This is a genomic window from Paraburkholderia agricolaris, assembly GCF_009455635.1.
GTDB classification, from domain to species: domain Bacteria; phylum Pseudomonadota; class Gammaproteobacteria; order Burkholderiales; family Burkholderiaceae; genus Paraburkholderia; species Paraburkholderia agricolaris.
Map to the genome: position 1 here is coordinate 4,364,815 of NZ_QPER01000001.1, position 452,152 is coordinate 4,816,966.

Sequence of the window (452,152 nt, forward strand, 5' to 3'; positions counted from 1 at the left end):
CAAGATCGTCACCAGTTCGACACGGCGGTCGAAATCGGTGCCCGCAACGTGCACACCGTGATGGGCCAGCACGTCGTCTTTACGCTCCACGCGCTTCACCCGCTCCGGCCCCACCCGCACCAGCGAAAAGTCCGACGTACCGCCGCCGATGTCGGCCACCAGCACGAGCCCCTCTTCCGTCAGATGCGATTCGTAGTCGAACGCGGCTGCGATCGGCTCATACTGAAAGTGAATCTCCCGCAAACCGACTGAACGCGCCGCCGCTTCGAGCTGCTGCTGCGCCATCTGGTCGGCACGCGGATCGTCGTCGACGAAGAACACCGGGCGCCCCAGCACGGCGCGGCTGATCGGGCCACCCACGCTCTTCTCGGCTGAGCGCTTCAGATGGTCGACGAAAATCGCGATGATGTCCGTGTACTTGATCGCCGAACCATCGCCGAGATCGGTCGAATTCTCGGCAAGCGGCGAGCCGAGAATACTTTTCATCGAGCGCATCAAACGGCCGTCAAAACCGTCGATGTACTCCGCCAACGCCGCACGCCCGAACTCGCGGGTGTTTTCGTCGGTGTTGAAAAAGACGGCGGTCGGCAGCGTCGTATAGGCGCCCTCGACCGGCGCAAGCTTAAGCGCAGCGCCGTCAGGGACGGCTACGGCCGAATTGGAAGTACCGAAGTCAATCGCGCAATAGTTCATGGCAGGAATCGCCGCTCACGGCTGGCGCGGACAGAAAGGGGAGCGGCTTTGTAACACGAAAGGCCAATCAGCATCAACTGACGCTTTCCGGTACCTCCGCAACAAGCCGCAAAGTCCGCTCGACGGAACAAAAATTGCTCAATTCGACAGGATACGCCGCCAAATTTCAGTAATCAGGAGACTTGCAGCAATGAGCGCGCCGCCTACCGCCGTTGTGCACGAGAAAAACGCCACCGTCATTGAAACGGACCTGCCCTCGCGGCTCGACCGCTTGCCGTGGGGACGCTTTCATTCGCTGATCGTTGTCGCGCTGGGCGTAACGTGGCTGCTGGACGGTCTCGAAGTCACGCTGGCCGGTGCGGTGGCGAGCGCGTTGAAGTCCAGTCCGTCGTTGCGCTTTACCAACGCCGACGTGGGTCTGGCCGGCAGCGCTTACATTGCCGGCGCCGTGCTCGGCGCACTCGGCTTCGGCTGGCTGACGGACCGGCTCGGCCGTCGCAAGCTGTTTTTCATCACGCTCGCGCTCTATCTGGCGGCCACCGCGGCGACCGCTTTGTCGTGGAATCTCGCCAGTTTCCTGCTGTTTCGCTTTCTCACCGGCGCGGGCATCGGCGGCGAATACACGGCGATCAATTCGACCATTCAGGAGTTCACACCGGCGCGGGTGCGCGGCTGGACGGATCTCGGCATCAACGGCACCTTCTGGGTCGGCGCGGGACTCGGCGCGGCAGGCTCATTGATCCTGCTCGATCCGAACCTGCTGCCGGGCGACTGGGGCTGGCGCGCCTGCTTCTTCATCGGCGCGGTGCTGGCGCTGGCGATTTTGCCGATGCGCATCTGGGTGCCTGAAAGTCCGCGCTGGTTGCTCACGCACGGCGATGAACGCGATGCGCGCTCGATCGTCGAGGGCATCGAAATGCGTTTTCGCGACGAAGGCCACACGCTTGCCGACGATGACCTCACACGCCTCAAGCTGCGAGCGCGCGGACATACGCCGCTGCGCGAGGTGTTTCACACACTGTTCAATGTGCACCGCCGACGCGCGCTAGTCGGCCTCTCGTTGATGACCGCGCAGGCGTTCTTCTACAACGCGATCTTTTTTACCTACGCACTGGTACTGACCGATTTCTACGGCGTGCCGGGCGACCATATCGGCTGGTATCTGTTGCCGTTCGCGCTCGGCAACTTCCTTGGGCCACTAGTGCTCGGCCGGCTCTTCGACGTAATCGGGCGACGCAAAATGATTGCTGCGACTTACGCACTGTCCGGCATCCTGCTGACGGTAAGCGGTTATCTGTTCGAGCAGCAGATGCTCACCGTCACGACCCAGACCATCGCGTGGATGGTAGTTTTCTTCTTCGCCTCGGCAGCGGCGAGCTCGGCGTATCTGACTGTCAGCGAATCGTTTCCGCTGGAAATCCGCGCGCTGGCGATCGCAGTGTTCTACGCGTTCGGCACGGCGCTGGGCGGCATCATCGGCCCGGCGTTCTTCGGCCGGCTGATCGACACGCATCAGCGCAGCGAAGTGTTTTCGGGCTATCTGGTCGGCTCAGGGCTGATGCTCGCCGCTGCGGTGATCGCCGCGGTCTGGGGCGTGGATGCGGAGCGCAAATCGCTCGAGAGCGTGGCGGCGCCGCTTTCGAGCGTCGTGGACGACGCGGAATGAAGCACGCGCTTTAAGACGTCGCAAAGGCACGGACCAGACCAGGTGCCCTGACACGTCGCAGCGGACACGAACGGGACCATGCGCCTCAATGCATGGCAGTAAATGCAGAACGAAAAAAACGCGCAGCCAGTGCTGCGCGTCTTTATCACCATCAAAGCTGCCGGACGTTCAGAACGCCTTCTTCCAGGCACCGCCATAAGCGATCTCGGCAAGCGGCAAACGCTGACGCACCGATTTTTCGCGCTCGCGCAGCACCGGGTCGAGCTTGTCGACGTCGCCGTAGTGGCCGAGCGAAATGATCGCGATCACGTCGACGTCGGTCGGCAATTTGAATGCCGTGCGGAACGCGTTCGGATCGAAGCCGCTCATCTGATGCGCGGCGAGGCCAAGCGCATGTGCCTGCAACACCAGTGCCATTGCCGCGGCACCCGCGTCGTACGCTGCGCAGCGATTCGCTTCGCCCTTGTTGGTGAGCGTGTGCGTGGTCACCGCGATCAGCACCGGCGCCGGTGCATTCCAGCCCTGATTGAACGGCACCAGCGTAGCAAAGGCCTGCTTGAACGAGACTTCATCGACGCTGCGGTCGAATACGAGAAAACGCCACGGTTGTGCGTTATACGAAGACGGCGCCCAGCGTGCCGCTTCGAGCACCGACTGCAGATGCTCGCGGCTCACCGGCTCGCTCGAATACGCGCGCGGGCTCCAGCGACCTGCAATCAACTCGTGAATGGCAACTGCGGTAGGGGCGGGTTTGTTGGTCATGCGCTTCTCTCGGTCGAAATTCATGATCGACGGGCGGCTGCCCGGGGGTTCATAGCATAACCGGGCTGAGCCGCTCGTGCTCCAACAAGTGCACAGTTAGTTTTTCAGATCGGCTGCAATGGCAAACGGCCTCATAAGAGAGAGGCCGTTTGCGCGGGTTCGCGTTTTTTAAAATACGCGAGAGACGCGCGGGCGCAGTTTCATACCGCTTGCGGCTCCGGCACCTTGGCCGGCCGGTTGATCCGCAGCACGATCACGGCGGCCACCAGGCACAATCCGCCAGAAATCATCGATGCGACCGTGTACGTGCCGAGGCTCGCGCGCAGCATGCCCGCGCCGAGCGCCGCGAAGGCCGCGCCCAGTTGGTGACCGGCGACCACCCAGCCGAATACGACCGGCGCCGATTCCTTGCCGAAGACATCGGTCGCGAGACGCACGGTGGGCGGCACGGTCGCGATCCAGTCGAGCCCGTAGAACACCGCGAACAGCGGCAAGCCGAAGAAATCGATGCCGAACGCGTGCGGCAGGTACATCAGCGACAAACCGCGCAAACCGTAGTACCAGAACAGCAACACGCGGCTATTGAAGCGATCCGATAGCCAGCCCGACAGCGTCGTGCCGAACAGATCGAAGATGCCCATGGCAGCGAGCAAGGATGCGCCCTGCACTTCGCTCATGCCGTAGTCGCCGCACATTGCGATCAGGTGAGTGCCGACGTAACCATTGGTGCTCGCGCCGCAGATAAAGAAGCTGAAGAACAGCAGCCAGAAATCGCGCGTCTTGCTCGCCATCGCGAGTGTGCCGAAGGCGATTGCCAGCGGATTCTGCTTTGTCACCGTGGCGGAGATCGGCGCGTCGGCCGGTTCGCCAAATGGGCGCAGCTTCATATCAGCGGGCCGCTCCGGCAACAGAAACGCGACCAGCGGCAAGACGACCGCCGCAGCGCCCGCCACCACCCACACCACCTGACGCCACCCGTAATGCTCGGCGATGGCCGCCAGCATCGGCAGGAACACCAGTTGGCCGGTCGCCGAACTCGCGGTGAGAATCCCCATTACGAGACCACGATGCGTAGTGAACCAGCGCGTCACCACCGTCGCCGACAAGGACAGCGCCGCCACCCCGGTCGAGCCGCCGACCATCACGCCCCAGATCAGGATCATCTGCCACGGATGCGTCATCAGCGACGACAACGCCACGCCCGCCGCCATCGTGCCGAGCGCGATCAGCAATGTGGGACGCACACCGAAGCGCTGCATCGCCGCAGCCGCGAACGGCCCCATCAGGCCATAGAGAGCAATATTCACGGAGATCGCGAGCGAAATCGTCGCGCGGCTCCAGCCGAATTGGTGCTCCAGCGGCACCATCATTACGCTCGGTGTAGCGCGGGTGCCCGCGGCCGCCAGCAACACCAGAAACACCACCGCCACGGTCAACCAGCCGTAGTGGAAACGTCCGCCAATCAGTCTCGCTGCCCAGTTCATCGGTTCTCCAATCGGCGCTTGCCCGCAGGCCGCGCCGCTCGCATTGTTACGACTTAGGTAAAGGACTTGTGACAGATCAGTCACAATGAGTGTTGCGATATTAGTTACTGGTCGGTAACATGTCAAGGCGTCAATTCAATTCAGGTGGTATGCCATGTCCGACAGTGAAACCTCCAAGCCGGCCAGCGCACGGCGAGCACGCGGCACGCAGACGGCCGGCCCGGAAGCGCAGCAGCATCTATTGCGCGCTGCGGACGAGTTGTTTTATCGCGAGGGAGTGCGCACGGTCGGCGTCGACGCGGTGGTGGAGCGCGCGGGCGTGAACAAGATGAGTCTGTACCGCCAGTTTTCGTCGAAGGACGACCTGGTGCTCGCGTATCTTGAGCGCAAGGATGAGCAGTTTTTCGGCTACGTGGAAAAGAGTTTTGCGAAGCATCCCGGTGAGCCGGCGAAGCAGCTTCAGCAATATTTCGACGACCTGGCGGTGCGTGCATCGATCGACGAGTACCGCGGCTGTCCTTTTGTGAATGTCTCGGTGGAGTTTCCTGACACGGCGCATCCGGCGCGGCAATTCGTGTTTCGCAACAAGGAGCGGTTGATGGCGCGGCTTCTGGAGCTAAGCACCGAAGCAGGCGCTGACGATCCTGTGGCGTTGGCCAACGGGCTGGGTTTGATGATCGAAGGCGTGTACGCGGCCAGCCAGACCTACGGCCCGGGCTGCGGGCCGATTCTTGCCGCCCCGAAGGTGGCGGCGCAGTTGATCGCCGCGGCGTGCGGCGGGTCGCCGGCGCGTTAAGGTTTTTGCCGTTCTATTGCGGCAACGCGCGGATAGGCACCGTTCCACGCCGTTAGAATGGTGGTTTCCCCTTTCGTTGCTTGCCATGTCGCCGCCTGCCGAATCTCATGACGCCGTTATCGCCGCCACTCGTCATTGGCTGACAGAGGCTGTGATCGGGCTCAATCTGTGTCCTTTTGCCAAAGCCGTGCACGTGAAAGGCCAGATTCGCTATGCCGTGAGCAACGCTGAGAATATGGAAGGCGTTTTAACCGATCTCGAAGCCGAGATTCAGACGCTGGTCGCGGCGAGCCCTGAAACGGTGGATACCACGCTACTGGTTTTACCGCGGGCGCTCGGCGATTTTCTCGACTATAACGACTGCCTGTTCTTTGCCGAAAGAATGATCAAGCAACTTCGGCTGGAAGGCATTATCCAGATTGCGAGCTTTCACCCGCATTATCAATTTGAAGGGAGTGAGCCCGACGATATTGAGAATTATACGAATCGGGCGCCTTATCCGATTTTTCACCTGCTTCGCGAGGACAGCATTGAACGCGCAGTGCAGGCGTTTCCCGATCCGGAAGCGATTTATGAACGGAATCAGGAGACGCTTCGGCGAATCGGTCTTAAAGGCTGGAATAATCTGATGAAAATGTAGTTCGCGCGGCGGCTACGGAACGGCCACCGCCAGACCAGCGCCGCAAAACAGATCAGGCGGCGACAAAAAACCTTTCTTTCAGCTCTTCGATCCCGAGCGTTTCCATTACTTCATTGAGCCGCTCGGCCGGCCGGCGCCTCGGCAGATCCTTGAACTGGGCAATAATCAGTTCATTCTTCATGGAATGCTCCCACCCGACCAACTCGGTCACGCTCACCTGATAACCGTGCGCTTCGAGCTGCAAGCAGCGCAATACGTTAGTAATCTGACTGCCAAATTCCCGGGTATGCAACGGATGCCGCCAGATCTCGGTCAAGGCATTGCCCAGCGATTTACCCTTGTTCTGCCGTAAAACGCCCGCCACTTCGGCCTGGCAACACGGCACCACCACGATGTATTTCGCGCGCTTTTCCAGCGCAAAGCGGAGCGCGTCGTCGGTCGCGGTATTGCATGCATGCAGCGCCGTCACGATATCGATTTGCGCCGGCAAACGCTCCGACGTAATCGACTCCGCCACCGACAAATTCAGAAACGACATCCCCTTGAAGCCCAGCCGGGCCGCCAGTTCCTCGGATTTCGTCACGAGTTCCTCGCGCGTCTCAATGCCGTAAATGTGCGACGCACCACCCGCGGCATCCTGAAACTCCTTGAAGAAAAGGTCATACAGGATAAAACCTAGATATGACTTGCCCGCGCCGTGGTCGACGAGCGTCACCGCGCCTTGCTGATCCTTGAGGTCTTTCAGCAGCGGCTCGATGAACTGGAACAGGTGATAGACCTGTTTCAGCTTGCGGCGGCTGTCCTGGTTCATCTTGCCGTCGCGCGTCAGGATATGAAGCTCCTTGAGCAACTCGACGGATTGGTTCGGACGGATTTCGTGGGTTTTGCTGGACATCGTGGAAGACCGGCATCAATTGCAACGCGAACGTGCGACAGATGACGGAAAAAAGGAAAAGTTGCTGCCAGTTTACCCAAAGCGCGGGCCGCTCACCTGGAGAGCCGTGTCGATTACGCAAGAAACGCCACAAACCTGGAACACTTCGTGCGTAAAACGCACTACGCGGGACGTTTCCAACGTGGCTTGAAAGCATCTTGCGGGCCGGCTCACCCGATGGCGTAAGCCGTGTCGCGCATAACAAGAGGCTGCCGGCCGTGGCGTCGATCACGCGAACCGAATGCATGTGGGGAGGACGGTCCCGGAACACGGGCCGAACGTTACGTAACCAGCAGCGCGCCGCGATATCAAACGGACGCGCGCCTGGAAAATAGAAGAGGCAGCAATGGACACGGTACCCAACGGAAACGTCGAACAGAAATTTCAGGAAATGCTGGCGAAGCTCACCGCCGCGCCCGCGTGGTCGGAAAAGCAGCAGCTCGAACTGGAAATGGCACGCGATATTTCCACCGAAATGCTGCGACTGGCCGAAATCATGCGCGACGGCAGCGTCGACATGGAAACGTGCCTGACGATGCTCAAGTACGCGAAAGTGCTCGACTTCGTGATGACGACGCTCGCTTCGCGTCGCGACATCAAACCGCAAACGCTGCGGGTCATTTTCAAACTGGCCGGCCTGAAGGTGGACGAGGCTTACCCCGGCTAGGACGCCCGCACAAAGTCAGGCTCAGCGCGAGCGGCTCGGCGCCGCTCGAACTGATCACGCGCGTGCGGCCCGCGGCGCGCGGGACGGTGCATTACGCACGCGGGGCCTCGACTGGCGGCGTGCCGTCATGAAATAGCGTCTTGAGTTGCGAGCGCAGTTCCGGCGAGTCCGCATGTTTGTGCACCGTGACGGCATGCTGCACGGCCGCGTCGAGCAGTTCGCTCTCGCTGTCGGCGGACAGGGCAACCGTGCAATTCATTTCGCTCGGAAACTCGCGACAGTCGATATATTTGCGAGTCATGGCAATCTCCTTGATCAAACGACGAAACACCCCAACGAGCAGCAGGCGCGCAAGCCGCCTCCACGTCCTCAGTGGCAACACGGCAGCGTGGGCAACGTCGGGCGCAATGGAAATGGCGGGATAGGTTGACGCGGAGACGACGCGGACTGCGTCCGATGGAAGGTGTTTGAAAAGTATAGTTCGCGTGTGGGGATTGAAAAGCAGTGACCACAGACCGGGCAGAGTCGAAACAGCCCGAACCCAGGTTTTTTCGGCCGCCTGATCCGGCACCGAGGCTCCCGTTTGCCCTGCGCTGCCCACGGTGTGAAAATAGCGCCCTTCGCGCCGCCCGATCGCCAGAACGGATCAACCGGTGCGCCGACCTTCCGCTCATCCGCAGGACCGCATGTCATCCTCCCTCGATTCCGCCCGCGTTGCCGTGATCGGCGGCGGCCCCGCCGGCTTGATGGCCGCTGAGGCGCTTGCCCTGCACGGCGTGCAGGTCGACGTCTACGACGCGATGCCGTCGGTTGGCCGCAAATTCCTGATGGCGGGCAAAGGCGGCATGAATATCACGCATTCGGAGCCACTCGCACCGTTTCTTGGCCGCTACGGCGCGCGTCGTGAACAGATCGCGCCGCTGCTCGACGCGTTCGGTCCCGACGCTTTGCGGGCATGGCTGCATGGACTTGGCATCGAGACGTTCGTCGGCAGTTCGGGACGGGTTTTTCCAACCGACATGAAAGCGGCGCCGATGTTGCGTGCGTGGTTGCATCGCTTGCGGGAAGCCGGCGTGCGCTTCCATATGCGCCACAAGTGGACCGGCTGGGACGGCGATGGCGGTGACAACGCCGCCGCCCACACCCTTCGCTTCGCCACGCCCGACGGTGAGCAACACGCGAGCTATGACGCCGTGGTGTTCGCGCTCGGCGGCGCAAGCTGGCCGCGGCTCGGATCGGACGCCGCCTGGGTGCCGCTACTGAGCACGCGCGAGGTGCCGGTGGCGCCATTACAGCCGGCGAACTGCGGCTTCGATGCGGACTGGAGCCCCTATCTGCGCGAACGTTTCGCCGGTCAGCCAGTGAAATCCGTGGCCATCACACTCACCGACGTAGACAATAAAGTCCACAATCGACAAGGTGAAATACTTCTGACCGAAACCGGCCTCGAAGGGAGTCTGATTTATGCGCTGTCGGCCATTATCCGGGAGCGAATTCTCGCCGACGGCGATGTCACGATTTCGCTGGATCTGGCGCCAGGCTTGACGTTGGAGCGTGTTGTGGCCGAAGTCACGCGACCGCGCGGCTCGCGTTCCATGTCCACTCACCTGCACGGCAGAATCGGTATAAGTGGCGTAAAACTGGCCTTGCTGCACGAGATTCTGTCGAAGGAAGCGTTCGCCGATGCACATGGCCTCGCGCATGCGATCAAGGCGCTTCCGATCCGGCTCATTCGCGCCCGGCCTATCGCGGAAGCGATCAGCACAGCCGGCGGTGTTTCATTTGAAGCGCTAGACAAGCATCTGATGATCGAGCGTCTGCCCGGCGCGTTTTGCGCAGGTGAAATGCTCGACTGGGAAGCGCCGACCGGCGGTTATCTGCTCACCGCCTGCTTCGCCAGCGGGCTTGTGGCCGGACGCGGCGCATTAGCGTATCTCGCGGCGCGCGGCGTATCGGTCTGACACGCCCACGCGGCGTTTCAACGGCGCCCTATTGCTGCGTGTGTGATCGCGCTCGAGCGCGCTTCAGCATGTCAGGCGCCGTCGTTTAGCGTGCCTTCAGACGCCAGAGCGACGTCACTTCAGCCACACGCGCCGTGTGCAGCGCGTCGGTTTCGTCGGTCGACTTCGGGTGCCGCGGACGAATATCCTCGCGACCGACCACAGTCAGGCCGGCCGTTTCGATCGCGGCAAGCAGCCACTCGCGAGTACGCAAACCGAGATGCTCGGCGAAATCCGACATGATCAGCCAGCCTTCCCCACCCGGCGACAAGTGCTCCGCCAAGCCGTTCAGAAAGCCGAGCAACATGCGGCTTTCCGCATCGTAGATTGCGTATTCAATCGGCGATGCGGGTCGCGCCGGCACCCACGGCGGATTGCAGACCACCAGCGGTGCGCGGCCTTCCGGAAACAGATCGGCCTGCACGATCTCCACTTGCTGATCGTAGCCAAGCCGCGTGAGGTTCTCGCGCGCGCACGCAAGCGCTCGCGGGTCCTGATCGGTCGCAACGATTTTCTTCACCCCGCGTTTGGCGAGCAGCGCGGCCAGTACGCCCGTGCCAGTGCCGATATCGAATGCCTTGTTCAGCGACGGCAACGGTGTGCGCGCAACCAGATCCACATACTCACCGCGCACCGGCGAAAACACGCCGTAGTGCGGATGAATGCGCTCGCCGAGCGCCGGGATTTCGACACCCTTCTTGCGCCATTCATGCGCACCGATCAGGCCGAGCAATTCGCGCAGCGACACGACCGAGGGTTCGTCGCTCGAGGGCCCGTAGGTTTCGATGCAGGCCTGCTGCACTTCAGGCGCGCGGCGCAGCGGAATGCCGTAAGCGGCGTCGAGCGGGATCAGAATCATGCCGAGCGTGCGGGCACGTTGCGACTGTGCCTGACGATGCAGGTTGAACGCGTCGATCGGCGTTTCGCCCTGCTTGCGCGGTTTGCGTTCCAGCCGGCGCGTGACCGCCTGCAGCAGTTGGCGGGCGTTCTGAAAGTCGCCGTTCCACAGCAACGCCGTGCCTTCGCACGCGAGCCGATAGGCCGAGTCGGCGGTCGTGCGGTCGTCCGCGACGACGACGCGCCTGGGCGGTGGCACCGCGGCTTCGGAGCGCCAACGCGCGGAGCGGGGGCCGTCGGCTTCGGGCCAGGAGATGGTTGCGGGGCTGGTCATGATGAAGGTGGGGTCTGTGTTGCGGAAGTGACGCGGTGAAATCTCGCGTCTCGGGGGGCGTTGCCCGCCAGAGTGACTGATCGTGATGCCGACTGACGCCCGAATAGTACCTCTCTCGACCGGGTTCGCGGGACGGTATCTGTTGGCGGTCGCCCGGAAGAGGTTGATGCCACGCCCGTCTGGCTTGGTCTAAGAGCAAATAACGAGACCGTCGTAGACTGAAATGTCCACAATCGACAAGGTGAATGAGATATGGTGAAAATGAGCCCTTTTCCGGCCTCACCCAACATCCGGAATCGGCGGGCCTTCACCTCTCCTGCCCCGTGCGGCAAGGGCCGCCGGGCGCAAGTCCATTCCGCTTGCCTGATTAAGCCCCAAATAAAAAACGGGTTTCTGAAATTCTTCAGAAACCCGTTTCCATGCTACTGGTGCCGGCTGCAGGACTCGAACCCGCCACCTCATGATTACAAGTCAAGCGCTCTACCTGATGAGCTAAGCCGGCATGAGGCCGTGATTCTACTTCATTTCACGATCTTGAGGCGAGCCCTTCCGCCACCTTTCGAGCCGTCATCGTCAGGCTGCGGATCGCCGGTCGCGCCATCCGTCCTCGCGGCATCGGCATCGGCGGCAGAGGTCGACGTTTCAACCGCGCGCGGCCCCGCGTTGACGGGCGCAGCCGGCGATTCGGGTTCGTCCGCCAGTTCCGCATCGGCGCCGGAATCCTGCGCTTCGCCGCCTGCCGATTCGACCGGGAACGCCATGCCCTGGCCATTTTCGCGTGCGTAGATCGCAAGAATATTCGTGATCGGCACTTCGATCTTGTGCGACTTGCCGGAGAAGCGCGCGCTGAACTCGATCCATTCGTTGCCCATCTGCAACTGGCTGGTCGCCTCGAAGCTGATGTTCAACACGATCTCGTTGTCACGCACAAACTGACGCGGCACGCGCGTCTGATTGTCGACCCGGACCGCGATATGCGGCGTATAGCCGTTATCCGTGCACCACTCGTACAGCGCGCGCAGCAGATACGGTTTGGTGGAAATCTCTTGCATCAACAGTCCTCTTACCGGGTTTGGGCGCACACGGAAAACGATCGAGACGCGGCGCCCTCACCCCAAAGCCAAACTCAACGACGCATCACCTTTTCCGAAGGCGTCAGCGCTTCGATATAGGCCGGGCGGCTGAAAATGCGCTCGGCGTACTTCATCAGCGGTGCAGCGTTCTTCGACAACTCGATGCCATAGTGATCCAGACGCCACAGCAACGGCGCGATCGCGACGTCCAGCATCGAGAACTCTTCGCCGAGCATGTACTTGTTCTTCAGGAAGATCGGTGCGAGTTGTGTCAGACGATCGCGGATGGCAAGACGCGCCTTTTCGTGATTCTTCTCAGCCGCCTTACCCTTTTCGTTTTCGAGGGTGCCGACGTGAACAAACAGTTCCTTCTCGAAATTGAGCAGGAACAGACGGGCGCGAGCGCGCTGAACCGGATCGGCCGGCATCAGTTGCGGATGCGGAAAACGCTCGTCGATGTACTCGTTGATGATGTTCGATTCGTACAGAATCAGGTCCCGTTCCACGAGAATCGGCACCTGACCATACGGATTCATCACAGCGATGTCTTCCGGCTTGTTAAACAGGTCGACGTCGCGGATCTCGAAGTCCATGCCCTTTTCGAACAACACCAGCCGGCAGCGCTGGGAGAACGGGCAAGTTGTGCCGGAATACAGAACCATCATATTTACGTTTCCTCAAAAAGCTGAAAGGCCAGCGCGCGGAAAAACCGTTCAACAGGTCTTTCCTGGCGCCGGCCCCACGCCGGATAACGGCGTGATTATTTGATATCTTTCCAGTACGCGGCGTTCAGTCGCCAGGCAAAAAAGCTCAGGACGCCGAGGAACATCAGCACCCACACGCCAAGCTGCTTGCGGGTTTTCTGAGTCGGTTCGGACATCCATGACAGGTACGACACGAGGTCGGCCACAGCAGAATCATAATCTACCGGCGACATCGTCCCCGGCGTGACCTGTTGGTAGCCGACAAATTTGTGCACTGTCTCGCCGGTTTTTTCGTCGACTTCGTCACCGAACTTCGCGGTACGTTGCCCCTGAAGTTGCCACAACACGTGAGGCATGCTCACGTTTTCATACACCAGATTGTTCCAGCCGGTCGGCCGCGTATTGTCACGATAAAAACTGCGCAAATACGTATATAGCCAGTCCTTGCCACGCGCCCGCGCTTCCACCGACAAATCCGGCGGGCTCGCGCCGAACCACGCTTTCGCGTCCTCCGGGCGCATCGCCACCGTCATGGTGTTGCCGATTTTATCCGTGGTGAACAGCAGGTTCGACTGGATTTCGTTCGGCGTAATGCCGAGGTCGGTCAGCCGGCTGTAGCGCATCAGATTCGCGCTGTGACAATTCAGGCAGTAGTTTACAAACAATTGTGCGCCGTGCTGCAACGAAGCAAAATTCTCCGCGTTATCGGGCGCGCGGTCGAGCGGGAAATTCTCGTCCGCGTGCGCCGGCCCGGCCAGCACCGCGAGCAGTGTCGCGCCGATCAGCGCGCACGTCGAAAGCAGTTTTTTCATCTTCGTGTTCTCCTGGCTCGCGATTAGTGGGGCTTGAACCGCACCCGCTCGGGTGGCTGCTTGAACGTGCCAAGCCGCGTCCAGACTGGCATGCCGAGGAAAAACGCGAAGTAGATCAGCGCGCACACCTGAGCAATCAACGTCGAGGCTGGCGACGGCGGTTTAGTGCCGAGGAAGCCCAACGTCAGGAAAGCGAGCACGAAGATCCCGTAGAACACCTTGTGGAAAAACGGCCGGTAGCGGATCGACTTCACCGGTGAGCGGTCGAGCCATGGCAGGAAGAACAGCGAGATCACCGCGCCGCCCATCACCACCACACCCCAGAACTTCGATTCGGTGAAAGCCATGGCCAGCACCACCAGTACCGCGAGCACCGGCAAACCGAGCTTCCACTTGCCACGCGCGCGCACCAGTGCAAACAGCCCGAGCAACGCGACGATGATCATCAGCACGATCTTGAACGGATCGGTGGTGGCGCGCAGCATCGCATAGAATGCCGTGAAGTACCACACCGGCGCAATTTCCTGCGGCGTTTGCAGCGGATTGGCAGGGATGAAGTTATTGGCTTCAAGGAAATACCCGCCCATCTCCGGCGCAAAGAAAATGATCGCCGCGAAGATCATCAGGAACACCGAGACGCCCATGAAGTCGTGCACGGAGTAGTACGGATGGAACGGAATGCCGTCGAGCGGAATCCCGTCCGCGCCCTTCTTCGCCTTGATCTCGATGCCGTCGGGGTTGTTCGACCCCACTTCGTGCAACGCCACCAGGTGAGCGACCACGAGACCGATCAGCACCAGCGGAATCGCGATCACGTGAAACGCGAAGAAGCGGTTCAGCGTCACGTCCGACACGACGTAATCACCGCGGATCCACAGCGACAAATCCGGCCCGATGAACGGAATCGCCGAGAACAGGTTCACGATCACCTGCGCGCCCCAGAACGACATCTGGCCCCACGGCAGCAGGTAGCCGAAAAACGCCTCGGCCATCAGGCACAGAAAGATCGCGCAGCCGAACACCCACACCAGCTCACGCGGCTTGCGGTATGAGCCGTACAGCAGCCCGCGGAACATATGCAGATACACGACGACGAAGAACATCGACGCGCCCGTGGAATGCATATAACGGATCAGCCAGCCCCACGGCACCTCGCGCATGATGTACTCGACCGACGCGAATGCGAGCGTCGAGTCGGGCTTGTAGTTCATGGTGAGGAAAATGCCGGTGACGATCTGATTGACCAGCACCAGCAACGCGAGCGAACCGAAGAAGTACCAGAAGTTGAAGTTCTTCGGCGCGTAGTACTCGGAAACGTGCTTCTTCCATGTGGACGTCATGGGGAAGCGCCGGTCGATCCAGCCAACCAGCCCGGTTGTCTCTACTTCATGATCGATCGCCATTACGCTTCTCCTTTCTCGTCCTTGCCGATCACGAGGCTGGTAGCCGACGTGAACATGTAAGGCGGGATGTCGAGGTTCTGCGGCGCAGGTTTGTTCTTGAAGACGCGGCCGGCCATGTCATAGGTCGAGCCGTGGCAAGGGCACAGGAAGCCGCCTGGCCAGTCGTCTGGAAGATTGGGCTGCGGCCCCTCCTGGAAGCGCGGCGTCGGCGTGCAGCCCAGATGGGTGCACACGGCGACAGCGACGAAAAGATTCTTATGGTCGGTGCGCGAACGGAACTCGTTGTTGCAGTACTCCGGCAACGGCATCGAAAAAGGATTCTTGGTGTGGGGATCCGCTACTTCGTTATCGGCTTTCTGGACATCGGTAAGCATCCGGTCGGTGCGGTTGATGATCCACACCGGCTTGCCACGCCAGGCAACGGTTTTCATGTCGCCGGGCTTGAGATCACTGATATCGACTTCGACCGGGGCGCCTGCCGCCTTGGCCTTTTCAGATGGTGCAAACGAACTAACAAAGGGTACGACAGTGGCAACGCCTCCTATGCCACCTGCTACGGTCGTCGCTATCAGCCAGGTACGGCGGCCGCCGTCGACGCGTTCATCTTCCTTGTCTCGCATTACACGCCCCACTTCTGAGTTGGATTTTTCCTTCACGTCGCTTCTACCGCCGCTAGTTTGCGCGAATGGAGTCGGCATTTACAAGGCCCCATTGCCAAAAACCGTGCGAAGCCCTTGATAAGTCAGGGTTTCTCCGTACGGATCGCAAACTTTTATGCACCTCCTTTTAAGCACCCTCTACGTTATTCGTGCCTTTTTCTTATCTAATGCCAATTTTCAGTTTCAGACGGGATTAGGGATATCGATAAACACGTGTTCGATATCGAACTGCTCGGACAGATGCTTGCCCACCGCCTGGACGCCAAAACGCTCGGTGGCGTGATGGCCGGCTGCGAGGAACGCCACGCCGCTTTCCGCGGAGGTGTGCATCACCGATTCCGACACTTCACCGGTCAGATAAACGTCGGCGCCGGCATTGATGGCGGCGTCGAACATGCCTTGTGCGGCACCCGTGCACCAGCCGACGCGGCGCAATTCGCGATCCGGGTCGCCGAACACGAGCGGCGTGCGCCCGAGCGTCTGCTCGACTTGCGCGGTGAAGTGCGCGAGCGTGATCGGCATCGGGAAGGTGGCGAGCCAGCCGAGATCGTTCTCGCCGAAGCGCGCGTCGCTGATCCAGCCCATCTTTTGGCCGATCTGCGCGTTGTTGCCGAACTCGGGATGGTCGTCGAGCGGCAGGTGATAGGCGAACAGGTTCAGGTCGTTGGCGATCAGCAGCTTCAGCCGCGCGTGTTTGCGCCCTGTGATTTGCGGCGCCTCGTTGCGCCAGAAGTAGCCGTGATGGACCAGCACCGCGTCCGCGCCCCAGTCGAGCGCGGCCTCGAGGAAGGCCACCGAAGCCGTCACGCCGGTCGCGAGCTTATTGATCCTTCGGCGCCCCTCCACCTGCAATCCATTGGGGCAATAGTCCTTGAAGCGCGCGGTTTCAAGAAGATTGTTCAAGTACAATTCAAGTTCGATCCGATCCATATAAACCTCTAGTCTTCAGATGCTTAGACGCTTTTGGCTGTTCTTTGCCCAAGCGGTGACTGTGCTGTTGGCGCTGATGTTCATCATTGCGACTCTCAAACCGCAGTGGCTCCAGCGTCAAGGGCAATTCGGCAAGCAACTCGCCGAACCGATCGTCGCCCTTCGGGAAGTGGCGCCAGGCATCGGCACGGGCCCTGCACAGGCGTCGTATGCAGACGCCGCGCAAAAAGCCATGCCTGCGGTGGTCAACGTGTTCTCCAGCAAGGATGGCTCACTGCCGCCCGATCCGCGCGCGAAAGATCCATTGTTCCGCTACTTCTTTGGTGACAAGAACAAAGGCAAGCAGCAGGAACAACCCGCGTCGAACCTCGGCTCGGGTGTGATAGTGAGTTCGGAAGGTTACATTCTAACGAACCAGCACGTCGTAGACGGCGCCGATCAGATCGAAATTGCCCTGGCCGATGGTCGCACCACCGAGGCGAAGGTGATCGGCGTCGACCCCGAGACCGATCTGGCCGTGCTGAAGGTCAACATGACCAATCTGCCCACCATCACGCTCGGCCGCATGGACCAGACGCGCGTGGGCGATGTGGTGCTGGCGATCGGCAATCCGTTCGGTGTCGGCCAGACGGTGACCATGGGTATTGTCAGCGCGCTCGGACGCAATCACCTCGGCATCAACACGTTTGAAAACTTCATTCAGACCGACGCGGCGATCAACCCGGGCAACTCCGGCGGTGCGCTGGTCGACGTGAACGGCAATCTGCTCGGCATCAATACCGCCATCTATTCGCGCTCGGGCGGCTCGCTCGGCATCGGCTTTGCGATTCCTGTCTCGACCGCGCGCAGCGTGCTGGAGAGCATCATCACGACGGGTTCGGTTACGCGTGGCTGGATCGGCGTAGAGCCGCAGGACGTGACGCCGGAAATCGCCGAATCGTTTGGGCTCGAACAGAAATCGGGGGCAATTGTCGCCGGCGTGCTGAAGAACGGACCGGCCGACCGTGCGGGCATCAAGCCGGGTGACATCCTGGTAAGCGTGAACGGCCAGGAGATTACCGATACCACGCGCCTCCTGAATGTAATCGCGCAGATCAAGCCGGGCACGGCTGCAAAGGTCCACCTGGTGCGCAAGAGCCACGAGATGGATCTGGACGTGACCATCGGCAAGCGCCCGCCACCGCCGAAGCAACCGGCAGAAGACAATGGCGGCGGCGATCAGGACGACGACGGCGGTTGAGAAGAGATAGATAGCGGGCCACTGGCGGCACCGCAAAACAAAAAGGGCAGTCCCAACGGACTGCCCTTTTTGCTTGAAGTGCGTTGCATTCAATCCGGCGGACTATCGTCCGCAACCACGGGCTTCTGTTTGCCCACAATCAAGCGCGCCGCGATGATGCCCGCCTCGTATAGCACGATCAGCGGAATCGCGAGGATCAGCTGCGAGAACACGTCCGGCGGCGTGACCACCGCCGAAATCACGAACGCGCCCACGATCACATACGGACGGATTTCCTTGAGCTTCTTGATGGTCAGCACGTTCATGCGGACCAGCAACACCACCACGATCGGCACTTCGAAGGTCACGCCGAACGCGAGGAACATGGTGAGCACGAAGCTCAGGTAATTGTCGATGTCGGTCGTCATCTCCGCGCCGAGCGGCGCGTTGTAGTGCGCCATCACGCGGAAGATGGTCGGAAACACCACAAAGTACGCGAACGCCATGCCGCACAGGAACAGCGTATAGCTGCTGCCCACCAGCGGCCCGACCAGCTTCTTCTCATGCTGATACAGACCCGGCGCGACGAACGCCCAGATCTGGTACAGCACGATCGGCAGCGCGATCACGAAGGCGACCAGCATGGTCACCTTCATCGGCACGAAGAACGAGCCGGTGACGTCGGTGACGATCATCTTGCCGTCCTTCGGCAGATTCTGCATCAGGGGCCGCGCCAGCAGCCGGAAGATATCGGGCGCCCAATATACGAGCCCGATGAACACCACGATGACGGCAAGGCCGGCGCGGATGATGCGGTCGCGCAATTCAACGAGGTGGGAAATGAAGGTCTCTTCAGTGCCTTCGTCCTGGGTTTGCTGGGGGTCGCTCACACCGGCCCTCGGTTAGAGATTGTCGTTCTGATCATCAGAAGAACCGCGTCGGGCGACGCATGGTGGCCGGTGTATGCCGCGCCACGCGCGCCGCACCCGATTGCACGCGCGTACGGCGCGCAGTGGCGCGCTTGTACCAGGTGGGCATGGCGGTCTGCTTGACGCGCCAGTTTTTGCGCTTAGGGCCTGCCGGTGGCGTGCTGATCGGCCAAGACGAATTGCCGGCGTCTTCAAGCGCGCCGCCAGCAATGCTCGGCGACACCGACGTGCCGCTATTCCACGCGTCGTTCAGTTCGGCTTCATGCTTGCGCAGATTGTCGTGAACGCTGGTTTCGACGTTGCTCGCCGCCGCTTCGAACTCGGTTTTCATGCGACGCAATTCGTCGAGTTCGATTTCGCGGGTAACTTCCGCCTTCACGTCGTTGATATACCGCTGCGCGCGGCCGAACAACGCGCCGGCCGTACGGGCGACGCGAGGCAGGCGCTCAGGCCCGAGTACGACCAGCGCGACGACGCCGATCAGCGCCATCTTGGTTAGACCGAGGTCCAGCATGAAGTGAAGTGTCCGTCAGTAACGCGGTTGGGCCGCGGCTTAGCGGTAATCGCCGGAACGCGGCGTCTTTTCCTTCGCATCCACATCCACGGTGCCGTTACGCGGCAGTTCGCGCTGTTGCGCTTCGCCTGCGGGCGTTTCGGCTTCCTTCATGCCTTCCTTGAAACCCTTCACCGCGCCACCCAGATCGGTACCGATATTGCGCAGCTTCTTCGTGCCGAACACGAGTGCCACGATCAACAACACGATCAGCCAATGCCAAATGCTCAACGAACCCATGACTACTCTCCTTAACCCCGACACCGCATCGTGATGCGGCAAAACTCGTGCGCCTTGCGGCGTGAATCGAAGCGCGGACGCTCCATCTATACGTTGCCGCGAGCTGTTTCGATTCAACCCGCGACACGGTGTGCCATTCTGACCCGGCGATCACGTCGCCGTCATTACAACCCGGTAAAAAACCACGGTGTTGCCGGTGCTGCCGGTGCTGATGGCCAAACCTCGCCGCGCACCTTCGGTAGCGCCCTTTTCCGTCAACCCATTCGCTGCCATGGCCGCGGCCCGGCCAGGATGTGCGCGTGCAGGTGATACACCTCTTGCCCGCCACCTGGCCCCGTATTGATTACCGTGCGAAAACCGGTTTCGCCACCGGTGTACGCCACACCCAATTGCTCAGCCAGACGCGCCACTAAAACAAGCATTCTACCAAGCAGCGGCGCCTCGCTTTCGGTGCAATTCGACAGTGTGGCGACGTGCTTGCGGGGAATCACCAGCACATGCGTTTCGGCTGCCGGACGGATGTCGCGAAAGGCAACAAACTCTTCGTCTTCATGGACTTTGGTCGACGGAATTTCGCCGGCGGCGATCTTGCAGAACAGGCAGTTTGGGTCGTGGCTCATCGTATTCCTGACACAGTATGGCTACAGCGCGAAGCGTGCCGCGGCGCGGTTCAGGTCCCGCCCGGCCGCAACCGGACTCGACTCAAACCCAGCCACGCGGATTCGCGAACGGCTTGTTATCGTACAGATACAGCCAGCCTTTGATAATACGGTACAACGTCCAGATGCTGACGGCCCACAGAACCGGAATGCCGATTAGCACGAACAACAGCAGCCCGCCGATCGCATAACCCAGCAAAGCCATCCAGAAAGTGCGGATCTGCCACTCGAAATGCGCCTCGTAAGGCGTGCCCACCACATCCGGGCGCTTCACGTAGTTGATGATGATCGCGATCAGAATCGTCAGACCACCCGTCAGCCAGTGCACCGCATACAGCGCGTACAGCACATGCGTGAGCGTGCGCAGACTGCGTTCGCGCTCCGGCTCGATCGCGTTGCGGTAGACCGGCGGCGGATAATTCCCTTGCGACTGTTCCATGCTTGCGTCCTCCCGAGGATGCGATCCTATGCGTTCAGTGCAATGTGGGTGCCGACGTTCGCCACTTCAAGACATGGCGGCAAGGCGGCGGCATTCAGTCGCCGTTCTCTTCACGCTCGCGGCTCTTGCGCAGCGCCTTTTCCTCGATGCCCGACAGGCCTTCACGGCGTTCGAGTTCGGCAACCACGTCAGCCGGGCTCAGGTCGAAATGCGACAGCATCACGAGACAGTGAAACCAGAGATCCGCTACTTCGCCGACCAGTGCTTTCGGCGCGCCGCCGTGGCGCGTATCTTTGGCGGCCAGCACGACTTCGGTGGCTTCTTCGCCGATCTTCTTGAGAATCGCGTCATCGCCCTTGTGGAACAGGCGCGACACGTAGGAGACGTCCGGATCGCCGCCCTTGCGGCTGTCGATAATCGCGGCGAGGCGCAGCAGCGTATCCATGGTGGACGTAGATTGCGTAGATTGCGTCATTTGTAGATGTGTTCGGGGTCTTTCAACACGGGATCGACGGCGACCCAGCCACCATCTTCAACCGTGCCTTCGAATTTCTGGAAAAAGCACGAGTGACGGCCGGTGTGGCAAGCGATGCCCGACACCTGCTCGACCTTCAGCAGCACCACGTCTTCGTCGCAATCGAGCCGCACTTCATGCACATGCTGCACGTGGCCGGACTCTTCGCCCTTGAACCACAGGCGCTGGCGCGAGCGCGAAAAGTACACCGCGCGGCCGGTTTCGACGGTTTTCGCCAATGCCTCGCGGTTCATCCACGCGAACATCAGGACGTCGTTGCTCGACGCTTCCTGCGCGATCACCGGCACGAGGCCGTTCGCGTCCCACCTGACCTTGTCGAGCCAATCTACTGCCGAAGAATTCGTCACGTTACAACCTCACCGAAATGCCTTGATCGGCCATGAAGCGCTTGGCCTCCCCCACGGTGTGTTCGCCGTAGTGGAAGATGCTGGCGGCCAGCACGGCGTCCGCGTGACCGTCCTTGATACCGTCGGCCAGATGCTGCAGCGAGCCGACGCCGCCCGAGGCGATCACCGGAACCGACACAGCATCGGACACCGCGCGCGTGAGCGCGAGATCGAAGCCGCTCTTGGTGCCGTCGCGGTCCATACTGGTTAGCAGGATCTCGCCCGCGCCCAGTTCGGCCATCTTGCGCGCCCATTCGACGGCCTCAAGACCGGTGGCCTTGCGCCCACCATGCGTGAATACTTCCCAACGCGGCGGTTCGCCGTCCGCGGAGACGCGCTTCGCGTCGATCGCAACGACGATGCACTGCGAGCCGTATTTGTCCGTCGCGTCGCGCACGAGTTGCGGATTCGCGACCGCCGACGAGTTCATGCTGATCTTGTCCGCGCCCGCATTCAACAACCGCCGCACGTCTTCGACCGCGCGCACGCCGCCGCCGACCGTCAGCGGAATAAACACTTGCGAGGCGACCGCTTCGATGATCGGCAGGATCAAGTCGCGCTGGTCTGAAGTAGCCGTGATGTCGAGGAAGGTAAGTTCGTCGGCGCCCTGGTCGTCGTAGCGGCGCGCGATTTCGACCGGATCGCCGGCGTCGCGCAGTTCGACGAAATTGACACCCTTGACCACGCGTCCAGCCGTGACGTCGAGACAGGGGATGATGCGTTTAGCTAGAGCCATGATCTTGCAATTCTGCCAATACCGCTGATGAGTCCGCTCGTCTGAATCTTCACGAGCGGCACTGTGCCGGCGCGGCGAGCCGCGTCAGACCGCAACAATGTGCAAACACAAGATGCGGCTTGACGCGCTTTCAGAATGCGCCGTTGCGTTCACTTTCGAGTTCGCTGCTGCCTGCCGCGCCGATTCCAGGTTGACCGCGACGCTTCAGGCATTCGACCTTAAGCGTCGTCCGATTCGCGCAGCCGGTCCGCGAGGGTTTGCGCAGCCGCGAAGTCGAGATCGCCCGAATAGATCGCCCGGCCGCAGATCACGCCCTCGATGCCCTCGCCCTCGACTTCGCACAGCGATTCGATGTCCGTGAGGTTCGACAAGCCGCCGCTCGCGATCACCGGAATCTTCACCGCGCGTGCCAGACGAACCGTGGCTTCGATGTTGATGCCCTGCAGCATGCCGTCGCGGCCGATGTCCGTGTAGATGATCGACTCGCAGCCATAATCCTCGAACTTGCGCGCCAGATCGGCCACTTCATGGCCGGTCAGCTTGCTCCAGCCGTCGGTGGCCACTTTGCCGTCTTTCGCATCCAGCCCGACGATGATATGGCCGCCGAAAGCCGTGCAGGCATCCTGCAGGAAGCCCGGATTCTTCACCGCAGCCGTGCCGATGATGACGTAGGACAAACCGTCGTCCAGATAGCGCTCGATCGTGTTCAGGTCGCGGATGCCGCCGCCCAGCTGGACGGGAATCTCGCCTCCCACTTCCTCGATGATCGCGCGAATCGCGTCTTCGTTCTTCGGCTTGCCGGCGAATGCGCCATTCAGATCGACAAGATGCAGACGGCGAGCGCCGCGGTCGACCCAATGCCGGGCCATTGCCGCCGGTTCCTCGGAAAATATCGTCGCCTGGTCCATATCGCCCTGTTTGAGGCGTACACACTGACCATCTTTCAGGTCGATGGCGGGAATCAGCAGCATAGCAATCGGGTGTTGTCTGGGAGGTGGTTGAAGGTTGGCGGCAGCGTCTGGTAAGCCAGCTCGCCGTAACGCCGTTCCGCTAGTTTAGTACAACTCTTTCGGCGCCCTTGCCGGGCGCCCTCTCGCGAGGAAATCAACGTGCTGCGGTGGCGGCGCGCGGCAACCGCCCCGCGGGTCGCGGAACGGCGCACGGCAACAGAACGAAAAAAGGCGCTCACGGGTTCCAGTGCACGAAGTTGCGATACACGCGCAGCCCCGCCTCAGCGCTCTTTTCCGGGTGAAATTGGGTCGCGAAGATGTTATCCCGCGCCACCGCCGAGGTAAAGGGCACACCGTACACCGTTTCGCCCGTGGTATGGGCGGCGTTGTCCGGCACGACGTAATAGCTATGCACGAAGTAGAAAAACGCGTTGTCCGCAACGCCGTCCCACAACGGATGCGGCAGCGCCTGACGCACGCGGTTCCAGCCCATTTGCGGCACCTTGAAGCGCGAACCGTCGTCCTGCACCTGGCCTTCCAGGTCGAAGCGCAGCACTTTGCCCGGCAGCAGGCCCAAACCGGGCGTATCGCCTTCCGCGCTCCAGTCGAACAGCATCTGCTCGCCCACGCACACGCCCATCAGCGGTTTGCTGCGCGAGGCTTCAATGACCGCCTCCTGCAGGCCGGATTCGGCCAGACTGCGCATGCAGTCGGGCATCGCGCCCTGACCGGGCAGCACCACACGGTCGGCCGAACGAATTGCTTCGGGCTGGCCGACGATCGCCACGTCCGCTTCCGGCGCGGCTTTGCGCAATGCCTGAGCAACCGAACGCAGGTTGCCCATTCCGTAATCCACAATCGCTATCGAAGTTTTCATTTCAAGTTAGGCAGCAATGCCTTCAATCCATCGACGATGAATTCCACCGCCAGCGCCGATAACATCAAACCCATGAGCCGCGTGCCGATATTGATCCCCGTGCGACCTACCCAGCGGGCAATCGGTTCAGCGAGGCGCAGCGAAAAAAAGCAGATCGCCGCCAATACCGCGCCGATCGCCACGAGGCTCAACCGGTCGTACCAGTGCGCCGAGCCGGCCGCATAAATGATCGTGGTGCTGATCGCGCCCGGCCCCGTCAACAGTGGAATCGCCAGCGGCACGACCGCGATGTTGTCCTTCTGCTCGGCTTCATGGCGCTCTTCCGGCGTCGAACGGCTGTTGCCGATCTGCGCGTTCAGCATGTTGATCGCCATCAGCAGCATGATGATCCCGCCGCCGACTTCGAGCGACCCGACCGAAATGCCAAAGAAGCTGATGATCTGCTGCCCGAGCAGCGTGGTCACCGCAATCACGCAAAACACCGAAATCGCCGCGATACGGATGGTTCTACGCCGCTCCACGTCGCTCTGATGCGCCGTCAGGCTCATAAAGAACGGAATGGCGCCGACCGGGTTGATCAGCGCCAGCAGCGAAATAAACGACTTCAGAATGTCCATCGCACACCGGGTGCGGGCAAGCGCAGCCGGTCCTGGTCTCGAGACTGGTAAATGAGCGCTTAAAGGCTGCCCTTGGTCGACGGAATCTGCCCCGCCGCGCGTTCGTCCAGTTCGACGGCCATGCGCAATGCACGCCCGAACGCCTTGAACACCGTTTCCATCTGATGATGGGCGTTCAGGCCGCGCAGGTTGTCGATATGCAGCGTGACGCCGGCGTGGTTCACGAAGCCGCGGAAAAATTCGATGGAGAGATCGACGTCGAACGTACCGATGCGCGCGCGCGTGAACGGCACGTGGAATTCGAGGCCCGGACGGCCGGAAAAGTCGATCACGACGCGCGACAAGGCCTCGTCGAGCGGCACGTAGGCATGACCGTAGCGGCGAATACCCTTGCGCTCGCCGATTGCCTTGGCAACGGCCTGGCCGAGCGTGATGCCGACGTCTTCGACCGTATGGTGGTCGTCGATTTCGAGGTCGCCATGCGCTTCGATGTCGAGATCGAACAAGCCGTGCCGAGCGATCTGGTCGAGCATGTGATCAAGAAACGGCACGCCGGTGGCCAGCTTCTGCTGACCGGTGCCGTCCAGATTGATCTTCACACGGATCTGCGTTTCGCTGGTATTGCGAACGACTTCCGCAAGGCGCATGGTAATTCCTCGAATCTAGCTAGAAAGCGATAGGTAGGTGGGATGGGAAAACAGCGAGCGGTGGCCCGCGCGCGCTTTTCTCCGTAGGGAACAGCGCTCACGCAGCCATTTAGCCAGCCGTTCAGTGCAACACGAGTTTCAGTCCGGCGATCAACTGGGCGTTTTCTTCGGGCGAACCGACGGTCAAACGCACGCAATTGACCAGCAATGGATGCATTTTACTCACGTTTTTGATCAAAACCCGTGCTGCCAGCAGCGTTTCGAACATAACGGATGCATCAGGCACCCGCACCAGCAGGAAGTTGCCGGCGCTCGGGAACACTTCGGCACCCGGCAGCTCGGCCACGGCTTGCGCGAGTTTCGTGCGTTCTTCACGCAATTGCGCGGCTTGAGCGTCGAGCACGTCGACGTGATCGAGCAGGAAATCGGCGGCGGCTTGCGTCAGCACGTTAGTGTTGTACGGCGGCCGCACCTTGTCGAATTCGGTGAGCCACGCGGGTTTGCCGACCAGATAACCGAGGCGGATACCGGCCAGACCGAGCTTGGACACGGTACGCATCACAACGACGTTGTCGAACGCATCGGCGCGCGGCAGCCAGCTTTGCTGCGCGAACGGCTGGTAGGCCTCGTCGATCACCACCAGGCTTTTGTTCGCCGCGGCGATGATGCGCTCCATGTCCGCGTCGTCGTACAGCGTGCCGGTCGGGTTGTTCGGATAGGCCAGATAGACGATCGCCGGCTCATGCTCGGCGATCGCCGCCAGCATCGCTTCGGTGTCGAGCGTGAAATCGGGCTTCAGCGGCACACCGATGAAGTCCAGATTCGCCAGCTTCGCCGACATCTGGTACATCACGAAACCCGGCACCGGCGCGAGCACCTTGGCGCCCGGCTGCGCGCACGCCACCGACACCATACTGATGATTTCATCCGAGCCGTTGCCGAGCAGCACCTCGCAACCCGCGGGCACGCCCATGACGCGCTTGATCTTTTCGATCAGCGCTTCCGGGCGCGGCGCCGGGTAGCGATTCAGCGCCACCCCGGCCAGATGCTCGCCCAGATGGGCGGCAAGCACCGGCGGCAGCGGAAACGGGTTTTCCATCGCGTCGAGCTTGATGTAGCCCGTGGCGTCAGGAACCGGATAGCTCGTCATCGCGAGCACGTCGCGGCGGATGATGTCTTGAGGTGTCGTCATAAGTCAGTGGACCGGCCCACATGAAGGACGCCGGCCCGGCAGCGGGTATCGGCGGCTTGGGGACTGCCCCAGGTTGGTCTGTATTGTCGTTATTTAACGGGAAACCGCGCGAAATCCGTCGGTAAATTTCGCGGGCATCGGTTTGATGCCCGCCCGGCGCCCGAACGGTCAGCCGCCTTGCCGCATCCGGTATTCAGCACTACGGGCGTGAGCCTGCAGGCCTTCGCCGTAAGCGAGTTCGGCGGCGATCTCACCAAGTGTCTGCGCGCCTTCCGCGCTGACCTCGATCACGCTCGACCGCTTGAAGAAATCGTAGACGCCCAACGGGGACGAAAACCGTGCGGTACGCGACGTAGGCAGCACATGATTCGGCCCCGCGCAGTAATCGCCAAGGCTTTCGCTGGTGTAGCGGCCGAGGAAGATCGCACCGGCATGGCGAATCAACTGACCCCATTGATGCGGCTCCAGCGCGGAGATTTCGAGATGCTCCGGTGCGATGTCGTTGGCAATCGCGCAGGCCTCGGCCATATCGCGCACCTTGATCAGCGCACCACGGCCTTCGAGCGACGCGCGGATCACGTCCTGACGCGGCATGGTAGGCAGCAATTCGTTGATCGCGTCGCGCACGCGGGCAATGAAGGCATCGTCCGGACACAGCAGGATGGATTGCGCGAGTTCGTCGTGCTCGGCTTGCGAGAACAGATCCATCGCGATCCAGCGCGGGTCCGTCGTACCGTCGCACAGCACGAGAATTTCCGACGGCCCGGCGATCATGTCGATCCCGACTGTGCCGAACACACGGCGCTTGGCTGACGCGACATAGGCATTGCCCGGGCCGCAGATCTTGTCGACCGCGGGCACCGTTTCCGTGCCGTACGCCAATGCGCCCACCGCCTGCGCACCGCCGATCGTGAACACGCGGTCCACGCCGCCCAGCAACGCGGCCGCCAGCACCAGCGGATTTTTCACGCCGTCCGGCGTGGGCACGACCATGACGATTTCACGCACGCCGGCCACGCGGGCCGGAATCGCGTTCATCAGCACCGACGACGGATATGCCGCCTTGCCGCCCGGCACATAGATACCCGCGCGATCCAGCGGCGTGACCTTCTGCCCGAGCACGGTGCCGTCCGCTTCCGTGTACTGCCAGCTATGGCTGCCGCACTCGATCTTCTGCTTCTCGTGGTAACCGCGCACGCGCGCCGCCGCCGCTTCGAGCGCCGCACGGCGCTTCGGCTCGAGGCTTTCAAGCGCGGCTTCGAGTTCCGACATCGGCAACTCGAGCGCGTCGACGCTCTTCGCCTCGACGCGGTCGAAGCGATTCGTGTACTCCAGCACCGCGGCGTCGCCGCGCGCCTTCACGTCGTTCAGAATCTGCGCGACCGAGCGCTCGATTGCTTCGTCTTCGCTCGCCTCGAACGCGAGCACCGCGTGCAGCGCCTTGTGAAAATCGGGCGCGCTGGAATCGAGTTTGCGAATCTTGATAGACATACGGGTATCCGTTTCGGTAAGGCGCGCGTTAAAAGCCTGACCACGCGCGTGGTCAAACGATTCAGTCGGCTGCGGTGCCGGCCTTCGACGCGCGTTCGAATGCGTCGAGGATCGGTCGCAGCGCGGCGCGCTTGAGCTTCAGCGCCGCCTGGTTCACAACGAGGCGCGACGAAATCTGCATGATCTCCTCCACCTCGACAAGATTGTTGGCGCGCAAGGTATTGCCCGAGCTCACCAGGTCGACGATCGCATCGGCGAGGCCCACCAGCGGCGCCAGTTCCATCGAACCGTACAGCTTGATCAGGTCGACGTGCACGCCCTTGGCGGCAAAATGCTCACGTGCGGTTTCAACGTACTTGGTCGCCACGCGCAGGCGTGCGCCCTGGCGCACCGCGTTCGCGTAGTCGAAACCGGCCGCCACCGCGACCGACATCCGGCACCGCGCGATATCCAGGTCGACCGGCTGATACAGCCCGCTGCCGCCGTGCTCGAGCAGGACGTCTTTGCCAGCCACGCCGAAGTCGGCCGCGCCGTATTCGACGTAGGTCGGAACATCTGTGGCGCGCACGATGATCACGCGCACATTCGCGTCCGTGGTGGGCAAAATCAGCTTGCGCGAGGTTTCCGGATCTTCGGCGACTTCAATGCCGGCTGCGGCGAGCAACGGCAGCGTCTCTTCGAAGATACGCCCTTTCGACAAAGCCAGCGTAAGCGGCGCACTCACGGCCGGCGACGACGACGTTTGGGGCATCGAACTCATGCCTGGCTCCCCGAGATACGGCGCACCTTGGCGCCGATGGCGTTGAGCTTGGTTTCCATCCGGTCGTAACCACGATCCAGGTGATAGATACGGTCGATCAGCGTTTCACCTTCGGCACGCAGCGCGGCGATCACGAGACTCGCTGAAGCGCGCAGGTCGGTTGCCATCACCTTGGCGCCGGACAGCTTCTCAACGCCGGTCACGAGCGCAGTGTTGCCGTCGATCGTGATGCTCGCGCCGAGGCGGTTCAATTCCTGCACGTGCATGTAGCGGTTTTCGAAGATCGTCTCGACCACTTGCGAGGTGCCGTCCGCGATCGTGTTGAGCGCCATGAACTGCGCCTGCATGTCGGTCGGGAACGCGGGGTATTCGGACGTGCGGAAGCTCACCGCGCTCGGACGCTTGTCCATGCGCACGCGCATCCAGTCGTCGCCTTCTTCGACCGTGACGCCTGCTTCACGCAGCTTTTCGGTCACGGCTTCCAGGATCAGCGGACGTACTTTACGCAATGTGACATCGCCGCCGGCGGCCGCGACCGCGCACAGGAACGTACCGGCTTCGATACGATCCGGAATCACCGTGTGCTTCGCGCCATGCAACCTGTCGACGCCCTGGATGACCAGACGGTCGGTGCCGATACCTTCGATCTGCGCGCCCATCTCGACCAGCAGATGCGCGAGGTCGCCCACTTCCGGCTCACGGGCGGCGTTCTCGATGACCGTCTCGCCCTCGGCAAGCACCGCCGCCATCAGCAGGTTTTCGGTGCCCGTCACGGTAATCATGTCGGTCACGATACGGGTGCCCTTCAGACGCTTCGCCCGCGCTTCGATGAAGCCGTGCTCGATCGTGATTTCCGCGCCCATGGCCTGCAGGCCCTTGATGTGCTGATCCACCGGACGCGCGCCGATCGCGCAGCCACCCGGCAGCGACACCTTGGCGTGGCCGAAGCGCGCCACCAGCGGGCCGAGCACCAGAATCGACGCACGCATGGTCTTCACCATTTCGTACGGCGCGACGAGGTTATCGACCTTCGACGCATCCAGCGACACGCACCCCTCACCGCTCTCGATGCGCACGCCCATCTGGCCGAGCAGCTTCAGCATCGTGCGCACGTCCTGCAAGTCGGGCACGTTCTCCAGATGCACCGGCTCCGCGCTGAGCAGACTCGCGCACAGGATCGGCAACGCCGCGTTCTTCGCGCCTGAGACGACGACTTCGCCCGACAGCGGGTAGCCACCTTCAATGACGAGTTTATCCATGCCTGTCAGTTCCTGATCGACCCGGACTTCAGCCGGGCCCGCTTTGACTTTGTTCGACGCGCCGCTACCGGCGTCGCGCCCTTCTTGAGTAATTCGCACTAAATTTCCAGATTACGCGTTCTGCCATTCGGCGGGCGTCAGCGTCTTCATGCTGAGCGCGTGGATTTCTTCGCGCATGCGGTCGCCGAGCGCCGCATACACGAGTTGATGGCGCGCGATCAAACGCTTGCCTTCGAAGCTCGGCGAGACGATGGTCGCGAAGAAATGCTGACCGTCGCCCTCGACTTCGAGATGCTGGCAAGCGAGCCCAGCCGCGATGTATTGCTTGACCTGTTCGGGAGTCGGCAACATGAGAGAAGCTCCTGATCAGTGGCGCAGTTTGTAGCCGGAGGCGAGCATGCGCATCGCCACCACGGCCAGCACCACAAAGAAACCGGCAACGATCGCCAGGCTCTCGAGCGGATTGATATCCGACATCCCGAAGAAACCGTAGCGAAAGCCGTCGATCATGTAGAAAAAGGGATTGAGCCGCGACACTTCGCGCCACACCGGCGGCAGCGTGTGCGTCGAGTAGAACACGCCCGAGAGGAACGTGAGCGGCATAATCAGAAAGTTTTGAAATGCGGCAAGCTGATCGAACTTTTCGGCCCAGATGCCGGCGATCAAACCAAGCGTGCCCAGGATCGCCGCGCCAAAAATGGCGAACGCGATGATGTAAAGCGGCGCGCTGAAGCTGACCGGCACGAACCAGATCGTCACGATGAACACGCCGAAGCCAACCGCCAGGCCCCGTGCCACGGCCGCGAGCACGTAAGCGCCGAACATCTCGTAATGGGAGAGCGGCGGCAGCAGCACGAACACCAGGTTGCCGGTGATCTTCGACTGGATCAGCGAGGACGAACTGTTCGCAAAGGCGTTCTGCAACACGCTCATCATCACGAGGCCGGGAATCAGGAAGCTCGTGTACTCGACGCCCGGATAGACCTGAACGTGACCGCGCAACGCGTGGCCGAAAATCGTCAGATACAGCAGCGCGGTGATGACCGGCGCCAGCACGGTCTGGAACGCCACCTTCCAGAAACGCAGGATTTCCTTGTAAAACAGCGTACTGAAACCACTGTAGCCGCTCATGCAAGCCCCTCGATCACTTCCGGACCGTTCATCACCTGAACGAACACATCTTCGAGGTCGGCCTTGCGGACCTCGATTTCTTCGAATGTACAACCCGCTGCGCGGCACTGCGCGAGAATCCGCTCGACGTCGTCGTAGCTCGCCAGACGCAGCAGATGCTGACGGCCATTGCCGTTGCCCGTCCCGCTGTCCACTTCGAGGGGACGCAACTCGGCCGGCAACACGCCTTCTGTAAAGCGCAGGAACAACTGCATGCCGGCGAAGCGTTGCAGCAGCGTGCTGGTGCGCTCGAGCGCCACGACCTCGCCGCGCCGCAACATCGCAATGCGGTCGCACAGCGATTCGGCCTCTTCCAGATAGTGCGTGGTCAGCACGATCGTGTGGCCCTCGCGATTCAGGCGCGAGATGAATTTCCACAAGGTTTGACGCAACTCGACGTCGACGCCCGCGGTCGGCTCATCCAGCACGATCACCGGCGGCCGGTGCACCAGCGCCTGCGCGACGAGCACGCGGCGCTTCATGCCGCCCGACAGCGCGCGCATGTTGGCGTCGGCTTTGTCGGTGAGGTCGAGATTGGCCATGATCTCGTCGATCCACGCGTCGTTATTGCGCAGCCCGTAGTAGCCGGACTGGATGCGCAAGGTTTCGCGGACGGTGAAGAACGGATCGAACACGAGTTCCTGCGGCACCACGCCGAGCGCACGGCGCGCGTCGCGGAAGTCGCTGACTACGTCATGGCCACGGACCGCGATGCTGCCTTCATCGGCGCGCGCGAGACCGGCGAGTATGCTGATGAGCGTCGTCTTGCCCGCGCCGTTCGGACCGAGCAGTCCGAAGAACTCGCCTTCTTCCACCGTGAGGCTGACGCCCTTGAGCGCTTGCAAGTCCTTGTAGCGCTTCTTGACGTTACGAATTTCTATGGCTGACATGACTATGGGCCGCGTGCGTCGCGGCGCCTAAAGGAGCCCCGAGGGGGCGCAAAAATGCTGGAAGGGACGAAATTGGGGCCGGTTATATGCCCCAAAAAACGTTTGATTATAGGGCAAAAATCGGCGGCCCCGGCTGAGCCGGGGCGATTGGAAGTGACGCTATGGGAGCGTCAATGTCGCGCGCGCTGCAAGCAGCATGGGACCGGAGTAAGCACTAAAGCGCCAACCCCGGTCGACACAGAAGGGTGTCGACGCCGTAGGCGTGTGCGAGGCTGGCGAGACCAGCCGGCAGGTTGACGATCTGGAACGCGGCGCCGCGTGCCTGAGCGGCACGCTCCCACGCGAGCAGGACGGCCAGCGCGGTCGAATCGAATTGCACGAGCGGCGCGCAGTCCACGCCGTTCGCGCCCGCCGCGATACGCTGCAAACCCGCCTCGAACGCGGCTTTCGCGCTCTCGTGGGTCAGCGTCGCGCCGCTTTCGAAGCGGCTCGCGACGGAGGCGTTCAGCACTTCGCTCACGACTGCTTGCCCGCGGCGAGTTGCTGATTACGCTGCGTGAGGAACTGGATCAGTCCGTCCACGCCCTTCTGCTGGATCTGCTCGTTGAACTGCTGCTGATACGCCTGGATCAGCCACGCGCCGAGCACGTTGATGTCATATACGCGCCAGCCTTGCGGTGTCTTGTACAGACGGTAGTCGAGTTCGATCGGCGAGCCGTTGTTCATCACGACCGAGCGAACCACCGTGTCGGTGTCGTCCGGGTTCATGCGGAACGGCTTGTACTGGATCTGCTGGTCACGGACCTGGGCGAGTGCACCCGAGTACGTGCGGATCAGCAGCATCTTGAACTGCTCGACCACCTGGTTTTGCTGCTCCGGCGTGGCGGTGCGCCAGTTGCGGCCCATTGCCAGCTGCGTGGTGCGGCGGAAATCGGTGTACGGCAGGATCTTTTCGTTGACGAGCTGGGTGATGTGCGAAATGTCGCCTTGCTGGATCGACTTGTCGGCACGCACGGCGTCAACCACTTGCTGCGTGACGGTCTTGATCAGGGTGTCAGGCGAGCTGGAGTCGACGGTTTGTGCCGAGGCACCGGCACTGGCGAACGAAAACAGCGCAGCAAACAACGGAATCAGGAAGAATTTTTTCATATCGAGCCTTGCTTTAAAAATAGTGCAACCGTTTGAGCCGACATTAACACGCGAGTTCAGCAGCAATCCATGCGCAAACTGCGAGAGTCGTTTCGAGGTGTTACGGCTGCACGATCAACGCAATTTGAATGACGGGAAGTTGAAACGCTGCGGCGGGACCAGTTGGCCGGCCGGAATCTGCGTGGTTTCCGGACCGCCGTTCAGATCGAGCGGCGGCGTTCCGGTGCTGCCTGAAGCGGCTTCCGGTGCGGCTGCCGTGCCCGCTTGCGGCGGCGTTGCAGCCGCTGCACCCGAGCCGCCCGACGCGTTCGCGGCAGCACCCTGCGTGCCTGTCGGCGCCGCAGCCGCGCCGCCCTCGACGTCGTCGTACTTCGGCAGCGGGGCTTCGTCGCCGTAGTTCGGCAGCGCCTGCGATTGCTTGCCATCCGACAACAAATACTGGCGGCGTTGCAGATACGCGTTGCGCACGAACGAATACTTGTCCAGTGCGGCGCCTTCGAGCACGTCGCTCGCGCTCAACAGATTCGCGCGCGTGTTGACCACGTTCAGGCCATACAACGCCCAGCTCAGCCCATCCGGGTGAATGTAGCTGAGCGGATTGACATAGTAATTACCGATCGAGCCAACCGCATCGCGCACCGTGCTCGGACCGAACAGCGGCAGCACGAGATAGGGACCTGCCGGCACGCCATAATGACCGAGCGTCAGGCCGAGGTCGTTGTCGTGCTTGGGCAGCTTGGCGAGCGTCGCCACGTCGAACAGCCCGCCGACGCCGAACACCGTATTGATCACGATCCGCATGATGTCTTCGACGCCATCGGTGATCTTCAGCTGCAGCAGGTTGTTCGCCGCAATGTAGACGTCGCCGATATTCGAAAAGAAGTTGGTGACGCTGTCGCGCACCGGCTGCGGCGTGATGAAGACGTAGCCCTTGGCGACCGGCTTCAGCGCGTACTGGTCGAGCTTGTCGTTGACGGTGAAGATGGTGCGGTTCAGGCCCTCGAGCGGGTCGCCCTTGGTCGGGGTCGGCACGGTCGAGCAGCCGGCTAGCGTAGCGGCCGCCAGTGCGAACGTCGCTATCTGGACAGTGCGCACACCTCGTTTGCGTAGGGTCTGCATTTTTATTCTCCTTATTGACCGGCCGCGCCAGAGGCGGGCGGAGTCGATGCCGCCGGCGCGGGCACCGTGGCAGGGGCGGCCGCAGGCGCAGCCGAACCCGTGCCAGGCTTGGACGCACCCGAGTCCGCGGCCTTGCTGTACAGGAATTGTCCGATCAGGTTTTCCAGCACGATCGCCGACTGCGTCATCGAAATCGTGTCACCCGCCTTAAGCATCTCGCTATCGCCACCGGGTTCGAGCCCGATGTATTGCTCGCCGAGCAGACCGGAAGTCAGGATCTTCGCCGAGGTATCTTTCGGAAACGGGTATTGCTTGTCGATGTCGATCGTGACGACAGCCTGATACGAATTGCTGTCAAAGCCGATCGAGTCGACCCGGCCGACCGTCACGCCCGCGCTCTTCACCGGCGCGCGCGCCTTCAGTCCGCCGATATTGTCGAATTTGAGCTTGACCGGGTACGTTGCCTGAAACGACAACGAGCTCATGTTGCCAGCCTTCAGCGCGAGAAACAGCAACGCCACGAAACCCAACACCACGAACAGGCCGACCCAGAAGTCGAGAGCAGTCTTTTTCATCGTCATCCCAAAGTGAATCCGCCACGCTGCTACCGCTCAGATCTCGCGCAAGCCGAGGCGCGTTCGCCGAGCGAAAACGTGCAGCGCAGTTTTAGCTGAACATCAGTGCGGTCAACAGAAAATCGAGGCCGAGCACCGCAAGCGACGCGTACACGACCGTCTTGGTCGTGGCGCGCGACACGCCTTCCGGCGTCGGCTTGGCTTCGTAGCCCTGAAACAGCGCCACGAAGGTCACCGCGAGGCCGAACACCACGCTCTTGATGACCCCGGCGCCCACATCGCGCCAGACATCGACACCGCCTTGCATCTGCGACCAGAACGCGCCGGCATCGACGCCGATCAGCAGCACGCCCACCACATAACCACCGAACACACCGACCGCGCTGAAAATCGCCGCCAGAATCGGCATGGCAATAATGCCCGCCCACAGGCGCGGCGCCACCACCACCTTCACCGGATCCACCGCCATCATTTCCATCGCGGTGAGTTGCTCGCCTGCCTTCATCAACCCGATCTCGGCCGTGAGCGACGTGCCGGCACGGCCCGCGAACAGGAGTGCGGTGACCACCGGTCCGAGTTCGCGCACCAGCGAAAGCGCGACCAGCAGCCCCAACGCCTGCTCGGAACCGTAGCGGTTGAGCGTGTAATACCCCTGCAGGCCGAGCACGAAACCGACGAACAGCCCTGACACAGCGATGATCACCAGCGAATAATTACCCACGAAGTGGATCTGCTTCGTGACAAGGCGCGGCCTGCGCAATAGTGGGAAAAATTCGAACAGCAGCCGGAAGAAGAAACGCGTGGCATAGCCGGCCGTGCCCAAGCCGTCGATCACCGAGCGACCCAAAGCACTGATCATGACTGACCTCCGCCAATGCCGAAGTCCGCCGCGAGCGGCGTCTGGCTGGGGTAGTGGAATTTGAATGGGCCGTCCGGCGCGCCGTCGATGAACTGGCGCACCGTGGCATCGGTCGACGCACGCAGCTCCGCAGGCGTGCCTTCGGCGTGCACCCCACCGTTGGCGAGGAAATAGACGTAATCGGCGATCGCGAACGACTCCGGGACGTCGTGCGTAACGAGGATCGAGGTTGCGCCAAGCGCCTGATTCAGCGCGCGAATCAGATTGGCGGTGATGCCGAGCGAGATCGGATCGAGGCCGGCGAACGGCTCGTCGTACATCATCAGCTCGGGGTCGAGCGCAATCGCCCGGGCCAGCGCCACACGCCGCGCCATACCGCCCGAAATCTCCGACGGCGCGAGATCGCGCGCACCGCGCAACCCAACCGCATTGAGCTTCATCAATACGAGATCGCGGATCAGCTCCTCAGGGAGGTCGGTGTGCTCGCGCAGTGCGAACGCGACGTTCTCGAACACCGACATGTCGGTGAACAGTGCGCCGAACTGGAACAGCATGCCCATCTTGCGGCGCAGCGCGTAGAGACCGTCGCGCGTCTGCTGGCCGATGTCCTGGCCTTGAAACAGGATCTGGCCGCGCTGCGCGCGCACCAGACCGCCGATCAGGCGCAGCACCGTGGTTTTGCCGCAACCCGAGCCGCCCATGACCGCGACGACCTGGCCACGCTTGAAGCGCAGATTCAGGTTCGACAGGACGAGCCGGTCGCCATAACCGAAGTCGACGTCACGCAGCTCGAGTAAGGTCTCGGGGGAGGAAGACACGAAACTGACAGTCCTTTTACACGGAAGGCCGAATTATAGGGCCATCATGCAAAAGCTGCCGTGAGGTGCCCTGTCCCTTTACTGACTTTGACGATTATTGCGTAAACGCATGTTGCAACGCAGAAACCGCGGCAGCCGGATCGGCGGCCTCGGTCACGGCGCGCACAACCGCGGCGCAGCCTACACCCGTCGCCAGCACCTGGGGCAGCACCTGCAGATCGATCCCGCCGATCGCCACCAGCGGCACGACGCCGTCGAGCAGGCGAACATACCGCGCCAGACGCTTGAGCCCCTGCGGTGCGGTCGGCATGACCTTGGTCGTGGTCGGGAACACGGCGCCCAAAGCAATATAGCTGGGCTGGAAATGCAGTGCTTTCAGAATCTCGTAGAAACCGTGCGTCGACAGGCCAAGCCGGATGCCGGCGCTGGCAAGCGCTGACAAATCGGCCGTGTGCACGTCTTCCTGGCCCAGGTGGACGCCGTAAGCGCCCGCTTCCAGCGCCGCCTGCCAGTGATCATTGATGAAAACCTGGGCATCGTGCTCGCGGCCCGCAGCGACAGAGCGGGCGAGTTCGCGCTTCAGTTCGTCGGCGGGTTGGGCCGATTTGCGGCGCAACTGGATTGTCTTTACGCCGAAAGCCGCCACCCGTTCGACCCATTCCGCGGTCGGCAGCACCGGATACAGGCCGAGCCGGTCGGGACAACGCGCGAAAGCTTGCGCCGGCGCGGCCGGTAGGCCGGTCAGACGCGGGAAGCGGGCGATATCGGCCGGAAAGGCGTCGTCCGCATGGGTTTCGTCGCCGTCACGCCAGGCCAGAGCCAGCACCAGTGCGTCGTGCGGATCGAAACCGCAGTCCAGAAACGCCGCCAGCGCGGGTATCCAGTCTTCCGCCAGATGGCCTTCCAGCCCGTATTTCTCGCCGCCCAGATGGAGCGTCGCCGCATTCTCGGCTGCGACGATCACGCCGGCGCCCTGCACCTGCCAGCGCGCCACCTGCTCGCCGTGCTGTTGCGCGTCGGCGACAACGATCAGGTCGCCGCCGTTCGGCTCGTCCGGCGCGGTCAGGCAAATGCGCCACGGCGCGTGCGTCGGCGGCCAGTCGCCCAGACGGGCGCGGATCCGCTCGGCGGCTTCGGTGAGTTCATCGGCGGGCGGCCAGAAGAGGTCGCGGCCGGTCAAAGGCAAAGTTTGCGTCATGCAGCACTCCCGTCTTGATGCCAGAACGGCATGCCGACCACCGGCGTGCTCGCGTGCGCGCTTTCGCGCTCGGCCATCGGCCCCGCCAGAAAAGCCTGGCGGCCCGCTTCGACGCCCAGCGCAAAGGCGCGCGCCATCGCGTCAGGGTGCGTTGCCTGCGACACGGCGGTGTTCAGCAGCACGCCGTCGAAGCCCCACTCCATTACCTGCGCCGCGTGCGACGGCACGCCGAGGCCGGCGTCGACGATCAGCGGCACATCCGGCAGGCGTTCGCGCAACACGCGCAGGCCGTACGGATTGATCACGCCCTTGCCGGTGCCGATCGGCGCGCCCCACGGCATCAGCGCCTCACAGCCCGCGTCGAGCAGACGGCGGCCGATCACGAGATCTTCGGTGCAGTACGGCAGCACCTTGAAGCCGTCCTTGATCAACTGCGTGGCCGCTTCGATCAGGCCAATCGGATCGGGCTGCAACGTGTAGTCGTCGCCGATCAGTTCGAGCTTGATCCAGTCTGTTTCGAAGATTTCACGCGCCATGTGCGCGGTGGTCACCGCCTCGCCGACCGTCAGACAACCGGCGGTATTGGGCAAAAGCGGCACGCCGTGGCGCTTGAGCAGGTCGAAGAAGCCGGCTTCGGCGCCGCCTTCGTTCATCTGCCGGCGCAATGCAACGGTCACCATCCCGGGCCGCGCCGCGTCGATCGAATCGGACAGCGATTGCAGCGAGGGATAGCGCGAAGTGCCGAGCAGCACGCGGCTCACGAAGGTTTGGCCGTACAGCGTGAGCGCGTCGGCGGTTTGGGGGGCAGTCATTTGCATAATCCTGGTCTCCGGCAAGGCGTGGTGCGGGGCTTAGCCGCCAGCCACGGGTTGCACGACATCGAGCTTGTCGCCCGGGCACAGCGCGCGCGCCGCATGCTGCGTGCGCGCGACAAAATCGCCGTTCAGTGCGACCGCGAACGGCGGACGCGCACCGAACGCGGCGAGCGCATCGGCAACAGTCGCGCCTTCGGGCAGCGACAACGGCTTCTGATTGATATGAATGTCCATGGTGTTCGAATACGGTTCAGTCAATAGCGGTAGCGGCACGTGCTGGCTTGCCCCGCGGTTATTTCATCCGCGGATGCGCAACGCTCATGCCGGTTCCCGCGCGGAGTCCAGTTGAAACAGCTCGCTCCAGCGCGCGGCGCCTTGCCAGCCGGCGAAAGCATCGGCGTCGCCGATGCGGCCGTCGAGCAGCGCCGCGGCAAAGCGCACGGCTTCGTCGGCGACTTCGGGCACGATCATGTAGCCGTGCCGGTACAGGCCGTTCACGCGCAGCGTCTGCGCGCCATCCCACAGCAAGGCCGGACGGTGGTCCGGCAAAGTCGGGCGGCACTGCGAATTCAATTCGAGGATGCGTGCCTCGCCGAAGCCGGGATGCACGGAGAACGCCGCGCTCAGCAACTCGAGCGCCGAGCGCACGCTGACCGGCGACATGTCCTCGCCTTCTACCTCGGTCGCGCCGATCACGTAGAGATCGTCCTGCTTCGGCGCGATATACAGCGGATAGCGCGGATGCAACAGGCGCACCGGCCGCGTCAGCCCGATACCAGGCGCATGGACCCGGGTGACTTCGCCGCGGATGCCGCGCAGCGTGGGCAGCACGGGTTTCGCCCCCAAGCCCCGGCAGTCGATCGTGACGCGCGCAGGCGGCAGCGCGTGATCGTCGACCGGCGTATTCCAGTGCGTATCGACACCGCGCTGCGCCAGACCCGCAGCAAGCGCGGCCAGCACCTGACGGTTATCCAGTTGGCCTTCATGCGGTAGCAGCCAACCCTGATTGAAGCGGCCCGCCAACGCGGGTTCGGCCGCACCGAGTTGAGCGCCGGCCAGTGTCACAAAGCCGCCGTCGAGCAATTCGGCAGGCGCGTTCGAGCGCACGCGGCGCTCGAACAAAGGCGCTTCGGTCCGGTCGGCGTGATGCCAGACAACGAGCGTGCCATTACGCTGGAAGAACACGGGTTCGGGCAATTCGGCCAGCACTTGCGGCCAGGTCTCGAGCGAGCTTGCGCCGAGACGCGTGATCAGCAATTCAGCGCTAGCGGCTTCTGCCAGCGGCGCCAGCATGGCGGCGGCGACCCAGGCCGCAGCTTGCGAGCCGGCGGCGTCGCCGCGCTCGTAGAGCGCCACGCGATACCCTTCACCGGCAAGACGCCATGCGACCAGACGCCCGCACAGCCCGCCGCCGAGCACCGCGAAATCAGGTTGAGCAGGACGGTTCATCGCGCCCACTCCGAGCCGCAACGGCCGGCAACGCTAAAACAGCACGGCGCATCAACATAAGCGGCTGGAGCGCGGCGAGCAGTAAAACACATGTATGAAGAATAGGCGGTCATCGAGTCCTTTCTGTACGGCCCAAAAACGCACGTACCCAGGACGAAACCGGCGGGTGAGGCCGGCCGGGCAAAACGCGCGTCCCAATAGCGGACGCCGCCCGGCGGGGAATGGAAGACTGGCTGCTTCCGGAAACTTCCCGCGCCGGTATTACCCGGATCGGGTGCAAAGGGTCTCTCTCAGCCTCGCCGCCGCTGCATGAGAATCACGCAGCCTGTGGGCAAAGCACCCCTGTTTCGTCGAAGGTCATTAGACCATAAAAGGCGCAACGCCCGCAAACCAATGGCCCATGCAGTCGCGCTGCATTTGATCCGGCACCATCTTTCGGTCCGTCAATATGGCCGGAGCCGGCGCTCTGGCACAATGCCAGCACCGGATACTGCGGGGTCGCCTGGCCGCATGCGCGGCGTCGAGGCGGGGCCGCTGAGTGGAAATTAATTTTCACTTAAGGGCCTCGCGCCAGAATCAGGCGCTCACCCGGACGTGGGTTCGTCGAGCATGACGCCCGGGGCACGTACCGCAAACCGCCGTGGGGTCGGCCCGAGATGGGCCGGCCAGATGGGCCAGCACTTCATCAGGATGCTCATGACACCGAATACCGCTTCCAGCCCCGCGCTGCCGCCGGACGAAAAAGTCTCCGCCTGGAGCCTGATCAAACCTTACTGGGTTTCCGAAGAACGAAAAACGGCGTGGGGGCTGCTCGTCGCGATCATCGTGATGAATCTGCTCGTCGTGTGGATCAACGTGCGCCTGAATCGCTGGAGCGCCGACTTCTACAACGCGCTGCAGACCAAGAACGTGCACGACTTTCCGCACCTGCTGATGGTGTTCACCGGGCTCGCGTTCGGCTTCATCATCCTTGCCGTGTACGGCCGTTATCTGCGCCAGATGCTCGGCTTCCGCTGGCGCCAGTGGCTGACCACGCGTTATCTCAACGAATGGCTGCGCGACAGCGCCTTCTACCGGATCGAACGCGACCGGCTCGCCGACAACCCCGACCAGCGGATCAGCGACGACCTGCAATCGTTCGCCACCACCACGCTCTCGCTAACGCTCGACCTGCTCTCCACGGTCGTCACGCTGGTCTCGTTCATCACGATCCTGTGGTCGCTGGCCGGCGCGCTGACCATTTCGCTCGGCGGCATGCCAATACAGATTCCCGGCTACATGGTGTGGGCCGCGGCGCTCTACGCAGTAGTGGGCTCGCTGATCATCCAGAAGGTCGGCCACCCGCTCGTGCCGATTAATTACCAGGCGCAGAAAGTCGAGGCGGATTTCCGTTTCGGCCTGATCCGTCTTCGTGAGAACGCCGAACAGATCGCCTTCTATAACGGCATGGAAACGGAGAAGACGAACGCGCACACGCTGTTTGGCCGCATCCGCGACAACTGGTGGCAGGTGATGAAGTACACCAAGCGGCTCACCTTCGTGCTGAGCTTCTACGGCCAGATCGCGATCATCTTTCCGATCGTCGTCGCCGCGCCGCGCTACTTCGCAGGGGCCTTCACGTTCGGCGTGCTGATGCAGATTTCGAGCGCATTCGGCACCGTCAGCGATTCGTTTTCGTGGTTCATCAATAGTTACGGCACCCTCGTCGAGTGGCGCGCCACCGTGAACCGGTTGCGTGAATTCAAGCGCATCGTGCATGCGCCGCGTCTGAAGGAGTCCGTGTCGCCGGCCACCGCGCATGGCGGCATCAACCTGCATTTCGTCGACGAAGACCGGCTTTCCACAGACGGCCTCCAGCTTGCGCTGCCGAACGGCAACCCGTTGTCGCGCATCCGCGATATCGCGATCACACCAGGCTCACGCTGGCTGGTGCGGGGTCCGTCCGGCTCGGGCAAGAGCACGCTGATGCGCGCGCTCGCCGGCTTGTGGCCGTTCGGCGACGGTTCGATCGACGCACCCGTCAACGCGCGCATGATGTTCATCCCGCAGGTCAGCTACATGCCGATCGGTACGCTGAAGGCCGCGCTCACCTATCCGTCCCCCGCGGACACCTACACCGACGAAGAATGCCGTGAAGCGCTCGTCACCTGCCATCTTTCGGAATACGCCGAGCGCCTGCAGGAATCGGGGCACTGGACGCGCATCCTCTCGCCAGGCGAACAACAACGCCTCGCCGGTGCCCGCGTGCTGTTGCACAAACCGGACTATCTGTTCCTCGACGAAGCGACCAGCGCGCTCGATGCGGAAAACGAAGCGCGTCTCTATCACCTGTTCACCGAACGGCTGCCGAAGGCGGCGATCGTCAGTGTCGCGCATCGCGAATCGCTGGCGGCGTTCCATGGCGACACGCTCGACGTCGAGCGCTCGGGCGAACCGATCGCCGCATAAACAGCATCAGCAACATGCACAGCGAGAGCGACATGAGCCGAGCCGACGACGCGAACAGCGCGACTGACATGAGCGACTCCGGCTTCGATCGGGTCGTCCTGATCACCGGCGCGGGTTCCGGCATCGGCGCGGCATTGGCACGTCGCATCGCCGCGCCGCGCACCGCGCTGATGCTGCACGCACGCGGCGCCGACGACGAAGCGCGTCAGCGTCTCGCGCAGGTCGCCGCCGATTGCAGCGCGAACGGCGCGCGCTGCGCGACGGTATGCGCCGATCTGGCTGAACGCGGCGCGGCTGAGCACGTGATTCATCAAACACTCGCGCAGTTCGGCGCGCTGGACCAACTGGTCGCGAATGCCGGCCACGCGCAACGGCAAACGCTCAACGCACTCGACACGGATGCGTTCAACGCCGCCTTCGCCGCAATGCCGGCCGCCTTCGCCGCGCTCGTCAAGCGAGCCACGCCGGCACTGGCGACGTCGGAGCGGGGCCGCGTGGTTGCACTCAGTTCGTTCGTCGCGCATCGCTATCGCGTCGATGCGCCATTCGCCGCTACGGCGGCCGCGAAAGCGGCACTCGAATCGCTGGCCAAAACCGCCGCCGCCGAACTGGCGACGCATGGGGTGACCGTCAATTGCGTGGCACCCGGCTACACCCGTAAAGATCGCGGTCCAAGTGCCGATAATGCATCGGTGTGGACTCGCGCCGCTGAAGCAACGCCGCTTGGCCACGTCGCCGAGCCGGCGGATATCGCCGCGTTGATCGCGTTCCTGCTCTCCGACGAAGCGCGCCACATCACCGGCCAGGTGATTCATATCGACGGCGGCCTCACGCTCGGCTAGGCGGAACGCCGCTCGTCAGCGCAGTGAGGCCGCACGCCTATTTGCGAGACCTTGCTGCGAGCCGTTGCCGCGAGACCTTGTGCGCCGCCGGCCCACACGTCGCAACATCCGGAAACACACGAGAAGAGTTCGAAAGCATTTGCGAAGCGGGCAAGCTGTTCCCTGCTTTGAAAAAACCTTGCAGCAGCGACGATAGTCGTGCGGGCCGTACCCTCTCCGGTCCGCCACGCCACTCACTGCTACTGGACTCTCCGCACATGTCATTCGATCGCCGCTCCCCTCCTTTGACCCAGCGCGCAGCGCTCGTTCTTGGCGCAGCCCTGCTGCTCGCGAGCGCCACGCACGCGGCGCTTGCCGCCCAGCCCACCGAACCCGCGGACGTTTGCCCCGCGCTCAAACATATCGTCAGTGCTCCCGACTTCAAGCAGTTGCACGCGCAACCCGCCGCGCAACTGCCGGGGGTCTCAGCCGTGGACGACTGCCGCGCCAACGCGCACGCCTACGATTGCCACTGGCGCGCGCACTGGCAAGCCGACGGCGTGGTCAACGATCCGCTCGAGGAATTCGGCGCCGATATCGCCGCCTGCTTTCCGAACGTCGTGCACGACGTCAACACGCCGACGCGTCAGCATTTCATCGTGACCACCGATGACCGGCGCGTGAACGTCACGGCCAGCGTGCAAGGGCAAAACGAACTGCGCCTGCGCGTCACGCGCTGAGCGTGGACCCTGCTTGCCGCGGGCCGTTACCGTTACCCTGCACCGCTATTCGCAGCGCTCCTTTGTGACGCCGCATATCTTCACCGCTACCAGGCACCGCATCATGACCTCCATGCCACGCTTGCGCGCTCACGCTTTCACGGGGGCCCCTTTGGCCGCGTGGGTCATGTTGCGGCGGCCCGGTGCCCGGCTCGCTGCCTCGGCGTCCCTCGCGTTAGGTCTGAACGGCTGCGCGTGGACGCTGATCTCAGCGGCCGACGCCACCGGCTCCGTGATTCAGGCCGGCTACGCGATCGCGGCGAACTACTCGTCGCCGACCTTCGTCAACGGCCGGCGGGCGGACGTGCACAACGTCTGCATCGAAGTGAATCAAACAGTATCGGTTGGCGATTTCGTGCCGGCACTGCAGCTCGCGCTCGACCGGCGCGGCATTCGTTCGGACGTCTACAATCCGGGCACCTCGCCCGCCGGATGCGAGGCGCGTCTCGTCTACAACGCGGCGATCGATTACGGTCGCCGCTCGTTTAGCGACGAAACGATCCAGTATCTGTCGATCATCGATCTGACGCTGATCCAGCACGGGCGCATTCTCGTCACCGCGCGCTACCAGACCGGCGGCCTCAATACCGACCGCTTCTCCACCGCATCGACCAAACTCAATGGTTTGATCGACAAGATGGTGATCGATCAAACCGACCTGGAACGGCAACCGATGCAAACGATGCAGACATCGCTGGCAAACTAGAAGAAGCAGACCTGCCTGCTTGCTTTCTCTTACGCGAGAAAGGATTCGAAAGCGTTACGTGCTTTGCGCCGCTCGCGCGGATCACTAAGATGACCTGGATGAACCAATCCATTCTGGTCGTCGACGACGACCCCGTCGTCCGCGAGCTCGTCAGCGAATATCTGCTAGGGCGTGGCTTCAATGTGTCCACGCTCGAACACGGTATGGCGCTGCAGCGCGCGTTGCAAAACGAGCGCCCCGCGCTGATCGTGCTCGACATCATGATGCCGGAGCTCGACGGCATCAGCGCGCTGCGCGCATTGCGCGTCGCCGGTGACGATATTCCCGTGATCCTGCTGACCGCGCGCGCCGATCCGATCGACCGCGTGATCGGCCTCGAACTCGGCGCCGACGACTATCTCGGCAAGCCATTCGAACCGAGCGAACTGGTCGCGCGGATTCGCACGGTCCTGCGCCGCCGCGGTGCGATTGCGCCGAGCGCGCCGGAGCAACGCGCGCCCTATCGCTTCGGCCGCTTCGAGGTGAATTTTCCGGCGCGCGAACTGCGCCGCGATGGCGAACGCATTCCACTGCGCTCAAGCGAGTTCGCGATGCTCAAGGTATTCGTCACTCATGCGATGACCGTACTCACCCGCGCACAGTTGCTGGAGAAACTACACGGCAATAGCGAGGCGCATCGCAATCGCAGCCTTGATGTATCGATCTGGCGCTTGCGGCGGCTGATCGAGGTGGACCCGTCCGAGCCGCGCTATGTGCAAACTGTGTGGGGCCGCGGCTACGTGTTCGTACCGGACGGCGAAATCGGCGCGGCGGAACGCAACGCGGCGCCGCTTTCGTAAAACCGGCGAGAGCGTGCCCCGGCGTGTCGCGCTGCTCGCGCGCGCACCGCGATCGACGTCAGAAAGTCAGCACGCTCAGAAACATTCTTTGCAGCCAGCCCATCGTGGTGGCGTCGGACACCATCCCCACGCCGGCCTGCTCGATACGTGCATTGGCGACCTTGCTCGACGCGACATAATTCCCCGCTTCGATATCCTTCGGATTGACGATACCCGACAGGCGCAAGCGGTCGCGATTGCCGCTCATCGCGATGACCTTCTCGCCCGACACCACCAGGTTGCCGGTCGACATCGTGCCGATCACGGTCACAGCGAGTGTGCCGGTCATGCCGCTGGTGTCGGTGAGACTGCCCTGTCCTTTGTAGTCGGTGCTGGCCGAGCCGACGTTGAACAACCTCGCAAGCCGCGCAGCGGCGTTGGTCGACTGATCCGCAGCGGTCGCGGTGATGCTGCTCGAGCGGCTCGCGGCCGCGGTCGAGCTATTGTTGCCGCTGTACGACTCCGACAAACGGATCGTCAGCACGTCGCCGATATGCTGGGCGCGCGGCGTTTCGTAAAGCAGCAACGGCGCGCCGGCCTGATAGATCGCCCCCTGCGTATTGACGTTCAGCGGCGCCGACGCGATCGGCGGCGACATCGGCGTTTCAACGATTGACGGTTGCTGGCTGCTGCCGCAAGCCGCGAGACAGGCCGCAGCGCCTAGCGCGACGGTCAGACGTAGCGCAGTCATAGTTGCTCCTTGGCCGGATCGGCCGGAATGAAAACAAACCGTGCGGTCGCGCTGCCAATGCTTCGCTCAACGACGCAATCGACGCCACGCGTGATCCCGCAAACAGCGCGGCAGACGAGGCGGCACATCACCCCGCCTCGGCGCCGCTTGCCTGCCACTGCCGCACGACGGATTTCACCCATGCGTCCGAGCCCTTCAACAGATAGGTGAGCGTGCCGTTGCGCGTTCCCGGCAAAAAACACAAGGTAATCGAACTCACCGCGTTGTCCCACACGTAGACCGGCAGCACGCCTGGCGACGACACGCTTTGCGTCACCAGACGCGGCGCGCCATAACGGTCCGCGAGCGCGTCGCGCAAGTCCTCGGCGGTGATCTCGTCGATCACAAAAGAAATCTCGTACAGACGCAGTGCGCTCTGGCCGTCGACACGCGCAAAACGCAGCACGTGCTCCAGTGCCGGCGCGCCGTCGACGACTGCTTGCGACACTGCCCAGCCGTCGTCGGAACGATGCGCCCAGCGGCACGCAACCGTCAGACTCTCGTGTGATTTCAGCCGCATGCCGAGCGCGCCGGCCTGCACGTCCGTCTCGCAGACAGGTACGCTGCCAACCGGCGTGGCGCGCACGGTCGAGCCGGCGCGAAATTCGTCCAGCGTGGTGCCGAGCGCAATGCCGCGAAACGCGAACGGCATGTCCTGCGAACGCCGGCGTGCCTCGGGAAAAGTGCTCTTCGACGCAGCACCGGCTGCGTTCGCGTCGCGCGCGACCGGCTGCGCCTGGGCCTGCGCCTCGCCGGCCAACGGAAACATGCCGCCCAGCAGCGTCAACGCAAAGGCAATCCGTTTGAGTGTCATGATTCAGTCGATGGCGGATGAACACATGTCGAACGGTGTGGCCGCGGCATGGCCGACGACCGGAATGATTTTCAGCGTGGCCGACGTCAGCCGGCACGGCAGCGCGGCAACGGCGCAGCCGCCGAGTGGCAGCAGCGCCGCGCCGAGCGTCAACCACGCAGCGACACGGACGAAGCGGTCAGGAATGCTTGAGGTCGACACACGGGCCTCGATGCGTCAGGCGGTCGTGTTGACGTGATGTCCGACGAGCCCAGACGGCAGCGAGGGCGACGACGGCTGCGCCTCGCTAACGGACTCCGGTGCCTGCGGCGTCGCCGCCGCGTTGTTTGAAGTTGCGGGCTTTTCCGCCGCCGACATGGGGGCGAGCGAAGAAAAGCGGGTTGAACCGAGATGGCTGTGAATGGTCATGATGAGCCTCGCATGGCGCTAGGTTTCGATTTCACGCCGCTTGCCGTGGGCCCAAGGCGTTAGGCTGTTTTTGACATGCGACGCAACGTACTGCACGACGAATCATCTCGCCGCACAGGCGGTAGCGATGCACGAAGGAACGCGCGCTTTCCGGCGGTTCTTACGACCCGTTGCGACCCATTGCCGGCGGTAGCAATTGGGGGCGGATTGGTCATGTGGAGGCGTTCAAGCGATGTAAAACGACTGCAGCGCCGCGCTTCACCCGGTCGGAGCATTACTCACCCATTACCCGCGCATTGCCAAATATGTGGCCTTGAAATGGGCGGTGAGCCTTTGGTGGCGGGACTGACACCCGAATCGGCAAAGACGGTGCGAGTTTAGGTAAGCATTGGTAAGAAAACAGTCGGGCGTGCGTCGCGCGGGCCAGTCTAGAATTTCGCCATGAATCCACAGGTCCTTATCGTCGACGACGATCCGGTCGTACGCGATCTGCTTTGCAAGTTTCTGCAGACGAACGGCTTCGACGCGTCGGTGCTGCACGACGGCACCCATTTGCAACGCCGGCTCGAACGCGAACGGCCGTCGGTCGTCGTGCTCGACATCATGATGCCGAACACCGACGGCTTACGCGCGCTCACCGCACTGCGCGCCGCCGGCGACGACATCCCGGTGATCTTCGTAACGGCGCGCGGCACGGTGGCCGACCGCATCGTCGGGCTATCGCTCGGCGCGGACGACTACCTGACCAAGCCGTTCGACCCTCGTGAGCTGCTCGCGCGCATCCACACGGTGTTACGCCGCCGCGGGCCGTCCACCACGAGTGCGCCGGAAGCCCGCAAGCCGTATCGCTTTGGCCCGTTCGAACTCGACTTCGCCACCCGCTCGCTGTCACGCGACGACGCGAAGCTGCCGCTGCGCGACAGTGAGTTCGCGCTGCTAAAGATTTTCGTCAACAATCCGTACAAGGTGCTGTCGCGCGTGCTGATTCACGATCTCGTGCATCGCGACAACCTCGCGTTCCGCGACCGCAGCCTCGACGTGCCGATCTGGCGCCTGCGCCGCGTGATCGAAGACGATCCGTCCAACCCTTGCTACGTTCAGACGGTGCGCGGCAAAGGCTACGTGTTCGTACCCGACGCCGACGGCACCCCATTCGCCGACGAGGCTGCCTCAAGCGCATGAGAAACCCGCTGAACACACTGTTCGGCAGAATGGCGTTGCTGTCGACAACGGTGTTGTTCGCGATTCAGGCCGGCTGGTTCGTGCTGGTGGTGATGCAGCCGCCGCGTCACGAAATCGACGGCTTCGCGCGCGGCATTCTGCTGGTGCTGCAAGCCATCAACGGCGAGCCGATGAAGGGCGCCGCGCTTGCGCCCGCCATGCGCGTGCATCTCGTGCCCACCTGGAACATGCCGTCGAGCGTCCATCTGCACACGCCCTCCGCCCATCCGCTGGTCGAACTGAGCCGGCATTTGCGCGAGAACCTGCCGCCCGGCACGCAGATCGCCGTCGACGACTTGCATCCGCCGCAGTTATGGGTACTGCTCCCCGGCAAGTCCAACTGGGTTGTCGTGCCGGTGGACGTCCCCCCGCGCCCGCGCTTCCTGATCGAATCCATCTCGATGCTGGCGGCCGCGCTGATCCTCTCGCTGTTCGCGGTCTGGCAGATGCAGCGGCCGTTGTCGCGCGTGGCCGACGCGGCCCGAGCATTCGGTTCGGGCGGCCGGCCAGAACCCGTGACGGTGCAAGGCCCGCGCGAGTTGCGCGATCTGATCGGCTCCTTCAACGACATGATGCGGCGCCTGAATGAGGCCGGCGACGACCAGGCGGTAATGCTGGCCGGCGTCGCCCACGATCTGAAAGCACCGCTGACGCGGCTGAAGTTGCGCGCGAGCGTACTGGTCGCGGAAAGCGAGCGGGCCGGCCTGATCCGTGACGTCGATTCGCTGACCAACATCGTCCAGCAGTTTCTGGAGTTTGCCGGCCAGTCCGCTGATGCGGGGCCGCCGGTCGAAGTCGACGAATTCCTGCGGGAACAGTTTTCCGCCAGCGACAGTACCGAGACACCGCTGTTCACGCTCGATCTGCGCGCCGGTTCGTCGTTCGCGTTGCCGCGCACCCTGCTCGACCGGCTGGTCACGAATCTCGTCGACAACGCGCTCGAGCACGGCTCACCGCCGGTGGACATCGCCACGGCGCGCAACGACCGGCATTGGATCATCAGCGTGCGCGACCACGGCCCGGGCATTCCCGACGACCGTGTCGCGGCGGCGATGAAACCGTTTGTACGGCTCGATGCCGCGCGCGGCGGCGAAGGCCATTGCGGTCTGGGTCTCGCGATCGTCGCACGGCTTGCGCACGATCGCGGCGGGCGCTGTCAGGTAGGCAATCATGCGCAAGGCGGGCTGGAGGTACGGATCGAATTGCCGGTTGCGCCGGCACAGTCATGAGTAAGGTTGGGAAGGTCGGGAAGGGCTGAGCGGGCTTCGCAGGTACGAGCGCTTACGCGTCCTTACTGAACGGATTTGCGCAGGCGTTGTGGCCTTATAGTCGCCCCCGGCAACCTCGATGCCGCCCTTCTCTGTCCGCCCGGTTACATGGGGCGGACTTTTTTTCGTCTGTCCCGCCGGCGTGTTCCGCGCGACACCTGGCGCGGCCAGCGCAAATCACACGACGAGGCGGGCGTGCAACATGTCGATCGTCGCTTGCGAGAGGCCAAGGCCTTGCGTCAGATAGCTCGCCATAGTGGCGTAGCTCGCCTGTACCTGATCGAACCCCGCTTGCAGATAATTTTCCTGGACATTGAAGAGCGGCGACTCGATCGTTGCGACCGCGTCGCCATCCTGCGCCTGCAACGTGGCCGTCTGCGCCTGGATCGATTGAGCCAGATAGACGTTGCTCAGCAGATAGTCCTGCATGATGACGTCGAGCGGCACGTTGGCGATGCTGAGCAGGAGCGCCGCAACCCAGCCGGTACGATCCTTACCCGCGCTGGAATGGAACAGTTGCGCGCCGGCGCCATTGGCAAGCCGCGTGAGAATCTCGCCGTAGCCGACGCGCTGGGCTGCGCCGGTGACATAGGCGCGCGCCTCACCCTCCATGAACGCGACGGCGGCCGCTGCCGTATCGAGCGTCGGCGTAACGAAATCGTTGACCCCCAACACATCGAGCGCCTGCGATCTCGCGCCGCTCGGCAAGATATCCGCGGTGCGCGCGATTTCGCCGGGCGTGCGCAGATCGTAGACCGAAGCGATGCCGAGTTTGTTGAGCGTGGCCGCGTCGGCAGTGCTGAGGGTCAACGCGTTCGCACGATAGAAAGCGCCACGGCGCATCTGCTTGCCGTCGACAGTGGGATAGCCGGCGGCTGCGCCCGCTACGTCGCGAAAGTTACTCACCGAGGCGAGGCGCGGCGTTGCCGGTTGATCGGTGTCCAGATTTCCGCCCCCACAAGCCGATAGCAGGGTGCTCCCCATGCCGGAAAGCAGCAGCGCACTTGCCGAAGATCTCAGGAACGCGCGGCGCGAGTAATCTGCCCGCAAAGGCGTGCTCGCGGGGCGGCGGAACGGCGAGCAGTTTTTTGCGGTTGCGGGCATTGGCAGTGGCGAGCGCGGACGTGAGGAGGGTAGTCGCAGCTCGAGCGCTGCCGGCGCAGTTTAACGGCGCCCGATTATTTTTGGGTTACATAGTAGTAGTTCGTAAGGAACCGGAATGGAGTCCCTTACCTGTCCCTTAGCCGTCACTTAACCGGTTGCCATTTTTGACCACAACTGGCCGCACCCCGTCCCATCCCCTTAGAATACAAAAAACCCACGATCAAGCCGCCGCAAGGCAAAAACCACCTGGAGACAACAAAAAAACATGCCCTCTCTCCAATGGTTCACCGAACTGACACAGCGCGAACGCCGCACCCTCTATGCGGGCTTCGGCGGCTACGCAGTCGACGCCTTTGATTTCATGATCTATTCATTCCTCATTCCGACGCTGATCGCGACATGGGGCATGACCAAAAGCGAAGCCGGCATGATCGCGACCAGTTCGCTGATTTCGTCGGCAATCGGCGGCTGGCTCGCCGGGATTCTCGCCGATCGCTACGGACGCGTGCGGGTCCTCCAGTGGACCATTGCCACCTTCGCGATCTTTACCTGCCTGTCGGGTTTCACCCACTCGTTCTGGCAACTGCTAACCACCCGCACGCTGCAAGGCATTGGTTTTGGCGGTGAATGGTCGGTCGTGACGATCATGATGGCCGAAACCATCCGCTCACCTCAGCATCGCGCGAAAGCCGTGGGCACCGTGCAGAGCAGCTGGTCATTCGGCTGGGCCGCGGCGGCCATCATCTATTGGGCGTTCTTCGCGCTGCTGCCGGAACAGTATGCATGGCGCGCCTGCTTCTGGATCGGCCTGCTGCCCGCGTTGTGGATCATCTACATCCGCCGCAATGTCAGCGATCCGGAAATCTTTCTCGAAACCCGCCGGGCTCGAGAAAGCGGTTTCGACACCTCGCACTTCCTGCAGATCTTCGCCTTCCCTTACCTCAAAACGACCATCCTGGGCAGCGTGCTCTGCACCGGCATGCTCGGCGGCTATTACGCGATCACCACCTGGCTGCCGACCTATCTGAAGACCGTGCGCCATCTGTCAGTCTTCAACACCAGCGGCTATCTGATCGTGCTGATCGTCGGCTCGTTCACCGGCTATATCGTCGGCGCGATTCTGTGCGACAAGATCGGCCGCCGCGCGTCGTTCGTGCTGTTCGCGATCGGCTCGTTCGTGCTCGGCATGGTCTACACGATGCTGCCGATCACCGACGGCATGATGCTCGCCCTCGGTTTCCCGCTGGGCATTGTCGTGCAAGGGATTTTCGCGGGCGTGGGCGCCTACCTGTCGGAGCTTTATCCGAATTCGATCCGCGGCTCGGGGCAAGGCTTCTGCTACAACCTGGGCCGCGGTCTCGGCTCGTTCTTTCCGATCCTGGTCGGTACACTGTCACAAACCATGACGCTGGTGAAGGCGATGGGCATCATCGCCGGGTCGGGCTATCTGCTGGTGATCGTTGCCGCAGTGTGTCTGCCGGAAACCAAGGGCAAAGTGCTCGGCGCGACTCGCCCGAGCGCCTGAAACCGCCGTACAACCACATGAAAACGATTGTTCTGGGCGGCGGCGTGATCGGCGTCGCCACCGCGTTTTATCTGCGCCAGCAAGGCTGCGAGGTCACCGTGATCGAGCGCGAGCCGGACGTCGCGCTCTCTACCAGTTTCGGCAACGCCGGTGTAATCGCGCCGGGCTATGTGACGCCGTGGGCCGCGCCCGGCATGCCGGCCAAGATCTTCAAGTATCTTTTCAAGCCGGCCTCGCCGCTGATCTTCCGCCCTACCCTCGACCCGGCTCAATGGCGCTGGATCATGCGCTGGCTACGCGAATGCGATCTCGAACGCTTTCGCGTCAACAAGCAGCGCATGCAACGCATCGCCTATTACAGCCGGGAGTGTCTGCACGAATTCCGCACCCGTCATCCGTTCGACTATGGCCGCAGCCAGGGCTATCTGCAGTTGTTCCGCAGCGAATACGATGTGGAGCTCGCGCAGCCGGCATTGGCGGTCCTGCGCGACGCGGGCATCGCGTACCGTGAAGTCAGCGCCGCGCAGTGTGTCGAGATCGAACCGGGTCTGCGCTGGGCCCGCCAGACGCCGCTCTCCGGCCTCTATCTCCCCAACGACGAAGCCGGCGATTGCGCCCGCTTCACCCGTGAACTGCGGGCGATCTGCGAGCGCAACGGCGTGCGGTTTCGCTTCGATACCCGCGTGAGTTCGCTCGATATGCGAGGCGGTGCGGTTCACGCGGTCAATCTCGAGAGCGAGCGCGGCAGTGAGACATTACAAGCGGATGCCGTGGTGGTGGCGCTGGGGGTCGACAGCGCGACGTTGCTCGCGCCGCTCGGCGTGAAGGTGCCGCTCTACCCGGTCAAAGGCTACTCGGCAACGCTACCCATCACCGACGAAGAAAAAGCCCCGCTGGCGGCACTCATGGACGAATCGCTGAAAACGGCGATCACGCGTTTTGGCAACAACCTGCGCGTGGCCGGCACCGCGGAGCTTGGCAATCGCCAGATAACCCTGCGCGAGCAGGCCTTGCAGACGCTGATGAAGGTACTCAGCGACTGGTTTCCGCACGCGGCCAATCCGACCTCCGCGCACTTCTGGGTCGGCCGCCGGCCCATGACGCCCGATGGAGCGCCATTGCTCGGCCCGTCCGGCGTGAACAATCTCTGGCTGAACGTCGGACATGGGTCGACGGGTTGGGCGATGTCGATGGGTTCGGGCCGGGTTGTCGCGGATTTGATTACGCAGCACAAGCCGGAGATCGATCTGGACGGGCTCACTTTGAACCGCTACCGGAAATAATTGCGCGTCGCAAAAACGGAAAAGCCGGGTCACCCTCTCAGGTGCCCGGCTTTGTTTTTTTACCGCTTTGGGGTACGGCTTATGTACCGCTTTGTCGTCTCCACCTCGTCCTGCAAGCATTAGCCGGTTCCCGCGTTATCAGGCGGCAACCGGCGGCAACCGAGTTGCATGGGACCAGAGTAAGTGCTGAAGCACTAACTCTGGTCGACAGAGAAGTTAGCGCGGCAGTTCCGAATGCCCCATCAGGAATGCATCGACCGAACGTGCGCACTGACGGCCTTCGCGAATCGCCCACACCACCAGCGACTGGCCACGGCGCATATCGCCCGCGGTGAAGACCTTGTCCACCGACGTGTAGTACGCCTTGTCGCCCTCGGTCGCGGCACGCACATTGCCGCGGTTGTCCTTGTCGACGCCGAACGCCTCAAGCACCGGCGACACCGGTTGTGTGAAGCCCATGGCCAGCAGCACCAGATCCGCCTTCATTTCGAATTCCGAGTTCGGCACTTCCTGCATCTTGCCGTCCTTCCATTCGACGCGCGCGGCGATCAGCTTTTCGACCTTGCCGTTCTTGCCTTCGAGGCGCTTGGTGGCGACCGCCCAGTCACGCGAGCAGCCTTCGTCATGCGAGGACGAGGTGCGCAGCTTGATCGGCCAGTACGGCCACACGAGCGGTTTGTTCTCTTCTTCCGGCGGCTGCGGCAGCAGTTCGAATTGCGTGACGCTCTTCGCGCCATGACGATTCGACGTGCCGACGCAGTCCGAACCCGTATCGCCGCCACCGATCACGACCACATGCTTGCCCTTGGCGAGCAACTGGTTCGCGACCTTGTCGCCGGCATTGACCTTGTTCTGCTGCGGCAGGAATTCCATTGCGTAGTGAATGCCTTCCAGCTCGCGGCCCGGCACCGGCAGATCGCGCGGCGTTTCCGAACCACCGGCAATCACCACGGCGTCGAACTGTTCTTTCAGCTCAGCCGGCGTGATGGTTTCCTTCGCCGTGTTGCCGATATGCGCCGGCAGCGAATCCGCTTTGCCGACGAAGACGTTGGCGCGGAACGTCACGCCTTCAGCTTCCATCTGACGCATGCGGCGGTCGATCAGCCACTTTTCCAGCTTGAAGTCGGGAATGCCGTAACGCAGCAAGCCGCCAATCCGGTCGTTCTTTTCGAACACGGTGACATCGTGCCCCGCGCGCGCGAGTTGCTGCGCGACGGCCAAACCGGCAGGGCCGGATCCGACCACGGCGACCTTCTTGCCGGTCTTGTGCTTCGGCGGCAGCGGTGCGACCCAACCTTCGGCCCATGCTTTGTCGATGATCGCGTGTTCGATCGACTTGATGCCGACCGCGTCGTCGTTAATACCGAGCGTGCAGGCCGCTTCGCACGGCGCCGGGCAGATGCGGCCCGTGAACTCGGGGAAGTTATTGGTGGAGTGCAGCACTTCAATCGCGTTCTTCCAGTCCTGATGGAACACCAGGTCGTTGAAGTCCGGAATGATGTTGTTCACCGGGCAGCCGTTGTTGCAGAACGGAATGCCGCAGTCCATGCAACGCGCGCCTTGAATCTTGGCTTCGTCGTCGGTCAGTGCCGCGACGAATTCCTTGTAGTGCTTCACACGCGTGAGCGGAGCTTCGTACGCCTCGTGGCGGCGCTCGAACTCGAGAAAACCGGTTGCCTTGCCCATGTGGTTCTCTTCTCTATCTGTATCAGGTGAGGTGATCTACACCCGCCGCGCGGACCGGGATGCGGCCGGCGCGGTGGGTACGGCTAGTTGTGACTGTGACGTCTGCGGTGGCAGGATCAGGCGGCGAGCACTTCCTTGTTCGCCTTCTTCGCGGCCATCTCGCCCAGCGCGCGCTTGTATTCGGTCGGGAATACCTTCACGAACTGACGGCGCGACGCGTCCCAGTTTTCGAGCAGCGCCTTTGCACGCGGCGAACCCGTGAACTGGAAGTGACGTTCGATGAGACCCTTGAGCAGCGCTTCGTCGGTGGTGCCGCTGTGCCACAGGCCATTGTCGACTGTGCGTTCCTGTTCGGCCTGCTGCAAGACCGGGTCGAGCGCGACCATCGACTTGTTGCACTTGCCCGCGAACGTGTTGTCCGGATCGAACACGTAGGCAATACCGCCCGACATACCGGCCGCGAAGTTACGGCCCGTTTCGCCGAGCACGACTACCGTGCCGCCCGTCATGTATTCGCAACCGTGGTCGCCCGTACCTTCGACGATTGCCGTCGCGCCCGAGTTACGCACGCAGAAACGCTCGCCGGCGACGCCGCGGAAGAACGCCTCGCCTTCTATCGCGCCGTACATCACCGTGTTGCCGCAGATGATGTTTTCTTCCGACTTGCCGCGGAAATCGTTCGTCGGACGGATGATGATGCGGCCACCCGAAAGGCCCTTGCCGACGTAGTCGTTACCGTCGCCGACCAGATCCAGCGTGACGCCTCGCGCGAGGAACGCACCGAAGCTCTGACCCGCGGTGCCCTTCAACTGGATGTGAATCGTGTCGTCAGGCAGACCATCGTGGCCGTACTTCTTCGCGATCGTGCCGGACAGCATCGCGCCGACCGTACGGTTCACGTTGCGCACCGGCTGGATGAACGAGACGTGCTCGCCCTTCTCGATCGCGGCCTTCGACTTCTCGATCAGCACATGATCCAGGGCGCGGTCGAGACCGTGGTCCTGCACGTCGACGTGCTTGCGCGCCACTTCCGCTGCGACTTGCGGCTGATAGAACACGCGCGAGAAATCGAGACCCTTCGCCTTCCAGTGCTCGACGCCCTTCTTCATGTCGAGCAGTTCGGCGTGGCCGATCAGGTCGTCGAATTTACGGATGCCCAGTTGCGCCATCAGTTCGCGCGCTTCTTCCGCAACGAAGAAGAAGAAGTTGACGACGTGTTCCGGCTGGCCCTGGAACTTCGCGCGCAGCACCGGATCTTGCGTTGCGACGCCGACCGGGCAGGTGTTCAGGTGACACTTGCGCATCATGATGCAGCCTTCGACGACGAGCGGCGCCGTCGCGAAGCCGAATTCGTCCGCGCCGAGCAGCGCGCCGATCACGACGTCGCGGCCGGTCTTCATCTGACCGTCGGCCTGCACGCGGATGCGGCCGCGCAGCTGGTTCAGCACCAGCGTTTGCTGCGTTTCAGCCAGACCCAGTTCCCACGGCGTGCCGGCATGCTTCACCGACGACAGCGGCGAGGCGCCCGTGCCGCCGTCATGGCCGGCGATCACGACGTGATCGGCCTTCGCCTTGGCGACACCCGCGGCCACCGTGCCCACGCCCGATTCCGACACCAGCTTCACTGACACGCTGGCCGCCGAGTTGGCGTTCTTCAGATCGTGAATCAGCTGCGCCAGATCTTCGATCGAGTAGATGTCATGGTGCGGCGGCGGCGAAATCAGGCCGACGCCCGGCACCGAGTAACGCAGCTTGCCGATATATTCCGACACCTTGTGGCCCGGCAACTGACCGCCTTCGCCCGGCTTCGCGCCTTGTGCCATCTTGATCTGGATCTGATCGGCCGACGCGAGGTATTCCGCCGTCACGCCGAAACGGCCCGATGCCACCTGCTTGATCTTCGAGCGCAGCGAATCACCGTCTTTGAGCGGAATGTCGACGATCACTTCGTCGCCGATCACCGACTTCATGGTGTCGCCGTTCTTGATCGGAATGCCGCGCAGTTCGTTGCGATAACGGTTCACGTCCTCGCCGCCTTCACCGGTGTTCGACTTGCCGCCGATGCGGTTCATCGCAACCGCCAGCGTGGCGTGGGCTTCGGTCGAAATCGAGCCCAGCGACATGGCGCCGGTAGCGAAACGCTTGACGATTTCCTTCGCCGATTCGACTTCGTCGAGCGGGATGGCCTTGGCCGGATCGAGCTTGAACTCGAACAGGCCGCGGAACGTCATATGGCGCTTCGTCTGATCGTTGATCAGATGCGCGTATTCCTTGTACGTCTGGTACGAGTTGCTGCGCGCCGAGTGTTGCAGCTTGGCGATCGCATCCGGCGTCCACATATGTTCTTCGCCGCGCACGCGATAGGCGTACTCGCCACCCGCGTCGAGCATGTTCGCGAGGATCGGGTTGTCGCCAAACGCGTCGCGATGCAGACGGATCGCTTCTTCCGCGACGTCGAACAGGCCGATCCCGCCGACCTTCGACGAGGTGCCCTTGAAGTACTTCGACACCAGATCTTCCGCCAGACCCACCGCTTCGAAAATCTGCGCGCCGGTGTACGACATGTAGGTCGAAATGCCCATCTTCGACATGACCTTCTGCAGGCCCTTGCCGACTGCCTTGGTGAAGTTGTAGACCGCCTTTTCCGCCGACAGGTCGCCCTTCAGGCCGGTTGCCAACTGGGCAAGCGTTTCCATCGCGAGGTACGGGTGCACGGCTTCCGCGCCGTAGCCCGCGAGCAGCGCGAAGTGGTGCGTTTCACGCGCCGAGCCGGTTTCCACGACCAGACCCGCGCTGGTGCGCAGACCGTGTTGCACGAGGTGCGTGTGGATCGCGGCCGTAGCCAGCAGTGCCGGAATCGCGACGTTGTCGCGGTCGGTCTTGCGGTCCGACACGATCAGCATGTTGTAGCCGGACTTCACCGCATCGACGGCTTCCGCGCACAGCGACGCCAGACGCGCTTCGATGCCTTCCTTGCCCCAGGCCACCGGATAGCAGATGTTCAGTTCGTACGAGCTGAACTTGCCGCCCGTGTACTGATCGATCGCGCGGATCTTGGCGATGTCCTTGAAGTCGAGCACCGGCTGCGACACTTCAAGACGCATCGGCGGGTTGATGTTGTTCGTGTCCAGCAGGTTCGGCTTCGGACCGACGAACGACACCAGCGACATCACCATGTTTTCACGGATCGGGTCGATCGGCGGGTTCGTGACTTGCGCGAACAACTGCTTGAAGTAGTGATAAAGCGTCTTGTTCTTGTTGGACATGACCGCCAGCGGCGAGTCGTTGCCCATCGAACCGACCGCTTCTTCGCCGGCTTGCGCCATTGGCGCCATCAGGAACTTGAGATCTTCCTGCGTATAGCCGAACGCCTGCTGGCGATCCAGCAAAGCAGCGGCTTCGCGGCGTTCCGTCGCGACGTCTTCGGCCTTCGGCTCGATTTCGTCGAGCTTGATGCGCACGGCGTCGATCCAGCTCTTGTAAGGCTTGGCGTTGGCGAGGTTGTCCTTCAGTTCCTTGTCGTCGATGATGCGGCCGTGTTCCATGTCGATCAGGAACATTTTGCCCGGCTGCAGACGCCACTTCTTGACGATCTTCGACTCAGGGATCGGCAGCGTGCCGGCTTCCGACGCCATGATGACGAGGTCGTCGTCGGTGACGATGTAGCGTGCCGGACGCAGGCCGTTACGGTCGAGCGTGGCGCCAATCTGACGGCCGTCGGTGAAGGCGATCGCGGCGGGGCCGTCCCACGGCTCCATCATCGCGGCGTGGTATTCGTAGAACGCGCGGCGGTTATCGTCCATCAGCGTGTGCTGTTCCCACGCTTCCGGGATCATCATCATCACCGCGTGGACGAGCGGGTAGCCGGCCATCACCAGCAGTTCGAGACAGTTGTCGAACGAGGCGGTGTCCGATTGGCCCGGATAGATCAGCGGCCACAGCTTCGGCAGGTCGTCGCCGAGCACGTGCGACGCGATCGCGCCGGTGCGGGCGTTCAGCCAGTTGACGTTGCCCTTCACCGTGTTGATTTCGCCGTTGTGGGCGATCATGCGGTACGGGTGAGCCAGTTCCCACGCCGGGAACGTGTTGGTCGAGAAGCGTTGGTGCACCAGCGCCAGCGCCGACACCGTGCGCTCGTCCTGCAGGTCGCGGTAGTACACGCCAACCTGGCCGGCCAGCAGCAGGCCCTTATAGACCACCGTGCGCGCCGAGCACGACGGCACGAAGTATTCCTTGCCGTGCTTGAGCTTGAGCGCCTGGATGCGGTGGCTCGCCGTCTTGCGGATCACGTACAGCTTCCGCTCGAGCGCGTCGGTCACCATGATGTCCTTGCCGCGGCCGATGAAGATCTGGCGGATCAGCGGCTCGCTCGCCTTGACGGTGGGCGAAATCGGCATGGTGTGGTCGACCGGCACATCGCGCCATCCCAGCACGACCTGGCCTTCGGCCTTCACCGTGCGCTCCAGTTCCTGTTCGCAGGCCAGACGCGATGCGTGTTCCTTCGGCAGGAAGACCATGCCCACGCCATATTCACCGTGCGGGGGCAGCACAACGCCCTGCTTGGCCATTTCCTCACGATAAAAACCGTCCGGAATCTGGATCAGGATGCCCGCGCCGTCGCCCATCAGCGGATCGGCGCCCACGGCGCCCCGGTGGTCGAGGTTCTCGAGAATCTTCAGGCCCTGCTCGATGATCTCGTGGCTTTTCTTGCCCTTGATGTGAGCAACGAAGCCGACGCCGCAGGCGTCATGTTCGTTTTGCGGGTCGTACAGACCCTGCGCGGCGGGAACCGGGTGAGTCGGTTGCTGGTGGTCGTTCATGGGGACACCGTCTGTGAGGGGCCGGACAGGCCGTTAAACCGTTTTTCTATTGCCGCAGTTCGCACCGCAACCACGTCGGCGACTCCGTACGCTTGATGCCGCGCGTCTCTAAAAGTGCCGGAATTCGGAATATACGCGACGAATCAATGGAATAGCAAATAAAACGCGATGATTGAACCCCAATTATCAGATTGGTGCATTGCGGCTATTTTTTATTGGTGTCACATCAAAATGGTGCAAAAGAAAACGGCATGCGAAGATGCCGTTTCCATACAGCCCTTTGATGCAAAACGCTTTATTGCGTCTGCGGCGTTTCGCGGACCTTGCGCGGCCGCCCGCGCGGCAGCGGCGAAACGCGCCGGTTGGCAGCCCGCGCCGCCCATTCGCGGTAGGTGTCGCTGCCCAGAACCCAACCTTTCAAGGTGGCCTGCTGAAGCTGGCTGGCTTCGCGCTCGTCGAGCGGCTGCTCGCACAACTCTCGGTAGGCTCGCTGTCGCTCGAACGGCGTGTTGCCGAGCGACCAGTACAGCGGGTGATCGGTAATCAGACTGTCGAGCGTGAGGCCGATGTGGTGGCGGTAGCTCGACCAGCGATAGTCCTCGGGTGCGCTGACGAGCCCGGTACGCACCGGGCACATCTCGACGACCCGGCTCGCGAGCAGGAAGTAGCGCTCGCCTTCGATCACCGTGGCGCGGTAGCGCCCTTCCCATAAGGTGCCGCGGCGCGCGTAGCGCCGGTTGAAGTGAGCCACATAGCGGCGCCCCACCGCCTGCATCGCCTTCGGCAAGCTCGACTCTTCAGTCGGCGTGACGAGCAGTTGCACAGCGCCGGGCATCAACGCATACGCGTGGATGGACAAGTGATGGTCGCGCGAAGCCGCTTTCAAGCAGTCGATGAAAAGCTCGTAGTCCTGGTCGTCGACAAATGCGGGCTGCTGATCGAGTCCACGGAGGATGACGTGCTGCGGCTGGTCAGGGACATAGAGACGTGCAAGCCGTGCCATGCTGGAGTATCCAATAGTCGCGTTGGTACATACCCGAAGGTCCAAGGAACCGCGCACGCCCGGGGTTCGGCGCAGCGCGGCTAAGCCGGAAACCGCGCGGAGCCTAGGGAGAAAGCTCTAGCCGCCGCGTATGGTTTGTTTCAAACGTTGTAGTCATAATGAGCGAGCCTTTTCTGGAGGAGCACATATGAAATTAAAACAGGCCGTAACGGGGATCGCGGCGCTCGCCTGTATGACGGCAGCACACGCGCAATCGGCCGGAAGCTTTTACGTTACGACAGGCTGGTTCCATCTTGCGCCTCAATCGAGTAGCCAACCGTTGAGAGTAACGAGCATAGGCGGCAGCCCGACCAACATCACAGAAGCCAACACCGGCGCATCACTCGGCTCAGCCGATACGCTCGGCTTCACAGCCGGTTACTTCGTCACTGATCACATCGCTACCGAATTCGTGATCGGGGTCCCGCCTTCGTTCGACCTGAACGGCACGGGCAACCTCGAACAATTCGGCAAGCTCGGTCAGGCGAAACAGTGGAGCCCGACTCTGCTGTTCAAGTACTACTTCAATGCTCCAACCGCCTCGTTCCGCCCGTATCTCGGCATTGGTGTGAGCCGTATCTGGTTCACCGACCAGAAGATCACCAACGGCGCATTCGAAGCAGGTGTTCTGCATGGTCCGACCAGCGTCTCCACGGATAGTTCGTGGGAGCCGGTGTTTAATGCGGGTTTCACCTATGCGTTCAACCAGCACTGGTTCGCGGGCGTGTCGATTTCATACCTGCCGCTCAGCACGACCGCCAAGCTGAACACCGCCGCAAACACCCCGGTCGGTACGCTGAACGTGCAGTCGCAAACCAAGATCAAGCTGAACCCGATCGTTTCCTACGTCAACATCGGTTACCGTTTCTAACGCGTGAAGAAATTGGGGCCGTTGAGTTAGGGTAGTCGAATTTTCGTGGCTTGGACAACGCCGTCAAATATCCAATGGATCCAATGACGGCGTTTTTCGTTTTTCTCGCGTGCCGGGAGGCCGTCCGTGGCCTGCGCGGGCAACCCCGCGGGCAGGCGGCGTAAGCGTTTGTAAATTTGACCCACTCTCGGGTTAGCTCGTGCAATATCTGCTGAGGAATAGTGGTCTGCGTCACGGCCCTTCGGGGCTGCGGGTTAGGCACCGAAGTTGCGTCCCCGTGGTTTTCCCCACATGGCAGCAACGTGTACGTGCCGTGACAGCGCGGGACCATTTCACCCTCATCGACGGAGCGACCATGACAGCATTTCCGAACACACGAGACGCCCTCGGCGAATCCTGGACCACCACCAGCCGCCGTGCGCGACGTATCGCCCGCCATAGCCGCCATGCGGCTGAAGACATCGCAGGCGAACTGCGCACGCTGATGTCGGAACTCGAATCCACCCTGGCAGACGGCACCCAGGCCGACGCCGTGGCGCTGCGCAGCAAACTGCGCAAGCAGCTTGAAGCCGCGCGCGTCCGCCTGAACGACACCCGCGAAGCCGTGCGCGAACGCGCCGAAGTCGCTATCGCCGATGCTGACGATTACGTGCGTGAAAACCCGTGGCAGACGATTGCGATCGTCGGCGGCGTTGCGCTGATCGCTGGGGCCCTGCTGGCGTCACGGCTACGCTAGGCGCGGGTTGCACCAGGCGGGTTGCGACAAGCGGTGAGATCGGCCTCGGCCGATCAGTTGTCGTCAATCACGAACAGCCGCTGATACTCCTTAACCGCGTACCGATCCGTCATCCCCGCGATGTAGTGGGCGATCAGGCGCGGTTGCCGCGACGCGTCCGTGGACTGATAACCCGGCGGCAATAGCCGCGGATCGTCCGTGAATGCGTCGAACAGACCGGTCACTACGCGGCGCGCCTTGTTGGCCATACGCATGACGCGATAGTGGCGGTACAGGTTCTTGAACAGGAAACGCTTGAGCGTTGCGGCCTGCGCGGCGATTGCTTCGCTATGGGCGACCAGCGGCGGCGTTGCGCGCACTGCGTCGAGCGAGGCAGGCGCGTGCCTGGCGAGATTGAGCGAAGTCGTATCGATCAGATCGACGATCAGCGTATTGATAATGCGGCGCACGGTCTCGTGAATCAGCCTGCGCCCCTCGATCTGCGGGAAGTCGCCACGCGCCGCCGCATAGTGCGTTTGCCATAACTCCACTTCGGCAAGCTGCTCCACCGTGAGCAGGCCTGAGCGCAAGCCGTCGTCGACATCGTGATTGTTGTAGGCGATTTCGTCGGCGACATTGGCGATCTGCGCCTCGATGGAAGGCTGCCGCCCTTCCAGAAAGCGCTCGCCCAGCGCGCCGAGCCGCCGCGCGTTCTCGCGCGAGCAGTGCTTGAGAATGCCTTCCCGGGTTTCGAAGCAGAGGTTCAGCCCGTTGAACGCGCCGTAATGCTCCTCCAGATCGTCGACCACCGCGAGGCTTTGCAGATTGTGCTCGAAGCCGCCATGTTCGCGCATGCATTCGTTCAGCGCGTCCTGGCCCGCGTGGCCGAACGGCGTGTGGCCAAGGTCGTGCGCCAGCGAAATGGCTTCGACGAGGTCCTCGTTGACGCGCAGATTGCGGGCAACCGAACGGGCGATCTGCGCGACTTCGAGACTGTGCGTGAGGCGCGTGCGAAACAGATCGCCCTCGTGATTCACGAACACCTGGGTTTTGTACTCGAGCCGGCGGAATGCCGTCGAGTGGACAATGCGGTCGCGATCGCGCTGGAATTCGGTGCGCGCGCTTGGCGCGGCTTCGGGATAACGGCGCCCGCGCGACTGGGCGGAATGCGCCGCATACGGCGCGAGATGCGCTTCGAGTGCTTCTGGCGATGGCACGCCGCTCACGGGCGTGCCTGCCGGGTCATGCTCTACATCGTCGCTGCGCCTGTCTGTCACCGGATTCTCCGAAACATGGGCGGCGCCTCGTGACGCTGGTGCGTATTGCCTTGCCCTGCCTTGCTGCCAGGCCCTCGCCGAATCGGTCTAGACGGCGGCAGCCAGCGTGGCGTGCACCTCGGCGTCGGGCGCCTGGGTGATGAGCGTCTCACCGAAACGCTTCAGCAGAATGAATTTGATCGCGCCGGCTTCCGCCTTTTTGTCGACTCGCATGAGTTCGACGTACCGCGAATCGCCCAGCGCGGGCGCCCGAGTGGGCAAATGCGCCGCAACGATCACGTCGACCAGGCGCTTGCGCGCGGCTTCGTCGAGATAGCCCATGCGTACCGACAGGTCCGCCGCCATCACCATCCCGCAGCCGACCGCTTCGCCGTGCAGCCATTCGCCGTAGCCGAGTCCGGCTTCGATCGCATGGCCGAAGGTGTGGCCGAAATTGAGGATTGCGCGCAGGCCGCCTTCACGCTCGTCCTGCGCCACGACCGACGCCTTGATCTCGCACGAGCGCTTGACCGCCTCGGCCAGCGCTTCGGGCTCGCAGCGATTGAGCGCCTCGACGTTCGCCTCGATCCAGCTGAAGAAGCCGGCGTCGGCAATTGCGCCAGTCTTGATCACTTCGGCGACGCCCGCTGCCAGCTCGCGCGCCGGCAGCGTGCGCAGCGCGCCGATGTCGGCGATCACGGCCTGCGGCTGGTAGAACGCGCCGATCATGTTCTTGCCAAGCGGATGGTTGATGCCGGTCTTACCGCCCACCGACGAATCGACTTGCGACAGCAAGGTGGTCGGCACCTGGATGAACGGCACGCCGCGCATGTAGCAGGCCGCGGCAAATCCCGTCATGTCGCCGATCACCCCGCCGCCGAGAGCGATCAGCGTGGTCTTGCGATCGGCGCGTGAGCCCAGCAGGGCGTCGAAAATCAGGTTCAGCGTTTCGAGGTTCTTGTACGCCTCGCCGTCCGGCAAAACGACCGTGGACACCTGCTTGCCGAGCGGCGCGAGTGCCGCGCGCAGCGTGTCGCCATAGAGCGGGTCGACCGTGGTGTTCGTGACGATTGTGACCGAGCTGCCGGCGATATGCGGCGCGAACAACGCGGTCTGGCCGATCAGATCGGCACCGATATGGATGGGGTAGGCACGCTCGCCCAGTTCGACATTGACGGTAATCATACGGTCCATTATGACGCAGGATGTTTGGCGACGCCGGCCATCTCGAGCTGCATCAGAACCATGTTGACGAGTCCGTTGACTGAAGGCCGGCCGGTTTCGATCACAAAGTGCGCGCATTCCCGGTATAGCGGATCGCGTACTTCGTAGAGCGCTTCGAGGCGCGCTTTGGGGTCTTCGGTCTGCAAAAGCGGGCGATTCTTGTCGCGCCGGGTGCGCAGCCACAAATCGTGCGGATTGGCGCGCAAATAGATCACTACGCCCCGATTTTGCAGCGCTTCGCGGTTTTCCGGCCGCAGCACCGCGCCGCCGCCCGTAGCCAGCACGATATTGTCGCGCCCGGTCAGCTCGGAAATCACATGCGCCTCGCGATCGCGAAAGCCCGCTTCGCCCTCCAGCTCGAAGATCACCGGGATACGCGCGCCCGTGCGCGCTTCGATTTCATGATCGGAATCGAAGAACGGGCGATCGAGACGGCGCGCAATGGCCCGGCCCACGGTGGTTTTGCCCGCCCCCATGAGCCCTACAAAAAATACATTGGCGTGTGCGTCCCGCGCTTGCAACGGTGTCCTCTGGCTAATCCGGTATGGTTCGTGCCGCAGCTTACTGGCAAAGCGGCTGCCTTGTCGAGCCTGCGGGCTGCCGCTAAACAGCGGCGCCAGCGTGCCCCTAATTTGTCTGAACGACGCGCGGCGTGATGAAAATTGCCAGTTCACTGCGCTGGTCCCGATGAGCCCGATGGCGAAAAAGCGCCCCTAAAACGGGTATTTTGCCCAGGACCGGCACCCGCGTCACATCGTCCCGGTCGTCGGTCGCGTAAATTCCGCCGATCGACACCGTACCACCATCTTCGACTTCGACGCGCGTTTGTACGTGTTTGGTGTTGATCGCGGGTCCGGCGTCGGTCTGCTCGCCGACGCTGTCTTTGGCTACATCGAGGTCCAGCACCACCCTGCCGTCCGGCATGATTTGCGGCTCGACCTCCAGTTTGAGCGTGGCGCGGCGAAACTGCACGCCCGACACGCCCTGCCCCACTTTCGCCTGATAGGGCAACTCGGTGCCCTGCTCGACGACCGCTTTCATCCGGTCTGCCGTCACTACGCGTGGACTCGAGACGATTTCGCCGCGCCCTTCGGCCTCCAGCGCGCTCAGTTCGATGTTCAGGAGCCGCGTCGCCCCGGCCGCGAACAAGGTCAGCCCGGCGGTGGCGGCGTCAAAACCCGAAATCGGCCGCGCCGACAGATCGTACACGGTGCCGTCCGTGCCACCTGTCAAGCCTCGGGCGGTACCGTCGGCGTTGGTGGCCGCCATGGAAAGCCGCACGCCGAGGTTACGCGAAAAGCCATGCTCACCCTCGACGATGCGCGCCTCGATCAACACCTGACGGGTCGGCCGGTCAACGGACGCAAGCAACGCACTGATTTGCGCAAGGCGGCCTTCGAGGTCGGTGACGAACAGCAGGTTGGTGCGCGGATCGGCGGTCGCGGCGCCGCGTCTGGATAGCACGCGCTGATTTCCCGCACCGGTCAGCAGGCGCCGCACGTCTTCGGCACGCGCGTAATGCAGCTCGAACGTGCGGCTTGCGAGAGGCTCAAGATCGGCGGCTCTCGCGTGTGCTTCGAAACGCTGTCTTTCACGCGCGGCCAGCTCCGCGATCGGCGCGACCCAGATCACGTTGCCACGGCGCTCCATTGCCAGCCCGTTGACGTCGAGCAGGGTGTCGAACGCGGTGCGCCACGGCACCTTGTCGAGTCGCAACGAGACGGCGCCACGCACTCTCTCGCTCGCGACGACGTTCAGCCCGGTGAACTCGGCGAACGCGTTGAGCACCGCGCCGAGTTCGGCGCGCTGAAAGTTAAGCGAGATTGGTTTGTCGTCGGCCGCGAGTTGCGCGTCTGCAGGCGTTTTAGGTGCATCGCTCAGGCGCGCAAGTGGGAGCAGCGGCACCGGCGGACCTTCGAGCGTCGTAGCTTCGGCGCCGTCGACCGCCGCCGACCCTGCGTGCTTCTCTGGAAGCACCGGGCCATTTGGGGCTCCGGTAAGGTCGTTGGCGGGTTCGATCCGGGTGGTCGCCACCGCTCGCGATAGGCCGGGCTCATCGACGGACTCGTCGCTGAACGGGTTGGGCACTTCGGCGCCGACGCCGCGCGGCAGCGGCGGTATATCGTAGCGAGCATCGGACGGCGCAAGGGTGTCGTCGACCGGCATGTACACGGGTAGCGGCGGGGGCGAAGCGTGCGCAATACCGATGCTTATCGCCACGCCGACGATGAGGATGCTAAAGAAGCTGCGAACCGGACTGCCTGGCGGACCGCAAAAGGCGCCTCCACGCGCCGATGCCGGCAAACTCCAGCGCATGCCTGAGCCAGAATGCACACGAACCCCAACGCGCGACGCAGTCAGGCCGAGCGACGTCATCAGACTCATCAGGACGCCTCCGTCAATGCCAGCGTTCGCGTCGCGCCGCCATTGGCCAAGGTGATGCCAAGCATGTCGAGGCGCGTGACGCGTTCGGCCCCGAGTTGCTGCCCGAACACGGCCGTGGTCGCACCGTCCGGCGTATCGAGCAAAGCGAGCCCGCGGATGCGATCGTGCAGCAAGCCGACCAGGCGCAGTTGAGAAGCATCGGCTTGCGGTTCGCCGGACGCGAACATCTGTGCAAGCGCGAACGGGTCGAAGAACACGATGTCTTCTTCGTCGTCCGAATCGAGACTCTCGTCGACCAACGCGTCTGTAGCGGTAGTTGACGGCACGGGCCTCAGCGCACTGAAGACATGCAGCGTTGCCTTCACCGTTAGCGAAACGGCATCGCGGTTGACCGTGACGTCGACGGGAACAATCAGTACCGGCAGGTCCGACAGGCCGCGCAGAAATGCCATCAGGTGAACGAAATCAGTGTGCGCGGTGAGTTGTACAGGACGCATGCTTTCGGCACCCGAGCCGTTGGCCGCACCCGGTTCCAGCGACAGCAAGGAGACGCCGTTCTGCTGCGCGAGCTCGGACACGATTCGAACGTCGTCCGCGGAGCTCCACGATGCAGGCAACCGTGAACCCGGGCCGGCCGCAGCTTCCCGGCGCAGCGCAGGCAGTTGCGCCAGCGCGCGGCGCGCATCCGCGAATTGCCGGGTGGCCGCCTCCAATGCCGTACGACTCGCCCCGACCCCACCGAGATCGGCCACTATCCAGCCATGAGCCCCAAGTCCGAACACCACCGCGGCGATCAGCAATGCGACCATCCAACGGCGCCGACGGCTCCAGACAGCGAGCGGCAAACGCACATGCTTGATCCAATGGGAAAAAGAGAACCGCGCGCTCGCCGCGCCGCCGAACTCGACAAAAGTCGCACTCATTTCGCACCTCGTGATTGTTCAGATTTCATGGGACGTTGCGCCGCCGTGCCGGACTGTTGGGTTGTTTTCGTCGGCGGACTGCCCCAGCGCAGATGCGCTCCAAATTCGATCGGGCCGCTCACACCGCCCGCCGTGACCGCACCAGTGCGTGGCGTCGAGCGATGCAGGTCGTTCACCTCCGCACCTTGCACGCCGCGGATTGCGCTCAGGCGTTTGAGCCACTCGGCCGACGCGATATGCCCGCGTGAGGTCGCCAGCAGTTCCGTCTCGTGCTCGCGCTGGCGCAACTGCTGCAGCACCACGCCGTCACCCGGTTCGAAACTCAATGCATCCAGCAGATCGCGCAAATGCGTAAGCGGCTCGGACAGGCTCACCGCGCGCGCCACGCCTTTACGCTGCTCGTCTTGCTCCCGCAATAATCTGGTGTGCTCCGCAAGCGGCGCGGCCAGTTGCGTGAGCGATTGATCGATCGACGCGCGCTGCGCATCGAGCCGCGCTCTTTCGAATGCCTGCCACCCAACCAGCGCGAGCACAGCCGCAAGACCGGCAACCGCCGCGGCAACCCATTCGAGCAGACGGCGCCGGTGCGCGAGCCGCGTATTGCGTTGTCTATACGGCAGCAGATTGAAGCCTCCAAGCCACAGCGGTGCGAAGCTGGCGCCATGCCTGGAAGCTCGCGTGTTCGAACCCGCCGGGTCCAAACCGGGGCGCCGCAGACCGCGCATCATTCGAGCACCCCGCGCAACGCGAGCCCGAATGCGACGGCCGCGGCAGGCTCGTGCAACAACGGATCGTGCAGTTGACGTGCGAGGCCGCCAAGCGCCGCGCATTCGAACGGCAGCACAGCGCAGCCCAGCACGTCGGCAATATCCGCAAGCGAGAAACCCACGCCGTCGAGCAGATCGACCTCGCCGCTCAACAGCGCGCAGTCGAGTGCGGGACCTTGAACGAGATCGCGCAACGCGTCAGCGAGATCCGCGTGCTCAGGCGCGGGGTAACGCATTTCACCCACCACGCAGTCGTCGACGATGCGCCAGCCGTACACACCGTCTGTACCGATCCAGAGCGCGACATAGGGCTCGTGCGGCTCGAGTTCGTGGCTCGCCGCATAGCGCATTGCACGCAAGGCTGCATGCGGCTCGCCGTCAATCGCGGTGAGCGAGATGCCGGCGCTCGCCGCGCATTCGATACGCGCTTCGAGATGCTGGCGGGCGGTTGCGGCAATCGTCACGGAACGAACCGGCAAATGTGTTTCGTCGACGAACCAGTCGACGGCCAGCGCATGCCGCTCGAGGCCGGCGATACGCTCGACTTCGTTCATCACCGCCGGCTCGAGTTCGGCCAGTTCATGCCCGCCGTCCTGCGTGCAACCGGCGAGTTCGGCGAGCCGTGTGAGCGGCACAGTGGTGGTCAATGTGGCAGAGGCGGGCAACGCCATCGCGCAGCGCAAGGCGTGCGGCGCACATGCGCGCGGCAGACCCGCGAATGCATCACGCAACGCACGCGCCACCGCAAGGCGGTCGGCGATCTCAGTACCGGCCATCGCGCCCGCACCGAGCGGCACGGTGCTCGCATATTCGATATGCAGCGCGGCACGTGTGCGCGAATGCCGGCTCACCACGATCAGACGCACCGCCTGTGAACCTACATCGATTCCCGCAGCAAACCGCTGCGCCCCGAGCCGCACATCTTGAAGCCACGAATTTTTGAACGTCATCACGCCCTCCCTGACACTCACGCGACGAACTATTCGAACGCGGGTAACGAGGAGGGATTGTGCGTAGCCGCGCCGCCGCGCGACACTCAGCCAAATGGCTAACGTTGCGCGACGCGTGCCCCGCGTGCGATCAAAGCGTCTACAGTGAAGTCATTCCTGCGCGGCGCAGCGACTTGTCAAGAACTGTCAGTAAGCCTGCCGAAAGCTGAAAAGCGGGGCGGCTATAATCGCGGGACTGTTTTTTGGTATCCATATGCAATCCACGTCTCCTACGTCCCCGCCGCCCGCGCCGCAGAAGCGCAAACGCCCCTTGTGGCTCAAGCTCATCATGGGCTTTGTGGGCTTGATCGTCGCAGGCATCCTGTGCGTGCTGCTGGTGCTGGGTTATGCGCTGGTGGTGGCAACGCCGAACCTGCCGTCGCTCGACGCGCTGACCGACTATCGGCCGAAGGTGCCCTTGCGCATCTATACGGCCGATCATGTGCTGATCGGCGAATTCGGCGAAGAACGGCGCGACATCGTCCACATCCAGGACGTGCCCGACAGTCTGAAGAAAGCCGTGCTGGCAATCGAAGACGCGCGCTTCTACGATCACGGCGGCGTCGACCTCACAGGCATCGCTCGCGCCGGTTTCGTCGCGCTGACCAATGGTCATGCCACACAAGGCGCCAGCACGATCACCATGCAGGTGGCGCGCAACTTCTTCCTTTCGAGTGAGAAGACCTACACGCGCAAGATCTACGAAATGCTGCTCGCCTATAAGATCGAATCGAAGCTGACGAAAGATCAGATTCTTGAGGTGTACATGAATCAGATCTATCTCGGTCAGCGCGCCTATGGCTTCGCGAGCGCGGCGCGAGTGTACTTCGGCAAGGATCTGAAGGACCTGACACTGGCGGAATCCGCCATGCTGGCGGGGCTGCCGAAGGCGCCGTCGGCGTATAACCCGGTGGTTAATCCGAAGCGCGCGAAGATCCGCCAGGAGTACATCCTGCAGCGCATGTACGAATTGCACTACATCACCCAGGAACAGTACGACGAGGCCAGCAAGCAGCCGCTAGTCGTCAAGGGGGCGGGCAAGGAGTTCAGCGTGCACGCGGAGTACGTCGCGGAAATGGTGCGGCAGATGATGTACGCGCAATATCGCGAGGAAGCGTACACACGCGGGCTGAATGTCGTGACCACCATCGACTCGGCCGATCAGGACGTGGCTTACCGGGCGCTGCGCAAGGGTCTCATGGACTACGAGCGGCGTCACGGCTATCGCGGCCCGGAAGCATTCATCGATCTGCCGTCCGATGCGGATGACCGCGAACAAGCTATCGACGACGCACTGCTCGAGCATCCCGACAACGGCGAAATCATTGCCGCGGTGGTGACCTCGGCGAGCCCGAAGCAGGTGCAGGCCACTTTCATCGACGGCAACGTCGCGACCATTCAGGGCGATGGCCTGCGCTTCGCGCAGTTCGCGCTCGGCCCGCGTGCGCAGCCGAATCAGCGCGTGCGGCCCGGCGCAATCGTTCGCCTAGTGAAGGACGACGACGGCAACTGGTCGATTACCCAGTTGCCGCAAGTGGAAGGCGCGTTCGTATCGGTGGTGCCGCAAGATGGCGCGATTCGCGCGCTGGTCGGGGGCTTCGACTTCAACAAGAACAAGTTCAACCACGTCACTCAGGCGTGGCGTCAGCCGGGTTCGAGTTTCAAGCCTTTCATCTACTCGGCCTCGCTCGAAAAGGGACTCGGACCGGCCACGGTGATCAATGACGCGCCGCTCTTTTTCAGCGCCGCGGAAACGGGTGGCCAGGCGTGGGAACCGAAGAACTATGGCGGCGGCTTCGACGGTCCGATGACCATGCGCACCGCGCTGCAGAAGTCGAAGAACCTCGTGTCGATTCGTATCCTGAACCAGATCGGCACGAAGTACGCGCAGCAATACATCACGCGTTTCGGCTTCGATGCGGACCGTCACCCGGCCTATCTGCCAATGGCGCTCGGCGCGGGTCTCGTTACGCCCTTGCAGATGGCCGGCGCGTTCTCGGTATTTGCGAACGGCGGCTATCGCGTCAACCCCTATCTGATCGCTGAAGTCACCGATCAGCGCGGTATCGTCGTGGCGCACGCGCAACCGTTGGTTGCCGAGCAGAGTGCGCCGCACGCGATCGAGCCGCGCAATGCGTACGTAATGAACAGCCTGCTGCAAAGCGTCGCGCAACGTGGCACGGGCGCGAAAACCAATGTGCTCAAGCGTACCGATCTCGGCGGCAAGACCGGCACGACCAACGATTCGCGCGATGCATGGTTCGCCGGCTATCAGCACACGCTTACCGCCATCGCCTGGATCGGCTACGACAACCCGCGCAGCCTCGGCGACCGGGAAACCGGTGGCGGCCTCGCGTTGCCGGTGTGGATCGACTACATGTCGCGCGCGCTCAAAGGCGTGCCGGAATACAAGATGCCGATGCCCGACGGCGTGACGGAATTGGGTTCGGAACTGTATTTCGACGACTTCACGCCGGGCCACGGCTTCGTCGCCACCGTCGGCATCAGTCAGGCGGCACTGGATGCCGACGCGAGCGGCGCGTCAGCGGCGGCGCCTGAACAGGTCGGCGAGCAGGAAAAGCAGGACATCATGAATCTGTTCCGCGGCCACTAAACGCTGGATTGGCCGGAAAAAAGAAAACCGCCGCGCTCGATGCGCGGCGGTTTCATTTGGGCGATCGATTCAGCACTTTTTCCGACGCATGTTTCCGCGCCGGTTCAGGCCGTCATTCCGACGACCCCTCTGCCACCACGCTTACGCTTCGAAGTGAACCGGCTCGCCGGCCTGCTGCGTCGCGTACTCCGACAGCGCGGCGAAAAACTCCGTGCCGCTGCGCGTATCGCGCCACTCGCCGTCGACGAAACGGAAGTGGAATCCACCCGCCTTTGCGGCAATCCAGATCTCGCTCATCGGCGGCTGCAGATTGACGATGATCTTCGAGCGGTTCTCGAATTCGAGGGTCAGGACATTGCCGCTGCGCTCGAGTTCGATGTCGGCTTCCGTGTCGTCGAGCGCGCGTTCGATGGCGGCTAGCGCGGCTTCCGCGCGGGTCAGGTAATCACTATCGGACATGCTAAACTCCATCGATTATTTATACAGGGACAGTCATGCGAGTCGTATCTCGGATGCGCGCGGCGGCGCCCGGCCGCGCGATTGTAGCGGGTTTAGCCATTCTCGCAGGTTGTGCACTTGCCGGCTGCGGACAACGCGGTTCGCTCTATTTGCCCACCGTGCCGCCGCTACCGGCCAAGCCGATCGATCGCACGCAACCGCCGCCGGCAGCAACATCGGGTGAAGTGAAACCGGGTGCGCAAAGCGCCTCCCCGACGGGTGAGATACCGGATACCTCCGGTGCGCCGCTCTCGTTGTCGCCGGATACCGAACTTGCCGCGCCGCCCGCGTCTGGCGCCTCCGCTGCTACGCCTGCGCAACCTGCCTCTGCCGCCACTCCCGTTCAATAAGACTTTCGCATGACTCGATCCGCATTTGACTACGTCGACGGCGTGCTGCACGCCGAGGGCGTGTCCGCCGTCTCACTCGCCGAGCAGTTCGGCACGCCGCTGTACGTCTATTCGCGCGCCGCCCTCACCGAAGCGTGGAATGCCTATGCAGGCGCTTGCGCCGGTCGCCGCGCGACGGTGCACGTCGCCGTCAAGGCCAATAGCAATCTCGCGGTGCTGAATGTGTTCGCGCGTCTCGGCGCCGGCTTCGACATCGTGTCGGCCGGCGAACTGGCGCGCGTGCTGGCCGCGGGCGGCAAAGCGGAAAACACCGTGTTTTCCGGCGTCGGCAAACATGCGGACGAGATGCGCCAAGCCCTCGCGGCAGGCGTCAAATGCTTCAACGTCGAGTCGATTCCCGAACTCGATCGCCTGAATGCAGTCGCCGCGGAAATGGGCAAAAAAGCACCCGTTTCGTTGCGGGTGAATCCTGACGTCGACGCGAAAACGCATCCGTATATTTCCACCGGCCTGAAGTCGAACAAGTTCGGCGTCGCGTTCGAAGACGCACGCGCTACGTATCGAGCCGCTGCCGCGATGACGCATCTCGAGGTGGTCGGCGTCGACTGCCATATCGGCTCGCAGATCACTGAAGTCGCGCCCTATCTGGATGCGGTCGACAAGGTCCTCGAACTGGTCGAACAGATCGAGCAGGACGGCGTGAAGATTCGCCACATCGACGTAGGTGGCGGGCTCGGTATCACATACGACGACGAAACCCCACCGGAGATCGGTGAGTTCGTGCGCACCGTGCTGGATCGCATCGAAGCGCGCGGCCACGGGCATCGCGAGGTGTATTTCGAGCCGGGCCGTTCGCTGGTCGGCAATGCAGGTGTGCTGCTGACACGCGTCGAGTTTCTGAAGCCAGGCGCGGAAAAGAACTTCGCCATCGTCGACGCGGCGATGACCGATCTTGCCCGCCCTGCGATGTACGAGGCCTATCATGCGATCGATGCCGTCGTTAAGCGCGACGTGCCTACGCATGTGTACGACGTGGTCGGCCCGGTTTGCGAAAGCGGCGACTGGCTGGGCCGCGAGCGTCTGCTCGCAGTCGAACCGGGCGATCTGCTGGCGATTCGCTCGGCTGGCGCATATGGCTTCGTGATGAGCTCGAACTACAACACCCGTCCGCGTGCGGCCGAGGTGATGGTTGATGGTACACAGGCGTATGTCGTTCGTGCTCGCGAAGAGGTCAAGCAACTGTTTGCGGGCGAAACGATTCTGCCGGCGTAAACGTCTGAATTCGCCAGAACGCGTCAGAACTTAAACAGCAGCATGAAAAAAAGGCGATGCCGCAATGGCATCGCCTTTTTTATTGGCACGCTCGACGCCTGGCAGCTTGGTCAGCGCGCATTTAACCTCCGCTCGCGTAGCCATAGGATCAAACGCCATCCCAGCAATGCGACCATGACCGCGCCGTAAATCTTCGGCAAAACCAGGTCATGCTTGCCCGCCTTCATCCACCAGAAGTGCAGGATCGCAAGCCCGCCAATCACGTAGATTGCGCGATGCAATGCCTGCCAGCGGCGGCCAAGTCTGCGCACCATCGCGCGCGGCGACGTAACGGCCAACGCGATCAGCAGCACGAACGCGGCAAAGCCCACGGTGATGAACGGACGTTTGCCGATATCCTTGAGAATCGCGGCAACATCGAACCACTTGTCGAACCACAGGTACGTGGTGAAATGGAGCGTCGCGTAGAAGAACGCGTAAAGGCCTAGCATCCGGCGAAAACGGACCAAAGCAGGGATGCCGGTCAGGCGGCGCAACGGCGTCACAGATAACGTGATGCACAGAAAAACGAGCGTCCACAGCCCCGTCGAGCGCGTGATGAACTCGATCGGATTCGCACCCAGCCGATCGGTCATGCCGAACAGCACGATGCGCGCGAGTGGATACCACGCCGCGATAAATACCGCGATTTTGGCCGGCACGATCCAGCGCGCGCCACTGGCAGGGCGCTTTGCGGCGACCGTGGCCGATGCCGACGTCGACGTCGGCGCCGCTCGCCGGGTCCCACGTTCGGTTGGCGGAGTAACAGGTTGTGTTTCAGAAGCCATGCTCACACCGCTCAAAAATTCTTTTTCAGGTCCATGCCCTGATAGAGCGATGCGACCTGATCGCCGTAGCCGTTGAACATCAACGTCTTGCGCTTGGGCGTGAAGAAACCGTCTTCGCCGATGCGCCGCTCGGTAGCCTGACTCCAGCGCGGATGATCGACGTTCGGATTCACGTTCGAATAGAAACCGTACTCGTTTGACGCATACGTATTCCAGCTGGTCGGCGGCTGCTTGTCGAGGAAACGGATTTTCACCAGCGACTTCGCGCTCTTGAAGCCGTATTTCCACGGCACCACCACCCGGATCGGCGCGCCATTCTGATTCGGCAGCACCTGGCCGTAGAGGCCCATGGTCAGCAGCGTCAGGGGATTCATCGCTTCGTCCATCCGCAGACCTTCGGAGTATGGCCAGTCGAGCACCGGCGTCGACAGACCGGGCATTTGCGACGGATCGGCAAGCGTGATGAATTGCACGTACTTCGCATTGCCGGTCGGCTGTACACGCCTGATCAACTCCGAGAGCGGCACGCCGATCCATGGAATCACCATCGACCAGCCTTCGACACAACGAAGCCGGTACACGCGCTCCTCGAGCGGCGCGAGCTTCAGCAATTCGTCGATGTCGTACACCTTCGGGTTCTTGATTTCGCCCTCGACGCTCACCTTCCACGGACGCGGCCGCAACGTACCGGCGTTCTGCGCCGGATCCGACTTGTCGGTACCGAATTCGTAGTAGTTGTTATACGTGGTGATGTCCTTGTACGGCGTGATCTTGTCGAGCGCGACGAACTTCGCATTGGTCTTCGCCGCGAGCTTCTGCGCCTTCGGATCAGGCGACGAATAAGCTGCCAGCGCTTCGCCGTTCACGCCGATCAGACTGCCGAGCGCTAATGCACCCGCCGCACCCGCCGCCTGCAAAACGCGCCGCCGGTTCTCGAAGACACCTTGCGGCGTGATTTCGCTACGCGCGATGTCATCGCCGATAAGTTGCGTTCTGTCGCTTCGCTTGATCCACATCGTGCTGCTCCTTGCCGGCCCATCGCTTGTCTATCTTACGGGGCCATATTGATGATCGGCTCGTTTAGCCATTCGCCAGCATCCATAGGTACTGCTCTAACGAACACCCTGGATGCAGCAAATATTCCGCCAGACGTAAAAAAACCGCCGGTGCGAAACACGCGGCGGTTCTTAGTCGTTCCAGAACGGCGGATCTTACAGCTTGCCGTAGCTATGCAGCCCCGACAGGAACATATTGACGCCGAGGAACGCGAAGGTCGTCACCAGCAGGCCGGTCAGCGCCCACCATGCCGCCACCGCGCCGCGCAGGCCCTTCATCAGGCGCATATGCAGCCACGCCGCGTAGTTCAGCCAGACGATCAGCGCCCACGTTTCCTTCGGGTCCCAGCTCCAGTAACCGCCCCAAGCCTCTGCGGCCCACAGCGCGCCGAGGATCGTCGCGATCGTGAAGAACGCGAAGCCGACGGCGATCGACTTGTACATCAGATCGTCGAGCACATCGAGCGGCGGCAGGCGGTCTGCCAGCATACCGCGCTCCTTCGCCAGATACGCGACGCCGACCATGGCCGACAGCGCGAAGCTGCCGTAACCGATGAAGTTAGCCGGCACGTGGATCTTCATCCACCAGCTCTGCAGCGCCGGCACAAGCGGTTGAATCTGCTGTGCGTCACGAGCGACCGAGTACCACATCAGGAAGCCGACCGCCGCGCTGATCACCAGCAGCACGAATGCACCGAGCGCACGCGTGTTGTAGTGCTGCTCGTAGTACAGGTAAAACAACGCCGTGATCAGGCTGAACAGCACGAACACTTCGTACAGGTTCGAGATTGGAATATGACCGACATCCGCGCCGATCAGATACGACTCGTACCAGCGCACCATCAGACCGACGAAGCCCATCACCACGGCAGCCCACGTCATTTTCGAACCGATCGCGGCACCGGTCGGCGAACGCGACAGCAAGCCGATCCAGTAGAAGACGGTGGCGAACACGAAGAGCGCGCTCATCCACAGAATCGCGGACTGGCTCGACAGGAAATACTTGAGGAAGAACTCGTTATCCGCGCGGCTGAGATCGCCGTGATAGATCTGGATCGCCAGCAACGACAGCGCGGCGATGCCCACCATCAGCGGACGGACGGGCTTCCAGCGCCAGCCCAGTACGATGAACACCGGCACTGCGCAGCACAGCACCAGTTTGTCGTAGTAATTCATGAACGGGTAATAGCGCGACAACGCGAAGCCCGCGCCCGCAACCATCAACGCGGCGAACAGCCAGTCGACGATACCGAGCCGTTTCAGAAACGGCCGCTCGTCATACTGCGCGACGTTGAGCGCCTCGCTCGCGAACGCCTTCTGCGAACGCGAGGCTGAAGAGGAGGAAGAGGAAACCTGAGTCAAGTCCATGATCTTACCGAGTCGAATCTTGTGAGCGTGCGGACGGCGCGCCGGCATTGCCGGGTTTGTCGGGGGCGCCGGCGGCGTCGGATGCTTCAACGAGTTTGGTGCCCAACGCGGCGCCGACGGCGTCGCGCGTCTGGACGAACTCCTTTTCGAAATCGAGCGTTTTGCGCGCGCTCGACATCGCCATCACGACATTCGTGCCGTGATCGGTATCTTTGAGCCAGAACCAGAGACGCCGTTCGCGGACGTAGAACATCGAAAAGATGCCCAACACGAGGAGCAGGCTGCCAAGATACACGACTTTTTTGCCCGGCGCGCGCGTCAACTGAAATACCGAAGCTTGCACCTGCTTGAATGAGTCAAGCTGTAAATAGACCGGCGATCCATACAAAAAGCTGTCGGATATCGCGTTGATCGAGCTCTGGATGAAGCGGCTGGCGTCCGCATTGGCCATGGCGTCCGGCTCGCCCAGTTGCTCACGCGACAGTTGCCACAGGTCCCACGTCGCGCCTTCCAGCATGCGCAGCAGCAGGCCGGCGGCCTTTTCCTGCTCGCCCTTCGGCACCGAATGGTCGATGAACCCGGCGATCGCCTGGAAGCCGCCGACCGTCTGGCCGTTCGGCATCTTGATGCTGTTGTCCGCCCCAGCAAACAGGGTCAGGACACGTAGCGCGCTCTCTTCCAGATGCTGTTGCAGTTCGGTATTCGAACCCGGTACGGAACGCAGTGCGAAACGGTGAGCGGCAGCGGCGCGCATGGCCGGATTTTCGAGCGTGGCGCGCAGGTTCATCCATTCCTTGACGGTACCGCCGGTGTCGGCGGGAATGCGCAGGTAGCGGAATGGGTCGTCCGGATTCAGGCGCATGCCGGCGAGGAACATCTTTTCGCCCGCAACGTCCACCGGCAGCATGTAGTTGTTGTACTCGCGCGCCTGGCCGTCCTTGTCACGCACCTTGTACTGCACCGACGGGCCGACGTTATGCAGATCGAGTGGCTTCGAGGTCTTGGCGCCGGAGCCGAGGCGTTCGTCGAACGCCTCCTTCAGCGTGCGATGCGCGGCAACCCCACGGGCGTCGGTCTGGCCGCTGCCGTTCGACACGTTTTCGACGTTGATTGCACGGAAATCGGTAAATTCGACGGTCTGCCCGTCGGCCAGCGGCGTGGCCGCGCTCAACGGCGCATTGCCGCCGATCGTGCCGCCGAAGGGCGCGGTTTTCGCGCTCGCGCCGGACATCGGGTACGCGGTCATCTGCATTTGCGAGCCGCCGTCCTGGAAGCTCGACTGGTAAATCGACACGCCGTCGTAAGTGAACGGCTTGTTCACCTCGACACGCGCCGGCACGCGCGCGCCCGTCTTGTGGTCGACCACGACAATGTCGCTCGCGAACAGCTTCGGCATGCCGGTGGAGTAATAATCGACGATGAACTTGTTCAGCTCGATCGAAAACGGCAGGTCCTGGATCAGCGAGCCGTTCGGCTGGTTCAGAATCGCCGTCGACACATGCTGCCCCTCCGGCACCCATGCGTAGCCGCGGAACGTCGGGTTCGATTGCGACAGGCGGTGTTCCGGCGGAATATCGTTGATCACCGTGTTGGCGCTGATCGGCGATTTATTGAACAGCCACATTTGCAGCTTGATCGGCAAATTGCTGTCGAGCAGGCCGCCCAGACAGATCACCACGATCGCGATATGCGCGGAGATGTAACCGAACTTGGTCAGCGCGCCGCGCTTGGCCGCGATCAGCGTGGCACCGTCCGATTCACGCGTGACGAACTTGTAGCCGAGTTTCGCCGAGAGTTTGGCGAGCACCGCGGCGGTCTGCGCGCGCGAGCCGTGCACCGCGAACTCGCCCTTGTGATGGAACGCGCGCAGGCTGCCTTCGCGGACCTTGTCCTTCCAGCTCTTCGCGTCTGCGACCATCTTTGGCGCATTGCGGATCACGCACAGCGACACCGATACCATCAGGAAACCGAGAATCAGCATGAACCACCACGAGCTGTACACCGTGTACAGGCTCAGCGAGCGGAAGATGTCCGCCCAGAACGGGCCGAACTGATTAACGTAGTTGGGATAGGGATCGTCCTGCGTGAGGACGGTACCAATGATGCTGGCGATCGACAGAATCACAAGCAGCGCAATCGCGAAACGCATCGAACTCAAGACCTCGATGATGCTGCGCGCGATGCGATTGCCCGACTTCGACTGCAAACCCGACGTGGTGACGCTCATTCATACTCCGACTGAACAGCAAAAAAGGGTGAAGGGCTGTCGTAGACACGACGCCCTCACCCTTTTCTTGTTTTGTACCAGCCTCGCCGGGCTGGTTGCACTTGCGTGCGGACTTCCTAGTGCAAGCCCGCGATGTAATCGGCTACAGCCTTGATCTCGCTGTCCGACAGACGCGACGCGACTGCATGCATCGCCTCATTGTTGTTACGTGCGCCCGGGCCTTGAGTGAACGCCATCAACTGCGCCACCGTGTATTCGGCCCATTGCCCCGAGAGCCGCGGATACTGCGACGGAATCCCCTGACCGGTCGGCCCGTGGCAGCTCGCGCACGCCGGCACGCCCTTATCCGCTATGCCACCGCGATAAATCTTCTGACCGAGCGGAACGGTATCTTTGTTATGCGCGTAACCTGGCTTCGGGGTCTGCGTCGAAAAATAGGCAGCCACGTTGACCATGTCCTGATCGGACAGCGCCGCAGCCATGCCCGCCATGATCGCATTGTTGCGCGCGGGTTGCTTGGCGCCCGGCTGCGTCTTGAAATCCATCAACTGCTTGACGAGATACTCGGGATGTTGGCCCGCCAGCTTGGGATAGGCACCGCCAGCACTGTTGCCGTCTGCTCCGTGGCATGACGCGCAAACCTGCATTGCGATTGCCTGCCCCCGATTGACGTCCGGCTTTGCCGGATCTGCTGCTCGTGCCTGAATTGCCAAACCTGAAAGACCCGCTGCTACTTGAAGCACCATCAGACTCTTGCACAGTCGATTCATTCGCACACCCTGTCTCGTCTTGTGGGATTTTAGAGGTTTTGCAAGATACGACAGCGACTGAGTGACCGCTAAGAGCCGCCAAGGCACGCTGGCTGGCCCCCTCAGGTTTTCAGTAAACCATCGTATTGTACAATAACTCGCTAATCGCTAAGACGCCAGTCGGGCTTGACCCGTCCCCACTCCGGGTTCCCCGGCGTCTCGAATCCTGGCCTGATCATGTCCTTCCTGCTCCACCAATCCCGCTTTTTCACGACCGTCAATCACTTACGTGATCTGCCGGCCACCGCGCAGCCCGAGATCTGCTTTGCGGGACGCTCAAATGCGGGCAAGTCCACGGCCATCAATATTTTGTGCAACCAGAAGCGCCTCGCGTTCGCCAGTAAGACGCCTGGGCGCACCCAGCACATCAATTATTTCTCGGTGGGCAAGGCGGACGAGCCGACCGCACACCTGGTCGACCTGCCGGGCTACGGTTACGCGGAAGTGCCGGGCGCGGCCAAAGCTCACTGGGAGGCGCTGCTCTCCACCTACCTGCAATCGCGCTCGCAACTGCGCGGCATGATCCTGATGATGGATTCGCGCCGACCTCTGACGGATCTGGACCGGCGCATGATCGAGTGGTTCGCGCCGACCGGCAAGCCGATCCACACGCTGCTGACCAAGTGCGACAAATTGACGCGCCAGGAGAGCGTGAACGCTTTGCGCGCGACGCAGAAAGGTTTGGCTGAATATCGTGCCGCCGGCTACCAGGGCGAATTGACCGCGCAGCTTTTCTCGGCGCTCAAGCGCATCGGCATCGACGAAGCGCACGAACTGATTGAAAGCTGGCTGATCCCCAACGCAAAAGGCGAAGCGGACGCCCCGCAGTGACCGCCCAGCCTGTCCCGGCCCACGAAAACACGCTCTTTCGGCCGCCCATAAAAAAACCCGCCGCTTTAACGGCGGGTCAAACAGCCTAATCGAAAAAACGACAGGCACCCGCTCAGGGAGGAGAAGCGGGGAGGTCAGCGCAGGGCGCCTTGCTCGATCGGTATGATATACCATTGTCTCGAAAAGTTTCCGGGAGCGGAGGCAGGCGCTACTTGTCCACTCCACACATCCACGTTTCTTCGATTCGTTTATGAGCTTCTACCCGCACTACCGTCCGCGCCGCATGCGCCGTGACGACTTCTCGCGCCGTCTGATGCGAGAAAACATCCTCACCACGAACGATCTGATCTATCCCGTGTTTGTCGTCGAAGGCACCAACGTGCGGCAAGCCGTACCGTCGATGCCGGGCGTCGAGCGCGTGTCGGTGGATCTGCTGATGGGCGTGGCCGAGCAATGCGTCGAGTTGGGCGTGCCGGTGCTGTCGCTCTTCCCGGCGATCGAGCCTTCCCTGAAGACGCCCGATGGCCGCGAAGCGACGAATCCCGCCGGGTTGATCCCGCGCGCGGTTCGCGAACTGAAAAAGAACTTCCCTGAACTCGGCGTGCTGACCGACGTCGCGCTCGATCCGTACACGAGCCACGGCCAGGATGGCGTGCTCGACGAAGCCGGCTATGTGATCAACGACGAAACCGTCGAGATCCTCGTCGACCAGGCGCGTGCGCAAGCTGAAGCGGGGGTCGATATCGTCGCGCCCTCGGACATGATGGACGGCCGCATCGGCGCGATCCGCGAAATGCTCGAGAGCGAGGGCTATATCCACACGCGCATCATGGCTTATGCGGCTAAATTCGCGTCGGCGTTTTACGGCCCGTTCCGCGATGCCGTAGGTTCCGCGGCGAACCTCGGCAAAAGCAACAAGATGACCTACCAGATTGACCCGGCCAATTCGAATGAAGCGCTGCGCGAAGTGCAAGCGGACATCGAGGAAGGTGCGGACATGGTGATGGTCAAGCCAGGCATGCCGTATCTGGACATCGTGCGTCGTGTGAAGGACGAGTTCAAGTTCCCGACTTACGTGTACCAGGTCAGCGGCGAATACGCGATGTTGAAGGCCGCTGCGCAGAACGGCTGGCTCGATCACGACAAGGCGATGATGGAATCGCTGCTGGCGTTCAAGCGGGCTGGCGCGGATGGCGTGCTGACCTACTTCGCACTGGATGCCGCGCGAATTTTGCGCGCACAGAAGTGACCTGATTCGATGACACGCCGCTCTGGCGGGCGGCGCTAGTCTGAACGCTTAAAAAGAAACGGAGGCGGACTTTTCAGTCCAGCCTCCGTTTCTTTATGCGGACCCGCGCGGTTGAACCGCGCCGCGACGCTAGGTGCCGGACGCAGTCACGCGATCGAGACTGCGCAAGAACTTGTCTGCGGACTCGTATCCGACAACGCGCAACACTTCCTTGCCACCTTGATCGAAGAAGATGATGCCCGGCGGCCCGAAAAGACTGAAACGCTTGAGCAGCATCTGATCGTCGGTGTTATTCGCGGTGACGTCGGCGCGCAGCAGATTCATCTGCTTCAACTTCGCCTGGACACGCGGATCGCTAAACGTGAACTTCTCCATCTCTTTGCAGCTCACGCACCAGTCTGCGTAAAAATCGAGCATAGCGGGCTGCGCAGCCGTTTTGACGGCCTCGTCGAGCTCGGCTGAGGAACGAACCGGAGCGAACGTCAGATCGCTCTGTGAGCCCGCATTCGGGGCACCGGACACGCCTGCTGCGTTAGCTTCCCCGCCACCGCGCGCGGCCAGCACGGCCAGCGGACGCAACGGATCGGATGAACCTGCCGCGAGGCCAACCAGCAACACCGCCGCCCAGATTGCCAGCGCCGCGCCGATACCCCGGCCGAGCCGGCGCCAGACGGAAGCCCCCGCTACGGGTGCCGAGAAAAGACCAAGTCCGGCTGCGGCGATCAGCAACCACAGCGCGCTCAACAGCATCGTCGCAGTCGCGCCGAGCACCGGCCAGACAATCCACAGAGCCGCGGCAAGCAGCACCACACCGAAAAACACCTTGACCCCGTTCATCCATGCGCCGGCGCGCGGCAGCAACGTACCGGCGCCGAGACCGATGATCAGAAGGGGCACGCCGAGCCCAAGTCCCATCGAGAACAACGCCGCACCGCCGAGCAAAGCGTCGCCCGTATGCGCGATGAAGGCCAGTACCGCAAATAGCGGCGCGGTCATGCAGGCGCCAACCACTAACGCGGACAGCGCGCCCATTACGGCCACCGCTGCAAACTTGCCGCCAGAACGCCCGCTCGATGCGCGCGAGACACCGTCTTGCCAGCGCTGCGGCAAGGCGATGTCGAAGCCCGCGATCAGGGTCAGCGCGAAGACTGTCAGCAATACGCCGAACGTGCCGAGTACCCAGGGGTTCTGCAGCCAGGCGCCGAGGCTCTGCCCAACCAGCGCTGCAGCAATGCCGAGCGCCGTATACACGAGCGCCATGCCGATCACATACGCCAGCGACAACGCAAAACCGCGAGCCCGCGTCACTCGTGCGCCTTCGCCGATGATGATCGCGGACAGGATCGGAATCATCGGATACGAGCATGGCAGCAAACTAAGCACGACGCCGGCCACAAAATAGAGCCCGATGATCGCGAAGAAGCCGCCGCCTTGCAGTAGCGATTGCGCATAGTCAGCGCTGGTGACGCGCTCATACCATGGCGCGCCGGCTGCTGCGGATTGCTGCGGGGAGGCTGCCGCGGCGGCGCTACCGGCCGGCTGCAACGCCTCGCCGCTCACGTGATACACACGCTCCATCGGCGGATAGCAGATACCGGCATCGGCGCAGCCTTGCGACGTGACAGCGAGATCGAACGGCCCTGCCGCCTGTTTCACCGGGATACGGATCGTCAGTTCATTTCGATAGGTTTCGACGTTCTTGTTGAAGGTCTGATCGAACTTGACGTGGCCAGCCGGCAATTGCGGTTCGCCGATCGTCGCCGCGCCATTGCGGGTCGCGAAGGCGAAGCGCTCGCGGTACATGTAGTAACCGTCCGCAATCTTGTAGGTGACGTCGACTTCACCGGGTTTCTCGGTCGCGCTGAACTTGAAGGCGACGGCGGGATCGAGGAAATCATCTGCGGCGTGGGCAAGCGTGCCGAACTGCGTGAATATCAGACAGCCAAGCAGAACAAGGAACGTGCGCAGCGCATTGCGCGCAACTCGGGTGGAACCGTTAAACATGGAGAGGACGTTGAGTTTCAGCGGTGAGCCACTGGCCGTACGCGGCCGATGCCGTAGCTTGCCACGAGAGGATTTCCGGCGTGTCGTAGGGATGGTGCGCCTGAATGTACTGCTCGAGTTCCAGCGCGCGTGCGTTGCTCGTCTTGAACAGTAACTGAATCTCCTGCGCCGCTTCGATCGAGCCCTGCCAGTGGTAACTGGACTGAACCGTCCCCAACTGCGTGACGCACGCGCACAAGCGTGCGGCCAGTACATCCGCGGCGAGCTTCTGAGCAACGGTGGCATCTGGTACCGTCGTCAGAATCAAGGTTACATTCACGCTCACAAAGGCTCCGGACAGGCACGATTCAGGTGCCGATATCGTATCACCTAGCCTTGCGATGCCGCAGACGCTCCTGGCGCAGGCGTGCGGCATTTGGCCGCCGCAATCTACGGCTTGTGATGAAATTCGTCGCCATAAACAAAAAAGCCAGGCTTGGCGCCTGGCTTTTTTCGATGCCAAGAAAGCTTACTCAGCTTCTTGCACTTCAACTTCTTCGACTTCCGGACGGTCCAGCAATTCGACCAGTGCCATCGGTGCGTTGTCGCCGACGCGGAAGCCGAACTTCAGGACGCGCAGGTAGCCGCCCGGACGGGTAGCGTAACGCGGGCCGAGGACTTCGAACAGCTTCGTGACCGAGTCACGATCGCGCAGGCGGTTGAACGCCAGACGACGATTTGCCAGCGACGGCTTCTTGCCGAGCGTGATCAGCGGCTCGACGACTTTACGGAGTTCTTTCGCCTTCGGCAGCGTCGTCTTGATGACTTCGTGCTCGATCAACGAGTTGGACATATTACGGAGCATTGCCAGACGGTGGCTGCTCGTGCGGTTCAGTTTCCGCAGACCATGACGGTGACGCATGTTAATTCCTTTGATTCAAAGTTTTGGTCCAGCTCTTCTATCGCGCTCGACGAACCGGAGGTTTGCGAGTGCACGGGCCGGTAGTGAAAAAAGACAAGACGCGGATTTTAAAGGAAAATCCGCGTCTTTGCCAGTGCAGCGACGGGTTCTATCCCGGGATGACTTCTCGACTTACTTGTCCAAACCTGCCGGCGGCCAGTTTTCGAGTTTCATGCCCAGCGTCAAACCACGCGACGCGAGTACTTCCTTGATTTCGTTCAACGACTTGCGACCCAGATTCGGGGTCTTGAGCAACTCGTTTTCCGTGCGCTGGATCAGATCGCCGATGTAGTAAATGTTCTCGGCCTTCAGGCAGTTCGCGGAACGAACCGTCAGTTCGAGATCATCAACCGGACGCAGCAGGATCGGATCGATCTGCGGTGCACGCGACGGCGCTTCAGCCGTTGCTTCGGTACCTTCCAGTGCAGCGAACACCGACAGTTGATCAACCAGAATACGCGCCGATTGACGGATCGCTTCTTCCGGTGAGATCACGCCGTTGGTCTCGATGTTCATCACGAGCTTGTCGAGGTCGGTACGCTGTTCGACGCGAGCGCTTTCAACGGCGTAGCTCACGCGGCGAACCGGCGAGAACGACGCGTCCAGCACGATACGGCCGATGATCTTGGCCGATTCTTCGCCGTAACGACGCACATTGCCCGGCACATAACCACGGCCTTTTTCGACCTTGATCTGCACGTCGAGCTTGCCGCCCTTCGACAGATGAGCAATCACGTGATCCGGATTGATCACTTCGCAATCGTGCGCGAGTTCGATGTCGCCGGCGGTGACAACACCTTCGCCTTCCTTGCGCAGCGTAACCGTCACTTCGTCACGGTTATGCAGCTTGAACACCACGCCCTTCAGGTTCAACAACAGGTTGACCACATCCTCTTGCACACCGTCGAGCGTCGAATACTCATGTACGACGCCTGCGATCGTCACTTCGGTAGGCGCGTAACCCACCATCGACGACAACAGCACGCGCCGAAGCGCGTTACCCAAGGTGTGGCCATAACCGCGTTCAAACGGTTCCATGACCACTTTCGCGTGGCTCTCACCAAGCGATTCAACTGCGATGATCTTGGGCTTCAACAAACTGGTTTGCATAGGTTTTCCTTTTCAATACCCTCGGCTCGTTACACCGATAAGGCTGACCGGTAACAACCTGAAAATAAACAGCCGAGACGCCCCCTTGCGCATCGCAATCGGGGTGCCCCGGCCGTTAATCCGATTACCGCGAATACAATTCGACGATCAGGCTTTCGTTGATATCGCCAGCGATGTCGCTGCGTTCCGGCTTCGACTTGAACGTGCCTTCGAATTTCTTCGAATCGACAGCGACCCAGCTCGGCAGACCGCCTTGCTCAGCCAACGACAGCGCTTCGAGAATACGCGCCTGCTTCTTCTTTTGTTCGCGCACTGCGACGACGTCGCCTGCCTTCACTTGCATCGACGGGATGTTCGACACAACGCCATTCACCGTGATCGCCTTGTGGCTCACGAGTTGACGTGCTTCAGCGCGCGTCGAACCGAAGCCCATGCGATACACGACGTTGTCGAGACGCGATTCGAGCAATTGCAGCAGGTTTTCACCCGTGTTGCCCTTCAGGCGGTCGGCTTCAGCGAAGTAACGGCGGAACTGGCGCTCGAGAACACCATAGATGCGCTTCACTTTTTGCTTTTCGCGCAGCTGCGTACCGTAGTCGGACGTACGTGCACCCGACGTGCGGCCATGTTGGCCAGGCTTGCTGTCAAGCTTGCACTTGTCAGCGAGCGAACGACGGGCGCTCTTCAGGAAGAGGTCAGTGCCTTCACGGCGGGACAGCTTGGCCTTAGGGCCGATATAACGTGCCACGTTGATTCCTTCTGTGATTAATCACACAAACTTGCGTTCGCGCTAGTCCGAACCCTTTGGGCCGAACGGTGGGCTTAGTCAATTCAATAACGCAAGCAGCCCGTCGTCGCCGGCACATAACCCGGCGGCAACAGGCGCTAGCGAAACAAGCGTCTTAGATACGACGACGCTTCGGCGGACGGCAGCCGTTGTGCGGTACCGGCGTCACGTCGGAGATCGCGGTGATCTTGATGCCAAGACCATGCAACGCGCGCACCGCGGACTCACGGCCAGGGCCTGGGCCCTTGATCCGCACTTCGAGGTTCTTCACGCCGTATTCCATCGCCACGCGGCCGGCCGATTCGGCTGCCACCTGAGCTGCAAACGGGGTCGATTTACGCGAACCCTTGAAGCCCTGACCACCCGACGTTGCCCAGGCAAGTGCATTGCCTTGACGATCGGTGATCGTGATGATGGTGTTGTTGAACGACGCGTGAACGTGAACCACGCCCTCGGCGACGTTCTTCTTGACCTTCTTGCGAACGCGTTGCGCCGCGGAGTTGTTCGAAGCCTTAGCCATTACGTTTTCCTGTAACTGTCAGTTCCGCTTACTTCTTCAGCGATTGCGCTGCACGACGCGGACCCTTGCGCGTACGGGCATTCGTACGCGTGCGTTGGCCACGCAGGGGCAAGCCCTTACGATGACGCACGCCACGGTAGCAGCCGAGATCCATCAGGCGCTTAATGTTCATCGTCGTTTCACGGCGCAGATCGCCTTCAACGATGAACTTGCCGACTTCTTCACGCAGCTTTTCGAGGTCTGCGTCGTTCAGGTCTTTGACCTTCTTCGAAAATGCCACACCAGCAGCGACGCAGATGTCGCGCGAGCGCGTGCGGCCGACACCGTAAATAGCCGTCAGGCCGATTTCGGTATGCTGGTGATTCGGGATGTTAACCCCTGCGATACGAGCCATTGTTTTTCCTCAAACAAAAAGCGCAGCAAAAAGCGCGGCGTTCAGCCTTGACGCTGTTTGTGGCGCGGATCAGAGCTGCAAATCACGCGCACAACGCCTTTGCGCTTAATGATCTTGCAATTGCGGCAAATGCGCTTAACCGATGCCATCACTTTCATGATATTACCCTTTTTTCAAATCACTTCGCCCGGAACACGATCCGCGCACGCGACAGATCGTAAGGCGTCAATTCAACCGTCACCTTGTCGCCCGGCAGGATTCGGATGTAGTGCATCCGCATCTTGCCGGATATGTGTCCCAATACGACATGGCCGTTTTCCAGCTTCACCCTAAAGGTAGCGTTAGGCAGGTTTTCGATGACTTCACCCTGCATCTGGATAACATCGTCTTTGGCCATAAGTCCTTTCAACGCATCGGGACGCCGCCGCCTTTGAAGTTAGCTTTCTTCAGCAGCGATTCATACTGTTGCGACATAACGTACGACTGCACCTGCGCCATGAAATCCATTGTGACGACGACAATGATCAGCAGCGACGTTCCACCAAAATAAAACGGCACGTTCCAGCGCAGTACCAGAAATTCAGGCAGCAGACAAACAAACACGATGTAGATCGCACCAGCCAGCGTAAGACGCGTCAGGATACGGTCGATATATCGCGCTGTTTGATCGCCCGGGCGGATGCCTGGGACGAAAGCGCCACTCTTTTTCAGGTTGTCGGCCGTTTCCCTGCTGTTGAACACCAGTGCGGTGTAGAAGAAGCAGAAGAAGACGATCGCCAACGCGTACAGCAACACGTACACGGGTTGACCGGGCTTAAGGGCTTCGGCCACGTTGTGCAACGTGTCTGCGAACCAGCTGGTACGCGACCCCGAACTAAACCAGTTCAGGATAGTTGCCGGGAAGAGAATGATCGACGATGCAAAGATCGGCGGAATCACGCCCGACATATTCAACTTCAGCGGCAGATGCGAAGACTGTCCGCCGTAAATCTTGTTACCGACCTGCCGCTTGGCGTAGTTCACAAGAATCTTGCGCTGGCCACGTTCGATGAACACAACCAGATACGTCACTGCAGCAATCAGCGCGACCACGATAATCGCCGAGATGATGCTCATCGAGCCGGTTCGCACCAATTCGAAAAGACCACCGATTGCGTTCGGGAAGCCGGCCGCAATACCACCGAAAATGATGATCGAAATACCGTTACCAAGCCCGCGTTCCGTGATCTGCTCACCCAGCCACATCAGGAACATCGTGCCGGTTACCAGCGTCACGACCGTCGTCAACCGAAACACCATCCCCGGATCGATCACCAGGCCCGGCTGATTTTCCAGTGCGACGGCAATGCCGAACGCCTGGAACGTCGCCAGCAGAACCGTAAAGACACGCGTGTACTGCGTAATCTTCCGTTGTCCAGCCTGCCCTTCCTTTTTCAGCGCTTCCAGCTGCGGCGAGACAATCGCCAGCAACTGCATGATGATCGACGCCGAAATGTACGGCATGATCCCCAGCGCAAAAATCGTGAACCGCGAAAGTGCACCACCCGAGAACATGTTAAACATGCCAAGGATGCCGCCCGACTGGCTTTGGAACAGCTTTGCCAGTTGGTCCGGGTCAATACCCGGCACCGGAATGTGCGCGCCGATACGGTAGACGATCAACGCCAGCAGCAGGAACACTGCACGCCGACGCAGATCGCCAAACTTCGCCGCGCTGCGACCGGGTTTTGCGAGACTCGGACTGTTAGCCAAGTACCTTCTCCGATGCAAATGCTAGTGACGGCAAATAAATCGCGCGTTACTCGGCAAAAGAGCCACCGGCTGCTTCAATAGCAGCGCGTGCACCCTTCGTCGCACCCAGACCCTTCACAACGATCTTGCGCTTGAGCTCGCCCGTCGCGATGATCTTGGCGCTCTTGATCAGCTCGCCGACCAGGCCGGCTTGCTTCAGAGCCAGCAGATCGATTTCATCGACCGGCAGCTTTTCCAGATCGGAGAGACGCACTTCACCAACGAATTCCTTCGTCAGCGAGGTGAAGCCACGCTTCGGCAGGCGACGTTGCAGCGGCATTTGACCGCCTTCGAAGCCAACCTTGTGAAAGCCGCCCGAACGCGACTTCTGACCCTTGTGACCACGGCCAGCAGTCTTGCCCAGACCGGAGCCGATACCACGGCCGACGCGACGCTTAGCGTGCTTCGAGCCTTCAGCCGGCTTCAGGTTATTCAATTCCATTATCAACTCCTTGAGTCCTGGTCAGCCGCTTAGCCGATGACCTTAACGAGGTACGAAACCTTGTTGATCATGCCGCGCACAGCCGGCGTGTCCTGCAACTCGCTAACCGAATTGAGTCGGCGCAGACCCAGGCCACGCACCGTTGCACGGTGCGTTTCACGGGTGCCGATCAGGCTCTTGACGAGCTGGACCTTGACAGTTTTATCAGACATGGTGTCCACCTTAGCCCAGAATATCTTCGACGGACTTGCCGCGCTTCGCCGCGATATCACCCGGCGTCGACTGCTTGCGCAGACCGTCGAGCGTTGCACGAACGAGGTTGTACGGGTTCGTCGAACCGTGGCTCTTGGCCACAACGTTCTGCACGCCCATCACGTCGAACACTGCGCGCATCGGGCCACCAGCGATCACACCGGTACCGTCCTTGGCCGGAGCCAGGAGGACCATCGATGCGCCGTGCTTACCGTGCACTTCGTGTTGCAGGGTACCGTTCTTAAGCGGCACCTTGAACATGTTGCGGCGAGCCTGTTCCATCGCCTTCTGAACAGCGACCGGCACTTCCTTCGCCTTGCCCTTGCCCATACCGACGCGGCCATCACCGTCGCCAACCACGGTCAGTGCGGCGAAACCGAGAATCCGGCCACCCTTCACAACCTTGGTCACGCGGTTGACCGAAATCATCTTTTCGCGCAGGCCGTCGTCGCGTTCGTCAGCCTGAACTTTCGCTTGCATCTTTGCCATGACGAATTCTTCCCTTAGAACTTGAGTCCGGCTTCGCGCGCCGCATCAGCCAGCGCTTTCACGCGGCCGTGGTAACGGAAACCCGAACGGTCGAAGGCGACGGATTCGATGCCGGCAGCCTTAGCCTTTTCTGCAATGCGCTTACCGATCAGGGTCGCAGCAGCGACGTTGCCGCCCTTGCCAGTCTGATCAGCCAGTTGCGCACGCACTTCGGCTTCGAGCGTCGACGCGCTGGCGAGCACCTTGGTGCCGCACGGCGAGAACACTTGCGCATAAATGTGCGTGTTCGTGCGATGCACGGCGAGACGCGCGACCTGCAGCTCAGCGATCTTGATACGCGTCTGACGAGCGCGGCGCAGGCGAGATTGAGTCTTATCCATGATTGCGCACCCTTACTTCTTCTTCGTTTCTTTGAGGATCACAACCTCATTGGCGTAACGCACACCCTTGCCCTTGTAGGGCTCCGGCGGGCGATAGCCGCGCACTTCTGCAGCGACTTGGCCAACTTGTTGCTTGTTGATCCCCTTGATCACGATTTCGGTTTGCGTCGGGGTTTCAGCCTTGACGCCTTCCGGCATCTGGTGCACCACGGGGTGCGAGAAACCCAGCGACAGGTTCAGCTTGTCGCCTTGCGCCTGTGCGCGGTAACCGACGCCAACCAGCGTCAGCTTGCGCTCGAAACCCTTCGTCACGCCGTTCACCATGTTCGCAACCAGTGCGCGCATCGTGCCCGACATCGCATTCGCTTCGCGGCTTTCGTCCACCGGCTCGAACTTCAGCGTGCCGTTGTCGTTCACCACCTTCACGAGGCTGTTTGCAGCCTGCGAAATCGTACCCAGCGGGCCCTTGACGGTAATGCGTTCGTCGCTCAGGGCCACTTCTGCGCCTTGCAGCGCGATCGGGCTTTTACCTACTCGAGACATGTTTCTCTCCTTTCGGCCTTAAGCGACGTAGCAGATGACTTCGCCGCCAACGCCCGTTGCACGCGCCTTGCGGTCCGTCATCACGCCCTTCGGCGTCGACACGATTGCCACGCCGAGGCCATTCATGACCACGGGGATGTCGTTACGGCCGCGGTACACACGCAGACCAGGCTTCGAAACGCGTTCAATGCGCTCGATCACCGGACGGCCAGCGTAGTACTTCAACACGATGTTCAATTCAGACTTCGCACCTTCGGACTTCACTGCGAAATCATCGATATAGCCTTCGTCCTTCAGGACCTGCGCAATCGCAACCTTGACTTTCGACGAGGGCATTGTCACCGAAACTTTCTCAACCATCTGCGCATTGCGGATGCGAGTCAGCATATCGGCGATAGGATCACTCATGCTCATTTACGTTTCTCCTATTACCAGCTCGCCTTGGTCAGGCCAGGGATCTCGCCGCGGAACGCGATTTCGCGAATCTTGTTACGCGCCAGCCCGAATTTACGGAACGTGCCACGTGGGCGACCGGTAATTGCACAACGATTGCGCTTACGGGTCGGGTTAGAGTTGCGCGGCAGTTGTTGCAGTTCCAGACGTGCTGCGTAATGCTCTTCGTCCGACTTGCTCATATCGCCGATGATCGCTTTCAGCTCAGCACGCTTGGGAGCGTACTTAGCGGCCAGGCGAGCACGCTTCTTTTCACGTTCGATCAGTGCCAGTTTAGCCACGGTAACCTCAGTTTCTGAACGGGAACTTGAAGCTGGCGAGCAGAGCCTTTGCTTCGTCGTCGGTCTTCGCAGTTGTCGTGATGCTGATGTTCAGCCCACGCAGTGCGTCGATCTTGTCGTAGTCGATTTCGGGGAAAATGATCTGCTCTTTCACACCGATGTTGTAGTTGCCGCGACCATCGAACGCACGACCCGACACGCCACGGAAGTCGCGCACACGGGGGAGCGCAACCGTCACGAAACGGTCCAGAAATTCGTACATTGCCTGACCACGCAACGTGACCATTGCACCGATCGGATAGCCCTGACGGATCTTGAAGCCAGCGATTGCCTTGCGTGCCTTCGTGATCACCGGCTTCTGGCCTGCGATCTTCGTCAGGTCGCCAACGGCGTTCTCGATGATCTTCTTGTCAGCAACCGCTTCGCCAAGGCCCATGTTCAGGGTGATCTTGGTGATGCGCGGCACTTCCATCACGGACTTGTAACCGAACTTCTCGATGAGGCCGGGTACAACCTTCTCTTTGTAAAACTCTTGCAAACGAGCCATTTTTTTACTCCGCAGCGTCAGGCGCTCAGCACGGCACCGGTCGTCTTAAGGAAACGGACTTTCTTGTCTCCCTCGACCTTGATGCCTACACGCGACGCCTTGCCATTCGCGTCGACCAATGCGACGTTCGAAATTTGCAGCGGCATCGTCTTGGCTTCCACGCCACCCGTCGTACCCTTCATCGGGTTCGGCTTGACGTGCTTCTTGACGAGGTTGATGCCCTCGACAATTACTTTGTCTTCGCCAACGGACAGCACGACGCCGCGCTTGCCTTTATCTTTGCCGGTGATGACGATAACCTCGTCACCTTTGCGAATCTTGTTCATCGCGACTCCTTACAGCACTTCAGGTGCCAGCGAAACGATCTTCATGAATCGTTCGCTGCGCAACTCGCGCGTAACAGGCCCGAAAATACGGGTGCCAATAGGTTCGAGCTTGGCATTCAACAGCACTGCTGCATTGCCGTCGAACTTGATCAGCGAGCCGTCTTGACGACGTACGCCCTTGGCGGTGCGAACCACCACGGCGTTGTAAATTTCGCCTTTCTTCACGCGCCCGCGCGGCGTTGCTTCTTTGACGGTCACCTTGATGATGTCGCCAATGCTGGCATAACGACGCTTCGAGCCGCCGAGAACCTTGATGCACATGACTTCACGCGCACCGGTGTTGTCGGCCACTTCAAGCCGAGTTTCGGTCTGGATCATGGTTTATCTATCCCAACTTAATCCGGTCACACCACCATGGCGTACCCGGTCAGTCTTGGTCCCGTCAGCCAATCGGCTGCTTGGGTATGAACAGCAGCGACGGCAAACGAAACCCGCCATCGCAATCCGGTGAATCCTTCGGAACAGACTGGCGCCTGAACCGCTTCCCCCACCAACTTCGCCCGCGACGGGGCTCCCATAAAAGAGGGAAGACCGAGATTATAACAAATAATCTCGGTCTTGCAAGCGAAACTTACTGCGATTTCAACTACTTCTACAACTTCGCGGCGTCAGATGACGCGAGCAGCCTCGACCAGGCGAGCCACAACCCAAGCTTTCGTCTTCGAAATCGGACGCGTTTCCTGGATTTCAACGAGGTCACCCTCGTTGTACGTGTTCGCATCGTCGTGCGCGTGGTACTTCTTCGAACGCACAACGTACTTGCCGTAGATCGGGTGCTTCACGCGGTGCTCAACCAGCACGGTGACCGTCTTGTCCATCTTGTTGCTGACGACCTTGCCGACCAGCGTCCGCTTGAGCGAGGTTTTTACGCTATCGTTCATTTCTGGTTCGCCTTCTCAGTCAGGACGGTCCGCACACGTGCGATGTCGCGACGGACCTTCTTCAGCTGGCTCGTGTTCGTGAGCTGCTGGGTCGCGAGTTGCATGCGCAGGCCGAATTGCGCCTTCAACAGGTCCGACAGCTCCTTGTTGAGCGCGGCCTGATCTTTCTGGTGAAGTTCGGAAGCCTTCATCATTTGCTCCTTAGGCGCCGAGCTGACGCACGATAAACGTCGTCTTGAGCGGCAGCTTAGCTGCAGCCAGACGGAACGCTTCGCGTGCCAGCTCTTCGGTTACGCCGTCCATTTCGTACAGCATCTTGCCCGGTTGAATCTCTGCGACGTAGTACTCAGGGTTACCCTTACCGTTACCCATCCGTACTTCAGCCGGCTTATGCGAGATCGGCTTGTCCGGGAAAATGCGGATCCAGATGCGGCCACCACGCTTGATGTGACGCGTCATTGCACGACGTGCCGCTTCAATCTGGCGCGCGGTCAAACGACCACGACCGATAGCCTTCAGGCCGAACTCACCGAACGACACCGCGTTGCCGCGGGTAGCGATACCGGTGTTACGACCCTTCTGCTCTTTGCGATACTTTCTGCGTTTCGGTTGCAGCATCGTTATTCTCCAGTCTTCCCGTCGCCGCCAGCACCGCCAGCACGACGAGGAGCGCCACGGCGTGCACCTGCCGGGCCACCACCTTCACCATCACGACGCGGACGGCGATCGCCACCCGGACGTGCGTTGCGGCGCGGACGCTTTTCTTCGGCGACTTCTTCAACCACCGGTGCGTCATTGCGGCCGAGCGTGTCGCCCTTGTAGACCCACACCTTCACGCCGATGATGCCGTACGTCGTCTTCGCTTCCGAAGTTGCGTAGTCGATATCAGCACGCAGCGTATGAAGCGGTACGCGACCTTCGCGATACCATTCCGTACGAGCGATTTCGATACCGTTCAGGCGGCCAGCGCTCATGATCTTGATGCCTTGAGCACCCAGACGCATTGCGTTTTGCATCGCACGCTTCATCGCACGGCGGAACATAATCCGGCGCTCGAGTTGTTGCGTGATCGAATCCGCGATCAGTTGCGCATCGGTTTCCGGCTTACGGATTTCTTCGATGTTGACGTGGACCGGAACGCCCATGCGGCGTTGCAGTTCCGACTTCAGCAGCTCGATATCCTCGCCCTTCTTACCGATGACCACACCCGGACGCGAGCTATAAATCGTGATGCGCGCGTTTTTCGCCGGACGCTCGATAACGACGCGACCAACCGAAGCGTTTTTCAGCTTCTTCTTCAGGTATTCACGAACACCGATGTCTTCCTGCAACATCGCCGCGAAATTGTTGTTGTTCGCGTACCAACGCGACGCCCAATTGCGGCTGACGGCCAAACGGAAGCCAGTCGGATGAATTTTCTGTCCCATCGTATGACCCCTTAATTCCCGACCGTCACAGTGATGTGACAGGATTGCTTCTCGATGCGGTTACCACGGCCTTTAGCGCGCGCGGTAAAACGCTTGAGCGAGGCAGCCTTGTCGACCATGATGCTCGTTACCTTGAGCTCGTCGATATCAGCGCCTTCGTTATGCTCCGCATTCGCGATCGCCGACAGCACAACCTTTTTCACGATTCCCGCAGCCTTCTTCGGCGAGAACGTCAGAACGTTCAGCGCCTTGTCGACCGGCAAACCGCGGATCTGGTCAGCCACAAGGCGCGTTTTCTGCGCCGAGATGCGGGCACCGCGATGAATTGCTTTCACTTCCATCATGATCCCCTTATTTCTTAGCCTTCTTGTCGGCTGCATGACCCTTGAACGTCCGGGTCAATGCGAACTCGCCAAGCTTGTGGCCGACCATGTTTTCCGAGATGTACACCGGAACGTGTTGACGGCCGTTATGCACAGCAATCGTCAAACCGATGAAATCCGGCAGAATCGTCGAACGACGCGACCAGGTTTTGATCGGCTTCTTATCACGCGCAGCAGCTGCCGACTCAACTTTCTTCAGCAAATGGGCGTCGCAGAACGGACCTTTTTTTACAGAACGTGCCATTGCCTACTCCTTAACGCTTGTGACGGCGCTGGACGATCATGCTCGTCGTGCGCTTGTTGCTGCGGGTGCGATAACCCTTAGCAGGCGTGCCCCACGGGCTCACCGGATCGCGACCTGCAGCCGTCTTGCCTTCACCACCACCGTGCGGGTGATCGACCGGGTTCATTGCAACGCCACGCACCGTCGGGCGGATACCGCGCCAGCGGTTCGCGCCAGCCTTACCGATTTGACGGAGGCTGTGCTCTTCGTTGCCAACTTCACCAATCGTCGCGCGGCATTCAACGTGAACGCGGCGGATTTCACCCGAACGCAGGCGGACCTGTGCGTAGATGCCTTCACGAGCCAGCAGCATCGCCGACGTACCAGCCGAACGCGCCATTTGCGCGCCCTTGCCCGGCAGCATTTCGATGCAGTGAATCGTCGTACCGACCGGAATGTTGCGGATCGGCAGCGTGTTACCTGCGCGGATCGGAGCTTCCGAACCCGACATCAGTTGCTGACCGACCGTCACACCCTTCGGAGCGATGATGTACTTGCGCTCGCCGTCTGCGTACAGAACCAGCGCGATGTTCGCGCTACGGTTCGGATCGTACTCAAGACGTTCGACCTTTGCCGGAATGCCGTCCTTGTTGCGACGGAAATCGACGACACGGTAGTGATGCTTGTGACCGCCACCCTTATGACGCGTGGTGATGTGACCGTTGTTGTTACGGCCGGCGGTCGTGGATTGCGAGTCGAGCAGCGGTGCGAACGGCTTGCCCTTATGCAGATCCTTGTTGACCACCTTGACCATCGCACGGCGACCCGGCGAAGTCGGCTTAACTTTAACGATTGCCATGATTACTTGGCCTCCGCTTCAAAGTTGATTTCCTGGCCGGGCTTCAGGCAGACGTACGCCTTCTTCACGTCCTTGCGCTTGCCCATGAAGCGGCCAAAGCGCTTGGCTTTGCCCTTCGAGACCAGCACGTTGACGGAATTGACTTCCACCTTGAACAGCAGCTCGACTGCAGCTTTCACTTCCTGCTTCGTGGCATCGGGCGCGACTTCGAACACAACTTGCTCGTTCTTGTCGGCCACCAGCGTCGCCTTTTCGGAGATCACCGGCGCGAGCAGGACCTGCATCAAACGATGATCGTTCTTGCGAATCTCGCTCATGACAGCAACTCCTCGATCTGGGCGACCGCAGCCTTCGTGATCAGGATCTTCTTGAAGTAGATCAGCGACAGCGGGTCGGCGTAACGCGGCTCGACAACTGCCACATGGGCGAGGTTGCGCGACGCGAGGTACAGGTTTTCGTCAACCGTGTCGGTAATCACCAGCACGGAGTCGAGACCCATCGCCTTGAATTTTTCGGCCAGCAGCTTCGTCTTCGGCGCTTCGAGCGTCAACTCGTCGACCACCGAAATGCGGCCTTCGCGAGCCAGCTGCGAGAAGATCGAGCAGAGACCTGCGCGATGCATCTTCTTGTTAACCTTGTGCGAAAAGTTTTCTTCCGGCGAATTCGGGAAGATCCGGCCACCGCCGCGCCACAACGGGCTCGACGACATACCGGCACGGGCGCGGCCCGTACCCTTCTGGCGCCACGGCTTCTTGGTCGTGTGCTTGACTTGCTCACGGTCCTTCTGCGCGCGGTTACCGCTACGGGCATTCGCTTGATACGCCACCACGACCTGGTGAATCAGGGCTTCGTTGTAATCGCGGCCGAACACTACGTCCGACGCGCTAACGCCCGCACCTTCCTGACCATTGGCATTCAGGAGCTTAAGTTCCATTATTTCGCTCCTTTCACGGCACGCGTCTTCACGGCCGGCGTAACGAATACCTTGCCACCCTTCGCACCCGGAACGGCGCCCTTGACCAGCAACAGCTTGCGGTCAGCGTCGATACGAGCGATTTCGAGGTTTTGCACGGTTACCGTATCGTCACCCATGTGACCGGTCATGCGCTTACCCGGGAAAACACGACCCGGATCCTGCGCCATACCGATCGAACCCGGCACGTTGTGCGAGCGCGAGTTACCGTGCGATGCACGGCCGGATGCGAAGTTGTAACGCTTGATGGTACCGGCGTAGCCCTTACCGATCGACACGCCTTGCACGTCGACCTTCTGGCCTACTTCGAACAGGTCGGGACCGACCACGGTGCCGTTCGACAACTCGGCAGCCTTGGCAGCATCGATCTGGAATTCTTTGAGGATTTCACCGGCTTGAACACCGGCTTTGGCGAGATGACCGGCCAACGGCTTCGTCACACGCGATGCACGGCGCGTACCGAATGCAACCTGCACGGCCGTGTAGCCGTCGGTTTCAACAGTCTTGATCTGCGTCACGCGGTTGTCGGACACGTCCAGCACGGTAACGGGAATCGAATCCCCTTCTGCCGTGAAGATACGGGTCATGCCAACCTTGCGACCTACGAGTCCAAGGCTCATCGTTTTCTCCATTCCCGACTGCGATTGGTCGGGGCTAATTTACAAAATGCCGGTGCCGTTTCGGGCGTGAAATCACGCTGCAGCACACCGACTTTTTTGCGCAAATGCGCGAAAAGCCCACTATTATAGCGAGGCCTTCCGTTTTCCGCAAGCAATCAATGACTTAGCGTTGCCTGGCAAGCCAGGCAAGCGTTAGAAGCCTTATTGGAGCTTGATTTCCACGTCCACGCCAGCCGGCAGGTCCAGCTTCATCAGTGCGTCAACGGTCTTATCCGTCGGGTCGACGATGTCCATCAGACGTTGGTGCGTACGGATTTCGAGCTGATCACGCGACGTCTTGTTGACGTGCGGCGAACGCAGGATGTCGAAACGTTGAATGCGGGTCGGCAGGGGCACCGGACCACGAACGATTGCGCCAGTCCGCTTTGCCGTGTCGACGATTTCAGCTGCCGATTGATCGATCAGGCGATAGTCGAAAGCCTTCAGGCGAATGCGGATTTTCTGGTTCTGCATGACAATTCCTTGGAAAGAGCGAGGCGGTATTGCGCCGCCAGATAGTAAAAGAACGTAGAGCCGGGCACCTGCTTTGGTGCTGGCGCCCGGCTCCGGGCACCACTTATTGCAACGTCAACCCTCGATTTTACTCGAGAATCTTGGCAACCACACCAGCGCCGACCGTACGGCCACCTTCGCGAATTGCGAAGCGCAGACCTTCTTCCATCGCGATCGGGTTGATCAGCTTCACCGTGATCGACACGTTGTCGCCCGGCATGACCATTTCCTTGTCCTTCGGCAACTCGATCGAGCCCGTCACGTCCGTCGTACGGAAGTAGAACTGCGGACGATAGTTGTTGAAGAACGGCGTGTGACGGCCACCTTCGTCCTTGCTCAGCACGTACACTTCAGCCGTGAAGTGCGTGTGCGGGTTGATCGAACCCGGCTTCGCCAGAACCTGGCCACGCTCCACGTCTTCACGCTTCGTGCCGCGCAGCAGGATACCCACGTTGTCGCCTGCCTGACCCTGGTCGAGCAGCTTGCGGAACATTTCCACGCCCGTGCACGTCGTCTTCACCGTCGGCTTGATACCGACGATTTCGATTTCTTCGCCGACCTTCACCACGCCGCGCTCAACGCGACCCGTCACCACCGTGCCGCGACCCGAGATCGAGAACACGTCTTCCACCGGCATCAGGAACGCACCGTCAACTGCGCGCTCCGGCGTCGGGATGTACGTGTCCAGCGCGTCGGCCAGGTTCATGATCGCCACTTCGCCCAGCTCGCCCGTGTCGCCTTCCAGCGCCAGCTTGGCCGAACCCTTGATGATCGGCGTGTCGTCGCCCGGGAAGTCGTACTTCGACAGAAGTTCGCGAACTTCCATCTCGACGAGTTCCAGCAGCTCAGCATCGTCCACCATGTCGCACTTGTTCAGGAACACGATGATGTACGGAACGCCAACCTGACGCGCCAGCAGGATGTGCTCACGCGTTTGCGGCATCGGGCCGTCTGCAGCCGAACACACCAGGATCGCGCCGTCCATCTGCGCTGCGCCCGTGATCATGTTCTTCACATAGTCAGCGTGGCCCGGGCAGTCGACGTGTGCGTAGTGGCGGTTAGCCGTTTCGTACTCGACGTGTGCCGTGTTGATCGTGATACCACGTGCCTTTTCTTCCGGCGCCGCATCGATCTGGTCGTATGCCTTCGCTTCGCCGCCAAACTTCTTGGTCAGCACCGTCGTGATCGCTGCCGTCAGCGTGGTCTTGCCGTGGTCAACGTGACCGATCGTGCCGACGTTCACGTGCGGCTTGGTCCGTTCGAATTTACCTTTAGCCATGTTTCTCTTCTTTCAAAAAGTTAATCGTTGAATGACTTGCCGCGCGATTACTTCGACTTGGCGTTGATGATCGCTTCCGACACGTTACGCGGTGCTTCGGAGTAGTGCTTGAACTCCATCGTGTACGTTGCACGACCTTGGGTCAGCGAACGCAGCGACGTCGAGTAGCCGAACATTTCCGACAGCGGCACTTCGGCGCGAACGATCTTGCCGCCGCCAACCATGTCGTCCATGCCCTGAACGATACCGCGACGACCCGACAGATCGCCCATCACGTTGCCCATGTAATCTTCAGGCGTTTCGACTTCAACAGCCATCATCGGTTCGAGGATGACCGGTTGAGCCTTGCGCATTGCTTCCTTGAACGCCATCGAACCGGCCATGCGGAACGCATTTTCGTTCGAGTCAACGTCGTGGTACGAACCGAACGTCAGGTGAACCTTCACGTCAACGACCGGGAAACCTGCCAGCACGCCAGCCTTCAGCGTTTCCTGAATACCCTTGTCGACTGCCGGAATGTATTCACGCGGAATCACACCGCCCTTGATTTCGTCCAGGAATTCGTAGCCCTTGCCCTGCTCATTCGGCTCGAGCGTGATGACCGCGTGACCGTACTGGCCGCGACCACCCGACTGCTTGACGAACTTGCCGTCGACGTCTTCCGCCTTGCCGCGGATCGTTTCACGATACGCCACTTGCGGCTTGCCGACAGTTGCTTCGACGCCGAATTCACGCTTCATCCGGTCAACCAGAATTTCCAGGTGGAGCTCGCCCATGCCCGAAATAATGGTTTGACCCGATTCTTCGTCCGTTTGAACGCGGAACGACGGATCTTCCTGAGCCAGACGGTTCAGGGCCAGACCCATCTTTTCCTGGTCCGGCTTCGTCTTCGGCTCAACAGCCTGCGAAATCACCGGCTCCGGGAAAATCATGCGTTCGAGCACGATCGGGTGCAGCGGATCGCACAGCGTGTCGCCCGTGGTTGCGTCTTTCAGGCCAACAGCCGCAGCGATGTCGCCTGCGTGCACTTCCTTGATTTCTTCACGCTGGTTTGCGTGCATCAGCAGAATACGGCCGAGACGCTCCTTCTTGTCCTTGGTCGCGTTCAGCAGCGTGTCGCCCGACTTCGTCGTGCCGGAGTACACACGGAAGAAGATCAGCTGGCCGACAAACGGGTCGGTCATGATCTTGAATGCGAGCGACGAGAACTTCTCGTCGTCAGCTGCGCGACGCTCAGCCTTTTCACCGTTTTCGAGTTCGCCCGTAACCGGAGGAATGTCGATCGGCGACGGCAGGAAGTCGAGCACAGCGTCCAGCATGCGTTGCACGCCTTTGTTCTTGAACGCGGTACCGCAAAGCATCGGCTGGATTTCGCAAGCGATCGTACGGTCGCGCAGACCCTTCACGATTTCGGCTTCCGTCAACTCGCCTTCTTCGAGGTACTTGTTCATCAGGTCTTCGCTCGATTCAGCCGCGGCTTCGACCATCTTTTCGCGCCATTCATTGCACGTGTCGACGAGTTCTGCCGGGATTTCTTCGTACGAGAACTTCGTGCCCTGGGACGCTTCGTCCCAAATGATCGCTTTCATCTTCAGCAGATCGACCACGCCCGTGAACGACTCTTCAGCGCCGATAGGCACTACGACCGGAACCGGGTTCGCCTTCAGACGCAGCTTGAGCTGGTCGTAGACCTTGAAGAAGTTCGCGCCGGTACGGTCCATCTTGTTGATGAACGCGAGACGGGGAACCTTGTACTTGTTAGCCTGACGCCACACAGTTTCCGACTGCGGCTGCACGCCGCCCACTGCGCAGTACACCATGCATGCACCGTCGAGCACACGCATCGAGCGCTCAACTTCAATCGTGAAGTCAACGTGGCCCGGGGTGTCGATGATGTTGATGCGGTGCTCAGCGCGGTCGCCGGCCATGCCTTTCCAGAATGCCGTGGTAGCAGCGGACGTGATCGTGATGCCGCGTTCCTGCTCCTGCTCCATCCAGTCCATGGTGGCAGCGCCGTCGTGAACTTCACCAATCTTGTGGTTCACGCCGGTATAGAACAGGATGCGCTCGGTCGTCGTCGTTTTGCCGGCGTCGATGTGAGCGCTAATACCGATGTTACGGTAGCGCTCGATAGGTGTCTTGCGAGCCACTTTGATCCTCTATTGGGATGACGCGATGCGAGAAAATACCCATCGCGCTGTAACACAAACGGGCGAGGCGCTTTGTAAGCGCACCCGCCCGGAATTTCTTTCCGCTTTTTCTGCTAAACCCGGGTTCGGGAAGCTTAGAAACGGAAGTGCGAGAACGCCTTGTTGGCTTCTGCCATCCGGTGAACTTCGTCGCGCTTCTTCATCGCGCCGCCACGGCCTTCAGCCGCTTCGGAGAGTTCACCTGCCAGACGCAGGGCCATCGACTTCTCGCTGCGCTTCTTCGCGGCTTCACGCAACCAACGCATCGCCAATGCCATACGACGCGACGGACGCACTTCGACCGGAACCTGATAGTTCGCACCACCAACGCGGCGGCTCTTAACTTCAACCACCGGCTTGACGTTGTTGAGCGCTACCGTGAACACTTCCAGCGGGTCCTTGCCACCCTTGGTCTGGATCTGTTCGAAAGCGCCGTACACGATACGCTCAGCAACCGACTTCTTGCCGGAGAGCATCAGCACGTTCATGAACTTTGCAACATCTACGTTACCGAATTTCGGATCCGGCAACACTTCCCGCTTGGGGACTTCGCGACGACGCGGCATGTTTCTTCCTTTACTTTTTCAGTTGGAGCTATTTTTAGCCCCGCGGCCACCAACTAACCCGATTCATCTCTGACGACTTACCAGCCTGGTCGGGTGACCACTTACTCGACAGCACCGGCGATTCCGGCACCACCGCTATTACCGCCTTTGCAGGCGACCTGAAACTACACAGACCGGCTAATTACTTGCCAGCCTTGGCACGCTTCGCACCGTACTTCGAGCGAGCCTGCTTACGATCCTTGACGCCCTGGGTATCCAGCGAGCCGCGAACCATGTGGTAACGCACACCCGGCAAGTCCTTAACACGGCCGCCGCGAATCAGCACGACCGAGTGTTCCTGCAGGTTGTGGCCTTCGCCACCGATGTACGAAATAACTTCGAAGCCGTTCGTCAGGCGAACCTTGGCAACCTTACGGAGTGCCGAGTTAGGCTTCTTCGGCGTCGTGGTGTACACACGGGTGCACACGCCGCGACGCTGGGGGCAGTCCTGCAAAGCCGGGCTCTTGCTCTTCGTCGTTTCCGACGCGCGGCCTTTGCGAACCAGTTGATTGATGGTTGGCATTGTTTATTCCTGAAATTGAACAAAATCGACGCATCTGTTTCCGGGCAAAGCAGAAACGATTGCGCATCGAACTTCCGGACCAAGGTGTCAGCGCACGAATTGACTTCGCACACAGGCATTCCAAGAACCGGAACCTAGCATAATATTCCGAAAATGCTAAGGGAGTCAACAGGTTGCGATGTTTCGCACGCCTGTCGACCTCGAACTGTGCCCGCCGACGCTCAGTCGGCGGACACGACTTCCAGCAATTCGTCGCCGAAACGGTCAAGTTTGCGGGCGCCCATGCCTGGAATACCGCGCAAATCCTCGATGGAATCGGGGCCGTTGCGGGCAATTTCGGCCAGTGTGGCGTCGTGGAAGATGACATAGGCCGGTACGCCATCGCTTTTCGCCGTCTCCGTGCGCCAGGCGCGTAGGCGTTCCCAGCGGGCGCGCTCGCGCGGACCCATGCCGATCGTCGGGTCAGCGCGCTCGCTAGTGCGTCCGGATGACTGGCGGGTACGCGTCGGCTTCACGTAACGGCGCATCGTCACGTTCTGCTCGCTCTTCAACACCGCTTTGGCAGCCTCGGTCAGTACCAGTGAGCCGAAACCCTCATGATCGACGGTGAGGTAGCCAAAGGCGACGAGCTGGCGAAAGATCGCCCGCCACTCCGGTTCACCGAGCGCGGCGCCGATGCCGAAAGTGGTCAGCCTCTCGTGGCCGCGCTGCATGATCTTTTCGCTGCGATTGCCGCGCAGAATGTCGATCAGGTGGCCGGCGCCAAAGTGAAATCCACTTGCTCGCTGCGCCCGGAAGACACATGACAGCGCCATCTGCGCTTCGCGTGTCGCGTCCCATGTGTCGGGCGGCTCAATACAATTGTCGCAGTTGCCGCACGGCTTGCTCGATTCGCCAAAGTACGCGAGCAACCGCACCCGGCGGCAGGTCGCCGCTTCGCACAGCCCGAGCAGTGCATCGAGCTTGCCAGTCTGCACGCGCTTATGCGCGTCGTCGGCGTCGGACTCGTCGATCATCTTGCGCTGCTGCACGACGTCGCCCAGACCGTACGCCATCCAGGCGTTCGCCGGCATGCCGTCACGGCCAGCACGGCCAGTTTCCTGGTAGTAGCCTTCGACACTCTTCGGCAAATCGAGGTGAGCCACGAAGCGCACGTCCGGTTTGTCGATGCCCATGCCGAAGGCAATCGTCGCGCACATGACGATGCCTTCCTCGCGCTGAAACATCTCCTGATGCTTCTGGCGGATTTCGAACTCCATGCCAGCGTGGTAAGGCAACGCGCGCATCCCCTTCTCTTTCAGCCACTCCGCCGTTTCTTCGACCTTGCGTCGCGACAGGCAGTAGACAACGCCGGCGTCGGTCGTACCGTCCGGTTTCGAGTGCTCAGCACGAATGAAGTCGAGCAATTGCGTGCGCGCATTGTCCTTTTCGACGATGCGGTAGCGAATGTTCGGGCGATCGAAGCTGGAGACAAAGACACGCGCGTCATCGAGCGCCAGACGGTGGATGATTTCGTCGCGCGTGATCGCGTCGGCCGTCGCGGTGAGTGCGATGCGCGGCACATTCGGGAAACGCTCGTGCAGCACCGACAGCTGAATGTATTCAGGACGGAAATCGTGCCCCCATTGCGACACGCAATGCGCTTCGTCGATAGCGAACAACCCGATACGCGTGCGCTCAAGCAACTCCTGGAAACGGGGCGTCATCAACCGTTCTGGCGCCACGTACAGCAGATCGATTTCGCCTTCACGCAGCGCACGCTCAGTGGCCATCGCCTCGGCGCTTGACAGTGTTGAATTCAGATACGCGGCCCTAACGCCCACTTCCTTCAGCGCGGCGACCTGGTCCTGCATCAATGCGATCAACGGGGATACGACGATCCCTGCTCCGCAGCCCGCTTCGCGCCGCACCAGCGACGGAATCTGATAGCACAACGACTTGCCGCCGCCCGTTGGCATCAGCACGAGACAATCGCCGCCGCCGGCGACGTGTTCGACAATTTCGCCCTGCTGCCCTCTGAACGCGGGGTAACCAAAGACTTCGTTGAGGATTTCGAGCGAACGGGACATGAATTGGAGAGAAGCAGCGTGATGCCGGTGACACGAATTTTACCAACGCATTCGTGCTGCGCCCGCGCTTAGATGCAACGTTAGCCATTCGGCCAACGAAACCATCACGAAGCGCATGAAAAAGAAGCGACCGCGGTGCGTCGGACAGGAGTAAGTGCTAAAGCACCAACTCCTATCGACAAAAAAAAAACCGCTCAGTCGAAACTGAGCGGCTTCGCTGGCTGGTGAGCCCAAGCGGCTTGCGCCGCCGGGACTTACTCGCCTGAGTGCTGCTGTTCGGCGGCCGGAGTTTCCGGGGTACCGAATTCGAACGACTCTTCCGCTGCGATCTGGTCGAAACGCTCGCGGTCGGACAGTTCCTTGCTCTTGCGTGCCTTGTGGAACGCGAGACCCGTACCTGCCGGAATCAGACGACCAACGATCACGTTTTCCTTCAGCCCGCGCAGATCGTCGCGCTTGCCCATGATCGCCGCTTCGGTCAGCACGCGGGTCGTTTCCTGGAACGACGCTGCGGAGATGAACGAATCGGTCGACAGCGATGCCTTCGTAATACCGAGCAGCACGTTGTCGTAGGTTGCCGGGATCTTGCCTTCCGCAGCCATCCGGTCGTTTTCGTCGAGCATATCCGAGCGCTCGACCTGTTCGCCCATGATGAAGCGCGTGTCACCGTTATCGACGATCTGCACGCGGCGCAGCATCTGACGGACGATCACTTCAATGTGCTTGTCATTGATCTTCACGCCCTGCAGACGATACACGTCCTGCACTTCGTCAACGATGTAGCGCGCCAGCGCTTCGACGCCCTGCAAACGCAGAATGTCGTGCGGATCAGCCGGCCCGTCGACAATCATTTCGCCCTTGTTGACGACCTGACCATCGTGCACCAGAACCTGCTTTTCCTTCGCGATCAGGAACTCGTGCTGATTGCCTTCGAGGTCCGTGATAACGAGACGCTGCTTGCCCTTTGTGTCCTTACCGAACGACGTCGTGCCCGTGACTTCCGCCAGAATACCGGCGTCCTTCGGCGAGCGCGCTTCGAACAGTTCGGCCACGCGCGGCAGACCACCGGTAATGTCGCGAGTCTTTTGCGATTCAACCGGGATACGTGCCAGCACTTCACCAACCTGCACTTGCTGACCGTCCTTCACGGTGATCAGAGCGCCGACCTGGAAGCCGATCTGCACCGAGTGCTCGGTGTTCGGGATCTTGACTTCTTCGCCGTTCGCGTCGAGCAGCTTGACCTGCGGGCGCACCGTCTTCGACGCTTGCGAACCGCGGCGCTTCACGTCGATCACGACCAGCGTCGAGAGACCCGTCACATCGTCGATCTGCTTGGCAACCGTCACGCCTTCTTCGACGTTTTCGAACTTCACCGTACCACCGTACTCGGTGATGATCGGACGCGTCATCGGATCCCACGTCGCCAGTTGCGTGCCGGCCTTGATCTGCGCGCCGTCCAGTTGCAACAGCGTCGCGCCGTACGGCACCTTGTGACGTTCACGCTCGCGGCCGTGGTCGTCGGTGATCATCGCTTCGCCCGAACGCGAGATGACGATCTGCTCGCCCTTCGCGTTGGTGACGTAACGCATGGTCGCCGTGAAACGAACCGTACCGTTCGACTTGGCTTCAACCGACGAAGCCACTGCTGCACGCGATGCCGCACCACCGATGTGGAACGTACGCATCGTGAGCTGCGTGCCCGGTTCACCGATCGACTGAGCAGCGATCACGCCAACTGCTTCGCCGACGTTGACCGACGAGCCACGACCCAGGTCGCGGCCATAGCAGGCTGCGCACAGACCGTAACGCGTTTCGCAAGTCAACGGCGTACGCACGCGCACTTCGTCGATGCCGAGGCGTTCGATTTCTTCGACCGCGTCTTCGTCGAGCAAGGTGCCCGTTTCGTACAGCGTTTCCTGCGATTCCGGATTGACGACGTCAGCCACCGTCACGCGACCGAGGATACGGTCACGCAGCGCTTCGACGACTTCACCGCCTTCGACCAACGCCTTCATGGCAACGCCGTTGGACGTACCGCAATCGTCCTCGACCACCACCAGATCCTGCGTCACGTCGACCAGACGACGCGTCAGGTAACCCGAGTTTGCCGTCTTCAGTGCCGTATCAGCCAGACCCTTACGTGCACCGTGGGTCGAGATGAAGTACTGCAACACGTTCAGGCCTTCACGGAAGTTCGCCGTAATCGGCGTCTCAATGATCGAGCCGTCCGGCTTCGCCATCAGGCCACGCATACCGGCCAGCTGACGAATCTGAACTGCGGAACCACGAGCACCCGAGTCCGCCATCATGTAGATGGAGTTGAACGATTCCTGACGCGTTTCGTTGCCGTCGCGATCGACCACCGGTTCCGTCGACAGCTGTTCCATCATCGCCTTGCCGACCGCTTCCGACGTTGCCGACCAGATGTCGACCACGTTGTTGTAGCGCTCTTGCGACGTGACGAGACCCGACATGTACTGACGGTCGTATTCCTTCACCTTCTTCGCTGCATCGCCGACGATCTGTTCTTTCTGCGGCGGCACGAGCATGTCGTCGACGCAGATCGAGATACCGGCGCGCGTTGCCAGACGGAAGCCCGACTGCATCAACTGGTCGGCGAAAATCACCGTTTCACGCAGACCGCACTTGCGGAATGCGGTGTTGATGAGTCGCGAGATTTCCTTCTTCTTCAGCGGCTTGTTCAGCACCGAGAACGGCAGGCCCGGCGGAAGAATTTCCGACAGGATTGCGCGGCCGACGGTCGTCGCGTACAGCGAGATCTTCGGCACGAATGCCGGCGCGCCTTCCGACTTGTCTTCGTTGTGGACCATTTCCGTGATCCGCACGTTGACGCGCGAGGCCAGCTCGACTTCCTTGTTCTCGTAAGCACGCAGTGCTTCCGACACGCCGGTGAACGTCAGGCCTTCGCCCTTGGCGTTCACTGCTTCACGCGTCGCGTAGTACAGGCCGAGCACGATATCCTGCGACGGCACGATCGACGGATCGCCGTTGGCCGGGAACAGGATGTTGTTCGACGCCAGCATCAGCGTACGTGCTTCCATCTGCGCTTCGAGCGACAGCGGCACGTGCACAGCCATCTGGTCACCGTCGAAGTCGGCGTTGAACGCCGCGCAAACGAGCGGGTGCAGCTGGATAGCCTTACCTTCGATCAGCACCGGCTCGAAAGCCTGAATGCCAAGACGGTGCAGCGTCGGCGCACGGTTCAGCATGACCGGATGTTCGCGAATGACTTCTTCGAGAATGTCCCACACCACCGGCGTCTGGTTCTCGACTTCCTTCTTCGCAGCCTTGATGGTGGTAGCGACACCCATCACTTCGAGCTTGTTGAAGATGAACGGCTTGAACAGTTCGAGCGCCATCAGCTTCGGCAAACCGCACTGATGCAGCTTGAGCGTCGGGCCGACCACGATCACCGAACGGCCCGAGTAGTCAACGCGCTTACCGAGCAAGTTCTGACGGAAACGACCGCCCTTACCCTTGATCATGTCAGCGAGCGACTTCAGCGGACGCTTGTTCGCGCCAGTCATTGCCTTACCGCGACGACCGTTGTCGAGCAGCGAATCGACGGCTTCCTGCAGCATCCGCTTTTCGTTGCGGACGATGATTTCAGGCGCCTTCAGTTCGAGCAGACGCTTCAACCGGTTGTTACGGTTGATCACGCGGCGATACAGGTCGTTCAGGTCCGACGTCGCGAAGCGGCCACCGTCCAGCGGCACCAGCGGACGCAGTTCCGGCGGCAGCACCGGCAGCACTTCGAGCACCATCCAGTCAGGCTTGATGCCCGAACGCTGGAAAGCCTCGAGCACCTTCAGGCGCTTCGCATACTTCTTGATCTTCGCTTCCGAACCCGTGTTCTTGAGTTCGGTGCGCAACATCTCGACCTGCTCGTCGATGTTAATCGCGCGCAGCAGTTCGCGAACGCCTTCCGCGCCCATTTCGGCACGGAATTCGTCACCGTACTCTTCGACCTTGTTGTAGTAATCCTCTTCGGTCATGATCTGCCGCGCTTTCAGCGGCGTCATGCCCGGATCGATCACCACGTATGCTTCGAAGTACAGCACGCGCTCGATGTCGCGCAGCGTCATGTCGAGCACCATGCCCAGACGCGACGGCAGCGACTTCAGGAACCAGATGTGAGCGACCGGCGAGGCCAGTTCAATGTGGCCCATCCGTTCGCGACGCACCTTCGCGAGCGTCACTTCGACGCCGCACTTTTCACAGATCACGCCACGATGCTTCAGGCGCTTGTACTTACCGCAAAGGCATTCGTAGTCTTTGATCGGCCCGAAGATCTTCGCGCAGAACAAACCATCGCGTTCCGGCTTGAACGTCCGGTAGTTGATGGTTTCCGGCTTCTTGACTTCACCGAACGACCACGAACGGATCTTGTCTGGCGAGGCCAGACCGATCTTGATCGCGTCAAAAACTTCAGGCTGTTGGACTTGCTTGAATAGATCGAGCAGAGCTTTCATTGCTTTCTCTCCGTAGTCCGATTAGTTGCGGTCGAGGTCGATATCGATACCGAGCGAGCGGATTTCCTTCACCAACACGTTGAAGGATTCCGGCATGCCGGCGTCGATCACGTGATCACCCTTGACCAGGTTCTCATACACCTTGGTCCGGCCCGCCACGTCATCCGACTTCACCGTCAGCATTTCTTGCAACACGTACGATGCGCCGTACGCTTCGAGCGCCCACACTTCCATTTCACCGAAACGCTGGCCACCAAACTGCGCCTTACCGCCCAACGGCTGCTGCGTTACGAGCGAGTACGGGCCCGTGGAACGCGCGTGCATCTTGTCGTCGACCAAGTGGTGCAGCTTCAGGTAGTGCATGTAGCCGACAGTCACCGTACGTTCGAACATCTCACCCGTGCGGCCGTCATACAGACGTACCTGGTTCTTCGACGGCGTCATGCCGAGGTTCTTCGCGATGTCGTCCGGGAATGCCAGATCCAGTGCGCGCGACATTTCTTCTTCCGTCGCACCGTCGAACACCGGCGTGGCAAACGGAACGCCTTCGCGCAGGTTCTTCGCCAGTTCGACGATTTCGTCGTCCGTGAAGCTGTCCAGCTCTTCAGCGCGGCCCGACTCGTTGTAGATCTTGGTCAGGAATTCGCGCAGTTCAGCGATCTTCGCCTGACGTTGCAGCATTTCTGCAATACGCCAGCCGAGACCCTTCGCGGCCCAACCCAGATGCACTTCGAGAACCTGACCCACGTTCATCCGCGACGGCACGCCGAGCGGATTGAGCACGACGTCAGCAGGACGGCCATCGGCCATGTACGGCATGTCTTCGATCGGAACGATCTTCGACACCACACCCTTGTTACCGTGACGGCCGGCCATCTTGTCGCCAGGCTGCAGACGACGCTTAACAGCCAGATACACCTTGACCATCTTCAGCACACCCGGCGGCAGTTCGTCGCCTTGCGTGAGCTTCTTGCGCTTTTCTTCGAACGCCAGATCGAACTGGTGACGCTTCTGTTCGATCGAGTCCTTGATAGCTTCGAGCTGTGCCGCTGCTTCTTCGTCCGCGAGGCGGATGTCGAACCAGTGGTAGTGGTCGAGATCTTCCAGGTAAGCCTGTTCGATCTTCGTACCCTTCGCGAGCTTCTTCGGACCACCGTTTGCGACCTTGCCGGTCAGCATACGAGCGAGACGCTGGAATGCATCGCCTTCCACGATACGCAGCTGGTCGTTCAGGTCGAGGCGATAACGCTTCAGTTCATCGTCGATGATCTGTTGCGCACGCTTGTCGCGCTGAATACCTTCACGCGTGAACACTTGCACGTCGATGACCGTGCCGCTCATGCCCGACGGCACGCGCAGCGACGTGTCCTTCACGTCCGAAGCCTTTTCACCGAAGATCGCGCGCAGCAGCTTTTCTTCCGGCGTCAGCTGGGTTTCGCCCTTCGGCGTCACCTTACCGACCAGCACGTCGCCTGCTTCGACTTCAGCGCCGATGTAGACGATGCCCGACTCATCGAGACGGCCGAGTTGCACTTCAGCCAGGTTCGAGATGTCGCGCGTGATTTCTTCCGGTCCAAGCTTCGTATCGCGAGCTACGACGTTCAGTTCTTCGATGTGGATCGACGTGTAACGGTCGTCAGCAACCACCTTCTCCGAGATCAAGATCGAATCTTCGAAGTTGTAGCCGTTCCACGGCATGAACGCGACCAGCATGTTCTGGCCGAGAGCCAGTTCGCCGAGGTCGGTCGATGCACCATCAGCCAGCACGTCGCCACGCGACACGATATCGCCGACCTTCACGATCGGGCGCTGGTTGATGTTCGTGTTCTGGTTCGAACGCGTGTACTTGATCAGGTTGTAGATGTCCACGCCGACGTCGCCCGCAACGGCTTCATCGTCGTTCACGCGGATCACCATACGGCCTGCGTCGACGTAATCGACCACACCACCGCGGAATGCCTGAACCGTCGTACCCGAGTCGACTGCCACCGTGCGTTCGATACCCGTACCGACCACGGCCTTTTCAGGACGCAGACACGGCACAGCCTGACGCTGCATGTTCGAACCCATCAATGCGCGGTTCGCGTCATCGTGCTCGAGGAACGGAATCAGCGAAGCTGCAACCGAGACGATCTGCGACGGCGCCACGTCCATGTACTGGATGCGGTCCGGCGTAACCATCAACGTTTCGCCAGCTTCACGCGACGACACCAGTTCGTCGGTCAGCGAGCCATCAGCAGCCACCGCCGCGTTCGCCTGAGCGATCACGTAACGGCCTTCTTCGATCGCCGACAGATAGTCGATCTGATCGGTCACCTTGCTGTCCACGACCTTGCGGTACGGCGTTTCGAGGAAGCCGTATTCGTTCAGGTGCGCGTACAGTGCGAGCGAGTTGATCAGGCCGATGTTCGGACCTTCCGGCGTTTCAATCGGGCACACACGGCCGTAGTGGGTCGGGTGCACGTCGCGGACTTCAAAGCCGGCGCGCTCACGCGTCAAACCGCCCGGGCCAAGTGCCGAAACACGGCGCTTGTGGGTGATTTCCGACAGCGGGTTCGTTTGGTCCATGAACTGCGACAGCTGCGACGAACCGAAGAACTCGCGAATCGCCGACGAAATCGGCTTCGAGTTGATCAGGTCGTGCGGCATCAGGTTTTCGCTTTCGGCCTGGCCGAGGCGTTCCTTCACAGCACGTTCGACACGCACGAGACCTGCGCGGAACTGGTTTTCCGCCAGTTCGCCGACGCAACGCACACGACGATTGCCCAAGTGGTCGATGTCGTCCACTTCGCCCTTGCCGTTACGCAGTTCGACCAGGATTTTGATCGTTGCGAGGATGTCGTCGTCTTGCAGCGTCATCGGACCGACGATTTCGTCGCGACCGACACGGCGGTTGAACTTCATACGACCCACCTTGGACAGGTCGTATGCGTCTTCGCTGTAGAACAGACGGTTGAACAACGCCTCGACCGCTTCTTCGGTCGGCGGTTCGCCCGGACGCATCATGCGGTAGATCGCAATGCGTGCAGCCATCTTGTCCGCGGTTTCGTCGATACGCAGCGTCGACGAGATATACGGACCTTGATCCAGATCGTTCGTGTAGAGCGTCTGGATTTCTTTGATCTTCGATTCGCGGAGCTTTTCGAGGACGGTTTCGGTGATTTCGTCGTTCGCGTTAGCGATGACTTCACCCGTGTCGCCGTCAACGACGTTCTTCGCGAGCACGCGGCCGAGCAGATAGTCTTCCGGCACCGAGATGAACTTCGTCTTCGCGTTGTCGAGGTCGCGAATGTGCTTGGCGTTGATCCGCTTGTCCTTCTGGACGATCACGTTGCCATCACGATCCGTAATGTCGAAACGTGCGACTTCACCACGCAGACGCTCCGGCACGAATTCCATCTGCGCGCCTTCCGGCATCAGCGTGAAATTGTCGAACACGAAGAAGTTTGCGAGGATCTGTTCCGGCGTCAGGCCGATCGCCTTCAGCAGGATCGTGACCGGCATCTTGCGACGGCGGTCAACGCGGAAGTACAGCACGTCCTTCGGATCGAACTCGAAGTCGAGCCACGAACCGCGGTAGGGAATGATACGTGCCGAGAACAGCAGCTTGCCCGAGCTATGCGTCTTGCCCTTGTCGTGTTCGAAGAACACGCCAGGCGAGCGGTGCAGCTGCGAAACGATCACGCGTTCCGTGCCGTTGATGACGAACGAACCCGTCGGCGTCATGAGCGGAATTTCGCCCATGTACACTTCCTGTTCCTTCACTTCCTTGACGACCGGCTTGCTCGGCGATTCCTTGTCGAGCAGCACCAGGCGCACTTTCGCGCGCAGCGCCGAGCAGTATGTCAAACCGCGCTGCTGACATTCCTTGATGTTGAATGCCGGCGGCGACAGCATGTAGCTGACGAACTCGAGACGCGCAAAACCGTTGTGCGAAACGATCGGGAAAACGGATGTAAACGCAGCCTGCAGGCCTTCCGGCTTGCGTTGCGTGGACGACGTGTCTGCTTGCAGAAACGTGCTGAATGATTCAAGCTGGGTAGCCAGCAGGAAAGGTACTTGGTGAACGATGGGGCGCTTCGCAAAACTCTTGCGAATGCGCTTCTTCTCGGTGAAGGAATATTGCATACGATCTCCGAATCACGGCGGGCATTGTTGTCGAGGCAGGATACCTTGATGAGACAACCCGAGTGTTCACCGACTGAGACCCGATGGCCGTCCGATGGCCTGAACGAGCCTAGAAGCTTGGTGGTTGGCCGCTACCAACCGCTGGCTGACGGCAGCGGATGCCTATGTTGCCCGCTACCCGACCAAACTTGCCTTCTGCAGTCGCTTCAGAAGACAAAGAGAAACGCCGGTCAATGTTGCCGAAAGGCGGTTTTCTTTGGCTTCTGGGGCCCAGTTTCTGCCGAAAACGATTGGCAAAAAACGTGGTCCCCACAAAGCACAAAAAGGCCGGCGGTGGAAAACCGCCAGCCTTCGCACAACGCGCTGAAACTTACTTGATTTCAGCCTTCGCGCCGGCTTCTTCCAGCTTCTTCTTGGCTTCTTCAGCAGCAGCCTTCGGTACCGATTCCTTAACAGGCTTCGGTGCACCGTCGACCAGGTCCTTCGCTTCCTTCAGGCCGAGACCCGTCAGTTCACGAACAGCCTTAATGACCGAAACCTTGTTCGCGCCAACTTCAACCAGGTTGACCGTGAATTCGGTTTGCTCTTCAGCAGCAGCAGCAGCGCCGCCGCCTGCCGGGCCTGCCACTGCAACAGCAGCTGCCGACACGCCAAACTTCTCTTCGAACGCCTTAACCAGCTCGTTCAGTTCCAGAACCGACATCGAGCTTACTGCCTCGAGGATGTCATCTTTTGCGATTGCCATTTGAAATACTCCTAAATTGAATTCGGATACAGCCAGCGATCAATCACGCTCGACTGAAGTGCGTTACGCAGCGGTTTCTTCGCCTTGTTTCTTTTCTGCCAGCGCGGCCAGGGCGCGCGCAAAGCCGGAAACAGGTGCTTGCATAACGTACAACAGCTTGGAGAGCAGTTCTTCGCGGCTCGGGATGTTTGCCAGCGCTTGCACGCCAGCCTTGTCCATCACCTTGCCTTCGTAGGAACCAGCCTTGATGATCAACTTGTCATTGGTTTTGCCGAAGTCGTTGACGACCTTAGCAGCAGCAATTGCATCTTCCGAGATGCCGTAGATCAGGGGACCAGTCATCTGCTCTGCCAGCGGAGCAAACGGGGTACCTTCGACAGCGCGACGCGCCAGCGTGTTTTTCAACACACGAAGGTAAACCTGTTGCTCACGCGCTTTCGCGCGCAGCTTGGTCAGATCGCCAACCGCGATTCCACGATACTCAGCCAGAACCACGGTCTGGGCTTTCGCGACTTGCGCGGCAACCTCAGCGACGACGGCCTGCTTGCTTTCTTTGTTAAGTGGCACGGTTAACCTCCAGATTCGATACACGCGGCGTGCGCCTTGTGTACCGCGTTCAATAACGGCGTCCGACCAGTCAGGAGTATTTCGACCGCCTGAACCCCACATTGCTGCGGACTTCAACCGGCTTCATCACTACAAAACCTTTTCGGGTTCGCCATCTGCGTTGGCTTTACATTAAGGGACCGCCTACCTGCTGCGTTCCCGCCAACGGTCTTTGACAACCGGCCGCTCGATGCAGACTGCCATCTTGCGACCGCCCAAAGCCCATAAAACCGCCTCGACTCACATCGAGGCGATGAAATTTATTACTGTGCTGCGAGCGATGCCTGGTCGACGCGAACGCCAACACCCATCGTGCTCGACAGCGCAACCTTGCGCAGATACACACCCTTGCTCGTTGCCGGCTTCGCCTTTTGCAGCGCGTCGACGAGAGCGTTCAGGTTGCTACGCAGAGCCGTCGGCTCGAACGAAGCACGGCCAATCGTGGCGTGGATGATACCGGCCTTGTCGACACGGAATTGCACCTGACCAGCCTTGGCGTTCTTGACTGCAGTCGCGACGTCCGGCGTAACCGTGCCAACCTTCGGGTTCGGCATCAGGCCACGCGGGCCGAGGATCTGGCCGAGCGTACCGACAACGCGCATCGTGTCCGGCGAAGCGATCACGATGTCGAAGTCCAACTTGCCAGCCTTGACTTGTTCAGCCAGGTCTTCCATACCGACGACTTCTGCGCCAGCTGCACGAGCTTGCTCAGCCTTTTCGCCTTGTGCAAACACTGCCACGCGAACCGACTTACCGGTACCAGCCGGCAGCACGACCGAACCGCGAACCACTTGGTCCGACTTCTTCGCGTCAATACCGAGTTGCACTGCAACGTCGATCGACTCGTCGAACTTCGCGCTTGCGCATTCCTTCACGAGCGACAGAGCTTCGTCGATCGCATACAGCTTTTGACGATCAACCTTGGCTGCAAATGCTTGCAGACGCTTTGAAAGCTTAGCCATTTACACGCCCTCCACGGTGATGCCCATCGAGCGGGCGCTACCAGCGATCGTACGAACCGCTGCGTCCAGATCAGCTGCCGTCAGATCGGGCATCTTGGTCTTGGCGATGTCTTCAGCTTGAGCGCGGGTGATCTTGCCGACCTTGTCGGTATGCGGCTTGGCCGAACCCTTGTCGATCTTCGCTGCCTTCTTAATCAGAACCGTAGCCGGCGGCGTCTTCAGAACGAACGTGAAGCTCTTGTCCGCGAACGCGGTGATCACGACCGGAATCGGCAGACCCGGCTCCATTGCTTGAGTCTGCGCGTTAAACGCCTTGCAGAACTCCATGATGTTCAGGCCGCGTTGGCCCAGTGCCGGACCGACCGGCGGCGACGGGTTGGCTTTACCTGCAGGAATCTGCAGCTTGATAAAGCCGATGATTTTCTTTGCCATTTTGAAAACCTCTTAGGAACGCCACCGTGGTACAGATGGACATTCAGTGAGTAGTAGCGCGCGTTCGCCGAAAAACAGACTACTTACGCTCCTCAACGGCCATTACGCGGACCGTAAGCGCGAAATACGGGACGCACCGAATGGTGCGTCCCGTAGAATTCTGGATTACAATTTTTCGACTTGGCCGAATTCCAGCTCGACCGGCGTTGCGCGGCCGAAAATTGTAACGGAAACACGGACGCGCGACTTTTCGTAGTTCACTTCTTCGACGCTGCCGTTGAAATCCGTGAACGGACCGTCCTTCACGCGCACCATCTCGCCCACTTCGAACAGGGTCTTCGGACGCGGTTTCTCCACGCCTTCCTGCATTTGCGACATGATCTTCTCGACTTCCCGCGGGGAAATCGGGCTAGGACGATTACGCGCACCGCCCACGAAACCCGTCACCTTTGCCGTGTTTTTCACGAGGTGCCATGTCTCGTCTGTCATTTCCATTTCTACGAGCACATAGCCCGGGAAGAAACGACGCTCGGTCACTGATTTGTGACCGCCTTTCACCTCGACCACTTCTTCAGTCGGAACGAGGATTTGACCAAATTGGTCTTGCATGCCAGCACGTTCGATGCGCTCCTGAAGCGCACGTTGCACGCTCTTCTCCATGCCGGAGTAGGCGTGCACCACGTACCAACGTTTGCCGCTCGGGGATGCCGGAGTATCGCTCATATCATTTCCAACCCAGAATCACCGAGAAAATCGCCCATTCGATGGATTTATCGCTAATCCAAAGAAAGATCGCCATCACGAACACGAAGCCAAACACTACGAGCGTTGTCTGGGTGGCCTCTTTACGAGTCGGCCAGACAACCTTACGAACTTCTTTGTACGAGTCTTTGGCGAAAGCGATGAAACCCTTGCCAGGCGCGGAGAGAAGACCGACTGCAACACCCGCGATAGCGCCAACAGCCAAGGCGGCTCCGCGGACGTACCATTCCTGGCCGCTGAGCCAGAAGAACCCCACGAACCCGGCCAAGACCAACAATACGCCCGCGACGAGCATCAGCTTGTCGCCGGATGTATTTACAGTTTCGACGGAAGGATTCGCCATAACACCTTAACGAAGCGCCACATACGGCGCGAGAGTTGGCAGGGGCAGAGGGAATCGAACCCCCAACCTTCGGTTTTGGAGACCGACGCTCTGCCAGTTGAGCTATACCCCTAAACCATTTTGGGGTTGACGACACCGCCAACCCCGTAACTACCGATCAACGAGAACTATCTGGCGTTACTCGAGGATCTTGGCAACCACACCAGCGCCGACCGTACGGCCACCTTCGCGAATTGCGAAGCGCAGACCTTCTTCCATCGCGATCGGGTTGATCAGCTTCACCGTGATCGACACGTTGTCGCCCGGCATGACCATTTCCTTGTCCTTCGGCAACTCGATCGAGCCCGTCACGTCCGTCGTACGGAAGTAGAACTGCGGACGATAGTTGTTGAAGAACGGCGTGTGACGGCCACCTTCGTCCTTGCTCAGCACGTACACTTCAGCCGTGAAGTGCGTGTGCGGGTTGATCGAACCCGGCTTCGCCAGAACCTGGCCACGCTCCACGTCTTCACGCTTCGTGCCGCGCAGCAGGATACCCACGTTGTCGCCTGCCTGACCCTGGTCGAGCAGCTTGCGGAACATTTCCACGCCCGTGCACGTCGTCTTCACCGTCGGCTTGATACCGACGATTTCGATTTCTTCGCCGACCTTCACCACGCCGCGCTCAACGCGACCCGTCACCACCGTGCCGCGACCCGAGATCGAGAACACGTCTTCCACCGGCATCAGGAACGCACCGTCAACTGCGCGCTCCGGCGTCGGGATGTACGTGTCCAGCGCGTCGGCCAGGTTCATGATCGCCACTTCGCCCAGCTCGCCCGTGTCGCCTTCCAGCGCCAGCTTGGCCGAACCCTTGATGATCGGCGTGTCGTCGCCCGGGAAGTCGTACTTCGACAGAAGTTCGCGAACTTCCATCTCGACGAGTTCCAGCAGCTCAGCATCGTCCACCATGTCGCACTTGTTCAGGAACACGATGATGTACGGAACGCCAACCTGACGCGCCAGCAGGATGTGCTCACGCGTTTGCGGCATCGGGCCGTCTGCAGCCGAACACACCAGGATCGCGCCGTCCATCTGCGCTGCGCCCGTGATCATGTTCTTCACATAGTCAGCGTGGCCCGGGCAGTCGACGTGTGCGTAGTGGCGGTTAGCCGTTTCGTACTCGACGTGTGCCGTGTTGATCGTGATACCACGTGCCTTTTCTTCCGGCGCCGCATCGATCTGGTCGTATGCCTTCGCTTCGCCGCCAAACTTCTTGGTCAGCACCGTCGTGATCGCTGCCGTCAGCGTGGTCTTGCCGTGGTCAACGTGACCGATCGTGCCGACGTTCACGTGCGGCTTGGTCCGCTCAAACTTACCCTTGGCCATTTTCGACTCCTAAGAGGATTTATCCGTACGTTGCGCCGCGCGCAAACAATCACCGAGTACTTCTGGTGCCCATGGGCAGGATCGAACTGCCGACCTCTCCCTTACCAAGGGAGTGCTCTACCACTGAGCCACATGGGCGCTACTTCTTTGTTACTGGAGCGGGTGAAGGGAATCGAACCCTCGTCGTAAGCTTGGAAGGCTTCTGCTCTACCATTGAGCTACACCCGCAAGGATTCATGGATTCCCAACTACTGCTACAGCTTGCATTCTGGTGGAGGAGGTTGGATTCGAACCAACGTAGGCGTAAGCCAACAGATTTACAGTCTGCCCCCTTTAGCCACTCGGGCACCCCTCCGCAGAGAACTGATGATTATGAGGGAACAACCGCTTGTTGTCAAGGCTTGCTCGACCGTTCCGAACTCATAGCTCTCACTTATATAGTGAGCCCAACGCCGCTGTAAACGCAGAAACCCCACCTTGATGGGGTGGGGTTTCTGTTGCTGCTAGGGAGCCTGACGATTACCTACTTTCACACGGGAATCCGCACTATCATCGGCGTGGAGTCGTTTCACGGTCCTGTTCGGGATGGGAAGGGGTGGGACCGACTCGCTATGGTCATCAGGCATGACTTGTTGTCGTGTCGCCCTGGGGGGCGGCACAACCAATCTGGAAGAAGTAGTTTCTGGTGATGCTCACCAGAGGGAGATTCGGGGGTTGTGTTGTTTCTGGCACAACACTGATCTCAACCTGTGTGTGGTCTGCATAAGACCCTGCGCGTGGCGCAGGGTGGGGCATCCATAAGTGCTGAAGCACTCACGGCTGCCGACACACACCTGTTATAGGATCAAGCCTTACGGGCAATTAGTATCAGTTAGCTTAACGCATTACTGCGCTTCCACACCTGACCTATCAACGTCCTGGTCTTGAACGACCCTTCAAGGGGCTCGAAGCCCCGGGGATATCTCATCTTAAGGCGAGTTTCCCGCTTAGATGCTTTCAGCGGTTATCTCTTCCGAACATAGCTACCCGGCGATGCCACTGGCGTGACAACCGGTACACCAGAGGTTCGTCCACTCCGGTCCTCTCGTACTAGGAGCAGCCCCCTTCAAATATCCAGCGCCCACGGCAGATAGGGACCAAACTGTCTCACGACGTTTTAAACCCAGCTCACGTACCTCTTTAAATGGCGAACAGCCATACCCTTGGGACCGGCTACAGCCCCAGGATGAGATGAGCCGACATCGAGGTGCCAAACACCGCCGTCGATATGAACTCTTGGGCGGTATCAGCCTGTTATCCCCAGAGTACCTTTTATCCGTTGAGCGATGGCCCTTCCATACAGAACCACCGGATCACTATGACCTGCTTTCGCACCTGCTCGACTTGTCGGTCTCGCAGTTAAGCACGCTTATGCCATTGCACTATCAGCACGATTTCCGACCGTACCTAGCGTACCTTCGTACTCCTCCGTTACACTTTGGGAGGAGACCGCCCCAGTCAAACTGCCTACCATGCACTGTCCCCAGTCCGGATAACGGACCAAGGTTAGAACCTCAAACAAACCAGGGTGGTATTTCAAGGACGGCTCCACGCAGACTGGCGTCCACGCTTCATAGCCTCCCACCTATCCTACACAGATCGGTTCAAAGTCCAATGCAAAGCTACAGTAAAGGTTCATGGGGTCTTTCCGTCTAGCCGCGGGGAGATTGCATCATCACAAACACTTCAACTTCGCTGAGTCTCGGGAGGAGACAGTGTGGCCATCGTTACGCCATTCGTGCAGGTCGGAACTTACCCGACAAGGAATTTCGCTACCTTAGGACCGTTATAGTTACGGCCGCCGTTTACCGGGACTTCAATCAAGAGCTTGCACCCCATCATTTAATCTTCCGGCACCGGGCAGGCGTCACACCCTATACGTCCACTTTCGTGTTTGCAGAGTGCTGTGTTTTTATTAAACAGTCGCAGCCACCAGTTTATTGCAACCCCTTCACCCTCCTGGCGCAGGCCAGTCAGGCTACAGGGGCGTACCTTATCCCGAAGTTACGGTACCAATTTGCCGAGTTCCTTCTCCCGAGTTCTCTCAAGCGCCTTAGAATACTCATCTCGCCCACCTGTGTCGGTTTGCGGTACGGTCTTGTTAAACTGAAGCTTAGAGGCTTTTCTTGGAACCACTTCCGATTGCTTCTTCACCTAGGTGAATGGCCTCGCACCCTTGAATTCCGCGCCCGGATTTGCCTAAGCGCCTTCTCCAATGCAAGGACCGGGACTTCCAACACCCGGACAACCTTCCGCGATCCGTCCCCCCATCGCATTTAACAATGGTGCAGGAATATTAACCTGCTTCCCATCAGCTACGCATTTCTGCCTCGCCTTAGGGGCCGACTCACCCTACGCCGATGAACGTTGCGTAGGAAACCTTGGGCTTACGGCGAGGGGGCCTTTCACCCCCTTTATCGCTACTCATGTCAGCATTCGCACTTCCGATACCTCCAGCGCACTTTTCAATGCACCTTCGCAGGCTTACGGAACGCTCTCCTACCATGCACATAAATGTGCATCCGCAGCTTCGGTATATTGCTTAGCCCCGTTACATCTTCCGCGCAGGACGACTCGATCAGTGAGCTATTACGCTTTCTTTAAAGGATGGCTGCTTCTAAGCCAACCTCCTGACTGTTTTAGCCTTCCCACTTCGTTTCCCACTTAGCAATATTTGGGGACCTTAGCTGGCGGTCTGGGTTGTTTCCCTCTTGACACCGGACGTTAGCACCCGATGTCTGTCTCCCGTGATTGCACTCTTCGGTATTCGGAGTTTGCTATGGCGTAGTAATCCGCAATGGACCCCACAACCATGACAGTGCTCTACCCCCGAAGGTGATACACGAGGCACTACCTAAATAGTTTTCGGAGAGAACCAGCTATTTCCAGGTTTGTTTAGCCTTTCACCCCTATCCACAGCTCATCCCCTAACTTTTCAACGTTAGTGGGTTCGGACCTCCAGTACGTGTTACCGCACCTTCATCCTGGCCATGGATAGATCACCTGGTTTCGGGTCTACACCCAGCGACTGAATCGCCCTGTTCGGACTCGCTTTCGCTACGCCTGCCCTAATCGGTTAAGCTTGCCACTGAATGTAAGTCGCTGACCCATTATACAAAAGGTACGCCGTCACCCCTCGCGAGGCTCCGACTGTTTGTATGCATGCGGTTTCAGGATCTATTTCACTCCCCTCCCGGGGTTCTTTTCGCCTTTCCCTCACGGTACTGGTTCACTATCGGTCGATCACGAGTATTTAGCCTTGGAGGATGGTCCCCCCATCTTCAGACAGGATTTCACGTGTCCCGCCCTACTTTCCGTACACCTAGTTCTTCCTCGCTGTTTTCGTCTACAGGGCTATCACCTGCTATGGCAGCACTTTCCAGAGCCTTCGACTAACAATGAAGATAAAGAGTACAGGCTGGTCCCATTTCGCTCGCCACTACTCTGGGAATCTCGGTTGATTTCTTTTCCTGCGGTTACTTAGATGTTTCAGTTCACCGCGTTCGCTTCTCGTAACCTATGTATTCAGTTACGGATGACCCATACGGGCCGGGTTTCCCCATTCGGACATCTACGGATCAAAGCTCGTTTGCCAGCTCCCCGTAGCTTTTCGCAGGCTACCGCGTCCTTCATCGCCTGTGATCGCCAAGGCATCCACCACATGCACTTGTTCGCTTGACCCTATAACGGGTGTGTCTCTGTCGACCCAGAGTTAGCGCTTTAGCGCTTACTCTGGTCCCATCCCCGAAGGGGACAGGGACATTCACAGGGAATGTCCTGGACCTCAGTCACATCGTTACAGGTTGAGTATTCGTGTTGCGCCGTATTCCAAAAGCGATCTTTCGATCTCTCTTTTCATACATTGATACAATCACAACCCTGATTCACCTACTCGCATGCCCATCTCTAGACACGCTTTCGTGAATCTCTTTACTACTTCTTCCTGATTGTTAAAGAACGACAGCCGATATCGCAGTTGCTATAACCGCGTATCACTCTGACTGGCTCAATCGCCAATGCCTGTTTCACTACACCGCAAACCCCTTTCAAGGTTTGCCGCAGTAAAACCGGCATTGAAGATTGGTGGAGGATGACGGGATCGAACCGACGACCCCCTGCTTGCAAAGCAGGTGCTCTCCCAGCTGAGCTAATCCCCCAGTCATGCACAGACCATCATCACACTTCGGGGTTCATCGACTAGCGCAGCCATCGCAGACAAGACAATGGTGGGTCTGGATGGATTCGAACCATCGACCCCCGCCTTATCAAGACGGTGCTCTAACCGACTGAGCTACAGACCCCTCAGTCTGTCTGACTTACTGTCTAATTTCACAGCCGATAAGCGTGAGCGCTCAACGTTCGACACGTTAGCTCGAGAAAGGAGGTGATCCAGCCGCACCTTCCGATACGGCTACCTTGTTACGACTTCACCCCAGTCATGAATCCTACCGTGGTGACCGTCCTCCTTGCGGTTAGACTAGCCACTTCTGGTAAAACCCACTCCCATGGTGTGACGGGCGGTGTGTACAAGACCCGGGAACGTATTCACCGCGGCATGCTGATCCGCGATTACTAGCGATTCCAGCTTCACGCACTCGAGTTGCAGAGTGCGATCCGGACTACGATCGGTTTTCTGGGATTGGCTCCCCCTCGCGGGTTGGCGACCCTCTGTTCCGACCATTGTATGACGTGTGAAGCCCTACCCATAAGGGCCATGAGGACTTGACGTCATCCCCACCTTCCTCCGGTTTGTCACCGGCAGTCTCCCTAGAGTGCTCTTGCGTAGCAACTAGGGACAAGGGTTGCGCTCGTTGCGGGACTTAACCCAACATCTCACGACACGAGCTGACGACAGCCATGCAGCACCTGTGTTATGGCTCCCTTTCGGGCACTCCCACCTCTCAGCAGGATTCCATACATGTCAAGGGTAGGTAAGGTTTTTCGCGTTGCATCGAATTAATCCACATCATCCACCGCTTGTGCGGGTCCCCGTCAATTCCTTTGAGTTTTAATCTTGCGACCGTACTCCCCAGGCGGTCAACTTCACGCGTTAGCTACGTTACCAAGTCAATGAAGACCCGACAACTAGTTGACATCGTTTAGGGCGTGGACTACCAGGGTATCTAATCCTGTTTGCTCCCCACGCTTTCGTGCATGAGCGTCAGTATTGGCCCAGGGGGCTGCCTTCGCCATCGGTATTCCTCCACATCTCTACGCATTTCACTGCTACACGTGGAATTCTACCCCCCTCTGCCATACTCTAGCCCGCCAGTCACAAATGCAGTTCCCAGGTTAAGCCCGGGGATTTCACATCTGTCTTAGCGGACCGCCTGCGCACGCTTTACGCCCAGTAATTCCGATTAACGCTTGCACCCTACGTATTACCGCGGCTGCTGGCACGTAGTTAGCCGGTGCTTATTCTTCCGGTACCGTCATCCGCCCCGGGTATTAACCAGAGCGTTTTCTTTCCGGACAAAAGTGCTTTACAACCCGAAGGCCTTCTTCACACACGCGGCATTGCTGGATCAGGGTTGCCCCCATTGTCCAAAATTCCCCACTGCTGCCTCCCGTAGGAGTCTGGGCCGTGTCTCAGTCCCAGTGTGGCTGGTCGTCCTCTCAGACCAGCTACAGATCGTCGCCTTGGTAGGCCTTTACCCCACCAACTAGCTAATCTGCCATCGGCCGCCCCTGTAGCGAGAGGTCCTAAGATCCCCCCCTTTCCTCCGTAGAGCGTATGCGGTATTAATCCGGCTTTCGCCGGGCTATCCCCCACTACAGGACACGTTCCGATGTATTACTCACCCGTTCGCCACTCGCCACCAGGGTTGCCCCCGTGCTGCCGTTCGACTTGCATGTGTAAGGCATGCCGCCAGCGTTCAATCTGAGCCAGGATCAAACTCTTCAGTTCAAACCTGTTACTGTTTTTCGGTCTCTTTCGAAACCGGTCGCTCACTCAACGTACTGACGAATGATTAACCTGCCGGCGTGAATCCACCCCGACAGGAAAACCTTCCTTTAATACTCGTGTGAGACTTGATACTTTCGCTTCCGGCAGACCCCGAAGAGTCCACCGCGCGTCGCGCATCAAGCGCCCACACTTATCGGCTGTTAATTTTTAAAGATCAAATACGCATTCACCACCGAATCCGCACCGTGTCGCCCACCTGCGCAACCACCGGTACCGCTTCGTTCTGCGTCGCTGCATCAGCAGCAGAGAAACGAGATTATGAAGGCTCTTTTTCGTTCTGTCAACAACATTTTTCCGCTTTCGCTTAAAACCTTGTTGACATCACAGCCGCTGGTTTCCGCCGCGGCCCTCGTTCGCAAACGAGGAGCCGAACTATAGGCGAACCTCGGCCATGTGACAAGGCTTTGGCGAAAATCTTTTTCTGACGGCTCACTTCCTGGTCGAATTCACTAAAGCTGCGATCGGAACCGCGCCAGCCATTGCTGTGTATCCAGCGTCGCTGGGATGAATATGATCGCCGCTATCAAAGGCTCGTTGCAAGCGACTCGGTTGCGCCGGATCGCGTAGTGCTGCGTCGAAATCTACGATGCCGTCGAACGCGTGGCTGGTCCGAATCCACTGATTGACCGCCAGGCGGATCGCCTCCCGCGGCGCCGGCAGCGAAGCCGGAGTCAACGTTGCGCCGAACACCTTCACGCCACGGTGCCGTGCATCCGCAATCACCCGCTGGTAACCGGCAATCAGGTCGGCGGCTGTCACCGAGGTATGGGGAGAGTCGCAATCGAGGCCGCTACGTGCAGGCATCTCGGAGAAATTGATGTCGTTGATTCCGATCAGCAGAATCGCCGTCTTGACGCCCGGACGCTCCAGCACGTCCCGGTCAAACCGCCGCACGAGCGCATCGCCATAGCAGACTGAGTCGCTCAATAAGCGATTGCCGCTGATGCCAAGATTGACGATCGCCGTCGAGTGATCACCAGTGCTGGCGAACCGACGCGCCAGCGCGTCCGGCCAGCGTCGGTTCTGATTCAGGCTGGAGCGCATGCCGTCGGTGATCGAGTCGCCGATCGCAGCGACTGCAGCCGACGAAGGCGCGTCCACCGACAACCCCGTCACCCATACATATTGCGTAAACCGCCCGCGAAACGACTCGGCGGAGGTATCGGCGGTGTGATTACCCGGTGAGGAAACGAAGTTCAACTGGCTCGAGACTCGATGCCACGCCACGATCCGTTGTTCCGGCCCCATGAACGCACTAACCGCATAGGGCGCGCCTTCTGCGATGTCGATACCAATCGGGTCACTGTCTAACTCCGCCCCCGCTGGTACGCTCACCGAACTCTTGCCGCCAAATGTCACACGCGCACTGTCATTGCCCAGCGCAGCAGCTCCGCCGGCCGAGCGCGCGATGCGCAAATCTTCAATGACAAGCGCTGTCTTGCCGTACTCATTGCTGAGATGGATTCGCGCGGATTTACCCGCCAGCGTGGGATAGATGATCTGACGAACCGTCCGCCCCGCGACTTCCGGAGCGCGGTAAAGCGGCGGCAAATCCGACCGCTGCGGGATGGGCTGCAAGGCCGTCGCCCACGCGGTAACCCAATGCGTTGGGGCGTCAGCGGCAAAAACAGTCGAAGAAACGGCAAATTGGCAAAGCAGCGCCGCGCCACATGCGGCAGCCAGGGTGCGAATGGTCATTCGGGTGGTCAGTTCGATGCGAAACGTGCATTGTGCCCGATCGCCATGGCCATCGCGGCTCTCCGCGCGAATGCCACCGTGCGGTCACCGCGCCTCATATCGGGATGGCAGCATCGAAAGGCCGGTGAGAGAGGTATGGATATCCGGCCGCTGGAACGGAAACTGGATGCACCCGGCTCTCCCTGCAACAGAGCACGAGAGAGTACGAGATTTCGGGCGCGGCGCCTGCGCCGCAGGCATTCGGCGCAAGCGCAGACGCATCGCCAATCAGCCCGCTGCCGACGCCCCGGTCATTTTCAACGCAAGCGCCTCGGCCACTTCGATCCCGTCGATGGCTGCCGAGTAGATTCCGCCGGCGTACCCCGCGCCCTCGCCAGCCGGATACAGGCCCTCGACATTCATGCTCTGATAGTCGTCCCGGCGCCGCACGCGAATCGGTGACGACGTTCTCGTTTCGACGCCCGTCAGCACAGCATCGTGCATGGCAAACCCGGCGATCTTTTTGTCCATCTGCGGCAAAGCTTCGCGGATCGCTTCGATCACGTAGTCGGGCAGCGCCGTACTGAGATCGGTGGGATGCACGCCCGGCTTGTAGGACGGCACCACCGATCCCAGCGAAGTAGACGGCCGCCCAGCGATAAAGTCGCCGACCAGCTGGCCCGGCGCCATATAGTTGCCGCCGCCCAGTTCGAACGCCCGCTCTTCCCATTTGCGCTGGAAGGCAATACCGGCGAGCGGGCCGCCCGGGTAATCGTCCGGCGTAATGCCGACGACAATCCCGGCGTTGGCATTGCGCTCCGCCCGCGAATACTGGCTCATACCGTTGGTCACCACGCGGCCCGGCTCGGAGGTTGCCGCGACCACCGTGCCGCCGGGGCACATGCAGAAGCTATAAACCGCGCGCCCATTACTGCAGTGATGCACCACCTTATAGTCGGCGGCGCCGAGTTGCTTGTGCCCCGCGAACTTGCCGAAACGGCTGCGATCGATCAGCCCTTGCGGATGCTCGATCCGGAAACCGAGCGAAAACGGTTTCGCTTCGATATAGACGCCGCGGTCGCTCAGCATCTGGAAGGTATCGCGTGCACTATGGCCAACGGCCAGCACCACATGGTCGCAGCGCAGCGTTTCGCCCGTCGACAGTTTGAGCCCGCGCACCTTGCCCTGGTCGATTTCGATATCGTCGACCCGCGACTCGAAACGCACCTCGCCGCCCAGCTCGTGAATGGTCGCGCGCATCTTTTCGACCATGCTGACCAGACGGAACGTGCCGATATGGGGCCGGCTCAGATAAAGAATGTCCTCCGGCGCACCCGCGCGGACAAACTCCTCGAGCACCTTGCGGCCGTAGTGCTTCGGATCCTTGATCTGACTGTAAAGCTTGCCGTCCGAGAAGGTACCCGCGCCGCCTTCGCCGAACTGCACGTTCGATTCAGGATTGAGCACCGACTTGCGCCACAGGCCGAAAGTATCTTTGGTGCGCTCGCGCACGGCCTTGCCGCGCTCGAGAATGATCGGACAAAAGCCCATTTGGGCAAGGATTAGCCCGGCAAACAGGCCGCACGGCCCCATACCGATCACGACCGGGCGCGGGGAAGTCATCTGCGCCGGCGCTTTGGCGACAAAATGGTACGTCATGTCCGGCGTCACACCACAGTGCGGCACATCGGCGAGCCGTTTGAGCGCGGCCGCTTCATCCTTCACCTCGACGTCGACTATATAAGTGAGCTTGATGTCGGCGCGCTTGCGCGCGTCGTGCGCGCGACGGAACACGGTGTACCGGATGAGTCCGTCGTCACCCACGCCGAGTTCAGCGAGGCGCGCGCGGACGGCGGCTTCGAGAGCGCTCTCGGGGTGATCGAGCGGGAGTTTGATTTCGCTTAGACGTAACATGAGTACCGGGGGGATGCAGGAAGGCCGCAAATCGCAGCCAATTCGCAATTTTATAGGTTAAGTGTCGGCACGGGGCAGTGGCGCAAGTGAAACGCCGTCGGTAACACACCCTCCTTCCCCCTATCGATAATCGCAGTTCGTCTCAAAAAATTTATTAACCGACCGGTCGGTTGGTTTATACTGCGCAAACACAGACAACTTCCGCTGAGAGCGTCCCCATGTATACGCAATCCCTGGATATCCCCGGCAACGTCGCCCCGCTCGACGCGGCAGCGGGTTCGCCCGAGCAGGCGCAATTCGACGCGGTCATGGCCGCCGACGGCAAGATCGAGCCTCAGGACTGGATGCCTGATGCCTACCGCAAGACGTTGGTGCGGCAAATCTCGCAGCACGCGCATTCTGAGATCGTCGGCATGCTGCCGGAGGGCAACTGGATCACGCGCGCGCCCAGCCTGAAGCGCAAGGCAATCCTCCTCGCCAAAGTGCAGGATGAAGCCGGCCATGGCCTCTATCTATATAGTGCGGCCGAAACGCTCGGCGTGTCGCGCGACCAGTTGATCGCAGCGCTGCACTCGGGCAAGGCCAAATATTCGAGCATTTTCAATTACCCGACGCCCACATGGGCGGACGTCGGCGTGATCGGCTGGCTGGTGGACGGCGCGGCGATCATGAACCAGATTCCTCTGTGCCGCTGCACGTACGGTCCGTACGCACGCGCCATGATCCGCATCTGCAAGGAAGAGTCGTTCCATCAGCGCCAGGGATTCGACGCGCTCATGTCGATGATGAGCGGCACCGAAGCGCAACGCGAGCTGGTTCAGCAAGCCGTGAACCGCTGGTGGTGGCCCGTGCTGATGATGTTCGGTCCGAGCGACAAAGACTCGATCCACAGCAATCAATCGTCGAAATGGGGCATCAAGCGCATCTCGAACGACGACCTGCGCCAGAAATTCGTCGACGCCACCGTCGACCAGGCCAAGGTACTCGGCGTCAAGCTGCCGGATCCGGACCTGAAGTGGAACGAAGCCCGCGGCCATCACGACTACGGCGACATCGACTGGGAAGAATTCTGGCGCGTCGTGAATGGCGACGGTCCGTGCAATCGCGAGCGTCTCGCGACCCGCGTAAAAGCGCACGACGAAGGCACCTGGGTTCGCGAAGCCGCGCTCGCCCACGCCGAAAAGCAGCGCCAGCGCGCGCAACAGCAGGCCGCTTAACCCACGCGCTCACGCGCTCACGCGGCAAGCCGAACAAAGTATCAGGAGATCAGCAATGAACAAGGAATGGCCGATTTGGGAAGTCTTCGTGCGCAGCAAGCAGGGACTCGACCATAAACACTGCGGCAGCCTGCATGCCGCCGACGCGCCGATGGCGCTGCGCATGGCGCGCGACGTCTACACCCGCCGCCAGGAAGGCGTAAGCATCTGGGTGGTGCCGTCGTCGGCAATCACGGCGTCCGCGCCGGAAGACAAGGCGGAGCTGTTCGAACCGGCTGGCGACAAGATTTACCGCCACCCGACGTTCTACACGCTCCCCGACGAAGTCAACCACATGTAAGCGCGGCCATGAACATCACGCCCCAACATCTGCAGTACGTGCTGCGCCTCGCGGACACCGCGCTGATCCTCGGTCAGCGCAATACCGAGTGGTGCGGTCACGGCCCGATCCTCGAAGAGGACATCGCGCTGTCGAACATGAGTCTCGATCTGATCGGACAGGCGCGTTTGCTGTACACACACGCCGCCACGCTGGAGCAGCAACTCACCGGCAAAAGCCGCACGGAAGACGACTACGCGTACTTCCGTGCCGAGCGCGAGTTCGCCAACTACACGCTGGCGGAGTTGCCGCATTACGGCCCGCTCGCCGGCACCGCGCAAGCCGAGAAGGATTACGCGGTCACGATCGTGCGCAATTTCCTGTACTCGACGCTGATGGCGCATCTGTGGTCGGCGCTCACTGAGTCGAAGGATGAGCAGCTTGCCGCGATCGCCTCCAAGTCGATCAAGGAAACCAGCTATCACGTGCATCACGCGAGCGAATGGCTGACCCGTTTCGGTGACGGCACGGACGAATCGCATCGCCGCGCGCAAGCCGCACTCGACTATCTGCTGCCTTACACGCGTGAGTTTTTCAGTGCCGACGCCGTGGAGGAAGTCATCGCCGCCGCCGGCATCGGGCCGTTGACCTCCGAACTCGAAGCGGCATGGCTCGAAGACGTACAGGCCACCCTCGCCGAAGCCACGCTCAAACTGCCCGAAGCGGTCAAGCACATCACGACCGGCAAGCACGGTGAGCACTCGGAGCACATGGGCTTCGTGCTGGCTGAAATGCAAAGCCTCGCGCGCCAGCATCCCGGCGCCACCTGGTAAGCACGCAGCCGCGCGCACAACTGGAACCCGACGGAACTTCACGATGACGACCTCGACTGCCACGCCCCCTGCCGATGCCGCGCTGGAACGCGCATGGGCCGTGCTCGAAACGGTGCCTGATCCGGAGATTCCGGTGGTGTCGATTCGGGAACTGGGTATTCTGCGAGACGTTCGGCGCGCCGCCGACGGCACGCTGGAAGTCGTGATCACGCCGACCTATTCCGGGTGCCCGGCGATGTCGCAGATCGCCGAAGACATCGCCCACGCGCTCGATGTGGCCGAGCTGAAGCCGTATCGGATTGCCACAGTCCTCGCTCCGGCCTGGACCACCGACTGGATGACCGCCGACGCGCGTGAAAAGCTGCGAGCCTATGGAATCGCACCGCCCACGGGCAATTGCGGCGCCGCCATGCAGCCCGAGGAAAAAGTGCTGCGTTTCATGCCGCGTGCGCTGCCGGCTCCGTCGTGTCCGCGCTGCGGTTCGGCGCATACCGAGCGTCTCGCGCAATTCGGCTCGACGGCCTGCAAAGCGCTCTATCGCTGCCTCGACTGCCGCGAACCCTTCGACTACTTCAAACCATACTGATATGGCTACCCCGCAATTCCATCCGCTGCGTATCCGCGAAGTGCGGCCCGAAACCGCTGATGCGGTGTCGGTCGCTTTCGAAATCCCCGCCGAACTGCGCGATCAGTATCGCTTCACGCAAGGCCAGTTCGTCACGCTGAAAACGCACATCGACGGTGAAGAAACGCGCCGTTCGTATTCGATCTGCGTCGGCGTCACCGATTACGATCGCGACGGCGAACTGCGCATCGGCATCAAGCGCGTGCGCGGCGGGCGTTTCTCGAACTTCGCGTTCGACACGCTGCAGCCCGGCCATACGATTGACGTGATGACGCCCGACGGCCGGTTCTTCACCCACCTGAACGCCGATCAAGGCCAGCAGTACATCGCGTTTTCCGGCGGATCGGGCATCACGCCGGTGCTCGCCATCATCAAGACGACGCTCGAAGTCGAGCCGCGCAGCACCTTCACGCTGGTGTACGGCAACCGCAGCGTCGACCAGATCATGTTCGCGGAAGAACTCGAAGATCTGAAGAACCGCTTCATGAACCGCTTCGTGCTCTATCACGTGCTGTCCGACGACCTGCAGGACGTCGAGCTGTTTAACGGTGTGCTTGACCAGCAGAAATGCGCGGCCTTCATCGAAAACCTGCTGCCTGCCGACGCAATCGACGAAGCCTTCATTTGCGGCCCTGCCCTGATGATGGATGCCGCCGAGGCCGCACTGAAAGCCGCGGGCGTGCCGTCGGCCAAAGTGCATGTGGAGCGCTTCGGTTCGCCGCTGCCGCAGGCGGGCGTGCCGCCGGTCGAAATCACCGACGATACCCCGGCCGCCGACCTCGAAATCGTCCTCGACGGGAAACGGCGCAAGCTGCGCCTGCCTTACCAGGGCGTGAGCGTGCTCGACGTCGGTCTGCGTGCCGGCCTCGCGCTGCCGTATGCGTGCAAGGGCGGCGTCTGCTGCACATGCCGCGCAAAGGTGCTCGAAGGCGAGGTCAAGATGGAAAAGAACTACACGCTGGAAGAACACGAAATCCGCGAGGGCTTCGTGCTGACCTGCCAATGCCATCCAATCAGCGATCGTGTGGTGGTGAGTTACGACGAACGCTGAGCCAGGTGTGCCGGGTTAGCCATGCGACGCCCGGAACGCTTTCAGCAGGTCCGCGATCCGCTTACACTAGGGGCCGCTCTCGATCGGACATCTGTCCCGATCGATGAGCGGCCCCTTTTTTGTCTTTTGTCGTTTTTTGCAAGCCCAAGCCACTGCCGATGAGCACCATCCACCTCACCAATGGCGACGTCGCCGCCGAATCACTGCGCGCCGCGCTAGCCGAGGCGGGCCGCGACGATCGCGTGCACGCACTGCGCGACGATCTGGCGGTCGGTCCGCTGCGCGGTATCGATGACGGACCCGACGTGCGAGCGGAGTTCTGGGACCGCGTCAGCATCGACACCAGGCGTGACTTTCTGCGGGAATTCCGTGAGCAGGCGGCCGCGCTGGAAAACATCGCGCGCGGTGAGACGAACCTGGTGGTCTGGCACGGTGAAAGCTCAGCCGATCAACTTATGCTCCGCCGCGTCTGCTACCACCTGCGCAACAGCCCGCAGCGACTGAATGAGGTGCGTCTGTCGATCCGGGACCTCACCGATCCGGGCGCATGGGCGCACAGCCGCAAAGATCGCGCGACCTCCGTCGGGATGTTCGCGCCGGCCGTATTGCAAGGGCGTCTGGCGGACGCGGCGCCGATTTCGGTTCTACGCATTAGCCGGCTCGCACTCGAATGGCAGGAAGCCAAGCACGCGAATGGCGAGACCCGGCGCTGGCGCGACAACACTTTTACGAGCGGCAGCTTCGCCGACCTGGACGCGCTGATTCTCGAACAAGCCACCGGCGACTGGCAACCCGCAGCAAGAGTTGCCGCCGAACTGATGGCCGCCGAACTCGGGTATCTGGTAAGCGACAGCATCGTGTTGTGGCGCTTTCGCGAACTGGCCGCGACGCGCCGCATCAAGCTGCGTGGCGATACGGGTGCATGGCGCACCCTGGAAATGTGCGCGGCGCTTGCCCCCTGTCCACACTAATAAAATAGACAACCATGGCCCGTACCCGAGCACCCGACCACGAAACCCAGCGCGATCAGATCCTCGAACTGGCCGCGGCGAAATTCGCGCAGACCAGCTACCCGAGCACCTCGATGGCTGACCTCGCCGCCGCCAGCGGCACCTCGAAAGCGCGCCTGTACCACTATTACGCGAGCAAGGAAGCGATCCTGTTCGATCTGCTCGACCGCTACACGAAGCGGCTGATGCTAATCATCGCGGAGGTGGAAGGGGCAAGCCAACGCCGCGGACTGTCCGAGCGGGAAACCTTCGCGGAACTGATCCGCGCGTTTCTGTCCGAGTACGAGACGTCGCACAGCCGCCACGTCGCGCTGCTCAACGACGTGAAATATCTGGTCGACACCCAGCGAGAGGTCATCCTGAACCGCCAGCGCGACGTGGTCGCGGCGTTCGCGCGGCAGTTGGCGCGCGCCTATCCGAAACGCGCCACGCGTGAAAACCAGACCGCGCTGACGATGATGGTGTTCGGCATGATCAACTGGACGTTCACCTGGCTCAAGCCGGACGGTCGGATGGGCTACCGTGAATTTGCCGAGCAGGTGGTCAATATGGTGGACCACGGATTGAGCTCTACCGAAGGCTGATTGCGCACGGCAACATTATTCAGACGAAGTAATTGGAGCAAGTGGCCTGAACGCGACAACTTGTCACGAACGCTCGTTCAATTTATTTCTCTTTAATAATCAATGCCATAAAAATAGGGCGCTAGCTTTTTAGGCATTCTCTTCAATTTTAGATACGGGTTTTCCCTAGTGTCAAATCGAGGTTTCCGCTAAAATCGTTTTTGCGGTGCACCATGCCGCTCGATTAAAAGGAGAACCCGACCATGAACATGATTACACCCCGCGCCGCTGAGCCGATCGTCGCACACGATCGTCTGTTGCAGTCAGGCGGTCGTGCGCCTGCTCTGGTCCGCGAACTCACCGCCGTCGACCGCGAGCGGCTGCTAACCCACTTCCTCGCGCTCGGCGAAGACGACCGCCTCCTGCGTTTCGGCCAGATCGTGCCGAACCACGTTATTGAAAACTACGTCCGCGCGATCGATTTCACGCGCGACACGGTTTTTGGCGTGTTCAACAGTCAGCTGCAACTCACTGGCGTCGGCCATTTGGCGTACCTGCCGGCCGAAGGTGACAAGCGCACAGCCGAATTCGGTGTGTCGGTGCTGGAAAGCGCCCGGGGGCGCGGGATCGGCTCCAAGCTATTCGAACGCGCCGCCATCCGTAGCCGCAATACGCATGTCACCACGCTCTACATGCATTGCCTGTCGCGCAATTCGACCATGATGCACATTGCGAAGAAGGCTGGCATGAAGATCGAATACGCGTACGGCGAAGCCGATGCCTATCTGACGCTGCCGCCGGCGGATCAATCGAGCATCATTGCTGAAATGCTGCAGGAGCAAGCCGCGGTGTTCGACTACGCACTCAAGCGCCAGGCGCGTCAGGCGTCGAAGCTGTTCGAATCGTTCATGCCGGCAGCTGAGGCCGCTTAACCGGTCTGCGTTTCGAGCGAAAAAGGGCGGCCTCGCGGCTGCCCTTTTTGTTTGTCTGTCAGTTGACGGTAGCCCGGTGCTCACAAAATCGGCAGCGCCGTCGTCTCCTTGAACTTCTCGAGCGAAAAGCTCGTCTTCACGTCGATCACAGACGGGTGGTGCAGCAACTGCTCCTGCACGAAACGTGAAAAGTGCGCCATATCCTCGACCTGCACACGCAGCAGGTAATCCATATCGCCCGTCATCGCGTGGCACGCAACCACTTCCGGCCACGTCTGCACCGCTGCGCGAAACAGATCGGCATGCGTGGCGCCGCTGCGCGGGCTAAGCGCCGGACCGCTGCGCTTTTCCAGCCGCACGTTGACATAGGCCAGCAGATCGAGCCCGAGCTTTTGCGGATCGAGCAGCGCAACGTAGCCTCGAATCACCCCACTCTCCTCCAACCGACGGATACGCCGTAGACATGGGCTCGGCGACAGATTGATGCGTTCAGCGATCTCCTGATTCGACAGCCGGCCATTCTCCTGAAGGATTGCCAGAATGCGTCTGTCGATGGCGTCTATTTCTATTTTGGCCATTTCCTGCTGCCCATGTTGAAAATCAAGCTAGAAAATAGCTCAAGCGTATCGGCGCACGATTAACTTCGCAAGTTTTCGTCACCAGCCGGCCTTTACACTTGCGTCATTCAGTCGCGCTAACTCGCCTCCTCCCCCACCAGCATTTAGCGTTGCATGGGATCGGAGTAAGTGCTGAAGCGCCAACTCTGGTCGACATAGGAGACAGACAATGCAGGTTTCAACTTGGGAAAACCCGGTCGGCACCGACGGCTTCGAATTCATCGAATACACCGCCCCGGACCCGAAAGCGCTCGGCAAGCTGTTCGAACAGATGGGCTTCACCGCCGTCGCCCGGCATCGTCACAAAGACGTGACGCTGTATCGCCAGGGCGATATCAATTTCATCGTCAACGGGGAACAGCATTCGTTCGCGCAACGTTTCACGCGCCTGCATGGTCCGTCGATCTGCGCGATTGCCTTCCGTGTGCAGGACGCGGCGAAGGCTTACCAGCAGGCTCTGGAAAAAGGCGCCTGGGGCTTCGATAACAAGACCGGCCCGATGGAGCTGAACATCCCGGCAATCAAGGGTATCGGCGACTCGCTGATCTATTTCGTCGACCGCTGGCGCGGCAAAAACGGCGCCGAGACGGGCAGCATTGGCAACATCGATATTTACGACGTCGACTTCGAACCGATCCCGGGCGCGAATCCGAACCCGGTCGGCCACGGCCTGACCTATATCGATCACCTGACGCACAACGTCCATCGCGGCCGCATGCAGGAATGGGCGGAGTTCTACGAGCGCCTGTTCAATTTCCGTGAAGTGCGTTACTTCGACATCGAAGGCAAGGTGACCGGCGTGAAATCGAAGGCGATGACCTCGCCGTGCGGCAAGATCCGCATTCCGATCAACGAAGAAGGCTCGGACGTGGCCGGTCAAATCCAGGAATACCTGGACGAGTACCACGGCGAAGGCATTCAGCACATCGCGCTGGGCAGCAACGACATCTACCGCACGGTGGACGGCTTGCGCGCGGCGAACATCTCGCTGCTCGATACGATCGACACGTACTATGAACTGGTCGATCGCCGCGTGCCGAACCACGGCGAGCCGCTCGACGAATTGCGCAAGCGCAAGATCCTGATCGACGGCGCCCCCGACGACTTGCTGCTGCAAATCTTCACCGAAAACCAGATCGGACCGATCTTCTTCGAGATCATCCAGCGCAAGGGCAACCAGGGCTTCGGCGAGGGCAATTTCAAGGCGCTGTTCGAATCGATCGAGCTGGATCAGATTCGCCGTGGCGTGGTTCAGGACAAGGCCTGACGACTAAAAGCCGGCGCGGAATCTGGGAGAAATAAAAAAGGGCGAGGATCTTGCGATTCTCGCCCTTTGTCGTTTGTGCCGTTGTCCGAAGCCCGGACAGCGGCCGATTTTCAACCGATACGTCGCCTCAGCGACGCATCACGAATTCTGTTCTTCCTCGCCGGCCTTTGTGGATCGTGCAATGCGCTCCACCGCAATGCGCGCCGGCGCGACTTGCGCCGTGCTGGTGATCGCGTTCGACAGCGTCCCTGCGCTGCCCGAGTTGGTGCTCGAGCGTACCGGCGCGCTCATGGCGAAGAATGCGGCCGAAACCATCAGGAACGTCTGGATGTTTCTAGTGTTCATGCGTACTCCTTTTCTAACTGCCCTGCTGTCCTGAAGCTCCACCGAATGCGGAGCGTTGCGCAGACATTGCTCGCAGGTGGGGTGTTAGACAGAAATTTCAACTGCGGTTCCGCAGATTTGTAGTTTTTACAGCTTGTTACAGTGGCGCTCCTGCCCAGGGAGTCTTCCCTTGTGATCCGTCGGAATCACGCTGCGCTGCCGCATTTACGGGTGCGCTGCGGCGGGTTTTTACCAGTGCTACCATCACTTAAAACACGTCAATATGGCGACCCCGGCCATACGCATTCACAAGATGCCGCGGCCCAAAAAGTTTTGGCGATCCCAAACTGGGTGGAGGAGTACACATAATGAATGCCCCGCTAGACGCAGGTCAGCGAGCCTCGCTCGAAGCCGCGCTATCTTCTGTCACGCTCGACGACAAATACACCCTCGAACGCGGCCGCGCGTACATGAGCGGCATCCAGGCGCTGGTGCGTCTGCCGATGTTGCAGCAGGAACGCGACCACGCCGCCGGGCTCAATACCGCGGGGTTTATCTCCGGTTATCGCGGATCGCCACTCGGTGGACTCGACCAGTCTCTGTGGAAAGCGAAGCAGCATCTCGCCGCGCACCGCGTGGTCTTCCAACCCGGTGTCAACGAGGACCTCGCGGCGACCGCCGTATGGGGTTCACAGCAGGTCAATCTGTATCCGAGCGCCAAATACGACGGCGTGTTCTCGATGTGGTACGGCAAGGGTCCGGGCGTCGACCGCTCCGGCGACGTCTTCAAGCACGGTAATTCGGCCGGATCGGCGCAACACGGCGGCGTTCTGGTGCTCGCCGGCGACGACCACGCCGCCAAATCCTCGACACTCGCACATCAGTCGGAACACATCTTCAAGGCGTGTGGCCTGCCGGTGCTGTTTCCGTCGAACGTGCAGGAATATCTGGACTTCGGCCTGCACGGCTGGGCGATGAGCCGCTATTCCGGTTTGTGGGTAGCGATGAAGTGCGTGACCGACGTGGTCGAATCGTCAGCTTCCGTCGATATCGACCCGCACCGCACAAAAATCATTCTGCCGGACGACTTCGCGATGCCCGAAGGCGGCCTGAATATTCGCTGGCCGGATCCGCCATTGGTGCAGGAAGCGCGTCTGCTCGACTACAAGTGGTACGCGGCGCTCGCCTATGTGCGCGCGAACAAACTGGACCGCGTCGAAATCGATTCGCCGCATGCGCGTTTCGGCATCATGACCGGCGGCAAGGCTTATCTTGACGTGCGTCAGGCGCTGACCGACCTCGGCCTCGATGACGAAACCTGTTCGCGCATCGGCATCCGTTTGTACAAAGTCGGCTGTGTATGGCCGCTTGAGGCGCAAGGCGCCCATGCGTTCGCGCGCGGTCTTCAGGAAATTCTGGTGGTCGAAGAGAAGCGCCAGATTCTCGAATACGCAATCAAGGAAGAACTGTACAACTGGCCCGATGCGCAGCGTCCGCGCGTGTTCGGCAAGTTCGACGAGAAGGACGGCGCGGGTGGCGAATGGTCGGTGCCGATGGGCAACTGGCTGCTGCCGGCCCACTACGAACTTTCGCCGGCGATCATCGCCAAGGCAATCGCCACGCGCCTCGACAAGTTCGACCTGCCGTCCGACGTCCGCGCGCGCATTGCGACGCGCATCGCGGTAATCGAAGCGAAGGAAAAAGCCCTGGCGCGTCCGCGCGTCGAAGCCGAACGCAAGCCGTGGTTCTGCTCGGGTTGTCCGCACAATACCTCGACGAACGTGCCGGAAGGCTCACGTGCGATGGCCGGCATCGGCTGCCACTACATGACTGTCTGGATGGACCGCAGCACTAGCACCTTCAGCCAGATGGGTGGCGAAGGCGTCGCGTGGATCGGCCAGGCGCCGTTCACCAACGACAAGCACGTGTTCGCCAATCTCGGCGACGGCACCTACTTCCATTCGGGCCTGCTCGCAATTCGCGCGGCGATCGCGTCGAAAGCAAATATCACCTACAAGATTCTCTATAACGACGCGGTCGCGATGACGGGCGGCCAGCCAGTCGACGGCGTGCTGACCGTGCCGCAGATTACGCATCAACTGGCTGCGGAAGGCGCGACGAAAATCGTGATCGTCACCGATGAACCGGAGAAATACTCTGCGAACGTCGGTCTCGCGCCTGGCATCGACATTCATCATCGCGACCAGCTCGACGAAGTTCAGCGTCAGCTTCGCGAGATTCCCGGCACCACGATCCTGATCTACGACCAGACCTGTGCAACCGAGAAGCGTCGCCGCAGGAAACGCGGCACATATCCGGATCCGGCACGCCGTGTCGTGATCAACGAAGCGGTATGCGAAGGCTGCGGCGATTGCTCGGTCAAGTCGAATTGTCTGTCCGTGGAACCGCTCGATACCGAGTTCGGCACCAAACGCCAGATCAATCAGTCGACCTGCAACAAGGACTTCTCGTGCGTAAACGGGTTCTGCCCGAGTTTTGTCTCGGTGGAAGGTGGGCAACTGCGTAAGCCAAAGGCGGCGTCAGGCATTGTCGCCGACGCGATGCCGCCGGTGCCGGAACCTGAGTTGCCGTCGATCGAGCGTCCCTATGGCGTGCTGGTGACGGGCGTCGGCGGCACGGGTGTCGTGACGATCGGCGCATTGCTCGGGATGGCCGCGCACCTGGAAAACAAAGGCGTCACGGTACTCGACGTCACCGGCCTCGCGCAAAAGGGCGGCGCCGTGATGAGCCACGTGCAGATCGCCAGGAACCCGGCCGACATCCACGCAACCCGCATCGCGATGGGAGAAGCCAGTCTCGTGATCGGCTGCGATGCGATCGTCACGGCAAGCGACGAATGCGTCTCGCGGATGCAGGCCGGTCACACGCGCGTCGTGCTCAATAGCGCGCACACGCCGACCGCCGCGTTGATCAAGAACCCCGACTGGCGCTTCCCGGGCAGCAGCACGGAAGCGGACGTGCGTGCCGGTGCGGGCGACGACGGTGTCGATATGGTCGACGCGAATCACTTCGCCGTCGCGCTGCTCGGCGATGCGATCTACACGAACCCGTTCGTGCTCGGCTACGCGTGGCAACGCGGCTGGGTGCCGCTGACCTATCAGTCGCTGATGCGCGCGATCGAGCTGAACAACGTGCAGATCGAGAAGAATCGCGCGGCGTTCGAATGGGGCCGGCGCGCCGCACATGACCTGGCCGCGGTGCGCAAGCTCGCACAGTCGCAAGGGCGCGGTGCCGCAGCGGAAACGACGAGCAGCAAGATCATTTCGCTGCATACGCCAAAAGCGCTCGACACGCTGATCGACAAGCGCGCCGACTATCTCGCCGCGTATCAGAACGCGGCTTACGCGGACCGTTATCGTGCATTGGTGTCGCAAGTGCGTGTGGCCGAATCCGCGCTCGATTCGATCGACAGCCAGTTGCCGTTGACTGAAGCGGTCGCGAAAAATCTGCACAAATTAATGGCTTACAAGGACGAATATGAAGTCGCGCGCCTGTACAGCGACCCGGCGTTCATCGAAAAACTGAAAGCGACTTTCGAAGGCGACTGGAAGCTGCACCTCCATCTCGCACCGCCGACATTCTCGAAGAAGGACGCCAAAGGTCATCTGGTCAAGAAGAAGTATGGACCGTGGATGTTCAGCGCCATGCATATGCTGGCCAGGCTGAAATTCCTGCGCGGCACGGCACTCGACCTGTTCGGCAAGACTGAAGAACGTCGCACTGAACGCGCGCTGATTGGGGAATATGAAGCGCTGGTGCGTGAGCTGATCGGCGGCCTGACTTCGCAAAAGCGTGAGCTGGCCGTCGAACTGGCGAATCTGCCGGATGGCATCCGCGGCTATGGCCATGTGAAGGAAAATAATCTGAAGGGCGTGCGGGTCAAGTGGAACGAGTTGCTAACGCGCTGGCGCTCGCCGGAAGCGGGGAAAACTCAGCACGCGGCTTGATTGCATTGCCCGCTTGATTTGCCAACGCCGGCCTGAAAATGGAAAAGGCGGCTGCCCTCACGGACAGTCGCCTTTTTTTGCCTGCTTCGACACGTGATGCGTGTGTACAAGAACAAGCGGTACTGCTCCTTCCAACAACACAACAACAACCAACCAAAAACAAACAACTACCAGACAGCAACTACTAACTTCAACTGCCTACTGCAACGTCAACTACCTACTTCAACTTCAACTGCAACAACACACATCTACTGCAACTACCACAACCCATTGGTACTACTGTCTTCATCGTCAGAACTGCAACTACTCAACACCAGAGGTGAAGCGCAACGCCAGATTCGATGCAACGAAGTGACCAGCCGACTGTTTCGTTGCCATCGCGTAGTGCCGCGCCTCAGAAGTAACTTTACAAAAGTGTCACAGTGAACCGAATAGGACCAGTCTTAAAGCTCGTTTATCGACTTAAGAATCCTTCAGACGAACGCTCACTCAAATCAGAACGTGCAAATAAAAAGCGCCACGGAATCTGCTTCCGTGGCGCTTTTTTCTGGCCTACCGCGAACGCCGCGATGCGGCGCCGCTTCGACATCAAACCATCTTTACTGCGCGTTCGCCCGCTTGCGTGCATTGGCCGAGGCCACTGCCGTCATGTTGATGATGCGGCGCACAGTCGCGGCCGGCGTCAGGATGTGCACCGGCTTTTCGGCGCCCAGCAGGAACGGACCGACCGTCACGCCTTCGCCGCCGACCATCTTCAGCAGGTTGTACGCGATGTTGGCTGCTTCGACGTTCGGCATGATCAGCAGGTTCGCTTCACCGCTCAGCGTCGTGCCAGGGAACGCAGCCTTGCGGACCACTTCCGACAACGCCGCGTCGCCGTGCATTTCACCGTCGATCTCGAGCGAAGGCGCACGTTCAGCAATCAGCTTGCGCGCTGCAGCCATACGTTGCGACGACGCCGACGGCGCGCTGCCGAAGTTCGAATTCGACAACAATGCAACCTTCGGCGTGATGCCGAACTTTTCGATTTCGCGCGAAGCCAGCATCGTCATGTCGGCAAGCTGCTCGGCAGTCGGCGTTTCGTTCACGTACGTATCGCAGATGAACAGGTTGCGGCCCGGCAGCATCAGCAGGTTCATTGCAGCGAAGTTCTGCACGTTGTCCGCTTTGCCCAGCACCTGCTCGATAAACTTCAGATGCGTGTGGTATTGGCCGATCATCCCGCAGATCATGCCATCCGCTTCGCCGAGGCGCACCAGGATCGCGCCGATCAGCGTATTGAACTTGCGCATCGCGGCCTTCGCGACGTCCGGCGTCACGCCTTCGCGCGCGCCGAGTTCGTGGTATGCCTGCCAGCATTGCTGATAGCGCGGATCGTCTTCCGGATCGACGACGACAAAGTCCTCACCGCACTTCAGCTTCGAGCCCATCTTCTTCAGACGCATCTCGATCACCGACGGACGGCCGACCAGAATCGGCTTGGCGATCTTTTCGAGCAGCACGAATTGCGCAGCACGCAGCACGCGCTCGTCTTCGCCTTCGGCGAACACGATACGTGCCGGCTCGGACTTCGCCGCCGCGAACACCGGACGCATGACCATGCCGGTGCGGTACACGGTCGTGCCGAGTTCTTCGCGATACGCGTCCATGTCCTTGATCGGACGGGTTGCGACGCCCGAATCCATCGCGGCTTGCGCAACAGCCGGCGCGATCTTGATGATCAGGCGCGGATCGAACGGCTTCGGAATCAGGTATTCCGGGCCGAACTCGAGCGAATGGCCTTCGTAGGCCTTGGCGACTTCATCGCCCTGATCGGTTTCTTCGGCCAGTTCAGCAATCGCGCGCACGCACGCGAGCTTCATTTCTTCCGTGATCGTGGTTGCGCCGACATCCAGCGCGCCACGGAAGATGAACGGGAAGCACAGCACGTTATTGACCTGGTTCGGATAATCCGAACGGCCCGTTGCGATGATGCAGTCCGGGCGCACCTTCTTTGCTTCTTCCGGACGGATTTCCGGTTCCGGATTCGCCAGCGCGAGAATCAGCGGCTGCGTGCCCATTTCGGCGACCATTTCCGGCTTCAGCACGCCGGCGCTCGAGCAACCGAGGAACACGTCGGCGCCACGGATCGCGTCGGCCAGGGTACGCGCTTCGGTGTTCGCCGCGTAGCGTTCCTTCGACGGATCGAGATTGCCGCGACCTTCGTAGATCACGCCCTTCGAGTCCGTGACCAGCACGTTCTTTTTCGACAGACCCAGATTCACCAGCAGATCCAGACACGCGATGGCAGCCGCGCCGGCGCCCGAACACACCAGCTTCACTTCGTCGAGTTTCTTGCCGACCACTTTCAGGCCGTTCAGGATCGCCGCCGAGGCGATGATCGCGGTACCGTGCTGGTCGTCGTGGAAGACCGGAATCTTCATGCGCTCGCGCAGCTTCTTCTCGATGTAGAAGCACTCCGGCGCCTTGATGTCTTCAAGGTTGATACCGCCAAGCGTCGGCTCGAGCATCGCGATTGCTTCGACCAGCTTGTCCGGATCCGACTCGGCGAGTTCGATGTCGAACACGTCGATGCCGGCGAACTTCTTGAACAGGCAACCCTTGCCTTCCATCACCGGCTTCGCGGCGAGCGGGCCGATGTTGCCGAGACCGAGCACGGCCGTGCCGTTCGTGATCACGCCGACGAGGTTGCCGCGCGAGGTGTACTTCTGCGCGTCGAGCGGTTCGTCGTAGATCGCCATACAGGCCGCGGCGACGCCCGGCGAGTACGCAAGCGACAAGTCGAGCTGGTTCGACAGCGGCTTGGTGGGCGTGACCGAAATCTTGCCGGGTTTCGGATTCTGGTGGTAGGCGAGAGCGCTTTGCTTAAGTTGTTCGTCCATTTTTTAACCTGCGAGACGTAAGTAATTGGGCCCGGCACACTGCCCCGTGGCGGCGCTTCGCGTCTATCGAATGGATAATCGACGGCGGCGGTTTTCGCGTGCGCCGGTTGGGCGCAGCGTCGAACCTCGGCGGAGCGCAAGACGGTGCGGAGTGCTACGCGGGTCGATCAGTGTACACCCCGAATGAGTCGATGCACTGACTGGTTAACGCGGCTCGCCACCAGCGAAACAGGCGCCGGCAATGCTGCGGCGCCGCATCCGGCGGCCATTCCGCTCACCGCTGAGCGGGCGTCGAGCACACGTCATTCGAGTTCGGCGCCGCGTCGTTCGGGAATCAGAAAAAGCGTTGCGAAGACGTCGAGCAGGTAAATCGACGCGAGCAAAACGAGCGCGGCGCCAAACGAATAGCGCGCGGCCAATGCGCCTACGACCACCGGCCCGAAACCGCCGACCGCCCGGCCGACGTTGAACAGCACGTTCTGCGCGGTGGCCCGCGCATCGGTTGGATAAAGCTCGGAAATCAGCGCGCCGTAGCCGCCGATCATCCCGTTGACGAACACGCCCATCGCCGCGCCGCCGATCAGCAGCGCCATCGGCGTTGTCAGATGAGCGTAGACGAATACCATCACCACCGCGCCCACCTGGTAGAACAGGAACGTGGGCTTGCGGCCGAACCGGTCGGCGGCCATACCGAACAGCCAGATGCCGGCCGCCATGCCGAGAACCGTCACGGCTGTCCACACACCGGATTTGGTGAGCGAATAGCCGAAGGTCTTCGACAAATAGCTCGGAAGCCAGATCATCAGCCCGTAATAGCCGAAGTTCTGGACTGAACAGAGAATCGCGACGCCCATGCTGGCGCGCGCGGTGCGTGCGTCGGCCACCAGCAGTTTGAGCGGCAGCTTGCGCATGCCACGTGCGACGCGTTCGGTGAACAGCGCCGGTTCCTCGACGCTGCGCCGCACGAAAAACGACACCACGGCAGGCAGCAGTCCAAGCGCGAACATACCGCGCCAGCCAATCACAGGCAGCAGCAGCGGTGTCAGCAACGCGGCCGCCAGCACCCCAAGCTGCCATCCCAGCCCGACATAGGACGACACGCGGGCCCGTTGCGACGCCGGCCACGCTTCGGCCACCAGCGTCATGCCGATGCCGAACTCACCGCCCAGACCAATGCCGGCAATGGTTCGATAGGCCAGCAGGTCGGTATAACCCTGCGCCAGCGCACATAGGCCGGTGAAAACGGCAAAGATCAGAATCGTCCACGTCAGCATCCGCACGCGGCCAAAATAGTCGCTTAAAACGCCGAAAATCAGGCCGCCGGCGACAGCGCCAATCAAGGTCCACGTCACAAGCGAACCTGCTTGTGCTGAACTCAGATGCAGATCCGCAGCAATTACCGGCAACATGAAACCGAGGATCAGCAGATCGAAGCCGTCCATCGCGTAACCAAGCACCGACGCGATCAGCGCGCGTCCCGCATAGCCACGCCTGGCGGATTCACAGGTCTCGGTGGCAGAAGAAGCGACAGTCATTGAAAGCATTCCGTAGGACATGGCGACGACCAACGTGCAAGGCCGCCAGGAAATTCGCGTGAGTGTAAAGGTGCCCCAAGCCGCTCACAAGCAAGCCATAAAACCGGCGCCCAACGAACCCTGAAAGTCCCGTTCAGCATGGCCGTTATGCCCGTCATTCGTGGCAGATGCACACGACAGCCTCCTCGGGAGGGCCCATTTCGGGTAAAATGTCGGGCTACGCGCGCAGCAAAATCGCAGTTAAACCGGCCGGCCTGTACTCCACTGACCGGCCGCGTATTCCGCCCATCATGGCGCGGCATACCCCGCTTGCTGCGCCACCGGGCTTCGCGCCCGCTTCTCCTCGCTCACACCCAAGGATCCGCCCATGACAGGCTTCGATCGCCAGACGATCTCCGACACCACCGCCAAGATGCTGCTGGAAGTGCAAGCAGTGCACTTCAACGCGGAGAAACCGTACATTTTCACGTCCGGCTGGGCGAGCCCGGTTTATATTGACTGCCGCAAGCTGATCTCGTATCCGCGCGTGCGTCGTGGCCTGATGGAAATGGCCGAAACCACCATCCTGCGCGACGTCGGCTATGAACAGATCGACGCAGTGGCCGGCGGCGAAACCGCCGGCATCCCGTTCGCGGCATGGCTCTCCGACCGCCTGATGGTGCCGATGCAGTACGTGCGCAAGAAGCCGAAGGGTTTCGGCCGTAACGCGCAGATCGAAGGTCTGCTGACCGAAGGGCAACGTGTACTGCTGGTCGAAGATCTGACCACGGACAGCCGCAGCAAGATCAACTTCATCAATGCGCTGCGCACTGCCGGCGCAACAGTGAACCACTGCTTCGTCCTGTTCCACTACAACATCTTCAAGGAAAGCGTGTCGGTGCTGAAAGACATCGACGTCGATCTGCACGCGCTTGCCACGTGGTGGGACGTGTTGCGCGTCGCCAAGGCAAATAACTACTTCGATACCAGGACGCTCGACGAAGTGGAAAAATTCCTGCACGCACCGGCCGAATGGTCGGCGGCACACGGCGGCGCCAACGCAACGCCGCAGTAAGCGCAGCCGCTTAATGCGAACTCAATGAAAAAAGCCGCCTGTCGATGAGACAGGCGGCTTTTTTCATTGAGTTCGCATGGAGTTCGTCTAGCTGGACGAATGGTCGCGGCTAGGACGCACTACCGGTATCGTCGGCCGAGTATGAAGACAGATTCAACAGGCCGTTGCTCTGCGCGTACTGGAACAACTCCGAATCGCGATCGATCCCGAGTTTGCGCATCGCCGTATTCTTCTGTGTGCTGATCGTCTTGATGCTGCGATTGAGATGCTCCGCGATCTCCTTGATCGTCATGCCGGAGACAAACAGGCGCACCACTTCGAGTTCGCGCCGCGACAGCATCACGTCTTCGTTCTTGCCGCCGGCATTCATGCGCAACGTGTCGAGCGATGCCTTGACGGACGGACTCATGTATTCGAGGTTGCGGCTAACGTGCTGCACCGCGAGCCCAATGTGGCTCAGATCGTCCGATTTGTTGACGACCGAGGTCACCCCGAGTTCGCTCAGCCGCTTGAGCAGCGCGGCGTTCTCCAGCATCGTCAGCACGACAATGGGAAGGTCCGGGAAATTGCGGCGCAGATAGCCGATCAACGGCAGACCGTCGCCATACTGGCCGCCAGGCATGGCTAGATCCGTGACGAGCACGTCGCACGGAATGGTCTGCAGCACCTTGATCAACTCGGTTGACTGTCGCGCGCGCGCGACGACCTGCAGACCTGGAAACTTGAGCAACGCTTGTTCGGCGCCGAACAGAATCACCGGATGGTCGTCAGCGACCACGACCCTGACTGGATCTTGCATTGCCCTCCCCTCGACAGATAAACCACTCTCCAAAACTTCCGACATGCCTTTCTATTCTTGGTACTTGAACTGACCGGGTGCGCGGTCTGTATTCGCGCGGACAATTCCTCCGACTATAGCCGATTTCGCGTCCACCAAACCCGCCGGCGGCAACAATGAGCCCTCGCAAAGCGAATGTTAGACTTGAATCGACCTTGGGGCACAAAATAGGGACAATAATCCTCGCGAGGACAACCGCCTCGCGCCCCTGACAGGAGAACCGGCACATGCGCTCGCGTTGCCTGGTTGTTTCGCTTGCTTCGCTGTTCCGCCGGATGCCGTCCTTCACCTGCGCGATGCTGGGTCTTGCGCTATTCGCGGCGCATGTCCCACACGCAATCGCCGAGGATGCGTTCACGCTGACCAGCACCAGTTTCCATGCGGGCGGCACCGTGGATGCGGCGCAGGTTTTTAATCAGGATGACTGCCAAGGCGGAAATCGCTCGCCACAATTGACGTGGCGCAATGCGCCACCCGGCACACGCAGCTTCGCGGTCACGATCTTCGATCCGGACGCGCCCGGCCGCGGCTGGTGGCACTGGGCCGTGGCAGCGATTCCGGCTACCGTCGGCAGCTTGCCGGAGAACGCCAGCGCATCGGGCTTCCTGAAGAAACTCGGCGCGTTCGAGGCACGCAACGACTTCGATCTTGACGGATACGGCGGCCCTTGCCCGCCGCCCGGCAAACCCCATCGCTACGTCATCACCGTCTATGCGCTGAGCACCGCGGACCTGCGCCTCGCGCAAGGGCGCCCGGCACTCATGTTCGATCATGAGATCGGGACTGCCACGCTCGGCAGCGCGCGGATGGTGGTCAACTACGGACGGTAGCGGCGCCCGTCAAATAGCAGCGCGCCGCTGCCATGCTTACCTCTGCTTTTTCACCTTGCCGGAGAGTGCCATGCCGAAGATCGTCATCGTTTATCACAGCGGCTACGGCCATACGAAGAAAGTCGCGGAGGCCGTGCTGGCCGGCACACTCGAAGCCGGCGCGGACGCAAAGCTCCTGCCGGTCGGCGAGATCGACGACGCTGGCTGGGCAGAACTGGCGGCTGCGGACGCCATCATCTTCGGCGCGCCGACGTACATGGGCGGCCCGTCGGCCGACTTCAAGAAATTCGCCGATGCGAGTTCGAAACCGTGGTTCGGCCAAACCTGGAAGGACAAGATCGCCGCCGGCTTCACCAACTCGGCGACCATGAACGGCGACAAGTTCTCGACGATCCAGTACTTCGTCACGCTGGCGATGCAACACAGCATGATCTGGGTCGGCACCGGCATGATGCCGTCGAACACCAAGGCGGCCACCCGCAACGATCTGAACTATGTGGGCGGCTTTACCGGCCTGCTGGCACAGTCCCCGGCGGATGCGTCGCCGGAAGAGGCGCCGCCCGCGGGCGACCTGGAAACGGCGCGGATGTTCGGCGTGCGCATTGCAGGCGCAACGGCAAGGTGGAAAGCGGGCGCGCACGCGGGCGTTTGATTGCACGGCTCCATAGGCTCACCCCGCGTGGCGGTATCAGTGCCCCGCGCGCGATGCGAGCGCCGCACGCGCCGGGAGCCGCACGCCGCAGCGCTTCGCACGCGTCGTCAATTTGCGTGGAACCCGCCTGCATCGGCATGCATCTGTCGCATAACCCGTCACGCCGATGTCACTTTCAGCGCGCATCGTCGTTTTTTCACCCCGTTTTGCACACCCATCGCTATCAGGTCTTAAAATAGCGTTCCGGCGCGGTGTCGCGCCCCGTTTCCAGCAAGCCAGTGAGATCGAGATGAGCACGAAAGTTTTTGTCGACGGACAGGAAGGCACGACCGGCCTGAAGATTTTCGAATACCTGTCGCAACGCGCCGACGTGGAGATCCTGCGTATCGAAGAAGCGAAGCGCAAGGACCTCGAAGAGCGCCGTCGTCTCATCAATGCATCGGACGTCACGTTCCTGTGTCTGCCGGACGTCGCCTCGCGCGAGTCGGCCTCGCTGGTCGAAAACGATCACACCGTGCTGATCGATGCGAGCACCGCGTTCCGCACGTCGGCCGACTGGGCCTACGGCCTGCCCGAACTGGCTCGCTCGCAACGCGAGCGGCTGCGCACCGCGAAACGGATCGCCGTGCCGGGCTGCCACGCATCGGCCTTCGTGTTGGCCATGCGTCCGCTGGTCGAAGCCGGCGTCGTGGCGCCGGACTTCGCCGCGCACGCATACTCGATCACGGGTTACAGCGGCGGCGGCAAGAAGATGATTGCCGACTACGAAGCCGGCGGCAATGACAAGCTCAAGAGTCCGCGTCCGTACGCACTCGGCCTCACGCACAAGCATCTGCCGGAAATGGCGGCGCACACCGGCCTGAACTCGGCACCGGTGTTCACGCCGATCGTCGGTGACTTCTACAAGGGTCTCGCGGTCACCACCTTCTTCTCGCCCAGCCAGTTGGCCAAGAAGACCACGCCGCAAGATGTGCGCGCGCTGTTCGCCGAGTACTACGCGGGTGAAGCCTTCGTGCACGTCGCACCGTTCGATGCCGAGGCGAATCTCGACGGCGGTTTCTTCGACGTACAAGCGAACAACGACACCAACCGCGTCGACCTGTTCGTGTTCGGCAACGAAGAGCGCCTCGTGACCGTCGCACGCCTCGATAACCTGGGCAAGGGCGCATCGGGCGCGGCCATCCAGTGCATGAACCTCGCCATCGGCGCCGCCGAAGAAGCCGGCTTGAAACGTTGAGCAAGTTCGAGATATAGACGTCTTCCACTGCCAATCCACTGATTGGCCGGTCTTTACAGACCGGCCTTTTTGTTTTAAAAACCTGCCCGCCAAACTCCTCTTTTACCGTTAATCAGTAGTAGCCCGCATTACTTTAAAAAGAAAAATCGGACTGCTCATCAACCGACGGTAATTCATTCTCCAGATTGACCCGGACAGCATAGTTTTCCGCATAGGGAAACTCCGGATTTTTTCTCGAACGGTCGTTCGAAGAAGATAGAGCCATTTTGCTGTAACGCTTGTCTGGAAAGGGCGTGCAGCGAAGCAACGGTACCGCTGTGAAAGCAAAAATTCCCTTTTTGTTTAAAAGGGCGGCGAAGCCCCACGTAGTGTGCGTCCGGCAAAAAATTCCCTGTTTGAATCGGTCTTTTTAGACGGCTCATTCAATTGACAGGCATTAAACGCGCAGCGAAATTAGTTCGCACAATTACATGAAGGGAGACAGCAGCATGTCGTACGCCATTATTCGAGGCTTGGCGATGGCCATCGCTACGACGCCGTTGCTTATTGCTTGCGGCGGCGGCAAAGCCAGCGATCCCGGCACGATCAGTGCCCCGCAATGCTCGGGCTCGAGTTGCGGCGTACAGGGCCCACCGGCCACCGGCGCGGGTGCGGCCGCGCTGTGTCCCGCTACTGCGGACATTGTGAAGACCACCTTTCTCGGTGGCGCCGGGAGCGGCGAAGTGGTGCAGTTGAACATCAACGCGACTGCGATGACGTACACGCTGAAGTGGCTCGAGTCGCCGATTCCGTTGCGCACGGGTCAAGTCACGCCGACGCGCGCGGGCACACAGATCACGGGCGCCGTGATCCACCCGCCGACCGGCGCGCTGCCGACCGCCGAACAAATACGCTGCGCCTTCATTCTCGGCGCAGGTACCGGCACCGCCGCTGGTGACGGTCAGCCCTACACGACACCCGATTTCGTCAACAATCCGAATCCCCCGATGATCCTCGTCGGTCAGGGCGTGGCTGGTGGCGGCATCCCGGGTGCGACGGTGCAGTTCAGCGGCCTGAACCTCGGCCTGCTCGGCTCAAACGTCGGCGCGGTGCCGAATCGGCATTTTGACTTCTATCCGTTTCTTGGTTTCGCCAGCACGACGACCGATATCACCAAGCTGCCAGGCACTTACAACGGCCTGCTTTATCACCTGACACCGTCGGGCAACTACGCAACAGTCGCGACCAACACGGTCGAAACGTTCGACGCCAGCGGCACCTGTACCAGCAGCAACACTGCTAATCCGAATTACTCGCCGAACGCCGGTGGTTGCCTGACCACCGGCAACCCGTTGACGCTGAACAGCAACGGGTATTTCGATAGTCAGCAGGCTCCGCAAATCGTCGCGCAGTTCAAGCTTCCGATTCTCGGTCCCAGCGGCAAGTCGGGAGTCGCTCACATGATTCTCGGTCAGGTCAACGGAGCCACGGTAGCGCTGGTGGTCCGCACCGGTTTTGTCGACACGAGCAATCTGCTGGCGGCAAAGGTCGACGACGAGTCCGGCATCGCAATGCTCGCCGCGGCCACGCCGCTTGCATCCGGTGGTTTCAACGGCGGCTACGTCGGCGCGGACTCGAACTTCAAGTACACCGCAACGTTGATCCAGGGTGCGGTCGGCACCTTCATCAATCCGAGCAACTCGTCGGCGGAAAGCGGCTTTGGTCTCGGCTACGGGCTGCCGAGTCCGGGCCTCGTCGGCGTGCAGGACACCAACGGCAAGACCGGCTTTGCGATTGCGTCCGGCGGTCTCTACGCCATCGCTATCCAGGGCGCTGAGAACGGCGGCCTCACGCCGACCTCGGCGAACTCAGATACGCCAAACGCCCCCTACTTCGGCATCGGCGCGCAGATCAGCAAGTAAGGACTGAAGGACCGGCAGTTCGCAGTACGAGACATAAATAGAGCAAAAGGTGGCCGGACAGGGAGCCTGCCACTCACAACGAGAAAATTCTGGAGGCGGTATGAAATGGAGAATCCTTTCGGTGCTCGCTCTTGCAGCACCGTTACTGGGGGCGTGCGGTGGTGGTGGCGGCAATGGCGACGGACCGGTGACGGAAGTTCGTCTGTGTCCTGCGTCGCTCGACTACGGCACGGTGTTCACGGGCGGCGGCGGTGACGGCGAACTGGTCAAGCTGCAGATGGACACGACCAAGATGACGTGGCAAATCAGTTACATCGAATCGCCGATCCCGGCGACTACCGGCACCGTCGCACCGACGCGCGCCGGCCAGACCGCAAGCGGCACGCTGACCCAGGAAACCCTGCTGCCGACCACCAAGCTCAATCAGTGCGCGTTCCGCCTGAACGGCGCGAGCCTCGACCCGAATCGTCCGGCGCGGATTTTTGTCGGCGAAGGCGTGGCCGGCGGCACGATTCCGGGGGCGGAAATTTCCTTCGCCGGGATTCTCGGCGTGGGCGCGGTGCCCGATACCACGTTCCCGTACTACCCGTTCATCGGCTTCTCGTCGATTGAAACGAACATCGCGAACGTGGCCGGCACCTACAACCAGCTCGGCTATCACCAGGTCCCGTCGCAAAACTTCGCGCCGGTCGCGGTCAATACGAAGATCACAATCAATGCGGACGGTACGTGGACCGAGTGCGACAACTCCGGGGTCAACGCGGGCACGTGTCAGCAACCGGGTACGAACTTCGTGCAGTCGTCCGACGGCAGCGGTGCCTTCGAAACCGACAACTTCCTCGGCCAGGCTAAACCGACGCTCGCCACGACACCCAAGGCTCGCGGCTACATGATCGTCGGCAAGCTGAAAAATCAGCTGGTGCCGATTCTGGTACGGACCGGCGCGGCGAATTCATCGGTGACGACACCGGTGAACGGCTCACTCGGCCCGTATGCGGACGACGAATCCGGCATCTCGATCCTGGCGCCGCAAAGCGCGATTGCGGTGAACTCGCAAAACGGCGAGTACATCGGCGTGGATAGCCAGTTCGACTATCGCACCACCGCGCTCGAAGGCACGGAGGCCACGCTGCTCGATCCGTTCAACGCCTCGCAGGCATCGCTCGCGACCGCGCTGAATCTGGACTTCACGCAAACCGTGCCGGGTGTGGTGACGACGACGCAAGTGGGTGCCTCGACGGGCACCACGCCGACCGGAAAGATGATCTTCACGGGTGGCGTGTTCGGCTACCTCGATCTGACCAACGCGGCCTCGCCGTACTTCACGATCGGCGCCTTCGTCCAGTAATGGACGCAGCACGCGCCGCCGACACGCAACGAGGCGTTCGTGTCCCGGCTGCCGCGCACAGCAATCGCGCGGCAGCCGGTGTCCACCGAATATCCAGCGCACCGGCCACGCAGCCAGGCCGCCGTCGCTCGCCGCGCGCAAAGAACGCAACGCGCGCCTCAGGAGGAACAACATGAAAAAAATCTTTTTCGCGATACTGGCCATCTGCCTGTCCGCCAGCGCGCACGCACAACACGCGGGTGACAACGTCGCCGTGCTCGGCTGGTTCCACGTCATGCCGCAGGATTCGAGCACGCCGCTGACCACCAACGTCGCCCCGACACCGATCAATACGCCCTTGCGTCTGCCGAATTCGTTCACATCCGGCGGCACGGGGTTGTCGACCAATACCGCGAATACCGTCGGCCTCGTATTCAGCCATTACCTTACCGATCACATCGCCGTGACGACGGTGGCGGGTGTGCCGCCGGTCTTCAAGATCTACGGGCACGGCACCATCCAGCCGCCGGGACCGGCGGGCGCGCTCGGTCAGCAGAATCTGGGCGATCCGCAGGCCAACCCGATCGTAAAGAGTGTGCGTCAGTGGAGCCCGGCGCTGCTGTTCCAGTATTACTTCAATGAGCCGACGGCCCATTTCAGGCCGTTCGTGGGTATTGGTGTGTCGTATAACTGGTTCTCGGACGTTCAACTGAGCCCGAACTTCGTGAGCGCGACGCAGAACAATCTCGGCTCGGTGCTGGCAGCAGGTGCGGGCAAGCCGGGGCAAACGCAGGTGTCGGCGAAGGCGTCGTCGTCCTGGCAGCCGGTGTTCAATGCGGGTCTCGCGTACAACATCACCGACCATTGGGGCCTCGTGGCATCGGTCACGTACATTCCGCTGAAGACCACCTCGTCGGTCATCATCAAGGCGGCGGACGGCACGGAACTGGGCGTCTCAAAGGCGGAACTGAAAGCCGACCCGATCATTTCGTTCCTGGCGGTCTCGTATAAGTTCTAAGTTCGGCGCGCAGACACGACAAAGCCGGCGGCTTCGCACAGGGGCCAGCCGGCTTCGTCTTTTCTGGAAAACCACGGGAAATTCGGGGCAAAAAAAAGCCCGCCTAAGTGGGCGGGCTGAATCCATATCAGAGGAGACATGGAGGAGACAAAACGAACTATAGCAAATGATTTGGTGCGTCGCAACATGCAAATTAGGGTTGACCCTCGGCGTTGCGTAAGTACAACAAGTTTTCCGGTGCGAGGCAAGCGGCGTTGAGCGCCATGCATCAGGCCGCCATTCGCCCATAACTTGCCTAGTGCCGCACAAGCGCCATCATCGCGCCGAAGCCGACGAACACACCACCCGTCAGACGATTGAACGTCCTGGCGACGCTGCGGCTCTTCAACGTGGCGCCAATTCGCGTGCCGAAACCGGCGTACACCAGATACCAGCTCACCTCGATGACCGCCACGGTCGCGACGAGCACGCCGAACTGCGGCAGCTTGGGCTGCGCGGCGTCGATGAATTGCGGCAGCAGGGCGGCGGCGAACAGGATGGCTTTGGGGTTACTGCCGGCCACCAGGAAGCCATTGCGAAACAGCGCGAAGCGCGAACGCACGGGCCTCGCGGACAGTTCCTCGACCGCGCCGGCAGCGCCTTCGTCAACCGGCGCACGCCACGCCTTGATGCCCAGATAGACGAGGTACGCCGCACCGATCATCCGCAGTGCGTTGAACATGGTCGGCCACGCCGTGAGAAACACGCCAAGACCCGCCGCCGACACCGCCAGCATCAACACCAGCGCCGACAGGCAGCCGGCCATGGTCGCGCTGGAACGGCGCAGGCCGTGCCTGGCGCCGTGCGTCATGACCAGCAGCATGTTCGGGCCGGGAATCGCGCAAACAACGAAAACAGTCGCGACGAAAAGCCACCAGGTATGCAGACTCATTGAGCTCAATCCGGAAAAAGATCAGGGCGCCATTATGCCCGTGCACATCCTGACGCACCGCGCCCGCTCAGCGCCCTGCCCGCCGTGCCGCAACCTGTCCCAGCACCGCGAAGTCTTTCTCGCCATCGCCATGCGCCACGGCTTCGATCAGGCTGTCGCGCACCACGCTCGCGATCGGCAACGGCGTCGTGACCGCTTCGGCGGCCGCCAGCGCAAGACGCAAGTCCTTCAATCCAAGGCGCGCCTTGAACAGCGCCGGCTCGTAGCGCTGCTCCGCGATCATCTTCCCGTAGCCCGAATAGACCGGTCCCGGGAACAGGCCGCTCGTGATGACATCGAGAAAATCCTGCATCGCAAGGCCGTGGCCCGTCACGAGCGTAGCGGCCTCGCCGAGCGTTTCAACCGCCGCGCCCAACATGAAGTTGGCCGCGAGTTTCATCACGTTTGCCTGCTGCGGCAGCGAACCGATGCGCCAGGTTTTTTGGCCGATGGCGTCGAAAATCGGTTGAACGCGATCGATCGACTCAGCGGGACCGCCGGCCACGATCGTCAGCTTGCCTGCCGCTGCGACGTCGGGCCGCCCCAGCACCGGTGCAGCGACATAATGGACGCCGCGCGAGGCGTGCGCCGTCGCCAGTTCCTCGGCCAGCGCCACCGAGATCGTCGCCATGTTCACGTGGATCAAACCGCGCGGCGCGTGTTCCAGCAGCGACGCGGTGACGACTTCGCGCAGCGCGGTATCGTCGGCCAGCATCGAGAACACTGCGTCACCAGCAAACGCTTCAGCCGGCGTCGCGACGATCTGCGCACCTGCGTCGGCGAGCGGCCGCGTGCGTTCCGGCGAGCGGTTCCACGCGCGCACCTGGTGCCCGGCTTTCAAAATGTTTGCAACCATCGCGGCGCCCATCTCGCCGAGACCGATAAAACCGATGTCCATCTGTCGCTCCGTCTTCTAAAGAACTGGCAGTAAAGCACACCCATGCGACACGTGCAGGACAGCGCGCAAATGAACACGGTGCGATACTGACGCGATGGTCACCGCGACATTCCGCTTCTATGAGGAGCTGAACGATTTTCTCGCCCGGCCCCTGCGCCGGCGCGCGTTCAGTTGCGCCTGCGCGCACGGCGCCACCACGAAACATATGATCGAAGTGCTCGGGGTGCCGCACACCGAGGTCGAACTGATTCTGGTGAACGGTGAGTCGGTTGGTTTCAATCATCCGCTATCCGACGGCGATCGCATCTCCGTTTATCCGAAGTTTGAATCGCTGGACATCCAGCCGCTATTGCGTGTGCGCGAGCATCCGCTGCGCGTGGTGCGCTTCATTGCCGATGCACATCTTGGCGGTCTCGCTCCGTTGCTGCGGCTAGCCGGCTTCGATACGCTCTATGACAACCACTATCCCGACGCCGATATCGAAGCGCTCGCTGCTGCCCAGCAACGCATCGTTCTCACACGCGACCGCGAGCTATTGAAACGCCGCGCCATCACGCATGGCTGCTACGTCCGCACGCTGCGGCCGCGTGAGCAATTACGCGAAGTGTTTGAAAGGCTGGATCTGGCCGGCAGCGCGCAACCGTTCCGTTTGTGTCTGATGTGCAATGCGCCGCTGCGGCGTATCGCCAAAGATGAGGTCGGCGACCGCGCGCCGGACGGCGTGCTGGAACGGCACAACCAGTTCGTCACCTGCGACGTGTGCCGGCGGGTGTTCTGGGAAGGCACGCACTGGCAACGCATGCGTGCTCTGATGGACAGCGTGGCGGGCGCACCCGAACGGCCCGCCTGAACAACGCGCAACGCCTCAAATTCCTCGCCGTCCGAGCGGCGCTCGAGCGCCGCTTACCCGCGCAATCGCCGCCGTTAGCTTCACGCGCGGCGCGATGCGTACAATGCGGGATTACTTATCTGGCAGAGGCCTTCCGTATGGCGATGAAAAAAACCGACCTTGAAAAGAACAAGGCACTCAAGCTGAACAACGCAATGAAACTGTCGACCGCCGACCGCTTCGGCAAAGCCGCTGCCGCCGAGCCGAAGCTGGATCGCCGTGAACAGCGCAAGCTCGACCAGGCCCAGGGGCTCGTCGCGTTCGCCTGCAAGCTGAATGGCGACCTCGTCACGGAGCTGAAAGAGCGCGCCGCCACCCATCCGGAAGGCATGACCGGACTGCTCAACGAGGTTATCAAGCGCGGCCTCGCGGACTGAACTCCGGCCAATACCCGCCGTTCAAGACAAAAAGGCCAGAGCAGAAGCTCTGGCCTTTTTGCTGGCGGTATTCAACCGGCGCCGCGCTGCACCCGCCGGCTAGCGGCAGGCACAGGCAAACCGGCAGGGTTCGCCCGACAAAACCAAGCGAAAAGCTTAGTTTGCCGTGCCCTTGTCGTTCGTGCCAGCTGCCGAAGCTGCCGACGAAACCGGAGCGCGCTTACCGTGCGTCTTCAGCTTCTTGATGTGGTGCTTCTTCGGCGTGCTAGCTGCAGCAGCCGGCGCTGCTGCGTCCGATGCCTGTGCGAAAGCTTGAACGGAGACCAGCGCGATCGATGCGGCTGCGAGCGAGACGATGAATTTTTTCATGTGTTGTTCCCCAAACCTGGACGACTGAGTCAAATTGAATGAAATAGCTGAACGGTGAAGCAGACGGCACTCGAGGCGCCTTCCCGCTCCCCGCGGGAGAGTATTACGCAGTGTATGCGGTTTGTCATGCGCAAAACTCGATATGTATTTTCCGGGAGACAGCTTGCTTTCGATATGCTTTCACTTATTAAGCAGGCCATATCAGGGAGATTACCTAGTGCTGCATTCAGATCAGGTTTCTGAGCAGACTCGCGGTTTCCTGAAGGGTCGGCAGCACCCGATGCAACGCGGCGTTCGCTGACTCCTGGCCGATCGGCATACTCACGCTAATCGCCGCCACAACCGAGCCATGCCGGTCCCGCAACGGTACCGCGACGCCGCGCATACCCAGTTCCAGTTGCTGATCGGTGACGACATAACCATCGCGGCGAATTTCGCTCAGCACTTCGCGCAAGCGTTCGACGGTCGAATACGTATGCGGCGTGAATACCTTGATCGGATAGGACGCCAGCCACTGCTCGATGCTTTCCGGCGCCTGGAAGGCCAGCAGGACCAAACCCGCGGACGACAGCGGCGCGCTCGCCCGCGAACCCAGCACGAATCCGACCGCCATCGCCCGGTTCACGCCGTTGCGCGCGACGTAGACCACGTCGTGTTCGTCGAGAATCGCGACCAGCGCCGTCTCCTGCAAGGTTGCGGTGATGCGCTGGAGAAATGGTTGCACGGTGCGCGGCAAGCGCGCCGAATCCAGATACGACTGACCGAGTCGCAATACCCGTGGCGCGAGCCAGAACAGCTTGCCGTCGGTGTCTACATAGCCGAGTTCGCGCAGCGTCAGCAGATAGCGGCGTGCGGCCGTGCGCGAGAGCCCGGCGCGCGTGGCCACCATGGTCGGCGTCATACGCGCGTGCTCTTCGTCGAATGCTTCGATGATCGCCAGCGCCTTGGCGGCGCCGGCGATCCAGTCTTTCTCGTCCATTGTGCCTGCCTGAAAATCCGTCGCCCGGATGAGTCGATGGTGTCCTGAGTCACCCGGGCGTTGCGCGAATCTCGCGCGAGTCGCTCACTGTATAGCCGGTTAAAGACCTGGTGAGGGTCTATTTGAAATCCCAGCGCATCTGCTCGGCAATCCCCACCCCGCGCGAGGTCCCCACACATTCGCTCACGTAGTCCGTGAACGGCAGCGGCTCGAAGCCGATCTCGTCGCGCAGGCGGCGGTTGTCGAACGTGTAGTCCAGCTCCGCGAAACCGGCGTACAAACGCAGCGCATGTTCGAGCAGACGGCCGCTGCCGCAACGGTCACGGCCCACTACTTCGCGCGCGATCTTGCCGAAGTCGCCCACGCGGCACATCGAATAGCGGCGCCCGGAGACGCCGGTGGCTTCGTCCATGGCGCTGATGATCTGACCGATGGTCGGCGCCTCCGAACCCGCCGACACGTGATACGTATCGAACGCCAGCGACGGCTTCATCGCCAGCAGCGCGAGAGCACGCGCGCAATCGTCGGCGGACACCACGTCGATGCGGTTCATTGCCCGCGCCGTGAAGCGCCGCGCGGTGTGCACCACGCGAAACACCCAGAAGATACTGGCCGAAGGAAGTGTGCCGAGCACCGTATGACCGACTACGATCGAAGGCCGCACCACGACCAGCGGCAGATTCGGATACGTGCTGCGCAGCAAGCGTTCGACTTCGCGTTTGCTTTGCGTGTACGGCACGAGGTGGCGGGTTTCACCATAGCCGAACGGAGATTCCTGCACATTCGCGCCACATTGCGTGCCGCAAGCCATCGCCGTGCTCACGTGTAGAAAACGCCGCAACTTTCTGCTGCCGACAAAACGCGACACGAAACGCAAAGTATCGTGCACATTTGTATCGAGTACTTGAGGATGTGTCGAAAACGACGCAAGCGCCGCGCAATTGATCACGTGCGATGCTCTGGCGAGCCGCGCCAGATCGATTTCCGAAAACTCACTGCCAAGCTCGCCTACCATCACGTTGGCTTCCGTGATTCGTTGGGCACGAGCGTGCGGCAGCCCGCAACGCACGGCCGAAGCGCGCAGCCGCGCGAGCGCGTCGGCCACACTGGCGCCGCGCACCAGACACACCATGCGTTCGACCAGCCCGGCGTGAACCAGGGTCACCAGCAGATTGCCGCCGATAAAACCAGTCGCACCGGTCAGCAGCATGCTGTCGACGCCAATCGCCTGCGCGCGCGCCGACGAAATCATGCTGTCCTGCCACGCGTTGGACAGAGGGGTTTGCCATGCAAACATCGCGAGCTCCTTGCAAGGAAGTCAGATCGTCGAGAGAGTTGATCCGCACAACCGACCAACAGCCGCGTCAACACGCGTATCAATAGCGATACGTCAGCGCTGTGATCGCGAAGTAGTTGTTCTTCGACTGCACAATCGGGCTGTTCGCCGACGCACCGAGCAGGCGCGTCACGCCGCCTTCGGTATGCACCGACCAACGCGGCGAAAAACTGTAGGTCCAGGCCGCCGACACCTTCGCGCTGTCGAACCCGCCCTTCACTGCATAGGGCTGAAAGCGGCTCGTGGTCGCCTGCGCATCGGTCACGCCGAAAAAGGTCTGCGTATAGCGGCCGCTACCGGCATGCACGCTGCCCGTGATGCTGATTTCGTTGTCGACGGTTTGCAGCACCGGCACCGTCAGATCGATGTGCCCGCTCGTCCCGCGGCTCGTGTGCGTCACCGGTTGATCCAGCGTGATGCTGACGGTCGACGGACCAAACAGATGCGCGCCGACCTGTACGGACACCATCACCGAGCCCGGAATCTTGCCCATGCCCTTCAGGTAGTCGGAGCCCGGCAAATCGGCACGATTGCTGTCGGTGCGGCCGAAGTCATAGCTGAGCGCCGCGGATGCAAACAGCCCGTTGGCGAAGGTGTGCTTGTAACCGAAACCGTCCGTCGGGCTCAAAAAGATGCCGTTGCTGAACTCCGCGGCGATCACCGGTGCGACAAACGGGCGGTAGTCGCGGCTACCCTGATAGCGCGGCGCCACACCGCCGGCCAGCGAAAACATATAAAAATTCTCGGCGTAAGCCATCGACGAGCAGGTTAGGCCAAGCAGCGGAATACACAGATAAGAGAGGCGTTTGCGCACGATCAGGACTTTTTATTTGGGACGGAAGCCGCAGTCTAGGGACGCCGCCGCGCCACGTCTGTCCTGAAGTTGGGAGAATGTGTGCGCAATTGTGTTCAAGTGTTCGCGAATGTTCGCGACGTATCCCCTCGCGGCACGCGCGGATAGAATCGGCGCCTGATAGTGGAGACCAATATGAACGACGCCCCTCTTAAGACCAGCGTGCTGCTGATCGAGGACGACGATCGCCTCGCGCAGCTGATCGGGGAATATCTGAACAGCTATGAATTCAATGTGACAATCGTGCGACGCGGCGACACCGCCGTGGCCGCCGTGCGCGAGCACAACCCGGCACTGGTGATTCTCGATCTGATGCTGCCGAACATGGACGGCATGGAGGTCTGCCGGCGTATCCGCAGTTTTTCGCGCGTGCCCGTGCTGATCCTGACGGCACGCGTCGACGTATTCGATCAGATCGCCGGGCTGGAAACCGGCGCCGACGACTACGTCATCAAGCCGATCGAGCCGCGTGTGCTGGTCGCCCGCGCCCGCGCGTTGTTGCGCCGCGCGCAGCCGGCCGAAAGTGCGGAGTCGTCCATGCAGGACGGCACGCTGAGCTTCGGCGAACTGGTGATCTCGCCGCCCGATCGCGCCGTGAGTTGGCGCGGCCAGCCGGTCGAGCTGAAGACCGCCGAGTACAACCTGCTACTGATCCTCGCGCGCGCAGCCGGCACCGTACTAAGCCGCGACGATATTCTCAGGCAGTTGCGCGGCATCGAATTCGACGGCCTCGATCGTACCGTCGACGCCGGGATCTCACGGCTGCGCCGGCGTTTCGAAGATGCGTCGCCCGAGCCGCACAAAATCAAGACGATCTGGGGCCGCGGTTATCTGTTCAGCCCGTCGGCATGGGAGGAATGAATGCTCCGCTCCCTGATCCGGCTGTATCTGGTCGTTCTGGTCGGTGGCGGTCTCACCATTGCGTTCATCAACATCTCATTCTCGCAACTGTTCCATGAGCGCGTCACACAAACCGAGCGCGACACGGACCGTACGTACGCATTCGTACTCGAGGATTACCTGCAACGACACGTGGGCCCGGAACGCGCTGCGGCGCTCGAGGAACTGAAAAAACACGGCGCCCAGGACTTCAGGTTGATGACGACCGACGAGGTCAAACCTCTGATCGGCGAGCGTCAATGGCGCGAGTTGCGCGATGGCAAGCTGGTGTTGAACGACGACACCACAAGTTACTACCTGCCGCTGTCGGATGGCACCGTCGTCAATTCGCGCCGCTACGAGGCCACCACCGTCGAGATTCAGGCATTCGCGTATGCGCTGGTCGCGCTTGCCACGCTGCTTTCAGTGGTCGTGTGGGTGCTCTATCACTGGCGCGAGTTGCGCAAGCTCGAAGCCGCGGCGCGCGCGTTCGGCGCCGGCAATCTGTCGACCCGCGCGCAGTTGTCGAAGAAATCGAACATCTACGACTTGTCGCAACAGTTCAACGAAATGGCTCAGCAGATCGAAGCGTCGATCCTGCATCAGCGTGAAATGATGCACGGCATTTCACACGAACTGAAGACGCCGCTAGCGCGGCTCGAATTCGGCCTTGCGTTGTTGCAGTCGCCGGAGTCTCCCGAGCGGCAGCGCGAAAGGCAAATGGCACTGCGCAAAGACGTGCGCGAACTCGACGAACTCGTCACCGAACTGCTGACTTTGAGCCGCCTGGAACAGGGCGACGGGCATCGGCTGCTGATGCAGGTGTCGGTGGATGAGTTGCTCGACAGCGTGGCCGCGAGCATGTCCAACGACGTCGCCGATCGCTCGCTGACGCTTTCGGTCAGCACGGCGGGCATGTCCGCTGCGGGTACGAGCGCCGCCGTTACGCCTGCCGGCCGCGCTCCGGTTTCTCGTATGCCGATTGCCCGTACGCCCACGTATCATGTCTGTGACCCCAAACTGGTCGCGCGCGCGCTGCTGAATCTGTTGCGCAACAGTACCCGCTACGCACGGCAGGCGATTTCGCTGAGCGCGACCGCCGGCGCGGCAGGCGCACTGGTGTTGATCGTCGAGGACGACGGTCCCGGTATTCCGCTTGCTGAACGCAACCGCATATTCGAACCGTTTCACCGGCTCGATTCCAGCCGTGACCGGCACACCGGCGGCTTTGGCCTTGGCCTCGCGATCGTGCGGCGCGTCGCGCTGGTTCATGGCGGCGACGTGCGGCTCGAAGAAGCGGCCTCGGGTGGCGCGCGTTTTGTAGTCACCTTGCCCGCGTTACCATTGCCGGTGCCGGTAAAGGGGTCCGTGCCGCAAGACGCCGTGCATCACAGTTAAGCCGCGAGCACCCCGTTAAGACCAACCTGATTCGAAAAACAGCCTTTGAAACCCGACACACGCCAACACCTGCGCGCCAATCTGTTGATGCTGATCGCGGCCATGATCTGGGGCTCCGCGTTCGTCGCGCAACGTCTGAGCCTCGATACGATCGGGCCGTTTCTGTTTACCGGGCTGCGTTTCCTGCTCGGCGCGCTGGTCGTGCTGGCCATGATCGTTTGCGTGCGGCGCTCCGCGCTGGCGGAATTGTCGAAACGCGAACCCGGCGGCGCACGCGAACTGCTCGGTGCGGGTGTGTTGCTCGGTGTGGTGCTGTCCGCGTCGATTTCGTTGCAGCAGATCGGCTTGCAATACACGAAGATCGCCAACGCCGGTTTTATCAGTTCGTTGTATGTGGTGATCGTGCCGCTGCTCGGCGTGCTGTTTCGTCATCGAACGGGATTCGGCACGTGGCTCGGTGCGACGCTAGCCGCGATCGGCATGTACTTTCTGAGCGTCAACGAGCATTTCTCGATCCTGTATGGCGACTGGTATCAGCTTGCCGGCGCCCTGGTGATTTCCGTGCAGATGATGCTGGTCGGCCGCTTCGCGCTGCGGCACGACACACTCATGCTGGCGCTCGTGCAGTTCGTGACTTGCGGGGTCGTGTGTCTGGCCATCGGACTCGCAATCGAGCCGCTCAGTCTTGTGGTGCTCGAGCGTGCCGCGCCGACGATTCTGTACGGCGGTGCGCTATCGGTGGGCATCGCCTATACGATTCAGGTGGTCGCGCAAAAACACGCGGCGCCCTCGCATGCCGCGGTGATCTTCAGTATGGAAGGCGTTTTTGCCGCGTTCGCCGGCTGGCTCGTGCTTGGCGAAACACTGTCGGCGCGTGCGCTGTTCGGATGCGCACTCATGCTCACCGGTTTGATCGTGTGCCAGCTGATGCCCGCCCGGCGCCCCGCGAGCGAGCGTAATCGCTTGCCCCATGCTTCGTGAGGGTTTAGCCAGTCAGCCACCTAACCGCGCCCGTCATCAAGCGGCGAGTGGCTGCGTGAAAAGCTTGGGCGTATCGGCAGTGGGCGGAAACACACACCAGCAGCCGTCGTCGTGACGAAAGAAAAAGAGACCGCGCGACCCAGCCTCGGGGGAGGTTTCCACGCGTACGTAACGCCTGCCGCCCAGACGGGTGCGGCTGAACTCGGTAACGCGAACCGGAGCAGACGGTTCCGGCGCCAGCCATTTCTCGACCAGAAAACGCAGCGATTGTTCGCTTGCCGCTCTCATGATCCGCTCCGGACCGGCTTGTCGTGATTCGCCTCGCGCGCGGCGTCGTTGCTTTCGTCGCTATCGGCACCGACCTCGTCATGCTCGGAGGACGCGAGGGATATGGCCCGGTTAGTGGCCGCCGCCCGCAACGTCGTGCAGTGGCTGGCATGTCTGATATCCGAAAGAAGACGGACTAGCTGTCGTGCTGTTCTACGTTTCATTGCACACCCCCGCACTGCACCAATAACTTCAGAAAACACTTTAACTCTATGCCTGGATAGGGCGTTGCTGAAATGGTTTTGACTAAATAGCAACAGTTGCGCTTGCAAAAACATAGACGCAATCTTTGTACCTTCCAGCCTCAATGTGCGCGCCTCGCGGGACCCGGTCTGTACGGTGGCGAGCGAATGTCATCGACGAAAAAAGCCGATTCACCACCCAGCAAAGCATGGCCGGATACGCGAGTTATCCACAATTGCCTATGAATAACTTCGGGATATCGCGTCGGACAGCCTGTGCGCGAAATCTTGATAAGACTCGGCGCGAGGCAAGCTGTGTCAAAGTTATCCCGACTTTGTAGTTTTTCTACAGAGGTGTTCCGCAGGGTTATGGTTTCTGCATGACTCTGATGTGACAGGGAATTGGAGAGTTATCCACAGAAGGGGTTAACCCTTGTTAACTATTACTACATATATATACGTGTGAAGTAAAAGACATAGGATAAGTACCGCCACGTGATGAGATCAAAGGCTGATCAGCCCTTCATCAGTCTGAACCTGGCAAGTATCGACGGCCATGTTTCACGGCGCCACGCCGGTTCCGCTTGCCGGTTGCACCATCGCGGCAGCAGCTTTGTCGATTGCATCGGGCATCTCAGGAAGAAGTGCCGGAGCCGGTGCTTCGAGTTGCTCCGGAACCGGCACCGGCAAAATGCGCGTCTCGATGCGGTTGCTCACAACCGGCTGCGTGCGCACCACCGTCTGCAAGTAGTGATCGACGAGGCCAAAGAAGCGATCGTAGAACTTGCCCGACGGAATCGTCTCGCTCGAAATCTTGACCATCGCGTCGTTGTTCGAGCGGATCGGCAACGACAGCGAACCCAGCACGCTCAGCCCGACGCTCGCCGACGTATCGCTTTTCTTCAGCGCAAAACCGTTTTGCACCGCGTTGACGTAGACGATGCTCGTATCGCTCGCCTCTTCTCCCGGCGTGCACACCACGTGAAATTCGACAACGATGTGGGTATCGCCCGTCGGCTGGAAGTTTTTCGTTCCGTCGACGGTATCGGTGCGCGTCATCGTCGTCAGATAGCCCTGGCTCAACAGCGCGCGGCGTGCAGCCTCGCACGTATCCGTAGTGCTCGAGTTGAAGTTTCGGGCGTAAGGGCTTGCGCCCGTTTCGAACAATTCCTGCTGGAATTTTGGCTGAGGCGTGCTGTTGCAAGCGGCAAGTGTCAGCAGGCCGACAAGTGAAACGGCGGTGGTTTTGGAAAACGAGGTGAACATGGTCGATCGAAAAAGGCGCAGCGTGAGCTCGAATGGAAATGCATTGTAGAGCGGTTGCCAGGCATGCGTAAAAAGCGCGCAGCGTTTGCCCCGCGCCGCCGGGCATGGCGTGACAGTTCGATCCGCAACTTCAGTGCGGACGCATGACAAAGAGGAAAATCAGGGAGAGCGACTGCTCAGTGCGGCGTTGCAGGCGATGCGCTTTGCAGCGTCGGCGCGCCGTTCACGCCGGCGGCGTTCGCGGCATTCGTGGCAGTCGTTGTATTGCCGGCCGGTATCGTGAAAGCGTCGGCCCAGTTTTCCGGTGCCGGACAACGATCGGCCTCGCACATGCCGGTTTGTGCGCTCAGATGCGATGCGACCTCCTGGGGCGCGGCGACGCCGGCGAAATCTTCCACGCGCAGGTTCACTTTCCTTGCGTACGCCTGCGATCCGCCGTAGCTCTTGAGTGCCGCGTTCATGTCGCCGTTTGCCGAGCGCATGTAGCCGTAGAGGATTGCCGAACCCATTTCAATGTTGGTGGTCGGCTCGGTGAGGTCCTTGACGTTTCTCAGCAGCCCGCGATGGGCGCCCGGCACCACCTGCATCAACCCGGTCGCGCCATTGGGACCCTTGGCCTTTTCCTTGAAGCGCGATTCGATCGAGATGATCGCCAGCAGCAGCGCCGGCGGCAGTGAATATTTCGATGCGGCGGACTGTACCGCGTCGGAAATCTTTTGAGCCTTTTCCTTTGCCAGGCCGAATTTCTGCGTCAGATACGCGGACATGCGGTCATTGGTTTCGTCGGCCGTGGCGGTTTGCATCAGGCCGAGCGAAAGCACGATCAGGCAAAGTAACCGGCTCATAACGGGGACGGAAAAGAAAAAGGGATCCGCGCATTATATCCCTGCCCGAAAAATAGGCACTAAACCGGCGAAAATCGTCTGATGAAAAGCAGCAGTCTGATACGCCTGCTGTTGCTGGCGGTTGCTACTTCGACTGCTTCGGTTTCAGCACGTAATCGTCGTTCAGCGTCGCAAGAAACGCGGCGACGTCGTCGATATCCTGCTCCGACCACACGGGACGCTCGCCCGCTTTACGCGTAAGCGGCTCATCGGTCGTGTCGACATTCACCCGCAGCGCAACCGGCAGGTCGTTGAATTTATCGACCTTGCCGTGCGCGTCTTTCGGATACCACTTCGCCGGGTTGGTGTCGCGCTGCACGTAAAAACGCAGCGCGTCCTTCAGCGTATGGACGCGGCCGTTGTGGAAGAACACCTGGCGCGTCGCCGTGTTACGCAGCGACACCGACTTGAAAAGTCCGCAGTTGCTTTTATCGCTCGCCTGATCGGTGCGCAACGGCCCACACAATCCCATATCGAAGTACTTCGGGTCCGCGTTCGCACGCAACTCCGGATTGCGCGGCACGCCGAGCGCCTGGAAGTTGAAGTCGGTGAAAAGCGGATGCGAGCCGTCGACACCCACCTGGTCGATGTGGCAGGAGGCGCAATTGCCGCCCGTCGGGCTGTCGAACAGTTTTTTGCCTCTCAACTCCTGTGCCGTTAGTTGCACTTTTCCATCGAGGTAGTAATCGAACTTGCTGGTGTACGGATGGAAGCTCGGGTCTTCGAGCTCGAAACGCTCGATCGCAGCCATCGCCTGGGCGAACGCTTTCGTGCGGTCCACGAAAATGTTCTGGCCAAACACTTCCCTGAAGCGGGCGGCATACGGCGCCCGCTCCAGTTTCGCGAGGAGGGCTGCCGGGTCCCGGTTGGCCATCTCGTCGGGATTGAACAGCGGGAAGCTCGCCTGATCGTGCAACTGGTTAAAGCGTCCGTCCCAGCCGAAGCCGCCAACCGGCGCGTTATCCGTCTCGCTCAGCCGTTCGGACAGGCTGGCCGCCTGCGCATGACTCCACATCGGCGTGCGGTTCAGCACGTAACGCAGGCTCGGCACGGCGCGCGTGCCTTGCCGGTGCATGTCAGGGCCGCCCAGTTGCGCGGCCAGCCCGTCAGGCGGGCCGTACGCATGCGACGGACTATGGCAGCTCGCGCACGACATCTTGCCCGAGGCCGACAACGACGCATCGAAGAACATCAGCTTGCCGAGCGCCGCGGCATCGCTGTAGACGGGCTGCGCGTCGGCCACCGTCGGCACAGGTGCCGCCACTGCCGCGAACGGCAGCCACGCGGCGCCAATCAGCGCTGCGAGCGCCGCCCATCGTGTGGCCGTGCGCCTGGTGAATCGTGTTGCAAAGAACTGCATCTGATCGCTTACAGGTTCGTGAAGATGTCGTTGCCGAACCCGACCAGGCCGGCCTGCCCTGCGTAGCCCAGATAACCCAGCTGGAAGATGTCTTCAATGCTCTTGAGCATCGAGTAATGGTTGTACTGCACCGTCGACACCGTACCCGGCTTGATGAACTTCGAAATCATCACCGCGCCGGTCTGGTCACCGCCGAAGCTCTGCTTGGTCAGGTTGATCGTCAAGCCCTTGTACGACAGCGACGAAGTCTGCGGGAACGCCGGCAGATTCGGACCGGGCTGCTGGCTACAGCAGGTCGAGCCGGCGAAGATCAGATCCTCGCCGGATGCCGACTGTGTGATGGTTGCGTAACTGCTTTCGTCGAAGTTGATGATCAGCAGGCCGTCCTTCTGGAATGCCGGCGAGGCGGTAATAATCGGCACCCACTTCTGCAGAAACGTGTTCGCGCTCGTCAGCCCGCCCGGCTGGCCGTTCACGCACGGCGAATCGTGACCGTCGTCGCACAGGTTCGGCGTGATCAGGTTGAAGTTCGCGGTGGTCGAGATCGACTGCAGGTCAGTGGTGAGCCTGTTCAGGTTCACGACGTTCTGGCCGCAGCCTGGCGAATCGATAATCGAGTGGAAGTACATGAACGGGTTGTGCCGCGTCGCGTACTGATCGCCCAGCGGCACGGCCGCGCTCGGCGCTTCTGCCGATTGGGTCAGGTCGGTCGTGTTGAGCGTCGGGTGGCCGCAGGTGGCGGCTTCGCGCGTCGGGTCATTGCCCATATCACCCTCATAGCCCTTCCAGGTGTAGCCGGCGGCCGTCAACTGGTCCGGCAGGGTCTTGACACTGGCCGGATACACGCAGCCCGAACCGATCGCCTGACCGTCCTGTGTCATGCCGGTGAGCTTGTAGTCCTGATAGGTGATGCAGTCATTGTCCGTTTCCGGCGTCGGCGCCTGACCGCTGATCATCGAGATGTAGTTGTCGAGGCTCACGTGCCCGGTGCCGTAATACTGCTGCACCAACGCGCCTTGCGAAGCCAGCGTCTGCGACAGATACGGCGCCTTGCTGCTGGCGCCAAATGTGGTCGCGTAGTTTTCGTTTTCGAGCGTGATGACAAAGACGTGCCGGATCTGCTGCTGCCCTGTCGGCGCGATCGACGAGGACGACGAGCCGCACGCGGCGACGATAAGACCGGCTAAGGCCGCGCAAACGACCATGAAGAAAGCACGCAACCCGCTGCGCTGTGACATGTTTTGCCCTTGGGGATTAGAGTTTTATTCGCGGGCAAACTCTAGGCAGCATGTATGACGATGACGTGAATCACGCCACATACGCGCAATATGCCGGCCATTCAACGCCGCATATAAGGGCGGCTACGTTAGCGACGAACGCTCGCCCTCATTGCATGTAGCGGCGGTGCAAAGCAGCCGCCACTTCGGCGAAATGGGCGCGCAACTCGGGTGGCGCCAGCACCTCGGCCTCGGTGCCGAAGCGCAGCAGTTCCGCACAGGCCTGCCTGACGGAGCCGACCGGCAATGTGACCATGCGCCAGCCGTCGACAGGGTCCGGCTCGCCGATTTTCGCGCCTGAGCGGGCGAATGGCGAGACAAAGGCGTCGAGCATCTTCATGCCCCACGGCGACAGGCGCAAAGTTGCCTCGCTCGCATGCATCTCTTCGGATAGACGCTGAGTGCTGTCTTGCCAGTAGCTGGCCAGATCGAAGGCGGCCGGCCGCTCGAAAGTCTCATCCAGCATGCTCAACTCAAGAATGCGCGAAATACGGTAGATGCGGTTGTCCGTGCCGACACGCCCAACCACGTACCACGCCCCACTTTTCAGCACGATGCCGAGCGGTTCGATCCGGCGAAATTTTTCGGCCTTCCAGCTCTGATAGCGAATTTGCAGCGGATGCTGCTCCCACACCGCGTTGGCGATCAACGGCAGGTTCGCGGGCTGATCCGTATCGGCGAACCAGCCCGGGGCGTCGAGGTGGAAACGCGAACGCATACGCTCGGCAGTCGAGCGCAATTCGACCGGCAGCGCGGCCAGCAACTTGGTTTGCGCGCCGGCCATCACCGCGCCGAGACCGAGCGCCTGCACCGGGCCAGGCAAGCCCGCGAGGAACAGCGCCTCGGCTTCCTGTGACGACATGCCGTTCAGACGCGTGCGATATCCGTCGAGCAGACGGTAGCCGCCTTCCGCACCACGCTCGCTATGGACGGGGACACCCGCGGCGCTCAAGGCCTCGATGTCGCGATAGATTGTGCGCAACGAGACCGCGCATTCGTCGGCGAGCGACTGCGCTGTCACGCGTCCGCGCGCCTGCAAGGTCATCAGGATGGAAAGGAGGCGACTGGCTCTCATACCCGCAAGTGTAGTCATACCTGACACAAACTGACAGGTATGGGCGCCTAGTATGGAGTCATCCAGCCAACGCCAGATGGACGCTGGTTTTTCCTACGAGACACTCACCCAGAAAGGCTCCCACCATGACCACCGACCGCACGATCACGCTGTTTCACTCACCGCAATGCCGCTCCGTCAGCGCGCTCACGCTACTCGAAGAACTCGGCGTCCCGTATCAGCTGCAGGTGTTGAATATGAAGGCCGGCGAGCAACGCAAGGCGCCGTATCTCGCGATCAATCCGCTGGGCAAAGTGCCGGCCATCCTGCACGGTGATGCGCTGATTACCGAACAGGTCGCCATCTTCATCTATCTGGCGGATCTGTTCCCCGAAGCGGGTCTCGCACCGGCGCTCGACGATCCGTCGCGCGGGCCGTATCTGCGTTGGCTGGCCTACTACGCCGCATGCTACGAACCGGCGCTGGTCGACAAGGCGATGAAGCGCGAGCCGGCGCCGCTTGCCACGTCGCCGTACGGCGACTTCGATTCGATGCTCGGCACTTTGACGAGTCAGTTGGAGGCGTCACCGTATCTGCTCGGGGACAGGATGTCGGCTGCGGACATCTTGTGGGGCATCGCGCTCCATTGGGGGATGATGTTCAAGCTGGTGCCTGAGACGCCAGTCGTGGTCGAGTATGCGAACCGCATTTGCTCACGGCCGAGCTTCGTGAAGGTGAACGCGCGGGACGTCGAGCTGGCGGCCGAGCATGAGGCGGCGCTCAAGGCCGCAGGATGATGCCGGCTGCAGCGTCTATCGTGGCGATCCGGGATATGGGATGCACGCGGTCGCCGACCTTCTGAAACGGGCATCCGGTTCAATGCGCCGGGATTTGAGACAATGAGGCCGCCGGTGAGTATCTTCCCGGGACAACCGGGCGCGCCTCGACCTTCCCGCAGGTGCCGGCCCATTGAACAAGAGATGTTTTCAGGTATGAGCAAGACCGCATTCATTCCGAGCGTTCCCGCGACGTCGGAGGACGACTTTGAAGTATCCGCGACGTCGAAACTGGCCGGTTACCGGCGCTTTTTCGGCGTGCTGAAAGTGGTTCGAACCACCGACGGCCGCGTGCTGTTCCCGTTCGACGGCGCACCGGAACTCGGACCCTACGCCACCAAGCTGGAAGCCGTCGCGGCGGCGCAGGTGTACGGTGAGCACATCGTGACCAGCGATCTGGCGCGTCCGGAGTTGTAAGCGCAGGGGTATGGCTGGCTTCAGGTCGATCGCTTAGGTTCGTGACCCGGCTTCGTCGCTTAAGGTGGTCACTTCGGGAGCAACAGATGACTCGTCTGTGCAAGGTGCGCCCATCGGCGATGGTTGTATGGAGTGCGGCTGTGCTGATGGCCGCTTTCTGCCGATCCGGCCTCACTCAGGAGGCTAACGCTTACGCCACCAGTCAAACGGCACTCGGAAAAGCCGAGGTCGTGCACGCCCAGGTCCATGTCGTAGCGATCCACCCCGCCACTAACAGCGTCACGCTGCGTGGTTCGCATGGCCGTCTGGCGGATGTCGATGTCAATCCCCAGTTGGCCGATGTCAGAAAACTGCGGGTTGGCGACAAGCTGAACATTGCATACCAGCAGGCGCTGCTGCTTCACATCGACAAGGTGACGGCCCGAGGCGTTCGTGAACGCATCGAAACAACCGTGGCGATACCGGCTTCAGCAGGATACGCATCGTCGGCACATCGGGTGCAGATTATCGCGACGGTGTTGAAGATCGACCGCAGGAGCCGGATGGTGACGCTACGCGGGCCGAAGCATCAGCAGGTGCTGCGGGCCGCAGCGAGCATTCCGCTCGATGAGTTGAAAGTCGGTGATAGCGTGCGGGCGGAGTTTGTTTCGGCGGCCGCGGTGGAGGTGGTGAGGGAGTGAGAGGTTTCAGCGTCCCGAGCACAACCGGTATCAGCGGCAGAACGATAAGTGTCAGGCCCGTGACTAAAGCTGGCGGCATCAGATGCCGTAATACGAGGTTTTGCGCGATACTTTTGCCCTGGTAACGATTGCAGGTTGCAACGTGCGCAACACCTGCCTGGCTGTTCGACACGAATGGCAGGCATATCAATACAAGCCACGAAAAAGCCACGAAAGTGCGCGACAAGACTTTGGGGGATCGAATTGAATACGAAGCTGCTATTGGTGGCGTTCACGGGAACCATCGCGCTCTTATTGCAGGCGTGCGGTGTCGCTCCGAAGCTGACTCCTCAGGAAAGAGCGGTAGAAGCAAAATCCAAGGTGAATGTCTACGATGACAACCGTGTTGCATTCCAGGCTTCCTTCCGAAATAGTCAAGGCTATTGGGCCTGGACTTCTGACAAGAATCTGATTCTCGCGCTGCTGATTCAAGGACACGGATACAACGCCAAAGATATTGCGACGCTGACATCTACAGAGGCCGGTCCGGCGAACTACAACGTGACGGTTCAACTGAAGTCTGGCGAATCGATATCGACAACGGTTAAGCCTGGTGGTTCGAATGTCGCGTGGCTTGTTTGCGATACTCAAAAGGTTTGTACTCGGCGTTTTCTGATTGCTGGCGATAGCTACAACAACAACCTGGGTGGCATTCTTACCGGTATTTACGACAACGCCCTGGGTGCGCAACCGACACGCGATCCGAAATATGACTTCATTCGCGACTATCGCGCCATTCCTGATGTGCATTTAGGGCTGAATCAGGTGCGTTTTCTCAGCGACCCGGAGAAAGCAGGCCTTGAAAAGAAACTTGATGACCGGCAGGCCCGTTGGGCTCAGGTCCAGGCGGACGTTGCCAAACGTCGCGAGGTACAACGTGCCGAACAGCAGGCGCAGGAGCGGGCCCTTGAAAGAGAGTCGCTCGAAATGCGCAAGCATATTCGCGTAGGCACGATGACAAACTGTGGCCAGGTCTTTGAAGTCCGTTTGCCGATGATCGGAGTTCAAACCATCAACGGGATGCAGTTCATCGACGTCTCCCGACTCTATAGCCCTAACGCAAACTGCCGGTTTGTTAACGGTCAATACGTCGGCCGGTAATCTATTAGAGGCTTGGGCCTCGACGGACTTCATCCACACGGCCTCCAGATGCCGTGTTGGATTCAACACCCTCAGGCCCATTTTGTGCTCCACCTCCGCGAACGCCGAGATTTTTCACGAATGGTAAAACCTCACGACTGAGCCAATACGGCTATTGCAAAAACGGCAATCAAATTACAGGAGGACTGGTGCATCTAAGACGATATTTGGTCTTATTGCTGACGATGACAGCGCTTGGTTCGACCGCGGCATGGGCGAGCGATATTCAGTGTGCGACCACGCGCCAACCGGCGGAGCGCGTGATATGCGACCACGCCATCCTGAACAACGAATACGACGATATCTCCGCGCAGCAGCAGGCTCTCCTGAACAGCGGAAAACTCTCGCCCGAACAGCTCGCCCAGTGGCGGCACTCGCGCAATGCCTGTAGCGACGTCCACTGCGTCGACACCGTCTTCGCGCAGTGGAAGACGATGGCCAGGTCGGTTGAAACCGGCTCCCGCGCGGTAGTGGCACCGGCTATAGCTTCGGCCACTGCCATGGCCCCTGTCGGACCCGCTTCGGAAACCATCACCCTTCCCGCGTCACAAGCTTTGCCCACCTCAGAAGCGTCTCTGGTGCGCCAGGGAAGTGCCGCCGGCGTGGCGCTTCCGAAACCCGTGGAGACTCAGGCTTCTTCGCCAACGGTCGCCTCGGCTCCCTCGGGCGCGAGTGAATCGCGTAGTACGACTGGGATGAGCGCGGGTCTGATGGTGGCCCTGATTGTTGCGGTTGGATTCGGCGTTCTCTTTCAGCGCCGAAGGCGGAACGGTGGAAGCGCCGGGGAACGACCAGGTAATGTGCGCGACAAGGACAAGCCCTGAGCGCAATACATTGGAGGGTGACGAGCGCGGCGATGCAGTGCGGTGATGCAGTGTTGTTATTTTCAGTGAATCACCGCACCAGTCACCGCACTAAACCTCACTCCACCGTCACCGATTTCGCCAGATTCCGCGGCTTATCCACATCTGTCCCACGCGCACAAGCCGTGTGATAAGCCAGCAACTGCAACGGCACCACGTGCAGAATCGGCGACAGCAAGCCGTAGTGCTCCGGCATCCGGATCACATGCAGACCCTCGTCGTTCACGATCTTCGTATCCGCGTCCGCGAACACATAGAGCTCGCCGCCGCGTGCGCGTACTTCCTGAATATTCGACTTCAGCTTCTCCAGCAACGCGTCATTCGGCGCCACCGTCACCACCGGCATCGCTTCCGTCACGAGCGCCAGCGGTCCGTGCTTCAGCTCGCCGGCCGGATACGCTTCCGCGTGGATATAGGAAATCTCCTTGAGCTTCAGCGCGCCCTCGAGCGCGATCGGATAATGCAGGCCGCGCCCGAGGAACAGCGCGTGCTCCTTGCGCGAAAATTCTTCCGACCACGCGATGATCTGTGGCTCCAGCGCCAGCACGCTATTCAAGGCCGCCGGCAAGTGGCGCAACTGTTTCAGATATTCGGCTTCCTGCTCAGCGCTCACCTGTCCACGCAGCTTGCCAAGGGTCGCGGCCAGCACAAACAGCGCAACCAGTTGCGTCGTGAATGCCTTCGTGGACGCCACGCCGATCTCGCGACCCGCATGGGTCAGGAACGACAACGCTGTCTGACGCACCATCGCACTCGTGCCGACATTGCACACCGACAGCGTATGTTTATGTCCCAGCGCCTGCGCATGCTTGAGCGCCGCCAGCGTGTCGGCCGTTTCGCCCGACTGCGAGATCACCACCACCAGCGACTTCGGATTCGGCACCGACTCGCGGTAGCGATACTCGCTGGCAATTTCCACCTGGGTCGGGATCTTCGCGACCGACTCGAGCCAGTACTTCGCGGTCAGCCCCGAGTAGTAGCTCGTGCCGCAGGCCAGAATCAGCAGGTTGTCGATATCCGCGAACACCTGGTCGGCACCCTCGCCGAAGAGCGACGCGTCGAACGAATCGGCTTGCGGGATCGTGTCGGTAATCGCACGCGGCTGCTCGAAGATTTCCTTCTGCATGAAGTGACGGTACGGGCCGAGTTCGACCGCGCCGCCATACGCCGCGACCTGACGCACTTCGCGCTGCGCCTCGTAGCCGTCACGATCGGCAATCCGCACGCCCTCGAGCGACAGTTCGCAGACGTCGCCTTCCTCGAGGAAGATGAAGCGTTCGGTGCTGCCGGCAAGCGCCAGTGCATCCGAAGCGAGGAAGTTCTCACCGTTGCCGAGTCCTACCACCAGCGGCGAACCTTGCCGCGCGCCGACCACCGTATGCGGCTGATCCTTGTGCAGCACGGCGATCGCGTACGCACCGTGCAATTGCCCGACGGCTTCACGCACCGACGCGAACAGGTCGCCGCGATACAGGCTGTGAATCAGGTGGGCGATAACCTCTGTATCGGTCTGCGAGACAAACTCGTAGCCCTTGCCCCGCAGCATTTCCCGCAGCGATTCGTAATTTTCGATAATGCCGTTGTGTACCAACGCGAGCGCATCTCTCGAGAAAATCGGGTGGGCGTTGTCGGTCACCGGCGCACCGTGCGTCGCCCAGCGCGTATGCGCGATACCCGTGATGCCTTCAAGGTGGCTTTCGTGCACCTGCGCGTCCAGATCGGCGACGCGCGCGACGCTGCGGGCACGACGCGGCCCGCTCTCGGCGAGAACGGCCACGCCGCAGGAGTCGTAGCCGCGATACTCGAGGCGACGCAGTCCTTCGATCAGAACGGGAACGATATTACGTTGCGCAACCGCGCCAACAATCCCACACATGGCTTATTCCTTTTCAGTGCTGGGTTTCAGGGAGCGCGCTTCGCGCGCGCGTCACGCCCATCAGCTTTTCTTCTTGACTGGGCGTACGTAGCCCGGCTTGCTTGTTTGAGTCTTATCGTTCAGGACCAGCATGCCTTCTTCGACATCTTTCCAGACCGTTGTGCCCGCGGCGATCGTCACGCCGCGTTTCACGCGCACGGGTGCCACGAGTTGCGTATCGGAGCCGACGAACACGTCGTCTTCGATGATCGTGCGGAATTTGTTTGCGCCGTCGTAGTTACAGGTGATGGTACCCGCGCCGATATTCACGCGCGCGCCGATGTCCGCGTCGCCGATATACGTTAGATGGTTCGCCTTCGAGCCATGACCCAGCACCGCGTTTTTCACTTCGACGAAATTGCCGACGTGCGATTCGTCCTGCAACTGCGCGCCCGGACGCAGCCGGGCGTAGGGGCCGAGCACGACGTTCGCACCGACTTCGGCGCCTTCGATATGCGTAAACGCGTCGACGCGCGTACCGGCGCCGATCGTCGCATTGCGGATTAGGCAGTTCGGCCCGATCGTCACGTTGTCGGCCAGGATGACGCGACCTTCGAACACGCAGTTCACATCGATCGAGACATCGCGGCCGCATTCGAGCGTGCCGCGCACGTCGAGCCGAGCCGGGTCGGCAAGCGTCACGCCCGCAACCAGCAACGCCTCGGCGACATTGTGCTGATGAATCCGTTCGAGTTCGGCAAGCTGCTGCTTGCTATTCACGCCTAGCGTTTCCCACTCGTCGTCAGGCTGAGTGGTAACGACTTCGAGCCCTGCCTCGATCGCCATTTCGACCGCGTCGGTCAGGTAAAACTCGCCTTGCGCGTTGTCGTTTTTCAACGCCGCGAGCCAGCCGCCCAGGCGTTCGGTCGGCGCGACGATGATGCCGGTGTTGATCTCGGCGATCTTGAGTTGCTCGGGCGTTGCGTCCTTCTGCTCGACGATGCGCGACACCTTGCCGTGCTGATCGCGCACGATGCGGCCATAGCCGCTGGGGTCGCCGAGCGTGACGGTGAGCACGCCGTAGCCGCCCTGCCCTGCATGGTCGGTCAACGCCCGCAGCGTGCTGGCGCGCGTGAGCGGCACGTCGCCGTACAGCACCAGCGTGGGTTCGGACGGATCGAGCAACGGCAGTGCCTGCTGTACCGCGTGGCCCGTGCCGAGCTGCTGCTCCTGCGCGGCGAACTGGACATCTGGCGCAGCTACCGCTTGACGCACGGCGTCGGCGCCATGGCCGACCACCACAACCAGCCGCGTGGGTTTGAGCGCGCGGGCCGTGTCGATCACGTGAGCGAGGAGTGGCCGGCCAGCCAGCGGATGGAGCACCTTGGGAAGCGCGGACCGCATGCGCTTACCGGTGCCTGCCGCCAAAATCACGATGTTCATGGCGTCGGCAATCAGACGAGTTTGGAGCCGACGATTCTATCATGCAGGCCATCACGAAAAAGGCCGCTCACGCGGCCTGACTACCCTGCTGAATCAGCCGGAAACCTTTGATTTCCGGACACTCCACGGCTCGATCACAGATCGTCGAACTGAACGATCGAGATCGGCTTCGATCCGTTGAACGTTGCACCTTCGCCGGCATCGGTCGAACACGGCTCCTCGTCGAAGGCAATATCGCCTTGGGGATCCGCCTCGCCGCTTGCGCGCAGGCCCGCGAACGGGAACAGCTTGTGATCCATCAGGTGCGACGGCACGATGTTCGACAACGCGTTGAACATATTTTCGACACGGCCCGGGAAGCGCTTCTCCCAATCGCGGATCAGCGCCTTCATTTCCGCGCGTTTCAGGTTCGGCTGGCTGCCGCACAGATTGCACGGAATGATCGGAAATTCGCGCAGCTCGGCGTACTTTTCCAGATCGGTTTCCTTCACGTAGGCGAGCGGACGGATCACGATATTCTTGCCGTCGTCCGATTGCAGCTTGGGCGGCATGCCCTTGAGCTTGCCGCCGTAGAACAGGTTCAGCAGCAGCGTTTGCAGGATGTCGTCGCGATGATGGCCGAGCGCGATTTTGGTCGCGCCCAGTTCGCCCGCCACGCGATACAGAATGCCGCGACGCAGCCGCGAGCATAGCGAGCAGGTGGTCTTGCCTTCCGGCACCAGCCGCTTGACGATGCTGTACGTGTCCTGATTCTCGATGTGAAACGGAATGTCCAGTTGTTTCAGGTACTCAGGCAGCACGTGCTCCGGAAACCCCGGCTGCTTCTGGTCGAGATTCACCGCGACGATGTCGAAGTTGATCGGCGCGCGTTCGCGCAACCGCATCAGGATTTCGAGCATGGCGTAGCTGTCCTTGCCGCCCGACAGGCACACCATCACCTTGTCGCCTTCCTCGATCATGTTGAAGTCGCCGATCGCCTCACCGACCTGGCGCGCGAGCCGCTTGAACAGCTTGTTGTTCTCGTAGGCTTCTTTCTGCTCGCGGCGCGTAAGCGGTGTTTTGCCCACGGGGGCGTGCGCGGCCTCGCCCGCCTCAGGGGCCGCAGTGCCGTTCAGGATTTCCTGAGCGTTCATGGCTCAATCCTCTTTGATACGAAAGACTTCGACGCCCACCGCGTCGCAGTCGGGATAAACGTCCGGCTTTTCGGTCGACACGCACACGGCGCGCACCTGAGGATGATCGAGCAGCGCCTTGACGAGGTCGTCGCAGAGGGTTTCCTGCAGATGAATATGACCTTGTTCGACGCGGCGCGCGATGGTCGAGCGCATGAAGTCGTAATCGACGACTTCATGCAATTTATCCTGAACCGGCGTGGACAACGCGAGCGGCACGAACAGTTCGACGTTGATCACGACGCGCTGTTCGCCGCGCTTTTCGAAATCGTGCACACCGATGTTGATGTGCACTTCGTAATTGCGCAGAAAGAGCCGGCGGCAATCGGCGAGCCGGGGATGCGAAAGAGCGGCAAACATGTTCGTTCCAGTCGAAAAAGGCGTGCGGGGCACGCAAAGGGACGCTGCAACACGCGTGCTGGCCGCCGGCTAGAACCGGCAACCCGCACGCGCGCTATTCAGGCGCCCGTCAAAAACATTACGTCGCGCGGCAGCGGCACAAGGTGCTGCCCGCCGTCGACTACCAGCGTCGTTCCGGTGACGCCCGCTGCATCGGCGAGATACAGCGCGGCGGCGACAATATCCTCCGGCCGCGACGCGCGGCCCAAAGGCGTAGTACGGTGAGCGGCTTCAAAATCGGCCGGCGTCTGGTCGCCGGATTGCATAGTCAGACCGGGGGCGAGCCCGACCACGCGCACTTTCGGCGCCAACGCCTGCGCCAGCGCAACCGTCGCTGTCTGCAACGCTGCTTTTGACAGCGTGTACGACAGGTAGTCCGGATTCATGTTGTACAGCTTCTGGTCCAGCACATTGATGACCACGCCGCGCTGGCTTTCATCGGTGCGCGCGGTGTCCGGCGTGAGCTCGAACAGCATGCGCGCCAACACGAGCGGCGCGCCGAGATTCATTGCGGTGAGCTTCAGCAGCAGTTCGTAACCGACGTTAAGCGCCGTATCTTCCTCGAAGCGCGACGCGTTGTTCACAATACACGACGGCCGGCCCAGCGCGGCCATACAGGCGGGTAAAAGTTGCCCGACCTGGGCCTCGTCGCCCAGTTCCGCGTGCAGAGCCACCGCGCGGCGCCCCAAAGCGACGATTTCCGCGACCACCTGGTCGGCCTCCTCCCGCGACGCGCCGTAATGGACCGCCACGTCCCAGCCACGCGCGGCAAAGCCGAGCGCGAGCGAGCGCCCGATGCGGCGGGCGGCGCCGGTAATCAGCACGATGCGCGGCGCTTCGGGCGCGCGGGCGGCGGCGGTATCCAGAGAGGCGGTCATTTACAATGCGGGGATGAATCCGAAAGCTCACCAACCCGATAGTTTACCTGCTCCCGGCCCGAGCGCGCTTGCGCAGTCCGAAGCGCTGGTCGCGCAGCTCCGTTCGGCGCTCGAAGCGGCAGGCGGCTGGTTGCCGTTCGACCGCTACATGGAGCGCGCGCTTTACGCGCCGGGGCTCGGCTATTACAGCGGTGGCGCTCGCAAATTCGGCCTGCGCGGCGACGACGGCAGCGACTTCGTGACGGCGCCGGAAATGTCGCCGCTATTCGCATCGACACTGGCGCGCCCGCTCGCCGAGGCCTTGCAGGCAAGCGGCACGCGCAACGTGATGGAATTCGGCGCCGGCACGGGCAAACTCGCCGCCGGCTTGCTGAATGCGCTCGACGCGCTGGGCGCCGAATTCGACAGCTATTCGATCGTGGATTTGTCAGGCGAATTGCGCGAGCGCCAATGCGAGACGATCGAAGCCACGGCACCGGCACTGGCCACGAAGGTGCGCTGGCTGGACGCGTTGCCGGAGCGATTCGAAGGCGTGGTGATCGGCAACGAGGTGTTGGACGCGATGCCCGTACGGCTATTCGCCTTCACCGGTGGGACCTGGCACGAACGCGGCGTGGTGTGGCGCGATGAGGCTTTTGCGTTCGACGACCGTCCCGTATCGGCGGCAGCGGACATTGCGTTTCTGGCCCAGATCGACACGGCTGGCGAAGACTACGTTACGGAAACGCACGAGGCCGCCTGTGCATTCACGCGAACCATCTGCACGATGCTCACGCGTGGCGCGGCGTTCTTTATCGATTATGGTTTTCCGCGTCACGAGTATTACCATGAGCAGCGCGCGCAGGGCACGTTGATGTGCCATTACCGGCACCGCGCGCATGGCGATCCGTTTGTTTATCCGGGTTTGCAGGACATCACGGCGCACGTGGAGTTTACCGGCATCGCCGAAGCCGGGGTTGAGGCTGGCGCGGACTTGCTGGGATTCACTTCGCAAGCGCGGTTTTTGTTGAATGCGGGGATTACCGAGGCGTTATCGGCGCTTGATCCAACGGACACGGCGAGGTTTTTGCCGGCGGCGAATGCGGTGCAAAAATTGTTGTCCGAGGCCGAGATGGGCGAACTGTTCAAAGTGATTGCGTTTTCGCGTGGGCTCGATGACACGTTGCAGGCGTTTTCCGGCGGCGACCGGTCACATACGCTGTGATTTTTTTGCCTTAAGGATGGGTGATGATCCGCTGGCTGTTGACTACGTTTATCGCGGTGGCGGTGCTGTCGGCCTGCTGGCCGTGGCTCAGGAAGTTCGGAGTTGGGCGGATGCCCGGTGATGTTACTTTGCGGCTGTTTGGGCGGGAGTATCCGTTTCCGTTTATGTCGGCGCTTGTGGTTTCGATGGTTTTGTCGTTGATTGCCAGGGTTTTATAGCGGTTTGGTTTTTGCCTGTTCGGCGGGTTTGTTGTTGGTCTGGATTTTGGGCGCTGTCTTGCTGTGCTCGTGGTCTGTTCTGGTGTTGGTCTTTTGGCCTTTCCTTGCTTTGTTAGTGGTTTATTAGCGTTGCCCCTGTGCGGGGCGGCACCTACTTTTCTTTGCCTGCCGCAAAGAAAAGTAGGGGCGGTTTCAAATACCAAGTGCAACAGCCGGGTCGATAACAATTCCCTGTCTGGCGCAGTTATCAATGAATACCTCGCCGGGCCGGCGCCAGCCGAGTGTTTTGCGAGGTCGCCGATTCAGGTTCAGCGCGATGGCATCGAGTTCGCGCTGCGTGAACTTTGACAGGTCCACGCCCTTCGGCAGGAACTGGCGCAGCAACCCATTGGTGTTCTCGCAGATACCGCGTTGCCAGGGACTATGCGGATCACAGAAATACACCTTGATACCGGTTGTTTCGGCCAGCTTCTTGTGTAGCGCCATTTCCTTGCCCTGATCGTAAGTCAGGGTCTTCAGCAAATCCGGATCGAGCGGCGCAAACGCCGCACTGTACGCCTTGAGCGCGGCTTCGGCGGTGCTGTCCTCCATCTTCACCAGCATCACGAACAGCGTGCTGCGATCGATCAGTGTGCCCACTGCCGAACGGTTGCCCGCACCCTTGATCAGATCCCCCTCCCAATGTCCGGCAATCCGCCGCTCATTGGCCTCCGGAGGCCGGATATGGATGCTAGCCATATCGACCAGTTTGCCCCGTCGGTCTTCGCCTCGCGTGCGCGGCTTGCGCGTGCTACGCCCCTGTCTTAACAGACCCACCAACTCGCGCTTGAGTTCTCCACGCGGCATGGCGTAGATGGCGTTGTAGATGGTTTCGTGTGAGGCATTCAAGGCAGGTTCGTCTGGATGGGTACGTTTGAGTTCGGCAGAAATCTGTTCGGGCGAGTGACACTCGTCCAGATGCTGACGCACTTCAGCCCACAGGGCTCCTTCAGGCTGTAGCTTGCGTTCGCGACGCGGCTTATGACGAAGCTGTGCAGCCCTGCGCCCGGCCAATGTTGCATTGTATCCACCCGCAACCGGCGGCCTGCCCAGTGCGCCGCGTTCGTGCTTCGGCTTCCAGTTATTGCGCCTCAACTCCCGACTGATCGTGCTGCGCGAGCGCTGCAAAGCGAGCGCAATCTCGCTTGATTTGCGATTCTCCATCTTCATCGCAAAGATCACGCCGCGCTCTTCGACGCTCAGATGTTCGTATATTTTTCCCATGCAACGCATCCTAACTGAGGCTGTTGCACTTGTATTTTGAAACCGCCCCGCACAGGGGCAACGCTAATAGACCACTACCACAGCAAGGAAAGGCCAAAAGACCAACAACAGAACAAACCACGAACACCACAAGGCAACGCCAAAAAACCCAGATCAACAACAAAACCGCCCAACAGGCAAAAACCTCATTTAAGAGCCTCTTCAACAGCGCAAACGCGCTCCCGATGCACTGCATCCTTAATCCCACCAGGCGAGTCAACGAGCCTCTTAGCCACTGCTCCAGCATCCACACCCCGCGCAGCAACAAGCGCAACCCGCAGCCGCTCAGCCTGCGGATACTCCCGCATCTCAAACCCCAACCGCCCACGCGCATCCGCCTCGCAAGCCTGCAACGCTTCAGCAAACCGCGCAGGTTTCCGAATAGCATCGCTACGCTCCAGCAACCTCACCAACGCGGCCGCCCCCATCTCCATCACGCGATGAATATTCCCGTGCTCCCGCGCAACCAGCACCGCCAGATCGCGGCATTCATTCGGCACCCGCAGCCGCTCGCACAAAGGCTTCAGCAAATCAACGCTACGCCCCTCATGCCCGATATGCCGCGGCAAAACATCATCCGGCGTCGTCGCCTTACCCAGGTCGTGCGTGAGCGCCGCGAACCGAACCGGCAACGCATAGCCCTGCTGTGCCGCATGGTCGACCACCATCATCACGTGCACGCCCGTATCCACTTCAGGGTGATAGTCCGCCCGCTGCGGCACGCCGAACAACGCATCGATCTCCGGTAGAACTCGCGCCAACGCGCCGCATTCCCGCAATACCTCGAACATCCGCGACGGCTTCTTCTCCATCAAGCCGCGCGACACTTCCTGCCACACGCGCTCAGCCACCAGCGCGTCCACCTCACCGTGGCTCACCATCTTGCGCATCAGCGCCATCGTCTCCGGCGCCACCGTGAAATCGACGAAGCGTGCCGCGAACCGCGCAATCCGCAAAATCCGCACGGGATCTTCAAGAAACGCGTCGCTGACGTGACGAAACAGGCGTGCCTGCAAATCGCCCCGGCCGTTGAACGGGTCGATCACCGGACCGGTCAACTCACCATCCGGGCGCATTTCGCGCGCCATTGCATTGATCGTCAGGTCGCGGCGGGCGAGATCCTCTTCGAGCGTGACGTCCGGCGCGTAGAAGAACTGGAAGCCGTGATAGCCCGCCGCCGTCTTGCGCTCAGTGCGAGCGAGCGCGTATTCCTCATGCGTCTGCGGATGCAGGAACACCGGAAAATCCTTGCCCACCGGACGATAGCCCTGCGCCACCATCTGCTCAGGGGTCGCGCCAACCACCACGTAATCGCGGTCTTGCACCGGCACGCCTAACAACTCGTCGCGAATCGCGCCGCCGACCGCATAGATGTTCATGGGCATACGTCTTGGTAGGCAATCGTGTGCGTTTCGCGAAGCGCGTCGTCGATCCAGGCCTTCACTGCCGGCAACGCCGTCACGCGACGCACATAGGCAGCGACCGTTTCGGACAACGCGGGCTGCCACGTGTTGAAGCGCATCACCACCGGTGCGTACATCGCGTCGGCAATGCTGAATTCACCGAACAGGAACGGGCCGCCGTAGGTCGCGAGGCACTGGCTCCAGAGCGCCTCGATACGCGCGATATCGGCAAGCGCGCCCGGCGTGCCGTTCTTTCCGGGAAACGATGCACGAATGTTCATCCACATGTTCGAGCGCAAGTCGCCGAAACCCGAGTGCATCTCGGCGCTCACGCTGCGCGCGTGGCATCGCGCCACCGGATCGCGCGGCCACAGCGCATGCTGCGTAAAGCGTTCGGCCAGCGTCTCGGCGATCGCCAGTGAATCCCAGGTAACCGATCCATCTTCGCCGAGCAGACACGGCACCTTGCCCGGTCCCGTCGGCGCATGAGCCAGAATCGCAGCCTTCGTACCGGGTTCATTCAGATGAATCTGCACCTCTTCAAACGGGATGCCGAAATGCTTGAACAACAGCCACGGACGCATCGACCACGACGAATAGTTCTTGTCACCGATAAGCAGCTTCATGCTCTATCTTTGTATAAGGGAGTGGATAAAAAAATTCAACGCCCCGCGCTGGCGCGAAACGTATCGAAACGTGACCGCGTCGACGCGCCGGTCAGATAGATGGGCGCGATCGTTTCGATGCTGACGGGTTCGATGCCGAGTTCAGGCGCAAGCGGTCCGCTCAACACGTTGTCGACTTTCATCGAATCGAGATTGTCGCGCGAAATCACCGGTACGCCAGGCGCCATTTCGAACGTGAACGCCTGCAAGCGCGCCAACGCTTCGGGCAGGCGAATGATCCGCGCGTGCCGGCCAATCACCTCGCCGCAATACTCGACGAGATCTTCGAGCGTATAAACGGTTGGACCACCCAGTTCGTAAGTATGGCCACTCGCTGCATCGAGATCGAGCACGTTGCAGATCGCCTTCGCCACGTCGCCGACATATACCGGCTGGAATTTCGCATCCGGCATGGCAAGTGGAATCGCCGGGAACATCCGCTGCAGGAACGCGAACTTGTTGAGAAGCTGGTCTTCCGGACCGAACACCACGGAAGGCCGGAAAATCGTCCACGCCAGATTCGCCGCATGCACGGCCTTTTCGCCGTCGCCCTTGGAGCGCGCGTACATGCTCGGCCCATTCGGATCGGCGCCGAGCGCGCTGATATGAATCAGGCGATGCACGCCCTTGCCTTCGCACGCCGCAACGATTTTACTCGGCAACTCAACGTGCAGGCGCGCGAAATCCGGACCATAAGGTGTACCGCGTTTGCCATGCAGCGTGGCAACCAGGTTGATGACGCAATCGGCGCTTTCGACGAAACGTGCGAGTTGCACCGGATCGAACACGTCGGCTTCGATCACGTCGATGGGGAGCAGGGTGAGATGGCGGGCGTTATAGCGACGCCGGGTGGCAATGCGCACGTCTTTGCCCATTTCAACGAGGGCATTGACGAGATGGCTGCCGATAAAACCGGAACCGCCGATGACCGCAATGGCTTGGTGTCGCATTTTCGACTCCCTGGTGGAAGCCGCGGCAACGGCTGGCGTGGCGCACCGCCGCATCAGAGTGACACGGCGGCGGCCCGGCGCTTACGGTGCGATATAACCCAGACGCGCCTTCAGCGATTGCGGACGGCCTTCGAACAATGCCGCGTAGTAGACCGTGTTGGACAACACATTCTTCACGTAGTCGCGCGTTTCCTGGAACGGAATCGCCTCGGCAAAGATCGCGCCTTCAACCGGACGCTGCAACGATTGCCGCCAGTTGCGCGGACGGCCGGGGCCGGCGTTATAACCGGCGGTGGCCAGCACGGCGGACCCGTCGAATTGATTGTAGATCATCGACAGATAGTTCGTGCCGAGCAGGATGTTGGTGTTGATGTCGTTCATCTGCTCACGCGAAATCGGGCCGAGGCCGATCTTTTTCGCCACCAGTTGCGCGGTGCCCGGCATCAACTGCATCAGACCGCTCGCACCGACTTCCGAGCGCGCGTTCATGATGAAGCGCGATTCCTGGCGAATCAGCCCGTACGCCCATTCGACGTCGAGCCCATTCGACTGCGCGTCGCGCTCCACGATGTCCTTGAATGGCGACAGATAGCGCAGCGAGAAATCGTGTTCGCTCTTCGTGCGATCGGCCGTGTTGACGGTGCGGTCATACAACTGAATCCGGCGCGCGTATTCGGCCACAGCGAGCAGTTGCCGGTCGCTCATGTTGCGCAGCGGCCAGTTCCACTCGCGATTGCCTTCGAGCCGCAGATTCAGCGCATAGAACCGCTGCGCCAGATCGAAGCCCGGCGTGTTGCCGGCCTGCTGGATTTCCGCGTCGGTCACAGTCGTTTTCGGCGGCACGGTGATCTTCTGACCAAGCTCTTCCGAAGCCAGTTGGCCGTAGAAATTGAAGCCTTGCGAGATCGACGCGAATTCCTGGTTGGCGGCGGTCGTGTCGCCAGCCTGCTTGAGGGCCCGGGCATGCCAGTACACCCACGACGGCTGGTTGCGCAGCCCCGCCGGCATCTGTTCGATCGACCAGCGCACCATCGTCCAGTCGCCCGCAAGCAACGCAGTACGCGTGCGCCACTCGTACGCCGGGTTCGACAGCGGCGCATTCACCGAGAGCCGGTACCAGTCGACCGCGCTCGGCATCTGCTTGACCGCGGCCTGGTAGGCAATCGTGCCCCAGCCGATGGCCCGCTCGGGCGAGCTCAGCGACGGCGCCACCGAGGCAAACGTGGCCGCGGCCATGGCCGGGTCGTTGCGCGCCATGCGCGTGATCGCGAGCAACGCGAGTTGATGCGACTGCGTATCCGGACCGACGCCGCGTGCCAGCAACAACGGCGGCGTACTCGTGGCCTGGCCGAACAGCACCGGATCGGGCGGCTGGTTGCTGAGCGCATCGACAAGTTTGCTGCCGGTGCTGGTGTAGTTCTGCTCGTAGGCGAGACGGATCTGCTGCCACACGTCGTCGGAGGTGAGCTGCTGGTTGACTGCCAGCGAGGTAATCAGATCGACGCAGCCGTCGCCGTACCACTTCGGATCGACCAGCAGCGCACGCGCCGCGTCGGCAACGTTCTCACCGTGCGCAGCGCGCGATTCGAGCGCGTAGCACTTCACCTGCGTATCGTCGTTCAGCACGAAGCGCGCGTATTGCTGATCGAAGTTACGCCAGTCGTGACGTGCGCCGAGCACCGTGAGGTAGTCGTTGCGCAGGCGGTCGGCAATGGCCTGGCCGTCGTACTTCTGCAGGAACGCCAGCACGGGCGCATCCGGCGCGTCAATGCGCGCATGGCCGCTGGAATCGAACAACTGGGGCTTGATCTGGAAATACTCCAGATACGAAGGCGCAGGATAGTTCGGGATCATGCTCGCCAGTTGCGCTGCGCGCGCCGCGTCATTCGTGCGGGCGGCTTCGCGAAGCTGGACGAAAATCTGGTCGTCGTTCGTAAGCGGAGAAAGGGGAACGGGCTTGATGGCGGAGGCCGTACTGCATGCGACGAGTGCCGCAGCGCCAAGCGCCAGAGCGACCGCGCGATATACTTGATAGAGGCGTTTTGACATCGTTGTTTCTGGAGCGCGAATTGATCCCAAGCATAGCATGCAACCCCGTCGCGGAATCGAAAAAGGCGCTGCGTCGAATGCTATTGGAAGCAAGGCTACAAGCGGCTTCCGAGCCGGCACGCAATGCCGCGCTCGGCCGCCGGATTCTCGACGCGTTGAAGCACTATGGCGCGCGCAGTGTCGGATTCTATTGGCCGCTGTCGGGCGAATTCGACGCGCGCGCCGCGATCGCGGTCTGGCTCGCGGCAGACGCGCAACGCGAGGCGAGCTTACCGGTCGTCAAGGAGCGCGGCGCACCGCTCGAATTTCACGCATGGGCCCCGGATACGCCGATGAAGATCGGCCATCACAAGATCGCCGAGCCCACCTCGGGGCGCGTCGTCATTCCCGATCTGCTATTTGTGCCGTGCGTCGGCTTTGACGCCGACGGCTACCGGCTCGGTTACGGCGGCGGCTACTACGATCGCACGCTTGCCGGCTGGCCGGGAGCGAAGAAACCCGTCACGCTCGGCATCGCATATGAAGCATGCCGCACGGACGCGTTGCAACGCGAGACCCACGACATCCCGCTCGATCTGATCGTGACGGAAGCCGGCTGCTACCCACCCCTGGCGGATTAAGCGTTTGACGAGCACGGCGTGAGGCGCGCCCTCCATTCACCGCCGCGGCCCAACCCCGTTATAAAGACGCCGCTGCCCGCGCGGCCGTGTCGTACAGTCCGGACGCATTGCGCATCAGTTGCGCCGCCTCGCCGATCTGCTCATTGGTCATGCCGCTTTCCTTCAGCGTCGAAATCAGGCAGCTCTCGCGCACCTCGCGGTACTTCAGACAGAGTTCCCGGCCGGCATCGGTGGCCGAGAAGAACACTTCCTTGCCGGTCTTTTCGCTTTTTACATACCCTCTAGCTACAAGCTTCTTCAACGCGTAGGTGGCGACGTGGGTGTCTTCGATGTTCAGCACGAAGCAGATGTCGGCCAGTTTCTTGCGCCGTTCGCGATGGCTGACGTGGTGCAGCAACGAGACTTCGATCGCGGTCATGTCTTTTTCGCCGGCTGCCGACATGCAGCGCACCATCCAGCGGTTGAACGCGTTGCCAGCCATGATCAGTGCGTACTCCAGCTCGGATAACTCCGCGCTTGTGTCAGACACGAGATGTTCCGAAGAGACGATCTTGGTAGGGTGGCGCGACATGGTGAAGTTTCTCGAAAAACACGAAGGGAAGGTGTCGGGAGTGTACGACGAGCAGCCCCTTCCCGGGAGCCTGGCGAAAACGCTTATTGATAATTTGTCGATATTTTATTGATAATGTACTCTTCAAACATCGCGAACCCCATCCCGACGAACACCCATGGGGTCCGATATGTTCGACAATTCCGACTCGACCAGGGCCATGAAGCGATGAGCCAACCAAGAATCTTTCCGTTCGGTGATGCCGCGCTAGTCTGCGAGGCGCCGCCGCCTGCCACGCTGGAATGCCAGCGGCGCGTGTGGGCCACCGCCGAGGCCGCGCGCGACTGGCCGCACGTGCTGGAGGTCGTGCCGGGCATGAACAATCTGACGCTCGTATTCGATTCGCTCGAAGCCGACCGGGACGCGCTGGTGAACCATCTGCAAGCGGCCTGGGACGCGGTGAGCGACACGCCAGCAACCGGCCGCGAGGTCGAGATCCCGGTGCAATACGGCGGCGAGTTCGGACCCGACCTGCGGGCGGTCGCCGATCACACCGGCCTGAGCGTGCGCGAAGTCGTGCAACGTCATGCAGCGGGCGAGTACGTAGTGTTCTTTCTCGGCTTCCAGCCGGGTTTCGCCTATATGGGCGGGCTCGACGAGACGCTGCATACACCGCGCCGTTCGTCGCCGAGGCTGGAAGTGCCGGCCGGTTCGGTCGGCATCGGCGGTGAGCAGACCGGCATTTATCCGGCCACCTCCCCCGGCGGCTGGCAGTTGATCGGCCGCACCGAACTACCGCTGTTCGATCCGGCCCGGCGCCCGCCCACGCTGCTGCAACCGGGCGACCGGGTGCGCTTTACCATTGCGGGGATACACGCATGATCGATGTGATCCGCGCGGGCCTCCTGACTACGATTCAGGACCTCGGCCGTCACGGCTACCGGCACCTAGGCGTCGCGATGGGCGGTGCGCTCGACCGTTTGTCGCTCGAAGTCGGCAACCGGCTGGTCGGCAACCGGCCCGATGCGGCCGGCCTGGAAATTACCTTCGGCCCGACCGTGCTGCGCTTTCTGCGCGCCACGCGCGTGGCCATCACCGGCACCGAATTCGGCGCGACGCTCGACGGCAAGCCGGTCTATTCATGGTGGAGCCTGCCCGTGCAGGCCGGCCAGGAGCTGGTTCTACAGGCCGCCAAACGCGGTATGCGCGGCTACGTCTGCGTCGCCGGCGGCATTGACGTTTTGCCGATGCTCGGCTCGCGCAGTACCGATCTTGCCGGCCAATTCGGCGGACTCGGCGGCCGGGCGCTGCGCGACGGCGATCGTCTGCCGGTCGGCGCGCCGCCCCAACGCGGCCATCTCGGCTTCACCCCTGAAGCGCCGGAGTTCGGCGTGAAAGCGCCGGCCTGGTGCAAGTTCGTGCTGGTTCACGAGCCACTGCGGCGCGGCCGGCATCCATCCGGCGTGCCTTGGGCCGTGCCGATCCGCGTGCTGCAAGGCCCCGAGTACGACAGCTTCACTGAAGCAGCGCACGAATCGTTCTGGTCCGACGAATGGCTGGTTACGCCAAACAGCAACCGCATGGGCTACCGTCTCGCCGGCAAGCAACTGAAACGCAGCCAGAAAAGCGATCTGCTCTCGCATGCGGTGCTGCCTGGCACGATTCAGGTTCCACCGAACGGCCAGCCGATCGTGCTGATGAGCGATGCGCAGACCACCGGCGGCTATCCGAAAATCGGCGCCGTGATTCAGGCCGACCTGTGGAAGCTCGCCCAGGTTCGCCTGAACGCCTCCATCCGCTTCATCCCGACTACGGTCTACGAGGCACGCCAGGCGCTACTGGAAGAACGTACGTATTTGCGGCAGATCGACGCCGCGATCGCCATGCACGAGGAACGCTGCGCGCGCCAGCCGGCGGTCGCAGCGCTGTAACACTAAGTAGAGGAACACCATGGAAATCGATTTGAACGCCGATCTCGGCGAAGGTTGCGGCTCTGACGAGGCGCTGCTCGACCTCGTCAGTTCGGCCAACATTGCGTGCGGCTGGCACGCGGGCGGCGCCAACGCCATGCGCGACTGTGTGCGGTGGGCGGTGCAAAAAGGCGTGTCGATCGGCGCGCATCCAAGCTTTAACGATCCCGAGAATTTTGGCCGCAAGGAAATGGACCTGCCGGCCAACGAGATCTACGCGGGCGTGCTGTATCAACTCGGCGCACTGTCGGCCATCGCGCAGGCCGAGGGTGGGCGCATCGCGCACGTCAAACCGCACGGTGCCCTTTACAACCAGGCTGCGCGCGACGCGAAGATCGCCGACGCGATCGTCTCGGCGGTCCATGATTTCGATCCGTCGGTCGCGGTGTTCGCGCTTGCCAACAGCGGCCTCGTGACCGCCGCGCGCGAAACGGGCCTGATCGCCGTTGAAGAAGTATTCGCCGACCGCGGTTATCGCGCCGACGGCTCGCTGGTGCCGCGCAAGGAGCCGGGCGCGCTGCTCGACGACGAAGAGGTGGTGCTGGCGCGCACACTCGCCATGGTGCGGGAGCGCCGCGTGCAGGCCGTGGACGGCCACTGGGTGCCGCTCAACGCGCAAACCATCTGCCTGCACGGCGACGGTCCGCACGCGTTGGCATTCGCACGGCGCATCCGCAGCGCGCTGGAGGACGCCGGCATTGAAGTACACGCAGCAGGCGCCGCGAGCGTCTGAACCGCGCGGACTCGCGCGAACCCGGCAGCGTGAGTCGACCCATTGCCGTGCCCTGAACGCCCCGCTCCTTGCGGGGCGTTTGCCAGGTGCAGGAGGGTTTGCAGTACCCGGAGTGGAACAACACCGTCGAATAACAAAAAGCAGCAGGTGCAGGTGTAGTCGAAGCAACGCGGCCAGCAAGAGCCGTGGCAACAAAACGGCGCGAGGATCATCAAGCGCCGGCACACGTTAGCCGCCACAAGCGGCGAGGTTGAAACCCTGTTTGGAGATCCAGATGCAGACAACAGTCAGTCTATGGCCGCTCATTGGCGTGGCCGTCATCATCGTCGGCTTTTTATTACGGTTCAATCCGATGTTGATCGTGGCGGTTGCCGCGATCGTCACCGGTCTGGCCGCGCACTTCCCGCCCGAAAAGATCCTCGCCGAAATCGGCACCGGCTTCATCAAGACCCGCAATATTCCGCTGATCATCCTGCTGCCGCTGGCCGTGATCGGTCTGCTGGAGCGGCATGGCCTGCGCGAGCGCGCGCAGGCGTGGATCGGCGGCATCAAGGCCGCGACCGCGGGACGTTTGCTGATCGTCTATCTGCTGGTGCGCGAGCTGACCGCCGCTGTCGGCCTGACCGGTCTTGGCGGTCATCCGCAGATGGTGCGTCCGCTGATCGCACCGATGGCCGAAGGCGCGACTGAAACGCGCTTCGGCAAAATCAGCGACGCGGTTCGCTTCAAGCTGCGCGCCTTCTCCGCGGCGACCGACAACGTCGGCCTGTTCTTCGGCGAGGACATCTTCGTCGCGTTCGGCGCAATCGTGCTGATGACGACCTTCCTGAAAGAAGCGGGCATCGTCGTCGAGCCGATTCACGTGGCCGTCTGGGGCATCCCGACCGCGATTTGCGCATTCATCGTTCACGGCTTCCGCCTCTATCTGCTCGACCGCAGGCTCGAGCGCGAACTGCGCGGCAATGCCGCAGCGAACACCGCCTCCATTTCGCCGACGCAACCCGCCGCTGGAGACAAAGCATGACGCTCACGATTACCTATCTGTTCTGGCTGCTGGGCGTGGTGCTGCTCGTCATCGGCGGCATGATCGTCACGGACAAGGAGCATCCGCGCCGCTTCACCGCCGGCGGCTTCTGGATTCTTTACGCACTGATCTTCCTGATCGGCGACAAGCTGCCGCCCTCCGTGGTCGGTGTGCTGGTGATCGTGATGGCGCTGGCTGCGGGCTTCGGCGGTGTGACCGCGGCCAAGCCGAAGCTGCTGTCACTCGAAGCACGCAAGGCTAGCGCCGCGCGGCTGGGCAACAAGCTGTTCGTACCCGCGCTGACGATTCCGGTCGTCACCGTGCTCATTACGCTGTCGGCCAGCCATCTGATCTTCGGCGGCATACCGTTGATCGAGAAGGCCAATGTCACACTGATCGGCTTCGGCATCGGCTGCGTGATCGCGCTGGCGATTGCCTGCGTGATGACGCGCGATACCGTCGGCCAGTCGATGAAAGAAGCGCGCCGCCTGGTCGATGCATTGTCGTGGGCAGCGGTGCTCCCGCAAATGCTCGGCATGCTCGGCCTCGTGTTCTCGGACGCCGGCGTCGGCAAGGCGGTCGCTCACGTGACCACGGCCTATATCAGCCTTGACTACCGTTTTATCGCCGTGGCTGTGTACTGCATCGGCATGGCGCTCTTCACGATGGTGATGGGCAACGGTTTCGCCGCATTTCCAGTGATGACGGGCGGCGTCGGCGTGCCGATTCTGGTCGGCGTGTTTCACGGCAATCCGGCGGTGATGGTCGCGATCGGCATGTTCTCGGGCTACTGCGGCACGCTGATGACACCAATGGCCGCGAACTTCAACATGGTGCCGGCGGCGCTGCTGGAATTGCCGGACAAGAATGCGGTGATCAAGGTGCAGGTGCCGACCGCATTGACCTTGCTGGTCGTGAATATCTTCCTGCTGAATTTCCTGATGTTCCTGTAGGACTGTTGGCCAGGCCACGCGAGAAGTACCGGTATCGCACCGGATTGTCGCGCTGGCCGGCGTAGTTCCATAAACCGTGGCAAATGGACGCCGCCGAATTCGGAGGCGTCCGATCGTCAGGAACGGGGCCAAAACATAAGCTGGTGGATGGTCTCCCATCCACACGCGCCGGCGCGGGCACCGCATGCCGCTGGCGCTTTCCAGCAGGCCCTCATGGAACATCAACCTCAATCCGATACCGCGAGCACCGGTACGCCACCCTCCGCTTACCTCGCCTCGGTGCTCGACGCCGCGCTCGAAGAACACCTGGCTGGCCGGCTCGATTCCGCTGAACCGCTCTATCGCGAAGCCCTCGTGCTCGATCCCGCACAGGCCCAAGCGCTGCACTACTTCGGCGTGCTCCAGCATCAGCGCGGCAACCACAGCTTCGCTGCGGAACTGATGAGCGAGGCGCTCAAGCTCGATCGCACCAATGCCGCCTGCTGGAGTAACCGCGGCCTCGTGGCCGCCGCCCTCGGCCATCCGCAGGAGGCCATGATCTGCTACGACCAGGCGTTGCAGTTGCAGCCGGATTTCGCCGACGCGCGCAACAACTTCGGTGTCGCGCTGCAGGCGCAAGGCGCGTTCGACGAAGCAATCGGGCAATATCGCCTGGCGCTTGCCGCGAACCCGCTATTCATCGACGCGCTTCTGAACCTCGGCACGGCGTTCAGCAAGCTCGACCGCTATGACGAAGCACTGGTGTGTTATCAGGACGTGCTGACACTCGACCCGCAATCGGCGGAAGCGCACTTTAACGCGGGCAATGCACACACCGCGCAGCGCAATCACAGCGCTGCCATTGCCAGCTTTCAACAAGCGCTGCTGTTGCGCCCCAGTTACGCCGAAGCGCATGTCAACCTCGGCAGCGTGATCGGCAAGCTCGGCGACTACGCCGGCGCCGAAGCCCATTATCGGCAGGCAGTCGCGCTCAAGCCGAACCCAACCAATCTGGTTTGCCTTGGCGGCTCGCTTGGCGCGCAAGGCCGTCTCGACGAGGAAGAAGGTCCCTACCGCCATGCGCTGGCGCTTGACCCCGACTACGCAGACGCGCATCAGAACCTCGCGTGGCTGTTGCTCAAGCGCGGCGATTACAAGCAGGGTTGGGCGGAGTTTGCAAAGCGCTGGCGCAAGCGCGACTACGAAGCGATCGCGGTGCCGAACGTCGCCGAATGGCATGGCGAGCCGCTCGACGGGCGCCGCCTGTTGGTGATCGGCGAACAGGGTTTCGGCGATCACTTCCAGTTCCTACGCTACGCGCGTGAACTCGAACAACGCGGCGCCACGGTGGATCTCTGTGTTCGCGAGCCGCTGCTGCCGCTGGTCGGGCGCATTCCTGGCGTGCATCGCGCGTTCAGTGGCAAGCCCGATAGCGAGTATGACTTCTGGGTGCCGCTGATGAGCGTGCCGTCGTGCGTCGGCACCGAACTGTCGACCATTCCCGCTGCCGTGCCGTACATGTTCGCCGACAAGGCGAAGATCAAGACATGGCGCAAACGGGTGGCTGCAGCCGACCAATCGAAACGCAAAGTGGGTCTGGTGTGGGCCGGCAGTCCGACATTTGGCAACGATCGTTATCGGTCGGTGGTTCTGGCCGACCTGGCCGCGCTAGGCGAGGTGAAAAACATTGCCTGGTACCCGCTGCAGAAAGGCCCGGCGCACGATCAGCTGGCCGATGCGCCCAAAACTTTCCGGCCCCACGATTTCACCGCCGATCTGCACAACTTCGACGACACCGCCGCGCTCATCATGAATCTCGATCTGGTGATTGCGGTGGACACTGGCGTGGCCCACCTTGCTGCCGCGCTGGGAAAACCGGTCTGGGTGCTCCTGCCCGCCAACTCGGACTGGCGCTGGCTCGAAGAGCGCAGCGATTCGCCGTGGTATCCGACCATGAAACTATTCCGGCAGACGGCCTTGGGCGATTGGGCGCAGGTGGTCAAGCGGGTGTCGGAAGAATTACGCGACACTGGGCCTTAAGGACGACGGCGCTGCGCGCCAGCATGTAGGCGCGCAACAACTTGTTGATGCGCGTCTGATAGCCAGCGCCCTGCTCTTTGAACCGGTTCAGCACATCCGCAGCATGGCTCGGCGACACTCATCCCGCATCGACCACGAACCCGTGCTGCCGCAGCAGTTGCAGCACACCCTTGCGGCCGCCCAGATGCAAGGCGCCGATCGCCACGAACACCGGCTTGTTCGGCCCGGCGATCAGCAGCATCCGCGACACGAAGCGCCGGTTACGCTCGTACACGATCTTGTTGTCGATCGAATCGGAGACGCGCTTGTCGCGCGCCAGCTTTTCGGACTTCGCGGCCTGCCAGGCCGCAATCGCGTCGGCATCTCCCACGCGCCACAACCGATGCAGCGTCTTCACATCGTCGACATTTTCCGCGGGTGTCTGCACCAGGTCCTGCGCGAGCATTTCGCGCTGTTGCGCGAGCGTAAGCCCAGTGAATGCGCGCATCTGCTGATGCAGCGTCTCGAGGCCGACGATCTTGCCGCGCGTCCTGATATACACGTTCTGCAACTGCGCTTCCGTGCCGTACTCGGTCTGCAAACCGGCGCTCAACGAATCGTAGGTTTCGACCACCAATGACGCGAGCCACGGCCGCATCTTCTTGATTTCATCCAGCGCCGCGGGATTGCCGCGCAGGCGCGCGGCCAGTTTGTGCCACAAAGGCTCGGGTAACAGACCCGGCAAGCAGTCCCGGCGGCACACCCCGTACTTCGACACGTCGTCTTGCGAGACCAGCAGTTCGTCGGGGGAGAGTTCGAGCGCCAGGGTCGGCGAGGCGATCAGCGCGCCGAGAATCGGTGCGCGGAACGGCTGCTGGGGCGGATAGTCGGCGGGGTCGCCGACGTGCAACGTGCCAAGCACGTAGATGGTCGTAGTGCCGCGGGTCGCGACATAGAACGGCATGCGCGCCGGTTGCAAACGCACCGGCCCGCTCGCGGTAGTGCCCGGCGTGGCGGGCGGGGGATTGAAACCCGGCAGGGTGGCGCGCGGCGGCGCCGGCAGATTGGGCACCGGCATTGCCGGCCGCCCTGCCTGAGCAGGCGTATTGGCGGCTGCCCCGGCGGCATGTGCGACGCCGACTGGTGCCACGCTCAAATGAAAAACAGCACAAACGCCGAGGAGCGCGGCACCGGTCAGTGCACGCGCTCCCCAGCGCCGCGCGGAAGCAACGTGGCGGCCGTCATCACGCGAGCGGCGCGTAAGACGACGCGCCGCCACTGCATCAGGCATCCACGTCCCCCACCTCCTCGGCACGGTGACACGACACCTGACGGCCATCCACTTCACGCAACTTCGGTTCTTCGCTGCGGCACCGGTCGATCACATACGGGCAGCGCTGATGGAACGTGCAGCCCGACGGCGGATGCAGCGGCGAAGGCATTTCACCTTGCAGCTTGATCTTGATGGTGCGATCCGCTTCGAAAATCGAAGGCGTGGCCGACATTAGCGCACGCGTGTACGGATGACGCGGGTTGGAGAAAATCCGCTTCTTGTCACCGAGTTCCGCCACGCCGCCGAAGTACATCACCATCACATCGTCGGCGATGTGCTCCACCACCGACAGATTGTGCGAGATGAACACGTAGCTGGTCTTGAACTGCTCCTGCAGATCCATGAACAGATTGAGAATCTGCGCCTGGATCGACACGTCGAGCGCGGACACCGGTTCATCGGCGACCACGATCTGCGGATCGAGGATCATCGCGCGCGCAATCGCCACACGTTGACGCTGACCGCCCGAGAACATATGCGGATAGCGCTTTGCATGCTCCGGACGCAGGCCGACCGTGCGCATCATCTGCGCGATACGTTCCGCGCGTTCGGTCGAGCTCAATTGCGTGTTGATCGCGAGCGGTTCGCCGAGCGTCTGCTCAACGGTCTTACGCGGATTCAGCGAAGCAAACGGGTTCTGAAACACCATCTGCACGCGCCGCCGTAGTGCGGCGATCTTCGCGTGATCGGCGCCGGCCACGTCTTCGCCGTCGATCAACAGGCGGCCCGCGCTGGGCGCTTCGATCATCGTGAGTTGACGTGCGAGCGTCGATTTGCCGCAGCCCGATTCACCAACCACCGCCAGGGTCTTGCCGCGCTCGAGCGCGAACGAGACACCGTTGAGCGCCTTCACCGTGCCGGACGCGAACAGCCCGCGTTTGACCGTGTAGTACCGCGCCAGCTTGTCGGCAACCAGCACGTGATCGCCCGCATGGTCCGACTGGCGCCGCGGTTCGAATACTGCGTTCATCGTGCGCCTCCATGGGTGTGAACGTTGGCGTCGCCGCTCAGGTTCAGGGGTTTGATGCAGCGCACGCGCGCCACTTCGGCGTGACCTTGCATCGGCGCCAACGCGGGGCGCGCCTTCATGCAATCGTCGACCACGTACTTGCAGCGCGGCGCGAAGAGACAGCCTTTGGGACGGTCGTCACGCCCCGGCACCATGCCCGGCAGCGCGGCGAGCCGCACCGCGCCCACATTGTGCTCGGGAATTGCCGCCAGCAACGCCTCCGTGTACGGATGATGGGGCGCGGCGAAGATATCCGGCACGCGGTTGGTTTCGATCACTTCGCCAGCGTACATGACCGCGACACGCTGCGCGACCTCGGACACCACGGCCAGATCGTGCGAGATCAGCACGAGCGCCATGCCGCGTTCCTTCTGCAGCTTGATCAGCAGCTCCATGATCTGCGCCTGGATCGTCACGTCGAGCGCGGTGGTCGGCTCATCGGCGATCAGCAGCTTCGGGTTGCAGGCAATCGCCATCGCGATCATCACGCGCTGGTTCATGCCGCCCGACATCTGATGCGGGAACGAGCCGATACGGCCTTTCGGGTCGGGAATGCCGACCTGGTCGAGCAACTCCAGCGCGCGTTTGTCCAGTGCGCTGCCGCGCAGACCTTCGTGCAGCTTGAGCACTTCCTTGATCTGATAGCCGACCGTGTAGCTCGGATTCAGACTGGTGAGCGCGTCCTGGAACACCATCGCGATGTCTTTGCCGATGATCTTGCGGCGCTCGCGCGCGCTTGCCTTCAGCAGATTCTTGCCGTTGAAGGTGACTTCGTCCGCGGTGACTTTGCCCGGCGCGTCGATCAGGCCCATCAGCGCCATCATCGTTACGCTCTTGCCCGAACCCGATTCGCCGACCACGCCGACCACTTCACCCGGCGCGACATCGAGGTTGATCCGGTCAACGGCGGGCAGGCCGTTGAAATTCACCGCCAGATTGCGGATGGTCAATAAACTGGTCATTTCAGGCCATCCGTTTCAGTTTGGGATCGAGTGCGTCGCGCAGCCCGTCGCCGAGCAGATTGATTGCGAGCACCGAGATCAGGATGGAAAGACCCGGCATCGTGACGATCCACCAGGCGCTGTCGATATAGTCGCGCGCCGAGGCCAGCATCGCGCCCCACTCCGCCGAAGGCGGTTGCACGCCGAGACCGAGAAAGCCGAGCGCCGCGGCATCGAGAATCGCCGACGAAAAGCCCAGCGTAGCCTGCACGATCAACGGCGCGGTGCAGTTCGGCAGCACTTGCGAGAACATCAACCGCAGCGTGCTCGCGCCAGCCACGCGCGAAGCCGTCACATACTCTTTCTGCAATTCGCCTTGCGCCGAAGCACGCGTCAAACGCACATAGCCCGGCAACGCGACGATCGCAATCGCCAGCATCGTGTTGACGAGACCCGGACCGATGATCGCGACCACGGCAACGGCGAGCAGCAGCGAGGGCAACGCGAGCAGCACGTCCATGATGCGCATGATCGGCGTGTCGGCCCACTTCTCGAAGAATGCCGCGATCAGACCGAGCACGATGCCCGGAATCAGCGCCAGCACCACCGAGACGAAGCCGATCCAGAACGACAGGCGCGCGCCGTACATCAAGCGCGAGAGGATGTCGCGGCCCGCTTCGTCGGTGCCGAGAATGAACTTCCAGTTGCCGCCGTCGAGCCATGCGGGCGGAATCTTGACGAAGTCGCGATACTGCTCGATCGGGCTATGCGGCGCGATCAACGGCGCGAAGATCGCGATGAAGATCAACGTCAGTACAACGATGCCGGCGCCGACCGCGCCACGGTTGCGTGAGAAATTCGCCCAGAATTCACGGGCGGCTATTGCGCGGCCACTGGGGGGTGTGACCGACTGGGGGACTGTGTTTTGAATGTCTGCCATGGCCAGTTACCTCGTATGGCGAATGCGCGGGTTCAGCACGCCGTACAACAGATCGACGACGAGGTTCACAACGATCACCAGCGTAGCGATCATCAGGATACCGCCCTGCACCACGGGATAATCACGCCGGCCGATCGCGTCGATCAGCCACTTGCCGATACCCGGCCACGAAAACAGCGTCTCGGTCAGCACCGCGCCGGCCAGCAGCGTGCCGACCTGCAGGCCGATCACGGTCACGACCGGAATCAGCGCGTTACGCAACGCATGCACGACGATCACGCGCGCGGGCGACAAGCCCTTCGCGCGTGCCGTGCGGATGTAATCCTCGCGCAGCACTTCGAGCATCGACGAACGCGTCATGCGCGCGACGACCGCCAGCGGAATCGTGCCGAGCACGATGGCCGGCAGGATCAGATGGCTAAGCGCGGATTTGAACGCGCCTTCATCGGTGGACATGAACGCGTCGATCAGCATGAAACCGGTCACATGCGGAATGTCGTATTCGACCGCGATGCGGCCCGACACCGGCGTCCAGCCGAGATCCACGGAAAAGAACATGATGAGGATCAAACCCCACCAGAAGATCGGCATTGAGTAGCCGGTCAGCGCCGTGCCCATCACGCCGTGATCGACCACCGTGCCGCGCCTCAAGGCCGCGAACACACCCGCCGGCAAGCCGACGATCAGTGCGAACAGCATCGCGCAGAACCCCAGTTCAACAGTGGCGGGAAAACGTGCGAGGAATTCGCCCATCACGCTGGTATTGGTGATGATCGAGGTGCCGAGGTCGCCATGCATGGCGCGGCCAACATAGTGGATGTACTGCATGGGCAAGGACTCGTCGAGCCCGAGGCGATGCAGCGCGGCGGCATGCATGGCGGGATCGACGCCGCGCTCGCCCATCATCACTTCGATGGGGTCGCCCGGGATCAGGTGAATCAGCGCAAACGCGAGGATCGTGATGCCGATGAAGGTCGGTATCACCATGCCGATGCGGCGCAAAACGAAGCGGAACATGGTTCGTCCCTATGGTCTTGATGAAGAAAAAACGCAACCGGCGACGAGGGCTTGTGACCCCGGCCGCCGGACCATTTCGACCAGTTTTCTAACCGTGCGAAAAGCTACTGCGTAAGCTTGACTGTATTACCTTTACTTGACGCTGACGCCGTCGAAGCGCGCATAACCGAGCGGCTCGATACGCATGTCGACCACCTTCTTGCTGACAGGCTGGTACACGGTCGAGTGAGCAATCGGCGAGAACGGCAGTTGCTGCGCGAAAATCTGTTGCGCCTGCATGTAGGCCGTCGTGCGTGCACCCTGATCGGACGTGACGCGTCCCTTCTGGATCAGATCGTCGAACGGCTTGTAGCACCACTTCGAGAAGTTGTTGCCGTTCACCGCTTCGCAACCGAGCAACGTGCCGAGCCAGTTGTCCGGATCGCCGTTGTCGCCGGTCCAGCCGATCAGCATCGTGTCGTCTTCGCCTGCGTGAGCGCGCTTGATGTATTCGCCCCATTCATACGTGACGATCTTCGCCTTCACGCCGATCTTGGCCCAGTCGGCCTGGATCATTTCCGCCATCAGACGGGCGTTCGGGTTGTACGCGCGTTGCACCGGCATCGCCCACAGCGTGATGTCGAAGCCATTCGGATAACCGGCCTTGGCCAGCAGCGCCTTGGCCTTGTCAGGATCGTAGGACGCGCTCTTCAGGTTCTTGTCGTACGACCATTGGGTCGGCGGCATCGGGTTCGTCGCGGCCTGGCCTGCGCCTTGATACACCGACTCGATGATCGCCTTCTTGTTGATCGCCATGTCGAGCGCCTGACGCACTTCGACCTTGTCGACCGGCTTGTGCGTCACGTTGTATGCGAGGTAGCCAAGGTTGAAGCCCGGCTGCGACGGCATCGCGATATTCGCTTCAGCCTTCAGCGGCGCGATGTCGGCCGGACGCGGATAGCTCATCACCTGGCATTCGTCGCGCTTGATCTTCTGTACGCGCACACCGGCGTCCGGCGTGATCGAGAAGATCAGCTTCGAGATCTTCACGTCGTTCGGCTTCCAGTAATCCGGATTGCCATCGAAACGGATCGTCGCGTCTTTCGTGTAGCTGCGGAAGATGAACGGGCCCGTGCCGACCGGATACTGGTTGATATCGGCGGCCTTGCCGGCCTTCAGCAGTTGATCGCCATATTCGGCCGACAGAATCGACGCGTATTCCATCGCCATGTTCTGGATGAACGGCGCGTTGACTTCCTTCAGCGTGAACTTGACCGTGTACGGATCGACCTTTTCGACGCTGGTGATCAGCTTGTCGAGGCCCATGTCCGTGAAGTATGGGAATTGGACCGGGTATGCCTTACGGAACGGCTGATTCGTGTCCAGCATGCGCTGGAACGTGAACAGGACGTCGTCCGCATTGAATTCGCGCGTCGGCTTGAAGAACGACGTGGTCTGGAACTTCACGCCATGACGCAGATGGAAGGTGTAGGTCTTGCCGTCTGCGGAAACATCCCACTTTTCGGCGAGGCCCGGCTCGACCTTGGTGCCGCCGCGCTCGAATTCGACGAGACGGTTATAGACGGTGAACGTATTCGCCGTGAAGTCGGTGCCCGTGGTGTATTGGGCCGGATCGAAACCCGCGGGGCTGCCTTCTGAGCAGTAAACGAGGGTTTTGTTCGGAATCTCGGCACGCGCGATATTTGCGCCCACCATCGATGCCGCTGCAGCTGCGACGAGCGTCGTAACACGCGCGGCGCGCAACAGATTGTTTTGCTTCATGTTTCCTCCAAGTTCGAGGCTGGCTGACGCCAGCGTAGCGCGATATTACTTGAGCTTGGCTCGCCCCAACAAGCGGAGGAAAATACCCCCGTTGACGATCGGAAACAGATAAGGCATAAGAGCGGCCGCACGCCGGCACTGACCGGAACGTGCGCCGTTGGAGGCGGACCCGGCAAAAAAGCGGTCCGCGAACCGTTGCTGGCGGCTATTTCAGGCCGACACCCATGAATTGCGTCGGGCCGAACGGGTCGATCCTGAAGCCCGTGACGTCCTTGCTGATCGGCTGGTAGACCGTGGAGTGGGCGATCGGCGTGAACGGAACCTGCTGCTTGAAGATCTCCTGCGCCTCAATATAGTCCTTGGTGCGCTCGGTGAGATCGGTAGTGCCACGCGCTTTCCTGATCAGGTCGTCGAAAGGCTTGTAGCACCATTTGGAGAAATTGCTGCCTTTCACCGCATCGCAGCCGAGCAACACGCCAAGCCAGTTGTCAGGATCGCCGTAGTCCCCCGTCCAGCCGATCAGGATCGCCTCGTGCTCGCCGGCATGGGCGCGGCGGATGTACTCACCCCACTCGTACGTGGCAATCGTCGTCTTGACGCCGATCTTCGCCCAGTCGGCCTGCAGCATTTCGGCCATCAGGCGGGCGTTCGGGTTGTAGGGCCGCTGCACCGGCATGGCCCACAGGGTCAGGTCGAAGCCCTCCGGGTAGCCGGCCTCTTTCAGCAAGGCCTTGGCCTTGTCGATGTCGTAGGGCGCGTCCTTCAGGTTTTTGTCGTAGCCCCATTGAGTCGGCGGCATGGGATTGGTCGCGATTTGCCCGGCACCCTGATACACCGACTCGATGATCGCTTTCTTATTGACCGACATATCCAGCGCGCGTCGCACCAGCACGTTGTCGAGTGGCTTTTTCGTCGTGTTGTAGCCAAGGATGCCCAGGTTGAAGCCAACCTCGCTCGGCATGGCCAGCGCAGGGTCGGCCTTGATCTGCGGAATATCCGCGGGACGCGGATAGCTCATCACCTGACATTCACCACGTTTCAGTTTCTGCAACCGCACGGCGGGATCCACGGTGATGGCGAAGATGAGCTTGCCAACTTTCACGATGCCCGGTTTCCAATAATCGGGATTGCCGTCGAAGCGAATCGTGTCGTCCTTGGTGTAGCTGCGGAAAATGAACGGTCCGGTGCCGACCGGATATTGGTTGATATCGGCGGCCTTACCGGCTTTGAGTAGCTGATCCGTATACTCCGCCGACAGAATCGATGCGAACGGCATCGCGATCTGCTGCAGGAACGGTGCATCGACCTCTTTTAGCGTGAAACGCACCGTGTACGGGTCCAGCTTCTCGACCTTGGCAATGTTCTTTGCCAGTCCGAGATCGGCGAAGTAGGGAAACGGCACCGGGTACGCCTTACGGAACGGCTGGTCCGGGTCCAGCATCCGCTGGTAAGTGAAGACAACGTCGTCTGCATTGAATTCGCGGGTGGGCTTGAAGAACGCGGTGGTCTGAAACTTCACGCCGTGCCGCAGGTAGAACGTGTATTGCAAGCCGTCCTGCGACACATCCCATTTCTCGGCGAGGCCCGGTTCGATATCGGTACTGCCGCGCGCGAACTCGACAAGACGGTTATAGACCGTGTACGAAGCGGCGGTAAATTCAACGCTGGTGGTGTACTGCGCGGAATCGAAACCAGCCGGACTGCCTTCGGAGCAGAACACGAGGGTTTTGTCGGGCAAGCTGGCCGCGTCGGTAGCGGCCGGCGCGAGGCCGGCCGCGAGGACCGCGCACGCGCTCAACACTGGCAGGCAGGTATGGCGAACTGCAAACAGCAATCGATGTACTGTCATCACGTTCTCCGCACGGCAGCCAGGTCAGCTGCACCCCGATCATAGATAGCGCAAAAATCGGGTTCAATGCGGGCTTACACGACAGCGGGGAAACGCCTGGTGGCGCATATTTGCTGCAATGCAGCAAATACTTCAGCGCGGGTTCACGCCCGGGATTTTCTGTCCGCGATGGTTACATCGCATAACCGTGCGAGATAACTCGGCGAGATTGCCCGGTGCGAAAAAAAACCGCGCGGTTCGATCAACCGCGCGGGTTTTTTATAACGCTGTCTGGTCAGGCTTCAGGCGCCCGCCCGGACGTCAAGCGCCCAGCCGTTCGCAGATGGCCTTGGTCGCGGCCGCGCCATTGAGCGTGTAGAAGTGCAGACCCGGCACTTTCGCGTCGATGAGACGCTCGCACAGGTCCGTCACCACATCCAGCCCGAACGCGCGGATCGACTCGCGGTCGTCGCCGAAGCTTTCCAGACGGCGCGCGATCCAGCGTGGCACTTCCGCCCCGCACATCTCCGAGAAACGCATCAGCTGCGAAAAGTTCGTGATCGGCATGATGCCCGGCACGATCGGCACGTCGACGCCAAGCTTGCGCGCGTCGTCGACAAAACGGAAATAGGCGTCCGCGTTGAAGAAATATTGCGTGATCGCCGAATTAGCGCCGGCCTTCACCTTGTGGGCGAAGTTTTCCAGATCGTGACGCGGCGAGCGCGACTGCGGGTGGTACTCCGGATAGCCGGCCACTTCAACCCAGAACCAGTCGCCGAACTCGGCGCGGATAAAGCTCACCAGTTCCGACGCATAGCGCAGCTCGCCGACTTCGCCCATGCCGGACGGCAGATCGCCGCGCAGCGCGACGATATGGCGGATGCCATGCGCACGGTACTCGTTGAGGATCGCGCGCAGGCTCTCTTTCGACGAGCCGATGCACGACACGTGCGGCGCCGCTTCGAGCCCTTCCTTGGCCATATCGACGACGGTATCGAGGGTGCCCTGTTGCGTCGAGCCGCCGGCGCCGAACGTGACGGACACGAACTTGGGCTTGAGCGGTGCAAGCTGCGCGCGGGTGGCGCGCAGCTTGTCGACGCCTTCCTGCGTTTTCGGCGGGAAGAATTCGAATGAAAGTTCGATCGGGTTCATGATTCAGTAGATCAACCGATGCTGCGGTTGCCAAAAATAAGCGCGGACAGCAGCCACGAAACGATGCTGTACAGAATCGAACCGAAGAACGCGGACCAGAAACCCGACACTTCGAATCCCTTCAGCAGCGACGCGCACAGCCAGAAGCACAGCGCATTGACCACCAGAATGAAGAGTCCGAGCGTGACGATCGTGACGGGCAGCGTCAGCAGGATCAGCACCGGTCGCAGGATCGTGTTGATCAACCCGAGCACCACCGCGACGATCAGTGCGGTGCCGAAACTGCGGATATGAATCGACGGTACGAGGTAGGTGATGATCAGCAGCGCGAGTGCGTTGATCAGCCAGGTCAGCAGCACGGTCATGTAGAGCTCCTTTGAGGCAGGATGTCCGTTTGAACGGCGCGAGGCGGGCATGGCGAACAAAGCGGCGCTTTGCGCGCCGCCCTGTTGTCAAACTGTCATGCTTTGAAACCGCCCGCGTGCTTAATATTACCTAGAAGCGGTTACTTGGCCGCTACTTAGTAACGGTAGTGGTTCGGCTTGAACGGACCGTTCTTGTCGACGCTGATGTAGCTCGCCTGATAGTCCGACAGCACTGTCAGTTCCGCGCCGATACGGCCCAGATGCAGACGCGCGACCTTTTCATCAAGGTGCTTCGGCAGCACATAGACCTTGTTTTCGTACTTGTCGCCGTGCACGAACAGTTCGATCTGCGCGATCGTCTGGTTCGTGAACGAGGCCGACATCACGAACGACGGGTGGCCCGTTGCGCAACCCAGATTCACCAGGCGCCCTTCAGCCAGCAGGATCACGCGCTTGCCGTCCGGGAAAATGATGTGGTCGACTTGCGGCTTGATGTTTTCCCACTGGTACTTGCGGGTCGAGGCAACGTCGATTTCCGAATCGAAGTGACCGATGTTGCAGACAATCGCGTTGTTGCGCATGGCCGCCATGTGATCGTGGCCGATCACGTGGAAATTGCCCGTCGCCGTCACGAAAATGTCGGCCTTGTCGGCGGCATATTCCATCGTCACCACGCGATAACCTTCCATCGCTGCCTGCAACGCGCAGATCGGATCGATTTCCGTGACCCACACCGTGGCGCCCAGACCGCGCAGCGATTGCGCGCAACCCTTGCCCACGTCGCCATAACCGGCCACGACCGCGATCTTGCCCGCGATCATCACGTCGGTCGCGCGCTTGATACCGTCGACCAGCGATTCACGGCAGCCGTACAGGTTGTCGAATTTCGACTTGGTGACCGAATCGTTCACGTTGATGGCCGGGAACGGCAGGCGCCCTTCCTTTTCCATCTGATACAGACGATGCACGCCAGTCGTGGTTTCTTCCGTCACGCCCTTGATGTGCGCGAGACGCGTGGAGTACCACACCGGGTCTGCGTCCAGATGACGGGCGATCGACTTGTACAGTGCGACTTCTTCTTCGTTTTCCGGCTTCGAGATCACCGAACGGTCTTTCTCGGCCTTCGAGCCGAGGATCAGCAGCAACGTGGCGTCGCCGCCGTCGTCGAGGATCATGTTGGCGAATTCGCCATTCGGCCATTCGAAAATGCGGTGCGAGAATTCCCAGTATTCGTCGAGCGATTCGCCCTTGAAGGCGAACACCGGCACGCCGCCTTCCGCGATCGCGGCGGCTGCATGGTCTTGCGTCGAGAAGATATTGCACGAGGCCCAGCGCACGTCCGCGCCGAGTGCCGTCAAGGTTTCGATCAGCACGCCGGTTTGAATCGTCATGTGCAACGAACCCGCGATGCGCGCGCCCTTCAGCGGCTGTGAGCTCTTGTATTCCTCACGCGTTTGCATGAGACCGGGCATTTCGGTTTCGGCGATGTTCAGTTCCTTGCGGCCCCAGGCTGCAAGCGACATATCGGCGACGAGGAAATCCTGCTTCTTGTTTGAATCGAGAACTGCGGCGTTCATCACGCCCTCCTTTCTAAAAAATTGACTAGAAATTTGACGTGAGCGCGGTTCGATGCGGTGGCTGGAAACGCGCAATGCGCACCCTGGCCCTCCGATTGAAGCCTCCGAGCCTGGCGGGCGGCCGGCGAATAGCTGGATTCGCAGTACCCGTCGCAACGCTCCTCGAAGACGAACGGCGATTGTAGCAAATCAAGATGGCTTCGGGGTGACGCTGGCCGTGCGCAATTGTTCGATTCCCGCGCGGGCGGTTTCGACGAACTGCCTCGAAAACCGGAATGCATCGGCCACATCGGCCGGGTTCGGAATCTGCATGCCAAGCGCGACACGGAAATAACGTTCAGCGTGAATGCCGGCGTGATAGTGCATGCGCACGCGCTTTGCATCGGTCAGCCGCCGGTTGCCGAAAAGCTCGCGCAACGCCCATGAAAACGCGCCGTCTTCGCCGCCAAGGCGGCGAAACGCGTCATCCATCGGGAAGCCACCGAGTGCGGCGTACGCCGCGCGGCGGATGATCAGGCTGCTCGGCACGGTATTGCTAAGCGTTGCAGCATGCATCGCGAAGTCGGAATGGCCGGTGAGTTCGGCCGGAAAATCCGTGTAGTCGACGTCGAGCCGCACGGAGACGTCCTGCGGGTTCTGCGCGAGAAACACACTCGCGGCGGCTAATGCGCCGGGCAGGTATTCGTCGTCGGCATCGAGAAAGGCGAGCAGACCGTGAGCCGCATGCATCGCGCCCCAGTTGCGTGCGCGGGCCGGGCCGCCGTTGTGTGGCATCCGCAATAGACACACGCGAGGGTCGAGATTCCCATAGTGCGCGGCCAGGTCGGCGGAGGTATCTGTGGAGCCGTCGTCCACCACGATGATCTGCGCGGCTTCCGGCTGAGCGAGGCAACTCCGGAGCGCACGGGCGAGCGTCGCCGCGCCGTTGTAGCAGGGAATGATGATCGAGATGGGCGTCATGGGACAAAGCGGGCGCTGCGGGCCGAACGGTAGAGAACCGTCGATGGTAGCCCGCTTGTGACGAGGCCCATCCTGGAAAGGCGGCAGCCCCGCCCCCCGGATGGACCGGTCCGCAACATAAACACAATGACTTACAATCCTGAAATTCATTCCAAATTGGAATTCTGGAGCTTGAGATCGTGGAACTACGTGCGTTGCGGTATTTCGTCGAAGTAGTCCGTCAACAGAGCTTCACCGTCGCCGCCGAGCAGATGTTCGTCACGCAGCCGACCATCAGCAAAATGGTCAAGTCGCTGGAAGACGAAATCGGCTCGCCGCTGCTGTTGCGCGACGGACGGCAGATGGTGCTGACCGATGCCGGGCGGATCGTCTATCAGCGCGGTCAGGACGTGCTGGCGGCGCACGCGCAGTTGCAGGCCGAACTGAACGATCTCGACACGCTCGGCCGTGGCGAGTTGACCATCGGCATTCCGCCGATGGGCGGCTCGCTGTTCACGCCGGCCATCGCCGCGTTCCGTCAGCGCTACCCAAAAATAGAACTAAAGCTGTTCGAACAGGGTTCGCGCGCGATCGAAACCGCGCTGATCCACGGCGAACTGGAGTTGGGCGGCGTGCTGCAACCGGTCGACCCGGAAAACATCGAAGTGCTGCCGATGACGCGGCAATTGCTCTGGCTGGTCGCGCGTACCGGCTCGCGCTGGGACGACCTGCACGAAGTGCCGCTCGCCGCGCTCGCCAACGAGCCCTTTGTGTTCTACGGCGAGAGCCTCGCGCTCAACGATGTCGTGCTGAATGCATGCCGCAGCGCCGGCTTTGCGCCGACCATTGTCGGACGTAGCGGGCACTGGGATTTCATGGCGGCGCTGGTGCTGGCCGGCGTCGGCATTGCGCTGTTGCCCGCGCCGTATTGCCGGCGGCTCGACGCGGCGCAGTTTACTTGCCGGCCTGTGGTGGAACCGGAAATTCCGTGGGAAATGGCGATCGGCTGGCGCCGCAACGGCTATCTGTCGCACGCGGCTCGCGCATGGCTGGAAGTGGCTCGCGAGACGCTGCCGGGTCAGGCCGGCGACGATTTCATGCTGGGACCGGGCATCGGCATGAGCGGCATTGCGGCACCTGCTCAGACGCCGCCGTCACACATGTAGCCACTGCAAACGCGGCCGCCGCCTATGCAGCAGGCCAGACGAAAACATGCCACCGGTACGAAGCGGGCGGCATGTTTTCAGGTTCACCTCAGCGGCTCACGTGGGACGTGTAACGTTAATCGCGAACGCTCAACGAACACCGTCACACGTCATTACTGCTGCGCGACAAACTCGATGCGGCGGTTGGCGAAACGGCCGCTCGCCGTGTCGTTGCTCGCAACCGGATGCGCGTCGCCGTAACCTTGCGCGACAAGCGAATCCGCCGGCACGCCGGCCTTCACGAGATACGCGCGAACCGCTTCGGCGCGCTTCTTCGACAGTTGCAGATTGGCTTGTGCGCCGCCGACATTGTCCGAATAGCCGGCCACTTCGAGCCTGGCCGTCTTGCCGTTACGCGCACAGGCGTTCAGCACCTGCGCCGACTGATTCAGATCTTCAACCGCCGAGGCCGGCACACGGGCACTGGCGCTCACGAAGTTGATCACCTGCAGATTCAGCACTTTGACGACGTCCGCCGCCGCGCACGAGCTATCCGGCGTGAGCAGGTTCTTGATCGCACCGCGGAAGTTCTCGGTTGCGTTGGCGACGGCCTGTTCGACGTTGAACGAACCGATCTGATACGACCCACCAAACAGCGACTTCAGCTTGTCGAGCCAGCCGAGTTTCGCATTTGCCGCGCTGCCGCTCAGTTCGATGCGCGCACCGTCCACTTTCACCTCCGCGCCCGGCAATGCCATCAGCGGCAGCAAGCCGTCCAGATGAGCGAGCCAGTCGGCCGGCCTCGTGTCCTGATCGACCGTGATGTTCGCGACGAAACCATCCGCGCCGAAGCGCTTCGTGAGCGCCTCGATCAGCTGGTTCTTTTCGGCTTCGCTGCCGACCGTGCTGGTAAGCGTCGGCTTGCCGGCAGCGTCAACTGTGAAGCTGAGCTGGCTGTCGCTGGTCGGCGCAGGCGCGGCGGCGGGTTGCTGCGCTTCGCTGGCGGTGCTGGCTTGAGTCGCTGAAGCCGCCGCAGCCGAGGCTGCGACCGGTGCGGACGCGGGCTGCACGGGTTGCGCGGTTGCCGCGGCTTGCTCGCCGCTGCGCTCGCTGCTTGGTTCGCTTCGTTGCCCGTCGCGTTGCTCATTATGGCAACCGCGCAGGAACAGGAACGCCAGCACCGCGGCAATCGCCGCGAGCAGCCACCACAGCCCCTTGTGAGAGCGGCGCTCTTCACGCACCACGGCGTCGGCCGGCACGCGGACGTTCGGCAAAGCCTCGGCCACCGGCCGGGCCGCAGGCGTCGGATGATCGATATGCGACGAGACAGCTTTCAGCTGCGACAGGATATTGCCGGTGAACGCGCCGAGTCCGCTCAGGCCAAGGCCAGTCATCAGACGGTCGTTCAGGTACGGCGCAATCGCCGGCAGTTGATGACCCAGCAAAGTCGGCAGTTGGCCGACGTTGCCCTGACCTTCGAGGAAATGCCGCTTCAGCAGACCCAGCAGCGTGGCGCCGACGATACCCGTCATCGCGTGCGTTGCATGCGCGGGCACGCCGGTTTGGGCGGCCACTTCATCGCTGAGCGTATCGACGCGGCGATCGAGCGCGCGCTCGAGCAACTGGCGCCCCACGCCTTCCAGCTGGCTCACGCCAGTGGTGCTGCCGATCAATTGCGGCAACTGTTCGGCGATGTGGCCGTTCACCTCAGGTGAGAGGATCGTTGCGAACAGCGAACGCGCGCCGTCGAGCGTCGCGCCCTTCTGCATCAGGCCGGCTACCAGCGCAGGGCCGGTTGTCGCAAGCACCTTCTGGGTCGCGTCCGGTGGCAGCCCGAAGCGGGCCGCCAGTTGTCGCACGACCCCGTCCGTCAACGCGGACTGAATCAGCTGAATCACATTGATACTCATCGCTTCGCTTCCTTGAGTTCCCGAACGCATCACCTGACGCGCTCTTTTTCGCGGCGCGATTATAGGTTTGGGGAAATCTCATAAACGAAGTGACACAATTTATGACGAATTAGCCGACGTTCGCCTAAATATTCTTATATTTACGGCCCAAATTAGGGCGATTGATGCGACATCAAGCCGCCACGCCGGCGACGCCAGGCGATGCCATCGCGGGCGCCGTTTGCCCCTCGCGCCGGCTCGCCGCGATCAGTTCGGCAGCACGCTCGCCGATCATCACGGTCGGCGAATTCGTGTTGCCGCCGATCAGCGTCGGCATCACGGACGCATCGACGATCCGCAGCCCCGTCACGCCGCGCACCCGCAACTGCGGATCGACCACCGATTGCGCATCGCCGCCCATCCGGCACGTCGCCACCGGGTGATAGATCGTGTCGGCATGCTCGGCGATGGTCTGCCGCAACGACTCCTCGGTCTGGCCTGAATGTGTGTACAGCTCCTTGCCGCCGTGCAGCGCCAGCGAGGGCGCGTCGAGAATGCGCCGCGCCATCTGCGCGCCTTCCACCAGTAGATCGAGATCGCGTGAGTCGCTGAAAAACCGCGGGTCGATCACCGGCGCGGTGCGCGCGTCGGCACTCGCGAGCGTCACCGTGCCGCGGCTATACGGCCGCAACACGCACACGTGCAGCGAATAGCCGTGGCCCCAGTGCATATGGCGGTTATGGTCGTCGACAATCGCCGCGCAGAAATGAAGTTGCAGGTCTGGGCGATCGAGCGTCGGGCGGCTCTTCAGGAAACCGCCGGCTTCGGCGACGTTGCTCGACAGCATGCCGGTTCCATGCCGCATGAAGGTCACAAATTGCGGCAGCATCCGCGCGATGCCGCGAATCGAAAAGCCGGTCGGTTCAATCGACGACACCCGCTTGTTGATCGTGAAGTCGACGTGGTCGATCAGGTTCTGCCCGACCTCAGGCGCGTCATGCAGTACGGTTATGCCAAGCGATTGCAGATGCGCCGCCGGGCCGATCCCCGAACACATCAGCAATTGAGGTGAATTGAAGGCACCCGCCGCCAGCACGACTTCGGCTCGCGCTTCCAGTGTTTCCGTGCGGCCGCCTCGCACGATTTCTACGCCGCTTGCGCGTTTGCCGTCGAAAGTGACGCGCAGCACTGTCGCATCGGCGATGGTATGGAGATTGGGGCGCTCACGATCGTAGACATAGGCGCGCGCGACGCTGCAGCGTCGTCCGTCGCGCTGCGTCACCTGATAGAAACCCACCCCTTCCTGATCCGCGCCGTTGAAGTCGCTATTCGGTTTGTAACCGGCCTCCATCGCGGCCTGCACGAAACGCTTCGAAAACGGATTGCGGTAACGCAGATCGGACACCGTCAACGGACCGTCGGCGCCGTGCCACGCATCGCCGCCACGCTCGTTGCCCTCGGCGCGGCGGAAATACGGCAGCACCTCGGCCCACGACCAGCCTTCGCAGCCGAGTTGCGCCCATTCGTCGTAATCGAGCGGATGGCCGCGCGTATAGATCATCGCGTTGATCGCGCTCGACCCGCCAAAGCCGCGCCCGCGCGGCTGATAGCCCTGACGGCCGGCGAGCCCCGGCTGGGGCGTCGTCAGATAGCCGTAGTTGGTCTTGAGTTTGTGCGGCACGACGGCCGCCACGCCCACCGGCATGTTCACGAACAGATTGCGGTCCGTATGCGGGCCGGCTTCGATCAGGGCGATCGTGGCGTCCGGGCAGCTGTCCGCCAGACGGCTCGCGAGCGAACAGCCGCCCGAGCCCGCACCGACGATGATGTAGTCGTATTGCATCCGCGCCTCCTGTTGGGGCCGCATTGCTGGCGGCTCCTGTCTCGTGCACACTTGTCTACGTGTGTTTCATCGGCATTGTAGGGAGCGTTCGGGCGCGACGGCGGGTTCGTGTCAGAGCGATCCCTCTAAACGAAAGGCCGCCCGCGACCCTATGATGAAAGACGCGCATGCGCCCGCCAGGCAGCTGCGCACGGCATTCAAACACGGCGCCCCGCGCGCCGTCCTCTGAGCGTGCGGCACGACACGCCGCGATAAAACAGCCCGCTGTCGCAGAGCGACGGCGCGCATCCGGTGAACGGAGACAGCAGATGGAACGGCATAGCTTCGGCCCCACCCACGACGTGACAAATCAGGCCCCTCCGCTCGCGGACTACAACCTGTTTTCGAGCGACGTGGCGTTGTCCGCCGCCCTCGAACGCGATGGGGCCGCGTGGCATCGCGAGGCGTTGCAGCGGCACGGCGCGGCACTCACCACATCCGAGACACTCGCGCTCGCCGAACTGGCCAACCGCCACACACCCGAACTGTTCACGCACAGCCCACGTGGCGAACGCATCGACGTGCTCGAGTTTCATCCTTCGTGGCATACGCTGCTGTCGCTGTTGCGTCGTGAAGGCCTGCATGCGCTGCCGTTTTCGGATCCACAACCCGGCGCGATGGTCGCACGCTGCGCCGGCTACTTCCTGCATGCCCAACTCGAATCAGGCTCGCTCTGCCCGCTGACGATGACCTTCGCCAGCATCCCCGTTCTGCAACGCGAACCCGCGTTGTTCGACACGTTGCGCGACAAGCTCTACGCCCGCGAACACGATCCCCGCGACGTGCCGCTCACGCAGAAAAATTCGGCGATGATCGGCATGGGGATGACCGAAAAACAGGGCGGCTCGGACGTGCGCAGCAACCAGACCCGTGCCTACGCCACCCGCGGTAGCGGCCGTGGCGCCGAATACCGCCTGGTCGGCCACAAATGGTTTTTCTCCGCGCCGCAATGCGACGCGCATCTGGTGCTCGCCCGCACCGACGATCACGAAGGGCTCTCCTGCTTCTTCGTGCCGCGCTTCGCGCCGGACGGCAGCAAGAACGCAGTGCAGATCCAGCGTCTGAAAGACAAACTCGGCAACCGTTCGAATGCCAGCAGCGAGGTCGAATTCTTCGATGCGTTCGGCATCATGATTGGCGACGAAGGCCGCGGCGTGCCGACCATCATCGAAATGGCGAACTACACGCGGCTCGATTGCGTGATCGGCAGCGCGGCGTTGATGCGCGCGGCGCTGGTGCAGGCAATTCACCATGCGCGGCATCGCAGCGCCTTCGGGCGGCATCTGGCCGATCAGCCGCTGATGCGTAACGTGCTCGCCGACCTGGCATTGGAATCGGAAGCCGCGACAGTCCTGTTCATGCGGCTCGCGCGCGCTTTCGAAGCGTCGGCGGAGGCGTCGTCGGCCGCGCCCGCCGAGCGCGCATGGCGCCGGATCGTCACGCCGGCCGCGAAATACTGGGTCTGCAAGCGCGCGCTGGAATTCACCGGCGAGGCAATGGAAGTATGGGGCGGCAACGGCTACGTCGAAACCGGCCCGATGGCGCGCTTCTATCGTGAAGCACCCGTGAATTCGATCTGGGAAGGCTCGGGCAACGTGATGTGTCTCGACGTGCTGCGCGCCATGGAGCGCGAGCCCGACGCGGCGCAAGCCCTGTTCGCCGCGTGGCAAGCGGATGCGCACGGTCACCCCGCTTTGAGCGCCGCACTCGGCAAGCTCGCGACCACGCTCAGCGGCCCCGCCGAACATCGCGAAGGCTCCGCGCGACGGATCGCGCAGCAGATCGTGCTGATCGCGCAAGCCACCTTGCTGCTCAAGCATGCGCCGGCGGAAGTCGCCGAGGCTTTCATCGCAACACGTCTCGGCGATGGCTGCGGCGAGAGCGGCCGTGTGTACGGCACGCTGCCGGTGACGTTCGACCACGCGGCAATCATCGCAAGGGCATTTCCCGCCTGAAGCGAAGCGGACCGCCCGGCACTAAATCGACAACACATCAATAAGCGCGACTCAACGCGCACCGTTATCCATCAGGGAGTGGACATCCATGAAGAACGATTTACCCGAAGTCGCCGCGCTCGAAGCGCTGCTACGCGATCAACGTCATGCGTATTTGCGCGCGCCGTATCCGTCGTGGGAAACCCGTGCGGGACATCTGAAAGCGCTGCGCAAAGTCATGCTCGACAATCGCGATGCACTAGCCGACGCGATGAGTGCCGACTTCGGCAATCGCGCGAAACAGGAAGTGCTGCTCGCGGAATTCCTGCTGGTGAAAGAGGAAATCGACGCCGCGCTCAAACACGGCAAACGCTGGATGAAAGCGCAACGCCGCAGCACCAGCAAATGGCTGATGCCGGCGCGCGCGAAAGTCGTGCCGCAGCCGCTCGGCGTGATCGGCATCATCGTGCCGTGGAACTATCCGGTGCTGCTCGCCGCCGGTCCGCTGATCAGCGCACTGACGGCCGGCAATCGCGCCATCATCAAGATGTCCGAATTGACGCCGCGCACCTCGGCGCTGTTCGAGCAACTGATCGGCCAGACCTTCGCTCGCGAACACGTCGCCGTGGTGAACGGCGACGCCGCATTCGCCGCCGCGTTCAGCTCGCAACCGTTCGACCACCTGCTGTTCACCGGTTCGACCAAAATCGGCCATGAAGTGATGCGCGCCGCCGCAGAACATCTGACACCGGTCACGCTCGAACTCGGCGGCAAATCGCCGGCCATCATCGGTCAGCACGCGCGCTTCGACAACGCGGTGGACAACCTCATCGCCGGTAAAACGCTCAACGCGGGCCAGACCTGCGTCGCGCCGGACTATGTGCTGGTGCCGCGTGGCAAGGAGCAGGCGTTCATTGAACGGGCGCGCACGCGAATGGCGAAGGTGTACCCCGATTTCGCGCACAATCTCGACTACACATCGATCATTTCAGAGCGGCACTTTGCGCGCTTGCAGCGCCTTGCCGACGAAGCACAGGCCGCCGGCGCGCAACTGCACACGCTCACCGACAGCACCCCGGACGAGGCAAGCCGCCGCTTCCCGCTGATCGCCGTCACGAATGCCCCGGATGAAAGCGCGCTGATGCAGGAGGAAATCTTCGGCCCGCTGCTGCCGATCGTCTCGTACGACACGCTCGACGACGCGATCGCGTGGATCAACGCGCGTCCGCGTCCGCTCGCGCTGTATCTCTACGCCGACGACAGCGCGACGATCGAACGCGTCACACGCGACACCATCGCGGGCGGCATGGCGATCAACGAAACGCTCATGCATCTGGCGTGCGAAAGCCTGCCGTTTGGCGGCGTCGGTGCAAGCGGGATGGGGGCGTATCACGGTTACGAAGGCTTCGTGAACTTCTCGAAGATGAAGCCGGTGCTGACGCAAGCGCGCCTGAATGCGCGCGGCTGGATCTCGCCGCCGTACGGCAAGCGGGTGAACGCGCTGCTGAAGTTGATGCTGCGGTTTTGATAGGCCGGCTATCCGGGCGACGGGCGGCCGGGGCCGGCTATCCGGGCGACGGGCGGCCGAGGCCGGCCATCCGGGGGCCGGTCTCAGCCCCGCGGCCTGCGCCTCAGCGCCTGGACGCTCCGCCAGAAACATCCGCTATGTCCGTCGCGACCACATCGGTCACGTCATGCACGGCAGCGGCTCCACCTTCGGGTTCATTCTCGGCACCGCTTTCCAGCCGATGCAGCCAGGCGAGCAACTCCGCCACCGCCTGATAAAGCTGCGGCGGAATCCGCGTATCGAGATCGACCTGCATCAGCAACGAGACCATTTCCGGCGCCTCGTGCACATATAGACCGGCCTCCTTGGCGCGCTGCACGATCATCTCGGCCAGCATGCCGTAGCCTTTGGCGACGACGCGCGGCGCGGGATCGTTGCCTTGTGCGTCGTAGACGAGCGCGGCCGCGCTGCGGCGATGTTTGCGGCTCATCACATATCCCAATCGAAATCGTCGAGCGGCGCGGCGGACGAGCGGCCAACACGCCCCGCGCGATGCCCCGCCGACGCCTTGTCAGCCGCCGAGGCCGCAGATGCCACCGACGCCGAGCGCGCATACGCAGACGCCGCCGCCTGTCCTGCGGCCGCGGCGCCTGCCGCGGTAGCCGGCATGCCGCCGCCGATCTCGCGAATCGTCAGTCCATGCAATTCGATGCCTGCCGCAGCGAGCCGTTGACGAAAATCCTCACCCTGCATGGACAATCGCGCCGCGCCAACCGGACTCGCCTGCACGCGCGCGACCAGCCGCGAGCCGGTCAGCGTCAGGTCGGCATCGACGGTACCGAGCGTCGGCAGCGACAGCGTCAGCCGCGTGCGCCACGGTTGATCGTCCTCGCTCGCCATGCCGCCGCCGCTGCGATCCCACTCATCGCCTTCCTGCTCGATGGTCCAGTCGAGCTTGGCGCCCGGCCATGCTTCGCCGGTCCAGCGGAATTGTCCGGTAGCGAGCAGATCGAGTTGCTGGCGCACCAACGGCACGGTCGCGGGATGAACCGCGGCTGCCATCGATTGTGTGTTTTGCGACGACCCGCCGTCGTCCAGCGGCGTCGCGGCACCGCGTAAGCTCGAATGCGCCGGCTGGCCGTTCAGGTCGGACAGCGAGCTCGCCAGCACTTCGCCCGCTACGAAACGCGCGGCCTGCGCGGTCTGGATCGACGGCATCCGGCCTGCCGCGTTGCCGTCCGGCGCACCGTTGGCCGGGCCGTTGGGCGCACCGCCCGTGCCCTGCCGGGGTGCCGCATTGGAAGACGGAGCCTGCTCGGCGTCGCTCGCCCAGTTGAGCGGCAGTTGCGCGGCGGCGGCCACCAGCTTGTTTTGCGCTTCGCCGGCCAGGGCGGCCGGCGTGCTTTGGCCGGCCAGCCATTGTGCGAGATGGGATTCGTAAAACAGGCCGCTTTCGCCGACCGTCTGTTCGAGCGCGGCGGCGAGCGCGGCGACCGGCACCTGGGCCGCCGCGACATTGGCGGTGGCCGCGGTACCGGCAGTATTCGGATTCGCGGAGGAAGCAGCGGACGGAGCAGCCGTATCGAAGAGCGGCAAGCCACCAGCCTCGATATCGAGCGCCGGAGCGGCCGGCCAGATCGGCGCCTGGCCGAGCACGGCCGGCGTCGCCTCGCCGCCAGAGTTCACGATCGCATTGAGCGTCAGCGCGACGGCGGACAGCGCGGTCTGGGCGGAAGCCGGTGGGGCCGCGGGAGGCGCGACAGGGGTGGTATTGAGAACTTCGGTATCGACGCCCGCAGCGCCAGTCTGCGAGGCCGTCGCACTGCCCGGCGCGAGATTGAGCAGACTGTCGACCCGGTTCGCGAGCAGCGAACTGACGACCGTGTCGATTCCGTTCATACCGATTCCTTGGTCACATTGGCAGCGGCACGCTCAAATATAGTCGGACAGACTCAGGCAGCGTGTTGCCCGCGGGCACACTCAGCGCGCCCCGTACAATTCCTTGAGCACACGAGTGGGCCGTCCGGCGAACAACGCCGACAGATTGGCCATGCGCGGATTCGCCAGATCGCGGATCGCCGCGTCGTCGGCCAGAATCTGACGGATCAGCGTGTACTTGCGCAGACGCTCCGCATCGTCCAGCCTGACGCCGGTTTCCGCGTCTTTCAGCGCGTCAACCAGACTCCGATATTCCTCCTGCAAATGGACCAGATCGCTCCACAGGGCCCGCCGGGCAGCTGTCAGCATGCGGCGGGAAATCGCTGCAATCGCCTCGTAGCGGGCGAAATATTCTGCGTTCGATGTCATCTCATGCTTTCCGCGGCCGGCTGGGCTGCCATCCGCGCGATCTCCGGGGCGATCCCGATCCATGCCTCTTCGAGTGTCGCCAGCAGGCCATCGACCTCGACCAGCATCGCCTCGCTCTGTTTTATGTTGGCTTCGAGCAACCGGCGCGACATATAGGTATATAGCGCGTCCAACCGCTCTGCAATCTCGCCGCCCACCTCAAGGTTCAGCGATAGTTGCAGCCCGCTTTCGACGATCTGAATCGCCTTGCCGATCGCCTCACCACGAGCCGGCACATTGCCTTGCTGCACATGCATGCGCGCTTGCGCGATCGCCTGCCGGGCGCCCTGATACAACATCACGATCAGACGATGCGGACTCGCGCCCATCACCCCTGTCTCGACGCCGACGCGCGCATACGCGTTGGCTCCAGAGTGTCCTGGGGAAAACATCGGCGCTCCTCCTCTCTTGCACTGCGGTTGGTCGTGGCTCCCCATCCGGGCACGTTGCCGCGCCCAGGACTTCTGCCTATACCTGGTTATCGGATAGGCAACGGGAAAGCTTTAGGCCGGTGTAAGGAGGATTAAGGGGCCGATCGCGGCGACATCGTGCTGAACGCGGCAAGGCCGCCCGCCACGAGGCGCCTCGCGGGCGCGCCGAGCCGACTGTCCTGCCGTGCAAGCGCACAGCGTTGCATCCGGGGCACAGGCATTCGGGCGGGCGGAACAGCCCTGCCGCCCGAGTCGCACTTACACCGACATCTGCATGATGTCGTTATAGGCCGACACCAGTTTGTTGCGCACCTGCAGCCCGAACTGGAAGCCGACGTTGGCCTTCTGCATATCGACCATCACGTCGTTCAGCGAGACGTTGGACGCGCCGAGTTCGAACGCCTGCGATTCGCCGATCGCCTTGGTCTGATCGCCGCTGATCTTGTCCAATGACGCCTTCAGCGCCGAGGCGAACCCGCCGGCCGTAGCCGCGCCGGACTGGTCGGCCACCGGGCTGCTGCTGCCGGTCGCTTGCGCCGCCATCGACTGCATCTGTTGCAGTGCCGACGTGAGCGCGTTTACGGGCAAAGTCATGTTCTCTCCAGGGAATGACGACCGGCATGCCGGAAACCGTACCGATCTGGACGAAAGCATAGCAGCGGGTCCTCAGGGAAAGCCCCGAAACTAGGGGGGAAACCCGGCTCTATTCAAGCAATCGGGTTGAGCGGCGCTGCGGATAATTTCAATCGTGAAAGTCTCTGTCCGTACGCCCGCCGACCCTCGGTGCGCTCAGGCGGCAGAACGCAAAGGCATCCCGGAGATACCCGACGCATGGATTCGTCAGCCAACTCTTTGATCAACCCCGACGCCCGCATGGGTCTCGCCGGCGCGCAGCCGGGCGCCGGTGCTGCCGGCGCCGGCCAGGCCGGCGGCGCCGCGGACCTCGGCGGCCTGGGGAGCAACCTGGGCGGCAACTTCGGCCAGCGTCTGTCGGGTCTCGCGCAAATGCGCGGCAACCCGCGCGCCCCGCTGATTTTCGCGGTCGCGTTGCTGGTCGCCATCGTCGCGGGCCTGTTCCTGTGGTCGCGCGCGCCGGACTACAAGGTGCTCTACAGCAACCTGTCGGACCGTGACGGCGGCGCCATCATCACCGCGCTGCAGGCGGCCAACATCCCCTACAAGTTCACCGACGCCGGTGGCGCGATCCTCGTGCCGTCCGAGCAGGTGCACGAAATGCGTCTGCGTCTGGCAGCGCAAGGCCTGCCCAAAAGCGGCTCGGTCGGCTTCGAATTGATGGACAACCAGAAGTTCGGCATCAGCCAGTTCGCCGAGCAGATCAATTACCAACGCGCGCTGGAAGGTGAACTCGAACGCACGATCGAGTCGATTTCATCGGTGAAGTCGGCGCGCGTGCATCTGGCCATTCCGAAGCCTTCGGTGTTCGTGCGCGACAAGGAAGCGCCGTCGGCTTCCGTGCTGGTCAACCTGTACCCGGGCCGCGCGCTCGACGAAGGCCAGGTGCTCGCGATCACCCACATGGTGTCATCGGCGGTGCCGGATATGCCGGTAAAGGGCGTGACCATCCTCGACCAGGACGGCAACCTGCTGACGCAGCCCTCCACCGGCAGCGGTCTGGACGCCTCGCAACTCAAGTACCGCCAGCAGATCGAGCGCAGCACCCAGCAACGCATCGACGCGATCCTCTCACCCCTGTTCGGCTCCGGCAACGCGCACTCGCAGGTCAGCGCCGACATCGACTTCTCGCGCAGCGAGCAGACTTCGGAAAACTACGGCCCGAACGGCAGCCCGCAGCAGGCGGCGATCCGCAGCCAGCAAACCAGCACCGCAACCGAAATGTCCCAGGCCGGGGCGTCGGGCGTGCCGGGCGCGCTGTCGAACCAGCCGCCGCAACCGGCGTCCGCGCCGATCACCGCGGGCAACGGCGCAAGCGGCGTGACCACCACGCCGGTCAGCGACCGCAAGGATTCGACCACCAACTACGAACTCAACAAAACCGTGCAGCATCTGGAGCAGCCGATGGGCGGCATCAAGCGTCTGTCGGTGGCGGTGGTGGTCAACTATCTGCGGGTGGTCGACGCCAAGGGCCACGCGACCATGCAACCGGTCACCGCCGACAAGCTCGCGCAAGTCAATCAACTGGTGAAGGACGCGATGGGTTTCGACGCCGCGCGCGGCGACTCGGTCAACGTGGTCAACAGCCCGTTCACCGCCGATATCGATCCGAATGCCGACCTGCCGTGGTGGCGCACGCCGGACATGATCGCGCTCGCCAAGCAGCTCGCAACCTACCTCGGCATTGGCGCGGTCGCCCTGTTCCTGTACTTCGTGATGGTGAAGCCGGCGCTGCGCCGCGCCTTCCCGCCGCCGGAACCGCTCACTGCCACCGCGGCGCTGCCGTCGCCGGACGAGCCGATCCTGCTGGACGGCATTCCGGCCGCCGAACGCGCCAACGCCATCACCGAAATGGAAAGCGACAGCGAGCTGCTGGCGTTCGAAAACGAGAAACACAAATACGAACGGAATCTGGAATTCGCGCGCAACATTGCCCGCCAGGATCCGAAGATCGTCGCAACCGTCGTGAAAAATTGGGTGTCCGATGAGCGCTGAAGGCGTAATGAAGAGCGCGCTCCTGCTGATGTCGATCGGCGAGGAAGAAGCCGCGCAGGTATTCAAATTTCTCGGACCGCGTGAGGTCCAGAAGATCGGCGTGGCGATGGCCGCGCTGAAGAACATCACGCGCGAGCAGATCGACGAAGTCCTGCAGGAGTTCGTACGCGAGGCCGAGAAGCACACCGCCCTCTCGCTCGATTCGAGCGACTACATCCGTTCGGTGCTGACCAAGGCGCTCGGCGACGACAAGGCCGGCGCGATCATCGACCGGATTCTGCAGGGCAGCGATACCAGCGGGATCGAAGGCCTCAAGTGGATGGACTCCGCGGCGGTGGCCGAGCTCATCAAGAACGAACACCCGCAGATCATCGCGACCATTCTGGTTCACCTGGACCGCGATCAGGCTTCGGAAATCGTCGCCTGCTTTACCGAGCGTCTGCGTAACGACGTGCTGCTGCGGATCGCCACGCTTGACGGCATCCAGCCGGCCGCACTGCGCGAACTCGACGATGTGCTGACGGGCCTGCTGTCCGGCAGCGACAACCTGAAGCGCAGCCCGATGGGCGGCATTCGCACGGCGGCCGAAATTCTCAACTTCATGTCGAGCAACCATGAAGAAGGTGTCATCGAGAACGTTCGCCAATACGACGCGGAACTCGCGCAGAAGATCATCGATCAGATGTTTGTGTTCGAGAACCTGCTCGATCTCGAGGACCGTGCGATCCAGTTGCTGCTGAAGGAAGTCGAGTCCGAGGCGTTGATCATCTCGCTGAAGGGCGCGCCGCCCGCATTGCGCCAGAAGTTCCTGTCGAACATGTCGCAGCGTGCTGCCGAACTGCTCGCCGAAGACCTCGATTCGCGCGGCCCGGTGCGCGTCTCCGAAGTCGAGACGCAGCAGCGCCGCATCCTGCAAATCGTGCGCAATCTGGCGGAAAGCGGCCAGATCGTGCTAGGCGGCAAGGCGGAAGATGCGTATGTCTGATCAGAAGTCCTCGGCGAAGGAAAGCCTCTCGGCCTACCAGCGCTGGGAGATGGCTTCGTTCGACCCGGTGCCGCCGGCACCGCCCGAACCCGAAGTCGACGACGGCGCGTTCGAAGCCGAACTCGAGCGGGTGCGCGACGCCGCCCATGCGCAGGGCATCGCAACCGGTCACGTGGCCGGGCAGGCGCTTGGTTATCAAGCCGGCTACGAGCAGGGGCATGCGCAAGGTTTCGAGCAGGGCCAGAGCGAAGCGCGCGAAGAAGCGGCGCGTCTGGCCGCGCTGGCCGAGACCTTCAAGGTGGCGCTCGACGGTGCGCAAGGCGCAATTTCGGAGACGCTGGTCGCGCTGGCGCTGGACATCGCCCAGCAGGTGGTGCGCCAGCACGTGCAGCACGATCCGACCGCGCTGATTGCCGCCGCCCGCGAGGTGCTGGCCACCGAACCGGCGCTGGTCGGCGCGCCCGCGTTGATTGTCAGCCCTGCCGACCTGCCGGTCGTCGAGGCCTATCTGATGGAAGAATTGCAAACGCGCGGCTGGACCGTGCGGACCGATCCGGCGGTCGAGCGCGGTGGCTGCCGCGCCCAGGCCGGCACCGGTGAAGTGGATGCCGGCATCGATACGCGCTGGGAGCGCGTCGCCGCCGCCCTCGGCAAGGTGAGCACATGGTGAAGCCGACGCTCGAAGAAATCCGCGCCAGCGATCTGACGCCGCTCGAACGCGAACTGGCGCTGGCGTCGTTCGGCGCCGAGGCATTGGCGGATGCACCGGCTGCGCTGACGCCCGCTGCGGCCGCCGTCGCGGCTATTGAAGCGGCCTTGCGTGAGCCTGGCCACGGTCATCCGGGCGCGGCGCAGTTGCAGATGGATACGGCGCCGAGCCGCGAATCCGCTGCCGCAGATGCCACTTCAGATGCCACTTCTTCGAGTTCCGCTTCATCCCACCCCGCCCCATACGATCCCGCACTCGACAGCAACCCGCACATGCAAGCCTGGCGTGGCCGTCTCGACGCACTGCGCGAGCGCAACGCGATCGCCAAACCGATGCGAGCCTGCGGACGTTTGACCCGCGCAGCCGGCCTGGTGCTCGAAGCGGTTGGCTTGCGGCTGTCGGTGGGCGCTGAAGTGATGATCGAACTGCCGCGCGGCAGTTCGCTGCCGATGGCCGAAGCCGAAGTGGTCGGCTTCTCCGGCGACAAGCTGTTTCTGATGCCGACCACCGAGGTGATCGGCCTCTTGCCTGGCGCGCGCGTGTACCCGCTCGAAAGCGCGCCGATCGCCGATCCAATGGCGGGCGCCAAGCGCCTGCCGGTCGGCTGGGAGCTGCTCGGCCGCGTGCTGGACGCGTCCGGCCGCCCGCTCGACGGGCTCGGCCCGCTCGGCGCGCATGCCGATGCGCCGCTGTCGGCGCCTGTCATCAACCCGCTGAACCGCGAGCCGATTCACAAGGTGCTCGACGTCGGCGTGCGCGCGATCAACGCGCTGCTGACCGTGGGCCGCGGCCAGCGCATGGGCCTGTTCGCCGGTTCAGGTGTCGGTAAATCGGTGCTGCTCGGCACGATGGCGCGCTACACCAGCGCCGAGGTGATCGTGATCGGCCTGATCGGCGAACGCGGCCGTGAAGTGAAGGAGTTCATCGAACAGATTCTCGGTGAGGAAGGCCTGGCGCGCTCGGTCGTCATCGCCGCGCCGGCCGACGTCTCGCCGCTCCTGCGGATGCAGGCCGCGTCGTACTCGACCTCGCTCGCCGAATATTTTCGCGATCAGGGCAAGCACGTGCTGCTGCTGATGGATTCGTTGACCCGCTATGCGATGGCGCAGCGCGAGATCGCGCTCGCCGTGGGCGAGCCGCCTGCCACCAAGGGCTATCCGCCTTCGGTGTTCGCCAAGCTGCCGGCGCTCGTCGAACGTACCGGCAACGGCCCGGCGGGCGGCGGATCGATCACCGCGTTCTACACCGTGCTGACCGAAGGCGACGACCAGCAGGATCCGATCGCCGACTCCGCGCGCGCGATTCTGGACGGCCACATCGTGCTGTCGCGCTCGCTCGCCGAGGCCGGCCACTATCCGGCAATCGACATCGAAGCGTCGATTAGCCGGGCAATGACCGCACTGATCGACGATAACCATCTTGAGAAAACGCGTATGTTCAAGCAGATGCTGTCGCGCTACCAGCGCAACCGCGATCTGATCAACGTCGGCGCCTATTCGAGCGGGCGCGACGCGCTACTCGACCGTGCGATTGCGTTGTACCCTCGGATGGAAGCATTTTTGCAGCAAGGTTTCCGCGAATGTGCGAACTTTGAACCGAGTCTCGACATGCTGGACGCTCTGTTTGCCCAAGGAGGCTGACGATGGCGAAACATTTTCCGATCAAGACACTTATCGGCCTCGCTCAGGACGATGTGGATGCCGCCGCGCAACGTCTGGGCCGCGCGCAGCGCGAGCGCAACGACGTGCAATCGCAACTTGACGCGTTGGTGCAGTACCGCGACGAATATCACGCGCGCTTCACGGCAACCGCTCAAACTGGCATGCCGGCCGGCAACATGCGCAATTTCCAGGCGTTCATCGACACGCTCGACGCCGCCATCGAACAGCAGCGCAACCTGCTGGTGACCGCCAATGCGCGTGTCGAGGCGGCCAAGCCCGACTGGCAGCGCCAGAAGCAGAAGCTGGGCTCGTATGAAGTGCTGCAGGCGCGCGGCGAAGCTGCCGAAGCAAAAGTCACGGCACGACGCGATCAGCGCGATGCCGACGAACACGCCGCCCGCATTCTGAGGATGCGCGCCGAGGGCGTTTGACGCGCCCGGGCGCCGCCTCGCTGACCGAACACCCCGTTTGACGGATTGACAGGATTCCCTATGTCGCTTCTTTCACAGATCGGTTCACTGCTCGGCTCCGCCAGCAGTACGTCCACCACCGCGGCCATGGCTGCGGCGGCGAACGCCACGCCGTTCTCGCAGACCCTGCAGCAGAGCATCAACCTGCAGAACAACACGGCGGTGCAGAGTGCGAGCAAGCCGCCGGCTCCGCCGTCCTCTTCGTCTTCTTCGTCTTCGTCTGCTTCCTCGTCGTCTTCGGCCTCTTCGGCCTCTTCGTCGAGCGTGCATGACGCGCCGCCGCCGCCCGATCCGTCGACGCAGAACCAGCATGCCGCGAGCAGCAACACGAACAACGGCAACTCGGCGAATGGATCTTCATCCAGCTCGTCGTCGGCTTCGTCGGCTGGTTCGTCGTCAGGCTCGCAGCAGGCCTCGAACGGGACGAACAACGCGACGCCTTCGAAGTCCACCACCAGCAACACCACGCAGACCGACGCGGGTACGGCAGCGGCCGCCGCAGCCGCGCAGGCACAAGCTCAGGCGCAAGCGCAGGCCAACGCGAACAACGCCGCCGATCCGGCGAGCACCGACCCTGCCGCCGCGCTGACTGACGCCGCGACCACGCAGGCTGGCACGGATCCCACGACGGATGGCGCCACCGGCAAGAAGACTTCCGCGACCGATTCAAAGTCCGCGCAGGACGCCCTGCAGGCGGCGCTGGCCGCGTTGGCGAGCGGCCAGGCCGTGGTCCCGGCGCAGGCGCTCGCCAGCGGCGCGGCGGCGAACGCAACGCCGGCGGGCGGTTTGGGTGCTGGCGCGAGCAACGGGCTGAACGAATCGGCGGACGGCAAGACCTTGGCGGCTGGTTTATTCGGCAACGGCAAGGGATCGAGCGCCGGCAAGACCACATTGACGACTGCGGCGACGACAATGGCCGACCCATCGACGGCGGCGAAGGCGGCAGCCGACGCGCTGAGCGCGACCGCTGCCGGCGGTGCGCAGACTGACGATCTGGCCTCCTTCAAGAGTGCGGCCGATGCCGCGACGGCGGCGCTGGCAGCCGGCCAGGCTGCGGCCGGCGCCGCGAGCACGACGACGGCTGTGCAAACGACGGGGAACGCCGGTGCGGCGGAAGTGGCGAATGCGTTGTCGCCGCAGGTGGGCACGACGGATTGGGAAGACGCGTTGAGTCAGAAGGTGGTGTTTTTGTCGAATGCGCATTCGCAGAGCGCCGAGCTGACTTTGAATCCGAAGGATCTGGGGCCGCTGCAGGTTGTGTTGCAGGTTGCCGATAACCATGCACATGCGTTGTTTGTTTCGCAGCACCAGCAGGTGCGGGAAGCTGTCGAGGCGGCATTGCCGAAGCTTCGCGAGGCGATGGAATCCAATGGGATTGGGTTGGGGAGCGCTAGTGTTAGCGATGGGTTTGCCCGGCAGGGCGGGCAGCAGAGTGCTGGGTCGGGGCGTTCTGGTGGAGGTGGCAGCGGGGCTGCTGGGGCTTTTGGCGGCGGGGCCGCAGGTGATTCTGATTCTGTAGTGGCTGATGTCGCCGTTCGGCGGAGTGCTGGGTTGGTCGATACGTTTGCTTAAGTAGTTTTTTTTGCCTGTTCGGCGGTTTTTGTTTGGTTGTGCTTGTGTGGCTTTTGGCCTTTTCTTGATTTGTTAGTGGTCTGTTTGGGATTGGTCTTTTGGTCTTTGGGCCTTTCCTTGATTTGTTAGTGGTCTATTAGCGTTGCCCCTGTGCGGGGCGGCACTTACTTTCTTTGCCGCCGCAAAGAAAGATAAGCAAAGAAAGCGGCTCACCCCGCCAGCTCATAAGCGGGTCCCCCGCACAGCCGCGGTAGTGGTGCATCTGGAATCCGTGCCCCCGCACACTCCGCGTCGTTGACAAGGCACTCATCAGCTCCCACTCCGCACTACGTGCGTCGCGGATGGGTCTGCCAGGGAAACCGGCGGGTTTGCTTCGCGCAGCGGGAGCCCTCGGCTTCGCCTCGGCGAGTCGGAGAACGGGGGAGTCACACCGCGGCTGAGTGGCAGCGATTCAATGACGAGTTGGGAGGCGGAATCGGGGGACCGAAAACCCGGCGGGCGGCTTTCTGAACCGGGCATCGGCGCGCGCAGCGCCGCCGGAGGTATGACACCCTTGTCACTGACGCCGAATGTGCGAGGACACAGATTCCAGATGCACCACTACCGTGGCTGCGCGGGGGACCCGCTTAAGAATTAGCGGTTTGAGCCGCTTTCTTTTGCCTACTTTTCTTTGCGGCAGGCAAAGAAAAGTAGGTGCCGCTCCGCACAGGGGCAACGCTAATAGACCACTAACAAATCAAGGAAAGGCCAAAGAGCCAGATAACCAACAAAACGCCGAACCGGCAAAAACCAGAGATAGCCCTCAATAACCCTTCTTTTCGACCCATCGCGCCGCAGGCAAATCAACAACAATCACCCTCATCAGCAATAAAGGCAAGCAAAGCAAACCTCATGGCAACCACGACCGCAAACCAGCAAGCCGTGCCCGCTTCCCCGGGCCCCTTGAAGCGCATCATCCTGATCGTCCTCATCGCGATCATCGCCGCAGGCGCTGCCGGCACGGGTGTGTGGTTCTTCATGTCCAAACGCGCGCCGGCCCCGGTGTCGGCGGAAACCGCCAGCGCTCCGCCGCCGCTCGCCGCGCCGCTGTTCTTCCCGCTCGAATCGATGACCGTCAACCTGCAATCGGACGACGGTCAGCAACACTTCCTGCGTATCGGCCTGACGCTCAAGCTCAACGACCCGAGAACCCAGCAGGAACTCACCGAGCATATGCCGGAAGTGCGCAGCCGCATCCTCCTCGCCCTGTCGAACAAACACCCGGAAGAACTCGCGCCGCTCGAAGGCAAACGCGCGCTGGCCGCCGAACTCCGGACGCTGATCGAAGAGCCGACCGATAAGGGCGCGGCGCCGATCCATGTCCAGGACGTGCTGTTCACCGAATTCGTCGTGCAGTGAACCTGATTCACGCTGCCATCACTAACCGCCGGACGCACGAGGAATAAGGAATGGGCCACGAAGAGTTCATGTCCCAGGAGGAGGTCGATGCCCTCCTCAAGGGCGTCACCGGCGAGTCCGATTCGGAAACCGAGCAGACTGATCGCTCCGGGGTACGTCCGTACAACATCGCGACGCAGGAACGCATCGTCCGCGGCCGGATGCCCGGTCTCGAGATCATCAACGACCGCTTCGCGCGTCTGTTGCGCGTCGGCATCTTCAACTTCATGCGGCGCTCGGCGGAAATCTCCGTCGGTCCGGTGAAGGTGGTGAAGTACAGCGAATTCACCCGCAACCTGCCGATCCCGACCAATCTGAATCTGGTCCACATGAAGCCGTTGCGCGGTACGTCGCTGTTCGTGTTCGACCCGAATCTGGTGTTCTTCGTGGTCGACAACCTGTTCGGCGGCGACGGGCGCTTCCATACCCGCGTCGAAGGCCGCGATTTCACGGCAACCGAGCAGCGCATCATCATGAAGCTGCTCAATCTGACGTTCGAGCACTACGCGGCGTCGTGGAAAAGCGTGCGCCCGCTGCAGTTCGAATTCGTGCGCTCGGAAATGCACACACAGTTCGCCAACGTGGCAACGCCGAACGAAATCGTCATCGTCACGCAGTTCTCGATCGAGTTCGGTACGACGGGCGGCACGCTGCACATCTGCATGCCGTATTCGATGATCGAACCGATCCGCGACATTCTCTCGTCGCCGATCCAGGGCGAGGCGATGGAAGTCGACCGTCGCTGGGTTCGCGTGCTGTCGCAACAGGTGCAGGCAGCGGAAGTGGAACTGACCGCCGACCTCGCGCAGGTGCCGGTCACGTTCGAACAGATCCTGAACATGCGCAAGGGCGATGTTCTGCCGATCAATATCCCCGAACACATCACGGCGAAAGTCGATGGCGTGCCGGTGATGGAATGCGGCTACGGAATTTTCAATGGTCAGTACGCGTTGCGGGTCCAGAAAATGATCAGCGCAGCCGACACGATGAAGGAAGGTGGATATGAGTGACCTGAACGCAAAGACTGAGGCCGAGCTGGCCACCGGCGAGCCGCAACTGGCCGCCGACGCCGGCAGCGCCGAAGACGACGCGGCGATGGCCGACTGGGCCAGCGCGCTGGCCGAGCAGAACGACAACACGGAAGTCAGCGCGGCCACGGCCGGCGTGTTCCAGCCGCTCTCGAAGGTCGAGTCGACCTCGACGCGCAACGACATCGACATGATCCTGGACATTCCCGTCCAGATGACCGTCGAACTCGGCCGCACCAAGATCGCGATCCGCAATCTGCTGCAACTCGCGCAAGGCTCGGTGGTGGAGCTGGACGGCATGGCGGGCGAACCGATGGACGTGCTGGTCAACGGCTGCCTGATCGCCCAGGGCGAAGTGGTGGTCGTGAACGACAAGTTCGGTATCCGTCTGACCGACATCATCACGCCGTCCGAACGCATCCGGAAGCTGAATCGATGAAACGCGTTGCCGGTCGCGCCATGCTGCACGCGTCGCGCAATGTTCTCAATCGCACTGTGCCCGCAGCCTCAACAGCAGCGACCGCAACGGCAACGACGTCCACGGCCACTTCGGCGCGGGTGTTCGCAGTGGCCTGCGTGGCGAGCTTCGCAGCATCGGCCGCGCACGCAGCCGACATGAACGCGGTCAACAACGCCGCGAACATCGCATCGGGTGTCGGCGCCGGCACGGCCGTTCCGGCGCTCGGCGTAGGCGCGGTGCTGCAAACCATCGTCGGCCTGCTGGTGGTGATCGGCCTGGTGTTCGCCTGCGCATGGCTCGCGCGCCGCTTCGGCTTGCAGCCGGCCAATCGCAGCGGCCTCGTGAAGACGATCGGCGGCGCCTCGCTCGGCGGCAAGGAGCGCGTCGCCGTGGTAGAGATCGGCGACACGTGGCTCGTGCTCGGCACGGCACCCGGCAATGTGCGCCTGCTGCACACCATGCCCGCCGGTTCGGTCGCGGGCGATTCCATCGCGAGCACGCAACCGGCCACAGCTGGCGGGTCGGATGCATCGGCTAAGGGCACAGCGTTGCCCGGCACCTTCGGTCAACGCTTTCGCGACGCTCTACGAGGCGAAGTGAGCAAACGTTTCAACGGGCAAGGCAACGGGGATCGGTAATGCAGTTCAGTCTTCAATCATCGCGACCCGTGCAGTCAGGCCATCAAGCGCACACCACTCGCATGTCTCGCATCGCTTTGAAAGCCATTGCCGTCCTGCGCCGCGTGGCGCCCGTGGCGTTACCGGCACTGATGCTCGCGCTGCCGACGCTGTCGTTCGCACAAGCCGCCGGCTTGCCGGCCTTCAATACAAGCCCGGGCCCGAACGGCGGCACGACCTACTCGCTGAGCGTGCAGACGATGCTGCTGCTCACGATGCTGTCGTTTCTGCCGGCCATGGTGCTGATGATGACGAGCTTCACGCGCATCATCATCGTCTTGTCGCTGCTGCGTCAGGCGCTCGGCACCACCACCACGCCGCCGAACCAGGTGCTGGTCGGCCTCGCGCTGTTCCTCACGCTGTTCGTGATGTCGCCGGTGCTCGACAAGGCCTATAACGACGGCTACAAACCGTTCTCCGAAGGCACGATCCCGATGGAGACCGCCGTCGGCCGCGGCCTCGCGCCGTTCAAGACGTTTATGCTGCGCCAGACCCGCGAAAGCGATCTCGCGCTGTTCGCCCGCATCTCGCACGCCGCACCCATGCAAGGTCCGGAAGACGTGCCGCTGTCATTGCTGGTGCCGTCGTTCGTGACGAGCGAACTGAAGACGGGTTTCCAGATCGGCTTCACGATTTTCATCCCGTTCCTGATCATCGACATGGTGGTAGCGAGCGTGCTGATGTCGATGGGGATGATGATGGTGTCGCCCGCCACCATCTCGCTGCCGTTCAAGCTGATGCTGTTCGTGCTGGTGGACGGTTGGCAATTGCTGCTCGGCTCGCTCGCGCAAAGCTTTGTTTAACCGCTGGTTCACCTCGCTGCGTCACTTAACCCCTCACGCATCGCACTGAAAACGCCATGAATCAAGAATCCGTCATGACGCTCGCGCACCAGGCCATGTATGTCGGCCTGCTGCTTGCCGCGCCGTTGCTGCTGGTCGCGCTGGTGGTCGGTCTGGTGGTGAGCCTGTTCCAGGCCGCCACGCAGATCAACGAAACCACGCTGTCGTTCATTCCGAAGCTGCTCGCGATCGCCATCACGATGGTGATCGCCGGTCCGTGGATGCTGACGACCATGCTCGACTACCTACGCCAGACGCTCACCAACATCCCCTCGCTGGTCAACTGAGCGCGGCCCAGGCCTTCGCCCGGCGCTCGCCCGCTCCCCCTCCACCATGTTTTCCGTCACCTACGCCCAACTGAACGCCTGGCTCACGGCGTTCCTGTGGCCGTTCGTGCGGATTCTCGCGCTGGTGGCAACCGCGCCGGTGCTCGGCCACCGCTCGCTGCCCACACGCGTGAAGATCGGCCTCGCGGCCTTCATCACGATCATCGTCGCGCCCACGCTCGGCGCGCTGCCGCAAGTCACGGTGTTTTCCGCCGAAGGGGTGTGGATCATCGTCAACCAGTTCCTGATCGGCATCGCGCTCGGCATGACGATGCAGATCGTGTTTCAGGCGATCAGCGCCACCGGCGATTTCGTCGGACTCGGCATGGGCCTCGGCTTCGCGACATTCTTCGATGCGCAGGCGAGCAGTTCGAGCCAGGTGCTGTCGAGCTATATGAACACTATCGCCATGCTGGTGTTTCTGGTGATCGACGGCCATCTGCAGATGATCAGTGCGCTGCTGGCCACCTTCCAGTCCGTTCCGGTGTCGGCGAACATTCTGGGCGCACCTGGCTGGCGCACCCTGGCGAATTTCGGCAGCACAGTGTTTTCCGCGGGCCTGCTGCTGTCGCTGCCGGTGGTTGTCGCACTGCTGATCACCAATCTCGCGCTCGGCATACTGAACCGCGCCGCGCCGCAAATCGGCGTGTTCCAGATCGGCTTTCCACTGACGATGCTGATCGGCATGCTGCTTCTGCAACTGATGATCCCGAACATGATTCCGTTCTTCATGCGCCTGTTCGATATCGGCATCGATCAGATGGGACGGGTTGCAGCCGGATTGAAGTAGCGTACGCGGAAAACAGGAAGGGCGGGAGCCGGCTCACACCGGCTTCCGCCCTTCCGTGTTTCAGACTACTGCCGCGTTCAGTTCAGGTACTGGAACAGCGAAACGCTCTGAATCTTCACGAATGCCTGTTGTGCCGCTTGCAGCGCGTTTTGCGTCATCGTGTACTGGCCGATCGTCTTGACCATGTCGGTCTGGGTGAGATCCGCCAGGTTGCTCGCCGTCTGCAAGGTGTTGGTCTGCGTAACCGTCTGCAATGCCTGCACTTGCTGCTCGCGGCCACCCACCGCCGCCTGCGCTGTCACGACGTTGTTCATTGTGTTTTCGAGCTGGGTCATGCTGGTGGTCAGCGCGCTCTGGAAGCTGGCAGTCGAGGCGCCGCCCGACACCGGCGTTTGCAAGGTGGTGATCAACTGGCTCAGGTTGGCGAACACGTCCGTGCTGCCTTGCGTGGCCGGCGTCACCGTGAAGCTGTCGCCCGCGTTCGGCGCGCCGCTGATCGACACGGTCTGCCCACCCAGCGTGATCGCGGAGCCGGCCGTGAACGGTTGCGGTCCGCCCGTGGTCACCGTGCCGGAAGGCGTGGTCTGGGTCACCGTGTAAGTGGTCGCCGACGTGAAGGAAATGCTGTACTTGTCCGCGTTGGCCGGGTTGGTCGGATTCGTCATGCTGACGGTGCTAACTACGCCTGTGCCGGTGTTGCCGGTCGTCGCGGCCGGTACCGAGCTGGTGCCGATCGCCGCCACGCTGTTGAAGATCGCGATCCCGTTGTCACCCGTCTGAATGGTGTGCGAGGGGGTGATCTGCATGGCAGGCGTGCCTGTATCGCCCGAATAGGTCACCGCGCCGGCCGAGTTGGTGGTGTATGGCTGCGCGGTGCTTTGATAACCGCCAAACAACGCATTGCCCTGCGGGTCGGTCGAGTTGGCAAGCGTGAGCAACTGGCTGCGCAAGCTCTGCAATTGCGTCGCGATCGAGCCACGGTCGCCGTCGTTCAACGAACCGTCGCCGGCGCGCAGCACCAGCGTGTGAATACTCTGCAGCACGGTATTGACGCTGCCGAGCGTCGAATCTTCCTGCTGCAGCGAAGACAGCGCCACATTCTGGTTGGTCGTGTACTGCGCGAGGCTCGTCGCCGTCGAGCTCAACTGCACCGCCTGCGCCGCGCCGAGCGGATTGTCCGACGGCGTGGAGAGGCTCACGCCGCTCGAGATCTGTGCGTACAGCTGCGACAGCTGAGCTTGCTGGTCGCTCATCGTCGCAACGTTCATGTTGAAGTACTGCATGCTGGAGATACGCATGTTCAACGCCTCACTGGAAGATGCCAAGTATCGTCTGGAACAGGGTCTGCGCGGTTTGGATGACCTTGCTGTTTGCCTGATACAGCTGCTGATACTGAAGCAGGTTGGCTGCTTCTTCGTTGATGTTCACGCCCGAGACCGACTGCTGCGCGGTGGTGATCTGCGTCACCAGCGCGGTCTGCGCCGTGCTCGAGGTCTGAATCTGGTTGGTCTGGTTGCCGATCTGGTTGACGTAGTTCGCATAGGCGCCCGTCAGCGTGACCGTGCCGCCGGCCAGCGCTTTCGCGTTGGACAGGTTCGACAGCGCCAGCGCGTTGCGGCCGTCGTTGCTTGCGCCGGTGTTCGGGCCGATGGTGAAGGTGTCGCCGGCAGCCGGTGCGCCGCTGATCGTGACCGACACGCCGTTCATGCTGCCCGCCGCCGCGTTGTTGATCGTCAGCGTCGCACCGGTGGTCGCCGAATACGGGATGACCGGCGTCGTGCCGGTGTCGTAGGTGGTGGTGGTCGGCGGTGTGCCGGCCGTCACCGTCACCGTCGAGCCAGCCGGGAAACCGGTGAGGCCGGTGCCGTTGTACGACAGCGTAGTGGTCGCATTCGGCATCGTGTAGCCGGCCGTCACCGTGCCTTGCGTGATCGTGCCGGTGCCGGTGTTGCTCGCCGTTGCGGAACCCAGCACGGGCGCGGCGGCGGCGATCGCCGACGGGTCCGTGGTCGCGGTGTTGAAGCTGTTGAGCGCGCCGCGGGTCGGTTCAACCGTGAACGAGTCGCCGGCGTTCATCGTGCCGGTGGTCGAGAAATTCAGGCCATTGATCGGCTTGCTCAGATTGGCCGCCGAGCCCACCACGTTGCCGGTCGAATTGTCGGTCAGCGTGTAGACGCTGCCGTTGTAGGACAGCGTGTAATCGCCGGTGGTCGGCTGCGCGGGATTCGCGAACGAGACGTTTAGCTGCGCATTGCCGGTATTCTGCGTGTTCGCGTAGACGGTGGGGCCGCCCACCGAGAACAGCGCGCCGCCTTGAGCGCCGGCGAGCGTAACGCCAAGGCTGTTCTGCGCATTGACCTGCGAAGCGAAGCTCACTGCAATCGCGCCAAGTTGCGCTTCGGCCGGATCGAGCGTCTGGCTGCGGAATGCCAGCAGACCGCCCAGCGTCCCCCCGGTGACTTTGCTGTCGGGCAGGTTTTGCGGCGCGGCGGCCGGGTTGGCGCCGGCCTGGCCGAGATACTGCACCGACAATTCGCTGGTATCGCCCGTCGAAGGCGCGGTGCCCAGGTTGTAGCTGTTGGTTGACGACACGAGCGGCTGGCCGTTGGCCATGAACACGCTGTAGCTGCCGTTGCTGTTCACGACGTTCACGCCGATCAGTTGTGACAGGTTCGACACGGCGAGATCGCGCTGATCCATCAACTGGTTCGGCGGCTGTCCTTGCGTGCTGGCCTGGGAAATCTGGCCGTTCAACTGCGCGATCTGCTGCGTGTAGCTGTTGATCTGCGAAACGGTGTTGCTGAGCTGCGTGTTGACGCTCTGGCGCAGCGCGTCGTATTGCTGGCCGGCGGCATTGATCTGGTTCACGAGCGTCTGCGCGCCGCTCATCGCGGTCTGGCGGGTGGCCAGACTGGAGGCGTTGTTCGAGACGTTCTGCAGACCGGTGAAATAGCTGGTGATCGCGCTCGCAATGCCGGAAGTCGGGCTCCCGACCAGATTGTTCAGTTGCGAGATCAGCGTGTTATAGGTCGACAGCGAGCTGCCCGAGCTCTGCGCGTTGTTCAGCTGAGTGGTCAGATACTGGCTGTACTGGCGCGTCACGGTGACAGTCGAGACCCCCTGCGGCAAGTAGCCGGAACCCGTGTACTGGCCGGCGCTTTCCGCGTAGACCGGGGTTTCGATCGTGTAGCCCGGCGTCGACGCATTGCTGATGTTCTGGCCGGTCGTCGTAAGTCCCCACTGGGCTGCGTTCAGTCCACTGAGTCCGAGATTGATGAGGTTGCTCGACATGCGTCATCCTGAAGGGCGACACCGACCACTTGCCGCCGCGTTACTTGAACATTCTGTTTAACGGCCCTTTCGACGAAAAATTGAGGGCCATCCCACATCAGCGCACCAGCGAGCGGCGCTTCATTTCGAGTTGCGTAATCAGACGTTGCAGCGTGTTTTCGGCGTTTCCCGGCAGCGTCAGAAAACGAAAACCGAGTTGATAGCGCTGGGTGCCATTCGGCAACGCCGTGGAGCGGTGCGACACCAGTTGCAGATCGAGCGAAAGCCGGCCGAACCCGCCAAGCGACAGCTCGCAATCCTGCAAGCGCACGCCCATCGGCAATTCGGCCACGCGCTCATCCGTGGTGCGCATGCCCACGCCGCCGAGCGACAGGTCGTGCACTTCGAAACGGAATGTGTCGCCTTCGGGCAAACGGCCGCTGCACACATACGGGTCGAGAATCGGCGCGTCGACGCGGAAATACTCGCGGCGCTGAACGTAGAACAGCACTTCAGGGAAGTCCGCCTCGAACGCGGGCAGCCCTTCATAGCGGGTTTCGCGCGGTGTGGCGGTCACGAACTCGACGCGCACACCGTCGGGCGAAGCATGGAACTGGCAGCGCGGCGCGGCCAGCAAGCCTTTGTTCTGTTCGGAGAGCGCGCCCCAATCGAACGTGAAGGTGCGCCCTCGCACGTCGACCTCGAGCAGGCGCGTCACGAGCTGACCACCCGCATATTCAACGGTGAGGAAATCGCCCCGATTGACGAGGTTACGCAACTGAACGCCGATCTCCAGCGGATTGCGACGGCCGAAATCGGGTGTGCTTTCGTCTAGCGGAGCGTGCGACTGGCCGGGTGCGTCGGTCTGGCCGTGCGACTGGTTAGTATCCATGGGCTTGCCGGTATGCATGTTCTTGCGGGCGCGTGCCAAGGCTCCTGCCGGGGCTTTCGCGCGGTCTTCGTCGAAGCCGCAGCACGCGCATTCAACCGGACATTACAACGCTTTCCGGTATCGGGTCTAACTGATTAGCGGCAGCATTCCGCCAAAATTTAGGGCGGTTAATGAAATATTTGCCACAAACGTTAGAACGCCGACAGGCGATCAGCGCAATCCGGTGCATCGAAACCAGGCGGCAATCAACGGCACGCAGCGGCACGCAGCACACATCACGCCGCTTATGCGGGTGGACCGGCCGCCCGCAGGCGGCCGGCCTCGTCCGTCTTGTTATGCACCTGGCCCCGTCGCGTGCATACTTTATTCGAGAAAATCAGACGGCAAAAACTGACTGGCTGCGTACTCCTGTGCAACCGCGCCCCTGCATTAACGGCAGTTCAGCCCATTTTCTGCATGATGGACATCAGTTTTTTAGCGTAATGCGGATCGGTCGCGTAACCCGCGCGCTGCATGCCATTGGCAAAGCCATTCACGTCATGCGCGGAGTTAATCACCTGCGCATAACGCGGGTTGCCCTTGAGCAGGCTCGCGTAGTCGGTCATCGCTTCCTGATACGAGTCGTACGCACGGAATTTTTCGACCATGCGCTGCGGCTTGCCGTTCACATACTCTGTCGTGACCGTCGAAACGGTCTTGCCGGTCCAGTCCTTGGTCGCCTTGATGCCAAACACGTTATGGCTGGTCGACCCGTCCGACTTCTTGATCTCGCTCTTGCCCCAGCCCGATTCAAGCGCGGCCTGGCCGATAATGAAACGCGCCGGAATGCCGGTTGCCGCGCTGGCGGCCTGGGCCGGCTCGGCGAGCTTGTCGACGAAGGCGTCGACCTTCGGCGAACTGCCGTCGCCTTTGAGCGGCGGAGTCAGCGCACTGTTGGCCGAGTAGCCCTTACCCATCGCCAGTTGGCCATTGGCCTGCGCATTGCCATAGGCCTTGGCGAGCGCGTTCAGCGCCGCGGTCTGACCTTCGTCGCCGCCGCTGCCGCCACCCAGTGCATTGGCCATGCCGGCCAGACCGCCACCCGCGCCGCTGCCGCCTGCTTGCAGACCCTGATTGCGCATCATCTGCTTGAGCATCGCGTCAGCCACGCCAATGCCCTTCTGCGACAACTGTTGCGACAACTGCTGATCCATCATCGACGTGAAGGTGGCGCTGTCGTGCGAATCGAACGGGCCGTCCTGCGGCGTCGCATCGCGCATGCTCTTCAACATCATCTGGGTGAACACCGCGTCGAACTGCTGCGCGGCCATCTTCATCCCGGCCTGCGGCGAAGCCTTGGCCTGCGCGCTCAATTTGCCGAAGCCCTGCACGTCGAGCGCGAAGCGCTGGGTCAGGTCGTTCGCCATATTGGCGGAATTGGTCGTATCCGAATTCATCCTGTGTCTTCCTTAGATGATTTCCAGGTCGGCGCGCAGAGCGCCCGCCGCTTTCATGGCCTGCAGGATCGACATCAGATCCGCGGGCGTCGCACCGAGTGCGTTGAGCGCCTTCACCACTTCGGCGAGGTTGGCGCCGGCGGTCACCATCTTCAGTGCGCCATTGTCCTGCTTCATTTGAATCTGCGACTGCTTGGCCACCACCGTCTGGCCGTTCGAGAACGCGCCCGGCTGACTCACCACCGGCTGCGTATTGATCACCACCGACAGATTGCCGTGTGCCACCGCGCAGTTTTGCAGCGTGACCATCTGGTTCATCACGATCGAGCCGGTGCGCGCGTTCAGGATCACCTTCGCGGCGGCTTGCGCCGGCTTGACGTCGAGGTTCTGCAATTGCGCCATGAAGGCGACCTGCTGCTCCGGATCGGACGGCGCGCGCAGCTGGATCGTGCGGCCGTCGAGCGCCGTGGCCGTGCCGCTGCCAAAGGCATTGTTCACCGCGGCCACGATGCGTTGCGTGGTGTCGTAGTCCATGTCGTTCAGGTCGAGCTGCATCGTGCCGGCCTGCGATACCGAGGTCGGCACCGCGCGTTCGACAATCGCCCCGCCGGCAATGCGGCCCGCATTGAGCGTGTTGACCTGCACCTTGCTGCCGTTGGCGCTCGCGCCGGCGCCGCCGACCGCCAGATTGCCCTGGCCGAGCGCGTACACCTGGCCGTCCGCGCCTTTCAGCGGCGTCAGCAGCAGCGTGCCGCCGCGCAGGCTCTTCGAATTGCCGAGTGACGACACCGTCACGTCGATGGCTTCGCCTGGACGCGCGAACGGCGGCAGCACCGCCGTGACCATCACCGCGGCGACGTTCTTCAACTGGATGTTCGACAGCGACGACTGCTGGTTGGTCGAACCCGCCGCCTGGTTGTTGATCGAGATGCCGAGGTTCGCCAGCATGTTGGCGAGCGTTTGCGTGGTGAACGGCGTCTGGGTGGTCTGGTCGCCCGTGCCGTCGAGACCGACGACGAGGCCGTAGCCGATCAGCGGGTTGTCGCGCACGCCCTGAATCTGCACGAGGTCCTTCAGACGTTCGGCATGGGCGGGCGTGGCGGCCGGCAGCGCGGCGCAAGCGAGCGCAACGAGAGCGAGGGCGCGGCCGAGGCGGGAAAAGACGGTACGCATGATCACCACGGCGACACGTTAAGGAAGAAGCGCTGCAACCAGCCCATGTTCTCGGCCTCGTTGAGATAGCCCTTCGCGGAGTATTCGATCTTCGCGTCGGCCACCTGGGTCGAGTACACGGCGTTCAGGTTGGAAATCGTGTTCGGATTCACCACGCCGGAAAAGCGCACGAATTCATCGCCCTGATTGATCAGCATCTGCTTCTCGCCGCTCACCATCAGATTGCCGTTCGGCAGCACGCCGGTCACCGTCACGGTGATCGTGCCGTTAAACGTATTCGACGCATTGGCGCCGCCGGTTCCGTTGAACACGTTCGCCCCGGTGGCGCTCAGGTTGGTCTTGCCAAACAGTCCGCCGAGGAAGCCCGCGGTCGGCACGTTGAAGTTGGTGCTGCCCGAGCGATTCGCGTTGGCGCCCGACGACTTTGTCGCGTTGACGTTTTCCTGAATCACGATCGTCAGGATGTCGCCCACGTTGCGCGGCCGCTGGTCTTCGAACAACGGCCGGCCCGCATAGCCCGGGTTGTAGATCGAGCCCGGCGATTGAGCCTGCGGCGGCATCGGCGGCAGCGCAGTCATCGGCTGCTGCGTGATCGGCTGCTTCGGCACGAGGCCGCAGCCGCCCAGCGTCGCGAGCAGCGTGAGCTGCACGAGCGCCTGAGCGGTGCGCGAATGAACCGGATGACGAGTGAAGTGCGACATCTTGATTACTGCCTTTCGAGAAAGCGCCGGGCCGTCCCAAATTTTCCTGGTCCCCGTTGGGGGGCCTGTCGCAAAGCGACAGGTTCGGAGGCGCTCTTGATTCCTGATCCCCTGAGCCTTAAACCTGCATCTGGCTGAGGGTCTGCAGCATCTGGTCGGAAGTTGTCACGGCCTTGCTGTTGATTTCGTAAGCGCGCTGCGTCTGGATCATGTTCACCAGTTCCTGCACCACATTCACGTTCGATGCTTCCACGTAACCCTGGCTAAGGTTGCCCGCGCCGTTCAGGCCCGGTTGCGCGATGTTCGGCGCGCCCGACGAAGCCGTTTCCGCGAACAGGTTCTCACCCTTCGCATCCAGACCGGCCGGGTTGATGAAGGTAGCGAGCTGCATCGAGCCGAGCTGCTGGCTATTGGTCGAGCCGGCCACGGTGATCGACACCACGCCGTCGCTGCCGATGGTCAGCGAGGTGGCGTTGCTCGGGATCGTGATGCCCGGAATCACCTGATAGCCGCTCGAAGTGACGAGCTGGCCTTGGGCGTTGGTCTGGAACGAGCCGTCACGCGTGTACGCGGTCGTGCCGTCAGGCATCTGCACCTGGAAAAAGCCCTGGCCGTTAATAGCGATGTCTTTCGAGTTGCCGGTCTGCTGCAGGTTGCCCTGCGTGTACAGGCGCTCGGTCGCGACCTGCTGCACACCCGTGCCGAGCTGGATGCCGGACGGCAGTTCGGTGTTCTGCGTCGAGTTCGCACCGGGCTGACGGATGGTCTGATACAGCAGATCCTCGAACACCGCGCGCGAACCCTTGAAGCCATTGGTGCTGACGTTCGCGAGGTTGTTCGAAATCACGTCCATCTGCGCCTGTTGCGCATTCATGCCGGTAGCGGCGATGTAGAGCGAGCGATTCATAATTCTTCTCCAAGGTGTCGGGGCAATCCCGGGACAACCCGTTAGCTAAAGCTGAGCAGCTGGTTGGCGGACTGATCGTTCTTGTCCGCGTTCTCCAGCAGCTTCGTCTGCATCTGGAACTGGCGCGCGTTGGTGATCATCGAGACCATCGCGGCGACCGGATTCACGTTGCTGCCTTCGAGCGAAGCCGGCGCCAGCGTGACGGCCGGATCGGCGTCGGCGGCATTGCCGTCGGCGGTGCGAAACAGGCCGTCGTCGCCACGCGTCATGGTTTGCGGATCCGGATTCACCAGCTTCAACTGGTCGACCGTCACCACCGCGGTCGGCGGATCGCCGGGCGTCAGCGCGGACACCGTGCCGTCCTTGCCGATCGTGATCTCCGCCCCCGGCGGCACCGACACCGGACCGCCGTTACCGAGCACGACCTGGTTCATCGCGTTGACCAGTTGGCCGTTCTCGTCGACGTGCAGGTTGCCGGCGCGCGTGTAAGCCTCGCCGCCGTCGGCGGTTTGCACCGCCAGCCAGCCCGGACCCTGAATCGCCACGTCGAGCGGGTTGCCCGTCTGCTGGATCGGCCCCGGCGTATAGTCGGCGCCCGGCGTGGACGACAGCACGAAGGTGCGGGTGGTGTTGTCGTTGATCGAACTGCCGTCGCCGAACGCCATCGGCACGGCGCGGAAAGTTGCGAGCTGGGCGCGAAAGCCGGTGGTCGAGGCGTTCGCCAGGTTGTTGGCGACGATAGCCTGCTGTTCGAGCGCCTGCGTGCTGCCCGACATTGCGGTGTAGATCAGCCGATCCATGATGGGAGGTCCCGGTCGCTTACAGGTTGATCAGGGTCTGGTCGACGGTCTGCTGGGTCTTGATCGTCTGCGCGTTCGCCTGATAGTTGCGTTGCGCCGTGATCAGGTTCACCAGTTCGCTCGTCAGATCGACGTTCGAGTTTTCCAGTGCGCCGCCTTGCAACACGCCGTGATTGGTCGAACCCGGCGACGAAATCTGCGCGACGCCCGATTGCGAGGTCTGCTGGAATTCGTTGTTGCCGAGGTTCACGAGACCGTTCTGGTTCGAGAAGTTCGCCAGCACGATCTGGCCAAGCGCCGCGGTCTGCTGGTTCGAGTAGTTGCCGGTCAGCGTGCCGTCGGCGCCGATCGTGAAGCTCGTCAGCGTGCCGGCTGCGTAGCCGTCGGGCTGCAGCGAGTTCACACCGTCCTTGCCGCCGTACTGCGTCGTGCCGCCGATGTTCAGCGTCAGGTTCTGCGGCGTCGACGAACCGTCGGTGGTCGGGATGCTGAAGTTGTAGACGAACGGCGTGGTGGTGGCGGTGAACGTCGGCGGACTCGTGAGCGGGGTGTTGACCTGGGTCGTGCCGAGCAGCGTGCCCGACGAATTGAAGTTCGCCTGACCGACGAGGTTCGCCGTGCCCGTCGAGGTGCCCGCGTACACGTTCCACGTACCGGCCGAGGTCTTGGCGAAATACATGTTGACCGTCTGCGAGCCGCCGAGCGAATCGTAGACCGTCGTGCTGGTCGAGTAGTTATACGTTGACGAGCTGTTCTGGTTGAACGCAATCGCTGTCGGCTTGATCGTGTAGCTGTCGCCGGTCGCCGGCGTGCCGGTAATCGTAATCGTCTGGCCGTTGCCGAGCTGGATCGCCGTGCCGGACGTATAAGGCGTGGCGGCGGACGTCGTGCCGAGCGTGCTGTCCGTCACCTTGTACGTCGGCGGAGTCGTCGTGGCGTCGAAGGTGACTGAGTAATTGTCGTTGTTCGTGCCCGAAGCCGTATTCGTGATCGTCGCGCCCGTCGTGCTCAGGCCGCCGCTGTTGCCGGCCGCCGCCGCCACGGTCGGCGTGCCGAGCATCAGCGGGTCCTGCGCATTCAGGTTCAGACCGGCGACGATCTTGGTGGTGGCTTGCGGCGCGATATTCGCGGTCGGCACGCTGAGCGGCACGGTTTGCGCCGTGTTGATGACGCCCGAGCTGTTCGCCGCGTAACCCATCAGTTGCAGGCCTTGCGCGTTGGTGATGTAGCCGTTCTTGTCGAGCTGGAACACGCCGTTGCGCGAGTACACCAGCGAGCCGTTGTTCGACAGCTGGAAGAAGCCGTTGCCGTTGATCGCGACGTCGAGCGCCTGATTGGTGCTGGTGATCGTGCCTTGCGAGAACTGCTGCTGCACTTCGGACAACTGGGTGCCGATGCCGATCTGGTTGTTCACCGCGGTCGCCACGGAATTGGCATACATATCGGCAAACTGCGCAGCGCCGCTCTTGAAGCCGGTCGTATTCGCGTTGGCAATGTTGTTGCCGATCACATCGAGATCGCTCGACGCTGCGGACAAACCACTCAAACCTTGTTGGTAACCCATGACGGTCTCCGTATCTGGAAAGTCGTAACTGACTGAATCTGAATCAGAGGATGGCAGCGACGCTGCTCAAGCCCACGGTCGTGCCGTTCGACAGCACGAGACCCGGTGTACCGCTGCTTTGCATGACGACGCTTTGCACGGTCGCGCCCGCAAGCGTGGTGGCCGTGGCTTGCTGACCGTTGATCGTGCCGACCGCGGTGATCGTGTAGCTGCCGTCGGGCAGCGTGTTGCCTGCCGAGTCGGTCGGCGTCCAGCCCACCGGAATCGTGCCGGCCGACTGCTTGCCGAGGTCGAGCGTGTTGACGATCGTGCCCGCCGAGTTCTTGACGACGATCTGCAGATCGCCCACGGAGTTGGCGAGCTGCACGCCGAACGAGCTGGCCTTGCCGCTCGCAACCGTCACCGAGTTGCCCGGCGCGAGCACGGTCGAGCCGATCAGCAGCGCGGCTTGCGACTGCTGGCCTGCCGACATCTGCGTGGCGAGCGAAGTGAGCGTCGTGTTCAACTGGCTGATGCCCGACACCGTATTGATCTGGGCCAACTGCGACGTCATCTGCGAGCTGTCCATCGGATTGGTCGGATCCTGGTTCTTCAACTGCGCGACGAGCAGTTGCAAGAAGGTGTTCTGCAGATCGGTGGCCGAGGTGCCCGAGGTGCTGCCGGTCGAGCTGGTGGAACTGCTCGCGCTCTTGGTGCTCTTGGTGCTGCCGCTCGCGCTGTTCGTGCCGTTCATCGTATCGAGCAGCGTTTGCGATACGGTCGGGCCGTTGTTGCCAATAGTGGTGGTCAAGTAACTCTCCTCAGGTGCCGATCGTGAGCGTTTTGAGCATCAACGTCTTGGCGGTGTTCAGGGTCTCGACGTTGGCCTGGTACGAGCGCGAGGCCGAGATCATGTTGACCATCTCCTGCACCGGGTCGACGTTGGGCAGGGTGACGTAACCGTCCGGATTGGCAGCCGGGTTGCCGGGGTCGTACGCGGTCTTCATCGGCGTCGGGTCGTCGACCACGCCGGTGACCTGCACGCCGCCGATCTGCTGGCCGGAGGCTGTGCGCGAGCCGCCGATCGGGCTGACCGCGAACACGACCTGCTTGGCCTTGTACGGCTGGCCGTCCGGACCCGTCGTGCTGTCGGCGTTGGCGAGATTCGACGCCGTCACGTTGAGCCGCTGCGACTGCGCCGACATCGCGGAGCCTGCAACACCAAAAATGTTCATCAAAGATGGCATGTTCCCTTCCCTCTCCTATGTCGACCGGAGTTGGCGCTTTAGCGCTTACTCCGGTCCCATGCAACGCAGTTGCATGGGCCGACCCGGCCTCAAGTTAAATCCCGTAGCGATTGTTCGTGCGTACTGCGTTTTCTTTTTGCGGCGTTGGCCGCTGTATCCGTTACCTGTTACTACGAGCCCGACGTGATCGCCGCGAGCATCGTCTTGATCTGGCTCGACAGCACCGTCATGCCCGATTCGAAGTGCAGCGTGTTGTCCGCGAACTGCACCCGCTCCGTATCGATATCGACCGTGTTGCCGTCGAGCGCCGGTTGCGTCGGGATGCGGTATTGCAGATTGCCGTAGTCGTCGGGCGTGCCGCCGGTCGGCGTCAACGTCGCGTTGCCGGACATGTGGCCCGGCGCGGTCGACACCATCGACATGCCGCTCGTCACGCCCGCGGGCTGCGTCATGGCAAGCGTCGAGTTGTTCGAAGCGCCTGTGCCCGCGCCGCCGCCCGCCTTCTTCAGCGCGCCGGCCAGCGACGAAGCGAAGTCGACGTCGCGCGCCTTGTACCCGGGGGTATCGGCGTTGGCGATATTCGACGACAGCAGTTCCTGCCGGTAAGCGCGTACATCGAGCGCCTGACGGCCAAAGGCGAATTCGGCATCGAGTTTGTCCAGCATAGAAATCTCCGGAGAACGTTCCCGAGGCTTCCCGGGGCTTGTCTCGCGTTAAACCTGCGTCGGCCGGGAAGACCTTTTTGCATGAGGTGCATCTTATGGGCCGAACGCAAGTGGCAATCGGACGAATAACCGGGAAAGGGGGCTTCTATTCAACGTTTGCGCAATGGGGGCGCTCTCTAGAATGCAAGGCGTACCGATGCATTCGATGGAGAAACACGATGGACCAGCCCGCCTTCGACCTGACGCACCACGCAAGCCGCGTGGCCGCGCATCGCGGGAGTGCGGGCGCGGTCCGGCGTGCTGCGCGTGGCGTATCCCGCGGCGCGTGCCGTCTGCTGGCTCGCGTTGCCGTGAACCTCGCGGTATGGGTCGCCGGCGGCATCGTGCTGCTGCCGGCATCGACAAAGGCTCAACAGGCTCCGGACGCCGGCGGCGCCATCGTGATTCCGGGCCCGGGTGAAAAGAATCCGGCCGCCCTCGCCGATCTGGCCGCGCAGATGCAGGCCGCGCCCGCCAAACGCGCGGGGTCCGCAGCGACGCTCGCTGCCGCGACCGCGCAGTCGCTGGCGCCGGGACCGGTCGCGCGCAACACCGATCAGTTCACGCGAGCCGCCAACGCGAGCGGTTCGATCGTCATTCCGGGCGCGGACGAGCCGCCCGCCGCGCCGCAAATGATCCGCACCAGTTTCAGGCCCGACGCGAACGGCGTCGTGACGATTCCCCCGCCTGGAACCGCATCTGGAAACGCAGCTGGACGCGCGCCCGCGCCTGGCAACAGCGCCAACGGCGCCGGTATCGAAAGCGCAATCGGCAATGCGCCGGCAGCCGGTGGCTTCGATAGCCTGGCGTCGCGTGGCGAGCCGCCTCAGCTGGGTGCGAACGGCAAACCCATCGCGGCCGCCGCAGCCGCACCCAAACCGGCGCCGACACCGGCTCCAATGCCGACACCGCCCGCCACCATCGGCCGCTCGCCGTCGGTGCGCCAGGTGGCGCCGGCTGTCGCGCAACAGAATCTGCAACCCGCCGCGCTGGCACAGCCCGCGCCGTTGCCCGGCCAGCAAGACGCCGAGGCAATTCGCAGCGCTGCGCTCGCGTTCCTGCAACAACAATCGGCAGGCTTGCCCGGCAAGGTCGACATCACCGTCTCACCGGCCTTCCCGCGCGGCCTTGCGGCCTGCACGACGCTCGAACCGTTCATGCCCAGCGGTGCGCGCCTGTGGGGCCGGATGACCGTCGGCGTGCGTTGCGCCGGCGAACGGCCGTGGACCATCTATCTGCAAGCGCGCATTTCGCTGCGCGCCACCTACTATCTGGCCGCCCGCGCGATGGCGCCGGGCGAAGTGTTCACAGCCGCCGACCTTGTCGCGCGTGACGGCGACCTGACCGGTCTGCCGCAGGCGATCGTTACGGACCCATCGCAGGCGGTCGGTTCGGTGTCGCTCGTGCGGATCGCCGGTGGTATGCCACTGCGCCGCGACATGATAAAAAGCGCGTCGGCGGTGTCCATCGGGCAAACGGTGCGGGTCGTCGCGGCCGGCCAGGGCTTTGCGATTTCCGCCGAAGGCAGCGCAATGAACAACGCCTCGCCGGGCCAGCAGGTACGGGTGAAGACGGCTAACGGCCAGATCATCTCCGGCATCGTCAAGGATGGTTCGACGGTGGAGATTCAGCTATGAAGCCGTGCGCCGGCGAGGAGTCAGGCGCGACGGCCCGCGCCACGGGCCCAGTGGCCGCGGCAGCCGTAGCGTCCGTGATGGGGCCGGATTATCTTGAAAGGAAAGGTAAAACCTGGAGCGATTGCGCTAAAGTTTTGATCAGCGCTTGCCGTTATCAGAATCAAATCGTTCAGGAAGCCAATCGTGAAAGTCGATTCCACAACCAATTCGAATCTGCCGACGTTGAAAGACGCCCTGTCCCGCTCGCAACCAGGCGACGCGACGAACAGCGTGACCAGCAACGCGCAGAGTGCGAGCACGAGCTCGCCGACCACTACCAGCGGCTCGGGCGACGCCAGCGTCAGCCTGTCGGGTCTGTCGCAGCATCTGCGCAGCCTCGCGGCGTCCGGCTCGGCCGATATCGACACGGCGCACGTCGAGTCGATCAAGGCAGCCATCAAGGACGGCTCGCTGACGATCGATGCGAGCAAGATCGCCGACGGCGTGCTGAATACCGCGCGCGAACTGTTGCAAAGCAAAACCTCGTCGACCGGCAACTAATCGACGCATCGAAGTATGGTGAATGGCCGGGCGGCATTCGACAAACCCGGCTCGCGAATCGTGCGCGAGCCGTCGTGTTCAGCGAGTTGTTGAGATGAAAGACGCCCTGCTTGCCACCCTCATCGAAGAATATTCGGCCGTCGAGGCATTCGCCTCGATTCTGACGCTCGAGACGAAGGCATTGACCGCCTTGTCGCCGCTGGAGCTACTGCCGCCGATCATCGAGAAGAAAACCGAACTGATCGGCACGCTCGCCAAACTCGAAGCCACGCGCGACGGGCTGCTCGCGGAAATGGGCTTTCCGGCCGGCTGGCCCGGCATGGAGCTCGCGGCCAGCGCGGATACGCGGATCGCCGAGCAATGGGCGCTGCTGCAAAAAGCCGCCGAGCGGGCGCGGCACTTCAATACGAACAACGGTGAGCTGATCCGCGTGCGGATGGACTACAACCAGCGCGCGCTGACAGCGCTGCAGGTGGCCGTACCGCAAAAGGCCGGTTTCTACGGCCCGGATGGGCGGATTCCGGCGCAACCGGCGGGTTGAAAATGTAGCTACGCGGCGCGTTTCACGCGCTGACGCCGTTGCGTAGATTGCCTTGAACAAAAGGGCTCGTCTTTGACGAGCCCTTTTTGCTTTTCCCCTTCCGCTCAGGGCGCTTAGGCCCTTCTCCAACGCACGTTGGCCATCCGGCCAGGTCGCGCGCAATTCCCCGCCAGGTTGAAATCACGGATTCCCCCCACTGAGGTTCTCCGCCGTCGCTCACGGCTTTTCGACGCCGCGCCGCACGAGCAAAGCGGAACGTCAACCACTAGCGAAGTTGTGTAATCGTGTGTATATTCAGAGGAGTGCACTATGAACAGCGCCGAAGTCGTCAAAGTAATTCAAGCGGATGGCTGGCGGTTGATCCGGATAACGGGCAGTCACCATCATTTTCGGCACGCGGTAAAAGCCGGTCTCGTGACCATCCTGCACCCGAAAAAAGATCTTCCGCCCGGCACATTGAGCAGCATCCTGAAACAGGCGGGTCTGAAATGAAAAATCTGATTTTCCCGATCGCAATCGAACCTGGTGACACGCACCACGCGCTCGGCGTGATCGTCCCCGATATTCCGGGTTGTCATTCGGCGGGTAATTCGCTGGAAGAAGCCTACGCGAACGCAAAAGAAGCGATCGAGGCACATCTGGACACGCTGCTCGATGAAGGCCTGCCGATTCCCGAGCGGCTAACGCTGGAGGAGCATCGGCGCAATCCCGACTACGACGGTTTTACCTGGGGATTTGTCACCACGCGCAATATTCCGGCGCTGAAGAAAGCCGTGCGCATCAATATCTCGCTGCCCGAGGCGCTGGTTCACGATATCGACGCTTACGCCCAGGCACGCGGCATGTCGCGCTCGGCGTTTCTCGCGCTGGCCGCCGAGCACGAGATGGCGGACGCGTAACTGAAGAGAAGAAACAGAACGAGAAGGCGGGCGTTGCACGCGCCGCCGGTCAACCATCAGGCCGTCAGGCGCCCGTCGCCTCGGCGTTCGCCCATGCCATCTCACGCAGGCGCGTACGCAAACGCGCCACGGCCTGGCTGTGCAACTGGCACACCCGCGACTCGCTGACTTCCATCACCGCGCCAATCTCGCGCAGGTTCATGCCGCGTTCGTAGTACAGCGACATCAGCAGCTTCTCGCGTTCCGGCAAGCGGTCGATCGCCTCGATCAGCGCCGAGCGCAGGCTGTCGTCCAGCAGCGCCGACAGCGGATCCGAATGATCGACGCAATAACGGTCGAGAAACGGTTCGTCGTCCGCGGAACGGTCGAAGTCTTCGTAATAGATGAGCTGACTGCCGTGCAGATCCTGGAGCATCGACTGATACTCGTCGAGCGGCATTTGCAGATGCTCCGCGATTTCCGTTTCACTCGCCGAGCGCCCCAGATTCTGTTCGACCTTGTGCACGGCGGATTCGACTTCGCGCGACGTGCGCCGCAAGCTGCGCGGCAACCAGTCGTTGCTGCGCAATTCGTCGAGCATCGCGCCGCGAATCCGCTGGCTGGCATAGGTCTCGAACTGCGCGCCCTGGTCTTCCTTGTAGCGGCTCGCCGCATCCAGCAATCCGATCATGCCGGCCTGGATCAGGTCGTCGAGATCGACGCTCGCCGGCATCTTGGCGACGAGCTGCAAGCCGAGGCGACGCACCAGCGGCGCGTACTTCGTCAGAACGTCGGCTTGGGAGATCTTTCCCTGAGCGTTATACATCGTGCTCCCCTTGTCCTTGTGCCGCCGCTCAGGCGTGCTGCGCGGACGGTTGGTCGGCGTGTTGCGCCGCTGTAACTGTCGCTGGCGCCATCCACGGCGCTTGCGACGACATCGCTGGCCGCATCGGCCAGTACTGCAGTTCGGCAGCGAGATGCCGGAAGTCGCGTGCGGCCGGTGTCGATGGGAACGCATCGACGACACACCGCGACAACTCCAGGGCTCGCGCCATCCGCGCATCGGCGGCAATACAACCGGCGTCTTCCAGCGCCACCGTCAGGTAGCGTCCAGCCACGCCGGCCAGGTTGACAAAGGCGGTATGCGCGTCGTCAACGCTCTGCACGTGATTCACCAGCACGCGAAACTGCGCGGTGGCGTGTGCGTAGTGCAGACGTTTCATGCACGCATACGCGTCGGTGATCGCCTGCGCGGCCACCCGTGTCACGATCATCAGGTCATGCGCCTGCATCGCAAGCGGTGACAGGTGACCGTGTTCGTCGAGCTCCGCGTCGATCAGCACAATGTCGGCGGATCCGCGCAACACGGCGCTCAACTGCGCGGCCGTGTGGCCCTCGCGGTTGTGACGCGAGGCGGTCAGCACCGAGAACCCGAGTGCGTGCCGTGCGGTGGCTTCGTCGAGCGCCATCTCGCCGCGCATCACAGCCGCAAAATTACCTGCGCCGCGCACGCCGCCGAGCATCGCGCTCACCGATTTGCCGCCGAGGCACTCGTCGATCACCAGCACGTCCTTGCCCTGTTGCGCGAGCGCCGCGGCGAGGTTCACCACGATCGTCGTGGAGCCCACGCCGGCCGATCCACCCGCCACTGAAATCACGCGCGAGCCGCTTCTCGCCAACAAACGCCGCAGTCCTTCGGCTTGATCCGAAATGAATTTATCCAAAGCGGACCTCGTGCAATTCGGCCGTCGACCGTGCGGACAGCGCGGACAGCAGCGCCGGAATGTCGTCGTCGTGCGGCACGAACGGCGAGTTGTCACGCGGAATGCAGAACGTGCTCTTGATCAGGAATTTCCTGGTCGCGACGTACAGGTTTTCCGGCACCTTCTGACCGGTCGACACGTAGTGCACCGGCAGCTTGTAGCGAATCACCGTATCGAGCACGCCGCCCAGATTGGTGGCCTCGTCGAGCTTGGTGAGGATGCAGCCGGCGAGCGGCTGCTGATCCGGCGCGCGCTGATAGGCCTGCACCACTTCGTTCAGGGTATCGCCGTGGCTCGTTGCGTTGAGCAGCAGCAGACGCTGCACCGGCTGGCCGGCGCGGCATAGCATGGCGATCTGATCGGAGACGAGGCGGTCGCGCTGGCTCATGCCGATCGTGTCGATCAGCACGATGTGCTTGTTGCGCAATTCGGAGAGCGCGAGTTGCAGATCGGCGCCGTCTTTCACCGCATGAACCGAGACGCCGAGAATCTTGCCGAAAATGCGCAGTTGCTCGTGGCCGCCGATCCGGTAACTATCGGTGGTGAGGAGCGCCACCTTGCTGGCGCCGAAACGCATCACGCAGCGTGCGGCGAGCTTCGCCGTGGTCGTGGTCTTGCCCACACCCGTCGGGCCCATCAGCGCGAACACACCGCCGCGCTCCATCAGCGCGTCTTCGTCTTCCATCACCGGCAGGTTCGATTCGAGCACCGAACGCACCCACTCCATGCCGCCTTCCATGTTGTCGACGTCGTCGGGCAGGTTGTCGACCATCATCTGCACGAGCTGCGCGGAGAAACCGGCGGCGAACAGGTGCTTGGTGAGCGCGGCGCGCGCCGGGCTGCGGCGCTGGCGGTCGCCCCACAACAGGCCGGCAAAGTGTTCTTCCATCATGCCGCGCATCGACGACAGTTCATGCATCACGGTGTCGTTGACGACCTGCTCCATGCGCGCCTTGATCGCTTCGGCGACCGAAGCCGGGGTGCGGGCGTCGTCGCCCGTGGGCAGCGGCGGGGCTGCTTTCTGAGCGGCACGGCGCGCGGCGAGTTGCTGGGCTTCGCGGGCCCATTCGGGCGTATCGGTGACTTGCGGCGCGGCCGGTTGTGCGCCGGGTTCGACTGCGGCGCCGAGGCCCTTGGCCATCGCGGCGGCCGGCGTCATCGCGGCGGGGCGCGCGCTGTATGCGCCTTGCTGCTGCTGTTCGGCCGCGATGCGGCGTGCGTGATCGATCAGCCAGGGATTCGATTCGGCCATGGTGCGCGGCGTGTCGGCGGCGGGTGCGGCGGGCACGCCGGCAGCTTTAAGCAGATCCGCGCGGATGTCTTCGGTGAGGCGCGTCACTGCGGCGCGGGCACTGGGTTGCTCGATGCTGATCGGTTGCGACGCCGACGTCGCCGTAGCCGCCGCGGCGGGCGCGGCGAGCGCTGCTTTAGGCGCGTTCGGCAGCGAGGCCTTCGGCGCGGCGGGAGCGGCAGCCTTGGCAGCCGGGCCTGAAGCGCTAGCGGCATGCGAAACATTCGGCGTCATGTTCTCGGTACCCGCTTCCGGGCTTGCGCCAAACACTGACGAAAACACATCGGGCATACCGCTCGCATACGGATTGGCGCGCGGTGCGGCGAGCGCGGCTTGCTGTCCAGTCGTTGCAGTCGTTGCAGTCGTCGGCATGGCCAGCGCTGCGCCTGCGCTACCGCGCGGCGCCTTCGGTGTGATGGCGGCGAGGTCGCTGTCGGCTAGCGCGACGATCTCGACGCTGCCGTCGTCCATCGTGCGGTTTGACAGAACGACGGCATCCGGGCCCAACGCTTCGCGCACGAGACGCAGAGCATCGCGACTGGTAGCACCGACAAATTTACGAATGTTCAAGCTGGACCCCCGATGAGGTAAACGGACTTACGGACTAACGGACCGGCAACATACCGCTTCCCATTGAGATCATTATTGCGAAACCTGTCGAGCGACGATCGGTGGATAAAGACCGTTAAAGGTGGGCAATTCGGGCGATGGAAGCGCGCCGCGAGGCACGCGCCAGGCGGTTTGAAACAGGCGCCAGAGCCGCGTCCAGCGGCGTTTTTGCGGACGCAGCATGACCTCCGTCAGACGCTTGCGGCACGCCAAGTCAGACGCTGAAATGAAAACCGGCGCTCCAGGAGCGCCGGCGGGAAATCATTGGTCTGGAACAACTTCGGCTAACTGCCGGGAATCATCGTGCAAGCCCTGCCATGCGGGACTTAAGCGTGCGCCCCGATCAGATTCACCACTTTGATGTTGCGCGTATCCGGTACTTCCGCGTAAGACAGCACCTTCAACTGCGGCAGGCTGCGGCGCAGGAAGCGCGCGAGCATGGGCCGCAATGCATGCTGCACCAGCAGCACCGGCGCGAGCCCAAGATTCTGCTGACGCGTCATCGCTTTCTGCGTTTCATTGAGCAGCGTATGCGCGAGACCCGGCTCGAGGCCCGGATTGGCACCCGTGGAAAGCGCCTGCGACAACACCCGCTCCAGATTCGAATCGAGGCCCATTACCTGCATGTCGCCCACCCCCGGGAACCATTGCTGGGTGATCGCACGGCCCAGCGCGAGGCGCACCGCGGCGGTGAGATCGTGCGCGTCGGTGATCTTCGGCGTGTGTTCGGACAGGGCTTCGAGAATCGTGCGCATGTCGCGGATCGGCACACCTTCTTCCAGCAGGTTTTGCAGCACCTTTTGCAGGGTGGTGAGCGGCAGCGACTTCGGCACCAGATCGTCGACCAGCGACGGCGTGTCCTTCTGCATCCGCTCCAGCAGCGCCTGCACTTCGCGGCGGCCGAGCAGTTCGGACGCATGCGTGACCACCAGATGATTCAGGTGCGTGGCCACCACGGTGCTCGAATCGACCACGGTGTAGCCGTACACCTGCGCCTGTTCGCGCAGATTCGTATCGATCCAGATCGCCGGCAGCCCGAACGCCGGATCCTGCGTCGGCGTGCCCGGCAGCGCGGCTGACACCTGCCCCGGATTGATCGCCAGCCACTGCCCCGGATACGCTTCGCCGACGCCCACCTCGACGCCCTTGAGCGCGATCCGGTAGCCATTCGGCCGCAATTCGAGGTTGTCGCGGATATGGATTACCGGCGGCAGGAAGCCGATTTCCTGCGCGAACTTCTTGCGGATGCTCTTGATCCGTTTGAGCAGTTCGCCATCCGAGTTCTTGTCGACGAGTGGAATCAGCCGGTAGCCCACTTCGAGACCGAGCGTGTCGATCATCGTGACGTCGTCCCAGCTGGCTTCGGTATTTTCCGTCGGCGCCATCGCGGCCGGCGCGACGTCGACGAGCGCGGCGCTGGTCTTGCGCGCCTCGCTGCGCTTCTTCATCGTACGGCCGAGTTGAATCAGACCGCCGCCGAGAACCAGGAACGCGAAGTGCGGCATGTTCGGAATCAGGCCCATCAGCACCAGAATGCAGCCGGTGATGATCAGCACGCGCGGATTCGTGAAGAGCTGGCCGGTCAGCTGCGTGCCGATGTCTTCGTTGGTCGCGACGCGCGAAACGATCACGCCGGCGGCCGTCGAAATCACCAGCGACGGGATCTGGGCGACGAGCCCGTCGCCGATCGTCAGCAGCGTGTAGTTCTTGCCCGCCGCCGCGAAGTCCATGTTGTGCTGGACCATCCCGACGATCAGCCCGCCGACGATGTTGATCAGCATGATCAGCAAACCGGCGATCGCATCGCCGCGCACGAACTTGCTCGCGCCGTCCATCGAGCCGTAGAACTCGGCTTCCTGCGAAACCTCCGCGCGGCGCTTCCTGGCCTGCTCTTCATTGATGAGGCCGGCGTTCAGGTCGGCGTCGATCGCCATCTGCTTGCCGGGCATCGCATCGAGCGTAAAGCGCGCGGACACTTCCGCAATCCGCCCGGCGCCCTTGGTGATCACCATGAAGTTGATGACCATCAAGATGACAAAGACGACGATACCGACCGCGAAGTTGCCGCCCACGAGGAAGTGGCCGAACGACTCGATCACCTGGCCCGCCGCGTCCGGCCCGGTATGGCCTTCGAGCAGCACGACGCGCGTGGACGCGACGTTCAGCGACAGGCGCAGCAAGGTCGAGAACAGCAACACGCTTGGGAAAGCGGCAAAGTCGAGCGGTTTCATCGTGTACATGCTGACGAGCAGCACCATCACGGAAAGCGCGATATTGAAGGTGAACAGCAGATCCAGCAGAAACGGCGGCAGCGGCAGAATCATCATGCCGAGGATCATGCAGATCAGCACCGGCCCGGCGAGGGCGCGCAAATTGGTGCTGCTCAAGGCATCCGGCCGTCGGGACAGGAATCCGGCGCGAGCGTTCATGCGGAGGCTCCTGAAGCGTTGTCGTTAGCGGGGTTAAGCGTGTCGGCGGCTTCCTGCTCGGCTTCATCGTCCGGCACGCCGCCCTTGTCGAGGTCCGCGGGCACGTCGAAATCGGTCGGTGCGACCGGCGCGACGCCGCCCTCGGTGTTGAAGCGCCGCAACTGATACACCCAGGCGAGCACCTCGGCGACCGCGCCATACAGCGGGCCGGGAATTTCACGGTTCAGTTCGACGTTGTGATACAGCGCACGCGCGAGCGGCGGCGCTTCCAGCAACGGCACGTTGTTCTCGGCAGCGATTTCGCGGATTCGCGCGGCCACCAGATTGACGCCCTTGGCGACCACCTTCGGCGCGCGCATCTCACCGTCGGTGTACTGCAGCGCGACCGCGAAGTGCGTCGGGTTGGTCACCACCACGTCGGCCTTCGGCACGTTGGTCATCATGCGACGGCGGGCAATCGCGCGCTGCTGCTGGCGAATCCGGCCTTTCACGTGCGGATCGCCTTCGCTTTCGCGGTGTTCGCGCTTCACTTCTTCCTTCGTCATGCGCAGTTTCTTGTGGAACTGCCAGAGTTGATACGGCACATCGAGTGCGGCCACGACGAACATGCCGGCCACCGTCATGCCGCAGCACACCGCGATCAGATGCACGGTGTTGGCGAGCGCCAGTTGTATCGGCTGAGTCGCCAGCGCGAGAATTTCCTCGCGGCGAGTCCAGATCGCCGAGCCGCCGATGCCGCCGACCACGAGCGTCTTCGCGAGCGACATGCCAAGCTGGATCGGCCCGTTGATGGAGAACATCTTGCCGAAGCCTTCAATCGGATTGAGCCGGTTGAACTTGGGCTCGAGTCCTTTCGAAGAAAACTGCCACCCGCCCAGCGCCATCGGCGCAAGCAAGGCCGCCGCGCCCGTGAAGGCGAGAATCGGCAGCAGCGCATACAGGCCTTCGCGACTCGCCAGACCCGCGCCGCTCATCATGCGGCGGGTTTCGAACACCGTGGCATGGTCGAACGTGAAGGACGAACGCAGCATTGCCTGCAAATGCTCGCCGATGTGGCTGGACATACCCCATGCGCCAAAAAATCCCGCTGCCAGCAGCGCAAACGTCGACAGCTCCCGCGAACGCACGATCTGCCCTTCCTCGCGCGCCTTCTGCAGGCGCCGGGGAGTGGCTGATTCGGTTTTTTCGAGGTCGCTATCCTCTGCCACAAACGCTCTCCAGTCGGCTGAGGCACGGCGCCTCTTTCCAGTGAGAGCGATTATTCCCGCTCGACGCAAGCGCTGATCGGCGGATAAAGCTGGAGAAAGGGGGGTATTTCGGGGGATGGAGCGCCCGGCGGCGTTTGCTGGCGGGACTGTGGCGATTGCGCCCCGACAACGGAGCGCGCCAGGGTCAAGCGGGCACCCGCGCTATCGCGCGCGGGTACCCAGCCGGTTCTTAAGCTTGCGTCTACGGCCTAGAAGCCGACGTACGGCGCTTGACCGGTGGTCGACGTCAAGTCGAAGCCGTAGTACATGTGACGGCCGTAAAAGAACGGCAGGCCGAGATCGAAGCTGCTGCTGCCGCCGATCTGCCCGCCCAGATCGTTAAACGCGTAGTTGCTGCTGTTACCGAACAGCGTGGCCGCGTTCAGGATGCCGATGCTGACGCTGGCGGTCGTGCTGTTCTGGCCGGACAGCGTGATCGAACGGGTTTGCGCGGCCGACGGGCAATAGAACCCGGCGTAATTACTGGGGCACTGCGTGATCGAGCTATCGGAGAAGAAGTACGCGTTCGAGCCCGAATCGAAGAACGCCTGCACGGTCGTCCCGTTATAGACGCTGTTATTCAGGTCGCCGTAGCCGTCGGTGGCGAAGGTCTGCGAGGCCGCCAGCGCATTGTTCGACTGGGTGCCGATCCCGAATACCAGCGTGCCGGTGGCCGAGGGTGCACCGGTGTTCGACACCGGCGGCATCTGCACGATCACGCCGTTGTTGTCGCCGGTGAAGTTGGCGACCGGATTGGCGACCTGCTGGGCGAGCGGCACTGCGGTACGGGCACAGGAAGCGCCGCCCGGACATGCGAAGTAATTGCTGTAGGTGGACGCAGTGGCCGCGTTCGCGCAAGTGGTGCCGCAATCATAGAGCGCCGTACCGATGCCGAGAATACCGTTGGCGCCAAGATCGCTGGCCGTGTTTTCCGCCGAGCCGCTGCCGCAACCCTTTGCCGGCACCGTACTCGCGGCCATATCGCCGATGATCTGTATCGGAATGGCCCTGCCCGTCGTCTCGCCGCCGATCTGCACGGTCGCGGTGCGCACGGTGCCCCACGTGTAGCCGTCGGCAAAGGTCGCGCATTCGGCAATTTGCGCGCCGCTGCTCAGGGTGCTGATCGGCAACGCCGAGGTATTCAGCGCCGAGCTGACCACACGCAGCCCGAACGAACCCGTATCGACCTGGATGTTGTTGATGGTCTGACAATTAGTTGTCGTGCCTGGCGGACAAATGGTCACGCTAACCGTCGGAATATTGATGACGCCGTTCACTCCTTGCGCGACCGTGATCGGCACGGTATTCGCGGCATTCGAGGCGATCGGTTGCTGGGTCGGGCTGGCGGGCAGTGAGCCGCCGTTCAGCGCATCCGACGAATTGTTGCTGGAGCTGGAGCCGCCACCACCGCCGCAGGCGACCAGCACCGACACCAACACCACGGCCACGACGGCCTGCATCCAGCCCTTGAGCTTCACAGCACTTTGCATGGTTCGCATCGTTTGTCCTCGCCCTTACTGGATGTCGGAACCGCTGACGCCGGCAGGCAACGCCTGCGGCAACCAGGCCTGACCGTTGAACGCGCCCATGTGGCCGCCGGAGCGAACCACGAGGCTGCTCTGGTTGACCGCAACGGGGCCATGACCGCCTCCGCGCGCCGCGCGCACAGCCTGTATGCCGGCCACATATTGCGGGAAATAGCTGCCGAGCAGATCGTTGAGATCCGGCATTTGCGGACCGCGCCACGCGATGCCGAACACCGAGCCATCGGCGGCAAGGTATTCGCGCACCACCGTGCCGTTGCCCAGCGTGGTTTCACGCACGGTGTAGGAGGCGGAAGCCGAGGTGGAAGAGGCCGCGCTGGATGCAGAACGCATCACGCTTTGGGCCCCCGATGCCGAACTGGCGGCGGGCTGCACGGTGCGGGAAGACACCGACGCATCCGCGGGGGGCGTCATAGGGTCGCCGCCCAGTGCCGCATGGGCGGACTGTACGGCTGACAGCGAACAAGGTAAGGCTAGCGCGATAACGAATCCGGCGCGACGTACACGACTCCACATGACAAGGCTCCTCCCGAGCTGCTGTGGCTCGGTGCGCACCTCGTGCGAACCGGCCGCATGTATGCAGATCATACGGCACCGCTGCGGTCGCACTCAGAAGCCATGCCTCATCGTGCCACCGACCGGTGACTGTATCTCACCGGAAAACCGTGCCGCTGCTTGAGTCCGTAGTATGCCTGTGGTTTGTGTCGGTAGACAGCAAGCGCACGCGGGAGCGTGGCTTGCCGCCGATACCGGGCCGCGATCCCGCCGTCCGCTATCCCGCCCTTGCGGGCGGCTGGCCGGTCAGAAGCCGAGACTTGCCAGCAGATCGTCGACCTGCGACTGGTCCTGCATCACATCCGTCTTGCCTTCCGGATTGATCTGGGGACCGTTCAGCAGATGTTCGGGGCTGCCGGTGGACGACGGTTCGGCCGCGAGAGCCGCCGCGTTCGCCGCGAACTGCTCGCGCCGCTCGAGCGCGATGTTCTCGACCAGCACGCCGAGCAGCTGCTGCTCGATCAGGTAGACGACATCCGTGATCTTCTTGATGACCTGGCCGGTCAGATCCTGAAAGTCCTGCGCCAGCATGATCTCCATCAGCTGCGCGTTGGTCGCGCCCGTCGCTTCAGGCACGCCGCGCAGAAAGATGCGCGTGTCGTTCATCAACGCGCGCACTTCCTCGCGTTCGATCGGCGCCGCATACCATTGCTCCCAGCGCGCGTCGAGCTCACCCGCGTCCTGCTGCAATTGCGTCTGGATCGGCTTGGCAATTTCGATCGACGACAGCACGCGCTCGGCGGCCTGTTCCGTCATGTTCGCGATGTACTTCAGGCGATCGCGGGCGTCGGGTACGGCTTCCGCCGCACGCTCGACATGTTTGTCGAGCCCGAGCTCACGCATCGAGTCACGCAGCGTGCGCGTCAGTTGTCCGATACGGGCGAGGATGCGATCGGACGCGAAGTCACCGCTCTCGCTGACCGCATCAGCGCTTTGCGCGTTGGTCGGCAGATTCACATCAGCTCCCGGCTTTTGCCATCTTCTCGAGAATCTTGTTGAGCTTCTCGTCGAGCGTCGCGGCCGTGAACGGCTTGACGACATAACCGCTCGCGCCGGCCTGAGCCGCCGCGATGATGTTTTCCTTCTTCGACTCGGCCGTCACCATCAGCACCGGCAGGTGCGTGAGATTGGCGTCGGCGCGGATTTCCTTGAGCATGGCCAGACCGTCGAGGTTCGGCATGTTCCAGTCGGAAATCACGAAGTCGTAGGTGCCGCTGCGCAAACGCGCGAGGCCGGCCTGACCGTCTTCCGCTTCATCGACGTTCGAGTAGCCGAGCTCTTTGAGCAGGTTGCGAACAATCCGGCGCATCGTCGGAAAGTCGTCAACCACCAGAATTTTCATTCCCTTATCCATTTCATTCCCTTTGCTTGATCCTTGATGCGGCGCATGACCGCCTGTTCATTCCATACGCGCGCATCATACCCGCTGTACGCGATCACCCATCGACGACAAACGCGCCATCACGCGGCGGCTCATCTCCGGCAGCGACGCGATTTCGTCCGCCGCGCCGAGCGCAATGGCTTCGCGTGGCATGCCGAACACGATACAGCTCGCTTCGTCCTGCGCAAGGGTATACGCCCCCGCTTTTTTCATGTCCAGCAGCCCGGCGGCGCCATCTCGCCCCATCCCGGTCAGAATCACGCCGACCGCGTTCTTGCCCGCGTGCTGCGCGGCCGAACGGAACAACACATCGACCGACGGCCGATGCCGGTTCACCGGCGGCTCGTCCGACAGGTGCGCAATATAGTTCGCGCCGCTGCGGGCCAGCAACAGGTGAGCGTGGCCGGGCGCGATATACGCATGTCCCGGTAGCACGCGTTCGCCGTGCTCTGCCTCTTTAACGGTAATCCGGCACAAACCATTAAGGCGTTGTGCAAAAGATTTCGTAAAACCCGGCGGCATATGCTGCGCGATCAGCACCGCGGGCGCATCTGGCGGCAGCGGCACCAGCACTTCACGGATCGCTTCGGTGCCGCCCGTCGACGCGCCGACGATGATCAGCTTCTCGGTACTGAGCAGCGGATTGTTGAACAGCGGCGCGGCGGCGGCAGGCGCATGCGCGGCTTGCGTGGCCGCGTGGTGCACCGGCGCGGCCTGGCGCACGCGCGCGCGAGCCGCGGCGCGAATCTTGTCGGCGAGCTTTTCCGAGTAGTCGAGCATGCCGTCGCGAATGCCGACTTTCGGCTTGGTGACGAAGTCGACCGCGCCCAGCTCCAGCGCGCGCAGCGTGATTTCATTGCCGCGCTCGGTCAGCGACGACACCATCACGACCGGCATCGGCCGCAGGCGCATCAGCTTCTCGAGGAAGTCGAGACCGTCCATGCGCGGCATTTCGACGTCGAGCGTCAGCACGTCCGGATTGTGTTGCTTGATGAGCTCGCGCGCGACCAGCGGGTCGGGTGCGGTCGCCACGACAGTCATGTCCGGCTGGCCATTGATGATTTCCGTCATCAGGCTGCGAATCAGCGCCGAATCGTCGACGCACAGTACTTTGATCTTTTGCACAGCGCTCACGCCTCCTCTGTAGTTCTGGCGTTGTTTGAATTGATCGGGCGCGAGCCACCGCCGAACAGCTCGACACGCGGCTTCGGGCTGCCTGCGCCCGCACCGCCTGCCGTTGTGCCGAACAGTTCGACCCTGGGCCGCGTGGCAGCCGGCGTCGAGAACAACTCGACCCGTTTGCGTGCTGCCGCGAGCCGCTCGGCACGCGCTTCGGCGCTTTGCCGCACGAGCGCCTGTTCGCGCTCGGCCACGCCTGCTTCCTGCTGCAAGCGCAACTTCTTCACCATCACCTGGCCGGTGCGCGGCATGAACGCGACCTTGCGCGGGTGATTGCCCTGCAAATCCTCGGCGACGATGCGGATCTTTTCGAGCGCCAGATAACGGCGCACGAATTCCGAATTGCGATCGCCGATGTTCATCGTGGTCATGCCGGCCAGCACCGCGCCGCCGCCGAACACCTTGGCTTCGAAACGCTCGCGCCGGCCGCCGGCCTTGATCAGTTCGTTGATGAGCACTTCCATGGCGTACGCGCCGTAGCGCATCGAATCCGACGCGGGCTGGCCGGCGTCCGCGCCGTCGTCGGGCAGCATGAAGTGATTCATGCCGCCAATGCCGGCCGTGCGGTCCTGAATGCAGGCCGCAACGCACGAGCCCAGCACGGTGACGAGCACCATGTCTTCGCTCGTCGTGTAAAACTCGTTCGGCAACAACTTCACGCCGGGGCGCTGGAAGTGGTTGTCGAAGTATAGATTGGAGGCGATCGGCAGGCTGCTGCTCATGCGGTCACCCCGCTTGTCGTTACGCTACCCGCATGGCTCGTGGCACGCGCCGGCGTGCGTGCGGCGCCTGCGTCGCGCGTCAGTTCGTAGACGGTCTGGCCGCGCAGCTTGAACGCCTGGGTCACATAGGTGAAGTTTTCCGAGTGGCCGGCGAACAGCAGACCACCCGACTTCATCAGCGGCTCGAAGCGCGCAAGCACCTGTGCCTGCGTCGGCTTGTCGAAATAGATCATCACGTTGCGGCAGAAAATCGCGTCGAACTGCGAGCGCAACTGGTAATCGCGGTCAGTCAGATTCAGTTGTTCGAAGCGCACCATCGCGCGTACTTCCGGTCGCACCTTGACGAGACCGGCGTGCGCTCCCGTGCCTTTCAGGAAGAAGCGCTTGAGCCGCTCGGGCGACAGGTGCTTCACCTGGTCGAACTGATACATGCCGGCTTCGGCTTTCGCCAGCACCTGCGTGTCGATGTCGGTGGCGAGCACGGTGGCCTGGCGCGCGCCGCTATCGCCGAGCGCTTCGATCAGCGTCATCGCGATCGAATACGGCTCCTCGCCGGTCGAGGCCGCCGAGCACCACACCGAAACCGGCTGCGGGCGACGCGGCACGAACTCGGCCAGGATCGGGAAATGATGGGCTTCGCGAAAGAATGCGGTCAGGTTGGTGGTCAGCGCATTGGTGAACGCCTCCCACTCGGCCGGGTCGTTTTCCGCTTCAAGCAGATCGAGGTACTGCTTGAAAGTCTCGAGGCCACGGGCGCGCAGCCGCCGCGCCAGCCGGCTGTACGCCATGTCACGCTTGTGATCCGACAGCGAAATGCCCGCGCTGCGATGAATCAGATCGCGAATCCGGGCGAAATCCGCCGACGTGAATTCGAAATCCCGTCCTTGCTCGCCGGATCTAACCGGTTCCGCCCGGTCGGCACGTGCCGCTCGCGGAGGTTGTTGTGCGCGCGTTGCCGTCATGAGAGTTCCCGCCTGCAATACGAGCCATCCGGCTTTTCGTCAAAAGGATTGCTTCTGCCGAAACGGATTGAGTTCGCGGGGTCGCGCCCGCCCGCGAGTTCTGCAAACACGCAGTCGGCCCACGACACGCTTTGTAAGCGTGCTTCGATGATTCGCCCCTCAGGGAGCGAGATGTCGAATGACCGCATGTCTTTGTGCCACTTCCTAGAACGTTTCCCAGTCCGCGTCCGATCCTGCCGTCCCGGCGCCTGCGGCGGCCGGTCGTGTTGCGGAGTCGGAGGCGGCGCGGGCCGTCTTCGGTTTGAGAGCCGGTTCGACACGTGTGGTGTCGGCACCCTGAGCGGCCGAAGCCGGTGCTGCTGCCGGCGTTGCCGGAGTTGCTGTCTTTGCCGCCTTGCCTGCTGCCGGGTGTGCCGCGGCATGAGCGGACGCTGGCGGCGCTGCCTTCGCCGACTGCACGTACTGGCCGCCGCTCTTACTGGCGCTCGGGCGTGCCGCAGCCGGGGCACGCGTCGCTGCACTGCCGCGCGCCTCGCCGCCCACTTTCCAGCCGTTCACCACCGCTTGCAATTGACGCGTCTGCTCTTCGAGCGAGGCCGCCGCAGCCGCAGCCTGTTCGACCAGCGCGGCGTTCTGCTGCGTCACCTCGTCCATCTGCACGACCGCGCGATTGACCTGTTCGATACCGCCCGATTGCTCTTCGGAAGCCGCGCTGATTTCGCCCATGATGTCGGTCACGCGCCGCACCGCCTGCACGATCTCGTCCATCGTGGTGCCCGCGCGGCCGACCAGCGCGGAGCCGCTTTGCACCTTGTCGACCGAGTCGCCGATCAACTCCTTGATTTCCTTCGCGGCGCTGGCGCTGCGCTGCGCGAGGCTGCGCACTTCGCCCGCGACCACCGCGAAACCGCGGCCCTGTTCGCCTGCCCGGGCAGCTTCGACCGCCGCGTTCAGCGCGAGAATGTTGGTCTGGAACGCAATCCCTTCGATCACGCCGATGATGTCGACGACCTTGTTCGAGCTGGTCGCGATGTCCTGCATCGTCGTGACGACCTGGTTCACCACGTCGCCGCCACGGGTCGCGATATCGGACGCGCTGACCGCCAGTTGGCTCGCCTGACGGGCGTTCTCGGCGTTCTGCCGCACGGTGCCCGTCAGTTGCTCCATGCTCGACGCGGTTTCCTGCAGCGAGGCCGCCTGCTGTTCGGTGCGTTGCGACAGATCGGTGTTGCCCATCGCGATTTCGCGCGCGCCGGTATCGATCGATTCGGTGCTGCTGTGAACCGACTTCACCATCGTGGCGAGGCTTTCCTGCATCCGCTTGATGCCGGAGAACAGGCGGCCGATTTCGTTACGGCTGAATACTTCGATGGTCTCGGACAGATCGCCCGAGGCCATCCGTTCGAAGCACGCGGTCGCATCGCTCAACGGCTGCACGATCAGGCCGCGCAGGGCGAAACGGATACCGATCACCATCAGCAACGCGAGCACGGTGACGCCGATGATCAGCGTAGTCATCAGCGAAATGTTCGATTGCGCGCTCGACTGCTGATCCACCGCATGCTGCTGTAGCGCCTTGATGACAGCAGACGCGGCGTTGTCGTACGAAACGAACCACGGGCTGATCTTCGTATCGGCGATGGCGTGATAGGCCGCCAGATCGTTCGCCCGCAATGCGGCGAATTCAGGCTCCATGCCGTCGCGCATCAGGGACGTGCGACGCGCCAGCAGTTCGTCCAGTTGCGCCTGGCTCACGCCGTTCTTTTGCGTGTCGAGATAGACCTGCCAGCTCTGGTTACCCATGCCGTACAGTTCCTGCGCGCGATCGAGGACCTTCTTCGCCTGTTCGGTGTCGCCGGCCGCGCTCAACGCGTTGAAGCGGTCGAGCGAGACGCGCGAGCGCAACAGGTATGACGACGCATCGTCGAGCGCGTGAATGGCGACCAGGTCGCCGCGCGCGATACGGTCGAGCGACCGGCTCGCGTCGTTCAACGCGGTTAGACCCAGCGCGCCGACCACCACCGTCAGCGCCACCAGAATGATCCCCACCATCGTCAACGATGTGCGAATCGACCACCTGCTCAGCATCTTGATGCTCCCTGTTCGATCTTTCTTCCGTCCCGACGCGTACTGCCGTTCACGCGCTGAGCGTTTCGATCAGCGCCATTTCGCGGCTGGTCATCAGCTTCTCGATATCCATCAGGATCAGCATGCGGCCGTCCACCGTGCCCAGACCCGTGAGGTACTCGGTTGTCAGCGTCGCGCCGAATTCCGGCGCCGGCATGATCTGGTCGGTGGCGAGCGTCAGCACGTCCGACACGCCGTCCACCACCATCCCGACCACGCGATGCGCGACGTTCAGGATGATCACGACGGTCTGGTGGTCGTATTCGACGCGGCCCAGATGGAACTTGATGCGCATGTCCACGATCGGCACGATGATGCCGCGCAGATTGATCACGCCTTTGATGAACTCAGGCGCATTGGCGATCCGCGTCACGTTGTCGTAGCCGCGGATTTCCTGCACCTTGAGAATGTCGATGCCGTACTCTTCGGCGCCGAGCGTGAAGACGAGGAATTCCTGACCGCCGGCGTCTGCCTGCTGCGCGTCGCGGCGACCATTCGTCGCGTTCGCGACGCTCGAATTGATGGATTGGACTTCTGCCACGTTAGCCCCCAAACGGTTGGGATGAAATAAGTTGAGTGAGTTCGACGAGTGTCATGCGAGGCTCATCGCGCCGTGTGCATGGCGCGTTTCGCGGTTCAGCGCCGCCACGTCCACGATCAGCGCGACACTGCCGTCGCCGAGAATGGTTGCGGCGGAAATGCCGTGCACCTTGCGGTAATTCGTTTCCAGATTCTTTACGACCACCTGCTGCTGCCCCACCAGTTCATCGATCAGCATCGCGAAGCGGCGCCCCTCGGTTTGCATGATGGTGACGATGCCCTGGGTCGGTTCCTGCTTGGCGTCTTCGACCGTGAATACTTCGTGCAGCGCGACGAGCGGCAGATATTCGCCGCGCACGCGCACCACGCGCTCGCCGTTGGCCACCGTGTAGATGTCCTCGGCTCGCGGCTGCAATGACTCCATCACGAAGTTCAGCGGCAAGATGAAAATCTCGTTGCCGACCTTCACCGACATGCCGTCGAGAATCGCCAGCGTGAGCGGCAAAACGATGCGCGTCGTGCTGCCCTTGCCCGCATGCGAGGTGATTTCAACGTGCCCACCCATCGACTGGATGTTGCGCTTCACCACGTCCATGCCGACGCCGCGGCCGGAGACGTCCGTGACCTGCTCCGCCGTCGAGAAGCCCGGCAGGAAAATCAGGTTCCAGACTTCTTCGTCGGTCATGCTTTCGCTGACCTGCATGCCTTGCTTCGCCGCCTTCGCGAGAATCTTGTCGCGGCGCAAACCCGCGCCGTCGTCGCTCACTTCGATGACGATGTTGCCACCATGGTGAGCCGCCGACAGCACCAGCTGGCCGGTCGCATCCTTACCCGCCGCGCGCCGCGCTTCCACGGTTTCGATGCCGTGGTCGAGACTGTTGCGCACGAGGTGAGTCAACGGATCGATGATCCGTTCAATGAGGCTCTTGTCGAGTTCGGTCGCCTGACCGAAGGTGACGAGTTCCACTTCCTTGCCGAGTTTCGCCGCCAGATCGCGCACCAGACGCGGGAAGCGGCTGAACACGTAATCCATCGGCATCATGCGGATCGACATCACGGCTTCCTGCAGATCGCGCGCGTTGCGCTCGAGCTGCGCCATGCCGTTGAAGAGCCGGTCATGCAAGGCCGGATCGAACGTGCTGGTGGTCTCGGCCAACATCGCCTGCGTGATCACCAGTTCGCCGACCAGGTTGATCAACTGATCGACCTTCTCGACGCCCACGCGAATCGAGCTGCCTTCCGCGCCGCCGGCCGCCGCAGCCGGCCGTCCGCCTGCCTTGCGGTCCTGCTCGGCGGGCGCAGCGGGACTTGCCGCCGGCGTGCTGTTTGCCGCTGGAGGTGCTGCCGTGGCAGACGCCGGGCTCGTTGCGGCTGAGCCCGGGCTGTCGAACAATCCGTGCGTGGCGGCGGCTTGAGCGGGCGCAGCGGTGTGGGCCACCGGTGCCGACGATGCTGCGCGCTCCGCTTGTGCTGCCGGTGCCGTCTGTGCTGCATGCGCCGGCGTCGAGTCGGTAGCGTTGGGCGTTCCAGGTTCGCCTTGCTGCGTCTCGTCTGCCGGTGCCGTGCCGCGGCTGATCGAGATCTGACTTTCGTCGATCACAAAACAGCACACGGCGATAATGTCGTCGGAGGTTACATCGGTCTGAAGCCACAGCGTCAATTCGCCGCCGCTCTTGACCTGCCCGACGATGTTGCCCAGGTTGCCGAGCTCTTCGGCCAGCAGTTCCTGGTCCTTCTCACCTACGCCCCGTAGCGTAATTTTCAGATGGGGGCCGGCGGCGCCACTTGCGTCGCCAGCGCCCGCGGCTTGCCCGGTCTGTGCCGGTTCGCCGTCAGTCCATTCACCCGCCGCCTGCACCGCCTGTTCGACGACGTGCTCGGGCGGGGTACCGCCTTGACCTGCTGTTTGTGCTTCCAAAGGTGCTACAACTGCCGCCGCCGCGACCGGCGCCGCGTCGAAACGGCTTTCCGCATGCAACTGTTCGAGCTTCGCGCAGATCGCCTTGGCGACCGCCGCATCCGGTTCGGCACTCGCGCGATAGTCGGCGAGCTGGCCTGACAACACGTCCTTGGTTTCGAGGAACGTGTCGATCATGTCCTTGCGCAGCACGAGTTCGTTATTGCGCGCGCGGTCGAGCAGCGATTCCAGAATGTGGGTCGTTTCCGTCAGCGCGGTAAAGCCGAACGTCGCCGCGCCGCCCTTGATCGAGTGCGCCGCGCGGAAAATCGCCGCGAGGTCTTCGGGGTCCGGGTGGGCGATATCCAGATTGAGCAGCAACTGCTCCATCTGCGCGAGCAGTTCGTCCGCTTCGTCGAAGAAGGTCTGATAGAACTGAGTGATGTCGAGTGTCATGCCTGGGTCACCGCGAGAGTTCCTGTCTACGCTTGGGCTGCTTGGGCTGCTTGCGCGCCGCTGCGTCGAGAGCTTCTATAACTTGTCTAAAGGTGGTGCTTACGGGGTGCTCATGCCTGGTCCGGTTCGGCTAACGCCGCCACCAGTTCGGTCAGCATGTCGGGATCGAGCGGCTTTTCGATCCAGCCGGTCGCCCCCGCGGCCCGCGCCGCCGCCTTGAAGGGTTCGCCCGATTCCGTCGTGAGGACGAGGATGGGGGTCGCCTCATAGGCCGGGTTGCCACGCAGTTCCGTGATCAGATCGAGGCCGGTCTTGCCCGGCATGTGCTGGTCGGTCAGCACGAGGTCGAACGACATGGCGAGCGCGTTTTCGAGCCCTTCATTGCCGTCCGCCGCGAGCGTCACTTCATAACCGGCCGTCGTCAGCGTTGCGGCAAGAATTTGCCGCATCGATGCCGAATCGTCGATCGCCAGAATGTGCCTGATCATGAAAACCTCGCTGCACTTACGCTATGGATCGCCGGCCGGTCCGCGCCACATGGGCGCCGGAGCCGACCTGGCGATCGTTGTCTGTTACTGGGCCGCCGGCACTACCGCCGGCGCCTTCGGTGCAACCGTCACCGGTTGCGCAAGCTTTTGCAGCAGCGGCTTGGAGCCGGCCGCGTCGTCCGACAAGGTAGTCGTGGTGGAGTCGTCATGGTCAAGCGCCTCCTCCGACTTCTTGTTCAGCACGATGATGCTGATGCGACGGTTCTCCGGATCCATCGGGTCCGCCTTGTTCAGGTTCTGCGTCGACGCGAGACCGAGCACGCGCATTACCTTCGCTTCGTCCATGCCGCCGGCGATCAGCTCGCGGCGCGACGCATTGGCGCGGTCCGCGGACAGTTCCCAGTTGCTGTAACCCTTCTCGCCACCCGCGTACTGCGCGGCGTCGGTGTGCCCTTGCACGATGATGCGGTTCGGCACGTCGTTCAGCGTGTGGCCGATTTCGCGCAGGATGTCGCGCATATACGGTTCAACCACGTCTCTCGCGGTCGCGAACATCGGCCGCTTCTGCGAGTCGACAATTTCGATGCGCAGGCCGGTCAGCGTCGAATCGATGCGGATCTGCTGCTTGAACTGGCGCAGTACCGGATTCGCTTCGATCGCGGCCATCAGCTTGATCTGCAGATCGTGCAGACGGACCTGTTCGCGGCGCTCCAACTCGCCTTGCAACTGCTTGACCGAGTCTTCGTCGTTGTGTGAAGCGGTGCGCTCGGCGCGCGCGGTCGAGCCGTCAGTGGCGCGCGTTACACCTTGGGCGTCGGTCGAAATGTCGCGGCCGCCGCCCTTCAGAATGCTCGAGTCCTCGGCGCTGCGATCGCCGCCCCACAAGGTGATCTTCAACGGCTGGTTAAAGTAATCGGCAATGCCCTTCAACTGCACGGTGGACGCCGAACTCAGCAGCCACATCAGCAGGAAGAACGCCATCATCGCGGTCATGAAGTCCGCGTACGCGAGCTTCCACGCACCGCCGTGATGACCTTTCTTGGCCGGCGCGGAGCGCTTGACGACAATGGCGCGGTCTTTGTCCTTGCTCATCGAATCGGTTCCCGGCGCCCGTTACTTGGCCTTGACGCGGCGCACGTGCTCTTCCAGCTCGGCGAACGACGGGCGTTCGGTCGAGAAGAGCACCTTGCGGCCGAATTCGACGGCAATCGCCGGCGCGTAGCCATTCAGGCTGGCAAGAATCGTCACCTTGATGCACTGGAACATCTTGGTCGACTCGGTCACGCGCTGCTCGGCGACGCTCGCGAGCGGGCTGATCAGCCCGTACGAAAGCAGAATCCCGAGGAAGGTGCCGACCAGCGCCTGGGCGATCATCTCGCCTAGCACGGCAGGCGGCTTGTCGGCGGAGGCCATGGTGTGCACCACGCCCATCACAGCGGCCACGATACCGAATGCCGGCATGGCGTCGCCAACCTTGGTCAATGCATGCGCCGGGGCTTCGCCTTCCTGGTGGTGCGTCTCGATCTCCTCGTCCATCAGGCTTTCGATCTCGAACGCGTTCATGTTGCCGCCCACCATCAGGCGCAGGTAGTCGGTCAGGAATTCGATGATGTGCTTGTCGGCGAGGATCTTGGGGTACTGCGTGAAGATCGGGCTCTTCGCCGGATCGTCGATGTCGGCTTCCAGCGTCAGCGTGCCTTCCTTGCGCGCCTTGGCGAGCAGGACGTAAAGGAGCGCCATCAGCTCCATATAGACGTCCTTGTTGTACTTCGCGCCCTTGAACAGGGTCGGAATGACGCGCAGTGTCGCCTTGATAGTCTTCATCCCGTTGCCGAGAATGAACGCGCCGACGCCGGCGCCGACGATCATCAGCACTTCGACAGGCTGCAACAGCGCGCCGAGATGGCCGCCTTCCAGCGCGTAACCGCCGAAAACGGACAATAGCGTCACGAGTGTTCCCACGAAAATCAGCACTGCCGAGCCCTCACAAAGAAGCGACGGTGACCGTCGTTAATCTGGTTTACGGCAACGGAGCAGAAAACTTTGACGGAAAAGCGGCGCGTCACTCCGGTGTAAACCAGAGGCGGGTTAAACCCGCCCGTCAGGGTCTGGCGCCGGCCAGTGGGGCCGGAAAGCCCGCCGGGTAGGGGTTGGGACGTGTATGACGGCGCGTGCACCGGGTTGCGCGCCGTAGGCCAATGCCGCTTTGTGGGTCAAACCTCAAGCGCGGCAAGGCTTTCGCGGGCCCGGGCATCGGCAAATTTCTTTGTCTTACCGGCGCGCGAAGGCGGCTGGCACAGCCCGCAGACGAAGGCGTGCTGCGGATCGTGCGCATGCGCGACAAAATGTCCGCCGCAGCGGCAGCAGGCGGTCATTTGCAGCATTCCGGAGTCGAAGAAGCGCACTAGCGTCCAGGCGCGCGTAAGACTGAGCACGGGCTCGTCGTCGTGCATCTGGACATGTTCCAGATAGAGCCGGTAGCTCTTCACGATCGACTGGATCGTCAGACAGCCGCCGTGGCCGGCCATGAAACGGTAAATGTTATAGAACAGCGACGAGTGAAAGTTCGGCTGCCAGGTCATGAACCAGTCGGTCGAAAAGGGCAGCATGCCCTTGGGTGGCGACACCCCTTTCAATTCCTTGTAAAGCTTGATCAGCCGGTCGCGCGACAGACTGGTTTCAGCTTCCAGCAATTGCAACCGCGCGCCGAGTTCGATCAGCTCGATGGCCAGGGTGATTTCCCTGACTTCCTGCACCACACTTTTATACGCCATCCGTTTGCATTTCCCCCGTCCTGATCGCTTTATTTGAGCTAAAAGCTGCCATCAGCCGAGTTGCTCGACTGGCTGGCTTGCCATCAGGATCGCGGAATGCGCCTGAGCCACAGCGCTGGATTTGCCTTTGTCCGCAAGGGCGGACAGCACGGCATGGTCATCGAAACGGAAACGGCACAACACCTGATTGGACGCCGCCAGCTTCACGGTCTGCGCCAAAGACAGATTGGCGAGCACGTCGGCCAACTGGTCCGAAATCCCCATGCGAAACATGCCCATCGGCTTGTCTTCGCGCAGCAGACGCTGTGCGAGCAGGAGATAAGACAGGTTGACTTCTCTGATCTCATTGAGCATTTCGCTTGTCGCGCTCATGATTCCCCCGGGGTGTATCTGGCTGGTCAGGCCGTTACGGAAACGTTTGCTCGAACGCGCGCACTTAAACCGCACGAATCGGCTCGTTTCTGGTCTTGCGAGCATTGTGTCGAAAGGGGGGGCGAACGAAAATCGGACAGACACCCAGCCTACCTGACGGATTAATCCGTCATTCGTGTAGGAATTTTTCCTACACGGAGGGCGTCAGAAAGAAGATTGAAGCAGGTCAAGTGCCGCGTGGCTTGGGGCTCGCGATGCGATCCGGATAACATTGCGGCCGAAATGTGAACCAAATGGTGAGTTCTGAGTGGCTCACAATCCGCACCTTGCAGCGGTGAGGAAGAATTATAAGACGTTTTCACTTCTGCGCAACGGACGTGATCCCGGGGTCCCGGGACCGCTCCTTGCTGATGTTTCTTCAGCGTTTGAATGTCCACCAGCCGTGCCTCCCGACTATCGGGACAGCCCTCCTGCCGACCTGTAACGCATCATGTTTCGCGCTGTAACAACATTAAGCGTTTGAAAAATAACTCGAATTAGCGCGGCCGATCCCGATAATGAAGCTAAGGGATTACCCGATGCAGGTTCGGAGCACCCCCGGGCGGCGGCTTACCGCGCCCAACCGTCCGTCAGGCATTCGCTCCCCGCTCTACTCGAGCGTCGCTGTGCGAAGCCGTTTTGAACAGGAGAACAACGCATGCGAATCGCACAGATTGCGCCGTTATACGAAGCTGTCCCGCCGAAACTCTACGGGGGCACCGAGCGTGTCGTCTCGTACCTGACCGAAGCGCTGGTCGATCTCGGCCATGACGTCACGCTGTTTGCGAGCGGCGACTCGGTCACCTCCGCGAACCTCGACGCCTGCTGGCCTCGCGCGCTGCGCCTCGATCCGACGATCCGCGATGCGCTGGCGCCGCATGTCCTGATGATGGAAAAGGTGCGCAAGGTCGCGCATGAGTTCGACGTGCTGCACTTTCACCTCGACTACATGCCGTTCCCGCTCTTCACCACCATGGACACACCGTTCGTGACGACGCTTCACGGCCGCCTCGACTTGCCGGAACTGCAGCCGGTGTTCGATGCATTCTCGAATGTCCCGGTGGTGTCGATTTCGGATTCGCAGCGCGCACCGCTGCCGCAGGCCAACTGGCTGAACACGATTTACCATGGCCTGCCGGAGCAACTGCTCACGCCGCAAACGCACAAGAAGCCGGAATACCTGGCGTTTCTCGGCCGTATCTGTCCGGAGAAGCGCGTCGATACAGCTATCAAGATCGCTGCACAAAGCGGTTTGCCGCTGAAGATCGCCGCCAAGGTGGATAAGGTCGACCAGGAATACTTCAAGAAGGAAATCGAACCGCTGCTCTCGATGGCGCACGTGGAGTTCGTCGGCGAAATCAACGAGGCGCAAAAGCCCGAGTTTCTGTCGGGCGCCAAGGCGCTGCTGTTCCCGATCGACTGGTCTGAGCCGTTTGGTCTGGTAATGATCGAGTCCATGGCGTGCGGCACGCCGGTGATCGCGTTCAACCGCGGTTCGGTGCCGGAAGTGATCGACCACGGCGTGACCGGCTACATTGTCGAGGACGTTCAAGGTGCGGTCGCCGCCTTGCAGCGCCTGGACGAACTGTCGCGCACCGAAATCCGCGCGCAATTCGAACGCCGCTTCAGCTCGAAAACGATGGCTCAGAATTACGTTGATGGCTATTCGGCGCTGATCGACGCGACGCGCCGCCCGGTGTTGCGCCAGGTAGCGATGGGGTAAGGGCTGGAGCGACACGCTTAAGCGACTGAGATCTTTATGCGTTCAGCCGCTTAAGCCATGCGTCTGTCGCTCACGCCGGTTTCCAGTTTGCACGCCAATCGTAAGTAAATTTGCCTTGTGAATCGTTTGCGCGAGCGGTTAGCAGGAGTTAACCCGCTTCCACTTCGAAAAAGCCGCCCTTCAGAGGCGGCTTTTTTAATGCGGTTGTGGATACGCTTCCATCCCGGATTAGCGCATCACAAATTAGCGACCCGGCACCAATCAACCTTCAGTTGGCTTTCATCTGGAGCGGCAGGATATTCAAGCCGCGCCAATCAGAAAACGTTCGCGGTTCTTGCCGACAATCCACTTGGGCGGTTTGCCGCGCCCACTCCAGGTATTACCCGATTTCGGGTCCTGATACTTGGCCGGCAGCGGTGCCTTCTTTGGCGGGCGTCCGCGCCGGGCGGCAACTGCAAAGCCGAGATCTTGCGCGGTTAGACCGTATTCAGCGATCTTTTGGCGGATGTCAGCGACAACGTTATCGATTTCAGTACGCCGTGCTTCATCAGCCTGTGCCTGCAATTTGGCGATCTGCGCCTTGAGGTCTGCATATTGAGACATTTCGGTTCTCCCCTTTTCTAGAACTCATTCGCTCGCAGACTAGCTGCAATTATAAAAATTCGCAATGGACAATAATACCGATTTAGCAAGAAATCATCTGATAATTATTAAGCGTCGATGAATTGTAAAACATGATCTTTATCGCGGAATAATAGGTAAAGGAGACTCCACATTGACAATTCTTGACACCTAATCCGGTCGTCTTTCCCTAAAATTGCGCGCTCAATGGCATGCATCGGCACTTAGCACTCATGCCACTTCAGACGCCAAACATTTTAGGATTACCAATCATGCCGTTGTCAAAGCGACTTGCTGCCGAGCTGTTCGGCACCTTCTGGCTTGTGCTCGGGGGCTGCGGCAGCGCCGTCCTCGCCGCCAGCTTCGCCGGCCCGGTCCACGGACTGGGCATTGGCTTCGTGGGCGTCGCGCTCGCATTCGGCCTCACGGTCCTGACCATGGCTTATGCAATCGGCCACATCTCCGGCTGCCATCTGAATCCGGCAGTGAGCGTCGGCCTGAGCGTCGCGGGTCGTTTTCCGGCTCGCGACCTGCTGCCGTATATCGTCGCGCAAGTGATCGGCGCGGTGCTGGGTGCGCTGGTGCTGTCGTTGATCGCATCGGGCAAGCCGGGTTTCGACCTCGTCGCCAGCGGCTTCGCCAGCAACGGTTACGGCGAGCGCTCGCCCGGCCATTACTCGCTCGCTGCCGCCTTCATTTGCGAAGTGGTGATGACCGGCTTCTTCCTGTTCGTCATTCTCGGCGCGACCGACAAGCGTGCGCCGGCCGGTTTCGCACCTATCGCCATTGGGCTGTGCCTGACGCTGATTCACCTGATCTCGATTCCGGTCACCAATACATCGGTGAACCCGGCGCGCTCGACTGGCCCCGCGCTGTTCGTTGGCGGCGCAGCGGTGGATCAGCTGTGGATGTTCTGGCTCGCCCCGATTATCGGCGCGGTGATCGCAGGTGTGCTGTATCCGGTCATTGCCGAAAACCGCCGCGGCAGTTCGCAGGAACCGGTGCTCAACTAATTCAACGGTGCGCCGGGGGTGCGGCGTGCCCTTGCAGACAGTCAAAGCGGGCGCTGCGGCGCCCGCTTTGACTTGGTACGCACGAGGTGTTGGCAACCCGGTGGCCTGCCAACGGTCCGCTGCTAGAATCGTGCGACTTTCCAAGCTCGCACAGGTGCTACCGATGACCCGTCTCCGCGGATTCCTGCATGGCGTCGCACTCTCCATCGGCGGCTTGTGTATGGGCGCACTGGCATTGCCCACGGCCCATGCGGCAGACAGCAATACCGAAACGCTCGTATTCGTGCGCCACGGCGAGAAACCCGCCAAGGGTTACGGCCAGCTCAATTGCCAGGGGCTCAACCGTGCGCTGGCGTTGCCGGCAGTCATCGCCGCCAAGTTTGGCAAACCGGATGCGATCTATGCACCCGATCCCGGGCAGCAAAAGGACGACAGCGGCCACCCTTATTACTACATTCGGCCGCTGGCAACCATCGAGCCGACCGCCATCCAGTTTCAGATGCCTGTGCAAACGCCGTACGGTTTCGCCCAGATCGATCAGCTCGGCAGCGCCCTCGTCAATCCGTCCAATCGCAACAAGCTGATTGTCATTGCGTGGGAGCACAAGCTGATCGTGAAGTTGTTGCGTCAGATGATGAGCACACATGGAGGCAATGCCGCCGATGTCCCCAACTGGCACAGCGACGACTTCGACAGCATCTATATCGTTCGCCTCAACTGGCAAAACGGCACGGCCCACGCCAGCTTCAAGCTCGATCATCAGGGATTGAACGGCCGCGCTACGGATTGTCCTTGCGCGGCACTGCCGGGTGCCGCTTCCGCGGCTGCGTCGGGCGCCTCCGCTGGCTCAGCTGATTAATTCGGTAATACAGGTGTAAGCCGTGATTACGAGCGACGCCGCCCAATACCGCCACCTGTCGGCGAGAACTGGATACCGGCTCGTTCCGGGAATCCGGGATGCCTTATTTGACGGGGGTTTGAGCGGAAAACACGTAGCGCGCTTCGCGTTCGAATGTTCCTTCTATCGCCTTTCAAACCCTGCGACGATGCTTGCAGTCCGTAACATCTCGTCTCACTAATCAGCGGCCGGAATGCGTAGATTGGTCCTGTGCGACAAACATACGTCGCCTCACAGGAGAACAACATGAAACGCATCGTCACTCACTTGCTGGTTGCTGCTGGACTCGCGGCGGGCGCATGCGGTGTCGCGCAAGCGCATACGGATCTGAATATCGGCCTGTCGCTCGGCGCACCAGTTTATGCCCAGCCCGCACCCGTCTATGCAGCGCCGCAGCCCGTGTACTACGGCTATGGCGGCTGGGACCATCGCTACGACCGCGGCTACTATCGCGACGGCCACCGGGATAACCGCGGCTGGGATCACAACGACCGCCGCTGGGGTCATGATGACCATGGCGATCGCCGTGGCGGATGGCACGGCTGACCCTAGCGTTGGCGCATAAGATCGCCTGGGGAGGCGAACAGCCGGCCCGCATCCGCGAAAGAGGATGCGGGCCCGTCCGTTTTCAGGACATCAGTTCGTCGTCGAGCGAGAAAAGTTTGCGAAGATGGTGCGCGACGCCCGCTTCGAAGTTGTTGCCGATGCGCGGCACGTTCGGCAGACGCGTGATGAGATCAGGATTGGCGTTGTTCATCATGAACGGATGGCCGGCTGTCTCCAGCAGATCGATATCGTTCATGTTGTCGCCGAAGGCTACACATTGCGAGGCATCGACGCCGAGACGCTCAAGCACGATCTGCAAAGCACGCCCCTTCGATACGTTCGCCGTCATCACCTCCAGGCAATCCGGCAGCGAATAGGTGACGTATAGCGCATCGCCGAATTCGCGCTCCAGGTTGGCCGAGATTTGCGCGAGATCGGCGGGATCGCCGATATAAAGGGCCTTCGCAATGTCGGCACCGTCGTGCTTCGGCAGATCGGTTACTTCGTATCTGAAGCCGGAGTCCTGATGGAATTTCAGCAGGTCAGGTGCATCCCGGTCGATCAGCCACGCCTGGTCGGCGAACAGGTTGACGATCACGCGGCCATGCGCGCCAACAATTTCCGGTAGTACCAACCGCTGCACGATGGCAGGGGGCAGGTCGTCGGCGTGTATCACCGTGTTGTCCGGTGCATGAATGCGTGCGCCGTTCGACGTGATCAAATACGGATTGATGCCCAGCAGATCACGAATGCCCGCAACGTCGCAGTAGTGGCGCCCCGTCGCGATCACGAAGTGCAGCCCGTCGCTCTCGAGCTTACGCACAGTCGCGATCGTGAACGGGTCCACCTGGTGATCGGCGTTGAGCAGTGTGCCGTCGAGGTCCGTGGCAATGACTTTGTACATAGTGTGAGGAGCCGGGCAGCGTCAAAGATCGCATTTTACCGTTGTCCGGTGCATCCGCGAGATCGTGCCTGGCGCGGGCCGGGATTTTCAACCGGCGACGCGAGCCGCTTCGCGTTGCGCTAACTGCAATCCGCCATGCGCCGAGTCGGCCAACGGTTCGCGCAAACGAGCTTGATAAATCTGCGGCACGTACTCGCGCAAAGGTGCACCGAGCCCGCCGCACAGCGCGACCCGCAGGCTTGCCGAAGGGTCGAGCGCCGCAATCATCTTGCCCACGTCCACGCCGGCCTCGCCAAGCAAACGCGCCGCGAACGGATGCGAGGGGTTGGCGATGACGAGCGGCGCAAGCTTCGCATAAGCAGTCTGATTGGCCTCGCACAGCCAGACGATGAGGCTGTCGCGGTCATGTGCGCCGGTGTGGGCAAGTAGCGCCTGGGCCAGATCGTCGTTGGGTGCGCGTCCGTCGAGCGCCTGCTGCGCGTGCACGATGGCCCGCAATCCGAGCCAGGCGCCGCTCGCTTCGTCGCCGGACGGGTAACCGAAGCCACCGGCGACCCGGCATGCGCCATCGCCGTCGAGCACGGCCGCCTGACTGCCGGTGCCCAGCGCAACGACCACGCCCTGCGCGCCGCCATGCGCGCCCAGCAAGGTGGTGTACACATCGCTTTCCACCGCGAGCCCGGCTACCGCCGGCGCCTGCGCGCGAAACGCGGCCAGCCAGTCGCGATTATTGACCCCTGCCAAGCCGCAACCGAGTACGCAGCGCGCCCAGTCCAGCGGCATGCCGGCACGTGCGAAGGCTTCGGCGCAGCCGGCCGCAATGGCCTGCCACGCCCGTTCCACGCCGAGCCCCAGCCCTGAGGGGCCGCTCGCCGCCTGCGCCAGTTCACGGCCCTGCGCGTCGCCGAGTACGACGCGCGTACCGCTGCCGCCGCCGTCAATGCCGATCAGAAAGAGGTCTTTATTCATCGAATCGAGTGAGTTCAGGTGGTGAATAACGCTAGCGTGGCAGGTCAGTTTCAATCCCGCAATCGGCCGAATGGCCAGCTTGCGGCGCGCACGGCTTCCGCTATGCTGACGGACGACATGACAACGCGGGAGCGCGAAAGTGACACAGCGATGCAACTGGGTATCGAGCGAAGCGCTCGCACACTACCACGACACCGAGTGGGGCGTGCCCTCGCGCGACGATCAGCATCTGTTCGAACTGCTGGTGCTGGAAGGCGCCCAGGCAGGGTTGTCATGGTCGACGATTCTTAACAAACGGACCGGCTATCGCCGCGCCTTCGCCGACTTCGAGATCGACAAGGTCGCGCGCTTTACGCCTAAACATGTCGATGCGCTGGTGCTGGACGAAAGTATCGTGCGCCATCGCGGCAAAATCGAGTCGGCCATCACCACCGCGCGCGCCGTGCAGCAGATTCAGGCCGAACACGGCTCGCTCGCCAACTTCGTATGGTCATTCGTCGATCAGACGCCGATTCAGAACGATTGGGCGTCGTATAAACAGGCGCCTGCGTCGACCGAAATTTCGGACGCGCTCAGCAAGGGGCTCAAGCGCTATGGCTGTAAATTCGTCGGCTCGACGATCTGCTATGCGTTCATGCAGGCGGTCGGCATGGTGAACGACCACGAGGCAAGCTGCATGTGCCGCGCGCGATGCGCGGCGCTTGGCAAGAAGGGACGCAACCGCAAGGCCGGCTGAAGTAGCCGCGGCAGCGGTTGCCAGTCAGCGCCTGGCGCCATGCGTCTGAGGGGGCGTCGCTCGCGTTCCAGGCAACCGTCGGCTATCCGGTAGAGCCCTGTCTACAATTTTCACACGGCCAGTCGTTATAGAAGGTAAGCGCCAGTCGCGACGGTGGCGGGCGGTGTCGCCAGACTGACGCAAGCGACATAAAGGGCAAACGAACCAAACTCGGGAATTAAAGGCTTTTCGCCGTGCTAGTCCGGGGTTCGTTAATTGGCGTGTGTCCGATACTGCCCTTCATGCGCTCGAACAACGAATAACCGCTGCGTAACGCATGGGAGACCAACCATGAAAACCCATAACTTCCTGACCCATCAGGAGATTTTCGATCAGGCCGTCGACCATCTGTTCAGTCAGAAACGCGCCGCCTTGCTACCGCGTGGTGGTGGCGCATACCGCGGCTACTGCGGCGGTTGCCCGGTCGGCAGCTTCATCAAGCCACGCGATTACATGACCGCGATGGAAGGTGTTCCGGTGCGCTACATCGGCAAGGCGCCCATCGAGGTGCCGGCTTATATGGATGCCGGTATCTCCGCGCTCAAAAAGGCCCTCCTGCGCGCCCGCCTCAATGTATACGACCCGACCACGGTCTCTCTGCTGAGTTGCCTGCAAAACGTGCACGATGTGTTTGGCACGTGGGAATGGCATGAGCGTCTGGCTTCAATTGCCCGCCAATTCGGGCTGTCCGCCGAGCGCCTGAAGAACGCCGCGTAACGAACCTCGGTCGGCGGCAAAAGCTCAACGTAAATCGATTCCTCAAAAGCAAAACGGCGATGTGGCTTCTTTCGAAGCTCACACCGCCGTTCGGCATACAGTGCGCGAAATGCAGCGCGAAAAAACGTGCTTAGTGCAGCTTTTTCGGCAGCATCTGGCTGCGCAGGCGCTTGTGCAGGCGCTTCACAGCAGCAGCCTTCTTGCGCTTACGTGCCGTGGTCGGCTTTTCGTACGATTGGCGCTCACGCAGTTCAGCGATCAGGCCATTCTTTTCGATTGCGCGACGAAAGCGGCGAATCGCCACTTCGAACGGCTCGTTTTCTTTCAGAAGAATCGTCGTCATGTAATTCCTAACTCAATCACTTGATAGGGGTAAATTGCGTGGCGGATACCGCTCACGCGCCGGCCCTCCGGTCGTTCCGATTCATGGCCAGTAACAGGCAAACGCGGGCAGAACCCGGCCAAACCACGAATGAAACGAGAGGCATAACGGCCACGGAGGCCGGAAAAGAGAGGTGGGGAGTTCACCGCGGAACGCGGACAAACGTCATGCCGAAGCCGCGTCTGCTGCCGTTTCGCCAACCAACCTTTCATCAATGAAAAACATTGACGAAACAGGCAAAGATCTCAATTCACTCCCGATGATATCAGGAAACTCTCCATCCTACCAGGGGTTTAGCGATCGCGCCAGGCCTCGCGCACGGTCAGGCGCTTACCTCGTCCAGCTCGCGGACATCGGCGCCCGTCAGCATCAGATGGACGGCGGCGGCCAGGCTTTTGAGCTGGTCGACCGAGGTCGCGCTGGCAATTGGGGCCGTTACACTCGGGCGAGCGATCAGCCATGCCAGGGCAACGGTGGCCGGCGTACTGCCGTGCCGCCCGGCAACCCGGTCGAGCGCGTCCAGAATCCGCAAACCGCGCTCATTCAGATACTTCTCGACCCGGCTGCCGCGCACCTTGTTGGCCAGATCGGCCTGAGAGCGGTATTTGCCGGACAGAAAGCCACTGGCCAGACTGTAATACACCACCACGCCGAGCTGATTGGCGAGCGCCACCGGCTCGATGTCGCGCTCATATTCGGTGCGATCGTACAGGTTGTATTCCGGCTGCAGCAACTGGTATTCGGGCAGCCCATGCTGACGGGATACGGCGAGCGCTTCCTCGACGCGCGCGCCACTGTAGTTCGACGCACCGATCACCCGCACCTTACCCGCCTCGATCAGCTTCTGATAGGCGCCCAACGTTTCGGCCAAAGGCGTTTCGGTGTCGTCGTCGTGAGAAAAATAGACGTCGATGTAATCGGTTTGCAAGCGTCGTAGCGAATCCTCGACGGCCGCCTGAATATTCGCTGCGGATAAACCCTTGCGCTGCGGATGCTTGGAAACCTTGGTGGCGAGCACGATCCGGTCGCGCTTGCCGCTCTGCCTGAACCACTTGCCGATGATAGTTTCCGATTCGCCACCATGGTTGCCCGGCACCCACGCGGAATAGACATCGGCAGTATCGATGAAGTTGAGTCCTGCATCGACAAATGCATCCAGGATAGAAAACGAGGTCGCTTCATCTGCGGTCCAGCCAAATACATTGCCGCCGAACATAAGCGGTGCGACCTCCAATTCGGAACGTCCAATCCGTCGCTTTTGCATGATTTCTCCAGGGTTTGCCTCAGGAGAAAACGAGAATACGCCGTCTTTTCAATACTTGCAGTGAAGCGCCCGAACCAGGCTGCAAGCGGCTTACAGACGAGTGAGTGCGTAATCCGCCGTAAAAACAATTGGGTCGCTATAGCACAAAGTCCCTCAAGTTTTTTTTATACGCGCCGTCAACCTTCACTGAGGCGGCCAGCAATGAACGAGTGCTTCCGCCGATGCCAACGTGGCGTTTTGGGCTCAAGGCTTATTTAGGAGATTTTCATGCTCGGAATCAATAGCAACATCAACTCGCTGGTTGCACAGCAAAACCTTAATGGCTCGCAAAGCGCCCTCTCGCAAGCCATCACGCGCCTGTCGTCGGGCAAGCGCATCAACAGCGCAGCGGACGACGCAGCAGGTCTGGCAATCTCGACGCGTATGCAAACGCAGATCAACGGCCTGAACCAGGGCGTGTCGAATGCGAATGACGGCGTGTCGATGATTCAAACCGCATCGAGCGCACTGTCGTCGCTGACCTCCAGCCTGCAACGTATTCGTCAGTTGGCTGTGCAGGCATCGACCGGCACGCTGTCGTCGAGCGACCAGGCTGCTCTGCAACAGGAAGTTGCGGCCCAGATCTCGGAAGTGAACCGTATCGCGTCGCAAACGACGTACAACGGCACGAACATTCTGGACGGCTCGGCAGGTAACGTGACGTTCCAGGTCGGCGCGAACGTTGGCCAGACCATCAGCCTGAACCTGACCCAGTCGATGTCGGCAGCGAAGATCGGCGGCGGCCTGGTGCAAAAGGGTCAAACGGTCGGCACGGTGGCGGTTTCGACGGACGCAAACGGCGGATACACGGCAACGGGCGCGGCAATCACGTCGGTCAACGTGCTGTCGGACGGCAACGGTGGCTTCACGTTCACGGATCAGAACAACCAGGCCCTGTCGGCAACCGCAGTCAGCGCAATCTTCAGCTCGGGCGCCACCACGGGTTCCGGCACCGCGATCACGACCCTGACGCTCAGTTCGACGCTCGCAACGTCGATGGGTGCCACGGCAGCAAGCGCAGCAACAGCAGCGATTGCTCAGATCAACGCAATCAACGCGCCGCCGACGGTTTCGAACCTGAACATCAGCTCGGTTAGCGGCGCGAACGAAGCAATGGTCTCCATCGACAACGCACTGCAGACGGTCAATAACCTGCAGGCGTCGCTGGGTGCCGCACAAAACCGCTTCACGGCAATCGCTACGTCGCAGCAAGCTGAATCGACCGACCTGTCGTCGGCACAATCGCAAATCACGGACGCCAACTTCGCGCAAGAAACGGCGAACCTGAGCAAGGCGCAAGTGCTGCAACAAGCCGGTATCTCGGTGTTGGCGCAAGCTAACTCGAACCCGCAGCAAGTTCTGAAGCTCCTGCAGTAAGAGCTGACGCAGTAACGGCGATGCGTCGCGCGCAAGTGCGGTGCATCGCCGGTTCCAGACAACGGGAGGCTCGCCTCCCGCTGTGCATTCCAATCGTGAAGTGATGTAGCATCGCGCACCACCCAATACAGATTTCCAGACGCCCGGAGCCTCTGCAATGTCCTCGATCTCGACCACGTCTACTGCGGCATCGACCGCCGCTGCCAATGCCGCGCTGCAATCGGCCGCGCAATCGATCATCAGCGGCTCGACCGGCAACACGTCGATGGACGTAGGGACGCTCGTCACGGCACTCGTGAACGCGAAGACGGCGGGACAAGCCGCGGCTCTGACGGCGCAACAAACCAGCGACAACACGCAGGTGTCCGCATACGGGGCCTTGACCGCCGCGCTGGACGCGCTGCAGTCGGGCATCGCGGGCCTTGCCTCCGGCTCCACGCTGTCGACCTTCTCGGCCACCGCGAGCGGCACCGGACTGACGGCCACCGCAGGTACGGGCGCCGTGGCCGGCACCTACTCGGTCGGGGTCACGCAGATCGCCAGTTCGCAGGCTCTGTCGTCGGCCGCCTTCGGCGCCACGACGCAGCTGGGCACCGGCACGATGACGATCTCGATCGGCAGCCAGTCGATGAATATCAACGTCGACAGCACCAACAACACGCTCGCCGGCATTGCCTCCGCGATCAACTCAGGGAGCGGCAACCCGGGCGTGACGGCGACCATCGTGACCGGTTCGGACGGCGCCCACCTGGTGCTGCGCGCGGCCAACACCGGCGCGGCCAACGTCATCAACGTCTCGGTCAACGCCACCACCGACACCGGCCTGTCGAGCCTTGGCGTGACCTCGACCGCGAGCACGACGGGCGGTCAATCGACGTTCACGTCGGCAAATTCGAGCAACGCCTGGACGCAGAGCTCGTCTGCCCAGGATGCCGAATTCACGATCGGTGGGATCGCCGCCAGCAGTTCGACCAACTCGGTGACCACCGCCATTTCCGGCGTCACGCTGAATCTGGCGGCCGCGGCCGCGGGCACGACGCAGACACTGAACGTCGCGGCGGACACGACGGCGGAAAGCACCGCGATCAACAATTTCGTCAGCCTCTACAACACCGTCGTCACAACAATGTCGACGCTCACGTCGTACAACTCAGCGTCGTCGTCGCAAGGCCCGCTGCTGGGCGACTCGACGCTGATGACGATCCAGAACAACCTGGCCTCGATTGTCGGCGGGGCGGTCGGCTCGGGCACGACGGGCAGCACGCTGGCGGCGATCGGCATTACGCTGAAGGACAATCCGGCGGACGGCACCATGGTGATCAACAACACGACGCTGAGCACAGCGCTGACGGCCAACCCGGCATCGGTGGCCTCGCTCTTCAACTCCACCAACGGCATCGCCGAGCAGTTGAACGCCAGCATCACCAACTTCACGCAGACCGGTGGCCTGATCGATACGCGCACCAGCGCGCTGAATACCGACCTGCAGAGCATCACCACACAGCAAAGCGCGCTTGCGGACTACACTGCGCAACTGACGAGCCAGTATCAGGCGCAGTTCACCGCGCTCGACACGCTGATGGCTACAATGAACAACAATTCGCAGTACCTGACCGCGCTGTTCGGCGGCGCCAACAGCGCCGGCGCGCTGGCGTCGGCCAACAACACCTGAGCCCATGGACCCGATCGAAATGAACCAGACCGAACTGATCGAACGGCTGCTGTCGATGACCCGGGAAATCGAACAGGCCGCCTCGCTCGCCGACTGGCCGGAAGCGGCCCGTCTGACCGAAGTGCGTTCGCCGCTGCTGATGTCGCTGTCCGCGGATCAGGAACCGGCCGCGCTGGAGATGATCCGCCGGATTCAGGCGATCGACGAAGCGCTTCTCGCCGACGCCGAAACCACTCAGAACGAGTTGCACCTCGAATTCGAAGCAGCGATGGGGCGCACCAAAGCCGCCGGCGAATACCAACGGATAGCCCGGCTGTAAGTATGCGGGAGCCACAGCCACCGCTTCCGGCCGTGCAGATTGCGACCAATGACGGAACGGAACCGACCCGCAGAACGGCTCCGCAGCACTGAACGGCAGTACCCAACAATAAGAACTACGCGCTGAAGTCAGGGCGCGCTCGTTCCCTCGGCCCGCCTCGTGCGGGCTTTTTTCATGGCGTTCGGCTTTCCGCCGCCGCGCCCCATGCGCTAAACAGGCGGCCTTTTCACCGTCATCTCCGCGCATCGGAAACGCCCTCTCCGTCGCACAATTTCCGTCATAGACCATTCTGCGCTGAGACCATGACTCTCCTCCACGAGCAGCCGACGGCTGAACCCTTGACGCCCGAACAACAACTCGAGCAAGACATCGCTCTGGTTTTGCAGACCGCGTTGGCGCATCACCACGAGGAGGAGTTCGACGACGCCGAAGCGCTGTACAAGGCGATCCTCGACGCCAGACCCGCCCACACCGACGTGCTGTACAACCTCGGCGTGCTGTACGTACAGCGCAAACAGCCCGTCGACGCCCTGCCGTATCTCGAGGCCGCATTGGGCGGCGCGCCAGATAACGGACAGTTCTGGGTCGCCTACATCAATGCGCTAATCGATGCAGAGCAGATCCCGGCTGCATGGCTTGCGCTCGAAATGGGCCAGCAAAGAGGGTTGAGGGGACCGGCGGTCAACGGTTTGATCACGCGCATGGCGTATGACGGCAAGCAGCTCTCGACCGCCGCCGTAGCACCGAAGGTGCAGCCTTCCATTACCGTGGAAAGCGCTGGGACCTGCGCCGCCGGATCAGCCGACAACAAAGCTGTAGTAGCGATCGATACACGCCGCCCGAGCCCGCAGGAACTGAATCGCTTCGCCTCGCTGTTCAAAAAAGGCCAGCTGCCGCAGGCGATCAAACTCGCGCGTGATCTGACCGAGCGATTTCCCGCGCACGGGCAATCATGGCGTTCCCTCGGCATCGCATTGCATCGCGCCGGGAATTACGTCGAGGCGATCGAACCGTTCAGGACGGCGATTTCACTGGGAAGCGACGACGCCGAAGCACGCAATACACTCGCCGACCTGCTTCGCCTGACCGCCAACCCGGCCGCCGCGGAAATCGAGTCCAGAAAACTGCTTGAGCTGAATCCCAACTATTCAGAAGGTCATCGCGTACTTGGCCTCACCCTCGCCGCCCGCGGAAGGTACCGTGAAGCGATCGCCTCGTGCAGACGAGCGGTCGAACTGACGCCCCAGCACGGCGAATCGCACGGCACACTGGGCGTGGTATTGCTGGAACATGGCGCTTCGCAGGAAGCGACTCCGTCGTTTCGTCGCGCACTGGAAATTGAGCCGAAAAACTCGCTGACGCGCAGCAATCTCTTGTTCTGTCTCGCGCACGATCCCAACGTTGATACCGAAGAGATCTACGCCGAACATCGAAAGTTTGCCCAAATTCATGAAGCGCCCATGCGCTCCAAATGGCCGAAGCACAACAATAGCCGCACGCCGGGGCGGCGCCTGCAGGTCGGCATCGTCTCGGGCGACCTGTTCCGGCACGCCGTCGCTTCATATCTGATGCCGGTCATGGAGCCGCTCGCGAACGACGAGAGCCTGACGCTCCATATGTACTACAACCACGTGATCGAGGACGACTATACGGTGCGATTGCATAGCCAGGCGGACCACTGGAACATGATCGCCGGCATGAGCGACGAGCAACTTGCTGCCAGGATTCGCGCCGACAAGATCGACATTCTGATCGACCTGAGTGGTCACACTGGCCGCAACCGGCTTCAGGCGTTGACACGCAAACCAGCTCCGATTCAGGTGAGCTGGATCGGCTACCCGGCGACCACGGGGCTGGACGCCATGGACTATTACCTCAGCGACCGCTTCTTCACGCCGTTCGGCGACATCGAGCGCCAGTTCTCCGAGAAACTCGTGCACCTGGCCGCCATCGGGCCGTTCCATCCGGAGAAGAATGCGCCGCCGGTCAACATTCTGCCGGCCATGCACAACGGCTACATCACCTTCGGTAGTTTCAACCGTCTGAACAAGTTGCGCGCCGACGTGATCGCCGTGTGGGCGAAGCTACTTCGCGAACTTCCCACCTCGCGGATGGTGCTCGGTTCGATGACCGGCGAGGAAGGTGACGAAACGCTGATCGACTGGTTCGTGCAGGAAGGTATTTCGCGCGACCGGCTCAGCTTCCGCCCGCGCTCGACGGTGCCCGTCTACCTGCAACAGCATTTCCAGGTGGACATCTGTCTCGACACCTTTCCCTACACCGGATCGACAACGGTCCTGAATTCGCTGTGGATGGGTGTGCCCACCCTGACGATCGCCGGTCAGACAATGGCCAGCCGCGCGGCAGCCGCATGGCTGGGCCACACCGGCCTCGAAAACTTCGTGGCCACCGACGCGGATGATTTCGTCGCGCGGGGTGTCGCTCTGGCCTCGGACATCCCGGCGCTCGCGACGCTGCGCACAGGGTTGCGCGAGCGTTGCAGAGAGTCGGCGGTGTTTCAACCAGAAGTGGTCGCGGCAAGCCTCTCGCGAGCACTCCATGTGATGTGGCAGCGCTGGCGTGACGGACTGCCGCCAGTGGCCTTCGGTGTGGACGATGCGCAAACGGCAGACAGCCGCCCGGTTCAAACCGCCTAACGATACCCATCCGTGACCCGGACTAAAAATTAGCAGCGAGGAAACCATGGGCTCAAGCGCTCCTCTTCGTGCGATCACGTCACTGGACGACGAACGCATCTATGTGACTCAGCCGCATCTGCCGCCGCTGGCCGAGTTCCTGCCGTACCTCGAAAAAATCTGGAACAGCAAAACGCTGACCAACGGCGGCCCGTTCCATCAGCAACTCGAGAAGGCGCTCTGCGAGTATCTGGGCGTGGAACATCTGGCGCTATTCGCGAACGGTACGCTCGCGCTCGTGACTGCGCTGCAAGCTCTGCGCATCAACGGCGAAGTCATTACCACGCCCTATTCGTTCGCCGCCACCGCGCATTCGTTGCTCTGGAACGGCATCAAGCCGGTTTTCGTGGACGTCGACCCGGACACGCTCAATCTGGATCCGGAAAAGATCGAAGCGGCGATCACGCCGCAAACGACCGCGATCATGCCGGTGCATTGCTACGGCCACCCGTGCGATGTGAAAGCGATCCAGAAGATCGCCGACAACTACAACCTCAAGGTCATCTACGACGCCGCGCACGCGTTCGGTGTGCAGACCGAAGATGGCAGCGTGCTCAAGCATGGCGATCTGTCGATCGTCAGTTTCCACGCCACCAAGGTCTTCAATACGTTCGAAGGCGGCGCGATCATCTGCCCGGACGCGAAGACCAAACAGCGCATCGACCATCTGAAGAACTTCGGTTTCGTGGATGAAGTAACGGTCGTGGCAGCCGGCATCAACGGCAAGATGAGCGAAATCAATGCCGCGTTCGGGCTTCTGCAACTGCAACACGTCGACAATGCATTGGCAAAACGCAAGACGATCGACGCGCAGTATCGCGAGTTGCTGGCCGATGTACCCGGCATCCGCTGCCTGTCGGACGCAGGCGAAAAAGTCGCGAACTACGCCTACTTTCCCGTCCAGGTCGAAGACCACTTTCCGATCAGCCGTGACGCACTCTACGAGCGCCTGAAGGAACACGGTATCTATGCGCGCCGTTACTTCTATCCGCTGATTTCCGAATTTCCGATGTATCGTGGCCTGCCGTCCTCGCACAAGGACAACCTCAGTGCGGCCAGCGCGGCGTCGAAACGGATCCTGTGCCTGCCAATCTATCCCGATCTGAACCCGGCGCACGTTGAACGCATTGTCGGCATCATCGCCGGCATTCAATGAATTGAGCCGGTCTTAAAAGCGGAACGTGGACCATGCAGAACATCGTGCTTGTCGGGTCTTCCGGCCACGCCAAAGTCGTTATCGACATTGTTGAAAAGCAGGGGTCCTACCGGATCGCCGGCCTCATCGACGCCTTTCGCACGGTGGGTGAAACAACGCTCGGCTATCCGGTGCTGGGTGGCGAAGCCGATCTTGCGCGCCTTGCCATGGAGCACGATCTGAAAGGCGTGGTCATCGCGATCGGGGACAACAGCGTTCGCGCGAACGTAGCCGCCAAGGTAGCCGCTGCCTGTCCGCATCTGCCGTTCGTCAGCGCAGTCCACCCGGCGGCCAGCGTCGGCAAAGGGACCCTCATCGGCGCCGGTACGGTCGTCATGGCCGGCGCGGTCATCAACGCGGAGTGCCGCGTGGGCCGGTTCTGCATCGTGAACACGAAGGCATCGCTCGATCACGATTGCATCATGGAGGATTTTTCGAGCCTGGCGCCAGGCGTAACCACCGGCGGCAATTGCCGCATCGGCAGCCACGCCGCCGTGAGCATTGGCGCTGTGCTGCGCCATGGCATCACGATTGGCGAACACAGCGTGGTGGGTGCAGGATCGATCGTAATGAAACCGGTCGAGCCTTTTTCCGTGACATACGGCAATCCCGCGAAGAAAGTCCGGGATCGCCAGCAGGGCGACAAATATCTTTAAACAGAATCAGCCGCCACTGCGTCACCGCCGGAACCGCCCACCCCCACCGCCAAAGCGCCGCTGCGGCTGAAACTGCCCACTCGCCCGCGCATTTCCAAGGTCATGCCCCTGCCTGAGCGAATCGAGCCGCTGGGTCTGGCTCGCGTTCGGCTGCACGGGCTGCCAGCCGTCGGCGCCGTGCTGTTCCCAGCCGCCGCCCTGCTCGTGCCGATAGACGTTGCCGTCGCTGCCTGCATAGACATTGCCGTTGTTCCACGCGACCCCGCGCCCCGTGTCCTTGTTGCCCACAATGCCTTTCGTGCCAGCCTGGTGATCGCCTGAATACGCATTGCCGGTCACACCCGCCTCAGCCGCGCCATAGCGCCCCGTCTGCGCGTTGTAGCCGGCGCGTTGCCGGCCCGCCGCGTAATCGCCGGTGGCTTCGTTGCCCGCCACACCACCGCGCGCCGCGCCGCTGCGTCCCGTCGACGGATTGCTGAACGAGCCTTGCCGTCCCGCAGCGAAGTTGCCGTTGTAGGCGTTCTCAACCGCGCCGCGGCTCGCCTGGAAGTGACCGCCGGTGTACGGATTGAAGCCCGACGCCGCCGTGCCGGCCCAGCTGTTGCCAGTCCAGCCGTTCCAGCCGCTCGCGTGGGTCACGGTGCCCTGCCCCCAGCGGCCGTAGATATTGGCCTGGTTGACGTTCGCGTATTGCCAGCTCCACGGACCACCGCCCCAATACGGTCCCCAGTACGGCGACGCCGCGCCCCACGTGGCGCCGATCGCAAAACCGAAGGCGAAGCCCACCGTGGTGCCGAGCGCGAAACCCGCACCGTAGCCGTAGGTGGCCGGATAGCCGTAATAGACCTCGCCGACATAGGGCGGATAAACATAGCCCGTGCCGTACACAACGGTGCCGTCCGCATTGACGACCACGCCCATGTAGCCCGGCGTGTAGCCGACCACCACCGTATCGGGCGTTGCCGAATAAACGTGAACGTAGGTGACGTAATGCACGGGCGACGCCGCCGGAATCGTATAGATCGCGGCCGGCACGGTATCGGCGACAAGCCACGGGCCGCTTGCCGCGCTCGCGGTGAACCAGATTCCGTTGGCAACGGCGAAGAATTGCGAAGGCGCGGTCTGGATCACCGGCGTCGCTGTATTCACCGCATACGACAACGACGTGCCCGCGATACCGACGAACTTCGGCGCACCGTCATAAACGACCTTCAACGTGGTGGTCTTACGCGATACGGTCGCCGTCTGCGGGATGGTTGCGGCAATCGCCGCCTCTTTTGCCTGCGGCGTCCCCGGCACCGAGACGAGCGCATTCGCGTGCGGATCGTCGGCCGCGATCTTCGAGAAATCGGCGGGCAGGCTTTTGCCGTCGACAAAGGTCCACGGTCCGGAAAGGCTCACTGCGCTGAACCACCGGCCCGACAGCAGCAGGTAGTAATGACTGTCGCCCGGTTCGACGAAGAGCGCGTGGTCGGCATTGGTGACGGACAGCAGATTCACACCCTTCACCGGTTGCAGCGCCGGCTTGCCGTTCGTCACCACCAGTTCGGCCGGTTGCGCGGCGACCACCACGTCCGGCGCTTGCGCGGGCTTCTTGCCGTCGGCGGGCAACATCGGATCGGACTTGAGATTGGTTTGCGCTTTGTTCGCCGCGGCAACCAGTTCATGCGGCGGCGTTGCGTTCAGATGCCATGGGCCGTCGAGCGCGCTCGCCTCGTACCAGTAGCCCGCGGCATTCAGATGCAGCGTGCCGCTCGCGTCTTTGAGCAGCATCGCCCGTGTGTTGATCAGACGTTGATAGTGTGTGTCGCCAAGCGCGCGCCAGTTTGCGTCGCCGTCGACCAGCACGAGCAGCGTGGGGCGTTCGGCAAAGATGATGTTAGGGACGTTGTTCTGCACCGCGAGGCCGGGCGCGCTGCCTTCGTGGGTACTGGCATAACTGGCCTGCAGTTGTTCGAGCGAAGTGATGAGGCCGTCTTTGGGAATGCGCGCCTGCAAGGCTTCCTTCACGCCATCGGCTGCGGATGGCGTGGTCGGCATGTCGACCTTGTCGAACACGATGTCGAGCAGTTGCACAGTCGAACTCGTCTTGTCGACTTCAGCGCGCGCGGTGAAATGCGCGACGCCGTAGTTCGGCGTGGCGCCCTTCGCGCCGACGGCGAACGCCGCCCGGCCTTCGATCCGGTTGCCCTGCCACACTTCCACCTGCGGCTGATACAGCTCGATGCGTTGCTGTGCGCTATCGAAGTCGCGCGGCCAGGCCGTCGGCACGGGCTGCACAGCGGCAGCGGCGAGCGCTTGCCCAGGCGTCGCGAGTGTCACCGCAAGCGACGTGCAGACGCCCGCGAGCAACACCAGGGATCGCTTCATCGTGATTTTCATGGTGCTTGGTTCCTTCAACACGAACATCGGAAACACGTGGACGGCAACCGGCGCTTGTACCCCGCATGCAGCCTGCCGCCACGTCCCTTCTGCGAACTCAACTGAACGGATGGATTCTCGTCAGCGCCAGGCGCTGCCCACCTGCACATAGAAAGCGTTCTGCCCGGGCCCGTGCGCGACGTCGATCCCCATCGACAATCCGAGCTTGCGAGCGATCAGATAGCGAAACCCCGTACCAAAGCCGAACGCGGTCGGCGCCTCCGAAAACGAATGCAGACGGCCATAGGCTTTGCCAACCCCGCCGAAGCCGAGCAGCGCCCAGCGCGGCGTGACGTTCCAGCGGATTTCGGCTTCCGCCGTAAGCTGGTTGCTGTCCTGAAACTTCGCATCGGATACGCCACGCAGCGACACGTACGGCTGTGCAAAAAACGGAATGTTTCCTTGCGAGAAACCGGTGTCGGCTCGCAGGCCGAGCACCCAACTCTTCGACAGCGGAATCCACTGATAGCCGCGCGCCGTCTGCTCCTGAAAGTTGGTGGAACTGCCAAGACCGCCGCGCGCGAGGTCCGCTTCGAGCTCCGCATAGGTACCGCTCGACGGGTAGAACATGTTGTCGCGCGTGTCGTAGTCGACCACCACGCCGGCCTTGGCAACGCGCTGATCTTTTTCGAACTCGCGAATCCCCTGCGGAATCGTTCCGCTAAAGCGCGTGCGGGCATCGAAGAACGTGTAGCGCGGACCCACATACCAATGGCTATTGCCGATCCGGAACAACACCTGCTGCACGAGCGCGATGCCATCGAGCTGGTAGGCGCGCGGCCGGTTCTGGATGCCGTAGTAGTTCAGATGCAATCCCACTTTGCCGACTACGCCGAGATAGCGGATGTGGTCGTCGTCCCAGGTGTGGAAGTGCATCAGTCCCGCACCCCAGCTATGCGTGCCGGTCGCGAAGCCGCCGAGGCCGGTGACGTTCGGCGGCGCCTTGGCGTCGTCGGGTGCATCCGCGCTTTTCTTCGGCATCGTGAAATAGAGGAGGCCCAGACCCAGACCGTAACCGACCGCGGGCTCGGTGATGAGCGTCGGCACAGGCAATACGCCACGATGCGTCAGCAGCAGATCGCTCAGGTCGAATGCGCCGTCTTCGGGGTCGATGAATTTCGACGCCGCATGAGCGTGGGCCGACATCGCCAGCAACGCTGCGGCGACCGCCGAGGCGCGCCTTGTGCGGCGGCTGCGCTTATCGGCCTCGCTCGACAAGGCTGCGTTGACGCACAACGGCGCACACAGGGCATGACGGATCAGCAAACGCACGCTCCGTTACTTGAAGGTGGCGCTAACCGACAACTCCACCGCATTCCCTTTAGGCCGGTTGCTGACGTTGAATTCGTTGACCCAACGCAGCGACGCCGACACCGGCGTTTTCTGAAGCTTGCCCGACCAAGTGACCATCGGCCCGAGGCCCACCGAATGCCCCTGATTTCCGCCGGTGACATCGGCGAGACCGCCGCTGTCATGACCAAGTTGCTGGATATAACCGCCCACGACACCCACGCCCCAGCCGCCGAAGCGCTTGAGCGCGAGCACATCGAGCACGCTGACCGGTGCGTTGTGATAGTGGGTATCGCTGTTGGCCGTGTAGAACCCGATACCGTAGTTCACGGACAACTCGATTTCCTCTTTCGGGAACAGCTTCGTATAGGCAACCGTCGGCGTGAAGGTCCACGTGTTCTGTCCGGCATTGGCGAGCCGGCTAGTGGAATAAGCGCCGGTCGGTGCATAGATCTGCACGCTGAGCGCGATGTGGTCGGTCTTGGTCAGGTGATACCCCGCGACGATCGGCGTAAAGAAGAGATCGGCGAACTGGGTGTTGTGGTCGTTCGGCAAATGGCCGTGGAACGACGAGATGTCGGTGTACTGGAACGGCACGCCGAACGACGAGGCAAAATTCCAGCCGCCCGCGGTAATCCCCCACGTCTTGACCGCATTGACGATGGTGTACACGGCCGTCACGTCTACGCCCGCGGTAATCCGCCCGGCGATCGGAATGGTCTTGCTCGCGCCTAACGAGCCTTCGTAGTAGATGGTGGTAGCGGACACGATCCAGTCGTCGGTAGGCGGCACGACACCGGCATATGGCGTGACCTGCATACCGGTAATCGGCCTGCCGATGCCACCTTCAGTCGCCCATCCTTGCTGGGAGACAACCAGGCCTGCGGTGGTCAGAAGCGCACCCGTGCACAACCTGGCGAGTGACCGGTTTGCGGACAAATGATTGCGGCGACCCATAGTCATCCTCACGAAAATAAGTTTCCGCATTCTCACTCTGCGGACCAGGCTGTAGACGACGTGCGGCCACAAGCCACAGCGATGCGCGACGAGGCGATGCTCACGGCTGGCGCACGATCGGCGGTGGCGTCCAGCTACCGTCAAGCGCCGGCTGCTGCGGCCAGTAGGCGCGGACATACAGCGAGAACGCTTCATTGGCCGGCGCCGGCAGCCAGTTGGCGAGTTTGTCGTCGCCGGGGCTCGTGTTCTGCACATACAGCGTCAGCGAGCCGTCGGCATTGAACTTCAGATCCTTGTTCTTGGTGCCGAGCGAGTAGCGGTTTTGCGCGTTCGGCGAGAAGAAGTGATGCGCGTTGTACAAGGTCAGCGACCAGAATCCTTTGACCGGCGGCAAACTGTCTTTCGCGAACGTCACTGTGTAGTGCGCATTACCGTCGAGGCGTTGACCGGATGCGTCGGCATCGGCATAGAAATACTTGGTCTCGTTTGGCTTGTTGACGAAGATGTTCGACTTCGCCACCGCCGTACGTGTGAAGTAGTCCGTGCCGAACGCAGCGCCGTTGCTGATGGTGTTCCAGTTGGCGGGCAGCTGCTTGCCGAAGGTGTTGAAGTTGAACAGTGGCGTGACCAGATCCGCCTCGGCCTTGACTGCTTCTTCGACGATCGCGGTCTTGATCGCCGGATCTTTCCGCGCCGCCGCGATCAGCGCGCGCGCCTGCGCATAAAGCGCTTCTTCGCCTCGTTGCGGCGGCGTCTCGTCGAGTACCGTGGGCAGTTCATCCCAGAACCGGTTGGGATCGACCCACTTGATCTCTTCGGCGTTGCCGCCCGCGGCGGCGCCGGCCGGACCGAAACTCGGCAACTTCGACCAGTCGGTCTCCTTGACCTTGCCGTCGTACTCAGCGAGCGGGTACAGGCCCACCTTGGCGAGCACCGGCTGCACGGCCGCGCGATCTTCAGCCGTGTCGTCCATGAAAACGCGCGGGATGAAGCTGCCGACGCCGGTCGGCGAGCGGAACACCTGGCGAATGCCCTTCGGCACCTGGCCGTGCCAGTCAGGCCCCGCTAACAGGTAGAAGCCCGGACGCGTGCCGTACATCTTGCCGAGACTCGCGAACCCGTCGGTACGCAGATCGACGGCCTGATAAACCCAGAAGCGTTTGCCGAAATCGGGCACCTGCACGACCACCGGTGTCTGGTTCAGATCGAGAATCGCGGAGCCGTAGACCACGTCCTGATTCGGACACGCGACAAATCGCTCCTGCGGCTGGATATAGTCGCGCAGCATCGACAGGTGATTGGGCGGTGCGACCGGCACGATGCCGCCATTCAGGCCCGGCTGCGGCACCTGCCTCATCGCCAACAGCCGGCCGTAGACGTTCACCATCGGCCACGCCCAGAAGTAGGTCTGCCGCGCAACCAGCCGCGCGTACTGATCGGAGATCGCATAGCCCGCGACCGGGCCCGGCACAGACGCCGCAGTGGCAGTCGCATGGGCCGGCTGACCCTGCGGCGTCTTCGCCAGAATCGGCGCGGCGACCGACGCCAGTACGGCTGCCGTCACCCATGTTGCGGCTTTCTTGTTCATATCGCTCTCAGGTTCGTCCATGCGCGGCCTAGCGCTTTTTTTTGCGGCTCTGGCAAATCCCTGGCGCCGCCGGGCACGGTCTGGCCGGGACCGTCGGGCCGCATGATGCGGTCGTACACGCCAGGGGACGCGGGCGGCCAGGTCGATGTCATGTCTGCTTTCTCTCAGGTTCCGGTCTATTTGCCGAACGTCATATTCAGGCCTGCGAAGATCGTGAACTTCGGCACCCCGGCACCGGAATGGGCGACGGAGTACTGCGGTTCGATAAACGCGTTGTAGATGGTCGAGCCGCCCTTCCACGCCTTGCCGGCACCAAGGCCGACCGGAATGTAGTAGCTGCCGTGCTGCAGATCGAAAGTCCAGATTCCGGTTGAGCGGATGTACCAGCCGCCCGGCAGGTTGAAGATGCCGAACGGCTGCGCGGTAAGCGATTGCGTGGTGGGCCGGCTGCTTTGCCCGGCGAACGAGTGTTGCCATTGCACCAGCGCGCCGAGCAGCCGTGCCTTGGTCGCACTGACCGCGACCGCGGCAAGACCAGCCTGCCACTTGCCGGTGCCGAGGCTCGGGTCGGTGGCCGTCGGCATGGTCACGAGCGGGCCCACGCCAACCTGCACGTCGCCTTGGGACAGCAGGAAAATGTCGAATAGGTTCAGGTCGCCGAGACCGGTGTTATAGCCCCCGCTTGGATCAGGCCGAGTGCTGACCGGCACCGTGGCACGGAAAATCTGCGGCACGCCGATCAGGCTGTTTGGGCCGATCGGCACGGTGGGGCGCAAGAGCAGGTCGTTGGTGTGCGCGCTCGCTCCGAACACGCTCGGCGTGTAGTAATTCTGGATGTTGAACGAAGCGGCCAGGTTCAGCGGGTTATTACTTTTATTGGCGTCGTCGGCGGAAGCCTGGGCGAACGCAGGCGACAGCAGCACCGAGGCGGCATATAGCGCTGCCGCCGAAATCACGCATTTACAACCCATCGCGCACCTCGTCTATAGGCACTTCTTATAGGCGAACGCATTCCCCATTGCCAAAGCAAATAAATTCAGGAAACAGCATTCGTATTTATTGATTTAAATCAAATTAATCGCGGAAGCGAGTTCGTCCACCCGGCAGCCACATGCGGCCGGGAAATACGCACAACGGATAAGACGCGCGATTAAATAGCGCTAAGCCTTTCGAGCAACCTGGAAAGACGGTTCGGACGGATACAGGGCTTGCATGGACGCTCCTTTCAGATTCAAGAGACGCCGCATCAAACAAAGCATGCGGGAGGTAAAAAATTCACAACCTGGGACCTTGTGGCGGAATGGTAGCAAACGTTTCAGGAGATTACAGAGATAAATTTGTAACACAATCGAAAGTTCGGGATTTTCCGTCTCGACTCAGGTTTTTATAGCCATTCCAATTGCATATTTCTGATATAGCCTTAGCAATTGTTTCACCCGGATCATATGAATCCGCATAACGGCATATGCCATTGTGCATTGCCAGCATTGAGGTAGCCGCGCAAAAAAAGCCACAGAATGGGCTGCAACAATCACCGCACACCATTAGACTGGCGCTCGCTTTGGCTTCGACCCACCGCTTTTGATGAGGCTTTCATGATTCGTACGATGCACCGGTATTGCATTGCTTTGACCGTTGTGATTCTTTCAGCTTGCAGTGTTACGCCGCGTCACGACGCGAGCGAGTCGCCGGCCGCCGCATCGGCCGCCACGGCGCTCCCGTCATGGAACGACACCGCGACCCGACGCTCGATTGTCGATTTCGTCACGCTGGTCACCACGCCCGAGTCGAAGGACTTTATTGCGCGTGCTGACCGGGTCGCCGTGTTCGACAACGACGGCACGTTGTGGCCGGAGCAACCCGCCTCGGTGCAACTGGTGTTCGCGCTGCAACGGGTGAAAACGGTGGCCGGGCGGCATCCGGAATGGAAGCGGCAGGAACCCTTCCGCTCGATTCTGAGAGGCAATCTGAAGAGCATCGCGGGGAGCGGCGACGCCGGCTCGATGAGAGTGCTGGCGGCCGCGCATGCCGGCATGACCAGCGATCAATTCGCTGCGCTCGTGCACGAATGGTTCGACTCCGCGAGTGACCCGCGCTTTAACCGCCCATACGCCGAGCTCGCTTATCAGCCAATGCTCGAATTGCTCGCCTACCTGCGCGCCAACGGCTTCAAGACCTATCTGGTGACGGGCAGCGATGTCGAGTTCGTCCGCGACCTGGCGCAGCGTGTGTACGGCATTCCTCCCGAGCAGGTGATCGGCAGCACCGTCAAATACAAGTATGGCCAGACGGACGGCGCCGTCACGCTGACCCGGCTTGCGCAGGTCGACAATCTGGTCGACGGCGCCGCCAAACCGCTCGCCATCGACCGCGTGATCGGCAGGCGCCCTGTGATCGCGTTCGGCAACGCCGACGGCGACGTGCCAATGCTCGAATGGACCGCCGCCGGCGACGGTCCGCGCCTGGCGGTACTGCTGCATCACACCGACGGTGAGCGGGAGTACGCGTACGACCGCTCGGCGAAAAGCGGCAAGCTCGACAAGGGTCTGGACGAAGCCGGCGCGAAAGGCTGGCTCGTCGTCGATATGAAGGATGACTGGAAGACGGTGTTCAAGCCGGATAGCGCGGCTACGGCTGCCGCTCCCTCCAATTAAGGGCGGCAACCTGCCCTGAAACACCATCACACCGGTGAGATTGCCGCCCGCGCACGCACTCGGACGCACAGGCGTGCGCGGGCCGCGCTGGTAAGATCGATCACCGTCTACGACCGCAGTGAGTCCTCCCATGAGTTACAAGAATCGCCAGTGGTTTTACGTCAAACGTCCCGAAGGACGCGTTGGCGATGAGCACTACGCGTTGCGCGAAAGCGAGATCGACGACCAGTTGTCGTCGAATGAAGTGCTGATTCGGGCACGCATTATTAGTGTCGATCCGTACATTCGAATCCAGCAGCACGAGCGCAATACCTACGACGTGCCGCATCCGCTCGGGATCGTGCAACGGGCAGGCGTGGTGGGTGAAGTCGTGGCATCGGCGAGCCCGCTTTTCAAGCAGGGCGACTGGGTGTCGGCCTATAGCGGCTGGCAGTTGTACGCCAAGTGCCATCACAGCGAACTGACCAGGCTGGACCCCAGCACGGCGCCGGTTTCGACCGCGCTCGGCGTGCTCGGCATGCCGGGACGCACCGCGTGGTTCGGTTTGATGGAAGCGGGCAAACCGCGCCCGGGCGACACGCTGGTCGTGTCCGGTGCAGCGGGCGCGGTCGGCTCGCTGGTCGCGCAGTTCGGCAAACGCGCCGGATGCCGCGTGATCGGAATCGCGGGCGGTCCGGACAAGTGTGCGTTTCTGACTGACACGCTGAAGCTCGACGGTGCGGTCGACTATCGGGCGCACCCCACGCTCGAAGGTTTGCGCTCAGCGCTGCAAGCGGCCACCGGCGGCGTCGATGTCTATTTCGACAACGTGGGCGGCATGGTCACCGACGCGGTGATTCCGCTCATCAAGCGTCGCGCGCGGATCGTGATTTGCGGCGCGATCGCTCAATATGACGGCGGGTTGGATACGCCGGACCTCGCGCCGCGCTTCTTGCAGCACATGCTGTTCCAGCGCGCGACGATCCAGGGGATTCTGGCGCGCGATTTCACGCACCGGATGGACGAGATGCTGCAGACGGTTGCGCCTTGGGTGAAGAATGGTGAAATCGTTTACCAGGAGACCTATGTCGATGGGTTTGACGCGTTGCCGAATGCGCTGAATAGCCTGTTCGAGGGGAAGAATCTTGGGAAACTGCTGGTCAGGGTGTGACGGTGTGATGGCGAGTTAACGCCAGCGGACGGCCGGCGGTCATGATGACGGCTGTCGTTCGCGGCAGCGTGGCGCGGGACGCGACGGAAAACCAGCAATGCCTCCCTGCACGGCCAGGAGTTCTGCCGAGGCCTGGCGTCGTCGCGGTCCCTGATTCGATAATCGAGTGAACGCGTCCAGACGGTTACCTTTAAGAATGAAGCTAAGGCGCCACTAGCAGGTTCATCCGCTCTAGCCTGACCACGCGATTATCCTGTTCTGGCCGACAGGCAACTGCTTCAATAGAAAACGCGAGACGCATATAAACGTATATCGGCCTCGATATAGCGTCTTCGATTCGCTTGCGCGAATCAACTTATGTTTTGTACCATGCCGCGATGTTTGCCGATTATCGGTGCATTTATTCACCAACCCGATCCGCCCTGATCGCGGTAACTCCGGCTAACATACCAACGCGTCATGCCTCTCCACTTCAACTGAATCTATGTCCGCGTTCCCCACGCCAGCCGAACTGAGTCGCATCCTGCCGTTCGCCGCGCCCGCCAAACCATGGCGTCTCGCGCGGTATGCGTGCACGGATTGGCTCGTCATCGTGCTGTGCTGGGTGGCAATGGCACGCATCCCTCACCCCGTCGTCTACGTAGCGGGCGTATTGCTAATAGCCGGACGTCTTCAGGCGCTCGGGGTGATTCTCCACGACGCGTGCCATTTGCCGTCGCGCCGCCGAAATCTGCCGCTCGTCATCGTCGAAGCGTTGGCCGGCTGGCCGATCGGTTCATCGATCGCGGCGATGCGTTACCACCATCTGCGCCATCATCGCGCGGTGTGCACGCCGGAAGATCCGTATCTGCATCGTCTGGCCGCACGCGGCGGCTGGCTCAAGCGCGCGATGATGCTGCGCGGCGCCCTGCTGCCTGTCTGGTGGCCACTGCGTGCATTGATGTCGCCGCTCGCGTTGCTGTGGCCTGCATTTCGCCCGTGGTATGCGCGCGGCTTTCTGCAAGAACGTTCGAAACGCGATCTGCGTCAGCATCCCGAGATCATCGCGTGCGCGCGCGCCGACTTGCCGCATTGCGTCGCTTATCTGCTCGCGATCGCGGCGGTCGTGCATTGGGATCTGCCGTTCTTCACGTATTACGGCTTGCCGTGGGTGCTCGGCGGCATCATGAACGCGAACCGCGTGCTGATCGAACACGATCACGTCGAGAAAGGCGAGCGCTCGCAACAAGCGGTGTGGGCAATGACGCACACGTGGCATTACGGCTGGGCCGGCAAGCTCGTGCTATTCCCGCGCAATATCGGCTTTCATCAGGTACATCACGTGTATCCGGCTTTGGCGCTGGAACATTTGCCGGCGGTGCATCGCCATTTGCTTGAGCGTCTGCAGGCGGCGTCGCGGCAAGCCTGAAGCCACGGCTAACGATGCGCCATCAAACGCGCGTCAAAACGCCTGTCGTCCGCTCAAATCTCGAACCTCATCAACTTCTCCCCGCGCTGCGCTTCCGGCAGCGTTTCCCCGCGCCGCACCGCGGCCAGCAAGCGGTCGATGCCCACGTGCACCACATCCGCGCGAACGTTATGGGCCTCGAAATCCGGCGCGTTATCCAGTCCCTGCCGATGCGCCCGCATAATGCGCACATCCTGTTGAATCACGATATTCGTGTAGAGATGCAACAGCGGCCTCAGCGCGCGCAGCACCCAGCGCGGCAAGCGGAACCGGTAAGCGATGTAGGTATAGACGCGTGAGCGCCGCGCATCGATCGGCGTAATCTGGCTCACGATCAAAAACCCCGAACGGCTGCCCCACAGATAATCGCAACGCGTCACATTGGGCGCGAAGAAACGATCGGTGTGAACCAGGGGCTCATGATCGGGATTCGTCAGCCAATCCATCATGCCGATCTTGTCCTGTTCGTCGTGATAGGTCACTTCGACGCTTTCCGCTTTCAGCGCGACCGTCGCTTCCATCGCACTGCCGCGGCTCGACCGGAAAATGCCGTCGTGCACGAACACGGTGTGCGGCACATCCATGAAATTCTGCGCGAGCATGCCGATGTCGCCATCGAACGTATTCACCATGAAATACGATTGCCACGGCGCCTGCTCATAGAACGGCATGCGGAAGATCGGCTTCTTGTCGGCATTGCCATCGCCGATGAACACCCAGATAAGACCGTCCTGCTCGCGCACCGGCAGGCTGCGCTGGCGAAACGGGTAGTCGCTGGGCGTCGCGGCGGGTTTTACGCCGTCGATGGTCGGAATGTGAACGACGCGTCCGTCGCCGTCGTAACGCCAGCCATGATACGGACAGACAAGGCAATCGTCGGCCAGCTTGCCCGCGGACAAACGCGTGCCGCGGTGCACGCATTGATCGATCAGCGCGGCGACCTGACCGTTGCTTTGACGGAACAGCGCAACACCCAGGTCGAGAATCTTGACGCCGAGCGGCTTGCCGCGCCGCAATTCACGCTGCGTGCACGCGACGAACCATTGCTCGTGCAAACCGTCGCGGGTTGCCGTGGCGGTATTAGGCTGAGTCGCGTCGCCACAAGCATGAGGAGCGGCCACATTTTCCGGTTCGCGATTCAAAGTCGACATGGTGTCAGTTACCGGTCAAGGCAAGAAGTGCGTTCGCCGTATCGAGCCGGCCGATCAGCATGCGGGGTTTCGCGTCGCCGGCACGAATGCCGGTTTGCTCGGCGGCTCGCTGAAGCGCGCCGGCGAGCCGCTGAGGAGAACCCGTCAGGTGCCGGACCTGCACGGGGCCGAGTTGACCGAGGCGGCGCGCATGGGCGTAGTGGAAAGCACGCAGCAATGCCGATTCGACTTCCGTTGCTACCGCGTTCGCAGCGCGCGGCGTGGAGCTTGCGATCAATAACACGTAGTGAGGCGGTTCCGCCGTAGCGCACGGAGCGAGACACACAGCTTCGCCGGGATCAGTGAAAATCTCTTTGAGTACCGACGCCACCGTCGTTTCATCCAGCTTTTCGCCGACCAGATCGCACTGTGCGCCAGTGCGGCCGACAAACTCCACGCGCGGCGTACGACCCGTGAAGCCCACGACTTGCACACGATCGCCCAGCAAATAGCGATACAAACCGCCGCCGGTCGTGACCACGACTTGCGCGATGTCTCCTCGTTGTAGTTCGGCGGCTTCGCACACACGGCCATCGTCGAACATGAACTCCAGAAAGTGGCTCTCAATCGCGAGCGCACAGCCCTCGCCCGATCCGAACGGCAGCGTGATGACGGCTTCGGTCGCGAACAGTCCTTTCGGCAACCACCGCACTTGAGGAAACCGCGCGCGCAATTGCGTCGCGTACTGGCGGCTTGGACCGTCCATCCAGCAACTGACGGCGGCGAGGCGCGGCCATAGTGGCTCGCAGGTCCCTTCCGCCAATGCTGCACGCAATGCAGCATTGCGCGGTATCGGCAACCTCGCATCGAGCCAGCCGAGCGTGGCCGCATGCCCAGGGTCATCCGCCTCGAACAGCGGGCGCAGCAAGCTCGATAGAAACGTCGGGCTCCACACGCTGATAAAGCTCAGATCGTCGGCGGCAATAAGCGTGAGCAAAGTCTGTTTGCGCCACTCGGCGACATCGTCCTGAAACGACGGCACGATCAACGTCGGCGCCAGGCCCGCGACGATACTACCGCCGAGGTAATCCAGATCGCTCGCCGATCCGATCGGAATGCCATTGGCGGCGTGGCCGTTCGCTTGCAGCGGCGGCGACATCGACCAATACGCGCGACCGAGCGCGATCCCCGGAACTTGACGATAAACATCCGCAAGCCATACCACCAGAGCGCGTTGCATTTCGCCGAGAAATGCAGGCGTGTACGGAATCAGCTTCTGCAACGCGCTGTTGCCGCTGGTCCGTTCGAAAAACCGCGGCGGCTGCGCGCTCAGAACGGCTGCCGTTTCGCGCTGCGCCCGTTCGATCCAAGGCAGCAAATCGGCGTAGGTATGCAGCGGCACGCGCTCGCGATACTGCGCGGCATCGCTGATAGTTGCAAAGCCGTATGCGCGGCCAAAGGCGGTATCGCGATTGGCGGCGAGCAAGTCCCTCAGCCGCTTAGCCTGCGTGACCGACGGCTCTGCCACTGCCGCTTGCCAGTCATCCAGCGCGGGCTGCGCGGCGGCGTAAAAACTCCGCCACGCATCGCGTACGACGGTCGAATCCGTACTCATCAAAAGTAGGTCTTCTCAAGCCGGGACAGATCGTCCGGCAAGCGCTGCGGCGGCAAGAATATCTGCAACCAGCCGAACCACAATGGCCGCGTTTCACTCGCATTCGACGCGGCATGCAATTGCTGCCAGCGCAGATTGGGGCGCCGATGATGCGTCAGGTTGTAGTTGAAGTTCAGAAACGCCCAGCGCACGAGAATCGGCGCACGCATGTTGTAAGTGCCCTCAACCGCATCGAGCGGGGTGCGCATGTGATAAACCCATTGCAGCGACGACCACGAAAACGCAAACGCCACATACGCGACCAATACGACCAACGGCTGCCAGTGAAACAGCCAGCCTGCGAGCAGCCACGCAGCCACGCCGCACACCACTTCGAGACGGATACGCTTGAAATCACGCAGCGAAAAGTCCTTGAAGGCCGCGGCATACGTGTTGTCGTCGCCCGTTTTAGACCAACTGTTCGCCACGCCCGCCGGCAGCAGTGCCAGCACGAAACTGCCCACGAATCCGCCGAGCCAGATACCGCCCAGAATCGCCGCGTAGTACTCGATCCGCTTGCGCAACAACGACTCGCCGGGACTCGCGAAATCGGCCCGCTCGGCGCGCGTGCGGTTGCGCACATGGTGACCGAGGTGATTGATATGAATCAGTGTCGCGGACGCGCCGAACATCGTGGACGCCCACCACATCATCAGATAGTTGAGTTTTCTGCCGCGATGTCCGAAGCCATGAAACGTTTCGTGCATCATCGAAAACACGCCTTGCATGACGAGGCAGAACGGAATCAGGATCAACCATTTGAGCGGACCCGCAGCGGTATTCGACAACCACGTCAGCACCGCGATCCAGAACGCCGTTTGCAGCGTCAGGACCACCAGATTGGCGAGGTCGAAAGAATGCGACTGCAGAACGCTATTTTGCTCGGTGGACGTGGGCATACCGGAGGTGAAAACTTAATGTAGGCGAAGGATACCGCGTATACCCCGGTTTAATCCAATCGACGCGAACCGTCGCCACGCGATATGCAAACCGAATATAGAGAAAGTATTGAATAGACTTGGCGAAAGCGCGTATTCCCTTTATCTTTGCCACCTTCCAATATAAGTCGCGCCGGCCAATCGCCCGATATGATTTTTTTACGCAAACGCGAGAGCAAACCCGTACCGGCCAACGATATTCCGCAACGCGATTTGCGCTTTACGCTGGACGACAGCATTCCGCGCTACTGGTATCGCGGCTGGTGCCATGTCACGCGCTTCTTCGACGCGTTTTCGATCATGTTTCCGCTCGGCGAGAAGTTCTTTATCGACAGCGTGAAGCAGTTTCGCGACGAGATCCCCGCGGGCACGCCGCTCGCGCAAGAGGTTGCGGGGTTTATCCATCAGGAAGCCACGCATATTCGCGAGCATCGGCTGTATAACCAGCGGCTCGCCGCGCAAGGCGCGCCGACCGCCGAACTCGACGCGCTGATCGCGCGCCGCCAGCAGAACAGTCTGCGCAATATCTCGCGCACCACGTGGGTGGCGCTGACCGCCTGCCTCGAACACTACACCGCGATTCTCTCCGATCAGTTGCTGCGTCACCCCGAGATACTCGATGGCGCCGATCCCACCATGGCCGCAATCTGGCGCTGGCATGCGATCGAGGAAACCGAGCATAAAGCCGTCGCATTCGACGTCCTCACCACGTTCGAGCCGCGGCCGCTGCGGCGCTATGTGATTCGTTGCGGCGCGATGCTCGGCGTGTCGGTGTTCTTCGTGATCGACCTGATCTACTTCGTTTACCGGCTGGCTGCCTGTGACCGGCAACGCGGCAATTGGCGCGAATGGTGGCGCCTGCTTGGGTGGCTGTTCGTGTATCCCGGCATCTTCACGCGTGTAATGCCGTCGTGGCTGTACTGGTTCGCGCCATGGTTCCATCCGAACCGGATCGACAGTCGCGCGGTGCTGGCGAACGCGCGTCGCTCGCTTGAAGAACAATCATGAATGAGCATAGGGCTTCCTCCTTTCGCGCGAGGTCTGCGATGACCGCCGCGCAGCGCTGGACGCCACACGGTTTCGACGACTGGCAGCGCCATTTTCCGGCGACGCCGTTCGCGCGGCAGACCAACGGGCTCGATTGGACCGAGCGTTTCGTCGATAGCTGGGATCGCGCGGATTCACGGTTGTCGCGTGAAACAGCAGTCGTGCTGGTGGCGGGCCTGTACTCGGAATGGTTGCCGCGTTGTCATCGCGATGCGTTGCTGTCGCTACGGCGCGCAGGTTATCGTGCGATGCGTCTGCCGGTGCGCTCGGCACGCGGTGTGATCGCGCAGGGGGAGCATATCGCCGCGACGCTGCGAACGCGGCTCAAGGACGGCGAGCGCTTCGTCGCGCTGACGCATAGCAAGGGCGGGATCGACACGCTCGCGGCGCTGAAACACGCGCCGGATCTACGCGCGCGCTGCGATGGACTGGCCTTCGTGCAGCCGCCGGTGGGACCGGCGTCGATCGTCGACGATATGCTCGGCTTCGGCGCGACGCCACCGCTTGCCGCCACCCGCCGGCAGGACAGCATCGGCAGGCGCTTGCTGCGTACGCGCTGGGTCGCAAATGGCACGCTCGATATCAGCAGCCGGCGCGATCCGCGAGTCGCACCGATGCTCGCAGCGATTCCGGATGACTTGCATTGCGTGCATGCGGTGACGTGGTCGATCGAACGCAGTTCGCGTTTCGATGCCTACCACGAGCGTTTGAATGCGCGGCGTCCGGGTTGCGCGCATGACGGACAGTTCTACCTTGAGCATCAAGTGTTAAGCGGCGTGCCGCAGATCTGCCTGCCGGAACTCGATCACGGTCAGCCGGTGCTGGGCGGCCTGGGTTTCGATGCCGGACGCTTCTGGCTGGCACTCGCCGATCTGCTGCACGTGACGCGTACTCACACGAGGTAAATCTCGAATCCGGGTATCCTGGCTTCTGAAGTTTTATCGACGGCGGGCGTCGCGCCAGCGCTCGACAGCGTGTAGAGGTCCATCGGCACACTCGTCGTCCGGTAACGCTTGAGCGCGGGCCAAAGCGGATCGTCGTCGTAGAGGCAGAGTTGCATCAGCGCGTACTGGCCGCGCAGGTTCGTCCACGCGGCGTCGAGCAAGGCGGCGAACACCGTCGGGTCACGCTGCGTTACTTGCAAATGCGTAAGGTAGACATCCAGCAATGCTTCGCCGGGCGGCGCGATCTTCGGGCGGCCGACCGCAGGCGCCAATGCATTGAAAGCGACGCGAATCGCCTGAAGAGACAGCGGTAACTTCTCCAGCACGATTCGTTTGATGCGCCTGGCGTTCCATGGTGCGACGCAACCCAGCAAGTTGCCGTGCGAATCAAGTGCCAACAGAAACGACGCGATGCCGAAGTCCGGCCACGTGCTCAAGCGCCGCTCAAATTCCTGCTCCGAAAATACCGGACCGAACGGTTGCGCTTTCGATTCGGTATCGAGAAACGCGCGCAGCGCGTCGGCGTGATGCGATTGCGCTCGCACGACACGGATCGAATCGGCGGCGCGCGAGCCGTCCGCTTTCGGCCAACCGCGTCGGCCATAGACCGAAACATTGCTATAGCCGCGCCAATGCGTAAGCGCCAGCTGTCTGTCGCGTCGCGAGCCCAGCAATGATTGCGTGGCCAACCGGTTGTCGCGAATCATGCAGCAATACGCGTGCTCCACACCGGCTTCGTGTTGCAGATCGGCGAGCCGCGCGCGCACTTCCTCCATCCACACGCGCGACAGGCGACGATCGGGCACGATGCGCAGGTCGCCGAGATACGCGACCGGTTGCACGCAATCCTGCAGATACCCGTCGCGCACCACCAGGCTCGCGATACCTTTGACGCCCCCTTGCACATCTTCGGCGAGCCATGTGCGGTGATCGTCCGCATGGCAACGATGCAGCGCGAAGTAGTCCGGCGTGCGATCGAAGCGCAGCGGCAATGCGCCTTGCATGGCGTGTTGCCGGCAGAAGTCGAGAATGGAGGGGTTATCCGCGGGCAGCGCGCGGCGGATATGCATGGGACACACTATTCGCTACAGAAGAGCCGCCGCGCCATCGGGCGCAGATTGGCCGGCGAGAGTTCACACAGGCACACCAGTTCGTCACCACGAGCGTAGTGGGGATTGCGTTGCAGGAAATAGGCGACATCCGGCAGCCGCCGATGTGCGTCCGAAATCTGCGCGAGTTCCGGCGTGAGACGCCCCTGCGGCTTCGGGAACGACAGCACGCCGGTAGCGGCGTCGTACGCGTTGCCAAAGCGCTGCGTGGCCAACTGATCCATCAGCGATTGCCGGTCCGGCGCGGTTGCCGCGTCGCCGCGCGGCGCGTAGTCGTGAGCGAACGCACGCAAATAGCGATACGTGCGATGTCCTTTGCAAATCAGAAACCAGTAGAGCGGTACCTCCGGCGTTTGTTTCTGAAGCTCACCGGCGAACCGGATCCATGCGAACGCCAACTGCTGACTACCCCAGTGTGCGGGATCGATAATCGTGTCGCCGGAAAAGATCACGCGCAGCGGCGCGTTATTCCACGTACTGTTATAGAGCTTCAGTGTGGAGAAACCCTGAATGACGTGATCGGTATCGCGCAGGATAATGCAGTGGCTTTTGTCGTTCAGATCCTGATTGAACAGATCGCGCTGCGCGTCGCAATAGGACGCCGAGTAGAGCGCGTACATCCGGTCTATTTCAACCGTGCTCAACGTGGCACGTTCAATGGGCATGGCGCTAAGGCGCATGAGTCGATTTTATCTGGCTGAACAGGTTGATATGATACCTGACCCATTCCCGTATTCCGCACCTTATGCACACCTCTGTCACGCGATCGGCTGCAAACACAATACCGTTGAAAAAGCCGTGGACGTGTCTGGTGATTTACCTGCTTTTGTCCGGCGCGTTGTATTACGTCGTCACGCATTTTCCATTCGGCGCGGTGCGGATTATTTCACCGTCTATGCTTGATGCGTGGATTCCGCTTTTGCCCGCAACGGTTCCGCTTTATATGAGCTACATGCTGGTCATGCCGGTATTGATCGGGTGTGGGCGCGGGAAAGAGTGGCTATTGCCCGCTTTCTTCGCCGGTGCATTGGCCACGGGGCTCTGCCTGGTCAGTCATCTCTTCTGGCCAACGATGATTGTGAGACCCGTTGCGGCGACCGGCTGGATCGCGTGGTTGCAGTCGATCGATTCGCCGCTGGCCGCTTCGCCGAGCGGGCATGTCGCGTTGCCGATGGCGATCACCGTGCTACTCGCGACGCTGCGCAAGCGCGCGGCCTGGTGGTTCGCGCTATGGAGCGCGGTGTTGATGTTGACCGTACTGACGACCGGGCAGCATTTGACCGGCGATATGGCCTGGGGCGTCGTGATCGGTTGGCTGGCCGGCGCGATAACAGCGATCTCGATGCGCCTGCGTATCGATTTGCGCTCGATGGCGATGATCCTGCTGGAGTGGCTGTGCATCGTGGTGACATTGCGCGTCGCGCTTGCCGTGGACGATTGGCGTCTCCACCTCGTTGCGGCCATCATTATTTCCACCCGCCAGCACGCGCTCTTCATTCTGTATCACGATGCCACGCACTATCATCTGACGCGGCGTCGCACGGTCAACGACTTTCTCATCAACGTGGCGATCGGCGTGCCCGGCACCGTGCCGGTCGAGTTCTACCGGCCGCTGCATCTCGCGCATCACCGGCATGTGGGAACGGCGCAGGATCCGGAGCGTCGTTTTCTTTACCAGAATCAGCGTTGGACCTTCCGGCCGCTCGACACGCTTTCGCTCAGCAGGCAGTTAGCCGGCGATCTGCTGTTGCTCAACACGCTGCGCACCATGCGCGCTTATCGGCGGGCCGGCGGGGCCGTTGTCCGTCCCACGGCACCGATGCTGGCCGCGGGCTTGATATGGGCGCTGATCGTGGGATGGCTGGTTTATCTCTGTTCAGCGAAGACGCTGATGCTGCTCGCGGCGCTCTGGTTCGGGCCGCTTTTTACGCTCAGTGTGCTGCTGCAAAAATTGCGCAGCTTTGCCGAACACAGCGGCGGCCCAGGCGTCACGCCGGACTGGAACGATTGGACTTACTCGTGGTGGGTGGGCTGGATGGGCCGCATTTTCATCTGGCCGTACCATATCAACTTGCATTTGCAGCACCATCGCAGTCCGAATACGGCCTGGTATGACTTACCGTCACAAGTGCTCGCAAGCGATCACGTCATGTCCTCGCGTCGCTTTCCCGGGTTGCTTTGGATTGGACGAAGAGGTGGCGTCAACCGGCACCGCGAAACGGAGCAATTCTAGAAGTCGCGCCTGACGCAATACCATAACGCGCCCGGCACTTCTCTGAGCGCCGAATAGATGTCCCGCGCTTCAAAGAACACCGGATAGGCACCACTGACCTGACTCACGCCGAACCGCTTCAACGCAATGACCGCGCGCGGCACATGGAAGTACTGCGAGACGACGATCGCGCTGTGCAGATCGTGCGCCTTCATATAAGCGCTCGCGTTTCTCGCGGTGTCCCAAGTGTCGCGCCCCTGGTTGTCCATCACGATGCGTTGTTCGGGAATACCTTGGTGCACGAGATCGCGCTTCATGGCGAGCGCTTCGTCCGTACCGTGTTTGTCGATACCGCCACTCACCATGATCTCGCGGCATAGCCCTTTCTCGTAGCATCGGCGCGCTTCGTCGAGCCGCGCCGACAGTCGCGTCGATGGGCTGCCGTCCGCATGAACCTTGTTGCCGTAGACGATCGCGAGATCCGCCGGCTGCGGTCTCGACAACAAGCCGGCGGCGGCGACGATCAACGCCGCGGCCAACCAGAGCCCGACGGCCCATTTCAGTAGTGAAGTCAGCAAGCGTCTCAACTCGTCACCCTCTAGTCGCAGCCAAAGAGGAAAAATCTCCCGATGTCACGTTGGAAATAATGCCGAACAATGCAAAAAGATTAACTAGAACACCAATCACCGGTAGCCACATCGTGTTTGTCCGAACGCATCCCGCTTGAGCAATGTTTCGCGCCGACATCGGCGAGCACTGGATTGCCTGCTCAATCTTTCGACGTTCTGTCCTATTCAGAGATTTAATTTTTTTACAAAGCTGAGCGGACTAGCGCGTTCTGGCGATCCGTCGGAAGCGATTGTAAGTTCTATATCGCGGTTGCCGCACAATTCTTTGAATGATCGAATTTGTCGATGCGCAGCTCAATAGCATCGCGCATTTCATTTGCGATATTCTCTTACGCGATTCAATGCCCGCATTCGCCCGAACCACTGCTGCTCAATCGATACCCCCGCCGCGTCTATGAGTTCACGTGTACTTTGCCCACGCCATGGCTTACAAGGATACGGACCGACGTCGAGCCACGTTCATGCTCGCGTCCACGCAAGAGGCCAATTCGACGCCGGGCAGATGGTGAGACTGTCGTTCGACCGTCGGAAGCGCAGCTATCAGATCTGGATGGCGCGGGTCGAATTGGCCGAGTACGAATCTCTGCTGACTTACGAAGGCAAGACCGCGCATCTGACCCACTTTGCAACCATGGCCACCATCGAGCGATCGAGGGCCTATGTTTGTCCGCGTTGTCTGGATGAGTTGCTGGTGCGCTCCGGCGAGGAGCCCGCGCGGCCCACTTCGCGAGAGAGTGCTTTCGACGCGTCCGCCGTCGCCGCGGACGCCGTGATCTCGCCAAACTGGCGAGCTTGCACGATTCACGGGTTGTTCCGGCCACAATTGACCTCGCGATGGATTGCCGAAGCGATCAAGTCCGGCCGCCTGCTGGCAGGCAGGCGATTGATCCGAACCAGCTTCACCGATGACAAGCATGGCAACGAGTACTGGTTCGACAACGTCTATTTGCAGAAGCGCTTCGGGTCGGCAATCGACCCGACCTCGTCGACCTGTCGACTTGAGCGGGAGCACTCGGACGTCCTGTTCAAGGGAGCGGCGCGAGTCTGTGGGAGTTGCTTGCGTGACTTACTGGCGCGTCATGGGATCGACGTTTGAGCGTCGGCGCAACCGACTCGAGCGAAACCAGGCCGAAATCGTCGGACTGCTGTGGGACACCTGGTGGGTAGAACGGGGGGCAGATTTTTTGTACCGAATGGTACGGACTGGTACTGGCGCGTGACGCAAGCCACTGAATTTAAAAGCCAGATTTGGTGCGCCCGGCTGGGATCGAACCAGCAACCCCTGCCTTCGGAGGGCAGTACTCTATCCATTGAGCTACGGGCGCTTCAACACGAAAGCGCGGCAACCTGAACAGGAGCGACGCCAAAGCGAGACCGAAAGGATACCCGGTTTCGGCCAAACCGTCCACCGGACGGCCTATATGGCGGGATCGGGCGGCTCCGGCCCGCAATCCAGACGCCGCCCGCCACGCTCCGCGATGCGGGTAAACGCCTGCTGAACACCTCGCCGAGCCCCTCGCCGTCGTCGAAATGTTCCGTCTATAATCGTCCGTGCCTGAATAAAGAACAAGAAGTTGCCGTCACGCTGTACCGCTCACATACCCACGGAGACGAGACAAGCATGAGCGAAGCACCACACGGAGCCCCAATCAAAACCCCCGGGCAGCTCATTGCCGCGATCATTGCCAGCTTTGCGGTACCGATCGTCATCATCGTTCTGCTGGTGATCTACGTCGATAATTCGACACGCACTGGCGCCGGGACAGACAGTCTTTCCGAAGCCGAGGTCAGCGCGCGCATCAAGCCGTTCGCGCAAGTCGACATTCGTGACGCCAATGCGCCACGCGTCTACAAGACCGGCGAAGAGGTCTACAAGGCCGTTTGCTCCGCCTGTCACGCCGCAGGTGCGGCAGGCGCGCCGAAATTCACCAATACCGCCGATTGGGCTCCGCGCATTTCGCAGGGCTTCGACACGCTGTGGCACACGGCGCTCGCCGGCAAGGGCGCGATGCCCCCGCGCGGCGGCACCAGCCCGGACGACTACAGCGACTTCGAAATCGCCCGCGCGGTGGTTTACATGGCGAACAATTCCGGCGCGAGTTTCCCTGAACCGGCGCAACCGGCAGCGGGTGCGGCGGCCGCCGCGTCTGGTGCCGCTGCCGCAGCGCCGGCGGGCGCTTCGGACGCCGGGGCCGCGCAAGCGGCCGCCGCGTTGGCCGCTATGGCAAGCGTGCCGCAAGCCGCTGCACCGGCAGCCGGTGCGGCACAAAGCGCGGACGCCTCGCAAGCCGGCAAGGCGCTGTACCAGCAGGTTTGCCAGGCATGTCACGCGGCCGGCGTGCTGAACGCACCGAAGTTCGGCGACAAGGAAGCCTGGGCGCCGCGCCTGAAAGACTCGATGGACACGGTCTATAACTACGCGCTGCACGGCAAGGGCGCGATGCCACCCAAAGGCGGCTCGAGCGCCTCCGATGCGGACGTGAAAGCCGCCGTCGACTACATGGTCAGCGCGGTGAAATAAGGCGCGTCCAGGAGCGCTGCCGGCAGTTGCCGCGAAACAAAAAAGGCGGGATCAAGCCCTTCGTGCAAATCGCGCGGGGCTTGAAACCTTATGCGGGGCAGCAGGTTAGCGCTATTTCGCGCCGCTCGGTGGGAGTGCAGCGTTCCGGGCTGGGCCCACATAAGAGCCTTTGGAAAAAAAGGCGAGTCAGGCGGGTGCTGCGCATGGTACGCACAAAGAGCTGCGTGCCAGGTCTTCTTCCAACTCCTTGATCACCCGCGACAGCGGCGACTGTTCTATATGCAGTCGTCCCGCTGCATGGGCGCAATGGCGTTCTTCTGTCACAGCCAGAAGCAACGTAGATGGCATAGCTGCCATCCGTTCTTGACCCTACAGGCATGATTGAGCAATCCGTGACAAGACCTGATGCCTGATCGGCCCTCGGAATGAGCCGCTCGGCTAATTACTTAGAGCGCAATGACGTTTTTCCCTCGTTTCAGGCCAAATGGCGCTATTTAAGGGTTGTCCGTAGAATACGACTTCCTAGGTTTTCAGTTAGCTACCGCATCATGCATCGAATTGGATTCTTCGTTTGCCGTGGCCACGACGCTCTTGATCTTGCTGGACCACTCTCGACGTTTAATCAGGTGGCCACAGCCGCAGGCCACACTCCCTACGATCTTCAGGTCATCTCGCAGGCCGGGGGACCCGTTCCTGGCAATGCGGGCCTTCCGATCGAGACAAAGCCGATCGGAAAGCGCACGTTTGACACCGTCATTTTCGTGGGCGGTGATATAGATCCGATGCAGGCACCGGAGAATATCGCCGCGGCCAGGAAATTGGGCGCTAGAGCCTCGCGGGTGGCAAGTGTCTGTACGGGAGCGTTTCTGCTTGCGGAAACCGGCTTGCTGGACGACCGCAGAGCAACAACGCACTGGCGATACGCCGCTCAATTCCAGTCGCGCTTCCCTCGCACCAGAGTCGAGGGCGATAGCATTTATATAGCGGACGGCCACATCTGGACGTCGGCCGGCATCGCCGCCGGAATAGACCTGGCGCTCGCCATGATTGAAAGAGATATGGGCGTGGAAATCGCGCGCACTGTCGCCAGGTATTTGGTCGTTCCATATCGCCGACCCGGAGGTCAGTCCCAGTTCTCTGCTATGTCGCAAATGGAACCGGAGTCGGATCGTATCCGCATCGCTCTGAATTTTGCCAGAGAACATCTGGCTGAAGCGCTACCTGTCGAGCGACTCGCCGATGCTGCACGATTAAGTCCGCGGCAGTTCGGACGAGCATTTCGCCGGGAAACGGGTGAAACGCCTGCCAAGGCGGTCGAGCGCTTGCGGGTCGAAGCAGCGCGACTGCGCCTGCAGGATGGTAGTGAACCGATCGAACAGATTGCTCTAGCAGTGGGATTCACCGATCCGGAACGGATGCGGAGGGCCTTCGTCAAACTGCATGGACACCCACCGCAATCGATCCGACGCGAGATCAGACTAAGCAGTGGGCGCTGATCGATCGGCGGCCGATCAGCGCACTGCCTGGTTAGCGTCCGTCTAACGGCCCGCTGGCACTTTCGGTACCTGACTCTCTATTTCGCCGGGCGCTCAATGGCCGTCAGGTTTTGGGGGACCGTAGTCATTCCACATGTCGCGATGCAACTTCCAGGCGTTGCCCTGTTTCACGAAGATGAGGATCTGCTTACCGCGGTATTTAGGTTTTCCATCAGGGTCGCGGATCTCCGCATCTGAAACCTCCGTCACGATCTGATCATTGCCGTAGAACTCATAATTGCTGAACGATACGGTATTAGGCTCTGATCCGGCATACCCTTTGGTGAAGTATTCAGCGATCGCGCTGCTCCCCGTTATCTTGTCGCCCCCGGGTGGCAAGAGTGCGCCATCTTCCGTGTAGAGGCGGCCTATTCGCTGATAATCACCTCGCCCGAAAGCTTCAGCCCATCGTGCGTTCTCCGCTTTGATGGCCGCTTCGGTCGAACTCGTCGGGCTGGCGGCAGTAACGGGAACGGCAAAGGCGAGAAGAGGGAGGCAGGCTGCAAGGACAACAGAATAAAAACGAACCTGTCGCATGTGATGTTTTCCTATCCAGACTTGAAGTAGAGACGGCTCCGCCAAATAGAGCGGGTGGAGACGGAAGTGTTGGTTGCGGTTTTCGACAAGGCCAAGGGTTGACCTCAGGCTTCTTCAACGCGGGTTTTTCAGCGAACGCCTGGGATTCGTGCGAGCCCCCGGGATGCGCCGGGCAGTTCTTTGTCGACCATCGCGATTACTTCTGGCCGCGCGTCTCTGGGATGACCGGAATGGAACGGCGGAGCGGGATCATATTCGATTACGAGTTGCGTGAATTCGGCGGCCTGTTGACCGCGCAGCTTCGCTGCAACGCGAAGTGCGAAATCGATGCCCGCTGTCACGCCGCCGCCGCTCATGAACCGGCCGTTGTCGTCTTCTACGAAGCGATCGGGAACGGGGATCGCGCCATATTCAGACAGCTTGTTGACGAAGGCCCAATGGCAGGCGCTTCGCTTACCTTTGAGAACGCCCGTTGCCGCAAGCACGAGCGATCCGTTGCAAACCGACGTAATATGTTTCGCGCTTTCCGCCAGGCGTCGGATCTGCGCTTGATACTCTGGGCGCATCGGCGCCGTCAAATCAGACCCGCCCGGAACCAGGATCAGGTCTGTCTTCTCGATATCGGCCAGTCGTTCAGTCTTGCCATACACGACCCCAAATTCGAGCGTCACGCTGCCCCCATTGAGGCTCGCATAGCGAACGTTGGTATTCGGTAGCCGGTGAAAAATCTCGCTGGGGCCGGCGAAATCGAGAAGCGTACCTCCGTCGTAATTGACGATCAAAATGTTCAGGGGCTCATTCGGGGCAAGTTCTCCCTCGGTGCCTCCCTGCGCAAGAGCAGGCGTGGCGCGGGCAAGCAGGCCTGCGCCTCCCAGGATGGCGCCGAGCGTGGCGACGCTTCCAAACCTGAGAACATCGCGGCGGGAATGGCCTGTTCTGGTGAGTTGCTCGCCGGCGGCGTTGTTTTCGCTACTGTCGGTCAAGATAATTTCTCCTAGCACTTCGGCCCTCTCTGCGAGCGCAGTCGGCTGGGCCAGATGGAAGAGCCACCACGACGAGAGGCGTGGCGGGCGTGTGATTAAGGTTTGGATGAGCCGCGATGACGTGTAGGGCTCTGGAATCGGGAACCGAAGACTTAAAGCTGCGAGGCGCCGCCATCGACAACCAGTTCGGTCCCGACGACGTAGGAGGATTCGTCGCTAGCGAGATAGAGTGCCGCGTAGGCAATGTCCTCGGCTTTGCCCATGTGGCCCACTGGAATAGCTTCGGCGAACTCGGCCTTACGGTCGCGAACCCACTCGTCGGACATGCCCCATTTGGTGATCAGAGGCGTGTTCATCGCGCCAGGAGCGATTGCGTTAAAGCGGATTTTGCGGTCGAGAAATTCGTAGGACCAGCTACGGGCAAGTGATCGCACGGCGGCCTTCGCCGCCGCAGTCAACGAGATGCCATGTTTTCCGGTCTGCGCGACGAACGATGTATTGAGGATGACTGAGGAACCCTCTCGCAAGTCCGGCAGTACCGCCTGAAGCGTGAACACCACGCCCTTGACGTTGACGTCCATGATCTCGTTATAAAGTTCTTCGTCGATGTCGCGGACTGCGGAAGGGAAAGCCCAACCCGCGTTGGCGAACACGATATCCAGGCCGCCGAACTTCTCTTTTACCTCCGCGGCAATCGCCCGCATGTCGTCGATCGAACGTACATCGCCTTTGAGAACGAGCGTATTCTCGCCAAGCTCGGCCTTCACGCGCTCAAACACGGTCTCGTCGCGGCCAGTCACCGCTACTCGCGCACCTTCTGCAATGAAGAGCCTGGCAGTCGCAAGACCGATCCCGCTGGTCCCGCCCGTGATCAAAGCTGACTTGTTTTTAAGCCTCATCTTTATGTTCCTTTCTCCGCTTCGTGATTGATCAAACCAAAGGTTAAAAGCGCAATCGCGCTTGTCCCGGCTTGATTTCGTGTGCAGATTATGGAACGCGACGTCAATGGCTCAAAGGTCGTATAACCCTCAAAAAACGTCACAACCTCATATGGGCTAAGTGTGCGGGTCGGGCGCAGTACGGAGGCATCGCCGCGCTGCTTCGGCGCGTGCCGCGCCAGGCGCTCGATGCGCGATCAGATCAGATTGGATGAGGTCAGGTTATGTGCCGGTCGACGCACCTGCCGTTCACAGCGGTTTTGCATCCGCCGCTACGTTCAAGGCTTCTGTAACAGCGCCTTCAAACTCGCGAGCCGGTCTTTCGGCGACATCGGCGCTTCTTCCGGCGTCGGCGGCGGCGCATCGTCGAGCAGCATCTCGGGGATGAAACGCGACGGCTCGCACACCACGGTTTCGCGCGCCCGCTTGCGCTTCTTGCACCAGTTCAGATGCAGACTGCGCTGAGCCCGCGTGATCGCGACGTACATCAAACGCCGCTCTTCCTCGATGCGCGCGTCGTCGATCGGTTCGTCATCGGGACCGCCACGGTGCGGCATGATGCCTTCTTCGACGCCCACCAGAAACACGTGCGGGTACTCCAGCCCTTTCGACGCGTGCACGGTCGAAAGCCGCACCGCGTCCGGATCTTCTTCGCGGCCTTCGAGCATCGACATCAGCGCCACGGTCTGAATCAGGCCGAGCAGATTCTTGCCGGTGTCGCCGAGGCCGTCGGCCGTGTCGTAGCCCGTGGCCTCGCTCTTCTCCGAACCTTCGGGCTCGGCCTTGGTGCCTTTGCGCTTCAGCCATTCCATGAACTCGAGCACGTTCTGCCACTTGGACTGCGCCTGACGCTCGTCGAACGCGTCGTACAGATAGGCTTCGTAGTGGATCGCGTCCATCAGTTCGTCGAGCAGCGGGCCGGCGGCATCCTTCTCGGCGCGGTCGGTGAGCCGCTGCATGAAGTCGCAGAACACCCGCATCGGTTCGATCTGACGCGGCGACAAGCGGGCTTCAATACCGCCCATATAAACCGCTTCGAATAGCGACACTTTTGCCTGACCCGCAAACGAGCCAAGCGCTTCGAGTGTCGTATTGCCGACACCGCGGCGCGGCGTGGTGATCGCGCGGATGAACGCGGGGTCGTCGTTTGCGTTGGCGATCAGGCGCAAATACGCGCAGATATCCTTGATCTCAGCTTTGTCGAAGAACGACTGCCCGCCCGACAGCACATACGGAATCCGCTCGCGACGCAGCACCTGTTCGAAGATGCGCGCCTGGAAGTTGCCGCGATACAGGATCGCGTAGTCGCGGAAATTCGCGCGCCGCTCGAACTTGTGCGCGGACAGGCGAAACACCACCGACTCGGCTTCGTGCTCTTCGTCGTTGCAAGGCGTGACGGTGATCGTGTCGCCCATGCCGTGTTCGGACCACAGCTTCTTCTCGAACAGCTTCGGGTTGTTCGCGATCACGTTGTTCGCTGCGGTGAGAATACGCACCGTCGAACGGTAGTTCTGCTCAAGCTTGATCAGATGCAGCTTTGGAAAATCCTTGCTGAGCTGACCGAGGTTTTCGAGCGTCGCGCCGCGCCAGCCGTAAATCGCCTGATCGTCGTCGCCGACCGCCGTGAACGCCGCGCGCTTGCCGGCCAACAGCTTCACCAGTTCGTACTGACACGCGTTGGTGTCCTGATACTCGTCGATCAGCAGATAGCGCAGCTTGTTCTGCCAGCGGTCGCGCACCTGCTCGTTCTTCTCGAAGAGTTCGGCGGGTAGACGGATCAGATCGTCGAAATCGACCGCCTGATAGGCGTGCAGCGTCGCCACGTAATTACGGTAGACGATCGCCGCCTGATGTTCATCTTCATTCGCGGCAATCGCGATCGCCTGCTCCGGCATGATCATGCCGTTCTTCCACAGCGAAATGATCGACTGGATCTTGCGGATGAAGCCCTTGTCCGTCGAGCCGACCTGCTCCTGAATCATGCCGAAGCAGTCGTCCGAATCCATGATCGAGAACTGCGGTTTCAAGCCGACGTGTTCCGCTTCCTGCCGCAGAATCTGCACGCCGAGCGAGTGGAAGGTACAGACCGTCAACTGGTTGACGGGCACTTTGCGGCCTTCCTTGCCGGGCGTGGTGAGCGTCTTGCCCTCGAGCAGCTTGCCCACGCGCTCGCGCATTTCCAACGCGGCCTTGTTCGTGAACGTGACGGCGGCGATATGGCGCGGCTCGAAACCCTTGGCCTCGATCAGGTGCGCGATTTTCTGCGTGATCACGCGCGTCTTGCCGCTGCCGGCGCCGGCGAGCACGAGACACGGACCGTCAAGATAACGGACCGCTTCATTTTGAGCGGGGTTCAGGCCTGCGGACATCGTCTGTGGATGGGTAATGCGGTTGAGGGCGCTTAGGTGCGGAATCGCGAGACCGAAGGCCCGGGGGCATGCTGCGCGGGGCCGGCGGCTGGACCAGCGCCGCTTGTGCCGCGGGGTTCCGGCTCGCCACGCTTGCGCGCGAGAGGAGCGATGTTAACACGGATAAATGACGCGGATGAATGTGGCAGACCAGAAATGGACGAGCAAAACCCACGCCGCGTCCGGCGCCCCGATGGCGGCTCCCACTCAATACCAAGGCCTTGCTTGTACGACCTGGTGACAGATATCCCTGACAGGCGCCTGCGGCAACGCTGACAGTCCGCCTTCGAGACATGCCACAATTACAGTGTTGCGCGCCGTCGCCGCGGTGGCAAAACGGCGCGCCGTTTCTGCAGGAAGACACGCATGTCCGCATCGCTGAAGATTGGATTGATGGGTTACGGTTTTGCTGGCGCGACCTTTCATGCGCCAGTGATCGAACACTGCGGGCGGGCGAGCGTCGCGGCCATCGCGACGAGTCACCCCGAGCGCGCGCAGGCCGATTACCCACACGCAAAGGTGGTGGCCGATCTCGACGCCCTGCTGGCGCTCGAGGAAATCGACTGTATCGTCATCGCGACGCCCAATGACACGCACTTCGACCTGGCGCGCCGCACGCTGGAAGCGGGCAAGCACGTGGTGGTGGACAAGCCGGTCACGCTAAGCGCCGCGGATGCCCACACGCTCGCCAACATCGCACTCGCCCGCAGCAAGCGCTTCGTGCCCTTTCATAACCGCCGCTGGGACGGTGATTTTCTGACCGTCCGGGATCTGCTGGCCAACAGGGAGTTAGGGCGCATCACGCAGTACGAATCGCATTTCGACCGTTTCCGGCCGGAAGTCAAGCAGCGTTGGCGCGAGGAAGCGTCGCGCGGCGGCGGCTTGCTGTTCGATCTCGGCCCGCACCTGATCGATCAGTCGTTGGCGTTGTTCGGCGCGCCGCAGACGGTGTTCGCGACGGTTCGCACGCACCGCGACCAGGCCAGCGCGCCAGACTACGTGCATATTCAACTCGGATACGGTGAGTTCGAGGTGGTATTGCATGCAAGCGCGTTGACTGCGCTGGCTGCGCCGAGATTTACGATTCACGGCACGCAGGGAAGCTACGTGAAGTACGGCCTCGATACGCAGGAAGATCAGTTGAAAGCAGGCCTGCGGCCTGGCGACGAAGGATTCGGTGCCGGCAATGCGGCAGGCGTGCTGCGCGTGCTCGAAGGCGGTCAGGAGGTGGAGCGGGAGGTGCCTACGCGCAATGGGGATTACGTCGGCTTCTATATTGCTTTGGCGGATGCCATCCAGAACGGCGTGAAATTTCCTGTCAGCGCTCAGGACGCGGTCGACGTGATGACGATCATCGAGCTTGCCGCCCGGAGTTCGGAAGAGGGAGTCCGGCTGCCGTTCGAACGTATTCGCTGACTTTTTTTGCGTACGTTACAGGGTACTTACAAGGCACTTGCCTGCCTTTCGGATTGTCCGGCGGTGGCACGCGAACACTGCCGCCGCCCGGCGCGAAACTCCTGACAATCCCGAAAGGAACATAACGTTACAAATAACCCCCTCTTTGCGGTCAGCGTAAATCGCCGGCAATCCGTTGCTACCCCAGTAGCACCTACACAAAACGACAACGACTTCCGGAGAGTCCATGCCCCGTATCGCCCGCGCAGTAGCAGCATGCGCATTGCTCAGCTCTCTCGCCGCCTGCGTGGTGGCGCCCCAGCAACCCGCGCCGGCGCCGCGCCCCAACCCGCAGCAGATTGCGGATGAGCGCCTCCATCAAGTCAATGGCCGCATCGACAACCTGAGCCGTCGTATTGACGCTCACGTCAACCAAGGCTATTACCCGCCCCCGCAAGGCGGCGCATTGCACCACCGTCTCGACGTGATCCGCCAGGAAGCGCACGATATGGCGGCGCAACACGGCGGCGGTCTGTCCGGCGACGAACAGCGCGTGTTGAACCAGGAACTGGACAACGCGGCACACGCCATCGGCGAATAAATCGGCGAATAATCGCGCCAGTTCAGGCACCGAAGCAAAGAAGCGCGGGCATTGCGTCCCGCGCTTTTTTTGACCTCAGCAAGCCCGCTGAGCCGCCCACCTTGCCCGTTGCGGGCCTTTATTTGACAAGCCCCCGGCCCTCGCGTACATTCGCCGCACGCGTCGGGAGAGCGTGCTGGCCGCAGAAAATCGCAGGCCGCACCGCCGAAGGGGCACACCCACAAACTCTCAGGCAAAAGGACCGGCCGCGTCGAGAAACCCGCGTTATAGCAACGTCAACGCATCGGTTTTTCGCACTCTGGAGAGCGGCAGTAGCCGTCTGCATCGTTTATAGCGGTGCAGATTCCGGCAAGCTGCCCACCGAAGGGGCGCGCGTTTCACCGTAGCGATCACGGCTTCACATCGCACGGCAGCGCAATCTCTCAGGTATCGAGGACAGAGGGGTCATGCAACGCAAATCGCTCGCAGCCGGCAGGCCGCGAGGCGTAGCGCCGCATGGCCTTTTTTGTTTCGCGAGACGCCTGAGGCCCCATGACCGAACTCAAACACACCCCGCTCAACGCCACCCATCGTGCGCTCAACGCCCGCATGGTCGATTTCGGCGGCTGGGACATGCCTGTCAATTACGGCTCGCAGATCGACGAACACCGCGCCGTGCGTACCGACGCCGGCATGTTCGACGTCTCGCACATGTGCGTCGTCGATTTCACTGGCGAGCGTGTACGCGCCTTCTTCGAATACGCGCTGGCCAACAACGTCGCCAAGCTGCAAACGCCGGGCCGCGCGCTCTACTCCTGTCTGCTGAACCCGAACGGCGGCGTGATCGACGATCTGATCGTTTATTACTTCGGCGAAGATCACTTCCGCGTGGTCGTCAACGCCGGCACCGCCGATAAAGACATTGCGTGGTTCGGCCAGCTCAACGCCGAAGGCGGCTTTGGCCTGACCATCACGCCGCGCCGCGACTACGCGATCGTCGCCGTGCAAGGCCCGAACGCCCGCGAAAAAGTCTGGCAAACCATACCGGCCGCGCGCGCCGCCACGGAAAACCTGAAACCCTTCAACGCCGCGCGCGTCGACGCTACGCCGTTCGGCGAACTCACCGTCGCCCGCACCGGCTACACCGGCGAAGACGGCTTTGAAATCATCGTCCCGGCGGACCACGTCGCAGCGTTGTGGAACGCGCTGCAGGCACAAGGCGTGCGCCCCGCAGGTCTTGGCGCACGAGACACGCTGCGCCTCGAAGCCGGCATGAACCTGTACGGCCAGGACATGGACGACAACGTCTCGCCGCTCGACGCCGGCCTCGCCTGGACCGTCGATCTGAGCTCGCCGCGCGACTTCATCGGCAAGGGCAAGCTCGAAGCCAACGGCTCGCAAGCCGCGTTCGTCGGTCTGATCCTGCTGAAGGAAAACGGCAAGGCGGCAGGCGTGCTGCGTGCTCATCAGCAAGTCGTCACGCCCCAAGGCGAAGGCGAAATCACCAGCGGCACTTTTTCCCCCACCATGCAGGAATCGATCGCTTTTGCGCGCGTGCCGAAAGGCGTGCAGCCGGGCGACACCGTTCACGTCCAGATTCGTGACAAAAACGTCCCTGCAAGCGTGGTAAAACTGCCGTTCGTGCGCAACGGCAAGGTGCTCGCAGTTTAAGCAGCCGGCGCGTGCGTCACCACTTTGAAACACTACCAAATCACACCGCATAGGAGCATCCGATGAGCATCCCGGCCGATCTGAAATACACCGAATCGCACGAGTGGGTCCGCACCGAAGCGGACGGCACGCTGACGGTCGGCATCACCGACCACGCGCAGGAAGCGCTCGGCGACATCGTCTTCTTCGAAGTCCAGGAACTGGGCAAGACCGTCGACGCGGGCGACACCGTCGCCGTGATCGAGTCGGTGAAAGCCGCTTCCGATATCTACGCTCCGGTCGCGGGCGAGATCATCGAGGCGAACCCGGCTGTTGCCGATACGCCGGACGGCGTCAACAGCGCGCCGTACGAAAACTGGCTCTTCAAGATCAAGCCGGCTGCGGGCGCATCGCTGGACCGCCTGATTGACGCGGACGCTTACTCGAAGTCGATCGGCGCCTGATTCACCGTACGTTGCACCATTACGTTTAAACCCGACAGGCGCGGCGCGTCCGATTCAACCATCGAACGGACGCCCGCACCGGCAGGAACACCTCATGAAGCTCGAACATCCGGATCGTCTGATGAACCGCACTCCTCTCTCGCTCGCCGCGCTCGAAGTGCATGACGCCTTCGCAGAACGGCACATCGGCCCGGATTCGGCCGACCAGCAGGCGATGCTTGAAGCCCTCGGCTTCGCGTCGCGCGCCGCGCTGATCGACGCCGTCATTCCGAAGACGATCCGCCGGGCCGAAACGCTGCCGCTCGGCCCCTTCGTGCAACCGAAGAGCGAAGCGGAAGCGCTCGCCGCGCTGCGCGAACTCGCGGACAAGAACCAGGTGTTCCGCTCGTACATCGGGCAAGGCTATTACAACGCGCACACGCCGGCGGTGATCCTGCGTAATGTGCTCGAAAATCCGGCGTGGTACACCGCGTACACGCCGTATCAGCCGGAAATCTCGCAGGGCCGTCTGGAAGCGCTGCTGAACTTCCAGCAGATGATCGTCGACCTGACGGGTCTGGCGATTTCGAACGCGTCGCTGCTCGACGAAGCCACCGCCGCTGCCGAAGCGATGACGCTGCTGCAACGCGTCGGCAAGCCGAAGTCGAATGTGTTTTATGTCGCCGACGACGTGCTGCCGCAAACCATCGAAGTGGTGAAAACGCGCGCCACGCCGGTCGGCATCGAAGTGAAAGTGGGCCCGGCCGCGGACGCCGCAAACGCGAATGCGTTCGGCGTGCTGCTGCAATATCCGGGTGTCAACGGCGACGTGCGCGACTACCGCGCACTCGCTGACGCGATCCACGCAGCGGGCGGCCACGTGGTGGTCGCCGCCGATCTGCTCGCACTGACCGTTCTGACGCCGCCGGGTGAATGGGGCGCGGACGTGGCCGTCGGCAACACGCAGCGTTTCGGCGTGCCGGTCGGTTTCGGCGGCCCGCACGCGGCTTACCTCGCCGTACGCGACGAATTCAAGCGCCAGATGCCGGGCCGTCTCGTCGGCGTGACGGTCGACGCGCAAGGCAATCCGGCATTGCGTCTCGCGCTGCAAACGCGTGAACAACATATCCGCCGCGAAAAAGCGACCTCGAACGTGTGCACCGCGCAAGCGCTGCTCGCGATCATGGCCAGCATGTACGCGGTTTATCACGGACCGCACGGTCTGAAAACGATCGCACTGCGAGTGAACCGTATCGCTGCGCTGCTCGCCGAAGGCGCGAAGCAACTCGGCTACCCGCTGGTCAACGAAACCTTCTTCGACACGCTGACGTTCGAAAGCGGCGCGCGTACCCAGGCGCTGCACGACGCCGCCAAAGCCCGGCGCATCAACCTGCGCCGCGTGAGCGACACGCAAGTCGGCCTGTCGGTCGACGAAACCACGACGCGCCATGATCTGGCCGATCTGCTCGCCGCGTTCGCGGAAGCCGCGGGCGCGAAAGACGTGCCGCAAGTCGATGCGCTCGACGCAGCGATCGCCGCGTCGAACACCGCGTCGGTGCCGGCCGCGCTGGAACGCACCAGCGCGTACCTCACGCACCACGTGTTCAACCGTCATCATTCTGAAACGGAAATGCTGCGCTATCTGCGCAGCCTGTCGGACAAGGATCTCGCGCTCGACCGCTCGATGATTCCGCTCGGCTCGTGCACGATGAAGCTGAATGCGACCTCGGAAATGCTGCCGGTCACGTGGCCCGAATTCGGCCAGATCCATCCGTTCGCACCGGCCGAGCAAACCGTCGGCTACCGCGAAATGATCGACCAGCTCGAAGAAATGCTGGTTGCGGCAACGGGTTACGCCGCCGTGTCGCTGCAACCGAATGCCGGCTCGCAAGGCGAGTACGCGGGTCTGCTGATCATCCATGCATACCACGCATCGCGCGGCGAAGCGCATCGCAACGTTTGCCTGATTCCCGCTTCGGCGCACGGCACGAACCCGGCGTCGGCACAAATGGCCGGCATGCAAGTGGTCGTGGTGGCTTGCGACGCGCAAGGCAACGTCGATATCGAAGACCTGAAGAAGAAAGCCGATCAACACGCTGAGAAGCTCGCGGCGATCATGATCACGTATCCGTCCACGCACGGCGTGTTCGAGGCGAACGTCCGCGAAATCTGCGAGATCGTGCATGCGCACGGCGGCCAGGTGTATGTGGATGGCGCGAACATGAACGCGATGGTCGGCCTGTGCGCGCCGGGCCAGTTCGGCGGCGACGTCTCGCACCTGAACCTGCACAAGACCTTCTGTATTCCGCACGGCGGCGGCGGACCGGGCGTCGGTCCGGTCGCGGTCGGCGCGCATCTCGCGCAATTCCTGCCGAACCAGATTGCGACGGGCTACGAGCGCGCGCCGAACGGTATCGGCGCGGTGTCGGGTGCACCGTACGGTTCCGCATCGATCCTGCCGATTTCGTGGATGTACATCGCGATGATGGGCGCGAAGAACCTCACCGCAGCCACCGAAACCGCGATCCTGAACGCCAACTACGTCGCGAATAAACTCGCGCCGCATTATCCGGTGCTGTATTCGGGCCCGGGCGGACTGGTCGCGCACGAGTGCATTCTCGATCTGCGTCCGATCAAGGAAACCAGTGGCATCACCGTCGACGACGTCGCCAAGCGTCTCGCCGACTACGGCTTCCACGCACCGACCATGAGCTTCCCGGTGCCAGGCACGCTGATGGTCGAGCCGACCGAATCGGAATCGAAGGAAGAACTGGACCGCTTCATCGAAGCGATGATCGCGATCCGCGACGAAATTCGCGCCGTCGAAGAAGGCCGCTCGGACCGCGAAGACAATCCGCTCAAGCATGCGCCGCACACCGCAGCGGTGGTCATCGCAAACGAATGGAAGCACGCGTATGCGCGTGAAACCGCTGCCTATCCGCTGCCCACACTGATCGCGAAGAAGTACTGGCCGCCGGTCGGCCGGGCGGACAACGTGTATGGCGACCGCAATCTGTTCTGCTCCTGCGTGCCGATCGCCGACTACGAGTAAGCGTGTCCGCTAACCGCGCATCGCCCTGAAGGTTGTAAGCAGGCGTTGCGCGGTTCTGTCGCTTGGGTCCGCAAACGGCTAACATCTCACACCGAATCAGCCTAACGAGGAGTTTCGCATGGCGCGAAAGGTGCGATTGATGCAAAGCCGGACCGAAGCAACGCGAGCCCAGACATGGCAACAGGCTTGCACCTTGCTGCTGGCGAGCGCGGCGGTGCTGCTGCCGCTGCGGCAGGCGCAGGCCGCGATGAATTTTTGTGCAGCCCCCGCGCTGCAAACCAGCGAGCGCACGAATGCCGATCCGGGCGTCAAAGCGCTGGTGAGCAATGTGCAGGCGCATCTGAACGAGCCGCCGCATGCGGTGGCGAAACTGCATACCGAAGGCACGCTGCCGCACGAGGGCATCTACGATCAAAGCGTCGAGGCGGAGAAGGATCTGGATCTGCTGCGCGACGCCGCGCTCGCCTGGCGTGCGACCAGTGACGACCGTTATCTGAAACTGGTCGACCGCTTGCTGTATGCGTGGGTCACGACGTATCAACCCAGTTTCAATCCGATCGACGAAACCCATTTCGAAGGCCTGATCCTCGCCTACGACATGACCGCAAGCGCGTTGCCGGTGAAAACACGCAATGCATCGATGGCGTTCCTGACGAAGTTTGCGAGCGGCTACATCGCGCAAATCGACGCGCAGCCGCGGCCGCTCAAGGGCACGTTCCGGAATAACTGGCAAAGCCACCGGGTCAAACTGATTGCGATGGCCGCGTTCACGCTGGACAACCGCAAGATGATCAACGCGGCGCAGCGCCTGTTCGACGAGCATATCGGCGACAACATCGCACCGGACGGTTCAACCGTGGACTTCGCCGAGCGCGATGCACTGCACTACGTCACATACGACCTGCAGCCGCTCGTGACCGCCGCACTTGCCGCGCGCCGCCACAACCGCAACTGGTTGCCGGAGAAGGGGGCGAATGGCGCGTCGCTGGCCGCCGCGCTGAACTGGCTCACGCCGTATGCGGACGGCAGCAAGACGCATGAAGAATTCGTGCATTCGAGCGTTGCGTTCGATGCCAAACGTCGCGAAGCCGGTTTGCCCGGCTATTCGGGTCAATGGGATCCGAAAAACGCGACGGAGCTGTATCACCTGGCGGCGCGTCTGGACGGACGCTATACGCCGATCGCGCTGCAGCTCGCACCGACGCCGCCCGCGTGGCTCGCCGTGTGCTTACCGCTGCCGGCGCGCTAAACTTACTTTTATCAGCAGGAGCAGTAAATGGCAGTCAGCGTGTTTGATCTCTTCAAAATCGGCATTGGTCCGTCCAGTTCGCATACGGTCGGGCCGATGCGTGCGGCGCTGATGTTCGCGCAAGGGCTCGAACGCGACGGGCTGCTGGCTGCGACTGCCTCTGTGAAGGTGGACCTGTACGGATCGCTCGGCGCGACCGGCAAGGGGCACGGCACCGATCGCGGCGTGATGCTTGGCCTGATGGGCGACGCCCCCGACACAGTCGATCCCGACACCATCGCGCAACGGCTGGAAGCGGTGAAGAACTCGCGCAAGCTGGCCTTGCTCGGCACGCACGAGGTGCCGTTCGTACAAAAAGATCACATTTCGTTTTATCGCCAGGCACTGGCCGAGCATCCGAACGGCCTGAAACTGCGTGCGTTCGATGTGCAGGGCGAGACGCTGCGCAAATCGACGTATTTGTCGGTGGGCGGTGGTTTTGTGGTGACGGCAGGCGCGCCGAACACGAAGGTGCTGAGCGCCGTCGAACAGTTGCCGCATTCGTTCCGTAGCGGCAACGAACTGCTCGCGTTATGCAAATCGACCGGCAAGAGCATCGCGCAATTGATGTGGGACAACGAGCGCGTCTGGCATACGGAAGAGGAGACGCGGGCGGGCCTGCTGAAAATCTGGGGCGTGATGCAGTCGTGCGTGTCGCGTGGTTGCGGCATCAACAATCCGGATGCGGACGGCAACTTGCCCGGTCCGTTCCAGGTCAAGCGCCGGGCGCCGCAGTTGTATCGCGCGTTGGCGGGTCATCCTGAACTGGCGCTGCGCGATCCGCTGTCGATGGTCGACTGGATCAATCTCTACGCCATCGCCGTGAATGAAGAAAACGCTGCCGGTGGCCGCGTGGTGACGGCGCCGACCAACGGCGCGGCCGGCATCATTCCGGCGGTACTGCATTACTACACGCGCTTCATGCCGGGTTCGAACGAGCAGGGCGTGGTCGACTTCCTGATGACGGCGGCGGCAATCGGCATTCTGTACAAGCTGAACGCGTCGATTTCCGGCGCGGAAGTAGGCTGCCAGGGCGAAGTGGGCGTGGCCTGTTCGATGGCCGCCGGCGGGCTCGCAGCAGTGATGGGCGGGACGCCGGAGCAAGTCGAGAATGCGGCCGAAATCGGCATGGAGCATAACCTCGGGCTGACGTGCGATCCGGTCGGCGGCATGGTGCAGATTCCGTGTATCGAGCGCAATGCGATGGGCTCGGTGAAAGCCGTGAATGCCGCACGCATGGCACTGCGCGGTGACGGCACCCATTACGTGTCGCTGGACTCGGTCATCAAGACGATGATGCAGACTGGCGCCGATATGAAGACGAAGTACAAGGAAACGTCGCGCGGTGGGCTGGCGGTGAATATTGTGGAGTGTTGAGGCAGCGGGGCATGCGGTTGCGCTGCGCCGTGACATCGGACACGCGCTCGGCGTAAGCTGTCGGTGCGCCCATCGGCGTTGATAGACAACCCGATGCGGCAAGCACCCGCCTGCACTGATCGCACCCATCGTCACGCCTGGAGGCTTCATCGCAATGCCGCTTGCTTCTGAATCTTCTTCCACTACCCAAACCACTGGTGCGCGTCTCGTCGTCGACGCCTTGCTGACGCATGGCGTCGAGCGTGTTTTTTGCGTCCCCGGCGAGAGCTTTCTCGCCGTGCTCGATTCGCTGCACGACGAAACAGATCACATCCAGACCATCGTCTGCCGGCACGAAGCGGCGGCCGCGAACATGGCCGAAGCAGTCGGCAAGTTGACCGGACGCCCCGGCGTCGCGATCGTCACGCGCGGACCGGGCGCGACGCATGCATCGATTGGCGTGCACACCGCGTTTCAGGACTCCACGCCGATGATCCTGCTGATCGGCCAATGCGCGCGCGAACATCTCGACCGCGAGGCCTTCCAGGAAATCGACTATCGGCGCATGTTTGGGCAAATGGCCAAATGGGTCGCGCAAATCGACGATCCGAAGCGCATTCCCGAATATCTGAGCCATGCGTTTCACACGGCGACGTCGGGGCGCCCGGGTCCAGTCGTGTTGTCGTTGCCGGAAGATGTGTTGAGCGACGCATGCGAAGCGGTGGCTGGCGCGCCCAGATACAAGCGCGTGGCGGCCTCGCCGTCCGCGGCTCAGATGGACGAGTTGCGTCGCTTGCTGGAAGTCGCGCAACGGCCGATGGTCATTGCCGGCGGCAGCGGTTGGACGCCGGACGCATGTGCCGACCTGCGGCGCTTCGTCGAGAATTGGCAATTGCCGATTGGCCTCGCGTTCCGCTTCCAGGACACGCTCGACAACGAGCATCCGAACTATGCGGGCGATGTCGGCCTTGGTATCAATCCGGCGCTTGCTCAACGCATCCGCGACGCGGACCTGCTGCTCACGCTCGGCCCGCGTTTGGGCGAAGCAACCACGAATGGCTACACGCTGCTCGACATTCCGAAAACGAAGCAGACGCTGGTGCATGTGCATCAGGGCGCCGAGGAATTGGGCCGGGTCTATGCCGCGGACTTGCCGATCGTCTCCGGCATGCCGGAACTTGCGGCATTGCTTGCCGCGCTAAAACCATCCACCGAGAAACCCGCATGGAGCGGCGCCGCAGAAGAAGCCCATCGTGCGTATCTCGACTGGCGCAAACCACGTCAGATTCCTGGCGATGTACAGATGGGTGAAGTGATCCAGCAGTTGCGCGCGCATCTGCCGGAAGACGCGATCCTCACCAACGGTGCGGGCAACTACGCAACGTGGTTGCATCGGCATTTTTCGTATCGGCATTTCCGCTCGCAGCTAGCACCGACCAGCGGTGCGATGGGTTACGGCGTGCCGGCGGCGATCGCGGCGAAATCGCTTTATCCGCAACGCGCGGTAGTCGCATTAGCCGGCGACGGTTGTTTCATGATGGCGGCGCAAGAACTTGCGACGGCGATGCAATACGATCTGCACGTGATCTTCATCGTGGTGAACAACAACCACTTCGGCACGATCCGGATGCATCAGGAGCGGCATTATCCGAACCGCGTACACGGCACCGGTCTCACGAATCCTGACTTTGCGGCATTTGCAAAATCGTTCGGCGCGCACGGCGAGACAGTGGAGCGGACCGAGGATTTTCTGCCGGCACTCCAGCGCGCGATGGAAGCAAACCGCGCGGCAGTGATCGAGATCCGCATGCCGCAGGAGGCGAGTACGCCGGGCGCGACGTTAGAACAGATTCGCGAGCAGGGGAGGAAACTGCGCGCGTCGGATTCGTAGACTCGCGCCGATGGCCCAAAGGAATGCGCGCCGATGCCATTGCGGCAACAGCGCGTTTCCATCGTTTTGTGCGGCACAGCCGCTGCCGCACAGGTCACCTCGGCATTCTTCACACAGGCGACATCTCCTCTTTAACGCCTCTCTTCAGCATCGGCTTCCTCGCGCAAAGCGACACCGAAACTCTGCAGCAGCGGCGCGTTTTCACACGCCACATACGTCGCATCCTGGTCGCCCGTATTGCCGTGCTGATGCCACGCCCACACGGGCACATACAGCGCGTCGCCGGCCTGCCACTCGACGCGTTGCGAGCCGATGCGCGACCAGCCACGGCCCGCAGTGACGTAAATCAGCGTTTCGTAATTGTGCCGATGCAAGCGCGACGTCTGTCCCGGCTTGAGTCCGCCGATGGTCATGCTCAACACATGCGACGGCAAGTCCACCAGCGCAACGGGATGCTGCCGTTCCGCTGAAAACGCCGCATCGTTGCCGCCAAGCACGTTGCGATGCACGACCTTGTCCGGCACCTGTGCTTCGAGTACCGCCGGCACACGCGGGAAATCGACTGAACTGAAGCGGCCCCGCTCGTTCATTGCGCGCCTCCGGCCATCAGACGATCGAACAGCCGTAGACGCGCATTGAGTGCCGCCTCGCCCGCGCTGACCATCGTGACCACCGACGCCGGATCGTCGGCAACCATACGCGCCATGATGTCGCGCATGGTGTCGGCATGGCCGTCGTCACACTCGATGTGAAGCGTGAAAAACCCGAGTCGCTCACGCGGCACGCCGGCCTGCACGAAACCCTCGACGATATCGGCATAGAACACCGGAACGATCGCTTCCGCCCCCAGGCACAGCGCGCCCAAACCATTCGCCGGGTCGGTCTGGCGGCACAGCATGTACATGGTGTCGATCAGACCCTGCGTCTCCGGATAAACGGGTTCGTTCGCCGGATTCACGCCGAGATCGGCGAGCATTTCACGGTACAGCTTCGAGTGCGGCGTGGGACTGTCTTCCGCGAGGCCGATTTCCTCCAGCAGGTTGCCTGCGAGCCGCAAGCAGTCGTCGCCCGAGCGGAGGTTCGCCATCAGCGCGGAGAGGAAGCGGGTGAAGTGCTCGCCGTACTTCGCATGTTGAGTCAGCAGCCGATTGAGTCGCGGCCGGCCGATCGTTCCAGCACGGCACGCGGCAAGGAAAGGATGCACCGAAATTCTCGCCTTCAATTCTTCCTGCGTATCGCCGATTACGTCCGTCGAAAAAACCGCTTCTTCAATAGCAAACATAGTTTCCTTATTAGAATAATTAATCCGCATTGCCGCCGCAGGAAAAACATTTTATTCAGTGGCCGGTCAATACAGAGTTCAATCGACATCGAACCCAATCACCATAACAGCCCCGTCTGGATTGACTCTGAATGGATGCGGGTCAATTGATAATTGGCAATCGGCCTATTAAGACGCGAGGTTTAATCAGGAATATTCCGGAACCGGCAAATGAGAAATAGGAACGCGAAAAGGTGCCGTGCGCGGCACAATAAAAAAGCCCCGCGGGCAGAACCCGCGGGGCTTTTTTTATAACTGGCGCAGCGCGCCCGGAATCTCACTTCACATTCCAGGCAGCGCCCGCCGGACCGGGACGCGTGGGACCGCTTACTTACCGCCCACGCTTTGCAGCGTCGTCCACTTGCCGTCGACAACCTTGTACAGCGTGATGCCGCCGTTCTTCAGGTCGCCCTTGGTGTCGTACGCGAGGTTCGCTGCCGTCACTGCCGGCATCGAGGTCTTCGCGAGCAGCGGCAGATACTTGGCCGGATCGGTCGAGTTAGCCTTCTTCATTGCGTCGAACATTGCCATTGCGCCGTCGTAAGCGTACGGCGAGTACGTTTGCACGTCTTCGTTGAAGCGCTTCTTGTACTTCGCGACGTAGTCCTTGCCACCCGGCATTTCTTCCAGCGGCAGGCCGGCGAGCGATGCCACCGTGCCGTTCGCTGCTTCACCCGCGATCTGGATGAAGGTCGGCGTGTGGACCATTTCGCCGCCCATCAGCGGCGCCTTGATGCCCAGTTGCTTCATCTGCTTGACCATCGGTGCCGCTTGCGAATCCGCGCCGCCGTAATAGATCAGGTCCGGTTGCACTGACTTCAGCTTGGTCAGGATCGACTTGAAGTCGACAGCCTTGTCGTTCGTGTATTCACGATCGACGATCGTGCCGCCCGCAGCCTTCGCTGCCTTCTCGAACTGATCAGCCAGACCTTGGCCGTAAGCCGTGCGATCGTCGACGATCGCGATCTTCTTCACGCCCAGGGTCTTCACCGCGAACGTGCCGGCGACCGAACCTTGCTGCGTGTCGGACGTCATCATGCGGAACGTGGTCTTGAAGCCTTGCTGCGTGTACTCAGGTGCCGTCGCCATGGCGATTTCGGGGATGCCCGCGTTCGCGTAAATGCGCGAAGCCGGAATCGTGGTGCCCGAGTTGAAGTGGCCGAGCATGCCCTTGATGCCGTCATCCACCAGCTTCTGTGCAACGGTCGTGCCGGTGCGCGGGTCAGCCTGGTCGTCGGCCGAATCCAGCACGAAACGAACCTGCTTGCCGCCGATCACCGGCTTGGTGGCGTTCATGTCTTCCACAGCCAGCGTGATGCCGTTCTGGAAGTCTTTGCCGTAGTGCGCCTGTGCGCCCGTCATCGGACCGGCAAAGCCGATCTTCACGTCTTCAGTCGATTGAGCGTTGGCCGTCCCCGCCAGCGACATTGCCGCAACCAGTGCTGCGCCTGCCAGCTGTTTCATCTTGTGTTGCATAGCTTCTCCTTGGTACCAGGTGTGGATGGAGCGGTTTTTCGGGGTCGCCGTACCGCTTCCGTTCTATTGAAGGGATCAATGAGGTTCGCTCAACCGATCGTCATCAAATTTGCATTACCGCCTGCTGCTGCCGTATTCACACTGACCGAGCGCTCCGTCAACAGACGCTCGAGCGCGTAGTCTTCATCGCCGCTTTCCAGCGCGCGCGCCGCGACGCCTTGCACCGAAACGATCGGCCCCGGACGTTTCGCGACTTCCTTCACCAGCGCCAGCAGTTCGTCGCTATCGCCTTCGAACAGCACTGCGTCGAACGGCGTATCGGCACTCTTCTTCACGCTTGCGTAGGACTTCAACGCGGCGGGCAATTGCGATACCAATTGTTCACCAGCCGCGCCCTCGAACAACGCGCGATTTCCCGTAGCCAGCGCTGCGGCAAACTGCACGCGTGCGCCGCTTGCCGTCGAGGCGATGCACAGCACCGTGCCGCGTGCGCCCAGCGTGTACGTGTTGCGCTCACCCGTGGGCCCAGACAATACCGCAGTCGCACCCGCCGGCACATGCGACAGATAACCGTCGCAGCGCGCGGCCAGCACTGGCTGTTGTTCGTCGATCAGCCAGTCGCGCAGCGCCGCCAGCGCCGCGGACGGATTGTCGCCGCGATTATCCCCGTTCGGGCCGGCTTGCGGTACGTCGGCGATCAACGACTGCGCTAGCGACTTCGGCAAGCCTGCCGGACGCGTCGCCAGCAGACGTTGCAGATACAGCGCACCCCCTGCTTTCGGACCCGTGCCCGACAAACCTTCGCCGCCGAACGGCTGAACTCCCACTACCGCACCGATCACATTGCGGTTCACGTAGATGTTGCCGACATGCGCGCTGCTGATCACGTGAGCAATGGTTTCGTCGATCCGCGTGTGGATACCGAGCGTGAGGCCGTAGCCCGTTGCACGGATCTGCTCGAGCAGCTTATCCAGTTGGCTGCGGCGGTAGCGCACCACGTGCAGCACCGGGCCGAACACTTCACGCTTCAATTCGTCGATGCTGTCGAGTTCGATCAGCGTCGGCGGAACAAACGTGCCTTGTGCGCCGCCTTCCGGCATCGGCAGTTGCTCGACCTTGCGGCCTTTCTCACGCATCGCCGCGACGTGCGCGTCGATACCGCGTTTTGCATCGAGATCGATCACCGGGCCGACGTCGATCGACAGACGATCCGGATTGCCCACCGACAGTTCGCGCATTGCGCCCGTCAGCATTTCCAGCGTGCGGTCCGCCACATCTTCCTGCAGACAAAGAACGCGCAACGCGGAACACCGTTGACCGGCGGAATCGAACGACGACTGCAGCACGTCCGCGACCACCTGCTCAGCGAGCGCCGACGAATCGACGATCATCGCGTTCTGACCGCCGGTTTCGGCGATCAGCGGAATCGGCTTGCCCTCCGGATCGAGGCGGTTCGAGAGCGTCCTGTTGATCAGACGCGCGACTTCGGTCGAACCGGTGAACATCACCGCGCGGGTGCGCGGATCGGCCACCAACGCGGCGCCGACCGTTTCGCCGTCGCCCGGCAGCAGTTGCACGGCGCCCGCCGGCACGCCGGCTTCGCGCAGAATGCGCACAGCTTGCGCGGCGATCAGCGGGGTTTGTTCCGCCGGCTTCGCAAGCACGGTATTACCGGCCGCCAAAGCCGCCGCTACCTGGCCCATGAAAATCGCCAGCGGGAAGTTCCACGGGCTGATACACACCACCGGACCGAGCGGGCGGTGCGTGTCGTTGGAGAATTCGTTGCGGATCTGCGTCGAGTAGTAGCGCAGGAAATCGATCGCTTCGCGGATTTCCGCAACCGCGTTCGCCAGCGACTTGCCGGCTTCCCGCACGACGAGACCCATCAGCGTGTGCATCTGCGCTTCGAGCAGATCAGCGGCACGCGCGAGGCAATCGGCGCGGGCTTCGACCGGTGTGGCTTGCCAGATCGGCGCGGCGGCAACCGCGTGCGCCAATGCCGCGCTCACGTGTTCCGACTTCGCTTCGACAACCGTGCCGACGAGGTCGCGATGATCGGCCGGGTTGCGCACATCGCGCGCAACGCCCACGGCGATCTCGTTGTCTTCCAGCATCGGCGCGGCGCGCCACGGGTGATGCGCGCTCGCCAGCAAGGCCGACGACAGCGAGGCCAGACGGTGCTCGTTCGACAGATCGAGACCCATCGAATTGAGACGCTCGGCACCAAACAGATTGCGCGGCAGCGGAATCTTCGCGTGCGGCGCGCCGAGCGGCACGATCTTCGACGCTTCGTCGACCGGATCGGCGATCAGCTCCTTGATCGCGACGCTTTCATCGGCGATGCGGTTCACGAACGAGGTGTTCGCGCCGTTTTCCAGCAGACGGCGCACGAGGTATGCGAGCAGCGTTTCATGCGTGCCGACGGGGGCATACACGCGGCACGGACGGTTCAGCTTGTCGCGGCCGGTGACTTCCTCGTACAGCGGTTCGCCCATGCCGTGCAGACACTGGAACTCGTACTGGCCAGGGTAGTAGTTGTTGCCCGCGAGGTAATAGATCGCCGACAGCGTGTGCGCGTTGTGCGTGGCGAACTGCGGATAGACAGCGTCCGGCGCGCCGAGCAGTTTTTTCGCGCAGGCCAGGTACGACACGTCTGTGTAGATCTTGCGCGTGTAGACCGGATAGCCTTCCAGACCGTCCACTTGGGCACGCTTGATTTCGGTATCCCAGTACGCGCCCTTCACGAGGCGAACCATGATGCGGTGACGGCTGCGGCGCGCCAGATCGATCAGGTATTCGATCACGAACGGGCAGCGCTTCTGGTACGCCTGCACCACGAAACCGATGCCGTTCCAGCCGGCCAGTTCCGGATCGAAGCACAGCGCTTCGAGCAGATCGAGCGAGATTTCGAGGCGGTCGGCTTCTTCCGCGTCGATGTTCAAGCCGATATCGTAGCGGCGCGCGAGGATCGCCAGCGAGCGCACGCGCGGCAGCAGTTCGCTCATCGTGCGTTCCTGCTGCGAACGTGAATAGCGTGCATGCAGCGCCGATAGCTTGATCGAGATACCCGGGCCTTCGTAAATGCCGCGGCCGCCGGCGGCCTTGCCGATCGCGTGGATCGCCTGTTCGTACGACGCGTAGTAGCGTTGCGCGTCGGCTTCGGTGGTAGCCGCTTCGCCGAGCATGTCGTACGAGTAGCGGAAGCCGCGCGCTTCGTATTTGCGGCTGTTGGCCAGCGCTTCGGAGATGTTCTCGCCGGTGACGAACTGCTCGCCCATCAGGCGCATCGCCATGTCGACGCCCTTGCGGATCAGCGGCTCGCCGCCCTTACCGATCAGACGCGTGAGCGCCGACGAGAGGCTCGCCTCGCTGTTGGTCCCCACCAGCTTGCCGGTGATCATCAAGCCCCACGTCGCGGCATTGACGAACAGCGACGGCGCCTGGCCGACGTGCGATTTCCAGTCGCCCTTGCTGATCTTGTCGCGGATCAGCGCGTCGCGCGTGGCGCGATCGGGAATGCGCAGCAGTGCTTCGGCGAGGCACATCAGCGCCACGCCTTCCTGGCTCGACAACGAGAATTCGTGGATCAGCCCTTCGACGCCACCGCCCTTGCTCTTCGTGCGCAGCGTTTCGACCAGCTTGCCGGCCATGGCCTGCACATCGCCCGCGAGATTGGCCGGCAGACGCGCCTGACCGAGCAGGAACGGCACGCATTCCGGTTCGGGACGGCGATACGCGGCGGTGATCGCCGCGCGCAGCACCGATTGCGGTTGCACGTTCTGCGCGAATTCGAGGAACGGATGCGACGCGCTGTCTTCGTCGTGCTCAACCGCAGCGCCGTCAGCCAGATCGGCCGAGCCCGTGTGGCCTGACAATTCTGGGGGTAATTGGCCGTGTTCGATCTTTTCGAGGTATGCGAAGATCGCCTGCTTGATCAGCCAGTGCGGAGTGCGTTCGAGGCGAGTAGCGGCATCTTTCAGCCGGGAACGCAGGAGGTCGTCGACCTTGACGCCGAGGGTGGTGCTAGCCATGTTTCCTTCTTCGGATACCAGACGACATCGCTGGCGAGAGACTAAAAGTTGAGCGAATCGTACGCCTCCCAATAAAAAGGTGCAACCATGCATCGCGCATGGTTGCACCTTCGTAGAAGCCTTATATGGCGGGGGTTTGCGCCGAATGGCGCCGCACGTGGCAAGCGCGGTTGCGATTGGTACTTTCCCTAGCGTGATTCTTTTCGCTTTTACCCTTATCAGATTGCTCTGCGCGCCGTTATACAGAACATGGGTGGCGGCGGCCTCAAGGCACGCACATAAAAAGCGGTACGGGGTTTTAGAGGACTGGTGAAATGGAAAAGTGGTTGGTCATACTGGGCATCTGGGCGATGTGTGCGATGTGCGCGGTGCTGTTCATCCGTGGCGCGACGGGTGGTTCGGGCAAACGCACGGCCGCGGATGGACGTGCGCGTCCGGCCTCACGCGCCTCGGCAGGCGATGTGCGGGCAGCGGCGAACGATTGAACGGTTGAATCCGGCGGCTCGCCATGGCCATAGCGATGCCGGTCCCGATCCCGATTGAGGTCTCGATCGAGCTCTCGATTAATGCAGCGAACAGTGAATGTGCGCCGCCCGGTTCAACCAGCGGCGATGTCGACGCGCGCGTCAGAAGTGCGTGATCGGCTCGAACTGCGCGCAGACGTCATCAGGCGAAACGAGCTGGTCGTGCAGACGGCAAAGCCGGCTGTCCGCCACGCTCGCGCCGAACCCGGAACTGAACACGGTGAGGCCCGGAATGCTCTGCTCCAGTGAATGCCGATCCTCGGCGCGATACCGGCAGCTTGCACAGCGCGGCACGCACGCGTCTCCGCGTGCGTGGGCCGTGCCGGCAATGCGGACAGCCTCGCTCATTACGAGCCCTGTCCCAAGCTATTCCAGTACGGTGCGAACACGTGCGCGGACAGCGCGTAGCCGATGGCGATATTGACGACCACGCCCGCCGTGAAGGCCAGGAACGGCTTCAGGCCGGTGGCCGACAACGCGCGCAGGCGAGTGGTCAACCCGATGCTCAGAAAACAGAACGTGAACGCCCACGTGCGCAGCGCGGTAATCGGCGCGACGAATTCGGGCGTGACGATCTTGCGGTAATCGGCCAGCGAGTAGTGACTGGCGACCCACGTCACCAGAGCGGATGCGATCACGAAGCCGATCACGAATTTCGGGAAACGCGCCCAGATATCGCCCACTTTGGCCCTGGATTTGACGCCACTGTCCTGCGATTCCCAGCGTGTTGTCGCGACAATCGCCAGCACGAACGCCCAGATACCGATCCAGATGTCGCGGCCCACCACCTTCATCAGCGTGAACGCCTGCAGCGACGCCTCTGGCGCGCCCGCAATAACACCACCCGCGTGCTTCGCAAAGTCGCCATAGGCTTGCGCGGCGGCAATGCCCGCGGCGTCGGCGAATTCGGAGGTGCCGATCCACGCGCCGGCGACCGCCGTCGATAGTCCCAGCGAGCGCGACGCGAACGGCAGCACGAAGATCATCACGATCGCCCACAACACGACCAGCGTGATCGCCACCGACGCCTGTTCGCGCCTCGCCCGCACCGCGCCGGCAATCGCAATTGCCGCCGAGACACCACACACCGCGCCGCCCACACCGAGCACGGCCGCGAACCGCCGGTCGAGGCCAAGCGCCTTGCCGGCAAAAAAGATCACAAAGAATGTCACGAGCGAGACGATGGTCGCCTGCCCGACCGCGACCGGCCCCGCCCACACCAGCAAGGTGAACGGCAGCGTCGCACCGAGCAGCACGATGCCGACCTTGATGTAAAACTCCACTCGCAGACCGGCGGAGAACCACTCGGGCAAGGTGAATACATTCGAGATCAGCAGGCCGAGCGCCAGCGCCACCAGCGGCGGTTCGAGGTTGTACTTCGACGCATTGACCCACGCGCCCAGCGTGAAGATCAAAGCCGATGCGATGAACAGGATCAGGAACGACGCCAGGAATGCGCCGATCCGCTGCTTCAACGCGGTAAGACTCACGCCGAACAGCACCGCGAACACAACGAACAGCGCAACATAAGCCGGCAGATGCTTACCGATGTCCTGCGCGGCTTGTGCCACGTTCGACCATTTGGCCGGCGCTACCGCCAACCACTTGATGCTGCTGCCCGAGGCGAATAGTCCCCAGGCGATCACGATCACCAGCAGGCCGATCCAGACGGCCCACCAGTCTTCAGTGGAAAAGAGACCGCCGTCGTGTGCGCTTTGGCCACTGTGATCTTTGCCGGGCGCCGCGCCAGTCGGCAGCGTTTGATTGGTATCGCTCATCGTCATGCCCCGAGTGAGTAGAGGTACATCGGCGCGGGAATGTTGGAGTTTTGCTTAACGATGCGCCGATTCGGCGAAATATAGGCGAGCGGCGGCGCAAAACGAAACGACCATTCGCTCTATGAATATGACTCAAAGGAGTAACGAGCAACGCCGCGGGTGGCGCGGCGGCAGGCGTCAGATGTCGAGCGGGTCGACTTCGAGGTTCCAGCGCAGCACGCCTTTCAGTGTGCGCAGCATCGGTTGCCACGCGCGCAACGTAGCCTGCAGCGCACCCCGCGATGCGCTCTCAATCAGCAATTGCGCGCGATGCACATGCATCACCTTGACGATGGTGAGCGGCACGGCGTCATAAACCGTCACGCGCTCGGCGGCCGGGATCTCCGTCAGCGCGGCGGCGGCCTGTTGCAGGAAGGCAAGCGCGGCTTCGAGTGTGCGGCCTTCGGCGCGCAGCAAAGCCTGATAGACGAACGGCGGCAAGTGAGCGTCACGCCGTTCGGCCAGCGTCGAACTGGCAAAGCCGACGTAGTCATGCCGGCCCAACGCGTGGTACAGCGCATGGCGCGGATAGCGTGTCTGCACCAGCACTTCGCCTGGCAAACCGGCACGGCCGGCGCGGCCGCTCACCTGCATCAATTGCGCGAAGAGCCGCTCGCTCGCGCGGAAGTCGTGTGAGAACAAGGCGGTGTCCGCATTCAGCACGCCGACCAGCGACACCCGCTGAAAATCGTGCCCCTTCGCAATCATCTGCGTACCGACGAGGATATCGACCTCACCCGCGTGAACGTCGGAAAACAGCGCCTGCGCGCTGCCTTTGCGGCGCGTACTGTCGGCGTCGATGCGCAACACGCGGGCACCGGGTACGGCGCTCGCCAGGGTTTCTTCAACGCGTTGAGTGCCGCGTCCCATCGGCGCGATGTCGACATTGCCGCACTCCGGGCACGAACGCGGAATGCGCGATTCCCAGCCGCAGTGGTGGCAGCGCAGCGCGCGCTCGGGTTTGTGCAACACGACGTAGGCGCTGCAACGCGGGCAGCCTGCCACCCAGCCACAGGCATCGCAGGCGAGCTGCGGCGCGTAACCACGCCGGTTGAGAAATACCAGACTCTGCTCACCGCGCTCGAGCCGCACCTTCAGCGCCGCGATCAACGGCCCGGATAAACCTTCCACCGAAGCCCGCCCGCGCCGGCGCTCTTCTTCCAGATCGATCAGCTTGACGGTCGGCAAAACAGCCTCGGCGACCGCCCGGCGCGACAGGGTAAGCCGCTTATAGCGCCCCTGATCCGCCTGCCACCAGCTTTCCAGCGACGGCGTGGCCGAGCCGAGCACCACCGGCAAAGCCAGTTGTTTGGCGCGATAGATCGCCAGATCACGCGCCGAATAGCGCAGGCCTTCCTGCTGCTTGTAGGCCGGATCGTGTTCCTCATCGACGACAATGATCGCGAGTTTTGGCAGCGAGGCAAGCACCGCCAGCCGCGTGCCGAGCACAATGCGGGCACGCCCGGTGTGCGCGGCAAACCAGTTGCGGGCCCGTTCGCCTTCCGCGAGACCGCTGTGCAACGTGACGATCGAGGTGCCTTCGAGCGCAGCAAAGCGCGCACGGAAGGCCGACTCGAACTGCGGCGTCAGATTGATTTCGGGGACGAGGACGAGTGCCTGGGCGTCGGGCTTCGCGGCCAGAATCTCGGCGAGCGCACGCAGATACACCTCCGTTTTGCCGCTTCCCGTCACGCCGTGCAGCAGGAATGGGGCGAAACCGTTCGCGTCGCGGATCGCCTCGACTGCGCTCGCCTGCTCGTCGGTGAGGGTGGGCAGGATGGGCGCGGGTGTATCCGCCGACCCGGGAGTGGCGAGTACCTCGGCGGCTTCGATCACCTCCAGCGCAACCCAGCCTTCGGCTTGCCATGCGTCCAGGGTTGCAATGGCTTTGGGGTGGAGCGCACGGGCGTCGGCGGCGATCAGAAATTCGGCTTCGGCGAGAGCTGAGGCGAGCTTGCGCAGCGCGCTGGCGCGCGCAGGCAAAGTTTCGGGCAGTGCGGCGCGGCCTGCCGCCGTCAGGCTGTAACGCTTTTCCGGTGCGAACAGACGCGACCAGCGCGAGGCATCTCGCAGAGCTTGTGGCAACGCGGGCAACGCGACTTCTCCGAGGCCGCGCTGATAGTAATCGGCAGCGAAGGCCGTGAGACCCAGCCATTCGGCCGACAGCGGCGGGCAGGCGGTACAGACTGCGCTAACCGCCCGCAAGCGCTCCGCCGGCACGTCACTGTGAGTAGTCACTTCGCAGACGAGGCCAACCACATGACGCTTGCCGAACGGCACGCTCACCAACATGCCCGGCGCGACAGGCTCGGGTGTGTCGCAACGGTAGTCGAACAAAGTCGGCAGCGGATGATCCAGCGCGACGCGGACGAAAACGTCACTCACGCGGCGGTGTGGATCAGGTAAATGGCTGCGTCACGACGCCGCGTCACAGCGCGCATTGAACACACGGCGAACCCATCGAAGTTAAAGTAAAACTTCAATTTCCGCGCTAAGTTTTGGATTCGGCTGAACAATTGCAATCGGCCCGCTTGCCTGTGGATAACTTTGTTGAGAACTTCGCTCAGATGGGCCAGGAACCGCGCCGCAGCGGCGTTCTGTGGGATTTCACACATTTTGTCGTGAGCCCTTGAAACCCTTGCCAGACAAGGCTGAGATCAAAGGCGCCGACAATGTGCAAGGGCTAAGGCAGGACGAAAGCTTCTACCGCGCCGCAGCGTGAACAATGTGCATAAGTCAAGTCTTGACTTTCGTGGGACCGCCATCTGACGGCCCGTTGACTACAAATATTCCCTTAGACCGAGAGCCCAGTTCGCCGCAATGCAGCAAAAATGGCAACGATTTCGGCGTCAGGTTGGTGCATGCGCGCCACTGCGAATCGCGCGGCTATGACGATGGACTTCGTCTACCAGTTCGGCGACGTTCTCCGGCGGCGTGAACTGCGAAATGCCATGGCCGAGATTGAAAATATGGCCAGGATGATTCCCGAAGCTGTCGAGCACGGCGCGCGCCTCCATGCGGATCGAGGCCGGCGGCGCAAACAGCACCGAAGGATCGATATTGCCCTGCAGCGCGACCTTGCTACCCACACGCTCGCGGGCTCGGCCCAGGTTCACGGTCCAGTCGAGACCGACCGCATCCACACCCGTATCGGCGATCTCATCGAGCCACAAGCCTCCGCCCTTCGTGAAGGTGATCACCGGCACTTTTTCGCCGTCGTGATCGCGCTTCAGCTGGCTCACGACCTGCTGGATGTATTGCAGAGAGAAGCGTTGATAGACGCCATCTGCGAGCGCCCCGCCCCACGTGTCGAAAATCATCACGGCTTGCGCACCGGCTTCGATTTGCGCATTCAGATATGCCGCAACCGACTTCGCGTTGACCTCGAGAATACGGTGCATCAAGTCCGGGCGGGCATACAACATGGATTTGACGGTGCGGAAATCCGCCGACCCGCTGCCTTCGACCATGTAGCACGCCAAGGTCCACGGGCTGCCTGAAAACCCGATCAGCGGCACGCGCTGACGGCCTTGCGCGTCGGTGAGCGCGGTGCGGATTTCGCGCACTGCGTCGGTCACGTAGCGCAGCGTGGCGTCGATATCCGGCACAGCAAGGCGTGCCACGTCGTCTTCAGTGCGTACCGGCCGGGCGAATTTCGGACCCTCGCCGGCGACGAATTCGAGACCCAGGCCCATGGCGTCCGGCACGGTCAGGATGTCGGAAAACAGGATCGCGGCGTCGAGCGGATAGCGCTCCAGCGGTTGCAGCGTTACCTCCGTTGCGTACGCCGGGTTCTTCGCCAGACCAAGGAAACTGCCCGCACGAGCTCGCGTGGCGTTGTATTCCGGCAGATAGCGGCCAGCCTGCCGCATCAGCCAGATCGGCGTGTAGTCGGTCGGCTGGCGCAGCAGCGCGCGCAGGAAAGTATCGTTCAGGAGTTTATGGGCCACGTTGCGTACGACTGAAGGCAAAGGGGCATTTTACCGGAGCCGGCCCGCCGTATCGCGCTTGATCCAGGCAATAACGCTCACACACCTTGCTTGCGGCCGGCTTTTTCGCTGCCCCGTGCGGCGCCATGACTCAGCTGAACGGCCAATGTTCAAGCGCGAATTGCCGGGCTATCATCCGACGGCCTTACCAAACAATTACGCGCAACCAAGGAGACTCGATGAACAAGGCAGCACTCGCACTGCTCGGCGTTTTGACCGGTGTTTTGATGCACGCAGGCGTGGCCCAGGCGCAGACCAGCACCACGGCCGCGGCGCCCTCCCGGCTCGACGAAATCCTCGCGCGTGGCACGCTGCGCGCCTGTACAACGGGTGACTACAAGCCGTACTCGTTTTACAAGGCAGACGGCCAGTTCGAAGGTATCGATATCGACATGACCGAGTCGCTCGCCAAATCGCTCGGCGTGAAGGCTGAATTCGTCAAGACGTCGTGGTCGAACCTGATGAACGACTTCGTCGCGAAATGCGACATTGGCGTGGGCGGGGTTTCGCCAACGCTCGAGCGTCAGAAGCGCGCGTTTTTCACGCAGGCGTACATGATCGACGGCAAAACGCCGATCGTCCGGTGCGACGACGTCAACAAGTATCAGACGGTAGCGCAGATCGATCAGCCGGCGACCCGCGTGATCGTCAATCCGGGCGGCACCAACGAGCGTTTCGCCAAGCAGTATTTCCCGCACGCGAATCTGACTATCTATCCGGACAACGTGACGATCTTCAAGCAGATCCTCGCCGGCAAGGCCGATGTCATGGTGACGGATGCGTCAGAGACCCTGCTGCAGCAAAAGCTGAATCCGGGTCTTTGCTCAGTGCATCCGGACAAGCCGTTCCAGTACGGCGAGAAGGCGTGGCTGCTGCCGCGCGGCGATGTGACGTTCCAGCAATACGTCGATCAGTGGCTGCACCTCGCGCGCGCGACCGGCGAGTATCAGGCAATCTCGGACAAATGGCTGAAGTAGCTGGAGGGACGCGGTCTGCGTCCTGCCCAGTTGGCAAAGACTGGCAGGTCGATTGACTAATAAGTCCGCACGGCTGACACAATCGTGTAACCAGCGTTTGAGGTGTTAAGCAAAACCTGAGCAATCCAGTTGAACAGAGGGTCGACGAACCGGCCCTCTGACAAGTCTTCCCCGCATGCATGAAATGCTGCGGCGCAGCGCGCAGAACTGCCCGCGAATAAGCGGGTTTCGTCACGCCGGAAAACCGCCTGTAATACAGCCGATCCGTCCTGAAAAAGTTGAGCATGCAACCATTTCATGCGGAATCGACTGAACGGATTACGCCGCGATATGCGTCACGAGTAGCATCAATCAGGCGTATGAAATTGCACAACTGTCATCGGTAAAATTTACGTTTAAAACGTTTCGGATTGGAAATAAGTCCTGCAACGCCTTATCTGGCGGGCGTTACAACCTGAAACACTTTGTTACCGCGCTGGTAGGTTAATTCGCCCACAATGCCCTCAACGGTTTCAACACGGATGTGGCTGGGTGCGTGGTGTGAGCGGATACGATGCACTTGCCGGTCGGCGTATGCCGAAGCCCTGTGAAGGGGCATCCCTGCTGGGGCCGTAGTCGACGCAGGGTCGTCGTCTCAGTTGGTTCCATCTTTGGTCTCCTCGCGCTAACCCCGTAGCGTGTGGTTTTTAGCGGGCTCCAGGCCCGCTTTTTTTTCGTCTGGTCAAACGTTTGCGAGCTTCATAGCGGGTTGATTTGTGGCGGTTTCCAGCTGTACCTTTTCCCGCGCACGGCTCCTCTTCCGGCAAACGGTTTTCCTCAAAATGTCGGCCGGCGCCACGCGGATCTACGCGTGGCGCCGAACCAGCATGCCCATCAAGCCGTCTTGTCTTCCTGAATCTTCAATTCGCTGATCATCCGGTCACGCATGACGAACTTCTGCACTTTGCCGGTTACCGTCATGGGCAATTCGTCGACGAAGCGGATGTACTTCGGCACCTTGTAGTGAGCGATCTGGCCCTGGCAAAACTGCTGAATTTCCTCCGCCGTGGCTTGCTCTCCTGAGCGCAATACAATCCACGCGCACACTTCCTCACCGTATTTCTTGTCGGGCACGCCAAACACCTGCACGCTCTGGATTTTCGGATGGCGGAACAGAAACTCTTCGATCTCACGCGGGTAGATGTTTTCACCACCGCGTATCAGCATGTCCTTCAGGCGGCCAACGATGTTGCAGTAGCCGTCGGCGTCAAGCGTCGCCAGATCGCCGGTATGCATCCAGCCGTCAACGATACTTTCCCGCGTCTTCGCTTCGTCCCCCCAGTAGCCTTGCATCACCGAATAGCCCTTGGTGCACAGTTCACCCGTTTCCCCCACCGGCACGATATTGCCAAGCGGATCGACGATTTTCACTTCCAGATGCGGCTGAATGCGTCCAACCGTCGTGGTGCGTTTGTCGAGCGGATCGGTGGTCGAACTCTGGAAGGACACCGGGCTCGTTTCCGTCATGCCATAGGCGATGGTGATCTCACTCAGATGCATGCGCGCGACGACCTTCTTCATCGTCTCGATAGGACACGGCGAACCGGCCATGATGCCCGTGCGCAGACGCGAGAAGTCGTAGGTGGCGAAGTCCGGATGATCGAGTTCGGCGATGAACATGGTCGGCACACCGTGCAGCGCGGTGCACTGCTCTTCAGCCACGGCCGCGAGCGTTGCCGCCGGATCGAAGCCCTCGCCTGGAAACACCATGTTCGCGCCGACCGATACGCACGCAAGCACCGCCAGCACCATGCCAAAGCAGTGATAAAGCGGAACAGGAATACACAGGCCGTCCTGCTCCGTTAGCCGCATCGCCATCGCGATATAGCGGGCGTTGTTGACGACGTTGCTGTGTGTCAGCGTCGCGCCCTTCGGATTGCCCGTCGTGCCGCTGGTGAACTGAATGTTGATCGGTTCGTGGCAGGACAGCGTCGCACCGATAGCATCGAGCTTCGCGACGTCCAGCGTTGCGCGGCCCTGCTCGATTACGTCGGAGAAGGTCAGCATGCCGGGCGTTTCCGTGTCGCACATGCGAATCACGTAGCGCAACTCCGGCAAGCGAGCGGCGTGCAGTTCGCCCGGCTTTTGCGTCGCCAGTTCCGGTGCGAGCTCCTGCAACATTTCGAGGTACATCGACGTCTTGAAACGCTCGGCCGCGATGATCGCCTTGCAGCCCACCTTGTTCAACGCGTACTCGAGTTCCGCGAGTCGGTAAGCCGGATTGATGTTGACCAGCACCGCGCCGATGCGCGCGGTGGCGAACTGCGTGAGCAGCCATTCCACACGGTTCGGCGACCAGATGCCCACCCGGTCGCCTTTCTCGATACCCAGCGCAAGCAGCCCGGACGCCAGCACGTCGATCTCTTCCGAGAACTCCCGCCACGTCCAGCGAATACGCTGCTCGCGAAATACCACGGCCGGACGGTCAGGGAAGCGCGCTGCGGTGTCGCGCAGAAACTGGCCGAGAGGCGCTTCATTCAACGGAATCTCAGTCGACCCGCGAACATACGACAAATTGTCTTTAGGTTCGATGAGTGCACCTTCGCCTGACATATACGTTGCCATGGTGTTGTCTCCGTGAGCGAAAGCTCGCCCAGTCTATTGAAATGAATTTGAAACCGATTGTGCCACCGGCGTATGTCCGTACGGCATCAAGTGTTACCCGCCCTCTGCGCCAACGGTGGCTGTGACGATTACCCAATGTCTGCAGACTGAATCTGCGATTTTGCTGACCTTTCCGTAAACGTCAAGTAGTGGTCAAAAAAAAGCAGCCGCGAAGGCTGCTTTCTCTCTGATACGTATTGCTTAGCTCTGACCGCGCAGCTTGCGCAGACGCTGAATCGCAGCGAGCTGAGCCGTCGCGTACGCCAGTTCCGCTTGCGCGGTCGCGTATTCGAGGTTCGAACCCGTGTTTTGCAGCGCTTCTTCTGCGCGCTTGCGTGCATCTTCGGCTTTGGCTTCGTCGAGATCCTTGCCACGGATCGCCGTGTCGGCGAGAACCGTCACAGCGCCCGGCTGGATTTCGAGGATGCCGCCGGCGACGAACACAAACTCTTCTTCGCCGTTTTCAGCTTCGATGCGCACCGCACCCGGACGAATCCGCGTGATGAGCGGCGTGTGGCCCGGCAGAATGCCGAGTTCACCTGCTTCGCCCGGCAGTGCGACGAACTTCGCCTGGCCCGAGAAGATCTGCTCTTCCGCGCTGACTACGTCTACTTTAATGGTTGCCATATCGACTCCTGGTGAGCGTAATTCGAGGGCACCGACATTGGCCGGCGCCCGCTTCTATACACCCGACCTTTACTGGATCTTCTTGGCCTTTTCGAAGGCTTCGTCGATCGTGCCGACCATGTAGAACGCTTGCTCCGGCAGGTGGTCGCACTCGCCCTCAACGATCATCTTGAAGCCACGAATCGTTTCTTTCAGCGGCACGTACTTGCCCGGCGAGCCCGTGAACACTTCAGCGACGTGGAACGGCTGCGACAGGAAACGCTGGATCTTACGAGCGCGCGCCACGGCGAGCTTGTCTTCCGGCGCCAGTTCGTCCATACCCAGAATCGCGATAATGTCGCGCAGTTCCTTGTAGCGCTGCAGCGTTTGCTGCACACCGCGCGTGATCGAGTAGTGCTCTTCACCGATCACGTTCGGGTCGATCTGACGCGAGGTCGAATCGAGCGGGTCCACGGCCGGATAGATACCCAGCGAAGCGATGTCACGCGACAACACGACGGTTGCGTCAAGGTGGCCGAAGGTCGTAGCCGGCGACGGGTCGGTCAAGTCATCCGCAGGGACGTACACGGCTTGCACCGACGTAATCGAGCCGGTCTTGGTCGACGTAATACGCTCTTGCAGCTTACCCATTTCTTCAGCCAGCGTAGGCTGATAGCCCACTGCCGACGGCATACGGCCGAGCAGTGCCGACACTTCGGTACCGGCCAGCGTGAAACGGTAGATGTTGTCGACGAAGAACAGCACGTCGAGGCCTTCGTCACGGAAGTGCTCAGCCATCGTCAGGCCGGTCAGCGCGACGCGCAGACGGTTGCCCGGCGGCTCGTTCATCTGGCCGTACACCAGCGCGACCTTGTCGAGAACGTTCGAGTCCTTCATTTCGTGATAGAAGTCGTTCCCTTCACGGGTACGCTCGCCAACACCGGCGAACACGGAGTAACCACCGTGTTCTTTAGCGATGTTGTTGATCAGTTCCATCATGTTCACGGTCTTGCCCACGCCGGCGCCACCGAACAGGCCAACCTTACCGCCCTTCGCAAACGGGCAGATTAGGTCGATAACCTTGATGCCGGTTTCGAGCAGTTCCGTCGACGGCGACAGTTCGTCGAACGCCGGAGCCTTCTGGTGAATACCGCGAACCACGTCCGAGTTGATCGGGCCGGCTTCGTCGATCGGGCGACCCAGCACGTCCATGATCCGGCCGAGGGTCGGCTTGCCGACCGGCACGCTGATCGGCTTGCCGGTATTCTTCACCGTCGTACCGCGGCGCAGGCCGTCCGATGCACCCAGACAGATGGTACGGACAACGCCGTCGCCCAGCTGCTGCTGGACTTCGAGGGTCAGTTCCGAACCTTCGAGAATGAGCGCGTCGTAAATCTTCGGCATGTGGTCACGCGGAAATTCCACGTCGATCACCGCGCCGATGCACTGTACGATCTTGCCTTCTACCAAAGCAGTAGTACTCATCGCTTTTCCTTTAGATACTCAATTCTTCACTCGCGCAAAGGCGCAATTTCGATGGGACCGCCAAGGTGGGGTGCGCCACGAAGGCGCACACGAAGCGGCATGCCTGACCGTTAGGGTCAGACCGCCGCCGCGCCACCGACGATTTCCGACAGTTCTTTCGTGATCGCGGCCTGACGGCTCTTGTTGTACACGAGCTGCAGTTCGTTGATAACCGTCTTCGCGTTGTCCGAAGCGGCCTTCATTGCGACCATTCGTGCCGACTGCTCCGATGCCATGTTTTCCGCGACAGCCTGATAGACCAGCGCTTCGACATAACGCACCAGCAGTTCGTCCACCACTGCCTGTGCATCCGGCTCGTAGATGTAGTCCCACTGCGTGCTCGGCGTCGTGCCGTCCTCTTCCTTGCGCTCGAACTGCTCTGCCGACAGCGGCAGCAGTTGCTCGATCACCGGCTCCTGCTTCATCGTATTGACGAAGCGCGTGTACGCGAGGTACACCGCTGAAACCTTGCCTTCCGAGTACAGGTCGAGTTGCACCTTCACCGCGCCGATCAGCTTTTCCAGATGCGGCGTGTCGCCCAGATGCACGACATTCGACACCACCTTGGCGCGCAGACGGTTCAGGAAGCCCAGACCCTTGGTGCCGATCGCAGTTGCTTCGATCGTCTTGCCCTGGCCTTCCAGTTCCTTGAACTTCTGCAGCGACGCACGCAGCACGTTGGTGTTCATCCCGCCGCACAACCCTTTATCGGTTGTGACGAGGATGATGCCGGCCGTTTTCGCACCTTCGTTCGACACCATGAACGGGTGACGATACTCCGGGTTCGCACGGCTCATGTGCGCAGCGATATCGCGGACCTTGTCGGCATACGGGCGAGCAGCGCGCATGCGCTCCTGAGCGCGGCGCATCTTCGATGCGGCCACCATCTCCATCGCTTTCGTGATCTTGCGCGTGTTTTGCACGCTCTTGATCTTGCCGCGAATTTCCTTCATTCCAGCCATTGCTTGCTCCTTGTCGGCCCAAGTTAGCGCTTTAGCGCTTACTCGGGTCCCATGCAAAGCGATCTAAGCAGCGCGGGTTCAGTTGCTTGCGGCCCGCGCCGCTTCAAGGTCCTTTTATGCCTTGCGGATCACTCGCAAATCAATAAGCGCCGGACTTCTTGAAGTCTTTGAGAGCCGTATGCAGCAGGGCTTCGTCGTCCTTCGAGAGTTCCTTGGTATCTTCGATGCGCTTGACCAGGTCAGCGTGGCTCGACTTCAGATAGTCGCGCAGGCCCTTTTCGAACGGCAGCACTTGCGCAACTTCCAGATCGTCGAGGTAGCCGTTGTTCGCTGCGAACAGCGAGACAGCCAGTTCCCACACTTGCAACGGCTGATATTGCGGCTGCTTGAGCAATTCCGTCACGCGGCGGCCGCGCTCCAGTTGCTTGCGGGTCGCTTCGTCGAGGTCCGATGCGAACTGCGCGAACGCAGCCAGTTCACGGTACTGTGCGAGGTCGGTACGGATACCGCCCGACAGCTTCTTCACGACCTTGGTTTGTGCCGCACCACCAACGCGCGACACCGACACGCCGGCGTTAATTGCCGGGCGGATACCTGCGTTGAAAAGGTCGGTTTCCAGGAAGATCTGGCCGTCGGTAATCGAGATCACGTTCGTCGGAACGAATGCGGTCACGTCGCCTGCTTGCGTTTCAATGACCGGCAGTGCCGTCAGCGAACCGCTCTTGCCCTTCACTTCGCCGTTCGTGAACTTCTCGACGTACTCTTCCGAAACGCGAGCAGCACGTTCCAGCAGACGCGAGTGCAGATAGAACACGTCACCCGGATAAGCTTCACGGCCCGGCGGGCGGCGCAGCAGCAGCGAGATCTGACGGTATGCCCAGGCTTGCTTGGTCAAATCGTCATAAACGATCAGGGCGTCTTGACCGCGGTCGCGGAAGTATTCGCCCATCGTGCAGCCGGCGTACGGTGCGAGGTATTGCATCGCGGCCGATTCCGAAGCCGAAGCGGCCACGACGATCGTGTATTCCAGCGCGCCGGTTTCTTCCAGCTTGCGCACCACGTTCATGATCGACGAAGCTTTCTGGCCGATCGCGACGTAGATACAGAAGAGGTTCTTGCCCTTCTGGTTGATGATCGCGTCGACTGCGACTGCGGTCTTGCCGCACTGGCGGTCGCCAATGATCAGCTCGCGCTGGCCACGGCCAACCGGCACCATCGCGTCGATCGACTTCAGACCGGTTTGAACCGGTTCCGAAACCGACTTACGCCAGATCACGCCCGGAGCAATCTTTTCGATTGCGTCGGTCTTTTTCGCGTTGATCGGGCCCTTGCCGTCGATCGGGTTGCCGAGTGCATCGACCACGCGGCCGAGCAGTTCCGGACCCACCGGCACTTCGAGAATGCGGCCCGTCGTCTTGACGATGTCGCCTTCCGAAATGTGTTCGTACTCACCCAGAATCACGGCGCCGACCGAGTCGCGCTCGAGGTTCAGTGCGAGACCGAAGGTGTTGCCCGGGAATTCGAGCATTTCGCCCTGCATCACTTCCGACAGGCCGTGGATGCGCACGATACCGTCGGTCACGGAGATCACGGTGCCCTGGTTGCGAACGTCTGCGCTCGCTTCAAGGCCCTGGATCCGGCTCTTGATCAGCTCGCTGATCTCAGAGGGATTGAGTTGCATTATTCGCTCCTGATAGTCAATTCTGTTGCGTGCCAGCTGCTGAAGCGCCTCGGGCGCTTCAGGCCGTCAGAGCCGTCTGCATGCTGGCAAGCCGCGCGCGGACCGAGGTATCGAGCACTTCGTCGCCGACCGTCACGCGCACGCCGCCGATGAGCGACGAGTCGACTTCGACCGTCGGCTTCAGCTTGCGCTTGAATTTGCGTTCGAGACTTGCGACGAGTTCGTTCAACTGCGCGCCTTCGAGCGGGAATGCGCTGACGATCAGCACATCTGCCGCCCCTTCGCGGGCGTTCTTCAACTCTTCGAACTGCGTAGCGATTTCCGGCAGCAATTGCAGGCGATGGTTATCCACCAGCATTTGCACCAGATTCTTCGCTTGCGCGTTGTCCTTGAGCGGTGACTTGACCGCAGCCAGCAGCAGTTCGCTGACCTGGGCACGGCTTACTTTCGGGCTCGAGGCGATCGACAGCACTTCGGGCAGACGCGCAACCTGTGCCAGCTCCTGCACGAGCGTGGACCAGGCGGCGATGTCACCAGCTTCGGCCACGCCAAACAGCGCTTCTGCGTACGGACGGGCGATGGTTGCAAGTTCGGCCATGATCAGAGCTCGGCTTTCAGTTGATTCAGCAGGTCAGCGTGAGCTGCCTGGTCGACTTCGCGCTTCAGGATCTGTTCAGCGCCCTTCACTGCCAGTGCGGCGACTTCGCCGCGCAGCGTTTCGCGCGCCTTCACGACTTGCTGTTCCGCGTCGGCCTTCGCTTGCGCGATGATGCGAGCGGCTTCAGCTTGTGCTTGAGCCTTGATTTCGTCAGCGACTGTCACTGCGCGCTTTTCTGCGTCAGCAATACGTTGCTGACCGTCATTGCGTGCCTGAGCGAGTTCCTGGTCGACGCGCTTGTGGGCGGCTTCGAGTTCCGCCTTACCCTTTTCAGCAGCCGACAAACCGTCAGCGATCTTCTTCGAGCGCTCGTCGAGGGCGTTGATCAACGGCGGCCACACGAACTTCATCGTGAACCACGCGAGGATCAGGAACACGACCATTTGCGCAAACAGGGTTGCGTTGAGATTCACGGTGTTTCCTTAAACGTTGCTAGTTCGGAAAGTGAAACGGCAAGGCGCTCATCGATTCTGTATTCGATCAGCGCCCAAGTGCCCGTTCCGCCCTGCGCCTTTACCAGTTATAGCTCAGGCGCAAACTTCCGAGGAACCTCAGCCTGCCAGCTTCGACAGCAGCGGGTTCGCGAACGCGAACAGCATTGCCACACCAACGCCAATCAGGAACGCCGCATCGATCAGACCAGCCAGCAGGAACATCTTGGTTTGCAGCGGGTTCATCAGTTCCGGCTGACGCGCACATGCTTCGATGTACTTGCCACCCATCAGGCCGATACCGATACAGGCGCCGATTGCACCCAGGCCGATGATGATGCCGATACCGATGGCGGTCAGACCCTGGATGTTGGCGATGAAAGCTTGCATGATCACTCCTTTGTGAAAAGTCTTTTAGAACTGGTTGGAACTGGGATTTAAATAAAACAAAACTAAAAACAATTCGTCGTTCGACACGCCGTGATTAGTGGCTGTCGTGTGCCTGTCCGATGTACACCAACGTCAGCATCATGAAAATGAATGCCTGCAGGAAAACGATCAGGATGTGGAAGATCGCCCAAACCGTGCCTGCGATGACGTGGCCGATAAAGCCGAGCACTGACGCGTCCGCGCCGAAACCCCACATGCTGCCGAGCAGGGCAATCAGCAGGAACAACAGCTCGCCCGCGTACATGTTGCCGAACAGCCGCATGCCGAGCGAAACCGTCTTTGCGACGAACTCGATGATGTTCAATGCAAGGTTCGGGATCCACAGCAGCGGATGCGCGCCGAACGGAGCCGACAGCAGTTCATGCACGAAACCGCCTGCGCCCTTGATCTTGAAGTTGTAGTAAATCATCAGCGCGAACACGCCGAGCGCGATGCCGAGCGTGCCGTTCAGGTCGGCGGTCGGCACGATGCGATGATGGGGAATGACTTGCGACAGACCCAGCCAGCCGATCACGCGGCCCGGCAGATCGACGGGGATGAAGTCGAGGGAGTTCATCAGGGCAACCCAGACGAACACGGTCAATGCCAGCGGAGCGATAAAGGTACGCGAGCCGTGGATCATCGACTTCGATTGATCCTCGACCATTTCGACCAGCATTTCGATTGCGCATTGGAAACGGCCCGGCACGCCGGACGTTGCCTTGCGAGCAGCAAGATGCAGGATGGCGATGGTGGCCAGACCGCAAACGATCGACCAGAAAAGGGTGTCCAGATTCCACACGTGAATGTCGAAAATCGACGTCTGGTGCGCGGTGGAAAAGTTCTGCAAGTGGTGCGCGATGTACTCGGACGGATCCAGAGCGCGCGTGCCTTCGCTAGCTGCCATATCGTTAATGCCACCCAAATTGTCGAAAATCGTCTTAGGCCGTTCCCGCCGCAATGCTGTATTGCGGGAACACACCGGGTGCGGATCGTGTCATATCCGCACTCCTTACGCCAGCGCTACGCGCCGGCCTGAATTTTGTGCTGCTTTTGTGCTGCTACTCTCTGCTACGACCTTAACGCCACGCGAGGGCGATCCAGTACGTCTTGAGCGCGATGAGGTAAGTCACGAGCAGCGGCACCCAGCATACGTCGTGATACCAGAAGGCGATGACTACAAACATCGCGATCGTTGTCCCCATCTTGAGCGCTTCGCCGATCATCCAGCTCATTGCTGTTTTGGCGCCGCTCAGCGTTCTAAGACGTGCCGCGAACAGCGCGCTCGGCACCCAGCAGATCGCCCCCCCCAGGAACGCGGACAGCGCAGCAGCGCCCGGCGGCTTGTAGAACAGCCACCACACCAGCGTCGCACCCAGGGACAAAACCATTTGCGCCGCCACGACCTTGAAAGGCGTAACGCGCGATGGACGACTCACATTCGGGCCAAACAGCTTTTCAGCCTCGACCCGGGTGAGCGGAACGATATTGTTATCTTGTTGCTCGACATCCCACGCATCGTCAGTTGTAACGTGCTGACCGGTGGACGCATCGGAAACGGTGCGTTCAGCGCGGTGGTCGTCACGCCCATTCTTCGGCGCTTGATTCGACGTTTTAACCGCCATCGCAGTGTTCCGAAAGTCTTGTTCCAGCCCGCGAGCTTACGCTGCGCTTACGGGGTTGCCGTGCAATTAAATCCGGGCGATTGTAAGCGATAGTTGCAGGCAATTCAAGACTTTAGGCCGTTCAATAACCTGTGTGAAAACGACCTTCACGATGCGGAAACGTCCTCTCGGGCGGCCTATACACGGCAAATGTAAGGCGGTCGGGGGATGGCAAAACATGCGCGATGAATCGAGTCGATTGAAGCTCGCCGATGTGTCGTTTCGACGCTGCTGCGGACGTCTCAAAAATGCAACAGACGATCATTTTCGTCAGCTTTGGTGGACATAAAGGACGGCGCCGGGTAAAGGCGGGGCGGCTACGAGTAGGCCGCAGTCCCTTCCTCATTGAAATCGAACAACGTTGGACGCTACCCTCGACACCGGGCGATCGACACGGCCGGCAGTCAGGCACCTCCTACGGCATGTCACCACCTACCCTACCGCCGCAAACGGCCGCCTCTTCAAGGCACACCCTCCCACCATGCAGGCGCCACCGGGAAAACGGCGGCGCAACTCAATACATTGGAATCCTTATTATTAAACACGTCAAATAATCAGGAATCCAATGCGAATCCGCGTAGGCTACCAATCTATCTGAGAACTCATCAATCGGGCGACGCCTGCGGCAAGTACAACCGCGACGCCGCTGCTACCAAAGAGAACCCCGCCTGACGCCGTTTGCGGGGGGAAGCAGACGCGTGGCCCAACGAGGCCGCAAGCCCGCCCAACGTCCGCCACAGATCGAACCTGCCGCCCTCACGCCGTAGCGTTGCCGCGCAACCGGACAAGAATGCCTTCCAGTGCGTCCAGATCGCCGAAGTCCACCAGCACCTGGCCGCGGCCGCGCCGGCCGAGCTTGATCTTAACCGTTGCGGCAAGCAGATCGGACAACTCCTCTTCGAGCCGTCGCGTGTCGCGGCCGCCGTCCTGATTCGCCCGTGCCTTCACTGTCGGCGCAGCCTTGGTGGTCGCCGTCACCAGTTTTTCGGTCTCGCGGACCGACATGCGCTTGTTGACGACCTGATTGGCCAGCGTGATTTGCGTCGCGGCATCAACGGCCAGTAGCGCACGTGCGTGCCCCATGTCGAGATCACCCGCCAGCAACATCGTCTGCACCGGTGTCGCCAGATTGAGCAAACGCAGCAGATTCGATACGGCACTGCGTGAGCGGCCCACCGATTCAGCCGCCTGCTCGTGCGTGAAATTGAACTCGTCGAGCAAGCGCTGAATGCCCTGCGCTTCTTCCAGCGGATTCAGATCTTCGCGCTGGATATTCTCGATCAGCGCCATTGCCGCGGCGGCCTGGTCCGGCACGTCCTTCACCAGCACCGGCACCTCATCGAGACCGGCTATGCGTGCAGCGCGGAAACGCCGCTCGCCGGCAATGATCTCGTACTTATCCGCCGAAACCGGCCGCACGAGGATCGGCTGCATCAATCCTTGAGCACGAATGCTGGCTGCCAGCTCCTGCAACGCGCCTTCGTCCATACGCGTACGCGGCTGGTACTTGCCCGCCTGCAGCTTGCTGAGCGGCAGCACGTTCGGCGCGCCCTCGATCGCCACCACCTCGGTAATATCCGCACTGCCACCCAGCAATGCTTCCAGACCGCGGCCCAACCCCTTCTTTCTTGCTACTGCGTTCATTGTGCTTCCTCGATCCGCTTAGGACGCCTGGGGCGCGTCATTCAATGTGCGCACCCGCTCAATCATCTCTGCACCGAACTGCACATACGCCTGCGCGCCACGCGAGGCCTTATCGAACACGACACCCGGCAACCCATAGCTCGGCGCCTCGGCAAGACGTACATTGCGCGGAATTACCACGTCGAACACCTTGTCGCCGAAGTGCTCCTTCAACTGATCCGAAACTTGCTGCTGCAATGTGATGCGTGGGTCGAACATGACGCGGAGCAGGCCGATCACCTTCAGATCGCGATTCAGGTTCGCGTGCACCTGCTTGATCGTGTTGACCAGGTCAGACAGACCTTCGAGCGCGAAGTACTCGCACTGCATCGGGATCACCACGCCATGCGCGGCGCACAAGCCATTGAGTGTCAGCAGCGACAACGCCGGCGGGCAATCGATCAGCACAAAGTCGTATTCGCTTTCGACCGCCGTCAAGGCGATCTTCATTTGACGCTCGCGGTTCTGCACGCTGACCAGTTCGACTTCGGCACCCGCCAGTTCACGATTCGCAGGCAGCACGTCGTAGCCGACAGCCTCTGGACGGACTCGCGCATCTGCCACCGACACCCCATCCACGAGTACCTCGTAGACGGTGTTCGTGCACGCGGCCTTGTCGATGCCACTGCCCATCGTGGCGTTGCCTTGCGGGTCCAGATCGATGAGAAGGACTCGCTGTCCCTGCGCTGCCAAGCTCGCGGCCAGATTGACTGCCGTCGTCGTCTTGCCGACGCCACCCTTCTGGTTTGCAACGCAGAAGATTTTTGCCATCGTTGGTGTGTCCCTTTTGCTGCTTAAAACTGCTTGAATAAAGTAGAAAGCGCTTTCAGGCCGCGGTGCGCGCCCCGAACCTGCCGGTGGCCGTCAGTTGTCGGCGTCCACCAAAACCTTGATCAAATGCCGCTCCGCGTCGAGCGACGGCACGTTCAGCCGAATGATCTGCTCCACGTGGGCACCCGCCGGCAGACGCTCGATCTCACCATCCGGACGCACGCCTTTCATCGCCCAGATCGCGCCCTGCTCCGCAACCAGATGACGGGCCAGTGTAACGAAATCCGCGAGCTCTGCGAATGCGCGCGACACGATTACGTCGAACTTCGCCGGCACTTCGGCGCCCGGCTGCAAAGTCTCGACGCGGCCCGTGACAACCGACAGATTCGCAAGGCCGAGTTCGGCTTTGGCCTGCGCCTGAAAAGCCGTCTTCTTGTGAACGATATCGTTCACGGTGACGGTCCAGTCGGGCAGCACAATAGCGAGCACGATACCCGGCAGGCCACCACCGGAACCCACGTCCAGCACGGAAGATGCGCCGCGCGTAGCAAGGTGCGGCACGATCGAAAGCGAATCCAGGATGTGCTGTATCAGCATTTGCCGCGGATCGCGAATCGCCGTCAGGTTATAGACGGCGTTCCACTTGGACAGCAGCGCAACGTAGTCGAGCAGTTTGCAGAGTTGCGCCTCGCTCAGATCAAGACCGAGTTCGCGAACACCGCTCGCCAGCAGCGGCGACAATGCCTCGTTACCGCTTCCCTTCTGCCCCACCGTCATTGCACCACCGGCGTGCTATCGGTGCCGGGTTCGGCGGGTTTCGCGGCACGGCGCCCCAAACCGCGTTTCAGGTGAACCATCAGCAAGGAGATCGCCGCCGGCGTGATGCCGGAGATACGCGACGCCTGACCGATGGTTTCGGGACGGAATTGCGTCAGTTTCTGACGCGCTTCAAACGACAGCCCTCTTACCTCGGCGTAGTCCAATCCCTCCGGCAGACGCGTACTTTCGTGCGACTCATTCCGCTCGATCTCATCGGCCTGACGATCGATATAGCCCTGATACTTGATACCGATCTCGATCTGCTCCTTGATCTGGGCGAGCAGAACGTCGTCCTCGGCTAGCGTTTCAGGCGCAGCACATGCGCCTGCGCGCAAACCACAGACGCCGTCGTACGTCACGCCCGGACGACGCAGCAAATCAGCCAAACTATATTCGTGGTCAATCGGCTTGCCGAGCAAGGCGGTCGCCTCTTCCGCCGGTAAGGTCTTAGGATTGACCCACGTCGTACGAAGACGCTCTGTTTCACGTGAAACAGCATCGCGCTTGCGGCTGAATGCGTCCCAACGAACGTCGTCGACCACACCGAGTTCGCGACCCATCTCGGTCAGGCGCATATCGGCGTTATCTTCACGCAGACTCAGCCGGTATTCGGCGCGGCTGGTGAACATGCGGTACGGCTCCGACACTCCACGCGTGACCAGATCGTCGACGAGAACGCCCAGATAGGCCTGATCGCGGCGCGGGCACCATGCGTCCTTGCCCTGCACCTGCAAGCCGGCGTTAATCCCCGCCAGCAAACCCTGCGCAGCAGCTTCTTCGTAGCCGGTCGTGCCGTTGATCTGGCCCGCAAAGAATAGTCCGTTGATCACCTTGGTTTCCAGCGACGCCTTCAGCCCACGCGGATCGAAGTAGTCGTACTCGATCGCATAGCCCGGCCGCAGAATATGCGCGTGCTCCAAGCCCCGCATCGAACGCACGAGCTCAAGCTGCACGTCGAACGGCAGACTGGTGGAAATCCCATTGGGATAGAACTCGTTCGTCGTCAGCCCTTCCGGTTCGAGGAAGATTTGATGCGATTCCTTCGACGCGAAACGGTGAATTTTGTCCTCGATCGACGGGCAGTACCGCGGCCCGACCCCTTCAATCACGCCCGTATACATGGGCGATCGATCGAGACCTCCGCGGATAATGTCGTGCGTACGCTCGTTCGTATGCGTGACCCAGCACGGTACTTGACGCGGATGCTGCTCCGCACGTCCCAAAAACGAGAAGACCGGCACCGGGTCCAGATCGCCCGGCTGTTCTTCCAGCATCGAAAAATCGATCGTCCGACCGTCGATTCGCGGCGGTGTCCCGGTCTTGAGACGGCCTTGCGGCAGCTTCAATTCCTTAAGGCGGGCAGACAATGAGACCGCTGCCGGATCGCCAGCGCGGCCACCCGTGTAATTGTTCAAACCCACGTGAATCTTGCCGTCGAGGAATGTCCCGGCCGTCAGCACCACGGCGCGCGAGCGGAAACGAATCCCCACCTGCGTGACCGCGCCGACCACCCGGTCGCCCTCCACCATCAGATCGTCGACCGCTTGCTGGAACAGCCATAGATTCGGCTGATTCTCCAGCCGATGCCGGATCGCTTGCTTGTACAGCAGACGGTCCGCCTGCGCGCGCGTTGCGCGAACAGCAGGCCCCTTCGACGAATTGAGGATGCGGAATTGAATACCGCCCTCGTCCGTCGCGGCCGCCATGGCTCCACCGAGCGCATCGACTTCCTTCACCAGGTGGCCCTTGCCAATCCCGCCAATGGACGGGTTGCAGCTCATCTGACCGAGGGTCTCGATGTTATGCGTCAGCAGGAGGGTGGTATTGCCCATGCGAGCCGAAGCCAAAGCGGCTTCGGTGCCGGCATGACCGCCGCCGACGACGATTACGTCAAATTCTGTGGGAAAAAGCATCGCGGATCTCACGCCAGATCGTCGCGTGAGCCTTTCAAAGGAAAATGTATGGGCGAATTATAACGGGTTCGGTTTAGGCCCGAATTTCGTCCGAATGGCCAGGCAACAAAAAAGCGGTGTGTTTCACGTGAAACACACCGCTTTGAGCCACAGCGACTCAACCGAAAAAAGAGACCTAAGCCACTTTCTTGGCCAGCCCCAGGTACGTCTCGATCACGCGTGGATTCTGCGCCAGATCGGCTGCGGGCCCCTCCAGCGCCAGTTCACCGGTTTCAAGCACGTAGCCGTAATCGGAAATCTGCAGCGCCGCGCGGGCGTTTTGCTCGATCAACAGCGTGGCAACGCCGGTCTGCCGCAGCGCGCTAATGATGTGGAAAATTTCCTTCACGATCAGCGGAGCAAGACCCAGACTCGGTTCGTCCAGCATCAGCAGATCGGGCTTGCCCATCAACGCACGACCGACCGCCAGCATCTGCCGTTCGCCACCCGATAGCGTACCGGCCGCCTGCTTCCGGCGCTCTTTCAAGCGAGGAAAAAGCGTAAAGACCGGCTCGAGTTGATCGAGAAAGTTGCGCTCCCCTGCCCGCTTGCGCCGATACGCGCCGAGCACCAGATTGTCTTCAACAGTCATCGACGCAAACAGTTCGCGCTTTTCCGGCACCAGACACATGCCGCGCGCGACCCGCTTTTCGACCGGCACCGCGCTGACGTCTTCACCTTGATAGAGAACCTCGCCTTTCGCATGCCCCGTAGTGGGCAACGCGCCCATGATCGCATTCAGCAACGTGGACTTACCCGCGCCGTTCGGCCCAATCACCGAGACAATCTGCCCGGGCCGCACTTTGATCGCCGCGCCGTGCAGCGCTTCGACCTTGCCATAGCGGACCGACAAACCATTCACGTCGAGAATCGGTGCGGCTGCATTCATCGTGTTCTCCATCACTCCACCCCGCCCAGATAAGCCTCAAGCACAGCCGGGTCTTGCTGGACATCCTGCGGCAAGCCTTCTGCGATCCGCGTGCCGAACTCCATCACAACCAGTCGATCGGTGAGATTCATCACGAAATCCATATCGTGTTCGACCAGCAGCACGCTCATGCCTTCGGCCTTCAGACGACGCAGCAAGTCCGCCAGTTGCAGTTTTTCCTGATACCGCAGACCGGCGGCGGGTTCATCCAGCAACAGTAAGGTCGGGTCACAGCACAAGGCGCGTGCAATTTCGAGAATTCGCTGCTGCCCCAACGCCAGGCTGCCCGCCTCGTCGTACATATGTTGCTCAAGCCCGACGCGACGAATCTGGCGAGCCGCTTCGGCCATCAGGCGCGCTTCCTCAGCGCCGTTCAGTCGCGCAACACTGCGCCACACACCGGCGTGGCCGCGCAGATGCGCGCCGATCGCGACGTTCTCGAGCACGGTCATCCCGGGCAGCAGCTTGACGTGCTGGAACGTACGGCCAATGCCACGCTTGACGATTTCACGTGAACTCAGCGAATCGATACGTTCGCCGCGGAAGGTAATCTCCCCGCTCGTCGCCTGCAACACGCCCGTGACCAGATTGAAGGTAGTCGACTTGCCAGCGCCGTTCGGGCCGATCAAACCGATGATCTGCCCGGCTTTCACATCGAAGCTGACATCGTTCACCGCGACCAGACCACCGAACTGCTTGCGCGCTTTATTCACCGTCAGCAGATTCTCGCCCGCGGCCGGTTTGCTGCGTTGCGGCAACGGTTCAGCATGGTCCGACAGATGTGCGCGCGACCCCTTCGGGAAAAACCGCGCGACAAACGGCCAAACGCCCTGGCGAGCGTATTGCAGCAGCAGCACCATCAGGATGCCAAACACGATCACTTCGAAGTTGCCGTTCTCGCCCAGCAGCTTCGGCAGCAGGGTTTGCAGATAGTCCTGCAACACCGTCAGGATCGCCGCGCCGAGCAACGCGCCCCAGACATGCGACACGCCGCCCACCACCGCCATGAACAGAAACTCGATGCCGTGGTTCAGACCAAACGGCGTCGGATTCACTGCGCGTTGCAGATGGGCATACAGAAAACCGGAAATCGACGCCAACACTGCGGCATAGACAAAGATCACCACCCGCATCCACGCCGTGTTGACGCCCATCGCCTCGGCCATCATCCCGCCGCCGCGCAAGGCGCGGATCGCTCGCCCCGGCCGGCTATTAAGCAGGTTTTGAACAGAAATCACCGCGCCGAGCACCACCACCCAGATCAGGTAATAGATATGGCGACCGGACTCCAGGTCGATGCCAAAAACATTCAGCACGGGAATTCCATTGATGCCGTCGTACTTGCCGAGCATCTCGAGGTTGCCGAACAGGTAGAACAGCGCCAGCCCCCACGCGATCGTGCCGAGCGGCAGAAAGTGGCCCGACAGCCGCATCGTCACGAGGCCCAGCATCAGCGCGATCAACGCCGTCACCACCACGCCCGCGATCAACGCCAGCCACGGCGACACGCCGTACGTCGTGGTCAGATACGCGGTTGCATACGCACCGATACCAACGAACGCCGCCTGCCCGAAGCTCGTCATCCCGCCGATACCCGTCAACAGCACGAGACCAATCGCGACGATCGAGTACAGGCCGATGTAGTTGAGCAGCGTCACCCAGTACTCGGGCACGTGAATCGGGTGCGGCAACACCGGCAGCGCGAACAGCACCACGAGAAACAACCAGAAGAACTTGTTTTGCATGATCCGTTTCATCGTGTCACTCCTCTTCCTCTTCCGAGTGCGGGCTGGCCAGACTCCGCCACAGCAGCACCGGAATAATCAGCGTGAACACGATCACTTCCTTGTAAGCGCTCGCCCAGAACGACGAATACGACTCCAGCAGACCGACGAGGATCGAACCTGCGGCAGCCAGCGGATAGCTGACCAGGCCGCCGATAATCGCCCCCACGAAGCCCTTCAAACCGATCAGGAAGCCCGAGTCGTAGTAGATGGTGGTCAAGGGTGCGACGAGGATGCCGCACAGCGCACCGAGGCCCGCAGCGAGCGTGAACGCGAGACGCCCCGCCTGCGTCGTGCCGATGCCGACGAGCCGCGCGCCGAGCCGGTTCACCGAGGTCGCGCGCAGCGCCTTGCCGGAGATCGAGCGATCGAAGTACAGATACAGGCCGCCGATCAGCACCACCGCCGTGCCGACCACCCACAAACTCTGCCCGGATATCGACAGGCTGCCGAGATTGAAGGTCGCGTCGGAGAATGCCGTGGTGCGCGAGCCTTCCGCACCGAACATCACGAGCCCGAGGCCGACCATCGCAAAGTGCACCGCCACCGCCACGATCAGCAACAGCAGCGTGGTTGCCTCCGCGATCGGCTCATACGCGAGCCGGTAGACGAACGGTCCCATCGGAATCACGATCAGCAGCGTCAGCGCGATCTGAGCGATCATCGGCAGTGGGTGCAGGAAAACGCCTTGCGTGAGCGCGTACACCGCGACCGGGAACAGCAGGTATTTGCCGACCAGCATCACCAGCGTGCGAGCCGCATGCCGACGCCTTTCGGGGTGCCGCACCAGCCCCGCGATCTCGACGACGAAGCACGCCGCGCCCATCGCCATCAGCAACCAGCACGTCGCAGGAAATTTTTGCGTCTGCAGTGCGGCAAGCGTCAACGCACCGTACGACACAAACTCCCCCTGCGGGATAAAGATCACTCGCGTCACAGAGAACACCAGCACCAGCGCGAGCGCGAGCAGCGCGTAAATCGCGCCGGTGGTGATGCCGTCCTGCGCGAGGATCGCCGCAATTGATAGATCCATACTTCCTCGTCCTGAAGCGTCGAAATCGAAATCGGGAAACAGTCGTGGCGGCAGAACCCGCGGCCGGCCACCGGCCTGCAATGCCAGAAAAGGCGACCGCCGCGCCGGGACACGGCGCGGCGGTCGTTGCCATTGTTATCGAACAGAATGGCAATGCGGCATCAGTCATGCGCCGCAAGTTGCGCGAGAGGCGCGTACCGCTTTTTGTTATTAGTCGTTCTGCAGCTTCCACTTGCCGTCGACGATCTGCACGATCACGCGTGCACGCTTGTCGAGGCCATTGTGGTTGGTCGGCGTGGTGTTCATGATGCCGTGCGAGACCGGCAGTTCCTTGATGTTTTCCAGTGCGCCGCGCAGTGCCACGCGGAACGCTTCGGTGCCCGGCTGAGCGGTCTTCAGCGCGACCGGAATCGCAGCTTGCAACATCTGGCCGGCATCCCATGCGTGACCGCCGAACGTCGCCACCGAACCCGTGCCATACGCTTTCTCATACGCGGCCTTGTAGGCTTCCGACGACTTCTTCACCGGATTCGAATCCGGCAGTTGATCCGCCACCAGGATCGGGCCGGCCGGCAGGAATTCGCCTTCACAATCCTTGCCGCACACGCGCAGGAAGTCGTTATTCGCGACACCGTGCGTCTGATAGACCTTGCCCTTGTAGCCGCGCTCCTTGAGCGTTTTGGCCGGCAGTGCCGACGGCGTACCCGCGCCGGCGATCAGCACCGCGTCCGGGTTCGCGCTCATTGTCTTCAACACCTGGCCGGTCACCGACGCATCGGTACGGTTAAAGCGTTCGTTGGAGACGATCTTCAGATTGTGTGCCGCAGCCGCAGCGGTGAACACGTTGTTCCAGCCGTCCCCGTATGCATCCGCAAAACCGATAAAGCCGACCGTCTTCACGCCGTGATGCTCCATGTAGTCGGCGATCGCGTCAGCCATCAGGCTGTCGTTTTGCGGCGGTTTGAAGGCCCATGCGCGCTTGGCGTCCATCGGCGAGATGATCGCGGCCGATGCCGCCAGCGAGATCACCGGCGTCTTGCCTTCGGCTGCGGGATCGAGCATCGCCAGCGAATTCGGCGTAACGGTCGAACCGATGATGGCGTCGACGTGGTCTTCGTCGATCAGCTTGCGCGTGTTCTGCACGGCCTTGCCGGTATCCGACGCGTCATCGAGGATGATGTACTGCACCGTCTTGCCGCCAATCTCTTTCGGCAGCAGCGCGATCGTGTTCTTTTCAGGAATCCCGAGCGATGCGGCCGGCCCCGTGGTGGACAGCGTGACGCCGATTTTCACCTGCGCGAAGGCAGCGCCCGCGCCGCACATCAACGCCATCGCGATACCGGTGCGTACCCATTGCTTTGTCTTTTTCATGCAAGTCTCCAAACGCTTTGAAGCGCGTATCTGTAATCCGGCGCACAGGCCGGGTGTCTGAATCTAGTTATAGGGTTCAGGCATGCCAAGCATGGTTTTCCCTGCTCAGCGTCAATGCCTTCGCCATTCTGGTGCCACTCCCCTGCTGCGAACCACTGCTGCGATTTCTTGTGCATCAACCACTAACATGTTAGTAGTATTGCGTTTTGCATCATTTACGGTCAATAGACTGTCGCCCGAATGCGGGTTTGTCCCGAAACCCGCTACCCAGCCACGTTGCGTTAACCCCACTTTGACCGCGCTTTCATCATCTCCCATCAAACGCGGACAATAAAAAAGACGCGTCAACTGCTCGCGTCTTTTTTGATGGGGTCCCGTATCGCGTCGCCTTCGCTCAGTCGCCGGACAGCTTCCACTTACCGCCGACGATCTCCACCATCACACGCGCCCGCTGGTCGAGACCAGCATGGTCGTTCGCGCTCATGTTGAAGATGCCGTGGGAAGCGGGCATGTCTTTCGTGTTTTCGAGTGCCGCACGCAGCGCTTCGCGGAACGCAGGCGTGCCCGGCTGGGCTTTCTTCAGCGCAAGCGGGATCGCGCGTTGCAGCAGCAAGCCTGCATCCCATGCGTGACCGCCGAATGTCGACACCGAACCGGCGCCGTATGCGGCTTCATACGCATGCTTATATGCGAGCGAAGTATTCTTCACCGGGTTCGAATCGGGCAATTGCTCAGCAACCAGCAGCGGACCGGCCGGCAGATAGGTGCCTTCGCAATCCTTGCCGCACACGCGCAGGAAGTCATTATTGGCGACGCCGTGCGTCTGATAATACTTGCCCTGGTAGCCACGCTCCTTGAGGGTCTTTTGCGGCAGCGCAGCCGGGGTGCCCGCACCGGCGATCAGCACCGCGTCGGGATGCTGCGACATGATCTTCAGCACCTGGCCGGTCACCGAAGCATCGCTACGCGCAAAGCGTTCGTTCGCGACGACCTTGATCTTCGCGAGATCGGCCGCCTTGCCGAACTCCTTGAACCAGCTTTCACCGTACGCATCCGCAAAGCCGATGAACCCGACTGTCTTCACGCCGTGATTCGCCATGTGCTGCGCGATCGCGGTGGCCATCAGAATGTCGTTCTGCGGCGTCTTGAAGACCCATGCGCGCTTCGCGTCCATCGGTTCAACGATGCTCGCCGCCGCGGCCATGGAGATCATCGGCGTAGTGCTTTCAGCGGCGACGTCGATCATGGCCAGCGAGTTCGGCACGACGGTCGAACCGATCAATGCATCTACGTGATCTTCGCTAGTGAGCTTGCGCGCGTTCTTGACGGCCTGGGTCGAATCCGTGGCGTCGTCCAGCACGATGTAATCGATTTTCTGGCCCGCCACCTCTTTAGGCAGCAGCGCGATTGTGTTCTTTTCCGGAATACCAAGCGATGCAGCCGGTCCGGTTGCCGATACCGTCACACCGATTTTCACGTCCGCGAATGCATGGCCGCTCCATGCTGCGGATACTCCCGTTGCGACCAATGCCGCGCTTATCCATCGCAATGCCGACTTCATCCCGCTCCTCGAACTACCCCGTCATTCAATTGAATTTAAATCCATGAATTTCAATCGCCGACCAGGCGGTCGGTGAATGGCGAGTTTAGCGGACGAAAGCCCCGCACTGCAAGCATTTTGCAGGCTGGAAACTGTTGAACCCGGATGTGGTTCGGTGAATAAAAAAGGGTCACCGAATTAGCAGAAGAATTGAATGGCGCTTTATGAAAAAGCCAAATAAAAAGCGCTGTTGGATATCAATCCAACAGCGCTTTCGTCTGGGCACTGAGTGCCTCATTGTCTCCTCGTTCTCCACCTGCAAAATTCGTGGTGCATCAGAACTGCATGAAGATTAAACGAGCACCTAATCCCTTACAACTAGCAATTACCCTAGTGGTGCACTGCGGCACAAATTTGGGGCACGTTTCGTGCGCCTTTGATCGCGGGTGGAAATTCACGCACAACACAAGAGCAACTCTGGCCGATTCAGAGGTGCCGAATTATATCGGAGACCAAATCAATTTAAAATCCGCTGCCGTTTTCAGGCTCGCAATGGCCGCACTCGCGCGACAATCTCACCGACAATGCCGCGCCGGAACGCCAGCACGCAAGCAATGAAAATCACGCCGGTCACGATGGTCACGGACTCGCCAAGCGAGCGGAACCAGTCGATTCCGGTAGTGGCCGCCAGCGCCGTACCGATATCGCCGAGCCGGTCTTCGAGCGCTACGATCAGCGCCGCGCCGAGCAGCGGGCCAAACAACGTGCCCATGCCGCCCACCAGCGTCATCAGGATCACCAGACCCGACATGGTCCAGTACGCGTCGCTCAGCGTCTCAAAGCCCTGCACCAGCACCTTGAGCGAACCCGCCAAACCGGCAAGCCCCGCGGACAGAATGAAAGCCAGCAACTTGAAGCGATCGGTGTCGTAGCCCAGCGATACGGCGCGCGGCTCGTTCTCCTTGATCGCCACCAGCACCTGCCCGAACGGCGAGTGCACGATCCGCACGATCAGCAGGAACGCCGCCACCATCACGGCTAGCACGACAAAGTACAAAGTCACGTCCGACGACAGATCCAGCAGGCCGAACAGCTTGCCGCGCGGCACGCCTTGCAGCCCGTCCTCGCCGTGCGTGAACGGCGCCTGCAGGAACACGAAGTAGACCATCTGCGCGAGCGCCAGCGTCACCATCGCAAAGTAGATGCCCTGCCGACGGATCGCAAACAGGCCGACCACCAGACCAAGCAGCGTCGCCGCAGCAGTGCCGGCCAGCACACCCAGCTCCGGCGAGAAGCCGAGCGTCTGCATTGCATAGCCGGTGACATAACCGGCCGAGGCGAGAAACATTGCGTGGCCGAACGAGAGCAAACCCGTGTAGCCGATCAGCAGATTGAAGGCCGCCGCGAACAACGCGAAGCACAGCACCTTCATGACGAACAGCGGATAGATGCCGAGCACGGGCACCGCGAGCAGCGCGATCAGCAGCAGACCGTAGAGCACTTTTCTCTGCATCATTTTTCCTTGCCGAAGAGACCCGCCGGGCGCACCAGCAGCACGAGCGCCATGATCACGAAGACGACGGTCGCCGACGCTTCCGGGTAAAACACGCGCGTCAGCCCTTCGATCACGCCGAGCATCAGGCCGGTCAGAATCGAGCCCATGATCGAACCCATGCCGCCGATCACGACCACCGCGAACACGGTGATGATCATTGGCTGGCCCATCAGCGGCGAGACCTGAATCACCGGCGCGGCCAGCACGCCGGCGAACGCCGCCAGCGCGACGCCGAAGCCATAGGTGAGCGTAATCATCAACGGCACGTTGACCCCGAAAGCCTCGACCAGTTTCGGGTTTTCAGTGCCTGCGCGCAGATAGGCGCCAAGGCGCGTCTTCTCGATCACGAACCACGTCGCGAAGCAGATCACGAGCGACGCCACCACCACCCACGCGCGATAGTTCGGCAGGTACATGAAGCCGAGATCGGTCGCGCCAGAGAGTGCTGCCGGCACGTCGTAGGGCTGGCCGGAAGAACCGTAGATCGAACGGAACACGCCTTCGACAACCAGCGTGAGTCCAAAGGTGAGCAGCAGCCCATACAGATGATCGAGCTTGTACAGCCAGCGCAACATCGAGCGTTCGATCACGATGCCGAACACGCCGACAATCAGCGGTGCGAGCACCAGCATCACCCAGTACGGCAGACCGAAATACGACAGGCCCATCCACGCGAGCATCGCGCCAAGCATGAACAACGCGCCGTGCGCGAAATTGATCACGTTGAGCAAGCCGAAGATCACTGCAAGGCCCAGGCTCAGAATCGCGTAGAACGAGCCGTTCACGAGCCCCAGCAACAACTGGCTCAGCATCGCCGGTAGCGGAACGCCAAAGATTTCCATTGAAGCCTTAATCCCTTAAGCCATCGTCAGGATGAGATCGGTTATGTACGGTCCGCCCGGCATGCGATCGGCGAGTCATCCGCCCGACCGCATGCCGGCATGTGAAGCGGCTTGCCATCATCCTGTGTACCAACGTGGCACTATGCAATTCCCGCCCGGCGAGGCAGGATGATGGTCATCTGGTTATCAGTCTGCGTTTATTTCCACAACGTGCAGCGCGTCTGCGCCTTGGTCGTGAACGCCTGTTCACCCGGGATCGTCGCCATGATCTTGTAGTAGTCCCACGGCTCTTTGGATTCGGCCGGCGTCTTCACCTGCATCAGGTACATGTCGTGGATCATGCTGCCGTCCTGACGGATGTAGCCCTTCGCGTAGAAGTCGTCGATCTTGGTCTTCTTCAGTTGCGCCATCACCTTATCGCTGTCTGTCGAGCCGACGGCTTTCACCGCGTTCAGATAGGTCATGGTCGCCGAGTAATCAGCCGCTTGCAGGCTCGACGGCATCTTCTTCATCTTGTCGAAATAGCGCTGCGCCCACTTGCGCGTGGCGGCGTCCTTGTTCCAGTACCAGCTGTCTGTCAGCACCAGACCTTGCGTGGTTTCCAGACCCAGACTATGCACGTCGTCGATGAACATCAGCAGCGCAGCCAGCTTCATCGTCTTCGTGATGCCGAATTCCTTCGCGGCCTTGATCGAGTTGACCGTATCGCCGCCGGCATTCGCGAGGCCAAGAATTTGCGCCTTCGAGGCCTGCGCCTGCAACAGGAACGACGAGAAGTCCGAAGCCGACAGCGGCGCACGCACGGCGCCCAGCACCTGCCCGCCATTCGCCTTCACGACGTCCGAAGTCGCCTTTTCCAGTGCCTTGCCGAACGCGTAGTCGGCCGTCAGGAAGTACCACGTCTTGCCGCCCTGCTTCGTCACGGCCGAACCCGTGCCGTTGGCCAGCGCCGTGGTGTCGTACGCGTAATGGACCGTGTACGGGGTGCACTGCTCGTTGGTCAGCGTGTCGGCGCCGGCGCCGATATTGATGTAGACCTTGTGCTTCTCGCCGGCCACCGTGTTCATCGCCAGACCGGTCGCCGAGTTCGTGCCGCCGATCAGCAGATCGACGCCGTCACGATCGAACCACTCACGCGCGCGCGACGAGGCAATATCCGCCTTGTTCTGGTGATCGGCGTAGACCAGCGTAATCGGCTTGCCGTTGACCTTGCCGCCGAAGTCGGCGATCGCCATGCGGATCGCTTCGAGGCCGCCCTGGCCGTCGATGTCCGCATACAGACCCGACAGGTCGGTGATGAAGCCGATCTTCACCGCATCGTCGGCCGCTTGCGCGCTCGTCATCGTCAACGCGGCGCCGGCGGCAACCGCGAAACACAGTGTGGCAAGCCGCGCGAGTGGGTTCTTTTTCATTCCTGTCTCCTGTTTCTTCACTTGTGGTTATCAGAGGCAATCGGACGCTTTTTATACGCCCAGTAGGTCGTGCAACACCGGCATCTTGCTTTCGAGCTCGTTGGCCTCGAAGTGCTCGACGATCGCACCGTGCTCCATCACGTAAAAGCGATCGGCAAGTGGAGCGGCAAAGCGGAAATTCTGTTCAACCATCACGACCGTGTAGCCGCGCGCCTTGAGCGTCATGATCATGCGTGCCAGCGCTTGCACGATGACGGGCGCGAGGCCTTCCGAGATTTCGTCGAGCAGCAGCAAACTCGCGCCGGTACGAAGAATGCGCGCGACGGCCAGCATCTGCTGTTCGCCGCCCGAAAGCCGTGTGCCCTGGCTCATGCGGCGTTCCTGCAGATTCGGGAACATCGAATAGATTTCTTCGAGCGACATCATGTGGGCCTTGTCGCCGACGGGTGGCGGCAACAGCAGGTTTTCCTCGCATGAGAGGCTCGAAAAAATGCCGCGCTCTTCCGGACAATAGCCAATGCCGCAATGCGCGATGCGATGCGTGGGCAGGTTGATGGTTTCGCGTCCGCCGATGCGGATCGAACCGGTGCGTCGGCCCGTTAGCCCCATGATTGCGCGCAGTGTGGTGGTGCGCCCCGCGCCGTTACGGCCCAGCAGCGTGACAACTTCGCCGCGGTTCACCGTCAGGTCGACGCCATGCAGGATATGGGACTCCCCGTACCATGCCTGCAAACCCGCGATCTCCAGCGCGGGGGCACCCCCAGCCGTGCCGCTCACCTCGACGCTTTCGCGCTCGGCAATCGTATTCATGCGTGGGCTCCGGCAAGCGCAGCGTCCGCGCTGCCCATATAGGCCTGCATCACGAGCGGATTCTTCGACACTTCGGCATAGCTGCCTTCGGCGAGCACTTCGCCTCGTTGCAGGACGGTGATGGTGTCGGAGATCCCGGCGATCACATTCATGTTGTGCTCGACCATCAGGATCGTACGGCCGCTCGAGACTTTCTTGATCAACGCCGTGACGCGATCGACGTCTTCATGGCCCATGCCTTGCGTGGGTTCGTCGAGCAGCATCAACTCGGGCTCCATCGCGAGTGTGGTGGCAATTTCCAGCGCGCGCTTGCGGCCATATGAAAGCTCGACCGTCAATACATCGGCGAAATCGGTCAAACCGACTTGCGTGAGCAGGTCCATCGCCCGATCGTCGAGTTGATGCAGCGTGCGTTCGCTCTTCCAGAAGTGAAATGCCGTGCCGAGCACGCGCTGCAAACCGATGCGCACGTTCTGCAATGCCGTCAGATGCGGAAATACGGCGGAGATCTGAAACGAGCGGATGATGCCGCGCCGGGCGATTTGCGCCGGACGTTCATTGGTGATGTCGATCCCGTTGAAGACGATCTGGCCCGCAGTCGGTTCCAGAAATTTGGTGAGCAGATTGAAGCAGGTGGTCTTGCCAGCCCCATTCGGGCCGATCAGCGCATGGATCGAGCCACGGCGCACGCGCAGGTTCACCCCGTTCACGGCAATGAAGCCTTTGAACTCGCGGGTGAGGCCGCGCGTTTCGAGAATCGTATCGCCGAGAATCATGTTCCCTTCCATACGGAGTAAGGCGAAGCACTACGATCTTCCGCGCGAACGGCTGCGCGACGTTTGATAACGGCGACACCCCCGTGCCGCTCGTTGGCGTGCTGCACCAATCCGGACGGTAATCCATGGGGCGACACGCAGCATGGCTGCCATTGTCGCGCCAATGATGCAGCGCATTCATTGGGATTTGCACTTAGTGGATGACGACTGCATGCGCCAAAGGTAAGGCTGGCCCCAAGGCATGTCACACGGCGGACATGGACGGCGCCGCGCTCGTTTGAACAGGGACGCTGCCGGCCACACGCGCGCGACGGTCTTCGCGGATCATGTCGCTGGCGCGTTCGGCGATCATCAGCGTCGGCGAATTGGTGTTGCCCGAGGTGATGAAAGGCATGATCGACGCATCGACCACACGCAATCCGTCAACGCCGAGAACGCGTAAGCGGTTGTCGACGACGGTGCCGGGATCGTCGGTGGTGCCCATGCGGCAGGTGCCGACCGGATGAAAGATGGTGGTGCCGACCGCGCCTGCGGCCTGCTGAAGCTCTTCTTCGGTCTGGTACTGGATGCCGGGCAGAATCTCCTGCGGCCGATAGGGTGCGAGCGCGGGTGCAGCGGCGATGCGGCGCGTGAGGCGCAACGCGTTGGCGGCGACATGCCGGTCGTAATCGGTGGACAGGTAGTTCGGCGCGATCAACGGTGGCGTCGACGCATCGGGTGATTCGATATGAATACTGCCACGCGAGGTCGGCCGCAACTGGCACACTGACGCGGTGAACGCGTTGAAGCGATGCAGCGGTTCACCAAAACGATCGAGCGAGAGCGGCTGCACGTGATACTCGAGGTCGGGGCGCGTCAGCAGGCGATCGTCCGGATCGGATTTGGCGAATGCGCCGAGTTGCGACGGTGACATCGACATGGGGCCGCTTTGAAAAAGCGCGTACTGCATGCCGATCATCAGCTTGCCCCACCAATGAGCGGAGGCGGTATTGAGCGTGCGCACGCCGTCGACTTTATAGGCCATACGCAATTGCAGATGGTCCTGCAAATTCTCGCCGACCCCGCGCAGATCCTTTACGACCTCGATGCCAAGATTTTGCAGACGCGCGCCATTGCCGATTCCCGAGAGTTCGAGCAATTGTGGTGAGTTGACTGCGCCGGAACTGAGGATCACTTCACAACGGGCTTTGGCAAGATAGTCGGTGTTATCGCCGCGATATTCGACGCCGGTGCAGCGGCGTCCTTCGAACACGACGCGCTGGGTGTGCGCGCCGGTAATGACGGTGAGATTCGGACGTTTGAGCGCCGGACGCAGGAATGCTTTCGATGCGTTCCAACGGATACCGCGTTTCTGATTGACGTCGAAGTAGCCGACGCCGGTGTTGTCGCCGCGATTGAAGTCGTCGGTGGCGGGTATGCCGGTTTGTTGCGCCGCTTGCGAGAACTCCTCGAGGATCTTCCATTTCAGACGCTGCTTTTCGACACGCCATGGGCCGCCTGCTCCATGCGATTCGGATACACCGGCGTGGTGGTCTTCGCTACGTTTGAAGATTGGGAGGACGGCGTTCCAGGACCACGAGGCGTCATTGGTGACGCGGGCCCATTCATCGTAGTCTTCGCGCTGGCCGCGCATGTAGATCATGCCGTTGATCGACGAACTGCCGCCCAGTACGCGTCCGCGGGGATATGAGAGGGAGCGGCCGTTCAGGCCGGGTTCCGATTGGGTTTTGTAGAGCCAGTCCGTGCGGGGATTGCCGATGCAGTAGAGGTAGCCTACCGGTACGTGGATCCAGTGGTAGTCGTCTTTGCCGCCGGCTTCCAGGAGCAGGACCTGGATTTCCGGGTCTTCCGAAAGGCGGTTGGCGAGGACGCAACCTGCCGTGCCGGCGCCTACTATGATGTAGTCGAATTCGCCTTCCAGGCGGGGGGGTGTTTTTTCTGTGATGCTCATCGTTTCGTCTCCTAAGCTTTTTTGCCTGTTCGGCGGTTTTGTTTGGTTGTGCTTGTATGGCGTTGGCCTTTCCTTGTTTTGTTAGTGGTCTATTAGCGTTCCCCCTGTGCGGGGGGGCACCTACTTTTCTTTGCCTGCCGCAAAGAAAAGTAGGCAAAAGAAAGCGGCTCAAACCGCTAATTCTTAAGCGGGTCCCCCGCACAGCCGCGGTAGTGGTGCATCTGGAATCTGTCCCATCGCACACTCCGCCTCAGTGACAAGGCAGTCATACCTCCGGCGACGCTGCGCGCGCCGACGCCCAGTTCATCACACCATCAGTTATGCAAATCGCCGGCCAGGTTTCCCTGGCAAACCCATCCGCGACGCACGTAGTGCGGAGTGGGAGTTGATGAGCGCTTTGTCACTAACGCACAGTGTGCGATGGGACAGATTCCAGATGCACCACTACCCCCTCCAAGCCAGGGGACCCACTTATGAGCTAGCGGTGTGAGCCGCTTTCTTTTGCCTACTTTTCTTTGCGGCAGGCAAAGAAAAGTAGGTGCTGCCCCGCACAGGGGCAACGCTAATAGACCACTAACACAGCAAGGAAAGGCCAACGCCACACAAGCACAACCAAACAAAACCGCCGGCCCGGCAAAAAACCAGTTACTTAGCCACCGGCATAGTGAACTCAGCCCCCTTCCCAATACTATCCGGCCACCTCTGCATAATGCTCTTGTAGCGCGTATAAAACCGCACACCCTCCTCCCCGTAGGCATGATGATCCCCAAACAGAGACCTCTTCCACCCACCAAAAGAATGCCACGCCATCGGCACAGGAATCGGCACATTAATGCCCACCATCCCGATCTGAATCTGCCGCGAAAAAGCCCGAGCCACGCCACCATCCGAGGTAAACAACGCCACCCCATTAGCAAACTCGTTAGCGTTAATAAGCTCAACAGCAGAAGCAAAATCCGGCACCCGCACAACACACAGCACAGGACCAAAAATCTCTTCGCGATAAATCTTCATGTCGGTCGAGACATCGTCGAACAACGTGCCGCCGAGAAAGAACCCCTTCTCATGTCCAGCCACCTGATGACCACGTCCATCGACAACGAGCTTCGCACCCGCCGTAACGCCGGCATCGATATAACCCGCCACCTTCTCGCGATGCGCCGCCGTCACCAACGGCCCCATCTCGGCTTCCTTTTCCATCCCGTTCAAAATCTTCAGGCTCTTCACTCGCGGTGTCAGTCGCTCGATCAATTCATCGGCAATATGTCCCACCGCAACGGCCACCGAAATTGCCATGCAGCGCTCGCCCGCTGACCCATATGCGGCGCCGATCAATGCATCGACAGCCTGATCGAGATCCGCGTCCGGCATCACCACCAGATGATTCTTCGCACCGCCCAAAGCCTGCACACGCTTGCCGTGCTTCGTGCCTTCCGTATAGATATATTCCGCAATCGGCGTCGAACCGACAAACGACAACGCACTCACCTCGGGATGCACCAGCAACGCATCCACCGCTACCTTGTCGCCATGCACGACGTTGAACACGCCATCCGGCAATCCCGCCTCTTTCAGCAATTCAGCCAGTCGGTTCGACGCGGAAGGATCACGCTCCGACGGCTTCAGCACAAACGTGTTGCCGCATGCAATCGCCACCGGAAACATCCAGCACGGCACCATCATCGGGAAATTGAACGGCGTAATACCGGCGACCACGCCCAACGGCTGACGCAGATTCCAGTTATCGATGCCGCCGCCGATCTGGTCGGTGAAATCGGTCTTCAACAGATTCGGAATGCCGCACGCAAACTCGACAATCTCGATGCCGCGCATCACCTCGCCCTTCGCATCGGAAAACACCTTGCCGTGCTCACGCGTAATCAGTTCCGCCAGTTCGTCATGGTGACGGTCGAGCAATTCCTTGAACTTGAACAGCACCCGCGCCCGCTTGATCGGCGCGGTTTCGCTCCATGCAGGAAACGCGGCATTGGCGGCCGCGACCGCCGCATCCACCTCGGCGACGCTCGCCAGCGGCACGCGCGCGCTCACGCTGCCAAGCGCAGGATTGAAGACGTCGCCGAAACGGCCGCTCGTGCCTTCAACCGTCTTGCCGTTGATGAAATGGGTCAACGCGCGGGCGCTCGTCTCGCTGCGCACGCTCTCGTCCTGATATGTCTCGCTCATCGTCCTGTCCTCTTCCTGTGAAAGTATTCCTCCGCCCGTTGCTAGCAGCGTGATGAAGGCAAGCGTACGGCGCTTCGGGGCGACAAATCCAATGAGTAATGCTCAACTGCGCTATAAGCCGCGCTAATATCAGGATATGGATCTGACTCTGCTACGGGCGTTCGTCACCGTCGCGCGCGAAGGCAACCTCACGCGTGCCGCGGTGCAACTTCACCTGACCCAACCTGCCGTCAGCCTGCAAATCAAGCATTTGCAGGAGACGCTCGGCGTGACGCTGTTTACCCGGACCTCGCACGGGCTTTCGCTGACCCGCGATGGGCAGGCCCTGCTGCCCCATGCGGAACGCGCGCTGGGCGCGGCGGGCGACGTGGAGCGCGCGGCGGCGTCGCTACGTCATGAAGTGCGCGGTCGATTACGGATCGGCACGATTCTCGATCCGGCTTTTCTGCGTCTCGGCGGCTTTCTCAAGCAACTGGTGGAAACCTGGCCGCACATTGAAACGGCCTTGCGCCACGGCATGTCGGGCTGGGTGCTGGAGCAGGTTCGCGCGGGAGAGCTGGATGTCGGCTATTACATCGGCCTGCCATCCGACGACGCCAGCCGCGACAGCGCCGCCTTTCACGCCGTCACGCTCACGCACTTCCAATACCGCGTGCTCGCGCCGGCAGGCTGGAAAGATCGCGTGAAAGGCGCACGCGACTGGCGCTCGCTTGCCGCGCTGCCGTGGATCTGGACGCCGCCCGCCTCCGCGCACAATCGATTGTTGTCACGCTGCTTCGACGAAGCCGGCGTAAAACCGGTTAAGGTGGCGGAAGTGGATCAGGAGCCGTCGATGCTCGATCTGGTCAAGTCGGGCGTCGGTCTGACGCTCGCGCGCGACGCCACGGCGATCGCCGAAGCGCACGCGCACGCGTTGACCATCGTCGAAGGCATCACCGTGCCGACCCAGCTCAGCTTTATCACGCTGGCCGAGCGCCGGGACGAACCGGCGATTGCCGCCGCGTTGAAGCTGATCGAGCAGCAATGGGCGACATAAGGTCACATAAGTGCCGCACAAGCGGCCGAGCATGCCGCGGATATGAGCGGCGCTCATGACAGCCGCATTGCCGCCGGCCGAAACAACGCCGTCACGCGCTTTTTGTTAGATTGAGGGTTCGCGCTCACGCGCCGGCCCGCTTCGTTCTTGTTCCGTCTGACTTCGCCCTTCCCGGCAGCTTCGCCCCGGCAACACCGGAAGCTGCCGACCACGCCATCCTTCGACAGGAGCCTGACATGGCACGCAACATTGAAATCAAAGCCCGCGCCCAGCACTTCGAGCAACTGCGCGAGCGAGCCGCAAAGCTTGCACCTGACGCCCCGCTGATCTTCCGCCAACAGGACTTTTTCTACGACGTGCCGCGCGGCCGCCTGAAGCTGCGCCAGTTCGACGACGGCACGCCGGCCGAACTGATCTTCTATCAGCGCGACGACCGCGATGGCCCAAAGGCGTCGTACTACACGCGCAGCCCGGTGACCAACCCTGAAGCCATGCACGCGTTGCTGGCCACGGCGCTGACCACGCGCGGCATCGTCACGAAGGAACGCCATGTGTATCTGACGGGCCGTACGCGGATCCATCTGGACCGGGTCGATGGTCTGGGCGACTTCGTCGAACTCGAAGTCGTGCTGGCGCAGGACGACGACGAAGAAAGCGGCCATGCCGAAGCGCACGCAATGTTCCAGACTCTTGGCGTGCCGGAATCGGACCTGGTGGCAGTGGCCTACGTCGATTTGCTGAGTCCGGACAGTGAACCGAAGCAAGCTGCGTAAACCTAGGAAGAATCAAGGGCCGCGAAGGCACTCATGCTGAAACCGCGGCCCTGAAAACCCTCAACACCCGCAGCACCGGAAGCCACCGCCTCAAACAGCCGCCGCTCCCGGCGACAGATGACCCAGCGGCAACGGCCCATTGCGCTTGAACGTGGTCAACACGATATTGGAGCGCACGCTATCCACGCCCGGCACACGCATCAACTTCTTCATCACGAAGGTCGACAGATAATTCAGGTCGGGCGCCACAATGCGCAACAGATAATCGGCGTCGCCGACCACCGCGTGACATTCCAGTACTTCCGGTAGCACCTCGATCTGCTGCTGGAATTGCTCGATGATCGAGTCGCCGTGATGCTTCAGCTTCAGACTCGTAAAAGCGGTCACGCCGAGCCCCAATTTTTCTGGACGCAGCACGACACGATAGCCGTCCACCACCCCCACCTGCTCCAGGCGCTGCAAGCGCCGTCCGATCTGCGACGGCGACAGCGGCACCTGCTCCGCCAATTGCTGATGCGTAGCCCGGCCGAAGCGCTGAAGTACATCCAGCAGCGCGAGATCGAAGTGATCAAGTTCCAGCATGATTTATATCCGCATTAAATCCGTATTTTATGCACGATTATTGCATATATCAACACCATAACGCCATCATTGCGCCCTTTCCGCACGCTGCCCGCTCTACACTTGCATCACCGTTTCAACCCGCAGTCGCCGCAGAGCGTGCAGCATCATGTCCACAGCCAACACCGCCAAACTCAAAGAGCAATTCGACGCCGGCCTCGAAACTCGCGCCGACTTCACCATCGATCAGCCAATCGAACGATACGGCGCCGTCGACCACGCGGTTTGGCAACAGCTTTATGCACGTCAAACCGCGCTGCTCAAGGGTCGCGTGTGCGATGAGTTTCTGGCGGGCGTCGACCGTATCGGCATGCCGTCCGATCGCGTGCCCTCGTTCGATGAAATCAACGCCAGGCTGACGCCCGCGACCGGCTGGCAAATCGTCGCCGTACCGGGACTCGTGCCCGACCAGGTGTTCTTCGAGCATCTGGCGAACCGCCGTTTCCCGGTGACGTGGTGGATGCGCCGTCCCGATCAGCTCGATTATCTGCAGGAACCGGACTGTTTTCACGATCTGTTCGGCCACGTGCCGCTGCTGATTAATCCGGTGTTCGCGGACTACATGCATGCATACGGCCGCGCCGCGCTTGCCGCTAACGACGCCGGCGCCCTGCCGCTGCTCGCACGGCTCTATTGGTACACAGTCGAGTTTGGCCTGATCCGCGACCCGGCGAGTCCGAACGGCGTGAAGATCTACGGCGCGGGCATCGTGTCGAGCAAAGGCGAGACGCTCTACAGCCAGCAAAGCGCGGCGCCGAACCGGCTTGGCTTCGATCTCGAACGCGTGATGCGTACGCGCTACCGCATCGACACGTTCCAGAAAAGCTACTTTGTCATCGACGACTTCGCGCAATTGTTCAGCGTGGCGCAAACCGATTTCGCGCCGCTGCTGGCCAGGCTGGCCGCGCAGCCGGCCTTCGCTGCAGGCGACCTGCTCACGTGTGATGACGTCCTCACGCGGGGCTCGCAGGAAGGCTGGCAAGCCGACGGCGATATCTGAAAACACAATCGGAGCAATCCGACAGCAGGCTGACGGCATCCGTGAAAAAATAGCGGGTGCGCATGCCCACTGGCGTGCCTGTTCAGATCAACGAGGTCGCATCATGATTAATAAACTCACTTCCGAAGAACGCGCCACGCTAATGACGGAACTGCACGGCTGGCAAGCCGTAGCGGGCCGCGACGCGATCCAGCGCCAATTCAAGTTCGCCGACTTCAACGAAGCATTCGGTTTTATGACGCGCGTGGCAATCAAGGCGCAGGAGATGGATCACCATCCCGAATGGTTCAACGTGTACAACAAGGTGGAGATCACTCTGTCCACGCATGAAGCGAATGGCCTGACCCAGCGGGACATCAAATTGGCACAATTTATCGACAGTATTACTGCTTAATACAAGCGCTCAGATACCTCGATGCGCCCTGCATCGAGTGATTTGACGGTAATGAAAGGGCATTGCAGGCAATCCGGCGCCCAAACCTTCAGTTCTACAGGCTATTATTAAGGCAGACGTAAGAATCCCACGCTTGCCTGGCAATCCCGTCTAAACGATCCGGCGATAGCGTCTGCTGACGCTGTACAATCATCAGCGCATACGGCTTGGAGAGCGCGCTTGCCTCCTTGCACAGAACGAGTTCGTCGCCGCTCGAAGGTGAGCGGGCGCGCCAGAAGTTGATTGCGGCTTCCAGTTCGTGAATGCTTATCTCGGACATGACGTCGTGATCGCCCGGTGGCTGCTGTTTGGCTGCCAGTGCAACTTCAGACTGCTCGATAGCTGTTTCGTGACCACCTTGTGCCAGTCCGGCACGGCCACGCAGCATGCTGCCTGTGCAGCAGGCGCCCCGGCGAACCGCTTGCCCAGACGCCTAAAACCATTGTACTTGAGCGAAATCCATGCGACTCCTTCTGATCGAAGATGACCGCCCCATCGCACGCGGCATCCAAAGTAGTCTCGAACAAGCCGGCTTCACCGTCGACATGGTCCATGACGGCATTTTCGCCGAACAGGCCCTCACCCAAAATCGCCATGAGCTGGTGATCCTCGATCTGGGCCTGCCCGGTATCGACGGCATGACGCTGCTCGCGCGCTTCCGTCAGAGCAATCGCCACACGCCGGTGATCATCCTCACCGCGCGCGACGAGCTGAACGACCGCGTTCAAGGCCTGAATTCGGGCGCGGACGACTACATGCTGAAGCCGTTTGAACCCACCGAACTCGAAGCGCGCATCCGCGCGGTGATGCGCCGCAGCGGTCCGCACGGCGACATGCCGCGTCCGGAAGTGTCGCTGGGCGGTGTGCGTCTGTCGGGCGTCGATCGCCGCATTTTCAACGACGACAAGCCGCTCGAACTGTCGCCGCGTGAATTCGCAGTGCTCGAAATGCTGCTGCTGCGCCACGGCCGCGTGGTCAGCAAGGCTCAGTTGCAAGACCATCTGACGCACTTCGGCGGCGATCTCGGCGACACCGCGATCGAAGTCTACGTGCACCGGGTGCGTAAAAAGCTTGAAAACTGCCGTGTCGAAATCGTCACGGTGCGTGGCTTCGGTTACCTGTTGCAGGAAATCCGTCAGGCCGCATAATCGCCACAAGGGCCGCACGCTGTTTTGCGGCCTGACGGCGCCGGGCCGGCGCCGCGCACTCGGTGCGCAGTTCGCCGGCAACCGGCGAGTTTTCACGGCGCCACGGTGCGTTTCGCCGTTGCCCCTTTCCTGCGCGTTCGATCATGCCCCAGCCGGCCGCCAATAGTCTGCGCCGCACGCTGCTGCGGCGCCTCGCTGCTCCCCTTTCGCTGCTCGCCCTGATGAGCGGCCTGATCGCTTACTGGCTGGCGTGGCAGTACACGCAGCATGTGGTCGACCGCTCGCTTGCCGACCTCGCCACCGCGATCTCCAAACAGATTCAGATTGCCGGCCCTAACGCCAAGGTAACGGTGCCACCGCTCGCGCAGGCCATGTTCTCCGATCCGGTCGAACATCTCGTCTATCGAATCAGCAACGGCGAAACCGAGATCGCCGGCGACCACAATCTGCCGCTGCAAGGCACCAGCGTGCGGCGCATGCACTATGCGTACGTCTTCGAAACCCAGCACCAGGGCGTGACGGTGCGCGTGGCGCAGGTGCGCGTCGATCAGCCCAGCGGTAATCCGATCGTCGTCGAAGTCGGTCAGCCGGTGCATCATCGTTTTCGCATTGCCGCCGAGTTTCTGGTCGCGATCATGATGCCGCTGCTGTTGCTGCTGCTGGCCGGCTGGGCGATCGTATGGCGCGTGGTCAATCAACAGCTCAATCCGCTTACCGATCTCGCGGACTCGCTGAACCGACAGACTCATACGTCGCTCGAGCCGGTGGACGAAACCTATGTACCGGTTGAAATCCGGCCCCTTACCGGCGCGCTCAACGCGCTGCTCGATCGCCTGAAAACCGCCCTCGACGGCCAACGCAAATTTATCGCCGACGCCGCGCATCAGCTGCGCACGCCACTCACCGCCGTCAAGCTGCATGCGGAGCAGGCCGCGGTCGCGCGAGACCCGCAGCAAACGCTTGCGGCAGTCCGTGAGCTGCGCGCAGCCGCCGACCGTGCCGTACGGCTGTCGAATCAGTTGCTTTCGCTGGCGCGCGCCGAACCGGGCGAACAAGCCGCACGTTTCGTCAACGTGGATATGGCCGCGCTCGCATTCGATACGGGTGCGGAATGGGTGCCGCGCGCGCTGACGTTCCACGTCGACCTCGGCTTCCAGCGGCTCGACGATCCGGCCAACGATCATCCGCTGATGGTGCGCGGTAATCCGGTGCTGCTGCACGAAGTGATCGCCAATCTGCTGGATAACGCGCTCAAGTACGTGCCGCCTTCACGCTTCGATGGCGGCCGGATCACCGTAACGGTGTCGCAAACCGTGATCGACGAACTGCGTATGGCCGAGATCATCGTCGAGGACAATGGGCCGGGCGTGCCGTACACACAGCAAGCCGATCTGTTCAAACGATTCTTCCGCGGCGACGGTCAGAGCGAAGCCGGTGTGGATAGCGGCGCCGGTCTCGGTCTCGCAATCGTTCATGACATCATGGTGCTGCATCACGGCAGCGTGCATTACGAAGATGCGCCGGAAGGCGGGGCGCGCTTCATCGTGCGCATTCCGCTTGTTCCGATCAGCGTTCACCACGACGTCGATATCGAGGCACGGCGTCCGGCAAAAAAATCGGCGCACTCGGCGCCGATCGATATCTGATTCTGCAGCAGGTCAACCCGCTGCTGAGGGCCGCCTCGAGTCCACCAACGTTCAACGTGGTGCTCAACTCAGGCGGCCCGCTTTATTTCTTCTTCGCCTTTTTCCCGGACGTTTTCGCCTTCTCCGTCTTGTCCGATCTGGACGCGCCCTTCTCTTTCTCCGGCCGCGCCAGCATCGTGCCGCGGCACTTGCGCGCGCCGCAGCGGCATTCGTATTCCTTCTTCAGCTTCTTGGTCTGGCGTGCGTCGATAACGAGGCCGTAGTCGTAAAAGACTTCCTCGCCCTCGGCGATGTCGCGCAGCGCGTGCACGTACACATGACCGTCGATCTCTTCGGCTTCGCAATTCGGCGCGCACGAATGGTTGATCCAGCGCGCGCTATTGCCATCCACCTTGCCGTCGATCACCTTGCCGTTATCGAGCGCGAAGTAGAACGTGTGATTCGGTTCGGCCGGGTTATGCGGATGACGGCGCAACGCTTCCTTCCAGGAGATCCGCTCACCCTTGTATTCGATCAGCCGTTCACCCGCCGCAATCGGCTCGGTGGCAAACACGCCTTTGCCGTGCACACCCGAACGGCGCACGGCGATCCTGCGTGAACTCATTGAATGAATCCTTGTGAAGAACTGGGGGTGAAGATCCGGCAGTCGCCAGAAATGCCCGCGTCTGACGCGCTGCTTTTTCTGACGCGGATAGCAAACGCGGCGCCTTGCGAGCGCCGCGTCGACCTGCGACGCTCATGCGCCACATCCGGCATCCTACACGCTCAAGACGGCTTCCTTCAACCGTCAAAAAGACGTGAACGTACAACGTGCGTGTGCAGCTTCACCGTTGTCCGAATGAAATCTCGCCGAACAGCGCCTTTTGCTCGCGTGGTTGCGAACGCCAATACTGCGGCGGCGCTTCGACTGTCGCGCCGAGTTGAGCCGCGGCATGCCACGGCCAACGCGGGTTGTAGAGCAATGCACGCGCCAGTGCGATCAGATCGGCGTCACCTTCTTCGATGAGTTGTTCGGCGTGCAGCGGATCGGTGATCAGGCCCACGCCGATGGTCGTGAGGCCGGTTGCCTGTTTGACGGCCCGTGCAAAAGGAATCTGATAACCCGGCTCGAGCGGAATCTTCTGCAACGGCGAGACACCGCCGGACGACACATCGATCCAGTCGCAGCCACGCTTTTTCAACTCCTGCGCGAATACGATCGTCTCTTCGAGCGTCCAGCCGCCTTCCACCCAGTCAGTTGCCGAGACGCGTACGCCGACCGGTTTGTCGGCCGGAAACGCCGCGCGCACGATGTCGAAGATTTCGAGCGGAAAGCGCATGCGGTTCTCGAGCGAACCACCGTAATCGTCGTTGCGTTGATTGGCGATCGGCGACAGGAACTGATGCAGCAGATAGCCATGCGCCGCATGCACTTCCAGCGCGTCGACGCCGAGGCGCGCGGCACGCCGCGCGGAAGCCGCGAACGCTTCGCGAATCCGGTTCAGCCCAGGTGTATCGAGCGCGAGTGGCGGCTCTTCACCCGCTTTATGCGGCAACGCCGACGGCGCATGCGGCAGCCAGCCGCCTTGCGAAACGGTAATCAGTTGACCGCCTTCCCAAGGCACGTGACTCGACGCCTTGCGTCCCGCATGTGACAACTGCATCGCAACGCGAATGTGCGAATGCTTGCGGATCGCGGCGAGAACCGGCACCAGAGCCGTTTCGGTGGCGTCGTCCCACAGTCCGAGATCGCCCGGCGTGATGCGCCCATCCGGCTCGACAGCGGTCGCCTCGATGCACAGCATGCCGGCGCCCGACAGCGCAAGACTGCCGAGATGGATCATGTGCCACGCGGTAGCCTCGCCACGTTCGGCGGAGTACTGGCACATTGGGGAGACGACGATGCGGTTGGGAAGCGTCACGCTACGCAGCGTGAGCGGAGAGAAAAGCGCGCTCATGGATTACGCCCTGTAAAAACCCCAAGAGCGGACGAGCATAGCACCGCGGGTAATTGTCTGCAGGCGCGCGCGGATCAGGGTTTCGGTTCGACCTGATCGAGCCACTCGCCAAACATCCGGCGCGCCGCGGTTTCCAGTACCGGACCGAACTGCGCTGTCTCGGCTCGCAAACGGCGTACGTCGATACCATGGCCGGCAATCTCGCCGGCGTTGCCGATCAGCCAGGGCTCGAACCGGTCAGCGCGAATCTCAGGATGGCATTGCAGACCCAGCACGTGGCTGCCCCAGGCGAATGCCTGGTTTTCGCAGGCAGGCGTCGAAGCGAGACGTGTGGCGTTGTCGGGCAGATCGAAGGTGTCGCCATGCCAATGCAGCATCGACGTGAGCGCGCCGTCCAGATGGCGCACCGGCGAAGCACGGCCGGCATCGGTGAGCGTGAGCGGTGTCCAGCCGAGTTCGGTATGGCCGGCGGGATAGACCCGCGCGCCGAGCGCACGCGCGATCAGTTGCGCGCCGAGGCAGATGCCGAGCGTCGGCAAACCGGCGGCGATGCGCTTTTCGATCATGGAGAGCAACGGCACGAGCGTCGGATAGAGCACGTCGTCAGTTGCACTGATCGGGCCGCCCAGGATTACCATGAGCGATGCGGCGACCGGGTCCGGCGCTTCGATACGGGCAAAGCCGACATCGAGATAGCGCACCGGCCGACCGCGCTCGCCGAGCTCCAGCTCAAGACTGCCCAGATCCTCGAAGTGCACATGGCGAATGGCCAGAACTTCGCGATTCATCAGCCTGCCCCACCTTCAGGTTGACTAAAGACTTGCCGCTACGCGGCGCGAACCGCCCGGCGGCCGGCAATCGCCGGCCGCCGGAGCACGGTTTGGCAGTGTAGCGGAATGTCCTGAAAGACGCCGCCTTATTGGGCGAAGATCTTCCAGGTCTTCTTCTGGGTGGCGATGTCAGCCGCTTCGTACACCGAGCAATCGAGACGCACGTCCGTGTCCGACATCTTCAGATTGAGCAGCGCGCAATGATGCGGCGTCTTCTTCGGCGTCTTGCTGGGCTCGAAATGCGTGCAGGTCAGGCACATGCGGTGCGGCGGAATCGTGCCTTGCACTTCCAGCTGATGGATGGTCTTGAGCAGCGTGCGATAGAACAGCGTCTGCTCTTCGTCGCGCAGCGTGCCGACCGCTTTGGCCAGAAAGTCCGGCCATTGCGCAGCGCGCTTCGCGGCGGTGCGGCCACGCGCCGTCAGACGGACCGCGAGGGCGCGGCCGTCGTCGAGGGCACGGCGTTTTTCGACCAGGCCTTTGGTCTCGAGCGTGCTCACGGCATCGCTGGTGGTTGCGGCGGTCAACGCCGTTTCGCGGGCAATTTCGCCAAGACGCATCGGGCCCTTGCGTTGCATCAGCAAGACCAGGATTTCGCCCTGGGTCGGCGTAAGGCCTGCGCCTTCCGCCCATTCCCAAGCCTGGCTCCGCATGGCCGTGCTCAATCGCAATAGGCTGTGGGTCACTCGCCCGGTTGCCTGTTCTCCGTATACGCCTTCGCTCATAATCTTCGTTTGGTTTATTAAAGCTTGCGTGCAATGTCGGCGAACCGCTGCCGAACAAGCCCGTAGCCTGTGTGGGGTAGCCTCGCCCAAAAGCAGACGAGACGGTTTCTACTATCTCAAAAATTTACCGCCTTACCAGCCAAAGGCAGCTAAAGCGACATTCTATGCGAGACCGGCCAATCGTACAGCTAAGTTATCCAACATAAGCTGTGGATAACCATGGGAAAACATAGGGGATCGCCTGTGTGCCGATTCTTGATAAGCAAGCAGCCCCCGCTATCCTTACCAAAGTTGTCCTCGTTTACCGGCTCCGATGCACCCCGGATCCGCCTGGTTATGGTTTACCTAGCACTTTGACTTTTCAGGGAATTATTCAGTTGTCCACAGGCAGATGCAATGCTTGTTAACTACTACTACGTTTGTATACGTAAATTTTTGAAAAACCTAAGACCCCGCGAGCTGGAAATTTATTTACGAAAAAAAACCCGCACGAAGCGGGTTTCCTTACGGTTTAACGTAACCAATCCCGTCTCCGGCTAGGCTCGCCACTGCAAACACTGCTGCCTTACGGCTTCGTGCAAGGACTTTTCCCGTTCGAAGACACCGCGCAGCCACGCCGCGTCATTGACCTGACCGCGTGCGATCGCGCCGATTTCGGCGAGCGCTTTGCCCGAACCCAATGCTTCGGCGTGCGGTGCAATCAGATCAAGCGTTTCGAGGATATCTTCGGAAATCGTCTTGCGCTCGCTCGTTTGCGGATTGATGCAGTTGCCGGCCAGTCCGAAGCGGCATGCTTCAAAACGGTTGAAAGTGTAGACAAGGTAATCGTCTTCTTTCGGCGTGATCGGCTTGTCGAGCAGCAGATGCCGTGCAAGGGTCTGGATGTAGCAGGCAATCGCTGCCGCGCGATCGACGGAAAACGGCGTATCCATCACGCGAACTTCGATCGTGCCGAAACCCGGCTTCGGCCGGATGTCCCAGTAGAAATCTTTCATGCTGTTGACCACGCCCGTGTGAACCATCTTCGAGAAATATTCCTCGAAGCTGTCCCACGTCAGCACGAATGGCGCGCGCCCCGACAACGGAAACGCAAACACGGAATTCAGTCGTGCCGAATGAAAACCGGTATCGACACCCTGCACGAACGGCGACGAAGCGGACAAGGCGATGAAATGCGGAATGAAGCGCGACATGGAATGCAGCAGGTACAGCGCGCTGTTCGGATCCGGACAGCCGATGTGCACGTGCTGTCCGAACACCGTAAATTGCTTGGCAAGATAGCCGTACAACTCCGAAAGATACTGAAAGCGCGGTGTATCGACAATCTGCCTTTCACTCCATTGCTGGAATGCATGCGTGCCGCCACCGCACAAGCCGACGTTCAGATGATCCGCAGCGGAAACCAGCGTGTCGCGGATCTTGCGCAAATCGGTGACGGCCTGTTCATGCGTCGTGCAGATACCGGTCGACAACTCGATCATGCTTTCGGTGATTTCCGGCGTGATGTTGCCGGGGATTTTTTCATCCTTGATGAGGCGCAGCAGGTCCGAGCCGGCTTTGGTCAGATCATAGTCATGCGTATTCACGATCTGCATTTCGAGTTCGACACCGAAGGTGAACGGTTTCGAATCGATGAAGGGTTCGAGTGACATAGCGTCCCCTGAGTCAGGTCGGCCGGTGTGTCACATGGTTGTGTCACAGGTCCGGCCGTTTTTTTGAAACGAATAAACAGGATAAAACGAGGGTAAAGCGCGCAAATCAGGCATCCAGCGCATCGAGTAGCAGTGCTGCGTTACTCTTCACGCCGTTCGGCCACCAGCGCCAGGCTGCGATACACGAGCCACGGCCCGAGAATCTGCAGCACGAAAATCGAACACATCACGATCGCGCGCAGTTGTGGATCGAAATTCGGATAAAGGTTGTAGGTATCGTCGACGAGCAGGTACGCAAGCGCCGACATCGGCGAGAGCGACAAACCGAGGGCCATGCCCTGCTTCCAGTTCAAACCGCTCGGCTTGGCAAAGGCCATCACGCCCACCAGTTTCGCAACCAGCCGCGCAATAATCAGACCCAGCGCAGCGACACCGCCGAGCGCGATGTCTTTCCATTCGAACGAAGTCAGCGTCAGCACGAACAGAATCACGGTCAGCAGCCAGCCTGCCGTGCCGAAATGCTCCGGCCACAACTGCGGACGCGCTTCAAGATTCTTAACGATGATGCCCGCAGCCAGCAACGCAAGAATGGTGGAAAGCTTGAACACGTGCGCAATCGCAATCGCCAGCAGTACGAGGCCGAATAGCGCGACAAACGAATGCTCGTCCTGCATGTTCAGACGTCGATAAAAAAACGTGCAGGTGCGTGCAAGCAGATAGGCCAGTACGAGCGAGCCGACCAGCAGATAAAGCGGTTGCAGAATCGTGGCATAGACGTTGCCGTAAACCTCCTGATGCAACCAGCTCGAGACCAGCTTTTCGATCACCACCGCGTACATGCTGTTCAACGCGGTCAGGGTCAACAACCGTTGAGTCACCTGGCCTTCCGCGCGCAGCTCGGTTTTGAGCTGGATCACCATGGCCGGCGAAGTCGCCATCGCAATCGCGGCGAGCACCGTTGCCACCATCAGCGGCACCTTCAGAAACAGCAGCACCGGCAACACCAGCGCGAACGTCAGCGTGGCTTCGGCGACGCTCGACAGAATCAACCAGGGATTGCGGCGGATCCAGCGTAGATCGAGCCGGCTGCCCAGTTCGAACAACAGCAAACCGAGCGCGACGTCGAGCAGCGGCCGGGCGGCGTTCGCGGACTCCGCGTCGATCACGCCGAAACCGGCAGCGCCTGCTATCAGACCGATGACCGCATACCCGGAAATGCGTGGCAAACGCCACGCGCGAAAGCAGAGTTCACCGCACAGGCCAGCGGCGAGCAAGGCGAGACCGGCCCAAAAAATGGCGTCGGGAGTGAGTGGCCAGGCTGGAAAAAATGAAAACGCCGACTTCATTGTGATGGGTTCTCCTTGGCAGCAACGGCAGACGACACGAACCGGCCTCAACACCGGTGAGCGGCTGAGCGCATGAGGCGCTCACTGTTGCGATCGCTTCGCGTGACCCGCGTTGCGAGTTTTCAATGATCGGATGATCTGAATGCGCCACGGTCGCGTGGAGCGCGACGCATTTCGGGGTGCGGCCGTAGCAACCGGCACGGAACGGTGAAAGAACGCCGTCGACTTTGAATCAGATTCTGATTGAGCGGCACCGTTCCGTTGCAGCGAGTGCCGCCCAGGGCGAGGCGCGACGCGGAAAAGAACGGCGATTGTGCCATAGCTTTTTCATACTTGACTGAAAAGACCGGAACATGCCGTCAAAACGGTAAAAACGTACGTTAACTTCGCACGACGTGGAAAATGCGACCGTTTTAACACTGAATCAGGCTCTCACAGGTTACAGATTCAACGTTGCAGAACGGTTTTTCGGAAAACTGCCGGCGTCGTTTTCTACCCATTGCAGGAGGTTCGAGCTCGGCGATTGCGCTCGATCGCACGCGGGTTCTTCTGTTTACAGGTTTACCGTATGTATACGTAGTAACAGTTAACAAGGTGCCTCGTTTTCTGTGGATAACCCCGGTTTACCGAATCGATTCATCGGGTTGTCGCTCGCATAACAGGATGCACAGCATGTGCGGCAGCAGCGGGTATACAAGGGTAACTTTTGGCGATTTTCGGCGGCGGCAAAGTTACCCCGTTTACGTCCACAACGGTTCCACATGAGTTGCGCGGGTTAACAAGGCAGTTATCCACAAGTTTCAGTGGATAACTTTTTCGTCACCCGTGTTCATGTTCAGCGCGTGCGCTTGGTCCGCGGTGCCATGGCGCAACGCACGTAAGAGGAAGCGAGCCGGATCGAGGTCTTCGGCCAGGTCGCGTTCGAGCGGCCACGGCTCACCTTCGATCTGGGAGGCGATCAACTCGGCGCCCAGGCTTGCCCATACCAGACCGCGCGAGCCGTAAGCGAATGCGCCATACAGGCCGTCGATGCGTGGCAAATCGAGCGGCCAGGCGCCACGCAGACGCTGGGCGTCACGTGCCGCTGCGGGTTCGTCGGCAAAATTGCCGATCATGGGCATCCGGTCGCTCGTCACGCAGCGAAACGCGACGCGCCCGGCGAGCGCTGCCACGCCTGCCGGATCGATAACGCCGTCAAAAGCCGGCAGCATCTGCGCGACCCGTTCGAGGTTTTCCAGATGGCCATCCGGGCGTAGCGACGTGTCAGGGTCGTCGAGTTCGTAGGTGGCGCCGGTTAGCGTGACGCCGTCGGCGAGTGGAACCGCGTAGCCTTCACCTATCACCGGCATGCCGAGCGGAGGTACGGTGCCGGCCGGCAGCAAAGTCAGCTGGCCGCGGATGCTGCGAGTTGGCGCGTGACGCAAACCGGCGATGCGCGCGGCCTCGTGTGCACTTGCGACAATGACCACCGGCGCGCGCGCGATCGCCTGCCCCGCCACATCGAAGACGGTCCATTGATTACCGGACCGTTCGAGGCGCCCCACGTCCACGCCGAAGCGGCGCTCGAGCAACCCAGCCGCGGCTGCACACTGCGCTGCGCAAAGCGACGCCGGATCGATCCAGCCGCCGTGCGGAAAGAACCAGCCACCGCGTGCGAGCGGCATGCCCGCTAATTGCCGGGCTTCGCTCAGCGATACGGGCGTGACGTATTCAGACGGGTAACCGAACGCCGTGATTGCTTCGCTCATCGAACGTGCTTCGTCGTCGTCCGCGGCGATCTGCAACAGGCCTCGAGCGCCGCGCAAGGGACGATGGCCCAGCCGTTCGAGCGCGGCCCAGCGTCTGAGCGTATAGAGAAAGCCCGCTCGCGTAACGCGCGAGGCGACGCTGTCATCCCGCGAGATCATCGGATGGAATACGCCGGCCGGGTTACCCGAGGCGTCCTGAGCGACCGATGCGTGCCGCTCCAGCGAGGTGACGCGCCAACCACGTGAGGCCAGACGCTCGATCGTCGCGCAGCCGGCGAGTCCGGCGCCGATCACGATCGCGTGCCGCTCATCGACTTCAAGCGGCGCGGGCGGTTCATAGCGGCGCACGCGCCAGCGTGGCGCGAAATGGCCGACCAGCATCGCGCGCTTCCAGCCAAAGCCGTCGACTTTTTGGTACACAAAGCCGTTCTGCGTCAGCGCACGCTTGATGTCGCCGGCACTGCTGTAGGTCGCGAACGTGGCGCCCTCACCGGCCAGGCGAGCGAGCGCCTTGAAGATCGCAGGTGTCCAGATTTCCGGGTTCCTGGCTGGCGAGAAGCCGTCGAGATAGAACGCATCGGCGCGTAACCTCAATGCTGGCAAGCTTTCCGCCGCGTCGGCGAACACGAGTGTCAGTGTGACGCGGCCGTTCTCGAACTCGAGCCGATGCGTGCCGGGGACCAGCATTGGCCATTCAATGGCCAGTGTTTCCGCCAGCGCGGCAATCTCGGGATTCGAAATCGTCGCTGCATAGACGCTGCGCAAATCGGCCTGAGTAAACGGATGCTTCTCGGTCGAGACGAAGTGCAAGCGCTCGCAACGCGCCGGATCGGCTCGCCATGCGGACCATGTCGTGAGGAAATTGATGCCCATGCCGAAGCCGGTTTCGAGCACGGTAAACACGCGCTTGCCCTGCCACTGCTGCGGTAGCTTATTGCCCCGGAGGAACACGTATTCAGCCTGTTCGAGACCGCCGACGGCGCTGTGATAAATGTCGTCGTAGCGCGGTGAAAAAGGCGTGCCGTTGTCGCGGAATGCGAGGACGGCGGGGATCAACGGATCGGTCATGCGCTGTGGAAAATGACGCTCGAAAGAGCGGATCAGACGTTACCGCCGGCGCGGGCAGCTCGCCAGGCGGCGAAAAAGACGTGCGGCAACGTTGGCAAAAACCAACGCTAAGCCCCGTCCACGCTGGGTTTCAGCCTTCGATTGAGGTCCGCGAAGAGAAAAAAGAAGGGTTTCCCCTGAATCTTGGCCCCAGAACCGCTTAAATCTTCGAAACCCTTATCCTGATTGGGTTTGCGCTGCGCTATCATAGCAAGCGCCGCGAAGGGAGCGGCGGCACGGCCGTGGGGCAGTCAATTACCCCATGCTAATTGTCCGGAGGGGATCCGGAGCCGCAGCTGCTCGACGGCGCGGCCCGCGCACGTATAATCGGCGCGTTCGCGCTGTTCGTGTCAACCTAAACTCAGAAAGGAACCTTAATGAACAAACAGGAACTGATCGACGCCGTCGCAGGACAGACGGGCGCCAGCAAGGCTCAAACCGGTGAGACGCTGGACACGTTGCTTGAAGTGATCAAGAAGTCTGTGTCGAAGGGTGATGCGGTCCAGTTGATCGGCTTCGGCAGCTTCGGTTCGGGCAAGCGCGCAGCACGTACGGGTCGTAACCCCAAGACCGGCGAAACTATCAAGATCCCGGCCGCCAAGACCGTCAAGTTCACGGCTGGTAAGGCGTTCAAGGACGCTGTCAACAAACGCTAAGCAGATTACTGCCTGGCAGTTGACACCCGCCAATGGCGGGTTTTTTTTCGTCTGGAATTACTGTTTAGCCGTGACGGGCGTCTCGGCCAGACAGTTGGCGTGAGGCCGCAACGGCCTCGCCGGCTCAATCGTGACGATGCACGATTTCGCCGTGGGCATGGCCGTCGTGGTCATGATGGTCGTGGTCATGGTCGTCTTCGTCGAAGTCCCATGCTGGGAACGGATCGGCGAATTGTTGCCATGCTTGCGGTCCCGCCGCGTATTCCTCGTCGGTGACGAGGCACGCATCGAACTTCGCTTTCCACACTGCCGGGTCAATGCCGACGCCGATCATCACCAGTTCCTGGCGACGGTCGCCAATGCTCAGATCGTCCGGATCGCCGTACCAGTCGGCGGCAATTTCGGCAGCCAGCTCGTCATCGCCATCCGGCCATTCGCTGCGATCCTGAGCGGCCCACCACATGCCCGCCGGACCATGCCGGCAAGCGCCACCTGCCTGCGACAGCGAACCCGCAATGTCGTTACGCGTGGCGAGCCAGAAGAAACCCTTGCTGCGCAAGACGCCCTGCCACTCCTGATGCAGCAGCGCCCACAGGCGCTCCGGATGAAACGGCCGCCGCGCGCGGTAAATGAAATTGCCGATGCCGAATTCGTCCGCTTCACCGTGATGAGCGTGGCCGTGTTCATGGTCATGCTCATGTTCTTGATTGAGCGACGCCAGCCAGCCCGGTGCGCTCGAAGCCTCGTCGAAATCGAAACGTCCGGTGTTCAGCACGTCGGCAAGCGGCACCTCGCCGAAACGGCTTACTACCTGCACGGCACGCGGATTGACGCGCGCGAGGATGCGCTGCAAACGCGTGAGTTCGTCGGCGCTCACCAGATCGGCCTTGTTCACCACCAGCACGTCGCAGAACTCAATCTGCTCGATCAGCAATTCGACCAGCGTGCGATCGTCCTCTTCAGTGGCGGCGATGCCCCATTCGGACAGCGCGTCGGCGGAACCGTAGTCGCGCAGAAAGTTGAACGCGTCGACCACCGTCACCATCGTATCGAGCTGCGCGATGTCGGATAGCGACACGCCGTCGTCGTCGACGAAGGTGAAGGTTTCGGCGATCGGCATCGGCTCGGCCACGCCGGTCGACTCGATCAGGATTGCATCGAAGCGCTTTTCGCCGGCCAGCCGCTTGATTTCAACCAGCAAGTCGTCGCGCAACGTGCAGCAGATGCAGCCGTTCGACAGTTCGACGAGCTGTTCTTCGACATGTGAAAGCGCGGCGGCGTCGCGCACCAGCGTTGCGTCGATATTGACGGCCGCCAGATCGTTGACGATCACGGCAACGCGCAAACCTGCACGGTTCGCGAGGATGTGGTTCAGGAGCGTGGTCTTGCCCGCGCCCAGAAAACCGGAGAGGACGGTGACGGGCAATAGCGGCTGGTTCATCGCAGTACAGAAAGACAAGAGGATTGGAGGGCGTGCCGGGTGGGGTCGCATGACTCCTGGGCCAGAAGATGGCCGAACACCGGCGGCAGCACGAAGCCGCATTGTGCATCAAAACGGAAAAGGGCCGTGCGGCGAGAACGGCTCAGTGCGCAGCCGGCATCAGATTCCACTTGCGCAGGATGGCGGCGATTTGCTGCGCATACTTGTCACGCAACGCCGGCGTCTCGGAGTGATACGCGCCGACCGCCTGCCAGGTATTGCCGTACTTGTTCATCTGACGGCGCAGATGCCACGCCGCAATATAGACGTTCTTGCAAGGCTCCATCAGCGTGCCTTGCGAGATGCCGTACTGGGCGAGCGTGGGCAGATGAACCGAGTTGATCTGCATGACGCCGTAGTCGGTCGAGCCGTTGGCGTTCTTATGCAACGCATCCGGTCGATTATGTGACTCCTGCCACGCAATTGCGCGCAGAATCAGGGGGTTCACCTTTTGATATCCTGCGGCCTCGTCAAAGCAATCGGCACGCGCGGACCCTGCTGTGATCAGCACGGCAAGTCCTGCAGCGACAGTGACGAAGGTTCGTTTCATCAGTCAATAAATACGACTAAACAAATCGCAAGGATAAGGTTTGGTAAGGCAATGCATCGGCCATACTTCAGCCGCTGGAAGCCGGTGAGGCTCGCTGGCCGGGCCTTTGTCGGGCATCGGGGAAAACCCGCCTCGGCAAGTCGCTACCAGCACCTCGAACGGCTCGTATCATACCGGCAGGCAGACACCCGTCAAGTTGGCTAACCGACATAGAAGAGCGTAAAACGAAGCACTTTTGCGGGTCGGCGCACACAAGCGCGTTTGCTTTCAATTGCTTGACGGTTCGAGGCGGTCTTTAGAGTAATCGCACCGGGTCGTTTGTTTTGTGACAAATCCGACATGAAAAACTGTTACTGTTCATTTTTTTCGGACTTTGGAGGTCCGGCATCCTGGGGATTGACCCCCCGTGAGGCCGGCTGGCAGACCGACAGGGCGGCGGCCTGCTCAAATGTTCGCACTGCATGACCGTCGACGGCTTGGGCCGTCGGCTTCGAACCCACATTCCATGAGAAGAAATCGTATGGCATTGCGTCGCGTCGCAACGGCGCTGCTGGTGGCTGGATTGATCACCGCGCAGACAGCACAGGCACAGGTGACACTCAACTTCGTGAACGCTGATATCGACCAGGTGGCCAAGGCGATCGGGGCGGCAACCGGCAAAACGATCATCGTTGACCCGCGCGTGAAGGGTCAGTTGAACCTCGTGTCAGAAAATGCAGTGCCCGAAGACCAGGCGCTGAAGACCCTGCAATCCGCTTTGCGGATGCAGGGTTTTGCACTGGTCCAGGATCACGGCGTACTGAAGGTGGTGCCCGAGGCCGATGCCAAGCTGCAAGGCGTGCCGACCTATGTCGGCAATGCGCCGGTGGCGCGGGGCGATCAGGTCGTCACGCAGGTGTTCACGCTGAAGAACGAATCGGCTAATAACCTGCTGCCGATCTTGCGTCCGCTGATCTCGCCTAACAATACCGTGGCGGCCTACCCGGCCAACAACACGATTGTGGTGACCGATTACGCCGACAACGTGCGGCGCATCGCGCAGATCATCGCGGGTGTCGATACGGCCGCCGGCCAGTCGGTGTCGGTGGTGCCGCTGAAGAACGCGAACGCGATCGATATCGCCGCGCAGCTGACCAAGATGCTCGACCCGGGCGCGATCGGTAGCACCGACGCAACGCTGAAGGTGTCGATCACCCCGGACCCGCGCACCAACTCCCTGCTGATTCGCGCGTCGAACGGCGGCCGGCTCGCGGCCGCGAAGCAACTGGCGAGGGAACTCGATACGCCGACCACCATGCCCGGCAACATGCACGTCGTGCCGCTGCGCAATGCGGACGCGACGAAGCTCGCGAAGACCTTGCGCGGGATGCTCGGCAAAGGCAGCGGCGACACCGGCTCGTCAGGCGGCTCGAACGAAGCGAATTCGTTCAACCAGAACGGCGGTGGCGGGTTGGGCGGCAGCAATTCGACGGGCACGTCGGGTACGCCGCCGCTGCCCTCGGGCGGACTTAACAGCAGTTCGATGTCGTCGCCGATGGGCGGCGGTAGCGGTGGAGGCTCGAACAGCGGTTCCGGCGGCCTGCTCGGCGGTGACAAGGACAAGAGCGACGACAATCAGCCGGGTGGCATGATCCAGGCGGACGCGGCGACCAACTCGCTGATCATCACGGCGGCCGAGCCGGTGTACCGCAATCTGCGGGCGGTGATCGACCAGCTCGACGCGCGGCGCGCGCAGGTCTATATCGAGGCGCTGATTGTCGAACTGAACTCGACCACGAACGCCAACCTCGGCATTCAGTGGCAGGTCGCGAACAGTTCGGTTTTTGCCGGCACCAATCTGGCGGCCGGCACCGGCAACAGCATTATCAATCTGACGGCCGCCGCCGCGGCAGGCGCCGCTACCGGTGGTCTCGGTGCAGCACTCGCCAGTGGCTCGGGTCTTCAGCAGGGGCTCAACGTCGGCTGGGTGCACAATATTTTCGGTGTGCAGGGACTTGGCGCGCTGTTGCAGGCGCTGTCGCAAACCGCCGATGCGAACGTGCTGTCCACGCCTAACCTCATCACGCTCGACAACGAAGAAGCGAAGATCGTGGTCGGTACGAACGTGCCGATCCAGACGGGTTCGTATTCGAATCTCACGAGCGGCACCAGCCCGGGTTCGGCGTTCAACACGTATGACCGTGTCGACGTGGGTCTGACGCTGCACATCAAACCGCAGATCACCGACGGTGGGATTCTCAAGCTGCAGCTCTACACGGAAGATTCGGCGATCGTGAACGGCACGACCAATGTGTCGACCAACCCGGCCGGTCCGCAGTTCACCAAGCGTTCGATCCAGTCGACGGTGCTTGCCGATAACGGCGAAATCATCGTGCTGGGCGGCCTGATGCAGGACAACTATCAGGTCAGCAACAGCAAGGTGCCGCTGCTGGGCGATATTCCCTGGCTCGGCCAGTTGTTCCGCTCGGAACAGAAGACCCGCCAGAAGACCAACCTGATGGTGTTTCTGCGTCCGGTGATCATCACCGATCGCGATACCGCGCAGGCCGTGACGGCGAACCGTTACGACTACGTGCAGGGCGTGACGGGCGCGTATAAGTCGGACAACAACCTGATGAAGGATAAGGACGATCCGGTGGTTCCGCCGATGCCGCTCGGCCCGAGCCAGGGCGGTTCGCCGGCGATGAACCTGTTCAATCTCGACCAGATGCGTCGCCAGCAGATAGCGCCGCCGTCGGCTCCAGTGATGAACGGCGGTGCTGTGCCGGGCAACCCCGCTGTGCAGACGAACCCTGTTACTAACGGTGGCGCTGTGCCGACGAATCCCGCTGTACAGACAAACCCGGCAACCGTGGGACCGTCCACCGCATCACCTGGAGCGCAGCCGTGAGCACGCCGTCCACGCCGCCGTCAGCTTCGCGAACGTCGGCAGCAGCCCGAGCTTCGGCGATTGCGCCCGCAGTTGTGGCGGAGCATGCCGAACGCATCGCGCCGTCGGCGGTGGCCGCGCGTCTCGTGCCCTATGGCTTCGCCCGCAGCGGCCAGATTCTGGTCGCGCATCAGCACGCCGACGGCCTCGAAGTCTGGATCAGCGAACGCACCAGCGACGCCGCGCTGGCCGAGGTCGCGCGCAACTTCGGCGCGTTGTCCGTGGTGCGTGTGCCGGCCGACGAACTGGCCCAGGCGATCAACCAGGCTTACGCGCGCCAGGACGGCAGCGCAGCGCAGGTGGTCGGCGAAGTGGAAGGCGAAGTCGATCTGTCGCGTCTGATGCAGGACATTCCCGAGGTCGAGGATCTGCTCGAATCGGAAGACGACGCGCCGATCATCCGCATGATCAACGCGCTGCTCACGCAGGCCGCGCGCGAACAGGCCTCGGACATTCACATCGAGCCGTTCGAGACTTCTTCGGTGGTGCGCTTCCGGGTCGACGGTACGTTGCGCGATGTCGTGCGACCGAAGAAGGCCCTGCATGGCGCACTGATCTCGCGGATCAAGATCATGGCGCAGCTCGACATTGCCGAGAAGCGTCTGCCGCAGGATGGTCGTATCACGCTGCGCGTGGGCGGCCGTCCGGTCGACGTGCGGGTCTCGACCCTGCCTACCGGTCACGGCGAACGTGCGGTGCTGCGTCTGCTGGAAAAGGACGCCTCGCGCCTGAATCTCGAAGCACTCGGTATGGCGCCCGACACACTCGTCAGGTTCGACAAGCTGATCGGCAAGCCGCACGGCATCGTGCTGGTGACCGGGCCGACCGGCTCGGGCAAGACGACTACGCTGTACGCGTCGATGTCGCGGCTCGAAACGGCGACCACCAACATCATGACGGTCGAAGACCCGATCGAGTACGACCTGTCCGGCATCGGCCAGACGCAGGTCAACGAGCGGATCGGCATGACCTTCGCGCGGGCGCTGCGCTCGATTCTGCGGCAGGACCCGGACGTCATCATGATCGGCGAAATCCGCGACCTGGAAACCGCGCAGATCGCGGTGCAGGCGTCGCTGACGGGTCACCTGGTGCTGGCCACCCTGCACACCAACGACGCGGCCTCCGCCGTGACCCGTTTGACCGACATGGGTGTCGAGCCGTATCTGCTGGCGTCGTCGCTGCTGGGTGTGCTGGCGCAGCGGCTGGTGCGGCGTTTGTGCCCGGTGTGCCGCGAGGAGCGTGTCGAGGAAGACGGCAGCGTGCGCTGGCATCCGGTCGGCTGCGACAAGTGCGGACAATCGGGCTATGCGGGACGGCGTGGTGTCTACGAACTGCTGCTGATCGACGACGAGATCCGCACGCTGGTTCACCGCAACGCCTCCGATGCGGAAATTCTGGCGTCGGGACGTGCGCAGGGCATGCGTACGCTGCGTGAGGACTCGGACCGCTGGCTGGCGTCGGGGCTGACGTCGCTCGAAGAAGTGATTCGCGTGACGGGCGGAGCATAAACGCATGCCGGCATTTCGTTTCGAAGCGATCGATGCGGCGGGCAAAGCGCAAAAGGGCGTGCTCGACGCGGACAGCGCGCGCGGCGCGCGGACCAATTTGCGTTCGCAAGGACTGACGCCACTCGTCGTTGAACCGGCCGCGACGCGCACACGTGGCGAGCGCAATCAGCGCTTGTCGCTGGGACGGCGTTTATCCCAGCGCGAGCAGGCGATTCTCACGCGGCAACTGGCCAGTCTGCTGATCGCCGGCTTGCCGCTCGACGAAGCTCTCGCGGTGCTGACCGAGCAATCGGAGCGCGACTACATCCGCGAGCTGATGGCGTCGATTCGCGCGGAAGTGCTCGGCGGCCATTCGCTCGCGAATGCGCTGACGCAGCATCCTAAAGACTTCCCCGAGATCTATCGCGCGCTGGTGGCGGCCGGTGAACATACCGGCAAGCTCGGTCTCGTGCTGTCGCGTCTCGCCGACTACATCGAGCAGCGCAATGCGCTCAAGCAGAAGATCGTACTCGCGTTCACCTACCCGGCGATCGTGACGCTGATCGCATTCGGCATCGTCACGTTTCTGCTGAGCTACGTCGTGCCGCAAGTGGTAAACGTGTTCGCCAGCACCAAACAGCAACTGCCGATCCTCACCATCATGATGATGGCGCTGTCCGGTTTCGTGCGGAACTGGTGGTGGGCGATGCTGATCGGCGTGGCCGCGCTGGCGTATCTGGTGCGCTCGATCCTGAAGCAGCCTGGTCCACGCCTCGCGTTCGACCGGTGGCTGCTGACCGCCCCACTGCTTGGCAAACTCGTGCGCGGCTACAACACGGTGCGTTTTGCCAGCACGCTAGGCATTCTGACTGCCGCGGGCGTGCCGATTCTGCGCGCGTTGCAGGCCGCCGCCGAAACGCTCAGCAACAACGCGATGCGCGAGAACATCGACGATGCGATCGTGCGGGTGCGCGAGGGTACGTCCCTATCGCGCGCGCTCGGCAATACGAAGACGTTTCCGCCGGTGCTGGTGCACCTGATCCGTTCGGGTGAGGCGACCGGCGACGTAACGACCATGCTCGACCGCGCGGCCGACGGCGAAGCACGTGAACTGGAGCGGCGCACGATGTTCCTGACGAGCCTGCTCGAGCCGTTGCTGATTCTGGCGATGGGGGGTGTGGTGCTGGTGATCGTGCTGGCGGTGATGCTGCCGATCATCGAGTTGAACAACCTGGTGCAGTAAGTGGTGCAGTGAGGACGCAGACGTGCTTCGGTTGCGCGTGGCTGCAACGAGGGATGTAGCAGCCGTTGTGACAATTGCTTGCGGGGCGGCCGCCTTGGGGCAACCGCCGCGCAATCCGCCGAAGCGCGGCGGAACGTCTGGACTAGCGCACGTAGATAGTAGGACCTGCCGGATTGGCCGGCAGGAATACTTCGGAATGCGCGCCATTGCGGTCGATGATGATCGAGCGGGGGCGGACTTCAGAGAGTTTGGCGCCTTGCATGAGCGCGCTGCCGAGCGACACCGCATGGGGCGGTTCACCGCCGACGCTGACGATGGCCGCGGCGCCTTCCCGCAAAGCGAGGATGCCGAACAGATGCACGTCCTGGTTGGCGCTCCGGGTGAGCTGGCCGCCGAACAGCGTGGCGGCCTGTTCGGTCGAGACCTGCGCGTGCGCGGCGGCAGCGGGCAACGGCGCACCGGACGTGGTGGCGAGCGTGATGACCCAGTAGGTCAATGTCGCGCAAAACACGGCGAACAGTGCGAGCGACAGAAGGCGGATTTGAATGGCGTTCATGCGCATATTGTACGGACTATTGTGAAAATTGCGTTGGGGGAAAGTACTCCTAAGCTCGCGTGAAACGCGAGATCCCCGAGGGGACGCAAGAAACTGGGGGTTGCGTGGCGTTTTCTCGCAACCCTTCAACTGCATGACATTAAAATGACCGGCCGGGCGTGTTCAATGGCAGCCCCGATTGGCTGACACGCGAATCCCGCCCGATCGAAAACTTCACCTGAAAAGAGGTAGCAAGCTATGCAACTGTCGACCACTCGACGAATTGGAATCGCGAACCCGCGCAGCCGTCGTCAGCGCGGTTTCACACTGATTGAAATCATGGTCGTGATCGCGATTCTGGGCATCCTGGCCGCGTTGATCGTGCCGAAAATCATGAGCCGTCCGGACGAAGCGCGCCGCGTGGCCGCCAAGCAGGACATCGGCACGGTGATGCAGGCGTTGAAACTCTATCGTCTCGACAACGGCCGCTATCCGACTCAGGAGCAAGGCTTGCGCGCATTGATCGAAAAGCCGACCACCGACCCGGTGCCGAACAACTGGAAGGACGGCGGTTACCTCGAACGTCTGCCGAACGATCCGTGGGGCAATACCTACCAGTATCTGAATCCGGGCGTGCATGGCGAGATCGACGTGTTCAGTTATGGCGCGGACGGTAAGCCCGGCGGCGAAGGCAACGATGCGGACATCGGTTCGTGGCAATAGTCCCGGCGGTTTCGTAGTTCGGTAGTTTGATAATTCATTAAGCGCAGTTGATCGTCAGGCGCGCCGGATCGCCCAGTTCCCTGGCGACCCACCGCGCGTCTTATCGACTCATTGTTTTTCTGATTTTTGGTTGATCGTTTGTGGCCGGCACTATGCGACTGTCCGCTTGCAAGTCCCCTGTGGACACTCCGTGTACGGCGTCGCTGCCGGGCACGGCGTGCGTCGGCGCGCGCGTGCGCGGCCGGCGTGGCGCAGGTGGTTCCGGTGCTACCGGCCCGAAGCGTGCGGCGGGTTTCACGCTGCTGGAAATGATGGTGGTGCTGGTGATCGCGGGCATTCTGGTATCGCTGACCGCGCTGACCATGACGCGCAACCCGCGCACCGATCTGAACGAAGAGGCGCAGCGTCTCGCGCTGCTATTCGAATCGGCTGGCGACGAAGCCCAGGTGCGCGCCCGGCCGATCGCCTGGCAACCGCTCGACGGCGGGTTTCGTTTCGATGTGCGTACCGAAGACGGCTGGCGTCCGCTGCGTGACGATTTACTCGGGCCGCGTAACTGGGAAGGTGGCGTGACTGGCGTCACGATCAATTATCCTGGGTCGGATTCGCACCCGAGCCGGGTCGTGTTCGGTACCGAAGCGATCGACGTGCCCGTGCAGATCACGCTGTTTTCGGCGGTGGGACGCGCGACGATTGTCAGTACCGGCAACGGCCGCTATGAGGTGCACTGAGATGCGTCGTTGCAGGGACATGAGCGCGCGCGAGATGGTCCACGGCGCGCAGCGCGGTTTTACGATGATCGAAGTGCTGGTGGCGCTGGCGATCATTGCGATTGCGTTGGCCGCGTCGCTGCGAGCGGTGGGGAGTCTGGCGAGCGGCGAGGCCGATTTGCATCGACGGTTGCTGGCGGGATGGAGCGCGGACAATACATTGGCGCAATTGCATTTGACACATGGCTGGCCGAATGTCGGCTCGACGAGTTTTGACTGCTCGCAGGGCAATTTGCAGTTGATTTGTACCGAGCATGTGACGGCGACGCCGAATCCGGTGTTTCGTCGAGTGGAAGTCATGGTGACGATGCCTGGGCGTTCCGGCAATCTCGCCCAGATGGTCACGGTGGTCGCGAATGAAAACAACCGTTCGCTCTGAGCGCCGCGGCCGATCGGGCGCGCGTGGTTTCACGCTGATCGAGCTGCTGGTCGCGATCGCGATCATGGCGGTGATTGCCGTGTTGTCGTGGCGCGGGCTGGACCAGATCATTCGTGGCCGGCAGACGATTACGAATGCGATGGAAGACGAGCGCGTCTTTGCGCAGGTGTTCGACCAGATGCGGATCGACGCACGTCAGGCCGCGTCGGACGATGAGTCCGGGCAGGCCGCTGTGTCGATTAGCGGCAGTGTGCTGCAGATCGTGCGGCAGATCCTGCTGCCGGGGACGGCGCCGCGCTTGCAGGTGGTGAGGTATCGCGTATCCGAGGGGCGGGTGATTCGGTATGCGTCGCCGCCGCTGGCGAATGTGGGCGAGTTGCGTAGTGCGCTGCGCGGTGGCGAGGGTGATGGCTGGACGGCAGTGCCTTTGATGGGCGGCGTTGGGGCTATTTCGGCTCGTCTTTATGTGCCCAAGGTTGGCTGGACCACGCAGATGAAGGATGTGCAGAGTGCTATTACGGAGAACGATAATAATTTGAAGGTGCCCCAGTTGGGGAATGCGCCGCTGCCGCGGTCGGTGACGGGGCTGGAAGTGAGTGTGGGGGCTAAGTCGTTGGCGCGGCCTGTCACGCGGGTTTTTCTCGTCGGAGAATGAGATGAGGGTTTTGTTGTTGTCTCCGCGACGGTTTGTGGTTGTGTGGTTTGTTCGCCTTTTGCGGCGGGCTTGGTTGCGGTCTTCTTGTGTTGGCCTTTCCTTGTTTTGCTATCGGTCTATTGGCGTTCCCCCTGTGCGGGGGGGCACCTACTTTTCTTTGCCTGCCGCAAAGAAAAGTAGGCAAAAGAAAGCGGCTCAAACCGCTAATGCTAAGCGGGTCCCCCGCACAGCCAACGGTAGTGGTGCATCTGGAATCTGTATTCCCGCACACTTCGCCTCAGTGACAAAGCAGTCATTAGCTCCGGCGGCGCTCCGCGCGCCGATGGGTACACCTCAAACAATCGGGCCTTTGGGCGTGACGCCCTTTTCAGCCGCACTCCCCAGTTCTGACGCACCGGCATTGCCGGGGAAAAGGGTTGGGCACTTCGCCGAGGCGAAGCCGAGGGCTCCCACTCACCCCGGCCAAGGCCGGGGGTTTTCGAAGTGGACCGTTCCGGTGAGCGCGCAGCGCGAGGCGGGAGGTATGACGGCCTTGTCACTTCCGGTTGGGGACATTGGGGCACGGATTCCAGATGCACCACTACCCTCTCCAAGCCAGGGGACCCGCTTAAGAGTTAGCGGTTTGAGCTGCTTTCTTTTGCCTACTTTTCTTTGCAGCAGGCAAAGAAAAGTAGGTGCCCCCCCGCACAGGGGGAACGCTAATAGACCGATAGCAAAACAAGGAAAGGCCAACAAAGCAATCGCACAGCCAAAAGCCCAACGCGGCGCAGCGATCATCAGCGCCCTACTGGTAGTCGCGCTCTCAGCGATATTAGTATCGGGCATGCTCTGGCGCCAGCAAGTCCAAATCCGCAGGATAGAAAACCAGCGTCTCCTATCCCAGGCGCAATGGGTCGCCCGCGGCGCGCTCGACTGGACGCGCCTGATTCTCCGCTCGGAGGGCGACACCTCGGCAGGCATCACGTATCTGGGCGGCCTATGGGGCGTCCCCATCGCCAAAACACGTCTGTCGGATTTCCTTGGACAAATCGGTGAAGTCAGAGCCGAGCAAGGCCAGGCAACCTATCTGTCAGGTTCAATCGAAGACGCCCAGGCGAAATTCAATCTCCGCAATCTGGTCTCGAGCCCGGCGCCCGGCGTCATGCAAGTGAACATGGAGCAGGTCGACGCCTATCAGCGCCTGCTCGTATCTCTCGGTGTGAACAGCCAGCTGGCGAAAACCACCGCCTTGCAGGTGCGCTCGAGTCTCGCGCAATCGGCGACACGTTTCCAGACGGTCACGTCCGCCGCGGGCACGACGGCGACCCCGCTCACCGCGGGCGGCGGCGCTATAGGCGGCAGCTTCACCGATAAACCCGGTATCGAGGACGGTGACGACAACGCCGCAGTCGCGCCGCTGCAAATGACCAGCGTCGATTCGCTGCTCGATATCCCCGGCTATACGCCGGAAATGGTCGCGCGTTTGCGGCCGTTCGTCACCGTGCTGCCGACAGTGTCGGCGGTCAACATGAATACGGCCTCCGCCGAAGTCGTCGCTGCAATCGTGCCGGGGATGAATCTGTCCGCCGCACAAGCCTTCGTCGCGCGCCGGCAGACCGTGTTTTTCCATAACGTCGCCGATGTGCAACTGGCCTTGCGCGGCGCCGGCGTACAGTCGGTGTCGATCGATCCGAATGAGATGGACGTCAACACGAGCTACTTTCTGATCCACGGCCGCGTGCAGCACGAACGCGCGGAAGTCGATCGCACGACCCTCGTCTATCGCGATGCTTTGACTCACACTACGCGTATCGTGCGGGTACAAGACCAATTATGAATAACGCCTTTCCCAGAGAGAGTGGCCTTTGAGCACGCTGATCGTTCTATTGCCGCCGCGTGATCCGGCGGTGCCGTCGCAGGAATGGCAACTGCCGGACTTGCCGTTCGTGCTGCTCGACAAGTCGGGCCGCACCCAACGCGCGGGCCGCTCGGCGCTCGCGCTGTTGCCGCGCGCCTCGTCGACGGTGCTGATGGTCGCCGCCCGCGACCTGCTGATGATGCCCGCCAAGCTGCCGCCGTTGCGCGGTCCGCGGCTGCGCCAGGCATTGCCGAATATCGTCGAGGATCAACTGATCCAGGACCCGCAAACCTGCCACATCGCCGTCGATCCGCAACCGGTCGCAGGCGGCCGGCAGTTGCTCGCGATCATCGACCGCGGCTGGTTCCGCTTCATCTGCGAGGGCTTTGCCGCAGCGGGCCACCGCAGCGTGCGCGCAGTGCCGGTTACGCGCTGTCTGCCGCAAGCCGTCGCGCTCGACACCCCCGCCGAAGTCGCGGAAATGGTCAACGCGGGCGAGCCGGTGATGGCAGGTACGGCCAGCGTGGCGACATCGCTGCCGGGTGTCGCGCCGGTAGTGGCGCCAGAAGTCGCGTCGGTAATGCCGATGGTGGCGGCCGTGCTCGGCGCCGTTGTTCAGACCGCGCCCGCATTGCTGCTTGAAGGCGCGGTCGAACGTGTGGTGGACAACGGTGCGCCACGTGTCGAACTGGCTATCGCGCGCGGCGTGCAAGGCGAAGGGCTGGCGGTGCCGGCCAGCGCGGTGAACGCGACGCTCAGCGCGCTCGCCGGCGCGGCGCCGGTCTCGCTGTATATGCTGACGGAAGTGCCCGGCACCGAGCCGAGTCTCGCCGCAACCAGTCCGGCCAAGCTTGCCGCCTATGTGCACGGGGCCAGCCCGCTGCCGTTCGAGCAGCTCGCACGCCGCGCGCTGGCGTGCCGTTTCGACCTGTGCCAGTTCGAGTTTGCCTCGCAACCGTGGCGGCTCGACCGCGCGACGCTGCGGCGCCTGCGCCTGCCGGTCCTGCTGGCGGTCGGCGCGCTGGTGATCGCGATTATCGGCGCGAACGTGCAGTGGATGATGCTCGCGCGTCAGCGCGACGCGATCAACACGCAGATGACCGAGCTGCTCCTGAACACCTTCCCCAAGACGACGGTCGTGCTCGACGCGCCCGATCAGATGTCGCGCCAGTTGCAGCAGTTGCGGGTGGCCGCGGGTGAACTGTCGCCGGACGATTTTCTGTCGCTCGCCGATGGCCTTGCGCGTTCGTTGGCGCCAGTGCCGGTCAACGGTATCGCCGCGCTCGACTATCACGACCGGCGGCTCGACGTGACCTTCAAGCCCGAGGTGAAACTCGATGCCGATTTCGCCAAGCGTCTGTCGCGCAACGGCCTGACCGGTGCGATCGACAGCAACACCGGCAAGTGGACCATCAGGAACGGACAATGAAAGCTGAACTCGCCCAAAGCTGGGCTGGATTCTGGGACCAACGCACCGAGCGCGAAAAAACGCTGCTGGCGTGGGGCGGCGGGGCGCTGGCCGTGGTGATCGCGTGGTCGGTGCTGTGGGCGCCTGCGCAGGACGGCCGTGCGCATCTGCGTGAATCGCTGCCTACCCTGCAGCGTCAGTTGGCGCAGATGACCGCGCAATCGAATGAAGCGCGCCAGCTCTCCGCCGCGGCTCAAGGTGTTGCGCCGACCGGTGCGGCACTGAAGGATGCGCTCACCGCCTCGCTCGGCGATCACGGGTTGGCCGCGACCCAGGTGCAGGTGATCGGCAATGCGGTGCAGATCCAGATGAAGAATGTCTCGTTCCCCGCGTGGACGAGCTGGGTCGACGACGCGCGCAAGCAGTTCAAGGTGCAGGTCGCCGAAGCTCACGTGACCGCTCTCAAGGAAGACGGCCAGGTGGATCTGATGGCATCGTTGCAGCCGTCCACCGCGAAATGACCGCGCCGTTACAGGATCTCGCATGACTTACTGGATGCGGCGCCTGCGCGTCGCGCTACCCTGGCTGGCGATCGCGGTGCTGGCCAGCGCGGCCGTGATGCTCACGCTGTTGCCGGCTGCCTGGATCACGCCGCAATTCGCCAGGCAAACCCGTGGCCACGTCAATCTCGTCGATCCCGCCGGCTCGTTGTGGCACGGTTCGGCCACGCTAATGCTGGCTGCCGGTTCCGACATGAGTGCCGCGACCCTGCTGCCGGGGCGGATCGAATGGCGCACGGCGTTCTGGCCGCTCTTCACCGGCCGTGTGCGGATGATCATGCGGCACAGCGAGGCGATGCCCGACCCCATCACCGTCGACATCACGCCGCGCACCGCCACCGTCACGCCAGGCGCAATGGCGGTGCCGGCTTCGCTGCTGAGTGGGCTCGGCGCGCCGTTCAATACGCTCGATCTGCAAGGCGACGTACGTCTCGCGTGGTCAGATTGGCGCAGCTTCAATCAGGAAGCGTTCGGCCAACTGACTGTGACGCTGAACGACGTCAGTTCGCGCGTCTCGCTGGTCAAGCCGCTAGGCTCTTACCGGCTGGTGTTCCAGGCGCAAGGCGCCTCGTCCACGCTGGATCTGACGACTCTCAAAGGGCCGCTGATGCTGACCGGCAATGGCACGGTGTCGGCAGTCTCGACGTCGTTTCACGGAACGGCCAGCTCCGCGCCGGAAGCTCGCGACAACCTGGCCGGACTGCTGAATCTGCTGGGACGGCCGAGCGGGCCCGATAGCGTCGCATTGACATTCGTGCACTGAGGCGCGGATTGCGAAAAAAAGAGGCGTGGCCGCATTTCGCGGCCACGCCTCTTTTGCATTTCGTTAGTGCGCCGCGCGCCTAGTCGCTCCGGGCTGCCGGCGACGTGGCTCCGCTTTGCGCCACAGGTGTGGCCGGCGCTGCCGGTAACGGTGCGGGCGCCGCCACATCGCCCGTTTCGCGGTTCATTTGCGACGCATCCCAGCCACCGCCGAGCGCCTTCACGAGACCCACCGACGACACCATGCGCTGCCCGGCGAGGCTTTCCAGCTTCTGCTCCGCGGTGAAGGCGGTGGTCTGCGCGGTCAGCACGTTGACGTAGCCGACCGTCCCCGCCTTGTACTCGTTCGTCACGATGGCGAGCGCCTGACGCGCGGAATCCACGGCCTGCCGCTGCACGACGATTTCCTGTTCGAGGATGCGTTGCGAGGCGAGGTTGTCCTCGACGTCCTGGAACGCCGCCAGAATCGTCTGACGGTAGGTGGCGACGTCCTGATCGTAGACGGCGCGAGCGGCTTCGGTCTTTGCCTGGCGCAGGCCCGCGTCGAAGATCGTGGCGGCGAGCTGCGGGCCGAGCGTCCAGAAGCGCGACGGCAAGGTCAACAACTGCGAGAACGCTGAACTCTGGAAGCCGCCGGTGGCCGACAGCGTGAGCGACGGGAAGAACGCGGCAATCGCGACGCCGATCTGTTCGTTCGCCGCCGCCGCCGTGCGCTCGGCCGCCGCGATATCCGGACGCCGCTCGAGCAGCGCGGACGGCATCTGCGCGGGCACGGCAGGCGGCGTAGCGGTTAGCGGCATGGGTGGAATCGAGAAGGTCGAGGCCGGCTCGCCGACCAGGACGGCGATCGCGTGCTCGTCTTGTGCGCGCGCTACGCCGTTGTCGATTGCGGCCGCCTGCGCCGACTGCAGTTGCGTTTGCGCCTGAATGACGTCCGAGCGGGCGGCGACGCCTGCTGCGTACTGATTCTGCGTGAGTTGCAGCGAGCGCTGATAGGCCGCTACCGTGTCGTCGAGCAGCTTCTGGGTGGAGTCGAGCGCGCGCAGTGAGAAATAGGTCTGCGCGAGCGTGGCCTGCGCGGACAGCCGCGCATTCGCCAGATTGGCGGCGGCGCCCTGCTGGCCGGCCTTTTGCGAATTCACCGAGCGCGTGACCGAACCCCACAGGTCCGGTTCCCAGCTTGCGTCGAGTTGCACGTTGTAGTTGTTGCTGATGCCGGAGCGGCTCGAGGTCGTCGCGCTGCTGCTGGACGACGAACCATAGCCGGAGCGCGTCACGCCTGCCGATGCACCGACGGTCGGAAAATACGCCGCGCGTGCCTCGCCGACCAGCGCACGTGCCTGCCGGTAGGCGGCGGCATATTGGGCAATGGTCTGATTCGACGTGTTCAGCTTGTCTTCGAGCGCGTTGAGTTGCGGGTCTTCGTAAATGGTCCACCAGTCGCCGCGGTCCTGCCGATCGGCTGGCTGAGCGACTTTCCAGCCGGGTGCGGCTTCTTTGTAGGAAGCGGGGATCTCGGCCGCGGGCCGTTTGTAGTCGGGGCCGACTGCACAACCGACCAGCGAGGTGGCGAGGGCTGCGGCTACCGCGATAGTCAGGGCACGGGGCGCAAGCGTCCGCGCGCGCGAGATTCGATCAAACTGCATGCAATGGATTCCTTCAGGACGCCGCAGCGCGGCCAATGGCGGCACTGCCAGCCGGGCGAGATCATGGCTCTGCCGGAATGTTAGCGTATGGGGCCGCATGAGCGCGGCAAACTGAAAGGGTAATGCGAGGGAAGGCGGAGGTGTGTTACTTAGGGTGTCGGGATGGTTACGCGCTGTTACCGGCCTGGTTGCCCTTGGCGACGCGAAGCGCTGCACGTGCAACCGGGACCGGCCCTGCGAGAAGAAGAGAGTTAAAGCGCGACGCTTTAGACCCGCGAATCCGACGACGTCGTCTGCCGGGCCAGCTTGCCCGCCGCAGCCCGGCACGGTGCATCACCTCTCGCCTGGCAGGCGCCAGCAGGACTTCCGGAGATGGCTGGAACGCCATTGGCCGCGCCGCCGCCGACACCACTCACAGCCGGCAATTCCGTTGATTTCGCTGCTGCAGCGGCTTGAGCCCCCTTCTGTACCCGCCGATGCTCGAACCACGCAAGCACCGCGACGCCTACCGAGCCACCGGGCAGCACAAACAGCACAGCGAGCAACGCCAGCTTCCACCAGCGATGCGGCCCTTGAAAGCTGCTCATTGCGGAATCGGTCAGGGAGCGGCTCAAGCCGCCGAGGGTGTTTTTGAGGTACAGCATGGGGGAAATCCTTTTCGCACGGCGCCGGCGCGGCGTGCAGACAATCGGTCAGAACATGGTCTCGGGTGGCGCAGGTTGCGCGTAACTCGTTGCCTATCATAATATTGACTATGCAATTAAATTTCAAGATACTTTGCTCGTTCGCAAGAGCGGTGTTGTTTTTTGTGCTGCTCGCGTCGTGCGAAATCCAATTTGACTTGTCTGCTTAGGCAGCTAGAATTCGTTCTGCTTGGCGATGTTCCCGGATACACGATGACTGACGGCCCCTACAAAGCAGACGAGATTCGACTCGAATCGAGTCTTGGCTATTACCTGACGAAAGCGCGAAACGTGCTCGTCGAACGAACCGACCGCGCAGTTAAACCGTTAGGACTGACCGCTCAACAGATCGGTGTGATTCTGATGTTGTCCGCGCAACGCGCGAACACGCCGTTTGAGTTGTCGCGTGTCATGTCATACGACAGCGGATCGATGACACGTTTGCTCGATCGTCTTGAAAAGAAAGGCTTTATCGTGCGCACACGCAGCGACGCCGACCGCCGGATGGTCAAGCTGGAGTTGACGCCGCAAGGTCACGAAGCCGCGCGGCAATTGCCCAGTCTGGGCGCCGCCGTGCTGAACGAGCAGTTGCGTGGATTTTCCGCCGCGGAGCATGCCACCCTGCTCGACCTGCTCAGCCGTTTCATTGCGAACGGCATCGGTGAGGGCGCTGGCGGCTGCTGTGGACTCGAAACAACGCAGGAATCGCTGGAAGACTTACCCGAAGTGCCGTCGGCAAAGCACGGCGAGCGGTAACCAGGAGGCGCTTTTGAACGCGCCGTTGTTTGAAAATGTCTGTCTGGGCAGAGGGTGATCCGGCATGTAAGCACACCGTTAGACGGGTGCGATAAAGCTGCCGCGACAAGCTTTCCCGGTTGAGGAGAATCACACATGGCTGCTACGGCTTCCGCCGATGCCCTACCCGCCGCCGAACCCGCGCCGCTCAAAGGCGGGACGCTGGCCTTGCTCACCGTCGGCCTCGCGCTGGGCACGTTCATGGAAGTGCTCGATACGTCGATCGCGAACGTCGCCGTGCCGACCATTTCCGGCAGCCTTGGCGTGGCGACCAGTCAAGGCACCTGGGTCATCTCGTCCTATTCCGTGGCATCAGCGATCGCGGTCCCGCTGACCGGCTGGCTCGCGCGGCGTGTCGGCGAGGTGCGGCTGTTCACGCTGTCTGTTCTGCTTTTCACGGTCGCCTCGGCGCTGTGCGGCTTCGCGCACAATTTCGAGTCGCTGATTGCGTTCCGGCTTCTGCAGGGGCTCGTTTCCGGGCCGATGGTCCCGCTCTCGCAGACGATTCTGATGCGCTCGTACCCACCGGAAAAACGCGGGCTCGCACTCGGCCTCTGGGCGATGACTGTGATCTGCGCGCCGATTTTCGGGCCTGTGATGGGGGGCTATATCACCGACAACTACACGTGGCCGTGGATTTTCTATATCAACGTGCCGATCGGGTTGTTCTCGGCGGTATGCGCGTTCCTGCTGTTGCGCGGCCGTGAGACCAAGGTCACCAAACAGCGTATCGATGCGGTCGGTCTCGCGTTGCTCGTAATCGGCGTGTCATGTCTGCAGATGGTGCTCGATCTGGGCAAGGATCGCGACTGGTTCAACTCGACCTTTATCGTCACGCTGGCGATTATCGCGGTGGTGTCGATTGCGTTCCTGCTGGTTTGGGAGATGACGGATAAGGAACCCGTTGTCGATCTTTCGCTATTCAAGGATCGTAACTTCGCGCTCGGGGTAGTGATTATTTCGTTCGGGTTTATGGCGTTCTTCGGGTCGGTGGTGATTTTCCCGCTGTGGCTGCAGACGGTGATGGGATATACCGCCGGGATCGCCGGTCTGGCGACGGCGCCGGTTGGCATTCTGGCGCTGTTTCTGTCGCCGATGATCGGCAAGAATATGCATCGGTTGAATCTGCGTGTGGTGGCGAGTTTTGCGTTCATCGTGTTTGCGTTTGTGTCGTTCTGGAACTCGACTTTTACGCTCGATGTGCCATTCAATCATGTGATCTGGCCGAGATTGGTGCAGGGTATCGGCGTTGCCTGCTTCTTTGTGCCGATGACTACTATTACGCTGTCCAGCGTGTCGGATGAGCGGCTTGCTAGTGCTTCCGGGTTGTCTAACTTTTTTCGGACGCTGTCGGGGGCGATTGGGACGGCTGTTAGTACGACTTACTGGGAAAATGACACGATCTATCATCATGCGATGCTGACCGATTCGGTTAATGTTTATTCGGCTAATACTAATGCTTATACCAATGCGCTGGCCGGGATCGGGCTTTCTGGGGATGGTCTCACCGCTCAGTTGAATCAGGTTGTTACAGCGCAGGCTTATATGATGGCCACTAATGACTTTTTCCGCATTTCTTGTGCGGCGTTTTTGGTGTTGGCGGTGCTTGTTTGGGTTACTAAACCCCGTAAAGGGGTTGGGCCTTCTATGGGGCATTGACTGGTTTTTGTGCTTGTGCGGCGCCTTGGCTGTTTGCTTATGGTGTTGGCCTTTCCTTGTTGTGTTAGTGGTCTATTAGCGTTGCCCCTGTGCGGGGCGGCACCTACTTTTCTTTGCCTGCCGCAAAGAAAAGTAGGCAAAAGAAAGCGGCTTTACACCGCCAGCTCATAAGCGGGTCCCCCGCACAGTAGCGGTAGTGGTGCATCTGGAATCTGTGTTCCCGCACATTCCGCCTTAGTGACAAGGCAGTCATACCTCCGGCGGCGCTGCGCGCGCCGATGCCTCGTTCTTGGAACCGCCCGCCGGGTTTTGTGCGGCGAGTTTTTTGCGCCTCGCTGCTTCTGCGAGCGCTCTCCCTTCTTTACCTCACTGCGTTACCGGTTCGCCAGGGATCGATTGGCCCGATGGGTCCGGGTGCATCGCCGTGGGTGCAGCTTGCGATGGTTTCTCGCCGTTCTGCGGCGAGCCCGGTGAGGTGCCCCCTCGTACGTATTCCTTGAAGTCGGCGCCCGCTTCCCATGGGTTGGGCTTGCAACCCAGCGATCCGTCGCAATGCGCAGCGAAACCAATCGTTGCCGTGCCGTCCGGATTCGGTGTACGCGTTATCTGGTACGCGAGCGCACGCTTGCCACCGTCCGGGCCCGCCGTCTGGATCAACGTGTCTGTCGAAGACTCGATCTTGTACTTCGAATGCCCCGCTACCCACGTCTGCGCACGTTGCCACCAAACGTCACACTCGGCTTTGGTCGAACACGTCAACGGCGTGGTCGCGATCTGCATCACGCCCGGGTCGACCTGCCCCCGCGTCGAACACCCCGTCACCGCCACCAGGCACAGTACGGCCAACAGACCTTTTTTCATCGCGTTAAAGCCTCCCGCTCCGGAACGTGTCATGCACGTTGGACCGCATCCCCGACAAGGTGTTTCATACGCGCTTGCGAATAGTCGAAGCGCGTGGAGATTTTGCCGGTATGGTCGGGTATCGATGGTCGCCTGGCGTAGACGTTACCTGTGCGCAATAGAAAAGCGGCCATCAAACCGCGTGCGGTTCTGCAAATGAAAATGCCGTTCAGTGTTCACCGAACGGCATTTGCTCTGAAGGCGTTTTTCCGGGTTCGTCTGCTGCGTTGTTCAGACGCTAAACCGGTTCAGTGTGTACGCCCGGTAAGCCGCGACAAATGCGTCGAATGAACCGACCTCTTCCCGTTCAAGTTTGGCCTGCTCGGCAAGCGATTGCGCAGCAAGGTCGGCAAATTCTTTGGTCTGCGCGGCATCCAGCGGACGCGAGCGGAAATAAGCGGCGTGCGCTTCGCTTTGCTCAAGGCCGAATGCGAGAAAGCTCTGCTGCTTGTCGCGCATCGTCTGCAACACGCGTGCGGACGGTGTCAGCGACGCATCCGCCAGTTTCGCGCGTTGAACCGCCACGGCGCGTGCGTGGGCGTCGCCACCGTGCAGTGCGTCGAGCTTCGCGGCGGCTGCATCTATCTGGATGAACAGTTCGTTCGCCCAATCCGTCATCGCGATCGGGCTGCCGTCGCGCGTCAGTTCAAGACCAGGCTTGCGGCCCTCCATCGTCACGCGGCCGAAGTTCTGATTCGCCTCGGCATAGGCGTCCGGCGGCAGTGGCGCGCTGTCGTCGAGCGCGCAGACCAGCAGGTAAGCATCGAGGAAGCGTGACGTCTCCAGCGAAATGCCGGTCGGCTCGAACGGATCGATGTCCATGCAGCGCACTTCGACATACTGCACGCCGCGCGCAGCCAGCGCATGCAGCGGACGCTCGCCCGGGTACGTGACGCGTTTCGGACGGATCGTCGAATAGAACTCGTTTTCGATCTGCAGCACGTTCGTATTGATCTGCACCCACTCGCCGTCGCGTTGCGTGCCGATCGCCTCGTACGCGGGATACGGCTGGCTCACGGCCTTCGCGAGCGCGTCGAGGTAGCCCGGCAACGTGTCGTAGTCGGCGTGCAGCGCGGCTTGCGCCGTGGTGTTCGAGTAGCCGAGATCGCTCATGCGCAAGCTGGTCGCGTACGGGCGATATAGCGTGTCGGCGTCGAAGGTTTCGAGCGTGTGCTTGCGATCGCGCAGGAAGCGGCGATCCAGTGCCGGCGACGCGCCGAACAGATACATCAGCAGCCAGTTGGTGCGGCGGAAATTGCGGATCAGCGCGAGGTAACGGTCGGACTGGAAATCGACGGCATTTGCCGTGGATTGCTGGTCCGCATGCCATGCCCGCCACACTTCTTCGTTCAGCGAATAGTTGTAGTGAATGCCCGCAATGCACTGCATCGTGCGGCCGTAACGGAGCGCGAGGCCAATGCGGTACACGTACTTCAGTTTGCCGATATTCGACGTGCCGTAATGCGCGATCGGAATGCCCTCGTCTGTATCGGGCAGCAGGCCGGGCATCGAGTTGTTCCACAAGATCTCGTCGCCGAGTTCGGCGTAGACGAAACGATGCAACGTATCGAGCTTCTCGAGCGTGAGCGCGACGTCGTGCTCGGCCGGCGTAATCAGTTCGAGCAACGCCTCGGAATAGTCGGTGGTCAGCGACGGATGCGTGAGCGCCGAACCAAGCGTGAGCGGATGCGGCGTCAAGGCAAGCTGGCCGTCGTGCGTTACGCGCAGGCTTTCCTTTTCGATGCCGCGCAGGCCGCGTATCAGCGCGTCGCGCTGCGGGCCTGAGCTCAGCACCGAGAGGCGGTGCAACAGCGCGTCGTTCGTGCGGGAAGGTGTCGTGTTTGGCATTGATGCGTGTCGGGCGTTGTCGGCCGCCATGTACCGCTTCACTGCTTAGGTGCAGCACTGCGCGGTTGACAACGTTCGGCGGAATTTTCGGGTAGCGGGCACTTTAACATCTCGCCAGAACGGCTGCTTGAGGCCGCTTCGGCAGGCCTTCAGGCGACACGGCCCGGCCTGATCGCAGGACAAATGGCTTGCCCTGCACCGGACTACCCGTCATGCGCCCGACGGCCGCACGACCTCAGCCGCCGCGCGCGGCCCCTGCCCGATCCGCGACCTCGTTCCACAGATGCATCGCCGCATATGCGCGCCACGGCCGCCACGCATCGGTGCGTGTGCGCTGCTGCGTGGGCCTCACGAGCGACGGGTCGCGTGCGCAGATCGATTGCATCAGCACCAGATCCCATGCGGGCCAGGCGTCGGCATCACGCCATACGCGCATTGCCACATACTCGACCGTCCATGGACCGATGCCAGGCAGTGCGAGCAACGCCGCGCGCAGGCTGTCGGCGTCGGCGACCTTGCTGTCGAGCGGCACGTCGCCTGTAGCCACTGCGTGTGCGAAGCCTTGCAACGCCGCTACGCGTTTACCCGGCATGCCGATCTTCTCCAGATTCACCGCAGCGAGCGCGGCGGGTGTTGGAAAGCGCCACGCGGTGTGCTCATGCGAATGACCTTCGATACGCTCGCCGGCACGCTGCACCAATCGTCCGATGATCGTGGTCGCCGCCTTCACGCTCACCTGCTGGCCGACGATCGCGCGCACCACCAGTTCGAAGCCCGACCACGCGCCTGGTACGCGCAAACCTGGCACGGCCTCGATCAACGGTGCGAGCCATGGGTCGGCGGCCAGTTCACGGCCGATTTTCTTAGGATCGGCGTGCAGGTCGAACATTCTCGCGATCGGCGTGGCGAGCGCGTCGGCATGACGGCTCGCCGGGCCTTCGATGTTCGCAACGATGCAGCGCTTGCGCGGATGCAGGCGTACGGTCAGCGTGCCGCTGTCGCCGGCCCAATCGATCGCGCGGCGATAGGCGCCGTCTTCAACCGCTTCGACCCCGGGCGTCGCGCGTCCGCCGAAAAAGCGCAGCAGACGCGGCCAGTCGAAGGGTGGTTTGAAGGGCAATTCGAGTGTTGCGACGTCGTCAAGCGTGCTCACGCGGCGTGGTCCAGTTTAGTGGTGGCGGTAACGACCGCAGGTTCGCGGCGCTCAGATTTGTCGGGCGAAACGTCGCCGGCGTGCCGGGCTTCGTTGTCGAGTAGCGCGGCCTTGCGCGGCAGCCCCCAACGATACCCCGCGAGTGCTCCACCCTTTTGCACGACGCGATGACACGGAATCGCCAACGCGACCGGATTCGTCGCGCACGCGCTCGCCACTGCCCGCACGGCGCGAGGTGAACCGACGGCTTCTGCGATCTGCGAATAGCTACGCGTCTCGCCGTAGGGAATGCGGCGTAGTGCGTCCCACACACGCTGCCGGAAGGCGGTGGCGGCGATATCCAGAGGCAGGTCGAAGTCCTGCCGCGTGCCGCGCAGATAGGCGTCGATCTGCGCGATGAACGGTGCGAGCCGCGTTGCATCTTCGACCAACTCGGCATTGGCGAATTCGTCGCGCAAATCGTCGGCGAGTATCGCGGCATCGTCGCCGAACCCGATCTTGCAGATGCCTTTATCGGTGGCGGCGACCAGCACGAAGCCGAGCGAGGTCGGTGCGCTGGCGTAACGCACGGTAAGTCCCGCACCCTTGCGGCGGAACGCGGACGGCGCCATGCCCAATTCCGCCGACGCGCTGTCGTACATGCGCGATGGCGAGCCGAAGCCGGCGTCGAGCGTGGCGCGGGTCACGTCCGAACCGCTCTGCAGCGCATCGCGCAACGCGGCGCCGCGCTGCGCGGCCTGGTACTGACGGGGCGACACGCCCACCACGCGCTTGAACAGGCGCTGCAAGTGAAATGGGCTGACATGCACGGCATCGCTCAATTGCGCGAGCGTGAGGCGCTGTTGCGGATCGGCGTCCAGCGCGGCGCACGCGCGATTGACGATCTCCAGCTCGCGCGGCAATCCGCCGGGCTGGCAGCGTTTGCAATCGCGATAGCCCGCGGCGCGCGCGGCGTTTGCGTCGGTGAAGAATGCGACATTTTCGCGGCGTGGCTGGCGCGATGCGCATGACGGGCGGCAGAACACGCCCGTCGTCTTGACGGCGTAGAAGAACGCGCCGTCGGCCTGCGGCTCGCGGCGGGTGACGGCGTCCCAACGCTCGGCGTCGGTGGTCCAGTGGGTGTCGCCAATGGCGGTTTCGCTGCCGGTTTCGGTATGGAAAGTACGGTCGGTGCGGTTCATGATGGTCCCGAAAAAGCGGTGTCGATGCTCACCAATGTAGGCCGCATGCCAACACACTACGCTCCGGTTCTTGCTCTGTCATTGCACTTCCTCGTAGGCTCCGGGCGCCCGCCAGGCGCTCGTTTCGCCCCAAACTGCGACAATTTGGCACGATATCGGGTTTTCCCTTAAAAAGTTATTGCGTCGCACCAACCCCATGTGTATATTAGTACCTGTCTCCTCCATGTCTCCTCCTGATATGGATTCAGCCCGCTCCACATAGAGCGGGCTTTTTTTCGTCTGATGTTTTCTGATCTGTCCCTCGCGCACGCCTCATCGCCCGTTCTCGCTGCCCCTGCTATCTCCTACACTGATGGCTGTTCATCCGTTCTGCGAACGGGGCCAAGGGGCGTTCGACATGAAAATCCATATTCGCGAGATCGATCACATCGTCATTCGGGCATCGAATGTTCCGGAGATGACGCGTTTTTATTGCGAAGTGCTCGGTTGCAGCATCGAGAAGGAGCAGCCCGATCTGGGCCTGACGCAATTACGCGCGGGGCGCTCGCTGATCGACCTGTTAAAGGTTGGCGCCAAGCTCGATCATCCCGAGAATGGGGTGCCGGGCGCGGGGCGGAATATGGACCACGTATGTTTGCGTGTCGAGCCGTTCGACGCCGAAGCGCTTACGGCGCATCTGGCCGAACACGGCGCGCGGCCTGGCGAGGCGGCTTTGCGCTACGGCGCCGATGGGTTTGGGCAGTCGCTGTATCTATTCGACCCGGAAGGCAATATGGTCGAGCTCAAAGGGCCGCCTGAAGCAGCACGTGCGACGTCGCTGTGACGGGCGTAGCCGCCACGTTCCGGCCTGTGCGACAGACAGGTGTCAAACGATGCAGGCGGGCGCAGCCGTAGGCGAAGTTCGTGCGGCATGCGCGGTTGGCGGTAGCTAGCGCTTACCCGCGTCATCAGGCGTTGGCAGGCGCCTTCAACACCGTCCATTCGATCTTCACCGCATCGGCGTCGGCGCTGCCGAGCCACGCTTCGCCATCCTGCACCGTGCATTGCAGGCGCATGGTCCGTTCGGCGAGCGAGCCCAGCGCGGCGGCAACGTCTTCGCCAAGCGTCCAGACCGTCACATTGCGCATGCGTTCGACCTTGCTGCGCACTCCTTGCCACCAGATGTCCGAGGTGCGGCCGCCATAGGCGATCACGATCACTTCGTTCGAGCGGCCGCTTGCCTTGGCAATGCGCCGTTCGTCCGGCTGGCCGACTTCGATCCAGGTTTCGATCGCGCCCGTCAGGTCCTTTTGCCAGAGGTCCGGTTCGTCGACATCCGACAAACCTTTACAGAATTCGAGCCGTTCCTGCGCGAACAACGCAAATGCGGCGACGCGCACCATCATCCGTTCGTCGGTTTCGGAGGGATGACGGGCGATCGTCAGGGCATGGTCGGCGTAGTAGTGCCGGTCCATGTTGGCAATCTGGAGTTCTGCTTTGTAAATCGTCGATTTGAGAGCCATGCCGTTGCTAAACCAGGCGCTCGCCCCACCGGAGCCGGAGCGAACAGAAAAAGAATCGTCGACGGCGCGTTGCCGTGTTCGGTGTTTGGTGTACATCGCGTGTTCCTCCTGAGCCGAGGCCGGCTGCAATTGCGACTATCGCAACAGGAGAAGCATTTATCGCGCCACTGCCGGTTCGAAGCTGCTGCCGTAGACCTCGCCTGCGGCTTCCCGCAAGGCTTCGAGCACGATGGAGGCCGCCGGCGAAAGCAGGTGCGACTGGCGCGTGATGATACCGAATGTATCCATTCTGCACGGTAAATCGAGCGGTACACGCTTGAGAACACCGTACTGCTGGTACTGGCGCGCCACTTCATCGGGTAAAACCGCCAACATGTCGCTTTGAAGCAATAAGCTCGAAATTGCCAGAAAATTGTTGGTATTGACGACGTTTTGAGGCGGATTCAGTCCAATCTGCGAAAACATCAGATCAAAGCGATGGCGCAACACACTGCCCGGCGGGTGCAAAACCCAGCTCGCGTTGACGATTCCGCGCAGTGTCAAACCTGTTTCATTTTCGAGAGGATGGCCGGGACGCGCCACCACACATAGCGGCTCGTCGGCGAGCGGTTCGTAGCGGATTTCCGCCTTGAGCTGGTTTTGCCGCTCCAATACCCGGCCGATCATGATGTCCAGTTCGCCCTCGGCAAGTCTCGGCAGCATGACGTCCGAGGTTTCCACTTCCGCCCAGATCTGCAACTGGGGATAACGTTCTTTCACGCTCGCGATGGCGCGCGGCACCATTGTCGCGGCGGCCGCGGCGATCACGCCGATCCGCACCTGGCCGGCCAGACCGGCGCGTAGTGCGGAGATTTCGTCATGCGCGTGGCTGAGATTCGAGAGCACCATGCGCGCGTGACGGATCATCACCTCGCCGTACAGCGTGGCGTGCATGCCGTGCGGCGTGCGGTCGAACAGACTCACCTCCAGCATGTCCTCGAGCTCTTTCAGGAGCCGCGACGCGGCGGGCTGGGTCATGCCGAGCACGTCGGCGGCGCGCCGGACGTTGCCCTCCTCTTCCATTGCCGCGAGCAGCAGCAACTGCCGTGTCTTGAGGCGCGCCCGCACGAACCAGTTCGAGTAGCTACGAGTCGTCATGGCCTGTCTCCCTATGCGGCTTGAGGCCGTCTGTTGGACGATTTGCCGTTGTGAAGCCTCCATGATGCCATATCGAAATTGATATCGGGATGGCCTAAAAAGGGATTGGAAAGTTATTGGGACGGCTCATACCATTCGTGGACTTTGTGAGCGTCCTCATAAGTTTTCTTTAGGCAGCGCCTTCCCGTCGATGAATCGCGATCCGCTCGTCCCGCTTGTTGCCAGTCCGTTCCGCCATTACATCAATGGCGGCTGGGAGACGGGCGCGACCACGGGCGTGTCGCTCAACCCGTCGGATCTGGACGAGCCGGTCGGCGAGTACGTGCGGGCCGACGCGAGGCAGACCGATACCGCGATCGAAGCGGCCAGCGCGGCGTTCCGCGAATGGTCGCTGGGTTCGGCGCAGCGCCGCGCGGATGCCCTCGATGCGATCGGCAGCGAGATGCTGGCGCGCCGTGACGAACTGGGCCGGCTGCTTGCGCGCGAAGTCGGCCAGACGCTGCCGGAAGCGCTGGCCGAAGCCACGCGAGCCGGCCAGATCTTCAAGTTCTTCGCCGCGGAAGCCCTTCGCGTGTCCGCCGAGTCAGGGGTATCGGCACGCCCCGGTGTCGAAATCGACGTGACGCGTGAACCGCTCGGCGTGGTCGGCATCATCGCGCCGTGGAGCGCGCCGCTGGCGATTGCCGCCGCGAAGATCGGCGCCGCCCTCGCCCACGGCAATTGCGTGGTCTTCAAACCGGCCGAATCCGTGCCGGCTTGCGCGGCGGCGCTGGCGTCGATCGTGAGCCGCGCTGGCTTGCCGGCCGGGGTATTCAATCTGGTGATGGGCAGCGGGCGGCAGGTCGGCGCGCGGATCGCCGCGCATCCGCTGGTGGCGGCGATCAGCTTCACCGGTTCGGCGGAAACCGGCACGCGTGTCCTACAGGTTGCAGCGGCGAGACAGGCGCGCGTGCAACTGGAAATGGGCGGCAAGAATCCGTTCGTGGTGTTGGCCGATGCCGATTTCGACGGTGCTGTCGACGCAGCACTCAGCGGCGCTTACAGCTGCGCCGGCCAACGCAGTACAGCCGCGTCGCGGCTGATCGTCGAACGGGCGGTGTTCGAGCCGTTCGTCGACGCGTTGCAGACGAGGCTCGCAAAACTCAGCGTCGATCACGCACTGAAGCACGGCACGGATATCGGTCCGCTCGCCAACGCCGCGCAGTTGGAGCGCAATCTCGACCACGTGCGCATCGGTCAGCAGGAAGGCGCGGAATTGCTGTGCGGCGGCCGTCAGTTCGAACGCGCTGAACGCACGACACGGGGTTACTTTTTCGAACCGGCGCTGTTCGTCGGCGAACCGGAACACCGCATCGCGCGAGAAGAGCTTTTCGGCCCGCTTGCCGTGGTGCTGAACGCCGACGATTACGACCACGCCCTGCATCTCGCGAACGACACCGCCTACGGGTTATGCGCCGGCATCTGCACGCGCTCGCTGAGCCGCGCGCGGCATTTCCGCCGTCACGTGCAGTGCGGCCTCGTCACGATCAATCTGCCGACCACCGCCGTCGAATATCACGCGCCCGGTGGTGGTCGCAAGGCGTCGGCCTACGGCGCAACCGATGCAGCGTTCTGGACGGCCGTGAAAACGGCCTACGTTGCGAGTTGATGGCCATGAGAGCAGCTCGGACCGCGGGTCAATCCATCGCTCGATGCACGGCTTGCCGCACGGCGGCCACCGCCGCGGGCGCGGCAGCGCATTGCGCGCTTCACCCCAAACCTTATCCACGTTCCGGCTGACGCCGCCGTGCACCCTCGCTGCAAATAAACGAAATCAATGCAGCTTTTCAACCTCAGGAGACAGGTATGACCAGCAAGCTTCGCCGTTTGACGCTATCCGCGATCGCCGCCGCGGCCCTCGCCGCGCCCTTTGCCGCACAATTCTCCGCGCACGCCGATCAGCCGCTCAAAGTCGGCTTCCTCGTGAAGATGCCGGAGCAGGCCTGGTTCATCAACGAACAGAAGGCTGCCACCGCGCTCGGTCAGAAGGACGGCTTCTCGGTGGTCAACATCGGCACGCCGGACGGCGAGAAAGTGCTGGCTGCGATCGACAATCTCGGCGCACAAGGCGCCAAAGGTTTCGTGATCTGCGCGCCCGACGTGCGGCTCGGACCGGCGATTCAGGCGCGTGCGAAGCGCTACAACATGAAGTTCGTCACCGTCGACGATCAACTGGTCGACTCCACCGGCAAGCCGCTGCCGAATGTGCCACACCTGGGCATGTCGGCGTTCAAGATCGGCAATCAGGTCGGCACGGCGATCTCTGAAGAAATGAAGCGCCGCGGCTGGAAGCCGGAAGAAGTCGGCGCGCTGCGCATCACGAACTACGAACTGCCGACCGCCAAACTGCGCACTGACGGAGCGACGGAAACGTTGTTGGCCGGTGGCTTCAAGAAGGAAAACATCTTCGACGCGCCGCAGAAGACCACCGACGACGAAGGCGGTTTCAACGCATCGTCGCCGGTGCTCGCGCAGCATCCGAACATCAAGAAGTGGGTCATCTTCGCGCTCAATGAAGAAAGCGTGCTGGGCGGCGTTCGCGCGACCGAGCAACTGCACATTCCGGCGGCCGACGTGATCGGCGTCGGCATCAACGGCGCGGGCGAAGCGTTCGCCGAGTTCCAGAAGAAGGAGCCGACGGGCTTCTACGGCACGATCGCCGTGAGCTCGACGATGCACGGCAAGGAGAGCACGGAAAACCTCGTCGAGTGGATCAAGGACGGCAAGCAGCCGCCGGCCGATACGCAAACCACCGGCAAGCTGATGGTGCGCAGCAACTGGCTGGACGTGCGTAAAGAACTCGGCATTTAAGCGGTCTTCGAGTTTGCGCGAAGCGGGCTTCTTTCACGTTGACGCTAACACTGACGCGAAAGCGGCCCGCGCAGCTTGTCCACCCGCTAGAGGCTTTTTGATGACGGTTTCTCATATTGGCGAAACGGCGCTGCCCGCAGAGGCGCCCTCACCTGCGCTTACGTCGGCTGATCCGTATCTGCGGCTCGACGGCATCACCGTGCGCTTTCCCGGCGTGCTCGCGCTCGACCAGGTGTCGCTCGACGTGCGGCGCGGCGAAGTACACGGCTTGATGGGCGAAAACGGCGCCGGCAAATCGACGCTGCTCAAAGTGCTGTCCGGCGTGAATCAGCCGGTGGCGGGCAGGTTGTCGCTCGATGGCGTTGAGCAGCAGTTCGTCACCACGAAAGCGGCTATCGCGGCGGGCGTTGCGATCATCTACCAGGAACTGCATCTGGTGCCGGAGTTGACGGTGGCGGAAAACCTGATGCTCGGTGCGTTGCCCAACCGCTTCGGCGTGCTTGATGAAAAAGCGCTGCTTGCACGCGCAGTGCGCGAACTGGAAAGACTCGGCGAAAAGATCGACCCTGCGCAGCAGGTGAAAAATCTCTCGATCGGTCAGCGCCAGATGATCGAGATCGGTAAGGCACTGATGCGCGATGCTCGCGTGATCGCGTTCGACGAACCGACGAGTTCGTTGTCGTCGCGCGAAACCACGCAGTTGTTCCGGATTATTCGTGCGTTGAAGGCGGAGGGCCGGGCGATCGTCTACGTCACACATCGGATGGACGAAGTCTACGAACTATGCGATCGCGTGACGGTGTTCCGAGATGGCCGCCGCATCGATACGTTCGAAGCCGGTGAAGGGCTCAATCGCGATCGCCTGATCAGTTGCATGGTGGGCCGCTCGATCGCCGACGTGTACGGCTATCGCTCACGCGAACTCGGCGGTGTGCAACTCGAGGTCAGGGAATTGATGGGACGTGGCCTGCGCGAACCGGCTTCGTTTAGCGCACGTAAAGGCGAAATCCTCGGGTTCTTCGGGCTGGTCGGTGCGGGACGTTCCGAGTTGATGAAGCTTATCTACGGGGCCGTGAAACCGGAGACCGGCGAGATTGCGCTCAAAGGCCGGCGCGTGCGCTTCGCCACGCCGCGCGATGCGGTGCGTGCGGGTGTCGCGCTGTGTCCGGAGGATCGCAAGCAGGAAGGCATCGTTTCGATTGCCTCGGTATCGGACAACCTCAATATCAGTTGCCGCCGCCACTTCAGCCGCTTCAACGTGCTCAACGGCCGCAAGGAAGCGCAGACCGCGAAAGAGTTTATCGGCAAGCTTTCGATCAAAACGCGTAACGGCGAAACACCGATCGGCACCCTCTCCGGCGGCAATCAGCAGAAGGTGATTCTGTCGCGTTGGCTCGCCGAAGAGATCGACGTGTTCCTGATGGACGAACCCACACGCGGCATCGACGTCGGCGCGCGCAGCGAAATATACGGGCTGTTGTACGGACTCGCTGAGGCCGGCCGCACGGTCATCGTTGTGTCGAGCGATCTGGCCGAAGTGATCGGCGTGGCGGATCGCGTGATCGTGATGAAGGAAGGCTGCATCGTCGGCAATCTGCCGAAAGCGCAGGCCACGCCCGATGCGCTGATCAAGCTCGCGCTGCCTCGTTAAGAACGCCACACGTATCGGGCAACGGATGGCAACCCAAGGCAACCGAACCGGATTGCGCCATTGAAAACGGAATAGACACTATGCACACACCCTCAACCGACTCCCCTACTCCAGCTGTCGCTTCCTCGGGCCTGAGCGCGCGCGCCGCACGCACCTGGGACCTGCTCAACAAGTCCGGCATCGTGATGGTGTTCGTCATCCTGTTCGCGGTTTTGTCGTTCACCGTGCCGGACTTTTTAAGCTCGAGAAACATCCAGGGGCTGCTGCTTTCCGTCACGCTGATCGGTTCGATCTCCGTGACGATGATGTTCGTGCTCGCGCTCGGCGAAGTGGATCTGTCGGTGGCGTCGATCGTGGCGTTCGCGGGCGTGGTGGCGTCCACCTTGATCACCGCGACCCATAGCGTGACGCTCGGTATCGCCGCCGGCGTGCTCGCGGGTGGCGCGGTCGGACTGGTCAATGGCGTGCTGGTCGCGCGCTACAAGATCAACTCGCTGATCGTCACGCTCGCGATGATGGAGGTCGTGCGCGGCCTCGCCTACATCACGTCGAACGGCGACGCGGTGATGATTTCGGAGGAGCGTTTCTTCGACCTCGGCGGCGGCGCGTTCCTCGGCATTTCGTATCCGATCTGGAGCAACATCGTCGGCTTCGTGCTGTTCGGTTTTCTGCTGAAGAAAACCGTATTCGGCAAGAACGTGCTGGCCGTCGGCGGCAATAGCGAGGCCGCCCTGCTCGCGGGCTTGCCGGTCACCCGAATCAAGATCACAGTATTCGTATTGCAGGGCCTCGTAACGGGTTTTGCAGGCGTGATGCTGGCATCGCGCATGAGTCTCGGCGACCCGAAAACGTCGGTCGGTCTCGAACTTGGCGTGATCTCCGCGTGCGTGCTCGGTGGTGTTTCGCTAACGGGCGGCGTCGCGACGATTTCCGGTGTGCTGGTCGGCGTGCTGATCATGGGCTCCGTGCAGGACGCCATGAGCCTGATGAATGTGCCGACTTTCTATCAATACCTGATTCGCGGCGGGATTCTGCTGCTCGCGGTGCTGTTCGATCAGTACCGCCGCAGCAAGCGCGTGCACTGACGCGCGCCCCGCCCTACATGCTTGCCAACAGGAGATTTCATGGCTGATTCCAACCAGACTAAAAAGCCGCTGCGCAGCCAGGCGTGGTTTGGCCTCAAGGACCGCGACGGTTTTCTGCATCGTTCGTGGATGAAAAATCAGGGCATCCCACACGACGAATTTGACGGACGCCCGGTGATCGGCATCTGCAATACGTGGTCCGAACTGACGCCGTGCAACGCACATTTTCGCGAGCTCGCCGAGTACGTGAAAAAAGGCGTGCACGAAGCCGGCGGTTTGCCGCTCGAGTTTCCGGTGATGTCGCTTGGTGAAACCAATTTGCGGCCTACCGCGATGCTGTTTCGCAATCTCGCTTCAATGGATGTCGAGGAGTCGATTCGCGGCAATCCGATGGACGGCGTGATTCTGCTGGTCGGCTGCGACAAGACCACGCCTGCGCTGTTGATGGGTGCGGCGTCGTGCAATCTGCCGGCGCTCGCGGTGTCGGGCGGCCCGATGCTCAACGGACGGTTTCGCGGCAAGAACATCGGCTCCGGAACGGGCGTCTGGCAGATGTCCGAGGAAGTGCGCGCCGGCACGATGACGCAGGAAGAATTCACCGAAGCCGAGTCGTGCATGAACCGCTCGCGCGGCCACTGCATGACAATGGGCACGGCATCGACGATGGCCTCGATGGTCGAATCGCTCGGCATGGGCTTGCCGCACAACGCGGCGATTCCCGCGGTCGATGCGCGCCGGCAGGTGCTCGCGCATCTGGCGGGCCGGCGCATCGTCGATATGGTTCGCGAGGATCTGACGATGGACAAGATTCTCACGCGCCAGGCGTTCGAAAACGCGATCCGCACCAATGCGGCGATCGGCGGCTCGACCAATGCGGTGGTGCATCTGATCGCGCTGGCCAAGCGCATCGGCGTCGAGTTGTCGCTGGAAGATTGGGAGCTGGGCTCGGACGTGCCGTGCCTGGTGAATCTGCAACCGTCGGGCGAATACCTGATGGAAGATTTTTACTACGCGGGCGGTTTGCCGGCCGTGCTCAAGCAACTCGGCGAGCAAGGTCTGCTGCATCGCGAAGCGCTGACGGTGAACGGCAAGACGATCTGGGACAACGTGCGCCACGCGTCGAACTACGACGAGAAGGTCATCACGACCTTCGCCGAGCCGTTCAAGCCGAAGGCCGGCATTGCGGTGCTCAAGGGCAACCTGGCGCCGAACGGCGCGGTGATCAAGCCTTCGGCCGCGACGCCGCATCTGCTGAAACATCGTGGCCGCGCGGTGGTGTTCGAGAACATCGAGGAATTGCACGCGAAGGTCGACGACGATTCGCTCGACATCGACGAGCATTGCGTGATGGTGCTCAAAGGGGCGGGGCCAAAGGGTTATCCGGGGTTCGCGGAAGTCGGCAACATGCCGCTGCCGAAGAAGGTGCTGCAAAAAGGCATCACGGACATGGTGCGCATTTCCGACGGCCGCATGAGCGGTACGGCGTATGGCTCGGTGGTGCTGCACGTGTCGCCTGAAGCGGCCGCGGGCGGGCCGCTCGCGTTCGTGCAAACCGGTGACATGATCGAACTCGACGTGCATGCCCGCCGGCTTCATCTGGACATTACCGACGAAGAACTCGCGCGCCGCCGCGCCGCGTGGCAGCCGCCCGCGCCGCCCACACGCGGCTACTACAAGCTCTATGTCGAACACGTGCTGCAAGCGGATCAGGGCGCGGATCTCGACTTTCTGGTCGGGTCGAGCGGCGCGCCGGTGCCGCGCGATTCGCATTGAGCGCCGTTTGAACGGTTGAACGTTTCTCCCTGCGCTTTGCGAGAAGGCGTATTACCGATGCGGACCGAAAGCCCGCATCGGTTTTTTTTCGCCGTCACATCAGAGCAAAGCAAGGGGCAAGGGGGGCAAAAGCGAGCTGAAATAAAAAACGGCCGGGCGCGTAATGCCCAGCCGTTTTTTAACTCGCAGGTTCACCCCCTCCAGTTTTTAAAGCTGGAGGGTTGGCGTTAATTGAAACCCCTTCAAGCTTTGGGGTTTCGACGCAGCGTTGGCGTTTAGCTTATTGTTTAATGAATCGATCGTTTGCCCAGAGGCCTTGGGTATCGCTATTGGCGGCATTCACGAATTCGACATCATGGCCGACCACGCGAACCACTCGGAAATTCGAGTTTTCTGGCGTGGAAACACACTGATATCCGGAGAAGAATTCCTGCATCTTTTGTTGTTCACCGGCTTGCGCGTGGACATCGGCGGCGTCGAGCTTATCCTTCGACAGGCAGCCGTACGCGTTGGCCTTGAACTGGATGGTTTGCTGCGGCTTGACCATCACGTCTTGCGCCTGAACAGATGCGGCAGCCAATCCCGCAATGGCGAAAACAAGGGCGATTCGCGTTTTCATATTTTCCTCCGGTGCGGGTTGAATACTCAGGTTAGCTATGTATTTAACTTTAACGTCGAACCCGCACCTTGCACTTTAGGAGAACGTGAGAGAACGACAAGCACATCTTGTGTGCGGTCGCAACAGCGGCGAATTGTCGCACCACCTGTCGCACCTGCTTAAACCTTGGGCAGGCACTTAAATCGGCTGGATTGAAACGGATAACTAAAAGACGGGTAGGGCGCATCGCTTTAACCAGTAAAGCTTTGCGGTACGTATTGGCGTAAACGAGAGGCACCAATTAAGTGAATTAATACAATTAGCGGGCGCACTTGGTGCGTTGCACACAAAGTCATTCACCCGACTAATCAAAAAACACGAAATAACGGTGTACGTACAGAAGATAAACGGTGCCAGGTGCGTCACACGTTGCCGCATGACGCACCTGGCATGGGTGAGCTTACTCGCCGTGCTGACCGGTCTTGAAGAATTCAGACTGGAACATACACATGCGTAACGCATTGTGATAGCGGCCGTTACCGAAAAACTCCTCGATTAACTCGGCCTCATGCCGAAAACCGCACTTCTCGTAAACGTGGATGGCAGCGGTATTCGACTTGTCGACGATCAGGTAGACCTTGCGCAGGTTCAGCACCGAAAACGCGTAGTCGATTGCGAGCTGGGTGGCGACGGTGGCATAGCCGCGACCCTGCGCATGCGGTGCGATGATGATCTGAAATTCTCCGCGCCGGTGGATGTAGTCGAGCTCGATCAATTCGACGACACCTACGGTTTGACCCTCATTGTCGATCGCCACGAAGCGGCGCTCGCGCAGATCGTGCACGTGCTGGTCGTACAACTGGGTCAGTTCAGAAAACGTTTCATAGGGCTCTTCGAACCAGTAACGCATGATTTTGGCGTTGTTGTTCACTTCGTGAACGAAGCGCAGATCGGTGCGCTCGAGCGGCCGCAGGGTGAGTTCGCTGCTGCGTTCGATAGTCATTGGATTCCCCTTGAGAATTATTGGTGAGTTATTGGGTGGTGCGCGCAAGTCCAAGGTGAAAGCCCGGGCTCGCGTTTTCTGTTAGTCCGGGTTCGGCGCGGGGAGTTCTTACAACGTCTGACGCTGGCGCAGGCCGCTCTTGTAAGGCGTGAGGCGCCGTGTGGGTTCGGCAAGGGTGGCGCGGCGCGTTGTCGCAGGCCACTTTTCACGTGCTTGTCGCAAATTTGTGAGGGGCTTGGCACCGTATGGGCACATGCGGTGCTCTACAATGAAATCAAGCTCTTGCGATGGAGGCTACCGTGATCGAGCACTTGATATTAGGCGCCTTTCTGGTCATCCCGCTACTTATCGTCGCGTTTCTTTTCTCCGACGAATTGTGGCAGGAGCATCGGCATCTGCACGATATGCAGCCTATGCCGGCGAAACCGCGGCGTATCGACTGGCGGCATCCGCTGCGGCGCGCGCGGCATCGGCTTTGAGTTGAGCGATCGGACCTGCAAATAAAAAAGCCTGCCGTTTCGGGCAGGCTAAAAAGAGATCCACACTCAATGCCTTGCGGGTACAAGGCAGACGCCAGTCTAGCCGTAGCGCGCGTGCGGCTGGTTTCACCAGCCATTACACATATTACGGGGCATGACCAGTTCGGTCGTCCGGGCCGCCTGTGGCGTCGGCAGGGGCGCGCCAGTGGTTGCGAATGCGCGTGGCCAGGGCTTCTAGCGTGGCCGCGTCGGCAACTTCGCGAGCATGCATGCGCAGCGGCTGTCCTTCCCAGCGCGGGATCACGTGAAAATGGACGTGCGGCACCGTTTGTCCCGCTGCGGCGCCGTTGAACTGTCCGATGAATACGCCGTCAGGGCGCAAGGCCGCGCGCACCGCGATGGCGAGCTTCTGCGTCATGCGCATGCAGGCTACCGTCGAGGCGTCCGACAATTCGAAAATCTCAACCGCCGCTTCCTTTGGCACGATCAGCATGTGGCCGTCGGCTTGCGGCATCAAATCCATGAACGCCAGCGCGGCATCGCTTTCCGCCACCTTGATGCAAGGTAGTTCGCCGCGCAGAATCTTCGCGAAGGGATTGCTGTCGTCGTAGTTCATCACGCGTCCTTTTGGTTGCCGTACGGTTCAAGCTGGGGAGGCCGTCGACGATATTGTCCACTACCTCTGTTACAGCGCGCCGTATTTGTCTCTGTCCCGTTCCTGGACGGTGCCGGCGCCAGCCGGCAATCAGCGAATCACCGCCACCTGATTCTTCCCGTCCCGCTTCGCCCGATACAGCCCGACGTCGGCGGCTTCGATCAGCGTCGTCACCGGTTCGGCGGCGGACGGCACGATGGCCGCCGCGCCGACGCTGATCGTCACGACACCACTCGCGGACCCGGCATGCGCAATGCCGAGCCCCTCGATGGCCAGGCGGATTTTCTCGGCGAGCAGGCGCAAGCCACCCGACGACGCGCCCGGCAACACCACCGCAAACTCTTCGCCGCCAAAGCGCGCCGCGAGATCGGGCGCGCGTCCAAGGCACGATTCGATGGTTTGCGCGACGCGTTTGAGCACCTCGTCGCCGGCGACGTGCCCATAAGTGTCGTTGTAGGCCTTGAAGTTATCCACATCGATCATCAGAAAACCGAGGCCGGTTTTGTCGCGCGTGCCGCGACGCCACTCGGCGGCCAGGTACTGATCGAGGTAACGGCGATTCGACAAACCCGTCAAGCCGTCCGAATGCGTGAGCCGCTGCAGTTCCAGATTGGTCGCGAGCAACTGCTGTTGCGACTGGCGCAGCGCCCGATAGGCCTCGTCACGCTGCAGCAGGTTCAGATACGAGCGCGAGTGATAGCGAATCCGCGCGATCAACTCAATGCGATCCGGCAGCTTCACCAGATAGTCGTTGGCGCCGGCGGCGAAGGCGGCGCTTTTCACCAGCGGCTCCTCTTTGGTCGACAGCACGATGATCGGAATATCGCGCGTCGCCGGATTTTGCCGGTACTGCCGCACGAGCGTGAGGCCGTCGGTGCCGGGCATGACGAGGTCTTGCAGGATCACCGTCGCACGGGTTTCCTCCGCGCAGCGCAGCGCATCTTCAGGCGACGCGCAGTAGTGAAAGTCGACGCTTCCTTCGTCAGCCAGCGCTTGGCGGACCGCCTCGGCGATGATCGCCTGATCGTCGACCAGCAGCACCATGATCGGGCATTCGGCGGCGGGCGGACTATCGAGGATGCGGGCTAACGCGTCGTCGATGGCGCTGTTGGGCGCGTCCACCGCGTACGCCTGCGCGTTCGCGTCGTGTTCTGCGAGGTCCGGCGCGGTGGCGTTCTGATACGGTTTGGAAGTGTCCATGTTGGTCAGCCAGAATGAATGTCAGTGAGTCGTAGCGGGCTAATGTGTGGCCAATGTGTGGGTAGTGTGCGCTTGCCCGGCCTTAGCCGGCACCGACGGCGGCGGCAAGCGCGGCGGCGATGCGGGGCAGGGGCAGGATCGCGGCGGCGGCGTCGAGCGCCGCGGCCGCCTTCGGCATGCCGTACACGGCACAGGTCGCCTCATGCTGTGCAATCGTGCGGTAGCCCTTGGTGCGCATCGCCTTGAGCCCGATCGCGCCGTCGCGGCCCATGCCGGTCAGCAGGACGCCAATCGCGCGCGCCGGCCAGCGGGCCACAACGCTATGGAAGAACACGTCGACGGAAGGCCGGTAGGGCGTTTCGGTTGGCACGTTCGTATAGCCCAGCACGTTGGGTAATTTCAGGTGCAGATGATCGTCGGTGGCGGCGAGCAGCGCGACGCCGGCTTGCGGCCGGTCGCCTTCGTTCGCGATCCGCACCGGCAGCGCCGACTGCTGGTTCAGCCAGTCGGCCATACCGGCGGCAAACGCCGCGTCGACGTGCTGGACGATCACGATGGCCGCCGGGAAATCCTTCGGCAAACCGCCGAGCAGGGTGGCGAGCGCTGCCGGGCCGCCTGCCGAGGCGCCGATCGCCACCAGCGGCGTGTCGCGATTGGTCACGCTTTTCGTTTCCGCCGCAGCGGCCGTGCCAGGCGCGTTGCGTTCCGCGACCTGCGCGGCGATGCGGTCGATCTTCGCGATCAGGGTGGCGATGCTCCTGTGCGCGTCCGGGCCGCTCAGCGAGGGCGTATCCACGGCGTCGAGCGCGCCCGCGCCCATTGCTTCATAGACGCGCCACGCGTTCGCGCCTACGTCGACGGTTACGATCAGGATCGCGCACGGCGCCTTCGCCATGATGCGGCGCGTGGCTTCGATCCCGTCGACGTTCGGCATCACGAGATCCATCAGCACGATGTCGGGCCGCTGCGCGGTGCAGAAATCGACTGCCTGCTGGCCGTCCTGCGCGACCCACAGCACCTCGTAGTCGTGGCGCGCGGCCAGCGCGCGGCGCAGCGCTTCGACGGCAAGGGGCAGGTCATTGACGATTCCGATTTTCATCCGTTTTACCCGTGGGTTTAACCGTAAGCTTCGCCGATCAGATCGCGCACTGCGTCGAGCAGTGCTTCGTCGTGGAAACTGCCTTTCGCCAGATAGTAATCCGCGCCCGCGTTCAGGCCGGCGCGGCGGTCCTCTTCACGATCCTTGTACGAGACGATCATCACCGGCAGCGACTGCAGTTGCGGGTCGCGCTTGATGAGCGTGACGAGTTCGATGCCGTCCATTCTCGGCATGTCGATGTCGGTAATCACAAGGTCGAAGCGCTCGCTGCGCACCGCGTTCCAGCCGTCCATGCCGTCGACGGCGATCGTCACGTCGTAGCCGCGTGTGGCCAGCAGCTTTCGTTCGAGTTCGCGCACGGTGAGCGAATCGTCGACCACCAGCACGCGCCGGGTGACGCGCCGGGCGGCGAGGGCGGTGCCGTGCTGCGTGTGTTTCAGATCGCCGCCCGCCACGAGTTTCTCGACCGAGCGCAGCCAGTCGTCGACATCCGCGATCAGCACCGGGTCGCCGTTTTCCATCAACGCGCCGGCGGTGATGTTCCTGATCTTGCCGAGACGTGGATCGAGCGGCTGCACGACCAGCATCCGCTCGCCGAGAAAACGGTCGACCACCACGCCGTAGGTTTCTTCACCGTCGCCGATCACGATCAGGCTGACGGGTTCGGCTTCGTCAGCGGGCGGCGCCGTATCGAGAATCTGATGCGCGGTGACGACGCCGATACGGCGGCCGTCGAAGGCAATGTGCTGATGGCCTTCGAGCAGTTCGATCTCCGTGCGGCTCACGTGCAGCGTGCGGTTGACATGCGCGAGCGGCACGGCGTACGGCTCGCCCGCGACTTCGACGAGCAGGCTGCGGATCACCGAAAGCGTCAGCGGCAGCTGCAACTGCACGCGCGTGCCGAGGCCGGGTTCGTGCGTGATGCGCACCGTGCCACGCACGCGCTTGACGACGTCGTACACCGCATCGAGTCCGACGCCACGGCCCGAGACCTCGGTAACCTGATCGCGCAACGAAAAGCCGGGCAGGAACAGGAATTCGAGTAGTTCGGCCTCGGACAGGCGCGCGGTGGTGTCGGCGCTCGCCAGTTTTTTGCGCACGATCGAGGCACGCAAGGCTTCGAGGTCGATGCCCGCGCCGTCGTCGGTGACGGTGATGAGCAGTGAGCCGGCGGTATGGCGCGCGTCGAGCGTGAGCGTGCCTTCTTCGGACTTGCCGCGCAGGAGACGGGCTGACGGCGCTTCGATACCGTGGTCGATCGCGTTGCGCAGCAGGTGGCCGAGCGGTGCTTCGAGCAGATCGAGGATGTCGCGATCCACCTGAGTCGATTCGCCGACCAGTTGCCAGCGCACCTTCTTGCCGAGCGAACGCGCGACGTCGCGCACCATGCGCGCCAGACCGCCGGTGCCGTCGCCGAAAGGGCGCATCCGGCATTGCAGCGCGGCGTCGTAAAGCTGCTGCGACAGATGCGTCGAGCGGCGGTCGAAGCTCTCCAGATCGGCCAGGCGCTCGGCGAGCAGATGCTGCGATTCCGCGGTGAGGCGGCGCAATTCTTCGAGCGCGGCCTGCGTGCGCGGATCAAGCTTCAGGTCGGCAAGTGTCTCGTGCAACTGATCCAGCGCACGCGAGCCGTCACGTTGGACGCGCTTGACGCGCAGCATCGATTGCGCGAAGGGTTTGAGCCAGCGCGATTCGACCAGCGATTCGCCGGATAGGGACAGGAGCCGGTCGAGGTTGTCGGCGCGTACACGCAGCATGCGGCCGGGGTCGGTGGTTAGGCGGCTTGCTTCGGTTGAACCGGATGCGGTTGATGCCGGAGCGCTTCTGGAATCGGCCGTCGACGGATTTACTGTCGTGCTGACCGATGCGCCTGACGCTGGCGTGGCTTCGGCGCGCAGAGCGTTGGCGAGCAGATTGAATGCGGCGTCTGCGTCGTGAGCCGTGTCGGCGGATGCGGCTTGGGGTTCGGTGGTGATACTGGGCACAGATCCGGCGACGCGAGCAGGATTTTCGGCCGGCGTAGCAGCAGCCTGCGGCGCACTTTCCCGCCGCATCGCCGCGCCGTGCGGCACGATACCGGCCATCCGCGCTTGCAACGACGCGACGCACGCACTCACCGCGTCACGCGCCGACTCATCCTCATCATTGCCGATGCGCGCAACGATATCGACACCGCGCAGCAACTCATCGATCCACGCGGCATCGAGTAACGCGCGCCCTTCCTGCGCCGCGACAAAACAATCCTCCATCGCGTGCGCGAGTTCGACGCCCACCTGCACCCCGACGATACGTGCCGCGCCCTTCAGCGAGTGCGCCGCGCGCATGCAGGCCTCGAGCGCGGCGGCATCGCGCGGCGCGCGTTCGAGGGCGAGCAGGCCGTCGTTGAGCACGCGCGCCTGGGTCCGCGCTTCCTCGCGGAAGAGATCGATCAGCGACGGGCGGCGCGGGTCGTCCGTCATCCGAGACTCCGGTTCAAGGTATCGAACAAGGCGTCAGCGTCGAGCAAGCCGACCGTCATGCCGCGCCACGGGGCCACGGCGCGCGTATGCGCGGCGGCCGCGTGCGAGAGCGTCGCGGGCGGCGGGCAAAAGGTGGTGACTGCGAGCCGATGCACGCCGTCGACCTGGTCGACGGGAAATACCGCATGCTCTTCGGCGCGCGAGACCACCAGCAAACGCGGCAGATCGTGGCGCGCCTGATCGTCGGCCGCCGTGGTGTCGGTTTCGAAACCGAGCAGATGCGCGAGCGACAGACACACCAGCAAGTCGCCCTGCACATTCACCACGCCCAGCACCGCGCGATGCTGCCGGTGCGGCAAGGTATGAACCGGCCGCGTCTGCACGATGCGTTTGAAGATCGGCGTAGGCAGCGCGAGCCATTCGCGGCCGATCCGGAAAATGAGGAACGACTCGCTCGCACCTTGCGGGTCGTGTTGCTGCTGCCGCTGCTGATGCGGTGACGTCTCGGCGTCATGCAGCGAGAGATCCACAAGGGGAATCGGTCGCTCCAGCAATTTGGCCGCGGCCGCTTCGAACACGGGGCAATTCAGACAACGCACGTACTCGGTCAGCCGCTCGCACGACGAATCGCCGCGCACGCCAATGCGATTCCAGCAATCGTCGAAAGTCACGGTGCGCTCCTCAACCACGTTGCGCTCCCTGCGCGCGCGACGCGCGTTCCATCAACAGACGCGCACCGTTACGGTCGCCTTCGAGTTCGAGCAGCGTGGCCAAATGCGCGAGCGCTTCGGCGTGCTGCGGGTCGAGATAGAGCGCCTTGCGATACTGGCCGCGTGCCAGGTTCGTATCGCCGCTGGCGTCGGCCAGCACGCCGAGCAGGTAGAACGCATCGGCATGCGGCGCGTGCTGTTCCAGATAAGCGTTGATCGCGTTCGCGGCGTCCGTCAGACGGCCCGCATCGGCCAGCGCGTGCGCGGATTGCAGCGTGTCGCGCGCGGCGTTGGTGGGCGGGGTAATGTGGGGCGGCGTGCGGTCGTACGATTGCGCTGCGGGTTTCAACGGAACGGCCGCGCTGTTCCATATGCTCTTGTTCGGCGCGTGCAACGTGTGCTGCGGGATCTCGTTGTTCAGTGCCGCATGCGGTTGCGTACCGTCTCGAAACGCCTGTGAAGAGCCGGCATTGAACGGCGTGCGCGCCACCGGATCGGGCCACGCGAAAGGCTCTGCCGAAAACACTTGCGGCGGCGCGAGCGCGGGCACGGGCGAATGCGTCATCGCCAGTGCCGCGGCGGTGGCGAGCGGCGCGGTGTGCCAGCCGTTGAATTGCGTTTCCGTGGACGTGGCGCGGCGAAATGCGAACGCCAACGGAATCTTCGCTGACTGCATGCCATAACGCATCAGTAGTCCGGTTTCCGCGGGGCCGACGAACAGCGTGCCGTTTTCGGCCAGCACGCTATTGAGTGCATGCAAGGCCGTTTGCTGTGCATCGCGGTCGAAGTAAATCAGCACGTTGCGGCAGAACACGAAATCGTAGATACCAAGCGTCGTGGCATCGAGTTGCATCAGGTTGGCGCGCGAAAACCGCACCGCATCGACGATGCGTGGTGCGAGACGCCAGCCGTCTTCGGTGCGCGTGAAGTGGGCGTCCCGAAACGGAAACGCATTGCCGCGAAACGAATTACGGGTGTACACCGCGTTTTGTGCGACAGCCAGCGAACGTTCGCTGATATCCATCGCGTCGATGCGCATGTGCGCGGCGTCGATGCCGGCGTCGAGCAGCGTCATCGCGATTGTGTACGGTTCTTCGCCGGTCGAGCAGGGCAGGCTCAGAATCCGCAACGGCAACGCGGTGCCGCGTTCGTCAAGGCGTTCGTACGCGAGACGCGTGAGCGCTTTGAACGCGTCGGTGTCGCGATAGAACCAGGTCTCCGGCACCACTACGGTTTCGACCAGCGCCTGCACCATGGCAGGCGATGCTTGCGCAGCCTCCCAGTAGTCGTTAAGCGTGGCGTCGGCGTGACCGTCCGCGCACCAGGCGGCGGCGCGCTGATCAACCGCACGTTCGATCGCGCTATGACCGAGCGACGCCGCGTCGAGCCCGATGGTCCGATGCAACAGATCGGTGAAGCGTCGATAGAGCGGCGCGTTGTCGTGATGCGCGTTCATGCGTGCGCCTCGGGAAACAGCAGCGCTTTGACATCGTCGGGCAGCAGATGCTCGACGCGAATCCATTGCACCAGACCGCCTGCTTCGCTCGCAACCGGGCCCAGATAACGCGCGTGCGGCATGTCGATACCGGCATCGTGAAACGCTTCGGCGGCGAGGCGAATCGTGCGCGTGGCGCCTTCGAGCAGGAGCGCGAGCAGGCGTACCGTGCCGGCATGCGGATAGCGCACCAGCACGACGCGGGTCGACATCAACTGCGCGGCGGGACGGCCGAGCGCGAGCGCCGGCAGGTCGATCACCGGCAGTGGTGCGCCTTCATGATCGAGCACGCCCGCGACCCACGACGGTGCGCCGGGGATCGTCTTCGGCGGCGACTGCGGCGTGAGCGGCATCAGACGCTCCACCTGCGTCGCGTCGATCACGTAGCGTTCGCTATCGAGCGTGAAGAGGATGAAGAGCATCGGCGTGGGTTGAGTGAGGTGGCGTGCAAATAGTTGGCTTCAGCGTGCGTGTCTGAATGAGCCAGTGGTGGCGCGTCAGGCCACCACCTTGAAACGCGACACACCGGTGCGCAGACTATTGGCGACGTGCGTCAGATCGTCGATTGCCTGGGTCGACTGGCGCAGCGATTCCGCCGTCTGCTGCGCGGCCTCCGAGAGCTGCGTCAGCGCCTGGGTAATCTGCTCGGCGCCCGTGGCTTGTGTCTGCATGCCTTCGTTGACCATCGAAAAGCGCGGGGCGAGCTGCTGCACCTGCTGGATGATCTGAGTGAGATGGCCGCCCACGTTCTGCACGTCGAGCATGCCGCGCCGGACTTCTTCGGAAAACTTATCCATGCCCATCACGCCCGCCGCCACCGCCGACTGGATTTCCTTGACCATCTGTTCGATGTCGTACGTCGCCACGGCGGTCTGATCCGCGAGACGGCGAATCTCGGTTGCCACCACGGCGAAACCGCGACCGTATTCGCCGGCCTTTTCCGCTTCGATCGCGGCGTTCAGCGAGAGCAGGTTGGTCTGATCCGCGACCTTGGTGATGGTGGCGACGACCTGGTTGATGTTGCTGGCTTTTTCGTTGAGGATCGCGAGTTTCGCGTTGACCGAGCCGGCTGCCTCCATCACGAGGCGCATGGTTTCCTCCATGCGAGCGAGACCGGCATGACCGGTGCCGGCGAGCGCCGCCGACTGTCCAGCCACTTCGGAGACTTCGTTCATGGTGCGCAGCAGATCGCGCGAGGTCGCGAAGATTTCGCGCGACGTGGCCCCGATCTCGGTGGTGGTCGCCGCGGTTTCGTTCGCGGTGGCTTGCTGTTCGCGCGAGGTCGCGGCGATTTCCGTTACCGACGTGGTGACCTGAACCGCCGACTTCTGCGCCTGGCCGACCAGCGCGGTGAGCTCGTCGGTCATGCGGTTAAAGCCGGCTTCGAGCGCGCCGATTTCATCCGCGCGATTCAGTTGCAGACGTTGCGTGAGGTCGCCCGTGCGCATGACGTCGACAACTTGCAGCACCTTCGCCATCGGCGTGGTGACCGCGCGCAGCAGCCAGTAACCAGCCAGGATGGCCGCGATGGCGGCGAGCAGCAGCATCACGAGCAGCACGATGCGGGTCGTCTCGACCGAGCCGCGGATGCTTTCGGCGGACTGATCGGCGTAAGCCTTGTTGTTCTCGACGAGCTTGCGCACCGAGAGGCGGCCCGTCTCCCAAACCGGGGTGAGCTGCGCGTTGAATATCTGCGCGGCGTTCTCTTTCGACGTCGGCAATGCGGCGATCAGCGACGCCTGGATCGGCAAATATTGCGTGTACTGCTGGCGGAAATCATTGAAGAGGTCGCGGTCTTCCTGACGGAAGATGGTCCCGCCGTAATCGTTGAGCAGCTTCTGCAGCGATTGCTGGGTCTCGGTGAGCCGCGTGCTGTCGCGTTTCACGGCATCCGGGCCCTCATCGACATAGATGAGACGCTGCGTGACGGAGTAGTTCTCGAACCAGGCCGCGCGCATGGCGGTCGCGTAGTAGAGGCCGGGCATCGAGTCCTGCTGCTGACTCTTGGCGTCGCGGTCGATGCCGCCGAGTTGTTCGAAAGTGACAATCGCCATTGCCAGCATCACGATCAGCACGATTCCGAAACTGCACAGAATCCGTTGCCGGATGGTCCATTGTTTCACGCGCGCGCCCCTTAACTTTTGGCTTGGTTTCAACGCCGACGTCGACTTGCTGGTCTCGGGGTCGAAGGATCGGAAAGCTTTACGGGTCGGCGGATTTGCCGACGGGTCTGCCGCGAATTTTACATTGATCGTAGGAGCGGATGGCGGTCGGTGTGGCGTCTTCCGCCTAAGGGGTTACACCCGTAATGCCCGGTTACCAACTGCAGCATCTATTTCCGCGCGCACCCTACACAATCTGTTCCATGCCTGAACGGCGGGAGCGAAACATGAAAAAGATTGCGGTGGCGTTGTTGGTGGTGGGGAGCCTGAGCGTGGCGGGTCCGGCGTCGGCTCATGGCAATGGCGGCGATGTGGTCGGTGCGCTGATCGGCGGGGCTCTGTTGGGTGCGGTGGTGACCTCCGCGCTGAATCCGGCGCCTGTGGTCGCTTACCAGCAACCGGTCTACGCACAGCCGGTGTATCAGCCGGCGCCCGTGTACGCCGGGCCGCCGCCGGGATACTGCTATGACCAGTACCAGCGCGCGTACGTCGGTTGCGGTGCGCCGCCGCCGGCACAATATGGGTATCCGCAGCAGCCCCAGCCAGGCTGGTAAATGAATGACCTGCGCGGGCGTGTGCAGTCCCGACGCTCGCGCACCACAGAGAAAAAGGCCGTCGCAACACGCGACGGCCTTGTCTTGTTGGGTATCTCTACTCAGTGCTTGTGGTGCAGCCACTCCGCATAATGCGTATCGAGCCAGCGCTCGAGGCGCTCGGGCTTTGATTTCTCGCGATAGTGGGACGCGGCCCAGATCACCACGCCGACCACCAGCATGACCAACGGTCCCAGCAAATAAGCCATCAACGATTCTGACATGGGGGCCTCCGTCCCGGCTTGCATCCATGCTTCAGTTTAGGCGATGAATGGCGGGAAAAAAGGACGCTGTGATGGGTTGGCCGGCAACGCGGCGGTATTGACGTGAATGGGCTGAGAGGGCGTGGGACAGGGTGATTGAGAACCTAGCGAAAGCGGGGGTTTTCTTTTATGGGTGGTCAGTTTGGCTTGATCTTTGTCTGGTTGTGTACCATCGGGCATGTCGCTGGCCAATGATCAGACAAGCCACGGTAACCGGTTCGGCGCTTGCCGCCTGCCGTGTTTGGCATACTTGCCGCTGCCGCGCTCAACCGGTCACGCCTTGTCGGCCGCTCTCGATCTGGGTGTCGACGAAATCCGCCCACAGTTGCAAGGTCTGACGCTGTTCTGCCGCATGCTCAGCGTGGGCGGCTCCGCCCGGGGTGTCTTTGACGGTATGCGCGAGTGCTCTTTCGATCGGGTGCGAAGGCTGCCCCATTTCACGCAGATGGGTCGCGGCGGTGCGTCGAAAGTCATGGAGGACGAAATGCTCGACGTCGAGTCCGAGCGATTTGACGGCCTGATTGAGCGTGCTTTTGGCGATCGGCCGATCGTCACCCCTGACACTCGGGAAGACGAAATTGCGACTGGCCTTGGTCTCCTGAAGCTCGCGAAGCAGAGTGACCGCCTGATGCGGGAGATACACCACATGGTCGCGGCCCTTGTTCATCCGCGCGGCGGGGATCGTCCAGCGTGCTGCGTTGAGGCTGAACTCCGACCAGGCTGCCTCAACGATGTCCGATTTCCGTACCATCGTCAGCACCAGCAGGTGCAAAGCCAGTTTCAGCGGACGTCGGATGTTCGATGCGTAAATCGCCCGCAACATGGTGCCCATTTCGTCTGCGGCGAGCACGCGGGTGCGGCTGTCCGGCGTTGCGATGAAGCGCGCCGGGATGAGCTCCGCCGGATTGGCCGTGGCGAGTTGCCGGGCGATCAGATACTCGTAGAGTCGCTTGACTGCGTTGCGCGTATGCAGCGCCATCTTGGGCGAGCCACGGCTTTTGATCTGGTCGCATATCGTGCGGATGTCGTCAGCCGTTACGGTTTTGATCGACTTGGCGCCAAGCGTGGGGAGCACGTCTTTTTCGAGCGCGCGCCGTGTGGTGCGCTGATATTCCGCGGACTTGCCGGCCATTTCCGTTGCGAGATAAAGCTCCGCGGCCTCGCGCAGCACCTCGACCTTGCTCTCCACTCCACGGTCGCGGCGTGCTGTCGCTATTGGCGACACACCGTTTGTAACCATCTCCGCGTACTTCTGCGCCTTGGCGCGCGCAACGCGCAGCGAAATCATCCGGTAGTCGCCGATCGTGACGAGCGGCTGGCGCTTGCCGTTCAATGAATAGCGAAAGCGCCAGACCTTGGTGCCCGTCGTCATGATTTCGATAACGAGACCGTTGCCGTCAGCGACGCAGTACCGGGTGGCGCGCGGTTCGAGTGCGCGGATTTGCGCTTCGGTGAGGGGAGCGGCTAGCTTTGGCATGGCGATTCGTTTGGTACCGGGACAGCGGGGATTCTAAACCGGCTATGCTTTGTGTACCAACGAAATCAACGAATTTGGGTCAACAGATAATGTTGGGTGTGGATTTTTACGAGCGCACTGAATGGCCTTATTAGGCTTACTGGATAAGCCATTCGCGCAAAATTCTCCAGCCCGGTTTACTTGCCAATGCAAAACCGGCTGAAAATCACGCCGAGCAGGTCATCCGAACTGAATTCCCCGGTGATCGAGTTCAGTTGATCCTGCGCGAGGCGCAATTCTTCTGCGAACAGATCCAGCGCTTGAGCGTTCTGATCGGCGTGTGCTGCAGCCGTTGCCAGATGTTCCTCGGCCGCACGCAGCGCAATCAGATGCCGCTCGCGCGCGAGGTAGACGCTTTCCGCGCCCGCCTGCCAGCCGGCGATGCGCAGCAATTCTTCGCGCAGCAACGCAACCCCGTCGCCGTGTTTCGCCGACAGCCGCACTTCGCTGAGATCGAGGTCCGCGTCCAGCGGCGTCACGGTTGGCGCGAGCCCGGCTAGGTCCGTCTTGTTCAGCACGCGCACCACCGGCACGCCACTCGGGAAACGGGCCGCGATCGTTTCATCTTCGGCGGTCATGCCGGTGCGCGAGTCGAGCAGATGCAGCACGACATCCGCGCGCTCGATCTCGCTCCACGTGCGCGCAATGCCGATCTTCTCCACCTCGTCTTCGGTATCGCGCAGTCCGGCCGTATCGATCACGTGCAGCGGAATGCCTTCGATCTGGATGGTCTGCGCGACCTTGTCGCGCGTCGTGCCGGCAATCGGCGTGACGATGGCCAACTCCGCGCCGGCAAGCGCATTCAGTAGCGACGACTTGCCGACGTTCGGCTGCCCCGCCAACACCACCGACAAACCCTCGCGCAGCAACGCGCCTTGGCGCGCTTCGCTCAGCACGTGGGCGAGACGCTCGCGGATTCGCGTGAGCTTGCCGCGGGCGTCGGCGGCTTCGAGAAAGTCGATTTCTTCTTCCGGGAAGTCGAGCGTCGCTTCAACCAGCATCCGTAGCGTGATGACTTCTTCGACCAAAGCGTGGATGTCGCGCGAAAACGCACCGTCGAGCGAGCGGCCTGCCGAACGCGCGGCAGCCTCGGTGCTGGCCTCGATCAGATCGGCGACGGCTTCCGCTTGCGCCAGATCCAGCTTGTCGTTGAGAAACGCTCGCCGCGTGAATTCGCCCGGTTCGGCCAGACGCAGGCCGAACGCGCGGCCGGCGTCGATGCAACGCTGCAGCACCAGTTGCAGCACGACCGGTCCGCCGTGGCCTTGCAGTTCGAGCACATGCTCGCCGGTGTACGAGTGCGGCGCGGGAAAGTACAGCGCGATGCCGCGATCGAGCGCGTTGCCGGTGTTGTCGAGAAAGGGCACGTAGCTCGCGTGCCGTGGCGTAAGCGCCTGGCCAGTGAGCGCTTGCATCAGCGGTTGCGCGGCGGCTTCCCCGGCGCGGCCGAACGAAATTCGCACGACCCCGATCCCGCCTCGGCCGGGTGCGGTGGCAATGGCGACGATCGGATCGGAATCGGTGGCGAGCATGGGAGCGAGGCTATCAGAAGGGATGAATGCGGGATTGAAAGCGCATCAGTGAGCGCCGGGCATTGTAACGCGGGCATCCACTGCCTCTGGAGCTGGGCCGGATTCTTGACGCGATTTGGCCTTCGTTAGACAGATGGGGATTTATCTCAAATAAGCTAAGATAGCTTAAGACAGATTTGCGACAGATCGACGCGCCGGAATGCCTAAAACGCACACCACAGAAGGAAAAGACGGAATTCGGTGAAATCGTGAAATGCGTTATTAGGTGGCGATTTCAGGCTAAAAATAGCTCATACGGGCTATAAAGTAGCGTAACTGGTTGTCCACTGAGTATGCGCCGAATTGCACAATCTGGCCCATGCCGACCTCCAAAGAAAAAGCTGCTTTCGCCAAACGGCTGAAAGACTCACTCCCCAGCGAACTCCAGGGCGGGACCGCTCTGGCCAAGGCATTTAGCCTGCTCTATCGAAACGGTCCTGCGGTTTCACCGCAAACCGCGCATAAATGGCTCTCGGGTACGACGATTCCAAAGCCTGATAAGTTGCAGGTGTTGGCGACATGGCTGCAAAAAGATGTCCACTGGCTGCACTACGGTCCCGTGCCAACCGGCAAGACCAAACCGCTCGGCCGCGGCGAAAAATATCCAATGGCGCCGGAAACGATCGAGCTGGTGACGCAGATGGCGAACCGGTTCGCGGGCTTGTCGCCGAAACAGCGCAATCTGGTGGAAGAGCTGATCACGGAGTTCGACGGCGGCACACAGCCGGCAACCGACGCTACGCCCGAGCCTGAAGACGCATCGAGAGACAAGAGCCCACCAAAAAGCGAGTCATAAAAAAAGCCGCCCGGCGCAAACCGGGCGGCTTTTTTACAACCAGCTTCTGCCTCTCTTCGCCTGTCAGCCAGCGGGCGCTACCGCCACCCGCTGCAAGCAAGACATCAATCAGGCTGCTTTTGTCTTCGACTGACCCATCATCCGCGTGATGTAGTACTGCTGGGCGATCGACAGCACGTTGTTCACCACGTAGTACAGCACCAGACCGGCCGGGAAGAAGAAGAACATGACCGAGAACGCGATCGGCATGAACATCATCATCTTGGCTTGAACCGGATCCGGCGGCGTCGGGTTCAGACGCGTTTGCAGGAACATCGAGACGGCCATCAGCACCGGCAGGATGAAGAACGGGTCTTGCTGCGACAGATCGTGAATCCAGAGAATCCACGGCGCGCCGCGCATTTCAACCGACGACAGCAACACCCAGTACAGCGAGATGAACACCGGAATCTGAATCACCACCGGCAGACAGCCGCCGAACGGATTGACCTTCTCGGTCTTGTACAGCTCCATCAGCGCGGCGTTCATCTTCTGCGGATCGCCCTTGAAGCGTTCGCGCAGCGCTTGCATACGCGGCGTGATCGCCTTCATGCGCGCCATCGACTTGTAGCTGGCAGCCGACAGCGGGAAGAACACGGCCTTGATCAGCAGCGTGAGCAGCACGATCGACCAGCCCCAGTTGCCGACATAGCTGTGGATCTTCTCGAGCAGCCAGAACAGCGGCTTGGCGATGATCGTGACCCAGCCGTAGTCCTTCACCAGTTCCAGACCCGGGGCGATGCCTTCGAGCATGCGCTCTTCTTCCGGACCGGCGAACAGGCGTGCCGAAACGTCAGCCGATTGACCCGGCGCGATGGTCGGCACCGGTTCCTTCACGCCGACGCGATACAGCGCCGGATCGATCTTCTCGACATAGATGTCGCGCTTCACGCCTTGCTGCGGAATCCACGCCGACGCGAAGTAATGCTGCACCATCGCGATCCAGCCGTTGTCGGCCGAATTGACGAAGTCTTCCTTGTTCTTGTCGATGTCGCTGAACGTCATCTTCTGGAAGTGGTGCTGGTCGGTGTAGACAGCCGGCCCGATGAACGTGTGCGAGAAGCGCGGCGTTTCCACCGGCGTGTCGTCACGCACCAGTTCCATATAGACCGACGGCGTGACCGGTGCGGTACCGACGTTTTCGATCTTCGTGTCGACGCCGATCACATAGCTGCCGCGCGTGAACGTGTAGGTCTTGATGACCTTAACGCCACCCTTGACCGGCGACTCGAAGCTGAGCTGGAACGATTTGGCGTCGCCCGTCAGATCGTGCGGCTGGTTCGGCAGCGGCGTGAAGATGTCGTTATGGTTCGGGAAATCGCCGCCGAGCAGACCAGTGCGCGCCAGATACGTATGGTTCGCGGTGCGGTCGAACAGCGTGATCACCAGATCGGGCTGCTTGCCGTCGCCTTGCTTGACGAGCGACAACTTCGACAGCGTGCCGCCGCGGGTGTCGATCTCGCCGTTATAGACGTCGGTGCTGAACTTGATCAGTTGGCCTTGAGCCGCAGCCGGCGCGTTGCCCGGTGCTGCTGCGTTGGTGGCCGGCAGATCGGCGGATTGGGTTCCCGGCGTCGTGGTTCCCGGAGCGGCGCCTTCGACGGTCTTGGTCGGGTTGGCGCTCGGGAAGAACATCGACGGGCGTCCGTGGTCGCGTTGCCAGTTGTCGAACAGCATGACCGCTGACATGAAAAAGATGACCCATAGGACGGTGCGTTTGATATCCATGCGTTGTCTCAGTGTCGATGGAACGGCGCGTCAGCGCTTTTCAGAAGTGGGAGGCGGGACGAGATCGATGCCGCCCGCGGAAAACGGGTGGCAGCGGCAAATACGCCTGGCGGCGAGATAAGTCCCGCGCGCGGCGCCATGATACTGGATTGCTTCGCGCGCGTAATCAGAACAGGAAGGGTAAAAACGGCACCGGTTGCCGAGCATAGGGCTCACAGCAACCTTATAGAAACGCAGTAAAGCGATGAGTACCGTTTGCATGGCTGGTGCGGCCGGACGGCGCCGCGCAACGTGGAGTACCGGGCGACGCCCGCGCAGCCTGGCTGCACTGCGGGCGGTCACTTGAGCGTCATTCCGTCTTGGGCGCTTCCGCGGGCGGCGCCTCGCGACGGACAATTTCGCGCGCTGCCTTGTCGAGCAGCACCTCTATCTCGCTGCGGCACAGCGCCCTTAACGGCGGCGACGAAGCGCTCGGCAAAGCCTTCTTGTCGAAGCGCGTGTGCAAACGCAGCAGCACATCCCAACCGCCGAATTCCGCGCGACGCAGCCGGAAGGCTTCACGCGCGAGTCGACGTACCAGATTACGCGTGGCCGCGCGCGGCGCATACTTCTTGCCGATTACGAGGCCTAAGCGAGCGTCATTGCCGGTGGGCCGGCCGTACACCACGAAGTGTGCGGTGCGGCGCCATGGGCGCAAACGAAAAACGGATGAAAATTCATCCGTTTTCAGTAGCCTTGCGGCTTTGGGGAAGGCGGCTTGCGCTCGCAACGGAACCGAGCCCTGTTGCGGCGCCCCTGCCGCTCCCGCGTCACCGCGGTTCTCGCCTGGCACAGACGGAGCGCGCAATCCGCTCGCCTGCCTTAGATGGCGAGGCGCTTGCGGCCCTTCGCGCGACGTGCGTTGATGACCTTGCGGCCACCTGCGGTCTTCATGCGAACGCGGAAGCCGTGGGTGCGCTTGCGACGGGTAACGGAAGGTTGGTAAGTACGTTTCATGTTGCTCTCACTTGATCGACTGATCGAAAATTAACCGCACGATCATCGCTGAAGCGGCAATGGCCGGAGGTTGTGCAGAATTGGTTTTCGCGGAACCCGCTATTTAAACCGGTTTTCTTTTGGCCGTCAATAGTTTAGCCTGGTTCGGCCTGTCCCCAAGAAGAGTCCACAGGACGATCCGTCCCTGTGGATAACTCCCTTTCGCCGCCGTTTTGGCGGTAGAATCTCGCCTTACTTCCCAAAAATCCTGCACGCCGCTCCGGCTCGCTTGTCCCGCAAACCCTTGTGGCACAAGCGCCTGGAGCCATCGCGCCTGGTTTGGCCTAGCTGCTCAGGGCCTTGTTGCGTACGCGCGACAGGGGCAGCGGCGAACCGCCGTGCATACATAACGACAGCAACTCG

419 protein-coding genes, 8 tRNA genes, 3 rRNA genes, 1 pseudogene and 4 riboswitches (1 of these 435 cut by a window edge) are annotated in these 452,152 nt (G+C 61.8%); of the genes and pseudogenes, 140 read left to right on the plus strand and 291 right to left on the minus strand.

Annotated features, from left to right (window positions below):
• Positions 1-693, minus strand: partial view of an Hsp70 family protein gene (locus tag GH665_RS19150; protein WP_153137541.1) — the 5' portion only. The gene continues 558 nt to the left of window position 1, outside the view; the window shows 693 of its 1,251 coding nt (coding positions 1-693); its start codon is at positions 691-693; the stop codon falls past the left edge of the window.
• 190 nt (positions 694-883) lie between these two features.
• Here GH665_RS19150 and GH665_RS19155 point away from each other — a divergent pair, with 190 nt between their 5' ends.
• On the plus strand, positions 884-2,359 hold the full coding sequence (locus tag GH665_RS19155; protein ID WP_153137543.1) for an MFS transporter: 1,476 nt from the start codon (positions 884-886) through the stop codon (positions 2,357-2,359).
• A gap of 168 nt (positions 2,360-2,527) precedes the next feature.
• On the opposite strand, the gene GH665_RS19160 is transcribed toward GH665_RS19155, so the two are convergent.
• Both GH665_RS19160 and GH665_RS19165 read right to left on the minus strand, forming a co-directional pair.
• A complete protein-coding gene (locus GH665_RS19160) occupies positions 2,528-3,121 on the minus strand; it encodes a nitroreductase family protein (RefSeq protein WP_174771728.1) in 594 nt (197 codons plus the stop codon).
• Positions 3,122-3,321: 200 nt separating this feature from the next.
• Positions 3,322-4,605, minus strand: a complete 1,284-nt coding sequence (locus GH665_RS19165) for an MFS transporter (RefSeq protein WP_153137547.1) — start codon at positions 4,603-4,605, stop codon at positions 3,322-3,324.
• A 154-nt stretch (positions 4,606-4,759) separates the two neighbouring features.
• Here GH665_RS19165 and GH665_RS19170 point away from each other — a divergent pair, with 154 nt between their 5' ends.
• Positions 4,760-5,401 carry a TetR/AcrR family transcriptional regulator gene (locus tag GH665_RS19170; protein ID WP_153137548.1) on the plus strand — a complete coding sequence of 214 codons (642 nt, stop codon included), beginning with the start codon at positions 4,760-4,762 and terminating at the stop codon, positions 5,399-5,401.
• 85 nt (positions 5,402-5,486) lie between these two features.
• Positions 5,487-6,041: a DUF1415 domain-containing protein gene (locus tag GH665_RS19175; RefSeq protein WP_153137550.1), complete on the plus strand. Its 555-nt coding sequence runs from the start codon at positions 5,487-5,489 to the stop codon at positions 6,039-6,041.
• Positions 6,042-6,093: 52 nt separating this feature from the next.
• Here GH665_RS19175 and GH665_RS19180 read toward each other — a convergent pair whose 3' ends face one another.
• The gene (locus GH665_RS19180) at positions 6,094-6,936 is read right to left on the minus strand and encodes a class I SAM-dependent methyltransferase (protein ID WP_153137552.1); all 843 of its coding nucleotides are present in this window, start codon (positions 6,934-6,936) and stop codon (positions 6,094-6,096) included.
• Between the two features lie 385 nt (positions 6,937-7,321).
• On the opposite strand from GH665_RS19180, the gene GH665_RS19185 reads away from it, so the two are divergent.
• On the plus strand, positions 7,322-7,642 hold the full coding sequence (locus GH665_RS19185) for a type II toxin-antitoxin system HicA family toxin (RefSeq protein ID WP_028199662.1): 321 nt from the start codon (positions 7,322-7,324) through the stop codon (positions 7,640-7,642).
• Positions 7,643-7,733: 91 nt separating this feature from the next.
• Here GH665_RS19185 and GH665_RS19190 read toward each other — a convergent pair whose 3' ends face one another.
• Positions 7,734-7,943, minus strand: a complete 210-nt coding sequence (locus GH665_RS19190) for a DUF1059 domain-containing protein (protein ID WP_153137554.1) — start codon at positions 7,941-7,943, stop codon at positions 7,734-7,736.
• A gap of 385 nt (positions 7,944-8,328) precedes the next feature.
• On the opposite strand from GH665_RS19190, the gene GH665_RS19195 reads away from it, so the two are divergent.
• The gene (locus tag GH665_RS19195; protein WP_153137556.1) at positions 8,329-9,603 is read left to right on the plus strand and encodes a TIGR03862 family flavoprotein; all 1,275 of its coding nucleotides are present in this window, start codon (positions 8,329-8,331) and stop codon (positions 9,601-9,603) included.
• Positions 9,604-9,688: 85 nt separating this feature from the next.
• Here GH665_RS19195 and GH665_RS19200 read toward each other — a convergent pair whose 3' ends face one another.
• The 8 genes from GH665_RS19200 to GH665_RS19235 all read right to left on the minus strand — a co-directional run bounded on the left by GH665_RS19200 (position 9,689) and on the right by GH665_RS19235 (position 16,394).
• Complete coding sequence (locus tag GH665_RS19200; protein WP_153137558.1) at positions 9,689-10,813, minus strand: methyltransferase; 1,125 nt, start codon at positions 10,811-10,813, stop codon at positions 9,689-9,691.
• Between the two features lie 426 nt (positions 10,814-11,239).
• Positions 11,240-11,315, minus strand: a tRNA-Thr gene (locus GH665_RS19205).
• Positions 11,316-11,334: 19 nt separating this feature from the next.
• A complete protein-coding gene (locus tag GH665_RS19210) occupies positions 11,335-11,865 on the minus strand; it encodes a ClpXP protease specificity-enhancing factor (protein WP_153137560.1) in 531 nt (176 codons plus the stop codon).
• 74 nt (positions 11,866-11,939) lie between these two features.
• Complete coding sequence (locus GH665_RS19215; protein ID WP_006052302.1) at positions 11,940-12,551, minus strand: glutathione S-transferase N-terminal domain-containing protein; 612 nt, start codon at positions 12,549-12,551, stop codon at positions 11,940-11,942.
• A gap of 95 nt (positions 12,552-12,646) precedes the next feature.
• The gene (locus tag GH665_RS19220) at positions 12,647-13,402 is read right to left on the minus strand and encodes a cytochrome c1 (RefSeq protein WP_106355257.1); all 756 of its coding nucleotides are present in this window, start codon (positions 13,400-13,402) and stop codon (positions 12,647-12,649) included.
• Positions 13,403-13,425: 23 nt separating this feature from the next.
• Entirely contained in the window at positions 13,426-14,805 is a 1,380-nt protein-coding gene (locus GH665_RS19225) for a cytochrome b (RefSeq protein ID WP_153137562.1), read from the minus strand.
• Positions 14,805-15,425, minus strand: a complete 621-nt coding sequence (gene petA, locus GH665_RS19230; RefSeq protein ID WP_028199655.1) for a ubiquinol-cytochrome c reductase iron-sulfur subunit — start codon at positions 15,423-15,425, stop codon at positions 14,805-14,807. Before petA ends, GH665_RS19225 begins: the two co-directional genes overlap by 1 nt.
• A gap of 222 nt (positions 15,426-15,647) precedes the next feature.
• The gene (locus GH665_RS19235) at positions 15,648-16,394 is read right to left on the minus strand and encodes a Nif3-like dinuclear metal center hexameric protein (RefSeq protein ID WP_153137564.1); all 747 of its coding nucleotides are present in this window, start codon (positions 16,392-16,394) and stop codon (positions 15,648-15,650) included.
• 19 nt (positions 16,395-16,413) lie between these two features.
• Between GH665_RS19235 and GH665_RS19240 the strand changes: the two genes are divergently transcribed.
• The gene (locus GH665_RS19240) at positions 16,414-17,634 is read left to right on the plus strand and encodes a Do family serine endopeptidase (RefSeq protein WP_153137567.1); all 1,221 of its coding nucleotides are present in this window, start codon (positions 16,414-16,416) and stop codon (positions 17,632-17,634) included.
• 89 nt (positions 17,635-17,723) lie between these two features.
• Here the strand turns inward: GH665_RS19240 and tatC are convergent, their stop codons facing one another.
• From tatC to GH665_RS19385, 29 genes are all read right to left on the minus strand, one after another.
• Positions 17,724-18,503 (minus strand): twin-arginine translocase subunit TatC, encoded by a 780-nt coding sequence (gene tatC / locus GH665_RS19245; protein WP_153137569.1) that lies wholly within the window; start codon positions 18,501-18,503, stop codon positions 17,724-17,726.
• Between the two features lie 34 nt (positions 18,504-18,537).
• Positions 18,538-19,056 (minus strand): Sec-independent protein translocase protein TatB, encoded by a 519-nt coding sequence (gene tatB, locus GH665_RS19250; RefSeq protein ID WP_153137571.1) that lies wholly within the window; start codon positions 19,054-19,056, stop codon positions 18,538-18,540.
• A 39-nt stretch (positions 19,057-19,095) separates the two neighbouring features.
• The gene (gene tatA / locus GH665_RS19255; protein WP_028199650.1) at positions 19,096-19,335 is read right to left on the minus strand and encodes a Sec-independent protein translocase subunit TatA; all 240 of its coding nucleotides are present in this window, start codon (positions 19,333-19,335) and stop codon (positions 19,096-19,098) included.
• 254 nt (positions 19,336-19,589) lie between these two features.
• Entirely contained in the window at positions 19,590-19,955 is a 366-nt protein-coding gene (locus GH665_RS19260; protein ID WP_030100684.1) for a histidine triad nucleotide-binding protein, read from the minus strand.
• 82 nt (positions 19,956-20,037) lie between these two features.
• Entirely contained in the window at positions 20,038-20,433 is a 396-nt protein-coding gene (locus GH665_RS19265) for a DUF4870 family protein (RefSeq protein ID WP_153137573.1), read from the minus strand.
• Between the two features lie 94 nt (positions 20,434-20,527).
• Entirely contained in the window at positions 20,528-20,908 is a 381-nt protein-coding gene (locus tag GH665_RS19270; RefSeq protein WP_153137575.1) for a phosphoribosyl-ATP diphosphatase, read from the minus strand.
• Positions 20,905-21,315: a phosphoribosyl-AMP cyclohydrolase gene (hisI, locus tag GH665_RS19275; RefSeq protein ID WP_153137577.1), complete on the minus strand. Its 411-nt coding sequence runs from the start codon at positions 21,313-21,315 to the stop codon at positions 20,905-20,907. The genes GH665_RS19270 and hisI overlap by 4 nt, the downstream gene beginning before the upstream one ends.
• 1 nt (position 21,316) lies before the next feature.
• On the minus strand, positions 21,317-22,090 hold the full coding sequence (hisF, locus tag GH665_RS19280) for an imidazole glycerol phosphate synthase subunit HisF (protein ID WP_153137579.1): 774 nt from the start codon (positions 22,088-22,090) through the stop codon (positions 21,317-21,319).
• 218 nt (positions 22,091-22,308) lie between these two features.
• A complete protein-coding gene (gene hisA, locus GH665_RS19285; RefSeq protein ID WP_120345328.1) occupies positions 22,309-23,061 on the minus strand; it encodes a 1-(5-phosphoribosyl)-5-[(5-phosphoribosylamino)methylideneamino]imidazole-4-carboxamide isomerase in 753 nt (250 codons plus the stop codon).
• Between the two features lie 214 nt (positions 23,062-23,275).
• On the minus strand, positions 23,276-23,917 hold the full coding sequence (gene hisH / locus GH665_RS19290; RefSeq protein WP_153137582.1) for an imidazole glycerol phosphate synthase subunit HisH: 642 nt from the start codon (positions 23,915-23,917) through the stop codon (positions 23,276-23,278).
• On the minus strand, positions 23,914-24,534 hold the full coding sequence (locus GH665_RS19295; RefSeq protein WP_028199643.1) for a YchE family NAAT transporter: 621 nt from the start codon (positions 24,532-24,534) through the stop codon (positions 23,914-23,916). Before GH665_RS19295 ends, hisH begins: the two co-directional genes overlap by 4 nt.
• Positions 24,535-24,593: 59 nt before the next feature.
• Positions 24,594-25,181 carry an imidazoleglycerol-phosphate dehydratase HisB gene (hisB, locus tag GH665_RS19300; RefSeq protein WP_028199642.1) on the minus strand — a complete coding sequence of 196 codons (588 nt, stop codon included), beginning with the start codon at positions 25,179-25,181 and terminating at the stop codon, positions 24,594-24,596.
• Positions 25,182-25,302: 121 nt separating this feature from the next.
• On the minus strand, positions 25,303-26,373 hold the full coding sequence (gene hisC, locus GH665_RS19305; protein WP_153137586.1) for a histidinol-phosphate transaminase: 1,071 nt from the start codon (positions 26,371-26,373) through the stop codon (positions 25,303-25,305).
• A gap of 168 nt (positions 26,374-26,541) precedes the next feature.
• Complete coding sequence (hisD, locus tag GH665_RS19310; protein WP_153137588.1) at positions 26,542-27,864, minus strand: histidinol dehydrogenase; 1,323 nt, start codon at positions 27,862-27,864, stop codon at positions 26,542-26,544.
• A 61-nt stretch (positions 27,865-27,925) separates the two neighbouring features.
• Positions 27,926-28,624, minus strand: a complete 699-nt coding sequence (hisG, locus tag GH665_RS19315; protein ID WP_153137590.1) for an ATP phosphoribosyltransferase — start codon at positions 28,622-28,624, stop codon at positions 27,926-27,928.
• Positions 28,621-29,883: a UDP-N-acetylglucosamine 1-carboxyvinyltransferase gene (gene murA / locus GH665_RS19320; RefSeq protein WP_153138589.1), complete on the minus strand. Its 1,263-nt coding sequence runs from the start codon at positions 29,881-29,883 to the stop codon at positions 28,621-28,623. The genes hisG and murA overlap by 4 nt, the downstream gene beginning before the upstream one ends.
• A 111-nt stretch (positions 29,884-29,994) precedes the next feature.
• Positions 29,995-30,234 (minus strand): BolA family protein, encoded by a 240-nt coding sequence (locus GH665_RS19325; protein WP_028199637.1) that lies wholly within the window; start codon positions 30,232-30,234, stop codon positions 29,995-29,997.
• A 15-nt stretch (positions 30,235-30,249) separates the two neighbouring features.
• Positions 30,250-31,014 (minus strand): ABC transporter permease, encoded by a 765-nt coding sequence (locus GH665_RS19330; protein WP_028199636.1) that lies wholly within the window; start codon positions 31,012-31,014, stop codon positions 30,250-30,252.
• Positions 31,011-31,943 carry an ABC transporter ATP-binding protein gene (locus GH665_RS19335; RefSeq protein WP_028199635.1) on the minus strand — a complete coding sequence of 311 codons (933 nt, stop codon included), beginning with the start codon at positions 31,941-31,943 and terminating at the stop codon, positions 31,011-31,013. The genes GH665_RS19330 and GH665_RS19335 overlap by 4 nt, the downstream gene beginning before the upstream one ends.
• A gap of 214 nt (positions 31,944-32,157) precedes the next feature.
• Positions 32,158-32,463 (minus strand): STAS domain-containing protein, encoded by a 306-nt coding sequence (locus GH665_RS19340; RefSeq protein ID WP_153137593.1) that lies wholly within the window; start codon positions 32,461-32,463, stop codon positions 32,158-32,160.
• Positions 32,460-33,092, minus strand: coding sequence for an MlaC/ttg2D family ABC transporter substrate-binding protein (locus GH665_RS19345; RefSeq protein WP_153137595.1), 633 nt, complete (start codon positions 33,090-33,092; stop codon positions 32,460-32,462). Before GH665_RS19345 ends, GH665_RS19340 begins: the two co-directional genes overlap by 4 nt.
• 114 nt (positions 33,093-33,206) lie before the next feature.
• Complete coding sequence (locus tag GH665_RS19350) at positions 33,207-34,211, minus strand: MlaA family lipoprotein (RefSeq protein WP_153137597.1); 1,005 nt, start codon at positions 34,209-34,211, stop codon at positions 33,207-33,209.
• Between the two features lie 11 nt (positions 34,212-34,222).
• Entirely contained in the window at positions 34,223-34,786 is a 564-nt protein-coding gene (gene mlaD, locus GH665_RS19355; protein ID WP_153137599.1) for an outer membrane lipid asymmetry maintenance protein MlaD, read from the minus strand.
• A 91-nt stretch (positions 34,787-34,877) separates the two neighbouring features.
• Complete coding sequence (gene mlaE / locus GH665_RS19360) at positions 34,878-35,645, minus strand: lipid asymmetry maintenance ABC transporter permease subunit MlaE (RefSeq protein ID WP_030100676.1); 768 nt, start codon at positions 35,643-35,645, stop codon at positions 34,878-34,880.
• The gene (locus GH665_RS19365; protein ID WP_028199629.1) at positions 35,642-36,463 is read right to left on the minus strand and encodes an ABC transporter ATP-binding protein; all 822 of its coding nucleotides are present in this window, start codon (positions 36,461-36,463) and stop codon (positions 35,642-35,644) included. The genes mlaE and GH665_RS19365 overlap by 4 nt, the downstream gene beginning before the upstream one ends.
• 94 nt (positions 36,464-36,557) lie before the next feature.
• Complete coding sequence (gene thiE / locus GH665_RS19370) at positions 36,558-37,661, minus strand: thiamine phosphate synthase (RefSeq protein WP_153137601.1); 1,104 nt, start codon at positions 37,659-37,661, stop codon at positions 36,558-36,560.
• Complete coding sequence (locus tag GH665_RS19375; protein WP_153137603.1) at positions 37,658-38,473, minus strand: thiazole synthase; 816 nt, start codon at positions 38,471-38,473, stop codon at positions 37,658-37,660. The genes thiE and GH665_RS19375 overlap by 4 nt, the downstream gene beginning before the upstream one ends.
• Before the next feature lie 39 nt (positions 38,474-38,512).
• Complete coding sequence (gene thiS / locus GH665_RS19380) at positions 38,513-38,710, minus strand: sulfur carrier protein ThiS (RefSeq protein WP_153137605.1); 198 nt, start codon at positions 38,708-38,710, stop codon at positions 38,513-38,515.
• Positions 38,711-38,794: 84 nt separating this feature from the next.
• On the minus strand, positions 38,795-39,925 hold the full coding sequence (locus GH665_RS19385) for an FAD-dependent oxidoreductase (protein WP_153137606.1): 1,131 nt from the start codon (positions 39,923-39,925) through the stop codon (positions 38,795-38,797).
• A gap of 230 nt (positions 39,926-40,155) precedes the next feature.
• Positions 40,156-40,279, minus strand: a riboswitch (TPP riboswitch).
• Positions 40,280-40,621: 342 nt separating this feature from the next.
• Between GH665_RS19385 and GH665_RS19390 the strand changes: the two genes are divergently transcribed.
• The 5 genes from GH665_RS19390 to GH665_RS19410 all read left to right on the plus strand — a co-directional run bounded on the left by GH665_RS19390 (position 40,622) and on the right by GH665_RS19410 (position 45,518).
• Entirely contained in the window at positions 40,622-42,373 is a 1,752-nt protein-coding gene (locus GH665_RS19390; RefSeq protein WP_153137608.1) for an ABC transporter ATP-binding protein/permease, read from the plus strand.
• Between the two features lie 68 nt (positions 42,374-42,441).
• Positions 42,442-43,215, plus strand: coding sequence for an SDR family NAD(P)-dependent oxidoreductase (locus tag GH665_RS19395; RefSeq protein WP_153138592.1), 774 nt, complete (start codon positions 42,442-42,444; stop codon positions 43,213-43,215).
• 257 nt (positions 43,216-43,472) lie between these two features.
• The gene (locus GH665_RS19400) at positions 43,473-43,934 is read left to right on the plus strand and encodes a hypothetical protein (RefSeq protein ID WP_153137610.1); all 462 of its coding nucleotides are present in this window, start codon (positions 43,473-43,475) and stop codon (positions 43,932-43,934) included.
• Positions 43,935-44,037: 103 nt separating this feature from the next.
• Positions 44,038-44,679 (plus strand): hypothetical protein, encoded by a 642-nt coding sequence (locus tag GH665_RS19405; protein ID WP_153137611.1) that lies wholly within the window; start codon positions 44,038-44,040, stop codon positions 44,677-44,679.
• A 98-nt stretch (positions 44,680-44,777) separates the two neighbouring features.
• Complete coding sequence (locus tag GH665_RS19410) at positions 44,778-45,518, plus strand: response regulator (RefSeq protein ID WP_028199621.1); 741 nt, start codon at positions 44,778-44,780, stop codon at positions 45,516-45,518.
• Between the two features lie 58 nt (positions 45,519-45,576).
• Here the strand turns inward: GH665_RS19410 and GH665_RS19415 are convergent, their stop codons facing one another.
• The 4 genes from GH665_RS19415 to GH665_RS19430 form a co-directional block, all read right to left on the minus strand.
• Positions 45,577-46,248 carry a flagellar basal body L-ring protein FlgH gene (locus tag GH665_RS19415; protein WP_153137613.1) on the minus strand — a complete coding sequence of 224 codons (672 nt, stop codon included), beginning with the start codon at positions 46,246-46,248 and terminating at the stop codon, positions 45,577-45,579.
• Positions 46,249-46,375: 127 nt separating this feature from the next.
• Complete coding sequence (locus GH665_RS19420; protein WP_153137615.1) at positions 46,376-47,101, minus strand: hypothetical protein; 726 nt, start codon at positions 47,099-47,101, stop codon at positions 46,376-46,378.
• A 3-nt stretch (positions 47,102-47,104) separates the two neighbouring features.
• Positions 47,105-47,302, minus strand: coding sequence for a DUF6726 family protein (locus tag GH665_RS19425; protein WP_153137617.1), 198 nt, complete (start codon positions 47,300-47,302; stop codon positions 47,105-47,107).
• A gap of 15 nt (positions 47,303-47,317) precedes the next feature.
• Positions 47,318-47,509, minus strand: coding sequence for a hypothetical protein (locus tag GH665_RS19430; RefSeq protein ID WP_153137619.1), 192 nt, complete (start codon positions 47,507-47,509; stop codon positions 47,318-47,320).
• A 441-nt stretch (positions 47,510-47,950) separates the two neighbouring features.
• On the opposite strand from GH665_RS19430, the gene GH665_RS19435 reads away from it, so the two are divergent.
• Both GH665_RS19435 and GH665_RS19440 read left to right on the plus strand, forming a co-directional pair.
• Positions 47,951-48,691, plus strand: a complete 741-nt coding sequence (locus tag GH665_RS19435; RefSeq protein WP_153137621.1) for a response regulator — start codon at positions 47,951-47,953, stop codon at positions 48,689-48,691.
• The gene (locus tag GH665_RS19440; RefSeq protein ID WP_153137623.1) at positions 48,688-49,959 is read left to right on the plus strand and encodes an ATP-binding protein; all 1,272 of its coding nucleotides are present in this window, start codon (positions 48,688-48,690) and stop codon (positions 49,957-49,959) included. Before GH665_RS19435 ends, GH665_RS19440 begins: the two co-directional genes overlap by 4 nt.
• 216 nt (positions 49,960-50,175) lie before the next feature.
• Here GH665_RS19440 and GH665_RS19445 read toward each other — a convergent pair whose 3' ends face one another.
• Positions 50,176-51,102, minus strand: coding sequence for a tyrosine-protein phosphatase (locus GH665_RS19445; RefSeq protein ID WP_153137625.1), 927 nt, complete (start codon positions 51,100-51,102; stop codon positions 50,176-50,178).
• 265 nt (positions 51,103-51,367) lie between these two features.
• Between GH665_RS19445 and GH665_RS19450 the strand changes: the two genes are divergently transcribed.
• Positions 51,368-52,627 (plus strand): MFS transporter, encoded by a 1,260-nt coding sequence (locus GH665_RS19450; RefSeq protein WP_153137627.1) that lies wholly within the window; start codon positions 51,368-51,370, stop codon positions 52,625-52,627.
• A 17-nt stretch (positions 52,628-52,644) separates the two neighbouring features.
• Positions 52,645-53,910 (plus strand): D-amino acid dehydrogenase, encoded by a 1,266-nt coding sequence (locus tag GH665_RS19455; RefSeq protein ID WP_153137628.1) that lies wholly within the window; start codon positions 52,645-52,647, stop codon positions 53,908-53,910.
• Positions 53,911-54,126: 216 nt separating this feature from the next.
• On the opposite strand, the gene GH665_RS19460 is transcribed toward GH665_RS19455, so the two are convergent.
• From GH665_RS19460 to GH665_RS19470, 3 genes are all read right to left on the minus strand, one after another.
• Entirely contained in the window at positions 54,127-55,596 is a 1,470-nt protein-coding gene (locus GH665_RS19460) for a glutamate synthase subunit beta (protein WP_153137630.1), read from the minus strand.
• A gap of 116 nt (positions 55,597-55,712) precedes the next feature.
• Positions 55,713-60,416 (minus strand): glutamate synthase-related protein, encoded by a 4,704-nt coding sequence (locus GH665_RS19465; RefSeq protein ID WP_153137632.1) that lies wholly within the window; start codon positions 60,414-60,416, stop codon positions 55,713-55,715.
• A gap of 295 nt (positions 60,417-60,711) precedes the next feature.
• Positions 60,712-61,419 carry a transposase gene (locus GH665_RS19470; RefSeq protein WP_028199609.1) on the minus strand — a complete coding sequence of 236 codons (708 nt, stop codon included), beginning with the start codon at positions 61,417-61,419 and terminating at the stop codon, positions 60,712-60,714.
• A gap of 187 nt (positions 61,420-61,606) precedes the next feature.
• Here GH665_RS19470 and GH665_RS19475 point away from each other — a divergent pair, with 187 nt between their 5' ends.
• Positions 61,607-62,329: an OmpW/AlkL family protein gene (locus GH665_RS19475; RefSeq protein ID WP_153137634.1), complete on the plus strand. Its 723-nt coding sequence runs from the start codon at positions 61,607-61,609 to the stop codon at positions 62,327-62,329.
• A gap of 355 nt (positions 62,330-62,684) precedes the next feature.
• On the plus strand, positions 62,685-63,065 hold the full coding sequence (locus GH665_RS19480) for an ElaB/YgaM/YqjD family protein (protein WP_153137636.1): 381 nt from the start codon (positions 62,685-62,687) through the stop codon (positions 63,063-63,065).
• Positions 63,066-63,118: 53 nt separating this feature from the next.
• Here the strand turns inward: GH665_RS19480 and GH665_RS19485 are convergent, their stop codons facing one another.
• The 7 genes from GH665_RS19485 to pilM all read right to left on the minus strand — a co-directional run bounded on the left by GH665_RS19485 (position 63,119) and on the right by pilM (position 70,549).
• Positions 63,119-64,270 carry a deoxyguanosinetriphosphate triphosphohydrolase gene (locus GH665_RS19485; protein WP_246216307.1) on the minus strand — a complete coding sequence of 384 codons (1,152 nt, stop codon included), beginning with the start codon at positions 64,268-64,270 and terminating at the stop codon, positions 63,119-63,121.
• A 138-nt stretch (positions 64,271-64,408) separates the two neighbouring features.
• Complete coding sequence (gene aroB / locus GH665_RS19490; protein ID WP_174771729.1) at positions 64,409-65,494, minus strand: 3-dehydroquinate synthase; 1,086 nt, start codon at positions 65,492-65,494, stop codon at positions 64,409-64,411.
• Positions 65,494-66,045 carry a shikimate kinase gene (locus GH665_RS19495; RefSeq protein ID WP_028199604.1) on the minus strand — a complete coding sequence of 184 codons (552 nt, stop codon included), beginning with the start codon at positions 66,043-66,045 and terminating at the stop codon, positions 65,494-65,496. Before GH665_RS19495 ends, aroB begins: the two co-directional genes overlap by 1 nt.
• A 106-nt stretch (positions 66,046-66,151) precedes the next feature.
• Positions 66,152-67,909 carry a type IV pilus secretin PilQ gene (locus tag GH665_RS19500; protein ID WP_425496040.1) on the minus strand — a complete coding sequence of 586 codons (1,758 nt, stop codon included), beginning with the start codon at positions 67,907-67,909 and terminating at the stop codon, positions 66,152-66,154.
• Positions 67,909-68,832 carry a hypothetical protein gene (locus tag GH665_RS19505; protein ID WP_153137641.1) on the minus strand — a complete coding sequence of 308 codons (924 nt, stop codon included), beginning with the start codon at positions 68,830-68,832 and terminating at the stop codon, positions 67,909-67,911. Before GH665_RS19505 ends, GH665_RS19500 begins: the two co-directional genes overlap by 1 nt.
• Positions 68,829-69,560: a fimbrial assembly protein gene (locus GH665_RS19510; RefSeq protein WP_246216247.1), complete on the minus strand. Its 732-nt coding sequence runs from the start codon at positions 69,558-69,560 to the stop codon at positions 68,829-68,831. The genes GH665_RS19505 and GH665_RS19510 overlap by 4 nt, the downstream gene beginning before the upstream one ends.
• Positions 69,557-70,549: a type IV pilus biogenesis protein PilM gene (gene pilM / locus GH665_RS19515; protein ID WP_153137643.1), complete on the minus strand. Its 993-nt coding sequence runs from the start codon at positions 70,547-70,549 to the stop codon at positions 69,557-69,559. Before pilM ends, GH665_RS19510 begins: the two co-directional genes overlap by 4 nt.
• Positions 70,550-70,802: 253 nt before the next feature.
• On the opposite strand from pilM, the gene GH665_RS19520 reads away from it, so the two are divergent.
• Positions 70,803-73,202 carry a penicillin-binding protein 1A gene (locus GH665_RS19520; protein WP_153137645.1) on the plus strand — a complete coding sequence of 800 codons (2,400 nt, stop codon included), beginning with the start codon at positions 70,803-70,805 and terminating at the stop codon, positions 73,200-73,202.
• 141 nt (positions 73,203-73,343) lie between these two features.
• Here GH665_RS19520 and cyaY read toward each other — a convergent pair whose 3' ends face one another.
• Entirely contained in the window at positions 73,344-73,661 is a 318-nt protein-coding gene (gene cyaY, locus GH665_RS19525; protein ID WP_046567577.1) for an iron donor protein CyaY, read from the minus strand.
• 35 nt (positions 73,662-73,696) lie between these two features.
• Between cyaY and lptM the strand changes: the two genes are divergently transcribed.
• Positions 73,697-74,050 carry an LPS translocon maturation chaperone LptM gene (gene lptM, locus GH665_RS19530; RefSeq protein WP_153137647.1) on the plus strand — a complete coding sequence of 118 codons (354 nt, stop codon included), beginning with the start codon at positions 73,697-73,699 and terminating at the stop codon, positions 74,048-74,050.
• A gap of 9 nt (positions 74,051-74,059) precedes the next feature.
• On the plus strand, positions 74,060-75,322 hold the full coding sequence (gene lysA / locus GH665_RS19535) for a diaminopimelate decarboxylase (RefSeq protein WP_153137649.1): 1,263 nt from the start codon (positions 74,060-74,062) through the stop codon (positions 75,320-75,322).
• A gap of 110 nt (positions 75,323-75,432) precedes the next feature.
• On the opposite strand, the gene msrQ is transcribed toward lysA, so the two are convergent.
• From msrQ to GH665_RS19560, 5 genes are all read right to left on the minus strand, one after another.
• Positions 75,433-76,149 carry a protein-methionine-sulfoxide reductase heme-binding subunit MsrQ gene (msrQ, locus tag GH665_RS19540; RefSeq protein ID WP_153137651.1) on the minus strand — a complete coding sequence of 239 codons (717 nt, stop codon included), beginning with the start codon at positions 76,147-76,149 and terminating at the stop codon, positions 75,433-75,435.
• Between the two features lie 11 nt (positions 76,150-76,160).
• On the minus strand, positions 76,161-77,165 hold the full coding sequence (msrP, locus tag GH665_RS19545) for a protein-methionine-sulfoxide reductase catalytic subunit MsrP (RefSeq protein ID WP_153137655.1): 1,005 nt from the start codon (positions 77,163-77,165) through the stop codon (positions 76,161-76,163).
• Between the two features lie 195 nt (positions 77,166-77,360).
• A complete protein-coding gene (gene ccsB, locus GH665_RS19550) occupies positions 77,361-78,572 on the minus strand; it encodes a c-type cytochrome biogenesis protein CcsB (RefSeq protein WP_153137656.1) in 1,212 nt (403 codons plus the stop codon).
• 4 nt (positions 78,573-78,576) lie between these two features.
• A complete protein-coding gene (locus GH665_RS19555; RefSeq protein ID WP_153137658.1) occupies positions 78,577-80,799 on the minus strand; it encodes a cytochrome c biogenesis protein ResB in 2,223 nt (740 codons plus the stop codon).
• Positions 80,800-80,915: 116 nt separating this feature from the next.
• The gene (locus tag GH665_RS19560; RefSeq protein ID WP_153137660.1) at positions 80,916-81,569 is read right to left on the minus strand and encodes a c-type cytochrome; all 654 of its coding nucleotides are present in this window, start codon (positions 81,567-81,569) and stop codon (positions 80,916-80,918) included.
• A 216-nt stretch (positions 81,570-81,785) separates the two neighbouring features.
• On the opposite strand from GH665_RS19560, the gene yihA reads away from it, so the two are divergent.
• Entirely contained in the window at positions 81,786-82,439 is a 654-nt protein-coding gene (gene yihA, locus GH665_RS19565) for a ribosome biogenesis GTP-binding protein YihA/YsxC (RefSeq protein ID WP_153137662.1), read from the plus strand.
• 250 nt (positions 82,440-82,689) lie between these two features.
• Positions 82,690-83,688, plus strand: a complete 999-nt coding sequence (gene hemB / locus GH665_RS19570) for a porphobilinogen synthase (RefSeq protein ID WP_153137663.1) — start codon at positions 82,690-82,692, stop codon at positions 83,686-83,688.
• A gap of 129 nt (positions 83,689-83,817) precedes the next feature.
• Here the strand turns inward: hemB and dsbD are convergent, their stop codons facing one another.
• The 38 genes from dsbD to rpoB form a co-directional block, all read right to left on the minus strand.
• The gene (dsbD, locus tag GH665_RS19575; RefSeq protein WP_153137665.1) at positions 83,818-85,692 is read right to left on the minus strand and encodes a protein-disulfide reductase DsbD; all 1,875 of its coding nucleotides are present in this window, start codon (positions 85,690-85,692) and stop codon (positions 83,818-83,820) included.
• Entirely contained in the window at positions 85,685-86,017 is a 333-nt protein-coding gene (cutA, locus tag GH665_RS19580) for a divalent-cation tolerance protein CutA (protein ID WP_028199576.1), read from the minus strand. Before cutA ends, dsbD begins: the two co-directional genes overlap by 8 nt.
• A 183-nt stretch (positions 86,018-86,200) precedes the next feature.
• On the minus strand, positions 86,201-86,593 hold the full coding sequence (rplQ, locus tag GH665_RS19585; protein WP_006052227.1) for a 50S ribosomal protein L17: 393 nt from the start codon (positions 86,591-86,593) through the stop codon (positions 86,201-86,203).
• A gap of 171 nt (positions 86,594-86,764) precedes the next feature.
• A complete protein-coding gene (locus GH665_RS19590) occupies positions 86,765-87,742 on the minus strand; it encodes a DNA-directed RNA polymerase subunit alpha (protein WP_028199575.1) in 978 nt (325 codons plus the stop codon).
• A gap of 124 nt (positions 87,743-87,866) precedes the next feature.
• Positions 87,867-88,490 carry a 30S ribosomal protein S4 gene (rpsD, locus tag GH665_RS19595; RefSeq protein WP_027800372.1) on the minus strand — a complete coding sequence of 208 codons (624 nt, stop codon included), beginning with the start codon at positions 88,488-88,490 and terminating at the stop codon, positions 87,867-87,869.
• A 154-nt stretch (positions 88,491-88,644) separates the two neighbouring features.
• The gene (gene rpsK / locus GH665_RS19600) at positions 88,645-89,049 is read right to left on the minus strand and encodes a 30S ribosomal protein S11 (protein ID WP_006052224.1); all 405 of its coding nucleotides are present in this window, start codon (positions 89,047-89,049) and stop codon (positions 88,645-88,647) included.
• 28 nt (positions 89,050-89,077) lie between these two features.
• Positions 89,078-89,443 carry a 30S ribosomal protein S13 gene (gene rpsM, locus GH665_RS19605; protein WP_012434566.1) on the minus strand — a complete coding sequence of 122 codons (366 nt, stop codon included), beginning with the start codon at positions 89,441-89,443 and terminating at the stop codon, positions 89,078-89,080.
• A 41-nt stretch (positions 89,444-89,484) separates the two neighbouring features.
• Positions 89,485-89,601: a 50S ribosomal protein L36 gene (gene rpmJ, locus GH665_RS19610; protein WP_004199844.1), complete on the minus strand. Its 117-nt coding sequence runs from the start codon at positions 89,599-89,601 to the stop codon at positions 89,485-89,487.
• 20 nt (positions 89,602-89,621) lie between these two features.
• Entirely contained in the window at positions 89,622-89,840 is a 219-nt protein-coding gene (infA, locus tag GH665_RS19615; RefSeq protein WP_004521905.1) for a translation initiation factor IF-1, read from the minus strand.
• A gap of 8 nt (positions 89,841-89,848) precedes the next feature.
• Complete coding sequence (secY, locus tag GH665_RS19620) at positions 89,849-91,195, minus strand: preprotein translocase subunit SecY (RefSeq protein WP_028199573.1); 1,347 nt, start codon at positions 91,193-91,195, stop codon at positions 89,849-89,851.
• Positions 91,196-91,241: 46 nt separating this feature from the next.
• On the minus strand, positions 91,242-91,676 hold the full coding sequence (rplO, locus tag GH665_RS19625; protein WP_074301421.1) for a 50S ribosomal protein L15: 435 nt from the start codon (positions 91,674-91,676) through the stop codon (positions 91,242-91,244).
• Between the two features lie 29 nt (positions 91,677-91,705).
• Entirely contained in the window at positions 91,706-91,888 is a 183-nt protein-coding gene (gene rpmD, locus GH665_RS19630) for a 50S ribosomal protein L30 (protein WP_028199571.1), read from the minus strand.
• Between the two features lie 10 nt (positions 91,889-91,898).
• A complete protein-coding gene (gene rpsE, locus GH665_RS19635) occupies positions 91,899-92,417 on the minus strand; it encodes a 30S ribosomal protein S5 (protein WP_006052219.1) in 519 nt (172 codons plus the stop codon).
• A 14-nt stretch (positions 92,418-92,431) separates the two neighbouring features.
• Positions 92,432-92,797, minus strand: coding sequence for a 50S ribosomal protein L18 (gene rplR, locus GH665_RS19640; protein ID WP_006052218.1), 366 nt, complete (start codon positions 92,795-92,797; stop codon positions 92,432-92,434).
• A gap of 12 nt (positions 92,798-92,809) precedes the next feature.
• The gene (gene rplF / locus GH665_RS19645) at positions 92,810-93,340 is read right to left on the minus strand and encodes a 50S ribosomal protein L6 (protein ID WP_028199570.1); all 531 of its coding nucleotides are present in this window, start codon (positions 93,338-93,340) and stop codon (positions 92,810-92,812) included.
• Between the two features lie 18 nt (positions 93,341-93,358).
• Positions 93,359-93,754 carry a 30S ribosomal protein S8 gene (gene rpsH / locus GH665_RS19650; RefSeq protein WP_006052216.1) on the minus strand — a complete coding sequence of 132 codons (396 nt, stop codon included), beginning with the start codon at positions 93,752-93,754 and terminating at the stop codon, positions 93,359-93,361.
• Positions 93,755-93,768: 14 nt separating this feature from the next.
• Entirely contained in the window at positions 93,769-94,074 is a 306-nt protein-coding gene (gene rpsN, locus GH665_RS19655; protein ID WP_006052215.1) for a 30S ribosomal protein S14, read from the minus strand.
• 7 nt (positions 94,075-94,081) lie between these two features.
• Complete coding sequence (gene rplE / locus GH665_RS19660) at positions 94,082-94,621, minus strand: 50S ribosomal protein L5 (RefSeq protein ID WP_006052214.1); 540 nt, start codon at positions 94,619-94,621, stop codon at positions 94,082-94,084.
• 17 nt (positions 94,622-94,638) lie between these two features.
• A complete protein-coding gene (gene rplX / locus GH665_RS19665; protein WP_028199569.1) occupies positions 94,639-94,947 on the minus strand; it encodes a 50S ribosomal protein L24 in 309 nt (102 codons plus the stop codon).
• A 9-nt stretch (positions 94,948-94,956) separates the two neighbouring features.
• Complete coding sequence (rplN, locus tag GH665_RS19670) at positions 94,957-95,325, minus strand: 50S ribosomal protein L14 (protein ID WP_006052212.1); 369 nt, start codon at positions 95,323-95,325, stop codon at positions 94,957-94,959.
• Between the two features lie 290 nt (positions 95,326-95,615).
• Entirely contained in the window at positions 95,616-95,888 is a 273-nt protein-coding gene (gene rpsQ, locus GH665_RS19675; protein ID WP_007180129.1) for a 30S ribosomal protein S17, read from the minus strand.
• Positions 95,885-96,079 carry a 50S ribosomal protein L29 gene (gene rpmC / locus GH665_RS19680; protein WP_007180130.1) on the minus strand — a complete coding sequence of 65 codons (195 nt, stop codon included), beginning with the start codon at positions 96,077-96,079 and terminating at the stop codon, positions 95,885-95,887. Before rpmC ends, rpsQ begins: the two co-directional genes overlap by 4 nt.
• 10 nt (positions 96,080-96,089) lie before the next feature.
• A complete protein-coding gene (gene rplP / locus GH665_RS19685) occupies positions 96,090-96,506 on the minus strand; it encodes a 50S ribosomal protein L16 (protein ID WP_007180131.1) in 417 nt (138 codons plus the stop codon).
• A gap of 2 nt (positions 96,507-96,508) precedes the next feature.
• Complete coding sequence (gene rpsC / locus GH665_RS19690) at positions 96,509-97,315, minus strand: 30S ribosomal protein S3 (RefSeq protein ID WP_020070582.1); 807 nt, start codon at positions 97,313-97,315, stop codon at positions 96,509-96,511.
• 11 nt (positions 97,316-97,326) lie between these two features.
• A complete protein-coding gene (rplV, locus tag GH665_RS19695; RefSeq protein WP_197070230.1) occupies positions 97,327-97,659 on the minus strand; it encodes a 50S ribosomal protein L22 in 333 nt (110 codons plus the stop codon).
• Positions 97,660-97,666: 7 nt separating this feature from the next.
• Positions 97,667-97,942, minus strand: coding sequence for a 30S ribosomal protein S19 (rpsS, locus tag GH665_RS19700; protein ID WP_054036552.1), 276 nt, complete (start codon positions 97,940-97,942; stop codon positions 97,667-97,669).
• Between the two features lie 10 nt (positions 97,943-97,952).
• Entirely contained in the window at positions 97,953-98,780 is an 828-nt protein-coding gene (rplB, locus tag GH665_RS19705) for a 50S ribosomal protein L2 (protein ID WP_063497538.1), read from the minus strand.
• Positions 98,781-98,782: 2 nt separating this feature from the next.
• Positions 98,783-99,097, minus strand: a complete 315-nt coding sequence (rplW, locus tag GH665_RS19710) for a 50S ribosomal protein L23 (protein ID WP_007180135.1) — start codon at positions 99,095-99,097, stop codon at positions 98,783-98,785.
• Positions 99,094-99,714: a 50S ribosomal protein L4 gene (gene rplD / locus GH665_RS19715; protein ID WP_007180136.1), complete on the minus strand. Its 621-nt coding sequence runs from the start codon at positions 99,712-99,714 to the stop codon at positions 99,094-99,096. The genes rplW and rplD overlap by 4 nt, the downstream gene beginning before the upstream one ends.
• Complete coding sequence (gene rplC / locus GH665_RS19720; RefSeq protein WP_007180137.1) at positions 99,714-100,373, minus strand: 50S ribosomal protein L3; 660 nt, start codon at positions 100,371-100,373, stop codon at positions 99,714-99,716. The genes rplD and rplC overlap by 1 nt, the downstream gene beginning before the upstream one ends.
• A gap of 201 nt (positions 100,374-100,574) precedes the next feature.
• Positions 100,575-100,886: a 30S ribosomal protein S10 gene (gene rpsJ / locus GH665_RS19725; protein WP_006998489.1), complete on the minus strand. Its 312-nt coding sequence runs from the start codon at positions 100,884-100,886 to the stop codon at positions 100,575-100,577.
• Between the two features lie 127 nt (positions 100,887-101,013).
• A complete protein-coding gene (gene tuf, locus GH665_RS19730) occupies positions 101,014-102,204 on the minus strand; it encodes an elongation factor Tu (RefSeq protein WP_063497539.1) in 1,191 nt (396 codons plus the stop codon).
• 47 nt (positions 102,205-102,251) lie between these two features.
• Complete coding sequence (gene fusA, locus GH665_RS19735; protein WP_054043378.1) at positions 102,252-104,354, minus strand: elongation factor G; 2,103 nt, start codon at positions 104,352-104,354, stop codon at positions 102,252-102,254.
• Positions 104,355-104,488: 134 nt separating this feature from the next.
• Positions 104,489-104,959, minus strand: a complete 471-nt coding sequence (rpsG, locus tag GH665_RS19740) for a 30S ribosomal protein S7 (RefSeq protein WP_006053291.1) — start codon at positions 104,957-104,959, stop codon at positions 104,489-104,491.
• Between the two features lie 181 nt (positions 104,960-105,140).
• Entirely contained in the window at positions 105,141-105,521 is a 381-nt protein-coding gene (rpsL, locus tag GH665_RS19745) for a 30S ribosomal protein S12 (RefSeq protein ID WP_006998493.1), read from the minus strand.
• 221 nt (positions 105,522-105,742) lie between these two features.
• The gene (gene recQ, locus GH665_RS19750) at positions 105,743-107,590 is read right to left on the minus strand and encodes a DNA helicase RecQ (RefSeq protein ID WP_153137667.1); all 1,848 of its coding nucleotides are present in this window, start codon (positions 107,588-107,590) and stop codon (positions 105,743-105,745) included.
• A 254-nt stretch (positions 107,591-107,844) separates the two neighbouring features.
• Positions 107,845-112,083, minus strand: coding sequence for a DNA-directed RNA polymerase subunit beta' (rpoC, locus tag GH665_RS19755; RefSeq protein ID WP_153137668.1), 4,239 nt, complete (start codon positions 112,081-112,083; stop codon positions 107,845-107,847).
• Between the two features lie 21 nt (positions 112,084-112,104).
• Positions 112,105-116,211, minus strand: a complete 4,107-nt coding sequence (gene rpoB / locus GH665_RS19760; protein WP_153137670.1) for a DNA-directed RNA polymerase subunit beta — start codon at positions 116,209-116,211, stop codon at positions 112,105-112,107.
• Positions 116,212-116,335: 124 nt separating this feature from the next.
• Between rpoB and GH665_RS38950 the strand changes: the two genes are divergently transcribed.
• Positions 116,336-116,578 (plus strand): hypothetical protein, encoded by a 243-nt coding sequence (locus GH665_RS38950; RefSeq protein ID WP_216752869.1) that lies wholly within the window; start codon positions 116,336-116,338, stop codon positions 116,576-116,578.
• Positions 116,579-116,581: 3 nt separating this feature from the next.
• Here the strand turns inward: GH665_RS38950 and rplL are convergent, their stop codons facing one another.
• The 18 genes from rplL to GH665_RS19850 all read right to left on the minus strand — a co-directional run bounded on the left by rplL (position 116,582) and on the right by GH665_RS19850 (position 131,027).
• The gene (gene rplL / locus GH665_RS19765; RefSeq protein WP_025584719.1) at positions 116,582-116,956 is read right to left on the minus strand and encodes a 50S ribosomal protein L7/L12; all 375 of its coding nucleotides are present in this window, start codon (positions 116,954-116,956) and stop codon (positions 116,582-116,584) included.
• 63 nt (positions 116,957-117,019) lie between these two features.
• Positions 117,020-117,523 (minus strand): 50S ribosomal protein L10, encoded by a 504-nt coding sequence (gene rplJ, locus GH665_RS19770; RefSeq protein WP_007180144.1) that lies wholly within the window; start codon positions 117,521-117,523, stop codon positions 117,020-117,022.
• A gap of 302 nt (positions 117,524-117,825) precedes the next feature.
• Complete coding sequence (rplA, locus tag GH665_RS19775; RefSeq protein ID WP_011490061.1) at positions 117,826-118,524, minus strand: 50S ribosomal protein L1; 699 nt, start codon at positions 118,522-118,524, stop codon at positions 117,826-117,828.
• Complete coding sequence (rplK, locus tag GH665_RS19780; protein WP_025496715.1) at positions 118,525-118,956, minus strand: 50S ribosomal protein L11; 432 nt, start codon at positions 118,954-118,956, stop codon at positions 118,525-118,527.
• A gap of 165 nt (positions 118,957-119,121) precedes the next feature.
• On the minus strand, positions 119,122-119,679 hold the full coding sequence (nusG, locus tag GH665_RS19785) for a transcription termination/antitermination protein NusG (RefSeq protein ID WP_007180147.1): 558 nt from the start codon (positions 119,677-119,679) through the stop codon (positions 119,122-119,124).
• A 1-nt stretch (position 119,680) separates the two neighbouring features.
• Positions 119,681-120,061, minus strand: coding sequence for a preprotein translocase subunit SecE (secE, locus tag GH665_RS19790; RefSeq protein ID WP_046567533.1), 381 nt, complete (start codon positions 120,059-120,061; stop codon positions 119,681-119,683).
• A gap of 36 nt (positions 120,062-120,097) precedes the next feature.
• A tRNA-Trp gene (locus GH665_RS19795) sits at positions 120,098-120,173 on the minus strand.
• A 65-nt stretch (positions 120,174-120,238) separates the two neighbouring features.
• On the minus strand, positions 120,239-121,429 hold the full coding sequence (tuf, locus tag GH665_RS19800; protein ID WP_063497539.1) for an elongation factor Tu: 1,191 nt from the start codon (positions 121,427-121,429) through the stop codon (positions 120,239-120,241).
• Positions 121,430-121,492: 63 nt separating this feature from the next.
• Positions 121,493-121,567: transfer RNA gene (locus GH665_RS19805), tRNA-Thr, on the minus strand.
• A gap of 16 nt (positions 121,568-121,583) precedes the next feature.
• Positions 121,584-121,657, minus strand: a tRNA-Gly gene (locus tag GH665_RS19810).
• A 41-nt stretch (positions 121,658-121,698) separates the two neighbouring features.
• Positions 121,699-121,784, minus strand: a tRNA-Tyr gene (locus tag GH665_RS19815).
• Between the two features lie 155 nt (positions 121,785-121,939).
• Positions 121,940-122,052 (minus strand): 5S ribosomal RNA (gene rrf, locus GH665_RS19820).
• A gap of 217 nt (positions 122,053-122,269) precedes the next feature.
• Positions 122,270-125,149 (minus strand): 23S ribosomal RNA (locus tag GH665_RS19825).
• Positions 125,150-125,549: 400 nt separating this feature from the next.
• A tRNA-Ala gene (locus GH665_RS19830) sits at positions 125,550-125,625 on the minus strand.
• A 67-nt stretch (positions 125,626-125,692) separates the two neighbouring features.
• Positions 125,693-125,769 (minus strand) — tRNA-Ile (locus GH665_RS19835).
• Between the two features lie 76 nt (positions 125,770-125,845).
• A 16S ribosomal RNA gene (locus GH665_RS19840) occupies positions 125,846-127,376 on the minus strand.
• Together the 16S, 23S and 5S rRNA genes with 5 tRNA genes alongside form the textbook arrangement of a ribosomal RNA operon.
• 489 nt (positions 127,377-127,865) lie before the next feature.
• The gene (locus GH665_RS19845; protein WP_153137672.1) at positions 127,866-129,134 is read right to left on the minus strand and encodes an SGNH/GDSL hydrolase family protein; all 1,269 of its coding nucleotides are present in this window, start codon (positions 129,132-129,134) and stop codon (positions 127,866-127,868) included.
• Between the two features lie 267 nt (positions 129,135-129,401).
• Positions 129,402-131,027 (minus strand): NAD(P)/FAD-dependent oxidoreductase, encoded by a 1,626-nt coding sequence (locus GH665_RS19850; RefSeq protein WP_153137674.1) that lies wholly within the window; start codon positions 131,025-131,027, stop codon positions 129,402-129,404.
• A 218-nt stretch (positions 131,028-131,245) separates the two neighbouring features.
• Between GH665_RS19850 and paaA the strand changes: the two genes are divergently transcribed.
• The 8 genes from paaA (at position 131,246) to GH665_RS19890 (ending at position 137,577) form a co-directional block, all read left to right on the plus strand.
• The gene (gene paaA / locus GH665_RS19855; protein WP_153137677.1) at positions 131,246-132,244 is read left to right on the plus strand and encodes a 1,2-phenylacetyl-CoA epoxidase subunit PaaA; all 999 of its coding nucleotides are present in this window, start codon (positions 131,246-131,248) and stop codon (positions 132,242-132,244) included.
• Between the two features lie 55 nt (positions 132,245-132,299).
• The gene (gene paaB, locus GH665_RS19860; protein ID WP_007179854.1) at positions 132,300-132,584 is read left to right on the plus strand and encodes a 1,2-phenylacetyl-CoA epoxidase subunit PaaB; all 285 of its coding nucleotides are present in this window, start codon (positions 132,300-132,302) and stop codon (positions 132,582-132,584) included.
• Between the two features lie 8 nt (positions 132,585-132,592).
• On the plus strand, positions 132,593-133,396 hold the full coding sequence (paaC, locus tag GH665_RS19865) for a 1,2-phenylacetyl-CoA epoxidase subunit PaaC (RefSeq protein ID WP_153137679.1): 804 nt from the start codon (positions 132,593-132,595) through the stop codon (positions 133,394-133,396).
• Positions 133,397-133,439: 43 nt separating this feature from the next.
• Entirely contained in the window at positions 133,440-133,982 is a 543-nt protein-coding gene (gene paaD / locus GH665_RS19870) for a 1,2-phenylacetyl-CoA epoxidase subunit PaaD (protein ID WP_153137680.1), read from the plus strand.
• 1 nt (position 133,983) lies between these two features.
• The gene (gene paaE, locus GH665_RS19875; protein WP_153137682.1) at positions 133,984-135,072 is read left to right on the plus strand and encodes a 1,2-phenylacetyl-CoA epoxidase subunit PaaE; all 1,089 of its coding nucleotides are present in this window, start codon (positions 133,984-133,986) and stop codon (positions 135,070-135,072) included.
• A gap of 158 nt (positions 135,073-135,230) precedes the next feature.
• On the plus strand, positions 135,231-136,043 hold the full coding sequence (locus GH665_RS19880; protein ID WP_153137684.1) for a DUF1835 domain-containing protein: 813 nt from the start codon (positions 135,231-135,233) through the stop codon (positions 136,041-136,043).
• A gap of 14 nt (positions 136,044-136,057) precedes the next feature.
• Positions 136,058-136,666 (plus strand): TetR/AcrR family transcriptional regulator, encoded by a 609-nt coding sequence (locus tag GH665_RS19885; RefSeq protein ID WP_153137686.1) that lies wholly within the window; start codon positions 136,058-136,060, stop codon positions 136,664-136,666.
• A gap of 242 nt (positions 136,667-136,908) precedes the next feature.
• Positions 136,909-137,577, plus strand: a complete 669-nt coding sequence (locus tag GH665_RS19890) for a GNAT family N-acetyltransferase (RefSeq protein ID WP_153137687.1) — start codon at positions 136,909-136,911, stop codon at positions 137,575-137,577.
• 80 nt (positions 137,578-137,657) lie between these two features.
• Here GH665_RS19890 and GH665_RS19895 read toward each other — a convergent pair whose 3' ends face one another.
• Positions 137,658-138,155, minus strand: a complete 498-nt coding sequence (locus tag GH665_RS19895) for an Lrp/AsnC family transcriptional regulator (protein ID WP_046567527.1) — start codon at positions 138,153-138,155, stop codon at positions 137,658-137,660.
• A gap of 208 nt (positions 138,156-138,363) precedes the next feature.
• Here GH665_RS19895 and hppD point away from each other — a divergent pair, with 208 nt between their 5' ends.
• Positions 138,364-139,461, plus strand: coding sequence for a 4-hydroxyphenylpyruvate dioxygenase (gene hppD / locus GH665_RS19900; protein ID WP_153137689.1), 1,098 nt, complete (start codon positions 138,364-138,366; stop codon positions 139,459-139,461).
• A 138-nt stretch (positions 139,462-139,599) separates the two neighbouring features.
• On the opposite strand, the gene GH665_RS19905 is transcribed toward hppD, so the two are convergent.
• A complete protein-coding gene (locus GH665_RS19905) occupies positions 139,600-139,806 on the minus strand; it encodes a hypothetical protein (protein WP_153137691.1) in 207 nt (68 codons plus the stop codon).
• 347 nt (positions 139,807-140,153) lie between these two features.
• On the opposite strand from GH665_RS19905, the gene GH665_RS19910 reads away from it, so the two are divergent.
• Positions 140,154-143,753 carry an indolepyruvate ferredoxin oxidoreductase family protein gene (locus tag GH665_RS19910; RefSeq protein WP_153137693.1) on the plus strand — a complete coding sequence of 1,200 codons (3,600 nt, stop codon included), beginning with the start codon at positions 140,154-140,156 and terminating at the stop codon, positions 143,751-143,753.
• A gap of 599 nt (positions 143,754-144,352) precedes the next feature.
• Here the strand turns inward: GH665_RS19910 and GH665_RS19915 are convergent.
• Together GH665_RS19915 and GH665_RS19920 are read right to left on the minus strand one after the other, a co-directional pair.
• A complete protein-coding gene (locus GH665_RS19915) occupies positions 144,353-146,635 on the minus strand; it encodes an NADP-dependent malic enzyme (protein ID WP_153137695.1) in 2,283 nt (760 codons plus the stop codon).
• A 302-nt stretch (positions 146,636-146,937) separates the two neighbouring features.
• The gene (locus GH665_RS19920) at positions 146,938-148,170 is read right to left on the minus strand and encodes an MFS transporter (RefSeq protein WP_153137697.1); all 1,233 of its coding nucleotides are present in this window, start codon (positions 148,168-148,170) and stop codon (positions 146,938-146,940) included.
• A 367-nt stretch (positions 148,171-148,537) separates the two neighbouring features.
• Between GH665_RS19920 and GH665_RS19925 the strand changes: the two genes are divergently transcribed.
• A complete protein-coding gene (locus tag GH665_RS19925; RefSeq protein ID WP_153137699.1) occupies positions 148,538-149,224 on the plus strand; it encodes an orotate phosphoribosyltransferase in 687 nt (228 codons plus the stop codon).
• Between the two features lie 109 nt (positions 149,225-149,333).
• On the opposite strand, the gene GH665_RS19930 is transcribed toward GH665_RS19925, so the two are convergent.
• Positions 149,334-150,023 (minus strand): response regulator, encoded by a 690-nt coding sequence (locus GH665_RS19930; protein ID WP_153137701.1) that lies wholly within the window; start codon positions 150,021-150,023, stop codon positions 149,334-149,336.
• Positions 150,024-150,289: 266 nt separating this feature from the next.
• Here GH665_RS19930 and GH665_RS19935 point away from each other — a divergent pair, with 266 nt between their 5' ends.
• The 6 genes from GH665_RS19935 to GH665_RS19960 all read left to right on the plus strand — a co-directional run bounded on the left by GH665_RS19935 (position 150,290) and on the right by GH665_RS19960 (position 157,027).
• Positions 150,290-150,892, plus strand: a complete 603-nt coding sequence (locus GH665_RS19935; protein ID WP_153137703.1) for a YbhB/YbcL family Raf kinase inhibitor-like protein — start codon at positions 150,290-150,292, stop codon at positions 150,890-150,892.
• Between the two features lie 70 nt (positions 150,893-150,962).
• Positions 150,963-151,544 (plus strand): flavodoxin family protein, encoded by a 582-nt coding sequence (locus GH665_RS19940; RefSeq protein WP_153137705.1) that lies wholly within the window; start codon positions 150,963-150,965, stop codon positions 151,542-151,544.
• A 289-nt stretch (positions 151,545-151,833) separates the two neighbouring features.
• A complete protein-coding gene (argC, locus tag GH665_RS19945; RefSeq protein ID WP_153137707.1) occupies positions 151,834-152,781 on the plus strand; it encodes an N-acetyl-gamma-glutamyl-phosphate reductase in 948 nt (315 codons plus the stop codon).
• A 488-nt stretch (positions 152,782-153,269) separates the two neighbouring features.
• Complete coding sequence (locus GH665_RS19950; protein ID WP_153137710.1) at positions 153,270-154,682, plus strand: DUF2957 domain-containing protein; 1,413 nt, start codon at positions 153,270-153,272, stop codon at positions 154,680-154,682.
• Positions 154,683-154,782: 100 nt separating this feature from the next.
• Positions 154,783-156,030, plus strand: coding sequence for a DUF2957 domain-containing protein (locus GH665_RS19955; protein WP_153137712.1), 1,248 nt, complete (start codon positions 154,783-154,785; stop codon positions 156,028-156,030).
• A 172-nt stretch (positions 156,031-156,202) separates the two neighbouring features.
• Entirely contained in the window at positions 156,203-157,027 is an 825-nt protein-coding gene (locus tag GH665_RS19960) for an OmpW/AlkL family protein (protein WP_153137714.1), read from the plus strand.
• Positions 157,028-157,322: 295 nt separating this feature from the next.
• On the opposite strand, the gene GH665_RS19965 is transcribed toward GH665_RS19960, so the two are convergent.
• Together GH665_RS19965 and GH665_RS19970 are read right to left on the minus strand one after the other, a co-directional pair.
• Positions 157,323-157,958 carry a LysE family translocator gene (locus GH665_RS19965; RefSeq protein WP_153137716.1) on the minus strand — a complete coding sequence of 212 codons (636 nt, stop codon included), beginning with the start codon at positions 157,956-157,958 and terminating at the stop codon, positions 157,323-157,325.
• A gap of 67 nt (positions 157,959-158,025) precedes the next feature.
• Entirely contained in the window at positions 158,026-158,895 is an 870-nt protein-coding gene (locus GH665_RS19970; protein WP_153137718.1) for an NAD(P)-dependent oxidoreductase, read from the minus strand.
• Between the two features lie 94 nt (positions 158,896-158,989).
• Here GH665_RS19970 and GH665_RS19975 point away from each other — a divergent pair, with 94 nt between their 5' ends.
• Both GH665_RS19975 and GH665_RS19980 read left to right on the plus strand, forming a co-directional pair.
• A complete protein-coding gene (locus GH665_RS19975; RefSeq protein ID WP_153137720.1) occupies positions 158,990-159,745 on the plus strand; it encodes a Mut7-C RNAse domain-containing protein in 756 nt (251 codons plus the stop codon).
• Between the two features lie 137 nt (positions 159,746-159,882).
• On the plus strand, positions 159,883-160,161 hold the full coding sequence (locus GH665_RS19980) for a hypothetical protein (RefSeq protein WP_153137722.1): 279 nt from the start codon (positions 159,883-159,885) through the stop codon (positions 160,159-160,161).
• Between the two features lie 156 nt (positions 160,162-160,317).
• Here the strand turns inward: GH665_RS19980 and GH665_RS19985 are convergent, their stop codons facing one another.
• From GH665_RS19985 to GH665_RS20000, 4 genes are all read right to left on the minus strand, one after another.
• The gene (locus GH665_RS19985) at positions 160,318-160,530 is read right to left on the minus strand and encodes a hypothetical protein (RefSeq protein WP_153137724.1); all 213 of its coding nucleotides are present in this window, start codon (positions 160,528-160,530) and stop codon (positions 160,318-160,320) included.
• A 226-nt stretch (positions 160,531-160,756) separates the two neighbouring features.
• Positions 160,757-161,509, minus strand: a complete 753-nt coding sequence (locus tag GH665_RS19990) for an IclR family transcriptional regulator domain-containing protein (RefSeq protein ID WP_153137725.1) — start codon at positions 161,507-161,509, stop codon at positions 160,757-160,759.
• 118 nt (positions 161,510-161,627) lie between these two features.
• Positions 161,628-162,806, minus strand: coding sequence for an SDR family oxidoreductase (locus tag GH665_RS19995; protein ID WP_153137728.1), 1,179 nt, complete (start codon positions 162,804-162,806; stop codon positions 161,628-161,630).
• 79 nt (positions 162,807-162,885) lie between these two features.
• A complete protein-coding gene (locus tag GH665_RS20000) occupies positions 162,886-163,632 on the minus strand; it encodes a MipA/OmpV family protein (protein ID WP_167530988.1) in 747 nt (248 codons plus the stop codon).
• A 201-nt stretch (positions 163,633-163,833) separates the two neighbouring features.
• Here GH665_RS20000 and GH665_RS20005 point away from each other — a divergent pair, with 201 nt between their 5' ends.
• From GH665_RS20005 to GH665_RS20015, 3 genes are read left to right on the plus strand one after another with little or no spacing between them, the layout of a single operon-like run.
• Positions 163,834-164,559 carry a response regulator gene (locus GH665_RS20005; protein WP_153137730.1) on the plus strand — a complete coding sequence of 242 codons (726 nt, stop codon included), beginning with the start codon at positions 163,834-163,836 and terminating at the stop codon, positions 164,557-164,559.
• The gene (locus GH665_RS20010) at positions 164,560-165,975 is read left to right on the plus strand and encodes an ATP-binding protein (RefSeq protein WP_153137732.1); all 1,416 of its coding nucleotides are present in this window, start codon (positions 164,560-164,562) and stop codon (positions 165,973-165,975) included.
• Positions 165,976-166,020: 45 nt separating this feature from the next.
• Positions 166,021-166,956 carry a DMT family transporter gene (locus GH665_RS20015; protein WP_153137734.1) on the plus strand — a complete coding sequence of 312 codons (936 nt, stop codon included), beginning with the start codon at positions 166,021-166,023 and terminating at the stop codon, positions 166,954-166,956.
• 36 nt (positions 166,957-166,992) lie between these two features.
• On the opposite strand, the gene GH665_RS20020 is transcribed toward GH665_RS20015, so the two are convergent.
• The 6 genes from GH665_RS20020 to GH665_RS20045 all read right to left on the minus strand — a co-directional run bounded on the left by GH665_RS20020 (position 166,993) and on the right by GH665_RS20045 (position 173,327).
• On the minus strand, positions 166,993-167,244 hold the full coding sequence (locus tag GH665_RS20020) for a hypothetical protein (RefSeq protein WP_028198580.1): 252 nt from the start codon (positions 167,242-167,244) through the stop codon (positions 166,993-166,995).
• Between the two features lie 782 nt (positions 167,245-168,026).
• On the minus strand, positions 168,027-168,731 hold the full coding sequence (locus GH665_RS20025; protein WP_153137736.1) for a DUF2242 domain-containing protein: 705 nt from the start codon (positions 168,729-168,731) through the stop codon (positions 168,027-168,029).
• Positions 168,732-168,907: 176 nt separating this feature from the next.
• Complete coding sequence (locus tag GH665_RS20030; protein ID WP_153137738.1) at positions 168,908-169,576, minus strand: lytic transglycosylase domain-containing protein; 669 nt, start codon at positions 169,574-169,576, stop codon at positions 168,908-168,910.
• A gap of 124 nt (positions 169,577-169,700) precedes the next feature.
• The gene (locus tag GH665_RS20035; protein WP_153137739.1) at positions 169,701-170,975 is read right to left on the minus strand and encodes a cytochrome-c peroxidase; all 1,275 of its coding nucleotides are present in this window, start codon (positions 170,973-170,975) and stop codon (positions 169,701-169,703) included.
• Between the two features lie 8 nt (positions 170,976-170,983).
• Complete coding sequence (locus GH665_RS20040) at positions 170,984-172,213, minus strand: alkaline phosphatase family protein (RefSeq protein ID WP_153137741.1); 1,230 nt, start codon at positions 172,211-172,213, stop codon at positions 170,984-170,986.
• A 148-nt stretch (positions 172,214-172,361) separates the two neighbouring features.
• Complete coding sequence (locus GH665_RS20045; RefSeq protein WP_153137743.1) at positions 172,362-173,327, minus strand: helix-turn-helix transcriptional regulator; 966 nt, start codon at positions 173,325-173,327, stop codon at positions 172,362-172,364.
• Between the two features lie 125 nt (positions 173,328-173,452).
• Here GH665_RS20045 and GH665_RS20050 point away from each other — a divergent pair, with 125 nt between their 5' ends.
• The 5 genes from GH665_RS20050 (at position 173,453) to GH665_RS20070 (ending at position 177,242) form a co-directional block, all read left to right on the plus strand.
• The gene (locus GH665_RS20050; protein WP_153137745.1) at positions 173,453-174,103 is read left to right on the plus strand and encodes a glutathione S-transferase family protein; all 651 of its coding nucleotides are present in this window, start codon (positions 173,453-173,455) and stop codon (positions 174,101-174,103) included.
• A 195-nt stretch (positions 174,104-174,298) separates the two neighbouring features.
• Positions 174,299-174,559, plus strand: a complete 261-nt coding sequence (locus GH665_RS20055; RefSeq protein WP_153137747.1) for a DUF6723 family protein — start codon at positions 174,299-174,301, stop codon at positions 174,557-174,559.
• 146 nt (positions 174,560-174,705) lie between these two features.
• Positions 174,706-175,239 (plus strand): copper-binding protein, encoded by a 534-nt coding sequence (locus tag GH665_RS20060; RefSeq protein ID WP_246216310.1) that lies wholly within the window; start codon positions 174,706-174,708, stop codon positions 175,237-175,239.
• Positions 175,240-175,482: 243 nt separating this feature from the next.
• Positions 175,483-176,379 (plus strand): hypothetical protein, encoded by an 897-nt coding sequence (locus GH665_RS20065; RefSeq protein ID WP_153137750.1) that lies wholly within the window; start codon positions 175,483-175,485, stop codon positions 176,377-176,379.
• A gap of 188 nt (positions 176,380-176,567) precedes the next feature.
• Positions 176,568-177,242, plus strand: coding sequence for a hypothetical protein (locus GH665_RS20070; protein WP_153137752.1), 675 nt, complete (start codon positions 176,568-176,570; stop codon positions 177,240-177,242).
• Between the two features lie 97 nt (positions 177,243-177,339).
• On the opposite strand, the gene glmS is transcribed toward GH665_RS20070, so the two are convergent.
• The 5 genes from glmS to GH665_RS20095 all read right to left on the minus strand — a co-directional run bounded on the left by glmS (position 177,340) and on the right by GH665_RS20095 (position 183,028).
• Positions 177,340-179,157, minus strand: a complete 1,818-nt coding sequence (glmS, locus tag GH665_RS20075) for a glutamine--fructose-6-phosphate transaminase (isomerizing) (RefSeq protein WP_153137754.1) — start codon at positions 179,155-179,157, stop codon at positions 177,340-177,342.
• A gap of 60 nt (positions 179,158-179,217) precedes the next feature.
• Positions 179,218-180,579, minus strand: a complete 1,362-nt coding sequence (glmU, locus tag GH665_RS20080) for a bifunctional UDP-N-acetylglucosamine diphosphorylase/glucosamine-1-phosphate N-acetyltransferase GlmU (RefSeq protein WP_153137756.1) — start codon at positions 180,577-180,579, stop codon at positions 179,218-179,220.
• Positions 180,580-180,713: 134 nt separating this feature from the next.
• Positions 180,714-181,712 carry a tRNA 2-thiocytidine(32) synthetase TtcA gene (gene ttcA, locus GH665_RS20085; protein ID WP_153137759.1) on the minus strand — a complete coding sequence of 333 codons (999 nt, stop codon included), beginning with the start codon at positions 181,710-181,712 and terminating at the stop codon, positions 180,714-180,716.
• A gap of 3 nt (positions 181,713-181,715) precedes the next feature.
• Entirely contained in the window at positions 181,716-182,111 is a 396-nt protein-coding gene (locus GH665_RS20090) for a dihydroneopterin aldolase (protein WP_028198567.1), read from the minus strand.
• 98 nt (positions 182,112-182,209) lie between these two features.
• A complete protein-coding gene (locus GH665_RS20095) occupies positions 182,210-183,028 on the minus strand; it encodes an SDR family oxidoreductase (RefSeq protein WP_153137760.1) in 819 nt (272 codons plus the stop codon).
• Positions 183,029-183,041: 13 nt separating this feature from the next.
• On the opposite strand from GH665_RS20095, the gene GH665_RS20100 reads away from it, so the two are divergent.
• Together GH665_RS20100 and GH665_RS20105 are read left to right on the plus strand one after the other, a co-directional pair.
• Positions 183,042-184,232 carry a class I SAM-dependent methyltransferase gene (locus GH665_RS20100; RefSeq protein ID WP_153137762.1) on the plus strand — a complete coding sequence of 397 codons (1,191 nt, stop codon included), beginning with the start codon at positions 183,042-183,044 and terminating at the stop codon, positions 184,230-184,232.
• A gap of 23 nt (positions 184,233-184,255) precedes the next feature.
• On the plus strand, positions 184,256-184,450 hold the full coding sequence (locus tag GH665_RS20105; protein WP_153137764.1) for a DUF2905 domain-containing protein: 195 nt from the start codon (positions 184,256-184,258) through the stop codon (positions 184,448-184,450).
• Positions 184,451-184,642: 192 nt separating this feature from the next.
• Here the strand turns inward: GH665_RS20105 and GH665_RS20110 are convergent, their stop codons facing one another.
• The 5 genes from GH665_RS20110 to GH665_RS20130 form a co-directional block, all read right to left on the minus strand.
• Entirely contained in the window at positions 184,643-185,713 is a 1,071-nt protein-coding gene (locus GH665_RS20110; protein WP_153137766.1) for an IS30 family transposase, read from the minus strand.
• 185 nt (positions 185,714-185,898) lie between these two features.
• Positions 185,899-187,131 (minus strand): multifunctional CCA addition/repair protein, encoded by a 1,233-nt coding sequence (locus tag GH665_RS20115; RefSeq protein ID WP_153137768.1) that lies wholly within the window; start codon positions 187,129-187,131, stop codon positions 185,899-185,901.
• Positions 187,128-187,781, minus strand: coding sequence for a glutathione S-transferase family protein (locus tag GH665_RS20120; RefSeq protein ID WP_153137769.1), 654 nt, complete (start codon positions 187,779-187,781; stop codon positions 187,128-187,130). The genes GH665_RS20115 and GH665_RS20120 overlap by 4 nt, the downstream gene beginning before the upstream one ends.
• 35 nt (positions 187,782-187,816) lie before the next feature.
• Positions 187,817-188,770, minus strand: coding sequence for a complex I NDUFA9 subunit family protein (locus GH665_RS20125; protein ID WP_153137771.1), 954 nt, complete (start codon positions 188,768-188,770; stop codon positions 187,817-187,819).
• 81 nt (positions 188,771-188,851) lie between these two features.
• Positions 188,852-190,819: a lytic transglycosylase domain-containing protein gene (locus GH665_RS20130; protein ID WP_153137773.1), complete on the minus strand. Its 1,968-nt coding sequence runs from the start codon at positions 190,817-190,819 to the stop codon at positions 188,852-188,854.
• Positions 190,820-190,896: 77 nt separating this feature from the next.
• Between GH665_RS20130 and GH665_RS20135 the strand changes: the two genes are divergently transcribed.
• A complete protein-coding gene (locus GH665_RS20135) occupies positions 190,897-191,439 on the plus strand; it encodes a 5-formyltetrahydrofolate cyclo-ligase (RefSeq protein ID WP_246216249.1) in 543 nt (180 codons plus the stop codon).
• Between the two features lie 58 nt (positions 191,440-191,497).
• Here GH665_RS20135 and GH665_RS20140 read toward each other — a convergent pair whose 3' ends face one another.
• Positions 191,498-192,010 (minus strand): winged helix DNA-binding protein, encoded by a 513-nt coding sequence (locus tag GH665_RS20140; protein ID WP_074281926.1) that lies wholly within the window; start codon positions 192,008-192,010, stop codon positions 191,498-191,500.
• A 207-nt stretch (positions 192,011-192,217) separates the two neighbouring features.
• Between GH665_RS20140 and pxpB the strand changes: the two genes are divergently transcribed.
• From pxpB to GH665_RS20170, 6 genes are all read left to right on the plus strand, one after another.
• Complete coding sequence (gene pxpB, locus GH665_RS20145; protein ID WP_030102348.1) at positions 192,218-192,871, plus strand: 5-oxoprolinase subunit PxpB; 654 nt, start codon at positions 192,218-192,220, stop codon at positions 192,869-192,871.
• Positions 192,868-193,920 (plus strand): 5-oxoprolinase subunit C family protein, encoded by a 1,053-nt coding sequence (locus GH665_RS20150; RefSeq protein WP_153137778.1) that lies wholly within the window; start codon positions 192,868-192,870, stop codon positions 193,918-193,920. The genes pxpB and GH665_RS20150 overlap by 4 nt, the downstream gene beginning before the upstream one ends.
• A 19-nt stretch (positions 193,921-193,939) precedes the next feature.
• Positions 193,940-194,692: a 5-oxoprolinase subunit PxpA gene (gene pxpA, locus GH665_RS20155; protein WP_153137779.1), complete on the plus strand. Its 753-nt coding sequence runs from the start codon at positions 193,940-193,942 to the stop codon at positions 194,690-194,692.
• A gap of 274 nt (positions 194,693-194,966) precedes the next feature.
• Positions 194,967-195,716, plus strand: a complete 750-nt coding sequence (locus tag GH665_RS20160) for a DUF969 domain-containing protein (RefSeq protein WP_153137782.1) — start codon at positions 194,967-194,969, stop codon at positions 195,714-195,716.
• Positions 195,713-196,669 carry a DUF979 domain-containing protein gene (locus tag GH665_RS20165; RefSeq protein ID WP_153137783.1) on the plus strand — a complete coding sequence of 319 codons (957 nt, stop codon included), beginning with the start codon at positions 195,713-195,715 and terminating at the stop codon, positions 196,667-196,669. Before GH665_RS20160 ends, GH665_RS20165 begins: the two co-directional genes overlap by 4 nt.
• Positions 196,670-196,882: 213 nt before the next feature.
• Positions 196,883-198,688, plus strand: a complete 1,806-nt coding sequence (locus GH665_RS20170) for a tetratricopeptide repeat protein (RefSeq protein ID WP_153137785.1) — start codon at positions 196,883-196,885, stop codon at positions 198,686-198,688.
• Here GH665_RS20170 and GH665_RS20175 read toward each other — a convergent pair.
• The 12 genes from GH665_RS20175 to GH665_RS20230 form a co-directional block, all read right to left on the minus strand.
• Entirely contained in the window at positions 198,648-198,806 is a 159-nt protein-coding gene (locus GH665_RS20175) for a BrnA antitoxin family protein (protein WP_153137786.1), read from the minus strand. The two genes, GH665_RS20170 and GH665_RS20175, sit on opposite strands and share 41 nt — an antisense overlap.
• Positions 198,807-199,958, minus strand: a complete 1,152-nt coding sequence (locus tag GH665_RS20180) for a TraB/GumN family protein (protein ID WP_153137789.1) — start codon at positions 199,956-199,958, stop codon at positions 198,807-198,809. It lies immediately after the preceding gene.
• Positions 199,951-200,970, minus strand: a complete 1,020-nt coding sequence (locus GH665_RS20185; protein ID WP_028198550.1) for a peptide ABC transporter ATP-binding protein — start codon at positions 200,968-200,970, stop codon at positions 199,951-199,953. Before GH665_RS20185 ends, GH665_RS20180 begins: the two co-directional genes overlap by 8 nt.
• Positions 200,967-201,971 (minus strand): ABC transporter ATP-binding protein, encoded by a 1,005-nt coding sequence (locus tag GH665_RS20190; protein ID WP_030102356.1) that lies wholly within the window; start codon positions 201,969-201,971, stop codon positions 200,967-200,969. Before GH665_RS20190 ends, GH665_RS20185 begins: the two co-directional genes overlap by 4 nt.
• Before the next feature lies 1 nt (position 201,972).
• Positions 201,973-202,890 carry an ABC transporter permease subunit gene (locus GH665_RS20195; RefSeq protein WP_153137791.1) on the minus strand — a complete coding sequence of 306 codons (918 nt, stop codon included), beginning with the start codon at positions 202,888-202,890 and terminating at the stop codon, positions 201,973-201,975.
• A gap of 6 nt (positions 202,891-202,896) precedes the next feature.
• Positions 202,897-203,907 carry an ABC transporter permease subunit gene (locus GH665_RS20200; RefSeq protein ID WP_153137793.1) on the minus strand — a complete coding sequence of 337 codons (1,011 nt, stop codon included), beginning with the start codon at positions 203,905-203,907 and terminating at the stop codon, positions 202,897-202,899.
• Positions 203,908-204,039: 132 nt separating this feature from the next.
• Positions 204,040-205,668: an ABC transporter substrate-binding protein gene (locus tag GH665_RS20205; protein WP_153137794.1), complete on the minus strand. Its 1,629-nt coding sequence runs from the start codon at positions 205,666-205,668 to the stop codon at positions 204,040-204,042.
• A 205-nt stretch (positions 205,669-205,873) separates the two neighbouring features.
• A complete protein-coding gene (locus GH665_RS20210; protein ID WP_153137796.1) occupies positions 205,874-207,517 on the minus strand; it encodes an ABC transporter substrate-binding protein in 1,644 nt (547 codons plus the stop codon).
• A gap of 300 nt (positions 207,518-207,817) precedes the next feature.
• Positions 207,818-208,648 carry a methylenetetrahydrofolate reductase [NAD(P)H] gene (gene metF / locus GH665_RS20215; protein WP_153137798.1) on the minus strand — a complete coding sequence of 277 codons (831 nt, stop codon included), beginning with the start codon at positions 208,646-208,648 and terminating at the stop codon, positions 207,818-207,820.
• 11 nt (positions 208,649-208,659) lie between these two features.
• Entirely contained in the window at positions 208,660-209,013 is a 354-nt protein-coding gene (locus tag GH665_RS20220) for a phage holin family protein (protein ID WP_028198543.1), read from the minus strand.
• Between the two features lie 155 nt (positions 209,014-209,168).
• On the minus strand, positions 209,169-210,590 hold the full coding sequence (ahcY, locus tag GH665_RS20225) for an adenosylhomocysteinase (protein WP_153137800.1): 1,422 nt from the start codon (positions 210,588-210,590) through the stop codon (positions 209,169-209,171).
• 33 nt (positions 210,591-210,623) lie between these two features.
• Positions 210,624-210,760: riboswitch (S-adenosyl-L-homocysteine riboswitch) on the minus strand.
• A gap of 19 nt (positions 210,761-210,779) precedes the next feature.
• Positions 210,780-211,550 (minus strand): glycosyltransferase family 2 protein, encoded by a 771-nt coding sequence (locus GH665_RS20230; protein WP_153137802.1) that lies wholly within the window; start codon positions 211,548-211,550, stop codon positions 210,780-210,782.
• A 179-nt stretch (positions 211,551-211,729) separates the two neighbouring features.
• On the opposite strand from GH665_RS20230, the gene GH665_RS20235 reads away from it, so the two are divergent.
• A complete protein-coding gene (locus GH665_RS20235; RefSeq protein ID WP_153137804.1) occupies positions 211,730-212,695 on the plus strand; it encodes a LysR family transcriptional regulator in 966 nt (321 codons plus the stop codon).
• Between the two features lie 152 nt (positions 212,696-212,847).
• On the opposite strand, the gene GH665_RS20240 is transcribed toward GH665_RS20235, so the two are convergent.
• Entirely contained in the window at positions 212,848-214,584 is a 1,737-nt protein-coding gene (locus GH665_RS20240; RefSeq protein WP_153137806.1) for an OmpA family protein, read from the minus strand.
• A gap of 172 nt (positions 214,585-214,756) precedes the next feature.
• Positions 214,757-216,406 carry a GMC family oxidoreductase gene (locus GH665_RS20245; RefSeq protein WP_153138602.1) on the minus strand — a complete coding sequence of 550 codons (1,650 nt, stop codon included), beginning with the start codon at positions 216,404-216,406 and terminating at the stop codon, positions 214,757-214,759.
• Between the two features lie 308 nt (positions 216,407-216,714).
• Between GH665_RS20245 and GH665_RS20250 the strand changes: the two genes are divergently transcribed.
• Entirely contained in the window at positions 216,715-218,400 is a 1,686-nt protein-coding gene (locus GH665_RS20250; protein WP_153137808.1) for an isovaleryl-CoA dehydrogenase, read from the plus strand.
• Positions 218,401-218,488: 88 nt separating this feature from the next.
• Entirely contained in the window at positions 218,489-219,907 is a 1,419-nt protein-coding gene (locus GH665_RS20255; RefSeq protein WP_153137810.1) for a coniferyl aldehyde dehydrogenase, read from the plus strand.
• Between the two features lie 103 nt (positions 219,908-220,010).
• On the opposite strand, the gene GH665_RS20260 is transcribed toward GH665_RS20255, so the two are convergent.
• From GH665_RS20260 to fliE, 5 genes are all read right to left on the minus strand, one after another.
• Positions 220,011-220,376: an EscU/YscU/HrcU family type III secretion system export apparatus switch protein gene (locus GH665_RS20260; RefSeq protein ID WP_153137812.1), complete on the minus strand. Its 366-nt coding sequence runs from the start codon at positions 220,374-220,376 to the stop codon at positions 220,011-220,013.
• Positions 220,376-221,785, minus strand: a complete 1,410-nt coding sequence (gene fliK, locus GH665_RS20265) for a flagellar hook-length control protein FliK (RefSeq protein ID WP_153137814.1) — start codon at positions 221,783-221,785, stop codon at positions 220,376-220,378. Before fliK ends, GH665_RS20260 begins: the two co-directional genes overlap by 1 nt.
• Before the next feature lie 81 nt (positions 221,786-221,866).
• Positions 221,867-222,193: a flagellar protein FliT gene (locus GH665_RS20270; RefSeq protein ID WP_153137816.1), complete on the minus strand. Its 327-nt coding sequence runs from the start codon at positions 222,191-222,193 to the stop codon at positions 221,867-221,869.
• Complete coding sequence (gene fliS, locus GH665_RS20275) at positions 222,190-222,624, minus strand: flagellar export chaperone FliS (protein WP_028198532.1); 435 nt, start codon at positions 222,622-222,624, stop codon at positions 222,190-222,192. Before fliS ends, GH665_RS20270 begins: the two co-directional genes overlap by 4 nt.
• A gap of 297 nt (positions 222,625-222,921) precedes the next feature.
• The gene (gene fliE / locus GH665_RS20280) at positions 222,922-223,257 is read right to left on the minus strand and encodes a flagellar hook-basal body complex protein FliE (RefSeq protein WP_153137818.1); all 336 of its coding nucleotides are present in this window, start codon (positions 223,255-223,257) and stop codon (positions 222,922-222,924) included.
• 237 nt (positions 223,258-223,494) lie between these two features.
• On the opposite strand from fliE, the gene fliF reads away from it, so the two are divergent.
• From fliF to fliR, 13 genes are all read left to right on the plus strand, one after another.
• Entirely contained in the window at positions 223,495-225,291 is a 1,797-nt protein-coding gene (fliF, locus tag GH665_RS20285; RefSeq protein WP_153137821.1) for a flagellar basal-body MS-ring/collar protein FliF, read from the plus strand.
• Complete coding sequence (gene fliG, locus GH665_RS20290) at positions 225,281-226,276, plus strand: flagellar motor switch protein FliG (protein WP_120346503.1); 996 nt, start codon at positions 225,281-225,283, stop codon at positions 226,274-226,276. Before fliF ends, fliG begins: the two co-directional genes overlap by 11 nt.
• A complete protein-coding gene (gene fliH, locus GH665_RS20295) occupies positions 226,263-226,946 on the plus strand; it encodes a flagellar assembly protein FliH (protein ID WP_174771730.1) in 684 nt (227 codons plus the stop codon). Before fliG ends, fliH begins: the two co-directional genes overlap by 14 nt.
• On the plus strand, positions 226,940-228,625 hold the full coding sequence (gene fliI / locus GH665_RS20300) for a flagellar protein export ATPase FliI (protein WP_153137824.1): 1,686 nt from the start codon (positions 226,940-226,942) through the stop codon (positions 228,623-228,625). The genes fliH and fliI overlap by 7 nt, the downstream gene beginning before the upstream one ends.
• Before the next feature lie 2 nt (positions 228,626-228,627).
• A complete protein-coding gene (gene fliJ, locus GH665_RS20305) occupies positions 228,628-229,077 on the plus strand; it encodes a flagellar export protein FliJ (protein WP_028198526.1) in 450 nt (149 codons plus the stop codon).
• A gap of 60 nt (positions 229,078-229,137) precedes the next feature.
• Positions 229,138-230,688 (plus strand): flagellar hook-length control protein FliK, encoded by a 1,551-nt coding sequence (locus tag GH665_RS20310; RefSeq protein ID WP_153137827.1) that lies wholly within the window; start codon positions 229,138-229,140, stop codon positions 230,686-230,688.
• 891 nt (positions 230,689-231,579) lie between these two features.
• A complete protein-coding gene (fliL, locus tag GH665_RS20315; protein WP_153137829.1) occupies positions 231,580-232,086 on the plus strand; it encodes a flagellar basal body-associated protein FliL in 507 nt (168 codons plus the stop codon).
• Positions 232,087-232,136: 50 nt separating this feature from the next.
• Positions 232,137-233,135 (plus strand): flagellar motor switch protein FliM, encoded by a 999-nt coding sequence (gene fliM, locus GH665_RS20320; protein WP_153137831.1) that lies wholly within the window; start codon positions 232,137-232,139, stop codon positions 233,133-233,135.
• Positions 233,128-233,592: a flagellar motor switch protein FliN gene (gene fliN, locus GH665_RS20325; protein ID WP_153137833.1), complete on the plus strand. Its 465-nt coding sequence runs from the start codon at positions 233,128-233,130 to the stop codon at positions 233,590-233,592. The genes fliM and fliN overlap by 8 nt, the downstream gene beginning before the upstream one ends.
• Positions 233,589-234,251, plus strand: a complete 663-nt coding sequence (gene fliO, locus GH665_RS20330; protein ID WP_153137835.1) for a flagellar biosynthetic protein FliO — start codon at positions 233,589-233,591, stop codon at positions 234,249-234,251. The genes fliN and fliO overlap by 4 nt, the downstream gene beginning before the upstream one ends.
• On the plus strand, positions 234,251-235,093 hold the full coding sequence (fliP, locus tag GH665_RS20335) for a flagellar type III secretion system pore protein FliP (protein ID WP_153137837.1): 843 nt from the start codon (positions 234,251-234,253) through the stop codon (positions 235,091-235,093). Before fliO ends, fliP begins: the two co-directional genes overlap by 1 nt.
• A gap of 56 nt (positions 235,094-235,149) precedes the next feature.
• Complete coding sequence (fliQ, locus tag GH665_RS20340) at positions 235,150-235,419, plus strand: flagellar biosynthesis protein FliQ (RefSeq protein WP_028198519.1); 270 nt, start codon at positions 235,150-235,152, stop codon at positions 235,417-235,419.
• Between the two features lie 46 nt (positions 235,420-235,465).
• Entirely contained in the window at positions 235,466-236,248 is a 783-nt protein-coding gene (gene fliR, locus GH665_RS20345; RefSeq protein WP_030102371.1) for a flagellar biosynthetic protein FliR, read from the plus strand.
• A 77-nt stretch (positions 236,249-236,325) separates the two neighbouring features.
• Here the strand turns inward: fliR and flgL are convergent, their stop codons facing one another.
• From flgL to flgB, 12 genes are all read right to left on the minus strand, one after another.
• Positions 236,326-237,546, minus strand: a complete 1,221-nt coding sequence (flgL, locus tag GH665_RS20350; protein WP_153137839.1) for a flagellar hook-associated protein FlgL — start codon at positions 237,544-237,546, stop codon at positions 236,326-236,328.
• A 10-nt stretch (positions 237,547-237,556) separates the two neighbouring features.
• Positions 237,557-239,539, minus strand: coding sequence for a flagellar hook-associated protein FlgK (gene flgK, locus GH665_RS20355; RefSeq protein ID WP_153137841.1), 1,983 nt, complete (start codon positions 239,537-239,539; stop codon positions 237,557-237,559).
• Positions 239,540-239,636: 97 nt separating this feature from the next.
• On the minus strand, positions 239,637-240,410 hold the full coding sequence (locus GH665_RS20360; protein WP_174771731.1) for a flagellar brake protein: 774 nt from the start codon (positions 240,408-240,410) through the stop codon (positions 239,637-239,639).
• A gap of 440 nt (positions 240,411-240,850) precedes the next feature.
• Positions 240,851-241,846, minus strand: coding sequence for a flagellar assembly peptidoglycan hydrolase FlgJ (gene flgJ / locus GH665_RS20365; RefSeq protein ID WP_153137843.1), 996 nt, complete (start codon positions 241,844-241,846; stop codon positions 240,851-240,853).
• A gap of 12 nt (positions 241,847-241,858) precedes the next feature.
• On the minus strand, positions 241,859-243,019 hold the full coding sequence (locus GH665_RS20370) for a flagellar basal body P-ring protein FlgI (protein WP_028198513.1): 1,161 nt from the start codon (positions 243,017-243,019) through the stop codon (positions 241,859-241,861).
• Between the two features lie 2 nt (positions 243,020-243,021).
• Positions 243,022-243,720, minus strand: coding sequence for a flagellar basal body L-ring protein FlgH (flgH, locus tag GH665_RS20375; protein ID WP_028198512.1), 699 nt, complete (start codon positions 243,718-243,720; stop codon positions 243,022-243,024).
• A gap of 118 nt (positions 243,721-243,838) precedes the next feature.
• Entirely contained in the window at positions 243,839-244,627 is a 789-nt protein-coding gene (gene flgG, locus GH665_RS20380; protein WP_028198511.1) for a flagellar basal-body rod protein FlgG, read from the minus strand.
• 41 nt (positions 244,628-244,668) lie between these two features.
• Complete coding sequence (flgF, locus tag GH665_RS20385) at positions 244,669-245,427, minus strand: flagellar basal-body rod protein FlgF (protein WP_028198510.1); 759 nt, start codon at positions 245,425-245,427, stop codon at positions 244,669-244,671.
• A 19-nt stretch (positions 245,428-245,446) separates the two neighbouring features.
• Positions 245,447-246,991: a flagellar hook protein FlgE gene (locus tag GH665_RS20390; RefSeq protein ID WP_153137846.1), complete on the minus strand. Its 1,545-nt coding sequence runs from the start codon at positions 246,989-246,991 to the stop codon at positions 245,447-245,449.
• Positions 246,992-247,034: 43 nt separating this feature from the next.
• On the minus strand, positions 247,035-247,724 hold the full coding sequence (locus GH665_RS20395) for a flagellar hook assembly protein FlgD (RefSeq protein WP_246216312.1): 690 nt from the start codon (positions 247,722-247,724) through the stop codon (positions 247,035-247,037).
• Positions 247,725-247,791: 67 nt separating this feature from the next.
• On the minus strand, positions 247,792-248,217 hold the full coding sequence (gene flgC / locus GH665_RS20400; protein WP_153137850.1) for a flagellar basal body rod protein FlgC: 426 nt from the start codon (positions 248,215-248,217) through the stop codon (positions 247,792-247,794).
• A 170-nt stretch (positions 248,218-248,387) separates the two neighbouring features.
• Positions 248,388-248,882, minus strand: coding sequence for a flagellar basal body rod protein FlgB (flgB, locus tag GH665_RS20405; RefSeq protein WP_153137852.1), 495 nt, complete (start codon positions 248,880-248,882; stop codon positions 248,388-248,390).
• A 218-nt stretch (positions 248,883-249,100) separates the two neighbouring features.
• On the opposite strand from flgB, the gene flgA reads away from it, so the two are divergent.
• From flgA to GH665_RS20430, 5 genes are all read left to right on the plus strand, one after another.
• Entirely contained in the window at positions 249,101-250,558 is a 1,458-nt protein-coding gene (flgA, locus tag GH665_RS20410; protein WP_153137853.1) for a flagellar basal body P-ring formation chaperone FlgA, read from the plus strand.
• 183 nt (positions 250,559-250,741) lie between these two features.
• Positions 250,742-251,098 (plus strand): flagellar biosynthesis anti-sigma factor FlgM, encoded by a 357-nt coding sequence (gene flgM, locus GH665_RS20415; RefSeq protein ID WP_153137855.1) that lies wholly within the window; start codon positions 250,742-250,744, stop codon positions 251,096-251,098.
• Between the two features lie 94 nt (positions 251,099-251,192).
• Positions 251,193-251,639, plus strand: a complete 447-nt coding sequence (locus GH665_RS20420; RefSeq protein ID WP_153137857.1) for a flagella synthesis protein FlgN — start codon at positions 251,193-251,195, stop codon at positions 251,637-251,639.
• Between the two features lie 309 nt (positions 251,640-251,948).
• Positions 251,949-252,131 (plus strand): type II toxin-antitoxin system HicA family toxin, encoded by a 183-nt coding sequence (locus GH665_RS20425; RefSeq protein WP_153137859.1) that lies wholly within the window; start codon positions 251,949-251,951, stop codon positions 252,129-252,131.
• A complete protein-coding gene (locus GH665_RS20430) occupies positions 252,128-252,538 on the plus strand; it encodes a type II toxin-antitoxin system HicB family antitoxin (RefSeq protein WP_153137861.1) in 411 nt (136 codons plus the stop codon). The genes GH665_RS20425 and GH665_RS20430 overlap by 4 nt, the downstream gene beginning before the upstream one ends.
• 64 nt (positions 252,539-252,602) lie before the next feature.
• Here GH665_RS20430 and GH665_RS20435 read toward each other — a convergent pair whose 3' ends face one another.
• From GH665_RS20435 to flhD, 20 genes are all read right to left on the minus strand, one after another.
• Positions 252,603-253,343 (minus strand): RNA polymerase sigma factor FliA, encoded by a 741-nt coding sequence (locus tag GH665_RS20435; protein ID WP_028198500.1) that lies wholly within the window; start codon positions 253,341-253,343, stop codon positions 252,603-252,605.
• A 28-nt stretch (positions 253,344-253,371) separates the two neighbouring features.
• Complete coding sequence (locus tag GH665_RS20440) at positions 253,372-254,241, minus strand: nucleotide-binding protein (protein WP_153137863.1); 870 nt, start codon at positions 254,239-254,241, stop codon at positions 253,372-253,374.
• Positions 254,234-256,141 (minus strand): flagellar biosynthesis GTPase FlhF, encoded by a 1,908-nt coding sequence (flhF, locus tag GH665_RS20445; RefSeq protein ID WP_153137865.1) that lies wholly within the window; start codon positions 256,139-256,141, stop codon positions 254,234-254,236. The genes GH665_RS20440 and flhF overlap by 8 nt, the downstream gene beginning before the upstream one ends.
• 365 nt (positions 256,142-256,506) lie before the next feature.
• On the minus strand, positions 256,507-258,609 hold the full coding sequence (gene flhA / locus GH665_RS20450; RefSeq protein ID WP_153137867.1) for a flagellar biosynthesis protein FlhA: 2,103 nt from the start codon (positions 258,607-258,609) through the stop codon (positions 256,507-256,509).
• Positions 258,606-259,817 carry a flagellar biosynthesis protein FlhB gene (flhB, locus tag GH665_RS20455; protein ID WP_153137869.1) on the minus strand — a complete coding sequence of 404 codons (1,212 nt, stop codon included), beginning with the start codon at positions 259,815-259,817 and terminating at the stop codon, positions 258,606-258,608. The genes flhA and flhB overlap by 4 nt, the downstream gene beginning before the upstream one ends.
• Positions 259,818-260,065: 248 nt before the next feature.
• A complete protein-coding gene (locus tag GH665_RS20460) occupies positions 260,066-261,355 on the minus strand; it encodes a DUF3443 domain-containing protein (RefSeq protein WP_153137871.1) in 1,290 nt (429 codons plus the stop codon).
• A gap of 15 nt (positions 261,356-261,370) precedes the next feature.
• Positions 261,371-261,916, minus strand: a complete 546-nt coding sequence (locus GH665_RS20465; RefSeq protein ID WP_153137873.1) for a DUF2844 domain-containing protein — start codon at positions 261,914-261,916, stop codon at positions 261,371-261,373.
• A 285-nt stretch (positions 261,917-262,201) separates the two neighbouring features.
• On the minus strand, positions 262,202-262,912 hold the full coding sequence (gene cheZ / locus GH665_RS20470; protein WP_153137875.1) for a protein phosphatase CheZ: 711 nt from the start codon (positions 262,910-262,912) through the stop codon (positions 262,202-262,204).
• A 1-nt stretch (position 262,913) separates the two neighbouring features.
• Entirely contained in the window at positions 262,914-263,309 is a 396-nt protein-coding gene (gene cheY, locus GH665_RS20475) for a chemotaxis response regulator CheY (protein ID WP_153137877.1), read from the minus strand.
• A 63-nt stretch (positions 263,310-263,372) separates the two neighbouring features.
• Positions 263,373-264,461, minus strand: a complete 1,089-nt coding sequence (locus GH665_RS20480; protein ID WP_167530967.1) for a protein-glutamate methylesterase/protein-glutamine glutaminase — start codon at positions 264,459-264,461, stop codon at positions 263,373-263,375.
• Between the two features lie 5 nt (positions 264,462-264,466).
• Positions 264,467-265,237, minus strand: a complete 771-nt coding sequence (gene cheD / locus GH665_RS20485) for a chemoreceptor glutamine deamidase CheD (protein ID WP_153137881.1) — start codon at positions 265,235-265,237, stop codon at positions 264,467-264,469.
• A complete protein-coding gene (locus tag GH665_RS20490; RefSeq protein WP_153137883.1) occupies positions 265,234-266,199 on the minus strand; it encodes a CheR family methyltransferase in 966 nt (321 codons plus the stop codon). Before GH665_RS20490 ends, cheD begins: the two co-directional genes overlap by 4 nt.
• 204 nt (positions 266,200-266,403) lie before the next feature.
• Entirely contained in the window at positions 266,404-268,287 is a 1,884-nt protein-coding gene (locus tag GH665_RS20495) for a methyl-accepting chemotaxis protein (protein WP_153137885.1), read from the minus strand.
• 49 nt (positions 268,288-268,336) lie between these two features.
• Positions 268,337-268,867 (minus strand): chemotaxis protein CheW, encoded by a 531-nt coding sequence (cheW, locus tag GH665_RS20500; RefSeq protein ID WP_054038497.1) that lies wholly within the window; start codon positions 268,865-268,867, stop codon positions 268,337-268,339.
• 51 nt (positions 268,868-268,918) lie between these two features.
• Entirely contained in the window at positions 268,919-271,219 is a 2,301-nt protein-coding gene (gene cheA / locus GH665_RS20505; RefSeq protein ID WP_153137887.1) for a chemotaxis protein CheA, read from the minus strand.
• A gap of 110 nt (positions 271,220-271,329) precedes the next feature.
• On the minus strand, positions 271,330-271,707 hold the full coding sequence (locus GH665_RS20510) for a response regulator (protein WP_153137889.1): 378 nt from the start codon (positions 271,705-271,707) through the stop codon (positions 271,330-271,332).
• Positions 271,708-271,791: 84 nt separating this feature from the next.
• Positions 271,792-272,799: a flagellar motor protein MotB gene (gene motB / locus GH665_RS20515; RefSeq protein WP_153137891.1), complete on the minus strand. Its 1,008-nt coding sequence runs from the start codon at positions 272,797-272,799 to the stop codon at positions 271,792-271,794.
• Positions 272,800-272,820: 21 nt separating this feature from the next.
• Positions 272,821-273,681, minus strand: a complete 861-nt coding sequence (gene motA, locus GH665_RS20520) for a flagellar motor stator protein MotA (RefSeq protein ID WP_028198483.1) — start codon at positions 273,679-273,681, stop codon at positions 272,821-272,823.
• A gap of 239 nt (positions 273,682-273,920) precedes the next feature.
• Positions 273,921-274,481 (minus strand): flagellar transcriptional regulator FlhC, encoded by a 561-nt coding sequence (gene flhC, locus GH665_RS20525; protein WP_106355136.1) that lies wholly within the window; start codon positions 274,479-274,481, stop codon positions 273,921-273,923.
• Positions 274,482-274,532: 51 nt separating this feature from the next.
• On the minus strand, positions 274,533-274,853 hold the full coding sequence (flhD, locus tag GH665_RS20530) for a flagellar transcriptional regulator FlhD (RefSeq protein ID WP_006050893.1): 321 nt from the start codon (positions 274,851-274,853) through the stop codon (positions 274,533-274,535).
• A 697-nt stretch (positions 274,854-275,550) separates the two neighbouring features.
• On the opposite strand from flhD, the gene GH665_RS20535 reads away from it, so the two are divergent.
• Entirely contained in the window at positions 275,551-276,615 is a 1,065-nt protein-coding gene (locus GH665_RS20535; RefSeq protein WP_153137893.1) for a glycosyltransferase family 4 protein, read from the plus strand.
• 300 nt (positions 276,616-276,915) lie between these two features.
• Here the strand turns inward: GH665_RS20535 and GH665_RS20540 are convergent, their stop codons facing one another.
• Positions 276,916-277,218 (minus strand): H-NS histone family protein, encoded by a 303-nt coding sequence (locus GH665_RS20540; RefSeq protein ID WP_028198479.1) that lies wholly within the window; start codon positions 277,216-277,218, stop codon positions 276,916-276,918.
• 290 nt (positions 277,219-277,508) lie between these two features.
• Here GH665_RS20540 and aqpZ point away from each other — a divergent pair, with 290 nt between their 5' ends.
• The 3 genes from aqpZ to GH665_RS20555 all read left to right on the plus strand — a co-directional run bounded on the left by aqpZ (position 277,509) and on the right by GH665_RS20555 (position 279,693).
• Positions 277,509-278,249, plus strand: coding sequence for an aquaporin Z (gene aqpZ, locus GH665_RS20545; protein WP_153137895.1), 741 nt, complete (start codon positions 277,509-277,511; stop codon positions 278,247-278,249).
• A 163-nt stretch (positions 278,250-278,412) separates the two neighbouring features.
• Entirely contained in the window at positions 278,413-279,108 is a 696-nt protein-coding gene (locus tag GH665_RS20550; protein WP_153137896.1) for a histidine phosphatase family protein, read from the plus strand.
• Between the two features lie 285 nt (positions 279,109-279,393).
• The gene (locus GH665_RS20555; protein ID WP_153137898.1) at positions 279,394-279,693 is read left to right on the plus strand and encodes a PXPV repeat protein; all 300 of its coding nucleotides are present in this window, start codon (positions 279,394-279,396) and stop codon (positions 279,691-279,693) included.
• A gap of 82 nt (positions 279,694-279,775) precedes the next feature.
• On the opposite strand, the gene GH665_RS20560 is transcribed toward GH665_RS20555, so the two are convergent.
• Both GH665_RS20560 and GH665_RS20565 read right to left on the minus strand, forming a co-directional pair.
• Positions 279,776-280,597 (minus strand): Cof-type HAD-IIB family hydrolase, encoded by an 822-nt coding sequence (locus tag GH665_RS20560; RefSeq protein ID WP_153137900.1) that lies wholly within the window; start codon positions 280,595-280,597, stop codon positions 279,776-279,778.
• 87 nt (positions 280,598-280,684) lie between these two features.
• Positions 280,685-281,566: a glucosamine kinase nucleotide-binding domain-containing protein gene (locus GH665_RS20565; protein WP_153137902.1), complete on the minus strand. Its 882-nt coding sequence runs from the start codon at positions 281,564-281,566 to the stop codon at positions 280,685-280,687.
• Positions 281,567-281,705: 139 nt separating this feature from the next.
• Here GH665_RS20565 and GH665_RS20570 point away from each other — a divergent pair, with 139 nt between their 5' ends.
• The gene (locus GH665_RS20570; protein ID WP_153137903.1) at positions 281,706-282,302 is read left to right on the plus strand and encodes a DNA-3-methyladenine glycosylase I; all 597 of its coding nucleotides are present in this window, start codon (positions 281,706-281,708) and stop codon (positions 282,300-282,302) included.
• Positions 282,303-282,632: 330 nt separating this feature from the next.
• The gene (locus GH665_RS20575; protein ID WP_153137905.1) at positions 282,633-283,058 is read left to right on the plus strand and encodes a hypothetical protein; all 426 of its coding nucleotides are present in this window, start codon (positions 282,633-282,635) and stop codon (positions 283,056-283,058) included.
• Positions 283,059-283,188: 130 nt separating this feature from the next.
• Here the strand turns inward: GH665_RS20575 and rpsU are convergent, their stop codons facing one another.
• Together rpsU and GH665_RS20585 are read right to left on the minus strand one after the other, a co-directional pair.
• Positions 283,189-283,401, minus strand: a complete 213-nt coding sequence (gene rpsU, locus GH665_RS20580; protein ID WP_006050883.1) for a 30S ribosomal protein S21 — start codon at positions 283,399-283,401, stop codon at positions 283,189-283,191.
• Positions 283,402-283,762: 361 nt separating this feature from the next.
• Complete coding sequence (locus GH665_RS20585; RefSeq protein WP_153137907.1) at positions 283,763-284,704, minus strand: aldo/keto reductase; 942 nt, start codon at positions 284,702-284,704, stop codon at positions 283,763-283,765.
• A 267-nt stretch (positions 284,705-284,971) separates the two neighbouring features.
• On the opposite strand from GH665_RS20585, the gene GH665_RS20590 reads away from it, so the two are divergent.
• The 6 genes from GH665_RS20590 (at position 284,972) to GH665_RS20615 (ending at position 292,658) form a co-directional block, all read left to right on the plus strand.
• Positions 284,972-286,120 carry a flagellin gene (locus GH665_RS20590; protein WP_153137909.1) on the plus strand — a complete coding sequence of 383 codons (1,149 nt, stop codon included), beginning with the start codon at positions 284,972-284,974 and terminating at the stop codon, positions 286,118-286,120.
• A gap of 157 nt (positions 286,121-286,277) precedes the next feature.
• Positions 286,278-287,792, plus strand: coding sequence for a flagellar filament capping protein FliD (fliD, locus tag GH665_RS20595; RefSeq protein WP_153137910.1), 1,515 nt, complete (start codon positions 286,278-286,280; stop codon positions 287,790-287,792).
• Between the two features lie 4 nt (positions 287,793-287,796).
• The gene (locus GH665_RS20600) at positions 287,797-288,111 is read left to right on the plus strand and encodes a flagellar protein FliT (RefSeq protein ID WP_153137912.1); all 315 of its coding nucleotides are present in this window, start codon (positions 287,797-287,799) and stop codon (positions 288,109-288,111) included.
• Between the two features lie 302 nt (positions 288,112-288,413).
• Complete coding sequence (locus GH665_RS20605) at positions 288,414-290,768, plus strand: tetratricopeptide repeat protein (protein WP_153137914.1); 2,355 nt, start codon at positions 288,414-288,416, stop codon at positions 290,766-290,768.
• Positions 290,769-290,814: 46 nt separating this feature from the next.
• Entirely contained in the window at positions 290,815-291,963 is a 1,149-nt protein-coding gene (gene vioA, locus GH665_RS20610; protein ID WP_153137916.1) for a dTDP-4-amino-4,6-dideoxy-D-glucose aminotransferase VioA, read from the plus strand.
• A 32-nt stretch (positions 291,964-291,995) separates the two neighbouring features.
• Positions 291,996-292,658 carry an acetyltransferase gene (locus GH665_RS20615; protein WP_153137918.1) on the plus strand — a complete coding sequence of 221 codons (663 nt, stop codon included), beginning with the start codon at positions 291,996-291,998 and terminating at the stop codon, positions 292,656-292,658.
• A gap of 21 nt (positions 292,659-292,679) precedes the next feature.
• Here the strand turns inward: GH665_RS20615 and GH665_RS20620 are convergent, their stop codons facing one another.
• From GH665_RS20620 to GH665_RS20640, 5 genes are all read right to left on the minus strand, one after another.
• Positions 292,680-295,040, minus strand: a complete 2,361-nt coding sequence (locus tag GH665_RS20620; RefSeq protein WP_153137920.1) for a carbohydrate-binding family V/XII — start codon at positions 295,038-295,040, stop codon at positions 292,680-292,682.
• A gap of 120 nt (positions 295,041-295,160) precedes the next feature.
• Positions 295,161-296,345 (minus strand): BamA/TamA family outer membrane protein, encoded by a 1,185-nt coding sequence (locus tag GH665_RS20625; RefSeq protein ID WP_246216250.1) that lies wholly within the window; start codon positions 296,343-296,345, stop codon positions 295,161-295,163.
• Between the two features lie 12 nt (positions 296,346-296,357).
• Positions 296,358-297,326: a SphA family protein gene (locus tag GH665_RS20630; RefSeq protein ID WP_246216251.1), complete on the minus strand. Its 969-nt coding sequence runs from the start codon at positions 297,324-297,326 to the stop codon at positions 296,358-296,360.
• A gap of 100 nt (positions 297,327-297,426) precedes the next feature.
• The gene (locus tag GH665_RS20635; RefSeq protein ID WP_153137924.1) at positions 297,427-298,914 is read right to left on the minus strand and encodes a DUF1254 domain-containing protein; all 1,488 of its coding nucleotides are present in this window, start codon (positions 298,912-298,914) and stop codon (positions 297,427-297,429) included.
• 176 nt (positions 298,915-299,090) lie between these two features.
• Positions 299,091-299,885, minus strand: coding sequence for a hypothetical protein (locus tag GH665_RS20640; RefSeq protein ID WP_153137926.1), 795 nt, complete (start codon positions 299,883-299,885; stop codon positions 299,091-299,093).
• Positions 299,886-300,509: 624 nt separating this feature from the next.
• On the opposite strand from GH665_RS20640, the gene GH665_RS20645 reads away from it, so the two are divergent.
• The 3 genes from GH665_RS20645 (at position 300,510) to GH665_RS20655 (ending at position 304,126) form a co-directional block, all read left to right on the plus strand.
• The gene (locus tag GH665_RS20645) at positions 300,510-301,568 is read left to right on the plus strand and encodes an HAD family hydrolase (protein ID WP_153137929.1); all 1,059 of its coding nucleotides are present in this window, start codon (positions 300,510-300,512) and stop codon (positions 301,566-301,568) included.
• A gap of 130 nt (positions 301,569-301,698) precedes the next feature.
• Entirely contained in the window at positions 301,699-302,718 is a 1,020-nt protein-coding gene (locus GH665_RS20650; RefSeq protein ID WP_153137931.1) for an NADP-dependent oxidoreductase, read from the plus strand.
• 484 nt (positions 302,719-303,202) lie between these two features.
• Complete coding sequence (locus GH665_RS20655) at positions 303,203-304,126, plus strand: fatty acid desaturase (RefSeq protein ID WP_153137933.1); 924 nt, start codon at positions 303,203-303,205, stop codon at positions 304,124-304,126.
• A 53-nt stretch (positions 304,127-304,179) separates the two neighbouring features.
• On the opposite strand, the gene GH665_RS20660 is transcribed toward GH665_RS20655, so the two are convergent.
• Genes GH665_RS20660 through GH665_RS20670 form a run of 3 tightly spaced genes read right to left on the minus strand, consistent with a single transcriptional unit; the run spans position 304,180 to position 307,848 of the window.
• Entirely contained in the window at positions 304,180-305,316 is a 1,137-nt protein-coding gene (locus tag GH665_RS20660; protein ID WP_153137935.1) for an aromatic ring-hydroxylating dioxygenase subunit alpha, read from the minus strand.
• Positions 305,317-305,320: 4 nt separating this feature from the next.
• On the minus strand, positions 305,321-306,910 hold the full coding sequence (locus tag GH665_RS20665; RefSeq protein ID WP_153137937.1) for a GH3 family acyl-acid amido synthetase: 1,590 nt from the start codon (positions 306,908-306,910) through the stop codon (positions 305,321-305,323).
• A complete protein-coding gene (locus GH665_RS20670) occupies positions 306,910-307,848 on the minus strand; it encodes a fatty acid desaturase family protein (RefSeq protein ID WP_153137939.1) in 939 nt (312 codons plus the stop codon). The genes GH665_RS20665 and GH665_RS20670 overlap by 1 nt, the downstream gene beginning before the upstream one ends.
• A 189-nt stretch (positions 307,849-308,037) precedes the next feature.
• Here GH665_RS20670 and GH665_RS20675 point away from each other — a divergent pair, with 189 nt between their 5' ends.
• Positions 308,038-308,895, plus strand: a complete 858-nt coding sequence (locus GH665_RS20675) for a metal-dependent hydrolase (RefSeq protein WP_153137941.1) — start codon at positions 308,038-308,040, stop codon at positions 308,893-308,895.
• A gap of 38 nt (positions 308,896-308,933) precedes the next feature.
• A complete protein-coding gene (locus GH665_RS20680; RefSeq protein ID WP_153137943.1) occupies positions 308,934-309,839 on the plus strand; it encodes a hypothetical protein in 906 nt (301 codons plus the stop codon).
• On the opposite strand, the gene GH665_RS20685 is transcribed toward GH665_RS20680, so the two are convergent.
• Together GH665_RS20685 and GH665_RS20690 are read right to left on the minus strand one after the other, a co-directional pair.
• Complete coding sequence (locus GH665_RS20685; RefSeq protein ID WP_153137945.1) at positions 309,827-310,948, minus strand: hypothetical protein; 1,122 nt, start codon at positions 310,946-310,948, stop codon at positions 309,827-309,829. The genes GH665_RS20680 and GH665_RS20685 overlap by 13 nt on opposite strands.
• An 8-nt stretch (positions 310,949-310,956) precedes the next feature.
• Positions 310,957-311,652, minus strand: a complete 696-nt coding sequence (locus GH665_RS20690) for a hypothetical protein (RefSeq protein WP_246216252.1) — start codon at positions 311,650-311,652, stop codon at positions 310,957-310,959.
• Between the two features lie 146 nt (positions 311,653-311,798).
• On the opposite strand from GH665_RS20690, the gene GH665_RS20695 reads away from it, so the two are divergent.
• Entirely contained in the window at positions 311,799-313,220 is a 1,422-nt protein-coding gene (locus GH665_RS20695) for a fatty acid desaturase (protein ID WP_246216253.1), read from the plus strand.
• Here the strand turns inward: GH665_RS20695 and GH665_RS20700 are convergent.
• Positions 313,217-313,777 (minus strand): YdcF family protein, encoded by a 561-nt coding sequence (locus GH665_RS20700; protein ID WP_153137951.1) that lies wholly within the window; start codon positions 313,775-313,777, stop codon positions 313,217-313,219. The genes GH665_RS20695 and GH665_RS20700 overlap by 4 nt on opposite strands.
• Before the next feature lie 553 nt (positions 313,778-314,330).
• On the opposite strand from GH665_RS20700, the gene GH665_RS20705 reads away from it, so the two are divergent.
• Positions 314,331-314,924 carry a hypothetical protein gene (locus tag GH665_RS20705; RefSeq protein WP_153137953.1) on the plus strand — a complete coding sequence of 198 codons (594 nt, stop codon included), beginning with the start codon at positions 314,331-314,333 and terminating at the stop codon, positions 314,922-314,924.
• Positions 314,925-315,077: 153 nt separating this feature from the next.
• On the opposite strand, the gene GH665_RS20710 is transcribed toward GH665_RS20705, so the two are convergent.
• Positions 315,078-315,153: transfer RNA gene (locus GH665_RS20710), tRNA-Arg, on the minus strand.
• Between the two features lie 296 nt (positions 315,154-315,449).
• Here GH665_RS20710 and GH665_RS20715 point away from each other — a divergent pair.
• Positions 315,450-316,349 carry a c-type cytochrome gene (locus tag GH665_RS20715; RefSeq protein WP_153137955.1) on the plus strand — a complete coding sequence of 300 codons (900 nt, stop codon included), beginning with the start codon at positions 315,450-315,452 and terminating at the stop codon, positions 316,347-316,349.
• A 181-nt stretch (positions 316,350-316,530) separates the two neighbouring features.
• Here GH665_RS20715 and GH665_RS20720 read toward each other — a convergent pair.
• Positions 316,531-316,738, minus strand: a pseudogene (locus GH665_RS20720) (LysR family transcriptional regulator); the annotation flags it as partial.
• A 159-nt stretch (positions 316,739-316,897) separates the two neighbouring features.
• Between GH665_RS20720 and GH665_RS20725 the strand changes: the two are divergent.
• Complete coding sequence (locus GH665_RS20725) at positions 316,898-317,845, plus strand: GlxA family transcriptional regulator (RefSeq protein WP_153138608.1); 948 nt, start codon at positions 316,898-316,900, stop codon at positions 317,843-317,845.
• A 93-nt stretch (positions 317,846-317,938) separates the two neighbouring features.
• On the opposite strand, the gene GH665_RS20730 is transcribed toward GH665_RS20725, so the two are convergent.
• The 4 genes from GH665_RS20730 to GH665_RS20745 all read right to left on the minus strand — a co-directional run bounded on the left by GH665_RS20730 (position 317,939) and on the right by GH665_RS20745 (position 322,711).
• Positions 317,939-318,421, minus strand: a complete 483-nt coding sequence (locus tag GH665_RS20730) for a YybH family protein (protein ID WP_153137957.1) — start codon at positions 318,419-318,421, stop codon at positions 317,939-317,941.
• Between the two features lie 128 nt (positions 318,422-318,549).
• Positions 318,550-319,404: a DJ-1/PfpI family protein gene (locus GH665_RS20735; protein ID WP_153137959.1), complete on the minus strand. Its 855-nt coding sequence runs from the start codon at positions 319,402-319,404 to the stop codon at positions 318,550-318,552.
• A gap of 152 nt (positions 319,405-319,556) precedes the next feature.
• Positions 319,557-320,303 (minus strand): SDR family oxidoreductase, encoded by a 747-nt coding sequence (locus tag GH665_RS20740; protein ID WP_153137961.1) that lies wholly within the window; start codon positions 320,301-320,303, stop codon positions 319,557-319,559.
• Positions 320,304-320,620: 317 nt separating this feature from the next.
• Positions 320,621-322,711, minus strand: coding sequence for a UvrD-helicase domain-containing protein (locus tag GH665_RS20745; protein WP_153137962.1), 2,091 nt, complete (start codon positions 322,709-322,711; stop codon positions 320,621-320,623).
• A 405-nt stretch (positions 322,712-323,116) separates the two neighbouring features.
• Here GH665_RS20745 and GH665_RS20750 point away from each other — a divergent pair, with 405 nt between their 5' ends.
• From GH665_RS20750 to GH665_RS20785, 8 genes are all read left to right on the plus strand, one after another.
• Entirely contained in the window at positions 323,117-324,166 is a 1,050-nt protein-coding gene (locus tag GH665_RS20750; protein ID WP_153137964.1) for an oxidoreductase, read from the plus strand.
• Positions 324,167-324,392: 226 nt separating this feature from the next.
• A complete protein-coding gene (locus GH665_RS20755; protein WP_074281828.1) occupies positions 324,393-324,746 on the plus strand; it encodes a hypothetical protein in 354 nt (117 codons plus the stop codon).
• A 153-nt stretch (positions 324,747-324,899) separates the two neighbouring features.
• Positions 324,900-325,001, plus strand: a riboswitch (glycine riboswitch).
• Between the two features lie 33 nt (positions 325,002-325,034).
• Positions 325,035-325,195, plus strand: a riboswitch (glycine riboswitch).
• An 82-nt stretch (positions 325,196-325,277) separates the two neighbouring features.
• A complete protein-coding gene (gcvT, locus tag GH665_RS20760; protein WP_153137967.1) occupies positions 325,278-326,396 on the plus strand; it encodes a glycine cleavage system aminomethyltransferase GcvT in 1,119 nt (372 codons plus the stop codon).
• A gap of 62 nt (positions 326,397-326,458) precedes the next feature.
• Positions 326,459-326,839 (plus strand): glycine cleavage system protein GcvH, encoded by a 381-nt coding sequence (gene gcvH / locus GH665_RS20765; protein WP_028198453.1) that lies wholly within the window; start codon positions 326,459-326,461, stop codon positions 326,837-326,839.
• 94 nt (positions 326,840-326,933) lie between these two features.
• Positions 326,934-329,870 carry an aminomethyl-transferring glycine dehydrogenase gene (gcvP, locus tag GH665_RS20770; protein WP_153137969.1) on the plus strand — a complete coding sequence of 979 codons (2,937 nt, stop codon included), beginning with the start codon at positions 326,934-326,936 and terminating at the stop codon, positions 329,868-329,870.
• A gap of 118 nt (positions 329,871-329,988) precedes the next feature.
• Positions 329,989-331,119, plus strand: coding sequence for an alginate lyase family protein (locus GH665_RS20775; RefSeq protein WP_153137971.1), 1,131 nt, complete (start codon positions 329,989-329,991; stop codon positions 331,117-331,119).
• 27 nt (positions 331,120-331,146) lie between these two features.
• Positions 331,147-332,535 carry an L-serine ammonia-lyase gene (locus GH665_RS20780; RefSeq protein WP_153137973.1) on the plus strand — a complete coding sequence of 463 codons (1,389 nt, stop codon included), beginning with the start codon at positions 331,147-331,149 and terminating at the stop codon, positions 332,533-332,535.
• Positions 332,536-332,689: 154 nt separating this feature from the next.
• Positions 332,690-334,405 (plus strand): thiamine pyrophosphate-binding protein, encoded by a 1,716-nt coding sequence (locus GH665_RS20785; protein ID WP_153137975.1) that lies wholly within the window; start codon positions 332,690-332,692, stop codon positions 334,403-334,405.
• Positions 334,406-334,536: 131 nt separating this feature from the next.
• Here GH665_RS20785 and GH665_RS20790 read toward each other — a convergent pair whose 3' ends face one another.
• The 4 genes from GH665_RS20790 to putA form a co-directional block, all read right to left on the minus strand.
• Positions 334,537-334,995, minus strand: coding sequence for a cupin domain-containing protein (locus tag GH665_RS20790; RefSeq protein ID WP_153137977.1), 459 nt, complete (start codon positions 334,993-334,995; stop codon positions 334,537-334,539).
• On the minus strand, positions 334,992-335,687 hold the full coding sequence (locus GH665_RS20795) for an iron-containing redox enzyme family protein (protein WP_167530968.1): 696 nt from the start codon (positions 335,685-335,687) through the stop codon (positions 334,992-334,994). Before GH665_RS20795 ends, GH665_RS20790 begins: the two co-directional genes overlap by 4 nt.
• 366 nt (positions 335,688-336,053) lie before the next feature.
• A complete protein-coding gene (locus GH665_RS20800; RefSeq protein WP_153137981.1) occupies positions 336,054-337,202 on the minus strand; it encodes a branched-chain amino acid ABC transporter substrate-binding protein in 1,149 nt (382 codons plus the stop codon).
• Positions 337,203-337,291: 89 nt separating this feature from the next.
• Positions 337,292-341,233, minus strand: a complete 3,942-nt coding sequence (gene putA / locus GH665_RS20805; RefSeq protein WP_153137983.1) for a trifunctional transcriptional regulator/proline dehydrogenase/L-glutamate gamma-semialdehyde dehydrogenase — start codon at positions 341,231-341,233, stop codon at positions 337,292-337,294.
• A 314-nt stretch (positions 341,234-341,547) separates the two neighbouring features.
• On the opposite strand from putA, the gene GH665_RS38790 reads away from it, so the two are divergent.
• Positions 341,548-341,718, plus strand: coding sequence for a hypothetical protein (locus GH665_RS38790; RefSeq protein WP_167346784.1), 171 nt, complete (start codon positions 341,548-341,550; stop codon positions 341,716-341,718).
• Between the two features lie 141 nt (positions 341,719-341,859).
• On the opposite strand, the gene GH665_RS20810 is transcribed toward GH665_RS38790, so the two are convergent.
• The 4 genes from GH665_RS20810 to hemE all read right to left on the minus strand — a co-directional run bounded on the left by GH665_RS20810 (position 341,860) and on the right by hemE (position 347,524).
• Positions 341,860-342,105, minus strand: coding sequence for a hypothetical protein (locus tag GH665_RS20810; protein ID WP_153137985.1), 246 nt, complete (start codon positions 342,103-342,105; stop codon positions 341,860-341,862).
• Positions 342,105-343,535, minus strand: a complete 1,431-nt coding sequence (locus tag GH665_RS20815; protein WP_153137987.1) for a YeiH family protein — start codon at positions 343,533-343,535, stop codon at positions 342,105-342,107. The genes GH665_RS20810 and GH665_RS20815 overlap by 1 nt, the downstream gene beginning before the upstream one ends.
• Before the next feature lie 177 nt (positions 343,536-343,712).
• Entirely contained in the window at positions 343,713-345,959 is a 2,247-nt protein-coding gene (locus GH665_RS20820; RefSeq protein ID WP_153137989.1) for a primosomal protein N', read from the minus strand.
• A gap of 464 nt (positions 345,960-346,423) precedes the next feature.
• Complete coding sequence (hemE, locus tag GH665_RS20825; protein WP_153137990.1) at positions 346,424-347,524, minus strand: uroporphyrinogen decarboxylase; 1,101 nt, start codon at positions 347,522-347,524, stop codon at positions 346,424-346,426.
• A 218-nt stretch (positions 347,525-347,742) separates the two neighbouring features.
• On the opposite strand from hemE, the gene GH665_RS20830 reads away from it, so the two are divergent.
• Positions 347,743-348,540: a transporter substrate-binding domain-containing protein gene (locus GH665_RS20830; RefSeq protein ID WP_153137991.1), complete on the plus strand. Its 798-nt coding sequence runs from the start codon at positions 347,743-347,745 to the stop codon at positions 348,538-348,540.
• Between the two features lie 873 nt (positions 348,541-349,413).
• Here GH665_RS20830 and GH665_RS20835 read toward each other — a convergent pair.
• The 26 genes from GH665_RS20835 to GH665_RS20960 form a co-directional block, all read right to left on the minus strand.
• Positions 349,414-351,144 carry an AMP-binding protein gene (locus GH665_RS20835; RefSeq protein WP_153137993.1) on the minus strand — a complete coding sequence of 577 codons (1,731 nt, stop codon included), beginning with the start codon at positions 351,142-351,144 and terminating at the stop codon, positions 349,414-349,416.
• Positions 351,145-351,384: 240 nt separating this feature from the next.
• Entirely contained in the window at positions 351,385-351,810 is a 426-nt protein-coding gene (locus tag GH665_RS20840) for a F0F1 ATP synthase subunit epsilon (protein WP_020067428.1), read from the minus strand.
• A gap of 69 nt (positions 351,811-351,879) precedes the next feature.
• Complete coding sequence (atpD, locus tag GH665_RS20845; protein WP_011490289.1) at positions 351,880-353,274, minus strand: F0F1 ATP synthase subunit beta; 1,395 nt, start codon at positions 353,272-353,274, stop codon at positions 351,880-351,882.
• A gap of 116 nt (positions 353,275-353,390) precedes the next feature.
• Positions 353,391-354,275, minus strand: coding sequence for a F0F1 ATP synthase subunit gamma (gene atpG / locus GH665_RS20850; RefSeq protein ID WP_028198437.1), 885 nt, complete (start codon positions 354,273-354,275; stop codon positions 353,391-353,393).
• A gap of 139 nt (positions 354,276-354,414) precedes the next feature.
• A complete protein-coding gene (atpA, locus tag GH665_RS20855; RefSeq protein WP_028198436.1) occupies positions 354,415-355,956 on the minus strand; it encodes a F0F1 ATP synthase subunit alpha in 1,542 nt (513 codons plus the stop codon).
• 58 nt (positions 355,957-356,014) lie between these two features.
• Complete coding sequence (locus tag GH665_RS20860) at positions 356,015-356,554, minus strand: F0F1 ATP synthase subunit delta (protein ID WP_028198435.1); 540 nt, start codon at positions 356,552-356,554, stop codon at positions 356,015-356,017.
• Positions 356,555-356,556: 2 nt separating this feature from the next.
• Positions 356,557-357,027 carry a F0F1 ATP synthase subunit B gene (locus GH665_RS20865; protein WP_054038575.1) on the minus strand — a complete coding sequence of 157 codons (471 nt, stop codon included), beginning with the start codon at positions 357,025-357,027 and terminating at the stop codon, positions 356,557-356,559.
• A 138-nt stretch (positions 357,028-357,165) separates the two neighbouring features.
• Entirely contained in the window at positions 357,166-357,435 is a 270-nt protein-coding gene (gene atpE, locus GH665_RS20870; protein ID WP_007180033.1) for a F0F1 ATP synthase subunit C, read from the minus strand.
• A gap of 94 nt (positions 357,436-357,529) precedes the next feature.
• On the minus strand, positions 357,530-358,381 hold the full coding sequence (gene atpB / locus GH665_RS20875) for a F0F1 ATP synthase subunit A (protein ID WP_153137995.1): 852 nt from the start codon (positions 358,379-358,381) through the stop codon (positions 357,530-357,532).
• 172 nt (positions 358,382-358,553) lie between these two features.
• Complete coding sequence (locus tag GH665_RS20880; protein ID WP_153137997.1) at positions 358,554-359,099, minus strand: ATP synthase subunit I; 546 nt, start codon at positions 359,097-359,099, stop codon at positions 358,554-358,556.
• Positions 359,100-359,894: 795 nt separating this feature from the next.
• Positions 359,895-360,782 (minus strand): ParB/RepB/Spo0J family partition protein, encoded by an 888-nt coding sequence (locus tag GH665_RS20885; protein WP_153137999.1) that lies wholly within the window; start codon positions 360,780-360,782, stop codon positions 359,895-359,897.
• Positions 360,783-360,800: 18 nt separating this feature from the next.
• Positions 360,801-361,592: a ParA family protein gene (locus tag GH665_RS20890; RefSeq protein ID WP_153138002.1), complete on the minus strand. Its 792-nt coding sequence runs from the start codon at positions 361,590-361,592 to the stop codon at positions 360,801-360,803.
• A gap of 93 nt (positions 361,593-361,685) precedes the next feature.
• Complete coding sequence (rsmG, locus tag GH665_RS20895) at positions 361,686-362,369, minus strand: 16S rRNA (guanine(527)-N(7))-methyltransferase RsmG (protein ID WP_153138004.1); 684 nt, start codon at positions 362,367-362,369, stop codon at positions 361,686-361,688.
• Entirely contained in the window at positions 362,366-364,324 is a 1,959-nt protein-coding gene (gene mnmG / locus GH665_RS20900) for a tRNA uridine-5-carboxymethylaminomethyl(34) synthesis enzyme MnmG (RefSeq protein ID WP_153138006.1), read from the minus strand. Before mnmG ends, rsmG begins: the two co-directional genes overlap by 4 nt.
• 175 nt (positions 364,325-364,499) lie before the next feature.
• Entirely contained in the window at positions 364,500-365,252 is a 753-nt protein-coding gene (locus GH665_RS20905) for an ABC transporter ATP-binding protein (protein WP_174258484.1), read from the minus strand.
• Positions 365,253-365,263: 11 nt separating this feature from the next.
• Entirely contained in the window at positions 365,264-367,048 is a 1,785-nt protein-coding gene (locus GH665_RS20910; RefSeq protein ID WP_153138008.1) for a branched-chain amino acid ABC transporter ATP-binding protein/permease, read from the minus strand.
• 4 nt (positions 367,049-367,052) lie between these two features.
• Positions 367,053-368,108 carry a branched-chain amino acid ABC transporter permease gene (locus tag GH665_RS20915; RefSeq protein WP_046567308.1) on the minus strand — a complete coding sequence of 352 codons (1,056 nt, stop codon included), beginning with the start codon at positions 368,106-368,108 and terminating at the stop codon, positions 367,053-367,055.
• Between the two features lie 210 nt (positions 368,109-368,318).
• Positions 368,319-369,479 (minus strand): ABC transporter substrate-binding protein, encoded by a 1,161-nt coding sequence (locus GH665_RS20920; protein WP_153138010.1) that lies wholly within the window; start codon positions 369,477-369,479, stop codon positions 368,319-368,321.
• Between the two features lie 394 nt (positions 369,480-369,873).
• Positions 369,874-371,040 (minus strand): ABC transporter substrate-binding protein, encoded by a 1,167-nt coding sequence (locus GH665_RS20925; RefSeq protein ID WP_153138012.1) that lies wholly within the window; start codon positions 371,038-371,040, stop codon positions 369,874-369,876.
• Between the two features lie 520 nt (positions 371,041-371,560).
• Positions 371,561-372,532 carry a branched-chain amino acid ABC transporter permease gene (locus GH665_RS20930; RefSeq protein WP_167530990.1) on the minus strand — a complete coding sequence of 324 codons (972 nt, stop codon included), beginning with the start codon at positions 372,530-372,532 and terminating at the stop codon, positions 371,561-371,563.
• Positions 372,532-373,416, minus strand: a complete 885-nt coding sequence (locus GH665_RS20935) for a branched-chain amino acid ABC transporter permease (protein ID WP_153138016.1) — start codon at positions 373,414-373,416, stop codon at positions 372,532-372,534. The genes GH665_RS20930 and GH665_RS20935 overlap by 1 nt, the downstream gene beginning before the upstream one ends.
• A 197-nt stretch (positions 373,417-373,613) precedes the next feature.
• Positions 373,614-374,828: an ABC transporter substrate-binding protein gene (locus GH665_RS20940; RefSeq protein WP_153138018.1), complete on the minus strand. Its 1,215-nt coding sequence runs from the start codon at positions 374,826-374,828 to the stop codon at positions 373,614-373,616.
• A 51-nt stretch (positions 374,829-374,879) separates the two neighbouring features.
• A complete protein-coding gene (locus GH665_RS20945) occupies positions 374,880-375,638 on the minus strand; it encodes an ABC transporter ATP-binding protein (protein WP_153138021.1) in 759 nt (252 codons plus the stop codon).
• The gene (locus tag GH665_RS20950; RefSeq protein WP_028198418.1) at positions 375,635-376,414 is read right to left on the minus strand and encodes an ABC transporter ATP-binding protein; all 780 of its coding nucleotides are present in this window, start codon (positions 376,412-376,414) and stop codon (positions 375,635-375,637) included. The genes GH665_RS20945 and GH665_RS20950 overlap by 4 nt, the downstream gene beginning before the upstream one ends.
• A gap of 244 nt (positions 376,415-376,658) precedes the next feature.
• Positions 376,659-378,365, minus strand: a complete 1,707-nt coding sequence (locus GH665_RS20955; RefSeq protein ID WP_153138023.1) for a GMC family oxidoreductase — start codon at positions 378,363-378,365, stop codon at positions 376,659-376,661.
• A gap of 645 nt (positions 378,366-379,010) precedes the next feature.
• Positions 379,011-380,549, minus strand: coding sequence for a CoA-acylating methylmalonate-semialdehyde dehydrogenase (locus GH665_RS20960; protein WP_153138025.1), 1,539 nt, complete (start codon positions 380,547-380,549; stop codon positions 379,011-379,013).
• A 136-nt stretch (positions 380,550-380,685) separates the two neighbouring features.
• Between GH665_RS20960 and GH665_RS20965 the strand changes: the two genes are divergently transcribed.
• Both GH665_RS20965 and GH665_RS20970 read left to right on the plus strand, forming a co-directional pair.
• Entirely contained in the window at positions 380,686-381,585 is a 900-nt protein-coding gene (locus GH665_RS20965) for a LysR family transcriptional regulator (RefSeq protein WP_153138027.1), read from the plus strand.
• Between the two features lie 236 nt (positions 381,586-381,821).
• Positions 381,822-382,358, plus strand: a complete 537-nt coding sequence (locus GH665_RS20970; RefSeq protein WP_028197601.1) for a class IV adenylate cyclase — start codon at positions 381,822-381,824, stop codon at positions 382,356-382,358.
• A 90-nt stretch (positions 382,359-382,448) separates the two neighbouring features.
• Here the strand turns inward: GH665_RS20970 and GH665_RS20975 are convergent, their stop codons facing one another.
• Positions 382,449-382,940 carry an Lrp/AsnC family transcriptional regulator gene (locus tag GH665_RS20975; protein WP_120346414.1) on the minus strand — a complete coding sequence of 164 codons (492 nt, stop codon included), beginning with the start codon at positions 382,938-382,940 and terminating at the stop codon, positions 382,449-382,451.
• Positions 382,941-383,088: 148 nt separating this feature from the next.
• Here GH665_RS20975 and phhA point away from each other — a divergent pair, with 148 nt between their 5' ends.
• A complete protein-coding gene (gene phhA / locus GH665_RS20980) occupies positions 383,089-383,979 on the plus strand; it encodes a phenylalanine 4-monooxygenase (RefSeq protein WP_153138029.1) in 891 nt (296 codons plus the stop codon).
• Between the two features lie 49 nt (positions 383,980-384,028).
• On the plus strand, positions 384,029-384,373 hold the full coding sequence (locus tag GH665_RS20985) for a 4a-hydroxytetrahydrobiopterin dehydratase (protein ID WP_279228820.1): 345 nt from the start codon (positions 384,029-384,031) through the stop codon (positions 384,371-384,373).
• A gap of 94 nt (positions 384,374-384,467) precedes the next feature.
• On the opposite strand, the gene GH665_RS20990 is transcribed toward GH665_RS20985, so the two are convergent.
• Positions 384,468-384,692 (minus strand): DUF3717 domain-containing protein, encoded by a 225-nt coding sequence (locus GH665_RS20990; protein WP_153138610.1) that lies wholly within the window; start codon positions 384,690-384,692, stop codon positions 384,468-384,470.
• Positions 384,693-384,873: 181 nt separating this feature from the next.
• Between GH665_RS20990 and GH665_RS20995 the strand changes: the two genes are divergently transcribed.
• Together GH665_RS20995 and GH665_RS21000 are read left to right on the plus strand one after the other, a co-directional pair.
• Entirely contained in the window at positions 384,874-385,560 is a 687-nt protein-coding gene (locus GH665_RS20995) for a response regulator transcription factor (RefSeq protein WP_028197606.1), read from the plus strand.
• Positions 385,561-385,703: 143 nt separating this feature from the next.
• Positions 385,704-387,206, plus strand: coding sequence for a sensor histidine kinase (locus GH665_RS21000; RefSeq protein WP_153138031.1), 1,503 nt, complete (start codon positions 385,704-385,706; stop codon positions 387,204-387,206).
• 82 nt (positions 387,207-387,288) lie between these two features.
• On the opposite strand, the gene GH665_RS21005 is transcribed toward GH665_RS21000, so the two are convergent.
• From GH665_RS21005 to mnmC, 7 genes are all read right to left on the minus strand, one after another.
• A complete protein-coding gene (locus GH665_RS21005) occupies positions 387,289-387,810 on the minus strand; it encodes an SET domain-containing protein (RefSeq protein WP_153138033.1) in 522 nt (173 codons plus the stop codon).
• 220 nt (positions 387,811-388,030) lie between these two features.
• On the minus strand, positions 388,031-389,143 hold the full coding sequence (locus GH665_RS21010; RefSeq protein WP_153138034.1) for an NADH:flavin oxidoreductase/NADH oxidase: 1,113 nt from the start codon (positions 389,141-389,143) through the stop codon (positions 388,031-388,033).
• Positions 389,144-389,217: 74 nt separating this feature from the next.
• Entirely contained in the window at positions 389,218-389,931 is a 714-nt protein-coding gene (locus GH665_RS21015; RefSeq protein WP_153138036.1) for a glutamine amidotransferase, read from the minus strand.
• A 128-nt stretch (positions 389,932-390,059) separates the two neighbouring features.
• Entirely contained in the window at positions 390,060-390,698 is a 639-nt protein-coding gene (locus GH665_RS21020; RefSeq protein ID WP_153138038.1) for a MarR family winged helix-turn-helix transcriptional regulator, read from the minus strand.
• A 536-nt stretch (positions 390,699-391,234) separates the two neighbouring features.
• Positions 391,235-392,350, minus strand: a complete 1,116-nt coding sequence (locus tag GH665_RS21025; protein WP_153138040.1) for a YbdK family carboxylate-amine ligase — start codon at positions 392,348-392,350, stop codon at positions 391,235-391,237.
• 140 nt (positions 392,351-392,490) lie between these two features.
• Positions 392,491-393,696 carry a cation:proton antiporter gene (locus GH665_RS21030; protein WP_153138042.1) on the minus strand — a complete coding sequence of 402 codons (1,206 nt, stop codon included), beginning with the start codon at positions 393,694-393,696 and terminating at the stop codon, positions 392,491-392,493.
• Positions 393,697-394,496: 800 nt separating this feature from the next.
• Positions 394,497-396,512, minus strand: coding sequence for a bifunctional tRNA (5-methylaminomethyl-2-thiouridine)(34)-methyltransferase MnmC2/FAD-dependent 5-carboxymethylaminomethyl-2-thiouridine(34) oxidoreductase MnmC1 (mnmC, locus tag GH665_RS21035; RefSeq protein WP_153138044.1), 2,016 nt, complete (start codon positions 396,510-396,512; stop codon positions 394,497-394,499).
• Positions 396,513-396,928: 416 nt separating this feature from the next.
• Between mnmC and GH665_RS21040 the strand changes: the two genes are divergently transcribed.
• Complete coding sequence (locus GH665_RS21040; RefSeq protein WP_006050811.1) at positions 396,929-397,207, plus strand: HU family DNA-binding protein; 279 nt, start codon at positions 396,929-396,931, stop codon at positions 397,205-397,207.
• Between the two features lie 124 nt (positions 397,208-397,331).
• On the opposite strand, the gene GH665_RS21045 is transcribed toward GH665_RS21040, so the two are convergent.
• Together GH665_RS21045 and GH665_RS21050 are read right to left on the minus strand one after the other, a co-directional pair.
• A complete protein-coding gene (locus tag GH665_RS21045; protein WP_153138047.1) occupies positions 397,332-398,648 on the minus strand; it encodes a GTP-binding protein in 1,317 nt (438 codons plus the stop codon).
• 142 nt (positions 398,649-398,790) lie between these two features.
• Entirely contained in the window at positions 398,791-399,237 is a 447-nt protein-coding gene (locus tag GH665_RS21050) for a lytic transglycosylase domain-containing protein (RefSeq protein WP_153138049.1), read from the minus strand.
• Positions 399,238-399,757: 520 nt separating this feature from the next.
• Between GH665_RS21050 and gspD the strand changes: the two genes are divergently transcribed.
• Genes gspD through gspF form a run of 3 tightly spaced genes read left to right on the plus strand, consistent with a single transcriptional unit; the run spans position 399,758 to position 404,896 of the window.
• Complete coding sequence (gene gspD, locus GH665_RS21055; protein ID WP_153138051.1) at positions 399,758-402,127, plus strand: type II secretion system secretin GspD; 2,370 nt, start codon at positions 399,758-399,760, stop codon at positions 402,125-402,127.
• On the plus strand, positions 402,124-403,674 hold the full coding sequence (gene gspE / locus GH665_RS21060; RefSeq protein WP_153138053.1) for a type II secretion system ATPase GspE: 1,551 nt from the start codon (positions 402,124-402,126) through the stop codon (positions 403,672-403,674). Before gspD ends, gspE begins: the two co-directional genes overlap by 4 nt.
• A gap of 4 nt (positions 403,675-403,678) precedes the next feature.
• A complete protein-coding gene (gspF, locus tag GH665_RS21065) occupies positions 403,679-404,896 on the plus strand; it encodes a type II secretion system inner membrane protein GspF (RefSeq protein ID WP_153138055.1) in 1,218 nt (405 codons plus the stop codon).
• A gap of 142 nt (positions 404,897-405,038) precedes the next feature.
• Here gspF and GH665_RS21070 read toward each other — a convergent pair whose 3' ends face one another.
• A complete protein-coding gene (locus GH665_RS21070; RefSeq protein WP_153138057.1) occupies positions 405,039-405,452 on the minus strand; it encodes a type II secretion system protein N in 414 nt (137 codons plus the stop codon).
• A gap of 237 nt (positions 405,453-405,689) precedes the next feature.
• Here GH665_RS21070 and gspG point away from each other — a divergent pair, with 237 nt between their 5' ends.
• The 8 genes from gspG (at position 405,690) to GH665_RS21110 (ending at position 412,526) form a co-directional block, all read left to right on the plus strand.
• On the plus strand, positions 405,690-406,154 hold the full coding sequence (gene gspG, locus GH665_RS21075) for a type II secretion system major pseudopilin GspG (protein ID WP_153138059.1): 465 nt from the start codon (positions 405,690-405,692) through the stop codon (positions 406,152-406,154).
• A 152-nt stretch (positions 406,155-406,306) separates the two neighbouring features.
• Positions 406,307-406,885 (plus strand): GspH/FimT family pseudopilin, encoded by a 579-nt coding sequence (locus tag GH665_RS21080; protein ID WP_153138061.1) that lies wholly within the window; start codon positions 406,307-406,309, stop codon positions 406,883-406,885.
• 1 nt (position 406,886) lies between these two features.
• The gene (gene gspI / locus GH665_RS21085) at positions 406,887-407,303 is read left to right on the plus strand and encodes a type II secretion system minor pseudopilin GspI (RefSeq protein ID WP_153138063.1); all 417 of its coding nucleotides are present in this window, start codon (positions 406,887-406,889) and stop codon (positions 407,301-407,303) included.
• A complete protein-coding gene (locus GH665_RS21090) occupies positions 407,281-407,958 on the plus strand; it encodes a PulJ/GspJ family protein (RefSeq protein ID WP_153138064.1) in 678 nt (225 codons plus the stop codon). Before gspI ends, GH665_RS21090 begins: the two co-directional genes overlap by 23 nt.
• Positions 407,959-408,667: 709 nt before the next feature.
• Positions 408,668-409,774: a type II secretion system minor pseudopilin GspK gene (gene gspK, locus GH665_RS21095; protein ID WP_153138612.1), complete on the plus strand. Its 1,107-nt coding sequence runs from the start codon at positions 408,668-408,670 to the stop codon at positions 409,772-409,774.
• A gap of 28 nt (positions 409,775-409,802) precedes the next feature.
• Positions 409,803-411,224: a type II secretion system protein GspL gene (gspL, locus tag GH665_RS21100; protein ID WP_153138066.1), complete on the plus strand. Its 1,422-nt coding sequence runs from the start codon at positions 409,803-409,805 to the stop codon at positions 411,222-411,224.
• Positions 411,221-411,724, plus strand: coding sequence for a type II secretion system protein M (locus tag GH665_RS21105; RefSeq protein WP_153138068.1), 504 nt, complete (start codon positions 411,221-411,223; stop codon positions 411,722-411,724). The genes gspL and GH665_RS21105 overlap by 4 nt, the downstream gene beginning before the upstream one ends.
• A gap of 22 nt (positions 411,725-411,746) precedes the next feature.
• Positions 411,747-412,526 carry a type II secretion system protein N gene (locus GH665_RS21110; RefSeq protein WP_153138070.1) on the plus strand — a complete coding sequence of 260 codons (780 nt, stop codon included), beginning with the start codon at positions 411,747-411,749 and terminating at the stop codon, positions 412,524-412,526.
• Positions 412,527-412,605: 79 nt separating this feature from the next.
• Here GH665_RS21110 and GH665_RS21115 read toward each other — a convergent pair whose 3' ends face one another.
• Both GH665_RS21115 and GH665_RS21120 read right to left on the minus strand, forming a co-directional pair.
• Complete coding sequence (locus GH665_RS21115; protein ID WP_153138072.1) at positions 412,606-414,171, minus strand: efflux transporter outer membrane subunit; 1,566 nt, start codon at positions 414,169-414,171, stop codon at positions 412,606-412,608.
• 266 nt (positions 414,172-414,437) lie between these two features.
• Entirely contained in the window at positions 414,438-414,815 is a 378-nt protein-coding gene (locus GH665_RS21120) for a hypothetical protein (RefSeq protein ID WP_153138074.1), read from the minus strand.
• A 252-nt stretch (positions 414,816-415,067) separates the two neighbouring features.
• Between GH665_RS21120 and GH665_RS21125 the strand changes: the two genes are divergently transcribed.
• The gene (locus GH665_RS21125) at positions 415,068-415,610 is read left to right on the plus strand and encodes a MarR family winged helix-turn-helix transcriptional regulator (RefSeq protein WP_153138077.1); all 543 of its coding nucleotides are present in this window, start codon (positions 415,068-415,070) and stop codon (positions 415,608-415,610) included.
• A gap of 135 nt (positions 415,611-415,745) precedes the next feature.
• Positions 415,746-417,308: a DHA2 family efflux MFS transporter permease subunit gene (locus tag GH665_RS21130; protein ID WP_153138079.1), complete on the plus strand. Its 1,563-nt coding sequence runs from the start codon at positions 415,746-415,748 to the stop codon at positions 417,306-417,308.
• A gap of 366 nt (positions 417,309-417,674) precedes the next feature.
• On the opposite strand, the gene GH665_RS21135 is transcribed toward GH665_RS21130, so the two are convergent.
• The 4 genes from GH665_RS21135 to ada form a co-directional block, all read right to left on the minus strand.
• On the minus strand, positions 417,675-418,169 hold the full coding sequence (locus GH665_RS21135; protein WP_153138081.1) for a hypothetical protein: 495 nt from the start codon (positions 418,167-418,169) through the stop codon (positions 417,675-417,677).
• A gap of 270 nt (positions 418,170-418,439) precedes the next feature.
• A complete protein-coding gene (gene gshA, locus GH665_RS21140; protein WP_153138083.1) occupies positions 418,440-420,056 on the minus strand; it encodes a glutamate--cysteine ligase in 1,617 nt (538 codons plus the stop codon).
• Between the two features lie 235 nt (positions 420,057-420,291).
• A complete protein-coding gene (locus GH665_RS21145; protein WP_153138085.1) occupies positions 420,292-421,209 on the minus strand; it encodes a DNA-3-methyladenine glycosylase family protein in 918 nt (305 codons plus the stop codon).
• A complete protein-coding gene (ada, locus tag GH665_RS21150) occupies positions 421,206-422,390 on the minus strand; it encodes a bifunctional DNA-binding transcriptional regulator/O6-methylguanine-DNA methyltransferase Ada (protein ID WP_246216254.1) in 1,185 nt (394 codons plus the stop codon). Before ada ends, GH665_RS21145 begins: the two co-directional genes overlap by 4 nt.
• Positions 422,391-422,787: 397 nt before the next feature.
• Between ada and GH665_RS21155 the strand changes: the two genes are divergently transcribed.
• The gene (locus tag GH665_RS21155) at positions 422,788-423,213 is read left to right on the plus strand and encodes a VOC family protein (protein WP_028197637.1); all 426 of its coding nucleotides are present in this window, start codon (positions 422,788-422,790) and stop codon (positions 423,211-423,213) included.
• Positions 423,214-423,337: 124 nt separating this feature from the next.
• Here the strand turns inward: GH665_RS21155 and GH665_RS21160 are convergent, their stop codons facing one another.
• Both GH665_RS21160 and GH665_RS21165 read right to left on the minus strand, forming a co-directional pair.
• Positions 423,338-423,892: a YaeQ family protein gene (locus tag GH665_RS21160; protein WP_153138087.1), complete on the minus strand. Its 555-nt coding sequence runs from the start codon at positions 423,890-423,892 to the stop codon at positions 423,338-423,340.
• Between the two features lie 156 nt (positions 423,893-424,048).
• Complete coding sequence (locus GH665_RS21165) at positions 424,049-425,029, minus strand: LysR family transcriptional regulator (RefSeq protein ID WP_153138088.1); 981 nt, start codon at positions 425,027-425,029, stop codon at positions 424,049-424,051.
• A 190-nt stretch (positions 425,030-425,219) separates the two neighbouring features.
• Between GH665_RS21165 and GH665_RS21170 the strand changes: the two genes are divergently transcribed.
• The 5 genes from GH665_RS21170 to GH665_RS21190 all read left to right on the plus strand — a co-directional run bounded on the left by GH665_RS21170 (position 425,220) and on the right by GH665_RS21190 (position 432,388).
• Positions 425,220-426,677 carry an aldehyde dehydrogenase family protein gene (locus tag GH665_RS21170; protein WP_153138090.1) on the plus strand — a complete coding sequence of 486 codons (1,458 nt, stop codon included), beginning with the start codon at positions 425,220-425,222 and terminating at the stop codon, positions 426,675-426,677.
• A 197-nt stretch (positions 426,678-426,874) separates the two neighbouring features.
• A complete protein-coding gene (locus GH665_RS21175; protein ID WP_153138092.1) occupies positions 426,875-427,879 on the plus strand; it encodes an arabinose ABC transporter substrate-binding protein in 1,005 nt (334 codons plus the stop codon).
• Positions 427,880-427,979: 100 nt separating this feature from the next.
• Positions 427,980-429,530: an L-arabinose ABC transporter ATP-binding protein AraG gene (gene araG, locus GH665_RS21180; RefSeq protein ID WP_153138094.1), complete on the plus strand. Its 1,551-nt coding sequence runs from the start codon at positions 427,980-427,982 to the stop codon at positions 429,528-429,530.
• A gap of 80 nt (positions 429,531-429,610) precedes the next feature.
• A complete protein-coding gene (gene araH, locus GH665_RS21185; protein WP_153138096.1) occupies positions 429,611-430,615 on the plus strand; it encodes an L-arabinose ABC transporter permease AraH in 1,005 nt (334 codons plus the stop codon).
• Positions 430,616-430,654: 39 nt separating this feature from the next.
• Positions 430,655-432,388 (plus strand): IlvD/Edd family dehydratase, encoded by a 1,734-nt coding sequence (locus GH665_RS21190; protein ID WP_153138098.1) that lies wholly within the window; start codon positions 430,655-430,657, stop codon positions 432,386-432,388.
• Between the two features lie 280 nt (positions 432,389-432,668).
• On the opposite strand, the gene sap1 is transcribed toward GH665_RS21190, so the two are convergent.
• Positions 432,669-433,007: a surface attachment protein Sap1 gene (gene sap1 / locus GH665_RS21195; protein WP_028197645.1), complete on the minus strand. Its 339-nt coding sequence runs from the start codon at positions 433,005-433,007 to the stop codon at positions 432,669-432,671.
• A gap of 439 nt (positions 433,008-433,446) precedes the next feature.
• Complete coding sequence (speG, locus tag GH665_RS21200) at positions 433,447-433,989, minus strand: spermidine N1-acetyltransferase (RefSeq protein WP_153138100.1); 543 nt, start codon at positions 433,987-433,989, stop codon at positions 433,447-433,449.
• A 299-nt stretch (positions 433,990-434,288) separates the two neighbouring features.
• Here speG and GH665_RS21205 point away from each other — a divergent pair, with 299 nt between their 5' ends.
• Positions 434,289-434,468, plus strand: coding sequence for a hypothetical protein (locus tag GH665_RS21205; RefSeq protein ID WP_028197647.1), 180 nt, complete (start codon positions 434,289-434,291; stop codon positions 434,466-434,468).
• A 145-nt stretch (positions 434,469-434,613) separates the two neighbouring features.
• On the opposite strand, the gene GH665_RS21210 is transcribed toward GH665_RS21205, so the two are convergent.
• The 8 genes from GH665_RS21210 to GH665_RS21245 all read right to left on the minus strand — a co-directional run bounded on the left by GH665_RS21210 (position 434,614) and on the right by GH665_RS21245 (position 444,209).
• Positions 434,614-435,084, minus strand: a complete 471-nt coding sequence (locus GH665_RS21210) for an HIT family protein (RefSeq protein WP_153138102.1) — start codon at positions 435,082-435,084, stop codon at positions 434,614-434,616.
• Between the two features lie 129 nt (positions 435,085-435,213).
• Positions 435,214-436,323 carry a diguanylate cyclase gene (locus GH665_RS21215; protein WP_153138104.1) on the minus strand — a complete coding sequence of 370 codons (1,110 nt, stop codon included), beginning with the start codon at positions 436,321-436,323 and terminating at the stop codon, positions 435,214-435,216.
• An 82-nt stretch (positions 436,324-436,405) separates the two neighbouring features.
• Positions 436,406-437,422 carry a chemotaxis response regulator protein-glutamate methylesterase gene (gene cheB, locus GH665_RS21220; protein WP_153138107.1) on the minus strand — a complete coding sequence of 339 codons (1,017 nt, stop codon included), beginning with the start codon at positions 437,420-437,422 and terminating at the stop codon, positions 436,406-436,408.
• A gap of 17 nt (positions 437,423-437,439) precedes the next feature.
• Positions 437,440-439,881 (minus strand): hybrid sensor histidine kinase/response regulator, encoded by a 2,442-nt coding sequence (locus tag GH665_RS21225; protein ID WP_153138109.1) that lies wholly within the window; start codon positions 439,879-439,881, stop codon positions 437,440-437,442.
• Positions 439,878-440,552: a chemotaxis protein CheW gene (locus tag GH665_RS21230; RefSeq protein WP_246216255.1), complete on the minus strand. Its 675-nt coding sequence runs from the start codon at positions 440,550-440,552 to the stop codon at positions 439,878-439,880. Before GH665_RS21230 ends, GH665_RS21225 begins: the two co-directional genes overlap by 4 nt.
• A gap of 10 nt (positions 440,553-440,562) precedes the next feature.
• Positions 440,563-442,047 carry a CheR family methyltransferase gene (locus GH665_RS21235; RefSeq protein WP_153138113.1) on the minus strand — a complete coding sequence of 495 codons (1,485 nt, stop codon included), beginning with the start codon at positions 442,045-442,047 and terminating at the stop codon, positions 440,563-440,565.
• Positions 442,044-442,508, minus strand: coding sequence for a chemotaxis protein CheW (locus GH665_RS21240; RefSeq protein ID WP_153138116.1), 465 nt, complete (start codon positions 442,506-442,508; stop codon positions 442,044-442,046). Before GH665_RS21240 ends, GH665_RS21235 begins: the two co-directional genes overlap by 4 nt.
• Before the next feature lie 75 nt (positions 442,509-442,583).
• Entirely contained in the window at positions 442,584-444,209 is a 1,626-nt protein-coding gene (locus GH665_RS21245) for a methyl-accepting chemotaxis protein (protein ID WP_153138118.1), read from the minus strand.
• A gap of 266 nt (positions 444,210-444,475) precedes the next feature.
• On the opposite strand from GH665_RS21245, the gene GH665_RS21250 reads away from it, so the two are divergent.
• Entirely contained in the window at positions 444,476-444,802 is a 327-nt protein-coding gene (locus tag GH665_RS21250; protein WP_153138120.1) for an ecotin precursor, read from the plus strand.
• 101 nt (positions 444,803-444,903) lie between these two features.
• Here the strand turns inward: GH665_RS21250 and GH665_RS38795 are convergent, their stop codons facing one another.
• The 3 genes from GH665_RS38795 to mnmE form a co-directional block, all read right to left on the minus strand.
• The gene (locus GH665_RS38795; protein WP_167530969.1) at positions 444,904-445,065 is read right to left on the minus strand and encodes a hypothetical protein; all 162 of its coding nucleotides are present in this window, start codon (positions 445,063-445,065) and stop codon (positions 444,904-444,906) included.
• A gap of 304 nt (positions 445,066-445,369) precedes the next feature.
• Positions 445,370-446,581, minus strand: coding sequence for a tyrosine-type recombinase/integrase (locus GH665_RS21255; RefSeq protein ID WP_153138122.1), 1,212 nt, complete (start codon positions 446,579-446,581; stop codon positions 445,370-445,372).
• A gap of 176 nt (positions 446,582-446,757) precedes the next feature.
• On the minus strand, positions 446,758-448,152 hold the full coding sequence (mnmE, locus tag GH665_RS21260) for a tRNA uridine-5-carboxymethylaminomethyl(34) synthesis GTPase MnmE (RefSeq protein WP_153138124.1): 1,395 nt from the start codon (positions 448,150-448,152) through the stop codon (positions 446,758-446,760).
• 358 nt (positions 448,153-448,510) lie between these two features.
• Here mnmE and GH665_RS21265 point away from each other — a divergent pair, with 358 nt between their 5' ends.
• Positions 448,511-448,987 (plus strand): XRE family transcriptional regulator, encoded by a 477-nt coding sequence (locus GH665_RS21265; RefSeq protein WP_246216256.1) that lies wholly within the window; start codon positions 448,511-448,513, stop codon positions 448,985-448,987.
• 108 nt (positions 448,988-449,095) lie between these two features.
• On the opposite strand, the gene yidC is transcribed toward GH665_RS21265, so the two are convergent.
• The 4 genes from yidC to rpmH form a co-directional block, all read right to left on the minus strand.
• Complete coding sequence (yidC, locus tag GH665_RS21270) at positions 449,096-450,754, minus strand: membrane protein insertase YidC (RefSeq protein WP_153138126.1); 1,659 nt, start codon at positions 450,752-450,754, stop codon at positions 449,096-449,098.
• A 30-nt stretch (positions 450,755-450,784) separates the two neighbouring features.
• Positions 450,785-451,015, minus strand: a complete 231-nt coding sequence (gene yidD / locus GH665_RS21275) for a membrane protein insertion efficiency factor YidD (protein WP_007180115.1) — start codon at positions 451,013-451,015, stop codon at positions 450,785-450,787.
• Positions 451,016-451,103: 88 nt separating this feature from the next.
• Entirely contained in the window at positions 451,104-451,601 is a 498-nt protein-coding gene (gene rnpA, locus GH665_RS21280) for a ribonuclease P protein component (protein WP_030102456.1), read from the minus strand.
• Positions 451,602-451,615: 14 nt separating this feature from the next.
• The gene (rpmH, locus tag GH665_RS21285) at positions 451,616-451,750 is read right to left on the minus strand and encodes a 50S ribosomal protein L34 (RefSeq protein ID WP_004198824.1); all 135 of its coding nucleotides are present in this window, start codon (positions 451,748-451,750) and stop codon (positions 451,616-451,618) included.
• Between the last annotated feature and the right edge of the window lie 402 nt (positions 451,751-452,152).

Bases quoted from the DNA above. Each gene is read 5' to 3' on its own strand.
- GH665_RS19155 (WP_153137543.1), top strand. From the start codon at position 884: ATGAGCGCGCCGCCTACCGCCGTTGTGCACGAGAAAAACGCCACCGTC.
- GH665_RS19160 (WP_174771728.1), bottom strand. From the start codon at position 3,121: ATGACCAACAAACCCGCCCCTACCGCAGTTGCCATTCACGAGTTGATT.
- GH665_RS19165 (WP_153137547.1), bottom strand. From the start codon at position 4,605: ATGAACTGGGCAGCGAGACTGATTGGCGGACGTTTCCACTACGGCTGG.
- GH665_RS19170 (WP_153137548.1), top strand. From the start codon at position 4,760: ATGTCCGACAGTGAAACCTCCAAGCCGGCCAGCGCACGGCGAGCACGC.
- GH665_RS19175 (WP_153137550.1), top strand. From the start codon at position 5,487: ATGTCGCCGCCTGCCGAATCTCATGACGCCGTTATCGCCGCCACTCGT.
- GH665_RS19180 (WP_153137552.1), bottom strand. From the start codon at position 6,936: ATGTCCAGCAAAACCCACGAAATCCGTCCGAACCAATCCGTCGAGTTG.
- GH665_RS19185 (WP_028199662.1), top strand. From the start codon at position 7,322: ATGGACACGGTACCCAACGGAAACGTCGAACAGAAATTTCAGGAAATG.
- GH665_RS19190 (WP_153137554.1), bottom strand. From the start codon at position 7,943: ATGACTCGCAAATATATCGACTGTCGCGAGTTTCCGAGCGAAATGAAT.
- GH665_RS19195 (WP_153137556.1), top strand. From the start codon at position 8,329: ATGTCATCCTCCCTCGATTCCGCCCGCGTTGCCGTGATCGGCGGCGGC.
- GH665_RS19200 (WP_153137558.1), bottom strand. From the start codon at position 10,813: ATGACCAGCCCCGCAACCATCTCCTGGCCCGAAGCCGACGGCCCCCGC.
- GH665_RS19210 (WP_153137560.1), bottom strand. From the start codon at position 11,865: ATGCAAGAGATTTCCACCAAACCGTATCTGCTGCGCGCGCTGTACGAG.
- GH665_RS19215 (WP_006052302.1), bottom strand. From the start codon at position 12,551: ATGATGGTTCTGTATTCCGGCACAACTTGCCCGTTCTCCCAGCGCTGC.
- GH665_RS19220 (WP_106355257.1), bottom strand. From the start codon at position 13,402: ATGAAAAAACTGCTTTCGACGTGCGCGCTGATCGGCGCGACACTGCTC.
- GH665_RS19225 (WP_153137562.1), bottom strand. From the start codon at position 14,805: ATGGCGATCGATCATGAAGTAGAGACAACCGGGCTGGTTGGCTGGATC.
- petA (WP_028199655.1), bottom strand. From the start codon at position 15,425: ATGCGAGACAAGGAAGATGAACGCGTCGACGGCGGCCGCCGTACCTGG.
- GH665_RS19235 (WP_153137564.1), bottom strand. From the start codon at position 16,394: ATGGATCGGATCGAACTTGAATTGTACTTGAACAATCTTCTTGAAACC.
- GH665_RS19240 (WP_153137567.1), top strand. From the start codon at position 16,414: ATGCTTAGACGCTTTTGGCTGTTCTTTGCCCAAGCGGTGACTGTGCTG.
- tatB (WP_153137571.1), bottom strand. From the start codon at position 19,056: ATGCTGGACCTCGGTCTAACCAAGATGGCGCTGATCGGCGTCGTCGCG.
- tatA (WP_028199650.1), bottom strand. From the start codon at position 19,335: ATGGGTTCGTTGAGCATTTGGCATTGGCTGATCGTGTTGTTGATCGTG.
- GH665_RS19260 (WP_030100684.1), bottom strand. From the start codon at position 19,955: ATGAGCCACGACCCAAACTGCCTGTTCTGCAAGATCGCCGCCGGCGAA.
- GH665_RS19265 (WP_153137573.1), bottom strand. From the start codon at position 20,433: ATGGAACAGTCGCAAGGGAATTATCCGCCGCCGGTCTACCGCAACGCG.
- GH665_RS19270 (WP_153137575.1), bottom strand. From the start codon at position 20,908: ATGACGCAATCTACGCAATCTACGTCCACCATGGATACGCTGCTGCGC.
- hisF (WP_153137579.1), bottom strand. From the start codon at position 22,090: ATGGCTCTAGCTAAACGCATCATCCCCTGTCTCGACGTCACGGCTGGA.
- hisA (WP_120345328.1), bottom strand. From the start codon at position 23,061: ATGCTGCTGATTCCCGCCATCGACCTGAAAGATGGTCAGTGTGTACGC.
- hisH (WP_153137582.1), bottom strand. From the start codon at position 23,917: ATGAAAACTTCGATAGCGATTGTGGATTACGGAATGGGCAACCTGCGT.
- GH665_RS19295 (WP_028199643.1), bottom strand. From the start codon at position 24,534: ATGGACATTCTGAAGTCGTTTATTTCGCTGCTGGCGCTGATCAACCCG.
- hisB (WP_028199642.1), bottom strand. From the start codon at position 25,181: ATGCGCCTTGCGGAAGTCGTTCGCAATACCAGCGAAACGCAGATCCGT.
- hisC (WP_153137586.1), bottom strand. From the start codon at position 26,373: ATGACGACACCTCAAGACATCATCCGCCGCGACGTGCTCGCGATGACG.
- hisD (WP_153137588.1), bottom strand. From the start codon at position 27,864: ATGTCTATCAAGATTCGCAAACTCGATTCCAGCGCGCCCGATTTTCAC.
- hisG (WP_153137590.1), bottom strand. From the start codon at position 28,624: ATGAGTTCGATGCCCCAAACGTCGTCGTCGCCGGCCGTGAGTGCGCCG.
- murA (WP_153138589.1), bottom strand. From the start codon at position 29,883: ATGGATAAACTCGTCATTGAAGGTGGCTACCCGCTGTCGGGCGAAGTC.
- GH665_RS19325 (WP_028199637.1), bottom strand. From the start codon at position 30,234: ATGTTGCCGACTCCCGAACAGGTCAAGCAATACATCGCGGCTGGGCTC.
- GH665_RS19330 (WP_028199636.1), bottom strand. From the start codon at position 31,014: ATGAGCGGCTACAGTGGTTTCAGTACGCTGTTTTACAAGGAAATCCTG.
- GH665_RS19335 (WP_028199635.1), bottom strand. From the start codon at position 31,943: ATGTCAGCCATAGAAATTCGTAACGTCAAGAAGCGCTACAAGGACTTG.
- GH665_RS19345 (WP_153137595.1), bottom strand. From the start codon at position 33,092: ATGAAAAAATTCTTCCTGATTCCGTTGTTTGCTGCGCTGTTTTCGTTC.
- GH665_RS19350 (WP_153137597.1), bottom strand. From the start codon at position 34,211: ATGCAGACCCTACGCAAACGAGGTGTGCGCACTGTCCAGATAGCGACG.
- mlaD (WP_153137599.1), bottom strand. From the start codon at position 34,786: ATGAAAAAGACTGCTCTCGACTTCTGGGTCGGCCTGTTCGTGGTGTTG.
- mlaE (WP_030100676.1), bottom strand. From the start codon at position 35,645: ATGATCAGTGCTTTGGGTCGCTCGGTGATCGACGGCTTGGGCACGGCC.
- thiE (WP_153137601.1), bottom strand. From the start codon at position 37,661: ATGACGCAAACTTTGCCTTTGACCGGCCGCGACCTCTTCTGGCCGCCC.
- GH665_RS19375 (WP_153137603.1), bottom strand. From the start codon at position 38,473: ATGACTGCCCCCCAAACCGCCGACGCGCTCACGCTGTACGGCCAAACC.
- thiS (WP_153137605.1), bottom strand. From the start codon at position 38,710: ATGGACATTCATATCAATCAGAAGCCGTTGTCGCTGCCCGAAGGCGCG.
- GH665_RS19385 (WP_153137606.1), bottom strand. From the start codon at position 39,925: ATGAACCGTCCTGCTCAACCTGATTTCGCGGTGCTCGGCGGCGGGCTG.
- GH665_RS19390 (WP_153137608.1), top strand. From the start codon at position 40,622: ATGACACCGAATACCGCTTCCAGCCCCGCGCTGCCGCCGGACGAAAAA.
- GH665_RS19395 (WP_153138592.1), top strand. From the start codon at position 42,442: ATGAGCGACTCCGGCTTCGATCGGGTCGTCCTGATCACCGGCGCGGGT.
- GH665_RS19400 (WP_153137610.1), top strand. From the start codon at position 43,473: ATGTCATTCGATCGCCGCTCCCCTCCTTTGACCCAGCGCGCAGCGCTC.
- GH665_RS19405 (WP_153137611.1), top strand. From the start codon at position 44,038: ATGACCTCCATGCCACGCTTGCGCGCTCACGCTTTCACGGGGGCCCCT.
- GH665_RS19410 (WP_028199621.1), top strand. From the start codon at position 44,778: ATGAACCAATCCATTCTGGTCGTCGACGACGACCCCGTCGTCCGCGAG.
- GH665_RS19415 (WP_153137613.1), bottom strand. From the start codon at position 46,248: ATGACTGCGCTACGTCTGACCGTCGCGCTAGGCGCTGCGGCCTGTCTC.
- GH665_RS19420 (WP_153137615.1), bottom strand. From the start codon at position 47,101: ATGACACTCAAACGGATTGCCTTTGCGTTGACGCTGCTGGGCGGCATG.
- GH665_RS19430 (WP_153137619.1), bottom strand. From the start codon at position 47,509: ATGACCATTCACAGCCATCTCGGTTCAACCCGCTTTTCTTCGCTCGCC.
- GH665_RS19435 (WP_153137621.1), top strand. From the start codon at position 47,951: ATGAATCCACAGGTCCTTATCGTCGACGACGATCCGGTCGTACGCGAT.
- GH665_RS19440 (WP_153137623.1), top strand. From the start codon at position 48,688: ATGAGAAACCCGCTGAACACACTGTTCGGCAGAATGGCGTTGCTGTCG.
- GH665_RS19445 (WP_153137625.1), bottom strand. From the start codon at position 51,102: ATGCCCGCAACCGCAAAAAACTGCTCGCCGTTCCGCCGCCCCGCGAGC.
- GH665_RS19450 (WP_153137627.1), top strand. From the start codon at position 51,368: ATGCCCTCTCTCCAATGGTTCACCGAACTGACACAGCGCGAACGCCGC.
- GH665_RS19455 (WP_153137628.1), top strand. From the start codon at position 52,645: ATGAAAACGATTGTTCTGGGCGGCGGCGTGATCGGCGTCGCCACCGCG.
- GH665_RS19460 (WP_153137630.1), bottom strand. From the start codon at position 55,596: ATGGGCAAGGCAACCGGTTTTCTCGAGTTCGAGCGCCGCCACGAGGCG.
- GH665_RS19465 (WP_153137632.1), bottom strand. From the start codon at position 60,416: ATGAACGACCACCAGCAACCGACTCACCCGGTTCCCGCCGCGCAGGGT.
- GH665_RS19470 (WP_028199609.1), bottom strand. From the start codon at position 61,419: ATGGCACGGCTTGCACGTCTCTATGTCCCTGACCAGCCGCAGCACGTC.
- GH665_RS19475 (WP_153137634.1), top strand. From the start codon at position 61,607: ATGAAATTAAAACAGGCCGTAACGGGGATCGCGGCGCTCGCCTGTATG.
- GH665_RS19480 (WP_153137636.1), top strand. From the start codon at position 62,685: ATGACAGCATTTCCGAACACACGAGACGCCCTCGGCGAATCCTGGACC.
- aroB (WP_174771729.1), bottom strand. From the start codon at position 65,494: ATGGACCGTATGATTACCGTCAATGTCGAACTGGGCGAGCGTGCCTAC.
- GH665_RS19500 (WP_425496040.1), bottom strand. From the start codon at position 67,909: ATGAGTCTGATGACGTCGCTCGGCCTGACTGCGTCGCGCGTTGGGGTT.
- GH665_RS19505 (WP_153137641.1), bottom strand. From the start codon at position 68,832: ATGAGTGCGACTTTTGTCGAGTTCGGCGGCGCGGCGAGCGCGCGGTTC.
- GH665_RS19510 (WP_246216247.1), bottom strand. From the start codon at position 69,560: ATGATGCGCGGTCTGCGGCGCCCCGGTTTGGACCCGGCGGGTTCGAAC.
- pilM (WP_153137643.1), bottom strand. From the start codon at position 70,549: ATGACGTTCAAAAATTCGTGGCTTCAAGATGTGCGGCTCGGGGCGCAG.
- GH665_RS19520 (WP_153137645.1), top strand. From the start codon at position 70,803: ATGCAATCCACGTCTCCTACGTCCCCGCCGCCCGCGCCGCAGAAGCGC.
- cyaY (WP_046567577.1), bottom strand. From the start codon at position 73,661: ATGTCCGATAGTGATTACCTGACCCGCGCGGAAGCCGCGCTAGCCGCC.
- lptM (WP_153137647.1), top strand. From the start codon at position 73,697: ATGCGAGTCGTATCTCGGATGCGCGCGGCGGCGCCCGGCCGCGCGATT.
- lysA (WP_153137649.1), top strand. From the start codon at position 74,060: ATGACTCGATCCGCATTTGACTACGTCGACGGCGTGCTGCACGCCGAG.
- msrQ (WP_153137651.1), bottom strand. From the start codon at position 76,149: ATGGCTTCTGAAACACAACCTGTTACTCCGCCAACCGAACGTGGGACC.
- msrP (WP_153137655.1), bottom strand. From the start codon at position 77,165: ATGTGGATCAAGCGAAGCGACAGAACGCAACTTATCGGCGATGACATC.
- ccsB (WP_153137656.1), bottom strand. From the start codon at position 78,572: ATGGACTTGACTCAGGTTTCCTCTTCCTCCTCTTCAGCCTCGCGTTCG.
- GH665_RS19555 (WP_153137658.1), bottom strand. From the start codon at position 80,799: ATGAGCGTCACCACGTCGGGTTTGCAGTCGAAGTCGGGCAATCGCATC.
- GH665_RS19560 (WP_153137660.1), bottom strand. From the start codon at position 81,569: ATGAATCGACTGTGCAAGAGTCTGATGGTGCTTCAAGTAGCAGCGGGT.
- yihA (WP_153137662.1), top strand. From the start codon at position 81,786: ATGTCCTTCCTGCTCCACCAATCCCGCTTTTTCACGACCGTCAATCAC.
- hemB (WP_153137663.1), top strand. From the start codon at position 82,690: ATGAGCTTCTACCCGCACTACCGTCCGCGCCGCATGCGCCGTGACGAC.
- dsbD (WP_153137665.1), bottom strand. From the start codon at position 85,692: ATGTTTAACGGTTCCACCCGAGTTGCGCGCAATGCGCTGCGCACGTTC.
- rplQ (WP_006052227.1), bottom strand. From the start codon at position 86,593: ATGCGTCACCGTCATGGTCTGCGGAAACTGAACCGCACGAGCAGCCAC.
- GH665_RS19590 (WP_028199575.1), bottom strand. From the start codon at position 87,742: ATGCAAACCAGTTTGTTGAAGCCCAAGATCATCGCAGTTGAATCGCTT.
- rpsK (WP_006052224.1), bottom strand. From the start codon at position 89,049: ATGGCTAAGGCTTCGAACAACTCCGCGGCGCAACGCGTTCGCAAGAAG.
- rpsM (WP_012434566.1), bottom strand. From the start codon at position 89,443: ATGGCTCGTATCGCAGGGGTTAACATCCCGAATCACCAGCATACCGAA.
- rpmJ (WP_004199844.1), bottom strand. From the start codon at position 89,601: ATGAAAGTGATGGCATCGGTTAAGCGCATTTGCCGCAATTGCAAGATC.
- infA (WP_004521905.1), bottom strand. From the start codon at position 89,840: ATGGCCAAAGACGATGTTATCCAGATGCAGGGTGAAGTCATCGAAAAC.
- rplO (WP_074301421.1), bottom strand. From the start codon at position 91,676: ATGGAATTGAATAACCTGAAGCCGGCTGAAGGCTCGAAGCACGCTAAG.
- rpmD (WP_028199571.1), bottom strand. From the start codon at position 91,888: ATGTCTGATAAAACTGTCAAGGTCCAGCTCGTCAAGAGCCTGATCGGC.
- rpsE (WP_006052219.1), bottom strand. From the start codon at position 92,417: ATGGCAAAGATGCAAGCGAAAGTTCAGGCTGACGAACGCGACGACGGC.
- rplR (WP_006052218.1), bottom strand. From the start codon at position 92,797: ATGGATAAGACTCAATCTCGCCTGCGCCGCGCTCGTCAGACGCGTATC.
- rplF (WP_028199570.1), bottom strand. From the start codon at position 93,340: ATGTCTCGAGTAGGTAAAAGCCCGATCGCGCTGCAAGGCGCAGAAGTG.
- rpsH (WP_006052216.1), bottom strand. From the start codon at position 93,754: ATGAGCATGAGTGATCCTATCGCCGATATGCTGACTCGCATCCGCAAT.
- rplE (WP_006052214.1), bottom strand. From the start codon at position 94,621: ATGGCTCGTTTGCAAGAGTTTTACAAAGAGAAGGTTGTACCCGGCCTC.
- rplX (WP_028199569.1), bottom strand. From the start codon at position 94,947: ATGAACAAGATTCGCAAAGGTGACGAGGTTATCGTCATCACCGGCAAA.
- rplN (WP_006052212.1), bottom strand. From the start codon at position 95,325: ATGATCCAGACCGAAACTCGGCTTGAAGTGGCCGACAACACCGGTGCG.
- rpsQ (WP_007180129.1), bottom strand. From the start codon at position 95,888: ATGAACGATAGCGTAAAAACCTCGCTCAAGCGGACGCTGGTCGGCAAG.
- rpmC (WP_007180130.1), bottom strand. From the start codon at position 96,079: ATGAAGGCTTCCGAACTTCACCAGAAAGATCAGGCCGCGCTCAACAAG.
- rplP (WP_007180131.1), bottom strand. From the start codon at position 96,506: ATGCTGCAACCGAAACGCAGAAAGTATCGCAAAGAGCAGAAGGGTCGT.
- rpsC (WP_020070582.1), bottom strand. From the start codon at position 97,315: ATGGGACAGAAAATTCATCCGACTGGCTTCCGTTTGGCCGTCAGCCGC.
- rplV (WP_197070230.1), bottom strand. From the start codon at position 97,659: ATGATGGAAGTGAAAGCAATTCATCGCGGTGCCCGCATCTCGGCGCAG.
- rpsS (WP_054036552.1), bottom strand. From the start codon at position 97,942: ATGGCACGTTCTGTAAAAAAAGGTCCGTTCTGCGACGCCCATTTGCTG.
- rplB (WP_063497538.1), bottom strand. From the start codon at position 98,780: ATGGCAATCGTTAAAGTTAAGCCGACTTCGCCGGGTCGCCGTGCGATG.
- rplW (WP_007180135.1), bottom strand. From the start codon at position 99,097: ATGAGCGAGATTCGCAAGAACGATCATCGTTTGATGCAGGTCCTGCTC.
- rplD (WP_007180136.1), bottom strand. From the start codon at position 99,714: ATGGAACTTAAGCTCCTGAATGCCAATGGTCAGGAAGGTGCGGGCGTT.
- rplC (WP_007180137.1), bottom strand. From the start codon at position 100,373: ATGAGCCTTGGACTCGTAGGTCGCAAGGTTGGCATGACCCGTATCTTC.
- rpsJ (WP_006998489.1), bottom strand. From the start codon at position 100,886: ATGCAGAACCAGAAAATCCGCATTCGCCTGAAGGCTTTCGACTATCGC.
- tuf (WP_063497539.1), bottom strand. From the start codon at position 102,204: ATGGCTAAAGGTAAATTCGAACGGACCAAGCCGCACGTGAACGTCGGC.
- rpsG (WP_006053291.1), bottom strand. From the start codon at position 104,959: ATGCCGCGTCGTCGCGAAGTCCCCAAGCGGGAAGTGTTGCCGGATCCG.
- rpsL (WP_006998493.1), bottom strand. From the start codon at position 105,521: ATGCCAACCATCAATCAACTGGTTCGCAAAGGCCGCGCGTCGGAAACG.
- recQ (WP_153137667.1), bottom strand. From the start codon at position 107,590: ATGTCCCGTTCGCTCGAAATCCTCAACGAAGTCTTTGGTTACCCCGCG.
- rpoC (WP_153137668.1), bottom strand. From the start codon at position 112,083: ATGAAAGCTCTGCTCGATCTATTCAAGCAAGTCCAACAGCCTGAAGTT.
- rpoB (WP_153137670.1), bottom strand. From the start codon at position 116,211: ATGCAATATTCCTTCACCGAGAAGAAGCGCATTCGCAAGAGTTTTGCG.
- rplL (WP_025584719.1), bottom strand. From the start codon at position 116,956: ATGGCAATCGCAAAAGATGACATCCTCGAGGCAGTAAGCTCGATGTCG.
- rplA (WP_011490061.1), bottom strand. From the start codon at position 118,524: ATGGCTAAGCTTTCAAAGCGTCTGCAAGCATTTGCAGCCAAGGTTGAT.
- rplK (WP_025496715.1), bottom strand. From the start codon at position 118,956: ATGGCAAAGAAAATCATCGGCTTTATCAAGCTGCAGATTCCTGCAGGT.
- nusG (WP_007180147.1), bottom strand. From the start codon at position 119,679: ATGAGCGATACTCCGGCATCCCCGAGCGGCAAACGTTGGTACGTGGTG.
- secE (WP_046567533.1), bottom strand. From the start codon at position 120,061: ATGGCGAATCCTTCCGTCGAAACTGTAAATACATCCGGCGACAAGCTG.
- tuf (WP_063497539.1), bottom strand. From the start codon at position 121,429: ATGGCCAAGGGTAAGTTTGAGCGGACCAAGCCGCACGTGAACGTCGGC.
- GH665_RS19845 (WP_153137672.1), bottom strand. From the start codon at position 129,134: ATGACCATTCGCACCCTGGCTGCCGCATGTGGCGCGGCGCTGCTTTGC.
- GH665_RS19850 (WP_153137674.1), bottom strand. From the start codon at position 131,027: ATGTTACGTCTAAGCGAAATCAAACTCCCGCTCGATCACCCCGAGAGC.
- paaA (WP_153137677.1), top strand. From the start codon at position 131,246: ATGTATACGCAATCCCTGGATATCCCCGGCAACGTCGCCCCGCTCGAC.
- paaB (WP_007179854.1), top strand. From the start codon at position 132,300: ATGAACAAGGAATGGCCGATTTGGGAAGTCTTCGTGCGCAGCAAGCAG.
- paaC (WP_153137679.1), top strand. From the start codon at position 132,593: ATGAACATCACGCCCCAACATCTGCAGTACGTGCTGCGCCTCGCGGAC.
- paaD (WP_153137680.1), top strand. From the start codon at position 133,440: ATGACGACCTCGACTGCCACGCCCCCTGCCGATGCCGCGCTGGAACGC.
- paaE (WP_153137682.1), top strand. From the start codon at position 133,984: ATGGCTACCCCGCAATTCCATCCGCTGCGTATCCGCGAAGTGCGGCCC.
- GH665_RS19880 (WP_153137684.1), top strand. From the start codon at position 135,231: ATGAGCACCATCCACCTCACCAATGGCGACGTCGCCGCCGAATCACTG.
- GH665_RS19885 (WP_153137686.1), top strand. From the start codon at position 136,058: ATGGCCCGTACCCGAGCACCCGACCACGAAACCCAGCGCGATCAGATC.
- GH665_RS19890 (WP_153137687.1), top strand. From the start codon at position 136,909: ATGAACATGATTACACCCCGCGCCGCTGAGCCGATCGTCGCACACGAT.
- GH665_RS19895 (WP_046567527.1), bottom strand. From the start codon at position 138,155: ATGGCCAAAATAGAAATAGACGCCATCGACAGACGCATTCTGGCAATC.
- hppD (WP_153137689.1), top strand. From the start codon at position 138,364: ATGCAGGTTTCAACTTGGGAAAACCCGGTCGGCACCGACGGCTTCGAA.
- GH665_RS19905 (WP_153137691.1), bottom strand. From the start codon at position 139,806: ATGAACACTAGAAACATCCAGACGTTCCTGATGGTTTCGGCCGCATTC.
- GH665_RS19910 (WP_153137693.1), top strand. From the start codon at position 140,154: ATGAATGCCCCGCTAGACGCAGGTCAGCGAGCCTCGCTCGAAGCCGCG.
- GH665_RS19915 (WP_153137695.1), bottom strand. From the start codon at position 146,635: ATGGACGAACAACTTAAGCAAAGCGCTCTCGCCTACCACCAGAATCCG.
- GH665_RS19920 (WP_153137697.1), bottom strand. From the start codon at position 148,170: ATGACTGTCGCTTCTTCTGCCACCGAGACCTGTGAATCCGCCAGGCGT.
- GH665_RS19925 (WP_153137699.1), top strand. From the start codon at position 148,538: ATGACAGGCTTCGATCGCCAGACGATCTCCGACACCACCGCCAAGATG.
- GH665_RS19930 (WP_153137701.1), bottom strand. From the start codon at position 150,023: ATGCAAGATCCAGTCAGGGTCGTGGTCGCTGACGACCATCCGGTGATT.
- GH665_RS19935 (WP_153137703.1), top strand. From the start codon at position 150,290: ATGCGCTCGCGTTGCCTGGTTGTTTCGCTTGCTTCGCTGTTCCGCCGG.
- GH665_RS19940 (WP_153137705.1), top strand. From the start codon at position 150,963: ATGCCGAAGATCGTCATCGTTTATCACAGCGGCTACGGCCATACGAAG.
- argC (WP_153137707.1), top strand. From the start codon at position 151,834: ATGAGCACGAAAGTTTTTGTCGACGGACAGGAAGGCACGACCGGCCTG.
- GH665_RS19950 (WP_153137710.1), top strand. From the start codon at position 153,270: ATGTCGTACGCCATTATTCGAGGCTTGGCGATGGCCATCGCTACGACG.
- GH665_RS19955 (WP_153137712.1), top strand. From the start codon at position 154,783: ATGAAATGGAGAATCCTTTCGGTGCTCGCTCTTGCAGCACCGTTACTG.
- GH665_RS19960 (WP_153137714.1), top strand. From the start codon at position 156,203: ATGAAAAAAATCTTTTTCGCGATACTGGCCATCTGCCTGTCCGCCAGC.
- GH665_RS19965 (WP_153137716.1), bottom strand. From the start codon at position 157,958: ATGAGTCTGCATACCTGGTGGCTTTTCGTCGCGACTGTTTTCGTTGTT.
- GH665_RS19970 (WP_153137718.1), bottom strand. From the start codon at position 158,895: ATGGACATCGGTTTTATCGGTCTCGGCGAGATGGGCGCCGCGATGGTT.
- GH665_RS19975 (WP_153137720.1), top strand. From the start codon at position 158,990: ATGGTCACCGCGACATTCCGCTTCTATGAGGAGCTGAACGATTTTCTC.
- GH665_RS19980 (WP_153137722.1), top strand. From the start codon at position 159,883: ATGGCGATGAAAAAAACCGACCTTGAAAAGAACAAGGCACTCAAGCTG.
- GH665_RS19985 (WP_153137724.1), bottom strand. From the start codon at position 160,530: ATGAAAAAATTCATCGTCTCGCTCGCAGCCGCATCGATCGCGCTGGTC.
- GH665_RS19990 (WP_153137725.1), bottom strand. From the start codon at position 161,509: ATGGACGAGAAAGACTGGATCGCCGGCGCCGCCAAGGCGCTGGCGATC.
- GH665_RS19995 (WP_153137728.1), bottom strand. From the start codon at position 162,806: ATGTTTGCATGGCAAACCCCTCTGTCCAACGCGTGGCAGGACAGCATG.
- GH665_RS20005 (WP_153137730.1), top strand. From the start codon at position 163,834: ATGAACGACGCCCCTCTTAAGACCAGCGTGCTGCTGATCGAGGACGAC.
- GH665_RS20010 (WP_153137732.1), top strand. From the start codon at position 164,560: ATGCTCCGCTCCCTGATCCGGCTGTATCTGGTCGTTCTGGTCGGTGGC.
- GH665_RS20020 (WP_028198580.1), bottom strand. From the start codon at position 167,244: ATGAGAGCGGCAAGCGAACAATCGCTGCGTTTTCTGGTCGAGAAATGG.
- GH665_RS20025 (WP_153137736.1), bottom strand. From the start codon at position 168,731: ATGTTCACCTCGTTTTCCAAAACCACCGCCGTTTCACTTGTCGGCCTG.
- GH665_RS20030 (WP_153137738.1), bottom strand. From the start codon at position 169,576: ATGAGCCGGTTACTTTGCCTGATCGTGCTTTCGCTCGGCCTGATGCAA.
- GH665_RS20035 (WP_153137739.1), bottom strand. From the start codon at position 170,975: ATGCAGTTCTTTGCAACACGATTCACCAGGCGCACGGCCACACGATGG.
- GH665_RS20040 (WP_153137741.1), bottom strand. From the start codon at position 172,213: ATGTCACAGCGCAGCGGGTTGCGTGCTTTCTTCATGGTCGTTTGCGCG.
- GH665_RS20045 (WP_153137743.1), bottom strand. From the start codon at position 173,327: ATGAGAGCCAGTCGCCTCCTTTCCATCCTGATGACCTTGCAGGCGCGC.
- GH665_RS20050 (WP_153137745.1), top strand. From the start codon at position 173,453: ATGACCACCGACCGCACGATCACGCTGTTTCACTCACCGCAATGCCGC.
- GH665_RS20055 (WP_153137747.1), top strand. From the start codon at position 174,299: ATGAGCAAGACCGCATTCATTCCGAGCGTTCCCGCGACGTCGGAGGAC.
- GH665_RS20060 (WP_246216310.1), top strand. From the start codon at position 174,706: ATGGCCGCTTTCTGCCGATCCGGCCTCACTCAGGAGGCTAACGCTTAC.
- glmS (WP_153137754.1), bottom strand. From the start codon at position 179,157: ATGTGTGGGATTGTTGGCGCGGTTGCGCAACGTAATATCGTTCCCGTT.
- glmU (WP_153137756.1), bottom strand. From the start codon at position 180,579: ATGAACATCGTGATTTTGGCGGCAGGCACCGGTAAGCGCATGCGGTCC.
- ttcA (WP_153137759.1), bottom strand. From the start codon at position 181,712: ATGAACGCTCAGGAAATCCTGAACGGCACTGCGGCCCCTGAGGCGGGC.
- GH665_RS20090 (WP_028198567.1), bottom strand. From the start codon at position 182,111: ATGTTTGCCGCTCTTTCGCATCCCCGGCTCGCCGATTGCCGCCGGCTC.
- GH665_RS20095 (WP_153137760.1), bottom strand. From the start codon at position 183,028: ATGACCGCCTCTCTGGATACCGCCGCCGCCCGCGCGCCCGAAGCGCCG.
- GH665_RS20100 (WP_153137762.1), top strand. From the start codon at position 183,042: ATGAATCCGAAAGCTCACCAACCCGATAGTTTACCTGCTCCCGGCCCG.
- GH665_RS20105 (WP_153137764.1), top strand. From the start codon at position 184,256: ATGATCCGCTGGCTGTTGACTACGTTTATCGCGGTGGCGGTGCTGTCG.
- GH665_RS20110 (WP_153137766.1), bottom strand. From the start codon at position 185,713: ATGGGAAAAATATACGAACATCTGAGCGTCGAAGAGCGCGGCGTGATC.
- GH665_RS20115 (WP_153137768.1), bottom strand. From the start codon at position 187,131: ATGAACATCTATGCGGTCGGCGGCGCGATTCGCGACGAGTTGTTAGGC.
- GH665_RS20120 (WP_153137769.1), bottom strand. From the start codon at position 187,781: ATGAAGCTGCTTATCGGTGACAAGAACTATTCGTCGTGGTCGATGCGT.
- GH665_RS20125 (WP_153137771.1), bottom strand. From the start codon at position 188,770: ATGCGACACCAAGCCATTGCGGTCATCGGCGGTTCCGGTTTTATCGGC.
- GH665_RS20130 (WP_153137773.1), bottom strand. From the start codon at position 190,819: ATGTCAAAACGCCTCTATCAAGTATATCGCGCGGTCGCTCTGGCGCTT.
- GH665_RS20135 (WP_246216249.1), top strand. From the start codon at position 190,897: ATGCTATTGGAAGCAAGGCTACAAGCGGCTTCCGAGCCGGCACGCAAT.
- GH665_RS20140 (WP_074281926.1), bottom strand. From the start codon at position 192,010: ATGTCGCGCCACCCTACCAAGATCGTCTCTTCGGAACATCTCGTGTCT.
- pxpB (WP_030102348.1), top strand. From the start codon at position 192,218: ATGAGCCAACCAAGAATCTTTCCGTTCGGTGATGCCGCGCTAGTCTGC.
- GH665_RS20150 (WP_153137778.1), top strand. From the start codon at position 192,868: ATGATCGATGTGATCCGCGCGGGCCTCCTGACTACGATTCAGGACCTC.
- pxpA (WP_153137779.1), top strand. From the start codon at position 193,940: ATGGAAATCGATTTGAACGCCGATCTCGGCGAAGGTTGCGGCTCTGAC.
- GH665_RS20160 (WP_153137782.1), top strand. From the start codon at position 194,967: ATGCAGACAACAGTCAGTCTATGGCCGCTCATTGGCGTGGCCGTCATC.
- GH665_RS20165 (WP_153137783.1), top strand. From the start codon at position 195,713: ATGACGCTCACGATTACCTATCTGTTCTGGCTGCTGGGCGTGGTGCTG.
- GH665_RS20170 (WP_153137785.1), top strand. From the start codon at position 196,883: ATGGAACATCAACCTCAATCCGATACCGCGAGCACCGGTACGCCACCC.
- GH665_RS20180 (WP_153137789.1), bottom strand. From the start codon at position 199,958: ATGCCTGATGCAGTGGCGGCGCGTCGTCTTACGCGCCGCTCGCGTGAT.
- GH665_RS20185 (WP_028198550.1), bottom strand. From the start codon at position 200,970: ATGAACGCAGTATTCGAACCGCGGCGCCAGTCGGACCATGCGGGCGAT.
- GH665_RS20190 (WP_030102356.1), bottom strand. From the start codon at position 201,971: ATGACCAGTTTATTGACCATCCGCAATCTGGCGGTGAATTTCAACGGC.
- GH665_RS20195 (WP_153137791.1), bottom strand. From the start codon at position 202,890: ATGGCAGACATTCAAAACACAGTCCCCCAGTCGGTCACACCCCCCAGT.
- GH665_RS20200 (WP_153137793.1), bottom strand. From the start codon at position 203,907: ATGTTCCGCTTCGTTTTGCGCCGCATCGGCATGGTGATACCGACCTTC.
- GH665_RS20205 (WP_153137794.1), bottom strand. From the start codon at position 205,668: ATGAAGCAAAACAATCTGTTGCGCGCCGCGCGTGTTACGACGCTCGTC.
- GH665_RS20210 (WP_153137796.1), bottom strand. From the start codon at position 207,517: ATGACAGTACATCGATTGCTGTTTGCAGTTCGCCATACCTGCCTGCCA.
- metF (WP_153137798.1), bottom strand. From the start codon at position 208,648: ATGAACCCGATCGAACTTTCATTCGAATTCTTCCCGCCGAAAACGCAG.
- GH665_RS20220 (WP_028198543.1), bottom strand. From the start codon at position 209,013: ATGACCGTGCTGCTGACCTGGCTGATCAACGCACTCGCGCTGCTGATC.
- ahcY (WP_153137800.1), bottom strand. From the start codon at position 210,590: ATGAACGCCGCAGTTCTCGATTCAAACAAGAAGCAGGATTTCCTCGTC.
- GH665_RS20230 (WP_153137802.1), bottom strand. From the start codon at position 211,550: ATGACGCCCATCTCGATCATCATTCCCTGCTACAACGGCGCGGCGACG.
- GH665_RS20240 (WP_153137806.1), bottom strand. From the start codon at position 214,584: ATGAGTATCAATGTGATTCAGCTGATTCAGTCCGCGTTGACGGACGGG.
- GH665_RS20245 (WP_153138602.1), bottom strand. From the start codon at position 216,406: ATGCAATACGACTACATCATCGTCGGTGCGGGCTCGGGCGGCTGTTCG.
- GH665_RS20250 (WP_153137808.1), top strand. From the start codon at position 216,715: ATGGAACGGCATAGCTTCGGCCCCACCCACGACGTGACAAATCAGGCC.
- GH665_RS20255 (WP_153137810.1), top strand. From the start codon at position 218,489: ATGAAGAACGATTTACCCGAAGTCGCCGCGCTCGAAGCGCTGCTACGC.
- GH665_RS20260 (WP_153137812.1), bottom strand. From the start codon at position 220,376: ATGAGCCGCAAACATCGCCGCAGCGCGGCCGCGCTCGTCTACGACGCA.
- fliK (WP_153137814.1), bottom strand. From the start codon at position 221,785: ATGAACGGAATCGACACGGTCGTCAGTTCGCTGCTCGCGAACCGGGTC.
- GH665_RS20270 (WP_153137816.1), bottom strand. From the start codon at position 222,193: ATGACATCGAACGCAGAATATTTCGCCCGCTACGAGGCGATTGCAGCG.
- fliS (WP_028198532.1), bottom strand. From the start codon at position 222,624: ATGTTTTCCCCAGGACACTCTGGAGCCAACGCGTATGCGCGCGTCGGC.
- fliE (WP_153137818.1), bottom strand. From the start codon at position 223,257: ATGACTTTGCCCGTAAACGCGCTCACGTCGGCACTGCAACAGATGCAG.
- fliF (WP_153137821.1), top strand. From the start codon at position 223,495: ATGGATTCGTCAGCCAACTCTTTGATCAACCCCGACGCCCGCATGGGT.
- fliG (WP_120346503.1), top strand. From the start codon at position 225,281: ATGAGCGCTGAAGGCGTAATGAAGAGCGCGCTCCTGCTGATGTCGATC.
- fliH (WP_174771730.1), top strand. From the start codon at position 226,263: ATGCGTATGTCTGATCAGAAGTCCTCGGCGAAGGAAAGCCTCTCGGCC.
- fliI (WP_153137824.1), top strand. From the start codon at position 226,940: ATGGTGAAGCCGACGCTCGAAGAAATCCGCGCCAGCGATCTGACGCCG.
- fliJ (WP_028198526.1), top strand. From the start codon at position 228,628: ATGGCGAAACATTTTCCGATCAAGACACTTATCGGCCTCGCTCAGGAC.
- GH665_RS20310 (WP_153137827.1), top strand. From the start codon at position 229,138: ATGTCGCTTCTTTCACAGATCGGTTCACTGCTCGGCTCCGCCAGCAGT.
- fliL (WP_153137829.1), top strand. From the start codon at position 231,580: ATGGCAACCACGACCGCAAACCAGCAAGCCGTGCCCGCTTCCCCGGGC.
- fliM (WP_153137831.1), top strand. From the start codon at position 232,137: ATGGGCCACGAAGAGTTCATGTCCCAGGAGGAGGTCGATGCCCTCCTC.
- fliN (WP_153137833.1), top strand. From the start codon at position 233,128: ATGAGTGACCTGAACGCAAAGACTGAGGCCGAGCTGGCCACCGGCGAG.
- fliO (WP_153137835.1), top strand. From the start codon at position 233,589: ATGAAACGCGTTGCCGGTCGCGCCATGCTGCACGCGTCGCGCAATGTT.
- fliP (WP_153137837.1), top strand. From the start codon at position 234,251: ATGCAGTTCAGTCTTCAATCATCGCGACCCGTGCAGTCAGGCCATCAA.
- fliQ (WP_028198519.1), top strand. From the start codon at position 235,150: ATGAATCAAGAATCCGTCATGACGCTCGCGCACCAGGCCATGTATGTC.
- fliR (WP_030102371.1), top strand. From the start codon at position 235,466: ATGTTTTCCGTCACCTACGCCCAACTGAACGCCTGGCTCACGGCGTTC.
- flgL (WP_153137839.1), bottom strand. From the start codon at position 237,546: ATGCGTATCTCCAGCATGCAGTACTTCAACATGAACGTTGCGACGATG.
- flgK (WP_153137841.1), bottom strand. From the start codon at position 239,539: ATGTCGAGCAACCTCATCAATCTCGGACTCAGTGGACTGAACGCAGCC.
- GH665_RS20360 (WP_174771731.1), bottom strand. From the start codon at position 240,410: ATGGATACTAACCAGTCGCACGGCCAGACCGACGCACCCGGCCAGTCG.
- flgJ (WP_153137843.1), bottom strand. From the start codon at position 241,846: ATGAATTCGGATACGACCAATTCCGCCAATATGGCGAACGACCTGACC.
- GH665_RS20370 (WP_028198513.1), bottom strand. From the start codon at position 243,019: ATGCGTACCGTCTTTTCCCGCCTCGGCCGCGCCCTCGCTCTCGTTGCG.
- flgH (WP_028198512.1), bottom strand. From the start codon at position 243,720: ATGTCGCACTTCACTCGTCATCCGGTTCATTCGCGCACCGCTCAGGCG.
- flgG (WP_028198511.1), bottom strand. From the start codon at position 244,627: ATGAATCGCTCGCTCTACATCGCCGCTACCGGCATGAATGCGCAACAG.
- flgF (WP_028198510.1), bottom strand. From the start codon at position 245,427: ATGGATCGGCTGATCTACACCGCAATGTCGGGCAGCACGCAGGCGCTC.
- GH665_RS20390 (WP_153137846.1), bottom strand. From the start codon at position 246,991: ATGGGTTACCAACAAGGTTTGAGTGGTTTGTCCGCAGCGTCGAGCGAT.
- GH665_RS20395 (WP_246216312.1), bottom strand. From the start codon at position 247,724: ATGAACGGCACGAACAGCGCGAGCGGCAGCACCAAGAGCACCAAGAGC.
- flgC (WP_153137850.1), bottom strand. From the start codon at position 248,217: ATGCCATCTTTGATGAACATTTTTGGTGTTGCAGGCTCCGCGATGTCG.
- flgB (WP_153137852.1), bottom strand. From the start codon at position 248,882: ATGCTGGACAAACTCGATGCCGAATTCGCCTTTGGCCGTCAGGCGCTC.
- flgA (WP_153137853.1), top strand. From the start codon at position 249,101: ATGGACCAGCCCGCCTTCGACCTGACGCACCACGCAAGCCGCGTGGCC.
- GH665_RS20420 (WP_153137857.1), top strand. From the start codon at position 251,193: ATGAAAGACGCCCTGCTTGCCACCCTCATCGAAGAATATTCGGCCGTC.
- GH665_RS20425 (WP_153137859.1), top strand. From the start codon at position 251,949: ATGAACAGCGCCGAAGTCGTCAAAGTAATTCAAGCGGATGGCTGGCGG.
- GH665_RS20430 (WP_153137861.1), top strand. From the start codon at position 252,128: ATGAAAAATCTGATTTTCCCGATCGCAATCGAACCTGGTGACACGCAC.
- GH665_RS20435 (WP_028198500.1), bottom strand. From the start codon at position 253,343: ATGTATAACGCTCAGGGAAAGATCTCCCAAGCCGACGTTCTGACGAAG.
- flhA (WP_153137867.1), bottom strand. From the start codon at position 258,609: ATGAACGCTCGCGCCGGATTCCTGTCCCGACGGCCGGATGCCTTGAGC.
- GH665_RS20460 (WP_153137871.1), bottom strand. From the start codon at position 261,355: ATGCGAACCATGCAAAGTGCTGTGAAGCTCAAGGGCTGGATGCAGGCC.
- GH665_RS20465 (WP_153137873.1), bottom strand. From the start codon at position 261,916: ATGTGGAGTCGTGTACGTCGCGCCGGATTCGTTATCGCGCTAGCCTTA.
- cheY (WP_153137877.1), bottom strand. From the start codon at position 263,309: ATGGATAAGGGAATGAAAATTCTGGTGGTTGACGACTTTCCGACGATG.
- cheD (WP_153137881.1), bottom strand. From the start codon at position 265,237: ATGAGCAGCAGCCTGCCGATCGCCTCCAATCTATACTTCGACAACCAC.
- GH665_RS20490 (WP_153137883.1), bottom strand. From the start codon at position 266,199: ATGACGGCAACGCGCGCACAACAACCTCCGCGAGCGGCACGTGCCGAC.
- GH665_RS20495 (WP_153137885.1), bottom strand. From the start codon at position 268,287: ATGCTGAGCAGGTGGTCGATTCGCACATCGTTGACGATGGTGGGGATC.
- cheA (WP_153137887.1), bottom strand. From the start codon at position 271,219: ATGACACTCGACATCACTCAGTTCTATCAGACCTTCTTCGACGAAGCG.
- GH665_RS20510 (WP_153137889.1), bottom strand. From the start codon at position 271,707: ATGATCAGGCACATTCTGGCGATCGACGATTCGGCATCGATGCGGCAA.
- motB (WP_153137891.1), bottom strand. From the start codon at position 272,799: ATGAGCAAGGACAAAGACCGCGCCATTGTCGTCAAGCGCTCCGCGCCG.
- flhC (WP_106355136.1), bottom strand. From the start codon at position 274,481: ATGGCGTATAAAAGTGTGGTGCAGGAAGTCAGGGAAATCACCCTGGCC.
- flhD (WP_006050893.1), bottom strand. From the start codon at position 274,853: ATGAGCGCGACAAGCGAAATGCTCAATGAGATCAGAGAAGTCAACCTG.
- GH665_RS20535 (WP_153137893.1), top strand. From the start codon at position 275,551: ATGCGAATCGCACAGATTGCGCCGTTATACGAAGCTGTCCCGCCGAAA.
- GH665_RS20540 (WP_028198479.1), bottom strand. From the start codon at position 277,218: ATGTCTCAATATGCAGACCTCAAGGCGCAGATCGCCAAATTGCAGGCA.
- aqpZ (WP_153137895.1), top strand. From the start codon at position 277,509: ATGCCGTTGTCAAAGCGACTTGCTGCCGAGCTGTTCGGCACCTTCTGG.
- GH665_RS20550 (WP_153137896.1), top strand. From the start codon at position 278,413: ATGACCCGTCTCCGCGGATTCCTGCATGGCGTCGCACTCTCCATCGGC.
- GH665_RS20555 (WP_153137898.1), top strand. From the start codon at position 279,394: ATGAAACGCATCGTCACTCACTTGCTGGTTGCTGCTGGACTCGCGGCG.
- GH665_RS20560 (WP_153137900.1), bottom strand. From the start codon at position 280,597: ATGTACAAAGTCATTGCCACGGACCTCGACGGCACACTGCTCAACGCC.
- GH665_RS20565 (WP_153137902.1), bottom strand. From the start codon at position 281,566: ATGAATAAAGACCTCTTTCTGATCGGCATTGACGGCGGCGGCAGCGGT.
- GH665_RS20575 (WP_153137905.1), top strand. From the start codon at position 282,633: ATGAAAACCCATAACTTCCTGACCCATCAGGAGATTTTCGATCAGGCC.
- rpsU (WP_006050883.1), bottom strand. From the start codon at position 283,401: ATGACGACGATTCTTCTGAAAGAAAACGAGCCGTTCGAAGTGGCGATT.
- GH665_RS20585 (WP_153137907.1), bottom strand. From the start codon at position 284,704: ATGCAAAAGCGACGGATTGGACGTTCCGAATTGGAGGTCGCACCGCTT.
- GH665_RS20590 (WP_153137909.1), top strand. From the start codon at position 284,972: ATGCTCGGAATCAATAGCAACATCAACTCGCTGGTTGCACAGCAAAAC.
- fliD (WP_153137910.1), top strand. From the start codon at position 286,278: ATGTCCTCGATCTCGACCACGTCTACTGCGGCATCGACCGCCGCTGCC.
- GH665_RS20600 (WP_153137912.1), top strand. From the start codon at position 287,797: ATGGACCCGATCGAAATGAACCAGACCGAACTGATCGAACGGCTGCTG.
- GH665_RS20605 (WP_153137914.1), top strand. From the start codon at position 288,414: ATGACTCTCCTCCACGAGCAGCCGACGGCTGAACCCTTGACGCCCGAA.
- vioA (WP_153137916.1), top strand. From the start codon at position 290,815: ATGGGCTCAAGCGCTCCTCTTCGTGCGATCACGTCACTGGACGACGAA.
- GH665_RS20615 (WP_153137918.1), top strand. From the start codon at position 291,996: ATGCAGAACATCGTGCTTGTCGGGTCTTCCGGCCACGCCAAAGTCGTT.
- GH665_RS20620 (WP_153137920.1), bottom strand. From the start codon at position 295,040: ATGAAAATCACGATGAAGCGATCCCTGGTGTTGCTCGCGGGCGTCTGC.
- GH665_RS20630 (WP_246216251.1), bottom strand. From the start codon at position 297,326: ATGGGTCGCCGCAATCATTTGTCCGCAAACCGGTCACTCGCCAGGTTG.
- GH665_RS20635 (WP_153137924.1), bottom strand. From the start codon at position 298,914: ATGAACAAGAAAGCCGCAACATGGGTGACGGCAGCCGTACTGGCGTCG.
- GH665_RS20640 (WP_153137926.1), bottom strand. From the start codon at position 299,885: ATGGGTTGTAAATGCGTGATTTCGGCGGCAGCGCTATATGCCGCCTCG.
- GH665_RS20645 (WP_153137929.1), top strand. From the start codon at position 300,510: ATGATTCGTACGATGCACCGGTATTGCATTGCTTTGACCGTTGTGATT.
- GH665_RS20650 (WP_153137931.1), top strand. From the start codon at position 301,699: ATGAGTTACAAGAATCGCCAGTGGTTTTACGTCAAACGTCCCGAAGGA.
- GH665_RS20655 (WP_153137933.1), top strand. From the start codon at position 303,203: ATGTCCGCGTTCCCCACGCCAGCCGAACTGAGTCGCATCCTGCCGTTC.
- GH665_RS20660 (WP_153137935.1), bottom strand. From the start codon at position 305,316: ATGTCGACTTTGAATCGCGAACCGGAAAATGTGGCCGCTCCTCATGCT.
- GH665_RS20665 (WP_153137937.1), bottom strand. From the start codon at position 306,910: ATGAGTACGGATTCGACCGTCGTACGCGATGCGTGGCGGAGTTTTTAC.
- GH665_RS20670 (WP_153137939.1), bottom strand. From the start codon at position 307,848: ATGCCCACGTCCACCGAGCAAAATAGCGTTCTGCAGTCGCATTCTTTC.
- GH665_RS20675 (WP_153137941.1), top strand. From the start codon at position 308,038: ATGATTTTTTTACGCAAACGCGAGAGCAAACCCGTACCGGCCAACGAT.
- GH665_RS20680 (WP_153137943.1), top strand. From the start codon at position 308,934: ATGACCGCCGCGCAGCGCTGGACGCCACACGGTTTCGACGACTGGCAG.
- GH665_RS20685 (WP_153137945.1), bottom strand. From the start codon at position 310,948: ATGCATATCCGCCGCGCGCTGCCCGCGGATAACCCCTCCATTCTCGAC.
- GH665_RS20690 (WP_246216252.1), bottom strand. From the start codon at position 311,652: ATGCCCATTGAACGTGCCACGTTGAGCACGGTTGAAATAGACCGGATG.
- GH665_RS20705 (WP_153137953.1), top strand. From the start codon at position 314,331: ATGGTGAGACTGTCGTTCGACCGTCGGAAGCGCAGCTATCAGATCTGG.
- GH665_RS20715 (WP_153137955.1), top strand. From the start codon at position 315,450: ATGAGCGAAGCACCACACGGAGCCCCAATCAAAACCCCCGGGCAGCTC.
- GH665_RS20725 (WP_153138608.1), top strand. From the start codon at position 316,898: ATGCATCGAATTGGATTCTTCGTTTGCCGTGGCCACGACGCTCTTGAT.
- GH665_RS20730 (WP_153137957.1), bottom strand. From the start codon at position 318,421: ATGCGACAGGTTCGTTTTTATTCTGTTGTCCTTGCAGCCTGCCTCCCT.
- GH665_RS20740 (WP_153137961.1), bottom strand. From the start codon at position 320,303: ATGAGGCTTAAAAACAAGTCAGCTTTGATCACGGGCGGGACCAGCGGG.
- GH665_RS20745 (WP_153137962.1), bottom strand. From the start codon at position 322,711: ATGTCCGCAGGCCTGAACCCCGCTCAAAATGAAGCGGTCCGTTATCTT.
- GH665_RS20750 (WP_153137964.1), top strand. From the start codon at position 323,117: ATGTCCGCATCGCTGAAGATTGGATTGATGGGTTACGGTTTTGCTGGC.
- GH665_RS20755 (WP_074281828.1), top strand. From the start codon at position 324,393: ATGCCCCGTATCGCCCGCGCAGTAGCAGCATGCGCATTGCTCAGCTCT.
- gcvT (WP_153137967.1), top strand. From the start codon at position 325,278: ATGACCGAACTCAAACACACCCCGCTCAACGCCACCCATCGTGCGCTC.
- gcvH (WP_028198453.1), top strand. From the start codon at position 326,459: ATGAGCATCCCGGCCGATCTGAAATACACCGAATCGCACGAGTGGGTC.
- gcvP (WP_153137969.1), top strand. From the start codon at position 326,934: ATGAAGCTCGAACATCCGGATCGTCTGATGAACCGCACTCCTCTCTCG.
- GH665_RS20775 (WP_153137971.1), top strand. From the start codon at position 329,989: ATGGCGCGAAAGGTGCGATTGATGCAAAGCCGGACCGAAGCAACGCGA.
- GH665_RS20780 (WP_153137973.1), top strand. From the start codon at position 331,147: ATGGCAGTCAGCGTGTTTGATCTCTTCAAAATCGGCATTGGTCCGTCC.
- GH665_RS20785 (WP_153137975.1), top strand. From the start codon at position 332,690: ATGCCGCTTGCTTCTGAATCTTCTTCCACTACCCAAACCACTGGTGCG.
- GH665_RS20790 (WP_153137977.1), bottom strand. From the start codon at position 334,995: ATGAACGAGCGGGGCCGCTTCAGTTCAGTCGATTTCCCGCGTGTGCCG.
- GH665_RS20795 (WP_167530968.1), bottom strand. From the start codon at position 335,687: ATGTTTGCTATTGAAGAAGCGGTTTTTTCGACGGACGTAATCGGCGAT.
- GH665_RS20800 (WP_153137981.1), bottom strand. From the start codon at position 337,202: ATGCAACACAAGATGAAACAGCTGGCAGGCGCAGCACTGGTTGCGGCA.
- putA (WP_153137983.1), bottom strand. From the start codon at position 341,233: ATGGCTAGCACCACCCTCGGCGTCAAGGTCGACGACCTCCTGCGTTCC.
- GH665_RS38790 (WP_167346784.1), top strand. From the start codon at position 341,548: ATGGAAAAGTGGTTGGTCATACTGGGCATCTGGGCGATGTGTGCGATG.
- GH665_RS20810 (WP_153137985.1), bottom strand. From the start codon at position 342,105: ATGAGCGAGGCTGTCCGCATTGCCGGCACGGCCCACGCACGCGGAGAC.
- GH665_RS20815 (WP_153137987.1), bottom strand. From the start codon at position 343,535: ATGAGCGATACCAATCAAACGCTGCCGACTGGCGCGGCGCCCGGCAAA.
- GH665_RS20830 (WP_153137991.1), top strand. From the start codon at position 347,743: ATGAACAAGGCAGCACTCGCACTGCTCGGCGTTTTGACCGGTGTTTTG.
- GH665_RS20835 (WP_153137993.1), bottom strand. From the start codon at position 351,144: ATGGCAACGTATATGTCAGGCGAAGGTGCACTCATCGAACCTAAAGAC.
- GH665_RS20840 (WP_020067428.1), bottom strand. From the start codon at position 351,810: ATGGCAACCATTAAAGTAGACGTAGTCAGCGCGGAAGAGCAGATCTTC.
- atpD (WP_011490289.1), bottom strand. From the start codon at position 353,274: ATGAGTACTACTGCTTTGGTAGAAGGCAAGATCGTACAGTGCATCGGC.
- atpG (WP_028198437.1), bottom strand. From the start codon at position 354,275: ATGGCTGGAATGAAGGAAATTCGCGGCAAGATCAAGAGCGTGCAAAAC.
- atpA (WP_028198436.1), bottom strand. From the start codon at position 355,956: ATGCAACTCAATCCCTCTGAGATCAGCGAGCTGATCAAGAGCCGGATC.
- GH665_RS20860 (WP_028198435.1), bottom strand. From the start codon at position 356,554: ATGGCCGAACTTGCAACCATCGCCCGTCCGTACGCAGAAGCGCTGTTT.
- atpE (WP_007180033.1), bottom strand. From the start codon at position 357,435: ATGCAAGCTTTCATCGCCAACATCCAGGGTCTGACCGCCATCGGTATC.
- atpB (WP_153137995.1), bottom strand. From the start codon at position 358,381: ATGGCAGCTAGCGAAGGCACGCGCGCTCTGGATCCGTCCGAGTACATC.
- GH665_RS20880 (WP_153137997.1), bottom strand. From the start codon at position 359,099: ATGGCGGTTAAAACGTCGAATCAAGCGCCGAAGAATGGGCGTGACGAC.
- GH665_RS20885 (WP_153137999.1), bottom strand. From the start codon at position 360,782: ATGAACGCAGTAGCAAGAAAGAAGGGGTTGGGCCGCGGTCTGGAAGCA.
- GH665_RS20890 (WP_153138002.1), bottom strand. From the start codon at position 361,592: ATGGCAAAAATCTTCTGCGTTGCAAACCAGAAGGGTGGCGTCGGCAAG.
- rsmG (WP_153138004.1), bottom strand. From the start codon at position 362,369: ATGACGGTGGGGCAGAAGGGAAGCGGTAACGAGGCATTGTCGCCGCTG.
- mnmG (WP_153138006.1), bottom strand. From the start codon at position 364,324: ATGCTTTTTCCCACAGAATTTGACGTAATCGTCGTCGGCGGCGGTCAT.
- GH665_RS20905 (WP_174258484.1), bottom strand. From the start codon at position 365,252: ATGAATGCAGCCGCACCGATTCTCGACGTGAATGGTTTGTCGGTCCGC.
- GH665_RS20910 (WP_153138008.1), bottom strand. From the start codon at position 367,048: ATGAAACGGATCATGCAAAACAAGTTCTTCTGGTTGTTTCTCGTGGTG.
- GH665_RS20915 (WP_046567308.1), bottom strand. From the start codon at position 368,108: ATGGATCTATCAATTGCGGCGATCCTCGCGCAGGACGGCATCACCACC.
- GH665_RS20920 (WP_153138010.1), bottom strand. From the start codon at position 369,479: ATGAAAAAGACAAAGCAATGGGTACGCACCGGTATCGCGATGGCGTTG.
- GH665_RS20925 (WP_153138012.1), bottom strand. From the start codon at position 371,040: ATGAAGTCGGCATTGCGATGGATAAGCGCGGCATTGGTCGCAACGGGA.
- GH665_RS20930 (WP_167530990.1), bottom strand. From the start codon at position 372,532: ATGCAGAGAAAAGTGCTCTACGGTCTGCTGCTGATCGCGCTGCTCGCG.
- GH665_RS20935 (WP_153138016.1), bottom strand. From the start codon at position 373,416: ATGGAAATCTTTGGCGTTCCGCTACCGGCGATGCTGAGCCAGTTGTTG.
- GH665_RS20940 (WP_153138018.1), bottom strand. From the start codon at position 374,828: ATGAAAAAGAACCCACTCGCGCGGCTTGCCACACTGTGTTTCGCGGTT.
- GH665_RS20945 (WP_153138021.1), bottom strand. From the start codon at position 375,638: ATGAATACGATTGCCGAGCGCGAAAGCGTCGAGGTGAGCGGCACGGCT.
- GH665_RS20950 (WP_028198418.1), bottom strand. From the start codon at position 376,414: ATGATTCTCGGCGATACGATTCTCGAAACGCGCGGCCTCACCCGCGAG.
- GH665_RS20955 (WP_153138023.1), bottom strand. From the start codon at position 378,365: ATGAGCATCACAGAAAAAACACCCCCCCGCCTGGAAGGCGAATTCGAC.
- GH665_RS20960 (WP_153138025.1), bottom strand. From the start codon at position 380,549: ATGAGCGAGACATATCAGGACGAGAGCGTGCGCAGCGAGACGAGCGCC.
- GH665_RS20965 (WP_153138027.1), top strand. From the start codon at position 380,686: ATGGATCTGACTCTGCTACGGGCGTTCGTCACCGTCGCGCGCGAAGGC.
- GH665_RS20970 (WP_028197601.1), top strand. From the start codon at position 381,822: ATGGCACGCAACATTGAAATCAAAGCCCGCGCCCAGCACTTCGAGCAA.
- GH665_RS20975 (WP_120346414.1), bottom strand. From the start codon at position 382,940: ATGCTGGAACTTGATCACTTCGATCTCGCGCTGCTGGATGTACTTCAG.
- phhA (WP_153138029.1), top strand. From the start codon at position 383,089: ATGTCCACAGCCAACACCGCCAAACTCAAAGAGCAATTCGACGCCGGC.
- GH665_RS20990 (WP_153138610.1), bottom strand. From the start codon at position 384,692: ATGTCCGAGATAAGCATTCACGAACTGGAAGCCGCAATCAACTTCTGG.
- GH665_RS20995 (WP_028197606.1), top strand. From the start codon at position 384,874: ATGCGACTCCTTCTGATCGAAGATGACCGCCCCATCGCACGCGGCATC.
- GH665_RS21000 (WP_153138031.1), top strand. From the start codon at position 385,704: ATGCCCCAGCCGGCCGCCAATAGTCTGCGCCGCACGCTGCTGCGGCGC.
- GH665_RS21005 (WP_153138033.1), bottom strand. From the start codon at position 387,810: ATGAGTTCACGCAGGATCGCCGTGCGCCGTTCGGGTGTGCACGGCAAA.
- GH665_RS21010 (WP_153138034.1), bottom strand. From the start codon at position 389,143: ATGAGCGCGCTTTTCTCTCCGCTCACGCTGCGTAGCGTGACGCTTCCC.
- GH665_RS21015 (WP_153138036.1), bottom strand. From the start codon at position 389,931: ATGAATCGCGAAGTTCTGGCCATTCGCCATGTGCACTTCGAGGATCTG.
- GH665_RS21020 (WP_153138038.1), bottom strand. From the start codon at position 390,698: ATGAGCGAAGGCGTATACGGAGAACAGGCAACCGGGCGAGTGACCCAC.
- GH665_RS21025 (WP_153138040.1), bottom strand. From the start codon at position 392,350: ATGTCACTCGAACCCTTCATCGATTCGAAACCGTTCACCTTCGGTGTC.
- GH665_RS21030 (WP_153138042.1), bottom strand. From the start codon at position 393,696: ATGAAGTCGGCGTTTTCATTTTTTCCAGCCTGGCCACTCACTCCCGAC.
- mnmC (WP_153138044.1), bottom strand. From the start codon at position 396,512: ATGACCGATCCGTTGATCCCCGCCGTCCTCGCATTCCGCGACAACGGC.
- GH665_RS21040 (WP_006050811.1), top strand. From the start codon at position 396,929: ATGAACAAACAGGAACTGATCGACGCCGTCGCAGGACAGACGGGCGCC.
- GH665_RS21045 (WP_153138047.1), bottom strand. From the start codon at position 398,648: ATGAACCAGCCGCTATTGCCCGTCACCGTCCTCTCCGGTTTTCTGGGC.
- GH665_RS21050 (WP_153138049.1), bottom strand. From the start codon at position 399,237: ATGAAACGAACCTTCGTCACTGTCGCTGCAGGACTTGCCGTGCTGATC.
- gspD (WP_153138051.1), top strand. From the start codon at position 399,758: ATGGCATTGCGTCGCGTCGCAACGGCGCTGCTGGTGGCTGGATTGATC.
- gspF (WP_153138055.1), top strand. From the start codon at position 403,679: ATGCCGGCATTTCGTTTCGAAGCGATCGATGCGGCGGGCAAAGCGCAA.
- GH665_RS21070 (WP_153138057.1), bottom strand. From the start codon at position 405,452: ATGAACGCCATTCAAATCCGCCTTCTGTCGCTCGCACTGTTCGCCGTG.
- gspG (WP_153138059.1), top strand. From the start codon at position 405,690: ATGCAACTGTCGACCACTCGACGAATTGGAATCGCGAACCCGCGCAGC.
- GH665_RS21080 (WP_153138061.1), top strand. From the start codon at position 406,307: ATGCGACTGTCCGCTTGCAAGTCCCCTGTGGACACTCCGTGTACGGCG.
- gspI (WP_153138063.1), top strand. From the start codon at position 406,887: ATGCGTCGTTGCAGGGACATGAGCGCGCGCGAGATGGTCCACGGCGCG.
- GH665_RS21090 (WP_153138064.1), top strand. From the start codon at position 407,281: ATGAAAACAACCGTTCGCTCTGAGCGCCGCGGCCGATCGGGCGCGCGT.
- GH665_RS21105 (WP_153138068.1), top strand. From the start codon at position 411,221: ATGAAAGCTGAACTCGCCCAAAGCTGGGCTGGATTCTGGGACCAACGC.
- GH665_RS21110 (WP_153138070.1), top strand. From the start codon at position 411,747: ATGACTTACTGGATGCGGCGCCTGCGCGTCGCGCTACCCTGGCTGGCG.
- GH665_RS21115 (WP_153138072.1), bottom strand. From the start codon at position 414,171: ATGCAGTTTGATCGAATCTCGCGCGCGCGGACGCTTGCGCCCCGTGCC.
- GH665_RS21120 (WP_153138074.1), bottom strand. From the start codon at position 414,815: ATGCTGTACCTCAAAAACACCCTCGGCGGCTTGAGCCGCTCCCTGACC.
- GH665_RS21125 (WP_153138077.1), top strand. From the start codon at position 415,068: ATGACTGACGGCCCCTACAAAGCAGACGAGATTCGACTCGAATCGAGT.
- GH665_RS21130 (WP_153138079.1), top strand. From the start codon at position 415,746: ATGGCTGCTACGGCTTCCGCCGATGCCCTACCCGCCGCCGAACCCGCG.
- GH665_RS21135 (WP_153138081.1), bottom strand. From the start codon at position 418,169: ATGAAAAAAGGTCTGTTGGCCGTACTGTGCCTGGTGGCGGTGACGGGG.
- gshA (WP_153138083.1), bottom strand. From the start codon at position 420,056: ATGCCAAACACGACACCTTCCCGCACGAACGACGCGCTGTTGCACCGC.
- ada (WP_246216254.1), bottom strand. From the start codon at position 422,390: ATGAACCGCACCGACCGTACTTTCCATACCGAAACCGGCAGCGAAACC.
- GH665_RS21155 (WP_028197637.1), top strand. From the start codon at position 422,788: ATGAAAATCCATATTCGCGAGATCGATCACATCGTCATTCGGGCATCG.
- GH665_RS21160 (WP_153138087.1), bottom strand. From the start codon at position 423,892: ATGGCTCTCAAATCGACGATTTACAAAGCAGAACTCCAGATTGCCAAC.
- GH665_RS21165 (WP_153138088.1), bottom strand. From the start codon at position 425,029: ATGACGACTCGTAGCTACTCGAACTGGTTCGTGCGGGCGCGCCTCAAG.
- GH665_RS21170 (WP_153138090.1), top strand. From the start codon at position 425,220: ATGAATCGCGATCCGCTCGTCCCGCTTGTTGCCAGTCCGTTCCGCCAT.
- GH665_RS21175 (WP_153138092.1), top strand. From the start codon at position 426,875: ATGACCAGCAAGCTTCGCCGTTTGACGCTATCCGCGATCGCCGCCGCG.
- araG (WP_153138094.1), top strand. From the start codon at position 427,980: ATGACGGTTTCTCATATTGGCGAAACGGCGCTGCCCGCAGAGGCGCCC.
- araH (WP_153138096.1), top strand. From the start codon at position 429,611: ATGCACACACCCTCAACCGACTCCCCTACTCCAGCTGTCGCTTCCTCG.
- GH665_RS21190 (WP_153138098.1), top strand. From the start codon at position 430,655: ATGGCTGATTCCAACCAGACTAAAAAGCCGCTGCGCAGCCAGGCGTGG.
- sap1 (WP_028197645.1), bottom strand. From the start codon at position 433,007: ATGAAAACGCGAATCGCCCTTGTTTTCGCCATTGCGGGATTGGCTGCC.
- speG (WP_153138100.1), bottom strand. From the start codon at position 433,989: ATGACTATCGAACGCAGCAGCGAACTCACCCTGCGGCCGCTCGAGCGC.
- GH665_RS21210 (WP_153138102.1), bottom strand. From the start codon at position 435,084: ATGAACTACGACGACAGCAATCCCTTCGCGAAGATTCTGCGCGGCGAA.
- GH665_RS21215 (WP_153138104.1), bottom strand. From the start codon at position 436,323: ATGGACACTTCCAAACCGTATCAGAACGCCACCGCGCCGGACCTCGCA.
- cheB (WP_153138107.1), bottom strand. From the start codon at position 437,422: ATGAAAATCGGAATCGTCAATGACCTGCCCCTTGCCGTCGAAGCGCTG.
- GH665_RS21225 (WP_153138109.1), bottom strand. From the start codon at position 439,881: ATGACGGACGACCCGCGCCGCCCGTCGCTGATCGATCTCTTCCGCGAG.
- GH665_RS21235 (WP_153138113.1), bottom strand. From the start codon at position 442,047: ATGAACGCGCATCACGACAACGCGCCGCTCTATCGACGCTTCACCGAT.
- GH665_RS21240 (WP_153138116.1), bottom strand. From the start codon at position 442,508: ATGCTCTTCATCCTCTTCACGCTCGATAGCGAACGCTACGTGATCGAC.
- GH665_RS21250 (WP_153138120.1), top strand. From the start codon at position 444,476: ATGAAAAAGATTGCGGTGGCGTTGTTGGTGGTGGGGAGCCTGAGCGTG.
- GH665_RS38795 (WP_167530969.1), bottom strand. From the start codon at position 445,065: ATGTCAGAATCGTTGATGGCTTATTTGCTGGGACCGTTGGTCATGCTG.
- GH665_RS21255 (WP_153138122.1), bottom strand. From the start codon at position 446,581: ATGCCAAAGCTAGCCGCTCCCCTCACCGAAGCGCAAATCCGCGCACTC.
- mnmE (WP_153138124.1), bottom strand. From the start codon at position 448,152: ATGCTCGCCACCGATTCCGATCCGATCGTCGCCATTGCCACCGCACCC.
- GH665_RS21265 (WP_246216256.1), top strand. From the start codon at position 448,511: ATGCCGACCTCCAAAGAAAAAGCTGCTTTCGCCAAACGGCTGAAAGAC.
- yidC (WP_153138126.1), bottom strand. From the start codon at position 450,754: ATGGATATCAAACGCACCGTCCTATGGGTCATCTTTTTCATGTCAGCG.
- yidD (WP_007180115.1), bottom strand. From the start codon at position 451,015: ATGCAAACGGTACTCATCGCTTTACTGCGTTTCTATAAGGTTGCTGTG.
- rpmH (WP_004198824.1), bottom strand. From the start codon at position 451,750: ATGAAACGTACTTACCAACCTTCCGTTACCCGTCGCAAGCGCACCCAC.